This window comes from Mucilaginibacter aquatilis (assembly GCF_009755275.1).
In the GTDB taxonomy this organism is placed as follows: Bacteria; Bacteroidota; Bacteroidia; order Sphingobacteriales; family Sphingobacteriaceae; genus Mucilaginibacter; species Mucilaginibacter aquatilis.
Map to the genome: position 1 here is coordinate 1 of NZ_WQLA01000003.1, position 461,373 is coordinate 461,373.

A 461,373-nucleotide genomic window follows, 5' to 3' on the forward strand; every position below is an offset into this window, starting at 1 on the left:
CCTCATTATTAGAGAGCTTTTACAAAGAGACAGCTTTCCACAGCTTTTACATGCAGCATGAGGGAATGTACAACGAAATGGTAGCCAAGGCAAACAATGCATTCACGTTAGCAGCAGCACAAAAGTCAGTAAGCGCACAAGGTTACCAGGTAGTGGTATCAGCATTAGCAAAAGGCATCAATACCATGAGCATCAAAGGCCATGCCTACACCGAGGGTGTGATTTTTGCAGGCATGCAAGCTGAGCAGGCTCAAAGCACACCAGCACAGGTACTGGCCAGCAGAGAATAAACTGCAAGTAACAAAGCCCCTAAGTAGATTATTAAATAGATTGTGAAGTAGGATAGGCCGCGTCATTTGATGCGGCCTGTGTTGTTTTAAAGCGCTTATTGTAGTGTTTAAGTTATCTATCTAACTCTCCTAATACAAAATCAATTGAACCAACTATAGCAATCAGGTCCGCAATCATAACGCCTTTAGATATTTCGGATATTACCGATAGGTTATTAAAACTTGGTCCGCGCGCTTTAACTCTGAACGGAATTTCTGATTTGCCTGTAGGATCGGCAATGAAGTAAAATCCTAATTCGCCCTTTGAGCACTCACCACGCATATAGTAGTCCTGAGCTTTAGGCGCAAGGCGGCGCGGAAGTTTGGCACGAGGATCAAACTCAGGCGTGCGTTTCAATTCTTTTTGCAGGCGGTCAAGGCACTGTTCAATAATTTTAAGTGACTCTCCAATTTCATCAACCCTAACCTTGTTACGGTCCCAGCAATCACCTGTAGTACCCATTGCACCGGTGCCAATTGGCACCTCAAAATCAAGCTCCCCGTATACCGAGTAATTATCAATACGTCTTAAATCCCATTTTAGGCCCGAACCTCGCAGCATTGGTCCCGAGCAGCCGTAATTAATGGCAACATCCATTGGTAGCACTCCAACGTTAGCTGTACGACTAATAAATATTTGGTTGTTGGTTAAAAGCTCATTGAGCTCGGTCATTTTTGGCTTAAAGTATTCAACAAATTCGCGGCAGCGTTCTTCAAAGCCAACCGGCAGGTCAAAGAACAGGCCACCAATCCAAATGTAATTATACAACATGCGCGAGCCAGAAGCCCATTCAAGCATCCCCATAATGTGTTCACGGTCGCGAAAACACCATAAAAACGGCGTAAAGGCACCGATATCAATTCCGTATGTTCCTATAGAAATCAAATGCGAAGCAATACGGTTCAATTCACACATCAGTACACGTATATACTCCACACGTTTTGGTATATCCTTATCAATGCCCAGCATCCTCTCAACGCCCATTACCCAAATGTGGCTGTTGTTCATTGATGAAAGGTAATCAAGCCTGTCGGTAAAAGGGATGGTTTGCTGGTAGGTTAGGTTTTCGGCATGTTTGTCAAAACACCTGTGCAGATAACCTGCATGTGGAATTACCTCTTTAACTATTTCACCATCGGTAATTAATTCCAAACGCAAAACCCCGTGAGTTGAAGGGTGTTGCGGCCCCATATTCAGGATCATATCCTGAGTAGCTGCTTCAGCAATTTTTCTATGATATCGTTCTAATGCAGTCATTTTGAGGTTTGAGTGTTGGATATAAGGGTTGATCTTTCTGGCTAAGCTCTATTAAATGGAAGTAAATCAATCAACCTTTATTCCTTTATAGTATTCTGCTGCCTTGTAATCTTTCCTTAAAGGATAACCTATCCAGTCGTCAGGTAACAGAATGCGCCTTAAATCGGGATGCCCTTCAAAATAGATTCCTACCAGGTCATAGGCCTCACGTTCGTGCCAATCGGCTGTACGGTAAACGTTTGAAAGGGTGGGAAAGGAGGGTAAGTCGTTAATGTCTCGCGTATGCTCTTTACTTATTTTTAGTGTAAGCTGAGTTTGATAGGGTATAGATGCTAAATGGTAAACTACCCCAAAGCGGTTTGTAGTAACGCCATAATCAATACCCGATAAGCAAGACAAAAAATCAAAATAAGTAGCGGGGTTGTCTCTAAGTTCAAGACAAACGTCAGCAATTTGCTCAGGATTAATCAACAGAGCAGGCTGCAAGCCCGATGTTTCCTCACCTATAATTACCCCATCGTCAAAACGGGCACTCAGTATGTCTTTAACGCTATCTAAAATCATGGCGCTAACCTTACTTTTTTCCAGTTGTTTTTATCAGCTTTTTTGTAAAGAATACGATCATGCAAACGGCTGCTACGGCCTTGCCAAAATTCAACAAGTTGCGGTTTCAGCACGTAGCCACCCCAATAAGCAGGTTTTGGAATTTCTTTTCCCTCATATTCGGTTTCCAGTTGCTGCCATTTTTTTTCAAGTACATCGCGGTCGGCAATTTCCTGGCTTTGCGGCGATGCAACAGCACCAATTTGGCTGCCTACCGGCCTCGAATGAAAATACGCCTCCGACTGCTCTTTGCTTAACTTTTCAATGGTGCCTTCAATACGTACCTGTCTCTCTAAATCGCCCCAAAAAAATACTAACGCCGCATGCGGATTCTTAGCTATTTCCTTGCCTTTTCTGCTCAGGTAATTGGTGTAGAATATAAAGCCTTTTTCATCAAACCCTTTTAATAAAACAACTCTTGCCGATGGCCGGCCATCATGAGTAGAGGTTGCCAGTGTCATGGCATTAGGCTCGTGTATCTCGGCTTTTACAGCTTCGTTAAACCAGGTCTCAAATTGTTTTACAGGGTTGGCATGAGTATCGGCTTCGTGAAGCGAACTGGCTTTGTAGTCCTGTCTTAAGTTTTGTATGTCTGTTGCATCCATTGTTGCAAACTTACTAATTGCTATTATTAATTAACGTGGGTTTTACTCAAAATGAACATAATCGGACAGTTCATGTTATAATTATAAAAATATAACTATGCTAAGTACTATTGCACCTGCCGCCGGACGACTTTTAATTTCAGAACCATTTATGATGGATCCGAATTTTAAGCGCTCGGTAATACTACTGGCCGAACATTCTGAAGATGGTACTTTAGGCTATGTATTAAATCATATAAGCGAATATAATATAAGCGATGTTTTGCCCGATGTGGCCTACTCAGAAATGCCCGTTTACATTGGAGGCCCTGTTGCCAATAATACACTGCATTTTATACACCGTTGTCCTGATAAAATTGAGGGTGGTGTTGAAATATGGGATGGTATATACTGGGGCGGAAATTTTGACCAGGTTAAAGAACTTATAAATACCTACCAGTTAACCCAGGATGAGATACGCTTTTTCATGGGCTACTCAGGCTGGAACCCAGCTCAGCTGGATATGGAAATAACTGAAGATACCTGGATTGTAGCCAATAAATTCAATCCGGAACTACTCTTTATGCACGATGAGCAAAATCTTTGGCGTGAAGTAGTAATTAGCCTCGGTCAACGATATGCACACATTGCTAATTTTCCGGAAAATCCAACGCTTAATTAAACAACAAAGCGCTTCTTGAAAAAGGAAGGGCTTTATTGTTTAATTATTTAAATTTTGACGCGGCAAGCTTAAGCATTGTAACCTATAGGTAGGCCTTCCGCCTGCATATCATTGGCCGAGTCTAATACTTTTTGGGCTAATTCCTGCTTATAATTAATTAGTGCCTGGCATAAGTTTTCATCGGCTGTTGATAGTATTTGTGCAGCTAATAAACCTGCATTTTTTGAGGCATTTAACGCTACAGTAGCAACAGGAATACCGTTTGGCATTTGTAGTATTGATAAAACAGAATCCCATCCATCAATAGAGTTGCTTGATTTTACCGGAACTCCTATAACAGGTAAATGAGTTAACGAAGCAACCATGCCGGGTAGGTGAGCTGCACCACCTGCACCTGCAATAATCACTTTTAACCCACGGATGGCTGCCGTTTTAGCGTAATCAAAAAGCCTGTCGGGCGTACGGTGGGCCGATACTACAGTTATTTCAAAGGCAACGCCTAATTCTGTAAGTATATCGGCAGCATCCTGCATTACGGGCAGATCTGATTTGCTGCCCATTATAATTCCTACTTTATATTCTTGGTTCATAGTTTATGGGTTATGGTTCATGGTCAAAAATTCATGGTTGCGTTTATGTAGCTAAAGAGCTGTTATGAACCATGAACTATCAGTTATGAACTGCTTAGCTAACTACCTTAAGTGTGTTTTGAACGTAACGCGCTTTTTCAATCGCTTTCTCTCTATCAACATCAACAATGGTAACGTGACCCATTTTACGGAAAGGTTTGGTTAATGCCTTACCATAAAGGTGAACATAAACACCCGGGCAATTCAAAACTTTTTCAATGCCCTGATAAACAGCCGGACCTTCGTGACCCTGCTCGCCCAATACGTTAATCATTATGGCATTGCTCAGGCTTTCGGTATTACCTAAAGGTTGGTTAAATATAGCACGCAAGTGCTGCTCAAATTGTGATACCACATTGCCCTCAATAGTTTGATGGCCGCTGTTATGCGGGCGTGGAGCAAGTTCATTAACCAGTATTTTGCCGCTTTTATCTAAAAACATCTCAACTGCGAGTAAGCCAACTATGCGCAGGCTTTCGGCAATTTTTTTAGCTATGGTTGCGGCCTCTTGCTGTACTTCAAATGAAAGGGTAGATGGAGAAATTAAAAACTCCACCAAATTAGCTTCAGGGTTAAACTCCATTTCAACCATCGGGAAAGTTTCAATATCACCTTTCTCGTTGCGGGCAACTATTACAGCTATTTCTTTTTCAAAATCAACCCAGCGTTCAATAAGGCTTGGTTCTGTAAATGCGTTCTCTAAATAGCTTTGGTCAACTACCTTATAAACGCCTTTGCCATCATAACCATCCCGGCGCAGTTTTTGAATGTACGGAAAAGGTATTTGTGCCTGCTCTAAATCTTTTGCGTTGCTGATGATTTGAAATTCGGCTGTGGGTATTTCGTTTTCTTTAAAAAATTGTTTTTGTAAACCTTTATCCTGTATAAGTCTTATAACACGCGGCTGCGGATATACAACTACGCCCTCACGCTCTAATTGCTCAAGCGCATCAACGTTTACCTTTTCAATTTCAATGGTAAGCAGATCAACCTTTTTGCCAAAATTATATACGGTTTCATAATCGCTCAGTGAGCCGGTTACAAACTCATCGCATAGTTTGCGACAGGGAGCATCGCGGTCGGGGTCTAAAACTTTAACGGTTACGTTATAATTAATGGCTTGCTGTATAAGCATGCGGCCCAACTGCCCGCCGCCTAAAATTCCAAGCCTTAAATCGCCATAAAATGCCTTCATAATTTCAGTATGCAAATTAAGCCCAAATCTTTCAAAAAGCCTAAATCAAAATTTAACCAAATCATTTATGCATGTTTAGCTGTATATTTGCCGAAGGTTATTAACTAAATACATTACCCTTAATGAAGACAAGAATAGCAGTAGCCAAAGGCGATGGTATAGGTCCCGAAATTATGGAGGCCGTACTAAATATTTTTGAGGCGAACGAAGTACCTCTTGAGTATGAATTTGTAGAAATGGGAAAATCTTATTTCGATGCAGGGCACTCAACCGGTATGACCGAAGCAGCAAAAGCCACCATCGAAAATTTGGGCATCTTGTTTAAAGGCCCTATGGAAACCCCTAAAGGCAAGGGCGTAAAAAGTATAAACGTTACCGCACGTAAAGTTTGGAATACTTATGCTAACCAGCGCGATTTTCGTACCCTTAACGGTGTACAAACCGTGTTTTCAAAAGCCGGTATCCAAATCAATATGACCATCATTCGTGAAAATATTGAGGATACTTACGGTGGTATTGAGCACATGATTACTAATGACGTGGCCGTTGGTCGTCGTATAATTACACGTCCGGGTTCGGCACAGGTTATACGTTATGCATTTGAAATGGCCCGCCGTAAAGGTTTAAGAAAGCTTGCCTGTGGCCACAAAGCCAACATTATGAAGCTTACTGATGGCTTGTTCCTTGAAACGTTTTATGAAATAGCAAAAGATTATCCTGAAATACAAGCCTCAGATATTATTGTTGACGACCTTTGTATGAAGCTGGTTAGTCATCCTGAAATGTTCCAGGCAATTGTATTAACCAACCTGCAGGGCGACATCGTGTCTGACCTTTGTGCCGGTTTGGTAGGAGGCCTGGGCTTTGCACCATCAGCAAACATTGGTGATAACATTTCAATTTTTGAAGCTGTACATGGTACTGCTCCTGACATTCAGGGCAAGAATATAGCTAACCCAACGGCGTTGTTATTATCAGGTATATCAATGCTACGTTTCCTTGGCTTGACAGGGCATGCCGCTACCATTGAGAATGCGTTACTTTATACACTGGAAAAAGGTGTGCATACAGGTGATTTTGGCGACCGTGCAACCAAATCATCAAATACTACTGAGTTTGCCGAATGTATTATTGCTAACTTAGGTAAACACCCATCAGTAGGTGGTGCTCATGGTCAGCCTAATTTTGAATGCAAAACCAACTCCGACTTTACTCCTGAGAAAAACAAGATAACCGTTACCGATCCTAACATCAAAGAGGAAATATTAGGTGCCGATATTTTTGTTGAGTTCACCGGTCAGCCATCGGAGTTAGCTGAAATTGCAAAAAGCAAGTTGAACGATAAGTTTGAACTTATTATGATCTCAAACCGTGGCACACAGGTTTGGCCAACGGGTTCGGTTTATACCGAGTTGGTAAACCAGTTCCGTATACGTTACGAAAAGGTTGATAACAGCGAACTAACGCAGCGCGATATTTTTGATTTAGCTGCGCAGGTATCTGATGCCGTAAAAGTTGGTTCGGTAGAGTTTTTGATGAAGTTTGGCGATAAGATAGGTTACTCTCTTGCGCAGGGCCAATAAGATAAACTTGAGTAAAAACAAAAAAGGCTGTTCAAACTAAGTTTTGAACAGCCTTTTTTATTGAAGCGATTATCTTACTTAGCTTGCTTGTAAACAAGGGATGATGAGGTTAGGTAAGGAAACACAACGCATTCGTTAAAATTCATTCCTTTGATATCCATTGTACCAGCAAAGCCTTTCATCAACGGCGATACGACGATATGAAAGCTGTTTGCATCTTTATTTAAAGTGCTTTTCAGGTTGTCAAAACTTACTAAACCTTCTGTTTTTTGTCTAATTTGGCCGTAAGTGCTTTGATGTGCACTGTAAAAACCTTCGAAATTGCTGTCGCGATAAAAATCTTCAAATAGAATGGCGTAGCGTTTAAACTGTATTTTGCTATTATCAATACGATAATTCTCATTAAGTGCAAAACGCCCGTCAATAAGTTTAAAAGCAAATAATCCGTTGCGGAATTGCTCAACCATTTTAGCTGAGGTTAAACCGGCATTGAGTTGAACAACTGCTTTGTGGCTTTTGTATTTATCGAAATAGGCTTTAAACTCCCTGTAATAATCGGTATTAGAGTTAATTAATGATGTGTCGCGCCCGGCAAATTCAGTTAAGGCTAAAATTGATAGGCCCAGTTCGTAAGCTTCCGGCGTTACAACGGCAAGCTTACCGGTATTTGAGGTAATGTATCGCGATGTGTATCGTGATGTAACGTCATAACTTTTGCAGCCGCCAATTGTGGTAAGTATGGCCAGGCTAATTAAGGAGTGGTAAAGTTTAATGTGCATAGTGTTTTTAGATGAGTGAAAGTTGCCTATTAAACGTATTAAGGCAACGCGTGTTTGTTGTAATATTGGTAATAATTAGCTATTAAAATTATGAATTTTATTAGCTAATGCTTTATTTTAAATGTTAAGCCACAAAAAAAGCCCGGTTAAATAAACCGGGCTAAATATATTGTTATAAACGCTATTATCTGTTTGAAGCAGTTTCGTTATTAGCAATTCTGTTAGCTGAGGCTAACACCTTATCGGCCGATTCGGCAAAGATAAGGCACTCGCTAAAACCACGACCGCTAACGCTTAATGTACTGGTTTCACCCTTCATTAAAGGAGATACAATTACCTGGTAGCTATGAAATGGTTTGGTGTATTTTTTATTGTGACCAACTGAATTCCATGCCGAAGTCATAGTGAGGTTTTGATTTTGAGCAGCTTCAATTTTGCTGTAAAAATCTTTATGCGCCGTATAAAACTCACGGAATTTTGAGTCTTCCATGAAATCGTTCAGTGCGCTGGTGTAGCGTCTGAAGTCAACACGGTTAAGATCTATACGGTAATCGGTTTTCAAAACCACCTTATCATGCTTATTAACCGTAAAGGCGTACAACCCATTGCGGAAGTGGCTGAAAAATTCAGGATTTTCCTTTAAGTCTTCATTAAGCATTTCAACAACCTTATGATTTTTAAAGTTGCTGAAGTGTTTAACCACCTCATCATAATAAGGACTGTTAGTGTTTACGTAGTTGCTTCCGGCTTCGGTTAATGCCAGTACAATATAACCCAACTCGCCCGTTTCCGGAATTTGAGTTTTTACTAAATTTTTATTGGCTTTTATGTGCTTTGAGCTGTAATGCGAGGCTATGTCGTCATAGCTTTTGCAGCCGGTGTTAAATGTTACGGCACCCAGCAGCACACTTCCAATTAGAGGGGCTTTGTAAATTATTTTCATGTATATAATGTATTTAACTTTTAGACGAGATTGATCTACAAATAGTTACGATAAATATTAAATAATCTCAATAAAAATAAATAAGCGATTTGAACTCTGAAAAAAAATAAAAAGTTCAATCTATGGTTAAGAAAATCGTGATTTTTTTAAGCGTTGAGCAAGCTTTCCTGCTCAATTTTCTTTTGAAGCTCAATTATTGCCCCAATAAGAGCTTCCGGGCGGGGAGGGCAGCCTTGCACATACACATCTACAGGTATAACACGGTCAACGCCTTTAACCACATGGTAGCCATGTTGCCAGTAAGGACCGCCGCAATTTGAGCACGATCCCATAGAGATAACATAACGAGGTTCAGGCATTTGTTCGTATAAGCGTTTTATACGCTCTGCCATTTTAAAAGTTACGGTACCTGCAATAATAATAACATCAGCCTGCCTTGCCGATGGCCGCGGAAATACACCCAGGCGGTCAACATCGTAAGTAGAGGCATACATGCCCATCATTTCAATTGCACAACAGGCAATGCCAAAGCTTAACGGCCATAATGATGACAAGCGCGACCAGTTCAACAAATCGTTCAACTTGGTTACAATTACCCCCCCTTCTTCATTCATTCCCTGCATCGTCAGCTTGCTTTTTAAAAGATGGCTTAAACATGGGCTTACGCACTGGTTGTGCTGCAACAGCTGTTTGCTGGGTGGCCGTTACCGGCTCATTATCATGTTTAATTGAAAATTCTTTAGGCTTAAACGCAGCCTGGCGGCTGTTTAGTATATCGTATGCCGAAAAAGGTATATTTACGTTGGTTTGAGGTATTGCCTGCTTGGGTTTTATCCATTCAAGGTCGCCTTTACGCCACACATATACAAGGCCTAATATTAAAATGCCTGCAAATACAAACATTTCTGTAAGCGAGAAAATCCCCCAGCGGTTATCTGTAGCTATCAAACCGGCATTGGCATAAACTGTTGCCCATGGAAAAATGAAAACCATTTCAACATCAAATAGCAAAAATATAAGCGCAATTACGTAAAAGCGGGTGTTGAAGGGTATCCAGGCGCTGCCTACCGGTTCTTCGCCACACTCGTATGAAGTAAGTTTTTCGGGGTTGGGTTTATTGGGTGATATGAGCTTATTTAAAAAAACAGTTACACCCACCATAACAAAGCCCACAATTAGGAAGATGAATATCTTTCCAAATTCCGATATTTGCGAAACTTCGTTCATGGATGCAAATCTAACAAAACAATCAAATTTTGATGCTATAATTATTGGCGGCGGTGCGTGTGGGTTAATGTGCGCCGTACAGGCAGGCTTCCTGGGTAAAAAAACACTTATTATAGAGCGTAATAACCGCCTGGGCGCTAAAATATTAATCAGTGGCGGCGGACGGTGTAATTATACTAACCTTCATACGTCGGCACAGCAATTCTTGTCGGGTAACACACATTTTAGCAAGTCGGCATTATCACAATGGACGGTTGATGATACGATAGGCTTCTTTGAAACATATGGTATTTACGGACAGGAAAAAACGCTCGGTCAGCTGTTTCCTACCACTAATAAGGCCAAAGATATTGTAGACGTATTTAGCAGCTTGTGCGATGATTTGCAGCAAACAGTTTGGCTTGATACCGAAGTAACATCAATTCAAAAGGAAGGCGATCAATTTATAGTTGCTTACCAGGGTAATAGGGGTAAAGGTGCACTACGTGTACCAAAGGTAGTTATAGCTTCGGGCGGGTTACCTGTACAAAAGCTGGGAGCCAGCGATTTTGGTTTGCGTACCGGCAGAGCTTTCGGTTTGAACGTTGTGAAGCCTATGCCAGCCTTAGTGCCGTTAACAATTACGGGTAAAGATCAATCATGGTATGAGCAATTATCAGGAAACAGCATTTTTTGCCGGGTTTGGAACGACAGAATCAGCTTTGAAGAAAATATTTTGTTCACCCACTGGGGTTTAAGCGGTCCGGCCGTATTGCAAATATCCTCATATTGGCAGGCTGGTGAGGTATTTTATATTGATATGCTTCCGCACCAAAGAATGAGTAATGTGATAGCTGCCGAAAAGGTAAGCAATCCTAAAAAAATGCTATTGAATTTACTGGCAACATTATTTACGCGCAAATTTGCCGAGGCATTATCAGGCAGCTTACCTGTTCAAAAAAATATTTCATCGCTTAGTAAAGTTGATGTTGAATTGGTTGAGCAGCTTATTCATCAATTCAAAGTTAAGCCGGCAGGAGATAAAGGTTACGACAAGGCCGAAGTAATGCGCGGCGGTATTGATACGGCCGAATTATCGTCAAAAACGTTAGAAGCTAAAAAAGTGTCCGGACTATATTTTGGAGGCGAATGTGTTGATGTTACAGGCTGGCTTGGTGGTTACAACTTTCAATGGGCCTGGGCGTGTGGTTTTGTAATTGCACAACAAATCTAACGCATATCTAATCTCCAATATTTTATAAGCATTTAGAAAATATTATATTTGTAACCCCTTTGTTACAAATGAAACGCAGATTAAACCAATTATCGGCCTGCAATTTAGTTAGCGGCCTTTACTTTTTAGTATCAATTTTTAGCTGGTTTTTTAAGTACTTTAATAACCGCTACAATAACTATTCAATTTTTAAGTACGTGTACTACCATACCGTACAGCAAAAAAATCTTTACAATTACTACCCTGCCGAATATGGCGACAGTAATCACTACGGCGTAGTGTTTAGTTTGCTAATAGCTCCATTTGCTTTGTTGCCCGATGGAGCGGGCTTTCTTCTGTTTTGCATTTTGAACGCTGCACTTATTGTGTTAGCTATACGCTTATTACCGTTACCCAACAAGCATAAAATGTTCATTATGCTGTTTAGTGTAATGGAGTTTGCCAATGCATCTCATTATATTCAATTTAACGCCGTAATTACAGCCATCATAATATTTAGCTTTTTACTGGTTGAAGACGAAAAGGATGAATGGGCAACGTTATTTATTGTACTTGGAACGTTAATCAAACTATATCCCATTGTTGGAATAACCTTTTTCTTATTCTCGAAGCATAAGGTGAAGTTTGTTATGTGGGGTTTAATTTGGACGGGCGTTTTCCTGGCATTGCCAATGTTAATTTCGAGCAGGCAATTTGTTTTGCAATGTTATGTTGACTGGTACGAATCGCTGCATGCTAAAAACCTCGAAAACCTTGGGCTTGAAAGTTCGCAGGATATATCGGTTATGGGAACGGCAAGGCATTTAACACGTAATATAAACATACCCAACTGGCCTTTTTTACTGTTGGGCGTAATGGGCTTTGGCTTGCCGTTACTTAGGATTAAGCAGTATCCCTTCAAACGTTTCAGGTACCAGGTGCTGGCTTCAGCTTTGATGCTTATTGTATTGTTCAGTACCGGGTCAGAACATCCTACCTACATTATTGCAGTAGTAGGTGCTACGCTATGGATTTTCATGAACGAGAAGCCATTTACGCGTACAAATATTGTGTTACTGGTTTTGCTTGTATTGATAACCGGTTTAGGGCCTACCGATGCATTCCCTAAATATATAAGGCATGAATTTATCAATAAATATGTAATGAAAGCATGGCCTTGCATTGCCGTTTGGTGTATAATTACCTACGAATTAATGTTTAAAAACTTTGCCAACGCAGGTGCTTTAACGCAAAAGAAGCAACAATCAAATACCGAGTCTGAACTTGTTTTAGTATAACTATTGTTTGGCCCTGGCGCCTTTTAAGGCATTGTAGTATTTAATGAGGCCTTCCATTTTTGTGATGTTAAATTTGCCTTGTTGAATAGCTTCAACGGCTTGTGGCTCATCTGCCATTATATCGGTCATCACGTCTACAAAATTCATGGGTGTAACCTGCGACATGCCTGATACGCTTTCGCCAAAATAGTAGGTTGCACCCTTTGAACCGCCACGGCCGCCACCACTACCTAAACTTATACCTACACCGCCGCCGCCATATCCTCCAAAGCCGCCAGTACCTATACCGCCCGAAAAACTTGGTGAAACCTTAAAGCCGCCACCGCCGCTGCCATTGCTTCCGCCATAATAAGTATATAGCTTAAGCGGCTCATCTAATTCAACCTTAACAAAATCAATTTCTGCTTTAGGCCAGGTTTCATATGATGGCGGATGAGCAACAATAAAGCTGTCTCTGCCCATCACAAAATATTTGATATCGCTGGCGCTTAGCTTAATCTCATTGGCTTTTGGGTTTTCTTTATATAAAATAAAGCCTTCATTTTTTATTGGCCCTTTGCCGCTTTGGCCGGGTTGTATAAAGCCAATAACTTTATTGCCTTTAGTGTCATAAAAATAGCCGGGTTGCCCCTTTTGTGAAAAAGCCGATACATAACCAAGCATCAGGAATAAAATGATTAAAATTGAGCGCATAACTTTTATATAACAAATAACGCTATTTTATTGAATATATGATGACCGTTGATTTACGCAGCGATACTGTAACCAAACCAACTCCCGGCATGCTCGAAGCTATGTGGAGTGCAAAAATAGGCGATGATGTTTTTGGTGAAGATGAAAGCATAAACGAGTTAGAGGCTAAATGTGCAGCCATATTTGGTATGGAAGCGGCGTTGTTTTGTCCATCGGGTACCATGACAAATCAAATTGCCATCAAATGTTTTACACAGCCTTTGGATGAACTTATTGCCGATCAAACTGCGCACGTTTACCGTTACGAGGGTGGGGGTATAGCCTTTAACTCAGCCGTATCAACCCGCTTGCTTAACGGCGAACGTGGAATTTTAACGGCCGACATGATAGCGCCCGAAATAAATGAAGAAAATATACATTACCCAAACACCAGCTTGGTTGTATTGGAAAATACCGTTAATAAAGGCGGCGGTAAGTGTTACACACTTGAGCAAATTGCGCCCATAGCCGAGCTTTGTAAGCAACGCGGGCTTAAATTGCATTTAGACGGCGCCCGCATATTTAACGCTCTTACACATACAAAGGATAAAGCTATTGATTACGGTAAGTATTTTGATGGTATATCAGTTTGTTTATCAAAAGGTTTAGGAGCACCGGTTGGCTCAGTATTATTAGCCAATAAAGCAACTATTAAGTATGCACGTCGGCTGCGCAAGGTGTTAGGTGGCGGTATGCGCCAGGCGGGTTTTTTAGCGGCCGCCGGTATTTATGCGTTGGATAACCATGTTGAACGTTTGAGTATTGATCATAATCACGCCCGCACTTTAGCCGATGCCTTAAACGGTTGTTCGTGGGTAAGTAACGTGGTTGATGTAGAAACCAATATTGTATTGTTTGATACCTTGCAGCCGGCGGAGGCAATTGTGCAAAAACTTGCCAGCAGGGGAGTAAAATGTAACAGTACCGACGCCAACCGTGTACGTTTTGTAACGCATTTAGATGTAAGTGCACCGCAGGTTGATTACACTGTTGAAGTATTGAAAGGACTGTGAAAATATCGGCTGCATTTATGCTATAAAGAGATTACATAGTGCGCAAAAACTTAAACATTATTAAAATGTTGTAAGAAAAACGCTTATGAACCGCCTGTTAAAAAAACTCGAAAAAATTGGTCGCGATCCAAAAATAACCGCTAAGGCTGCCGGATTACGGTACGTTGCTGACACCTCGCCGGGTTACACGCGCAAGCCATCGGGTAAGGGGTATAGTTACTATGATGCAGACGGTAATTTAGTTAAAGACAAGGAGCTTATACAGCGGTTTAACAAAATGGTTATTCCGCCTGCATATACCAAAGTATGGATATCGCCGATTGAGAACAGTCATCTTCAATTTACCGGAACCGATGCTGCGGGGCGTAAGCAGTACCGTTATCATGCCAACTGGAACAAGTTGCGCAACCAGTCAAAGTATCATCGTTTGCAAGCATTTGCGGCACATTTGCCCGCAATACGTAAGAGGGTAGATGATGATTTGCAGCGCCGTAATCTTGATCATGATAAGGTATTGGCGCTTGTGGTTCGTTTAATGGAACTTACCAGCATCCGTATTGGTAATGAGTCATACAAAAAGCTATATGGCTCATACGGGTTAACCACTATGCTTGATAAGCATGTTAAAATTGACGGCTCGAAGATTAATTTTGAATTTAAGGGTAAAAAGGGCGTTTACCATAAAATTGCCTTACAAAGTAAAAAACTGGCCCGCCTGGTAAAGCAGTGCCGTGATATACCAGGCAAAGAACTTTTTCAATTTTTTGATGATGATGGTAAGCGTTGTACCGTTGACTCGGGCGATGTGAATGACTACCTGAAACAAATTACCGGCGAAGACTTTACCGCTAAGGATTTTCGTACCTGGGCTGGAAGTGTAAGTTCCTTATATGCTTTTAAAGAGGCGGGTGAATATGAAAACCAATCGCAATGTAAAAAGAATATCATTAGCGTGCTTGATAACGTTGCCCTAACTTTAGGTAATACACGTACGGTTTGTAAAAAGTACTATGTGCATCCCACTATCATTAAAAGCTATGAAGAGGGTACATTATCTAAATACATTGAGGACCTGGATGAGGATAAGGACATTACTGCCTCAGAACTTAACACCGCTGAGAAAGCATTACTGAATATTCTTGAACACGAAAAGCTGGCAGAGGCCAGCTAATCGTGCTTTTTGAAAACTTGTAAACTCAATTGATTTTCTTTGGAGCGGCGGGCTTACCGGCTTTTTTCGTTTTAATAAATATAACGCCTGCGGCACCTTTATCTCCATAAGCCGTTGTGGTAGCCTTGTCTTTATGTACATCAATGCTTTCAATCAAATCGGGGTTCAATACTTCGTAGCCGCTTTGAGTTGATATTTTTCCATCTATAATCCACAATGGTTCGGGACCTTTTTCTTTTACCTTAATGGTGATCGGAACCTTGGTTTTTTCTTTTATCTCAATTTTGGGCGACGCTGCAACTTCATTTTTTATCTCATCAGTTATAGCTTTATCAATACTATCGCGCTTTTTCACTAATTCACTCACCCGTGGCGATGTGCTTTGTAAAGTGCCCAATAATGCTGATATATTGCCGTCATTACCATTCCCCTGATTGTTTTTATTGGTACCAATAGGAACGATGCTGATTTGAGCATGATTTGATGCTGATTTTTTCTCTGCACTCAGTTCTTTAAGTGTTTGCTGTAATAGTTGAATTGTTCCGCTTTCTTTCAACTTTTTGGAATGTATCACCACTGCCTGTTTATAAGCTCCAGCACCTAAAGTTTTTAATGCATCAATGTTCTTTAATACATCAATGCTTTCAATTTCAGACATATTAATGTTTTTGAAATCGGCATCAGTTCTTAACGCAACGCCATCGAATAGGTACAATACCGTATCAGATTTTACAAAGCTGATTTTAGGAGCAATTTTTATTTTAGGTGTATCAACACCCTTTACATTTTCCTTACTCACAAGGGTTGGTTTCAATATTAGCTGCTTAAGGGGTTTACTTGAGGGGGCTTTTTCTTTACTAACCGTGTCAATTACGAAATCTTTAGAAGCAGATAAATCATTGATTATTTTGTTCGTATTACTTTGAGCTTTTTCTAGCGTCTTGCGTATAAAAGCTGCTTTGGTTGTACCAAAGGTTAGTACGAGGCAAAGTGCAATAAGGCCAACGAAAGCATAGCGTGCAAGGCTAAACCTCGAAGATTTTTTTGAGTTCATCATCATAATTCGTTTTTTAATGGTTGAAATATTAAAGTGGTTAACTACGGCGTTGGGAGAGGAATTTAAACTTGCATACAGAAGACTGTACTGATAACTTTTTGCATCGGTACCTTGTTGTAGTATGTTACGGTCGGTTATAAATTCAAGATTATCGGCAACGGCTTTCTTCATCAGCCAAACGCCTGGATTAAACCAATGAAAAATCAGGCTCAGTTCGGCCAATAAAATATCAAGCGTATGCCATTGCTTTACGTGTACATGTTCATGAGCTACAATGGAATGAAGCTCTTGATGAGCATAATGGCGGGGATTGATATATATGCTTTGCCAGAATGAAAAAGGGTTAACCTTTTTGTCAATTGTACGTACCGGTATGCCAAAGATGTTTGCAGGCTTTGATTTGAAGTGTATGTTGAACAGCGACCAGAACTGAATGAACAGTCTAACACACATTACCGCAACACCCACCCAAAATATAGCTACAAGCCAATTCCAGTAATTATGTTCAACGGGGTAAGCAACATATATAACCGTGTCGCTCATACCTGTAACAACAGCCTTTATAGGTTGCAATGGCACCGCAAGTTTTTCGTTACGTTGTATAAACCAATCAATATTAACGAACGGACAGGCGGTAGAGAATAAAATAGCCGCTACAAGGTACACCCGGTTGAGTGTATAAAAAGTGAGTTTGCGTAACACACTGTAGTAGCCAATGCAAAATAATACTAGGGCCACATTTACTTTCAATAAATATATTATTAAAGCCGGCATACAGGTTATGATTTTTGGTTTTCAATCAGGTTAATTATTTCCTTCAGTTCTTCGGCACTTATCTTTTTATCTTTTGCAAAAAAGGTTACTAACTCTTTGTAAGAGTTTTGAAAATAGTTACTTACAAAACCCTTCATGAAGCGCTTTTTATAGTCTTCCTCCTTAATAACCGGAAGGTATTTAAAGCTATTACCCTGTTTAATGCTTTTAACAAATGCTTTGCGTTCTAAATTTTTCACCGTTGAGGCCAAAGTGGTGTAGGGCGGTTTAGGTTCGAGTATCAAATCCAGAAAATCTTTTATAAAACCTTCACCGGCTTGCCATACTGCCTGCATGGCATCTTCCTCTTGTTGTGACAATTTTTCCATCATTCTACGATAACTTCGTAAATCTACGAAAGTTTCGTAGATTTTAAAATATATTTTATTTTTTTTAACGCCGGGTTTTGACCTGACCTTAACAATACTCCGCGTTTAACTAAGTAAGTTTGTGGTTATACATTAAACTGCTTATGCCCTTCAGAACAACCGTTATTACCGGAGCAACATCAGGAATTGGAAAAGAAACAGCTTTAGCGCTTGCCAAAATAGATCATGCACTGTATTTGCTTGTGCGTGATGTGGAGAAAGGGGAGGCATTAAAGAGAGATTTAGTTGCTCAATCGGGTAACCGCAGCATATTTGTAATTTACTGCGATTTAAGTGATATGCAAACGGTAGTTGATGCCGCCAACGAACTTAAGGGCAGGCTGTTTGCAATTAACGTTCTCATCAATAATGCCGGCGGTGTCAATAATACCCGTAAAGAAACTAAAGACGGTATTGAACTTACATTTGGCATGAACCATTTAGGGCATTTTTTGCTTACCCAAAGCCTTATGCCGTTGCTACGCAAAGGGCAGGCGCGGGTGATTAATTTGAGTTCAGTTGCGCATAAAATGGCTAGGCCGCAGCTGTTAAATGATGTACAATTTAAAGCTGACTATTCGGGTTGGAAGGCTTATGCACTGGCAAAACTTTGCAATATATATTTCACCAAAGCACTTACTGAGCGTTTTGCACAGGACGGAATTACATCATACGCAGTACACCCAGGGGTAGTGAAAACTGATTTTTGGTCGGGCATGAGCGGCTTAAAGAAGTTTTTGCTCATGTTTATAAATCCTTTCATGATTTCAGCAGAGCAAGGTGCTAAAACATCTATATATCTGGCCGGCGCCGCTAAGTTGAGTCCTAAACTTAATGGTCAATACTTTAAAAAAGGCAAACCGGTAAAACCAACACTTGCAGCGCAAAATCAGTCGGCACGAAACAAATTGTGGCAAATAAGTGAAAGACTAACCGAAAAATTTACCCGTGAAACTTATTAGTAACTGATAAGAAAGTGTTGTAACATTTTACTGTCATAATAATGTAATGTTGGCTGTTTGGTTTATATTTACATCAAAACCAATTCGCTATTGTTATGACCATTAAAAAGAATTTTGTTGTTGCTTTAGGAATGCTTGCCAGCGTTGTTTTCATTTCAACCACTGCAATGCAAACAGAAAAAGTTCAGGACGAAAAGAAGTTCAAGAACTTAAAAGTTCTTCCTAAAAATATTTCTGAAAAGCAGCTTGATGGTGTGATGGATGAGTGGGCGGCTGCGTTAGGGGTAAGATGTAATTTTTGTCATACCCGTAACGAGGAAACCAAACGCATGGATTTTGCTTTAGATAGCAAGCCCGAGAAAGAAATGGCCCGCAAAATGTACCGTATGACGGCCACTATCAACAAAAAATATTTTGATGCAGGTAAAGATTCCATAGGCCGTGTAATGGAACTAGGTGTTAATTGTAATACCTGTCATAAAGGTTCATCACACCCCGAACTTAAAGCAGCTTACGTACCGCGTGCCCGTAGGCCACAAACTCCGCCACCAGCACAGCAACCAGCCCCTGCGCCGGTTCAAAATTAGTTATAACATTAATCGATATCAAAAGCTGCAGCAAGGCTTTATTATAGTTAATATCAGCCCTTACATTCAACTGTAAGGGCTTTTTTATTGGTGTATAAACTGATTTAAACCATGTTTAAATGCGCGTTTGATTTGAATAAAGTATTAAGTTACAATATGGGTAGCAATGCGCTGATTATCAAAATTTCGTTTATGCTTTAGTATGATGGTTATTGCCGCAAAACATTATTTTTGTAGGCTATGAGTATTTCAAAAACCTATCAGTTTAGTGAAGTTGAAGATAAATGGTATAGCTATTGGCTTGAGCACAAATTTTTTAAATCGGTGCCTGATGAACGCGAACCATACACTATAGTTATACCCCCGCCCAATGTTACAGGTGTGTTGCATATGGGCCACATGTTAAATAATACTATTCAGGATGTATTGATACGCCGTGCCCGTATGAAAGGCAAAAATGCCTGCTGGGTTCCCGGTACCGACCATGCCAGTATTGCCACCGAAGCTAAGGTGGTAAACATGCTTAAAGAGCGTGGTATTGCCAAGGCAGATCTATTACGCGAAGACTTTTTAAAGTATGCCTGGGAGTGGAAAGAAAAATACGGCGGTATAATCCTTGAACAATTAAAAAAATTGGGTGCATCATGTGACTGGGACCGTACCCGTTTTACCATGGAGGACGATATGTCTGAAGCGGTAATTGACACATTTATCCACCTTTACAAAAAAGGCTGGATTTATCGTGGTGTACGCATGATTAACTGGGATCCGAGAGGATTGACTGCAGTATCTGATGAAGAGGTTATCCGTAAAGAAGTAAACCAAAAGCTTTATTACATAAAATATGCTTTAACCGAGGCCGAAGGGGATGCTACGCACATAATGATAGCTACCACGCGCCCCGAAACTATAATGGCTGACAGTGCCGTTTGTATAAACCCAAATGATGAGAGGTATACGCATTTGCATGGCAAAACAGTTAAAGTTCCGCTTATTAACCGTGAAATACCTGTAATACTTGACGAGTACGTTACCATGGATTTTGGTACCGGTTGCTTAAAGGTTACACCTGCGCATGATTTGAATGACTACGAGCTGGGGCAAAAACATAATTTGCCAGTAATTGACATTTTAAATGATGACGGTACACTTAACGATAAAGCCGAGATATTGATTGGTGAAGACCGTTTTGCCGCCCGTAAAAAAATTGCTGTGCTGCTTGAGGAGGCCGGAGCTTTGGAAAAGGTAGAAGAGTACCGTTCACAAGTTGGTTTTTCAGAACGTACTGACGCCGTGATTGAACCTAAACTTTCAATGCAATGGTTTTGCAAAATGAAAGAAATGGCGCAGCCAGCGTTAGATTACGTTTTAAACGGCGAGGTAAAGCTTATACCCGATAAGTTTATTAATACTTATCGCCATTGGATGGAAAACGTGCGCGACTGGAACATTAGCCGCCAATTGTGGTGGGGACAGCAAATACCTGCCTGGTACCTGCCTAATGGCCAGTTTGTAGTAGCAAAAACCTTGGAGGAAGCCCTTGCAGAAGCACAAAGCATTGATGCCACGCTTACAGCTGCCGATTTACGTCAGGACGAAGATGTGGTTGATACCTGGTTTTCATCTTGGTTATGGCCTATCTCAGTATTTGATGGTTTTAAAAATCCTGATAACGCGGATATAAATTATTACTACCCCACCAATGATTTGGTTACCGCACCCGAGATATTATTCTTTTGGGTGGCGCGTATGATCATGGCCGGTCATGAGTTTAAGGGTAAAGCTCCTTTTAAAAACGTTTACCTTACCGGTATAGTTCGTGATAAATTGGGCCGCAAAATGTCTAAACAGTTGGGTAACTCGCCCGATCCGATTGATTTGATTGGTAAGTACAGTGCCGATGGTGTACGTGTAGGTATGCTGATGTGTTCGCCTGCCGGTAATGACCTTATGTTTGACGAAAGCTACTGTGAGCAGGGACGTAACTTTGCCAATAAGATATGGAATGCTTTCCGTTTGGTGAAAGGCTGGGAGGTTGATGCAACTTTGCCTGCAAGCAACGCAATAGCGGTAAACTGGTTTAACAGTCGATTTAACGAAGCGCTAGCTGAAATTGAAGATCTGTTTGCACAATATCGCCTTTCTGAAGCTATTATGGCAGTTTACAAGCTTGTTTGGGATGATTTCTGCGCGTGGTACCTTGAGATGGTGAAACCCGCCTACCAACACCCTATAGATGCCGAGAGCTTTAACGCTACTGTTAAGTTTTTTGAAAACATACTTAAGTTGTTGCATCCGTTTATGCCGTTTTTAAGCGAGGAGTTATGGCACGATGAGCTTTTTGGTGAGCGCAATGCACAAGACTGTTGCATAGTTGCACAATTACCCGAAATTGAGCAAACCAATACACAGTTGCTTGCTGATATTGAAAAACTGAAACAAGTAATTACAGAAATACGTAATACGCGGAACACAAAACAATTATCACCTAAAGAAGCTTTAGAACTGCATGTAAAACAAAGTTCAGCGGTGGATTACCAATCGTTTGTGCCCGTTATAAGCAAGTTAGGTAACGTTAGCTCGGTTAACTTTACCAATGATAAAATTGCCGGTGCAGCAAGCTTTATGGTATCAACCGATGAGTTTTTTATACCATTAGCCAATAATATTGATGCAGAAGCAGAAATTGCTCGTTTACAAAAAGATAAAGAATATTTAGTGGGCTTCTTAAAGTCGGTAAATGCTAAATTATCTAACGAGAAATTCGTGAACAATGCTAAACCTGAAATTATTGAAAATGAAAGGAAGAAGCAGGCAGATGCCGAAGCTAAACTTCAGATCATTGAAGAGAACCTTAAGTTTTTGGCAATCTAATTGCAATGTGTAAACCAGTTAATACCCGATACATTAATAATATTTTAACTTACCTATAAGTAATGAGCACAGCAGCAGGTTTTTCAAACCTCTCTATAAAGAATATCTTGTCTGACGAGCAAACAATGCTCGCTCAGGCACGTATTCGCTTATTGTATTACGGGTTAGGGTTGGTGTTTGTAGCGGTGTTTGCTGTATTTTTAAGTGTTTTGTTTATCGACCAAACACCGCTCATTGTAATAGCTGGCGGGGTACTGGTGCTAATTGCAGGTTTATTCAAGTACCTCACATGGAAAGCCGATTGGAAAACGGTTTCGCACGCACTGCTTGCTGTAGGAACCATTATTAACCTGGCTGATGCCTTTGTCATATTCCAAAAGGTTGATATATTGTCCATCCAATTAGTACTGCTCTTCATCATTTTTGGTTTCTATATGTTAGGGCAAAACTGGGGATTGTTTTATTCCTTGGTTAACTTGCTGCCTATTGTATTGCTCATGATTTACTCATACAGCAATTTGTATATCATAGGCATACGCCCCGAAAAGTTAGACCAATCGACATTGATTATAAGTGTGCTCACCAATTTTATTATGATGGTGTACATTCATAATCACTTTTACAATGCGTTTTTAAAGAACATTGTACAGCTTAAAAAAACAGGTGAGGAGCAGTCTCGCCTGAATATAAACCTTGAACAAGCAATTGATAAGGCCGAAAAATCGTCGCACGCTAAGTCGGAGTTTTTGTCTACCATGTCGCATGAAATACGCACGCCCCTGAATGCGGTTATTGGTATGAGTAATTTGCTGATGATGGGCAATCCGAGGCCTGACCAGCAGGAGAATCTTGAGATATTAAAGTTTTCGGCTAATAACCTATTGGCCATTGTTAACGATGTTCTCGATTTTAATAAAATTGAGTCGGGCAAAGTGGTTTTCGAAAACATACGGTTTAACCTGGCCGAATTGATGCACAACATCTGCGGCGGGCAAATTATCAAAGCGAACGAAAAAGGACTTATTTTTAAATTAAAGATTGACGACGTTTTTCGTAATAAGACCGTAATTGGCGATCCAACCCGTATAACCCAAATTATATTTAACCTGGTAAGTAACGCCATTAAATTTACCCGGCAGGGTTATGTTGAGGTTAAAGTAAACTGCATTGAAGACAGACACAATCAGGTGGTTGTGCGCTTTTCGGTAAAAGACTCGGGTATTGGTATTGAGGGTGACAACCTCACCGCAATTTTTGAACCTTTTACACAAGAATCAGTAACTACAACGCGCCAATATGGTGGTACTGGATTAGGTCTTGCTATTGTTAAACGCCTGTTGGAGCTTAAAGGCGTTCAAATGGAGGTTAAAAGCAAGCCAGGACAGGGATCAGAATTCTTGTTCAGCCTTGAGCTTCCTGTAGCAACAGATAAACCTGAAGAACATGCCGATAAGCCAAGAATTGCGCCGCAACATGATTCGGAACTAAGTAACCTGCACATACTTGTTGCAGAGGATAATGTGGTTAATACTATGCTGATGAAGAAATTCTTCAGTAAGTGGCAGGTACAATCTTCATTTGCCGAAAATGGAGAGCGAGCTGTGGAGATGATGCAGTATGGCAATTTTGATATTGTATTGATGGACTTGCAAATGCCTGTAATGAATGGCTTTGAGGCCGCAACGGAAATAAGAAAGCTGCCCGATGGCGTAAAATCGTCGGTACCAATCATTGCATTAACGGCATCGGCCCTAACCGATATCAGAGAAAAGGTATTTAGTGCCGGCATGAATGATTATGTATCCAAGCCATTTAAGCCCGACGAGTTGAAAGAAAAGATTGTGACGCTGGTTAAACGTAAAGCATCGGTAACATCAGCAACTTTCAATCAACCTGCATTATAATCGGGCAAGTCTCTAAGAAACGAGTAGGTGTTAGCTTCAAAATTAATACTGCAGTAATAGTGCTGCAATCCGTTGGTTACAGCCAATAGTTTTATACGATGAGTTATGTTGTAACGGGCTATCTGATCAAATACCTTCTGATCAATTTTTACGCCTGGGGCCTTGCACTCAACCATCAGTAATTTGTTTGCATCGGTGGCATACACTACAATGTCTGACCGGCGGGCCATTCCATTTAACTTTAGTCCGCCTTCAAGTTTAATTAATCCCTTAGGATACTTTTTATCGTTTATTAAGTACTGCACAAAATGCTGGCGCACCCATTCTTCAGGTGTAAGCATAATTTTACGTTTTCTTATCTCATCAAAAACATACAGCTGATTATTTTCATCGGTTATTTTAAAAGGGTACGGAGGAAGCGCTAAGGGCTGTAACAAATCCATCGGGGCTAAATTCATCATTATATCTGCCAAATCCTAACCGCTTATTCGTAAATTCACGGCCTGTAAAGAATGACCGCTAACGACATTATTAAAGACATAAAGAGCCGCAAGTTTAAGCCACTATATCTGCTTCATGGCGATGAACCTTATTTCATTGACCTTGTGGGCAATTATATGGAAAGCCATATCCTGTCTGACGCTGAAAAGGGATTTAATCAAACAGTACTTTACGGTAAAGATACCGATATAATGACGGTGCTAAACGCTGCCAAGCGTTACCCTATGATGGCCGATTACCAGGTTATCATTATTAAAGAAGCACAGGATATGAAATGGGGTAAGGAAGATGCTGATAAAAAAGGTATTAACCCTGTTTTGAGCTACTTCGAAAATCCGCTGAATACTACGATACTTGTTTTTTGTTACAAGTATGGCAAATTTGATAAGCGTAAAAAGGCATACAAGTTTATTGAAAAAAACGGGTTGGTGTTTGAGTCGGCATCAATGTATGATAACAAAATACCAAGTTGGATAGAAAGCTACGTTACTGAAAAGAACTATCAGATTAGTGCGCAGGCTGCGGCTATGCTGTGCGAATATTTAGGTAACGACTTGTCTAAGATTGCCAACGAGATAGATAAGTTGATGCTCAACATTTCCGCAGGGCAGGAAATCAACCTAAAGCACATCCAGGATAACATTGGAATAAGTAAAGAATACAATGTTTTCGAGCTACAATCGGCTTTAATTAAAAAAGACGTACTAAAGGCCAATCAAATTGTGAATTACTTTGAAGCAAATCCCAAGGCCAATCCAATAGTGCTTACACTGGGAAACTTAAATAACTTTTTTTCAAAGGTGCTGATGTATCATTATGTGAAAGATAAAACGCCCAAAAGTGTTGCCAGCGAACTGGGCGTTAATCCATACTTCATTAAAGATTATGAAGCCGCTTCAAGAGGGTTTGACTATTACAAAACAACGCTTATTATAGGTTGGCTGAGGGAGTATGATTTGAAAAGCAAAGGAATGAACTCCAACGCTTCACATGGAGAGTTATTGAAAGAGCTGGTGTTTAAAATATTGCATTAATCACCAGCTTTTAATTCATGTTTACAAGTTATCGTCAGCCGGTGGTTGCGGTGCATAATCTTCATCAAATGCAAGTTCATCTTCGCTAAACATTCGCACTTCGCCCGATTGTAACTCAACTTCAACCATGCTGCCTTCTTCAGTTTGGTTAATGTTTACTGTACCTTTTTCGTCAGTTTCATTAATAACAACCTGGTCGCCGTATTCAAAAAGTCCGTTTCTCATAAATCAAGTTTATTAATTAACTTTTAGTTTCGGCCTTTGTTTGTGTGTCAAACAAATGTTGGCTTGAAAAATATGGCATTGGCAAACATTATAACAAAATAGTATTTATTTCATATCGGATGCCATTTATAATTGTAACTTTCATGCTTTATTGTTACGCGTATTACATTAATGAACTTTCATCTACTGCTTGATGCTGAAGGACGATTTGTACAGGTAAGCAAAGGTTTTGAAAATTGGTTAACAGTACCAGCTTCAAACCTTGAGGGAAGGTTTATTACGGAATTTATTCGCTCGGCTCATCTGCGCAGTCTTAATAATTTTATAGGTCAAAAAATTCCTGGTGACAGCCTTGAGTTAAACAAGGCGGTTTTTAAAGGCACTGGAGAAATACACAAATGGGCTAATTTAACTTTCTCAATACTTACACCTAGTAGTACGGCCACTAACATAATGGTAAGCGTGCAAGCCATTGATGATAGTGGTGCAGCCGCTATTAGCAAGCTTAAGCAAGCTAATTTCAACTTTTTTAATGCCCATCCTCACGGCGTTATCAATATTGATGTTGATGGCAGTGTTCTGCATAGCAATGCACAGGTCACACATGACACCGGATTTTCATTAGAAGTATTACAGCAACACGGTTTGTTAAACCTGGTGACCGCTAAAAATCGTATGGATGCTATACGTGGTTTTATAGCGGCAACTAAGCAAGCAAAGTCATCATCGTTAGACGTACAAATTTATACTGAAGGTCAGGAATTGCTTTTTGTTAATTTAACAATTGTTCCGGTGGTGTTTGATGGGCAAACGGTTGAGCTATATGCTATTGTAAAAAACATAGGCGAACATATTGCATTACAGCAAACACTTAAAAAGCTTTCAATAGTTGCAAACAAAGCTACCAATGGTGTAGCCGTGTTAGATAGTGACTTCAGTATTGAACTCATTAATGACGTTTTCCTCAAAATGTGCGGACACCCGCGCGATTACATTATAGGTAAGCGCCTGAGCGATTTAATAACCCGTGAGGACGTTGATGATATTGTACTGGAAGAGGGGAGAGCAAATTTGCTAAACGGTGTGGCTATTGAACGTGAACTTGAATGCTTCCGGAGCGATGGATCAAGCTTTTGGAACTTCATTAAGCTTACGCCAATTATGAGCAGCGAGGGCAAAATGGAGATGTGCATAACCGTGCATACGGACATTACCGATAAAAAGAAGGCTGAACTAGAACTCCGCATGCTGGCAGATGATCTATATCGTCAAAATAAGGAATTACACCAGTTTGCTTACATTGTGTCGCACAACATGCGTTCACCGGTGGCTAATATTGTTGGGTTGGCAAATTTACTTGAATTGTTCAAAGATGATCCTGAAACCCAGTCGCAAACACTTAAAGAGCTAACCAAATCGGTAAATAACCTCGACACTGTAATAAAGGACTTAAGTTATATACTTACCATCAACAACGCCAATAAGGAACTCCTTAAAGAACCTGTAATACTACAGGATTTACTACAGCAGGTAATGGTTGATTTGCAGCCCCAGATATTGGTAACCGATGCTGATATTTCAATTCAAACCAAACCATTGGTTTTACGCACAAATCGCGCTTACATTTACAGCATATTTTATAACCTTATCAGTAATGCTATAAAGTATAAATCGCACTTACGGCCGTTCATCAAAATTGATTTTTATCAAACAGAGTCACACACGGTGCTTTACGTAGCTGATAACGGTAAGGGTATTGATATAGAAAAGCACGCGCACGATTTATTTAAGCCTTACAAACGTTTTGATTTTAAGGTTGAAGGTAAGGGTTTAGGGCTATTTTTGGTAAAAAGCCATGTGGAGGCTTTAGGCGGCAGCCTAACCGTTAAAAGTGAGTTGAACAAAGGCTCCACGTTTTACATTAAAATACCGTTTGCTTAATTAGAGTGTAAATAATTGATTATTTAGCAGTTGCTTTTGAAGGAATTTAGTTTATTTTTAAGCAAAATTTCCATCACCCAAATAAAAATGAAATTCAATTTACGTGTTATAAGCGTTGTACTAATTGCATTATTTGTTGCCACAGGATGCAAAAAAGATAAAAAAGAAGAGCAAAGCCAGGAAGATGCTGGCAAGGAGCTTTTCGTATCGGCTAATCCGTTGCAAACATTAACTAAAGTGCAATTGCAAACGGCAGCTTCACTAATGGGATTTGGTGCTTTTTCATCATCCTTGAAATATGATGTTGACTTTTACAGGTTTATTTATAACACTACTTTTAAAGGCAGGAAAATACAAGCATCAGGTTTGCTTTGTGTACCGGGAGGAATGAGTGGTACACCTGCAATGTTAAGCGCCCAGCATGGTACTATATTCGCCGATTTTCAGGCACCATCAGCTTTTAACTTTCCGGGAAGCATGACCGGGTTTGAATTATTTGCATCAACCGGTTTTGTGACCGTAATCCCCGATTTTATAGGTTATGGGGTTTCTAAGGATATTATACATCCGTATTATGATATGCAATCATCAGGTCAGGCTGTGGTTGATATGATTAAGGCAGCTAAGTACTATTTAAAATCGCAAAATAAAAGTATAAGTGAAAAGCTTTTTTTAATTGGATACTCGGAGGGAGGTTATGTAACTATGGCTGCCCAACGCGAAATTGAAACCAACGCCAGCCATAAACTTACCGTAACTGCAGCTGCCGAAGGCGCCGGAGGTTATGATATTAGCGGCATGCTTGCTACTGTGGCTACAAAAACAAGTTACCCCGATCCGTCTTTCTTTGCGCTGTTCATCCAAAACTATAATACACTTTATGGTTTCAATCGCCCGTTGACTGATTATTTTAAAGAGCCCTTTGCAAGCAGAATAAATACGCTACTTGACGGAACCTTAAAGGGTGACCAGATCAATGCGCAGCTAACCCTGAGTTTAAGAGATTTATTTAATACTAACTTTTTTAACAGCCTTAACAGCGCCGGGGCCGAAGCTGCTTTTAAAGCTAAGGTTGCGGAAAATAGTTTTCCCAACTGGGCTCCAAAAAGCGCTACACGCTTGTATCATGGTACTGCAGATGAGAATGTTTATTACCAAACATCTGAGAGTACTTATAACCGCTTTTTACCGGTAACTGGTTCTGCCAAATTATCATTAATACCTATTCCAGGAGGAAATCATGGGTCAAGCGTAGTACCAATGATGGGAGATGCTTTGCAATGGTTCAGCACATTTTAAACATAAAAAAGCCCGGTATTTAATACCGGGCTTTTTTATGTTTGCTTATTTTATAAATGTATACCGCCCGATACTTCAATGCGTTGTGCGTTTACCCATTTGGCATCATCGGTACATAAAAAAGCTACAACGCTGCCAATATCATCAGCTTTGCCAACACGGCCCAGTGCAGTTTGCGAAGCAATCATTTTATTCAACTGCTCATTATCACGTACAGCGCCACCGCCAAAATCAGTTTCTATTGCACCCGGGGCAACAACATTTACCCTTATCTGGCGCGCACCTAATTCCAGCGCCTGGTAGCTTGTAAGTGTTTCAATAGCGCCTTTCATAGCCGCATAAGCACCATAACCTGCAAGACTAAAACGTGCTAAGCCGGTGGATATATTTACTATCCCGCCACCATCATTCATTAATTTTATTGCTTTTTGAGTTAAGAAGAATGTGCCTTTGAATTGGATGTTTAATAAATCATCAAACTGTTGTTCGGTTGTTTCGGCAAACGGGGCGTACAGGCCAACACCGGCATTATTCACCAAGTAATCCAGCTTATCGGTACCAAATGTGTTTCTAAGGGCTGTTGTTACCTCTTCAAAAAAACTGTCAAAACTACTGGTTTGGCCTACATTAAGTTGCAGTGCAACGGCTTGTTGTCCTAAGGTTTCAATCTCTTTAACCGTTTGGTCTGCTTCCTCTTTTTTGCTGTTATAGGTTAATATAACGTTCAATCCCTTTTTCGCAAGATTGATGGCCATGTCTTTACCTAGGCCGCGGCTGCCGCCGGTTACAAGTGCAATTTTTGATTGTGTCATAGATAATAGTTGTTTACTATAACCCAAAATTATGCGAGGTGCAGCTCAAAAAAAGGTGTACCCTTCAGAATTTATAAAGCCGATGACAGTATTTGTTTTCGATACTGCCTTGGTGTAAAACCTGTCATTCCCTTAAAGAATTTTGTGAAGTTAGTTGGATCATCATAAGCAAATTTGTAACCTATTTGCGCAACCGATAAGTCAGACTCAGCAAGCAGCTTTTTTGCTTCATCAACAATGCGCTGCTCCATGTAATCACAAGGCGACCTGCCCGTTGTAAGTTTAAGCGTATTGGTCAGGTGTCTCGAATCAATAAACAACAAACCGGCAAAGGTTTTAGCCGCGTAACGCTTACGATGCTCGCCACTCATCAACTTACTTACATGGTCTTCATACAAAGCCAAAAAATCGCGGGTAATTTCGTCTTTACGGGTGAGGATGGTTTGAGGTAAATCCATCACCAAAGCTAATCAACAGGTTGTGTTTTTACAACTTGTCTATATCTACCTGGTCGGGGCCGTTAAGCTTGGCTACGTGGCAGGCACATCTTCCGCCAGATATTTTGTAGTCTACCTTAACTACCTTACCGTCGTTACGAGTAATCTGCAGTTGTATGTCGGTGCCTTTTTCCGAAAAGTTTCGTCGTTGGCTGTCGTCGGCTACAATCAGCGTTTTAGCGTTATCAGGAGTGTTGGGCAAATCATTGCTTAGCTTAATTTCTTTGCCACCCGCAACGTCAATAATTTTGTACGATTTAAATTCAGCCTCGGTACCTGCGGTTGATATAATCTTAACAGGTATCATCTTAAATTCCTCGGTACACATTACAATAGGGCAGCCTGAAGCTGAACCTGTTTGTTGCGACTTACACGCGGCTGTTAGCAGTAAAACAGCAAGTATGGGCTTTAAATTCATAATGTTGTTAACTGTTATTAAACGAGTATGTTTTAGGCTACTGATATGGTATTAAGCCAAAAGTCAGAGATAGAATTAAGGCACTTAACCACATTGTTGTAACCCATAGGCTTAGTAACGAACGCATTTGCGCCCGATTCTAATGATGTGCGTATATCAACCGGATTGTCAGAAGTCGAAAAAATTAGCGCAGGCACATAGCGCAACGCCGGCGTTTCCTTTATTTTTCTTAACAAATCTAACCCAGACAGGCCCGGTAAGTTTAAGTCAATAAGTATTAAACGCGGTTTAACTTTGTTTTCAACCAGTGTATCTAAAGTATTTAATGCCAATGTGCCATCTTCAACTACGTGAAGTTTGGTTTTGCCACCATTTATTTGGCCAATGGCACGCTCAACAACGTCAATAAAGTCTTCGTTGTCTTCAATATATAAAATATCAGGCGCTCCCATTTCCACTTTTCTTAAATGCTACATAAAATATCGTGCCAACTCCCAATTCGCTCTCCACCCATATGCGGGCATTATGCTTTTCAATAATTCTTTTTACAATAGCTAAACCAACTCCAGTACCCTCATAGCTACGTACGTTGTCCATGCGTTTGAATAAATCAAAAATTCGGTTATAGTAGTTCAAATCAATACCAACGCCGTTATCCGAAATTTCGTATACAACTTCGCTATTTATTTCTTTGCCACTTACCTTTACCTTTGGTGGGTTGGATTTGGCAGAATATTTAACAGCATTGTTTAACAGGTTTGCAAAAACCTGGGTAATCATAGTACGGTCGCCCAAAAGGGGAGGAGTATCTCCTAAACTGAATTCTAAATTTGGTACATTAAGTGCTACAACCAGGTCACTCTTGATATCCTTGAGCAACCTTTCCATATCAATTTGATTGTACTCAATTTCAGCTCTGCCAACGCGCGAATAATTCAAAACCTCTTTAATAAGGAAGTTCAGTTTATCGGCTCCGCCAATTACCTTTTTTAATATCCGACGGGCATCATCGTCAAGGCTGGTATTTGACTCCAGCAGTAGCTCCGAATAGTTTTTTATAGTTGAAAGAGGTGTACGCAAATCATGAGAAATTGTAAAGCTAAATGTGTCAAGCTCTTCATAGGCCTGTTTAAGTTTCTCGTTCAGCGTGCGTATTTCATTTGCCTGACGGTTTATAGCATAAACAACATCCTCACGCAATTTCAATACCGTTGCAATTTCTTCGCGAGTCCACCGGTCTGATGTATTTTTAACCGTCTGCGACCACACATCAAATGACTTACGCGGCGATAGCGTTAATTGCCCTTGCTCATCAATTTCGGCTGGCTTTTCGGGATTGCCTGCCCAATTTATAGTAGTAACTTGCTCGGGCTTAAACCACATCATCAGTTCGCCCATTTCTTTTGATAGCGTACAGGCAAGCAGGCCGCTGGCTACGTCACTGTATTCTTTAGCCTGGTTATGCAACTCGGGTAATTGATGTGTATGGAATACCCTATCCTGCATATTGCGTTTCAGCCATGCATTCAGTTCCTTTATCTGTTCGTCATTTGGCGTTTGGCCAAGCTTAATCACCTGGTCTTCAAAAATCAAAACAGCGCCGGTAGCATCGCAAACATCAAGTATAGTTGAATTTTGCTCAGTAATTATAGATGATACGCTACCACCTTTGCGCAGTTGCCTTGAAAGCGCATCATAAGCTGCTTTATAATCCTCGCTGCGCGCAAGTAATTCTTCATCCTGCTTAAACTCAAGTGCAGAAGATATGATTTGTCCTATGAGTTTTGAAGCTTCGCGTGCCTTATAATTTATAAAACGTGGAGTGTAATTATGACATGCAATCAATCCCCAAAGTTCATCACGGTACATGAGCGAAATACTGAAGCTTGATGCGACGCCCATATTTTTTAAATATTGGATGTGAATAGGCGATACCGCTCTTAACGTGGAATGGGTAAGATCAATAGGTTGCGCCTCTCCATTAACGGGCAGCGTTAGTATTGGAGATGCCTCAGTATCAACATCTGCAATTATGCGTGTAAGGTTAATTTTGTAAAGCTCGCGCGCTTGTTTAGGTATATCACTTGCCGGGTAATGTAAGCCTAAAAAAGGGTCGAGATGATTTTCCTTTACTTCGGCTACAACTTCTCCGTGCCCGTCGTCAGAAAACTTGTAAATCATTACCCGATCGTATCCAATCAGTGTCTTTATTTGTTCGGCAGCGTTATTAAGCAGGTGCTTTAATTGCTTGCCCGAAAGCATTTCTGTAACTGACCTTCCGATGGTTTTTTGTATATCTATCTCGGTAGCACTGCTTGTAGGCTCAAACTCCAATAAATAAAAGTTAGCAACCTGAGACATGATTAGGTTATAGCTTACATCGCCTGAATCGATTCTAAAAGGATTAATTGTTTCAAAGCTTTTAGCATGCTTGCCTAACTGCAGCATTTGATTAAGGCCTATTGTTTCGCCAGGCAGCAAAATCTGCTCAAGATTTTTCAAATCATTACCTAGTAATTCCTCCGCTTTCACCGGTAAAAAATCACTGATGTTTTCGCTCAGATAGGTGATAATGCACTTACTATCAACAGCAACTAAAAATCCATGCGCTTGAACCTTGCCGGGTATATGGATAGGTTCCTTATCGCAATTGGTTAAATCTACTTTATAATCACTCATTTATATGTTTTCACAGGTTGTTGATTAAGTAAACGGTTCAATTTACTTAAAATGGCAGAATGCAAGCACTTAAACGCAAAATTGTAGTTTTAGTTATAGGCTTACTTGTCAGTCAATCGTCAACGTTAAGGTAAAAATATTAAATACATCAATACGTTGGTTTAAATAGGTGCAAAAAATGTACCTGTAAAACCAGCCTGTTTGTTTTTTTAAGTGTTGTAACTGCCGCGCGAAGGGTAAATGAAATAATTTTTGCTATTTGATTATTTAATAGTGAGATTAGTTATTAACATCTGTTTTATGCTACCATCAACTCATGAAAACGATTTTTCCGGGAGTTTTTATCAAACCGACGGGCAGTTGAAGAGTTTGTTTATGCAAACTCCCGGCTTAATAGCAATGTTGCGCTGGCGCGATGGCATATGCGAGTTAGTGAACCCGGTTTTCCGACAGCTGTGGCACAACCGCGATGTATTGAATAAACCTATGAGGCAAGCCTGGCCTGAGTTGGGTGAGGAGTTTTACCAAAAGGTAGAGCAGGTATACGATAGCTGCAAGGCTGCCAATAGTTATGATTACAACGTAACAATAGCAGGCGATGATGGCCTTATAAGTGACTATTACTTTGATTTTGTATACTCGCCGTACTGTAACCACCAGGCAGAAATGGACGGCGTAATGATAATGGGCTTTGACGTTACGGCAAGGAACATAGCCCGGCAAGAGCTGGCAGAACAACAACTATTATTTAAGGATATTACTGATGCAGCGGCTACCGCCTTATGGACTGTTGACCAGCGTGGCAACATCACTTTTGTTAACCGAACCTGGATAGACTGGACCGGCCAGCCTTATGAGGCTCACTTAGGCCGCGGCTGGATTGATTTTGTTGTTAACGATGATAGGGAACGTGTAATAAGTGATTATTTACGTAGTATAGATAACAAAAGTCCATTACATTCAGATTTCAGAATACAGCGTAAGGACGGAAAGATGCAATGGGTAGCCGTATCGGGTAAGCCACGTTATCATAGCAGCGGCGAATTTGCCGGTTATGTGGGTTCATGCATGGATATAACCGAGCGTAAGAAAACTGAGCAAATGCTGCAGGATAGTGAAGAGCGGTTTAGAAGTATAGCAGATTCGGCACCGGTGCTTATTTGGATGACTGGTGCTGACAAACGTACCACATTCTTAAATCAAAGCTGGATGCAGTTTGCCAATGTTGTTGAACTGCTATCAGATACCGGTTACTTGCAAAGCAACCTACTCCATCCTCAGGATGCTGAGGCAGTGCTTGATATTTATAACAGAGCTTTTGACAAACAAGAGGCCTTTTACGTTGAGTACCGCATGAAACGAACATACGATGGCGTGTACAGGTGGATTGGTATGAAGGGAGTGCCCAGGTTTGAAGGTGAGGATGACGTTTTTGCCGGTTATATAGGTTCGGGGATGGATATTACCGAAATGAAAGAGCATGAGCAAATAAAGAATGACTTTATTGGCATGGCAAGTCATGAGCTTAAAACACCAATAACTTCTATAAAAGCCTATATACAACTGCTACTTACCATATACAGCAAACGCGAGCATGACGAATTCCTTATTAAGTCTTTAACAACAGTAAATAAGCAAATAAACAAGCTAACACGTTTAATAACCGATTTGCTCGACGTATCAAAAATGGAAAGCGGGCGTTTAAGTTTGAATAGCGAAGAATTTTTACTGCATGACCTTATCAAAGAAACGGTAGATGAAGTGCAGCATACTGCATCACATCATGATATTGTTTATACAGGCAAATCTAACGTGTCCATATACGCAGATCGTGACCGCATAGCGCAGGTTATAACTAACTTTTTAACCAACGCCATTAAATACTCACCCGAATCAGACCGTGTTGATATCAATGTTTCGTTAGGTGATACGGAAGTTGTGATAGCTGTGCAGGATTTTGGCATTGGTATTAAACAAGAAGAACAAGCTAAAATATTCAATCGCTTTTACCGTGTGGAAGGACGTAACGAGCAAACGTTCTCGGGCTTTGGAATTGGCCTTTACGTAGCCGCCGAAATAATTAAAAGACATAACGGTCGTGTTTGGGTAGTAAGTGAAAAGGATAAAGGTGCCGCATTCCATTTCTCACTGCCTCTGCTTAATTAAAAAAATATAGTGTTGTTTAAGTGTATTAGTCTTTTTTGAAATTTATTTAAACAGTATGTGCATGTGAGTGTTAATCAATCATAAAACATCTGCTAAAAAGAAGTAAAAATGAAAGATCAAACTAAAATTATTGCAGCACTTTTAGTGGGTGCTGCTGCCGGTGCGGCTATTGGCTTATTACTTGCTCCAGAGAGTGGTTCGGAATTAAGAGAAGATATTGCCGACTACGTAAACGACCTGGTAGACAAAACTAAAAGTAAAGCTCAAACTGCTGCTAACGACTTGAAAGATTATGGCAATGATGTGGCCGATAAAGCTAAATCAAAATGGAATAGCGTTGTAGGTGCAGCATCAGACTATAAAGACCAAGCTGAAGAGTATGCCTCAGGCGCATTTGATGAAGCAAAATCAAGAGTAAAAGGTGAGGCAGATGATTTGAATACCTCAGTTCAAAACGCCTAATTAGCATAGTATAAAAAAAGCGGTCATTATTAAATGACCGCTTTTTTTGTGCTTATAATTTAATCAACCGATAGCAGGAGTGTTAATGTCATATCAATTTGTTTTCAAATACTCATCAGCAATCATTTGAAATAGCCTGTCGTCATCACGCGATTCATCAAAGCTTTCAATAAGTAATTGCTCGGCATTCTTATATTGAAGTGAAGACGCCAGTATTTTCAACATACGGTATGATGTTATATTTATATGTTCCAGTAGTTGAAGGTAAAGGATAATATCAATGTCGTTAAGTAAACAAGTTCCGTCGCCGTAGTCAGGCGATTCAAATGCATCTTTAAAAATAGCGATGATAGGAACGCAGTTTTCATGATCAGGCTGCGCATCAATGTCATTATATATTTGCTCAATACGGTTTACCTGATTGTTAACACTCTCTAATACTTCGTCAATTGCGAAACGTAATTTTTTAAATGATGCTAATGATGTGAGGCCGGGCAAGTGTTGCTGCAAGTATTTTTTACCAAAGTAAACACGGTTTAAATGGTGTACAAAATGCTTTTTCATTACATTGGCGCTGGCCGAATATACCAGGGGAGATTCCATAGAGTGAAATTGTGTAGTGAGGATAATGTATGTTGGTAACAGGATGTTATAAAATTTGTTTAAGTTTTATTAATGCAAACTAAATTCGCAGCGCGGTTGTAATAAATTTATGCAGCAAGACGAATTTGATTTCGAGGAGTTTGATAACTCGGCCGATGAAGGCGCGTTTCATATTGAACTGGATTTTTACGACAGCGATAACCTCATAAGCATGTTGGTAATTCCATGCAATGATGCTTACATAGTAGTATCAAATAATGAGCATTTGTGCACGCTGGTACATACTTGTAAAGAAATTGAGTGCTGGGAACAGCAGGAAGGTACATTAGATGAGGAGCTGGTTGAAAAATTGGGTGCGGCCATCCAGGGCGCCAGGCCTGAGGATTTTCGATAAATACAAAAAGCTGCCTTAGTGAGGCAGCTTTTTGTATTTATCGCTTAAGCTATGAGCGATTTAAGCTTGCTTGGTAAATTGTGCGTTTATAATAAGCTTAACGTCTTCACCAACTACAATTGAGCCGGCTTCAGTAACACCATTCCAGGTTAAACCAAAATCTTTACGGTTTATTTTACCGGTAATTTCAAATCCGGCTTTAGTTTGACCGTAAAAGTCATCTGCCGAACCGCCAAACTCCACATCAAGGCTTACCAGTTTGGTTACGTCTTTTATAGTAAGATTGCCCTCAAGCTTGTATTCATCGCCGCTAACTTTTTTCAATGACGTTGATTTAAAACTGATCTTTGGGTAAGTTTCAGCGTCAAAAAACTCTGCCGATTTCAGGTGCTGATCACGGGCTTCCTGCGTTGTGTCAATGCTGTCAACATCGAGTGCAAAATCAATTTCTGAATCTGCAAAATCGTCGCTTTCGGTTACAACTTCACCTTCAAATTTGCGGAACGATCCTGTAACGGTCGAAATTACAAGGTGTTTTATTTTAAATTGTACTTCTGAGTGCATTGGGTCCATTACCCATTTTGTTGTTGCCATAATCTTATAATTGTTAATGTTGCTTTTACAAGTATAATCATTTAAGTGTTTAAACACATAAATGTTTATTTCAAAAATTTATATTACAAATGTAGTATGGCCGAAACAGATTAGTATTGACATTTATCAAGAAATGTTGGTATCATTTATCAACCATATAGGCATAAAAGCAAAAAAGCTGCATCGTTAAAATGCAGCTTTTTATAATAAATCACCCTTAAAGTTAGAGTGAATATCTTCTAGAATTATGCTAATACTTCTTTAACGCGCTCAGCAGCTTCTTTAAGTAAGATTGCAGAGAACACTTTTAAGCCTGAATTATCAATTAGTTCTTTAGCTTCTTTAGCATTAGTACCTTGTAAACGTACTATGATAGGAACCGGAATGTCACCAATTTCCTGGTAAGCATCAATAACACCCTGAGCAACACGGTCACAACGAACAATACCACCAAAGATGTTAATCAGGATAGCTTTTACGTTCGGATCTTTCAAGATAATGTTAAAGGCAGCTTTAACAGTTTGAGCGTTAGCAGTACCACCTACGTCTAAGAAGTTGGCAGGCTCGCCACCGGCAATCTTAATAATATCCATAGTTGCCATAGCTAAACCTGCACCGTTAACCATACAACCTACGTTACCGTCAAGTTTTACATAGTTAAGGTTTGATAAGCTTGCTTCAACCTCCATTGGGTCTTCCTCGTTGGTATCGCGCATATCGGCATAATCTTTATGACGGTAAAGTGCGTTATCATCAAGGTTTACTTTAGCATCAACTGCTAAAATTTTGTTATCAGAAGTTTTTAATACCGGGTTTATTTCAAACTGAGACGAATCGGTAGCATCATAAGCTTTGTATAAAGCGCTGATGAATTTAACCATGTCTTTGAATGCATCACCAGATACGCCCAGGTTAAAGGCAATTTTACGTGCCTGGAAACCTTGTAAGCCAACTTTAGGATCAATTTCTTCTTTATGAATAAGGTGAGGAGTAGAGTGAGCTACTTCTTCAATATCCATACCACCCTCGGTAGAGTACATGATAATGTTACGGCCGGTTGCACGGTCTAACAATACGCTCATGTAAAATTCTTTAGTTTCGCTTTCGCCAGGATAGTAAACATCTTGTGCAATTAACACCTTATGTACTTTTTTACCTTCCGGACCGGTTTGCGGAGTTACCAGTTGCATACCTAAAATAGCGCCTGCTCTTTCCTTAACCTCATCAAGGTTTTTAGCAAGTTTAACACCACCGCCTTTACCACGGCCGCCGGCATGAATCTGGGCTTTAACAACCACCCAGTCCGAACCGAAATCTTCTTTCATTTTTTGGGCGGCTTCAACAGCCTGTTCTACAGTGTCAGCTACAATGCCTTCCTGTACCCTTACGCCAAAGCTTTTTAGTATTGCTTTGCCCTGATATTCGTGAATATTCATGTCTTGTGAAGAATTTGCGGTAAATCTACAATTTCAGTTGGAGTATTAAAACTTGAATGGCTTTTTTATGAAATAATTGCGGTTTTTAAGCATAACATGCAATGCTAAACAAGTAAAAACTTTAGCATTAATTTACCGCAAACTGCTATGTGATACAATTGTTATTTAACCTTATCTGTGGCAACAGGTTTCAAGGGTAACTACTCCGTAGCTAAATCAACTAAATCAATTACATTTGTACATGCTTAAAGCGCTCGATATCAAAAAGACTTACGGTAATCTTCAAATATTGAAGGGCGTAAACCTTAGTGTTAATAAAGGAGAAATTGTTACCATCGTAGGCGCATCAGGAGCGGGGAAGAGTTCATTGCTTAATATAATAGGCACTTTAGACAAGCCCGACTCGGGCCGCTTGTATTTAAATGATACGGAAATTAGCAAATTAAACAGCAAGCAGCTGAGCCATTTCCGTAATACGCAAATTGGCTTCATTTTTCAGTTCCATCACTTGCTGGCCGAATTTAATGCACTCGAAAATGTTTGCATTCCGGCATTTATAGCAGGTAAGCCTAAAGCACAGGCCGAAAAACGTGCCGCAAGCTTATTAGAAATGCTTGGTTTAAGCAGCCGCATTCATCATAAGCCAAGCCAGCTATCGGGTGGTGAGCAGCAACGCGTGGCAGTAGCCCGCGCGCTCATAAATGAACCTGCCCTTATCTTAGCTGATGAACCTTCGGGCAATCTTGATTCGGCCAACGCGCGCGATTTGCATGAGCTGTTTATCAATCTGCGCAACAACTTTAATCAAACCTTTATCATTGTAACTCACAATGAAGACCTTGCCGATCTTAGCGACCGTAAGGTGACCATGAAAGACGGCTTAATAGTTTAATAAAAACACGTGTATACATTAATTACTGCTGCAAGCTCGGCAAAGGCTTACCAGCTAAAAAATCAAAAAGCGGGGGAGCATGTGCTTTTGGGTGATTACCTTGAGTTACCCGAAATTATGTTAAAGAACGGTTCAATGGTCAAGTTGCCTCGTCCCGAAAGCGAAACTTATCCTCATCAAATGCTGGCCTTATGCCTTGATCACAACATAAGCACGTTATATCTGCTTAACATGCAGGAAAGCAATGCACTCAGCCCGGCTTTGCAATTATTTGAGGAATATGGTATAACCTTGATAAACGCGCATGATTAAATACGTTGATATTGATAAGCACATAAACGCATTTGTTTTTGAGCTCGATAATGTGCTTTACCCCGAAAAGGATTACTTGTACCAGGTGTATTACCTGTTTGCAGGCTTTTTAGAATACACAGAGCTGCTTGATGCTCAAGTATTGGTAAAGCTTATGGTGCAAACTCATGAGGAGCAGGGTGCCGGTGCTGTATTTAACGTGGTGCAAGAACGTTTTAAGCTTGATGATAAGTATAAGTTCAATTTTGAGCATTTACTTATAAATGCACAGGTGCCATTAAAGCTATTACTTTACCCGGAAATGCTTTTGCTGCTGCAGGATATTGTGGTAGACAGGAAGCAAATTTTCATTGTTACCAACGGAAAGCCGCAACAGCAGCTTAATAAAATAAAGCATACCGACTGGCAGGGGCTTGAAAAATACTTAACCTGTTACTTTGCAGAGGAGATTGTGGCCAAACCCGAGCCTGATATGGTAGATATGCTCATCAAAAAACATAACCTTCAACGGCGCGAAATAGTGATGATTGGCGCATCAGAAACCGACCAGCTTTGTGCTCAGGCATGTGGCATTGATTATATTGATGCACACAAAAACTATTAATCAATTTATTACGTAATAAAATAAAATATTTGTACGTTAATTGCCTGATTTAGAACCGCGAAGGAATGAGAAAAAACTTACTTTATTTGCTATTGCTGGCAGTAGCATTTACATCCTGCAAAAAAGACAAAAACAAAGATGGCAGCAATTTAGATTTGTTGCGCGATTCGGTTTACATGTATGCCAAGGAGGTTTACTTATGGAACGACGGATTGCCGTCTACAGAGGCATTTAATCCCCGAAGATTTACGGGTAATTCAGACCGGGCTGCACTGCAGGCGGAGGTAGATGCGCTGTCACAAATTAAAATAAACACATCAACAGGAAAGCCTTATGAGTATGATGCTAACGATCCGGGGACGGCCAAGTATTCCTATGTTGATGAGGGCCAGGCGGCAACCTCAATTGGCGGAACCGGCGGCGACTTTGGCTTTGCCTTAACTTATACCGCCGCTGATGATTTGCGTATAAGGTACGTATACCCTGGCTCATCGGCATCTCAGCAAGGCCTTACCCGGGGCGACCGTGTTACTGCCATTAATGATCAATCAGTAACGTTAACTACCGGCACCAATTCCGATCCGGCATTCCAACGCGTTTCATCTGCCTTAGGTAGCAGTTCGGTTAAGCTAAACCTTACCCGCCGTAATGGTACAACCTATACCGCAACTGTAGCAAAAACTTCATACACTATCAATCCTGTTGCCAAGTTTACTACTGTTACAACCAATACAGGTAAAAAAGTGGGCTATTTTGCATTCAGCCGTTTTACGGTGATGAGTAATGCTAAAGCAAAAATTGATGAGGCGTTTAATAAGTTTACTGCTGATGGTATAACTGAACTTGTAATTGATTTGCGTTACAACGGCGGTGGCGCTGTTGAAACTTCGCAGTACCTGGCAAACTATCTTGTGCCATCAAGCCGCAATGGTGGATTGATGTTTAATGAATATTTTAATACTAAGCTACAAAGCAACATTTATCCATTGTTGGCCCGTAAATTTAAAATAGATCCAGGTGATTTCACCACAGCTAATAACACGTTCAACTTCAGCAAAGTTGGTAGTTTAAACTTAAACCGAGTATTCTTCCTGGTTACAGGTAGCACAGCATCGGCAAGCGAATTGCTGATTAATAACCTGCAACCCGTGTTACCGCAGGGGGTACAATTAGTTGGAAAAACATCATACGGTAAACCGGTTGGCTTTTTTGCTATTCCTTTAGGTAATGCATCTCAGTTTGATTTATACCTAGCTGAGTTTGAAAGCCGCAACTCGGCAGGTACAGCCGATTTTTATCAGGGTATGATACCTGGAGGTAACTTTCCGGGTGTTATGGTAGAAGATGATGTAACCAAAGATTTTGGAGACCCTACCGAAGCCATGTTTTCGCGTGCTATAAACTTTATAGACAAAGGCACCTACACCGTAGCCGGACTTAACAGTACTTTTTCTGAAAAAACTCAGGAGAATCAAATGCTACGTAAGGCCAATCAGTTGATTGATGTTAAACAACAATTTAATGGTGCTATACACGAAGGACGTTTAAAGCGCCTTAACCACTAAAAATTTAGTCGGCCAGTTGGCGAAGGTCAACCGGGACAACACGGGATATTCCCTGCTCAACCATAGTCACACCGTAAACTACATCGGTGCTGGCTATGGTTCTTTTATTATGCGACACGATGATAAACTGCGAGTCGGACGAAAATTTACGAATGATATTGTTGAATTTATCAATGTTTGTATCATCCAGCGGCGCATCAACCTCATCAAAAATACAGAACGGCGCAGGCTTCAACAGGTAAAGCGAAAACAGTATGGCCGTAGCTGTCAATGTTTTTTCGCCTCCCGAAAGCTGGTTAATTGATAACGGGCGCTTGCCCTTAGGTTTGGCAATAATGTCAATATCCGACTCCAGCGGACGGTCGGGGTCGGTCAATACAAGGTCGCATGAATCTTCCTCGTTAAATAATGAACGAAAAACTTTGATAAAGTTTTCACGCACCATCATAAACGAATGCATAAACTTGTCTTTAGCCGTGTCATCAATCTCCTGAATGGTTGAAAGCAATGATGCCTTAGCTTCCATAAGATCTTTTTTCTGGCTTTGAATAAACTCGTAACGCTCATTCATTTCCTTAAATGCTTCTAAAGCCATTGGGTTAATGGCTCCAAATTCATCTAACTGGCGTTTAAGCTTCTCTGTCTTATCGCGCAAATCGTCTTCGTTTTCTTCTGCAGGCACTTCGGTTTCCAGCAAGTCGTTTATGTCGAGGTTAAACTCTACAGAGAGGCGCTCTTTCAAGGCGTTAAGCTCAAGCTTTAAGTTAGTACGTTTGTCCTTTAGTTCGTTCTCAATAAGGTCGGCATGGTCTTTTTGCCGGCGTAATTGTGTAACTGCGGCTTCCGTTTCGGTTATATGCCCACGCATTTCGTAGTACTCCTGTTCGGCTGCCTTGGTTGCTTTTTCCAGTTCCTCGCGCTGGCTATACATTTCCAATAGCTCGTCGTCTGAAAAATCAGTATGCTTAAGCGTTTCCAGCAAGGCCACCTGTACCTTTTCCATTTCTGCATTATTGTTTTGAATGCGGGTTTCAAGGCTTTCCTGCTGTGTCTCGCGGTACTCCAAATCTTTCACTAACCCCGATACTTTGTTTTGCTGCTGATGAAAACGAATATTCTCCTGGTTATAAGCGTTGCTTTGTACGGTGGTATACTCATTCAACTCATTAAAGGCTTGTTGCTTATCAAGCAGCAAATCGCTTTGTATTTCTTTCTGGGTTTTAAGCTCGGCTATCTGAGGAATAAGCTTGTGTTCATCCTCTTGTATAGTAGCAATTTTGCGCGCTATATCCTCCTTACGGTTACGACTGTTAGTAATAAAGGTTTGATATTGCTCGCGGCGTGTGGTAACGGTAACCAGCTCGGTATTGAGGCGGTTAAGCTCCAGCTGTTTTTGCTGTATTTCGGCTGCTTTACCTGATGCTTTTAAGGCAACATGCTTGCTTTGCATGGTTTCCTGGTGGGCTTTCAGTGCAGCAATTTCCTGTTCGCTTTGCTTTATTTCTTTTGCCAGGTTTTCGAGGTTTTTAGCCCGGCCAATACGCTTGCCTTCAAACAACCCAACCGAGCCACCGGCCATGCTTAATACTGATTTGCTGAACTTACCACTTTTACCTAACAGAATAACACCTTCCGGAACCACTGAGTTGTTAAGTGATGCCTCTGAAGTATCATCAACTAAATAAACATTACGTAACAGGTGATTACACAAAGTGCGGTAGCGTATATCAACCTCAATTACATCAAGCGCAGGTACCCATCCTGTATTAAAATCACCAGTTTGAGTGGATGTTAACGAAGTATAGTGATTTAAAATGAAAAACTGAGCTCGCCCGCGTGACGCATTACGTAATAGGTTTATTGCCTTGATAGCATTATCATAATCTTCAACCACAAAATAGTTCATTAGTGGTTCGAGGTAATTTTCAATGGCAATACGGAACTCCTCACGACAAAAAAGAATGTCGCTGAATAAGGTGATGCTTTTTGCCCAATCAGTATGTTTTTTTAGAAAACGTATAGATTCTGGGAAGCCCTCAAGGTTATCAACCATGCTTTTGGTAAGGTTGTACTCGTTTTGCTTGGCATCGAGTTGCCTGCCCAGGCGAGATATGCGGTCTTTACTGTCATTAATTGCCGCCTCAGTATCTTTAATCTGTTCCTGCAATTGTGTTTCAAACTCCACCGCCGCACATTGTTCTGCCTCGGCGGTTTCTGTTCGGTTTTGTAGCTCTGCTACTAATTGGTTAAAGTGCGACAGTTCCACCTCGCGGCTTGCTGTGTCTTCCATATTACGCTGGCTTTCCTGTTCCAACGCTTGTTGCTGTATGCGTAATATATCAAGATCTTTCTCGGTTTGATAAATTTGATTTTGCAGCCGGTTATTGATACTGGTAAGCTCATTCAATTCGGCCCGAGCAGCTGTTTGGTCTTGGCGAAGCTCGTCAACAGCCTGTTTCAACTCGGCTACTTTGTTGCGTACGCTTTCAAGATTTTCATCTTCCTGTAGCTTTTCCTCACTCAGGCGTTTAATATTATACAGTACGTGGTTAAGTTGATTTTTATCTCGTTCCAACTCTTCCTTCAAGCGGGCTTCCTTATCACGCTGAAACTTTAGCTGCTCGTTCTTGATTTTCTTTTCGCTTTCATAAGCGCGTATCTTACTTACGTACTCGTTGGTAGCTTTTTGCTGAACAGACAGGTTCTTTTCCTTGGTGATGTTATCAAGTTTCTGCTGCTGTAAGGCGGCTTCAAGGGTATCAATCTTTGTGGTAATGCCCGAGCGTTCTTCCCTGTGCTTTTGTTCTTGTTCCTCAATACGCTGCAATGAATCACTGAATGACACAATACGGAATGACGCCAGCATAACACTCAGCGTTTTGTACTGTTCTTTTAAACGATAGTAACGCTCGGTCTTTTTTGCCTGATTTTCGAGTGTTTTCAGATTCTTTTCAATTTCAAAAAGCAAATCCTGTACACGTTCTAAATCAGCTTCGGTATCTTTCAGCTTATTGAAGGTTTGCTTTTTGCGCAGCTTGTATTTGGAAATGCCTGACGCTTCCTCAAACAAGTTACGCCGCGAACCTTCTTTGTTAGTGATGATCTCATCTATCATCTTTAATTCTATGATAGAGTAGGAGTCAGAACCAATGCCTGTGTCTAAGAAAAGGTCGGTAATATCTTTCAGGCGGCACTGTACATCATTCAGGCGATATTCGCTTTCACCTGTACGGTATAGCTTACGGGTAAGCGTTACCTGCGAAAACTCAGTAGGAAGTACATTTTTGGTATTATCAAACGTTAATGAAACTTCGGCCAGGTTGGCTGGCTTACGGCTGCGGGTGCCATTGAAAATGATGTTTTCCATCTTCTCTGACCGTAGTGCCCTGGTACTTTGCTCTCCTAAAACCCAACGTATGGAATCGACAACGTTTGATTTGCCGCAACCATTAGGGCCAACAATAGCGGTAACCCCTTCGTTAAAATTAATGCTTATTTTATCGCCAAAGCTTTTAAACCCTTTGACCTCTAATTTAGTTAACTGCATTTGCCAGCCAGCGTACCTTCAATAGTTTTATTACTTCAAAGTAACGAAAAATATAGAAGATTTTCTTGCCTGGCATGTGCAGATCAAATAGTTCTCTTAATGTCAGATTGTTTCTGTATAAAGCTAATAACTAATAATTTATCTGATTTTAGGAAGCAGCTCTTAAAGTGATTGTAAGTTAGATGGCTTATAAATTATTATAGTAGCATACGAGTTAAATATAAATGTCACCCTTTAAATAAGTCACGGCATTGCCGCTCATCAGTACCCTGTCACCTTTAAGCTCGCACCAAAGCTCGCCTTTACGGGCTGATAGCTGGTAGGCATGAAGTTCGGTTTTATCCAAACGTTCGGCCCAGTAGGGTATTAGGTTACAATGAGCCGAACCGGTAACCGGGTCTTCGGGCACACCGGCGCCCGGTGCAAAAAACCGTGAAACAAAATCTGCATCCTTGCCCGGCGCAGTTACAATAACGCCAATGGTGTCAACCTTGGCAAGTGCTATATGATTAGGTTTCATGTCAACAATATCCTGCTCGTTTTCATACACCAAAAAGTAATCGCGCGAGCGTAAAACTGCTTTTGGGATTTTTCCATTTACACCTTCCAATAATCCATCGGGCATTTCGGCAGGGTGGGGCGGGCGCGAGGGGAAATCAAGCGTATAACGTTCACCATTTTTTGAAACTGTAAGTATGCCTGCTTTTTCTGTTTCAAAATGTATCAAGCTACCAGTGTAATTTAATTCGGTGAAAATAACATGAGCTGCAGCAAGCGTTGCATGTCCGCACAAATCAATTTCCAACTCAGGTGTAAACCAGCGTAAGTGATAGCCATTTTGAGTTTTAACAAAAAAAGCTGTTTCGGCTAGGTTGTTCTCTGCTGCAATATTTTGCATAGTTGCCTCGGGTAACCAGTCTTGCAGCGGACAAACAGCTGCGGGGTTACCGCCAAACAAATCACTGGTGAAGGCATCAACCTGGTAAATAGGTATCTTCATAATGTAGGTATTTAAAGGCTGCTAAGATATCCGTAGGTAACTAATTCATCGTTACTGGTAATTACCTTGGTAGTGCCATTGCTCAATAATACAATTTTATCGCTTACTTTTAATATATTTCGGTACTGATGATCGGTAATTATTATACCTTTAAAAGCTGAACGTTTCTTAATGATGGCTTTAATTTCCTCAGCTTGTATGGGTGATATATGCGTGAAAGGCTCGTCGAGCAAGATGTAATCTGCCTTGCTGTACAATATTATCAAGGTTTCTAATTTACGGAGTTGCCCGCCAGAAAGCTCACCTGGTTTTTTATTACTGATTTCTTGAAAAGTGTCATAAGCAGTAAACTCGTCCCAGTCCTCATTACTAATCAGTGACTTTGCAAGTTCCGATATTTTGATGTGTTTAGGTAAATAATTGTGCTGTGGCAAGTAAGCAATTTTGCCGCTTGAGTAGCCGTTGTTTATATAATTACCATCAATATTGATGTACTTATAGGCGGGCTTCAACACACCGAATATAATGCGCAGCAAGCTCGACTTGCCACAGCCATTACGTCCTAATAAGCCGGTTACCTCGCCGGGCCGGCAATCAATATATATGTCCTGAAGAATTTTTCGGTTATCAAACTCAAGCAATACGCTGTCAACTTTAAGCATGACTACTTTTTAAGCTTAAGTAAATAGTAACAGCGGTGATGAACAATAGCATATCAATTGCAAAAGTGAGCATAAACAAACTTCGAATAGTAACACCTGCATTGCGATAGTAGAAGAACTCTTGTGAGGCAAAAAACGTTTGGTAAGCAAACATACCCAGGTAACCGGCAAGCTTAAGTGGTAATGCAAGTATTAACGCAACCAAACCGCCACCGGCTATAATATAAAAACCAAGAACAGTAAAAATGAAGTGGTAAAGCCAAAAAGGCTTTGTAAAATGTATAAAAAGCCTGAGAAGGTTTTGCATTGAAGTGAGTAGTAATAAAGGTTAATTACTTAACTCATGGGCGTGGCTTTTAGTATAGGCGGAATATATTTTGATAATGTTTGTACAGGAAGACTAACTGCTGCTAAAACATGCTTAATTGGGCGTTTGATTTATCGCCGTGTGCCAGTCGTACCTGGTTCACAAAGTTGTGGGCGTGCCGGGTTGGCTCGGGTATACGGTAACCACGTATGCAGTTCTTAATAATATCTATACTTTGCTGCATATCAACCTTGTGTCCCGGCGATACAAAGATGGGCTTGCAGTTTTTTTTGCTGCGTAATGCAACACCAATCACTTCATTTTGATCATATAAATAGCTTTGAGCAAAGTGTTCATTTGCAGGTTCATTGTATTTGCCATTAAGCCGGTTTTTAGCGCTGCCTATTGATGGTACATCAGTTAGTAAGCCAAAATGTGTTGCCAGACCCATGCGCTGCTCGTGAGCTATTCCCTGGCCGTCAAGTATCATCAAGTCTGGTTTAATTTCAAGCTTATTCCAAGCTTCAAGCAAGGCTGGCACTTCACGGAAGGCTAGCAGCCCAGGAATGTACGGAAAAGACGTACGCCATACAGCTGATGTTTGGCCGATGATTTTTAGCTCAGGATAAGTAAACAATACAATGCCCGCGTATTGTGTTTCTTCATGCTTATTTATTGATATATCTGCACCGCCAATAATGCTTATTGGCTTATCGAGATGACTGATGTTGATATGCCTGCGCATATCCTGATGACAAGCAATGGCCTGGGCAGGTGTGAGGCTTTCATAATTGGCAGGCAGCAGCATATAAGCATAAAACAAAAAAGCCTCCAATTGTTCATTGGAGGCTCTGTATGCATCAGGTATTTATTAACCTAAGTATGATTTCAATATTTTGCTACGTGAAGTGTGACGTAAGCGCTGCAATGCTTTGTCTTTAATTTGACGTACACGCTCGCGGGTTAAGTTAAACTTCTCGCCAATTTCTTCTAAAGATAGAGGATGATTGGTACCTAAGCCAAAGAATAATACAATGATTTCGCGCTCGCGTTCGGTTAAAGTAGAAAGTGAACGCTTGATTTCTTCAGATAACGACTCGTTAATCAGGATGGAGTCGGTATTTGGTTCCTGATTTTCAAGTACGTCTAACAATGTGTTTTCTTCACCCTGTACAAATGGCGCATCCATTGATACATGACGGCCTGAATTGCTCAGCGTATCAGATATTTTGTCAACGGTGGTTTCCAAAATGTCGGCCAACTCCTCAGGTGATGGCTCGCGCTCATACTCTTGCTCTAATTTAGAGAAAGCCTTGCTTATTTTACTTAACGAACCTACCTGATTTAATGGTAAACGCACAATACGAGATTGCTCGGCAATGGCCTGCAAAATAGATTGACGGATCCACCAAACGGCGTATGAAATGAATTTGAAACCTTTAGTTTCGTCAAAACGTTTGGCCGCTTTAATTAAACCCAGGTTACCTTCGTTAATTAAATCGCCCAGCGTTAAACCTTGATTTTGATATTGTTTGGCTACCGATACCACAAAACGCAGGTTGGTTTTGGTTAGGCGCTCTAGAGCAGCCTGGTCGCCTTCGCGTATTTTTTGTGCTAGTATTACTTCTTCTTCGGCAGTTATCAGGTCAACCTTACCAATTTCGTGTAAGTATTTGTCTAACGACTGCGACTCACGGTTGGTAATGGATTGGGTTATTTTGAGTTGTCTCATTAATTATTACCTCGATTCTTGTTTTAGAATTGAACGTGCAAAGGTACACAATGTTGCTGAAATTTACTACTCTTATTTGATAATTACAAAATTATTACTATCGCAACATTTACAGCACATGTTCAATATTTATAATAACTTATCATAAGTTGTACCAAACTGTCGATATTCACTTAAATATCTGTCAGCTTAAATACATCTTTTACACGTATTCCTTTTTCGGTTTCTTTTACGGTGCAGCACTCATTGATTGGGTCGTGTTCAAGAAACAATACGTAATTGTTTAATAAAGCCTGTTGTAAAAATGTCTTTTTCTCTGCCATAGCCTGCAACGGAAACATGTCATAAGATGCCACATAGGCTATAGGCAAGTGACCGGCGGTGGGTACCAAATCGGCAATAAAAAATACTTCCTTGTTTTTGTAATGTATAAGAGGCAACATCATTGCTTTGGTGTGGCCCGATACAAAAAACAATTTGATGTTGCGGCTAAATTGTACACCATCACGTACCTCAATAAATTTTAGTTTGCCGCTATCTTTTAATGGTTCCAGGTTCTCCTTAAGAAAAGATGCTTTTTCACGCTCATTAGGATTAACAGTTGCCCAATTCCAATGCTCCTCATTTGTCCAGTAGGTAGCATTTCTAAATGCCGGGGCTAAGGTGCCGTTGTCATTGTCAACAGCACCGCCTACATGGTCTAAATGCAAATGGGTGAGGAGTACATCTGTAACGTCATCAGTAGTGAAGCCATGTTTGGCTAAGGAATGATGTAGCGTATCAGTGCCGTGCAGATGGTAAAAAGGTTTAGCCTTATCGCTTAACTTGTTGCCAATGCCGGTATCAATTAAAATTACACGGTCTTCATCTACAACAAGCAGGCAACGCATAGCCAGCGTACACAAATTGTTTTCATCTGCCGGATTGGTTTTGCTCCATATGGCTTTTGGTACAACGCCGAACATTGCACCGCCATCAAGCTTGAAAAGACCGGTATTAATAGTGAAAAGCTTTGCCCCGATACTTTCTGAAGATTGCATAGGGTTTACAAGGTTGGTAGACATCAGAGCAAATATAAAAGCCCTTCCGGCTTTTTTGTAGCAGAAGGGCTTTTTATTTTAAGCGTTGTTATGTGTATTATAAGTGAATTACTTCGCCATAAGCCTCAGCAGCGGCTTCCATAATTGCTTCGCTCATGGTAGGGTGAGGGTGTACCGATTTAATGATCTCATGACCGGTAGTTTCCAGTTTACGGGCAACTACTACCTCGGCAATCATTTCAGTAACGTTGTTACCTATCATGTGCGCACCCAGGAACTCGCCATACTTTGCATCAAAGATAACTTTAACAAAGCCGTCTTTAGCACCTGCTGCACTGGCTTTGCCTGACGCAGAGAATGGGAAACGACCAATTTTTAATTCGTAACCAGCCTCACGTGCGGCTTTTTCAGTATAACCTACAGACGCAACCTCAGGAGAGCAGTAAGTACAACCAGGGATGTTGTTATAGTTTAAAGGCTCAACATGCTGACCTGCAATTTTCTCAACACAAATAATACCTTCTGCTGATGCTACGTGTGCTAAGGCTTGACCTTTAACAATATCACCTATGGCGTAAACACCCTCAACATTGGTTTTGTAAAAGTCATCAACCAATACTTTTCCTTTGTCGGTTTTAACACCTGCTTCTTCAAGGCCTATACCCTCAAGGTTAGTAGTTACACCAACTGCCGAAAGTACAATCTCAGCTTCAAGGGTTTCAGTACCCTTGGCAGTTTTAACGCTTACTTTGCAAAGATCGCCGCTTGTATCAACAGACTCAACGGTTGAGCTGGTCATGATGTTGATGCCTTGTTTCTTTAAGGTACGGTTAAGTGCTTTTGACACTTCTTCATCCTCCAAAGGAACAATGTTATCTAAAAACTCAACTACGGTTACTTTGGTACCCATAGCGTTATAGAAGTAAGCAAACTCAATACCTATAGCGCCCGAACCTACAACCACCATTGATTTTGGTTGTTGAGGTAAAGCCATGGCCTGACGGTAACCAATAATTTTTTTACCGTCTTGTTTAAGGTTTGGTAACTCGCGCGAACGGCCACCGGTAGCTACTATAATATGTTTAGCTGTGTGCTCGGCTTTTTTACCATCGGCAGCGGTAACCTCAACGGTGCCTTTGCCTTTAAGCTTGCCAAAGCCCATAATAACGTCAATTTTGTTTTTCTTCATTAAAAACTGAACGCCTTTGCTCATGCCTTCGGCTACGCCACGGCTGCGTTTAACCACAGCGCCAAAATCAGGCTCGCCTTTAACGTCAACGTTAATACCGTAATCGGCAGCATGTTTAATATATTCAAAAACCTGGGCACTTTTTAATAAAGCTTTAGTAGGTATACAGCCCCAGTTAAGGCAAATACCGCCTAATGATTCTTTTTCGATGATAGCTGTTTTCATTCCAAGCTGTGAAGCGCGGATTGCAGCTACATAACCACCCGGACCAGATCCGATAACAATTAAGTCGTAGTTCATTATGTTATGATTTACTTTTTCAGATTTTGTTGCCAAAGCTAACTAAAAAGCGTGATAGTAAAAACAGATGGAGGGTGTGGTGCAGACCATTTTAAAAACTGGTTTACACTAACTTAACATTAATTTGGAAAATTTATTAATAACAGAATTAAATATTGCAACAAATTGGCTTCTTTATCAGCTTATTTTAAAAAATAGAAGCGTTTATTCACCTATTTCTTAATGAAATTTAAAAAATGAGAGAAAATGTTAAAAAAATCTAATATTTATTAACACTGACTTAACATTGATATGGAAGGCAGTATTTATCTTTGTGCCGATTATTTAAAAACTATTTTAAACGTTCATTAAACAAAACAAAAAGTATGAGGAAATTTCTACTTCTCAGCATGACATTTTTGTTAGCTACGGTGGCTGCCTTTGCACAGGTAACTACCAGTAGTATGACAGGATTGGTCAAAGACTCTAAGGAACCTTTAGTGGGTGCCACTATCAAAGCCACATTTGTTCCGGCGGGTACTGTTTATTCTACTTCAACCCGTGCTGATGGCCGATTCAGTATCCCAAACATGCGTGCTGGCGGTCCTTACACCATTGAAGTTACTTACATTGGCTTTGAGCCTCAAAAATTCACCGACGTTACGTTGAAATTAGGTGAGCCTTTTGTTCTTAACGCAGTACTTGCGCAAACAGGTACTCAGCTTGCAGCAGTTAATATTGTTGCTTCAAACCCACGTTCGGTATTAAACTCTGACCGCTCAGGTTCAACAACCAACATCAGCAAAAGAGACATCTTGAACCTTCCAAGCGTACGTCGTAATATTAACGATCTTGTACGTGTAACCCCTCAGGCAAGTGCCGATGGTCAGTCAATTGGTGGTGGTAACTATCGTCAAAACAACATTACAATTGATGGTGGTAACTTTAACAACCAATTTGGTATTGGTACTAACTTACCTGGTAATGGTAACCCAATTCCATTGGATGCGTTAGATGAGATTACTGTAAACGTAAACCCAACAGACGTTAGACAATCAGGTTTCATTGGTAGTGCTATTAATGCTACTACCCGTTCTGGTACTAATGAATTCAGCGGTTCTGCTTACACTTACTTCCGTAGCGAAAAACAACAAGGTACTAAAGTTAGAAACTACCCTGAACTTGTTCCGGCTGATTTAAACATCAAGATTTACGGTGCACGCGTTGGTGGTCCAATTATTAAAAACAAATTATTCTTCTTCGCAAACTTTGAGAAAGCTGAAGAACCAGGTATAAACTCACGTTTCAGAGCTTCTTCTGCATCTGAGCCTTTCCCGGCTACTCCAAACGTTAACCGTCCAACGGTTACCGAAATGGATGCTATCAAAGATTATTTGGTACAAAAATACGGTTACAACCCAGGCGATTACCAAAACTATGGTTACAAAAGCACCCGTACCAATATTGTTGGTAGGATTGACTGGAACATAAGCGACAAACATCGCTTCAATGTTCGTTACAGCCGTTTAGAAAGCCAGGTGCCTTCTTTTGTAAGTACCTCTACCAATCCTCTTACCAGCTCTGTAATTTACCCTAATGGTGGAAACCGTAGTGATAACAACTCACTTACTTTCAGTAATTCAAACTACTACACCAATTACAACTTCTATTCATTATCAGCTGAGTTAAACTCAACCTTCTTCTCAAGGTTAGCAAACACTTTCCGTTTTACTTATAACAACCAAAACGAGCCAAGAAGCTCAACAGGAGGTTCTGCTTTCCCGTTTGTTGATATATTAAAAGATGGTCGTCCGTTTGCATCATTTGGCTCAGAGCCGTTTACAACCGGAAACTTACGTGACGTTAACTCATTATCTTTTGTAGACTATGTTCAATATAGCTTTGGCAAACACAATCTTTTAGGTGGTGTGCAAGCTGATATTAGCACTACTAAAAATGGTTTCCAACGTTTTGCAACAGGTTACTATGTATTCAATAGCTTTGATGATTTCAAAAACAATGTTAACCCTCGTGCCTTTGCCCGTACGTTTTCATTAAATAATGATTACTCGCAAGCATTCCCAACATTTAAAAATCAAACTTACTCTATTTACGCTCAGGATGATTACAACGTAAGTGAAAAACTGCGTTTATCATTCGGTGTAAGAGCTTCTTTATACAGATATAGCCAGGATGCTATTACTCATCCATTGGTAGCTGGTTTAACATTTGCAAACGGCGAAAGACTTAATACCGGATCTTTACCAAAGTCTGCGTTTTTAGTATCTCCGCGTGCCAGCTTCAATTATGATATTAAAGGCGATCGTAGCGTTCAGTTAAGAGGTAGTGCAGGTATTTTCTCAGGCGGTATTCCAAATGTTTGGATAGTTAGCCAGGTTGGAGATGCAGGTATGATTCAATTTACCCAAACTGCAGTTACTCCATCTGAAGTTTCTGCAATTGCTGGTCCGTTTGATCCAAACCCAAGAGCATATTTACCAGCAACTCCTCCTACAGCAGGTACTACAATCCCTACTGCTCTGTCTTTCATCGATCCAAAGATCAAAGCTCCTCAAACTTTCAAATCTAACTTAGCTTTAGACGCAAGATTGCCTTTTGGCTTTACTGCAACAGTTGAGGCTATTTACAACCGCGATTTCAGAACTGTATTATTCAGAAATCCAAACTTGGTAGAAGGACAGCCGTTAAACGTTGCAGGTTATCCTGACAACCGTTTGATCTATCCGTCAACCAATGGTGCTAAATACTACAACGTTTTAAGCGCAGCCGGTTTACCTGTTGCCAACAACACCACAGGAGCTACCGGTTTAAATACATATGTATTAGACAACGGAACAAAAGGTCACTACTTCTCAATTGCAGGAACTATCCAAAAGCAATTTAGCAAAGGCCTTTCTGCATCGTTATCTTACATCCATAGCCAGGCAAGAACACAGTTTGATGGTAACGGAGATCAACCTTCAGGATCATGGCAAAACACTTTCTCTGTGAATGGTTCAAACACTCCGGAGATGGGTTATGCTGGTTACGTGTTACCAAACCGTATAGTTGCTAGCTTTACTTACCGTAAAGAGTATCTTAAACATTTAGCAAGTCAACTTACTTTATTCTACAACGGTTCTAACCAAGGTCGTATTTCTTACACTTACAGCACAGACCTTAACCGTGATGGTGGTAACTCAGACTTGATTTATGTACCTAAAGACCCAAGTGAAATTACATTTACACCGTTTACTATAGGTACTGGTGCTAACGCTGTAACTTACACTGCACAGCAACAAAGCGATATATTCTTCCGCTTTATTGAGCAAGATCAGTATTTGCAAAGCCGTAAAGGTAAATATGCTGAACGTAATGGTGGTTTGTCTCCGTGGTTTAATCAGGTTGACTTACAATTCCAACAAGATTTGTTCCAGAACATAGGTGGTAAACGCAACACTTTGCAGTTTAACCTTACCATATCAAACTTTGCAAACTTTGTAAACAAAAATTGGGGTGTTCGTCAGGTAATTACACAGTCAAACGTGTTAGTGCCAACCAACGCAAACAACCTTACACCAGGTGGAACAACACGTCCTACTTTCAGATTGCAATTTGACGGCAACTTGCCAACAAATGCAGTTAGAACCCGTGATGATGTGAGCTTCAACTCAACTTACACTATGCAATTCGGTTTACGTTACATCTTCAACTAAGATATTCGTAACTTAATAAAAAAGCCGGTTCCAAATAATGGAACCGGCTTTTTTGTTGATGTAAAGTTGTTCCTTCAATCTACCCAAAGCAATACTACGTAAAAACAACAAAGGCTGCCTCATAGTTAACGAGGCAGCCTTTGAAATAATAATTTAAAGCTTGCTTATTCGAAGTATTCTTTCATACGCTCAAAGAAGCTTTTCTCGTTTTTACCCGGACTTGGTTTAAAGTTGGGTGAGTTTTGCAGTTTTTCTAAAAGATCGCGCTCTTCGCGGCTTAATGCCTTAGGAGTCCATATATTAATATGTACCAGTTGGTCGCCGCGGTGATATGAGTTAACCTCAGGCACGCCTTTGCCTTTAAGGCGTAGTATTTTACCGCCCTGGGTGCCTGGTTCAATTTTAATCTTTGCTTTACCGTCAATAGTTGGCACTTCAACGCTGGTACCTAATGCTGCATCAACAAAGTTAATGTGCATATCGTATATAACGTTGTTGCCATCGCGTTTTAAGGTCTCGTGAGGTACTTCTTCAATAAGAATAATCAAATCGCCCGGAACGCCACCACGCGGGGCAGCGTTGCCCTTACCGCTCATGCTTAACTGCATGCCTTCGCTTACACCGGCCGGAATGTTAATGCTTATGGTTTCTTCACCGCGCACAACACCATCGCCGTGGCATACGTTACATTTTGAAGTAACGGTACTGCCTTCGCCATTACAGGTAGGGCAGGTACTGGTAGTTTGCATTTGGCCCAATATGGTATTGGTTACCCTGCGTACTGCTCCAGAGCCTCCACAGGTTTTACAAGTTTGTACCGATGTTTTATCTTTAGCACCGCTACCATCACAAGTGCCGCATGGTACCTGTTTATTTACTTTTATTTTCTTTTCAACACCGTTGGCAATTTCCTCTAAGGTAAGGCGTACCTTAATACGAAGGTTGCTGCCGCGAGCTACCCTGCGACCACCGCCTTGCTGCCTGCCGCCACCGCCTCCACCAAAAAATCCTTCAAACGGACTACCACCGCCAAAGATATCGCCAAACTGACTGAATATGTCATCCATATTCATGCCTTGTCCGCCGTAGCCGCCACCGTTGGCCGATTGTGCATTAGCGGCATGACCAAATTGGTCATAACGTTGGCGCTTATCAGGTTTGCTTAACACCTCGTAAGCTTCAGCAGCTTCCTTGAAAGCTTCCTCTGCCGCCTTATCGCCAGGATTTTTATCCGGGTGATATTTAATGGCCATTTTACGGTATGCCTTTTTTACCTCGTCTTCACTTGCCCCGCGCTGTACGCCTAATACGTCGTAATAATCTCTTTTTGACATGTTTGTATGTTAAGGAGTAAATGACTGAATGAGCGAATAAGTGATTAATACATTCACTCGTTCGCTCATTCAAACTTCACTCATTCTTTTTCAAATTACGCTCCAACAATAACTTTAGCATAGCGAACTACCTTGTCGCCCAGGTAGTAACCTTTTTCAAGCTCATCAACTACTTTGCCTTTAAGATCATCAGTAGGGGCTGGGATATTAGTGATAGCCTCGTGAATGTCAGCATCGAAGGTTGTTCCTCTGGCTTCCATTTCTTTAAGGCCTTTTTGTGTTAAAATATTTTTAAGCTTTGACTGTACCAGTGCAATTCCTTCTTTAACTGCACTTACATCAGTAGCGGTTTCGGTAGCTTTAATGGCACGCTCAAAGTCATCAAGTACAGGTAGTAATGATACTATTACCTCTTTACCGGCAGTTTGTAACAGCTCAACCCGTTCTTTGGTAGTGCGACGTTTGAAATTATCAAACTCGGCATACAGACGTAAGTATTTATCATTAGCCTGAGCCAAATCATCTTTTAGTTTAGCTTCTGCGCTTATCTCAGTTTTTACTTCTTCGCTGCTTACGTTAAGTTCGTCTGCTAATGGATTTTCAGCTTGTTCAGCAGCAGCTGCGTTTTCTTCTGGAGTAGTATTTTCAGTGTTCACGTCGTTTAATTCTTCGGGTGTATCCTGTTTATTTTTTTTATTAAACATGTCTTTGAAGTTCATGATGATTGTGCAAAACAAGTACCTTGCCATAGCCGCAAAGCGGTCAGGCTGTCAGTTAGTTGTTAATTCGATGAGTAAAATTGTCAATAGTGTATTGTCAGCTGTCAGGCATACTATGTCAGAATTTTTTATCCCTGACTGATGGCTTCTGGTTTTGACAGTTACACTAAATAGCTACGTCCTGTAAAACCTTACCCGATTCGCATTTTACTATGCGCGATGGGAACTGGCGGATGATGTGATAATCATGCGTTGCGCATACTACTGCGGTTCCCGATAGGCTGATCTGTTTCAATAGCATAACAATCTCTTCTGAGGTATCAGGGTCAAGATTACCGGTAGGTTCATCAGCCAGTATAATTTCAGGATCATTAAGCAGGGCACGTGCTATTACCACGCGTTGCTGTTCACCACCCGAAAGTTCATGCGGCATCTTCTTGATTTTTGAGCGCAAACCAACTTTTTCCAGTACATCACGAATGCGTTCGGCAATCAGGTTTTTGTCTTTCCAGCCCGTGGCCTTCATTACAAACTGCAGGTTTTGCTCAATGGTACGATCGGTAAGTAGCTGAAAATCCTGGAACACAATACCCAGCTTACGTCGTAAATACGGCACATCTTTGCTCGCCAGTTTGCGTAAATCATAACCACCTGCATGGCCTTCGCCGTTTGTGATGTTCAGGTCTCCGTAAATAACTTTCAGCAAACTGCTTTTGCCTGATCCTGTGAGGCCAATAAGCCATACAAAGTCGCCTTTGTCAATATGCAGGTTTACGTCAGATAGTACGAGGTGCTTTTGCTGGAAAATATCAACACCTTGCAGTTTTATAATGGAGTTTCCTATCATTTTTAATTACAGTTCGAGTTTTAAAATCTGGCCAAAAGGCAGGTCTTTAATCAGACCCATAATGTAATCGGCCTTATCGGCAAGTCCTACCTTGTCAAGTGATTTGTCGGGCCTGTCAACCCTGAAATAAGCAAGCAAGGTAAACTGCTCATCGCGCAGCTGCACATAGTCGGGTATTTTGGCAACGCCTTTTACTTTAATAATATACATGCCCTTCAAAAGTACGTAAAATTAAAGATTTGCCAAGAAACGCAATGTGTCAATTCCATCGGCGTAATCCCACAGTGCCGGGCACTGGCTTTGTCCGAAATTAACTATCTGGTTGTTGGCTTCAATACTGGCTGATGTTACAATACATTGTATGTTTTCGCTTTGTTTGCTTAAGTAATCCTGTGCCGACGGTAAATCATCGTATTCCTCATAAAAAATTACAGCAAGGGGAGAAGCCAGGCGTTCGTCTTGCTTTAACAGCAAAAATCCGTTGTCTAAATGCTTGTCGCGGTTAACAAGGTATATGGCTTTATTATAGTCGTAATTATTATGATACTTGCTATGCTGAATAACGGGGTAGTAATCTTCAATGGCTTCAAAAAAAGGTACAAAATTATACCCGGTAGGTACTAATAATTTTGATACGCTCCGACATCCCAGGCCGAAGTATTCAAATATATCTTTGCCAAGGTCATGCAGTTGTTCTTTGCTTTCATTACCGGTAAGCAGGGCTACGCTATTGCGGTTTTTGCGTATGATGTTTGGTACCTTACCAAAGTAATATTCAAAATAGCGAGATGTATTGTTGCTTCCTGTTGCTATGATGGCATCAAACCCCTCGAGCTTATCAGTAAAAGTAAAGTATTGAGCCAGGCCGGGCTCAATATCAGTAAGTATTTTAAGCACATATTTTATAAGGCGGGCATCTTGCGATGAGGCTTTAATGAGTGCAATGTTGCCGCTCAGCAATACACATAGTACATCATGGAAGCCAACCAAAGGAATATTACCGGCCAGTATCAGGCCTATTTTCTTAGGCTCGTGATTGGCAAATTGATAGGCCGAAAGCAATTGCTCTAAATTCTCTTTGGTAAGTGACTGTACTATTGCACCAATAGCTTGTTGTACACTTTGCGGAGTAAACCATGCATTATAATGATGTTCGGTTTGTATAATTTGCTGCAGGCCATCATCTGGGGTAGCAAATTGTCTACCTAATTGAGTGATTATCTGGATTAAATATGAATTGCTGAATTTTGACATACGTATAGTATCAACTGAAACCCAAAAGCGATTTTTTTGTTATATTTGTGGGCTTTTTAAAACGAGGCAAAGTTAAACAAGAATATAAGATTTTAGCGATACAGATATATGGCAATTATAATCACCGATGAATGTATTAATTGCGGAGCTTGCGAACCCGAATGCCCGAATAATGCTATTTATGATGCGGGAGCATCTTGGCGCTTTTCGGACGGTACCGAGTTGCGCGGCGTTATCGACTTTGGCGATGGCAACACCCTGAATGCTGAAGAAGCGCAGGCTGCAATTTCAGATGATATTTACTACATTGTTCCCGATAAGTGTACCGAGTGTGTTGGTTTTCATGATGAACCGCAATGCGCTGCTGTTTGTCCGGTGGATTGCTGCGTTGATGATGAAAACGTACGCGAAACTGAAGAGGAATTGATAGCCAAAAAGGAATGGCTTCACATGGAAGGATAGTATCCGCGTAAAATATTTAAAAAAGGGGCACCCAAAAGGTGTCCCTTTTTGTTTATATTGTAACGTGGCTCTTTTTAAACAACTTCGTGATATTCTTTCAGATCTATTTAATGGGTTGACGTTAGTTCAACCATTATTTTTCAATGAAATTCCGGCTATTAGGTTTGAACTACAACCCAAGATATTTGATACTGGAAACGATGAATATATGCTGGAGGTTGCAAAACGTATCAACAGAATAAGCTCCTTGGTTATAAGTAGTGATGATCAAATATTTCTTTATTATAACTTTAATACCTGGAGAAAGAGAAAGATAAGAAAGTGGGGATATTTATTTAAGCAATTTAGAAACAATACAAAGCTTGAATATCAATTCCGTAAACGTAAGCATCCTACATACAACAACGGTTTTCATAAAGCGGAAGGGGCTTGCCAGTTAATTGTTAAGGATAAGGCCTGTAATATAAACTTCGAAAACATTTTCACCAGTATTGCCAATAATGACTTCTTTATCAAACCAAGAATAGAAGGGGAGCTTTACATCGTTAATGAAACAAAGAAATGCATTCTATTTATGTACGACGACAGGGGATGCGATTTAGTTTCTTATGATATACTTTTTCTGCAAAATATTTATACTGAATTTTCACAATTTGTGTTAGAAGCAAACAGAGAAGAAATTAAAAGGCGCTTGTTAATAAATAAATGATTAAGACTACATTAGCAGCATGGAATACGGTATTTCACAGTTAGCCATAATACCCGTTAGGGGAGAAGCCAGCGAGCGGGCCGAAATGGTAACGCAACTTTTATTCGGCGAAACATATCAGGTTTTGGAAACGCAGGAGAAATGGATAAAAATTAAAACCGCATATGATGATTACGAAGGCTGGATTAGCAAGGTGCAGTTAACCACGTGTGCTATGCTGGATTATGAGGTATTTGATGAACAGATAGCTTTACCGTTAACCAGCAAGCCGCTAACCGAAGCTGTGAAAGTTTCTGACCAAAGCAAATTATACCTGCCGGCTTGCAGTGCCTTGCCTTACTGGAACACCAACACCTGCAAAATAAATACCGAGCTATACGAGGTAGCCGATCATGATTTTGCTGTGGCCGATTTGATAACGACAGCTAAAAGCTATCTAAACACCCCATACCTGTGGGGTGGCCGTACACATTTTGGTATTGACTGTTCGGGTTTTACCCAAGCTGTTTTTAAACTGCACGGTATAAAAATTAAACGCGATGCCAGTCAGCAAGCAGAACAGGGCGAAGTTGTCGATTTCCTACCCGCCGCCCAACCCGGCGACCTGGCTTTTTTCGATAATGATGAAGGCCGTATAGTACACGTTGGTATTATGCTCAGTGCCGATCAGATTATCCATGCCTCGGGCCGAGTTAAAATTGATAAGATTGACGGACAAGGGATATATTCGGAAGAATTGAAGAAACATACCCATAAATTGAGGATAGTAAAGCGGTATGCGTAAATGTTAAACTGAAATTTTAACAATTTAATGGTTTACAGAGTTACGTTACTAACATGAGTAATAACTTAACTAAAACTCTATATCCCAAGCAATAATGCGCTTATCATCTCCTGTAGAGAGTAGTTGGTCGCCATTCCATGCCAATTTATTTACTGATAATTGGTGTGAAGCATAACCTTTGTCGCGACTGATGATTTTATAAAGTTTAAAATCATCGGCACCCCAAATTTTAATGCTTTTATCCATACTGGCCGATGCAAAGTAAGGCTGAGTTGGGTGGAATAAAATATGGTTTACGGCAAACATGTGCGCCGCTACACTTTGCTTTAGTGATTGGGTAGCAATATCCCAAACTTTAATTTGAGCATCGCGTGCTCCGGAAATTAAGTGTTGCCCATCAGGCGCGTGTTGAACCGTGAAAACGGCCATGTTATGGTCTTTAAGAGCGCCCAAATAACTGTAGTCAGATAGGTTATAAAGCTGCACTGAATTGTCGCGACAGCCGAAAGCTACTTGTTTTTCATCGGGCGAAATGCTGATACTGCGAACCGTATCGTGTGATACCTGTATGGAATGAAGCAGCTGCAATGTGTTTAAATTCCAAACGCTTACTTTACCATCTTCCGATGCTATTAGCAACTCCTTTTTGCCAGGCACCGATTTTATATCAAATATGGGCTTACCATGTTGTTTAAGCGTATGGGTTACCCTTTGCTCAATAAAGTTGAATACCAGTACGTCGCCATTACGCATACCCGTAAACATTAAAGGATAACCTACCGGGCAATGAACAGCATAAACCGAAGCAGTAACCGGAAACATAACTTTGATAAATGCCTGTTTTTCCAGGCTCCACTCCACCACACCTTTATCATTACCGGCACTAAATAATATACCTGGCTTTTGAGAAAGTTCCAACGCAAAAATAGGGTTGCCGTGCCCGGTAAGTTCAAATGATTTTCTTACTTCCATAAGTCCCATTTTCCTGAGTGGAGTTTGTATTTAATAGTTACAGGGATTTAGTGCAATCATTCTCCTAAGATACTGTATGATCTGAGGACTTTGGGGCATGCCTGCCTTCCAGGTTTTTCGCAATAGTTTGAATGTTCAAACCTTTTTCCCTAAGCAATACTAACAAGTGAAATACAAGGTCTGATGCTTCGTTTATAAGATCTGTTTCCGTTTCGGCAAGGGCAGCAATAACGGTTTCAACGCCTTCTTCTCCAACCTTTTGGGCTATTTTATTTAAACCCTTTTTGCGAAGCTTATTAATATAAGATCCTTCTTGCGGATTGGTATAGCGATCTTCAATTATACTCTCCAACTCCAAAATGAAATTTTGGTTGTATGTTGTTTTAAAGCAACTACGTTCACCGGTATGGCAGGTTGGGCCATTGGGTTTGGATTTTATTAAAATGGTATCGTTGTCACAATCAATATGAATGCTTTTTACGTGCAAAAAGTTATTGCTGGTTTCGCCTTTGGTCCACAAGCGGTTTTTGGAACGCGAGTAAAACGTAACCACTTTGTCTTGTACCGTTTTATCATAAGCCTCCTGATTCATGTAGCCCAGCATGAGCACCTCTAAAGTTTGCTCATCCTGTATAACTACAGGTACCAATCCATCCGGCGATTTGGTAAAATCTATTTGCATTTAAGTATGTATTTTAATCATGTTAAAGCCTCACGACTACAACATTAATCTATTCAAATTATTATTTGGGCGTTGACTATGCCCCGGGCTATTTGCTGCAAGTCCTCACTTCCCCAGGCTTCGTTCGGGGCTTTTCGCTTCTATCCCTAACGCAAACTGCTAATGGCAATATTACCTAACCTCTATTTTATTCGCCCGCAACACATCCTTTAAATCAGGTATCAATATTTCCCCATAATGAAATACCGAGGCAGCCAATGCAGCGTCAACATTAGTTTGCTCAAATACATCAACAAAGTGCTGCATGCTACCCGCACCTCCGGATGCTATTACCGGAATATGCACGGCATTATTAACCGTTTTAAGTAATGTGTTATCAAACCCGGCCTTAGTACCGTCATGGTCCATTGAGGTAAGCAGAATTTCGCCCGCGCCACGGCTTTCGGCTTCTTTTATCCAACTCAGGGTTTCAAGTTCGGTAGCTATACGGCCGCCGTTAAGGTGCACGATGTTTCTGTCGTCAATATGGCGGGTGTCAACCGCTACTATAACAAACTGTACTCCGAATGCTTTTGCTAATTCGTCAATTAATTTTGGGTTACGCACCGCGGCCGAGTTAATGCTGATTTTATCGGCACCTGCGTTTAATAGCGCATCGGCATCGGCAATTTCGTTAATGCCGCCGCCAATAGTAAACGGTATGTTTATTTGCCTTGCAACCGATTTTACCAGCTCAACCATGGTTTTACGGCGTTCGTGCGTGGCGGTAATATCTAAAAACACCAGCTCGTCGGCGCCTTGCTGCGAGTAATTCCAGGCCAGTTCAACCGGGTCGCCGGCATCGCGCAGGTCAACGAAGTTCACACCCTTGACCGTGCGACCGTCTTTGACGTCGAGGCAGGGAACTATGCGTTTGGCAAGGCCGGAGGTGGGAAATGTAGTATTGTGTAATTGTTCCAAAGCTTTTTGTGCTTTATAAAAAATACAATTGTCATTTCGAACGATAGTGAGAAATCCTGTTCATATTGCAAAGCTGTTCGCTTCAACAAGATTTCTCGTTCCTCTAAATGACAGGTTGGATAGTGTGGTCCCTGTGGGACGCGTTTAAATAGATATCAATGACTTCAAATTCCAGTTTTTCACATCCTCAATAGTAATGCGATCCTCATAGATGGCTTTGCCTACTACGCAGCTTTCAACCTTAATTTTGCGTAACTCCTCAATATCGTTCATTGAACTTACACCTCCTGAGGCAATAAGTTTGATGAAAGGAGAGTGGTCGAGCAGCTTTTGGTAAAGTTCTACTCCTGCGCCGCCAAGTTTACCATCTTTATTAATGTCGGTACATAGGAAACGGTAAAAACCTAAGTGCAGGCAACGGTCAACGTAGTCGATAAGTTTTATAGGGGAGCTTTCCATCCAGCCAGAGTATTTTATTACTTCGTCCAGTACGTCAATGGCTACCACAATTTTGTCGGCACATTTAGTGCTTCCGCACATTGCTTTGCTCAGTTCATCTAAAAAAGTAGGATTGCTGATGGCCTGTGTACCAACAATAACGCGGGCTATGCCGGCATCGGTCAATTCCTGAACCTTTTCAATACTACGGATACCACCGCCGTACTGAATTTTCATGTCGGTTTTTTTGATTACATCAAATAGGTATTGCTGGTTGCTGAAATCGCCTTTGGCGCCGTTCAGGTCAATAATGTGAATCAGTTCGGTACCTATCGACTGGTACTTATCGATCATTTCTTCCAGGCTTACCTCGTAGTTGGTAACCTGGTTATAGTCGCCCTCGCGAAGACGAACAACCTTTTTGTTAAGAATATCGATAGCAGGAATAATGTACATGCTTTAAATTTTTGAAAAATTAGCTAAAAGTGTTTCGCCATACACGCCCGATTTTTCGGGGTGAAACTGAACACCGTAAAAGTTATTATGCCAAATTGATGCCGAATAGGGCAAACTGTAATTTGTTGAGGCTAAAGTATATAATTCGTTGTACTCTATGTAATAAGAATGCACAAAATAAAAGTGTGCATCATCAGGTATGTCTTTAAACAATGGGTTTTGTTTGTCTTGATGAACGCGGTTCCAGCCGGTGTGTGGTACCTTATAGTGCTCACTGTCTTTAAACCGCAGGGTTTTGTTTGGAAAGATGTGCAATAAGTTGGCATCACCTTCTTCAGAATATGCCGTCATCAATTGCATACCCACGCAAATACCTAAGGTAGGCTTTTGCAACGCCTTAATGGCAGGCACCAATCCGGTTTGCTCCAGCTTACTCATGGCTGCCCCCGCATGCCCCACACCCGGAATGATATAACGGTCGTACTGAGCTAAATCTTCCTCAGTGTGCACCATGCCATAGGCAAAACCCAACCTATCTAAAGCCGAGGTTAGCGAAAATATATTGCCGGCACCGTAGCGGATAATTCCTATCATAATGTTTTGAGAGACAAGACCCAAGAAACAAGAGCTAAGATGAAAACTGTTTAGTTGTTTCGGCTCCTGGTTCTAATTTCTTGTCTCTGAGTTTAAAGTACTCCCTTAGTACTTGGTAAAACCATATTATTTACATCGCGCCTTACGGCCATTTTTATGGCTTTGGCAAAGGCTTTAAATATAGCTTCTATTTTGTGATGTTCGTTATAGCCTTCGGCTTTTATGTTAAGGTTGCTTTTGGAAGCATCGGTAAACGACTTGAAAAAATGGTAGAACATCTCTGTTGGCATGTCGCCTACCTTTTCGCGTTTAAAATCGGCTTCCCAAACAATCCAGTTGCGGCCACCAAAGTCAATGGCTGCCTGGGCCAGGCAATCATCCATGGGAAGGCAAAAGCCGTAGCGCTCAATTCCGCGTTTGTTGCCTAGGGCCGTAGCCATAGCCTCGCCTAAGGCTATGCCGGTATCTTCAATGGTGTGATGCTCGTCTATGTGTAAATCGCCTTTGGCTACAACCTCAAGGTCAATGCTGCCGTGACGGGCAATCTGATCGAGCATATGATCAAAGAAATGCAGGCCGGTGTTTACCTTAGCCTCGCCGGTACCATCAAGATCTATTTTAATATAGATATCTGTTTCTTTGGTAGTGCGGCGGTGTTCAATAACACGCTTTCCCACTTTTAAAAACTCGTATATTTTTTGCCACTCAACCGTTTTTATGGCAACGGTAGCGTTTATGGCTTCTAGTTGTTCAACGGTAAATTCACCAGCACCCATGCCTAAGCCGCTGTTAAGCCAAATGGATTTAGCGCCTAAGTTTTTAGCCAGTAATACATCGTTTAGGCGATCGCCAATTACAAATGAGTTTTCAAGGTCATACTTTTCGGTATCGAAGTACTGCGTCAACATAGCCGTACCCGGTTTGCGGGTAGGAGCACCGTCTATAGCAAAAGTGCGGTCGATGAAGGATGCGGCGAAGCTTACACCCTCGCCTGCAAAGGTTTTCATCACCAGCTCGTGTACCGAGAAGAAGTTTTCTTCGGGATGGGAAATGGTACCTAAGCCATCCTGGTTAGTTACCAGTACAAGTTCATAATCCAGTTCTTTTGCTATGCGTGGCAGGTAGGTGAGTGCGCCTGGATAAAACTCAAGCTTGTTGAACGAGTCTATTTGCTCATCGGCACACTCTTTAATCATGGTGCCGTCGCGGTCTATAAATAAAACTTTTTTTGCGCTCATTTAAAGTTAGTTAACGTATTAATGAGGGTGATATTTTCTTGAGGTGTACCAATAGTTATGCGTAAAGCTCCTTCACACAGCTCAACCTTGCTACGGTCGCGCACTATAATGCCGTGCTCAACCAGGTAATTGTAAATGCCCCTGGCATCGGTGGTTTTAACCAATATAAAATTAGCGTCAGATGGGTAAATGTCCACTACAAATTCAAACTCCTTTAGCTTGAGCACTAAATTATCGCGCTCGGTTAACGTTTCTTTTATCCAGCCATTAACCTGTTCTACGTTTTGCAAAGCTTCTAAAGCTAATTGTTGCGATGCCTCGTTAATGTTGTAAGGGGGTTTAACCTTATTCATTACCGCTATGATTTCTTCACTGGCAAAGGCCATGCCTACGCGTAAAGCAGCAAGCCCCCATGCTTTTGAAAGGGTTTGCAGAACTACTAAGTTTGCATACTCTGTTAGTTCCTGAATAAAGCTTTTTTGACGGCTGTAATTAATATAAGCCTCATCAACAACTACTAAACCATTAAAGTTAGCCAGCAAGGTTTCGATATCTTCGCGGTTAATAGAATTGCCTGTAGGGTTATTAGGCGAACAGATAAAAATGAGCTTCGTGTTTTTATCGATAGCCTCGGCAATGCCTTCCAAATTAAGTTGATATTCCTCGGTGAGGTTAACCCGCTTAACGGCTATATCATTGATATTGGCGGATACCTCGTACATGCCGTAAGTTGGGGGCACTAGTATCACGTTATCCGCTCCAGGATTACAAAAAGAGCGGAACAGAATGTCAATAGCCTCATCGCTGCCATTGCCCAAAAATATATTACGAGCTGGAACGCCTTTAATTTCACTTAAACGCATTTTAACGGCGTATTGAAGCGGATCTGGGTAGCGGTTGTAATCTTTATTTAAAGGTGAGCCAAATGCATTCTCATTAGCATCCAGGTAAACGCTGGCTTCGCCCTTAAACTCATCACGAGCCGATGAGTATGGCTTTAGGTTTTTTATGTTTTCCCGAAGGATATTGTTGATGTTAAACATTGTCTTTACTTCTTTTTCTCACTGCAAAAACTAAGTGAACTTTTATTACTAAAAGTAAAGTTTGAATAGCAATTGCTTATTCTTCGCAATGATGTCTTTTAAACTATTGTTGCGTTCTTACACTCACCGCATTCCTGTGCGCATGCAAACCCTCTAAATCGGCCAATATCTCCACATGCGGACCAATATTCTGAATGCCTTCTTTAGTTAAATGCTGAAACGTAATCTTCTTCACAAAGGAATCTACCGATACACCCGAATAAGCCTTCGCATAAGCGCTGGTAGGCAGTGTATGGTTTGTTCCCGATGCATAATCGCCCACACTCTCCGGGGTTTGGTTTCCAAGAAATACAGAGCCTGCATTGATAATGCTGCCTGTAATTTGTTGCCAATTTTCGGTAGCCAGTATTAAATGCTCGGGAGCGTATTGGTTGCTGAACTGCATAGCCTCATCCAAACTGTTCACCACTACAGCGTAGGAATGTTCAATGGCTTTAGCGGCAATTTCGGCACGTGGAAGTACGGGTAATTGCTTTTGGAGCTGAAAAATGGTTTGTTCAACCAATGTAGCCGATGTGGCTACCAGTACCGCCTGACTATCAATACCATGTTCAGCCTGTGCCAGCAAATCGGCAGCTATGTAGGCAGGGTTAGCTGTTTCGTCGGCAATAACCAATACTTCTGAGGGGCCTGCCGGCATATCAATGGCCGTAATGGTTGTGCTTTGAATAATGGTTTTGGCCTTGGTTACAAACTGATTGCCCGGGCCAAATATTTTGTCAACCTTAGTAATGCTTTCGGTACCGTAAGCCATAGCGGCTATGGCTTGGGCGCCGCCAACAAGACAAATGCGGTCAACATCAAGTAACTGAGCAACGTAAGCTATAAAGGCGTTTACCTTACCATTTTTACCCGGAGGCGAGCAAACTACAATTTCTTTACAGCCTGCAATACGAGCCGGAATACCCAACATTAAAAATGTACTTGGTAAAACTGCCGTTCCGCCCGGAATGTATAAGCCAACTTTTTCAATAGGCCGTAATTCGCGCCAGCAAGTAACGCCGGGCATGGTTTCAACCTTATCTTCGGTTTTGAGCTGGCTCTCGTGAAACTTCCAGATGTTTTTGTACGCTACCTCAAGGGCCGTCTTCTGTTCGGGTAAAAGGGCGGTGGCAATTTGTGCCAGTTCGGCTTTATTTAAATAAAGCTTATCAATTTGCACCTGATCAAACCGCTGGGCAAAATCAAACAGGGCACGGTCGCCTTGCTGTTGCACAGTGTCAATAATAGTTTCAACAACTGTACGTATTTCATTTGCCGCATCAACGTTGCGCTGCACAAGAGTATTAAGCTCGGCGGTAGTTAAATCGGCGTATTTATATGTTTTAAGCATATTATATAATAACTATTACCTGATGATGAACAGCCCTGCATCGATTTTGTCATTTGAATATCGAGGGTATCTTTTGAATTAATAAGCTAAATGCTTTGAAAGGATTTCTCGTCCCTCGAAATGACAAAGGGTTCTGGACTGTTTATCAGGTCGATCTACAATATAATCTTCTCAATAGGCATTACTACAATGCCTTGTGCGCCGGCTTGTTTAAGCTGGCTTATGCGGCTCCAAAAGTCGCGTTCGGGTATCACGGTATGTACTGCAACCCAGTTTTCCTCAGCTAATGGAACCACTGATGGGCTTTTAACGCCAGGCAACAGCTCCAGTATTTTAGGCAAATTAGCACGCTCGGCGTTTAATACTACATACTTAGTCTCTTTAGCACGTAATACCGATTGTATACGCTGAATTAACTCCTGAATCAAATCATCATTTTCCGATCCGGGTCTGCCTATCATCACCGCCTCGCTCGACATTACATCGGCAAAAGGTCTTAGTCCGTTACTTTTTAACGTTCCACCAGTTGATACCAAATCGCAAATAGCATCACTCAATCCCAAACCCGGCGAAATTTCAACCGAACCTGATATGGTTCGAATTTCGGCGTTGATATTAAGGTTTTTTAAGTATTTGCTTAGGATGGCAGGGTAGGTGGTGGCTATAGAGCGGCCGTTGAGGTCGGTAACACTTTCGATGCTGGTATTGTTGGGTACTGCTATTTTAAGGGAGCATTTACCAAAACCCAGTCTTTGCAGGTAACTTACTTCAACTTCTGTTTCCTGTATTACGTTTTCGCCTACTATGCCAAGGTCGGCAATGCCATCCTGTACGTATTCGGGTATATCATCGTCGCGCAAAAACAGTATTTCTAACGGAAAGTTAGATACCGGTGATATTAACGAGCTTTTGTAATTTTCGAAGTTAAGGCCGCAATTCTTCAGCAGCTCTACAGATTTTTCATTGAGCCTTCCAGACTTCTGGATAGCAATTTTAAGTGTCTTCACAAAGTTGGGGGTATTAAACTATAAAATAAACGGAGGTTTGTTATTTCACGTAGAAACATACATCAATATTATCGCCACAGGGGGCGATGGATATGCAGATGATGTTTGTTGAAACCGTTCATTTTTAATAGCTAACGTTTTGATGAGCTGCCGCAAATATAAATAGTTATTTAAAATTTCAAAATGAAAGTTTAAATGTTGATGCATTTTAAGGCACTCACAGCCTTATACTTTTTATATTAAGGATAAAGTACGCGAAAATAAGGAGACTAACTGGTGTTGTGAGAGCCGTTTGATTGTGGCAACGGCGGGTAAAAGTATATTTACGATTAGGCATATTTGATTATAATTAACATGATTAACCAATGTGCCGGTGAACTTGATAGCATTTTACGCGTCATTTCTGCGCGGGTAAATGAGCATGCGAACTTACCCCCAGCCGGCGCTTCCTCTGGTAGTAGCGAAACTGGCTAGCTTAATTAGTTTCTTATCTAATAAGATTTAATACCTCGCTTATGGGCTGGTCGCTGTTAATCAATATACCGGTAACGCCGGCCGCCGTTCCTGCTTCAACATCGCGCTCGCGGTCGCCAATAAAGTAGGATAGGGAAGGATCAATATTATATTGCTCAATGCCACGCAGCAACATACCTGGCTGTGGTTTGCGGCAATTGCAGGCACCCGTAAAGTTTGGATGATGCGGGCAGTAATAAATATCAGTAAACTTAACGCCATGCGGGGCGTAAGTGTCTTTAAGCCGTTGGTGCATTTGCGATAATGTATCTTCACTATACCAACCCTTGGCAAGTCCGCCTTGGTTAGTTGCAACAATAAGTAAATAACCGCGGTCTTGCAGTTCTTTAAGCGCTGCAAAGTTATCAAGCACTTCAAAATCCTCCAGGCGGCAAACATAATCGCCCAACTCTCTATTCAAAACACCGTCGCGGTCTAAAAATACTGCCTTGTTTTTAGCGTTCATTATAATATTGTGTATTTATCAGCAAATATAAGCCTTTAGCACCGATTTGCCTTTTTGTTTATGATTTAGGCAATGGAATATGCCCATATGCCATAAAAATGTTATGAATATGGTAATTGAAGGCAGTCAGGAGCTATAAAATTTTGAAAATTCTAAAAAAAGCAATTTTTATTTCGTAAAAAAATCAAAAACAGTATATTCGTAATCCAAGCCCTACTTTATACTATATTAAACAAACATGAATCAAACAGAAAGTGAACAGCAAGGCCTTTACAGGTCTGAATTTGAGCACGACTCTTGTGGTACCGGCTTTATCGTTAATATTAATGGTATTAAGTCAAACCAAAACATTCATGATGCCCTTACGATGCTCGAAAACATGGAGCATAGAGGTGCCTGCGGATGTGATCCCGACTCTGGCGATGGCGCAGGTATATTGATACAATTGCCTCATGAATTTTTAATGGAAGAGTGCTCAGATATTGAGGTGAGTCTGCCCCAGTTAGGTGAGTATGGAGTGGGTATGATCTTTTTCCCTAAAGATTCTACCCTGAAGAAAGCATGCCGCAACGTGATTGTTGCCGCCACTGAAAAGCTGGGTATTACCCTGCTCGGTTTCCGTAAAGTGCCGGTGAATCCATCGGTAATAGGCGAAACTGCCCGCAGTGCCGAACCTGATGTTGAACAGGTTTTTGTACTGCGCCCTTCAAACGTTACCAATGCCGATGATTTTGAACGTAAGCTGTATGTACTACGTCGTTACATTAACAAAACGGTAAACGAAACGTTAGCGGCCGTTGGCGATAATTTTTATTTTACTTCGTTTTCTTGTAAAACCATTATTTATAAAGGACAGGTTACAACCTTTCAGTTACGTCAGTACTACAGTGATCTGGCCGATCCTCGTTTGGTATCATCCTTTGCACTTATACACTCGCGTTTCTCTACCAATACATTTCCTTCATGGAAGCTGGCTCAGCCCTTCCGCTTAATAGCTCACAACGGTGAAATTAACACCCTTACCGGAAACCTTAACTGGTTTTTCGCAGGTGTAAAATCACTGGCTTCAAGCTATTTTAGCAGCGAGGAAATGGAAATGTTGCTGCCTGTTATTGACAATAATCAGTCAGACTCGGCGTGTTTAGATAACATCATTGAAATCTTACTGCACTCTGGTCGTTCATTGCCGCATGTAATGATGATGCTGGTACCTGAGGCCTGGGATGGTAATGAACAAATGGATCCTATTAAAAAGGCATTCTACGAGTATCATGCTACCATTATGCAGCCATGGGATGGTCCGGCAGCAATCAGCTTTACCGATGGTAAATTAGTTGGCGCTGTATTAGACCGTAATGGTTTACGTCCTTTGCGTTATACCGTAACTAAAGACGGCCGTGTAATTGCCGCTTCAGAAACCGGTGTTTTAGCCATTGATGAAAAGTTAGTGGAAAGCAAAGGCCGCCTGCAGCCGGGCAAAATGTTGCTGATTGATACCGAAAAGCATCAGATTATCACCGACGAAGAAATCAAAAAACAAATAACAACCCAGCAGCCTTATGACCGCTGGTTGGAGAACTATAAAATTAAGCTTGAAGACTTAGCCGAGCCTCGTGTGGCTTTCACCAGCCTTGCGCCCGAGTCGGTTTTCCGTTACCAGCAGGTGTTTGGTTACACACGCGAGGATGTTGACGGAATTATTAAACCAATGGCTACCGATGCCATGGAGCCAATAGGTTCAATGGGTACCGATGTGCCGTTGGCCGTATTGTCTGATAAGCCTCAGCACCTTTCAAGCTACTTTAAGCAATTCTTTGCCCAGGTTACCAACCCGCCAATTGACCCAATACGTGAACGTTTGGTAATGAGCTTGGCTACCTTTATAGGCAGCAACGGTAACCTGTTGGATGAAGATAAAATGCATTGCCATTGTGTGGCATTAAAGCACCCGATTTTGCGTAACCATCAGTTGGAGAAATTACGCAGTATTGATACTGGCTTATTCCACGCAAAAACGTTGCAAACCTACTTTAAGGCTGATGGTCAGCCTGGGTCGTTGCAAAAAGGTATCGAACGCCTTTGCCGCTATGCCGAGGATGCAGTAGATGATGGCTTTGAGGTTGTTATTTTGAGCGATCGTGCCTTAGATTCGGAGCATGCTGCAATTCCATCGTTATTGGCAGTATCAGCCGTTCACCACCATTTGGTTAAAAAAGGCCGTCGTGGTTCGGTAGGGCTGGTTGTAGAAGCTGGCGACGTTTGGGAAGTTCACCATTTTGCCTGTTTGCTGGCGTTTGGTGCAACAGCTATCAATCCTTACCTGGCACTTTCAACTATCGAGACGTTGAAAAACAGTGGCAGTATTGATAGCGCAGCCGATATTAAATCACTTCAAAAAAATTATGTTAAAGCCGTTAACTACGGTTTGTTAAAAATATTCTCAAAAATGGGTATTTCAACACTGCAATCGTACCACGGTTCGCAGCAGTTTGAAATATTAGGTTTAAACAGCGATGTTGTTGATACTTACTTTGCTGGTGCGGTTAGCCGTATAGGTGGTTTAGGTTTAGATGAAATTGCCCGTGAAGCCTTAACTAAACATAACTTTGGTTTTGCCACCTCAAAAGGTGAGGTAAAATTGTTGCCTGAAGGTGGTATTTACCAATGGAAACGCCGCGGCGAGGCTCACTTGTTTAACCCGCAAACCGTTCACTTGCTGCAGCACGCAACCAAGACTAACAATTACGACGTTTACAAAACCTACGCCAGGCTAGTTAACGAGCAAACCGAAAAGCATTTCACTATACGTGGCCTGTTAGATTTTACCCATCACCGCGAGGCTATCTCTATTGATGAAGTAGAATCAATTGAAAGCATCATGAAGCGTTTTGCTACGGGTGCAATGTCGTTCGGTTCAATATCGCACGAGGCGCACAGCACACTGGCTATTGCTATGAACCGTATTGGGGCTAAGAGTAACACCGGCGAAGGTGGTGAAGACGAAATGCGTTATGAGCGCCTGCCAAACGGCGATTCTATGCGTTCGGCTATCAAGCAAATTGCCTCGGCACGCTTTGGAGTAACGTCAAACTACCTTACCAATGCCGATGAATTGCAAATTAAAATGGCGCAGGGCGCAAAACCAGGTGAAGGTGGTCAGCTGCCGGGCCATAAGGTTGATGCCTGGATTGCCAAAACCCGTCACTCTACACCGGGTGTGGGCTTAATTTCGCCTCCTCCTCACCATGATATTTACTCTATTGAGGACTTGGCCCAGTTGATTTTTGATTTAAAAAATGCTAACCGCGCTGCACGTATCAACGTTAAGCTGGTATCAAAAGCAGGTGTAGGTACTATAGCCGCAGGTGTGGCTAAAGCACATGCCGATGTAGTTTTGATTGCCGGATACGATGGTGGCACGGGTGCATCGCCAATAAGTTCTATAAAACACGCCGGTTTACCTTGGGAATTAGGTTTGGCCGAAGCTCATCAAACATTGGTACGCAGTAAACTGCGCAGCCGCGTGGTTGTACAGGCCGATGGCCAGATGAAAACCGGACGTGACTTGGTTATTGCGGCCCTTTTAGGTGCCGAGGAATGGGGGGTAGCTACTGCTGCACTTGTTGCCAGCGGTTGTATCATGATGCGTAAATGCCATTTAAACACTTGCCCGGTGGGTGTGGCAACGCAGGATCCTGATCTGCGCAAGCTATTTAGCGGCGATCCGCAGCATGTAGTTAACCTGTTCCGTTTCCTTGCCGAGGATATGCGCGAAATTATGGCCGAGTTAGGCTTCCGTACCATTAATGAAATGGTTGGCCGCGTACAATTTCTGCGTGTAAAAGATGGAATTGAGAACTGGAAAGCCAAAAAAGTTGATCTTTCAGGCATTCTTCACCCGGTCACCAATGCCAAAGGCAACACGCTTTACAACAGCGAGAAGCAGGATCACGGTATGGATAGCATTATCGACTGGCAATTACTTGAAGCCGCTCAGCCAGCACTTGCCGATAAAACGCCGGTATTTGCATCATTCGATTTGAAAAATACCGACCGTACTGTTGGTACCATGCTATCGAACGAAATATCTAAGAAATACGGCTCAGCAGGTTTACCCGAGAATACCATCAACTTCAAGTTTACCGGTTCGGCCGGTCAAAGCTTTGGCGCATTCTCAACTAAAGGTGTAGCCTTTGAATTAGAAGGCGAAGCTAATGACTACGTTGGTAAAGGCTTATCAGGTGCGCAACTGGCCATTTATCCAAAGCCTGACGCAAGCTTTGTTCCTGAAGATAACATCATTATTGGTAACGTAGCAATGTACGGCGCTACTTCGGGCGAATTATTTGTACGCGGTATGGCCGGTGAACGTTTTGCCGTGCGTAACTCGGGTGCAACGGTGGTGGTTGAAGGTATTGGCGATCACGGTTGCGAGTACATGACCGGTGGCCGTGCGCTTATATTAGGTAAAACAGGCCGCAACTTTGCAGCCGGTATGAGCGGTGGTATTGCCTGGGTATATGATGCCGAAAGTGAATTTGCCCGTAATTGCAACGTTGAAATGGTAGACCTTGATCCGTTAAGCAAGGAAGACGAAGAACAAATTACCGCCCTGCTTAAAAAGCATGTGCATTTAACCAACAGTAAGGTTGCACAGCAACTGCTCGCTAATTGGGCCCAGGCATCTGCCAGGTTCATTAAAGTATTCCCTAAAGAATACAAGAGAGTATTGTCAAAATCAGCGTTACAAACTGTTAGCTAAAAAAGAAAATGGGAAAACCTACCGGATTTCAGGAGTTTAACAGAGAGCTCCCATCAAAAATAGCACCCGAAGAAAGGGTAAAGAACTATAACGAATTTGTTGGTTTGTATAACGAAGACAAGCTTAACCAGCAATCGGCACGTTGCATGAACTGTGGTATTCCTTTTTGCCATTCGGGCTGCCCGCTTGGTAACGTAATACCTGAGTTTAACGATGCCGTTTACCGCAAAAGCTGGGAAGAAGCCTACGAAATACTATCAACTACCAATAACTTTCCTGAATTTACCGGTCGCATTTGCCCGGCTCCTTGTGAGTCGGCCTGTGTGTTGGGCATCAATAAGCCGCCGGTAGCTATTGAGGAAATTGAAAAGCATATAATTGAAATTGCTTACGCTAAAAACTTGGTTAAGCCAACAGCTCCATTAATTAAAAGCGGTAAAAAGGTTGCTGTGGTTGGTTCAGGTCCTGCTGGTATGGCGGCAGCAGCTCAGCTTAGCAAGGCTGGTCATTCGGTAACGGTTTACGAGCGTGATGACCGTCCGGGTGGACTTTTGCGCTACGGTATTCCTGATTTTAAACTGGAGAAATGGGTGATTGACCGCCGGGTTAAAGTTATGGAAGAAGACGGTGTTGTATTTCAATGCAATACCGAAATTGGTAGAGATATAAGTATGGAAGAATTAAGCCGTAACAACGATGCTATTGTATTAGCCGGTGGCTCAACCATTCCGCGTAACCTGCCAATACCGGGCCGTGAGTTTAATGGTGTTTACTACGCCATGGAATTTTTAAAACAACAAAATAAGCGTGTTGGCGAAAGCCCGATTACTACAGCAGAGATTTTTGTTGAAGGCAAAGATGTAGTGGTAATAGGTGGTGGCGATACAGGTTCAGACTGTGTTGGAACATCAAACCGTCAGGGTGCACGTTCGGTAAGACAATTCGAGGTGATGGTGCAGCCGCCACAGCAGCGCACACAAAATATGCCTTGGCCAAGCTACCCGATGCTGTTAAAAACAACAAGTTCACACGAGGAAGGTTGCGAACGCTTTTGGGGTGTAAACACAAAGGAGTTTTTAGGCGACGAAAATGGAAACCTGCGTGCGCTTAAGGTAACTGATGTTACCTGGGAAACCGATGTTTTAGGCAGACCAATGAAATTTGCCGAGGTTGAAGGTTCAGAGCGTGAACTTCCTTGCCAGGCGGTGTTTTTAGCCATGGGCTTTGTTCATCCGCAACATACAGGGATGATTGAGCAGGCCGGAGTTGAGCTGGACGAACGTAAAAACGTTAAAGCTCAAGAAGGCGTTTACCGTACCAATGTAAGCAAAGTATTTGCTTGTGGTGATATGCGCCGCGGACAATCACTAGTAGTTTGGGCCATATCAGAAGGCCGCGAAACTGCACGTAAGGTTGATGAGTTTTTAATGGGCCATTCTTTACTTGAAAGTAAGGATGCTGTTAGTGCATTTGCGTACTAAGTAGGGCTTAACAGGGTTAGTTAGGCCGGGTAAGTGCCAAAATGCGAGCCGGGCTTGCAATTAATTAAGTATTTGAGTTTAGTTGGATAAACTTCATAAAACTCAAAGTATCCCGGCAAAGTAGGTGCAATTGGCCTGACAAACCCTTGCTATTAATTTGAAAGTTTCTCTTTATGGGGCTTTTTGCTAACCAGTTTAATTATAGTAGTAGTTTTTAACCAGCAACGCAGGTTTTTGCAACGGCAAAACCTGCGTTTGCTTTTAAGCTATAGCTGGTAAATGCACTTCGGCCAGCATACACCTGGCACTTCCACCGCCAATGGTTTCTATAGTTGTTATATCGGCCGAAACTATTTCAGCATATTTTTCAAGCGTGTTTACTTGCTCTTCGGTCAATGATTTGTGGGCACTTGCCGACATCACAAGCAAACTTTTACCACTCTTTGTATTTACCTCAAGCATATTGCCCGCAAACTGATGCATTTGTTCATAGCTAATAGCAACTATTTCTTTTTCAGTAGCTTGTAATGACGTAATTACCGCCTGTTTCTCAACGTCATCAGTTATCGAATCAAGGCAAATTACTGCAAACTGGCTACCAATACACATCATAACGTTAGTATGGTAAATGGCTGTGCCATTAGCATCGGCTGCGTTAAAAGCAACAGGCTTAAAGCCCAGGTGATGGCAAAAAGTAAGCAACACTTCAGCATTGGTGCGCGGAGACAGGCAAGCATAAGCCAGCTTATGCGCCCTGTCAAGCACCATGCTTCCGGTACCTTCTAAAAACTTATCATCAAGCTCAAAACGGCTTAAATCAATTACATGCTTGACTGTGAAGTTACTTTCGAGTTTGCGTATTATATCTTCGTTGCGTTCGTAGCGCCGATTTTCGGCCTGCATGGGGTACATTAACACATCTCCATTGTCATGAAATGATACCCAATTATTAGGGAAAATTGCATCGGGTTTATGCGGTTCAGGTGTATCGTCAACTACAATTACGTTAACTTCTTTACTTCTCAGCAGGTCAACAAACGCATCAAACTCTTTTAGTGCACTTTGTTCAATTCCGGCTAAACTGTGAGCTTTTTGCTGAAAAGCGTTGCTGCCGGCGGTTTGCTCGTTATAGCCAAAGCTGGCCGGGCGTATCATTAGTAAAGTTGATGTAGTTTGAGGTGATGTATTCATGGTCCAATATAGCTTAGTAGGCTATTATAGAATTAAACGTAAAAACCCCCGCTTTATAGCGAGGGTTTCGATAATTATTTTATAAATAATAATTCTCTGAATTTTGGTAAAGGCCAAAGCTGGTCGTCAACCAGTTGCTCAAGCTTATCAACATGATAGCGAATAGGCTCAAAAAATGCCTTAACCTTCTCATCGTAAGAAATAGCTCTTTCGCGGGCATCATCAATTGCATTAGCTTTTTTACGCTGCTCTACCATTTGCTCAACATTGTTCTTAATAAAGTTAATGTGTTCTGACAGTTTCTTAATGATGTCAATTTGCGCACTGTAGGTAGCTTCGTCCAAGCCAATTTCTTTTAAGCCGCGCACATTTTCAACTAACTTGCTTTGGTAGCTTATAGCAGCCGGCAAAATGGTGGTATTAACCAAATCACCAATTACACGGGCTTCAATCTGAAGTTTTTTATAAAAATCTTCAAGTAAAATTTCATGACGGGCATGAGCCTCGCGGCGGGTAAATACACCGGTGTTTTCAAATATGTATTCCGCTTTTTCGGTAACAAGTGCATCAAGCGCCTTAGGGGTTGTTTTGATGTTGGCCAAGCCGCGTTTCTCAGCTTCAAGTTCCCACTCATCGCTGTAACCGTTACCCTCAAAACGAATTGACTTGGTTTCCTTGATATATTTTTTGATTACGGTAAGAAGAGCCACATCTTTCTTTTCGCCTTTTTTCAGAATTTTGTCTACGTCAGTTTTGAATTTTTTAAGCTGATCGGCAACAATCAGGTTTAAAATAGTCATCGGGTTGGCTGAGTTTGCCGATGAACCTACTGCACGCAATTCAAACTTATTACCGGTAAAGGCAAAAGGCGAAGTGCGGTTACGGTCGGTATTGTCTTGCAAAATTTGCGGAATTTTTGGAATACCTTGCCAAAGCAACGCATCTTCCTTAGCTTTTTTGCTGATGCGTGATGTTTCAATTTCATCTAATACCTCACTTAACTGGCTTCCAAGGAAAATAGAGATAATAGCGGGTGGAGCTTCATTAGCGCCAAGGCGATGATCATTGTTAACCGAAGCAATTGAGGCACGGAGCATATCAGCATGATCGTAAACCGCTTTAATGGTGTTCACAAAAAACGTTAAGAACATCAGATTGCTCTTAGGAGTTTTGCCCGGCGATAACAGGTTTTTGCCGGTATTGGTTATCATCGACCAGTTATTATGCTTACCCGAGCCATTCATGCCGGCAAAAGGCTTTTCATGCAATAATACTTTCAGGTTATGACGTTTACCCACCCGGTCCATAATATCCATAAGCAATTGGTTATGGTCAATTGCCAGGTTAATCTCTTCATATATAGGTGCGCATTCAAATTGTGATGGCGCAACCTCGTTATGACGGGTTTTTAATGGTATGCCTAATAGTAAAGCTTCGGCTTCAAAATCTTGCATAAAGGCATAAACACGTGATGGGATAGAGCCGAAGTAATGATCTTCAAGCTGCTGGTTTTTTGCAGATTCATGCCCAAATAAGGTGCGGCCTGTTAAATACAAATCGGGGCGTGCATTATATAAGGCTAAATCAACTAAAAAGTATTCCTGCTCAATGCCTAATGAGGCATTTACTTTTTCTACGCTTTTATCAAAATACTGGCAAACATCAACAGCGGCTTTATCAAGCGCATGTAATGCCTTTAACAAAGGTACTTTATAATCTAAAGCTTCGCCGGTATATGATACAAACACGGTAGGTATACACAAGGTACGGCCCATGATAAAGGCAGGCGATGACGGATCCCAGGCTGTATAGCCACGCGCTTCAAAAGTATTACGAATGCCGCCGTTTGGAAAGCTTGAGGCATCAGGCTCTTGCTGAGCAAGGGCATCACCGCTGAATTTTTCCATAGCGCCATCAGCAGTTGGTTCAAAAAACGCGTCATGCTTCTCGGCAGTGGTGCCGGTTAAAGGCTGAAACCAGTGCGTATAATGTGTTGCGTCTTTGCCAATTGCCCAGGCCTTCATTGCGGAAGCTACCTGATCAGCCATATCACGTTCTACCGGTTCACCTTTGTCTATTGAATTTATAATGCTTTGATAGGCTTCTTTTGAAAGGTACTCTCTCATTTTCTTTTTATCGAAAACATTAGTACCATAATAATCAGAAATTTTATTTGCGGGGGCTTTTATCTCCGGGATTGTGCGTGTTAGCACGGTTTGGAGAGCCTGAAAACGAATATTTGACATTATTTTTTTGGTGTTTTAAGCTTTTTGGTTCAAATATAGAGGTATACCTTATATATATAATGGCATTTAATGGAAAAAAGTATCAAAAAATTCAAAAACACCTTTATTTATTACATAGACCATGTTTGCGCAAATATTTTGTTGAATAAAATATATAACTTCTTGTAAATTAAATACATATGTATTTGAGGGCTTTAAGAATATTATTACACCTAGTAAGAATACAAAATATAAAATTGTGTAAAATGCATGTTTTGCAAAATTTTATTAAAAAATGTTTATGATTATGTGATATTTATTGATAATTTTAGAAAAACTTAATTAAATATTCACTTAATGATCAAAATCTAACCCAAAAAAGTAAAAAAGCATGGAAAATTCATTCAAAAGGTATTTACCTTTCATTGTTTTGTTAGTAATTGCGGTATTTTCAATATTTATTCCCGCTGTTCCCGACTTTGCTGATACATCTAAGTACAATTCTGCTGATATTGCATGGGTACTTGTGTCTGCAGCGCTTGTATTTTTAATGACTCCGGGTTTAGCCTTCTTCTATGGAGGTATGGTAACCCGCAAAAACGTTTTGTCAACCATGATTAAAAGCGTTGTTGCTGCCGGTGTTGTAACAGTATTATGGATTGTTGTAGGTTTTAGTCTTTGCTTTGGAGATGATATTGGTGGTTTTATTGGTAGCCCGTCAACTTATCTTTTCTTTAAGGGTGTAAACTCAGGTGCACCATGGGCAGCCGCTCCAACAATTCCTAAATCATTATTTGCTGTATTTCAGCTTATGTTTGCCATTATTACTCCAGGTTTGGTTGTAGGTGCAATTGCCGAGCGTATCCGTTTCACCTCGTACATATTATTTACTTGTCTTTTCAGCTTGCTGGTATATGCGCCACTTGCTCACTGGAGCTGGCACCCTGAAGGTTTCCTTGCTAAATTAGGTGTATGGGACTTTGCCGGTGGTACAGTTGTACACATCTCTGCAGGTTGTGCTGCACTTGCTGGTGCTATTGTGTTAAAACGTCGTAAAGCACATATTGAAGGTTTGGCAATTCCTCCTGCTAATATTCCTTATGTATTAATAGGAACCGGTTTACTATGGTTCGGTTGGTTTGGTTTCAACGCCGGTTCGGCAGTTGGTGCAAGCTCAGTTGCGGTGTCTGCATTTTTAACTACTAACACTGCTGCAGGAGCTGCAGGGTTATCATGGATGTTCTTTGATGTTATCCGCGGAAAAAAACCTTCAGTTTTGGGTTTTTGTATAGGTGCCGTAGTTGGCTTAGTAGCTATCACCCCGGGTGCCGGTTACGTAGCTATACCACAAAGTATATTTATTGGCTTTATTGCTGCTATCATATCTAACCTTGTTGCACATTGGAAAACCAAAACCAGCCTTGATGATATGCTTGACGTATTTCCTTGCCATGGTGTTGGTGGTATAGTTGGTATGATTTTAACCGGTATTTTTGCTACCGATACCGTATATGCAAACGGTCCGGTTGGTTTACTATATGGCAAAACTGAGTTTTTCTTTGCTCAGTTAAAAGGTTTAGCTATAGTAATTCCTTTTAGCTTTATCGTATCATTCCTTATTTTCAAACTGGTTAACCTTATTGAGCCGCTTCGCGTGACTTCAGAAGAAGAAGAAGTTGGTTTGGATTACAGCCAGCATGATGAGCGCTACACATCTCAGCGTTTAACTGTATAATTTTAGTAAAGCGCTGCGGCCGGTTCTGTGCCGTAGCGCTTATACTACTGCTCTTTTATTTTACATCACCTTTAATGACATTTTTAGCTGCTGCAGCATCAAATATGCTACGGACGGCCATACTCATGTCCCTACATTAACTATTTAAATCAAACATAACTTACTCAACATCAAACTAAATCGCTCATGACTAAGAAACTTTTACTTGCCGGTGCATTGTTTGCAGCCGCCACAACATTTGTAAAGGCGCAAGACACATCAAAAGTTACACCCGTACCTGCCGATCCGGGACTTACCATTTTTGGTTCGGTAGATACTTATTACAAAATGGATTTTGCGGGAAAGAAAAACTCACGCATTGCCACCAGTTTTGCCAATGAAGCTAACTCAGTTTCAATTGGTATGATTGATTTGGGCGTAAAGAAGAAATATAACAAAGCACTTTTTGTAGGTGAGTTGTCTTTTGGTCCGCGTGGTCAGGGTCAGTCAATCCCTAACGCTGATTTTACAGGAGGCGTTGTGCTGGATGATAATGGAAATGAAATTGCTCCCGTATTAGGTACGCAAAGCTTCCATGTACAAAACCTTTACGTTGGTTACGATCTTACCGACAAATTGAATGTAACTGCTGGTTATATGAGCACTTTTGTTGGTTACGAGGTAATATCTCCGGTAGGTAACTTCAATTATTCAACTTCATATTTATTCACCAACGGTCCGTTCCAAAACGCCGGTTTAAAATTCACTTACGCTTTTACTGATAAGGTTAGCTTAATGGCTGGTATATTTAATGATTCATGGAACAATTATACCTCAAGCCGTGAAGTATCAACCTTTGGCGGGCAATTAATGGTGAGCCCGGTAAAGGGTTGGACTGCTTACCTGAATGTATTAAGCGGAAAGCTTTCAGGTACTGAATTTGATGTGACTACTTCATATCAAGTTAGTGATGCTTTCAAATTGGGTTTAAACGCTGCTACATTCTCTGCTCCTAACGATGGAGGAGGCTTCTCTGGCGCTGCCCTATATCCGCAGTACGCAGTGTCAAACGCGGTAACACTTGGTTTACGTGCCGAGTATTTTAAAAACAAAGGTAAAACAGGCTTCAACTATTCAAGCATAATGCCTGGTGATGATGTAAAGGCTTTCACCCTTACCGCTAATGTTAAAGCAGGTGGTTTAACATTTATACCTGAGGTACGCCTGGACAATGGAAAAACCGGAACCTTCCAAAAACTTAACGGACAGGTAACTAAAAATGCCGGACAGTTTGTATTAGCAGCTGTATATGCATTTTAATTAAAGTAACTTAAATTTGAAGGCCGTCGAATTAAAGCGACGGCCTTTTTTATACTATGAAAAATTTACTCCTTATATTTTTTGTATTGTGTATGCCCGTTGCTGCCTGTTATGCGCAAAAGGACTCTATAGTTTTAAATGAAAACAATAAGTATGCTTATTTTAAAGTAGGCAGTTCCTTGCCCGGCATAAACCTATCTGCCCTTGCAACCTACTTAAAAAAGAATTTGGCAGGCTTACAAGACATAAAGGCTGCAACACAGGAAGCAGAGGTGAGCGGCCGCGGTGGGATCTTAGTGTACAAGAAAGGTTTATTAACAGGGCAGGAAGAAGGCCGTTTAGATTATACTATTAAAATAGACTTTAAAGAAAACAAATACCGCTTAATTATAACCAATTTTGAATTTATCCCTTACCAACGAAACCGTTTCGGAACGTTTACTGCGGTAGATGGCGTTATAACACCCCTTGAAAAGAAAGATAGCCGTATTGGCGAAAAGCAGCTGTCACTTTACCTTGACAGGGCTGGAAACCTTGGCATTAAAGCTAACGAACTGGTGAAAAATTTTGCAAATAATAAGGCCTCAGTAAAGCCGGGAAATGCTGAAATTAAAAAGGTTGATACCCAAAAGTGGTAATTTACGCTGAATTTACGTCCTAAGCATTGAAAATGAGGTTTGTAACAAGTGATAGGCAATTGTTAAATAGTTGTTAAACGCTATGTGGCTTTGCAATAAAACCAAATTAATCGTGCTTTTTATCGCATGTTAATAACATGTAAGTGCGATATTAGTAATTATTCTAAATAGTGTAAATATTGTTTGTGTATGGTGTTATATTAGAAAATATAATTTCAAACACTATGCTGAACTCAAAATTTGATTTGTACAAGAGCGAGTGGCTCGACCTTGTATTTACCGACCGTAACAAAAACTACGGTGCTTATGAATTGCGCGTAAACTATAGCGATACCATGATGAAGGCACTTGCCATTACGGTAGTTGCCTTTGGTTTAGCGGCAACTACGTTAACCATTGTGATGAAGCACAACAAGGCAAATACTATTGAAGCGCCAATGGTTGATAAAGGGCCAATTATTGTAGACTTAACTATAATAAAGCCACCGGTTGACAAGCCTTTGGAGCCGTTGAAAAAAGATGCCACAAAGCAGTCTGCCGTTAAGCCTGATGCTGCTCCAAAATCAAACACTAAAACCCAACGCTTTGTAGAGCCAAGACCAACTAATAACCCTATAGAGGCGGTTGATCCAAAACCAGTCGACATGAATGTGGCGATAGGCAGCCAAGAGATAAAAGGTAATGATGATACACCTGTTGGTAACGCATTAAAACCTGCAGGGACGGGTGGAAATGGTACATCAACAGTAGGAGTAGACGGAGGAAGTAATGAGCCTGTTGGAATTGGCGGGCTTGATGTGATGCCTGAACCAATTGGTGGAGCATCGGCATGGTCACGTTTTCTACAAAAAACGTTGCGTTATCCTGAGACTGAATTGCAGGGCAGGGTAGTGCTAAGCTTTGTGATAGAAAAGGATGGCAAGCTTACCGATATACAGGTTATTAAAGGTGTATCGCCCGAGTTAGACCGCGAAGCATTGCGCGTACTGAAGCTTGCACCCGCATGGAAACCAGGCCAGCAAAACGGACACCCGGTAAGAGTGAAATTTACCGTGCCGATTGTATTCCAAATGTCGGAAAACTAAATTATGCTTTTTAGAAAAGCGCACTATTACCAGGTGCGCTTTTTTTGTGAATTGCCAACGGCTTGTTTTTATCAGGCTTATGTTAATGTTTGTTAAACAAACTTAGCGGTGGGCAAAATTCACGTACTTTTGCGTTATTGTTTAAGGTGTTATATGAGGTTTTTATTATTTGTTTTACTCACACTTATCACTGCGTTTGCAGCTGTTGCACAACGTGTAAATGGTGTGGTAATTGACCGGCTTACCAAGCTACCGGTATATAGCGCAAAGGTAACAACGCCTCATTCTGTTGCATTTACTGAAGCGCAAGGCTCGTTTACTTTAAGCAAGACCAATAACGGAGATAGCTGCATTGTTAATGCACCCGGATACAAATTGCATAAAGTTGTTTTGAAAGGCATTGTGACTACCGATACATTGAAAATTTTATTAGACAAGCCATCCATTATACTACGAGATGTAAACGTAACAGCCTGGCGCGATTTAAAAGCCGACTCTGTACGCAACAGGCAATTATTTAGTGAAGTTTATAACTATAAACGCTCGGGTGTAAAGGAGCTTATGGCTAACAAAGTTTCACTCGTTGATAAGCCACGAAACTATATCGACAATCCGGCCAACACAACTTCAATAGGTGGTTTTAACGTGCTATCGGCTATTGGGTTATTCAGTAAAAACAAACAGCAAACCAGCAAGCTACAGAAAACGCTTTTGGAGGATGAACAGGAAGGTTTTATTGATCGAAGCTTCACAAAACGTAAGGTAATTGCGCTTACAGCACTTAAAGGTGATTCGTTAACCAACTTTATGATTAGGTACCGGCCTACGGCTTATCAAATTAAAACCATGACTGACTACGAACTGGCCATGTATATTAAGGCAAGCTATAATGAATTTAAAAAACTACTCCACTAAATTAAAAAAGCTCCACTGAGGGAGCTTTTTTAATTTAGAATTATGATTCAGCTTATGACGGGAATACCATTAATGGTACATTCAAGTCATGTGCTTCATTGAGTAATGGATCTTTACTGGTAAGCATGCTAAAATGATATTTATTGTAAGTCATTACAAGCAAATCATTTTTCATCACATGAATTAGCACGTCGGCAGCCTTACGTACATTCCGTTCTTTAATTTGATTAAAGGATAGGCTTATGTTATTGGGATTTGGCCCAATAGCCTTTTTGTAAAGGTCCATTGCATAATTTACCTCCGGCTCCGGAATGCTTGCTACAGATATATGAGCTATTGAAAGATTTGCGTTCACCTCATGTGCAACTTCTTTTAAGTAGCTGTTGATATTATTACGGCAATAACGTAAATCGGCCAGGTAGGCTATTTGCTTAAACAAATTTAACGGCGCTTGTTTAGGCACCAATAGTAACGGACAGCAGCTTTTGGTTACAACCTTTAAAGCATGTTGTTCAATTTTGTCTTCAATACTTTTAACGCCTTTAATAACTAACTGAATGTTGTTATTACAGGCAATTTCATGCACGGTACGGTTAATAGTGTCTTTATCATCCAAAACACTAATTAGTGGATGATCGGCCAAATTGTTTAAGGCCTCCTGTTCGGTGGGTCTAACAACTTGCTGTTGTCCATTCTTCAACACGTAAATCAATTCTCTTTTAACAGCAGTTTTTGCAGCCTGATGACTTACATTCCAAACAAGAACACGAGCGTTAAGTGCTGTTGCAAGCATAGTAGCGTAGCTTATGGCGTGTTCAGCTTCGGGTGTAAAATCATTAAGCAATAAAATGTTTTTCATACGGCCAGGATTTATTCTATACAGTTTTTATATGCGAAATTTCATCAGGAAATAATGATGTGGTGGTAACTGGAATGACATCAAGAGCATCTGATTGTATTAATAACATACATGATGAGGCAAAAGTTTTACTTAGTGTAATAAAAAATCAAATAAATTGCGTGCGGCTTATTTACATATTAGGAACTAATTAAAATTTGCTTACACATCTTAAGTCAGCCATCAACCTATAAACGTAATGTCATTTTCAAAGAAATAGCTATAATGTTGCAAGCAATGATTATCGTAGTGTGCAGATATTGTAAACAATATATATTTAGCATTCATTTCAAATTTCTTATTAGTTAACACCGTTTCGTCTTGAAGTTGGAGCTTAGTGTAATTAATACGCTATTGACTGTGAATGCTGAGAAGCCTGGATTTTAATTTTTGTTGGTTGATAATTACCTTGCAAGGCTATGTCTTTAAAAGTTGCTGATCTATCGCTTGCTAAAACCCGAATTGCGCCAACACCTAGTGGTTATTTGCACTTGGGCAATGCATTGTCATTTGTACTTACGGCAACTTTGGCGAAAGAGAGTGGCGCCGAAATTTTGCTGCGTATTGATGACATGGATAAGGAGCGTGTGCGTGATGAATATGTTCAGGACGTGTTTGATACGCTGGACTTTTTAGAGATAACATATGCCGAAGGTCCATCAAATCTGCACGATTTTAAAAGCAACTGGTCGCAGCAACAACGCATGCCTTTATATAACACTATATTGAAGCAGTTGGAAGAGGAGGGAAAGGTATTTGCTTGTAGATGTTCGAGGTTGCAACTGCAAAATCATCAAACTTATCCGGGTACGTGTGAACCGCTTGATACTGCTTTGAATTCACCCAATGCTGCGTGGAGACTTAAAACTGAACACAACGAACCGGTATCAATGCTAAGGTGGCCAAGCAGCCAGGTTGTTTGTAACCTATCACCTGAAATGCAAAGCTTTGTTGTGCGTAAGAAAGATGGGAGACCATCATACCAGCTAAGCAGCTTATGCGATGATATTCATTTCGGCGTTGACCTGATCGTACGCGGCCAGGATTTATTCGCATCTACCGTTGCGCAGCAATACCTTGCTCAACAGTTAGATTTTAATTCATTCGAAAGATGTGTTTTTTATCATCATCCGCTTATTGAACAGGCAAATGGCATCAAGCTGTCAAAGTCAGCAGGAGCAACGTCTATTAAGTATTTACGAGAAAACGGCTACAAAAAAAATGACGTATTGAATCAAATGGCTGAACACCTTGAACTCAATGGTAGTTATAGTTCATGGCAACAACTGGGTGAAGGCTGGTTGGCAAATCTTAAAAACAACAAAGACAATACTTAGAGTTTAGCACTCACAAATTAAAGTACTTAACGCAAAAAGGCCGTCATTAAGCCGGCCTTTTGTATTTCATTTACACTTAGCTACGTCAATTTATTTTACGCTTGCTAACACCTGCTCATTAATCGGAATTACTGGAGTATGTTGCAGCTCGGCAACTGTTTTGCTTATCCAGTAGCTGCCAGCAATATTGTAGCCGGTAGTGTGGTATTGTATTACTCCATTCTGATCAATGATTACATCAGTTGGGTGATTAAGTATACCTAACTTATCACTTAATTTTTTGCCATTTTCAAGGTGAACATAATTAAGCGGATTGGTATTCAAATATTCTTCCGCAATCTTTTTATCGTCCATAGGCACTGAAATGAATATCACGTTAGGATCGTTTTTGAAAGATGCAACCATTTCATTCATGTCAGTAATTTGCTGACGGCATTGTACGTTGTTTACATACCAAAAGCTCATCACTACAATTTTTCCCTTCAAGCTTTTTTTATCCCAGCTTGCACCTTTAAAATCTTTCTCTTTAAAGTTTTTGTCAAAGTTTTGGCCTGTAGTGAAAAACGGGCTATCCATAGGTTTTGGCATCTGTGCTATCCTTGCATCGCGCTCTGTTTTGGTAAGCTTGGAAAGGCGTAAGGCACCTTTACCATTAGCAAGCATTACCACCTTAACATTGTAGCGGCCGGTATTCACCAGGGTCGTCCAGGCGGTATAATCAATCCTTTTTCCAGTTGAGTCGGTAATAACAGAATGTTCATCAAGGCGCGGAAGTTTATAAACTTTTTGAGGACCAGTTGTGCTAACTTGGGCTTTAACTGAGAAGCTTAAAATTGAGAATAATAAAATTGCTAAGGTGTAAATAGTTGATTTCATTTTGGGTTACTGTTTTATACATGAGTATAGGCAAACCCTATTCCTGCAAACCAATATTTACGGCAACGAAACTAAGATTTGCCTTTTTGTTAATGAAGTGTATTGTGAATGCGCTAAAACGGTCAATTAACTATTGCTTTATTGAAAAGTTTGTAATTGTTAATTTAGATGTAAATATTGTCGCCGTGGGTAAATTTCCCCAATTACGGTATCACCTCTTGAATATTGGCAATACTCTTCCCCATCTCAAAAAGCAAAAGCCCGGCGTATCGCACTCCGGGCCCTGCAAACCAAACTGTATGAGGAAGAATTCTTATAAACTTATAAGCAGATTATTCTGATGAAGGAACTGGTAAGGCAACACCTGTACTTACCGGAATACCAAAATCAGGTATGCCATCTTTAGTCCAGGTAAATTGCTGCATTCGCGGAGAACGCTGTCCGCCGCATCCACAACCGGGTAAAGGATTTGCGTGGTAAAGAATCCAGTCTTGCTTACCATCAGGTGATTTAAAGAATGAATTATGCCCGGGAGCGTAAACACTATTTTGCTTGCTGCCTTCAAACACGGGTTTCGGTGATTTTTTCCAGGATGCCGGATCCATTACATTGGCCGATGCCGATGCGGTAAGCATTCCAAGTGCGTAGTGATCTGTCCAGCAGCCGCTGGCAGAATAAATCAAAAACAGCTTGTTATTGTGAACAAGCACTTCTGGTCCCTCGTTTACATTTACATGAGGAGGGTTGCTTGGGTCATTTAGGTCGCCATGCTTTTCCCAGTCATAGTCTGATGATGATAGCTTTACCCTTTTTCCTTCAAGTGTATAAGGGTTCTGCATTTTACAGATATAGATGTTTTGTTGCACATTAACATCGCCTTCCCAGCCAGACCAAATTAAATATAATCGACCTTTGAAGTTAAATACAGATCCATCAATAGCCCATTTATCGTTACCCTCAACAGCCAGTTTTCCTTTAAAGGCCCATTCACCTTTTAACGGATCGGAGTTAGCATTTTCAAGCACATATAAGCGGTGGTTTTCGTTCTTGCCATCATCTGCGGCAAAATACATGTACCACTTATTTTGTAAAAAGTGTAATTCAGGTGCCCATATGTTCTTTGAATACAACGTACCTGCAGGAGGTGTCCAAACCGTTTTTTTTTCGGCGCTAGCTAAATCGGCAATGTTTTTAGTCTTCCAAATGCTTAACCTGTTGCCTTGGGTATTAGTATAGTAATAATAGCCATCTTTGTGAATTATCCAAGGATCAGCGCCACCCGGTAAAATGGGATTTGTAAACGTTTTTTGAGGAACGCTTTGAGCGTGAAGGACTGTCGTTGCATTTAGCAACAACACGGTAAAAACGGCAAGTGGCTTAAAAAATTTAAACACGGTTCTGATATTAATTTGATATGCGTATTAACCCTTGTTGCCTATTTTGATGGCTCGGTTAAGCAAGTACAATTGGTTGTTTGTAAAACAAAGCAAGAGTAGTAATTAATATCAAGGCATTTGTATCAACCTTTATTCAATCCGTCTCAATTTATCAAATCAAATTGTGGTATGTACAATGTAGCAGGAACAGCATTTAGTATGCTAATTTAAAATAACAAATTATGCAGCATGTAAGTAATTTACAGTTACTATTATCGGATGGTTATTTCATCAGTAAAAATGTACGACGGACTTCCTTTGCTTTCGTGCCACTCGGGCAAGGGGCCATATTGTTTGGCTAATACTTTAATATAGCGCGTTTTGCGGTTAATGTTTGCCGTAAATGCCTGCGTTTTAGTAGCTGTATTATCAACAGGTATTTTGCTTTTTACGGTTACAGGTGGTCCAAATTTTTTACCATCATCAGATAGTGAATATTGCACCCATTGCGGGAATACAATCCACGACTGCGTGTCTTGCAGGGTATTCAAGCTAATTTCAGTTATCGGTTTCAAAGATCCTAAATCAATTATGGCTTCAAAATCCGCCTTTTGAAAACCCTGCCAGGCGTTTCCGGTGCGCCAGTTATCAATACCTATTATTCCATCAATAAGTGCTTCATCGCCGGTAGAGGCGTAGTTTGGCTCATATTTATTAATGAGCTTAATTTTGGTGTTGCTTGTAATTTGGCTAAACGTACCGGTATTTACTATGCTCCACTTGCCGTTTTTAAAGGCTATTGCTTTTATAGTAGTGGTAGCGCTAATGGTTAATGGTTTAATATACGTGTTTGACGAAGCGTTTGGTGTGCTGCCATCAAGCGTGTAATAAATTTTTGCATTGATGTCGGCGCAGTTTATGGCAACTGTTATAGGCGTTTTAAAAGTTCGCATGGTACTTATAAAACCCGGTACTGGCACAATTACAGAGTCAGTAATGCGCGATGTTGGCCTCTCTAATTCCTGAACAAATATTTGGTTAGGCAGCTTACCGGTAAAAATTTCAAACTCACCGCCTTTGCTTATATCATCATAGTCGATATAAAGTTTGCTGTATGGCTTCTTATTAAAGTTCATACCCTGCAGGTAAGTGTTGTTAAGGCTTACTGATGTTCCGGAGTTCAATACAGTGAACTTCTTGCCATTCTCGAGGTTCACAACTGCTTTTTCAAACTGCGGTAAACCAATTAAAAACTGTTGCTGCCCGGGAGCTATATTATATATTCCCAGCGCGCTCATTACATACCATGCCGACATCTGTCCGCAGTCTTCATTACCTGCAAGGCCGTCAGGCTGGGCGGTGTATTGAGTTCTAAATATATCTTTCAAACGCATTTGCGTTTTCTCGGGCTTAGCGGTAAAGTTATACAGGTAAGCCATATGATGACTTGGCTCATTACCATGTGCATACTGACCAATAAGGCCGGTAACATCAGACTGTTCGCGCCCGCTTAGCTTTGCGGTTGTGGTAAATAACTCATCAAGCTTGGCTTCAAGTTTTTCTTTTCCACCCATGGCAGTAGCCAACCCATCAACATCCTGTGGAGCAAAAAAACTATAATGCCAGGCATTGCCTTCTGTATAATTGTTATTGATGTCTGTTGGATTGAAAGGCGTAAACCAGGTGCCGTTTACACGCGCCTGCATAAAGCCTGTTTGATTATTATAAACGTTTTTCCAGTATTGTGCACGTTTTATATAGGTGTTGTAATCCTCAGGCTTGTTCATCATTTTAGCCATCTGAGCTATACACCAGTCATCGTAAGCGTACTCTAAAGTTTTTGATACCGATTCATTTTCTTTATCGCCCAATACGTAGCCATACTGTGCATACAAATTGAGGCCAACACGGTTAGCGTTTGTAGATGCTTTCATGGCTTCTAATGCTTTGCCGGCATCAAAGTCGCGTATGCCTTTACTATAGGCATCGGCAATTACCGGTATGGCGTGGTTGCCAATCATGCAAAAGGTTTCGTTTGATGCAAGCGGCCATACGGGCAATAAGCCGCCCTGCTCATACATGGCCAAAAAAGTTTTAATAAAGTCGAGCGTGCGTTTTTTATCAATCAAAGTAAGCAGCGGGTGCTCAGCCCTGAAGGTATCCCATAAAGAAAATACCGTGTAATAATTAAAGCCATCGGCTTTATGCACTTTGCCATCCAAACCGCGGTATTGTCCGTCAACATCGTTATAAATGTTTGGAGCAATCATACAGTGGTACAACGCCGTATAAAATATGGTTTGTTTTATTTTGGAATAATCAGGGAATGACTGTTTTTTTTGTTGTTGCGGAAAGCCCCCATAGCCGTAACCATATGACGATGACATGTTTTGCTGCTGGGGGACAGGCGGGCCACCACCTTCAATTTCAATTTTTGCCAATTCAGTGCTCCATGCAGCGCGGGCCTGCTTAACTGTTTTTTTAAAGTCAAAATCTTTTAGCTCTGCATCAAGGTTCTTAAGGGCACCTTCTGAGCTTACCGGAGAGATGCCAACTTTTACCAATACATCCTTTGGGTCATCAAACTGCACGTACATTTTGATGTTGTTCCCTTCCAGCTTTTGCTTGCCTTGCTGCAATATATCATTTTGTGATATGCCATAGGTTTTGAATGGTTTAGAAAACTTAGCATGAAAATACACATTCTGATCATTTGCCCACGATTTAGACTGCCTGAAACCCCTTATTTCATGATCATTTACAACCTCAATCCAGGAGTTTAAAACCTTATCGCGGTGGCTTAAATCAATGATGATATTTGCCTGGTTGGTTGAGGGATATTCGTAGTGGTGCAAGCCAACACGCTGCGTTGCTGTAAGCTCAACTTCAACGTTATATTTATCTAATAGTGTTTTGTAGTAACCCGGCGATGCCTGCTCATTTGCTTTCTTAAATCCCGAGCGGTACTCGGTATTTTTAAATTTAGGCAAACCCGTAGTAGGCATAAAAAGCACATCGCAATAATCGGGAATGCCGGTGCCGCTAAGGTGAGTGTGTGAAAAACCGTAGACAGTAGTATCAGTATAATGATAGCCCGAGCAGCCATCCCAACCCTCAAGCCGGGTATCTGGACTTAGTTGAACCATGCCAAACGGAACAGTAGCTCCCGGAAAAGTATGTCCGTGTCCACCCGTGCCGATAAACGGGTTTACCAGCGGTGTATAATCTTTCTTTTTTTGTGCCGATGCAGTGAAAAAAAATAACAGGCAGCAAGAAAGTACAGGGAGTACTTGTTTTACCATTCTCATCAAAATGCGTTTATAATGTACTTGATTTAACGCAAAATAGGGAGATTAGTGTTAACGCGCAAAAATACTTTGGCTGGCTAAAGCCTACTCAATGTTGAAACTATCGGCATCCTTTAAAAATGGAAGGGCCCTGCGGGTTTTTAAAAGCTCTTCGGCGTTGATGCTGAAGGTATAAATATCTTCCTCATTAGGCTTATAGTAAATTACCTTGCCGTTGGGGTCAATACACATCGAATCACCTGAGTGGTATACCTCATTGCCATCATACCCAAAACGGTTTACGCCAATAACGTAAGCCTGGTTTTCAACTGCGCGTGCAGGTATAAGAGTACGCCAGTGCAGTGAGCGGCGCTCTGGCCAGTTGGCAACAATAATCATTAGGTCGTATTCGGCATTTACATTACGCAGCCAAACCGGAAAGCGCAAATCGTAGCAGATAACCGGGCAAATTTTCCAACCTAATAACTCAACAATAAGCTTTTTATCGCCGGCGGTGTATTTTTCATCTTCCTTGCCAAGTGCAAATAAATGGCGTTTGTCGTAATGCTCGTAAGTGCCATCAGGCCTCATCCAAATAAGCCGGTTGTAATATTTTTCACCCTCGCTTATAATTAGACTGCCCGTTACAACACAATTCATTTTTTGAGCAGTGTCTTTCATCCATTGCATGGATTTACCATCCATAGGTTCGGCAAGCTTTTCGGCATTCATGGTGAAGCCGGTATTGAACATCTCGGGCAAAATTACCAAATCAGTTGAAGTGCGTACGCCAGACAATCGCAATGATATGTTTTGCAGGTTCTTATCAATGTTTTCCCAGAAAAGATAACCTTGATAGGTGGTGATTTTTAAGTTATTCATTGGCAACGGCAAAATAACTGGTGAATAATTGGATTAATGCAAGTAACAAAAAATCTACAGCTTTATTAAACGCTCAATAGCGCGCTCAAGTGTCTCCTGCTTTTTGGCAAAACAAAAGCGAAGCACCTTGTGGTCGGTACCTTTACTATAAAAGGCCGAAACTGGTATTGAAGCTACGCCATACTCATGTGTAATTTGTATAGCATAATCGGTATCTTTTACATCACTAATATGCTCATAACTTACCGATTGAAAGTAAGAGCCCGAACAAGGCAGTAACCTGAAGCGGGTTTGTGATAACCCATCTCTAAAATAGTCACGTTTCTGCTGGAAAAAACCGGCCAGTTCATTATAAACATTTTCGTTTTTGAGGTACTCTGCCACCCCAACCTGCATGGGTGTATTCACACTGAATACCGTATATTGATGTAGCTTTCTGAATTCGGCAGTTAAGGCAGCAGGGGCAAGGCAGTAGCCCAACTTCCACCCGGTTGTATGAAACATTTTACCAAACGATCCGACTATAAAGCTACGCTCGCGTAACTCAGGGTATCGTGCCATGCTGTGATGTGTTTGCCCGTCAAACACCAAATGCTCATAAACTTCATCGCTCAAAATCAAGATATCACGATTCTTAACAATGGCAGCTAACTCCTCAATATCACTTTCACTAAGTATGGTTGCAGTAGGGTTATGGGGCGAATTGAGTATGATCATTCGCGTGCGGTTGCTTATTAAGCGTTTCACCATATCCCAGGCAATGCGGTAATCAGGTGGTTCAAGCTCTAACGACTTAACAGTTCCACCCATTAGTTTAATTGCAGGTGCATATGAATCATAAGCCGGTTCAAAAACAATTACCTCATCATTTGGATGTATGGCCGCACAAATTGCAGTAAATATTGCCTGCGTGCCGCCCGATGTGATGGTAATTTCTGTATCAGGGTGGTAAACCGCACCGTATAACTTTTCAGTTTTGCGGGCAATTTCTTCACGTAACGGTAGCCAGCCGGCCATAGGCGCATATTGGTTATAACCGTTTTTCATGGCATCATTCACCAGCGACACAAGTTGCGGGTCACAATCATAATCGGGAAAGCCCTGAGATAAATTGATGGCGCCAAGGTCATTAGCCAACGCCGACATTACGGTAAATATAGTTGTTCCTGTATGCGGAAGTTTTGATCCGGTTATCATTAAGGGCTAAATTAGTTAATTAAGCGTAAAAATTGCCTGCTGTTCATAAAACTTCTGTAGCGGTATACCCGCAAATGTTTACTTTAGTACAATGATGCGCAATCTACACCTGTTGTTATTAATTGGAACGTTTTTTTTGCTCGCTGCTTGTACATCATCTAAAAAAAGTAGTGTACCGGTTGTGGGCTTTGTTGATGCCTTTGAAGATGCTACCATAGCACAGGCTAAAAATGGCTTTACCGATGCCCTAGCTAAAAATGGCTTTAGCGAGGCAAAAGGTACAGTTAAAATCGAGTATCAAAATGCGCAGGGTAGTATTCCAACACTTACTCAAATTGTAAACCAGTTCGTAACCAAACCGGTTGATTTACTAGCTACAAGCACAACGCTTTCATCCGTGACTGCCGCTCAAAAAACCAGCACTATACCCATATTTATGATGGTGTCACCAACGCCTGAGCGCGCTCACCTTACCGATGCGCAGGGCAAAGCACCATCAAATCTTTTTGGTACGGTTGAAGATTTAAATTATATTGATACTTCTTTCAGTATTATTCCGCGTTTATTGAAGCCACGGGGTAATAAGCTTGTTGTTGGGATGATTTATAACCAGTCTGAGCCGCAATCGGCCGATGCTATGCAACGTATAAATGATCTTGCCGGTAAATTAAATATTACGTTGGTAGCGCTTCCGCTAAATTCATCTACTGAGGCACAGCTGGTTACGCAGTCGCTGCTCAACAAAAATATTGATGCCTTCTTTGCTAATCCTGATAACACCGTATTTGCAGCGTTTGAAACCATTCTAAAAAGCTGCAACCAAAAGAAAGTTCCTGTTTTTACCAGTGAAGCGGGTTTAGTACAACGCGGAGCTGTTGCCGCTTTTGGAGCAGATATTTATCAATGGGGATACCAATCAGGCTTGCAAGCGGCGCAGTATTTAAAAACACACGGCACTAAGGGCCTCAAACCCGAAATGGTGAAAGTGAGAAAACGTGTGTACAATGCTGATGCTGCCAAAAAGTATAATATTAGTGTACCTTCAAATTACGAAGCTATAAAGTAATGGAGTTTTACCTAACTGCTTTGTTACAAGGGCTATGTTTTGCCGGTATTGCTGTTGGAATATATATATCTATGAAGATATTCAATATTCCCGACATTACTACTGATGGTAGTTATACCCTTGGCGGTATGCTTACCGGTACTCTCCTTACTCACGCTTTCCCGCTATACATAAGTGCCGCAGCTGCGCTGCTGGCCGGGGCTATTGCGGGCGCTATAACCGGCGTAATACATACTAAGCTTAAAATACATGCCTTGCTTGCAGGTATTTTGGTTTCAACTGCGCTTTACTCAATAAACATCATTGTTGCCGGCCGGTCAAATTTGCCTTTAATAAATCTATCGTCGGTATTCAGCATCATAACATTTACAACTGATTTTAACTTGAATTCGTTATTAATTCTACTACTTGTAGTAGGTGCTGTTGTTGCAATAACCGGCTATTTACTAAAAACCGATTTTGGTATAGCTATGCGAGCCACAGGTAACAGTGAAAGCATGATTAGGGCGCTTGGAGTAAACACCGACCGCATGAAAATTATAGGGTTGGCAATGGCTAACGCCCTTACCGCATTAAGCGGATTTTTAATGACACAGCAGCAAGGCTACGCGGATATAAGCATGGGCATAGGCATTGTAATTATAGGTTTAGGCTCGGTAATAATCGGCGATACGCTCATCAGCCGTTTCAATGTAAAATCGGTATGGAAAATTTTGTTGCTGGTAGTTGCAGGGGCTGTTGTTTTCCAGCTGTTGCTGGCGGTAACTTTATCGTTAGGTGTAAATGCTAACTTACTTAAGTTAGTTACTGCAGTATTAGTATTGCTTTTTGTGAGCTTACCACGTTTAACCTTATCGAGGCAAAATGATTAAGCTGAGTAACATTTCCAAAACATTCAATACTGGTAAGCCCAATGAGGTAAAAGCGGTACAAAACCTTAACCTCGAGATTGCCCCGCAAGATTACGTGGTAATCGTCGGTGCAAACGGATCGGGCAAGAGCACACTTCTTAATCTGATTGCAGGAAGTTTGCTGCCATCAGCCGGAACAATTGAGATAGACGGGCAATTGGTTACGCGCTTGAAAGACTTTGAGCGTAGTAAATGGATTGCGCGTGTTTTTCAAAACCCCTTGAGCGGCACCGCCCCTGATCTTACTATACTTGACAACTTCAGGCTGGCTGCATTACGTACTCAAAGCAAAGACTTACTTATTGGCACAACTGCCCAGTTTAAAGCCGACGTGAAAGATAAAGTGGCGTTGCTGGGTATGGGATTGGAAAACAAGCTCGATCAGGATATGGGTACACTATCCGGTGGGCAGCGCCAGGCTCTCACGCTAATGATGAGTGTTATGGATGAGTGCAAAATTTTGCTTTTAGATGAGCCCACTGCCGCGCTTGATCCGCGTTCGGCCGATTTGGTGATGAAAACTGCCGACAGACTGATTAAAGATTTTAAACTGACCGCTATTTTAATCACTCATAACCTTAAAGATGCCCATTATTATGGAAACAGGCTCATTTTGATGCGAGAAGGGCAAATTTTCAAAGATTATAGTTGTGAAAGTAAATTAAGTCTAACTCAAAATGATTTATTTTCATGGTTTAGTTAATTTAACTGCAAATGCTGGCAAAGTAATTGTATAGGTTCGTGCATCTATGAAAAACACACAATTTGCACCAATTAAAGATGCTTACCAGTTAGTGCAAGGCGCTAAAGTCAAAGGCATAAAATACGAAGAGGTTTTTGAGTTAGGAACTTATGATCCCAACAAAAGAGGTTACACTATCTATCCGTTTGAAGACGGTGTAAAATTCAACGACTTTAGCATAATTGTTAGTGAAAAAGAACTTAAAACACATTACGTTATTGAAGATGTAAACGTAAACATTCCGATTATTGAAAGCGCACGTCAAGCAAATCCTTTGAGTGATCTGGGCATGGCAAGCTAAAAAATAATTAAAATCCAACATATAAAAAGCAGCAGTAATTGAAGGTTGAATTCAACCGGCAGTTGTTGCTGTTTTTGTTTTCAGCATATTTGTCCCATTAGTATTTATAGGTGAGCTGATGGATTTTTAGTTAACAAACACTTAATACAAATGGTAAAGGCGCTTAATAGTACGGTAATAGTTTTGAGGTTTCACAACACTCACACTCAACATGAAAAAACTATTACTAATGTTCTTATTGGCATCAGGCCTTGTAAGTTGTAAAAAGGACAACGAAACCCAAACGCCTGAAGACGAATTTTTTGTAAACGAAGATGCATCGACATTTTCTGAAATTGCATCCTTTAAGGTAGGCGGTGCGGGTGCCGCCGAAATCTCCGCGTTTGATCCATCTACCAACCGGTTGTTTGTAGTGAACAACAATTCAACCGAAAACCGTATAGATGTAATTGATTTTAAAGACCCGGCAAACATGTCGGTTATTAAATCAATACCTATGTTGCCTTATGGTGGTGCGGTTAATAGCTTATCTGTATCAGGCGGAAACGTTGCAGCTGCCATCGAATCAGTTAATAAACAGGCGAATGGTAAGGTTGTGGTATTCAAAACCAGTGATTATACCAAAGTTGCAGAAGCCACGGTAGGCGCACTACCTGATATGGTAACTTATACGCCGGATGGCAAATTCATCCTTACGGCAAATGAAGGAGAGCCCAGTGCCGACTACACTAATGACCCCGAGGGTTCTATATCAATTATTTCGGTAGAGAATAATTACGCTGTAAAAACTATGAACTTTGCTGCGTTTGCCGGTCAAAAAGATGCTCTGGCAGCAAAGGGCTTCCGGGTATTTGGACCGAGTAATGATTTTGTAAAAGATATTGAGCCGGAATATATTACGGTGTCTGAAGATTCAAAAGCGGCCTGGGTAACTTTGCAGGAAAATAATGGCATAGCTAAAGTTGATTTGGCTACGCAAACAATCACTCAAATATTCCCGCTAGGCTTTAAAGATTACAGTGTTGATGGAAACGAAATTGACCCAAGCGACCGTGACAGTAAAGTAGGTGTGCCAGCCAAGTGGCCGGTAAAAGGCATTTATATGCCCGATGCAATAGCGGTATTTACCAATAACAATACGCCTTACCTATTCACTGCTAACGAAGGCGATGCCCGCGAGTACAGCAACGTTTTTGTAGAAGCAAAACGTGTTAAAGATATTGTACTTAACCCGGCTGTATTCCCTAATGCTGCCGATTTAAGGAAAGATGAACAATTAGGACGCCTTAACATTACATCAACTTTAGGTATGAATGCAGAAGGTAAATATGATGCATTGTATTCATTTGGTGCACGATCATTTAGCGTTTGGAACGGTAATACCGGGGCGCAGGTATTTGACAGTAAAAACGAGCTTGATGCAAAAGCAGTTGTGGCCGGTATTTATGATGATAGCCGCAGCGATGACAAATCAATAGAGCCGGAAGGTCTTTCTATTGGTAAAGTTGGCCGTAAAATCGTAGCATTTGTAGGTATGGAACGTATTGATGCGGTTGCCATTTATGATATAACTGACCCTGCAAAGCCAACATTCTTGCAAATGATTAAGTGTGGAGATGCTCCTGAAGGTGTGCTGATTATCCCGGCTTCTAAAAGCCCAACCAAGAAAAGTTTGCTGGTTGTAAGCAGTGAAGATGACGGCATAGTAAAGGTATTTACGCCAAAAACTCTCTAATTCCTGGTTTGTCATATAAACAAAATAGCCGCCCTTATAAAGGGCGGCTATTTTGTTTAAAAGTTATTGCGCTAAAAAGCGTCTGATTCCTAACTCCAGCCCCCTTAGTTCGGCCAGGCCTCTTAATCGGCCTATAGCTGAATAACCAGGGTTTGTTTTTTTATGTAGGTCATCAAGCATTTTATGTCCGTGATCTGGTCTGAAAGGCATACGCAGATGCTTCTCATCGGCTGCTTTTCGTTTTTTCTGCTCCAGTACAAGCGCTTTCATTACGGCAAACATATCTACATCACCATCCAAATGGTCGGCCTCGTAAAAATTGCCGGCTTCATCGCGTTTGGTTGCCCGTAAATGTATAAAGTGAATACGATGGCCAAGGCGCTCTACCATTCCGGCTAAATCATTATCTGCCCTTACACCGAAAGAACCTGTGCAAAAGGTCAAACCATTATGATAGCTGTCCACCGCATCATAAATTTGCTTAATATCAGCTTCGGTACTCACTACACGTGGCAAGCCCAAAATAGGGTAGGGAGGGTCATCAGGATGTATGCACATCAGTACGCCGGCTTGTTCGGCCGCAGGTATAACTTGTTGTAAAAAGTAATATAAGTTTGCTTTAAGGCTTTCATCATCAATATGATTGTATGAAGATAGCACATCTAAAAACTGCTCAACCGTATAGCCTTCTTCCGAGCCGGGCAGGCCGGCAATAATATTTTTTATTAGTAAAGACTTTTCCTCGTCACTTATACTATCCAGGTATTGTTTAGCTTCTTCCTGCTGCTGTTGCGTATAAACTGATTCGGCACCGGGGCGTTTAAGCAGGTAAAGTTCAAAGGCAGCAAAGGCGGTAACATCAAACCTTAAGGCCGTCGATCCGTCGGCTAATTGGTAGTCAAGGTCAGTACGCGTCCAGTCTAAAACCGGCATAAAGTTGTAGCATACAATATCAATTCCGCACCGGCCAAGGTTGAGCAGCGTTTGTTTATAGTTTTCTATATACAACTCAAAACTTCCGGTACGTTTCTTTATATCTTCCTGCACCGGAACACTTTCCACTACCGACCAGGTTAAGCCAGCTGCCTCAATCAAAGCTTTGCGCTGCAATATTTCTTCAACAGGCCAAACCTCTCCATTGGGTATATGATGTAATGCGGAAACTATACCGGTAGCACCTGCTTGCCTTACATCAGCCAGCGAAACCGGATCATGAGGACCATACCAGCGCCATGTTTGTTCTAAACTCATTTTTTTAATAATAAATGGTTATTTGATGCCGCCTAAATTAATAAATGCCGCTGGTAATAGGTTGAGGTTTTAAACTAAAAAAAGCTTCATACTATCAAATTTGATGCAAATCAGATAGCGGCCGTTGTAAGCCTGTATTTGTGTGAGCCGGTACCATTGCCCATTTTGTATATCACAATATTCTAAGCAATCAATTCTAATCATGACAAATGCCTACGAAAAATTGGCGAAAGTTGTATGTTTTGTTATTTTGATAGCTCAATAGCAACATATGGAAAATCACCTGACTTTAAAACGCACGCTTAAACCGGTTCACCTTTGGGCGCTGGGTGTTGGCTTGGTTATATCAGGTGAATACTTTGGTTGGAACTATGGTTGGGGCGTGGCTGGCACTGTTGGCTTTTTAATAGCCACTTTAATAGTTACCTTAATGTTTGTAACCTTCGTATTCAGTTATACGGAGCTTACAACCTCCATACCCAATGCCGGCGGCGCTTTCGCATATGCGCAAAGGGCTTTGGGACCTTACGGTGCAGTGGTTGCCGGGTACGCTACATTAATTGATTTTTTACTTGCCATGCCTGCCATTGCTTTTGCACTTGGCAGCTATCTGCATTTTTTGCATCCCGCCTTGCCGGTTTTGCATTGTGCCATTTTCTTCAATTTAGTGTTTATGTTGATTAACGCTGCTGGTGTAAAAGAGTCGGCTAATTTTTCAATCTTAGTTACGGTGCTTGCCGTTGCCGAATTGCTTTTGTTTATGGGTGTAACTGCACCTCATTTTAAATCCAAAAACTTTTTGACTAACGCCATGCCAGCCGGCTGGAGCGGAGTATTTGCTGCGTTGCCGTATGCTATTTGGTTTTATTTGGCAATTGAGGGCATAACCGCAGTAGCCGAAGAAGTCAAGGAGCCTAGTAAAAACATTCCAAAAGGTTACATGAGTGCATTATTTACCCTAGCTATATTGGCGTTGGGCGTTATGGTGTTAACCGGCGGAATAACCAACTGGCAAAGGCTTGCCAACATTGACTATCCATTGCCCGATGCTATAGCTGTAGTACTGGGTAAGCAGCACAGCTTAACCAAGCTTTTTGCTGGTATTGGGCTTTTTGGTTTAGTAGCATCGTTTCATGGAACTATGCTGGCGTCGTCAAGGCAAATATATGCTTTGGCACGTGCAGGTTATTTGCCAAACGCATTATCAAAGCTCAGTCAACGATTCAGGACGCCGCAACGGTCGGTTGCTGCGGGGGGTGTAATAAGTTTTGCAGCACTTATAACCGGAACCACAAGCCAGGTAATTATTTGCTCGGTACTCGGCGCCGTTGTAATGTACATTATCAGCATGGTCAGCCTGTTTGTTCTGCGAAATAAAGAACCCGGTTTAATGCGTCCATTTAAAGCGCCATTTTATCCCATTTTTCCTTTTGTTGCTTTACTGTTATCGTTGGTATGTCTCGCGGCTATAGTTTGGTATAATGTTTTTATAAGCCTGCTGTTTGCAGCGGGGCTTTTGTTGTGCCTGCTACTATTTTATATTAACCGCAACAATATTCAACTGCGAATTGACGAGACTGATGAATCAAATTAAGATTATAAATGCTCACTGTTAAAACCTTTTGTGCTTATTGGTAATATAATATCTTTGCACACCTATATATAATTGCACTCATGACGGCTCAACAAATACGCCAGGCTTTTCTGGATTTCTTTGCTTCAAAACAACATACCATTGTACCATCGGCACCTATTGTGGTTAAAAACGACCCCACGCTAATGTTTACCAATGCAGGTATGAACCAGTTTAAAGATATTTTTTTGGGTGAAGCCGAGCCAAAAGCGCCGCGTGTTGCCGATACCCAGCGTTGCTTACGCGTATCGGGTAAGCATAACGATTTGGAAGAGGTAGGTGTTGATACTTATCACCATACCATGTTTGAGATGCTGGGCAACTGGAGCTTTGGCGATTACTTTAAGAAAGAAGCCATTGACTGGAGCTGGGAACTGTTGACCAGTGTTTATAAACTGGACAAAGACCGCCTTTACGTTACCTATTTTGAAGGCGACGAAAAAGAAGGCCTGGGCAAAGACCAGGAAGCTTATGACTTCTGGAAGCAATATGTAGCCGAAGATCATATTTTACCAGGCAATAAAAAAGATAACTTTTGGGAGATGGGAGAGACCGGTCCCTGCGGACCGTGTTCTGAAATACATTTTGATGGCCGTACCGATGAAGAGCGTGCTAGAGTTAGCGGTGCCACGCTGGTAAATGCTGACGACCCGAACGTTATTGAAATATGGAATAACGTTTTCATGCAGTTTAACCGCCTTAAAGATGGTTCTTTGCAGCCATTGCCCAATAAACACGTAGATACCGGGATGGGCTATGAGCGTTTGGTGCGTGTGCTGCAAGGTAAAACATCAAATTATGATACTGATGTATTTATGCCACTTATTCAGTTTATAGCTGAAAAAAGTGGTAAAATCTACAAGGCCGAAGCTACGCCCAGGGCAGATGGCTGGAACGAGGCCGTAGCTATGCGCGTAATGGCCGATCATATTCGTGCTATTAGCTTTGCCATTGCTGATGGTCAGCTTCCATCTAACAACAAGGCGGGTTATGTAATCCGTCGTATACTGCGTAGAGCAGTGCGTTACTCTTACCAGTATTTAGGTTTTAAAGAACCGTTTTTGAATCAACTGGTGCCTTTATTAGCCGAGCAGTTTAAGGGGGTGTTTGATGAATTATACAGCCAAAAGGACTTTGTGCAAAAGGTGGTTTTAGAGGAGGAAGTTGCTTTCTTAAGAACCCTACAAAACGGAATCACTCAATTTGAACAAGTTGTTAATGCGGCTAACAATAATGTAATTGCAGGGCAATTTGCATTTGAACTGTCTGACACGTTTGGCTTTCCGTTAGATTTAACCGAGTTGATGGCTCGTGAAAGAGGGTTTACAGTTGATACCGAAGGTTTTAACCAAGCCCTTCAACAACAAAAAAACCGCTCACGCGCGGCTACCGCCATTGATACCGGCGACTGGGTTCTTTTGAAAGACAATGACAGCGTTGAGTTTACCGGGTATGATGAAATTGAAACCATTGCCCATGTAATCAAGTATCGCAAGGTAAAGGCTAAAGGAAAGGAGCAATACCAATTGGTGTTGGACAAAACTCCATTTTATGCCGAAAGCGGCGGCCAGGTAGGCGATACCGGCGACTTGATTTTCCCTGATGGGGAGATTGTAAAAGTAACTGATACTAAAAAAGAAAACGGCCTTATTGTGCATTTTACCGATGTATTGCCACAATCTGTTGACGATGCCTTAACCGCTTATGTAGACCGCGACCGTCGTTTAAATATTGAAAGTAATCACTCAGCTACCCACTTGCTGCATGCAGCCATGAAGCAGGTGTTGGGTACCCACGTAAACCAAAAAGGTTCGTTAGTTAACGCCGATTATCTGCGCTTCGACTTTTCGCACTTCAGCAAGGTAACTGATGATGAAATAGCTCAGATTGAATTAATTGTTAACGAAAAAATACGCGAAAACATCGGCCTTAAAGAGGAGCGTAGCGTAGCTTATGCTGAAGCTATAACAAGTGGTGTAACCGCCCTGTTTGGCGAGAAGTACGGCGAGTATGTGCGCGTAATTACCTTCGATGATGATTTTTCAAAAGAGCTTTGTGGCGGTACCCACGTAAAGGCTACGGGTCAAATTGCTTTCTTTAAAATAACTGCTGAAAGTGCTGTAGCTGCTGGTGTACGCCGTATTGAGGCCATTACCGGTGTAGGCGTAGAAAAATATATCCATGAGCAAACTACACTGGTTCAGCAGTTAAAAGATCTGTTAAAAAACCCGAAAGATATCGCCAAAAGTATTGAAAGCCTACTGGAGGAAAATACCCGCCTGAAAAAGGAAATCGAAAAATCGGTATTGGAAAAAGCATCCGGCCTTAAAACTGAGCTTGCTGCAAAAGCCGAAAGCATAAACGGCATAAACTTCATCGTCCAAAAAGTGGCTCTACCTAATGCCGAAGCCATTAAAGCGCTGGCGTACCAGTTGAAGGATATTGTAGCTGATCTGTATCTTGTACTGGTAGCCGATATTGACGGCAAGCCAAACATTACCGTTATGATTGCCGAAAACCTGGTTAAGGACAAAGGCCTTAACGCCGGTAACATCGTACGCGAACTGGCCAAAGAGGTACAGGGCGGCGGCGGAGGTCAGCCGTTTTTTGCCACCGCGGGTGGTAAGGATGTAAACGGGTTAGACCGCGTGCTGGAAAAGGCGCGTGGATTTATTGGGTAACTGATTCATCAAGATAAACCAATCGTCATGCCGAACTTGTTTCGGCATCTCACAAGCAAAGCCGCGAGCTAAGTAAATGGGATGCTAAAACAAATTCAGCATGACGTTTTTATTTATTTACAGTTGATTACAAACCATAGAAAGAACGCTTGTTTATTTCGAAAAGCTTGTGCGCACTAACAAGATTTTTCCTTACGTCGAAATGACATGGTGGAGATTATAGCAAAAGATAGTCATCTCAATGCATTAGTAGTTTGCGTTAGGGATAGTAGAGGAAAGCCCGTAACGAAGCATAGCGTAGTGAGGGCTTAGAGCGTATAGCCCGGGCCGCATGCAACGCCCAAATTAGTTGGTTATTTAAAGGTTAAAGTAACTGAATTTAATAAAACATGGAATTGCGAATAAAATCAACCAATCAACCAATCAGCCCAACCCCTTAGGCCAATTGTTACAAACAAGTGATACGCCCCAACTGTCAAATTAGTACATTTGCCGGGTAAACTTTTATACATGGATGCTGAACAACAACTAAGGGTGTTACTCAATGATGCCCGTTTAGCTGAAGATCTGAAACATATCGCCCAAAAAGTATTGAACCATGAGCGTGTTACTTTTGACGAGGGCGTTACCTTATATAAAAAAGGCGAACTCAGCTACCTTGGCATATTAGCCAATTACATACGCGAAAAGCGTCACGGTAATAAAACGTATTTTAATCGCAATTTTCATATCGAGCCCACCAACCTTTGTGTGTACGATTGTAAGTTTTGTTCATACTCGCGTTTAATAAAACAACGTGGCGAAGGGTGGGAGTATACGATGGAAGAGATGCTCGATATTGTAAAAAGATATGATAACGAGCCGGTAACCGAAGTGCACATTGTAGGCGGTGTATTACCGCAGTACGACATGGCCTTTTATCAGCAGCTATTTAGCGCTATAAAAGCTCACAGGCCCAATTTGCATGTAAAAGCGTTGACTCCTGTTGAATACCATTATATATTTAAAAAAGCTAAGGTTGACTATGCTACCGGTATGCGCCTGATGAAAGAGTCGGGCTTGGAGTCAATGCCTGGTGGTGGAGCTGAATTGTTTCACCCAGAGGTGCGCGACCAGATAGCTAAAGACAAGTGTACCGGCGAACAGTGGCTCCAAATACACGAGGAGTGGCACAAGCTGGGCATGCGTTCAAATGCTACTATGCTTTACGGCCATATTGAAGAGTACTGGCACCGGGTTGATCATATGGAGCAACTGCGCCATTTGCAGGATCGTACTGGTGGTTTTCAAACATTTATACCCCTTAAATTCCGTAACAAGGACAATCAAATGTCAAACGTTAAGGAATCGTCAGTTGTTGAAGATTTACGTAATTACGCCATTGCCCGTATTTATTTAGATAATTTCGATCACATTAAAGCCTACTGGGCTATGATAAGCCGTACAACGGCGCAGCTATCATTAAGTTTTGGCGTTGATGATATTGACGGCACACTTGATGATACTACCAAAATTTACTCTATGGCCGGTGCCGAAGAACAAAATCCGGGTATGAGTACCAAGCAGTTGGTAGAGTTAATTAAAAACGTAGGCAGGCACCCCATTGAGCGTGATACATTATATAACGTAATTACCGATTACCAGGATTACGAATTTGCCGACGAGCCAAAGCCTCATTTTTACAAGCTGCCGGTTATTAATTAAGCTAAATGACTGAAAAAACATTATACATCGTTCGCCATGGGCAAACTGATTTAAATAAACAAGGCATTGTTCAGGGCCGTGGTATGAATACTGATTTAAACGCCGAAGGCCGCGCACAGGCAAATATGTTTTTTAATGCCTATAAGGATGTGGCCTTTGATAAAATTTACATTTCGGACTTAAAACGTACCCAGCAAAGCATACAGCAGTTTATTGATTTAGGCATACCTTATGAAAAGCTTTCGGGGCTTGATGAGCTGGCCTGGGGTAAACTGGAAGGTGCCCGCAGTACCCCCGAAACCAAAGCTGCATTTTTACAAATGATGCGTGATTGGAAAGCGGGGATGCTTGATGTTAAGTTTGAAGGTGGAGAAAGCCCCAATGAAGTTCAAGCCCGGCAAAAAGAAGCGCTTGCAACTATCATGAGTCATCCTGAAGAAAAAACGGTGCTTGTTTGCATGCACGGCCGCGCCATGCGTTTGCTGCTATGCCTGCTTACCGAAAAGTCGCTTATTCATATGGATGAGTTTCCGCATCAAAACCTGGTATTGTACAAGGTTACTTATGATGGCAGCCGGTTTGAAATTGCCGAGTTTAACAACGCCATCCATTTACAAATTCATTAATTGTTCTTTTGGAAAAAATAAGAATATCGGCCGTTAGTTATACCAACACTAAGCCGTTCCTTTACGGTATTCAGCATACCGACATTATCAATCAAATTGATTTAAGTTTAGATATCCCGGCCGAGTGTGCGCAAAAGCTGATAGACAACAAAGTTGATATCGGCCTTATACCTGTTGCTGCTACCTTAAATTTGCCCGAGTGGCATTTAATATCTGACTACTGCATTGGTGCGGTAGGTGCGGTAAATTCTGTTTTTATTTTTAGTAACTGCCCTATTGAGGAGGTAAAGCTGTTGCAGTTAGATCCGCATTCACGTTCGTCAAACAACCTTGCTAAGGTTCTTTTAAAAAATTACTGGAAGCTGCAGCCGCATATGGTTGAGGGCGCAAGTAATTATGGCGAGTCTGCTGATGCAAATACTGCCTTTGTACAAATTGGCGACCGTACTTTTGGCAAAACCGGCAACTATGCGTACGTATACGATTTGGCCGAAGAATGGAGTAAGTTTACCGGCTTACCATTTACTTTTGCTGCCTGGATTGCTAACAAACCCATACCCGAGAGCTTTATTCAGGAATTTAATAAGGCTTTACAATATGGCCTTGACCACCGCGAGGATCTGTTTAATGAAATGGAGATGCGCAAAGACTTTGATTTGCGCGATTACCTGATGCATAAAATTGATTATCCGCTTACTAGTAAAAAGCGCGAAGCACTACACCTGTTTCTTAAATATATAAAAGAACTTTAATTTAAAATTGGCAACGTATAGGCTTTTTGGTTGACAATTTAATTACAAATCGATTTATAAATTATCAATATTTAAAAATTAAATTAATGTAATCGGTTTAATTTGACAATCGTAAAATAAACCAACGTATTTTATGATTTTTTTATAAAAGTTTCATTTAATCTAATAAAATGATATTTGAGTTGTAAATTTGTTGCGGATTTAAAAATTAAGACAATAAAGATTTACAACATTATGAAAAAATTAACCTTACTGAGCGCATTATTCGCAATTTTAAGTTTAAGCGCTATAGCTGCTGATGGTGGCAAAAAAAATGATGATGTTAATAAAGTATCAAGCTTTGTAATTCGTCAATTTGAATCGGAATTTTACAATGCTAAAGATGTAAGCTGGACTGTATCTGAAGGTTACGAGAAAGCTGAGTTCTTTGTAGATAACGTTAAAATGGCCGCATTTTTTGATACAAACGGTAAATACTTAGGTCATACCGAAGCGGTAACTTACAATGTATTACCATCACACGCAAAAAAACAAATTGCCCGCGAGTATGAAGGTTTCCACGTTAAAGAGCTTATTCGTTTCCAATACGCCGAAACTCCTACATCTGCTTTAACCCGTTTAACTGCTACTAACGTTTTTGATGATGAGGTTTACCTGCTTACTTTATATAAAGCTGATAAACAAGCAACGCTACGTATTACACCATCTGCAGCAGTTGAATTGCTGAGCAAAAACTAAAATATACCTATTACATTTTTAAAAAGCCGTACCTATTTTAGGTGCGGCTTTTTTGCGTTTATTTAACTCTAATGTAGCCTTTTAAACTCTTGGGTAAGAAATGGCACAAACAATAACGCTCATTTCGTTTTAATATTAGTACAAATATTTGTTGAATATAATTTATAATTATGTCTAAAACTATAATTGTTGCTAACCGATTACCTGTGAAAATACAGGAAAACAACAACGAGTTTAACCTTATGCCCAGCGAAGGAGGCTTGGCAACCGGTTTGGGCTCGGTGTATAAAACGGATAACAACATTTGGATAGGATGGCCGGGCCAGGTAATTGCAGAGGAGAAACAACCTGAGGTTACAGAAAACCTTAAAGAGCTAAGTTTAGTACCTGTTTATCTTACACAGGATGAAGTGCTGGAGTTTTACGAAGGATTTTCAAACGACGTGCTTTGGCCGGTTTTTCATTACTATGCGTCAACCTATACTACTTACAAACCATCAAATTGGGATTATTACCAAAGCGTTAATGAAAAATTTGCCCGCGTAATACTACAGCATTGCGATTACGGCGATACCATTTGGATACATGACTATCAATTGTTGTTGCTGCCGACATTAATACGCAAAGAACGTCCCGACCTTTCAATCGGGTTTTTCCTGCATATTCCGTTTCCATCGCATGAAATGTTCAGGCTTATACCTTGGCGTGCCGAATTACTGCGCGGAATGCTTGGTGCCGATCTGATAGGCTTTCACACATTTGATGATGTAAGGCACTTCCTGAGTTCGGTATCTCGTATTTTACCCATGCCGGTTTCTTCCAACGTCATCACTTGTGATGAGCGCTCAGTGGTAGTTGAGTCTTTCCCTATGGGTATTGATGAGCAAAAATATGCTGGGCTAACAAGCATGCCAGAGGTAATAGAACAGGCAAATCAAATCAAAGACATATATAAAAATAACAGGCTCATTTTATCCATTGATCGTCTTGATTACAGCAAAGGCATATTGCAACGCCTGCAAGCTTTGGAGCTGTTATTTGAGGAACATCCCGAATACATAGGTCAAATAACCTTGTACATGGTGGTTGTTCCATCAAGAGATACGGTGCCGCAATACATGCACCTGCACGATCAGATTGACAAAAAGGTTGGCAATATAAATGCCAAATACCGCACCATTGACTGGACACCTGTTAGCTATTACTACCGTTCATTAAGTATTGAAACTTTATCGGCACTGTACAGTACTGCTGATGTTTGTTTGGTAAACCCCATGCGCGATGGTATGAACCTGGTAAGTAAAGAATATGTTGCCAGTCGTACCAATAATGATGGAGTTTTAGTTTTAAGCGAAATGGCCGGCGCATCGCGCGAGTTGATTGATGCTATAATCGTTAATCCAAACAATGTTATACAGGTAAAAGACGCCATAATTGAGGCGCTGAACATGCCGTTAGATGAGCAACGTCGCCGCATGAAGCAAATGCGTTCGCTTGTGGCAAAGTTTAACGTAAATCATTGGGTGCACATATTTATGGAGCGCCTTAATGAGGTGAAACTACTGCAACGATCAATGCAAACGCGGCATGTACAATCGGCAACTGCACAGTCTATCGTAAACCGTTATCATAATACCTCAAAGCGACTGATATTTTTAGACTATGACGGAACGCTGGTTGACTTTAAAACTAACGTAGATCAGGCCAGTCCCGACCGTGATTTATACGCATTGCTTGATCAGCTTGCCGCCGACCCTTTGAACCAGGTGGTTATTATAAGTGGCCGTAAGCACGAAAATCTTGATAACTGGTTTGGCGATCGTAACATTTATCTTGTTGCAGAGCATGGCGCTTGGTTTAAGCAACAAGGTATGGAGTGGCATAAAATCAATGGCCTTTCTACCTCATGGAAAAAGGACATTTGCGATACCCTCGAAAAATATGTCGACCGTACACCTGGGTCATTTATAGAAGAGAAAACTTATTCGTTAGTATGGCATTACCGTAAAGCACAACGTGGTTTGGGCGAACTTCGTGCCAATGAGCTAATGAATACACTTAAGTTTTTGGCTACAGACAAGGGCTTGCAATTGCTGCCCGGAGACAAGGTAGTTGAAGTTAAAAACATGGAAATTAATAAAGGTAAAGCAGCGTTGAGCCTGGTTGACCAGGGTGATTATGACTTTATTCTTGCCTTAGGCGATGATTTTACTGATGAGGATTTATTTCGCGCCTTACCTGAAAGTTCTGTAACAATCAAGGTTGGCTCGGGAGCATCAGTAGCTAAATTTTACGTACGTAACCCTAAAGAGGTGAGAGGTTTGTTACGCTCCTTAACCGTTGCAGAGACGGTACATTAAAACATAATACACATACTGTTAAAAAATCCCTTGTTAAATAAACAAGGGATTTTTTATTTGGGGATGACTGCTTTACTTGATAGCATCAAACCATTGTCAAAGACATCGAGTTTAAACAGCTGCCTTTCTAAGCTGGTTGGTATGATCAATGGTAAGCAATTCGGCAACATCTGCTTCCAGTATATCTGCTATACAAAGTAATCGGTTAAGAGTGATATTGCTGTAGCCCAGTTCAATTTTACTATAGGCGTTTTGAGATATACTGAGTTTTGCAGCCAGGTAATCCTGAGTGTAATTCCTTATCTCCCGTGTTCTTCTAATATTAGCGGCAACCGCTTTGGTTCTTGCATCGCACAAGGCTTTCATAAAAGCTATAAGACTTAAAGTATGTTCAAAAAAAATGAGGCAGCGGCTCGGTTAATTGGTCTCTTAAAATAATTGAAAAGATAACCATACATTATAAATATTGTGTTTAAGAAAACATTCCGGGTAGTTTTATAAAGCAAAAAGTCCTTACATTTTACTGCAAGGACTTAATATTTATTTCAGAAAATATTAAAAGCGCTCCCAAAACGGCGGCGGAGCAATACCTAATGAGCGTAAATAAACGGTTGCCTGCGCCCTGTGATGAATTTCATTGTCAATTATGTACATCAACGTTGAATATATTTTATCCTCATACATGCCAAATGCAGCTTCGGTATCCTGCAGGCGGGCATAGGTTACCTGTGGTGCAAATTGGTTTAAAATAGTTGTTGTAGCATCCCATTGCGATAGCAATCCTTCTTTAGTTTTAGGATAGTTGCCGGTTGTATGGGCTAGCTCTTCCATTCCTTTCCATTTGCCGGTTACAATTCCTTCAATGCCCGGGCCGGTAAGGTCAAGTATTTCTACAACTAACAACGCAAACGGGCGCATTCCACCAACCGAATAGTTAAACAAATCATCTTCGCTAAAAGCTTCAATTGTTTTGCGGGTTAAGTTACGGTGGCCTTGCCAGTGAGCAAACAATTGTTCAATTGTTAATGCGGTTGCTGTTTGTTGATCTAATTGTGCAGTTTCCATGATTGTTTTTGATTTAATACAAAGTAACCGCGCGTTAGTGACAACAGTATGTCAGCAGTGTTTATTGAACTTTTTTATTTTTCATTAATTGTCATACGCATGTTTTAAATGCAATTAAGCAATCGTTATAACATCTTAGGGCAATACTATTTCGTAATTAAAGCGTTAGCAAATCATACAAGCAGTTAATTAAGCAAATGAAAAAGACGTTAATACTTATGGCATTCATGCTGGCAACTATAGCTGTCACCTATGCACAACAAATTAAAGGAACTGGCAAACACGCAAATAATCCTTATTATTCAAACACCGACACTCGCAAGCTTAACGTAAGTAATGCGGAGTGGAAAAAGATTTTACCACCAGCACTATATGCGGTAGCCAGAGAGCAGGCAACGGAGCGTCCGTTTACGGGTAAGTATTGGAATGCAAATGCTAAAGGTGCTTACTATTGCGCCGTATGCGGCAATAAGTTGTTTTTGAGCGATGCTAAATTCTCCAGCGAATGCGGCTGGCCCAGCTTTTTTGAGGCTATACGCAAAGATGCAGTTATTTATAAGACTGATAAATCATTAGGAATGGAGCGTACCGAAGTAATTTGCGCCCGTTGTAATTCACATTTGGGACATATATTTGATGACGGGCCTGCACCAACTTACAAACGCTTTTGTATGAATTCTGTATCGTTGGAGTTTGAGCCGCTTGCATCGCTGAAATAAAATGTTGGAAGCAGTATGAAATCTGTTGCCTAAAATTTATTAGTTTTAATAAAAATTGATTGATTTGAAAGCAACTGATAGTCATAACCAGCGTATAGCCAGCCTTACATTTGCATCAGTTTACCCCGCTTACGTAATTAAAGTTCAAAAAAAGGGCCGTACCGAAGATGAGTTAATTGAAGTAATAACATGGCTCACCGGTTATAACAGGCAAGAATTGAATGAACTGATAGAAAGAAAAGTAACATTTGAAGAGTTTTTCGCTGAAGCCAAGCTTAACCAAAGTGCAAACCTGATAACCGGTACAATTTGCGGTTACCGTATTGAAGATATAGAAAATCCATTAACGCAAAAGGTTAGGTATCTTGATAAGCTGGTTGACGAACTGGCGAAAGGCAAGAAAATGGACAAAATACTACGTAGTTAAATAAACCCCTTGATCTATACCATCAAGGGGTTTTTATTTGAAAACAACTGATTATTCTACCTTGATGCTAATGCCCTTGATAGTTTGCCAGCCTGCTTTATCAACCAGGCGAATTAAAAAATGATAGTCGCCTGCATCGGCGTTTGCAGGTACATCAATACTCTGAACCACATTATAGGTTTTGAGGCCGGTAGGAATGGAAATGCTTTTAATGAGCAAAAGTGGATTTACCGGCGTTTTTACAGCACCCATTTGGCATGTTTGCACTTCAGTACTATGTGAGTGATGGTCAAAATTATGGTGTATGTCAACACTTACCGATCCCAGCTCGGCATTGTCTGTAACTCGGGCTCTGAAGGTAAATGTCTGCCCACGTTTAACTGTGCCGCATTGCTGCGGGAAAGCATCAGCTACCGAAAGGTCAATCACCGGATATTCGGTGTCTTTGGTTTCTTCGTTGTTTTTACTGCAGCCACCGGCTAAAATAATGATTGCCAAAAGGCACATACTTAATTTAAGAAACTGTTTCATAATAAAGCAATAATGGGGAAGCCGCTTTAAGCAGCCTCCCCGGTTAACTATTTAATAAAAATTCTGGAATGATTGGCCAACAATCAGGGTTTGTCAAAATGCTCTTCAAACTCGTTTTCTTTACCGGCCTGGTCAATAACTTTTAAGTGTACATGGTAATGACCTTTTGGTGAACCTGTAACATCAACATGCTTGTGAAGGTTGTAAGTAACTTTACCAACCATGGCAGCATCGGTATAAGTAACCTCTTTTTCCCAGCCAGCTCCATGAACTTCCAAAACAACTTTCGCAATTTTGTTAGGTGCGTTAATTGTGGCTTCGGCATGTAAATCATTACCTGCGGTGTTCAGGCCAACCTCAAAACCTGTTACTGATGGCAGGGTAGGATCGGCGATTACTTTCAGGTCAAAATCAGCTTCGGTAACCTTACCGTTTTCATCAGTAACCTTTATGTGGCCATGATAATTACCAACGGCGGTTGTAGCGGGCACATCGATATGTTCATGAAATTCAGCATTTTTTTGTCCGGCAAGATTTTCGGTATAGGTTGTGTTTACCTTCCAGCCATCACCACTTTCCGGATGAATTTCAAGTACTACATCTTTGATAGTGCCCGGCGCGGTTATCTGTGCCTCAATGTGTAGATCATTACCTGGGTGTGCGGTTTTGTTGTTACTGGTTCCAACCTCCAGGCCATCAATTGATGGGGCGGGCGAATCATTGTCATTGTCCTTTTTACAGGCTGTAAAAAGGCTTGCGCTTAATAGCATAAGGCAAATCAGTTGTTTTGTTGTTTTCATGTAATTGTATTTAAATGGTGAATAAATGCATGTAATAATCTATCATCTGCCAAATGGAATTTTAGCAGATAGAATAATGTTGCGCCCGGCTTCGGGCAATTGAATAAGACGGTAAAAGCTGGTATGATTTAAATAGCGGGTGTCAAATACATTTTGCACCTGCAGGCTCAGCATCAGCGGCCGATTGTAAAAATTTACCTTAGTGCCTGCTTGTATGTTCATTACCCGGTAACCCTGCGTTTCACGCTCGGGAGGTACAGTATTATTTTGTGCCGCCGTTAAACGGTAGTCCACCGATAGGTAGGCATCCTTAAGTGCCTTTATTTGAACAGGCTGATAGGTTACGTTAAGGAGCAGGGAAGGCGGTGGTGAAAATGGTAAAGTAAACCCTTTTTTTTCACCTGATAGTTGTTCAGCATATAAGTACTCGCCCAAGGCTTCAGCGCTTAGCCAATTATTTACCCTGTACTTAACCTGTAGCTCGCCGCCATAGCGCATTACCCGGCTTTGAGAATAATTGAATACCTGGTTGCCGGCTCCGTACAAAATATCATGTCGGCCGGTTGGATTTAGATATATGTAATTAGGGAAGTAATTATAGAACGGGCTAAGTTGTATTTGCCACTTGTTGGTGTTCCAGCCCAGTGTAACATCTGCCTGGTATGATTGCTCGGCGTTTAAACCTTGATTGCCTTGTTCATAACTAAAGTAATGATAGTTTACGCCGTTTGCAGCCAGTTCTTTGGCAATTGGCATTCTAAAACTTTTACCCAAATTGGCCTTTAAACTAAAGTTTCCTTCGGGTGTGTAATTTATACCAGCCGACCAAACAATGCTGTTAAAGCTGCGGGTAAATGCGTTGGCTCTGGTTACAAATTCGCCTTCAGATGGGAACCAGTCACTATAATGGAAGGTTTGCAACCGCCCATAGTCATAGCGCAAAGCACCATGCAGCAATACGGTTTCACTAAGGGCAAACTTATCATAGATGAAAATGCCTGAAGTAGTTTGCTTAAAGGCCGGTACCAGAAAACTCCAGCCGTTAATTTGATTGTCCTGATGCTCGGCATTGAAGCCAAACGTTAACTGATGCCGGTTAAGTTGCAGTACGTCACGTGCATTAATTGAATATACTTGCTTGTCAAATTCGCGTTCGAGGTTTTGCGGAATGTTCAAAGTAGTAGGATATATCGGCGGCATAAAGCCGTGATTTACGTATATACTAAATTCCTGCCTGAAGTTACGTTGATATCCTATATCTGCCTGCAAAAGGTGCTTACCGGTATGATACTGGCTGCGATTGATGAGTTTAAAATGATTAACCTCTTGATACGGCATTTGTATGTCACGGCGCGATTGGTCATGCAGTAACGTGTCAACCTGCCTGGGCTCTAACCCATGCGCATTCGCAAAAAAGCCGCTGCGTGAGTATACGTTTGACAGATAAATGGTAGATCGGAAGTGTTCGCCTATATAGCCTGTATTAAAGTGTAATCCGCTTTCGCGCCCCGCTGTGTTACGTAGGTACCGGTTTGGTAGCCTAGCTTTAAAATCATATACATACACCGTATCTGTAGGTACTTTATAATCACCGTAATTTTGATAAGTCAGGCGCGAATCAAAGAACCAGTTTTTCTTGCGACCATAAACATTCACCGACGTACCATAAAGGCTGTTATTTGTTTTGCCAATCAGGTCTACCGATCCGCCAAACGTTCCTGGCATTGGAGGTAAACTTGGTTTTACATCAATTACTCCTGCAATAGCATCTGAGCCGTATATAAAGGATGCCGCCCCCTTTAAAATTTCCACTTCGCTCGCGGCAAACTGGTCAAGCTCAAGACCATGGTCGGCACCCCATTGCTGTCCTTCGTGCTTTATCCCCTTATCTGTAACTACAACACGGTTAAAGCCAAGGCCGCGTATGAGTGGCTTTGACTGCCCCGAACCTATACCAATTGTTTTAACACCCGGTAAGCGCGATAAAGTAGTCATCAAGCTGCCCCCAAGGTTACGTTGTATAAAGTCTTTGCCAACAACCTCCACATTCATTGACTCTGACTGCTTACGGTTTAGCGCCCGATTATCTTGTATGTGTACCTCTTCAAGCTCATGATTAAGAGGGTGTAGAATGAACGTCACCGATTTGGAACCGCCTGTATAGCTCACCGTTTTGCTTTGGGTTTTATAGCCTACATGTGATGCTGTTACGGTATAGTTAACTTGTTGGCTAACAGGTAGTTTAAAGGATCCTGTCGAATCAGTCATGGCTTGTGTTCCGTAACCGGCAAGGCTAACAACAACGCCACTTAACGGATGCCCATGATGACTGCTAACCCTGCCTTTGATGACATTTTGTTGAGCCGAAACATTGGTTGTAGCTAATACAAGAAGAATAAAAAGTATGGCAGTTGCGCACAATAAGCAATAAACGCTTTGTACATACCGGCCACAACAAAAGGCGGTTTGCTTTTTCAAAAACAATAAGTTGAACTTGCCTTGCGGCAATCAGTTAAAAAAGTAAAAACAGGGATTGAATCAGCTTAATGATGTGCTGATTAATGGGATACAAAGCGGGAGAGATTACTTTAAGGCGTAATATACCTTTGCCCATAAGCGTACTTATGCAACAATAAATAAAAACAATATAAACGAATTAACTGCCGCTTTGATTAAGCAACAGCAGGAGGACCTTTATTAGTAAAGCCCTGTAACGTGAACTTGTAAATGCCTGCATAGCTTTTAGTAAGCAGGGTAACAGCTTTGGTTACCGGCACAGCCACAACAGGAGGATGGTGTAAGTGTGCAAAATTACTTTGCTTGTGAATTACATAATCACAAATGCTACATTTTTCGGCAGCGTAAACATATTCTGTTTCATCAGAGTCGTTTTTAGCCGATGTATAGTTGTGCTTGTGAAACGCTTGCACAGCAGTAATGAAAAGGAATGCCAATGCCAGCATCAGCGACAATGCGCCGCTAATTAATTTTGCTGTATTGTTGGTTATAATTTTCACTACGTGGCAAAAATGTGCCTTTTATATTAAAATATCAATATTAAATTAAATAAAATTTAAAGATGTACTGCTTTTGTTACCTAACTCATATCAGTATAAATAAAATGAATTTAAGAATTATTAAACAAAAAGTACTTTCAAAATAAAAGTAAATATTTATTTTTGTTTTTGATGATAGCAATGACTCACCATTAAGCAATGTTAATCTAAGTTATACTACTATAAATGAAACACTCATCTGAAGCCTTCTATAACAATTTCTCATTTTTCTATCCTTTGGTTGATTGGTTTTTAAAACCGCAAAAAAGGATGCTTTTTGAAGAGGTTAACCAGCAGCCTCCGGGTAACTTACTGGAAGTAGGAGTAGGTAATGGATCGCACCTGGCCTTTTACCAGGAGCATGACGTTACGGGTATTGATACCAGTGAGGGTATGCTCAAAACGGCACGTAAAATGAGCACAAGTAAACCTGTACAACTGTTGAACATGGATGGAGAAGCAATGGTGTTTGCCGATGCTTCTTTTGATTACATTGTTCTCTCACATGTAATTGCTGTTGTTACCAATCCTCATAATTTGCTTGGTGAAGTTACAAGAGTATTAAAGTCTGGGGGGAAGTTATTTGTTCTGAACCATTTTACGCCGGCTAATCATTTATCCATAATTGATAGGTTATTTTCTCCGGTAGCACGTCTTCTTTCCTTCCGTTCGGTTTTTTATTTGAATGATATTAAATCTGCCGGACGACTGCGTTTACTCAAGCAAATTGAGTTTAAGCCTGCATCATATTTCAAATTACTGATATTCGAAAAAGTATGAATAGGAGCGTGGTATTAGTCAGCCTGTCGTTAGCTGTCAGCCTGTTTATCTATTTGTTTTACCGCACCGAACGTACTCTGGTGAATGAAATGGCTATTCGCCTAATAACGCTCGACGAATACAGGAGTTTAAAAGCTGCCATCGTACACTTCTTGCCGCTCCATGATATCATTATCTACTCCTTACCCGAAGGCTTGTGGGTGTTTTGTATTACTATAGCATCATTGCCTTATTATGTAAACATAGGCACGCGGCGTTTTTGGTGTGTATTTGTGCCCTTAATTTTTTCTGTAAGCCTTGAGTTGTTACAACTAATGGGTATAACTAACGGACGTTTTGATTTAATTGATATAGCCGCGGTGATCATATTTTGGGTGGCAGGTATCTTAACGGCAGAACAGGTAAGGCCACAAATCAATCTTTTCCATAGGCCGGATTTTAAAACTGTTATGTGCGTTACAAGCTATTGCATTGTATATTTAGCCCATGTGTTTAAGTAAACAGTGTGCAGGGCAATGAATAAGGTTCAAAAGCATATAGCTAGCTACAGGTTTTCGGTAAAAGGCATATGGTTGGCGTTCAGGTATGAGAACAACATGCTTTTTCATTTGATTGCAGCTATTGCTGTAGTTGTGGTAAATGTATTGTTTACGGTAACTAAAACCGAGTGGCTTATTACGCTTATGCTTATTGGCCTGGCCTGGATGGCCGAAATTTTTAATACAGCAATTGAAAAATTAGCCGACCGTGTTACCAGGCAGCACGATCCATTAATTGGGAAGGTTAAAGATTTGGCCGCAGGCGCGGTGCTAATAATTTGTTTGTTTGCTGCTATTTGTGCTTTAATTATTTACGTGCCGTATATACTGAAATAAACGTGGGAGCGACAATAGGAGGGCTTGGTATAAAACAAAAAAGCTTTGCCATAAATGACAAAGCTTTTGTATTGTGAGCGAAAGACGAGATTCGAACTCGCGACCCCGACCTTGGCAAGGTCGTGCTCTACCAACTGAGCTACTTTCGCATTGAGATAATAAAAGCCCCTCTTTGCAGAGAAGCTTTTTGTACTCGGGGCGGGAATCGAACCCGCACTCGCTTTAAGGCGAACAGGATTTTAAGTCCTGCGTGTCTACCAGTTCCACCACCCGAGCAGGTAATTAACCTTTTAAACAAATTTCTGCTATGGTAGCAGCAGAAACCTGGAGCGAAAGACGAGATTCGAACTCGCGACCCCGACCTTGGCAAGGTCGTGCTCTACCAACTGAGCTACTTTCGCATTTAACTTAAGAAGCTTTTCTTTCGATAACCCCTTTCGTTTTTGGTGATGCAAATATAGGCACAAAAGCATATTCCGCAAATAATTATTTTAAAAGTTTTTTAACTTTTTGCTAACTCACTGTTTTTCAAAACATCATTTATCAAATCAGCTTCAAATCCGCGGCTCATTGCGTACTGCATAAGCTTGTATCGGCGTTTAAAAGTATCCTTTTCGTTAGTTTGCCGGGCCTTTTTTTCAATGAGATCACTTAAGGCAGCCATGTAATCATCAGGGTTAATGCTCAAAAGAGCTTTTGCAATGAGCTTATCAGGTACACGCTTTAACTTTAATCCCTGTTTTATCTTAATGCGCCCCCAGGCTTTTTGGTTAAACTTCCCTTGTACATAGGCTTGCGCAAAGCGTTGTTCGTTTAAAAAATTGTCTTCAATAAGGCGGCTTATTATGCGTTCAACAGCGTCAGGGTACAAACCCAGGTCATATAGCTTGTTGCGTACCTCTTGTTGTGATCGCTCCTGGTAAGCGCAATAGTGCTCAGCCTTGGCAAGGCCGGTTTTTTCGTCGGTTACCCGTTGCTTTTTGGGTTCGTCCATTTTGTAAAATTACTAAAAATTTTGGCTAATTATATTATGTGCAGGGCATGCTTAGGGTTTTCATATTGTCAAATTGCCTTTATCATTTTTCTGTTTACATAAATATCTTCACTTTCGTGCTATGTCCAGCAGTCAATACACTATTACCCATGTGCAGCAAATTATTAACGCAACCGGCACCCTTGTACGGGAAGGTTCTATTAGCAGTTTGGTTACTGATAGCAGGCAAATAAGCAATCCGGCAGAAAGTATATTTTTTGCTTTAAACGGTCGCAGAAATGGTCATGCATTTATCAAAGAGGCTTATGAGCACGGCGTGCGTAATTTTATAGTAACACATTTACCTGATGGTGATTTTTCGGCTGCCAATTTTTTAATTGTTGATGATGTTTTAAAAGCCTTGCAAAAGCTGGCGGCGTATCACAGAAGTGAGTTTAATTTACCGGTAATTGGAGTTACGGGAAGCAATGGTAAAACTATTGTTAAAGAGTGGCTGTACCAGCTTATGGCTGCCGATAACAATATTGTTCGTAACCCTAAAAGTTATAATTCGCAAATAGGTGTACCGCTTTCAGTATGGCAAATACGCGCCGAAAACACGTTGGGCATTTTTGAGGCAGGCATATCCACAATAAACGAAATGGATGCGCTGCAGGCCGTTATTCAGCCGACCATTGGTGTGCTTACCCACTTAGGTTCGGCACATGACGAAGGCTTTGAAAGCACCGCTCAGAAAATTACCGAAAAGCTTAAGCTGTTTATAAATTGCAATTTGGTTGTTTGCAACTACGATCAAATTACTGGCTATGCAGCACAATTTCCCGCAAATGCCAAACATTTCACCTGGAGTTTTTCATCCAACAGGGCCGATTTGTATGTCTTCAGCGAAACTGTAATATCAAAGCGCCATTATTTACGGGCAGTATATAACGGCCAGGAAATTGAATGCCTTATTCCTTTTCTAGATGAGGCTTCTATTGAGAATGCCGTTACCTGCTGGGCCGTTTTACTTGCTATGGGATACAGCCCGGCTGAGGCGGATAAACGGCTGGAGCATTTAACACCGGTAAGCATGCGTTTGGAAATGAAAACGGGCATAAACGATTGCTCGGTGATTGACGATTCTTACAACTCTGACGTGCAATCGCTTGCCATAGCACTTAATTTCTTACAACAGCAAAATCAACATAAAACTAAAACACTTATCCTGTCCGATATCTATCAATCCGGACTCAAGCAGCACGAGCTTTATGGCCAGGTTGCCGAAATGGTAAAGAACAGGAATATTGACAGGTTTGTTGCCGTAGGTGATGATTTGCTGAATAACCAACAGCAGTTTGCGGGTATTAACCAAAGTTACTTTTTTAAAGACACCGCAGATCTACTTTCGCATTTTCAGGAACTCAACTTCAATAATGAAGCAATACTTATCAAAGGTTCGCGCAGTTTTGAGTTTGAAAGGGTAAGTAAGGCGCTGTCGCAAAAGGCGCATGAAACCATGCTCGAAATTAACCTTAATGCCTTGCTGGGTAATCTTAACTTTTACAAATCTAAGCTGAAGCCAGGGGTAAGGTTAATGGCAATGGTAAAAGCATTCTCATACGGCAGTGGAACGTTTGAAGTTGCGAATATACTGCAGTACAATAAAGTTGATTACTTGGCTGTAGCGTACATTGACGAGGGCGTTGCGCTGCGTGAGGCCGGAATTACCTTACCTATAATGGTGCTGAACCCTGAACCATCAGCGTTTGACAAAGTGATTGAATTTAAGCTGGAGCCTGAAATTTACAGCTTTGGTTTGCTTGACAAGTTTATAAAGTACATTCAAAATAACGGCAACGATCACTATCCGGTTCATATAAAAATTGATACGGGCATGCATCGGCTTGGTTTTGAAGGTTATGAGTTGAGTAGCCTTTGTGATTTATTGAGCGGTAATCCATATATCCATGTAGTGTCAGTGTTTTCGCATCTGGTGGCCAGTGATGCCGAGGCACATGACGATTTTACCCGAAAACAAATTGAGAGATTTGAAGAGGCATCGGCCAGGATAGAAGCCGCGCTCGGCTATAAGGTTATCAGGCATCTTTCAAACACATCTGGCATTACACGCTGGCCCGAGGCTCATTTTGATATGGTGCGTCTGGGCATTGGCCTGTATGGCATTGATGGTGCCGTGCCGCCTCATTTAAACGGTCTACAGCCTATAGCAAAGCTAAAAACAAGTATATCACAAATACGGAGCATTAAAGCCGGCGAAACAGTTGGTTACAACCGTAATGGCAGTTTGCAAAGTGACGGCCGCATTGCTACGGTAAGAATTGGTTATGCCGATGGATATTTGCGCGCATTTGGTAACGGGGTAGGCAAAATGCTGTTAAAAGGCGTGCTGGTGCCAACGGTAGGTAATATTGCAATGGATATGTGCATGATTGATGTAAGTGATGTAGACGTAGCCGAAGGCGATGAAGTGTATGTATTTAATGAGCAGCAAACCATTGAAGACCTGGCCAAACAAATAGGAACTATTCCTTATGAAATTTTAACCAATATATCGCAGCGGGTTAAAAGAGTGTATTTTTATGAGTAAAATTGCACTTTCATATGAACAGGTTTGCACGCGCTTTATTTAATTACTTTATAAAAGGGATGCTGGTAGTGGTGCCCTTGGGCGTTGCTATTTTCCTGATTGTTTGGGCAGTTGCCAAGTTAGATAGCGCACTTAACCTGAGCGATGTTTTGTGGGTGAACCCCAAAACAGGTAAAGGCATTTACGTGCCCGGGTTAGGCATTTTAACGGTACTAACACTTATTATGGTAGCCGGAGTGCTGGTTACTAACGTTATTACCGACCCTATAAAGCACTGGTTTGCCCGCTGGCTAAATCATATACCCCTTTTTAAATTTCTTTACTCATCCATTAAAGATTTTACGGAGGCCTTTGTTGGTGAAGAGAAAAAATTTAACGAGCCAGTACTGGTTGAGGTAGGTTCATCGGGTGTAAAGAAGATTGGCTTTTTAACGCGCAAAGACATGAGCACAATTGGTTTGCCTGGTGAAGTTGCTGTTTACTTTCCGTATTCTTACTCATTTGCAGGTCAGGTAGTTATAGTGCCGGCAAATAAGGTAAAGCATATAAATAAAAGCGCCGCCGATGTAATGAAGTTTGTGATTTCGGGCGGTGTTACCGAGTTAGATTAGTTCCGTTATTTCATTCCAAATTGCCATCCCGAACATTTATGGATTATAGGTGAATCAAATCCAGCTGATAACCTTTTGTGGTCGGAATGACAATTGTATAAACTATTGTTTCTTAATTACAGCTCTCTAGCTCTTTATTTACCTTCTCTACGCTATGCAGACCTAAATGATTGCCGAAGTTATTTTGCACGTAGGTAAGCACCTGCGCAATTTCTACCGGCGCAAGGCCCGATGGAGGCATTTCGCCATTAAACGGCTTTCCGTTTACCATTATTGGTAACTTTAAGCCGTTTTTAACATAGCAAGCCAGTTTATTGCGGTTGGTCTTTAAATAAATCGAATCCGTTAGCGGTGGTATAAGCGCTGCCAAGCCTTCGCCCTGCGCTCCGTGGCAATTTTGGCACCGGGTTTTGTAAAGCTCCTGACCGGTGGTGTAATAGCGCATAAATTCAAGCTTTTCATCGCTTTGGCATGAATAAACAGCAGCTGTAACGGCAATAAAAAGTATAGCAATTATTTTGAACTTCATTGCGCTATCATGCTTTGTGGTTCCGTTTGCAGCAGCTTAATGTCTTTAATAAGATTAGCTACCTGCTCGGGGTTGGTACCGTCATAACTACCGCGTATACGCTTTTGCTTGTCTATTAAAACAAAGTAACCCTGGTGCACATAACCGCCGGGAGCTTTGTTATCTTCCATCACTGCTACAAGGTAACTTTCGGCCAGTTTGTAAATGGCTTGCTTGTCACCTTGTAAAAACCACCAGTTATTTCCGGTAATTCCCATTTTATCAGCATAGTTTTTCAAAACGGCTACGCTATCATGCCGCGGGTCAATGCTGTAAGAAACAATTTTAACATTGCCTGATTTTTTGAATTCATCATATACCTTAAGCATATTACGGTGCATAATAGGGCATATTGAAGGGCAGCTTGTAAAGAAGAAATCAGCCACGTAAATACTACCGTCTAAAGATTTCCGGGTGATTTTTTTACCATATTGATTAACGGTTTCAAAATCAGGAATGGTATGATAAACGGTATCAGTAACTGTTTTACCATTTACGGTTTTAGTAACCGCTTCACGATTTCCGTATATAGGCAGCAAGTTATCGCTTTTATCGGAGGTATTGCATGCCGCTAAGCCAAGCAGGCAACATGCGCTTAAAATCAAAGCTTTCATTTCTTTTGAGTTGATAAGTATTGGTTTGATTGATTAATTGCAGCATCTAATTGCTTGTTCACCTTTTCAATTTGTGTTTTCTGGTCGGCCATGTACTGCATAGTCTCATCATGCGATTTTCCTTCATGCTCCACCTCAAACTGGTGCATCCAATCTTCCATGGCTTTATCAGCTGCGCTAAGGTTCTGAGTTACGTTGGATGCTGTTGCACTATCAACAGCCTTTGTTTTAATAAGGCTGTCGAGCAATATATTGTTTTTAACCACCTGTTCACTTTTTTCCATGGCAACATCATGAACTTTTATTACCTCGTTCATAGCATCTTTTTCCTGCGCTTTATGATTACTGCATGAGGCTAATAATAACCCGGCAAGTGTTATAATTAAATATTGTTGTTTCATTGGTTATTATTTAATCAGTCTTCCTTTGCAACCAAGTCCATTCCGCATTTAGGACAAGTGCCAGGTTTTAGTTCAGCTACTTCAGGGTGCATGGGGCAGGTGTAAACCGTTTTATCTGCACTATTTTCAATTGGTGTCTTGTCTTGTTTTTGTGCAGGTTGTTTGCATGCGGCAAATGCAGCCATAATGCAAACGATCATTATCTTCTTCATGTTATTTGTTTTTAATAAAGGCCGCAAAACCGAACAAAGATACAACTAATACACCCGCTGCTGCCAGCATACTAACTATATCACGTACATTCTTACCGGCCCATGTCATGCCAAAGTATTTGTGCAAAAATATAAACGAAAAACCTTCCAGGCGATCAATGCCCGCAACCTTGGTTGCCAGTTTAGCCGATGAGGTTTCTATGTACCAATCTTGATTTTGAGGATAGCTGATTTTCATAACCGGCAGCCGCTTGTTAATAAAGCCATACTCGGGAGTGAATTGTTTAATTTGCTCTGTTTTAAATTGATAGGCTGTCTTGTCTTCCATATTACCTCCACGATAATAGTTGCTTAAATACAGCGCAAACTTCCTATCGCCATCTTGCACTTCGGTGCCCGATTGCGTGTTGAAGTATTTCACCAGTTTTTTTGCATCTGTTACCTGGTAAAATGTGATGCCTTTGTATTTAATTAAAGAAATGCGCTTAGTAAGACTATCTGCAATACGAGAGTTAAGATTGCTTATCTGGAGATCGGTGCGGTTGATTAACTGCTCAAACGGTTGTTTGGTAGCCGGCTCGCCGTTTAGTTTCACCCATAAATGGAAGCCGCCGCTTATTGTAAAAGTTAACATCACAAATGACACAATTAACCCCAGTTGCCGGTGATACCGGTGAGTAAAGCGTTTTTCTTTTTTGTCCTCAATTTTTTGTTGTTGCCGTATTTGCTTAAAACGTTTCCAAAACAAACCATAAACGGTAATGCCAGAAAATAGCGATAGTATCATTATTACAATCACAATTAGCAATGTAACTTGTCTGATTGTCTCGCTAAAAGCATCAGCTAAAAACTGCCAGCTATGAAACTGCCTGAAAATCCAGAGAAATGTTTTACGCGTATTGTTGTTGAAAGTGGCTAACCGGCTTTGGCTGGTTTCCACATAAACGTCCATTCTATCTGCGCGGTTAAAAGCTATTTTCCAAACAGGCAGCAAGCGGTTTATAGGTTGATAAGTATCATCAAAAGTTGTTTGTAAGGTGATGCTTTTGATTGATGAAACTGAATCCTGCGTGAAATAGCGGGCTAAGAAGACGGCATACTTCTTATCGCCGTTCGGTAGTAATACGCCGTTACTTGCCGAATAGTAACGATAGCTACTATCAGGCATTAAAGCCTGATAGTAAGTTTGTTTATTAAAATTAACTAAACTAAAATTGCGGATAGTTGAAATTTTGTTTTGGTCCATTACCTGTTGTAATGAAAGCACCGGAGCCATCTGTTGTTGAGTCATTGGTTTAAACACTTCCTGCGGTATAAACGGCCTGAACCAGTTAGACATAAATGGGTGAGATAGCCCGCTTACGCTCCAAAAAATAACCGGTACTAAGCTAATCAAACCTAATATGCGGTGCCATTTGTAAAACTGTTTTTTTGTTATTAATGATTGATTTTGCATGGCTTAAGGTTTTGATAGAGAGTAACTGATACCAAGTGTATAAGTGCGCGGCGGCGCGGCATAGTAGGTATCTCCATATTGGTTGCTGGTTACTGATGTTGCATAAAGCTTATTGGTTAGGTTAACTACATTGAACCATATGCCGGCACCTTTTAACAAAGTGTTTTTAAAATCATAACCTAACCTGACGTTAACAAGGCTATAGCCTCCATAGATCTTTGTATTTGCAGGATTAGTGTAGTATGAATTTATATGCTGCCACTCGGGTGCAATACGAAACCCTTGCGCAAACTGTGGCCTGTACGTCAGCTCAGCGTTAGCAATCCAGGTTGGTGCGTTTGCCATGCGGTTGCCATTATAAACAAGAGTAGTTGTTTGTCCACCCGAGGTGCGTACTTCACTATAGTCTTTGTATGTATGCCACGCATTGGTTCCGCTGAAACGAAAAGTTAGTTGTTGTATCGGTGCGTAAGTTACCGTATACTCAATGCCGCTATGCCGGGTTGCGCCCGCATTTTGGTTTTGCGTAGTATTATCGGGTAGCAACTGACTGATAATTTCGTTTTTTCCATTGAGCTGATAAAGGCTTAATTCGGTATAAAGCTTTTTATTGAAAACTGCGAACCAGCCGCCTACTTCATAGTTATTAAATGTGGCCTGCTTTAACGGAGTTTGCTGTCGCGAGTTGAATAAATCTCCGGTTTCGGGCGGTTGAAAGCCCATACTGTAGTTTGCATACAGTCCTTTATTATTGCCCAGGTTGTATGTTAAACCTAGTTTGGGTGCTAATACGTCAAAATTGTTGCTTTGCTGTTGTTTGTATTTAGTACTTGTTGTTGGTAAGCCGTTACGAAAGTTGTAGTGAACCCTGTCATAACGCAAACCAGCTACAATGCGCAATGGCTCAATCGGCTTTAGTTCATATTGTGCATATGCTGCCGTGTTGAAAAGTTTAATGCGGTAATCGTCAATGAAAACACCTGTGTTGATAAAGCCAGTGTAGTAATTTCGTGCAACATCTTTTTGAATGTTTAATGATTGTGCGTAAAACGAGCTAGGGCTGTTATCCAAATACATGCCAGCTATCAATCTCGAATGCAAAAAATCAAAGTCAACCCTGTGTTGTGCAAGTACGCCATAGCTGTTGAAAGACTGATCGTTCACCTGTCCGTTTGAGCTTACATACTGTCCTTGCGCGTTGCGCACGTCTGATATAAAGTAGCTGGGAAGCTGTGCTGTGGAGTTGTTGCGATAGTATAAGGTTACAAACGTATTGCTGGCCTGGCTCCAGGCATGTTCCAGTTTAACGCTCGACCTGAATGCCTTTACCTTGCGATAAGTGAAACGCTGATTACTGGTATAGCTGCGATCATAAAAACGTGCGCTATCTAATGAGCCTGGTGTTTGCGTATTTAGAAAATTGTATGTGGCTGATGCTATTAAACGGGTGGCTACATCCAAATCATACGTAGCCTTTAGTGTACTCGAGTATTTATCGAAGTCCGTATAGTCTTGCCATCCATTTTTTTGATGTGCAATGTACCCTCCGGTATATAAGCCGAATTTACCGGATGTAAAGCCACCATCGGCATCAACGCGGCGGTAATGATAGTTATCACCCTGCAATTGTACGCGAGCCGCATACCCGCCCGGTGGGTTAGGCGTAATAAAGTTAACAGCGCCACCAACCGAATTACTGCCATATAATGATGAAGCAGGCCCTTTAATAACCTCAATATCTTTTACGCTGTTCATATTGATTTCGTAAAGGGAATTATGGTTAAAAATTCCGGTAGGCCGAATAGGAAGGCCATCTTCCATATACAAGTAAAGTGCATTATAGGTGATGGGCTGCCGTATGGCCATGGTATGCTGCTCGTTGCCAAGGTTAACCATATATACACCTGCCACCTTGTTTAGCAATTGGTATAACGCCGTTGCTTTAGTCTCCTGCATTACAACGGAGTTGATTTTGCTAATGGCAACAGGCGCACTCGCACGCGACTGGCCTTCGCGACTGGCCGAAACTACAACAGGCTGCAAATCAACAGCCGATGGAGACAAGCTTACATTTAGCGTAGTATGACCGGTAGTCAATTCACTAACAATGGCAATGTATCCCATCATAAAAAAACGTAATTGGCCTGAAGCGTTAATGCTGTAATGGCCGTTGCGATCAGTTGTGGTGGCAATAGTTGGCTGACTTGAGGCTGTAATGCTAACGCCCGATAACGGCTCGTGCGTAACAGCATCTGTTACGGTACCTATAAGGGTGTTTTGGGCATGAGCGCCCAATGGCATTGTAAAAAGTAAAAACAATAAAATTTTACGCATAATAAATGCTTACGGCATTGCTGCCAGGTAATTGAAAGAATGATTTTGTTGCACGGTTATTTGGAAGGGATATGATCGATGTAATCTATCAATTGCTTTGAGGTTGTATTTCAAACAACCAGAAATTTTGACGTTGCACACGAATACAGGAATGGAATATTTCCTTCCTGAGAGCGGATGAAATTGATATTAACGAAGGCTTGTAAAAGCCACCGCTCGCCAATCACAAAAGTCTCTATTGAAAATGATAACGCTGATTGAAGCAATCAACCAATAACCGTAAAAAGAGAAGTTATTATGCTTGCCGTGGAGGGCGGAGGAGGAATTGGCTTACTTGCTGCGGAACCATGGCCTGGTAACGCATAGGGAACGATTGCAGCAATTGGGCATGAAACTCAAAATCAAAGCTAACCGTAACGCAGGCATCCTGAAACAAGCTTTTTTGAATCTGGCGTTCGGCACTGCGTTCTTTTTCTTCGGCCTGTTTAATTTTTTTCATTAAGAAACAGCGGCCGTTACAATGCATCCATGGCTTATCGCGGTTTTCGCAAAGCTTTTCGGCAATGTACTTTTGGTTAGCTTCGTAACCTGCGTAAATAAACAGCCGCGAAAAATTGGCTGTTACCGTTAGGCAGATGAGCAGTAAGGCTACAAAGCGTTTTAACATTGGCGCAAAACTAAGCCTTATGTGGTAGCCTTGCAAACCAAATTTGCTTTTATTGCCTGGTGTAAAATATGTAATCGGTTGATGGAAGCTCGTTTATACCGGCTTTTTTTAGTTCCTGCCCAACTTGCGCACGATGATGCGTACCATGATTAATTACATGCGTTAGGATGTCAATAAGTTTGTCTGTGTATTGCGCCCCTTTGGTTGTGATATACGCAACAGGTTTTTCAAAGTCATCGGTATTCAAAGTTTTAATATAGTCAATCCATTGTGTATGATTTTCTTGCATAATGTACTTCAGCTGTACCGCCTGCAAATCGGGCCAAACTGTTAAACCGGCAGCACTGTCGGTACGGCATCTTGATAGCCATATTTGTTGTGCGCCTAAAATATGCGCAGTAAGTTTTACAGCTCTTTCGGGTTCCTTGCTTTGAAATAAAAGGTCGAGCATTTGCAGGTTGCAATGCAAATCGTAATTAAACAGGTTGATGAAATGGGTTTTCATATCAAAATGCAGGTTGTACAGGCAATAGTATGAATTTATTTGCAGTCATTTGTCCGTTTTTATTATCATAAATATTACTTTTAGCGCTCTTAATCAAGGAAATTCAAACAGCATGTTCTCAGCACAGCATATAAACCAGTTTAATCAGCTGGAAACTCCTTTTTACTATTACGACCTTAACCTGTTGCAAAAAACTGTAACGGCTTGTACGCAGGCAGCGGCGCAATACCACTACCATGTGCATTATGCGCTTAAGGCCAACTTCAACCCTAAAGTATTACAAACCATGCAGGCGGCTGGTATTGGCGCCGATTGTGTAAGCGGTAATGAAGTAAAAGCTGCCATTGAACATGGTTTTAGTAATAACAAGGTAGTATTTGCTGGTGTAGGAAAATCTGACCGTGAAATAAATGCGGCATTGGATGCTGATATATTTTGCTTTAACGTAGAATCTGTTCAGGAGTTGGTGGTCATCAATGATCTAGCTGCCGCTAAAGGTAAAACTGCACGCGTGGCTATTCGTATTAACCCCAATGTTGATGCGCATACTCATCATTATATTACCACCGGTTTAGAAGAAAATAAATTCGGCATAAATACCTGGCAGCTGGACGATGTATTATTTACGCTTAAAAATTGTACTAACCTGGAGTTTATTGGCGTTCATTTTCATGTTGGGTCGCAAATTACCAATCTTGAGGTATTCAAAAACCTGTGTACCCGCGTTAACGAGTTGCACAATTGGTTCGACAACCAGGGATTGGCTATAAAAGTATTGAACGTTGGTGGCGGTTTAGGTGTTGATTATTATAATCCCGACACTAATTCAATTTGTGACTTTGAAAGCTACTTTAAAGTTTTTAGCGAACATCTTAGGGTAAAGGAAGGGCAGGAGGTTCATTTTGAATTGGGCCGTGCGTTGGTTGCCCAAAGCGCGTCATTAATATCAAAGGTGTTATACGTAAAAAACGGGCAAAAAAAGAACTTTTTGATACTGGATGCGGGTATGACCGAACTTATACGCCCTATGTTGTACCAAGCTTACCATCACATTGAAAACATTAGCAAGCAACATACAGCCTATAATACAATCAACTATGATGTTGTTGGACCTATATGTGAAAGTACTGATTGTTTCCGTACAGATGTTGCTTTGCCCGAATCGCATCGTGGGGACTTAATAGCAATGCGTACAGCAGGGGCTTACGGAGAAGTAATGGCCTCGGGCTATAACTTACGCGATAGGGTTCAAAGCGTATACTCACAACCTGAACAGGTTGAGGTAGTATAAAGTCATCAAAACTTAATCTGCGGTTAATATTTGCCTTCATATCTTGGTATCAACAAATCACCGGGACACATGAAAGCATTACAATTCATTAAAGACGTGCTAATTAGCCTGAAAGACCTTTTGGTATTACGTAGCTTAAAATCGTCTTTTATTCATTAATGGTTACTTGCAAATATTTGCGTTATCCATTTAATTCGAACAATTTTGCCCCCGCAATGGTTGGGGTTTGTTAGATGGATAATCATACTACTGCACAGTTGTTTACTAAACACTTGTTTGGCCCTGGCTTTAGCTGGGGCGTTTCTACGGCTGCCTTCCAAACAGAGGGGGCTTGCCTTGCCGATGGTAAGTCGGCTTCCATCTGGGATGAATTCACCGGCAGGAAAGGTAAGGTACATGGTAATCAAAATGCCCAAATAGCTTGTGACTTTTACCATCGTTACCAGCAGGACATTGACGTCATTAAACAGCTCAATATTCCTAATTTTCGATTCTCTATTGCCTGGACGCGCATTTTGCCTGATGGTACCGGCAAGGTAAACCAGGCTGGTATTGATTATTATAATAACGTTATTGATTATTGCATTGAACAGGGTATTGAGCCATGGCTAACCATATATCATTGGGATTTGCCGCTTTGCCTTGAGCAAAAAGGGGGGTGGACTAACCGCGAAAGCATAGAATGGTTTACAAATTTTGTAAGCGTTTGTGCTAAGGCTTTTGGCGACCGTGTTAAACACTGGATGATAATGAATGAGCCGGCCGTTTTTACAGGCGCGGGTTATTTTTTGGGTTTGCATGCGCCCGGGCGTACCGGGTTAAAAAACTTTTTACCTGCCGTACACCATGTTACCATGAGTATTGCTGCAGGTGCCAACATATTAAGGGCCTTACTGCCGCAAGCCGTTATTGGCAACACATTTTCCTGCTCACATATTGAACCGCTAACTACTAAGCCACGTGATGTAGCTGCCGCAAGCCGGGCCGATGTACTTATAAACCAGCTTTATATTGAGCCGTTGCTTGGCATGGGTTACCCTGTAGCTGATTTGCCTGTGCTACAGCGTATAGAAAAATATATGAAAGATGGTGATGAGCACAAGCTCGCATTTGATTTCGACTTTATAGGCATTCAAAATTACACGCGCGAGGTTGTTAAATACTCCATGTTTACGCCTTACATCCAAGCTAAGTTAGTTGAGGCCAAAACCCGTAATGTGCCTTTAACTGAAATGGGCTGGGAAATTTACCCTCAGGCTATTTACGAAATGGTAAAGAAGTTCAGTGCCTATCCAAAAGTGAAGAATATTATCATCACTGAAAATGGTTCGGCTTTCAAAGACACCGTTACAGGTGATACCGTTGATGATGTTTTACGCATACAATATTTACATGATAATTTGCAGCAGGTACTAAAGGCTAAGCAGGAAGGGTTACCGGTAAATGGTTATTTTGTGTGGACGCTTACTGATAACTTTGAGTGGGCCGAAGGTTACCGCCCAAGGTTTGGCCTTGTACACATTAACTTTGATACGCAGGAGCGTATTATTAAAAACTCGGGTTACTGGTACCGGGATTTTTTAAAATAGTAAAATTTTCGCTTACTTAGAGGGCTACCTCAAAAACATCTGCATTATGATAAAGGTTGGATTATACGGCGCTGAGTTTTTTGCCCGGCATGGCTACTACAAAGAAGAGCAAATTTTAGGTAACCGTTTTATAGTTACCATTGAAGCCACATTTAATCCGCAGCATCCTCATATAAATGACGATTTAGAGAAAACGCTTAATTACGAGCAATTGTGCCAGGTTGCCCATGAGCACATGAAGCAACCGCAAAAACTGCTCGAAACCGTGGCACAAGGTATGGCCGATGCCGTTATGCAGCAATTTCCTTATGTTACTAACTTACAGGTGGAGGTGAAGAAACTTAATCCACCTTTAAAAGGGCAGGTAGCAGCATCGGGCGTTACGGTGTATGTTACCAATAATTAATTAGTATTGGTTATCAATCCTGGCTCATCATAGTCAATCATACGCTGACGCTCACTTGCCGGAATTGGTATTGACTTCAAATTAGCATAGTCATAACTAATACACACTGACTTCCCTGTAGTGCAAATTTCCTCTTCACCATCAGCATTAATTTTTACTAAAACATACATCACATCAAAGCTGCTGTTTCCTATACGCGATGTGCGAAGGTAACACGCAATCTGGTCATCAACCTTAATGGGTTTTAAGTAATTCACTTCAGACCTTCCTAATATTACACCGCAACTATTAAAGTCCCATTGAGCTATTTCTTTCCAATAACTCAGGCGCGCAATTTCAAAAAAGGTTAAATATATCGTGTTACTCACGTTTCCGTAAGCATCAATATCTGAGAAGCGAATAGGTATAGGAGCTTTGAATTTATAATTTGCTAAATTTTCAGTCATTTTGTGTCAACTTGTCTTGTGAAAATGTTTTAAAGCGACAAAAAGTCACCAAATATCTTCGTTTTAAATGTTTTTAAGCGTTGGTATACCGCTTGTATAGGTATCTACGAAATTAATAAAAAGAAACTTTTGGAGGATATAAAAATGACTTTAGTAAAATTTAACAACGGACACAGAAAACCAGCAGTTGCACCTCGTTTTATCGATGTATTTGACTCAATTTTTAACGATCAGTTTTTGAGCCCTGCTAACGTAGCAAAAGTACCGGCAGTTAACATTACAGAATCAGAAGCAGCATTTGATATTGAATTTGCGGTGCCGGGTTTGCAAAAAGAAGATTTTAAAATAAACGTTGATAAAAACGTTTTAACCGTGGCTGCCGAAGTAAAACAGGAAGAAGCTACAGAAGTAAAAAAATACAGCAAAAAAGAATTTAGCTATAACTCATTCAAACGTTCATTTACCCTGCCCGAAACAGTTGATCAAAACAATATTGAGGCAGCTTATACCAACGGTATATTGAAATTAACAGTAGCTAAAAAAGAAGAAGCAAAATTACAAGCACGCGAAATTGCAGTGAAGTAATTAAGCAAAGAGTGTTTTCATAAGTTAAGTGTTGGTTTAGTTTAGATTAAAGCCGCCTCTGTTTACAGGGCGGCTTTTTTAATTCCTTAAACGCAAATTCTAGTTTTAGAGAATTTCGCAGCGTTAGTAAAAATTTTTTGATTTAATACTTCAAAACATGGGTCTAAAACTACGCTCTCATATTTATGTATTGTAAAGGCTGGCCAAAATCTTCTCCTCGGCATACGCTTATTACGGCCTGCAAGTCGTCGATTTTTTTACCTTGAACACGTACCTGGTCGTCCATTATAGAAGCCTGAACCTTAAGGCCGCTGTCTTTTATCTTCTTAACAATTTTTTTTGCAACCTCTTTATCTACTCCTTCTTTGATGCTTATTTCTTTCCTGATCATGTTGCCCGAGGCGTATTCTTCTTTTCCAAAGTCAAGAGCTTTAGGGTCTAAGCCTTGTTTTACCATACGACTTATAATAGCATCCTGGATAGCTTTCAGGCGCATATCATTCTCGGTAACAACTGTTAGCTGATTGGTTTTTTTATCGTGGTCAACAGTGCTTTTCGAATCGTTGAAATCATAACGGTTTAAAATTTCTTTTTTAGCGTTATTTATGGCGTTATCAAGTGTTTGAGCGTCTATTTTACTTACAATATCAAATGATGGCATAAGGCAGTGTGTTTAATATGTGAATCGCAAAGTTAATTTTAACAGTATTTATAAACAAAACAGCTTCAAAATATATTGAAGTTAATATTATGTTAACATTTAAATAGGCAGTTTTGCGTACGCACACGCAGAACCCCTGTGGTGTTTTTTTATGGCTGATAGAACAATTCCTTTAATTAACCGAGAAATAAGCTGGTTGTACTTTAACGACCGTGTATTACAGGAAGCGGCCGATATAACGGTTCCGCTCATTGACCGTATAAAATTCCTTGCTATTTTCTCATCAAACCTGGATGAGTTTTACCGCGTAAGGGTAGCCACGTTATCCAGGCTCACCAATCTCAACGAAAAATCAAAGGCATTGTTGGGGTATAATCCTAAAAAGGTGCTTAATCAAATCAAAAGCATTGTAGTTAAGCAAGAAAAAAAGTTTCATAATCTTTACGAGAATATCATTATAAAACAGCTTGCTGAAGAAAAGATATTCATTCTTAATGAGAAGCAGTTGAACGTATCGCGCGGAGCATTTGTAAAAAAATATTTCCGTGAAAAGCTTTTGTCTACCCTGGTGCCAATAATGCTTGAAGACGACAGGCAACTGCCTATGCTGCATGACAGGGCTATTTATTTTTTTGTAAGGCTTACCAAAGGTAAAAAAACAAGGCTCGCACTTATCGAGCTGCCAAGTAACTTATCCCGCTTCCTTATGCTGCCAGAAACCAATCAGTTAAAGTTTATCATACTGGTTGATGATATTATCAGATACAGCCTTGAAGACATATTCTTTGTTTTTGAATATGATAGCATGGAAGCATATTCGGTGCAATTAACCCGTGATGCCGAGCTTGACCTTGATAAAGAGTTAAGTGAAAAGTTTATTGATGCCCTTTCAAAAAGCTTGCAAAAGCGTAAAAAGGGGCGCCCTATGCGTTTGTTGTACGATGCCGAAATGCCCGATGACATGGTTGCCCAGCTTAAACGTAAGTTGGGGCTAAACATCGAAAATATGATACCGGGTAACCGCTATCAAAATTTTAAAGATTTTATTGCTTTCCCTAACGTAGGCGGACCTGAGTTGGAGTATAAGCGTAACCGACCGTTATCGGTTGATGGATTATCATTTGGAAAGAGCTTGATGAGTTTGGTAGCCGTTAAAGATTATCTAATCAGCACGCCTTATCAATCATATGATTATGTAATTCATTTTCTGCGTGAAGCGGCTATTGATCCTAAGGTAGTTGAAATAAATATTTCGGTGTACCGCCTTGCCGAGGATTCACGTATTATGCACGCGCTTATTAATGCTGCCCAAAACGGCAAAAAAGTAAACTGCTTAATCGAGTTACGGGCACGTTTTGATGAGCAAAACAACATTCAATGGACCCGCCGCCTGGAAGATGAAGGTATCAAGGTTATTCATGGCGTTCCGGGTTATAAAGTGCATGCAAAGGTATGCTTGGTTGTACGTATGGAAAAAGGCAAGCCCGCTTATTACGGTTGCCTTTCTACCGGAAACTTTAATGAGAAGACAGCTAATATTTATGCTGACCATACGCTGTTGACTGCCAATAAAAAGCTTACGCTGGATATGCTTAGCGTATTCAGGGCTATCAATAAAGGCCAGCTAGCGAAAGATATTAAGCACCTCGTGGTATCGCCTGTTGATTCGCGGCCCGCTCTTTACAGGTTTATTGATACCGAGATCAATAATGCTAATGCAGGTAAAGAGGCGTACATGATTTTAAAGATGAATAGTTTGGCTGATGAACAAATAATTGCCAAGCTATATGAAGCCAGTAACGCAGGCGTAAAAATAAGAATGCTAATACGCGGAATGTGCTGCCTGGTTCCGGGGGTAGAAGGGTACAGTAAAAATATCAAAGTTTACAGTATTGTAGATAAATACCTTGAACATGCCCGGGTACATGTTTTTGCTAATGGTGGTAAAGAGTTGATTTATCTGACCTCGGCCGATTTCATGACCCGCAACATTGACAATAGGGTAGAAGTAGGCTTTCCAATTTATGATGCAGATATAAAACAGGAAATTAAAGATATACTTGAAATTCAACTGCGCGACAATACAAAATCACGCGAAATTAACAAGAGCAATACCAACAGATATCATCGCACCCGTACCGACATTCATCACCGTGCACAGGTGGAGATTTATGAATATTTAAAACAACTTAATACTTTAACAACTTGAGATACGCCGCAATTGATACCGGCTCAAACGCAGTACGCCTGCTCATCGCCGACATTATACAGAACGACGGAAAAATTACATTCAAAAAAAACACGCTTGTACGCGTACCCCTGCGTTTAGGCGATGATGCCTTTTTGGATAAAAATATATCAGACCGTAAGGCCGATGATTTGGTTAAAACCATGTCGGCTTTTAAAAACCTTATGGACGTTTACAAGGTAAGTGATTATATGGCTTGTGCAACATCGGCCATGCGTGAGGCTAAAAACGGACCTGAGCTAATTAAACGTATTAAGCAGGAAGCTAACCTCGACCTCGAAATAATTCATGGTGATAAAGAGGCCGGCATAATATACGCAAGCCACAAAGGTGTTGATTTGGATGAAAGTAAAACATATTTATACATAGATGTTGGCGGAGGCAGTACTGAGCTTTCGCTGTTTGCCAACGGAGAATTGGTTGCTTCTCAATCATTCAACATTGGTACCATACGTATACTAGATAACCAGGATAAAGAAGAAACCTGGCGCGAGATGCAGGAGTTTGTAAGTAAACATACCAAAGCATATAAGTTAATATACGGCGTAGGTACCGGAGGTAATATTAACAAATTGTTTAAGCTGAGCGATGAGAAGGATGGAGAGGCATTAAGCTACACAAAACTCAAATCGCTGTACAGTTACTTGTCGTCATACTCGTTAAAAGATCGTATTAACGTGCTGAAGCTCAACCAGGACCGTGCCGACGTTATTATACCGGCTTGCGAAATATATACTACGGTAATGAAGTGGGCAAACATTAAATTCATATACGTTCCAACAGTTGGAATGGCCGATGGCATCATTCAAACTTTGATTGAAAATAATTTGTTGAAATAAATTTAATTAAATTTTAATATACAAATTATAGTTTCTATATTTGTAATGCCCTCTCATAGGGCATGTTTTTCATAGGTAGATGTAGGGTCGAGTAGTAATATTCGACCCTTTTTTATGCTTCCAACTTTTCTACCTTTGCCCTGTTTAGTTTTGTGATGAAAAGGAAAATTGTAGTTGCTATTACCGGCGCAAGCGGTGCTATATATGCCAAATTATTACTGCAAAAGCTTCATGAGCTGGCTACCCAGGTAGCAGACGTAGGCATCATTATGTCAACTAATGCCAAACAGGTTTGGGAAACCGAACTCGATAATGCCGATTACCAAGATTTGCCTTTCAAGTTTTACGATAAGCATGATTTTACGGCTCCCTTTGCATCAGGCTCGGCACGTTATGATACCATGGTTGTTATCCCCTGCTCTATGGGTACACTTGGTCGTATAGCATCCGGTGTTTCTGATGATTTGGTAACCCGTGCTGCCGATGTAATTTTAAAAGAGCGCAGAAAGCTTATTCTTGTCGCCCGCGATACGCCTTTAAATCTCATCCATATCCGCAATATGGCAACGGTAACCGAAGCAGGTGGAATCATTTGTCCGGCAGTGCCATCATTCTACAGTAAACCACAAACCATTGAAGAAGTAGCCTTAACAGTGGTGAACCGCGTAATTGATTTGATTGGTTTGGAGCATGATAGCTACCGCTGGAATGAATTGTAAGTGGCCTTAAAAGCCTTTAAATACGAATCATTGTTATAGTTTTTTTGGCTAGATAACTGCTATAATTACTACTATAGATGTTAGAAACGGGCTGTAAAATCAATCCTGAATAATCAATGCAATCCTAATAAATATTTTAACTTTGGCACCCAATTAACAATCACTCCCGTAGGTGATTGAACAGTAGTATTTTTAAAAGAACAATAAATCATAGTTGTAGATGATTAACATTACACTTCCTGATGGTTCCGTTCGTCAGTACGATAAAGGAATCACTTCTATGCAAATTGCCCAGTCAATTTCTGAAGGTTTAGCCCGTAACGTTTTAGCCGCCGAAGTTGATGGCGCCGTGTGGGATGCAAGTCGTCCAATTGAGCAAGATGCCAGTGTTAAACTATTAACCTGGACAAACGATGAAGGTAAAGCTACCTTTTGGCACTCCTCTGCCCACTTAATGGCTGAGGCTTTAGAAGCCTTGTATCCGGGTACCAAATTTGGTATTGGTCCGGCTATTGAAACCGGTTTTTATTACGACGTTGACTTTGGCGACCGCACCTTTGCACAGGAAGATTTCAAGAAAATTGAAGACAAAATGCTCGAGCTGGCCAAAACCAAAGCTGAGTATATACGCAAGCCGGTAAGTAAAGATGAAGCTGTTGCTTACTTTACTGACAAGGGTGATGAATACAAACTTGATCTTATTAAAGATCTTCCTGATGGTTCAATAACCTTTTACTCACAAGGAAATTTTACCGATTTATGTCGCGGTCCGCATATTCCGAACACTGGTTTTATTAAGGCTGTAAAGTTGATGAACGTTGCGGGTGCGTATTGGCGTGGTGATGAAAGTCGCAAACAGCTAACCCGTATTTACGCAGTTACTTTTCCGAAGGCCGGCGAACTTGCCGAGTACTTGAACATGCTGGAGGAGGCAAAAAAACGTGATCACCGTAAATTAGGTAAAGAGCTTGAGCTGTTTGCCTTTTCTGAAAAGGTAGGCATGGGTTTACCATTGTGGTTACCAAAAGGTACCGCTTTGCGCGAGCGTTTGGTTAACTTTTTACAGCGTGCACAGGTTGCAGCCGGTTATGAGCAGGTAATTACTCCGCATATTGGACATAAGAACCTGTATGTAACTTCTGGCCATTACGAAAAGTATGGTAAAGATAGCTTCCAACCTATACAAACGCCGCAGGAAGGCGAGGAGTTCTTCCTGAAGCCGATGAACTGCCCGCACCATTGCGAAATTTATAAAACCAAACCACGCTCTTACAAAGATTTGCCGGTACGTTTCGCCGAGTTTGGAACTGTGTACCGTTACGAGCAAAGTGGAGAGCTTCATGGCTTAACCCGCGTGCGTGGCTTTACTCAGGATGATGCCCACTTGTTTTGCCGCCCCGACCAGGTTAAAGAGGAGTTTAAGAAAGTAATTGACCTGGTTCTTTATGTATTCAACGCCCTTGGCTTTCAGGATTACGTTGCACAGGTTTCTCTTCGCGACCCGGAAAACAAAGCCAAATACATAGGTACAGACGAGAATTGGCAGCTTGCCGAAACTGCAATTATTGAAGCGGCAGAAGAAAAAGGCCTGCGTACAGTGATTGAATTGGGCGAGGCAGCGTTCTATGGTCCTAAGCTTGATTTTATGGTGAAGGATGCTTTGGGCCGTAAATGGCAGTTAGGAACCATTCAGGTAGATTATAACTTGCCTGAGCGTTTTGAGCTTGAGTATACCGGTAGCGACAATCAAAAGCACCGCCCGGTTATGATTCACCGTGCACCTTTCGGATCTTTGGAGCGTTTTGTGGCTGTTTTAATTGAACACTGCGCCGGTAATTTCCCGTTATGGTTATCGCCCGAGCAGTATGTTATTTTGCCTATTTCAGAAAAGTATGAAGATTATGCAAAAAAACTTTCACAAATGCTTAATAATTCCGATATTCGCGGGCTAATTGACTTTAGAGATGAAAAAATCGGTCGCAAAATACGCGACGCTGAAGTCAAGAAAATCCCATATATGCTGATTGTGGGCGAGAAGGAAGCTGCCGAAGGCACGCTATCGGTTCGTAAACATGGTACCGGCGATTTGGGAAGCATGAGTATTGAAGATTTTAAACAACAATTAATTAAAGAAATAACCATATAACTTGGCATTAAATAAACCGAATTTCAGAGGTCCGCGTCCTCCTTTCAAGAAAAAGGAAGCAGAGCACAACATTAATAACTTCATTAAAGCTCCCGAAGTTCGTTTGGTGGGCGATAACGTGGAGCAGGGAATTTTTTCTACCCGCGATGCGTTGGCCATAGCACAGGAACAAGAGTTGGATCTGGTTGAAATATCTCCTAACGCTGTTCCTCCTGTTTGCCGTGTGATTGACTATAACAAGTTCATCTACGAGCAAAAGAAGAAGATGAAGGAGATTAAAAGTAATGCTAAGCAAACCATCATTAAGGAGATCCGTTTCGGGCCTAATACTGATGATCATGACTTTAACTTTAAGCTGAAGCATGCCATTGGTTTTCTTGAAGCTGGTGAAAAGGTGAGAGCTTACGTACACTTTAAAGGCCGTGCAATTGTTTATAAAGAGCAGGGTGAAATTTTATTGCTTAAGTTTGCACAGGCACTTGAAGAAGTGGGCAAGGTTGAGCAGTTACCTAAGCTTGAAGGTAAACGTATGTTTTTAATTGTTGGCCCTAAAGCCGCTAAAAAGTAGTAGTTAACAATCAGTAATATACTGATTAAAGATAATACGCTGTGGAAGCGTAGGAATAAAATAAATAAGTGTTATGCCAAAAATGAAAACCAATTCCAGTGCCAAAAAGCGCTTCAAGCTTACTGGAACCGGTAAAATTGCAAGAAAAAACGCATACAAAAGCCACATCTTAACCAAGATGTCAACCAAACGTAAGCGTGCCTTAGGTCAGACCAGCATGGTATCTGATGCCGACATGGGTAACGTTAAACGTATGCTTTGTATCGGAAAGTAATTCATTAATTTTTAACCAGGTATTCGAGTTCGTAAAGTTTCCGTTAAAAGAACACTCACTACCAAAAAAGCAAAAAAATGCCACGTTCAGTTAACGCAGTAGCGTCGAGAAGACGCCGGAAAAAAATCATGAACCTTGCAAAAGGTTACTATGGTTCACGCAGCAAGGTTTACACCATTGCAAAAAACACAGTTGAAAAAGGTTTACAGTACGCTTACCGCGACCGTAAAACCAAAAAAAGAGAGTTCCGCGCATTATGGATCCAACGTATTAACGCTGGTGCCCGTCAGCATGGTATTTCTTACTCACAATTAATGGGTAAGTTAAACGCCAGCGAAATTGGCTTAAACCGTAAAGTACTTGCCGACTTAGCCATGAACCACCCAGAAGCCTTCAAAGCTGTGGTTGATGCTGTTGCAAAGTAAACTACTCTTACATACAAGCAAACAAAAAACGCCTGCTCATTTTTGAGCGGGCGTTTTTTGTTTATAATAAGTATGGAAGTGTTTTTATTACAGCTTAAATTAATATTCTATCTATGTTTAAAGGTGTTAATCAACGTATGAAGTATTTACTATTGGTTGCGGTAACGCTATTGATATATGGTTGCAAAAGAGACGGACTGATGAACGAATTGCCTGTTAAGGATACGAGGCAGGCCGTAACTTTTGAAGTGTCTGGTGTCTCTTTTTTTAACACAACACCAACGGCGGGCACTGCTCAAAAACAAATCCGCGGGTATGATGATAGCTTCTATGTAAAATACAAGATTGAAGATTTTATATACCTCATTTTTGATAGTAAGGGTAATCTGGTAAGTAGGTATCAACAAACCAGCGGACTTGATGCCGATACGTTATTCAAGATACTTAATAATGATAAGCAACAAATAAAAGCGCCATTTGAGTTTGGCAAACTAACCGATTCACTTATGGCGGGCGAGTACACCTTGCTAATGGTTGGTTGTCCTAAGTATTTGATGTATAACAAGGATGTTCCTTGCTTAGGTAATCAGGACCGGTTTCCACCTTTTCCGCTTGCTCAAACACTCATCAATTATCCATCTGCACAAATAGTAAGACCTATTTATGCCTACAAGAGTAAATTCACCGTTGGCAACGGCGCTTTGACCATTAGCGCACCGCTCAACCGTATAGGCGGAGATTTACAGATAGTACTTGAAGATGCTATGCCCAACAATGCAAAAATGATTACCGCTACGGTTAATTTTGAATATACCGGGTACAACTTTGGGACAGGGCTGCCAGCCGTTAACAGTGAGCCAGTAGTTTTTGGTTCAGACGTTAATCCAGAAAATTATGGAAAGAGAGCATTCACATTTTCACACTATTTATTAAATACAGCTACACCTTTTGATGTAACGTTGATTTGCTATGGTGATACTAACCAAATTATTTCTACTAAAAGAATTACGGGGGTAAGGGTTGGTTTAAATACTACTAAAGTGTTATACACTAAGCTTTTTGATTAAGGCATATAGCAAAAACTAACGTTACCGTTTTGGCAATTGATAGTATGAATTGTATATGATATGTTAATATCAATTACTTACTTTTAGCCTGTCACATGGAAACCAAAAACAATCCTAAAACCATACGCGCCTGGGCAATGTTCGATTGGGCAAACTCTGCTTACAATCTTGTTATTACCTCTACTATTTTCCCTGCCTATTATACGGCAATTACCACAACTAAAGAGCGGGACGATAAGGTCAGCTTTTTAGGATACGAGTTTGTGAATACTGCCTTGCAAGATTATGTGCTGGCTGCGGCGTACATGATTGTTGTTTTGCTGCTTCCAATTTTAACGTCAATAGCTGATTACCGCGGCAACAAAAAGAGTTACATGCAACTTTTCACCTGGATGGGCGGATTATCGTGCTGTGCTTTATTCTTTTTTAAACTGGAAACCCTTGAAATAAGTATGCTCTGGTTTGCGTTAGCAGCCATAGGCTATTGCAGCGGTGCAGTATTTTACAATTCATACTTACCGCAAATAGCATCTTTAGACCAGCAGGACAAGGTAAGTGCAAAAGGATTTACTTACGGCTACATTGGTAGCGTGGTTTTGCAAATAGTATGCTTTGTGTTTGTTTTAAAACCAGAACTTTTTGGAATTACAGATGCGAGCCTTCCTGCCCGACTTTCATTTCTCTTGGTTGGTTTATGGTGGCTGGGCTTTGCTCAAATACCCTTTTACAAGTTACCAAAAGGACAACCGAATAGTGCCAACAATCGCCATCAAAATATATTAAGCGGTGGTTTTAAGGAGCTTGGAAATGTGTTACGTAGAATAAGGTCAATGCCTGTTTTAAAGCAGTATTTGTCTGCTTTCTTTTTTTACTCCATGGGCGTACAAACCGTTATGCTGGTTGCTACTGGTTTTGCCGCAAAAGAACTAAAATTACCTCAGGAAAGCTTAATTGCAACAATTTTAATAATTCAATTAGTAGCTATCGCCGGTGCTGCATTAATGTCAAGGCTATCGGCAATTTACGGCAACGTAAAGGTATTGATAGGGGTGGTGATTATTTGGATTGGTATATGCTTTGCCGCCTATTTTACTCAAACCGAAGTGCAGTTTTATTTACTTGCTGTGGTAGTGGGTTTGGTAATGGGAGGTATTCAATCGCTTTCAAGGTCAACGTATTCCAAGTTTTTGCCGCAAGATATAACTGATACGGCATCATTCTTTAGCTTTTATGATGTAACCGAAAAACTGGCTATTGTAATCGGATTGTTTACATTTGGCTTTGTTGAGTCGCTTACAGGGAGTATGCGTAACTCAACCTTAGTGTTAAGCCTGTTTTTTATTGCAGGTATGTTGCTGTTAATTTTATTGTTGCGTACACAAAAGCGTTCGTTACCAAACATTACAGCCGGCACTGTGTAAATGTACGTAAGAAATGAAAGTTGAGTTATTTGTACCGTGTTTTGTTGACCAGTTGTTCCCCGACACGGCCTTTAATACTGTAAAAGTACTGCAAAAGGCAGGGTGTGAGGTAAACTTCAATGCCGAGCAAACCTGCTGTGGCCAGCCTGCATTTAATGCCGGTTTTTGGGATGATGCCAAAGAAGTGGGCAGCAAATTTTTAAATTCGTTTGGTGATGATGACGTAATTGTAACACCGTCGGCATCATGTACAGGCATGGTGCGCAATTACTATAACGATTTATTTACCAATACCACGGCGCACAACAAATGTCGCTCGGTGCAGGGCAACATTTACGAGCTAAGCGACTTTTTAATAAATATACTGCAGGTTGATGCTTTTGGTGCCGAACTTGACGGACGCGCAGTATTTCATGATAGCTGTGCCGGACTGCGCGAGTGTAAGATAAAGGATGAGCCGCGGCAACTATTATCTAAAGTATACGGTCTTGAACTGGTTGACTTACCCGCTGGTGAAACCTGTTGCGGATTTGGTGGTACCTTCGCAGTAAAGTTTGACGCAGTTTCGACTGCTATGGCACAACAAAAGGTTGAAAATGCCTTAGCTGTAGATGCCGATTACATCATATCAACCGATGCATCTTGCTTGCTGCATTTACAGGGTTATATTGATAAAAACAATCTGCCCATAAAAACCTATCACATTGCCGATGTACTGGCCAACGGATGGGGTAACGTTTAGCAATGAAGCATATGTACAAATCGCTTTTGGCTCTAACCGTCGACCATAGGCTGTATTTGAGGACGCTAAAGAGGTTGTTAAGCTGACTTACGAATGTTTTTCTTCAATAAAAATGAATTGCATTTTGGAAGAAAAGGATTAAAAAGGCAAGTCGTCAAAAGATGTATTTGCTTATACGCTTAAGCCATAAAATGGTCAAAAACACCACTGTAATGTAAACCAATCTGCTACGCATTTTTCACTACTCACTAAATTAGCTATCTTTGCGGCTTGATAATGAACAAGAAAGTCGCTTTTTATACGCTGGGTTGCAAGCTCAACTATTCTGAAACGTCAACGTTAGGCAGGTTGCTTAATAACGCTGGTTTTGAAACAGTTGAATTTACCCAGACTCCTGATGTTTTTGTAATCAATACATGTTCGGTAACTGAGAATGCCGACAAAAAATGCAAGAAGATTGTAAAGGAAGCGCTTAAAATTTCTCCTAATGCCCATGTAACTATAGTGGGTTGTTACGCACAGCTTAAACCGCAGGAAATAGCCGAAATACCGGGTGTTGACCTTGTTTTAGGTGCTGCCGAGAAGTTTCAATTGGTTGATCATTTAACAGATCTTACTAAAAAGGAAAAAACTGAAGTTTTCAATCAGCCGGTGTCAGAAGCCAATCAATTCATTTCATCTTACTCATTTGGCGACCGTACCCGTACTTTCCTGAAAGTGCAGGATGGCTGCGACTACTCTTGTACCTTTTGTACCATACCCATGGCCCGTGGTGCTAGTCGTAGCGATACCATTGAGAGCGCAGTTAAGCAAGCATATGAAATTGCCGCTTCGGGTGTTAAAGAAATTGTGCTTACTGGTGTAAACCTGGGCGATTTTGGTATACGCGATGGTATCCGTCACGACAAATTTGTTGATTTGGTAAAAGCTTTGGATGAAGTGGAAGGCATTGACCGCATCCGTATTTCATCAATAGAACCGAATTTGCTCACTGATGAGATTATTGAATTTGTAGCTGCTTCCAAACGTTTTGTACCTCATTTTCATATTCCGCTGCAGTCGGGCTCTAACAAAATTTTAGGCTTAATGCGTCGCCGCTACCGCAGAGAACTATACGTTGACCGCGTTGCCAAAATAAAGGAGCTAATGCCCGATTGCTGCATTGGTGTTGATGTTATTGTAGGCTTCCCTGGCGAAACCCGTGAAGACTTTGTCGATACTTATAATTTCTTGAACGATCTTGATGTTTCGTACCTTCATGTATTCACCTACTCTGAGCGTGAAAATACCATGGCAGCCGAAATGAGCGGCGTTGTACCCGGCTCAACCCGTGCCGACAGGAGCAAGATGCTGCACATATTATCTGAAAAGAAACGTCGTGCCTTTTACGAATCGCAACTTAATAAAAGCGACGAAGTATTATTTGAGGGTGACAACAAAGACGGCTTTATGCACGGCTTTACGCGCAATTATGTAAAAGTAAAGGCCAAGTTTGATCCGGTACTTGTTAACGAATTAAAGACAGTGAAACTCACTGGCATAAGCCCCGACGGCGACGTTGAAATAACCGAAAGCGAAGAAATATTGGTTCATTAACCTTATATTCGCTTCAAAATACTACCTCATGTTCCCATCCATTTCCGACCTTATTAACTATTTAACCGGTTGGCATTTACCAACTTTGCCTATTCAAACCTTTGGTTTTTTTGTGGCTTTAGCGTTTATGTCGGCTTACTGGGCGTTTGTTCAAGAGTTTAAACGCAAAGAAAAATTGGGCTACGTTCACCCGTTGCAAAAAATAGTTACCGTTGGCGAAGCTGCTTCAACAGGTGAGCTGGTAAGTAACGCTATATTTGGTTTTATAATAGGATACAAGCTGCTTGATATCATACTCAATTACAATTTAATGGTTGAGGATACGCAAGGTTTTCTACTATCGGGCAGAGGCAACATTTTTGGTGGTATAATTGGTGCAGCAGGCATTGCCTACTGGGCTTATTACGAAAAGAAAAAGGAACAGCTTGCCGAACCTGTTACCAAGCAGGTGCTGGTTCATCCGCACGAGTTGATGGGTAATATATTGGTTTGGGCAGCAATTTTTGGTTTTGCAGGTGCTAAACTCTTTAATGCGCTCGAAAACTGGGATGAGTTCATGGCCGATCCTATTGGAATGTTAATTGGCTTTAGCGGATTAACCTTTTACGGCGGATTGATTTGTGGTGGAGCTGCGGTACTATATATAGCAAACAAAAATGGTGTTAAGCCACTAACTATGTTAGATATTGGCGCCCCGGGAATGATGCTGGCTTACGGTGTTGGCCGTATAGGTTGCCAAATGGCTGGTGATGGTGATTGGGGTATTCCGAACCTTGCAGCAAAACCAAACTGGCTAAGCTGGGCACCTGATTGGATGTGGTCGTTTAAATACCCTCATAACGTGAACATGGCTGATCATGATAATCCTATTGCGGGCTGCGTGGGCAAATACTGTTATGAGCTTAAACTGCCTGTTTACCCTACACCTTTTTATGAGTGTGTAGTTTGTATTCTGCTTTTCCTTTTCCTTTGGAGCATTCGTAACAAAATAAAATCGCCGGGTGTAATGTTTGGTATCTACCTCATATTAGCAGGTGTCGAACGCTTTTTTGTTGAGTTAATAAGGGTAAACACTAAGTATCACCTGTTTGGAATATCATTTACTCAAGCCGAAATGATTTCCTTGTTTATGGTTATTGGTGGTATTGCACTGATACTTGTTGGCCGCTCAAAGCATAAAACCCAGGTTGCCAATGGCTGATATGCCATTTTTTAAACGCGCAAGCCAAAATAAATTTGTAAGGTTTTTATTATCGGCAGGCAGTGGTTTCCTGGTTGATGTGCTGGCCTTCCGTGTACTTGAACGGTACGTGTTTACTCAAGAAGTATATATACTACTAGGGCACCGAACCAGCAATATTGCCTTAACGCTTATTGTCTCATTTACGCTGGGTGTTATGGTTAATTTCTTAATTACCCGCTACCTGGTGTTCAATGAGTCGAGGTTGCCATTTATGCAACAATTAATGCGCTTTGGGTTGGTGGCCTTTGTAGGTTACTTTGCCAATTTGGAAGTACTTAAACTCTTTGTAAAGCATTTACAAATGGATCCAACTGTCGCACGTATCACGGCGGCTTTAAGTTTGTTCTTCGCCAGTTTTTTTATTCACAAGGCATTTTCATTTAACCTTTCATTACGTAAAAAACATGCTTCAACAAATAACTGATCAGGTTACAGAGGTAGCACGCGAGGCAGGCGATTTTATACGCCAGGAACGCAAAAATTTCAATGCTGACCGTATTGAGTTTAAAGGCTTAAACGACTTGGTATCGTACGTTGACAAAACGGCTGAACAAAAAATTGTAGCTGCATTACAAAAGATTTTGCCCGAAGCCGGCTTTAATACGGAAGAAAAAACATCAACCAAAATAGGCGAGCGTTATAATTGGATTATTGATCCATTAGATGGAACTACCAATTTTATACATGGCTTGCCGGTGTTTTCGGTTAGCATAGCATTGCAGGAATACGATAAGCTGGTTGCCGGTGTGGTATACGAAGTCAATCAGGATGAATGCTTTTACGCCAGTGCTGATAGTGCGGCTTATCTTAATGGCAAAGAAATTAAAGTAAGTGCTGCACCGGCTATTGCTGATAGCTTATTAGCTACCGGTTTCCCTTACTATGATTTCACGAAGCAGGCACAATACATTAATTTGTTTACTGAACTGATGAAAGGCTGCCACGGCATCCGTCGAATGGGGTCGGCAGCGGTAGATTTAGCATACACAGCGTGTGGCCGTTTTGAGGCATTTTACGAATATAATTTAAATGCGTGGGATGTTGCAGCAGGCATTGTAATAGTGAAGCAGGCAGGGGGAGAGGTAGTCAATTTTAGCGGTGGAGATGAAGTGGTTAACACCCGCGAACTATTAGCTACAAACGGTAAAATAACAAAGGAGATGCTGGAGATGATTCATAAGTACTTTGTGTAAATCATCCTCAACAGTAAGGGAATAAGCTTACGATATCGATTTAAAATAAGTGCGTAAAAGAAGGCCGGATTAGTATTACTAATCCGGCCTTTATATTTAAACCTGTATTTAAAGCCTTATAATGCTTCTGAAACTACTTCTTGTACTTCGGGTACCATGCGTTTCAACAAGTTCTCGATGCCAGACTTAAGTGTAATGGTTGATGATGGGCAACCACTACATGAGCCACGAAGCTCAACAGTTACCACACCTTCGTTAAACGATTTGTAGCTGATAGCACCACCATCCTGTTCAACCGCAGGGCGCACATAATCATGTAATATCTGCTGAATTTTCACTTCAGCTTCAGTGCCTTCAAAATTAGGGGCTTCGTCTGTTTGAGCTTCCTGTACAGTAAGCTCTGATTCTACAGCACCTTTAACAAACTCTTTCAGTATCGGCTCAATATCGGCCCAGTCGCTGTCTTCAGTTTTGGTAACAGTAACAAAATTACTGGCGAAAAATACGCCATTTACAAATGAAAACTTGAAAAGCTCCTTAGCGAAGGTTGATTTTTCGGCGCTCTCTTTTGTAGCATAATCTACACTGCCGTTAATAAGCAACTTGTTCACAATGAACTTCATGGTTGCCGGGTTAGGGGTAGATTCGGTATATACGTTGATATTCATGACGATGCAGTTTTACAATAAGAACAAATTTAACCAGCTTTTTGATTTAACAATACGTTGTACTTGTATTTGACCTCAACATGACTTATACACCTGTGTAATTTTGTGGTGTAATTTGTTTAAGTTCAGCTTTTACTTCAGCGCTTATATCTAATCCTTCAACAAATTCGGCAATGCTTTGAGCATTAATTTGTTGATTGGTACGGGTAAGATCTTTTAAAGCCTCGTAAGGGTTAGGGTAATTTTCGCGGCGCAAAATAGTTTGGATAGCCTCGGCCACAACTGCCCAGTTGTCTTCCAAATCCTGGTTAATGGCTGCCTCGTTAAGCAATAGTTTGTTTAAGCCGCGGATGGTTGACTTTATAGCAATTAGTGTATGTGCTACAGGTACGCCAATATTACGTAACACGGTAGAATCAGTTAAATCGCGCTGCAGGCGTGATACTGGTAATTTAGCTGCGAGGTGTTCGAATAATGCATTAGCTAAACCTATATTGCCTTCTGAATTTTCAAAATCAATAGGGTTAACTTTGTGTGGCATAGCCGATGAGCCTACTTCTCCAGCTTTTATTTTTTGTTTAAAATAGTTCATGGATATGTAAGTCCACATGTCGCGGTCTAAATCCATAATGATATTGTTAATGCGTTTCAGCGCATCGCAATGTGCAGCAAAATTATCATAATGTTCAATTTGGGTAGTGCGTTGCGAACGGCTTAAACCCAGTGTGTTGTTCACCAGGTTATTGCCAAAATTAACCCAGTCAATAGCAGGGTAGGCCACATTGTGTGCGTTGAAATTACCTGTGGCACCGCCAAACTTAGCCGAAAAAGGTATTGCTTTAGCAAGAGTTAACTGGCTTTCAATACGCTCAACAAACACCTCAATTTCTTTACCCAATCGGGTTGGCGATGCCGGTTGACCGTGTGTATGTGCTAATAATGGCACAGCCTTCCAATCCTCAGCATAACCTTCTAGTACGCTTAATAAATCCTCAATTGCCGGGTAGTAAACTTGCTGTAAAGCTAATTTAAAGGAGTATGGTATTGCGGTGTTATTAATATCTTGCGAGGTTAGGCCAAAGTGAATAAATTCTTTGTATTGCTGCAGGTTAAGCGTATCAAACTTTTGTTTGATGAAGTACTCAACTGCTTTAACATCATGATTTGTTGTTTTTTCGATGTCTTTAATGCTTTGTGCATCTGCCTCGGTAAATTGTTCATAAATGCTGCGTAAGTTACCGTAAACCGATTTATCAAAGCCGTTTAGTTGCGGTAGCGGATGCTCGCACAAAGCAATAAAATATTCAACCTCTACATAAACACGGTATTTGATTAAGGCGTACTCTGAAAAATAAGCCGATAACGAAGCAGTAGCATTATGATAGCGGCCATCTACCGGAGATATAGCCATAAGCGGGGTAAGCGACATAAAAACAGTTTTTTGCGCAAAGTTAACAAAGTAGCCGAAACTTGCTTACCCTGGTTTTATGCGGTACTGCTCAAATTTTGAGGGCTACGAAAACCGCTCCGGTCTGAGTCTTGTTTTGCGCAGTTTTAAAAGCTTCGTTTATGTTTTCCAGATCATACGTGTGGGTAATAAGCTTTTTTGCATTTAACTTACCTTTAGCTACCAGGTCAAGGCACATTTTCATTTCGGAATGAATGCCCCAAAAGGAGTAGCTGGCACTGGGAATTAGCTTTATTTCGGCCATTTGAATATGCTGCCACTCAAGCGGTATGGTTGTTACGCCAGCGTCAAACCCACCAACAATTACAACTTTACCGCCAACACGCGTGCAAGAAATTGCCTGGGGCAGCGTTACAGGCATTGATGGCCCTCCGGCGCACTCAAATGCAATATCAACGCCTTTATTGTTTGTAAAATCTAATACGCGTTGCTTCACATCTTCCTTTTCACTATTGATTACAAGATCGGCGCCTAACTCTCTGGCAACTTGCAAAGATGATTCAACAACATCACTTATAATCACATCAGCACCGCTGAGTTTAGCCAGCTGTAACTGGCCTAAGCCAATAGGACCGGCTCCGGTAATTAAAACCGTATCATTCAACTTTATACCACTAAGTTGTATGGCATGTAAGCAAACAGAAAATGTATCAAGTACGGTAGCCTCTTCAAAACTGACATGATCGGGCAGTAAATGAAATTTTTCTGCCGGGCCGGTGAGGTATTGCGCAAACGACCTTGATACGGTTTTCATACGTACATTGTACAGGTTAGGACAAAGGTTGTATTGCTGCACCCTGCACCAATCACATGTACCATCACCAAGTACGGTTTCAATAACTACACGGTCACCGGGTTTTACGTTTTTAACGTTACTTCCAACTTCAACAACTTCGCCAGCAACTTCATGGCCCATTATTTCATGCACCAGTTCGGGCTCCTCTTTCTTCCAATGCCTCAGGTCTGTTCCGCATATGCCCGACATACGTATACGCGCCAGCACCCAATCAGGATGAGGAATCTCAGGGCGGTCAACTTCTTCTACATTAAAATCACCTTGCTCGGTTTTGAGCGCAGCAGTCATTTTGCACATACTTATATAATTAAAGTTATGAGATAATTTATGGCCGTAAAAGATGGGCAATGTAAGCGGCAGCAGCATTTTTAAAAACGTTTAGTAGCACATTAAGTTTTTACAAATTACTTAATAGTTAAAATTGTATTTAAAAGCATTTTAGAGTTTTTTGTAAAACTTAAAGTTGTGTGCCATTGTTATCCTCCGTACTTGCTGATGTCAGCAACAGTTCTTGTTGCCATACGTTCCGAAAAACCCATTTCATACATGCTTTAAGTTAATGAAGCTGAATCAATGTCTAACAATTTAAATTGTCACACTTAAAATGTCTAACCAAAGTTCAATATGGGCTGTAGCTGCTGCTAATGAAATTGCCCATTCCAAGGAAGAAGTTCTGTATGAACGCACAATTGAAGATTTCGGATTTAAGTTACAAAATCATGGTAACTCCTTATGGATTGTTGTAACAAATAACAGCGGAATCAGAATTGGTTTCCGTACAGCATTTTCGGTAACTGATTTCACCGGAGTTGATATAGATACGGACAATGACAACACCCTGAAAATTAATTGTAGTGCTGTATCTGGTGACTATATTATCGAAGTTGAATGGCCAAGTGCAGACGAAACCATATTGCATTACAAAGTTGAATTTAAACCCGCTGAAGACATTGTTGTGCCTTTTTGGCCAAGGGATATTGTTATAACGGGCAAAAACGGAAGTATAAGTGACACAGAAGGTGATGTGTATATTTCGCAAACCGGAACCCGGTCTGGCCTCGTATATGCAGGGGTGACCAAGCCTGAGGGCCTTTCATTTTTATACCTTCAAAACTTAACATCACTTGGCGCCTATAACATCGATACGGAAACTTCGGCAGGCAATGTAGTAGGAGGGCAATGGCCAGAGTTGGGTTTAAGCCTGCCCCCCGCAACCGAGAAACCTATGAAGGCACAACAGGTTTATACCCTGTCTGATGCCTATGTTTGTTTTTCTGATAAAACACCCAATGATCAGTTTGAGGTTGCCAAAGGCTTTATGAACTCGCTGGCGCAACTATACCTGCTGCTGCCACGACCAGATACCGAGTATCACAATTATCTTGACATACTAAATAGCGCCCTGCATGATTTGCAAACTAACAAGGGTTGCTGGTCGCACCGTAGCGGGCATCCATATTTGAATGCTTATGTATCAGATTATAATACTCCACCCGAAATAATGGTACAACTGGCGGTATTGCTTCCGGTTACGGAGTACATCAAATGGAGTGAACGTGACTGTTCAATCGAGCAAGATATTAAGCAAGGCCTGCCATCATTTTATAATGACGAATTAAAAACGGTGATGCGTTGGTTGCCTACCGAAGAGCACATGCTTGATGAATCTGAAGAGCAAAAGGTACCTATGGTAATGGACTCCTGGTATCTCCATCATCCGCTGCTTAACCTTGCCCGCCTTGCTTCTGAAGGTGATGAGGAGGCTAAGGATTTGTTGCTTAAATCGGTAGACTTTGCTATAAAAGTGGCTCATCATTTTAAATACGAGTGGCCTGTGTTCTACCGTATGGACACGCTTGAAACGGTTAAGGAAGAAGCAAAGCCGGGTGAAGGCGGCGAAAAAGACGTAGCCGGGCTTTATGCACACGTAATGCTACAGGTATGGGAAATAACGGGTGACAAAAAATACTTTCAGGAAGCAGAGAACGCTGCCAAAACAATGACCCGCTATGGCTTTGACATTTTTTACCAGGCTAATAACACCATGTTTGCAGCTAAGGCCATGGTTTTATTATACAGAGAAACCAAAAAGGAACTCTATCTAAACCTGAGTTATTTATTTTTGGCTAACATATTCAAAAATGTAGCACTTTGGGAATGTACATACGGTTATGGTAAGCACTTCCCAAGCTTTTTTGAGTTGTTTCCGCTAAGCGATGCACCTTACACGGCTGTATACGAAGAGCAGGAGGCTTATGCAGGTGTGCATGAGTATTTGAGTTATGCCAATGGAGTGGATGTTCTTCCATCGGTGAAATTGTTGTTGGCTGAGTTTGTACGGTATATAGTGAACAGAGCCATATATTACTACCCACCAATGTTACCAAAAGAAATGTTAGCGGATGAGGTGAAGACAGGGGAGCTCGATCCAAATTTGTGGATAGCTTTAGAGGACATTCATGACGGATGGGAGAAGTCGGGAAGTGTTGGACAAGAGGTTTACGGAGCGGGTTTGGCTTTTGGTATAATACCACGGCAGTACACAAGGTTACCAAATCAGCACTTTATGGTGTTTATTGATTATCCTGTTGCAGAAAAGAAGATTTCAAAAAATAAAGTAGCGTTTAAGGTTTTAGGCAGCAGTGTACTTAGTTGCAGGCTGTGCATTGTTCATGATGGCGACGAACCTTTGCCTGTATTCAAAATTGAAAGTGTTAGCAACGGACAAAAAAGCGTAGTAGAGTGCTTAAAAAGCAGTAAAAAACGTTTGGAGTACGTTGTAAACGGGGAAAGCGATATTGTAATAAAGTGGAGCTAAACACAATTTCCATAAACAACGAAAAGCCGGATTAATCCGGCTTTTCGTTGTTATAAATGCGTCCAACTTCATCGGCGCTAAGTACCTTGTTATAGTAGCGTATATCGTCTAGCGAGCCCTTAAAAAACGAGCCTCCATAAAAGTAATTTGGGTTGCTACTATCTGTAAAGTTAAACTTGTCTTTAGGTAACTGCTGACCAATAGCCAAATTTATAGGAGATGTAAGCTTAGCCAATGTACCTAAAAGGCTTTCGGTTTTTGATTGAACGCCATCAACATAAAAGGTTATTGCACCGTTGCCAAAGGTTACCACAGCATGGTGCCATTGCCCTACGGTCATCTTACCCGGATTGCTGTCGCGGTCATAAGTAGCTGTAGTAGCTTTCATGGTCAGGAACAGAAAGTTATCGGTCTGTAACTGAAATTTGAAACCATTCCACCGGTTTAGCGATACCATATAGTTGTCACCAAAGGTTTCTTTAGGATTTACCCACAAGCTTATGCTCATTACCTCAGGGTTAAGGCTGGCAGTATAAGGTACCTCTATGTAAGCACCATTACTAAATTCGTATGCGTTGCCGGTTTGGCCAAACCTATCGGTTGTCAGTACGGGTAGCGTACCGCCATCAACAGGGCTTTTTTCGGTTCCAATGATCCCGCTTTTTAAAATTCCATCGTGCTTGTTAGGCGTTGCATCTAATGTGTTGCCGGCAAACAGCCATTTAGCTATCAGGTTTTCGGCGGCTACTTCGGCAATTGCCCGCTGGCTAAATGCGCTAACGGCACGCCTCAAGCTGGAGAAGGCGCTATTTACTTCCTGTTGAGTGTATTCGCCGGTATTTACTGTATGGGCCATGTCAATGGCCTTTTTTAATTCTGTGCGCGCCTGTTTAGGGTACTGACCAACATCACGGCCCTCCGGTGCGTTCGAATATACGGCATTAACCGAATCTGTGAGCCTTTTAAGCTCAGCTTTATTAGAGTTAACATCGCGTTCGTTATCATCCTTACTACACCCCGACAATACAACAACAGTTGTAGCAAGGCCAATAGCGAAGGAAGTAAGCGTATTTGATCTGTTTATTTGAAAAATCATAAGCCTGTTCAATTCTTAGTTTATTGCCGGATTAGTGTTGCGTTCATTTTGCGGAATAGGGAAGAACCTATTAGTAGTGTAATTAAAGTTAGGTGCGCTTGGTTTTAAAGCAGCTTCCGCATACCCTTGCCCGTAACGCATCACATCAAAAAAGCGCTGAAACTCTAAGGCCAATTCGCTGCGTCGTTCGCGTTGAATAAGTGTGCGCAATTGCGCTTGATTTGTAATTGTAATATTAGCAAGCAAACCTGCGGGTGCAGTACCACTATAGTTTTTGCGTGCTCGTTCGCGTACTTTGTTCAACGGTACCAGTGCTGCCGAACTTTGATTTTGTTCATTCAAGGCTTCAGCTTTCACCAATAAAATATCTGCCAAGCGGATAGCTTCGTAATTAAGCGCCCCATCGTTTTTAGTTGTTGTTGGAACTTCACTTAAAGGCTGAATATGCTTTTTTGACAAATATCCTGTTGTTGACCATGCCGGTTTAAACTCTGAATCATAGTAAGGTTTTCCGGTACGTGCAATGGTCATATCTAGCCGCGGGTCGTTTGCCTCAAAATTATCAACCAGGTTTTGGGTAGGGTAAAATACACCTGCACCATTCAAATCGCGCGGCGCAAACCAGTAGTTTAAGCTGTTACCTTGTAAAGGCTGGGCGTTACGTATATGCCACACCGAAAATATAACCTCATTATTATTTTTAGCCGATGCGTTAAAGTTGTCCATAAAGTTATCGGTAAGCGCATAGCCTAAAGCTTCAACCTGATTGGCATAATTTACCGCTTCGGTATATTTTTTTTGAAATAAAGATGCTTTTGCCAAAAGGGAAAGCGCTGCTCCTTTTGTAGCGCGGCCTGCATCATTAGTGGCGGTCCATTTTTCAGGTAGCGCTGCTGCGGCCTCGGTTAGGTCTTTCTCAATTTGAGTGTAAACCTGAGCCTGTGTACTGGCCGGCATGGCCGCATTTTGTTGCGTGGTAACGTTTAAGCGCAAAGGTATGTTGCCGTAAAAGTTGGTAAGGTTAAAGTAATAGTAAGCCCGTAGAAACTTCGCTTCGCCCAATAGTAGTTTACGTACCTCGGCCGAAGTGCCTGTATTTTCGGCAGCTAAACCGTCCGTTACAATGTTACAGCGGCCAATGCCATCATAATAGCGCGCCCATAGTGCCTGTACTGCGGCATTTGCAGGTAAAATGTTGTAAAGGTCAACACTGGTATAATCAGCTTGTTCGCCGGCGTTACCGCCTATAACAACGTCATCAGTTGCTACATCGCCCAACACCCAAAGCGGGTTGGCAGCAGCATCGCTAAAGGTTAAAGGTATATAAGCGGCATTAATGGCGGTGCGGGCGGTGGCATCGTTAGCAAAAAGGTCTTCGTTAGAATAATAACCTAAAGCTGGCTCATCCAAAAACTTTTTACAGCTCGTAGAAGCCATTAACCCAAGTATTACAGGTAAAATGTATCTTTTTTTCATGAGATTAAAAGTTAACGTTAACACCAACGGTATAAGTTCGGGCCGAAGGGTAGGTACCCCAGTCAATACCCACTGCACGCACGCCATCACCTGCCGAGTTGCTGTTGGTATAGAGCTCAGGGTCGAGGCCGGTGTATTTAGTAAACGTCAATAAGTTTTGCGCGCTTACGTAAACCCGTAACGACGACATTTTAAGCTTAGACATCATAGCGCTGCCAAAGTTGTAACCTAGCTGTACGTTTTTTAAACGCAGGTACGATCCATCTTCGAGGAAGCGTGTAGACGGGCGTTTGTTATTGGTTGATGATGCCGATTCCCAGGTTAAACGCGGAAACTCATTGGTGTTGCCGGCACCGGTCCAGCTGCCGGTTGCTACCCGTTCGGTAACGTTAAATGCACGGTAAAAGCCCTCAATATCAGTGCGGGCCTGATTGTAAAGTTTATTGCCATGTGCTCCCTGGAAAAATAAGCTTAAATCAAAATTCTTGAAACTTACATTGCCCGTAAAGCCATAAGTAAGATTTGGGATTGGACTACCTGCAAACACGCGGTCACGCTCATCAATAACGTTATCGCCGTTGGTATCTTTATACTTTACGTCCCCCGGTTTAATTCCTGCCCCTTGGTAAGCATGAGTGAAAATATCCAGTTCGTTTTGAAAAATGCCGTCCATTGGCAGTAAATAAAACGCACCAATGGCCTGGCCAACGTTGGTCAATGTTGCGTAGTATTCATTATCAACACGTCCTCCAACAATTGGTGACCCAGCCAGAGAAATGACTTTGTTGTTCAGCGTGGCCAAATTGCCTGATAAATCTATCTTCCAATCCTTTGATAGTTGTTTTCGGTAAGACACCTCCAGCTCAAAACCTTTGTTTTGAACTTTACCGGCATTTACAAACGGACTTGCACCAGAGCCTCCACTTGGCGGCAGCGGATTAGAGAACAGTATGTCGGTATTGTTGCGAATGAAGTATTCGGCGGTAACTTGAAGGTCGTTGTTCAGGAAAGCGGCATCAATACCAAAGTTGCTTTGTGTGCTTCTTTCCCAGGTAATGTTGCTGTTACCACGTGAGGTGAGTGAATTGCCTATTACTGATGTACCTCCAAAAGGGTAGAATCCCACCAGGGAGTTTAATGAAGTATAGGCATAATTGCTGATTTCCTGGTTACCGGTTTGGCCAATGCCCGCGCGTAATTTCAGTAACGAAAGCCATTTAATATCTTTCATAAAGCTTTCCTGATCTAAACGCCAGCCAACCGAACCGGAGTAGAAGTTGCCATAACGATTGTTAGGGTTAAGACGTGAAGAGCCATCCCTACGAACGGTGAAGCTGGCCAGGTATTTATCAGCAAAGCCATAATCAACACGGCCAAACAACGAGAATAACGCCCAGCGCGATTCATTTTCGCCGTTTTGCTGCACGCCTATACCGTTATCAAGATATTGGAAGTCGGGGTCTTGGTTAGGAAATATAGATCTTGAAGCCGATAAACCGTTAGTGCGGCTTTTAATGGCCTCGCTGCCTGCCAGTATGGTGACGTTGTGTTTGGCAACATCAAATTTATAGGTTAGGGTGTTGGTCCAGTTATAATCAAACTGGTTGGCATTTGAACGTGCTAAACTACCGGGCGAATTAATAGCCCTGTCAGATCCCCAAATTTTAAAGAACTGCTTAAAATCTGTAATTACAAGGTTGCCGCCAAATGACGTACGCGCCTTTAAGCCTTTAATTATATTGGCTTCGGCAAAAACATTACCAATTAAACCATAAGCATTAAAGTTGCGGTCAAAGTTATCGGCATAGCCTACAGGGTTTAATCCATCGCCAAAAAAAGCAGGATTTTCGGGCAGGTCAACATAGTCGCCGTTAGCTTTATAAACCGGTGTAGCAGGTGTACGGAATAAGGCGTAACGCAGCACACTGGCTCCTTGGTTACCTGCGCCAAAACCGTCACCCGATGTACCTACTTGTTTGGTTTTTGAATATGATAGGTTGATGTTGGTTCCTACCGTGAATATTTTTGACAGGTTACTGTTGATACCTGTGCGCAGGTTTAATCTGTCGTAAGCGCTATTTTTAATAAGGCCGTCCTGCTTAAAGTAGTTTGCCGATACAATGTAGCTGCTATTTTCGCTGCCACCATTTATAGACAGGTTGGTGTTGTTGATAATGGCAGGTTTTAAAATTTCTTTTTGCCAGTTAACATCTGGTAGGCCTGATGTTAATGATGCCGGAATTTGCGCACGACCATCAGCCTGAGCCGCTGCATTGTATGCTGATACGTATTGCTGCGTGTTAGCCATCTTTATTAAATTGCCGTGGGTTTGCACGCCGGTATACTGCTGTATGCTGAAACGTGGCGGTCCCTGGCGACCTTTTTTTGTGGTAACCACTACTACACCATTAGAGGCCCGGGCGCCGTAAATGGAAGCTGCCGATGCATCTTTGAGTACATTTATACTCTCAATATCGGCCGTGGCAATTTGATTTATTCCTGTGGTAGATGGAACACCATCAATTACATAAAGCGGATTGTTATTATTGATTGTACCCACACCGCGTATACGTACGGCAATGCCCTCGCCGGGTGCACCTGTAGCTTGGGTAACGGCTACGCCGGCCGCTTTACCTTGCAATATCTGGTCGACACCGCCAACAGGGAGGTTTTCAATATCGGCAGAGGTAACTACCGAAACGGCTCCGGTAAGGTCGCGTTTGTTTTGCGTTGAATAGCCATTAACAATTACCTGATTAAGCGTACGATTTTGAGGCTGAAGGGTAATATTAAGTTGATTTTTGCCTGTAGCGCGTGCCGACTGGGTGTTGTAGCCTACGAAGGCAAATTGTATGGTACTGTTTGGATTTGCATTAATGCTAAATTGGCCATCGGCCCCGGTTGTAGCACCGGCATTGCTGCCATTTACGCGCACGGCAACACCGGGCAGGGGCTGTCCTTTTTCATCTTTTACAATTCCGGAAATGGTTTGTTTTTTGGTAGTGTCTTGTCTGGTAGCAGCAGGACTGGATGGTGGTGTGGGCGTTTGATTAGCTGGTGATACGGTTACAGGCGGGGGTTTTACAGTGGTGTCATTAGGTGGGGGCTTGGGCTTTGTTACCGTATCAGGTATTTGCTGTGCATATGCACCTGCCACATTTAGTACAAGTGTTGTGCACAAAAAAAGTTTAGTACTAAAAAACTTCATAGGTGTTAAGTTGATAGATTGAGTGCCATCTGCTATAAAGTTTATTTTGCTTAAAAGTTTTTACTTTTTTCAGAAAGATTAATTTTTGCCTGAATGTCAGTGTATTAAATTGTACTTTTTTAATACCCGTCTTCACTCTATGTAGTAAAAACATAAATGCAGTCTAAGGTGCTGCAACGGGCTATTTTCGTTATAAACCCGTGATAGACTTTACAACAATGGCTTTTAAAGAAAAAAAATTAAAAAATATTTTATTTGGAAGGATTTGCCATTTCACTTAATGATGGCGCTCGTTGGCGACGATAATTGCTGTTTACGAAGTGAGTTAATCACCACGCGTAGGTTAATCATAACGAAAATGATAATAATTGTCCCGAAAAACTCGTTTTGATAACTGAACGGCGCATCATTTTTGAGGATTTCAAAAATGCTTTGTAACTCGGTTGATTTTTGAAATTCACTAAGAGATTAGTTGGTTCAAAATATTATTTTGTTATAAATCTATTTTATACGCTAAATGTTAGTTATATGGTGTTAAGTATTTGTTAAATTTTGTTTACAATGCAACTTTATGCGTATTATCGCATCATATTATAAACGCAATCCCCTAAATATATTACTAAAATACTGCTTCACGTTCTTTGTTTGAGTTAATAATAATAGTTTCAAAAAGAGCACCGCCCTTGAAGCAGCGGTGTTTTTTTCTAAGCAAGGTGTCTGCGTTTTGAAATATTGATTAAACATACTCGTTGTTATCCGGTTTGTGTTTAAGTTTGGCGGCGTGGAGCGTAATCTCCCAAAGTTTATATAAAACATGCACCCCAGCTGGATAACTCTAACCGAAATACTTTACATATTAGGCGTAACTGCAGTTTGCGTTCGCATCATTTACGACACGCGGTCGTCATCCAAAACTCTTGCTTATCTTCTGCTTACTATTGTACTGCCCATAGTGGGGGCAATCATCTACTTTTCTGTTGGTTTAAATTATCGTAAGCGCAAGCTTTACGACAAGAAAATAGTAAAGGACGCGCAACTTCAACTCGAGATACAGGATCGGATTACGCTGGCGTTTGAAAAACGGCTTCAAAACGCATCACCAGAGTTAAAGCAATTTGAGAGGCTTGCCCAACTATCACTCACTCACAGCTGGAGCCCCTTAACCGGTGGAAATAAGGTAAAATTGCTTATTAATGGCGAAGAAAAATTCAAAGATGTTTTACATGCCTTAAAGCAGGCCAAACATCATATTCATATTGAGTATTATATTTTTGAAGACGGCAACATTGGTGAGCAAATAAAAGAAGTACTCATTGAAAAAGCACGTCAGGGAGTAGAGGTCCGTTTTATTTATGATGATTTTGGCAGCAGGTCTATCCGTAGCAGCCTGGTTGATGAGCTTAAGCAGGCGGGCGTAGAGGCTTATCCCTTTTACAGGATATTATTTTTAGCGCTTGCAAACCGTCTAAATTACCGCAACCATCGCAAAATAATTGTTATTGATGGTCATACAGCTTTTACCGGTGGTATAAATGTAAGCGACAGGTACATAAACCCACCCGGAAACACAGATAAATTATATTGGCGCGATACTCATTTAAGAATAGATGGCCCTGGATCGTACTTTTTACAGTATTTGTTTATTGGCGACTGGAATTTTTGTTCGGATAAGTATCTGGAACCTAATCCCGGTTATTTTAATTTAAATGCCGAAGCGGGTAACGATGTTACTGTGCAGGTGGTTGGAAGTGGGCCCGATTCGGAATTTTCAACCATATTGCTTTCTTTATTGAGCGCCATAAGCCAGGCAAAGAGTAAGATATGCATTACTACGCCTTATTTCATACCCGGCGATAGCCTGATTGACGCATTAACCATGGCGGTACTGAGCGGCGTTGAAGTGACGCTGTTAGTGCCTCATCGCTCAGATAGTTTGTTTGTTGATTATGCTGCCAAGTCTTATTATGATGACCTGTTGGACGCCGGCGTTAAAATTTATCAATACACCAAAGGATTTATACATGCTAAAACCATGGTGGTTGATGGCAAGCTATGTATTGTAGGTACAGCAAATATGGATTACCGTAGCTTCGACCTAAACTTTGAAGTAAACACTATAATTTATGACGAAACCACTGCCAGGCAACTGGAAGACGTATTTAAAGCCGACCTTAAAAACTCAGTACAAATTGACGCAGCTGTATGGGAGCAACGCCCATGGTATAAGCATTTACCCGAGAGATTAGCGAGATTATTATCGCCGTTGTTATAGTATTTATTCAAACTGGCCTTCTAAACGTTCAAGGCGTTCAATTAAATAACTTACCCGTTTCTGCTCGCGCTTTATAAATTTATCTTTTAAGTAAAATGTGGTAAACAAAATTGTAGCACCACAAAAGGTGTAATATAATACCTTGAAAAATAAGGGTTTATTTGCAAATACCTCAACTGTGTATAACGATACGCCAACACATATCATTAAAGCAAAAGCGTAGTAAAAGCGTCCGTTTAAGTAGGCGCGCCGTTGTTGATATTCTTTTAAGCTGTTTAAATAAGCCGCTGGGTTGAGCGTTACATCATGCCGCGTTATGGTACGGTAATCGCCAATTTGCAGCACCAGGTATGAAATCATACCAAACAACATTACAAACAGGCCTATGTAACTTAACCTGTTTTCAAAAATAGCGAACAACGTCAATCCGCCCGTAAAAATGATAGCAACTGTTATGGCAATAATTCCATAAAGCACGCCAATGCCCAGTTTATTAACTCCACGTTTAACCTGTTTCAGCACATCATCCACCGAAAGCCTGGGTTGCTTTGGTTGTTCTTGCCAAACCGATAGCAGGTGTTCAAAGTCTTTCATATTGATTATATAAATCGGTTAGCTTCTGTTTAATACGATGAATTTTAACCCTTAAATTGCCTTCAGATATACCCGATATATCTGCAATTTCCGGGTAAGGCAATTCATCAAGCACCATTGTAATAATAATTCTTTCTGATTCTTCAAGCTTTGCTATACACTTATACAGCAAGGCAACCTGTTCATTTTTTTCTGATAATTCTTCCCTATGGGTTTCGGCAAATTGCGGAGTCAGTTCTTCCTTAGCTTGTCTTTTTTCTGAACGTAGGTAAGTTAAACAAGTGTTTACCGCAATCCGGTAAATCCACGTTGAAATCATGGCCGTGTTACGAAACTTATTAAGGTTTTGCCAAACCTTTACAAAAGTTTCCTGTAGCAGGTCATGAGCCGCATCCTCGTCGCCGGTATAACCGTAGCACAAGCGGAATATCTTTTTTGAATTTGACTCGAATATCTGCCTGAAAGCAGCATCTTTATCTGCCACTGATTAGTTGATTTTTAGTTTATATGTGTTAGAGAGCTAAACATAGCAATTGTTACAGATAATCCTGCTTATTAATCCAGGCATATTGCGCATCAGCTTGTGATGCCGTACTTTCAAGTTCATTTTTATAATCGTATTGCAAATCTTCGTGAAGGCCGCTTATTAGTTTTGCTGTCTTCTCAAGCTGGCGGTGTAGCAGTAATTTTAAGGGCTTGTATGAAATCTTTTTTTCTACCTTGCTTATATATAGTTTGCAAAAGTGTAGTAGTAGTTCAATTTCGGCGGGCTTTGATGCCATAAATTTTGCATGCTTGGTAACCAAGCGCAGAACTTTGCGCATACCCTTGGCCTGGTAAAAATAATGGCTGTTCATTTGAAGAAAGAGATCATCCATTTCCTCTTTTACGCCGTCGATATAACCCGACTCATTGTGCGCTTCGAAAAGTAAGAAGGATAATAACTCCTTATTTTCCTTCTTGTATTTAGTTAGCCTGAGGCATAAATCAGTCAGTTGGCTGCTGTTTAAATGCTGCAGTTCCTTTTTTATGAATTGTAAATTATAAGTGATGATACCCATGGTAACACTTTAAATTTTAGCAAAATATTAAATTATCGTAGTTTTATCCCTTCAAATTGTTTCATGAAGCAGAGCAAACTTACCCTTTTTATTTTTTTAGCGCTTGTTTTGGGCGTTGTTACCGGTTATTTATACAATGTTAATGTTATTAATGAGTATAATGACAAGATAATTGCCTCCGAAACCCGCATCAAGGCTATTGACACAAGAGTTGTGCAGCTTAAAGATACTACCGTTGCTGAATTTGGTACGCTGAAAGCCGAACGTGCAGCCATGGTTAAGGAGCGTAAGGATGCCGACACAACCCGCGAAGATAAATTAGTTGGCTTCAGCATATTAAGCGACATCTTTTTAAGGTTAATAAAAATGATTGTAGCGCCGCTGGTGTTTACAACCTTAGTAGTAGGCGTAGCAAAAGTAGGCGACATTGGCGCCGTAGGCCGTATAGGCGGTAAGACCATGTTATGGTTTTTAAGTGCCACGCTGGTATCGTTGCTTTTAGGTATGTTGCTGGTTAACTTTTTCCGCCCCGGCGAAACCATGCACCTGTCATTACCGGACAGTCATTTAAGCACAGGAATTCAAAAAACAGCTTTATCACTGCGTGATTTTATAAGCCACGTTGTACCAAAAAGCTTTGTTGAAGCTATGGCTAATAACGAAATATTACAGATTGTTGTTTTTGCCTTGTTTTTTGGCGTGGCTACCGGCGCAATAGGTGAAAAAGGCGAGGTAGTTATTAAAGCAATGGACGCCATTGCTCATGTAATTTTAAAAATTACCGGCTATGTAATGTACGTAGCTCCATTGGCAGTTTTTGGTGCAATAACAGCTGTAATAGCACGGCAGGGTTTAGGCATATTATCAACCTATGCCATCTTTATAGGTGAGTTTTATTTTTCGCTTATAGTGCTGTGGCTGGTAATTTTGCTGGCAGGTATTGTGGTGTTAGGTAAACGCGCGCTCACTTTACTTAACCGTATCAAAGATGCTATGCTGGTTGCGTTCAGCACATCAACAAGTGAAGCAGCTTACCCGCGCATTTTAATGGAATTGGAACGCTTTGGTTGCAACAATAAAATTGTAAGCTTTGTGCTTCCGCTGGGCTATTCCTTCAACCTTGATGGCTCAATGATGTACATGACCTTTGCATCATTGTTTTTAGCACAATCATACGGTATACATTTGGCCTTTGGCCAGCAGTTATCCATGCTATTGGTATTAATGTTAACCAGTAAGGGTATTGCCGGTGTTCCGCGTGCTTCACTGGTAGTAATTGCAGGTACTATAGCAATGTTTAACATACCCGAAGCCGGATTGGCTTTGCTTATAGGTATTGATCCGCTGCTGGATATGGGCCGTTCGGCTACTAACGTTTTAGGAAACGCTATGGCTACAGCTGTAGTAAGCAAATGGGAGGGAGAGCTTAAGAATTAATTTCGGATTCAGATGTCGCATCCGCTTTATACCTTTGCACCCCGAAAACTCACGTAATACATTCCATGACAGACAAAACACGAAAGATATTTTTTGGCATCACTATAGTTGTTCCAATTCTTTTATACTGTGGTTACTACTACGGTATGATGGTTAAAAATGCACCGTATAGATTTACCGATTTTCAGTACTTTAGGTTAGAGTACGGCTTAAATGATAGCCTTGTTAACAAATACAACTCTAAAACAGGTAATTACCAGTATGAAACTACAGGCGGGCATGTTAAACAACTAAACATGAAACTAAGCAAAGACAACTTGCTTTACCTGCACCGTAAAGCTGCCGATTTGGGCTTTTGGAATTTTCCTGAACAGGAGAAAGGTGACAGCAAAAAGCCGGCACCAAAGTATTTGATTGAATTTGTTTACAAAGAGAAAAGCAAGAAAGTATATTTTGATCAGAACTATGACGGCGACCCATCATTGAAAGATGCCAACATGCGCCTGATTAAAGAAATCCAGAAAGTACTTGACGAAAGGGAAGAGAATTTAGTCAAATAAATAAGCACTTTAAATTGCTGTTTATTGCACTAAAATATATTTAAACGGTGCATTGCTAATTTATGTAAGAATGCTTATATTTGCACCTCAAATTTTTAAACAATTAATTATTAACAACAATGTACGCAATAGTAGATATAGCCGGACAGCAATTTAAAGTTGCAAAAGACCAGCAGATCTTTGTACACCGCTTACAGGGAGATGAAGGCGCTAGTATTGAATTTGACAAAGTATTGTTAGCAGAAAACGAAGGTAAATTTTCGTTAGGCAGCGCTTTAAGCGGTGCTAAAGTTTCAGCTACGATCCTGTCTCATGTAAAAGGTGAAAAAGTTTTAGTTTTCAAAAAGAAACGCAGAAAAGGTTACAAAAAGAAAAACGGTCACCGTCAGCAATTCACTAAAATTGCCATCACTGGTATCACATTATAATTGAAGGTTTAACTTGGTGCGGTTTACTCCGTACTGAAAAAATATTATAAAATGGCTCATAAAAAAGGTGCGGGTAGTTCCAAAAACGGCCGCGAATCGCATAGTAAACGTCTAGGTATCAAAATTTTTGGTGGTCAGCCAGCTATCGCAGGTAACATCATCGTTCGTCAGCGTGGTACCCGTCATAACCCAGGTTTGAATGTAGGTATCGGTCGTGACCATACTTTATTTGCTTTGATTGACGGTCAGGTTGTTTTCAAAAAGAAAGCTGATAACCGCTCATACGTATCAGTTTTACCTTACGAAACTGCTGACGTTGCCGTTGCTGTTGCTCCTGTTGTTAACGTAGCTGCCGAAGCTGAAGTAGCTCCTGCTAACGGTAAAGCAAAAAAAGCTCCTAAAGCCCAAGTTGAAGAAGAGGCTCCTAAAGCTGAAACTGCAACTGAAGGTGAAGAAGTTGTTGCTGAGTAATCAGTATTACATAAATAAAACAAAAGGCTTACATCGGTTGATGTAAGCCTTTTGTTGTTATACGCCATTATGTACGCTATACTCAGGCAGCATATTGAAAAGGTAGTTGCACTCACTGATGATGAGTTTGACTTTGTTGCAGCACAGTTTGTCAATAAAAAATTTAGCAGGCGCCAATATCTCTTTCAGGAAGATGAGCCTGTGCACTTCACCTACTTCGTAATAAAAGGACTGCTCAAATTAACTTTAAATGATGAGGCAGGTGATGAGCATATACTCGCATTTGCCATGGAAGACTGGTGGGAAAGTGACTTTCAGGCGTTTTACCGGCAAAGCAAGGCAACAATGGCCTTGCAATGTTTGGAGGATACCGAGGTGCTTTGCCTGTCGCTCGATGGCTATAATAATTTATGCAGTAAGTTGCCAGCCATGGCATACTTCTTTTTAACCAAGGCAAACGGCGGTCATATATCAGCTCAGCAGCGCATTCTATCTCTATTAAAGGGAAATGCCGCCCAGCGCTACGAAGAATTTATTAAACGGTATCCATCCTTAGTTCAACGTGTGCCAAAGCGGTTGCTTGCTTCTTACCTTGGCGTATCGCGCGAAACTTTGAGTAGATTATACTAATTAGATTGTGATTCATTTATTAAAATTGTGATATAAGTCACCGTTTTAAGTTTTGCTTGCAGCTCACCTTTGTATAAAACTTAATACAAATGGAAAAGAGAGTGATAAATCCGTGGACCTGGCAAAACGAGCGTAATTATGTGCAGGCCGTTGAGGTAAGTAATGTGCAAAGCACTTTATATGTATCGGGTCAAACCGCAATAAGTGCTGATGGTATTTCGAGCGATGCCGATATGGAAACGCAGCTTACACTCGCTTTAAAAAGCCTGGAGCATGTAATAACAGAAGCAGGGTTTGAGTGTAGCAACATTGTGCGCCTTAACATATATACCACAGCTACAAATGAACTTTGGCCGCACTTTCCAATCTTTCAGCAATGGATTGTGAAGCATGGTACACAGCAAGCTTTGACGTTGTTAGAGGTGAAAAGTTTGTTTGAAACCTTAAAGGTTGAGTTGGAAGCAACGGTTGTAAAGTAACCGGCTTAAATATTTAAGGCTACCAAATCAATAAACAATTGGTAGCCTTAATGTTATTATTCTTGTATAGGCGACTGCGCTGAGCTGGCAAAGCCTATTTGCTCTGCTAGTTCATCTACCCAGCCACTAAAATAGGGGTCAGTGCCACCAATGCGTTCCCAGTTTCCATTCTCGTTACGTGCAATTATGAGGTGAAGGCTATCATCCAATGATTTAAATTCATAAGCCTGAACGCCGGCATCACCTGCTATTGAATCAACAACGCCTTCTATCTTACTGTCTGATCCGGTTAAAACAGCATCAAATTGATGTTCCATATAATATTTGTTAAAGTATCACTAGTTTTCATACATAATAGCTTTGTTGATTGAATTGTTTGGAGGCTTTGCTTACTACTTTTAGTTAGTTTAAAAAACTAATAGTTACAAATAGGCGTTATAATTGCTCAAGCACTATTATGATTTTTAAAAAGAGCGCAGATTATTTTCAGGTAGCCCAGGGAGTTTGGGGTACACGTATATTGTTTGTTAATGTTTATTTTATAGCTAATCGTCGCGGATTTCCTAAAGGATGGGTGTTGGTAGATGCGGGTATACAGGGTTCTGCATCACACATAATATCAGTAGCCGAGAGCATTTTTGGTACGGGTGCCAAGCCTTCGGCCATTATACTTACTCACGCACATTCAGACCATACCGGCGCGTTAGAGGAATTGCTTAAGCAGTGGGATGTTCCGGTGTATGCGCATGAATATGAGGTTCCGTATATTACAGGAAAATCATCTTATCCGCCTTCAGATCCTACAGTAGGTGAGGGCATTATGTCAATCATGTCATTACTGTTCAGGAAAAAGCCGCTTGATGTAAGCAAGAATGTAAGGATTATTGATATGGAAAACGGCATAGCCGAACTACCCGAATGGCGTATAATTCATACGCTTGGCCATACGCCGGGGCACATATCATTGTTTTTGCCGCTAAATACAACATTAATAGTTGGCGATGCCTTTGTAGCCACCAAGCAGGAATCGGCTATATACAGCATCAGTAATATTAAAAGAATATCGGGCCCGCCAAGGTACATGACAACTGACTGGGTTGCTGCAGAAGCATCGGTTAAAATTTTATCATCAATGGAACCGCGTATTGCGGGTACCGGGCATGGCCCTGTTTTACGTGGCCGCGAGCTGCAGGAAGGGTTGCGTAACCTGGCCGAAAACTTTGTTGAGTTAGCTGTTCCGGCTGGTGGGCGTTATGCCGAAACTCCTGCTGAAGCCGATGAAACGGGTACATATTATGTGCCTCCATTTAGGTCAACTACCAAGTTTAAGGCAGTTGCCGGCCTTGCGGGCGCATTAGCAGGCTTTGCTATTATAAAAGCATTTGTTAAATAGCTTAACTTTGCCGGGTGGAACCTATACAACCCGACTACAAAGTTTTAATAGATATTGTTAAAATGCCGATGCCTTTTGGCAAGTATAAAGGCACTTTGCTGTGCGATTTACCGGTAAGTTACCTGGAGTGGATGCACAGCAAAGGCATGCCTGCCGGCAAGTTGGGCATGATGCTGTCAACCGTTTACGAAATTAAAATAAACGGCCTTACGTCGTTGCTGCAAACAGTCAAATCAAAGGTTGGTTAAACCGGATAATCAAAGCCGGTTAAACCAGCCTTTTTTCCAAAAAAACAATACTTGAATAAGGCCTATGAATACCATAATGCCCACGCAGTATAAATAGCCGTGAGGCTCATACAACTCAGGCATATTTAGCGGAAGACGTTTATTGGTATCGGGATTGGCAGGTGCGAAGTTCATTCCATATACACCCGCTACAAATGTTAGGGGTATAAAAATAACCGAAATAATAGTAAGCACCTTCATAATTTCATTCATGCGGTTGCTTACCATTGATAGATATAAATCTATATTGCTGGCGCTTATCTCTTTATAGCTTTCAATCAAATCTATTATTTGTATGCAATGATCGTATGCATCACGCAAATAAGTTTTGGTTTCTTTAGTAATAAGCGGGCTTTCGGTTCTAATCATATCATTAATCTTATCACGCTCGGGCCAGCTTGCTCTTCGCAAAACAATAAGTGTACGCTTAAGGTGCTGCGTATCATACATAATGCTTTTATCGGCCTTTTCGTAAATACGATCTTCAATTGCCTCAAGCTCTTCGCCAATCTGATTCAATACAACAAAGTACCAGTCTATAACGGTATCAAATAAAGCATAACAAATAAAGCCCGGCCCCAGCTTGTGTATGGGGCTTTTTGGGGCGTTTAACCTGCTCTCTAAACCGTCAAAGTTGTCTTCGTAGGTTTCTTCAAAACTTATTATAAGGTTGTCTTTAACAATTACAGAAAGTTGCGTATTGCTTAACTCGCAATTTTCATTGCAGGTGATTAATCGGCCGGTGGCAAATACATATTCATCATACTCATCAAATTTAGGGCGTTGATGATTATTCATGATGTCTTCAAGCACCAGGTCGTTAACGTCCAGTCTGTCGCCAATCTCCTCAATAAGCTTGGCATCGCCCATGCCGTTTATCTTAATCCAGTGCGTATGCTTATCGCATTCGTTTAACTGATCAAGCACCGTATGTATGTTATCGCCTTCAGAAGTAACCAGTTCTTCTGTGTTATAGGAGTACATCTTTATGCGTGGCTTTAAAGCGCCGTCGGGCACTCTGATCATACCCGGCCTGTCGCCCACGTTACCCGCACGCTTGTGCATGCGCGATGATATACGCTTATACTGTTTACTGGTCATTTAAATTAAAGATAATTCATTGCCTGAGGCCCCTGGTTAAACAGGAGATCGACAATGCTGAGATTCTTCAAGAACCCTTTACGTTCTTCAAAAACCTGAAAGTATGGCTTTTGTTCAAATGCTGCGTCTTTTTTTGGATGTATGCTGTTCCTGTAATCGGCCAGGTTATCATAGGCGCGGTGGTATTCTTCGGTATAGGTAAGCTTTGCCGGTAATTTTAAGAATTTCAAAATCATACTCAGCAATTGCTCATTGTAGTCAAACAGGTACTCAAACTTGTCTTCATAAAATCTTGCAAAATCATCTTCATAAAATTCAAAATAAGCCGACCGGCGGTAGCAGGCCTGCAAACTCATCCAGTGCAATCTTTGCCAGTTAAAGTCATAGCTTATTTTTACATCTTTAACAGCAGTATGTACTTTTGAACCTTTAATTACAGGCACTACCAGGCTCAGTAACCCGTCGGGAGTGTATACATGAGCTCTGTTACGGTATGTTTGTTTGGGAAAGTGTTCGTGCTTTTCAATAAGCACATTACTTTTGTTATTGTTAAGTACGGTAAAGTACTCTACAGGTGGTAAATAAAACATGGGCAGCACGGCTCCGTTTTCCATCATTATCTCTTATGTTTGTAGCTTAATATTTTGCGAAAATAATGATAAAGAAAGGTTTTTCCAGATTGGGTGTAGGTTTGCTATACCTGATTTCGTTATTACCTTATCCTGCACTGTTTTTTATAGCCGATATACTTTTTATTTTGCTATACCATTTAACCGGTTACCGCCGCAAAGTAGTTCAACATAATCTTGCGAATGCCTTTCCCGAAAAATCATTAAATGAGCGTCAGGCTATAGAAAAGAAATATTACCGTTTTTTAGCCGACCTTATGATGGAGACCATTAAGTTATACTCCATATCTGCCGAAGAAACAATCAAAAGGGTTGATTTTCGCGACCATTTATTAAAAGATAATGAAGCCTTTAAAAGCGGAAAAAGTATAATAGCAGCGGTAGGCCATTATGGTAACTGGGAAAGCGGCTGCCTGCGCATGGGGCTGGTTAAAGAAAGAAAATGTATCATTGCCTACAAGCCATTATCAAATAGCATATTCGATAAGTTTTTCTTTGATCTGCGTTCACGTTTTGGAACGTTAATGGTTCCAATGAAAAAAACTTTTCGCACGGTTGTGGCTCACCGCAAGCAGCATACCTTAACCGTATTAGCAGGCGATCAAACGCCGTCGCGCGATGAGGTGACTTATTTTACCAATTTCCTTAACCAACCTACAGCCGTATTCTTAGGCGTGGAAAAGTTAGCTAAGGCTACAGATAGTTTGGTTGTATTTTGTGACGTAAGGCGTGTAGGGCGTGGGTATTACATGTGTACATTTGTACCTTTGTTTGATAATCCAAAAGATACTGCCGAATACGAGATAACCAATGCTCATGTGCAGTATCTGGAAAACGTAATACGAGAAGAACCTGAATTTTGGCTTTGGTCTCACCGCAGGTGGAAATTTAAGCCGGAAGATTTAAACAAACATGAATAAACCTAAAGTTGCTGTTGTTATTTTAAACTGGAACGGCCTCAAATTTTTACAGCAATTTTTACCGTCTGTTTTGCAATCAACCTATCCAAACATGGAAGTGGTGGTGGGTGATAATGGCTCGACAGATGGATCAGTTGAGTTTTTAAAATCACGTTATACTAACGAAGTTACCGTTTTGCAAAATGATGAAAATTATGGTTATACAGGAGGCTATAACCGCATCATTAGCCGCGTCACTGCCGATTATTTTGTATTGCTCAATTCAGATATTGAAGTTATACCTGGTTGGATAGAACCTATCATTGAAATGATGGAGGCTGACGACAGCATAGCTGCCGCAGCACCAAAAATACTTGCTTACCATAATAAAAATCACTTTGAGCACGCAGGTGCGGCTGGTGGTTTTATTGACAAGTTAGGTTATCCGTTTTGCCGCGGCCGTTTGTTTTATGAAATAGAGCAGGATAACGGACAGTACGATCAGTCGGGTGAAATATTTTGGGCTTCGGGTGCGGCGTTATTTATACGCAGCAAATGCTGGCAGCGAGCAGGCGGTTTTGATGAGCGCTTTTTTGCCCACATGGAAGAAATTGATTTGTGCTGGCGATTAAAAAACATGGGTTACAAAATTATGTATTGTGCCCAATCTGTAGTTTACCATGTTGGTGGCGGTACCCTAAATGTTGAAAACCCTTTTAAAACGTATCTCAACTTCAGAAACAACCTTTGGCTAATTCAGAAAAACATGCCGTTTTTCAAGGCGTCGTGGGTAATAAGTGTGCGTATGTGGCTTGACCTGGTTGCACTTATACGCTTTATGGGCGAAGGTAAGCGCAAAGATGCGTGGGCTGTAAGTAAGGCTCATCAAAGCTTTGTACTGAGCTTTTTAAGAAAAAGCAAAAGCAGGAAACCAGCATCAAACAATCTCAACACAGTTACAACAAGTCCGAACCTTGCCGGCATTTATAAACGCAGCATTGTGAGCGATTTTTTTGTGAAGAAGAAAAAAATGTTTACTGATTTAAACCCGAAGGATTTTCATTAGCAGGCGGCGTTGGGGGCATGGGTGCCGAATCATTTTGCGGTACCCTAAGCACAACTTCCTGCGCGGGCTTAGGCATTTCAACCCCTTCTTTGTCAAATTCTTTATAAATAGATGTAAGCACCTGGCTTTTCAGTTGCTCCCACAAATTTATATCAGCGGCCCAAAACAATACCTTAAAGTCAATTGAGCCGGCACCAAGCTTATCCAAAAACACCACGGGTGCGGGGTTCAACATAATATCATCACGGTTTGCGGTAATGTTGCGCAGTATATTTTTAACCTTATCAATGTCACTTCCAAAAGCAACGCTTATAAGCAGTTCAACCTGGCGATTGCTATCACTCAGCGTCCAATTAATTACGTGCTGAGATATAAGATCGCCGTTGGGGATGATGATCTCAGCACCGTTACCTGTAGCAATCTTACTCGACCGCATTCCAATGTCTTTAATGGTTCCGGTACGGTTCGCTACCTCAATTACGTCACCAACCTGTACAGGTTTTTCGAAAGCCAGTATTAACCCCGACACTAAATTGTTTACAATGTTTTGTAAACCAAAACCTACACCCACACCCAACGCACTTATAATAATGGTTACTTTATCTAACGGAAAGCCTGAAGCGCCTACAGCCAGCAAAAATCCTACGCTGAATACGGCTATCCTAACCAGTAATAATGAGGTCCGGGTTTTGCGTTCGAGGCTCGCGTTGCCGCGTTTTTGTTCGGCAAAGTCATAAAAGTAAACTATAATGCGGGCAACAATTGCCGACAGCCATATAACTCCAACAAAAATTACAATGCTGCCAAAGGTGAATAATGTGCCACCCAAATTGCGTGATTGGGTAAGGAAGTTTCCTAAAAGCTCAAATACACCGTCTTCAACACTTAAATTCTGTAACAGCGTTACGCTCCACATTACTACAGCTACAATATATAGTATGCTACGAAAACGGCTTTGAAGTAATTTAAAATCAAGGTATGAACTTATACTATCTTCATCATCTTTGTAGGTCTCCAATTGCAGAAACAAGCCTTGAACCAATATTTGCACAAAGTAGTATAGGCCAATGGCAAGCCAAAAGTTGTACAGTGCAGTTACGCCTATAATTTTGGCAAGACTAAATCTTCCCGCTACGTTTAATATAAACGAACCTGTTTCGGCAATAATCAATAACCAAAGTACAGTTTTAGCAAATGGTATGTGTGGTTGATAAACGGCTCCTATTTTACGTACGTAATTGGCACTCAAGTAAACTGTAACCGCAGTAGCAAATAAAAGCGCAACCCGGTCAACGTTCGAAACCTCTACAAACAAATTACTCACGCCAAATACAAGGCCTAATAAGAAAAGCTTAAATAAAAATTTAAATTGAGGTGAAGGGCAGGTACGGTAAACCAGGCGCAGCAGGCAAAGCGTGGTAATCATGAAAATCACCTGTAAAAAAACTACTGGAGGCTGTGAATACAAGTAAGGTATAACAAGCGATGTTACCAGCAGGGCCGATGTGTAAGGCATGCCAACCACATAAGTAGTTTGCTCAAACACCTCACGTGCATTCCTGCGCTTTTTTACAATTTTGCGCCGGTTTATAACAATCCATAATATAAAGCCCGCTAAAATAAGTATGGCTAAAACATGTATTACCAACTGATCATTAAGCAGCTTGAACAGTTTGAGGTTCATGGTTACCGTACGCTCAAGAGCCGAATTGAATGTAGCATCTTTTGGCGATTGCATATCCCATATGTAACCATACTCGCAGTTGAATGCCTTCATACTAAAATTCCTGATTTTATTATCAATCAGTTCTTTTTGGTCAATAATGGAAATATAGATAGAGGTAAGCTTATTTTGCAGTAACCCAATGCGGAGCATAGCTTTGCGGTTTACCTTATCAAGTTTTTGAGCCCGTGCTTCAATAGTGGAGCGTTGCTGTAAAAATGTAAGCCGTAAAGTACTATCGGCCGGAAAAATACGAAATACGGAATCTTTGGAAATTTTGTTGATGTCTTCGTCAATATCAGCCAGCTTATCGCTCATTTCCATCAGCTGGTCTTGCCACACGTCAAGCCGGTGTTGTTGTTTGCTTAACACATCGCGTATGGCGTACAAATAACGCAGCGTGCCCGAGCGGTCCTTTACAATAAGGCCACGCATGGTAGCAATTGTTTTTTCCAACCGTGGTAAAGCGGCGCTTATATCGGCAGTGTCAAGCCCCTTTCCCAGCCGGTTATTTATCTGGTTAAATGATAGCGTGTAAAATTCTATACGCTGTAGGAGATTATTAGTAGATGTATCAGACGTTTTGTAGTAACGCATCATGGAATCGCGCCTGAGCATTGCTGCACGCAATGAATCAGTAACGGTACGCTTGTGTCGTTTTCGGGATTGTGCAAGGGCATCAAAAGAAAACGCAATTAACGATACAAGTAAAAATGTTAGACCGAATTGTACGCTTTTACGCATGAGTAGCTGCTAAGAAACTATTATCGTGATAGTTACAGCTAATAACAAAAATCGTTTGCTGATTTATTAAATTTTTATGAGAAAGACAGAACGCTTACTTTTAATGAATTGAGAGCTGTGATTAAATAATTAGGCTAATAAATCAACTTAAGCGTTAGTAAGATTCTCTAACGCCAGGCGGTATGAGTCCATACCGAAGCCGGCTATAACACCTTTGCAATTTGCAGCAAGCATTGATTTATGCCTGAATGTTTCGCGTTTGTAAACGTTTGACAGGTGAACTTCAACAACAGGCGTGGTAATGGCAGCAATGGCATCGGCAATTGCAATTGAAGTATGCGTGTAAGCCCCGGCATTCAGGATGATACCATCAAACTCAAACCCAATTTCATGGAGTTTGTCAATTAATTCGCCCTCTTTATTACTTTGAAAATAATGTAAATCATGATTGGCATAACGCTCACGCAGCGTTGTAAAATAGTTTTCAAAACTACTGTCGCCGTAAATAGATTTTTCTCTAACGCCAAGCAGATTTAAATTTGGGCCGTTGATGATCTGTATTTTCATTACCTTTCAAACATAACTATAAATCATTTAAAACAAAACAGGTGGATTGGCGGTGGGCTATAAAAGGTTTTAAAAACTATCTTAAACTCGAAAAATCGCTTTCGGCAAACTCAATTGAAGCTTACGGCAGAGATATTGAAAAGCTGCGGCAATTTGCCGAGGCTCAGCCGGTGACTATAAAACCAAACATGGTAATACTTGCTAACCTACGCAGCTTTTTGCAATGGGTTAATGAACTTGGTATGATTCCATCGAGCCAGGCGCGTATCATGTCCGGCATTAAAGCATTCTATAAGTACATGCTTATTGAAGACTTAATATCGGCAGATCCATCAGAGTTGCTTGAATCGCCTAAAATACAGCGTAAGCTGCCTGATACATTGAGTTATGATGATATTAATAACCTGATTGGTGCCATTGATTTATCAAAGCCCGATGGTGCGCGTAACAAGGCCATGTTGGAGATGCTTTACAGCTGTGGTTTACGCGTGTCGGAAATGACTGAACTCAAAATTTCGAACCTGTACCTTGATATTGAATTTATAAAAGTTACAGGTAAAGGAAATAAGGAACGCCTTGTGCCCATTAGTAATGCCGCTATTAAAGCGCTTAACTTTTGGCTTACCGACAGAAAATTAAACTATGCTATCAAAAAAGGAGAAGAAGACATCGTTTTTTTAAGCAGGAGAGGAAGCAGGCTTACACGTGTATTTGTATTTATGCTTATTAAGAAGCTTGCTCAATCTATCGGCCTAAAAAAGAAAATAAGCCCGCATACATTCAGGCATTCATTTGCAACGCACTTAATTGAAGGAGGTGCTGATTTACGCGCCGTACAGGAAATGCTTGGTCACGAAAGTATAACAACTACAGAAATTTACACTCACCTGGATAGAGATTACCTAAAAAGTACCATCATTCAATATCATCCGCGGAGTTAGCAACGTTTGAAAATCAGGCTAACCGGCTTTCCATTTTTACGTTGCCGGCAAGTAACTTATGTACGGGGCATTTGTCGGCAATGTCCAAAAGCCTTTCTGTTTGTTCGGCAGTCAAATCGCCTTTAAAGCTAATGGCAATTTCAATACAGTGACCGTCTGGAACGGCAAATATTTCCAAATCAATATTTATCTCGTCAACTATCCACATTTTACGGTCAATGTACATGCGTAAGGTAATTGCCGTACAAGTCCCTAAGCTCGATAATAATAAACCAAACGGTGTCATGCCGGTGTCGGTGCCGCCAAGGTCGGCTGGCTCATCGGCAACTATTGCGTGGTTTCCGCTGGTTGCTACAGTTTGGTAATGTGCCCGGGCTATGCTTGCTCTTCCTTGTGCTATCGGCTTTTTATCTTCCTGGTTACTCATTCGGTATTACGTAGGCACTAATTTATGTTGCCTGTCAATGTTAAATAAATAAGCCCGAAAATGTTTTATTAACAGCTACAAATAATCCCTAAATAAAATAATCTACTTAATTAATAGATTTAATAATTTATTCCTATATTTGTGATGTTTAATGACCGTTCTTTGTAAACTTATCCAGAAAGACTGAGGGAAAGGCCCTGTGAAGTCTTAGCAACCTATACAGCTAATCATTGTAAAAGGTGCTAATTCCTGCTCTTGCTTTGCAAGAGGAAGATAAGGTGACAAGATTTACTCTTGTTAATGTATTGCTCCCGGCAGTGCTTTTTGGTATAAGTGAAATTTATTTTAACTAAAAACAAAAAACAACGCCATGCGAATTTACCTTGACAATGCAGCCACAACTCCTATAGATACGGAAGTATTTAACGCCATGACTCCTTATTTGCTTAATTACTTTGGCAATCCATCATCGCTTCATCAGCAGGGCAGGGAGGCGCGTAAGGCAATTGAGGATTGCAGGGCAAGTATCGCTGAATTGTTGAATGCATCACCCGAGGAAATTATTTTTATTTCAGGCGGTACCGAAGCCGACAACACTGCAATTTTTTCTGCTGTTTACGGTGAAGGCATCAAACATGTAATTACCACACGATTTGAACATCATGCAGTGTTGCATACGCTTGAATCCTTACAAGCTAAAGGGGTCATCACAGTAAGCTTTATAAAACATGATGACAAGGGTTTGTTGGACATTGCGCACCTTATTGAGTTGTTGCAAGAGAGCCCACGAAGCTTAGTATCAGTTATGCATGCCAATAACGAAATAGGTAACTTAAATGATATTGAGATAATAGGTGAACTGTGCGAGCGTTACAACGCGCTATTTCATACGGATACTGTTCAAACCATAGGCCATTACCGGCATGATCTGCAAAAGTTAAAAATTCATTTCTTAGCAGCGTCGGCTCATAAGTTTCACGGACCTAAAGGCGTTGGATTTTTGTTTTGCCGTAAAGGGGTGAAACTTTCGCAACTTATACATGGCGGCGGGCAGGAGGGCAGGCTACGTGCAGGTACCGAAAACATACATGGTATAGTAGGGTTAACCAAGGCTTTGCAAATTGCCTATAGGCATCTAAACAAGCATCAGCAGTATATTCAAAGTCTTAAATCTTATATGATCGAACGCTTGATAAGTGAGGTGCCGGGAGTTATTTTTAACGGCAACTCCGCTAACAACAATGGCAGTCTTTACACAGTGTTAAATGTGGGTTTACCGTCTGTTGGCTACTCACGTGGCCTGCTGGAATGTTTTGATGAACATGGCATATCAGTATCAGGGGGCAGTGCATGTTCTTCCGGTGCAGCGTCGCATGTGCTGCAGGCCATATTGACTGATGTTACTAAAGACAACATCAGATTTTCATTCAGTAAATTAAATACCCGTGCCGAAATTGACAAGGTGATTGATGCTTTGATCAACATCTATCAAACTATTGCGGCATAAACTATATTATACATAACACAATTAAAAATTAAAAACATGAGCTTAAGATTAGGCGATAAAGCACCAAACTTTAAAGCGCAGACTTCGGTAGGCGAAATTGACTTTTACGAGTTTTTGGGCGATAGCTGGGGTGTGCTATTTTCACACCCTGCAGATTATACACCGGTTTGTACTACTGAGTTAGGAAGAACAGCAGCACTTAAAGATGAGTTTGAAAAACGCAATGTTAAAGTGGCAGCACTGAGTGTGGACTCGGTAGAGTCACATTACGGTTGGATAAGTGACATTAACGAAACGCAAAATGTTGAGGTTAACTTCCCGATAATAGCTGATGAGAACCGCGAAATTGCTGAGGCTTATGATATGATTCACCCTAATGCATCATTAACAGCTACAGTACGCTCGTTATTTATCATAGCACCCGATAAATCAATTAAATTGATAATTACCTACCCTGCATCTACCGGACGCAATTTCCAGGAAATTTTAAGGGTTATTGATTCACTTCAACTTACAGCCAATTACAGTGTGGCCACACCGGCCGATTGGAAAGAGGGTGAAGACGTAGTGATAACACCAGCCGTTAAGGATGAAGAAATTGAAGCGCGTTTCCCGAAAGGACATACCCGCGTTAAGCCGTATTTGCGCTTAACGCCACAACCCAACAAGTAAGGTTAGCGTTTAATTTAATTAGTAACAAAGGTTCTTTTATTGATTTAAAAGAACCTTTGTTGCGTTTATGCAGTTAGTAATTCATGAGCAAGAATTTCAAACTCAAGGCAAACGACATTAAACAATTGATTGATCCTATGGGTGGATGCCTGGCAACAGATAAAATTACTGTAGACGGCGAACCTGTAGGGTACATGTACCGCGAGGAGCCGGATAATGAGCTTGACAGCGGCTGGCGTTTCTTTGCAGGAACAGAAACCGATGAATACGCCAATAACGTTGACAACGTAATGGTTTACGATGTAAACACTATTGTAAACTATGACCGGGCAATTGCACCCTATTTGCACTTGCCTGCAGGCACCCAATTAGAGCGAAACGCTGACAATACGTTTTACATAATTGATGAGGAGTTGTAGACAAACGAGGCAAAGAACATCTATTTAAACGGATGATTTATATTATCACAATTATGTTAATAAACACCTTTATTTAAATTAAGTTAACAATACGCCGATTATTATAACTATCTTGCACGCTTATTAAAAATATAATGCAAAAAGAAGGAACAGTAAAATTTTTCAACACCGAAAAAGGTTTTGGATTCATTTCACAGAATGGCGGAGACGACGTTTTCGTACATTCAACCGGCCTTATCGATCAGGTTCGTGAAAACGACCAGGTTACTTTCGAGGTTGAGCAAGGCCGTAAAGGTCCTAATGCGGTAAATGTAAGAGTAGTATAATACACTATAAAAATTTAATCGTTAAAGCACTTGTCGTTACGGCAGGTGCTTTTTTGTTAAGCTCATTAAACAACAAAAAGCCCTGCCAATGTAAATTGACAGGGCTTTTTAGTTAGCTTTAAAAGCAATAGTTATATATACTTCGTACCAAACTTTTGTTTAACATCAGCCACAACCTGTTTTACGTTTTGCTCATCTTCTTTAGGGCAAATAAGTAACGTGTTGTTTGATTCAACAACAATGTAGTCATGCAGGCCTTTTAAAATTACAAGCTTATCATCAGGTACGTTAACCATGCAGTTTGATGAATCATACATGATTACTTTCTCGGCTGGTATTACCGCGTTGCCAACATAGTCTTTCTCAACAAGCTGGTAAACTGATGCCCAGGTACCTAAATCGCTCCAGCCAAACTCTGAAGGCAACACATAAACGTTATCAGCCTTCTCCATAATTCCGTAATCGATAGAAATATTGGTGCAACGCTGGTAAGCATTATGTACGTGAAGTTTCTCGTTATCACTGTTGTATACACTGCGTGCTTCCGCAAAAATTTCGTGCATATCAGGCAGGTACTTGTCAAATGCGCTTACAATTGCCTTGGCCGACCATATGAATATGCCTGCATTCCACAAAAAGTCGCCGCTTTGAATGAAGGTTTTAGCAATTTCAAGCGTAGGTTTTTCGGTAAAGGTTTTAACCTTATGAAACTTGTCATCAATTACTTCCTCATTGTATTGGATATAGCCATAACCAGTATCAGGGCGCGAAGGCATAATACCAAGTGTTACCAGGCATTTATGCTCTTCTGCAGTTTTTAATGATGCCTCAATGCTTTCAATAAAACCTGCTTCATTAAGTATCAGGTGATCTGACGGCGCTACCACAATCACGGCATCAGGGTTAAGGCTTTCAATTTTGTAGCAACCATATGCTACACAAGGTGCAGTATTGCGCATAACCGGCTCAGTCAAAATCTGTGCGTCGGTCATATCTGGTAATTGGGTTTTAACCAGGTCTGTATAAATTTCGTTGGTTACAACGTAAATATTTTCCTTTGGGCAAATCTTTAAAAAACGCTCGTAAGTGTTTTGTATTAAGGTTTTTCCGGTTCCTAAAATGTCTATAAACTGTTTAGGGTGTGAGGTACGGCTAATAGGCCAAAAACGGCTACCTATACCACCTGCCATAATGATGGCATAATAGTTTTTATTCATGGTGATGCAGAATGTGATTAAGTGGTGACACTGCGGTCAAATTTGTAAAAAATATTCGGTTTTAATAATAAAAAACCGTTATATTTAGTTATTGATTATTGAAGGTACAAACACAAAAAAATCATAGAAGTTTAATATTTTATTAAAGTTCCGTAGCCCTTGTGCAATTTTTTGTTATTTTGTATTACTTAAGTTATATAATTAAGAAAAAACTTCATCTTTTCTCTAATATAAAATGATCGAAACAAAGAAGTCTCTTTTTGATAACCTGCAAAATTTTTTCGGATTCGATAATTTTAAAGGTGAGCAAGAAGCGATCATAACCAACATCATGGCCGGTAATGACACCTTCGTTATTATGCCAACCGGCGGCGGTAAATCTATGTGTTATCAACTTCCGGCCTTAATGACGGAAGGAACAGCAATTGTAATTTCTCCACTTATAGCCCTGATGAAAAATCAGGTTGACCAGTTAAGAGCTTTTTGTAACTCAGACAGTGTTGCCCATTTCCTTAATTCATCTTTAACAAAAACCGAAACAGCAAAAGTTAAAGAGGATGTATTAGCCGGCAAAACCAAACTTTTATACGTAGCGCCCGAATCATTAACCAAACAAGATAATATTGATTTTTTACGCCTCAACAAACTCTCATTTGTAGCAGTTGACGAAGCGCACTGTATTTCAGAATGGGGCCATGATTTTAGGCCCGAATACCGTAAGATAAGGCAGGTAATTGCCAACCTTGGCGAAAACATTCCTATCATCGCCCTTACAGCTACTGCCACGCCAAAGGTTCAGCATGATATTCAAAAGAACCTGCAAATGAACAATGCAACGGTGTATAAATCATCGTTTAACCGTTCAAACCTTTATTACGAGGTGCGGGCAAAGCGCAACGTTCTAAAAGAGATTATTAAATTCATTAAGCAGCATCAGGGTAAATCGGGTATTGTATACTGCCTTAGCCGTAAAAAAGTTGAGGAGGTTGCTGAAGCCTTAAAGCTTAACGGTATTAAAGCATTACCATATCATGCCGGCTTGGATGCCAAGGTGCGTGCCGAAACGCAGGATAGGTTTTTGATGGAAGATGCCGATGTTATTGTAGCTACAATTGCATTTGGTATGGGCATTGACAAACCTGATGTGCGTTATGTAATACACCACGATGTGCCTAAAAGCATGGAAGGTTATTACCAGGAAACCGGCCGTGCCGGGCGTGATGGAGGCGAAGGTATATGCGTAGCTTTTTACTCGGAAAAAGATGTAGATAAGCTGCAGAAGTTTATGAAAGATAAGCCGGTTTCAGAACGCGAAATTGGCACCCAAATACTTAAAGAAGTTATTGATTATGCCGAATCGGCGGTTTGCCGCCGTAAGCAGATATTGCATTATTTTGGTGAAGATTTTGATGCCGGTAAATGCAATTGTATGTGTGATAATTGCAGTTCTGACCGTCAGTTTTTTGATGGTGAGGCACAACTGCACCGTGCGCTAAGCATGATAAAGCAGTTAGGCGAGAAGTTTGATGACCATCACATCACCAGTGTGTTGATGGGTACTGATGGCCCGCATGTACATCATTATGAGCACCACTTGCTTGATATATTTGGTTCGGGCAAGGAAGATGGTGAAAATTTATGGCGGTCACTTATCCGCCAGGCCATGCTTGATAACTTTTTGTCAAAAGATATTGATAATTACGGTTTGCTGCGTCTTACCGAAAAAGGTCATGACTTTTTGGAGAACCCTTACAGCATTCGCTTTGTGCTTAACAAGCCGATGGAAGCTGCTGACGAGGATGACTCGGAAGATGGGCCTAAACAGGGTGGAGGAGCGCTTGATTCGCAATTATTGCAAATGCTTAAGGATCTTCGTAAAAAGATAGCCAAGCAAAAAAATCTGCCTCCGTTCGTCATTTTCCAGGATCCATCGTTAGAGGAAATGTGCACACATTATCCTGTTTCAACCGACGAGCTTAAGCAAATTTCAGGTGTTGGCGCAGGCAAAGCAGCTAAATTTGGTGGGCCTTTTATTGAGGTTATCAAGAAGTATGTTGAAGATAATGATATTGACCGTCCGGTTGATATGGTTATAAAAAGTGCAGCTAATAAATCAGCACTTAAAGTCTATATTATTCAGAACATTGACCGTCATCTTGATTTGGAAGATATTGCTGCATCAAAAGGACTTACGTATGAAGAGATTTTGCGTGAAATTGAATCAATAGTAAACTCGGGTACAAAGCTTAACCTTAATTACTACATTGATGAAGTGATTGATGAAGACAAGCAGGAAGAAGTTTATGATTATTTCCGCAGTGCAGAGATAGATTCAATTGATCATGCATTACTTGACCTCGGTATAAACGATTATACGCGCGAAGAAATTCAGTTGATGCGTATTAAGTTTATGTCTGAATTAGGTAACTAAACTTTCTTTTACAAAATAGGGGAGGAATTCATTTATGGATTCCTTTTTTTTGTGGCTGGTAGTATCGTAGGTAGGTATTTGGCCCTCTATAATATCTCATAAAAAAAGGCTGCAATAACTATTGCAGCCTTTTTCAATCTATTTATTAAGATTATAGTTTACCGATTTCCTGAACCAGGTCGATAATTTTGTTTGAATAACCCCACTCGTTATCGTACCATGATACTACTTTAACAAAGTTGTCATTCAAAGCAATACCTGCTTTGGCGTCAAAAATTGAAGTACGAGCGTCGCCTTTGAAATCTTCAGAAACAACTTCATCTTCGGTGTAACCCAAAATGCCTTTAAGTTCGCCTTCAGAAGCTTCTTTCATAGCAGCTTTAACTTCTTCGTAGGTAGCTTTGTTTTTTAAGCGAACAGTTAAGTCAACAACTGATACGTCGGCAACCGGTACGCGGAATGACATACCGGTTAATTTACCTTTCAATTCAGGTAATACCAAACCTACAGCTTTAGCAGCACCGGTTGATGAAGGGATGATGTTTTGGTAAGCACCACGGCCACCTCTCCAATCTTTAGCCGATGGGCCATCAACTGTTTTTTGAGTAGCAGTTACTGCGTGGATAGTACTCATCAAACCTTCTTCAATACCAAATTTATCGTTAAGGATTTTAGCAATTGGCGCTAAACAGTTGGTAGTACATGAAGCGTTTGATACAATGTGCTGATCAGCTTTCAGCTCTTTATGGTTAACACCCATAACAAAAGTAGGGGTATCATCTTTTGCCGGGGCAGACATAACTACTTTTTTAGCACCAGCATCAATGTGTTTTTGAGCGGTTTCCTGAGTTAAGAATAAGCCTGTTGACTCAATTACAACTTCAGCACCAACTTCATTCCATTTTAAGTTTGCAGGATCTTTTTCTGCAGTAACACGGATGGTTTGACCGTTTACAACAAGGTTACCGTCTTTAACTTCAATAGTGCCTTCAAACTTACCATGAGTTGAATCGTATTTTAACATGTAGGCCATGTAATCAGGCTCAACAAGGTCATTAATACCAACAACTTCTATATCTGGTCTTTGAATAGCAGCTCTGAAAGCTAAACGGCCAATACGGCCAAATCCGTTAATTCCTATTTTCATCTTGTTTTCTTTAATTTTTACTTGAATAGTAGGTTAATAAATTGTTTATAGGTTCTTTTAAAATAAGTGATATGGTAATACCCGTTTCATCAGCTGCTTGCTGTACATATGTTTTAAAGCTGGCAGCAACTGACCCTGCAAAGTAAATTTCCTCGTCAGGGTGTTGACGCTTTAAGGGAGCAACATAGGTATTGATAAGCAGTTTGAATCCTTCAACCAACACGTTTTGTATATATGGGTCGTTTTGATTGTCAGCGTAGAATTCTGTAAGTGAACTTAAATACAATGCCGGCTGACGTTGATGGTAGACTTTCTCTAATAAAGTACGCCTGTCGGCATCATAATGTTTAACAAAGCGCTTTCTTAAGTTTTCGGGTAGGGTTTCGTTAAGGTAAGCCTTTATTAGTTGCCTGCCTAACCAATTGCCCGATCCTTCGTCGGCAAGCACATAGCCCAGGCCGTAGTTATTGTCTTTAATTTTTTTGCCATCAAAATATGCTGCGTTTGAACCGCTGCCGCATATGCAAACAATGCCTGATTTATTTTTACAACAGGCTATTGCAGCACCAAGCATATCATGATCAACCGATACACGCGCATATTTAAAAAACGAGGCAAAGCTTTCGCTCACCGCATCTCTAAGCGGATTGTTCAAAACACCGGCACCAAAAAAATAAATACGTTTAATTTCCTCGGCGTGGTGTATGAGGTTTATGTTTTTATTAAGTAGTTGCGTAATATGCTTTCTGTCGTTAAAAAAAGGATTTATGCTGCTTGTCTTAAATGAAGCCACAGTGCGGCCCTTGTCGGCTAGCCGCCAGTCAGCATAATTAGAACCGCTATATATAACTGCAACCATGTATTGTATAGCTTTGGTAGGCGCGCAAATATAACAACTTTGACGGCTTATCAATCTATAAATTCATCTCAATTGTGTAATTTTTACACCATTATTTATTATCAAATAACAGCTACTTATATTAACTCTATTTTTCGTAAAAATTGTATAACAATATGTATAAAAATGTATACTTGCATATAACTATACTAAGAAAAGCATTTAGGCGTAAGCGGCCTTTCACTAAAAACCTTTAAGTAGTCTTGGAAGAAAAATTGGTTAAGTTTGAATCGGCATTCTCGATTGATTGTGTAATATTCGGGTTTGAGGCTGGTGAATTAAAGATTTTGCTTATTGAACGGAAAGATAATCCATTCAAAGACTGGCTGGCCCTGCCCGGCGACCTTGTAAAAAATCATGAAGGGATAGAGGAATCAGCCGAAAGAATATTATATGAGCTTACCGGTTTGCGGGATTTACATATGGAGCAGTTCCATACTTTTGGCGATGTAAACAGGCACCCACGTGGGCGCATCATTACGGTTGCCTATTACGCTTTAATACGCATTGACGGACAGCGTGAACTTAAGCCAGGTAATTTTGCAAAAAAGGCACTTTGGCACAGCGTGAATGATTTGCCTAAGCTAGCCTATGACCACACCGAAATTTTTAAAACCGGTTTTACTAAGTTAAGAAGGCGCCTAAGTTACCAGCCTATTGCTTACGAATTGCTGCCCGAAAAGTTTACGCTCACCCAGCTTCAGCAGTTATATGAAGCTATTTTGAACAAAAAACTTGACAAGCGGAACTTCCGCAAAAAAATGTTGAGCTACGGATTTTTGAAAGAGCTTGATGAAAAGCAAAAAAACGTATCATTCAGGGCAGCCAAGTTGTATAAATTCGATCGAAGGAAATACAGCAAAATTTTCCAGAACGAACTCGGAGTTGATATCGATAATCCATAAAAAAAGCGCTTAAAAAGCGCTTTTTTTATGGTGAGTTTCATTATTCATTCTCAAGGTGGAATTTCACCAAGTTATCTATAGGTGAGCGAATGATGTTGCCCATCTGCATGCCGTTTTCTAAGACTACTTCTTCTAACACATTGCGGAAATTGTAACCTACCGAACCAATACAGTTGAAAGTGTAATTTTTATAGTTTGGATAGTGGGTAACCAGATTGCGGAAAAAATCCTCAAATGATGATTTTACCAAATTGCGCATGTACTCTAAATGAACATTGCTGTTATCGTAAACAAATTTACTAAAGCCGGCACAAAAACGGTTAGCCAATGGCTGCGAGTAAACTCTGTCGTTCACGTCATCGGGTGTTAAATGGTAGGTTTCCCAAAAAACTTTACGTACACTTTCGGGCATATAGCCGCGTAAATAATCAACCAGCAATTTTTTGCCAATGTAGCAGCCGCTACCTTCATCTCCTAATATATATGCTCCCGAATCAATGTTATGTGCAACATCATACCCATCATAAATACATGAATTTGTTCCGGTACCTAAAATTGCAGCAAATCCTTCTTTACGACCTAACAATGCACGCGCTGCAGCCAGTAAATCATGACCTATGTTTATTTTAGCTTGGGTAAATACGCGGCTCATGCCATCTTTCACAATGTTGCGTTTTTCGTCAGTAGAACAGCCCGCACCGTAGTAATTAACTTCCGTAAGTTTGTCTTTATCTAAATCGGTAGGCAAATTATCAGTTAACGACTTAACTATATAGTCGCTACTTACAAAGTAAGGATTATAACCTTCGGTATTAAAGTATGATTTTTTCCCCTCGTCATTAACAAGGCACCAGTTTGTTTTTGTTGAGCCGCCGTCGGCAATTAATTTCATAAGGCTTTTATAATTAAGTCGGGATAAATGTAAAACATCCCAATGTTTAAAAAAAATTAAATGATGTAAAAAATACACTATGTGCTATAATTTTTTCGGAAATCGATTTAGAGTCAACTGCCAAAAAAATGTTTCTCTTCTAAAAACCTTTTTTTATCACCAATGTTTTTCGTGCATTAATTAAGGTAGTAAATAAATAGCTCTATATTTGCAACATCTACCTTACGTGCTCCTGTGTTAGAATGAACGAACAAAACGATTCTCTGCCTTTATATAAATCGGTCAATTTTGATAATGTATTAATAGCTGTTATTGGCTTAGGATACGTTGGTTTACCCTTAGCAGTTGAATTTGCAAGCAAGTTTCCTGTTACAGGTTTTGATCATTCCGCATTCAGAGTAAATGAGTTGTTAAGTGGTTTTGACAAAACCCAGGAGATACAAGGCCAGCAACTTAAAGCCGTTATCACCGATAACCTTAACACGAAAGGCTTATACGTAACTTCAAAGGCTGACAGTCTTGCCGAAAGCAATATTTACGTTGTAGCCGTACCAACGCCTACGGATAAGCACAACCGCCCTGATTTACGATTGATAAGGGAAGCAAGCGAGACCGTTGGTAAATATTTAAAGCCGGGAGACTTGGTTGTATACGAATCAACGGTGTATCCGGGAGTCACGGAGGAAGTTTGTGTGCCAATACTTGAGTCAACATCAGGTTTAAAATTCAATATTGATTTTTTTGCTGGTTATTCGCCTGAACGTATAAATCCGGGAGATAAGGTACATACGCTTACTAACATTGTTAAAGTAACCTCAGGATCAACCCCGCAGGTTGCCGAATTTGTAGATCAACTTTACAAAACGATAGTGCATGCCGGCACTCATAAGGCGCCCAGTATTAAAGTTGCTGAAGCTTGTAAAGTGATTGAAAATTCGCAACGGGATATCAACATTGCCTTTGTAAACGAAATTGCAAAAATATTCAATATCTTAAATATTGATACGCAGGCCGTATTGGAAGCCGCAGGTACCAAATGGAACTTCCTCAAATTTAAACCCGGATTAGTAGGAGGGCACTGTACCGGTGTTGACCCATATTACCTGGCACAAAAGGCGCAGGAGGTTGGATATCATCCCGAAATTATTTTAGCCGGCCGCCGTATTAATGACGGTATGGGAACTTATGTGGCCCAGGAAGTGGTGAAGTTGATGATCAAAAATAACGTTGCTGTAAAGAATGCTGATATACTGATATTGGGTTTTACATTTAAGGAGAACTGCCCCGACGTAAGAAATACAAGAGTTATTGATATTATACGTACTTTAGAAGAATATGATACGACTTGTGATGTATATGACCCCTGGGCAGATCCTGCAGAAGTTAAATTTGAGTATAATCAATTGATATATCGCAACATTGATGGATTAAGTAAAAGGTATGACGCTATAGTTTTGGCAGTTGCACATAGCCAATTTTTAACTTTAGATATCAATGCATTAAAGCGTCAGTCAAATTCAGTACTTTATGATATCAAAGGTGCTCTTCCATTAAGTACAACAACTAGTAGATTGTAACGAATAAAATAATTTCATTATAAGCACTTTAATCCACATTATAAATAACATCCTAAGTACATAAAGTAATCGTTTCTTATAATACTTAGTCTACACCATATAACAATTGAATGAACAAGCCATACGATTATCTGATAGTAGGATCTGGAATATATGGGGCCGTGTTTGCCCATGAAGCAAAAAAGAAAGGTAAGCGCTGTTTAGTGATTGACAAACGTGACCACTCTGGAGGAAACGTTTATTGTGAAAATATTGAAAACATCAATGTTCATAAATATGGAGCACATATTTTCCATACTAACGATAAATTCATTTGGGACTATGTAAACTCTTTTGTTGAATTTAATAGATATACCAACAGTCCGCTGGCAATATTCAAAAATGAACTGTATAATTTGCCGTTCAATATGAACACTTTTCATCAATTATGGAAAGTTACAACGCCTAATGAAGTTAGAGCAATTATTCAATCTCAAATAAAAGCGTCTGGTATTGTTAATCCGAAGAATCTTGAAGAGCAAGCTATATTCCTAGTAGGTACTGATATCTATTATAAGTTAATTAAAGGCTACACAGAAAAGCAATGGGGAAGAGATGCAAAAGATCTTCCCTCATTCATAATTAAAAGATTGCCCGTACGCTTCACTTATGATAATAACTATTTTAATGACAAATATCAGGGTATACCTGTTGGCGGATATAATAAATTAATCAATGGTTTATTAGACGGTATTGAAGTCAAACTGAATATCGATTATTTTGATGACCGCGAGAAGTGGAATAATATTGCCGAAAAAATTGTGTTCACAGGTAAAATTGATGAGTTTTACAATTATCAGTATGGCTTGCTGCAGTATCGTAGTTTAAAATTTGAACATGAAGTTCTAGATACTGATAACTATCAAGGTAACGCAGTAGTAAATTATACTGAACGCGATATACCTTATACCCGAATTATAGAACACAAGCACTTTGAATTTGGTAATCAGCCTAAAACAATAATTACAAAAGAGTTTCCGGAGGAATGGAATCAAAAGAAGGAACCTTATTATCCAATTAATGATGCTTATAACATGGAAATTTATAAAAAATATGAAGCACTAGCACAACATAACAATAACGTTATTTTCGGAGGACGTTTAGCTGAATACAAATATTATGATATGCATCAGGTAATTGGTTCAGCATTGAAGAAAAGCCAGTCAATTTAAATTAAAAAGTTCACTAAATATAGTACAGCCTTATTGGGTTAGTATTAAAAAAAACACATTATTTTTGAAAAATACATGACTAATACCTCTATTGTGCTTTTAAAAAATTTGTTCATCAAATTTAGGTGGCATTTTACATTAGTGCTTCTAATTTCCGTGTCATCCTGTTCTTCTATCAAAAACACTAAATACTTTAGTAATATTTCTGATACTCAAGGTGTAAGTAATTTAGAAAACATAGAATTTTTAGATCCCCAAATATTACCCGACGACATTCTTTCGATTAATATCCAAACAGCAGACCCCAATGCTACTCAGGTGCTTTCAATGGGTAATATCCAAAATTCGGCAATAGGAGCCACATCAACTGGTAGTACTGGAAGTCAAACAGTTACAGGCTATCTTGTTGATCATAGTGGGTATATTGAGTTACCAGTGCTGGGCAAAATTAAGGTGAATGGTTTAACTACGGAACAAGCTCGGGAAGTCATACGAAATCAAGCTACTAAGCTTTACAAGGATCCTACAGTAAATTTAAGATTTGCCAATTTTAAAATAACTATTTTAGGTGAAGTAGCTAAGCCTGGAACCTATGTTGTATCTAATGAAAAAGTTAACATTTTAGATGCTTTGGGTTTAGCTGGAGATTTAACAATTTATGGTAAACGTGAGAATATCGTTTTAATAAGGCAAGAGGAAAATGGAACCCGGAAGTTGATCAAATTGGATTTAACAAAAAGTGAAATTTTGAATTCGCCATATTACTACCTTCGTCAAAACGACTACTTATATATTGAACCAAGCAAATCAAAGATTGCATCGTCTGACGCTATTCAAAACCGTAATATATCTATAATTTCTGCTATTGGTGCTTCATTAATTTCGGTGCTGGCAATTTTATTAAGTACAAACAAACTATAATTAAGAATGTACCAAAGTTCAGATTCAAACCGAAATAACACTTCGCAAAACTTGAATACACCGGTAGAGGAAACATTTGACTTAAAAGTCATTATTGACAAGGTCGTAAGTAACTGGTTACTTTATTGTTTATGCATATTAGTATGTTTTACTATCGCTGTTTTATACGCTAGTTATTCGTCACCTGTTTGGCATATAAAAAGTAAGATTCTTATTAATAATGATAGCGATAATTCTCAAAGTGTTTTGGGAGGCGGTATGAACGGAAGTATCAGTTCGCTATTCTCGCCCAAGAGCAGTGCTGATAACGAACTTCAGGTGTTAAGATCAAGAACATTGATGGAAAAAACAGTTGCTGCAATGCAACTGAATGTTAAGACCTACTTAGTTGATGGTTTAAAAAGCAGGGAGATATATAACGAATCACCTTTTATAATCAATGTAATTTCGAAGGTGGATACTGTTTTAGAAAGAACTTACGTAATTGATGTTCAAAGCAATACTAGCGTTAGAATTACGAACGGTGACGAAGACATAGATATTACCAGCGAGTTTGGGCGTAATATCAATTTGCCTCAACATACTTTAGTAATTAAAAGGAGGAACGGATTCCCTTTGGCAAAACAGTATAAGTTGAAAATTCAAGCCACTGACGCAACTGTTGATGACTTTTCAAAAATTTTAAGCGCAGAACTTTCTGATAAACAAGCTACCACAATTGACTTAAGTATTGAATATTACCATCCGGCTAAAGGGGAGGCAATACTCAATAAATTGATGCAGTTATACCTTTTATCTAACTTACAAAACGAAAAACAAATCGCTGACAGTACTATTGCTTTCATCGAGTCAAGGATAAATCTTGTTTCAAAAGAGTTAAATAACATAGAAAAGCAATTTGAGATTTATAAATCACAAAATAAAATAGCCAATATTAGTGAACAGTCTAAAAGTCTTGTAACTAGTGCTAGTGGATATTATGACAAACTAGCTGAACAGGACATACAGTTGAATATAATTAATGACCTAGAGAGAAATTTAAGTAATCCGAAAAATAAAAATATTATTCCTAGCTCTTTAGTTAACTCATCAGACCAAGCGTTAGCTGCCGCTATAAATAGTTACAACGAGTTATTAATAAACAGAGATAGATCTACTTTGTCACTTACTGACGACAATCCGATATTGCTTAACATTGATAAGCAAATTAATAACGCTAGAATAAATATACTCAAAAGTATATCGTCTTATAAAGAGAGCTTACAAATAGGAAAGAAACAATTACAAAAACAAAATCAAAATCTTACAGGTCAAATTAAGGAATTGCCTAATAAAGAACGCAACTACCTTGATTTTGCACGCCAACAAAATTTAAAGCAGGAATTATATCTTTTCTTACTGCAAAAGAGAGAAGAAACTGCAATCTCGAAAAATTCTACATTATCAAATGCAAGAATTCTTGATACGGCCAAAAGTGAATTTAAACCATCTAAACCCCGCAAAAGTATTGTATGGTTAGTTGGTATTATTGTAGGGGTATTATTACCGTCACTCTACTTGATAATTAAATCTCTAACCAAGACACGCATCGAATCAAAGATTGACATTGAGCATGAGACTAGTGTTCCAATCTTAGCTGAAATAGGTCATAACAGCGATAAAAACAGTTTGGTAACCGGATCGAATTCCAGGTCTGTTATATCAGAACAATTTCGAAGTTTACGTACTAATTTGCAGTTCATACTCGAATCATCTAAGTCAAACGTTTTACTATTTACTTCAAGTATGAGCGGCGAGGGCAAGTCATTTTTGTCGCTTAACATAGGTAGTGCCTTAGCGTTAACAGGAAAGAAGGTAGTATTCATGGAGATGGATTTAAGAAAGCCGAAACTATCAGAAAGCTTAGGTTTGACAATAGATAATGGATACACACAATACGCAATTTCAGATGACGAAAAATACGATTACAAAAAGTTACTAAAATCTTTAAGTTTTAACTCAAATTGTTATCTGATATCTTCCGGTCCTATACCGCCTAATCCGGCCGAATTATTGGAAACTCGTAAACTCGATGAACTAATGAGTTATTTAAGGGCCAATTTTGATTATGTTATTATTGATTGTGCTCCAATTGGCTTGGTTACAGATGCGCAAATGCTGGAAAGACATGCTGATTTGACTCTATATGTAACACGAGAGCGATATACATATAAATCTCAATTGTCTATAGTTGATGATTTGTACGTTAATAAAAAGGTAAAGAAAGTTTACATAATTATAAATGATGTAAAAATGAATAAAACTGGGTATTCTTCTTACAAGCAGGCTTATGGTTATGGTATTGAAGAGGAAGGCGTTATGTCAAAATTAAAGTTTTGGAATCGTAACAAATAATGACTGTATTACTTGAAAAATTCCAACTTTTTTTGAATCACTAAATGTTTAAGAAAAACTTACTTTATAACATATTACTTTCTGTAAGCCAGTTTTTATTTCCTTTGGTGAGTTTTCCGTACGCTTCAAGAATTCTTGGACCAGAGGGTATTGGCAGCGTAACTTTTGTGGACAGCTTTACTCAATATTTTCTTATATTTTCTGCTTTAGGCATACCGCTGTACGGTATTAGAGAAATAGCTAAAAGTAATAACGACGAGTCATCGCGAAGCGCAATTTTTACGGAACTTTTAACTATTCATATATTATCCACTCTTTTATATGCTATTATATACTTTTTAATGGCGTTAGCCATACCTGCCTTAAGGTCCCAGTTACCGTTGGTAGGTATTGGTATAATAATAATGTTCTCAAATATTTTTTCTTTTGAATGGTATTTTCAGGGTTTAAATGAGTTTAAATTTATTGCAGTACGCACAATAAGTGTAAAAGTTATCTCTATTGTTTTAATGTTCATATTGCTTAGCAAGCATTTAGGCACTTACATTTATTATGGAGTTTTAGCGAGTGGTTATGTACTAAACGCCGTTGCCAATATTTTTACAATTGGTTTCTATAAATTTAAGTTTTCAGCACTTGGAGAATTAAAAAGGCACATAAGGCCGCTTATTGTGATTCTTAGTTCTACGTTGGCTATAAGTATCTATACCTTGATGGACAATATTTTTTTGGGTTTCATGAAAGGTAACACTGCTGTTGGGTATTATTCTACTGCACTGCGTATAATTAAAATACCTTTTACTCTCATAAGTGCAATAAGCACAATTACCATTACGCAAATGAGTCAAGCGTATAAGGAAGCTGACATGTCTAAGATGCAATTGCTAATTAATAAATCTTTTACATTTTTGTGTGTTGTTGGTTTCCCAATTGCAATCGGATTAATCATAATATCGCATTTTCTAATTAGTATTTTTGCTGGAAGCCAATTCCTCGCTGCCGCTCCTTTGATTTCCATACTAGCTGTTAACGTTGTACTGGTTGGCTTAAATAATTTGTTTGGTATTCAAATTCTTAATTCAATAAATAAAGAATCGTTATTGTTAAAGGCCGTTGTAATTGGAATGCTTGTAAGTGTTTCATTTAACCTCGTTCTTATCTATTTTTATTCCTATTTTGGAGCTGCAATTACAAATGTTATAACAGAGATTATTGTTACTGCAAGTACATATATTCTAGCAGTTAGAAATGTCAAATTTAAGCTCGATTTAAAAATACTTTATCACAGTTTGTTTGCTAGTCTTTGCTTTTTTATAATTCAATTCCTAGCTAATCGCATGGCGTTAGAATACTTGGTGAAGAATTTTTTGACAATAGCTTTATGCGCCACATTCTATATAATATACATGTTCGTTATCGCTAACAATTATTATATAAATAATATAAAAGAAATTTTATTATCTAAATTGAAATTTACACATTAATCAACATCGTATCCTTATGAAAGTAGTGATTTTAGCTGGAGGTCTTGGCACTCGATTATCCGAAGAAACAACTTTAAAGCCCAAACCAATGGTTGAAATTGGTGGCATGCCTATATTATGGCATATAATGAAAATTTATTCTGCTCATGGCTATAATGATTTTGTTGTTTGTTTAGGTTATAAAGGCTATGTTGTCAAAGAGTATTTCAGCAACTATTTTCTTCACAAATCAGATGTTACTGTCAATCTAAAAGATAATTCTTTAGAAGTACACGACTCGCAAGCGGAACCTTGGAAGATTACCTTGGTAGATACCGGGAATGAATCAATGACCGGAGGACGCATAAAAAGGATACAAAGACATATTGGTGATGAACCATTTTTGCTCACATATGGTGATGGCGTTAGTGATGTTGATATTACGGAGTTGGTCAAGTATCATAAATCACATGAGAAGTATTGCACGGTTACCGCTGTACAACCTTCGGGCCGCTTTGGTGCATTAAACATCGGCGATAATAATGAGGTCTTTTCATTTTTAGAAAAACCTAAAGGTGACGGATCGTGGGTAAATGGGGGCTTTTTTGTATGCCAACCTGAAGTGTTTAATTTTATTGATGGCGACGCAACTACTTGGGAGCGTGAACCAATGGAAAATATTGCGGCTCAAGGACAAATGCAAACTTATAAGCATGACGGTTTTTGGAAACCTATGGATACTTTGAGGGATAAGCAAGAACTGGAAGCCGAGTGGAATTCAAATACAGCTAAGTGGAAAATTTGGTAAAAAAATTATAAATATGTTTAACAATATATACCAAGGTAAAAAAGTACTTGTAACAGGACATACTGGATTCAAAGGTGGATGGCTAAGTCTATGGCTTAAACTTATGGGAGCTGATGTATATGGAATTTCTGACGAAATTTATGCTGCTCCATCCTTATTTGAAGTTTCACAAATTGAAAGTCAAATCACCTCTTATTTGGCTGACATTAGAAATCTTGAAGAGATAAAATCTATAATAGGAGATATTAAACCTGATTTTATTTTTCATTTAGCTGCTCAACCAATAGTAAAAAGAGCATATTTAAATCCAGTTGAAGCGCTTGAAGTTAACATTATGGGCACTGCCCACATCTTGGAGGCCATAAGGTTGCTAAATAATCCTTGTATTGCTGTTATGATTACAAGTGATAAATGTTATGATAACGTTGAATGGATATGGGGTTACAAGGAAACTGATTACTTAGGTGGTAAAGATCCGTATTCGGCATCTAAGGGTGGGGCAGAGCTTGTTATTAAAACCTATTATCATTCTTATTTTAAGAAAACCGATCATATTAAAATGGCCTCTGTAAGAGCCGGAAACGTTATAGGCGGTGGTGATTGGGCAGCAAATCGTATCGTTCCAGACTGTTTCCGCGCTTGGGCAAACAATGAAAAAGTAATTATAAGAAGTCCTTATGCTACAAGGCCGTGGCAACACGTGCTTGAACCTTTGAGTGGATACCTGCAAACAGGGCAATTACTTGCGCAGCCAACCAAAAACAGCATAAATGGTGAGGCTTATAATTTTGGACCGCCGGCTGAGCAGAACCATACTGTATTAGATCTTATAAACGAGCTTGCAGTAAATTGGAGCAGTAATGACATACAAAATATACTACAGGTAGAACCATCAGATTTTGTTGAAGCAGGTCTTTTAAAATTAAATATAGATAAGGCCCTTTTTGATATGAATTGGAAGCCAACGCTTAATTTCATAGAGACCGCTGAGTTTACCACTAACTGGTATAAAACGTATTATAATAATAAATCTGCCGATATGTTAACTCATACGAATAATCAGATAGAGGCTTATATACAAATTGCAAATAAGAGAGGCATATTATGGGCACAGAAATAATCTCTGGTGTATATTTCACTCCACTAGCACCCATAGTAACCACAGGTGGTAGCGTAATGCACGCAATTAAAGGTCTTGATCAGGATTTGCAGCAATTTGGTGAGTGTTACTTTTCTACGGCCGATAGCAAGAGCCCAAAAGCCTGGAAAAAACATTCACAAATGGTATGTAATTTATTTGTGCCATATGGCGCAGTAAAATTTGTATTTTTTGATGATAGGGAAAATAGTGAAACGTACGGAAAAGTTGTGGATTTTACCTTATCGCGCCAAAATTATGGACGTTTAGTAATTAATCCGGGAATATGGTTTGGCTTTTCTGCGATTAGTGAATCAGAGAGCGTTATTTTAAATATTGCAAATATAAAGCATGAGCCCTCAGAAAGCATCAGGCTTGACCCATATGATCTTACAATTCCTTATAAGTGGAACTTTGACTAATAGAAGCTATTAATGAAGATATTTTTAACCGGTTCGTCGGGCATTCTAGGTACAGAGTTGCTAAAAATTGCAGAGCAAAACAACCATACTATTTTACATTTTAATTCATCGAACATTGACCTGTCTGACTTTTCGCAAATTTTGGATAGGGTTAATAATTTCAAACCAGATGTAATAATACATTGCGCAGCTATGACCAATGTTGATTTATGTGAGGATGATCACGTAGCTGCATTAAAAATAAATGTACTTGGTACGCAAAATTTAGCCATTGCCTCCACGCGAAACAATGCCAAAATAGTTTACATAAGTAGTTGTGGTGTTTATGGAAATGGTAAGGTAACACCATACAACGAACTCGACAGTACTAATCCTATAAATTACCACCATTTTACGAAGCTTGAAGGTGAAAAACGAATCAAAGAACATAGTAAGGATTATTTAATTGTTAGGACCGGTTGGCTTTTTGGTGGTTCTAAAGAGCATCGTAAAAACTTTGTTGAAGCAAGGCGTAACGAAGCTTTAAAAACGGCTGTCTTAAACAGTGCTATTGATAAGAAGGGTTCACCTACTTATACATTGGAGTTAGCCAACCAAATATTCTTTTTGCTTAATAAACAATACGCGGGCACTTTTAACATAGTAAACGAGGGTAGTGCAACCAGGTTTGATTATGTATCAGAAATAATTAAGCTGCTTGGGCTTAACAATGAAATCAAAGGTGTTGATTCGAATCTTTTTCCACGTAAGGCAAATATGCCAGATAACGAATCTTTGGAGAATATGAATCTTAATTTGCACCAAATTAATCAAATGAGTGACTGGCGCACTGCTTTGAAAAGTTATATCACAAATACCTACTATTAATTATGGTTGTAATACTTGGAGCAGGTTTAAGTGGTTTAAGTACTGCTGATCATCTACGAAAAAAAAATATTGAATTTGAAATATTCGAAGGCAAGTCTCATGGAGGCGGTCATATTCATAGTGAAAATGTAGGTGGTTTCATATGGGATGAAGGACCGCACGTTTCATTCACCAAATATGAGTATGTTAAGGAGTATTTTGAAGCTAATTGTGACGGGAAATTTTTAGAGTATGCTACTGCTCCAACTAACTATTTTGAGGGTAATTGGATTCCACATCCAGCACAATCAAACATGTATGCCATCCCGGAACCCTTGCGAAGTCAATGTATAGATGATGTACAAAAAGTAAGAGCGAACAAAAGCGATATAAATGCTCAAAATTATCAAGAGTGGATTGATTACGCTTTTGGAGAAACGTTTGCAAAAGTATTTCCAAAAAGTTACACTAAGAAATATTGGACGACGGATCCTCTGAATTTGACTACCGACTGGATAGGCAAAAGAATATACTTTCCTGAAATTTCGGACATGGTTGGAAGCGCTCTAGCTCCAATTTCAAAACATACGCATTATATAACTAAGGTACGTTATCCGCAAAATGGCGGTTTTTACTCTTTTATAAAAAAAGTAGAAGAGGGTGTTAAAATTGAATACAATAAAAAGGTACAGTATATTTCATTTGCAGATAAAAGAATAGATTTTGCTGACGGAGAGCATAAAGAGTTTGACACCTTAGTCAGTACTTTACCTTTGCCAGAAATGATTTTAAATAGCGATGCTCCTGAGGACATAAAGTTGTCAGCAAGCATCTTAAAATGCTCGCAGGTTTTAATCGTCAACGTTATTGTTAATCATGAACCACCGGTGGATAACCATTGGATTTATGTATATGATGAAGCAATGTATTCAACAAGAATTAATTTTACTGATTTGTTGGCTCCTAATAATGGTTTACCTGGCAAGACCGGAATACAAGTTGAAGTGTATTTTTCCGATTATAACAAAAACACAGAATCAATAAAGGTTATAGAAGATGCAGTACTTGATGAATTGTTGACAATGAAACTTATAAAATCCCGTGATGCTATTGATTCATATCATAGCAAGTGGATAAATTGGGCTAACGTAATTTTCGACAACAAAAGGGAAGCTGCTCAACAGGAAGTTTTAAACTGGTTAAGCAGCGTTGGGCTTGTAAGGGAGGAAGATGATTTGTATCCCATGACCGATTGGGATTTAAAGCAACCACAGAAATTAGGTAGCATAATTTTAGCCGGACGTTTCGCTCAATGGAAATACTACTGGACAGATGATTGCGTTCTACGTGGTCAGTACATCAGTGAATGCATATAGTTATATAAAGTAACAATGAAAAAGATACCAATACTACTGGTTACAAGAGATAGACCTACTTTACTTGAGAAAGTATTGGATAGGCTTGTAAAGTTTACTGACTGGGAAAAGTTTGATTTATGGATACTCGATAATAAATCAACTGCTGCGAACAAGAAAATCATTAACATGTTCAAGTACCGGTTCCCTTTTATAAATATTTATGCCACAGAATATAATCAACTGGCTTTAATTCAAAATGAAGTTATAGCAAAGCTTAAAGCTGATTTTTATATTAAAATAGATGACGATATTCTTGTAGGAGAGGGTTGGACTAATGGTTTTGTTGGCGTTTGCGAAAGAAATTATGACAAAATGAGTTTTGGATCAGTTGTGCTACCCATAAACGGATTTGGTTGGGTTCCTTTCCTGGATATTATGCACCTGAGAGAAAAGTTTCAAAACGAATTTCCAGACACTAGGATCAATCAGGACTGCATGGATGTTGCGGTATTTAAAGACAAAGCTGTTAATGAATTTATATGGAATCATTGCCTGAATCTTGATGCAACTGTGGAAACGTTTATTTCAAATCAAAACGGATCATTCAAGGATTTGATTTGCCCACATCGTTATTCAATTGGAGCAATTGTATTTACCCATAAATTTTGGGAAACAATGGGTGGATGGAAAGTGCAGGCCAACTACGAAAGCAATATCAAAAAACAAATTAAATATCAAAAAATCGCGGAATTCCTGAAAAATAAGCGAGGTATAGTAGAAAAATACAGTAGGTTAAATATGCTTGCCGACTTACTATCTAATACTTATCAAGGCATATTAGGTTACGAAGAAGAGAGTGTATTTGATTATAGCCAGGAAAAAGGACTCATCATTCCTGTCACAACTCAAAGTATTGCTTTTCATTTTTCTTTTGGGCCTGTTGATCAGTATTTGATGAATACAGTATATCATAAAATCAAGTTTTAATGCTTAGTGCATTTTGTATCTGCATCATTATAATACTAAATTAATGGTATCTATAGTAATTCTTGCCTATAACAGAGTTTCCGAGGTGTTAATAACTTTGGAAAAAGTGAACGGTTTTTTAAAAAGTTTTCCATATAAATCGGAAATCATCGTTGTTGATAATGCGTCTAATGATAATACGAGTGAGGCTGTATCAGGCAAGTTTAAAAATGTTAAGCTAATTACAAAGCCTGCTAACAATGGCGTAGCAGGATGGAACTCCGGTTTTGAAGAAGCTATTTATGATTACATGTTGGTTCTGGACGATGACAGCCACATTGAATATGGTTTGAAAGAAGCTATTGATTATCTGCAAAGTAATCCACAAATAGGCGTTTTAGGCTTAGAGATTGAAGGAGGGCCGTATCAAACACTAAATGATCCTGATAAGCAACAGTTAGTTGGATTTATTGGTTGCGGTGCAATTATCAGAAAGGAACTTTATAAGAAAATTGGTGGTTTTGCTGAGTGGTTGGTAGTTTATGGACATGAGTGGGATTATGGAATAAGATGTATTGATGCCGGATACACACTCGAGCTTTTCAAAAAGTGCAAAGTTTTCCACCGGGTAAGCACGCTTAACAGGTCAAACCTTAACACATATAAATTTTCTACACGTAACGAGTTGATGATTTTGCATCTATTTTATACAAGGAAGAAAAAATATTATCAGTACTTGCTTTTATTAAATCATTTGAAGTGGCGTTTGATAGATGCAGGTTTTCCAGGGTTGCACAGCACATATTCTGGATGGAAAGAATTTAAGAAGATGGAACAACACTTTACACCGACTCCTGTTTCCGTCGCTACTCAAAATTATTATACCTCAAAAGCTCCATCATTAAGGCCGTTCTTCAGTTTTTTGAGTAAAGTATTACCATCAAAATGAGAAAATGATTTTCACTGTTTCGCATAAATTGTATCCATTTCCTGAAAGTGCTTACTTAAAGCCCATATTTGTCGGACCTAATAAACCTGCTTTAGAGAATGGGTTATATGACGATACGGGAGATAATATTGCAGAGTTGAATAAACATTTTTGTGAGCTAACAGCTATTTATTGGATTTGGAAAAACTACCAGCAAAAGGAAGACGATTGGATCGGAATTTGTCATTATAGACGATATTTTATAAAAGACACGCTGTTCTCTTTTTTTCAAGGATTTTTTTTTAAGTCTTATAAATTAAAACTCAACAAAGTTACTTTCGACAACTTGATAAATGATAGCTTTGTAAAATACATTCACAACCTACTTAACGGGAAGGACGTTATCGTACCATTTCCTCACTATTTTAATTTTCTTAAACGCCGCACTATTAAAAAACAATACCTTGAATTACATTCAAACGAGGACTGGGAATTGTTGAAAACGATAGTGTTAAATAAGCATCCGAATTACGCAGATGCCTTTAAACAAATGGAAGACAGCCCTAAATTGTTTGCCTACAATATGTTCATAACAAAAAGAAAAACTTTCAACGAATATTGTGAGTGGCTTTTTCCAATTTTATTTAAGCTTTATGAAGAGGTTAAAATTCAAAATGATGCTTATCAAAGCCGAGTAATTGGCTTCCTGGCAGAAAGGCTACTAAATTTATATTTAATACAAAACAAACATTTAGCAATTAAAACGTTACCAGTACTTTACATCGATTAATCAGCATTCAGTTAATGATAGGTAATTTTTCAAATAAATATCAAAAGATAATTTCTGTACTGGGTGCTGCATTGTTGTTTCTACCTAAAATAAATTTAATATCAGTTGCTGGCCAATCTGCGGGCATACGTATTGATGATATCGTATTACTTGTGTTAGCTATACCATTGTTTCTATCATTTAAGCTAAATGCTATCAACAAAATTGAAATGTATTTAGGTTTAATGTTGTTTGCTTTTTTTTTATCTAATGTATTTAATACCTACTTTTTCAATAGGTCAAACATATTGTACTCATTTAGATATGTTGAGTACATTATATTCTTTTACATAGGTTATCTATATTCCAAAAATTTTGATATTAATAAGTTGCTTATTGGTTTTTTGTGTATTAATGGGTCCATCATGATTCTTCAAACCATTGGTCTAATGGGTGGTTTTTCTTCGGAGGGCTTTGTTGATGACTCATCGGCCAGGGCTATTGGCTTAACCGGCGGACCATGGGAAATAGGGGCAATTATCAATTTTATATTTTGTTTACTAGTTTTTGGCAATACAGAACATCCTCCTGTTTCAAATAAACGTTTGTATGTAATATTCGTAGTGACGTTTGCGCTTATATTACTTACAGGAGCTAGAATGCCAACTCTAACTCATTTAGTATTATTGATGATTGCATTGTACAGACGTTCAAAAGTTAAATTGTTTTTTTTGTTTAAAATAGCGGCAGTGATAATACCATTTATTTTGGCAGTACTCTTAATTCCCAATAAAGTGGTGAGCCGATCAGAAAACCTACTTTCAATGGAAAACATTGATTTGTTTATTTACGATTACAATCATGTTAAGCTTGAGAAAGACTTCAAAGGTTTTCCTGATATATTATATTCAGACGATGCTGACATGAGTTGGCTGATGCGTATGGCAAAATGGACTTATGCATTGCGAGCATGGAACAATACATCTTTAACTTATGCGATAGGGGTTGGTCCTGGCGCATGGGGACCTGCGTTAGATGGTGGATGGATCAGGTTACTAACGGAGACTGGGATAATTGGATTGACAACTTTTTTTCTATCGTTAAAAAGAATAGCAACTATAAGTTTCTCAACAACAGCCATAGTTCTTTCATTGTTTATAAATATGCTGATGATTGATATTCACATTGCGTATAAGGCGATGTCAATACTTTTTTTTATTGCAGGATATAGTTATAGCAAACATTTTAAAACAGCATTAACTTTTCAAAGTATTTAATATGGTTTCTGTGTGTATGGCTACCTACAATGGCAATAAGTTTATATCTATCCAACTTGATAGCATATTGTCACAAATTAATCAGAGTGATGAAATAATCATTAGCGATGACGGTTCAACCGACGGAACATTAGACACCATTAATAATTTTAAAGATGAACGTATTAAGGTCATAAACAACGTGGGGAAAAAAGGGCCGGTGGGAAATTTTGAAAATGCTCTTAAGCACTGCTCGGGGGAAATAATTTTCCTTGCAGACCAAGATGATAGGTGGTTACCGGGAAAGTATCAGAAGCATATAAACGGGCATGAAGATTATGACTTAGTTATCTCAGATGCAACTGTTGTAGACGAAAATCATCAGATTATTTTTTCATCTTTTTTTAAACAAAGAAAATCAAAAAAAGGTCTGCTTAATAATCTTCTAACAAATTCATATATCGGGTGTTGTATGTCGTTTAAAAGAGATATACTTAATGCCTCATTGCCATTCCCACATTCAATTCATATGCATGATTGGTGGATAGGATTGATTGCTGAATTGAAAGGCAAAGTTTTCTTTTTAAATGAACCTTTAATGCTTTATGTAAGGCATAGTGTAAACGCCTCCGGAACATTGGTAAAACGTTTACCTTTGAAAGATCAATTAATAAACAGGTTTGACCTGATACGTAATTTAATAAAGTTTAAGATTAGCAATGGAACAAAACAGTAATTATAAAATAGCTCTGCTAATACCAACCTTGAACGCGGGTAAGTATTGGGAGGAGTTTCTTGAAACTGTAAATTCACAAAGCTTAGGAATAAACTTTAAGATTATACTTGATTCAGGTTCAACAGATGGTACCGACAAATTAGCTGAAGATAAAGGCTTTAATGTTTTAAGGATAGATAAAAGAAACTTTGATCACGGATACGCCCGCCAAGTACTTGCTGATGCTTGTTCCACTTGTGATATCTTGATTTATCTTACTCAAGATTGTATACTTGCATGCAAAGACAGTCTAAAAAATTTAGTTGAAGCTTTTAGTAACGCAGATGTAGGGCTAGCTTACGGCCGCCAACTGCCCAGAAGGAATGCCAAATTGTTAGAGTCTCACGGTAGAATCTTTAATTATCCATCTCAATCAAGATTAAAGTCTTTGTCTGATAAAGTTGAAATGGGAATAAAGACAGCATCATGCTCCAACTCATTTGCTGCTTATCGTCGTACGGCTTTAAACGACGTTGGAGGATTTCCCTTAGCAAGTATTTTAGGCGAAGATGTAATTGTAGGCGGAAAAATGCTTATTAAAGGGTGGAAGATTGCCTATGTTGCAACCGCCGAATCTTATCACTCTCATGATTATACAATAACCGAAGAGTTTAAAAGATACTTTGATATAGGCGTCTTCCATAAAATGAATGATTGGTTGCTTGAGGAATTTGGAAGTGCAAGCGGGGAAGGCATGAAGTATCTAAAATCAGAATTGTCGGTTGTTTTAAAGAAAAATCCACTGGTTTTGCCTAAGATGGTCGGGTCGATTTTTGCTAAATGGCTTGGCTATAAGCTTGGCTTAAATTACAGCAAATTGTCAGGTGGGTTGGTGAAAAAACTATCAATGCACAAACATTATTGGGACAAGCACACTAAGGTGAAAAGCAACGTTGCATCCATATGAACTATTTTATTTTTGGTGGTGCCGGCTTTATAGGCACACATTTGGCAAACTACATTGAGTTATTACATCAAGCCGACTCAAAAGTTTTTAAATACGATATACAAAAGAAAGTCAGTGATGATTACATAACACTTGATGTAAGAAATCCTATAGTTATTAATGCTGATGATAAATCCAATTCCATAATTTACAATCTTGCGGCAGTTCATACTACTCCGGGTCACCCTGATAATGAATACTTTGAAACCAATATTTTGGGTGCCGAAAACGTTTGTGACTTTGCCCGTAAAAACAATATAAATACAATAGTTTTCACAAGCTCAATTGCTCCTTATGGAGCTTCAGAAACTCTGAAGGAAGAATCAACTATTCCAATGCCTAACACGCCATATGGAATCTCAAAACTTACTGCAGAATACATACATAAAGTTTGGCAGGCTGAGGATGCTGGGAATCGAAAGCTGATAATTGTACGTCCGGGTGTTGTGTTTGGCAATGGTGAAGGCGGCAATTATACACGCTTATATCAATCACTAAAAAAGGGCTTCTTCTTTTATCCGGGTCGTAAAGACACGATAAAGGCATCCGTTTACGTCAAAGACGTTGTGCGCATACTTTTTGACGCTTCCATGCAACAGCAGCCAGGAGTTGTAACGTATAATTTAAGTATATACCCAGCGCCAACTATCCAGGAAATTTGTGAAACAATTGCTTCAGTAACAGATTTAAAAGCTCCGAAGCTTCTTGTACCTTCTGCCTTGTTAAAAACAGCTGCCAGTACAATATACTTTGCAGGAAGACTCGCTGGTAAGAAAATAAATGGTATTCACCCGGATAGAGTAAAAAAACTAACAGTTTCCACTAACATCTCTGGTAAAAGGCTTAGCCAATCCCCTTATGCATTAAAATTTAGTCTCAAAGATGCTATAGAGGATTGGTTTAATGATTGTAACAGGAAAGAATTATCGTAATTTAATAGTACCGTGTTATATCTTGATATAAATTTCTGAAAGAGCTTCTTAATCCAATCGTTATCATTTTCGTATGGTCCGCAAACACTGAATTAGTTTCTCGTCTGTATAAGCCACCAAGTTCAATACGCAAATTGTATTTAGGATTGAGTATGTATGCAACCTTTGCTTCTGCATAATATAAATTTGTTGTTAAGCCCTGTCCGGTGTAATTACCTTCCGTAGCAATGGAAGCACGAGTGCCAAACTCTTCTGGTGGTCCGTCAAATCTGGCTCCAGTTAGGTAATTTCTGAAAGGATCTTTACCCCAGTTTAAGTTGTTATAATCCAAGCCATAATGCCCATAGGTTAGCTGGCCTGAAAAATCAAAGCGTTTATAGCTATAGTTGGCCATACCTACAACTTCTTTAAAATTAGCAGTCCAAGGGTGCGCAATAGGTTCAGAATTATGAGCGTAATTATTGATAGATTTTTCCTGGGCATATGTATATGGTTTTGCACCATTATATTCAACCAAGTAGTTCAAACGGTTAACATTAAATACATTTGCTCCCCGCAAACCTATTTGCCAGCCATATTTATTACGTGAACTACCTTTGTTCGAAAAGAAATTACTGGCTTCAAATTCATCCAAGGCAAATTGTCCGTAAGCAATCAATTGATTTGAGAACTCATATTTACCGTTGAAGCCAATCAACGCATTATCCGGTGAACCGTTATCAGCCTCTAGTGGTCTCAAGAATATAATTGGGTTACCGTAGGTTAAGTCAAATCCACGTTTGTTGCCTGCATCATCTGTGTCTCCCCAAATAATGGAATCAAAAAAACCTAATGATAAACGGTCAGTTACATTCCAGTCTAAGTAATGGAACACACCCCATTTTTTCCGGTTGCCGGTTTCATAGCTTAATTTAGCGGAACGTGGATCTTGCATGTAGCTCCACATGGTCATGTAGCGTACATTACCCAAGGTGCCGGTTAATTTCAAAAATGTATAAGGCGAGCTGAAATCAGATAATAACATTGACCGGTAACCATCACCTATAAAGTTTTTATCATGACCGAAGGCAATGTTGATGTATTTCGATGGTGTAAAAGACATTAATGCCGTTACGTACGACCAATCTTTTGTGCGGTTCTGGCCATATTTCCTATCATACGCCTGCCCCGATACTACACCGGTTTGATTAACATAAGTATCATAGTAGTTGGCAAAAACTGCCTGGTTCTCGTAGCCACTAGAATAGAAATAAAACTTTTTACCGATGGTTCCGCCTACCTGATAGCCTCGTGTGTTAAGCCATGTGTTTCGTGAATTACTGAAATCGCGGCCAATAGTTAAATCGGGCAAGTAATCGGCAAAGAAGGTGTAGTCTTCGTGTTTGATGTCGATAAGGTGCTCATCAAAAAGTTTACGATGAACCCAACTATGTTTAACCGCGGTGTCAACACCATAATCCATTAACGATTTGTATTTAGGATATAGGGTTGGCTCAGATATGATGTAGGGCTTTATTGAACTGTGAAACTTACTGTTGGTTGAATATACAGAATCGCTTAATTTTTGATAAAACTGATAGCTGTATGGCTGATATTCTGCCTGCGCCCAAGCGTCTTTTGCGTTAAATGAGAATGCAGTGGCAACAAAAATCTTTGTTAGTAAGATAAGTCTGTGTTTTTTCATAGTAAAGGATGCGGGGCAAATATAGCCAACATTGTTCATACCTCAGATAACGCCAGTGAACATAAGTAATTAATGGAGGTATCAGTAAACCAAATTTACTTTGTAATGTTAAGCTCACACATAAACATGTAACTTGTGCGGCTGTTTTGATTAATAGTTAAACCTTGCTTGGCTTACTTATTTTAAATGTATAAAATTAATACCTCGGTAAAAATTCTTGTTATTGGCGATTTGATGATCGACCACTACATTTATGGAGATTGCAATCGCATTTCTCCCGAAGCACCAATTCCTGTTGTGGAGGTTACCCATGAAACCCATACTTTAGGAGGTGCTGGAAACGTAGTTAAAAATATAAATGCACTCGAATGTAATTCAGAGATACTATCGGTTGTAGGTAACGATGCAGATGCGCAACGCGTTAAACAACTGCTTAAAGAAGCGGGCAGCAAAAGCGAGGGACTTGTACATGATGATAGTCGATGTACAACCATTAAATCACGTGTACTAGCTGTAAAGCATCAGCTTATTAGGTTAGATAGAGAGCTAACCGATGGTATTAGTGAATTGGTGGAGCATGCCATTATAAATAAGCTGAAAGCCGTTGTAGATGATTATGACGTTATACTAGTATCCGATTACAACAAAGGCCTGCTAACACCAACATTGCTTTTGCAAATTATGCTGATTGGCAAACAAGCCGGTAAAAAAATCCTGGTAGACCCAAAGGGAACTGATTTTTCGAAATATAAGGGTGCTACGCTTATTAAGCCCAACCGTAAAGAGGCCGGGTTAGCCACCGGTATCAAAATTAAAGATCAGGAAAGCCTGGAGCAAGCTTGTCGTAAAATAAAGGAGATAACAGATTGTGAAAGCGTGATAGTAACCCTTTCTGAAGATGGTATTGCATTGTTTACAGATAACACATTAACGGTTATTGCAACCAAGGCTTTAGGTGTTATTGATGTTACCGGGGCAGGAGATACGGTACTGGCATCGCTAGGCGTTGCCCTGGCCTCGGGTTATTCATTGCCTGAGGCTTGCGAGTTTGCTAACTTTGGGGCGGCAGTGGTAGTAAGTAAAGTTGGAAGCGCAACGGCCACAATTAATGAAATTAATGCACAAATCAATTAAGCACATCTAATGCTTATGAAACAAGTTATACAAGATATATTTAATAACCATATAGATGTAGCGCAGCAAACACAAGCTGTACTTACTGATAAAATCACCGAAGCTTGTCAAATAGTTATTGATTGCTTAAACAGCGGTAAAAAAGTTTTACTGTTTGGTAATGGGGGCAGTGCTGCTGATGCACAACACATTGCTGCGGAGTTTACGGGACGGTTTGTTAAAAACAGGCGTTCGTATCCGGCAATTGCGTTAACTACTGATACCTCAGCATTAACGGCAATAGGTAACGACTATGGGTTTGAACGAGTATTTGAACGCCAGGTTGAAGGGTTGGCAGTTGCGGGCGACGTGTTGATAGGCATTTCAACAAGCGGAAGTAGTCCCAATGTTTTGAAAGCGTTAGAACTAGGAAGGCAAATGGGTTGCTCAACTATTGGATTATCCGGTAATGATGGAGGCAAGATGAATGAGTGTTGTGATTTAAACCTTGTAGTGCCCTCAAAAATAACAGCCCGTATACAGGAAATGCACATCACCATAGGCCACATTATTTGCGAAGGAATAGATCTCAACAGCTAATTGCTAGACTTAATTTATGGTTATATTATTAATAAGAATAATTTAATTCAATATTACCGTAAGTACCCACATAAAGCCTAACTCGTTTTCATAATTAGCTATATCAAGTGTATTTTCAGATTTTTAATTTAAGATATTTCTATTTAAAATAAATCTTAATAATACGCTATTTAATTATTAATTACACAAGAAAGTTTATTTCCCGAAGCTGATATTACAATTTAATGTACTAATTTAGCGAACTGCTTGTTCGGCAATCGGATGTTTTCACAATATTTTATATGAGTCACAGATACGCTACCTTTATCAAAGCCATTAATCTTTCTGTTGATTATGTGATTTTGAATGTAAGTATGATACTGGCTTATATCATCGTTGATAAATCATACATCATTTGGATTAATAACAAAAATTATTTACCTATTGTATTGGTTTTCAATTTAATATGGCTGCTATCTGCTAACATCACCCGGTTTTACGAGCAGGTATTGAATAAGGACTCCATCAAAACATTCAGAGGAGTTTTCAAAACATACCTGTTGTTTGTAAGCTTAATATGCTTTACTGTTTTAATCATCATCGGTACTAAAGCTTATTCAATTACAAGGCAGTACCTGTTTTATTCACTCGCACTATTCGGGTTCTTGCTTGGGGTTTGGAAACTTGTTTTCCTGGCAATACGTCGCAGCGATAGAGCAATGCTGACCGACTTCAGGCAAGTGGTTATTGTTGGCGGTGGACGCATTGGTAACGATTTGTATAACTTCATTACTCAAAATCCAGAACGAGGGTATAAAATCGTTGGCTTCTTTGAGGACAGGGTTAATGAAATAGATCCCGATTTGTATTTGGGTGGTGTTGATGAATGCATTCAATACGTAAAGGACAACCGGGTTGATGAAATTTTTTGTACGCTACCCAACAGTGAGGCTACCAAGATAGAACGCCTTATGATGGATGCCGATAAGAACCTCATCAGGTTTAAACTCATACCTGAATTTTATTATACCCACAAACCTACCTTTGTACAAAACTTCGGTCACATACCTGTTATATCCATCAGGCCCGAGCCTTTGGAAAACATGCTTAACCGCTTTTTCAAACGCCTGTTTGATATTGCCTTTTCGGTATTTATCATTGTGTTTGTATTTAGCTGGCTGATGCCAATACTGGCTATTATAATCAAAGTAACCTCACCGGGGCCGGTATTTTTCGTGCAGCGCCGGTCAGGTCGCGACAATGAGGCATTTAATTGCTACAAGTTTCGAAGCATGCAGGTCAACATTGATTCTGACTCTAAACAAGCAACACGGGGCGATGCACGTATTACCAAGATTGGTGCGTTTATGCGCAAAACGAATCTTGATGAGCTACCGCAGTTTTTTAACGTACTGTTGGGTAATATGACGGTTGTTGGGCCTCGTCCGCATATGTTAAGGCATACCGAAGAATATTCGAGCCTGATTGATCAATTTATGGTGAGACACTTTTTAAAGCCCGGAATAACAGGTTGGGCACAAGTAAACGGCTTGCGTGGCGAAACCAAAACTACCGAAGATATGCTGCAACGCGTACAGGCAGATGTTTGGTACCTGGAAAACTGGTCGTTTTTACTGGATTTGAAAATTATATTCCTCACTTTTTATGGGACTATAAAAGGGGATAAAAATGCTTTTTAAGCTTATTTGAAAAATAACCGGCTATAAATCAGCATCATCCATCAAAGTGCAAAAAATAGTTTTAAGTTTTATAAGATAACACTATATTTGCACCTCAATAACGCGGAAGTGGCGTAATTGGTAGCCGCACCAGACTTAGGATCTGGCGCCGCGAGGCGTGGGGGTTCGAGTCCCTTCTTCCGCACAAGCCGTTAACTTATAAGTTAACGGCTTTCTTTTTTCTCAGCCACCTAAATAATTCTTCTCTGTTTTCCTGTAATTTGCGTTTTTTCTAAGCGTTTAATGGCATTATCATTATGAAACCTAATATGAAGTTTTATATAGCCCTGCTGATACTTCTTTGGGGAGCAAATAACACAGTGTGCGAGGCTCAAAATGTTTTTAATATCAAAAGCTATGGTGCAGTTGAAAGTGAATCTATTGATAATGCTAAGGCAATTCAAAAAGCTATTGATGTCTGCGCATCAAAGGGCGGGGGTAATGTACTCGTTCCTGATGGTAAGTTTTTGAGTGGAACTATCTTTCTTAAATCAAACGTAACCCTTTTCCTTTCTCCACTTGCTGTTTTAAAAGGGAGTACAAAAATGCTTGATTACAATGCCAGCAATGCACTTGAGCGTCGCGGTTTTATTTGTGCGGTAAAACAGCATAATATAGGGATTACCGGTACGGGTAGTGTAAATGGGCAAGGCGAAGCTGACACCTTTTACAGTGCCGACATGAAAAATGGTTTACCAGGCCGACCAAATTGCATTGTGTTTAATGATTGCACAAACGTAACCCTTAAAGACTTTACCTTGCGTAATAGTGCACATTGGAGTATAGATATCAAAAATTGTGACTCCATTAAAGCAGAAAGCATAAAGGTGTTTAGCAAAGTTGTGGCTAATAATGATGGTATTGATTTAACCGATTGTCATACGGCTACTATTTTAAACAGCGAATTTATTTGTGGGGATGACGCAATTTGCTTTAAGAGTGACAGTAAAAGAGGCGTAAAAGATATTGTAGTCAAAAATTGCAGCGCGAGTAGCCAGTCTAATGCAATTAAGTTTGGCACCAAAAGCGTTGGAGGCTTCACCAACGTTTATATATCCGATTGTAAGCTTTATAATACGCGCTTATCGGGCTTGGCGTTAGAGGTAGTAGATGGCGGAACGCTGAACAATATAAGAATAAGCAACATCACGATGAATAAGGTGAATGGTGCAATTTTTATGAAACTTGGTAAGCGAAGCGGAAATGGAAACGGTTCGCTGTATAATGTAGAGCTCAACCATATTTCTGCAGATAGCATTGGCTATTGGAAGCCTGATAAACGCGCCCGCTATTTTAAAAATGCCGCTGATGAAAGGATTGGAGTAATACTATCAGGGATGCCAATGAATCCCATAACTGACATCAATTTAACTAACATCAAACTTCGCTTTGCGGGTGGCGGACTACCTGCCGATGCAACAGTGGTAATGCCTGAGGTGCCCGCTGTTTATCCGGAATATTCTAACTGGGGAGTAACACCTGCCTATGGCATCAATTTGCGCCATGCAAAAAATGTAAATATTAATGGACTTGAATTGAGCAGTGTAAAATCTGATGCCCGGCCGGCATTCTTGACAGACGATGTAGAGGCCATCCGCATTAAAAAGCTCGATGCAAAAGTGACTGCTGCAAAGTCAGTAGTTAAAATGAGCAACACCAAAAACGTGATTATAAGCCAATCAGTTGTTCAGCCGGGCGTTGCCGCGTACCTGGCATTAAGCGGCAACATTAAACAGGTTAATCTGTCTGATAATGATTTTAAGGGACTGAATAAAGTATATACCCTAAATGATAATGCCAGCGAAATAGAGATAGCAGGATTGAAGAGCAAATCAGTTTTACAAAGTAAGGAGAGCAAGCCATTGGCTGTTTACTTATTAATGGGCCAATCTAACATGGCGGGCCGCGGTGTTATAACCGGAACACTCGCGCAAGAACATAACGACAGTGTGCTGGTGTTGAACAAAGATGGCGAGTGGGTTGTCGCGCATCATCCCTTGCATTACGACAAGCCATCAATGGCAGGAGCCGGGCCCGGGCTTATGTTTGGTATGGAAATGAAGAAAGCTCATCCGGGTGTAACCATAGGGTTGGTGCCATGCGCTGTTGGCGGCACATCAATAGAAAAATGGGTGCCCGGCGCTTATGATGAAGTTACTAAAACACACCCTTACGATGATGCGGTTGCCAGGATTGAGGCTGCGATGAAGCAAGGCACCATTAAAGGTGTTATATGGCATCAGGGCGAGGCTAACTCCAGTCCGCAAAAGGTTGAAACTTACCTTGCCCAGCTGAGTGAACTAATTGGCCGTATAAGGAAATTAGTTAAAAATCCTGACTTGCCTTTTGTAGCTGGTAAATTAGGATTGTTCAACAATAAGTTTTACGATTTCAATATAGAGATTGTGAAGCTGCCACAGGTAGTATCTAACACAGCAGTAGTATCATCAGACGGCTTGGATCATAAAGGTGACGGGTTACATTTTAACGGTCATTCAGCAGATGAATTGGGGAGAAGATATGCTGAAAAAATGCTCGAACTCGAAGGTGAAACCGTTAAGAAATAAAAAGAGGGCTGCAGGATTTGTTTATCCGCAGCCCTCTTTTTAAATTGATGAAAATGCCAGGTTATACAACAGCGCTGTGCAGCTGACTGGTTATAGCTGATGGATTCTCATCTATATCAATGTACTGTTTAAAGTTGCGTACATCATCATCTACCATCTTTTTAAATAACGGGTTTAACACATGGCCTAGCGCTGTACCAACGCCACCTGCAGGCGGCAAATAGCTAATTACAACATCTATCAGTGTTCCTTTGCCATCTTCCGCATCGCGAAAGCGTACTTTACCGGCATTGTCAATAGTAGAGCCTGGTAATGAACTCCATCCAATAGCGTAGCCCGGTTCGTCATTTACTATTTCTGCATCCCAGCTTACGGTAGCTACATTGGCCGGTAGTTTCAACACCCAGTGCGAGCGTTTGCTATCAAGTACCTCAACGCTTTCAAGATGTTTCATAAATTTAGGCAGGTTATCTAACTGGCGCCAAAATTCGTACACTTCCTGGCGGGATTTGTTCACCGTAAATGATGAGCGTATGTTTACGTTAACCGGTTCGGTGCTGTTTTTACCAACGCGCGAGTAAACTTCGCAATGGCCGGTAATGCCTCTGTTAATTAAATATCCGCCTGCACCTATTTTTAGTATGCTGGTAAACGGACTATTGAAAATATTGGCAAGGCCCGATAGCGAAAACTTCAAGCCTGCTGCTATTGAAACATAGCGTTCAGGCCATTCTAAATTTATTGGGGCTTCGGTCCAGCCTTCTATCAACGGTTTTTTTTCTGTTGCTGTAGTTGCCATAACATTGTTTTTTATAGGTACTTATGTAAACATGGCTCAAATATTTAAGTTTTCGTTAACTGAAATTTAATTTCCTTTAACAGGTTTTGTAGCTGAATTGAACCAATTATCGCCGGTAATCATGTATTTGATTTTTTTGATAACTTTGCGTGCATATACAATAAGCACATGTCATCAATACAAAAAATTAAACTTAGCACACCCCAACTGTTATGGATTATTTTGGCCTCGGTTTTAACAACCGGAGCAATGCGCTTGCTGAGTTTTTATGTGCCTGTGCTAAGTAATTTTACACCAATGGGAGCCGTTGCCATATTTGGTGGCGCCTATTTTGCCGATAAGTGGAAGGCAGGTTTAGTATCAATTATTACACTTTTTGTTACAGACGTATTCATAAACTACCTATACATGAATAAGGTTATTTTATGGTACGGAAACAGCGCACTTTGGCTGTATGGTAGCTTACTTATTATGATAGGCATAGGGAGCTTAATTAAAAAAGCCAACGTTACAAATGTGCTGCTGGCATCATTAGCAAGTGTGGCAATACATTGGTTACTAACCGATATTGAACCATGGTTGTATAGCAGTTATTATGATAAAGGCCTTTTAGGTTATGGCGAATCATTACTAATGGCTATACCATTTGAACGCAACATGCTGTTAGCCGATGCGTTTTTTGGTGCTGTTCTGTTTGGTGGATATGCTTTAATTAAAAACAGGTTTACCTCTGCTCAGGTCAGTGGCGCACAAATATGATCAATAATCATTTTGGCGTGAATTCTTGAGTTTTCAATAAACCACAAGTGTGTGTCCATACCACCGCAAACTACGCCGGCAAGATAAACACCCGGCAAATTGGTTTCCATTGTTTGAGGATTGTACTGAGGGATATATTTGCCATCGTTAGATAAGTTAACTCCAATATTTCTTAAAAAATCGAAGTTAGGTTTGTAGCCGGTCATAGCCATTACAAAGTCATTTGGGATGGTTACCATACCAGTTGGCGTTTGAATATCTACCTCACGCTCACGTATTGCTTTTAAATTGGAGTTGAAATAAGCTTTGATGCTGCCTTCCTCAATTCGGTTCAAAATGTCAGGTCGTACCCAGTATTTTACGCGGTTGCTTATTTCGCTGTCACGTACAACCATAGTTACTTCTGCACCTTTACGGTATGTTTCTAAAGCTACATCAACAGACGAGTTGCTTGCGCCAACCACCAAAACTTTCTGTAAGGTATAGAAGTGAGGATCCTGATAGTAGTGTTTAACCTTAGGCAAATTTTCGCCAGGTATATCGAGGTTTACGGCAATGTCATAGAACCCTGTAGCAATAACAATATGCGTTGCTTTGTAACTGCTTTTAGAAGTATTGATGTTATAGGCCTGATTCTCATCGTTTGCTTTATTAACAGACAGAACCTCCTCAAATAAATTTAACGGCAAACTATTAGCTAAAGCTACCCGGCGGTAATATTCAAGTGCATCGGCCCGGTTAGGTTTAACATGTGTTGTTGAAAAGGGAAAGCCGCCAATCTCTAACTTTTCTGACGTGGAAAAGAAAGTCATGGTAGATGGATAATTGTAAAGCGAATTAACCAGCGTTCCTTTTTCAATAATAACAAAGCTCAGTCCGGCCTTTTGTGCCGCAAGCCCGCAAGCTAAGCCAATGGGGCCACCGCCTATAATAACAATATCAAGCATATTTTAATTTTACCAGCTACGCCAATACATCCTTAAACTGGTCGTTACCGGTAAGTACTGATTTGGCAAATGTACAAGAAGGAATGATTTTGAAATGTTTTTGGCGTGCATAATTTATTCCCGCCTCAATAAGCTGTTTACCCAGGCTTTTGCCCTCATAAGCTGCATCAACTTCTGTATGGTAAATGTCCATTTCGGTGTTATTCACCAACATATAACGCATATCGCCCAGGCGTTCACCCTGCTCATCAATATAAAAAATTCCGTCGTCGCCTGTGGTATGATGTTTTATTTCCATTGCGTGTAAGTTAAAACATAACAACGCTTAAATAAGCAAAACCGCTGTGGCTAAATTTTATAATGATATTGGAATGATAGTAGGGCTGTAAAACAAGTTGTGCAGGAAACACAAAAAAGAGAAAATAAAAATGGGTAAGCTACTTCTATCGCACCGCTCAACTCTCTACCCTTGCTGCGTTCCCACCCTGGGGGAGTTCAAGAGGAGCTGGTCGTAAAAGACTTACCCGTCACAAAAGTAGAAATTTTTACGTGTTTTAAGTAAATAATTGTAAAGTTGTTGTTAAGCAATTGATGCTCAATCCGTAAAAATAAATTCAATAGGTCAATTGGTTCTTAAAGTCAAGGCGTTCATATATTTCATACCTGGCATTAGGTTTAAAAGTTTCGCGCGCTAATATGGTAAGCTTATCCACCACAAAACTATCTTTATACTCTACCGAGCGAATATGTGGCCACAGTTTATAAAAATCATCAACAGGAATAGCTTTTGTTACAGTAATGTGCGGCGTTATGGTAGCCTTTACATTTAGTTGCTTGTTTAAAAGTGCAAACCAGTTATCAGTTTTTTGAGTAGGCTTAATTGCTGCATAAATAGTAGCGCTGTTGTTGCCGTGTAAGAAAAAGCTAAATCCATCAACCTGCAGTTTAACCGGAGGCATGCCATATACTTTGTTTCTGAAAGAGTTTATAGCGGTAGTTACAATATGCGGTTTTTGCCTTTCAATATAACATAAACTTACATGTGCAGTACCTTTTACTCCCGGATATGTACCGATATATTCACATGCTTTAAGCTTATAGTGTTTAATCTGATTTTTTACATCTTCTGAGGGTTCCAAGAGAAACAGATAATCTTTGTAATCGGTCATAACTATGAATTTTGATTCTCAAAAATGCTAACTTTTTTAGCAAAAAATCAAATTATTTTTTCAACTTTGTTTTGTGGAAAACCTGAGGCATATAGTACATATCGACCTTGATTCATTTTTTGTATCCGTTGAGCGCCGTTTAAATCCGGCACTTATTGGCAAACCTGTAATTATTGGCGGTTCAAAAGATAGAGGGGTAGTTACCTCGTGCAGTTATGAGGCGCGGCAATTTGGCATACATTCAGGAATGCCCAGCAGTAAAGCATACCGTTTATGTCCGCATGCTATATTTTTGAAAGGTAGCCACGGCAGATATTCAGAAGCATCGCGCGAGGTCACGAAAATTATTCATGATTCAGTTCCATTATATCAAAAAACATCTGTTGATGAGTTTTATATTGATTTAACCGGCATGGACCGTTTTTATGATCCTTATCAACTGGCAACAGATCTTCGCCAACGCGTTATTAATGATACGGGTTTACCTATTTCGTTCGGTATGGCATCTTGTAAAACGGTTGCTAAAATGGCCACAAATCAGGCCAAGCCAAACGGACAGCTAAGGGTGCCTCATGGTGGTGAGGTTGACTTCATGGCGCCTTTAAACATCAGCAAAATACCCATGCTGGGCAAAAAGACATGCGAAAAGCTTTACACTTATGGCATCGAAAAAATAGGCGATTTGCAGAAAACTAATGTTCGTTTTCTTGAAAGCTTATTTGGAAAGGCGGGCAAATACATTTGGGACAAAGCCCACGGCATTGATGACAGTGAAATTATTCCGTACAGCGACAGGAAATCTATTTCAACAGAGCATACCTTTCATGAAGATACAGCTAATCGTCATCAATTGGAAACTATATTAGTTTCCATGACTGAAGAGCTTGCATTTAAGCTGCGAAGCGAGAATAAGTTAGCCTCATGCCTGGCTATTAAAATACGTTATGCAAACTTTGAAACGCATACCCTGCAAGAGAAAATTGCGCTAACATCTGCCGAGCATGTTTTAATACCAGGAATAAAGAATTTACTTAAGCGCGCCTGGAACCAGCATAGACCTATACGATTGATTGGCGTGAAACTAAGTCAGCTATGTTCGGGCAGCTATCAGATAAACCTGTTTGAAGATAATGAGGAGCAGATAAAGCTATACAAGGCCATGGACAGCATTAACTTTAAATTTGGCAATAAAACCGTTTGCAGGGCTGCCGGTATGGAAATTACACAGCGCAACTTTAATCCATTTCATCCAACCGTGTAGCGTTGTATTATGAAATACTTGATGTAAATGATGCTATATTAGCTTTATAAATCTACACGAGATGAAGTTTAGCCATAAAACCCCGTTAGATGTGTTCCTGAATATGCTCTTTGAACGGTATCAGGACAAAGTGCCCGCGGTAAAGAAAATAACAAAGGCCCTTATTGACCAAGGTGTAGTATCATCACAAGAGGAGATAGTAAATGATCATATTGCATTCCGTACGCTGGGAGTGCCTCATTTAGGAATACAATCTTTTGAACAGATTTTTCTGCATCACGGTTATCAAAAGCGCGATTATTATTATTTTGAAGGAAAGAAGCTAAATGCATTTTGGTACGCGCCTCCAAGCGGACAATATCCACGCATATTTATCAGTGAATTAATTGTCGATCAGCTTTCTTCTGCTGCGCAAGATATTATAAGTAAGTATACCCAGCACATAACGGCCGACCCGGTTTTAAGCCTTAACCTCGATAATGGCGAGGAAATAGGAGAGTTCTTTCATACATTCTTATGGCCGTTACCCACAAAGCAAGATTATGAAACGCTATTAAATGAAAGCGAATACGCTGCCTGGGTAATTTTCAATCGGTATTACTTAAACCATTATACTATAAGCGTACATGCTCTAATGGCGGGGTATAACACTTTGGAAGAGTTTGATGCCTTTGTTGAAGGTTTAGGCATAAAGCTGAATAATGCTGGTGGAGTAGTTAAAATAAGCGGAGACGGTTTGCTGAAACAGAGCAGCACCGTAGCCGAAATGCAAAACGCCACTTTTGCCGACGGAGAGACCATGCTTATTGCCGGCAGCTACGTTGAGTTTGCCGAACGCTTAATTTTACCGCAATATAAAAATTTGCCTGTTGAGCACATAAAGGCTATGCACCGCCGTGACGGATTTGAAACAAATAACGCCGACAAGATTTTTGAAAGTACCTATACAGGGCAAACCAAATCGTAGTGTTAATGCAGCAAAAGCTTAATGAGTTACGTGCCGCGCTTGAAGGAGAGTTTTACGCTGATGACGCGATGCGCATATTATACTCTACCGATGCATCTGCTTATGCAGAAATGCCGTTAGCTGTAGCTGTACCGCGTACAGTTAAAGATATAGCCAGGCTTATAAGTTTTGCCCGTGAAAATCATACTTCGCTTATACCGCGTACTGCGGGTACGTCGCTTGCGGGGCAGGTGGTTGGTAGCGGCATTGTGGTAGATGTATCAAAGCATTTTAACAAAATACTTCAACTTAATGTTAATGAGCATTGGGTGAAGGTGCAGCCGGGTGTAGTGCGCGATGAACTGAATTTGTTCCTTAAACCGCATGGACTGTTTTTTGGTCCCGAAACTTCAACAGCTAACCGGGCTATGATAGGTGGAATGGTTGGTAATAACTCATGTGGTTCAAATTCAATTGTATATAAGAGCATGCGCGAACATTTGCTTGAGGTTAAAGCCTTGCTAAGCGATGGAAGTGGGGTTGAATTCAAAAGCTTAAGCTTTGATGATTTTATAGCTAAATGCAACGGCGAAACGCTCGAAGCAGCAATTTACCGTAACATCCGTGCACAACTAAGTGATTATAGCAATCAGGTTGAAATAAAGCGCGAGTTTCCAAAGCGAGGGATTGAGCGAAGGAATACCGGCTATGCAATTGATGCGTTGCTTGAAAGTGATCCGTTTACGGCAGGAGGTAAGGCCTTTAACTTCTGTAAGCTTATTGCCGGCTCAGAAGGTACACTTGCCTTTATAACCGAAATCAAGCTTAATTTATCACCTTTACCGCCGCCCGTAAGCGGTTTGCTGTGCATTCACTTTAATTCCGTTGATGAGGCCTTACGTGCCAATCTTATTGCCCTTAAATATAGTGCGGGTGCGAGTGAATTGATTGACCATTACATATTAGAATGTACCAAAGACAACATTGAACAACGCGAGAACCGGTTTTTTGTAAGTGGCAATCCCGGAGCCATACTTGTAGTAGAGTTTTCGGGCGATAATGAAAGTGAGATAAAAGCAATTGCTTTAAAAGTCGAAGCTGAAATGCGCGAAGCCAAGCTAGGCTATCATTTTCCCCTTTTGTTCGGCAATGATACCAGGCGTATATGGGCTTTGCGTAAAGCAGGCTTAGGATTGTTGAGCAATCTACCGGGCGATGCTAAACCCGTAGCGGTAATTGAAGATACTGCCGTTGCTGTTGAAGATTTACCAGCCTATATTGCCGAATTTAATACCATATTACAAAAGTACGGGCTCGATGCCGTTCATTACGCGCACGCCGGCTCGGGCGAGATTCACTTGCGACCAATACTAAACTTAAAGACTGAAGAAGGCAATCGCCTGTTTCGTGTAATTGCGCAGGAAATTGCATTACTGGTAAAAAAATACCAGGGCTCGCTAAGCGGCGAGCATGGTGATGGCAGGTTGCGCGGAGAGTTTATTGAGCAGATGATAGGGGCTAAAAACTTTGGCCTTATAAAAGAAATAAAAGCCACTTGGGATCCTCATAATATATTTAACCCCGGTAAGATTGTTGATACACCGCAAATGAATACAAATTTGCGTTATAACCCCGGGCAGCAAGTGCCAGCAATTAAAACTGCATTCAGGTATAATGGCCAAAATGTGCTGCAACATGCCGAGCAGTGTAACGGCTCGGGTGATTGCCGTAAATCTCACTTAATGGGCGGTACCATGTGCCCATCGTATATGGCAACCCGCAATGAAAAAGATACCACCCGTGCACGGGCAAACATCCTGCGTAGTTATCTTACTAACTCCACGCAGCTTAATCGCTTCAATCATCCTGAGATAAAAGAGGTGATGGATTTATGCCTGAGTTGTAAAGGTTGTAAATCGGAGTGCCCATCTAACGTTGATATGGCTAAACTGAAAGCTGAGTTTTTACAACATTATCATGATGCGAACGGTGTGCCCTTTAGAACCAAGTTGGTTGCGGCCTACGCTAAGTTGTCACAACTTGGTGCATTTTTGCCAGGCGTATACAATTTTTTGGTAACCAATAAATTTGTAAGTCAGCTTTTAAAAAACACCATAGGCTTTGCGAATAAAAGATCGCTTCCAAGGCTTTGCAATTTTACCTTACAGCATTGGTTTTCAAAACGTAAAGGTTATGCATCTGATAAAAAAGTTTATTTTTTTTGCGATGAGTATACAAATTATCAGGATGCGAATATTGGCTTAAAAGCAGTAGAACTGTTGGAGCGTTTGGGCTATCAGGTAATTGTGCCTAAGCATTATGAGAGCGGCCGTGCAGCAATATCAAAAGGATTGTTGCGCAAGGCAAAATCGTTAGCTAATAAGAACGTGGAATTGCTAAGTCAGTTCGTAGATATTAATACACCTTTGATAGGTATCGAGCCATCAGCAATTTTAACTTTTCGAGATGAATTTCCCGATTTAGTGGATGAGCATCTGCTGCAAGCGGCACATAAGCTTTCCTCAAATTCATTATTGATAGATGAGTTTATTGCCCGCGAGATGAAAAATGGAAACATCAAAAAGGATCAATTTACTCATGAGCCAAAGACTATAAAATTGCACGGACATTGCCAGCAAAAAGCATTGAACCTGCTCGGTTCATCGCAATATATCTTATCGTTTCCTAAAAACTTTCACCTAGAAACAATACCCTCAGGATGTTGTGGTATGGCCGGTTCATTTGGTTACGAAAAGGAGCACTATGAGCTTTCCATGCAAATTGGCGAATTAGTTTTACTTCCTGCAGTACGTAACGCGCCTGAAGAAGTCATAATTGCTGCTACCGGCATCAGCTGCCGCCATCAAATACTGGATGGTGCAAACAGAACGGCACTACACCCGGTTGAAATATTATATGACGCGCTGCTATAAGCCAGATTATGCTATCGCCGATAACCGAAATAAGAACAAAGCTGAGACCTTGGTTTAAGGCCCTAATCGATATAAGGTTATATATTGCACAAAAAACAGTGCTGATTAGTGATGTGACAGAAATAAATTATAAGACATTGAGTTACCGCAACTACCATGGAAAACGATGATAAGCTGGCCCGTATAATTGAATGGCGGATGAAGATTAAAGCGCGGTTTGAGGAGAAAATTAAGCTGACACCATCATTGGTTGATAGTGCACCTCGCGGTTCAGGCAAAATAAATCGTCATGGTATGCCATCTGTTCCTATAGGGCAAACTACTACAACCAAGTGGCCGGTGCTTGATTTAGGATATCATCCAAACATATCGTCAGACCGTTGGCGACTAACCATTGATGGTGCAGTACAAAACCCTGTACGTATCACATGGAAGGAATTTTTAGCTCTTCCACAAACTAAAGATGTTTCTGATTTCCATTGCGTAACCACATGGTCAAAATTAAACATGCACTGGAAGGGTGTAAGCATGCTCGACCTTGCTTCGTTAGTACAACCGCATGAAAATGCCACCCACATTATGTGCTATAGTTATGACACCTACTCAACCAACATTTCGTTAGAAGAAGCCTTAAAGCCCGATGTTTTACTGGTTCATACCTATGAAGGGCAGCCATTGCCTGTTGAGCATGGTGGCCCCGTTCGTATGATCACACCACAGTTATACGCCTGGAAAGGTGCTAAATGGATAAAACGTATTGAGTTTTTAACCGAGGATAAGCCCGGCTTTTGGGAGGATCGAGGCTATTCGAATACGGCGTACCCATGGCGCAATGATAGATATAGTGATGATGAATAACCACATACTAACGCCGCTGATAAGTTATATTTGCCGATGAATGACTAATGCCGGTTTTAACAATGAGGAGTTGCCTTCGTCGCATACTTATGTACTTAATAAAAGTATAGGAGACCTCACTGACACCGTTATTGCCCAACACAGCACTGGTGGTCAGTACGCTACCGTTCAACCATTGCAAGTTGATTTTTTGACTGTAAACAGAGGGATATTCAGTGCCATGTTCAATGCTGCATTGTTCCCCGTAGTCGAAGTTGTAAAGCTGGATGATGGCCTTCATATAACTTGCCATTGTAACCAAACAGGTAACCGGCTTTGCGAACACCAGGCAAGCGTTGTACAGTACATTACACACACCAATGACTTACGCTTATTTTTTGATGATGACCTGCGTAATCAGCATCTTAAGCAAAAAGCTATTGAATTTGGCCTGCAAAACGAACCTGATTTAAGCCTTTATTTTGAACTTATTTATAAAGATGGTGCCGCATTTGTAAAGCCCCTGCAACATGGGTTATACCCTGTAAACCTAAACAGCCTTAGCCATATGAAGCAATTGCTGCTTCCCAAACAAGAGGTACCGTTAGCTCATCAAAATGATAATTTCCAGCAGCGTTTTATTGTTTTTAAACAGCATAAGTATTATAAGCATTTAATGATTGATTTATGCGATGCGCCATTAACAAAAGATGCTAAGATCAAAAATCCGGTAGAAGCAGTTAATCCGCTTGAGCAGGTGTGGAGCACTGACGACCCGTTAGAGCTTAAGTTTTTTACTGCTTTAATGCGTTTCCAAAGTGCTGTAAACGCAAAGGTAGATAATGCAACTATTCAAAGTCTTAAAGCTGTTGTTCGAAACCCTTTAAGCTTACCTTGCTACCTCCATAATAGCGAAATATCGGAGAAGTTGACAGCCAATGCTTTAATGCCCGTGAAAGTTAGCAGGGTAAAGCATAACATCAACATCAAAGTATACATTGAGGGTGATTTTTATCGCGTATCGGCCACGTTACAACTGGGCAGCGTGGTTTATGCCCTTAATGAATTGCATATCACACACGATTATTTCATACAAGTGCCACAAAACCTATACTTGGTTAAAGATGTGCAGATGCTCAACATTATTGCATTTTTTGGCCGCATAGAGGCCGACCTGCTCATACATCACTCCAGGTATAATCAATTACGAAGTCACGTTTTAAGTAACTTGGAAGAGAGTGTAAATGTTAGTTATACATACTTGAAGCCCGCAACGCAAGATCAGATTGCTGAACAGGGCTTTGACAAGAATCCGGAGATGACTATTTATTTATCAGATTTCGGACAGCATGTGATGATTTTTCCGGTGATGCTTTACGGCGAAACGGAGGTGCCTATTCGTACAAAAAAGGAAATCCATGCGCAGGATAGTAAAGGAAAGTACTTTCAGGTAAAACGTAACCATGATGCGGAGGCTCACTTCATGTCCCTGATTCTTCGTCAGCACATAAACTTTGAAGAGCAACTGACAGATGAACTACAGTATTTTTATCTGCACAAAAAATACTTCTTAAACGCTGATTGGCTTTTGAATACCTTCGAAAAATGGACCCATTCGAATATCAATATTTTAGGCTTTAGTGAACTAAGCAATAACAAACTTAATGCAAATAAGGTAAAGGTAACAGTACAGGTAATAAGTGGCATAAATTGGTTTAATACTATAATTACGGCTCAATACGGAAAGCAGCGGGCATCATTAAAACACCTGCATAAAGCCATACGCAACAAAAGTAAATTTGTACAACTTGACGATGGCACACTTGGCATTTTGCCCGAGGAGTGGATGCAAAAATTTGCTGTTTGGTTTAACGTGGGAGAGGTGTTGGAGGATGTATTGCTTACACCCAAAACCGGTTTCGCTTCTATTGAGCAAATGTATGATGCCAGTATGTTGGAGGCCAACGTTATACAGGAAATACGCAACTACAAAAGTAAATTTCAAGAATTTAAAAGTATAAAACAGGCTTCAATACCGGTTGGCTTAAACGCAACATTGCGTGGCTACCAGCAGGAGGGCTTAAATTGGTTGAACTTTTTAGATGAATTTAACTTTGGCGGTTGCCTGGCAGATGATATGGGTTTAGGCAAAACGCTTCAAATTATAGCGTTTATTTTGTTGCAACGCCAAAAGGTAGCAAACAATGTAAACCTGGTTGTAGTGCCTACATCACTGGTGTTCAACTGGCAAACAGAAGTAAGCAGGTTTGCGCCGAATTTGAAATTGCACACATTGTACGGTGCCAATCGGCGCAGATCCACAGCCGGGTTTGATGAATTTGATATTATTCTCACTACTTACGGTACGTTATTATCTGACGTTAATTACCTGAAAGAATTTGAGTTCAACTACGTTATTCTGGATGAGTCACAAAATATTAAAAATCCCGAATCGCAAAGGTACAAAGCTGCTCGCCTGCTAAAGGCCCGTAATCGTATAGCGGTAACTGGTACGCCTATCGAAAATAATACGTTTGATTTATACGCTCAGCTTTCATTTGCATGCCCAGGACTGCTTGGCAGCAAACAATATTTTAAAGAGATTTACTCAACGCCAATTGATCAGTTTAAAGAAGGCCGCCGTTCTGTTGAGCTACAGGAAAAAATCAAGCCTTTTGTTTTGAGGCGAACCAAACAAGAAGTTGCCCACGAGTTGCCCGAAAAAACTGAAATGGTTGTGTACTGCGAAATGCAAACGCAGCAGCGCAAGTTTTACGAGGCATACGAGCGTGAATTTCGCGAGTATATATCGGCTGTAACGCAAGAAGAACTTCCCAAAAATTCAATGCATGTACTGCGCGGCTTAACAAGGTTAAGGCAAATATGTAATTCGCCGTTGCTAATCAGCGGAGATAAACTTCCTGGTAATGAATCAGCCAAAATTGAGGTATTGTTGGAGCAGATTCAAAGCAAAGCATCTAATCACAAAATTCTTGTTTTTTCGCAATTTGTTACCATGCTTAACCTTATAGGTAAAGAGCTAGACTGGTGCAATATAGGCTATACCAAGCTAACCGGTAGCACCAAAAACAGGCAGGCAGTGGTTGATGAGTTTCAAAATAATAATGATGTAAGAGTATTTTTGGTGAGCCTGAAAGCTGGTGGTACGGGTTTGAATTTAACTGCAGCTGATTATGTTTACCTTGTCGATCCGTGGTGGAACCCAGCAGTAGAAAACCAGGCTATTGATAGGGCTTACCGCATAGGTCAGCAAAAACATGTAGTTGCGGTGAGGTTAATCTGTACAGACACTATTGAAGAAAAGATAGCTGTTTTACAGGAAACCAAGCTTAACCTTTCAGAGCATCTTATCGGGCAAGATGATGGTTTCTTCAAATCCCTTAACCGGGATGACCTATTAGGTTTGCTTAATCATCCATGATATAAGGTCAATGCTTTTCTGATTAATGGGCTAAGTCAGTGGCCTACATGCACCGTTATATCACCCATTATATATAATAGGTTTGAGTTTTTATGAAAAAACGAATATTTTGGTTCGACTTTTATGCAAACTAAACTTATCGAAACAAATATACAGCAAACGATAGATTACATCACCGAAACTGCAGCCGCCTACCCGGGAGTAACCATTATTCATGATTTGCGTAACTGGAAAGTAATCTGGATGTCGGGCAATGGCTTAAAGCAGCTGGGAGTTGCATTAAGCGAAGTAACTGCACTTACAGCCGAAGAGTATCATGCCAGACATTTTAACCCCGAAGATGCCAAGGATTATGTACCCAAAATTTTAGGATTAATCCAGTCTGGTAATCTTGAAGATAGCGTTACTTACTTTCAGCAGGTACGTATCAATCAATATGCCGATTGGACCTGGCACATGAGCAGCACCAAAATTCTTCTTCGGGATGAGGAAGATCATCCTGTACTGTCAATAACGATGTCGTTTGCAATAGATGCCATGCACCATATGGCCTCCAAAGCATCAAGGCTATTAGAGGAGAACAACTTCTTACGGAAAAACTTCAGTTTATATAAAAAATTAAGCCATCGCGAGCGCGAAGTACTGCGAACGTTGGCTATGGGTAAAAGCGCTGCCAAAACTGCAGAGGAGCTATTCATATCAACCAATACGGTAGAAACACATCGCAAAAACATCAGGCAAAAACTTGGTACAACAAGCTTTTACGAGTTAAGCCAGTACGCCCGTGCCTTTGACCTTATCTAGCTCAAAAGGGTCAGTCAAAAGTTATTATAGTTAAATACAAATGGTGTTTTGCCGAATGTTTTATAAGTTTGGCGCCAAAAGCAATTGTTTATGAATATATCTAAAATTAGTTTTTTAATAACTGCATTTGCAGTAAGCCTTACGTTTCAGGCTTGTAAAACAAAAAAGGTTGTAACTAAACCAGCAGCACCGGCCCCGGTTGCGCAACCTGCACCACCAAAACAGGAAAAACCTGTGCCTCCGCCTGCCGCGCCACCTCAGGAAGCTCCGGCACCGCCAAAGCCTAACTATAACTTCAGTAATATTCAGTTTGAATTTAATTCTGCCGTACTTAAAACCGGTTCATATGAATTACTGGACAAGGTGGCTGCCGAAATTAAAAAGGATGCTTCAAAAACATTCATGATAAATGGTCACTCTTCAGCCGAAGGTAGTGCAGCGCATAACCAGTCGTTAAGTGAAGATCGTGCCAACTCGGTTAAGCAATACCTCGTTAACGCCGGCGTAAACGGAGCAGCTTTGAGTGTTAAAGGTTGGGGCGAAAGCAAACCGCTTAACAACAATGGTACAGAAGAAGCGCGCGCTACTAACCGTAGGGTAGAGGTTAAAGTAAATTAAGCAAAAAGTGACATCTTAAATTTGAAGCCGCTTTGCAGTATGCAAAGCGGCTTTGTTGTTTAATTAAAATCACGAAAAAATCAAGCATTGCAATTTCTTAACCTACGTTAAGTGTAGCTCTTTGTAATACTCCGACATTTGATTTAACAAAACACAACAAATACTTAAAACAAATATCATGGAAAATTCAATCAGAGGTATTCATCACATTACAGCCATTGCCGGTAATGCACAACGTAATTTTAACTTTTACAGTAAAGTATTAGGCTTACGCCTGGTTAAAAAAACGGTAAACTTTGACGATCCTCAAACCTACCATTTATATTATGGCGATGAGCAGGGTACACCCGGCAGTATACTTACCTTTTTCCCGTGGGAAGGAATTGCAACGGGCAGGCGCGGCACCCGCCAGGCAACAGAGATAGGTTACTCAGTTCCTGTAAACAGCTTTGATTTCTGGATTAATCGTTTTGAGAAACACAACGTAGTGTACAACAAACCAGCAGAGAAATTTGGTGAGCAGTACCTTACGTTTTTAGATCCTGATGGATTGAAGCTTGAACTGATTGCATCAAAAACCGCTGATAGCCGTTTGCCTTGGGAAACAGAAGAGGTTACAGCCGACCATGCAACCAAAGGGTTCCATAACATTACCATTACCACCAATAAAATGCAGCCAACAGCCGACATTTTGACTAACGTGTTTGGTTACAAACTTTTAGAACAGCATGTAAACCGTTTCCGTTTTGTGACTGATGCAGTTGAAAACGCTAACATAGTTGATTTGGTGGAGGTGCCGGGCGAACATGCCGGTCATGTTGCGGGCGGCTCAGTGCATCACGTTGCGTTTAGGGTGCAAAATGAAGAGGTATTGATGCAGTACCGTGAAAAAATTGAAGCGCTGGGTTTGCATATAACCGATAAAATTGATCGTAATTACTTCTACTCATTATACTTTCGTGAGCCGGGAGGTGTATTGTTTGAGATAGCTACTGATAACCCCGGCTTTAGTGTTGACGAACCGGTAAGCGAATTAGGAATGCGCCTTAAGTTACCAGCACAATACGAAGAATACCGTGCAAGTTTAGAAACTACTTTACCTAAATTAGTATAAGCATGTATAATCATCAGTTTGAATACAAAACAACTGGTGCCCCTGCTGCCGAAGCAAAAGGGGCACTGGTAATGTTGCACGGTCGTGGGAGTACCGCCACAAACATTATGAGCTTATCAAAAGAGCTTAGCGTTGCAAACCTTGCTATTTATGCCCCCCAGGCAGCTAACAATAGCTGGTACCCATACAGTTTTATGGCGCCTGATGAGCAAAACCAACCTGCGCTTAACTCTGCCCTTGAAGTAATTGATCAATTGGTTGATCAAATAAAAAAGGATGGGTTCACTGAAGATAGGATATACTTTGCAGGCTTTTCACAGGGTGCTTGCTTAACACTTGAATACATAACGCGTAATGCAAAAGTGTTTGGTGGTGCGGTGGCTTTTACCGGCGGCCTGATAGGCGAGCACATTAGGCAGGAAAATTACAACGGAGACTTTAACGGTACACCTGTACTTATTACAACCGGCAACCCTGACCCGCATGTGCCTTTAAGTCGTGTTAATGAAAGCGTAGAGATAATAAGTAGGCTTGGCGCTAGGGTTACGCTTAAAGTTTACGAAGGTAGGCCACATACCATAAGCATGGATGAGGTTGAACTGGCTAACCAGTTAATATTTGCCTGATCAATCGTACATCAAATTTTATATTTATTACAACATGAGTTACGAAGATATTCAGTTAGTTAACAACGAGGCCATTCATAATTTTGAACTGGTAATAGAAGGGCACCGTGCCTTTATAGATTATAAGCAAAAGGGCGACAAAGTGTACCTGATTCATACTGAAGTGCCTGTTGAACTAAAAGGTAAAGGTGCTGCCGAGGCTATTGTTGAGAAGACGTTTGCTTACCTTGAAGAACATAAACTTAAGCTAGTACCCTTATGCACTTACGTGGGTCTTTACTTGAAGCGCCACCCCGAGTGGAACAGACTTTTAGCTTAAAGGGGGGCACTTGCTCATATCATCAATATGGAAAATTTCAAAGGTACGCGCGTTTATACGAACATACAGGGTGACAGTTGTTTTGAAGACGTCTACTATCCCTTAACCGATGCCGGAGCGATTGGTTCCTTGTCTGAACGAATAGCCGTAAAGAACGTTATTTTGCGGAAGGTTCCCGCTGGCTATGATGACTTTCATAATGCTCCAGCTCGTCAGTTTGTTGTGCTGCTTGATGGTGGCGTTGAAATAGAAACATCCACCGGTGAGAAGCGAGCTTTTCATTCCGGAGAAATTTTACTAATGGAAGATGTTACCGGTAAAGGACACCGAAGCCGCAACCTGGAGGCAAAAGAACGTACCTCGTTATTTATTGAACTTTAGAGTATCAACCTTAGATGTCAACTGTATTACGGCGCATGGCTTAAGCTAAAAGGTGCTACCAGTCGGTTAACACTGTGATGCTAATTTTAAGCATAAAGTGTATTTACTAATCATAAAATAATTTTCAAATTCCTTTCACTCGTTAATTATAAATTAAATAATTCAAACCAGTATAGTAAATCAGTGTTAGAACTTTAAAGAATAAATTTTACAAACCTTTAAAAGTTTATTTACATGCTTGCAATGAATTACAGAGGCCCGTATAGGGTCCGTGCCGAACAACGGCCAATGCCAGAAATATTACATCCGGAAGATGCCATTGTACGGGTAACACGTACTTGTATATGCGGATCTGACCTGCACCTCTATCATGGTTTTGTACCTGATACGCGTGTTGGTATGACTTTCGGGCATGAGTTTACAGGGGTTGTAGAGGAGGTTGGACCGGCAGTTCAGAATCTTAAAGTTGGCGACAATGTTTTGGTGCCGTTCAATATTGCCTGCGGTAGATGTAATTTTTGCAAGCAGGGTCTTTACGGCAATTGCCACGAATCAAATCCGCAAGCAACAGCGGTTGGCGGCATATTTGGTTACTCGCACACGGCCGGTGGTTTTGATGGCGGACAGGCAGAATATGTAAGGGTGCCTTATGCAGATGTTGGCCCAACGGTTATACCGCCCGATATGGACCTGGATGATGCAGTAATGTTGACCGATGTGGTACCAACAGGATATCAGGCAGCCGAAATGGCTGGCATTAAACCAGGTGATACTGTGGTTGTATTTGGTGCCGGACCAATTGGTATAATGGCAGCCAGGTGCGCATGGTTCTTCGGGCCTTCGAGAGTGATTATCATCGATCATGTTGAGTATCGTTTAGAATTTGCCCGAAATTATTCCAAGTGCGAAGCTTACAACTTCAAGTCGATTGGTGATCCGGTTGTGTTTTTAAAGAAAACCACCGATTGGTACGGTGCTGATGTTTGTATTGATGCCGTAGGCTGTGAGGCAGAAGGTAATACCTTGCAAACACTTAGCGGGAGGGTGGCACTTATGCAAGCGGGTGCAGGTACTGCGTTGCAATGGGCAATCAATTCTGTTAAAAAAGGAGGCATTGTATCAGTAGTGGGTGTTTATGGTCCTCCGTTTAATTTAATACCAATAGGCAATGTTGTAAATAAGGGCATTACTCTTCGTGCTAACCAGGCATCAGTAAAGCGTTTACTGCCTAAGCTAATTGAACACGTACAGGCGGGCAGGCTAAAACCAAGCGAATTGATAACGCATCGTATTCCGCTGGAAGAAGTAGCTGATGCTTATCGCTTGTTCTCTTCCAAGCTTGATAATTGTATAAAAACTGTTTTAATACCATCTGCTAAAGCATAGATCTATGGCCAATAAAGATATTGATGTAAAAAGCATCCCGGGATATGGCATGGATGCCGATCCGGAAAACGAACCAACATACCCGATGAAGAACTACACAGGTGACGATCATAACCGTATCAATTATGAGCGGGCCGCACAGCAACCACAAAACATTGAGGTGCTGTGTTCAAATGAGCGCCCTGTAATAACGGCTGTATTTGGCACCTCTACGCCTCCGTCAGGTTTAAGTGGCATGATAAGGCGTTACGCCTTTAAACATAGCGAAGACAGATATCGTCACTGGCTGCCCCTTATTTTTGCTGATCGTATAAACGTATATGAAGGCATCATTGCTGATTTAGCCAAAGGCTATATGCCCAACACATTTGCTGAGGGTGGCATTAAAATGGAATTGAAGTACAATCCAAAAAAATATATAGCCAAAGGCTTGCTTTGTGCCGCCGTGGCGGTAGGGGTGGGTGCTTTGCTCCTAAAGAAAAGAAAGTAAATCTTTCATTCATTCCAACGCCCCGGTAAGTTTGCTTACCGGGGCTTTTTGTTTTGATATAGCTACTATGTTTAAGTATAAATTAAACATAATTAACATTTTACGAGCGGTAATAAGATGCTTTGTTTAAATTAGTAGGCGAAAAACCTACAGCATATCACAATAAATGAAACTCAGCACAAAAAAGATAGCAATCCTTATAGAAAGTGATTTTTTTGAAAACGAGATTTTTTACTACCAATACCGGTTTGCTGAAGAGGGTGCCGATTTGCATTTCTTAACCCGCTTATGGGGGCAACCAAAACTCACATTCTACGGTAAAGAATATAAAGCGCCTTTAGATTGTATTGAGAGTTTTGAAAGCATGACAGATGAGGAATTGAACTCGTTTGATGCCATCATAGTTCCATCGGGTTTTGTGGCCGACCGCCTTCGTTATACCGAAGACGTAGATCAACTACCACCAGCCACGCAGTTTTTAAAACGGGCGTTTGCCAATAAAAAAATTATCAAAGGCATAATTTGCCACGGTTTATGGCTTGTAGCACCCGCAACAGAACTTGTTATAGGACGTAAGCTGGTGTGCCATAATAACCTTATTGGAGATGCCAAAGCCTATGGTGCAGTTTACACCAATGAAGATGTAGTAATTGATAATGACCTTGTTACTGCACGTTCAGGTGGTCACGCACATTTATTTGCCAAAAAAATAATTCAACTTCTGTCAGGTGCTGAGGCATGATTGTAATTTCCAATTTTAACCTGAAATACAAGGCGTATGGATATTAACTTCACCTTTTCAGATACTATTGCCGGTTACGTAATTGATTTTAGTTTGCGCGAGCAATCGTTCAAACTAAAAACATCTGATGATCGTGAGTTTGTCATTCACCTTATGCCTAACACTTACGCACGTTTTGCACGTAATTTGGGCGAGCCCTATCAGGATGCAACCGAACAAATTAATCATCTGTTGGCCTTGCCGCGGCAAATGGTGTTTGCTTACGGTACTTTTTATCCAGGAAATGGCGGCATGCTATTCCAGGCACAATGGTTAATTTTTCCGGGTAAAGGACCGAGTAACTATCGCCATGAAGAACCCGATTGGTGGATTAGGCAAGTTGAGTCTATAGGCCATAGCTATCTGAAATGGCAGTTCAATTATCCGCAAGAGCCTATCAATTATCGCCAATACCGCACATTTTTGCATTTAGGTGGCAGTAAGCACGGCGATTATTTGCAGGAAACAGATACAATTTCTCGTTTGGTGTATGGCTTTGCATCAGCTTATTTATTAACCGGCAAAGACGAGTTTTTGGAAGGAGCAGAGGCCGGTACAAACTACCTGCGCAAGCATATGCGTTTTTTTGACCAGGACGAAGATATCGTGTACTGGTATCATGGTATAAAGGTCGATGGTGAAAAGGAAACTAAATTGCTTACATCTGAGTTTGGGGACGACTACGACTCCATACCCATGTATGAGCAAATTTATGCACTTGCCGGCCCTACGCAAACTATGCGTATAACGGGCGATCAGCGTATTATGACGGATATTGAAAAGACTATCTCACTTTTTGAACGCTTTTATAAAGATGAGGCGCAGGAAGGTTACTTTTCACATATCGATCCTATAATGTTGAGTGCTCGTGATGAATCATTAGGTGCAAACAGGGCGCGTAAAAACTGGAATTCAATTGGTGATCATGCACCGGCTTATCTCATTAACCTTTACCTGGCCACAGGGGATTCTAAATATGCTGAGTTCTTAGAATATACATTTGATACTATCACGAGGTTCTTTCCTGATTACTTGAATAGCCCGTTTATACAGGAGCGGTTTAACGAGGATTGGAGTAAAGACCAGGTGTGGGGCTGGCAGCAAAACCGCGCGGTTGTAGGGCATAACCTTAAAATTGCATGGAATTTGATGCGCATGCAATCGCTTAAGCCAAAAGTAGAATACCTTGATTTTGCCCGCAAAATAGCCGAAGAAATGCCGGATGTTGGCTGCGACCGGCAACGTGGCGGCTGGTATGACGTGGTTGATCGCATTAAAAAGCCCGATGGCAAACATCACGAGTTTTCCTTTCATGATCGTAAGGCCTGGTGGCAGCAAGAGCAGGCAATTTTAGCCTACCTCATTATGCATGGCACTTTAAAAGATGATGAATACCTACGCTATGCACGGGAAGTTGCTGCCTTTTACAGCGCATTTTTTTTGGATACAGATGACGGTGGGGTTTACTTCAATACTTTAGCCAACGGGTTGCCATATTTAGTTGGTAATGAAAGGTTTAAAGGCAGTCATTCTATGAGTGGTTATCATAGCATGGAGCTGTGCTATCTGTCGGCTACTTACATTAACCTTCTCATTAAAAAGCAGCCTATGTTTATGTATTTCAAGCCTTATCCAAATTCATTTAAGGACAACATACTCAGGGTTTCACCCGATATTTTACCTGAGGGCAGTATTTGTATTGAAGCCTGTTTTATAAACGATGAACCTTACCATGATTTTGATGCCAAAGGTCTTTTTGTAAACCTGCCTCAAACCGATAACCAGGTGCGCGTAAAGGTGAAGCTTGCGCCGGTAACATGGTTAGATTAAATATGATTTGATAAGCCACAGCCTTAGGAATTTAGAAATGATAAATTTATAATGAAAGTATCCGTAAAGGAAACCGAAACAGCAGTGATTGCCTCTATTGAAGGCAGTATTGACAGCAAAACTGCTCCCGATTTGCAGCAAAGTATATTACCGGTAGTGAACGACCGTAACCTCATGGTGCTTGATCTTACTGCTGTAAGCTTTGTATCCAGTGCGGGGTTACGGGTATTACTTATGGTTTACCGTCAGCTAAAAAGCAATAACGGTAAGGTTGTGCTGGTAGGTGTGTCTGAAGAAATAATGGATGTGATGTTTATGACCGGCTTTATAACCTTTTTTGAAATTGCACCAACTCTTAAGGAAGCATTTGCAAATAATTAATATGGCCGAGCTTGACCTGCGTATTGATTATTACCCAACACATGAGCATAAGGGCATAAAATATCGCCGTGGTCATGTGTTGCCTTTTGGTGCCACTATGGTACCTAACGGGGTTAACTTTTCGGTATACTCAAGCGCATCAACATCTTGTACGTTAGTAATGTTTGAAAGGGGTGAGGCATCGCCCTTCGCAGAGATTCCGTTTCCGGATGAGTTCAAAATTGGTAACGTTTACTGCATGATTGTATTTGATCTCGACTTTGAGAATTTGGAATATGGTTACCGCATGGACGGACCTTATGATCCAGCTAACGGCCATCGGTTCAATAAGGATACTATACTATCCGACCCATATGCCAAAGCTATTGGCGGCCGTGACACATGGTTGGCATTGCCGAATAAGGATGAAATGTATTCGTTTCGGTCGAGGCTTGTGTTTGAGGATTTTGACTGGGAGTATGACCGTCCGCTGCAAATTCCTATTGAAGACCTGGTAATATATGAAATGCATGTGCGCAGCTTTACTATGCACCCGACATCGGGCGCTAAGTATAAGGGTACGTTCGCCGGCATACGCGAAAAAATTCCATATCTAAAGGAGCTTGGCATAAATTGTATAGAGTTAATGCCCATTTACGAATTTGATGAATGGGAACATAGCAAACTTCACCCCGAAACAGGTGAACAATTAGTGAACTACTGGGGTTACAGCACGCTCAATTTCTTTTCGCCTAAAGCGGGCTATGCTGCCAGTGGCAGGCTGGGTATGCAGGTTGATGAATTGAAAACGCTGATTAAAGACTTGCACAGCAACGGTATTGAGGTTTTTTTGGATGTTGTGTTTAACCATACCGCCGAGGGTGATCACCGCGGACCTGCCATATCTTTTAAAGGAATTGATAACAAAACTTACTATATGCTTACGCCCGAAGGTTATTACTTCAATTTTTCGGGAACTGGTAACACGCTTAACTGCAACAACCCGGTGGTGCGCAACATGGTATTGGATTGTTTACGTTACTGGGCTTCGGAGTACCACATTGACGGCTTTAGATTTGATTTGGCAGCAATTTTAGGAAGGGCACCTGATGGAAGTCCGCTGAATAACCCGCCATTGTTAGAGTCACTGGCGTTTGACCCTGTGTTGGCTAATTGCAAGCTTATTGCAGAAGCCTGGGACGCGGGTGGATTGTACCAGGTAGGTAATTTTCCGGCGTACGGTCGTTGGGCCGAATGGAATGGTAAATACCGCGACAATGTGAGGAAATATCTTAAAGGCGATGCAGCAATGGTTGGCCACTTAGCCCAGGCAATACAAGGTTCGCCGTGGATGTACCCAACGCGAGGCACTACCGCCGGTATAAATTTTATAACCTGCCATGATGGGCTTACTTTGTATGACTTATTTGCATACAACACTAAACATAATTACGCAAACGGGGAAGACAATAACGATGGCTGCAGCAATAACGAAAGCTGGAACTGTGGCTACGAAGGCGAAACAGTTATAGAAGAGGTAATTGCCTTGCGGCACCGGCAAATGAAAAATGCGCTCACCATATTGTTAGTAAGCCAGGGCGTACCCATGATTTATATGGGCGACGAGATGGGCCGCACACAACATGGTAACAATAATGCTTACTGTCATGATAACGATATAAACTGGCTAAACTGGGAACTCAAAAACGAGAACGCCGATTTATTTGTTTTTGCAAAGCATGTAATTGCCTTTCGCAAAGCACACCCTGTGCTGCGCAATCGTAATCACTTTACGCATACCGATTACATGCACACCGGCTTTGCCGATATAACCTTTCACGGTGTGAAACCCTTCCAATGCGATTTTTCGGCTGATAGCAGGGTGTTTGCTTGCATGCTTAACGGGCAGTATGCTAAAAACGGCACCTGTTTGGATGATTATATTTATATAGCCACCAACTCATCGTGCGAAGCATTTAAATTGGAATTGCCTTTACTGTCCAACGGTATGTGCTGGCATACATCAGTCAATACTGGAATAGTTGATGCACCTTGCCATTTTGATATAGGCAACGAGCCTGTTATCCAAAACACGGTACAATATGTTTTGGGCCCGCGTTCAGTAATTGTATTACTAGGTAAACTTAAAAATACTAACCCATTGTAAAATAACACTATGGCTTTTATAATTACATCAGAAATAAGCGAAGGAATTGCTAAATTAACCCTGTCAGGTTCGCTTGACTCTTCATCGGCATCATTGATGCAGGTTGAGATACAAAAGGTAGCTACGCAGGCACCGTCTGCCTTGGTACTTTACATTAGCGAACTTGAGTTTATGTCATCAGCCGGTTTGCGCATGCTCATTTTTGCCAAGCAAAAGTTAGGTACATCGGTGCAAATTTATATAGTACAACCGCAGGGCCAGATAGTGGATACCCTGCAAATGACCGGCATAATACACAGCGTACATATTGTTGATAATTACCCAGCCCAATAAGCCATGGATAAAATGGTTAAAACGTTTGCGGCTACGCTTGATTCACTTGAGCCAATAAGGAATTTTATTGCGGAACATTGTGTTGAGGTAAATCTCAATAAAAAGCAAACTTACGGGCTTTGCCTGGCGGTGGACGAAATTGCAACTAATATCATAAACTACGGTTATCCGGCTACAGGTGCATCAAACGGGCAAATAGAGGTTCATGTGCAAACTAATTTTAGTGATCAGTTAAAGGTTACGTTGATTGATACTGCAACACCATTCAACCCGTTGCAACACTTAACACCTGAAGAGGCAGACCTCAATATACCACTTGAGGAGCGCCCTATTGGAGGCCTTGGTATAGTGTTGGCCCGGCAAAGCGTTGATGATTTTAATTACGAGTATAAAGATGGCAGTAATTACAATATTTTTGTAATTAACGCACAGGCTTAAAGCCTTTTCACAATTATATATAATGAGTAAAACCAGGTATACAGTTAATCCGTTCCCCGGCATCAGAAATTTTGAGCCGGATGAAGATTACCTGTTTTTTGGGCGCGATAAGCAAATTGATGATATAACGCAGCTGCTTACAGCTACCCGCTTTTTGGCACTCATTGGATACTCGGGTAGTGGTAAATCATCGCTCATTAAAGCAGGTATTATACCCGCTATCACCAAGCAAAAAAATAATATAATACCTGCCGGGGGGTGGACCACCCTTTACTTCCGACCTGATGGTAACCCTTTTCACTCATTTGCCGATACCCTTATTAATGTTGCCGGCGATAATAACTACAGTGATGAGGAAAATCACGTAAAGTTAACTGCCGACTATTTGAAAAACCAGGCAGGAAGTTTAACAAACGTTTACAAAACATACAAAAATGTCAACGAAAAAAACTGGCTCATTGTAATTGACCAGTTTGAAGAGGTATTCCGTTTTAGGAATAATCATGAGGTTGATGATCATGATGATTCACAGGCATTTATTAACCTGCTGTTATCGGGTTTGGCTGATTCAGAATTGCCTGTATATATCATGATATCCATGCGGTCAGACTTTTTAGATAACTGTACCGAGTTTGAAGGATTGCCCGAAGCCATTAATAAGGCGTCGTACCTGTTACCTAAAGTTAACCGAAAAGGAATTTTTGAGATTATTACACAGCCGGTAGCTGTTTGTAACGCTCAAATTACGGCCGATTTGGTAAGCATGTTGATGAGCGACTTAAGTGACAACCTTGATCAGCTCCCTGTTTTGCAGCACGCTATGATGCGTACGTGGGATTATTGGAAGCAGCATGAATCGGCCGATACTGAAATTGATGTAAGTCACTACGAAGCCATTGGTACAATGGAAGCGGCTTTATCTATACATGCTGAAGAAATTTACAATCACTTAAACGAGCGTAAACAAAAAATTGCCGAAAGAATATTTAAGGCTCTTACTGATGTGACAACCAACAGCAAGGGTACCCGCAGGCCTGCACAGCTTTGTGAGTTAATTGAACTCACCGGCGCTCCTGAGCGGGAAGTGGTGGACGTAATTGATGAGTTTCGCGCACCTGGGCGTGCATTTTTAATGCCTGTGTACACCGTGGGACTTGAAGAAGATACCGTTGTTGATATTGCACATGAGAGTATTATGCGGGTTTGGACCCGTTTAAACGAGTGGGTTTATGCCGAAGAAAAATCAGCAGAGCTATATACCCGTTTATCCAAATCAGCAGATTTGTATCAGCAGGGTAAAGCCGGCTTATGGGTTGATCCTGATTTGGCCCTGGCCGTTAAGTGGCAACAAACCACTAATCCTACCGTGGCATGGGCTAAACGCTATGACCCTGCCTTTGAGCGGGCCATGTCGTTTTTAGAATACAGCAAAAAGGAAAGCCACTTTAAAACAGAACAACGTGCCCGCAAACAGGCTAATGAACTAAAGCGGGCCCGCCGCACGGCTATCATACTGGGTACAGCATCCATCTTATCAATTCTTTTACTGGTTTTTGCTTTAAATTTAAAGTTTAAGGCCGAGTCAAGTGAAAAGCGGGCTTTGGAAAACGAGAAGCAAATGAAGGTTGAGGGTGCCGAGGCCGACATGCAACGTAAACAGGCAGTGCTGCAGCAAAAAATTGCAGAACAACAGCAAAGCATCGCCTCACAGCAGCAAAGCCTGGCCGAAGAGCAAAAGTTAACCGCTATAAGTGAACGTCACAATGCCGAGCTGCAAAAGCAGGTTGCACAATCGCAAACACGTGAGGCTAACTTGCAGCGGCAACAAGCAATTTACCAAAAGCGGCAGGCCGATACTGCACGCTTAGCGGCAGTTGACTCGGGTAAAGTTGCACAGCGCCAGCGTGATAATGCTATTATATCACGACGCGAGGTGGAAACCTTACGTATGCTTTCGGAAGCCCGCTCAATTGCATTTAAGTCAAATCAACTATCCGGAGATTCGCAAAAGGACACGCTGAGTATGCAAATGGCATTTTTGTCGTATGTAATTAACCGCGAGTACGGTGGTACAGGTCAAAACCGTGCGGTATATGATGCCTTAAAAGCCCAGCTAAACCGCTATTACAGCAAAGTGCTGCGTTATACTTACGGTGTTAAATCAAACCCTACAGGTTACGATTTTAGGAGCGTAGTCTTTATAAACAATTCTGACTTTTTCACAGCCGGCGACGATGGAACCATCAAGCAATGGACTATCACAAATGCTCCGGTTCAAATCAAGGCTGTAAAATCAAGTAAAAGTATCGGGCAAAGCATAAACGCAATAGTACTATCACCCGATAAAAAATTCCTGTTGAGCCGTTCGGTAGCTGGTACAGTCAATTTGTGGAATGCCGCTACTTTAGCCCCGCTGGCAGTTACGTTGCCAAATGCAACCAAGGCTCAATTTGTAACCTTTTTACCTGCCACAAACGGCTACCGCTTTATGGTTAAAAGTGATAAGTATGCCAGTATTTATACGCACGACAAAAACGGCTCAAAGCTTTTTAACCGCTATCTGCTTTGCAAGGCTTCAAACGACAATGCATCAACAGGTGGCGCGGTACAAATAAAAAAGGATGGCGCCAATGTTTATGTATCGCAAGGAATGGCAGCCTGCCAGCTTACTTTTAATAACGATGGTGACCTTATATCTCAAAACGTTGCGTTTACCATGCGCGACAAAATCAGCAGCATGAACATTAGTAATGACAACGATATACTTGCTGTTGGTACTGACGGCGGCAATATTGATATGTATGATATAAGTGGTGCCAAGCCTGCGTTAGACCTGCGTTTAAACAACCATGCTTCGCGCATTACTGGTATAACCTTCAACCGGGATCAAAGCACGCTTGCTTCCGGCTCTTTAGACAATACGGTGCGACTTGTTAAGTGGAAATCAAGAAAAGAGGATAAAGGCGAAGACCTGATATTTCAGGACCGTAAGGGATGGGTACGCAACATCGCTATGTCGCCCAATTACCGGTACGTATTATCAGTTGGACAATCAGGCCTTATGCAACTTTGGCCCCTTACCGAGCGTGTTGCATTGCGCGAGCTAACCGGTATTGAAGCTAACAAAAAAGTTATTACAGGTGACCTGGACGAGCGTGAACTTGAAAAGGAAATTGGTGCAGATGTTTATAGAAAATTATGGCTTGGGAAGTACAAAAACTTCAGAGCTTTTTGGATGGCTATGACCAGTAAATATTTAAACGGAACAGCATGATAAAATACTTACTTTGCTGTTTATTAGTTCCTTGTATGTGCTTATCTCAGGTAAAGGCTCAAAAAGCCGATACCTGTGCCAGTAGGCTCGCTATTGCCCGCGATATGTATGACGGCGGCAAACTCAACGATGCTTTAAAGCTGGTTGAGGAGTTTTATAAGTGCTCCGGTCAACGTACCAGCGAATACTATAAGCTTAAGGCAAAAATTTACCTTGCTTTGGATTCTAACAGCTATTCGTTACGTAATATTACTGAATACGTAAAATCAAAACCAGGGAATTATGTAACTGATGATGACCCGGCCGTTTTTAAAAGCATGGTGCAATACGTGCAAGATAGTTTAGCCGAACGCCAGATATCATCCGTATCCAAACGCCCTGAAGACATTGACCTTACACCGGCATCAGTAATTGTTGTTAAATATGCTGATATGGTTAAACGTGGATATGGAAACCTGGTTGATTTGCTTAGTGATTTGCCTGGCTTTAATATATCACGCACCAACTCTGTAACCTATGCCAATATCTATCAGCGCGGTTTCAGGCAGGAGAATACTGAGCGTACACTGTTCATGATTGATGGTGTTGAGGAGAACGACGTATGGTCAAACATTGCTTATATATCACGGCAGTACCCTCTTACAAACATCAGCGAAGTGGAGGTTATCTACGGTCCTGCTTCAACACTTTACGGCCCTCGTGCCTTCGTAGGGGCTATTAATATTATTACAAAGTCATATAAAGATCTTACCCAAACCAAGTCGCAACCTTTTACTGCCGGTACAGATAGTGCCGCTTTAGGCTTACATGCTACTGCAAATCTTTCGTACGGAAGCTACAATACGCGTAATCTTGATGTAACCATCGGTGGAAAAACCAGCAACTTTACTTACATGCTTTCGGGCGCTTACTATCAGTCCAACGAACGCAACCTCGATTTTCAAAGCTTTTACCAATACGGACCGCAACAGGTTGATAAGATTAGCAATGCAACCTATGCTGCCAATCTTAACCGTTTATCTTACACTGGTACACAGGCGGCTGTTGATGCTGCCATAGCACGTTACGGCGCTGGAAATTTCGTAAGTACCAGAAATGCTGATGGCAGTTATACGGCACGCGTTAACCCTGCTGCAATAAATACGCTTATTGATAGGGCGCGAGCCGCCGATAAGGCAACGCTCTCATCAAACGTAAATGGTAACCCTTGGAGTTATGCAAACTCAGCAGCCGATTGGTTTGTAAGCGGCAAGGTACGTTCTGATAACTTTGAAGCCGGTTTCCGTACCTGGAAGTTAAAGGAAAGTTTTAATTATTATCAAAGCCTCTATGCAGCCGGAACAAAAAATGGCAGTGCATGGGCGCCCATCAATACAACGCTGTATACTACCTATGATAAACGCTTTGAAAATATTACATTTTCCAACCTTACTTCCTATGAAATATCGGGTTTAGATAAAGCGTCTAATTTGGTTACCGCCAATACGTTTTATAGTGAGACAAGCAGATTGTCGTTATTTAACCTTATTGAGCCAACAACACTGATTGACGGCAATATGAATGCCTTTAGTAACCGCTTTTACTATTACAAAGGGCAGCAGTTCAGAACTGATAGTAAGGTAACTTACGCCAAAAATAAGTTTTCAATACTAGGTGGTTTTGAATACAGATACAGCCAGTTACAAGGCGATTATCTTACGTATACCAATTTTGCCACTGCCGAGCCAATTGATCAAAGTAACGTTGCTTATGCGCAGGAACAAGGCACTACAGCCACCTTGCCTCGTGGCGGAAACCAATACAACACCATGGACATTGGTGTGTATAGTCAGGCTACTTACCAGCTTAAAGATTCGCTATTATATGCCACTGCCGGCGGGCGTTTTGATTACAACCGCATTAATACCAATGCAGGTTTTGGGCAGGTGTTTTCACCAAAGCTAGCTTTGGTTGCCTCTCTTAAAAAGGCGGTTTTAAAATTGATATATTCCCAAGGTATTCAAAACCCATCACAATTTACTAAGTTCTCAACCAGCACAACCCGTAATGCCAACCCAACGCTGCGTGCCGAAAAAATTCGCAACTATGAATTTATAGTACTGAACAAACACGGTGTAAACGCTATTAATTGGGATTTATCTGTAGCATACTCGTCAATAATTGACGCTGTTTCGAGTGGGCCTGACCCTAATAACGCTGGGCGCACTATAAATCAAAATAATGGACAGTACACCATTTTTACCGGTCAAGGTAACCTACTATATCATCCCCAGCAATCACACTGGGATGCTTATTTCAATGTAACGTACACGCGTGCAAGGCAAACAGCAAACAGTTCGGTGATTGATTTTCAAAAGCAAATTATAGCCGACATCGCTCCGTGGAAATTCAATGCCGGGGTAAATTACGCCTTTAACCTAAGTCAAAGTGCATTCAACATTAACCTTCGCGGAAATTACGTTGACGCTAAACCGGTTGGCGAGGGGACCACTGTACCAGCTAACGCAGGTGTAGATGGCACTAACTACATTCCCCGCTTCGTACTATTCAATTCTGCATTAACCTATCAAAATAAACGCTATAACTGCTTTACGCTGCAATTTGTAGTTAACAACATCCTAAATACGCTGTACTACAACCCCGGGCCGCGTAATGCCAACGCTAACTTTACTACCGCCATATCGGGCTTTGTACCGTATGTGGCTCAACGTGACCGAAACTTCTTAATCACTCTAAAATTTAACCTATGAACACCGCGCCTGTAAATGCTTATGAAGTGCGTAACGCTGATTATTCTGTTGTTCATGCCGAATCGGAAGTTGACTTTGATCAATTCATTAAGGTCTTAAACATTAATGATGGCGATAAAGTAATTGATGTTGGTGGTGGTTACGGATCAATTTTTTTGCGTTTACTACCCCGGCAACCTCATGTCAACTTTGAGTACGATTTGTTAGACGGCGGTATGCTGCAACTAAAAAAAGGCGAGGAGCGGATAAGTGCATCACTTCAGCAACACAATAATCAGTCGGTGGTAAGATATCTGCATCAGGATGCTACAGAGCTAAACTTGCAAAGTAACTATTATGACTTGGTGATATGTAAAATGTTTTTGCATGAGATACCTGCAATTCATCAAAAAGCTTTGATAAATCGATTATTTGAAATTGTTAAACCGGGCGGCAGGCTTGTTGTGTGGAACCCTGATTTGCAGGAGAGCGATTATAAGTTTTATACCAGTGTAATCCGTAAAAAAGATGAGCTTGCCGGATATCAGTCGTTAGTCCAAAACCGGCATTTTCTGCTCAACGCCGATTTCTGTGGCTTAACACATGAGGCTGGATTTACGAGCATACAAAAGCAACTCACCTTCGACTATCATTTGCACACCCGAAACCGACTCAATGAGGAGTTTTTTGGTGATAAGCAAAAGCTTAAAGATTGGAACGACTACATTTTGCAAATTGCAAAGGATCTGGACATAGCTACACGCACCGAACTTAAAATTAAAAGCTTGGATGATAACGTGTATATCAATTTTAAACGCAGTGTTTATTCCTTAATAAAACCCTGATTTGTTCGGTAATCAATGGCCGCCCGTAAATTAAATAGTATAAGCGCTAAGGTATTCAACCTTAAAAAAGGCGAGGAGAAAGTAGTGGCATTACTAACGTGCTATTCTTTTTTTATGGGTATTGCATACGCTTACTTTTATACAGCCTCAACTTCTTTGTTTATTGGCAAGTTTGAAATAGGCATGCTGCCATATGCTTACATGGGGCAGGGCGTAGTAAATTATTTTGTATGGCTGTTATTTAAGCGTTTGCAAAAGTACATGTCATTTTCAAAGGTTTTTGTAGCCGGTGGCATATTCTTATTTGTGAGTGTAGTGGTGCTTTCATTAGAGTATATATATAATGAAAGCAAGTTTTCGGCTTATGCTTTATTTGTTTGGTATAATATATTCCTGTTACTAAATGGAATAGGTTTTTGGGGTATAGCTGCTAAAATATTCAATTTGAGTCAGGCTAAAAGATTATTTGGCCTGATTGGCTCCGGTGAAATACTGGCAAGAGTCATCAGCTTTTTATCTGTTCCACTACTGCTAAAATCTATAAAAACTGCCGATTTGTTCTACTTGTCAATTGGTGGATTAGTAATTTGCCTGGTGCTTATGCCAATTATTACGCGTTACCTCAAAGGGCAAATTAATGTGGCCAAGCCAAACCTTTCGGTTGATGCACAACATGGTAAAAACAGCGAAAGTATTTTTAAAAACCGTTACTTCCTGTTCATATTTATACTGGCCCTTTTTCCGTTGTTTGCTACCTTTTATGTAGATTTTATATTTTTAGGACAAGTTAAGATACAGTTTGTTAACGCGAAGGTAATCAGTGGTCTTATAAGTGTATTTATGGGTAGTATGTCGGTTGCCGAATTCATACTTAAAACCTTTGTATCGGGCCGGGTAATGACCAAATATGGCTTGTTGTTGAGTTTGTTATTGCTGCCAGTTTTACTGGCATTTTCTACAACATTAGCCGCTGTATTAGGTACATTTTACGGTACGGTTGGCTTATTCTTCTCGTTTATAATTTTAAGCCGCTTGTTTGTGCGGGTTGTGCGCACGTTGTTTTTCGATCCGTCATTTCAAATACTCTATCAACCTGTTCCTATTGAGTACCGCCTAGGGTTGCAAAGTAAAGTAGAAGGTGTATCAAAATCCATCGGATTTATTTTTGCCGGCGGAATGCTTTTGTTACTTGCGCGGGCCAAATTTTTGAATGTAGTAATGTACAATTACATTTTCCTGGTAATAATTGCTGCATGGATATGGGTATCATATCAGTTGTTTCATGAGTACAAGCACCTGTTAAAATCAGCAGTAGCTAAGCTAACAGCCTATGTTGTTAATGATGATAAAACAGGCAGCCTGGCTATAAGTCAGTATTTGGGGATGATAGATACCCATAACGTTAAAAAAACAGCTGCCGCATTAAATTTACTCCAAAAAATAGCGCCCTCAGCATTCAATCTCATATTGCTTCGATTACTTCCTAAAAGCCAAGGCTCGCTTCATAACATTATACTGGACAAATTGGAGCAGGATAATATAACAATTGCTGTACCCGTGTTGGAGTTTTGCCTGAAAAATGATAATCCAACCGGTATGACCAGTCGTTATGCCGAACTCAAAACTTATCTCGTACAGCAACAGCGGGCCGATTATAAAATTGTACTACAACAAGCCCGGTCACCTATGGCTGCCGAACGTCTAAGTGTAGCCCATCTGATGGCTTTTTACCAAAACTATAACGGTTACAAAATACTCAACGAGCTATTACATGATGATGTGATTACGGTACGCAACGCTGCATTAATGGCCTCGGGCAACATTAAAAAGCGTGAATTGTGGCCACTTATGATAAAGGGTTTGCTCAATGACGAAACAGCTTATGCTGCAATACACGCCATAAAGCATGTAGGCGAGCCTTTGCTGCCATATCTTGATGCGCTGCTAAACCGTGTTGATTTAAGCAAGAATAGCTATATACGGGTAGTGAAAACTATTGCAGCAATTAATAGCAGCAAAGTTGAGCCGTTGTTGATAGCTCATTTAAACCTGGTTGAGGCTGATATACGCAATAATATATTTACGGCCCTTCATAACCGCCATTATCATTTCCCGGCAAATGAGCATCAAATGCTCAAAGAATACATCGAAAATGAGATTGAAACTATTGCCTGGATATCTGCGGCAATTTTAGATATTGAGATTGAGGCCGGTGCTGCGGAATTAAGGAAAAGTCTCGAGTTGGAGCTGCGTTTCAAAATTGGCCTTACATTCAAATTGCTTTCCATGATGTATGATGCCAACGTTATTCGCTTCTTCATCAATAGCTTCGAAAGTTCATCGCCCGAGGAAAGAGCCTACGCAATGGAGGTGCTGGACATGACGGTGCCTGCTGATATCAAAAAGTTATTCATGCCTTTATTGAACGATTTGAGCAATGCCGAATTGGTGCAAGCCTATGACGATAGCTATAATCAGCAACGTTTGGCAGTAAAAGACAGGCTGATTGATATTGTAAACAAAGATTACACTAAAATAAACTATTGGACTAAAGCTATGGCAGTAAACCTGCTTACCACTTTTGCAGGTAGCGATGAGGTGTTACAGGCGCAAATGCTAAGTCATAATAAACTATATTGTGAAACTGTACTTTGGCAACTATATAACAGCAACCCTTATTTAATAGATGTAGTAACCCAACGACTAAACACTGCAGACCGTGACCGTGTGTTGGAGCGTACCAAACGATTCAAAAATATTAATGTAAAGCGATATTTACTTACAGACTTGGTCAGTCTATTCAAACAAAATGTATTCTTTAAAAGCTTACCCATGTTTGAATTAATGAACCTGTGTGAGATTGCCAGGCAACAGTATCTGGCTCAAGGGGAAGGCGCTAACTTGACGCATGAGCATGATACCGAGGCGCTATATTTTGTAATGAAAGGACAGCTAAGAATTACCGATGACTACGGTGAACACCACCTTGAAAGTTCTGACTTTTACTGGTTTGTAGCACAGGGTGCAACCTGGTCTTTAAACATTCAAGCTGTATTTGATACTGCTTACGTCAAAATAAGTGCAAGCGCAATGTATGAGTTGCTGGCAGGGTATGATAACCGGATAAAAAAAATGATAAAAGTGCTCACTGTAATAGCTGATAAGGAAGCCGTCTTATGACAAAAAAGTTGTTAAATTATATAACGCGGCTGAGTTACCTTGCTATTGCAACGTTGTTTTGCGCCTTAAGCGATAATAAGGCATTAGCACAGCAAAATATCGCGGAAACAGGCATTCCCATACAAAAAGACTTTCTACCGGCAGACTATAAAGCCGGAGGCCAAAATTTTGCTATAACGGCCGATAAACGCGGAATAATTTATGTTGCCAACTTTAGCGGCATACTTGAATTTGACGGTACAACGTGGCGAACCATTCTTACCAAGGAACGAACCAAGGTAAACACATTGGTGGCCGATGCAACAGGACGGGTTTATGTAGGCACCCGTGGTGAAATTGGCTACCTACAGCCTGATAGCTTGGGCAGCATGCAATTTGTTAGTCTTACCGAAAAATTGAAGCCATATCATGTTGAATTTCCAGATGTAAGATATAGCTACAGTTCACCCGAGGGAATATATTTTATAACGGCCAATCAAATTATGTTATGGAATGGTAAGAAGTTACAGGTGCAAAGCTTTAGCACACCGCTACTTAGTGCTTTTTATGTAAACAATAAGTTGTATGTGCAGCTTAAAATTGGCGGCTTGCAGGCTTACAATAACGGACGTTTTACTAACCTGAATGGAGGCATGCAGTTTACTGAGCAAGTAACAGTGAACGCTATGATGACTGCAGGTAATAACAACGTAATCATAGCATCCGGTAACCAGGGGTTATTTTTATTAAGTAATGGTGCCATAAAGCCTTTTAAAAGTGAAGCTAACGAGTACCTGAAACGCCATTTGGTATCGTATGGAAGTAAGCTTAAAGACGGTTCATTCGCCATTGGCACCGTAGGGGGCGGAGTGGTTATTGTTACCGACAATGGAATACTTAAACAGGTATTAAACAAAGCTACAACCGGTTTGTACGACAACAACATACACTGTACGTATGAAGATGATAACCACGGTTTTTGGATTGCCACGGAAAAAAACATTACCCGTATTGAAATGCCTTCATACCTTTCTTTCTATAACAGTAAAAAAGGTGTAACAGGTAACGTAAACCGTATATCCCGCTTTAATGGTAAGCTGTATGCAGCTACTGATCAGGGCTTGCTTTGTTATAATACCTCGCAAATGCAATTTAAGCAGGTAGCCGGCCTTCAAGTGCCTTGCCTTTTTATACTTAACTTGGGCAACCGCTTGTTGGTAGCAACATCTAACGGTGTTTACAGTTACAACAGTAATAATGTGCAAAGCGTAACGCAGGGATACGCTCTAACATTATATCAATCAAAAGCAAACCCTGATCTTGTGTACGCCGGGTTAATCAACGGCGTAATAAAAATTCAAAACACTAAAGGCGTGTTTAACTACAAAGGGCGCTTAAGTGGCGTTACTCAAGAGGTGCGCAAAATAACTGAAGATGAGAATGGGCGACTATGGCTTCAGGTACCATCGCAGGGCTTAATTAGCTATAACACATTAAACAATAAAGCTACCTTATACGGACAAGCAGGGGGATTGCCTTATAATTCCGGCAATCACATGAATATTGTTGACGGCAAATTATTAATTGGAACTATTAAGGGTGCTTACCAATTCAATGCTGCCCGAAATAAGTTTGAGCATACCAGTATTTTCAAAGGCGATTCGGTAACTAATTACGCATGGCTAAACCGTATGGTTAATGATGCGAGGGGAAACTTATGGGTAACATCAGGGAATGGTACAGATGTAACTATGTTCAAAAAAGCCGCTGCCCAATACGAACCAACAAACGCTGTGCTGGCACCGGTTAAAGATGATCAAATATACTTTATCTATCCTGATAGTAACGGCTCGGGGGTATGGCTGGGCAGCGCTGAAAAGCTTATATTTTTCAATTCAAAATATGATGTCAAATTTTCGGCTGTCAAGCCTGCATTAATTCGCTCTGTAACAGTCAACACAGATTCGGTTTTATTTAACGGAACCTATTTTAACAAACAAAACCTGCCTGGCTACAATCAAAATGCTCAACTTATACCTGCGCTTAATCACCGCCATAATAGCATCAGCTTTACGTTCACATCACCATCGGCAACGGGCCAAAGTGATATGCAATACAACTACTACCTGGAAGGTTTTGATAGTGACAGCACATCATGGTCAAATCAAACATCAAAAGAATACTCAAACTTGCCTGCCGGCAAATATAGGTTTCATGTAAGGGCTAAAAACATATTTGGTCTTATAAGCAAGCAGGCAACTTATACCTTTAGCATTACGCGGCCCTTTTATCAAACCTTGTGGGCATACGGCGTGTATGCACTAATATTTGGCGGGTTGGTTTTTTGGATAGCACGGTTACGTTCACAAAAATTGCAAAAGGAAAAAGAAAAGCTGGAGGGACTTGTTAAAGAGCGCACCGCCGAGGTCATTACGCAAAAAGAAGCGATAGAAAGCCAGTCGCAGGAATTAGCCAGCAAAAATGACGAACTCGAAAAAATTAACTTGATTGTAAAGTCTATTAATGCCGAAATCAATTTTGACAACCTCATGCAGGCTATATTAGAGCGTGCTAAAATAATACGCGGTGCCGAAAAAGCCGCTATGTTGGTGTTTGATAAAGCAAGCGGTCATTTTAAATTTAAGGCAAGTTATGGCTATAATACGGCAATACTTGATGAAATTAATATTACGCCTGAAGATGCCCAAATACGTTATTTATCAACCGCCGAGGAGATATTTGAGGACATCTATTTTGTGAAATCAGTTAAAAGCATCAAAAATGACGCGCAGTTAGCAAGTGTAAATAAAGCCAAATCCAGTCTCATGATGGTTATAAGAATTAATCATGAAATACACGCTTACATGATTATGGAAAATTGGCAAAAGCGCAATGCATTTGATGAGCGCGATTTTAGTTTACTTAAAAACCTAAAGGAGCACTTTGTAGCCGCAGTAATCAAGACAACGCTTTTGGAAGACATTCAGGAAAGTTTACTAAATTTAAGAAATACCCAGGAGCAACTTATCAGGCAGGAAAAACTTGCTTCCATTGGTCAGTTAACCAAAGGAATTGTTGATAGGATACTTAACCCCCTTAATTACATCAATAACTTCTCAAGCCTATCGGCCAACCTTGTAGATGAATCATTGGAGGTGGTTGAAAAACCGGATATAACCGTGGAAGATAGGGAGGAGATACTTGATATTTTGACTACCGTAAAAAGCAATATGCATAAAGTGCACGAGCATGGATCAAGCGCCTCGCGTATAGTAAAAGGGATGGAAAAGATATTGCGCGAAAAATCAACTGTATTTATAAGCACTGATATTAATAAGCTGGTTGAAACAAGCATGAAGCAGGTATTGCTCGAAGGCTCAAAGGAATTTCCGGGTGTAAGTGTTGATATAAGTTTAAATCTACAAGCCGATGCGGAGAATGTAGATATGCTTCCATCTGAAATGAATACCGTATTAAATAACCTGATATCAAATGCTTACTACGTGGTAGCCGAACGTAAAAAGCTGCAGGCAAATTATCAGCCTCAAATAAGGGTGAGCACGGCATTCGATCATGAGGCATTAAAGATCAAAATTTGGGACAACGGTAAGGGCATTTTACCGCAGGAACGTAAGCAGTTGTTCTCGCCGTTCTTTACAACTAAACCTACTGCTAAAGGCACAGGTTTAGGGTTATACCTGAGTTTGGATATTGTAAAAGAACACAAAGGTTCAATAATGGTAGAAACCGAAGAGGGCGTTTATACAGAATTTACCATCCGAATACCCAAATCACGCCACACAACGCTAAGCAACTAATATGGATGTAAATTCACAACCATTAAATGGTGACACACACCCGAACAAGCAATTTTTGAACGAGGTTGAGCGACTGCAATGCGTTTTAAAAGAGCAGGATAAACTGGCATCTATAGGGCTAATTACCGCCGGAATTTTGCATGAAATTCGGAACCCACTAAATTTTATCTTCAATTTTTCGAAAGTAAATGCCGGACTACTTGATGAGTTCCGGGAGGTTTTAGCTAAAGGCGTAAACAATCTTACTCACGATGACTTTGATGAGCTGAAAGACATTGAGGTAAATTTAAACCGCAACCTAAATAAGATTACCGAAAATGGACAGCGCGCTATGCGCATTATTGTCAATATGCTGGCACAGTCGCGAAGGGAGAACGCTGAGGATTTTGAATCAACGGATATTAATCAATTGGTAGACGAGTTTGTCAAATTAGCTTATCATGGTATCAGAGGTAACAACAGCGTATTCAACTTATCAATAATAACAGATTTCGATGCAAGTATTGGTAAGGTAAACATTAATGCACACCACCTTGGCCGCGGCTTGCTCAATATAGTAAGTAATGCGTGTTATGCCATGGAGCAGAAGAGCAAACAAGTTCAAGACGGCACCTATACGCCACAACTTACAGTTGCTACAAAGAAAACTACAGAGGGTTTTCGCATCAGCATAATGGACAATGGCACCGGCATTCCTGATGAGATTAAAGAGAATATTTTTAAGCCATTTTTTACCACAAAGACTAGTAGTGATGGTACAGGCTTGGGCCTGTCAATGACACATGATATCATTCAAAAACTACATAAAGGTAAATTGGAGGTAAATTCGAAAGCAGGCGAATACACTGAATTTGTGATAGATATACCTGTAAAATATTAACAGATTAATAAGACAAAAACTATGATAACCATATTATGTGTAGATGATGAGCCGGATATGGAAATGCTGGTAACACAGCAATTTCGTAAGCAAATCAGAAACAAGGAATATGAATTTATTTTCGCCTGCCACGGACAGGATGCGCTGGAAAAGCTGGCTGCACACAGCGAAATTAAGATAGTACTATCAGACATTAACATGCCTGAAATGGATGGCCTTACCTTTTTGTCAAAACTCAAGGAGCTTAATATAACCGATCTCAAAACCATTATGGTATCGGCATATGGCGATATGGATAACATACGTACAGCCATGAACCGTGGTGCGTTTGATTTTATAACCAAGCCCATAAACTTTGATGATATGGAAATTACCATCAAAAAAACATTGAGCGAAATTGAGGTTTACGCTAACTTCCAGCATGACCGCGATAAGCTTATTGCTATAGAGAAGGATCTGGCCATCGCGTATGAAATTCAGCAGTCAATGCTGCCCAAAAAGGAAAACCCATTTCCCGATAGGCATGAATTTTCATTACATGGTTTGTTGCAGCCGGCTAAGTCTGTAGGCGGCGACCTTTACGATTACATGCTATTATCTGATGACCGTTTGCTTTTTTTTATTGGCGATGTATCAGACAAAGGTGTTCCGGCAGCTTTATTCATGGCTATAACACGCACGTTGTTTAAAACCCATTTTGCCAGCTACCCTAATGCCGATTTAACCGAACAAATTGTACACATTAATAATATAATGGCGCGTGATAACCCGTCGTACATGTTTGTTACTGTTTTTGCGTGCATATTAAATATTCAAACCGGCGTAATAGAATACGTTGATTGCGGCCATGAGCAGCCCCTAATTTTACGCAAGGCAACCGGCGAGGTTGAAGTGCTTAAGAAAAAAGATGGTGGATTGCCAATATGCCTGGTTGAAGATTTTCCGTATTTCTCATCAACATTCAAATTAAATCCCGGTGATAGCGTTATACTTTACACCGATGGTTTGGAAGATGCACGCAACATTACTGATGTTAGATACACCATTGATTCAAGCAAAAATGTATTGAAATGTCTTATCAACGATGAGCCATCCAAGATAAATACTGATTTGCTTATGCACGTAAATAGCTATATAGGCACGGCTAACCAATTTGATGATATAGCACTGCTTACTTTAAAATATCACGGTACAAGCGCTTCATAATCAGCCTTTCTATAATATTTCGATAAAAGAGCGACCTGTTAGTATTTAAGCTAACATGTCGCTCTTTTTGTTTTCATCTATCACCCATTCCGATAATCCGCTATCAATTTACGCTACCAAATTGAGACGAATAGACAAAACCTTGAACAAATATTACGCAGGGCATTAAGTTACTTTGGTTTTAGTAAACCGCAACAAGCAAACAATACATTTTTAGTTGGATGTTGAACCAGGTATTTGAAATACTTGGTTTTACAATAGGCATTGGTATGTTGATGCCATTCATAAATCAAAACTAATAGCACCCTGATAAAGCAATACAGGTGCTTAAAACTCTTGCTGCATTTACATCGCTCTGTAAACCAATTATAAATTAAACATAAAGTATGCACAAAGTATTTACACATTCTGAGCGTAAACGTAGTGCCGGCTACCTGCAAAAGGGGGCATTGGTTACTAAGTTAATTTCGGGCACAATGTTATTGGTTTGTTGTTATGGTGAGGCTTGGTCAAAAGAAAAAGACTGGGCTTTAAACGCAACCAAAGCTACATCTGCAAGAGCAGATTATTTAATTAATGAGCCGAAGCTACCACAAGGTGTTGAGATTAAAGGTAAAGTTATTGACAGCAACGGCGATCCTTTGCCGGGCGTTACCGTGCAGGTAAAAGGCAGCAAAATAGCCACTCAAACTGATGTTGCCGGTGCCTTCACCATTTCACCCGCAAATGCAAACCAGGTGCTGGTATTTTCCATGATTGGTTACGAAACGCAGGAAGTAGCACTAGGTGGCCAGGCAAACATTAACGTTACCATGAAGCCCTCATTAAACTCCTTAAATGATGTAGTGGTTGTTGGTTACGGAACGCAAAAAAAGGCAGATGTTACGGGCTCTGTTGTAAGAGCAAACCTGGATGACTTTCGTAATTCTCCCACTACCAACGTGGCTAACCTTTTACAGGGAACTACGCCGGGCTTAAATGTTGGCCAGGTTAACCGTGCAGGCTCTACACCCAATATAAGTATCAGGGGTACCAACACTTTAGGAGGTAACTCAAACGTATTAATTATACTAGATGGAGTACAGTACACAGGCTCATTAACTTCCATCAATCCTGATGATATAGCCTCAATTGACGTATTAAAGGATGCCAGTGCAACTGCCGTTTACGGTGCCCAGGCAGCTAATGGTGTGTTGTTAATTACCAGCCGCAAAGGCGTTGCCGGAAAAACCAAAATCTCCTTCTCCACGCAATATGCCACGCAATCGCCCAGCAACGGTTTAAAACCTATGCGGAGGGAAGAGTATTTGGAAAAAATCAGGGATTTATTTTACGATCAGGCCTATTTAGCTCCTGATTATACCCAGCCCAACCCAGCTTTCAATATTGCCAATGTGGTTGACCCTTCAATGAGAGATGCTCAAGGTAACATATCACCTTATGATTTCAATTGGTACAAAGAAGGTACACGCACAGGCTACATCTTTGATAATCAGCTTAGTTTGTCGGGCGGATCAGAAAAAGTTACGTTTTTGCTTTCTGGTAGTTACACAAAAAACATAGGTTTTATCAGAAATGATGATTTCAGGCGCAAAAGCTTACGTTCAAACATCGAAACAAAAGCTACCGATTGGCTTACCGTTGGCTTACAGGCGTTCGGCAGTTTTGTGAACGAAGATGGTGTTGAACCGGGTTTAGGCAACCTTCGTACCTTTTCGCCGCTTGTGCGTTCACAAGACGATAATGGTAACTTCATCATCAATCCTTACAACTCAAATTTAACTAACCCGTTTTTGAGTTATCAGGCCGATGATTTTGACAGGCATAATTACTTTTTCGCAAACATATATGCCAACGTACAACTACCGGTTAAAGGCTTAAGCTACAAGCTTACCTATGGTAACAATTACCGCCTCGATCAAAAGTTTATATCAAACCGGTATGATGCTAACCTTACCGGGCAGGCATCTAAAGAGCACACTGTTTACTATGATTATACTTTAGATAACATTTTAACCTACAACCGAACTTTTGGCAAACACAATATTGTGGGAACCTTATTGTATGGCTCGGTTGAACGCAAAAATGATTACACCAGAGCTTATGCTACTGTTTTTGACAGGATAACTTTGGGTTACAATAACCTGGAACAAGGTTTAAACAGGTTTGCCATATCAAATGCTTATAAAGAATCTCTAAGCTACCAAATGGCACGTTTAAATTACAGTTACGATAGTAAGTATTTGCTTACCGCAACGGTGAGAAGAGATGGCTTTTCCGGTTTTGCAGAAAATTATAAGTCGGCAATATTTCCATCCGTATCAGCTGGTTGGGATGTTGCAAGGGAGTCATTCTTTAAAGTTGATTGGGTTGATAATTTAAAGTTAACCGTTGGATACGGTGTTGTTGGTAATCAAACCAGCAGATATTCATCATTACCGAGGGTTGAGGTGCTTCCTGGCTACCAGTATATTTTTGGTGATGGAGGAACAACTCAGTTTGGCCAGCAGGTCAATTCGTTACCTAACCCGAATTTAAGATGGGAGCGTACCCAGGGGATAAACGTAGGATTAGACTTCGCCCTACTGAAAAGCCGCCTGTCTGGTAGAGTAGAATATTACAAAACCCGTACAACTGATTTGTTATACAATGTTAATATCCCGCTCATCACCGGTTTCAACCAAATCCTTACCAACATTGGTCAGTTGAATAATTCTGGCGTTGAATTATTGCTTAATTCAAGAAACGTTAGTAGCAACAAATTCCAATGGAATTCTACTTTGAGCTTCGCAAGAAACGTAAACAAAATAGTAAAGTTACTTGGTGATTTTAATGGTGATGGAAGGGAAGATGACCTTCCGCAAAGCGGCTTATTTATTGGTAAACCGTCATCAGTAATATATGATTATCAAACTAACGGTATTTGGCAGCTTACTGATCAAATTCCGGCGGGGTACTCGCCCGGCACATACCGTATAGTTGATCAAAATGGCGATGGTATAATTAACAATGCTAATGACCGTACCATATTAGGTGCCGGTGCTCCGTCATTCAGGGCCAGTTTACTCAACACGTTTAAATATGGCAATTTCACCTTGTCTGTGTTCTTAAACAGTGTTTACGGCGGCGATAAAAATTACTTAGCAACTAATACGCCACGCATGGTAAGAAATGATAATACCATACGTGATAACTACTTCAGCGGAACAGATTTTTGGTCGCCGAGAAACCCAGATGGCAAATACCCACGATCAATAGTAACATCTACAATTAGTCCGTCATATTATCAAAACAGAAGCTTTTTAAGGTTGCAGGACGTTTCATTAAGTTACCGTTTTACAGGCAAATTAATTGAGCGCATGAACGTTCAAAACATCAGCTTATTTGTAAGCGGCAGAAACCTGGCTACCTGGACAAACTGGGAGGGATGGGACCCGGAAAGCGACGATAGTAACCGCGGCTTATCATCAGAAGGCCGCCCGGTACTAAGGGGTTATTCAGTAGGACTTAATGTTACATTTTAATTAAAAGCAACGATGAAAAAGATTATAATAACACTTTTGTCATTAAGTACAATAGTTAATTATTCATGTAAAAAGGGTTTCTTGGATGAACAACCATTATCATTTTTAAGCACCGATAATGCATACATAACAGCTAAAGATTTTGACGCTTCAATTAACAACCTTTATGCCCGGGTTAGAAGTGAATTTTTTACAAACGGCGACCGTAGGCCATTTGATTATGTTTTTGGAACCGACCTGGTTTATGATGGCGAACCAACGGTAGATCATCATACGAATATGATTGCAGCCTATGCACCACAGGGAGGCAATAACATACCCGGTGATCACTGGAACTCACTTTATAAATTGGTGAGCGAATCGAACACCATTATTGCCCGTGTTCCAAACTCAGCAATGACAGCGGCTCAAAAAACTTTCGCCGAAGCAAGGGCAAAGTTTTTCAGGGGTTTGGCTTACCGTACATTGGCATACATGTACGGTGGTGTTCCTTTGAATCTTGAGGAGGTTCAATCGCCAAAGACAGACTTCGTAAGGGCTACTAAAGCGGCCGTTTTAGAGCAGGTTATAAGCGATCTGAAATTTGCAGCCGAAAACCTGCCGGCAATAAACGCTGTGACTGATGGCCAGATAAATAACCTTGCAGCATACCATCTATTATCAGAGGTGTACCTTGCAGCCGGACAATTTCAAAGTGCAGTTGATGCTGCGACGGCTGTAATAAGTAACACAAACGTTGGCTTAATGCGTAACAGGTTTGGCGTAAAAGCTTCAGACGCTACTAAAAACGTGTATTGGGATTTGTTTCAACAAGGTAACCAAAACCGCAAAAATGGCACAAACCGCGAAGGCCTGTGGGTTATTCAATTCGAAACCGATATTCCCGGAGGCGGAGCATTATCGACAGGTATAGGTGGCACCTACCAGGCAGAGAGGGTATTTGCACCGCAAATCTTATCGTTCAGATTACCGGGAAGCAACGCACAGCCTTTCCTTTACCCGCGTAGTGATTATTCGGGTGGTAGGGGCATAGGCTGGGGTGTATCAACCAAGTACTTCTCTGATGTTATTTGGCAAAGTGATTTTAACAATGACTTACGCAATGCACCATTTAATTTTGTAAGAGAATTCAAAGTCAACAATCCTACTCACCCTCAATTTGGGCAAACAGTTTCTACAATCAATCCGCCTGCAGGTATAACCGTTCCACGCAGAAACCTGTATGCGTTTCAATCAAAAGTGACCACTCCCGGCGATCACCCCGACGGCATGTTTCAGGACAAATCACAGTTGTTGCTTAAAGCTAGTGCCGGTGGTACCTATGCCGATCAGTACATGTTCCGTTTGGCAGAAACTTATTTGCTAAGGGCTGAAGCTTACCTTGGCTTAAATCAGCAAGCTAATGCAGCTGCAGATATAAATGTGGTACGCAGCCGTTCAAATGCCTCAAATGTTCTTCCTGCAAACGTTGATATTGAGTACATACTTGATGAAAGAATGAGGGAACTAGGCTCAGAAGAAAAGAGAAGGATAACACTTATGCGTTTGGGGAAAATTTACGATCGCGTTAAAAAGTGTAACCCTTATTATTCTGATGTTTTGCCTACCTATAATTTGTGGCCAATACCTGCATCAGAAATTGAGCGCAACAACGGCGCTAAACTCGAACAAAACCCGGGTTATAATTAATAGCCTTACATCACAGCAATTGCTCGCCAATTGCTGTGATGTAATTTTTTTTTGTAATTGTAATTCAGAAATTATTAAACCTCACTGCTTCTTACAGCAAACGGCTTTTGTAAGGAACAAAAAATTATATGATAAAACTTAATCGATTACTGCTTACAGCAATGCTGTCTGCTGCTACATGTTTAACTTATGCACAAACGGCAAAAGTAATATCACCACGTTGGAGTGTTGATAAGGCCGCCGCCTGGCAAAAGCAAACCGGATGGGTGTCTGGAGCCAATTTCATTCCGAGTACTGCCATAAACCAGCTGGAAATGTGGCAGGCGTCAACGTTTGATGTTAAAACCATTGACCGCGAACTTGGCTGGGCCGAAGGAATTGGCTTCAACGCTATTCGGGTTTTTTTACATAGCCTTGCTTATGAACAAGATGCAGCCGGCTTTAAAAACAGGGTTAAACAGTATCTGGATATTGCCGATAAGCATCACATCAAAACCATCTTTGTGTTTTTTGACGACTGCTGGAATCCAAATCCAAAAATGGGTAAACAGCCCGAACCAAAAACCGGTATTCATAATTCAGGTTGGGCTCAAGACCCGGGCCGACATATTACTGATGCAAAAGATTTCGCAAAGCTGTCTGTTTACGTAAAAGACGTAATGACAACGTTTGGGCACGATAAGCGCATTATGTTTTGGGATTTATATAACGAACCCGGAAACTCTAAAAAAGGAAATCAATCATTAGAACTTTTACAAAAAGTGTTTGACTGGGCACGTCAAACGGAGCATGACCAGCCAATATCGGTAGGCTTGTGGAAATGGGATTTGAACGAATTAAACACCATGCAGGCACTTAATTCGGATATTATTAGCTATCATGAATATGAAGCGCCCGAAAAGCACCTGCGCATATTGCAAATGTTGCGTACACATGGCAGGCCAATGGTTTGTACAGAATATATGGCCCGCCGTAACAACAGTTTGTTCAGTAATACATTGCCAATGCTTAAAAAAGAAAATGTTGGTGCAATTAACTGGGGATTGGTATCGGGAAAAACAAATACTATATATGCATGGGATACTCCGATAGCTGACGGCAGTGAGCCGCAACTTTGGTTTCATGATGTATTCAGAAAAGACGGTACTCCATACAAACTTGAGGAGATAGAAGAGATCAAAAAGGTAACAGGCAAAAACTAATCTCGTATTACTTCAAATTTAATGAATCAGCACTTTGAAAAGGGTGCTGATTTTTTTGTTTTTGGCGTAACTGTCCAAGTAAATCTACAAACTTGACGTAGTTAAAATGAGACGAATCGTCAAGAGAATGATTAAAAAGTGATTAAGGCATGCAATAGATTTGACTTGATAATAAACCAATTATAAAAATTTCCTGTAAAGAAGTGTTTGCTTAATTGATTGTAGCATTGCAGTTATACGCATAAGTATTTGTTGTAAATGCTGTCATTAAACTAGGTTAAGTACATCCCAGGTTAGTACGCCGGGTAAACTAATCATGCGTATTCAACTTGTGGTAGCTGGATATTAATTGGATTTATTTTTCTGTAATCAAACCAATTAACCTACAAAAGTGGTGCTTCACTCATAAAAGCACTCCAAACCTTGTTGCCTATGATTTGAAATGTACCCATTCATTAAAACGGATTGAACAGTTCAGTCCGCCTTTCGAAAGTAATTTATTGAACGCTTTACATATCAATCCATAACTCATCTAAAGCGTCCTATCTGTCACAATTTAAACTGTAAAACTATGATGAAACCTCTATTTAAGTATAGAGTAAGTGTTTTTAATGCGGTAGTGAAAATTACCACCGTATTTATAGCAGCACTTTTTTTCCTTCCGTTTAAAGTTACGGCAAAATCATCTTCATTTACTAATATCAGTGCTACCAGTATAAGCAATCCTGCTTTACCCGCCAAGCCTGTAACTTTTAAAGACATAGAGGTGCGAGGCACCGTTACCGATACCTCAGGAGTTGGTTTACCGGGCGTACAAATAACCGTAAAAGGAAGAAACGGATATGGTACAGTAACCGATGTTAATGGTGGTTACTTAATAAGAGTACCTGAAGATGCCACACTGGTGTATAATTTAATGGGCTTTTTACGGCAGGAAGTACCTGTACGCTCACGTGATTTTATAGCAGTAAGGCTTCGCCAAAACACCGCCTTACTTGAAGATGTGGTGGTTGTTGGCTACGGCACCCAGCAAAAAAACAATGTTACCGGCGCGCTTACTTCGGTAACATCTAAAGAGTTGTTACGCACACCAACAGCCAGTCTTACCAATAGTTTGGCAGGGCGGTTGCCGGGCTTACTCACTATACAAAGCAGCGGCGAGCCCGGTGCCGATGGCTCTGCGCTGTATATACGCGGCTTTGGCACATACCAGGGCAAAAGTCCGCTGATACTCGTTGACGGTATTGAAAACAACATTGACGGCATTGATGCTAATGATGTTGAAAGCGTGAGCGTGCTAAAAGACGCTGCCGCCACGGCAGTTTATGGTATGAAAGGCGCAAACGGTGTTGTATTGGTTACTACAAAACGTGGTAAAACTGGTAAGCCGGTTATATCATTAACAGCACAGGTTGCCGCTCAGCAACCCATCAACATGCCCAAATATCTTGATTCGTATAACGCCCTGACTTTATTCAGAGAAGCGTTGAACAATGATGGACTAAACGCCAATTTATACACCGATGAGTACTTAAATAAGTTTCGTGATCGCAGCAACCCAACGTATGAGTATCTATATCCCAACGTGAACTGGAGCGACGAATTGATCAAGCCTTATTCGTTAATGAACCAAACCAACCTTAACGTAAGCGGTGGTTCATCAACAGCGCGTTACTTTGTCTCAATGGCATATTTAAGGCAGGCGGGTTTATATAAATATGATAACCTGAATGCTTACAATATCAACGCTGTACTTAACAAATATAACTTCCGCAGTAATATTGATATTGATCTTACTTCGCTGCTTAAGCTGGAGCTAAATCTATCAAACATAGTACGCGACCGTAATTATCCTACCGAAACAGCCAGTGCGTTCTGGGGCGAAATAAGAAATACGCCATCTTACCTGTATCCGCTTAAAAACCCTAACGGGTCGGTTGCGGCCCAAAAGGATGCACCTCCAAACCCTTATGGAAGGTTAACCCAATATGGCTACACCCGTATGTTCGAAAATACGCTCAACTCTATTGTGGGCTTTACTTTAAAGCTTCCTTTTATAACCGAGGGTTTAAGTTTCAGAACAAGGTTTGCTTATGATGCTTTAAACTACCGGAACATCAATCGTAAGCGTAATTATTCTACTTACAAATTTACCATTAACGAAAGCGAGACTGACTTAAGTAAAGGAAATTACGAAGAACTAAGCACCGGCGATGGGCTGCTTGGCTTTGCCATTGTAGCAAACGGAAGCCGCAAATCAACCTATGAAGCTTACCTTAATTACGACCGTACATTTGCCAAAAAGCACGCCGTAAGCGGTATGATCCGTTACAACCAGGCACAAAGCTTTTTAGCAACCTCAAATGATGATGGTGCCATTGCAGCTCTACCTTACAAACAGTTAGGTTTAGTTGGCAGGTTAAACTACGCCTATGACAGGCGTTACGTATTGGAGTTTGATGCCGGCTACAACGGTTCAGAAAACTTCAGAAAAGGCAAAAGAATGGGCTTTTTCCCGGCCGGCTCTGCAGGTTGGATTGTATCAAACGAAGAGTTTTTAAAGAACTCTAAAGTTGTATCGCTGATGAAGCTTAGAGGCTCTTATGGTATTGTGGGGGTTGATAATAGCGCCGGGCGTTTTGCTTACTTGAGTACCTGGCAAACAGGTAACGGCAGTGGTTACAGGTTTGGCTTAGCTGCAGATGGTAACAGTTTTTCTGGTGCGCAGGAAAGCGCGACCGGTAACGAATTTTTAACCTGGGAACAATCAGCTAAAGCCAACGTAGGCATTGACCTCGAACTTTTAAATGGCGAAATTGCATTTACTGGTGACGTTTTCAGGGAAAAACGTACGCAAATATTAACGGTAGCCCGTGTAATTCCTGATGTAACCGGTGTACAAAATTTACCAGCTATTAACGCAGGCATTGTAAACAATAAAGGATTTGAAGGTGAGCTGACCTGGCGTAAACGGTTTAAAGACCATTACCTCATGCTAAGAGGATCATACTCTTACGCCACCAACCGCATTGTTTACGCCGCAGAACCTGTATATGCGTTGGCCTACAGAGGCCTTAAGGGTACTCAAATAAATGAAGCCTACGGATTAATAGCCAACGGTTTATTTAAAGATCAGGCTGATATTGCGGCAAGCCCGGTACAGCAGTTTGGACCGGTACGCCCCGGTGATATAAAATATGTTGACCGGAATGGGGATGGGGTAGTGAACACGCAAGATCAAGGATACTTAGAGCAGGTAACAACGCCAAAATCCATTATGGGCTTAACAGTGTCTTACACTTATAACCGCTTTGATGTTAACGTACTATTTCAAGGTACAACCGGCGGAAAAACATGGCTTACCGGCACATCTGCTTGGGCATTTGCCAGCAATAGCTCGGTGTTAGCTGATTATGTAGACGGAAGGTGGACAAGCGAAAACCCTAACCCGAATGCAGAATTCCCAAGGCTCTCTTCGTCCAACAACGTAAACAATAACCAAAATTCAACTTTTTGGCTTAAGTCATCAGATTATTTGCGTATTAAAAACATAGAGATAGGTTATACACTGTCTAAAACCTGGGTTAAAAAAATCGGGCTTAGTAACGTTAGAACGTTCATTAGCGGCTCAAACATCTATACCTGGTCTAAAATGAAAATATTCGATCCGGAAATACCTAACGGTTTTGGCAATTACCCACAATTGCGTGTAGTAAACTTAGGCTTAAACGTATCAATGTAATGTTATGAAAAAAACTACGATCTTATTATTTGCAGCCATGCTTGCAGGTAGCGTTTCCTGCCAAAAATATCTTGACGTTGTACCCGCCGAATATTCAAGCGCGGACGACGTATACAATAACATCAACCTTACTGAGCAGGCACTGGCCCGCATGTATAATGCGCTGCCCGATGAAATGACCGCCTATTACACAGCCTGTACCGACGAAACGTATCACCATTGGTTTGATAATGGTGAGGCTATAAACGCTTATAAGTATAACTTAGGTAGCTGGAGTACTAATGACAACCCACTGGGCAATTGGTCTGGCCGGTATCAGGATATTAGGCGCGCTAATATATTTATTGATAGAATAGACAATGTGCCAATACCACTTAACCGGGCCAGCTACTACGAAATTTGGAAACCGCGTTATAAAGCCGAAGCAAGGTTTTTACGCGCTATGTTTTATTTTGAATTGTTTAAGCGCTATGGTGCTGTACCTATACTTACAAGTGCCAAAGACGTAAACCCCGATAACCTGGAAGATACCCAGGTATCCAGAAATTCTGTTGATGAAGTAGTAGGTTTTATAACATCAGAATGTGATGCAATTGCCGATGCATTGCCGCCAACGCAGGAAGCCGCTCAAACAGGGCGTATTACTAAAGGAGCGGCATTAAGCTTAAAGGCAAGAACACTGCTTTATAATGCAAGTCCGCTGTTTAACGGCAACCCTTTGTACAGCAACATAAGAAATAAAGATGGCAAGGCATTATTCAGCGCAGTGTACGACAGGGAGAAATGGAAAAAGGCTGCCGACGCAGCAAAGGCTGTGATTGATTTAGGCACTTACAGTTTGTACAGCCCCTATCCTAATAACCCGGTGCAAAATTACGCTGCCCAATTTTACACCCGCGATTATACCGAAACTATACTTCCGCGTATTATGGGTAATAGCGTAACCGTTGATGCCAACCAGTTGCCTAACGGTGCGCCTTTTAAAGGTAGCGGCAAGTACACCCCACTGCAACAATTTATTGATACTTATGAAATGAAGAATGGCTATCCTATTACGGCCCAGGGTTCGGGGTACAACAATACCGGTACCTGGAGTGGACAGTTATGGGACGGACTTAAGTTTCAAAACGTAACTAACATATCAAATATGTACAAAGACCGCGACCCGCGTTTTTATGCATCCATATTTTTCCAATATACCGTATGGCGTTTTGATGCTATGAAAAGGCCGGTAAGACTGGCGTGGTTCGGTTCAGGTAACGGCCAAACAGATGGGTGGGCAACCGGCAAATCGGGTACAAACCCTTTAGGGTATAATGTGCGCAAGTTTTTATCGCCCGATTATGACAGAAACGCAAACACCGGTACCGGAACACGAAACTTTCCATTATTCAGGTTGGCAGAGGTATATTTAAATTACGCTGAGGCCATGAACGAATATTTAGAAGCACCTGATCAAAGCGTTTATCAATACATTAATATGGTGCGGGCCCGTGTTTCCATGCCGGCACTGCCAATTTTGGCCGATGATCAAACTAAAAACGGTATGCGTAAACGTATACAAAACGAGCGCCGCGTTGAACTTGCATTTGAAAGTCACCGTTTTTGGGATGTAAGGCGCTGGCTTATTGCTAAAACCGTAGATAAGGGGGAGGTGCACACTCTTAATGCCCGTCCGTCTGCTGCTGAGCTGGCCGCAACCGGATTAAACGTTACCAGTGAAGCTGCGGGCGTTGCGGTGTTTTACAAACCGGTGGTTATTCAAACCCGTAATTTTGAAGATAAGCATTACCTGATGCCTATACCACAAACAGAAATTGATAAGGATCCTAACCTGGTACAAAACTACGGTTGGTAGAAGCTTCGCGTTTGTCTGTTATATTATTTTTAAAACGAGCCTTCATTCGAAGGCTCGTTTATTTATTTTAACGTCAAGTAGGAATCTAGAAATTGCTTATGGACAAGCTTAAAATTTATTGATTTTTAAGATAACGTAGACTGGATGGTACAGTCTCAAAATTACCATCAACAGTTAGCTTAAGCTTAATTAAAGCTGTTTTACGTGGGCCCACCTTGCTATTGGTATTGTGCGCGTGAAACACGTAGTACCACTTATCATCATTACCTTTAAAGATATCGCCATGGCCGCTTCCATTTTGGTTAGTAATTCTACGGCTTATTAAAGGGTTGCCTTTATATTTTTTCCAAGGACCTAATGGCGAAGGGGCGGTAGCATAGCCAACTGCGTAGTCAATATTTCTGAAATCGTTAGCAGAGTAAAACATGTAGTATCGGTTCTTGATCTTTACAACGGTTGGTCCTTCAGTAACCGGCCAATTCGAATTTGCAGTGTTTTCCCATATCTCGGTAGCTGCAATGCAAGGTTTTAGTGTAGTGCTATCAATATCTGTAAGGTTATTATTTAAACGGGCCATATAAATTCGGTTGCCGTTTGTGAGCCTTACAAAATACAAGTAGAAGTCGCCATTGGTGTCTTTAAACACAAAAGGGTCAATGTGTTTGCCCGATAAAGTAATGTGTTTTAATTGCTGTTGCTTAAAAGGCCCCATAGCGCTGCTGGCTTCTGCAATGGCTATTTGCTCGTTTGCCGTATAGGCCATGTAATATTTATTTTGATGTTTAAATACCTGCGGAGCCCAAAAGCCCGATGTACCAAAGCTTTCACCTTTGGTCAACGCATTTAACTCATTAAGTTTCCAGGATTTTAAGTCGGTAGATGTGTAAACTCCAAAGCCGTTTGCTTTGCCTGTACCATATAAATAATAAGTGTCTGCATCCTTAAATATGGTTGGGTCAGCCAAGGTAATGCTGTCGCCTTGTGCTAAAGCACAAAGTGATGTATAAATTAGTATTATGCTGAATATTAGTCGCTTCATTAGATTTCGTTTAAGGAAAGATTCTAAAGTAATGTGAATACGTCCTAAAGCTACAAGAATATCTTACCGGTCGTTTGTTCATTTTTTAGTCGTTTTGTCTCAAATTAAAATGTTAAAGCGGTATCAGATCAGTTTTAAGTACTTGATAGTCAATTCAGTCGAATTGTAATTTTTATGATGCAAGCGTTTTTACATGCTTTGCTGTGCAGTATAATTCAGTAATATCAACGATATTTGATTTCGATGCCGGGTAAACCGGTTAACCAATTATACTGTCCAATACATTTTAACTACCAAATTAACAGATGGAAAAGTCTCGTCGTAATTTTATCAGGCAGGCGTCATTAGCCGGCGCAGGTGTAATGCTTAGCAAAACGGGTTGGAGCGCCAAAAGCTACAAACGTATTATCGGCGCTAACGATAGGGTTAGAGTAGGTGTAGTAGGCTTTTCAGATCGTCATCGTAGTTCACATATGCCTTGTTTTATGAATCATTGCAAGGAACTGAATTTCGAGGTGGTTGCAGTATCTGATATATGGAATAAGCGACGCGAAGAAGGTGCAGCCATGTGGAAGCAAAAAATGCAAAACGACGTCAAAGCCTTCCGTAACAATGATGAGTTATATAACAGCAAAATGGTTGATGCTGTATTTATAGGCACTGCCGATTTTCAACACGCCTTGCATACTATTGAAGCAGTTAGAGCCGGTTGTGATGCTTACGTTGAAAAGCCTTTTGCCGAAACCATGGAAGACAATAAGGCAGCATTAAAGGCTGTTAAGGAAACCGGGAAAATAGTGCAGATAGGCTCGCAAAGGCGAAGCGGTTCTAATTACCATGCAGCTAATGACTTCATTAAATCAGGGAAGTTTGGCCCGATAACTATGGTAGAGCTTACCTGGAACGTAAACCAGCCCGGACGCTGGCGCCGCCCTGAATTACTTACACAATTAAAGGAGCAGGATACCGACTGGAAACGCTTTATCATGAACCGTCCGTTTGAAAAGTTTGATCCGCGTATATACCTTGAGTATCGTTTATTCTGGCCTTATTCTTCAGGCTTGCCGGGGCAGTGGATGAGCCACCAAATTGACACCGTGCATTGGTTTACCGGTTTAAAACATCCGCGAAGCGTAGTTGCCAATGGTGGTATTTACCAATGGAAAGATGGACGCCGTAACTGGGATACCATTATGGCTGCATTTGATTACGGGCCTGAGGATGATATGACCAAAGGATTTCAGGTTACGTTTGGCTCACGCATGCATAACGGAGATGAGCATCCGGCCGAAATATATTATTCAAATGGTGGCGAGTTGAATTTGATCACCAACAAAATATCCCCTAAAGGCGGATTAACTCAAAGATCAGCTGCAGCTATGAACATGTCGGCAAATTTGTTGCCCGAGTTAAGCCTTGACAATAGCGAACAGGTTGTGGCGTCGGCTAATACTGGCGGCGATAGGCTGACATCGAATCACGTGCGTAACTGGATGGAATGTGTGCGCAGCCGCAAGCAGCCTAATGCACCGGTTGAAGCTGGCTACTATCACAGTATTGCCAACATCATGACCACCGCTGCAGCTCATACCGGCTCAAAAGCCACTTTCGATGAAAAAGCACAGGAAGTTGAGGTTAACGGTAAAGTATTTAAATACTAAGCAATATGGCAAAGTTTAAGGTGTTAAGTGGCTTAGCAGCAGCATTGATTGTTTCTACAAGTGCTTTAGCACAAGTTGAAACTGTTGCCATTAAGCGTAACGACAAGCAAAAGAAGGTTGAAGTATTGGTTGGCGGAAAACCCTTCACTACTTTCATGTATCCAGATACCTTGGAAAAACCCTTTTTGTACCCGATAAGAACCGCATCGGGCGCTGAAATTACACGCGGTTTTCCGCTTAATCCAAAACCGGGAGATCCTACAGATCATCCGCATCATATTGGTTTATGGTTTAACTATGAAAACGTTAACGGGTTAGATTTCTGGAATAACTCTTACGCCATTCCTGCTGCCAGGAAAAGTCAGTATGGTTGGATCAAAACTCAGCAAATTACCGAGGCAAAAAGTGGCACAAAAGGTATTTTAGCCTATACCGCTGACTGGACCAACCAAGCTGGTGATGTTATACTAAAGGAGAATACACGCTTTGAATTCAGCGGTGATAAAAACCAGCGTGTAATTGATAGAATAACCACTTTGACAGCTGTACAGCAGGCTTTATTTAGCGATGTGAAAGATGGCATGTTGGGCTTACGCCTTGCGCACGAGTTGCAAATGCCAACCACTAAAGACGAGAAGTTTACCGACAACAAAGGCATTGTAACTGTAATAAAAGGCGGAACAGACAAAGTGCCAACCGGCAATTACCTTACAAGTGAAGGTAAAGTTGGCGATGCAGCGTGGAGCAGCCGTGGTGTTTGGTGCAAAGTATACGGTAAAATGGGTGCCGATTCGGTAAGCGTTGCTATCATTGATCATCCGCAAAATCCAAATTATCCAACATTTTGGCATGCCCGGGGATATGGCTTGTTCGCAGCTAATCCGCTAGGGGAGAAGGTTTTTACCAACGGAAAATCTGAAAAGAAATTAACGCTTAAACCTAATGAGTCGGCAACGTTCAAATACCGTGTAGTTATCAATAACGATAGTAAAACACTTAAGCCGGAACAAATTAATAAAATGGCTAACACCTTTGGCAAATAATAGACGAAATATGTTAAACGTAAGATATACTCTCCTCATGATCGGTTTCATACTTGTATCTTTTGGAACGGTCAATACTGCTGTAGGGCAATCAAAAAAGCTGTTATTTCCTGAAGCACCTGGCATTGTATCATTTACCTACCGAAACCTGTTTGCAAAGGATGTTCCGTCAACACTTGATATGATTAAGGGAAACGGTATAACCGATATTGAGTTCTCGAACTTGTTTGGGCAAAAGCCTGAGGATTTAAAACGGATGCTGGATGAGCGCGGCTTGAAATGTTCATCGTATGGTGTAAACTGGGAAACCATTACAACCAAAACCAATGAGGTTGCTCAAACAGCCAAAGTGCTTGGCGCAAAATTCATAAGGATAGCCAATATACCACATGCTAAAGGTAGCTTTACTTTAGATAACGCAAAAAACGCAGTTAGCGAATTTAATAGGGTTGGTAAAATATTGGCGGATAATTATGAGCTTACTTTTATATACCATAATCACGGTTTTGAATTTGAACCGTATGAAGACAAAACGCTTTACGATTACATTGTAAACAACACCAACCCCAAATATGTAAGCTTTGAACTTGATATATTATGGGCATTTTTTCCTGGTCAGGATCCTGCCAAGCTGCTTGAAACATACCCGTCGCGTTACGTTGCATTGCATTTAAAAGATTTAAAGAGAGGTGTAGCTGGTAACAACTCAGGTGGTACCGATCAAAATAATGACGTGGTACTGGGCACGGGGCAAATTAATATACCTGCCGTTATTAAAGCGGCGCGCAAGGCTGGGGTTAAGCATTATTATATTGAAGACGAAAGCAGTGCTTCAGTTGAGCAGGTGCCGCAAAGCATAAAATATCTGAATACTTTAAAAAAATAACAAACACTAAAAATTGCTATGAATTTTAAATGGCTTTATAAATTATCAATTTGCGCGGGTTTGTTGGTTGCCCTTGGCGGCACTACAAACGCGCAGACTAACACCCTGTCGTCGAAAGAGAAAAAACAAGGTTGGAAGTTACTATTTGACGGAAAATCAAGTAAAGGCTGGCGAAGTGCCAAGGCGGAAACCTTTCCAACTGGTACAAATGGCTGGATTATAAAAGATGGTACACTTACTATCCAAGCCTCCAATGGTGCCGAATCAAAAAATGCGGGAGATATTGTTACGACCGGAGAATACGGTGCATTTGAATTAAGCTTTGACTTTAAACTTACACGTGGTGCTAATAGTGGTGTAAAGTACTTTGTAACACTGCAAGAAAACTCAAACGCATCGGCAATTGGTTTGGAGTACCAGGTTTTAGATGATGAAGTTCATCCGGATGCCAAGTTAGGAAGAGACGGAAACCGCACATTGGCATCACTTTATGACTTGAAAACCTCTGATAAAAAAGGTGCAACCAAACCTATTGGTGAATGGAACACAGGTAAAGTAATAGTTTACCCTAACAATCATGTTGAGCATTGGTTAAACGGCGTTAAGGTACTTGAATATGAACGTGGTTCGGAAGATTTCAGGAAACTGGTTCAAATGAGCAAGCACAAAATTTGGAAAAACTTTGGTGAAGCACCTAAAGGGCACATCTTGTTACAGGATCATGGCAACGAGGTGAGCTATCGTAACATCAAAATTAAAGAGTTGAAATAAATTAATGTTCAAAACAAAGCCCTTTAAAAGGCTTTGGCTTTAAGAGTTGCCGGGCAAGCTGGCAACTCTTTTTGTTTAAAATTATTCAACTTTTAATGTACAGAACATTCTTAATCAACTAAACTAGTAAATCTAATTTTTGCTCTGTTTACAGGTGGATAGTGAGGTTGATACCTTATACCGGTGATGACTGAGTAGAGGGGTTTACAAGCACATTGCTTAAACCATAAGCACTAATCAGAAATCCAAATCAAGGCAGCTATATATCTATATTGCTTTTTTTTTATTTATCCATAAATGATTTTACCTGATCGCTCAATCCCTCGGTTGGCAAATTGGCTTTTAAAGAGTTAATGTATTCAAGCGGGGTTACCTTAAAATATTTTTGGAAATTACGTGTAAACAAGCTTTGTGAACTGTACCCAACAGACTTAGCTATCTCAAATAACGTAAATTCATTCTGAGCAATCAATTTGGCAGCCTTCTTAAGTCGTGTTAGGTCAATTAGTTCTTTGGGCGATAATGACGATATAGATTTCACCTTACGGTAAAAAGTAGGGCGGCTCATGTTCATATGGTCTGATAGTTTATCAATATCCATATTCGTATCCTTTAGGTTTTTCCTGATGTATTCGTCAAGCTTCTTCAAAAATGCCTCATCCGTTTTTGAATGTGCCATAACCCTTACGTCTTCAAACGGCGAACTTGCAAAGTGGTCCTTGATCTTCAATCTGTTTTTTAACAGATTAGCAATCTGGTGCTGTAACAATTCTGGTGAAAATGGTTTTTGAATATAAGCGTCGGCACCAACTTCAAGGCCTTCAATATGAGCACTGTAAGTGTTTTTAGATGTTAATAGGATAATAGGGATATGACAGTAATCAACATTAGATTTTACAAGCCTGCAAAGTTCAAATCCATCAATGCCCGGCATCATAATGTCAGATATAATGAGGCTAATCATCTCTGTTGCCAGTATACTTTGTGCAACTTCACCGTTAGGGGCCAGATGTAGGGTGTACGTATCGCTCAAAACTTCAGACAAAAATTCCAGAATATCCACGTTATCGTCAATTATTAAAATAGTGTCGCTCATATCATTTAATCTTTTTCCAGCTACTTAAATTGAATTCAAACTTTTGGTGCACAGGTAGTGTCAACTCAAAAACAGTAATATTGCTTTTGCCTTTTATCAGTTTTAAAGAGCCGTTATGCAATTCGGCAAGTGATCGTGCCAAAGACAGACCTATACCTGTACCAGGCTTTTCATGTCCGCGCACTCTAAAAAACGGCTCAAATACCTTTTCGGTCAAGTCTGCCGGTATACCCTTGCCATCATTACTAAACCAAATAGTAAAATGTTCATCATTCGCATCAATAGTATTTAAAGTTACCGTAGCTTTTGCTGCAGCATATTTTATAGCGTTTGAAATTAAGTTAGTTAAAATCTTTACCAATGCCTCTCTGTCTACAAATGCAATGGCGGGTTGTTTAGGTATATTAATTTCTAAGGAAATGTTGCCTTTCAGGGCTTCAGGCTTAAAAATAATCAGCTGCTCTTTAAGGAGCTTGCTTATATCGGTATTCACAAAGTTGAGTCCAAACTGGTTCATTTCTGTTTTACGGAAATCAAGCAATTGTGCAGTAAGTTCTGTTAGCCGCTTTGCATTCTTTTCTATCAACAGCAGGCTTTTTTTAATAGCAGGCTGTTCCTCAGCCTTTTTTACCAGCCATTCAACAGGGCCAACAATAAGGGTTAGGGGCGTTTGAATTTCGTGGGCTATATTGGTAAAAAATTCAATTTTAGCTTGGTAAATTTCTTTTTCCTTTTCATGTTCAAACAGCTGAATTTTGCGGTGGTTTTTGCGTTCGAGGTATTGGTGATAGTACCTGATGGCAAGATAGAAACTTATAAAAGTAGCTAATATGTATAATGCATAAGCCGTATTACTCTTCCAAAAAGGTGGTAATACTTTTATAAATATGCGGCGTTCTTTACCAACCCAGCTGCCTACGTTGCTTTCGGCCTGAACATGGAAGGTATAATCACCTGCCGATAAATCGGTAAAGTAAGCCTTACGGTTACTGTTAAGATAAGTCCACTGCCTATCGAGGCCAGCCATAAAGTATTTGTAGCGTGTAACCTGCGGTGAATTATAATTTAACGCTGCGAACTCGATACTAAAGTTGCTTTGGTTATGATTTAACGTGATAGTATCGGTGTAAAGAATTGACCGCGTAAGGGTTTTGCTTTTATCGTTAGGTACAATTTCCTTATTATTTATTTGAAAACCGGTAATATAAGTAGGTGGACTGGCATCCTTGTGTGCAAATTCAGCCGGGTTAAAAGCAATCATTCCCTTAACCGAACCGAAATACATTTTTCCAGATGGATCTTTATAAGCTGAATTATAGTTAAACTGGTCAGTAATCAATCCGTTAGATTGCGTGTACGTTTTGAAATTTTCCGTTTTAAGGTTCAGGCAAGTGAGTCCTCTAAGTGTGCTTACCCAAAGGTTTTTATTGCCGTCTTCAAGCATGCAAAATATTACGTTTGTAGGCATTCCCTGCGTGGTGGTAAACCTTTTAAAGGTTTTTAAATCAGGACTTGCTTTGATTAATCCGGCACCTTCTGTGGCAAACCACATGTTGCCGTTGCTGTCTTGCATTATATAATGCACAGCCACCTCGTTTATATACTTGTTGTTTACTTTGGTGCCAAAGCGTATGTTATCAGTTTTGCCTGTTTTAGGGTTGTAATAAAAGGCACCTTGTGAAACGCTGCCCGTCCATATATTGCCTTTGTTATCTTCAGCTATATGAAACACATACGAGTCATATGGTATCTGCTTTATGCGTGAAAATGTTTTTTGCTTGCGGTTATAGGTAAACAGCCCCGAGCCGTTGTAAGCCGTTCCAATTAAAATAGTACTATCCCTGGTTAGGTGCATACAAAGTATAAAGTCACTTGCATTGTCATCTTTATCACCAACGTATTTAAAGCGGCTGGTTATTTTCCCGGTTTTGGTGTCCATTATTTCCATTCCATGAAAAAATGGACCTATCAGCAACTCGTTTCCAATTGAGAGTAAGCCGTGAATGTTGGGGTAAGACAGGTCTGCTGTATTACCAGTTGACGTAAAGTTTGAAAATTTGCCGGTTTTTAAATCTAGTTTATTTAGTCCTGCATCTTCGGTCGCAATCCATAAACTTCCATTATTATCGGGCCTTATTTCACGTATAGCATCACCTGAAATGGAATTTGTTTTTACCTGCGGATAGTATTTTTGAAATCGTGCATTTTCTTTGGAATAATAGTTTAGCCCACCAAAGTAGGTACCTGCCCACATACCACCCTGATTATCTTTACAAACGGCGTAAACGGCGTTATCAGCAATAGCATATGGGTCTTCGGAGCTTTTACGAACGTTAAAGCTTTTATTAGTGAGCATATTGTAAATGAAAATTCCTGATTCCGTTGCTATCCAATAATCACTATCTGAGGCTGATGTAATGTCGCGCACGTAAATTTCAGCATCATTCTTTTCCCTTAAAGCAATTGAGTGTGTAAACCTCGTAGCAGGGTCAAATATTTTAAGTCCTTGTTTAAAGCATCCTATGAGGATTCGTCCGTCTTCAAGCGGATAAATTTTATTTATTGAACGCAATTTAGCTTGTATGCTCTGGTCAACAGCGCGTATATGATCAACCTTTTTGCTAGTGGGTGAGTAGGTAATGATTTCACCGTCGTTAGTGCCAAGTAATATATTATTGTGCTTATCAACCGCTGTGCAAGTTCCCGTTATAGATACGTCTTCAACCTTGTTTTTTTGCTGATTGTATTTAAAAAGAGAATAGTCGGCCAGGAACCAAAGGTTGCCATTAAGATCAATCAATAAACTTCTGATGTATGATTGAGGCGCGGCATCAAGCGATGTCAGCACTTCCTTATAAGGGTCATATTTAAAAATGCCTTTGCCGGTGCCAATCCACAGCATTCCTTTGCGGTCTTCCTTAATAGCAGTAATTACGTTATTGCCGAGGTTGCCAAGCTTGTTTTTTTTATTTTTTATAAGCTTAAAGGTGTAACCGTCAAATCGGTTTAAGCCGCCGCGTGTTCCAATCCACATTAGGCCCTTACTATCTTGTAAAATTGATGTCACCGCGTTGTGCGATAAGCCATCATCCACCTGGTAATGTTTGAAATAATAAGATTGCCCGAAGCAGGCGAAAGCCGCTCCAATTAATAAAACCACAACACAAGCCGCACGAAGGAACAGGCGCATAATCAGTAGCCCAAATATATTAAAAACGTTGATGTAACAATAGCTTTACACCATTGCTGATTGCCTGCTTTTTCAACAGCCGGCCAATAGTTGCCCTATAATAGGTTAAAGCAACTTTTTAGCAAACTACACCCGGCATATTGAGACAAATCGACAAAAAAATGAATAGCTCGCCGCACCACTAAAAGTAGATTTTAGTTTCGATTAAATTTATATTTACAACCTGTAAACCATTACATAAACCAAGTTTAGCGGGCAACAACATTTGTTGTTTCATCATATATATAAATGAGCCGATTACTGATAGGTAAGTTTTTTTGTAATCATCAAGTTGCAATAATAATATTATTTGCTGCCGGGCTTTGTTTTGGGTTTACTTACAAACCTGAGCTTAACGAGTATGAAATACACGGCTACGCGCAGGGGACTACCTACAACATAATTTACTATGCTGCAGACACTAAGGTAAACAAACAGCAAACCGACAGCTTGCTTGAGGAGCTTGATAAATCTGTATCGTTATACCGGCCTGCATCTCTCATTAACAAGTTCAATACATCACCTAAAGGTGTTTATATTGATACTTTATTTAAAGTGTTAATTAGTAGAGCTATAAAAATCAACAGGCAAACTGACGGAATGGTTGACATAACCGTTAAGCCACTTGTTGATGCGTGGGGATTTGGTGCTGTTAAGAATACCGTAAAGCCAGACTCAGCCGTTATTGCTAAACTCAAAAAGTATGTAGGAATGAGCAACCTCAAACTTGTTGGCAATTATCTGTCAAAAAAACGTCCGGAGGTACAAATAGATCTTAACGGCATTGCCCAGGGATATTCTGCTGATTTATTAGCGGAATTACTGGAGCAAAAGGGCATCTACAACTACATGATTGAAATAGGAGGAGAGCTGCGTGTTAAAGGCACCAAAGCCGACGGCGATTTATTTCAAATCGGAATTGAGTCTGTTAATGTAAATGATTTTGACCCTCAACCAATGCCGAAGATTGTCTCTTTAAAACAAGGTGCAATTACCACATCAGGTACCTACCGTAAGCATGTTGAAGCAAACGGAAAGGAAATTTCTCATTTGATAAATCCTAAAACGGGCTATCCGGTAAGTAATAAAATGATAAGCGTAACAGTTTGCGCAGGCGATGCTATTACAGCCGATGGCTTTGACAATGGATTCATGCTCATGGGACTTACACAAACATTGAAATATTTAAAAGATAGAACAGATATTGGCGCTTACATCATTTATAAGCAAGCAAACGGCTCAATTGCCGATACTACAACAAAAGGTTTTAACATAATGACGATTACAGAATAGATGATAAGGAGAACGTTTTTAAAAAATTCGGGGCTTGTTGCCGGTGGCTTATTACTTAGCAACGGGCAATTGTTAGCCAAGCCGGCAAACGGCGTTATAAAAATTGGCATCATTGGTTGTGGAGACAGGGGAAAGGGAATCATGCGCGTAATTGATCAGTTTCCTGATAAGTTTAAAACCGTTGCCATTTGTGATGTGCTTGATATGCGGCTTAAAGAGGCTCAAAAGTTTGCCAAGCAAACCGTTTACAAGCAATACACAAATCATAAGCAGCTGCTGGAAAACAAGGATGTTGACGCCGTTGTAATTGCAGTGCCGCTTAACATGCACTACCCGGTTGCCGTTGATTCGCTTAAGGCAAACAAGCATCTGTATCTTGAAAAAACCATGACGTATAACGTGCGTCAGGCGTTGGATTTACTCAAGCTGGTAAAAAATCATCCAAAGCAGGTGGTGCAGGTTGGTCACCAGTATCGTTATTCACCTCTTTACTACAAGGTGAAGGAAATGATTGAAAAGGGCTACTTAGGACAAATCAGTCAGGTTGATTGCCGTTGGGACCGCAATGCTAATTGGCGCCGGCCGGTGCCCGATCCTTCTTTAGAAAGGCAAATTAACTGGCGGATGTACAAAGAGTATTCTGGTGGTTTAGTGGCCGAATTGCTTTCGCATCAAATTGACTTTATAAACTGGGCATTTGATACCCATCCTTCTGAATTTATGGCAACCGGGGGCATTGATGTTTTCAAAGACGGACGCGAAACATTTGACAACGTGCAGGTAACGCTACGCTATCCCGACAAAAACCTGATTGGAAATTTCGGAGCTACTTGTGGAAATAGCAGAGATGGTTACCTGTTTAAAATAAAAGGTACCAAAGGAACGGTATCATTGCTAACAGACCAGGGAATGTTTTACCCTGAACAAAGTTTACTCAAAGAAAAAGGTGTTGTTGATGGCGTAACCGGTGCCACCCGCATTACCTGGGCTAAAGAGGGTGGAACGCCGATTTTACCTGAGCCTACCCGCGATGGTACTTGGTATGCCCTGAATGATTTTTACGAAAAAATTGGTACCGGAGAGTTACCGGATTCAAATATATATACCGGAGCTAAAACTGCCATATGTGTTCATTTAGCAAACCAGGCATTGTACAACAATGAAATTGTACACTGGAAAGATGATTATAACGTAAAGGCATAAAACGGAGCATACGTTTTCTTATAAGCCGGAGCTAGGTTGTAAAACCGGCCCCGGCTTTTCTTTTGCGATCTGTTTTTACTTGATTCAACTTAAAACGTTTTGATACAAATCGACAAAAGGTTGAGAAAAACTTACTGTTACTTATCGTTTACTTTGGATTATTAACAGCAATAAACCTATAAGCATCTCTTTGCCCTAACAAGAGATAGAATTTCCAAAGCGTTACAAATTACTTTTCTCATTGCAGCTGTTCGAATAAAAGGCGTATGGCGCAGGGGATTGATATGTAAGTTTTTAACCAATTATATGTAAACCTAAATTCAGTAAAATGATGAGAAACAAAATGTTTACTTTAACGCTTGCTGGCGCTACCTTGCTATCTGTTGCTTGCCTAAAAGAAAGGCTGAGCACTGATGCTGAAGCTATGTCTGCCGAACAAACCGCTTACAAAATTAATGCGGCCCCGCCGTTTGGTACATTGGTTGACAGCGCGGTTTACCGCATACGGGGGCTTGCCTCCATAGCAGGTGGACCGGCTATGGAAGTTACAGGAAATTCAACTGCCGAAAACCAGCAAATTCAACAATGGTCGTGGTTTCCAAACAACGGACAAAAATGGCGCTTAATTAAAACAGATGCCACTTATTATAAACTGGTTAACCTCACCAGCGGAAAGTGTCTTAAGTCGCCGTCATCAACATCCGGCGATATTTTGCAACAGGGCACCGATAACGGAACCGATTCTCAGCGATGGGCAATTGCTTACACCGGTACGGGTAACAACTTTACCTTAACCAACAAGGCCACCGGAATGAAAATGGTTATTGATCCCGATAGCAGTACACCAGGTTCAAAAATAAGGCAAAAAAGTACGGTGAGTGGAACGCAGGACAGGTTTGAATTCCATAATCTTGAGTTTAATAATCCTGTAAATAACAACGGCCGCCCCGATCCGTTCGTTGCCCAAAAGGATGGCTTTTATTATTTCTTATCTACCAAAGGGAACCGCATATCAATTACAAAAACAGCTGATATGTCGCTACTGGCAATAGCGCCGGAGACTACAGTTTGGACTCCGCCATCAGGCACCGATCACTCAGGAAGTATATGGGCCCCTGAATTGTTTTTCCTGTCGGGCAAGTGGTACATTTATTTTGCCGCAGCCGACCCTAATGTTGCTGATAGCCACCATATGTTTGTGTTGGAAAATTCCAGTTCGGATCCAACTACAGGTACCTGGACTTTTAAAGGAAGAATATTTGATACCACAGACCAATGGGCTATTGACGGAACGGTTTTAACCATTGGCTCAACCAATTACTTTGTTTGGTCGGGCTGGGAAAACTCTTCAACCAAATACAAGCAGTATTTATACATTGCGCAAATGTCAAACCCATGGACTATCACTGGCAGCAGGGTGCTTATATCATCGCCAACTAATAATTGGGAACGTTATGAGCCAAGCGGCAACCTTGGCGCCGGTGTAAACGAGGGGCCAATTGCTTTGCAAAAAGATGCCAGCAGCCCTGTGTTTATTATTTATTCAGGCAGCCGCTACAGCAGCGATAACTACTGTCTGGCTCAAATTCAATTAAAATCTGGCGGCAATCCGTTGATTGGTTCTGATTGGATTAATAAAAAACAGGTTTTTGTACGCAATGATGCCAATGGGGTTTATGGCCCGGGCCATAATGGCTTTTTCACTAGCAGCTATACTGATCCTGATGGCGTTGCTAAAACCGAAAACTGGTTTATTTATCATGCACGTAATGTTGCTAATACATCTAATGGCGAAAGGCGCCCACGTATGCAAAAATTAACCTGGAACGCAGATGGTTCTGCAAACTTTGGAACCGCGGTAGCCAACAGTACCAAACTTGCCGTACCAATAGGTGAGTAAAAAGTACTAATAAAATACCAAACCAACAACCTCATTACATCAAAAATTCAATAAGCCGGTAGCAATATCGGCTTATTGTTCTTAAGTACTACCTTGCACAAGTAGTTTAGAGCTACGCTAATACATCCCTATTCATTACGCATGATTTATACCCGTTTCAAAATAGTAAAACTCGCGAGCCTAATTATATTAATCACTATAAATTGCCTTTTTGCAGGGCGATTATCAGCCCAACCATCTGATAGAATTTACAAAACCTGGGAGAAAGGCTTTACCCAAAGCCTGCAAAATACTCATGATATGGCCTTACCCGCTTGGGGGCCTTACTCAACCAATTATAATGGTATAAGCCACGTTCCCGCACGTAACAATGGGATAAGATTTGATGTAATTGTTCAGCCCTCATTTTATCTGCGAAATAATATTGCGCTTGCCAGCACACAACGCGAGTCGGGCTACCATCCGTGGCAAGCTTCGCCTACGCTTTCTTATTTTTCTTACAGGTATGAACTTGAATGGAAAGACAGGGTGTATTGCGATGTTTCATTCAGTGAAATTGATAAGCAAAGCCGTTTAATTAAAGCCGAATTTGTAAATAATACCCAAAGCAACCGCAGTTTGGCACTCAATCTTTTTAGCACTATTAGCTATCCGTATAACAAAAAGGTAAAAGCTATACTGCCTGAAGGTACTAGTTGGCAAGAGGCGGCGAGTTACATAAGCTTTACCGATTCTGTGAAACCGGCTAACTATAATTTGATATATAACGGGCAACTACGTGGCCAGGTTACCGACGAGAACGCTGTAAGCGGCACGGCTATACAAACAAGCAAAATTGCCGGGCAAATCATCAATTACAACTTAAGTAACTTAAGGCATTCAAAAAATGGAGTTATCATTATCAGGTATAAAAATAACGGTAGCAAAGATGCCAGACTACAGGCGGTAGTAAATGGCCGAAGGGCAAAAGTACTGGCTTTTAAACCAACTACTAATTATACTCAATTAGCTTTGAATGTTGATGATTTGAAAGGCAAATTTTTGTCTTTTTTGTTGAATACCATTGGCGACGGTTCAATTTTTTTAGATGGCTTTGCTTTAGTGGATAACGATGACGTACCGTCCGTAAAATTTCAAAATGAAGAGTTGAATTTAAAGCCTGAAATTACGAAAGTACTTCATAACGGTGCAATACTTAAGTATAATGACATTGAGGAGTACTATGGCATACTTTGGCAAGACACCACCGCCGATAGGCGAACCATACTTGATCAAAGTCCGGATGAAGCACTTGCTAAGTTTGACAACCTCGTAAAAGCCGGCCATGCAAGACTTAACGGAGGCCGTATAAACGGTAATGGTAAAGGCTATTTCGACAACGTGTTCATAACACCTATTGTAGTGAAGCCGGGGCAAACGCTGTCTAAAAACTTCATTGTAGTATCTGGTAGTACGAAAGATCAGGTGGTTGAAAAACTTAAGTCCTTCAATAGCCAATGGGCATCTTTTGAAACAGCTTATACAAAACGTAAAAACGAGGCCGCCTTGCCACAGGTAAATCAAGGTGGTAAGCCTTTCTCGTTTAGTCAGCAATTAATGGCTGCCACGGTGTTAACGAACCTTAACTATCCTGTTTTTGCCGGTAACAAATATTTTAAACATACTACTCCCGGTAAGCGCTGGAGTTCATTTTACACTTGGGATTCGGGATTTATTGGCTTAGGTTACACCAACATTAATTTAGGGAGGGCGTTGGAAAGCCTTAACGCTTACACCATGGGTGAGGAAGAGCAATCGGCATTTTTAGAACATGGTACGCCGTTGCCTGTGCAGGCTTACCTGTTTAATGAGCTTTGGGATAAAACTCAGAACCTGGAGTACCTCAAGTATTTTTATCCGCGTTTAAAACGCTACTACAGCTTTTTAGCAGGTGCCGAAAACTCACCAACACACCGCTTAAAAAGCGGCATGATACAAACGTGGGATATATTTTACAACTCGGGTGGTTGGGACGATTATAGTCCGCAGGTATACACGCATCACAAAAAGCTGGAAAAGTTCATTGCTCCGGTTATTAACACCGCACACCAAATACGCTTTGCCAAATTACTCAAAGCAGCTGCATGGCAGCTTGGCTATAAGCAGGATATAGCTATTTATGATGAAGATATCAAAGTGTACACTAATGCCTTGCAACAAAATTCATGGGATGAAACGTCGGGTTACTTTGGTTATGTAAACCACGATGCCAACGGAAAAGCAATCGGCATTTTAAAGCACGATACAGGAGTAAATTATAATATGGGCCTGGATGGATGTTCACCTCTTATTGCTGGTATCTGTACACCGCAGCAACAAGCCAAGCTGTTGGCCAACTTATTCACAAATGGTAAATTATGGACAGACCAGGGGATAACAGCAATTGATCAGTCTTCACCATATTACAATAAAGACGGTTATTGGAACGGCAGGGTATGGATGCCTCACCAATGGTTTTTATGGAAAACCATGTTTGATTTAAATGAGCCGGAGCGTGCACTGCAAATAGCTAACACCGCTTTAAATGTTTGGAAGAGAGAAACAGATGATACCTACAACTGCTGGGAAAACTTTGGTGTAGAAACGGGTAATGGCGGTGGGTGGCACCAGTTTGGCGCTTTGTCATCGCCGGTTATTAATTGGTATAATGCATTGTACAAACCCGGCACAATCACCCACGGCTTTAACTTGTGGTGCATTAAGCAACGTTTAGGTGCTAATAATGACGGCTACAATGGAGAGTTTCAATTATTTGATAACGCCTCAAATAACGGTGCCGCAATGCTCCTATGCCTTAATGAAAATTTTGAATACAAAGCCACCTGTAATAACCAGCCAATTAATTTGACCAAAGTTGCCAATGGCTTGTACATTTTAAAAATTACAACTCAGTCGAAAGGTAAGTTTAGCATTCAAGTAATAAAGAAGGTTTAGAATGTGAGCTGCAATTGGGATAAAAGTGGTGACTGAATTTTAAGAAAATTTTTGATAGCTAGCCCACGTTAGAAAACTGGCAATGTCGTTTTTCGAGGTTAGATGTGGAGTATATCGAAAGATAACCAACGATGTGGTAAAATATTACCTTTGCGGTATAAGGCAATGATGGGATAGGATATCGCTCAATTGTCTGGTCACGCATAATTTTATTACATGAATTCTTCTGATAAGCACAGTCCTGCTACTGCCAACGTACTTGTAATTGATGATGAAAAAAAGTTGGCAGGGCTTATTGCGCGCATTTTAGAGTTAGAAGGGTTCAAAGTTTACCAAGCTCACACAGGTAAAGATGGATTGAAGGTTTTAAAGGCCGAAGACATTCATGTAGTGATAAGCGATGTTAAACTCCCTGATGTAAACGGGGTAGACCTTGTTGCAAATATTAAGGAGTTAAAACCTTATGTAGAGGTGATAAGTCTTACGGCTTACGGCACCATTGGTGATGGAGTTAAGGCAATTAAAAACGGTGGTTTTGATTACCTTACCAAAGGCGATGATAACGACAAAATTATTCCACTCGTATTTAAAGCAGCCGATAAGGCGCAACTTCAAATGCGTGTATTGAATCTGCAAAAGCGGTTAAATGAACGCTTTGGTTTCTCAGGTATTTTAGGCAACTCAAAAGCAATACAGGATGTAGTTAATATGGCCAAAAAGGTGGCCGTGACCGATACAACCGTTTTGCTGCTTGGCGAAACAGGTACCGGTAAAGAGGTATTCGCTGGAGCCATTCATGAAGAAAGCACGCGGCGTAACAAGCCTTTTGTAGCTGTTAACTGTAGCAGCTTTCCGCATGATTTGCTAGAGAGTGAGCTATTTGGGTATAAAGCCGGCGCTTTTACAGGTGCTGTTAAAGATAAGCGCGGACTATTTGAAGAAGCGAACGGCGGTACCATTTTTTTAGACGAACTCGGTGAAATGAGTCTTGACTTACAGGCAAAACTGTTGCGCGTGCTTGAAAGTCAAACCTTCATAAAAGTGGGAGATACACAAACCACTAAAGTCAATGTACGCATTGTAGCTGCCACTAACCGCAACCTTCAAAATGAGGCTGATGAAGGTCGTTTCCGTATGGATTTGTTTTACAGGTTATCGGTATTTACCTTACATCTGCCATCACTAAATGAACGTAAGGGCGATATAGAAATTTTGGCAACGCATTATTTAAACGAATTTTCGCAGAAAATGGGAAAACACGTGAAAGGCATGAGCAGTGAATTCATGAGCGCTCTGGTTGGCCATCGCTGGAAAGGAAATATTCGTGAACTTAAAAATACTATCGAACGGGTGCTTATTCTGGCAGATGACAATGAGCTTATTGATGTCAGCTTATTACCTGTAGAATTCAGACATGGTAATGTTTCAGATACTTCTTTTGATTTGGAAACTATAGAAAGATTACATATACTGAAAGTGCTTAATTACACCCAGGGAAACAAAACAGAAGCTGCCAGGCTATTGAATATAGGGCTTACAACGCTTTACCGTAAGCTTGAGCATTTTAAACTGGGCTAAGTTTCGGTTGTTTTTTTAAGCTAATTAAGCGTTTTAGTTCCTATCTTGCAGCACAACTATACTCGCATCTACAATGTTAAAAAAGCTGCTTACTATTCCTCCATCTTTCAAAAATTTTGGCGACAGTTATTTTGCTGATAAGAATTATTTTTTTTGTACCGATCCTGCTTCCGGCAAGGTTGGCTCAGGGGGAGGAACAGTAAACTTATTAAATGAGGCCTTTAAACAGGAGGCTGGCACAACAGATTTAAATACCTGGCTTGAAAAAGATAGCCGTCTTATTATACATGCCGGCGGACAAAGCCGCAGGGCACCTGCTTATGCAGCGGTAGGTAAGGTTTTTACGCCCATGCCCATTTTTAAATGGAAACGTGGCCAGCAAATAGATCAATCGCTTATTGACCTTCAAATACCGCTTTTTGAAGATATTTTGAATAACGCTCCAGCAGGACTTAATCACCTGGTTGCAAGCGGAGATGTGCTTATACGTACTGAAGGTGCATTACCCGAAATACCTGATGCAGATGTTGTATGTTTTGGGTTGTGGGAACAGGCCGAAAAGGCGTCCAACTTTGGTGTGTTCTTTTCAGAAAAAACATCACCTCATGAACTTGCTTTTACTTTGCAAAAGCCATCGCCCGAAAGATTGCAGGAGTTGCAGCCCGATCATCTTTTTTACATCGATATAGGTATATGGCTATTTAAACCTAAAGCCCTTAAACTCATTTTTGAGCGTTGTGGGTGGGACGAGGCATCACAAAGTTTTGCCAATGATGCCCCATCGTTTTACGATATGTACACCACTTTTGGGCAGGCGCTTGGTAAAAACCCAACGTTGGTTGATGAAGCTATTAATGAATTGACCGTAGCTGTTGTGCCCTTGCCAAAAGGTGAATTTTATCACTTTGGAAATAGTGCCGAACTGATTGAATCTACAAGTAAACTTCAAGGCCTGGTAAAAAATCAGGAGGAAATATGGCAGAACAAAATTAAGCCTACGCCTGATTTATTTACATTAAATGCAATTACCAAAATTGAATTGCAGAGCAAAAACAGCCACATATGGATTGAAAATAGCTGGGTTGGGTCTAGATGGGTTGTGGATAACAAGCACATTATAACCGGCGTTCCGCAAAATGACTGGCGAATAAATTTACCGGCTCAAACATGTATTGATTTTATACCTGTTGGTGATAGCGATGATTGGTGTGTACGCATTTATGACTTCTTCAACCCGCAGTTGCCTAAGCGCGGTGTTAATGCAAATCATCAATTTAGCACTGATGACTGGTTTAATGAGCCGGTATATGAAATATTTAAATCTGACGAGTTGACGGAAGCGGTTGTTCAAAATTTAATTGATAATCCGTTTAGCTATATTGGTAGCGAGAGAAGGCTTATTAGCGCTGCTAATCTTGCTAACGAAGTAAACTTATTCAGGCAATATGCACAGCGTAATGAATATTTAAAATCAAATATGGCGGCTATTGCCGGTAATTGGAAACGTTCGGTTTTTTACCAGCTCGATTTAAAGCACGCTGCCACCATATACAATAAGGCCGAATTAAGCCTGCCACCCGAACTAGGACAGGATGCACCGTTGCTGACACGCTTGCACGATCAAATGTTCAGAAGTGAAGTTTTGGCTAAGTCGGGCGTTGACGAAAAGCTAACTCAGGCAAAAGCACATGAGGGAAGGGCCTTCAGTTTACTGGCCGAAACAATAGTTGAAACAGCAAAGACCAATTTGGCTGAACCACGGTTGAACGTAATGTCTGACCAAATTGTATGGGGCCGCAGCCCGGTAAGGCTTGATTTGGCAGGAGGATGGACCGATACGCCTCCCAATTGTTTGATAAACGGTGGTAAAGTACTTAACCTTGCAGTTGAACTAAACGGACAGCCACCTTTGCAAGTATTTATTAAACCTTCGGAAAATTTCGGCATTACCTTAAGGTCGATTGACTTGGGTGTAAAGGAAGACGTTACTTCTTTTGATGAATTAAAAAATTATACGGCAATTGGTTCTGCCTTTAGTATACCCAAAGCGGCTTTATGTTTGGCCGGCTTTTACCCTGATTTTTCGGCCGTCAATTATACATCACTTCAAGAGCAATTGGAGGCATTTGGTTGCGGCATTGAATTAACCCTATTGGCCGCCATACCAAAAGGATCAGGCTTGGGTACAAGTTCTATACTGGCAAGTACAGTTTTCGGCACTTTGAGCGATTTTTGTAACCTGAAATGGGATAAATATACCATATGCTCGCGCACGCTGATGCTTGAGCAAATGCTTACCACAGGTGGCGGGTGGCAAGACCAGTATGGCGGTGTATTTGGCGGCATAAAACTATTGGAAAGCAAGCCCGGGATAATACAGCAACCAACGGTAAGGTGGGCGCCTGATCATATCTTTTCTGATCCGGCTAGTGCATCAACCGTATTATTGTACTATACCGGAATTACGCGCATGGCAAAAAATATACTTGCAGAAATTGTGAAAGGTATGTTTTTAAATGGCAACCAGTACCTGCGTATTTTGGAGGAGATGAATCATCATGCGCTAAAGACTTACGAAGCGTTTCAGTATGGGAACATGGATGATGTAGCCTTAGCAATTGGTAAAAGCTGGAAGCTTAACCAGCGCCTGGATAGCGGAACCAACACCCCTGAAACGCAAGCAATTATTGACCGTGTTGCCGATTACCTGGTAAGCTGCAAGCTACTAGGTGCAGGCGGCGGAGGTTACATGCTAATGTTTGCAAAGGATGCTGAAGCAGCTATGCGTATAAAAGCTACGTTAAATGCTAACCCAACTAACAAGCGGGCAAGATTTGTTGACTGGTCGGTTTCTGCCGATGGGTTTAAAGTTTCCAGGAGTTAATGAATTTAAGAACGCCTTCAGTATCACTGAAGGCGTTTTTTGTTTAAAGCTATCAAACTAGTCCTATCAACGCCGATTATTAGTTTGGCACATTTCTACTTAATTGGAGTTATTGTTGGTGCTTTAAATTATTAAACAAGAGGCCTTTTTACACGTTAAACTGAATAATTATCAATGTAGCTAATGAGATTTTTGATGTTTTTTGCCGTTTTGTTTATGTTTAAGCTGACGGCGGTTTCCCAAACTTTGCCGGTAAGAGCTGGTAAACATGCATTCACAATTCAATTTATAACGTTCGAAAAATATAATGAACCAGGTTCAGTCATCATTAAGCCTATTGGTAAAGATGAGTACAGTATTGAAGGAGAACAGCGGGATAGTAAGACTAAAGATTATGTCACAATTAAAGGCACATTTTTAGCGAAGGGGCGGGAACTAAAGTTTAACGGTAAAATTGTTTCTAAAATATCTTACGTTAATAACGGTGAGCCGTGTGAAAGGAATGGACTGGCTGTATTCAAGGCATCTGGTAAGCGTAAGTACTGGCGCATGCAGCAAATGCTAAACTGTGATGGTGAAACAACAGATTATATAGACATTTTCTTTTAAACTAGCTAGTCGGGAATTTCTAAATACTCATCTACAATATATGAAGCTCATAAATTACAAAAGTCTGTTACTATCACTGTGCGTTTTGATTGTGTTAAATTCATGCGTTCAGAACAAGCCTGAAGCAAAGGAGGCTGACAAAATATCTGATATTAAGCCAAAGGTTGCGGCTCAACAAAGCTACGCAACAGTCAACAACTGGCTTGATGATTTCAAGAATTTCAGGACATCGGTTTATCAAAAGGATGTTGCAAAAATGAAAACCTATTTCAATTTCCCGGTTGTGGCAGATACAACGCAAATTTGGGTTGCTGTTAATGACAATTTAGATGAAACGAAACGCCCGCAAAACTATCCTGCTACATTTACAGCTAAAGATTTGGATAAATATCACGACAAACTTTTTAACGAAGCCTTTGTCAAAAGCATTTTAAAAGTAAAAACCCAGCAACTATACCAAAATGGTGAGTATACTACGCCTTCAATTAAGTATGGCGATCAAAAAATTTGTATGATAGCTAACTATGACAAACCCACAGCTACATTGCAACTATCGGTTACGTACAGTGGTTCAGCAGCTGAAAATGGTGATGATGTTAGCGAAAGCGAGTCGGCAATCATTTACTTTTTTAAGGTGACAGATGAGAAGTATTTAAAATTTGATAAGATACTATTCGCCGGGTAATTTTCAAGTCACACAATATAAAACTAGGCTGATAGATTGATCAATATTCCGTATTCAACCCATATGCTTATGGCAAGTGCAAATGTTAAGCAATACCATAAAATATCAACCTTGCGTTTTAGCTTAATCCAGAATATTATAATGAAGAACAATGGGCAGGTTACAACATAAATCACAAAAATCATAAAAGGAATCATCAGCAAATCATACTGATAGTTGCTTAGCAAGTGTGTTATCAAGGCTTGAAACATCCAAACAATTACAGGTTAAAGAAAGCTTGCTAACCATTTCCAGGATGATGATACCTCAATACAGTCGTTAGATTTTTTACGATAGCTTTTCACAATTTGGCTAATGGTCACTATCATCAATAAAGCCAATATTGCTATTTGTATAATCTTGTTTCGTTTAACATCTGCACGTGTATTTATGCTGTTTGATGACGTAAGCGTTTTACCGTGAAACTTCCGAACTAAGGTTCGTTCGCCGTTTATAAAAGTTATTTTGGTTACTGTCTTGTTCTCAGGAGATGTAAACGTCCAGATTGAATCTTCTAAACCCGACTTGTAAGTTCCTTCAATAATGGTTTTTCCATTTGCTTCCCTTAAAAAACGTCCGTGTAAGCGGCTGCCTTTAAATTGCACATGGTCGTTACCTTGCGGTGTATTGATAGTCAATCTCGTTTGCTGGTTGTGGTGTACCAAACTTTTCGTGCCGGGTAACATGTCTATCACCTGCAATTCAAGATCTCTTATCACCATATTTTTATTGTAATCATCATCCGTAGCCGGGCGGTTGTGGGAGTATAAACTATTTACCTGCACCACAACCAAAGAGTCGAACTTGTAAAACCCAAAATCTTCTCCAAAAACGCCTGAATCGGGCAAAGCAGTTGCTTTAAATAGTACGTACTCCGGCTGATCAAACTTTTGTATATAGGTTGGTCGACTAGTGGCACAAAATGCAAATATGGTAAGGGCGGCCAGAGGATAAGGACTTACATTTTTAAAAACGCTGTAAGCATCAACCTTTTTTGGTGCATCACTAATACGAAGCCAAGCCAATAATAAAACTGGTAGTGCAATGAGGTCTGTATAATCAACCACTCGTTGAATGGTGAAAAAGTAAGTGCTAAAAAAATGGATAAAGCCAGATGAGTATTCGCTCTTCCAATAGATAAATAGTAATCCGGTTAAAAGGAAGACAACCAAGCGATGCCGCGTAAATACAGCCGACCAAAATATAGGAAAGATAAACAAGCCGCAAATGTCAGATAGCTTGCCTGTAAAAGTGTTGTGATATGTTTCTTTCAAATAAAAATCGTTTACCATCAATACCGTAAGGCAAATAATGAAAGGAATGGATAACAACGGTTTGAAACGATTTGCCATACGTTATTGTGTTTCTTATTTAATACCGGATATTGCGGTTTGGTAACCCACTATTCCAAACAAATCGATTTTATGTCAGAAATTTTAATATTCAACACCATTAAATTGAGCTAAGCCTGAATTGGGGTCAATGTGATTGTTATAATAATTAAATTGGCAAAAATTATAGCAACATATTATATTATGCGCTTAGTGTTATTAGCGGCAGTTTTTTTTAAGTGGTGTGTGCTTGACGTTTCGGCACAAGAAATTAGGGCTAATACCCCTAGAGAAAAAAAGATTTTAACGTTGATTGCCAACCTTCCGGAAGTGCAGCAGCGTGCAAAACAGATACGAGAAAAAAGTGGAGGCAAAACAGAAATTACTTTGATGATTAGTGCACAGCCCGAACTGTATATACCTTATTATCAAGTAAACGTAAATGATAATGCGCCTACTTATTTAAATTATTATCAGTTTGCTGTAGACCCAAAAACTTTCGAGATTTTTTATTACGATGCTAAAATAAACCGCCAGTATAATTTAGCGGAATGGCGCAAGCAGCGCAAAGGTCATTAAGTGCTTTAAAATGCATTAGCTTGTGCTACAAATTAGCCAACTGACGTTTAATACTGGCGGCCACTAAAAAATAAAAGCAGTCCATTTGGTTGGGCTGCTTTTATATCTGCTACTTATCAACACCGCGCCCGGTTTGATGCTGTAGTTCGTCTATGCGTTTTGAAGCTTCGGCCTTATTCAGGGTTTCGTCCATCTCTTCTCCAGCTTCGGCAGAAAGTGTTTCCAGGTAAGAGTGTTGGGCACCCGTCATAGGCTCGTCGCCGGTTGTCCAATTGTCAGGATCTTTAACCATGTTTGATCCTTTGATATCTGCAGTTGTTTCTTCGTTAAACAAACTTTCCTCTTGCTTTTTGTTTTCCATGTTTATGCTAATTATATTAGTAATAACGCTGCGTTTCTAACAAATGTTTTATGATGTTCAAAAAACCGTCGAACAACTTTAAGCTATAATCACCACATTAAGAAGTCAGACCGGAATTTATGAGAATACCTGTCTTTAAAAAAAAGGACCACATATATAGATGTAGTCCTTATTAATAGTTTAATATCTTTTAAAAAAGAGACTAAAACCTTGCTTAAATTATTTGTACTCAATGACGAACTCATCAGTAGGGTTCCGCACTTTTTTCATTGATGCAAGCCAATCTGTTTCATCACGATAGCCTAAGTATAATAAGGTCACACTTTTCAATCCTATTGCTTTGAGATCAAGCAGCTCGTCTACCAAGGCATTATTGAAACCCTCGGCGGGTGTGCTGTCTATCTTAAGCTCGGCAGCTTGAGCAATTGCCATTGCAAAGGCTATGTATGATTGCCTTGCTGTGTGCACAAAATTTTCCTCAGGCGTTTCATTAAGATAAATGTTCTTAATCTTGTCAGTGTAACTGCTAAACCGTCCGCGCGGCAAACCCCGCTCGTCGGTAATACGGTCGTAAATGGTATCTATCCTTTCAGCGGTGTAGCTGTCCCATGCCGCAAAAACTAATACGTGCGAGCAATCTACCATTACCTCCGGATTAAGCGAGCTTGGAGCAAGTTTTTCCTTGATCTCCTGGTTTGATACCACTAATACTCTGAATTGCTGCAAACCCGATGAAGTGGGTGCCAAACGCGCGGCTTCAACAATTTTATCTATATCTTCCTGACTTACCTTTTTTGAAGGATCATATTTTTTTGTGGCATATCGCCACTTTAAACTTTCTATCAATGACATTTGTTATAAATTTTTTAGCGGCAGTGATCATGCCGCCATTAGTTGTTAATTATTGGTGACTACCAAACGCACTTCAACATTCCCACGTGTTGCATTTGAATATGGGCATATTTCATGAGCTTTTGCTACCACCTCATTGGCCTTATCAAGCTCGACTGCTGTAATGTTAACCTCAAGATCCACAGCCAGGCCAAAGCCTCCTGCATCATTCTGACCAATGCTAACCTTTGCTGTAACCTGGGTATCTCCAACTTCAATCTTCTCCTGCCTTATAACTAAGTTTAAAGCGCTATCAAAACAAGCAGCATAACCTGCAGCAAATAACTGCTCGGGGTTGGTGTAATTATCATTGGCACCTCCAAGTGCTTTAGGCATCCTAACTTCAAGGTTTAAAACGCCATTACTGCTCTTAACCTGGCCATTGCGGCCACCTGTTGCGGTTGCATCCGCGGTATAAATAGTTTTCATTTCAATTAATCTGTTAAGGCGTATTATTTATTTAAGCGGGCAATCATTTTTTCGGCCACACCTTCTGAAGATGCTGGATTTTGACCGGTAATTAATAATCCGTCTTCTACAACGTGCACGCCCCAATCTTCAACTTTGCTGTAATTCGCACCTAAGTTTTGCAATTCAGTCTCTACTAAAAAGGGAACTACATCTGTTAACTTAACGGCTGCTTCTTCAGTGTTTGAAAACCCGGTTACGTTCTTTCCTTTTACAAACGGTTGGCCGTTTTCAAATTTTACGTTTTTGAATGCGCCAGGGGCATGGCAAACGGCACCTACTAATTTGCCGCTGTTGTAAAAGTCTAATATCAACCGTGCCGATGTTTCATCGTTAGCTAAATCCCAAAGCGGGCCATGACCGCCCGGGTAAAAAATGGCATCAAAATCTGAAGCCTTAACATCAGCAAGCTTATGCGTATTAGCTATTACTTCCTGTACCTTAGCATCCTTATAATAGCGTTCGGTTGCATCTGTCTGTGCCGATGGTGCTTCACTGCTAGGGTCAATAGGTGCCTGCCCGCCTTTTGGAGTAGCTACTACAACTTCGTAGCCAGCATCGGTAAACTTGTAATATGGCGCGGCAAACTCTTCAACCCAAAAACCTGTTTGATGACCTGTGTTGCCTAATTGATCGTGAGATGTAACTACAAATAAAATTTTCATAGGTTATTGTTTAAATGTTATAATTATTGCTTGTTCTTCTTTAAGGCACTGGTACTCCATAAAGCCCAAAGAATTCATACAGGCTGAAAGAACAACCTCATTAACCTGGCTGTATCAGTGTTGAGACCAAATGCATCAATTTTATTTACATACTGAGATATATTACTCGGAAAAATTGCTACAAAAAATGCGGCAGTAGCCAGCCCAACCCATTTTTTTGTATTTAACCGCAAAGACAAGGGCTAAGCCTAAACTGATTTCTACTATTCCCGACAGCACAACTGTTAAGTCTGGATTTATAGGTAACCAGGCAGGTACCTGCGCCAAAAACTCAGAGCGGTTGAATGTGAGGTGGCTTACACCAGCAAAGGCAAGAAAGCCACCGAGTACCACACGGGCAATATTTTTTATGGTTGAGCGATGCATTTACTTACCTAAGACTTTATTTAAAAGAGCTTTTAGCTGCATAAGCTCATCAATAGAAACGTTTGAGCACTTTACCAATTCCATAGGTATATGTTGCGCCTTTTCCTTTAGTTTAATGCCCAATGTTGTAAGAGAGATTAATACAATACGCTCGTCCTGCTTACTTCTTGTTCTGTTAACTAATTTTTTAAGTTCTAATCTTTTTAAAAGAGGAGTAAGGGTGCCTGTATCTAAATGTAGCTTTTCACCTAATTGATTAACAGTTTGCTCTTTATGCTCCCACAAAACCATTAGCACTAAATATTGAGGATAGGTAATATCCAATTCAGCGAGCAGTGGTCTGTATAAATTAGTAAGGTTTCTGGAGAACGCATATGCCGGGAAACATATCTGGTTTTCAAGCTTCAGTAAATCTTCCATGAGTATATAACGGCACAAATTTAAAAATGTTTTGCACAATATAATTTTGTAAAATATGTATTTCTGTCTTTTTTAGAGCAGAGTAAGTAAAACATGCGGAGATATTTGAACCGTTATTTAAAAACCTTGATTTATTGGTCAAGTAAAACGCTATTGTTGGGTTTAATTTTGGTTATTAGTGTGGTAGAAGATATTACGAGTTGTAATATAATTTGATAAAATTGTGTTAAGGTTGCAGCAGGTAATAAATACAAAGCAATTGTGAGCCAATTCAAAGTGCTTATTTTGTTGAACTTAGCTTTAGTCCAATTATATTTAAAATGAAAAGGATGGTGAATATACTAATCGTATTACTGGCAATTATTGCAGTGCCTTTTATACTTATACTCGTTAATAAAATGAAGGCCAGGAATCTGCAAAAGGACTACCCAGCCTTGGGACAACCAATTGAAAGTGAAAACTTCGTTTTGGTAGAGCTGAAACTGAAAGGTAAAACTATTGAGTATTTTCATGGGGAATACGGTTCAGATCGTTCACAGGAGCTGGATACAGCTTTACAGCATCTTGAACCTGCCCGTTATTGGCCCAAAAATGGTGGCTTTGTACATTATGATACAGTAAAAAACCAGTTTATGATAGCCACAAATGAATATGTAAAGAACGTGAAACGCCCCGAAGGACTACTCGACGAGCAGAAGAACATTTGTTACTTTGATGAAAGTGGTAAACCAGTTGGACAAATCAGCAACTTTTACAGCATAAAACAGCCTTGGCAGGCCAATAGCGTTTTAATGCTTGATTATGTTCCGAATTTTCCGCAGTGGAAAAATAAGAGCGCAGAGCTTTACCTTAAGCATTTTGAAATTGAACATTTTGAAACATATTGGTTAACGCCATTACGTGGAATGGGTAGTCCCAATGGTGCAGGTCCGGCTCCGGCGTGGTCTGGCATGGCTTATTACGATTTGCACATAGCAGGTGAAACTTTAAGATTCCGATCACCCGCAACAAAAGACGGTTTTATGTTTTTGGAGTCAAACGATTTTGAAACAGAATTGGCCTACTGTAAATTTCCGCGGTTATTAAAAAAAGCAGCACCTGCGTTCCTTATTTATGGGCCGCGCTTTGGACAGGGTAGGGCCTTTATAATCAAGCATAAGTAACAGTATTAAACTAATGTGTTTATAAGCTTTTACCGAAGCAACGGGCGTTGATAAATTATTGATGATTTAGCAATTGCTACCGATAGGTTTTGTTGTATGCGGCGTTATTATTGGTTATCTATAGGCAACTCAAACCAAAATTCACTACCTACGCCCAATTCGCTGCTAACGCCAATTTTACCGTCGTGTCGCTCAATAATCTCTTTGCAAATATACAACCCTATACCGAACCCTTTTGTGAACTTCATGTTGTCGCTTTCTACCCTGTAGAATCGGTCAAAAACATGGGGCTGATCTTTAGCTGAAATCCCCATACCCTGATCGCTCACCGAAACTTTGACCTTGCCGCCGGTTGAATAACAAGACACATTAATGGCGCTACCTTCGGGCGAATACTTTACTGCGTTATTTATAAAATTAACTAATACCTGCTCAATCTTGTCCTGGTCAGCCTCAATGGGCGTATATTCCACCGGGTGAAAGACAATTTGGTGCGATGTATGAGTAGCCATAGACTCCTCTTCGGCCAATTTAACCAAATGAGCCATATCAAAACAGCTGCGTTTAAGCTGTATCTTGCCTTCGCTCATACGTGCTACATCCAAAAATCCGCTTATAAGTGCCATCATGCGGTCAATCTGGCGTTTGGCCTTACTCGCTATGCCGTTAATAACTGCATCATTACTTTTTTGAGATTTTAACATCAGCATCTGTACATAGCCACTCATTGAAGTAAGTGGAGAGCGTAACTCGTGACTTACAATGCCTATAAAGTCGTTCTTGCGTTGTTCATCAAGCTTGCGTTCAGTAATATCAGCAACAGTGCCTGAAAAGTGCCCGGGTTGTCCTTCTTTTGCAGATGGATACAATCTTCCGGTTGCCTTTATCCAACGTAATTGCTTATCGCGGAAGCCAATGATGGGATATTCCAAATCATAAGATTCTCCTTTTGTTAAGGCAGCTTCAACGGCGTTAGTTACTTTATCTCTGAACTCTTCCGCTACCTGCGTAATAGCAGCATCATAAGGCATCGTCTCATCCGGATAATAGCCAAACATTTCTTTCAAGCGGTTTGATGGAATAAATTCCTTTGTTTCGGCATTGATGTACCACGTACCTAATTCAGCCGACTGGATTGCAAGTCTTAGTTGTTCATCGTGCTCACTTAATAAGCGATGAGCTTGCTCAAGTTCCAGATGTAACTGGTGACTTTCGGTGGCATCTGTAAAGCTACCTATGGCTCCGGTTATATTACCGCTTTTATCACGTATTGGCGACGCATTCATATTGATGTACATCGGATCTTCGTCCTTAGCCTGAATCAAAAATAAATGATTGTAAACCGGCTTATTGCTTGATATTGCCACACTTACAGGGTGTTCTTCATGCAACATCGGGCTTCCGTCCAAATGACAATTAGACCATTCAGGCGAACTGTTTTTACGTTTTAATATACTTTCACGGTCAACTTTCAAAATCTCCTGAGCACGTTCGTTCGAGTAAATTACATTGCCTTTAGTATCTGTAATACCTATGCCTTCGGCCACAGTATCAAGTATGGTTTGTAACCTGTCCTTGCTTTCCGTAAGTTCGAGGTTTGTTTGCTGCAATAATGATTCGGTTTGAACCAACTGTTCAACTGTAGAAGTAAGCTCTTCATTTATTGATTCCTGCTCTTCATTAATTGCACTTAATTCCTCATTGGCATCCTGTAGCTTCCTTTCGCTTTCCTCAAGTCTTTGGCGTATACGAACCGTTTCTGTTATATCAATAACGGTTGCCAGAATAGCTTCGGGTACTCCGTTTAAATCAAATAGTGGTTGATATGAAATGTCGATGTATACTGTATTGATCGTTCCATCTGTTTCTGCTATCTCAGCTACCGTTTCAGATATATTTACAGGTTCGCCAGTTTGAAGTACGCTTTTAAGCAATCTTGGAAATGATTGCTCTTTTAATTCAGGGAAAACATCCAGCAAACCCTTGCCCATCATCTCTTCGGCTGAACGGGTCCAAATCCGGAGCATTGGCTTATTAGCTAATTCAACAACCAAATCTTCGCCTTTAATAATGCACATACCCATTGGTGCAGTCATAATAAGCTGGCGTAATTGATGTTCGTTCTTTTTTAATGCTCTTTGAGAATCAATCTGTTTGGTTACATCTGTTGCTGTATGAAGTAAGCACACGGTTTTACCAAAAGCATCTTTAACGGCTTTGTACTCAAAATTAAAGTAGGAAGTGGTCATCACACCATTAATCTTAACGGTGGCAGGTGTATCTGTTGCGGTATAAGTTACACCCGTATGCCAGGCCTCCTGCAACAGCGCTGTAAAGGGTTGACCAATTATTTCAGGAATAGCTTGCTCAAATGTTTTCCCAATAATATCACGATCCTTGCCCCATATTCTTAACATGGCATCGCTTGCGAAGCTGATATGCAATTCTTCACTTGAATAAATAGCAATAGCTTCGTTGGAGTGCATTATGGTTTCGAGCAAAACATGCTCTGGTAACATTTCAGCAGGCATTATAATGAATCAATAGTTTTCCTCAAAGATATAAAGTGTTTCCTTAATGGTAAATTAGATTCGCAAAAACATATGTTCACGCAACTTTACGAATTATAAGGTGCATATTTATTTAGTATCTGATTTAAGAATGCAAATTTTGCAAGGTGTTCATCAAGTTGTCTAAATTTAATGGTTTTGTTAAGTAGCCATTCATTCCTGCCTCAAAACATAACTGTTTATCTTCAGTAAGTGCATTTGCTGTAAGAGCTACAATTATAGGCTTGTTGCCTAAACGGTTTCTTATCAAACGCGTAGCTTCCAATCCATCAAGATTTGGCATTTGTATGTCCATCAGGATAATATCATAGTTGGTAACCATTACCTTTTCCAGCGCTTCTTGTCCGTCATTTGCCAAATCAGGCTGATAGCCCAGTCGGTTCAGTATGCGAACAATCAGTTTTTGGTTCATGGCATTGTCTTCTGCAACCAGCATTTTGTAAGGATAATGTGTAGCAAAATCTTGCGACAGAACCGATTTTATATCCTTGGCAGGTGCGGCATTATAGTCCTTAGCCATGCGATTAACCAAGGCATGCAGTTCATTTAACCTTACAGGTTTAGTTAGTGTGTAAAAGTTGGCTCCAAAATCGCTGTTTGATATGTCCATGCCCAAGCCTGTTATTAAAATTACCGGGCATTGGGATGCTATGTTCCTTAGTTGCAGGCAAAAAGTTTTGCCGGTCATATCATCAGTGTTCTGACCTGCAATGATTAACTTAAAATCATTCGTTTCTACTGCTGCGATTGCTTCTCTACCAGTTTTATAGGTACAAACCTCGATCTTTTTATCTTCAAGGTGTTCTTTTAAAATAGCTGTGCAGGTTTCGTTATTGTTGACAATTGCAGTTTTACCTGGCCAATAAGTTCCTACAGCGGTAGAGTCTGAGTTTACACTACTAGCTGTTTTACACTCTATAGTAAATGAAAATACACTACCTGATGACTGCTTGCTGCTTACCCTTATTTGGCCACCCATCAGGCGCACCAATCTTTGGCAAATTGCCAAACCAAGGCCTGATCCTCCGTATTTACGTGTCACCGATGAATCAAGCTGATTAAAGGCTTCAAACAGGTTGCTAATTCTATCTGCCGGAATACCAATTCCGGTGTCCTTTACCTCAAATAGTAATGTTAACCTTTCATCGTCACTAAAGAGTTTACTCACTTTAATCACAATTTCACCCTTATCAGTAAATTTACAGGCGTTACCCACCAAGTTAATTAAAACCTGACGCAAACGAATGCTGTCGGTGCAAAGGAGCGGTGGAACATCACCTTTAATATGGCAAAACAACTCTACCCCTGTGTCGGCTGTTTTAGCAGCAAACATCATCATTACCTCTTCAATTAAGGCCCTTAGTTCAAAGTCCTGCGGATCCAACTCCAAATTACCCGATTCGATTTTTGAAAAATCAAGAACGTCATTGATTACGTTCAAGAGAGATTGGCCGCTTTGCAAAATGGCATCGGTATATTCGTGCTGCTCTTTATTCAGCTCAGTAGCAGATAGGAGTGAGGCCATACCCAAAACGCCGTTTAAAGGCGTGCGTATTTCATGACTCATAGTAGCTAAAAAGGTACTTTTAGCTTTATTGGCCCGGTCGGCATCTTCACGGGCACGCTGCTCAACCTCCTTTTGTTCGGCCAGTTGAGTGTTCATCGCTTCAAGGTTTTGAGTGGCTGACATTAGCTCTTCCGACTGCACCTGCAATTCTTCTGCCTGTGCCTGCAACTCTTCAGACTGAGCTTGTGAAATTTCGAACTGGCGCTGAAGATCATCGTTGAGTTTGACTAAGGAGTCTCGTTGCGATACTACTTCCGCAGTACGTTCGCGTACTTGTCTACGGAGCTCCAATCGTTGTTGCCTTAAGTAAAGCGTCCTGAATCGATAAGACAGATACAACACTGCCGATAAAAATAACAATACAGATAACCTGAACCACCAGGTTTTCCAAAATGGGGGCCGCACAGTTATTGTTAACGAACGCACTATTCCATTCCAATAGCCATCGTAGTTAGCTGCCTTAACTTCGAATACATAGGTTCCGGCATCAAGATTGGTATAAGTTACTCTGCGCTGATCAGTGTAAATCCAGTTTTGATCAAAGCCATTTAACCGGTAAGCGTACTTATTTCTTTCGGGTATGGTATGATTTAACGCGGCAAAATCGATGCTGATAACTGATTGACCTGCGTTAAGCTCAATACACGATGTGTTAAGAATGCTTTTTTGAAGTACCGATTTTCGCTGACCTGCGTTAACTTTTTTGTTTAATATCCATAAACCGGTAATGGCAACATCTGCCGGGGTAGTGTTAACTGTTACGTTTTTAGGGTTTATAATGGTGTACCCGTTTATACTGCCAATGATGATGTTGCCATTTTTTAATGTAAGTCCCGACCCAATATTAAACTCAATGCTTTTTAATCCGTTAAACCTGTCCAGTTTTTTCAAACGTTTAGTTTGAGGGTTGTACCTCATAATACCTTGATTGGTACTAAGCCAAAGCTTACCGTACTTATCTCCTAATACTGAATGTATGGTGTTATCAATAAGGCCTTGCTGCTCGGTTAGTGCCGTTATATTTTTGCTTTTTGCATGGTAGCAGTTTAAACCACCCTCCATGGTCCCAATCCACATATTGCCAAGCCTGTCTTCGTAAAAATCACTGATTACGTTGCTTGTTAACTTGCTGTTACCAGTATTTAAGCGTGTAAAAGTTTTTGTTTGAGGGTTATAAATGCTTATTCCATTTGTATAGCCTCCAATCCATACGTTTCCAGTACGGTCTTCATAAATAGTTTGAACGGCGTCATCCGCAATGCTGTTTTTATTAGCAGGAGAATTGGTCAGCTTTTGGAACTTATTTGTTGCAGGGTTTAATATGTTTATTCCACCCCAACCTGTGGCAATCCAAAGCTTTCCATTACGGTCCTCCATCAACATGGCTACTGACTTGCAGTTCATAGAGTCAGCGCCGGTACCTGAGCTGTAGTTTTGAAACTTTCCTGTTCTGATATCAAGTTTATCGAGGCCGTTATTTGACGTACCTATCCAAACTGTGTTGCCGTCTTTAGTTACCAAAACATCGGTTGTGTAGTTACTTGATAAGCTGTTGCCGTTTGATAGGTGATGATAGTGTTTAATAAGTTTACCAGATTGCTCCACATAATCTAATCCATCATCAGTTGCTAGATAAAGATTTCCACGGCCATCTTCGGCCATGGACCTTATAATATTTTGAGCTGAAGGAAGCGAGTAATTAGCCGCCTTGAACCATTCAACAATCGTGATGTTTTTATTATACTTTAATATGCCCTGGCTCGATGTGCCTATCCATAAAGTTCCGGTTGCATCACTCAACAAAGAGTATACTGCATCATTAGGCATGTTGCTGCCGTCTGATGTTTTTATTGGAAGTTTAATTAGTTCCCTTTTTTGGATATCAAAAGTTTGTAGCGTTGTATTGGTGCCGAGCCAAAGTATGTTTCCACTTTGTGCTATACAATAAACAGGATTAGTTTTGTTTTCAGAGTTTTTGTCCGGTTCAACAGCATAGGAGATAATTTTACCGTCTTTTACGTTTAACAAGCTAAGCCCGGTGCTGGTTCCCAGCCATAAATTATTGTCCTTATCTTCATTTATGGCATAAACAGCACTTTTACTTGCTTTAATATTGCTGATGTGAGGATTAAGCCACTTTTTGTTAAGAATATTAAATAATCGTAATCCGTTGTCAGTTCCTACCCATAAATTATAATTGCCGGCCTGGTAAACCGTATATATAGCTGCTACGCCGGGCGAAATAGGCAAGGAAAGCGATTGGTAGTCTTTAAAGAGCTTGGTTTGCAGGTCATATTGGATAAGTGATTTATCGGTCCCTATCCAAACCATTGTACCGTTGCCTGCATATACAGTATTAATGTTTTTTTCACTGAATGCGGCTGAGCCCTTATTTTTTACGTTTAAATAGTTGAAAAACGATTCTGTTCGGCGATCATACCTGCTAAGTCCGCCGGTTCTGGTTCCTATCCAAATATCGCCGTGAGCATCTTCACAAATAGATGAAATATAATTTGCCGGAAGGCTGTTAGCGTCATTGCTTCGGTGCTTGTATACGATGTTTTTGTATCCATCATAGCAGTTAAGCCCATCTTGTGTGCCTATCCAAATAAAGCCATAATGATCTCTGATAACAGCATTGATAGTGTTTTGCGAAAGTCCCTGAAAGCTGTTGAAGGGAGAAAGATTGATAACCTCACGCTGGCCATACGCTGTAAAGCCACAATAAATAAATAAAAATAAAAACAGGTATATTTTACCAATAAGTCCCATAAGAACAAATTCCTTCAATGTGTAATTTTCGATCAGGCCGGTTTATATAAAAGCCTGAACAGTAGTGCCGGAATTAGTTCACCAATTTAAGCTTTCTAACCATACAATAAAGATTTTGGTTGGTAATTACAATAAGTCTAAATAAAGTTAATATAGTTATCATTATAAATTATTTAGTGAACAGTTGATTTTAATTCTTTGCCCTTTTATACAAGTTAATAGTGTTTTTTCAAAGGATTTTTCCGAAGCCTTACTTAATAATATAAACCTTTTTATCATCGTTGGTAAACAAGGCATAGCCAAGTTGAGGATTGGTGTAAAAGCCGTATCCCTCAATTATAATGGGTGGTTGAGCTTTATTTTTCGTCAAGGTACCTAATTTAATTCCGTTAACTGTAATTTCCGATTGCTGCCAGCTTTTATCCTGGTACATAAATTCTTTGAGCCGTAAGGTGTCTTTCTTGAACGCTATGTCAGTAAATAGGTTTCCATGGTATAGTTCAACATCAAAACCCGGAGCATTGCCACCTCCGCCCGAAAAGCGAACCTTTTCGTACTTAGTGCGCTGAAACAATTTGTAATTCACATTTACACTCTTTATGAATTTCTTCTGTCTGCGAGCAGCAGTGTCGATATGCTTGAACAAGCTATTGACCAAAAGTTCCTCAGTGTACGAGTATGGGAAATACTTGCTAACGTCTTGCCTAGTGCTGAATTGAATGCATTTATCGTTATTAAAATAAGTAAGTACAGTATACATCTTCATGGCTTGTATGGCTTGTAATTTTCCACTAACTTGTGGCTGTGGTTTAAGTTCCTCTTCTTTGAAATCAACGTATACTGCTGAAGATTCTTTAGCAATCTTCTTTATCTCCTCTTTCTCGTTTTCAACATCCCAACTAAAGCTGGCATTTTGCACTTCTATTTTTATTGGTGTTTTTTTGCCGGTTAAGCTCCAATTATAATATTCATTATTCTTTTTGTCTATTATAAAACCATTTACAAACGCCAGATTGTAAGGTCTGCAGCTTATAACCAATGAGTCTATAACATCACCGTCACCATTTAATTTTATGAATGTGTTGGTGTCTTTATCCGATATAGAGTACAGAATAACATTGTTGTCCTTAGTAATTATAGATTGAATTTCTTCTTGGCCGGTAATCAGCAGCTTTAGTTGTATACCGCCTGATTTAATAGTTTTTAAGCTATCGATAGATTGGTAATGGTTAAATTTTCCCGGTAATTTATCATTGATTTTTTCTATGCTTTTTAAAAATTTAACACCCAAAAAAACCAGCAGGGCTATAATGATAATGGTTATAACAATGGGGAGTATTTTCATTTCAAAAGTTGAGTTTGCTTGATTAAACAGTCACGTGATTATAATGTTGTATTAGCCGCTACAAGTGTAGTACAAACTATTATCAGTTATTTATAAGCTGAGGCAGGATGAATGGAAAATGGTTTTAGTAAGTTTTATACACCAAAAAGCCGCTAATCCTTAAGGCTTAGCGGCTTTTTGGTGTAATTTAGTAACAAATGCTATAACGAAACATCAGTTATAGAGGTGTATATATGGCGGCCTTTATATTTCACCCAAATGTAAGACCACCCTGGAGTATCGTAACCTAAAAATGTAACGTACGGATCTTCTTCATTAAAGCCTGCAAAGCGTTTGCCAATATATTTAAGTTCAAGTCCTTCAACCAATTTATCAATAAAATTCATAATAGTAAGTTTATGCCAACCATAAATGCTGTGTTAGGCAGCAGGTAAGCGGTTTATTTAATACAGTGAATTGCTGTTAGTATAGTCAGCCTTAGCCAAATAAAACAGTAATCATAAACGGAAATGGAAGAGAGGCTGCTTGATCAATTGAATAAAGCGTAATAAGTGGTTGCCAAAGTTTAAAGGCAATGCATGTGTAAGAAAACGAATTTTAAATGCTGAAAGAGGTTTGCCAGTTAATGCCTTTAAATATTTTTTGAACGACTGCCTGTGAAGTGTTGATTTGCTTACTTTCTTTACCGTGATGACACGTTTGCCCTTAACCTCATAGCTATTGGAAAGATGCTTTGCTTTAAATACAGCTGCCTTGGGTGCAACAATATAACCAGGCATGATAAGCGCTACATGGCTGAGCACAACAAATAAATATCCCGCACTAAGCAGAATTATTTTTAATTGCTTTGCTCTACTGTTAACCATATATGTTAATACGGGTAAATGCCTTTACAGGAATTAACCTATTAAACGCGGTTTGCTGAAATTTAGTGTTTGAGCAGTCTCTTGAAAGTTTATTTACTTTGAATATCTGCTGCATTATAAACTGCTGGTGTTAGCGAAGTCATATTCCGGCTTATAAAATGTATTTGATTCAATTGTTACGTTTAATTAAAAGTGATTGGTATAAAGTTCAGCACTGTCACTTAAAAGCGGTGATTAGATTGACTGATAAAATTTAATTATCGTAAAATATTTAACCCTTAGTTTAATAACGTAGCGTGTAAGTCAACTAAAATCTAAAAAATATAAACTACGGCATACGTCTTGTTTAGAAAGATGTATGAGTTTAACGGAAATTCTAGAGGACATTAACAGAAGTGCAAAATTGGTATCAGATGACGACAAACGATTTAAGCTTTGGATGCCTAAGCGTGTTGTGTTTACTGCTGATGCAATGAATGAATCCTACGGTCAAAAGATTTATGACAAAGTTTCTGCTTTGAACTTACCAATAGAAATAGCCAAGAACAACCGCATAACCGGCCTGCGTGGTAAAGACGAAAAGGAGACTTATCGTATTGCAAAAAACACGCTGGCTGTTGTAAAGGCACCTCCAAGTGCATTCAATCTACGTCCCATACCGCCCTCAGCCGATTGGCAGTTTCATCTTGCGGAGGGTTGTCCTGCTCATTGTCAGTATTGCTATCTTGCAGGCAGCCTTTCGGGGCCACCGGCAATACGCGTGTTTGCAAACTTGCCACAAATTCTGGAAAGTACAATCCGCTACCAGCGTTTAAATGAACTGGTGTCGTACGAGGCCAGTTGTTATACTGATCCTTTAAGTTTAGAACACTTAACCGGCGGTTTGGCAGAGTCAATCAACTTTTTTGCTACACAACCCAACACTCATCTCCGTTTTGTGACCAAATTTGATAATGTTGAGCCATTGTTAAATTTACAACACAACGGGCATACCAGATTCAGGTGCAGCTTAAATGCCGATTCCGTAGCCAAACGCCTTGAAGGCGGAACGCCCACTGTAACAGCAAGAATTAAAGCACTGCGTAAAATGGCGTTGCCTAAGCAGCAGGGTGGAGGTGGTTATCCAATAGGGATTGTACTGGCGCCAATAATGCCAATACCCGATTGGAAATTACATTATACCACTCTATTGGATGAAGTGTCATCAAACCTTAACTTTGAAACCGACCTGACTTTTGAACTTATTACGCACCGATTTACGCCCGGTTCGAGAGATATATTGCTTGGCTGGTATCCTAACACAACCTTAGATTTTAGCGAAACAAACCGCAGTATTAAAAGAAACAAGTTTGGAGGGCAGAAATATGTGTTTGTAAAAGACCTGATGAAAGAATTACGTAGTTTTTTTGAAACAGAAATTGCTAACCGCTTTCCAAAAGCCAAAATATTGTATTGGACTTAATTAGAAGCTGCATCTGATAAAACGGAAAGTTAGCTTCCGGTTCCCTACTTTGGTAGATAGCGTAATCAAACTTCCCGAATGTATATAAGAGTGTATATATTTGCCATAAGGCGATTATTTGCTGTATACGCTATAATCGTTGGTTCCACTTATAAACTTAATAATGATTGCGGGCTGCGGCAAATACTGGAAATCAGTAATATATACATACTTTTTAATTTCGTTGTTTTCGTGCAGCGTAGTAAGTGCTCAGGGGTTGTTGTTTAACTCTAATAATGCGTTTATTTCAAAACGCACGTCTTACCAGGTATTTGGGAAAAACGAAATAAGTGTCAAGTCCCATCTGCACGTTGATTTTGAATTAATGCTGTGGGATCAAAACCACCTAGGCTATATATTCCAGTTTGGGAATAGCGAAAACTCCATAAGCCTTAGTCACCTGAACACGCACGATACCTCATCACTCAATTTAAATATTGATCGTGTTAGCAATAAGATTAAAGCGCCGTTTGATTTGAATAAGTTAGGTAGAAAGTGGGTTAAAATAGCTATTGACCTTGATGTTGCACACAACGCTGTCGAGCTGAACATTGGCGGACAAGAGTTCAAAGCATCAGGTTTTCCTTTTGGTAGCACCGCAACTGGCAATATCACTTTTGGTAAAAACGCATCATATACCGAAGTGCCTGATATGGCCATTCGGAATGTTAACGTAGTTTATGATGACGACACAGAGAATTTTCCGCTGAATGAGTGGACGGGTAACAGCGTATCAAATGCCAACGGAAAGACTATAGGAAACGTTGACAACCCGATTTGGTTAATTAACGACTCCTATTTTTGGAAGCCTTTATTTAGTAAGAAGTTTGCCGATGTTGCAGGCATAAATTACTGTACACAACCGCAACAGCTTTTAATATACGGTCGGGACTCAATCTATACATATTCTCCATCATCAAATAGATTGGATGGGCAGCGCTATGTAAATAAGCATCCAGTTGCTATGATACTGGGTAAAAGTATCTATAGTGAGAAGCAACAGCTTTTGTATGTTTATGAGCCATACGATATACGAGACGATGGATTTAGTATTGCCGCATTAAAACTTCAAAATTTAACCTGGAAAGGTTTAGGCAAAGGCCAGTTACCTACGCAACGGCACCACCACAATGTATTTTTTAATGCCGCGCAAGACACGCTTTTTATGTTTGGCGGCTATGGCTCATTCAAATATCATAACTCGTTTTATAAGTTTGATCAGTCGGCCAATGAATGGGTGACAGTCAAATTCAACGGCGATGATATTCATCCGCGCTTTTTTTCAGCATCCGGACCGGCAGAGAACCAGGATGAGGTTTATATATTCGGAGGATTCGGTAACCAATCGGGTAGCCAGGTGGTTGGAGGTAAAGAATATTACGACCTTTACCGCATCAATACAAAAACTCATCAGGTTAAAAAGTGCTGGAGTATTAAACTTGATGGCAAAAAGTTTGTACCTGCTAACAATTTGTTATTATCTCCCGATAAAAAATCATTTTACGTTTTGTGCTATCCTCATGAGGTAGCTAAAACACATCTGAAATTATATAAGTTTGCCATTGAAGATGGCAGTTTTGAGGAAGTGGGGAGCTCAATACCTGTCACCTCCGAAAAAATTGAGACTGATATTAATCTGTTTTATAACAGTGACAGTGAGCAGTTTTACTGTAGCATACAGGAGTTTACCGATCCCCAGCATTCCAGCATACGTGTTTTAGCCTTAGATGCACCTCCAATAAGCGAGGAAGCATATTTGAAACGTTCTCAAAAGCGAAATTCTGCAGCAATGTTATGGATAACTGCAGGTATTGGTTGCCTTATAATGGCTATGGGCGGTGCGTTGCTATATTTTAAGCGTGAAAAATTTTCTCAAAAGGCTCCAGTTGATAATGAATTAGATCCAGAAACTGTATTAGCGGATGAACAGCAAGATGAATCAGTGATTTTAGTAAAGCAAACTCAGGAAGAAAACGTTAAAAACGCTGTATACCTGTTAGGAGAATTTGCGGTAACAGATAGTTCAGGTCGGGATATTAAACATTTGTTCAGTCCTAAAATCAAACAGCTTTTTTTACTTATCTTATTGAACAGCAAAGATTCAAGAGGTATAACCTCAAGGAAACTTACAGGTTTTCTATGGCCGGATAAAGATGCTACGAAAGCGAAAAACCTGCGCGGGGTTACTTTTAATCATCTTCGTAATATATTAAGCGGAATAGAGGGAATTGATCTCCAGTTTGTAAATGATTCCTATTTGTTTACCACAAATCAGTCCTTTTTCTGCGACTATTACCTTGCATCTGACTTACTCGACAACTCATCTGCTACAGACGCAGGTAAACAGCGTCAACTCAATCAACTATTACTTCGTGGACCTATTTTCGACGACATGTCAGAACATTGGCTTGATGATTACAAACAGTCGTTTGATGAAAAAGCGGTAAATGCATTGCAATTACAACTTAATGAGTTGGCAGAACTCAAAAAATGGAAGGAAGCTAATGAAATTGCTAAGCTTGTTTTAAGCATTGATCCGTTTAACGATAGTGCATTCAACTTGCGATTAAAAGCTCTTAAAGCTACCAAAGGCACTGAGTATGCAAGGCAATTCTACAGATCATATTGCGCCAACTATTACGATGCATTTGGCGAAGAGTACCAACACGACTTCGAAGCAGCATCAAAATAGATTTTCATTAACCGCTTCAAAACATGCTTTTTAAGCGGTTAATAACATTTTTTTAAGCGTTAACCCCAATTTTAACCCCTCTATTAAGCTTGTTGCACTACAATTGTTATCACAATCGCAAAGCAATGCGATAACCAATTAGTACAGCCAAAAGTTCAATTTCAAGTCGTTCAAGCTTTGATTCGCTAAATGCGTTTAGCAATCAAAACGGCATTAATGCTATCGAGTGTAAAATCTTGCAGAGTGTTTTATGCTTATCAACGCACTGCAATTTGAACCCAATTTATTACAATGCTTACACCCTTAATATGAGGATATACTTTACTACTATTTCGTTATTGTTTTTTTTACAGGCGGGTGCCCAGGTTAAATCATCATCATTAACGGATGATGTAAACCCTTTAATGGGTACAATGTCAAAACCGGGCTTATCAAACGGCAACACTTACCCGGCAATTGCCTTGCCATGGGGTATGAATATCTGGACGCCTCAAACAGGCGACATGGGTAACGGATGGCAATACACTTATGATGCAGATAAAATAAACGGCTTCAAGCAAACTCACCAGCCATCGCCCTGGATGAGAGATTACGGGCAATTTGCAATTATGCCGGTAACAGGAAAGCTAAAGGTTGATCAAAAAGACCGGGCAAGCTGGTTTTCACACAAAACCGAAATTGCCAAGCCTTATTATTACAGTGTTTACCTAGCCGATCATGATGTAACTGCCGAGCTTACACCTACAGAGCGTTCGGCGCAGTTCCAATTTACATTTCCTAAAAGCGATAGTTCATTCGTAATTATTGATGCATTGGATGAAGGCTCGTCTATTCAGGTTATTCCGGGTGAAAACAAAATTACCGGCTATTCAACTAAACATGCAAACGGGCCACTTAAAAACTTTAAAAATTACTTTGTTATATATTGTGATAAGCCGTTTTCTTTCACTCGTGCCTATAAAAATGGAGTAGCCGGCCAATCGTTAAACGTACAGGCAGAACATGCATTAGCAGCTATCGGGTTCAAGACAAAAGCTGGCGAGAAAGTGCATTTACGCGTGGCCTCATCTTTTATTAATCTTGAGCAGGCCGAACTTAATTTAAAACGTGAACAAGGCAACTCCGGCTTTGATGAGGTAAAGCAAAAAGCTAAAAATGTTTGGGAAAGCACACTTGGCAGCATCAAGGTTGATGGTGGAACTCCGGCCCAGCGTCAAACGTTTTATTCATGCCTTTACCGTATGCTGTTCTTCCCTAATAAGCTGTACGAAGTAAATGCTAAAAATGAAATAGTTCACTGGAGCCCTTACACAGGTAATACGCATAAAGGCTACCTTTTTGGAGGAACCGGATTTTGGGACACCTTCAGGGCATTATATCCATTTTTAAACCTGGTTTACCCGTCAATTAACAAGGAAATGCAGGAAGGGCTACTGAACGCCTACAAAGAAGGCGGCTGGTTGCCTGAATGGTCAAGCCCGGGCTATGCTGATATTATGATCGGCAATAATTCGGCATCGGTTGTAGCCGAAGCGTACCTCAAAGGCTTACGCGGTTATGATGTGGAAACGCTCTATCAGGCGCTTACTCACGGCGCTAATAACGAAGGACCAAGGGCTACCGGCAGGCGTGGAGTGTCATATTATAATTCGTTAGGCTATGTACCGTACAATGTAGGCATCAAAGAAAATGCAGCACGCACCCTGGAGTACGCTTATGACGATTTTGCCATATATCAGTTGGGCAAAGCATTGAATAAACCACAAGCTGAAATTGAGGTGTATAAAAAGCGCTCCTTAAATTATAAAAATCTGTATGATCCGGCATGGGGCTTAATGCGTGGTAAAAACAAGGATGGAAGTTTCCAATCGCCGTTTAATCCGCTTAAATGGGGGGATGCCTTTACTGAGGGAAATAGCTGGCACTACAGCTGGAGCGTATTTCATGATGTGCAGGGCCTTATAAACCTTATGGGCGGTAAGCAAAATTTTGTCAACAAGCTTGACTCTGTTTTTACTCAACCCCCAGTGTTTGACGATAGCTACTATGGCGGTGTAATACACGAAATACGCGAAATGCAGGTTGCCGGCATGGGGCAGTATGCTCACGGTAATCAGCCTATACAACACATGTTGTATTTATACAATTACGCAGGCCAACCCTGGAAAACGCAGTACTGGGTGCGTGAAGCAATGAATAAACTTTACAAACCTACGCCCGATGGCTATTGCGGTGATGAAGATAACGGCCAAACCTCTGCATGGTATGTGTTTTCGGCTATGGGCTTTTATCCGGTTTGTCCGGCAGCATCTGAGTATGTAATAGGAACACCTTTGTTTAGCAAGGTCACCGTTAAGCTTCAAAATGGTAAGCAGCTTGTTATCAATGCTGCCAATAACAGCGATAGAAACCCATATGTAGGTAAAGCACTTTTAAACGGAAAGCCTTATGATTTTAACTGGCTTAAGCACGATGAGCTAATGAAGGGGGCAACAATTGATTTCAGCATGTCGGGCAGGCCTGAATACAAACGCGGTACAGCAAAAAGTGCTGCACCATACTCACTAACCAATCAGCAGTAGGCGAAAACTGATCACGTCAGTTACTCAAGTACAAATACAATTATAACGAACCAATTATTTTACAAAACCAAATTTATGAACAAAAAATTTACGAAGCTTATAGTTAAGCGGCAAAGGCTTAAAGTAGGTGTGCTATCTGTATTCCTCACAACAGGGTTTTGCCTTGCACATACGGCAGAGGTTATGGCCACGCCTTATAAGGCACTTAAAGTTAGTAATGAATTGCCTGCAGACATTGTTGTGCGTGGTATTATTAAAGACGAAAAAGGCGTGCCTATTCCGGGTGTAGGCGTTAAAGTAAAAGGCGCTCTTAGCGTTACCTCAACTGATGTAAATGGTAGTTTCAGCATCACCGTACCTAACGAAGCGGCGGTATTAGTAATTACCTACATCGGTTACACAACTAAAGAGGTAGCGGTAGGAACCCAAACCAATTTATCTATACAGCTCGAACCTAACAACAACAAGTTGGAAGAAGTAGCTGTGGTTGGCTTTGGTACTCAACGTAAAGTTTCACTTATTGGTGCGCAATCAACTGTAACACCAAAGGATTTGAAACTACCAGTATCAAGCGTTACACAATCTTTGGCCGGGCGTATTGCGGGTGTGGTAGGCGTACAACGCAGTGGCGAACCAGGCCGTAGTGCGGCTGATATTTGGATAAGAGGTATTGCCACTTTTGGCGGCAACTCAAGTTCGCCGTTAGTATTAGTAGATGGCGTTGAGCGATCAATTAATAACATTGATCCGGAGGACATTGAATCGTTCACAGTACTAAAGGATGCATCAGGAACTGCGGTGTATGGCGTCCGCGGAGCAAATGGTGTAGTGATTGTTAAAACCAAAACTGGTAAGGTAGGAAAGCCAAACATTTTCTTGGATTACAATGAAGGTGTTAGCTCCTTCACAAAACGGCCAAGAGTTTTAGACGGCTTACAATATATGAATTTAGCCAATGAAGCACTTACCAATCGTGGAGGCACTCCAAAGTACAGCCAGGAATACATTGACAATACCGCATCAGGTGTCGATCCGTTGCTTTATCCAAATGTGAACTGGATGGATGAGCTTTTTAATAAATACAGCCGTAACCGCAGGGTAAACCTTAATGCAAGTGGTGGTGTTGATAATGCGCAATATTATATTTCATTAGCATATTACAATGAAACCGGATTTCTTAAAACGGATGACTTAGCGGCTTACAATTCATCTCTTGATTATAAAAGGTACAACTTCACCAGTAACCTCAATGTAAAGCTTACTAATACCACAAAACTGGCTTTGGGTATTCAAGGCTATGCAGCAACCGGTAACTATCCTGGGGAAAGTACCCAAAACATATTTCGTTCAGCACTTGATGTATCGGGCGTGGAGTATCCGAAACTTTATCCGGGCGGCTTCATACCAGGTCGTTCATCAAACGGTGGATTTAGAAACCCATATGCCGATTTAACAAGACGTGGCTATCGTACTGAATTTACTAACCAGTTATATACAAATTTGAGGCTTACTCAAGATTTGAATATGATTACGCAAGGGCTAAGTGCTACTGCTATGGTTGCTTTCGATAATTATAACGAAAACTTCATAACCAGGTCAAAAAGGGAAAGTACCTACTTTATTCAAAACGTTACGGGTACCAATTCTCCTTACAAGCCCGATGGAAGCTTAAATCTGATACAGACTTTTACAAGCGGTGGCAACTATCTTAGCTTTGATCCCGCACGTGGCGGAAATAGAAGATTATACAGCGAAGCTGCTGTAAATTATGATCGCGCATTTGGTAAACATCGTATAGGTGGGCTCGTGCTGGGCTACACCCAAGATTATAACAATCCGTTTGCGGGTGATTTTACATCTTCAATACCTGAAAGACAAGTTGGTTTAGCTACCCGCGCTACCTACTCTTATGATGATAGGTATTTTGCGGAACTAAACTTTGGTTATAACGGTTCTGAACTATTTGCACCCTCTAAGCGCTACGGTTCTTTCCCGGCATTTGGTTTAGGCTGGATACCATCAAATGAAAAGTTTTGGGAACCTATCAAAGGAGCAATCTCTTTCTTAAAGTTCAGGTATTCTGACGGTAAAACGGGTATAGGCCGTATCAACGGCCGCCGCTTTGCTTATTTGACTCTGGTAAATGAAGGTGATGGTAACTCAGGCTACCAGTTAGGAAAAAACTTTGCCCGTTACAGGTCAATCGACGTGTCGGATTACGGAGTTGATATTCGCTGGTCGGAATCGCGTAAGCAGGATTTGGGTATGGAGATCAGAACCCTGAATGACAATCTGTACCTTATTGTTGATTTATTCAGAGAGCGCCGTACAGGAGTGTTTTTACAACGGCAATCAATACCGGGCTATGTTGGCTTAGTAAACCAACCATACGGAAATCTGGGTGTGGTAGATAACAGGGGTATCGACGCAACCTTAGAATACAATTTTAACATTGGCAAGGTTGACGTTGGCTTACGCGGAACATTTACTTATAATAAAGATAAGCTGCTGAATGATGATCGCCCACCGCAACCATATCCATGGATGAACAGGGTAGGTACTAACGTGTTATCACGTTTTGGTTACGTTGCCGAAAAGCTGTTTGATACACAGGCCGAAATTGATGCCAGTGCTACCCCGGGCTCAAAAGCTAACATTAAACCGGGCGATATTAAATATGCCGATTTAAACAATGACGGTTTAATAAACGATTATGACAAAACGCGGATTGGCAGGGGTGATATTCCTAATACGGTTTACGGCTTTGGTTTCAACGTTTCCTACAAAGGATTTGGTTTAAGCACATTATTCCAGGGTACAAGTAACGCCGATGTAATGTTGGGTGGCTCAGGTATATTTCCGTTTAATGGTGGCGGTGGTTTAAGTAACGCTTATGAAAACGCCACTGACCGCTGGACGCCGCAAAACCCAAGTCAAAATGTGTTTTACCCTCGTTTAGCTTACGGCGAAGATCAAAACTTCAACAACACGCTCGAAAGCTCATGGTGGGTAAAGGATATGAGTTTCTTGAGGCTTAAAACCGCTCAGCTGAGCTATAATTTGCCTCAAAGCTTAACGTCAAAAATTCATGTTCGCAATGCATCCATATACCTTATTGGAGTCAACTTACTAACGTTCAGCAAATGGAAGCTTTGGGACCCTGAACTCAATACTAATATTGATGGCAGAGCAAACGGAGCTAAATACCCTATCACCGGAACACTGTCTTTAGGTTTAAACGTGAGATTTTAATTGAATTTACAGAGATGAAAAAATATTTGATTTTAGTATTGGTTGCAGGCCTAACGCTAAATACTTCCTGTTCTAAATATTTAGATCAGGTACCCGATGACCGGCTTACGCTTGATGAAACTTTTACTAACCGCGCAACTGCAGAGAGATTTTTAGCAGGAATTTACCGCAATATTCCTGATGAGTTTGGCCAGCGTAACCCTGACTTAAGTAAGAATGCCGGTTTATGGACAGGCGGATCTGACGAGGCCGAATACATTTGGGGATTTGCTCAAACCAATAACTTGAATATTGGTAACTGGGATGCAAACAGCGGATTCGTAAATGATTATTGGAATAACTTTTACAGGGGCATTAGATCGGCAAGCTTTTTTATTGCCAATGTAGACAGGGTAACGCAAGACATTACGCCTCAGCTTATTGTTCAGTACAAAAATGAGGCTCGTGCATTAAGGGCCATGTTTTATTTTTACCTTATCAGGCTTTATGGTCCGGTAATACTATTAGGAGAAAATGTGATTGAGCCCGATGCGCCATCGGAAAGTGTTAGGTTGCCACGCAATACATTTGATGAATGCGTTAATTACATTGCTGCCGAACTTGATGCGGCTGCAGCTAATTTGCCTGTTAACCCTGTAAATGATAACAATTACGGGCGCATAACCAAAGGCATGGCGCTATGCTACAAGTTGCAAACGTATTTGCTGGCTGCAAGCCCCTTGTATAACGGTAACACCGATTTGGCTGGCTTGCGCAACAAAGACGGAAAGCAACTGATAAGCCAAACCTTTGATGCCAGTAAATGGAAAAGAGCATCAGATGCGTATAAAGCTTACATTACTGAATTTGTTCCCGGAACGTATAGCTTATACCGTAAAAACAATTCCGCAGGGGCGTTTGATCCTTACCTTTCATGTCGAGATATATTTATTGATCGTTTCAATAACGAAATTATCATGTCGCGTATTGAGGCTTCAATAGAAGGCCGTCAATATGAGCTAACGCCTTACCATAATGGCAAAAACTCTGAAACAAGAGGTTCGGGCGGTTTAGCGGCTACTCAGAATCAGGTGGATGCCTTTTTTACGGCAAATGGTCGTAGTATTAACGATCCTGCATCCGGTTATCGCACATCAGGGTTTACTGATTACAAGGCTCCGGGCAGTCCTATCGCTACTAACACTTACAACCAATGGGTTAACCGCGAACCTCGCTTTTATGTTAATATTACTTACCATAACAGCGTATGGTTAAATACCACTTACGGAAATATCATTACCGAGCTTAACAACAACGGTAACTCAGGTAAAGCAACCGGTGGAAACGATTACAGTGTAACCGGCTACATAGTGCGCAAAGCAATGGGGCTTGGTAACTGGAGAGAAAGTAATCGCCCGGTGATACTTTACCGGGTAGGAAACTTGTTCCTTGATTATGCTGAAGCGTTGAATGAGTCAACTCCAGGCAACCCTGAAATTCTGACTTACCTTAACCGCATTCGCGAGCGTGCAGGCATACCGCAATACGGTACAGGCACGGATGCCTTACCGGTACCAACTTCACAGGAAGCTATGCGCGATGCTATACGCAAAGAGCGCCGCTCAGAGTTGGCTTTTGAAAATGTAAGGTTTTTTGATACCCGCCGCTGGAAGATAGCCGAAACAACCGATAACGGCCCAACTTACGGACTTAGCATAACCAAAAATTTGCCTGAATTTTTAACCGTAATTCCTTTTGAAAACCGGGTGTTTACAAAACGCCACTATTTGTTCCCAATTCCTGCTAAAGATGTTAACGCAGATAATTTGATGGTACAAAACCCGGGCTGGTAATCTTATAACTGAATCTCCGGATGAAGCTAATTACTTCGTCCGGAAATTTATAACGCTACACATATGTTGAAATTTGATTTATCACAAATATTACTTTCAAACAAGTTAAGGCTCTTGCAACTGTTTATCGTGTTTGCGTCAATACACGCCGCATCATGCAGTAAAGGAAGTGACAGTGTTGAAACTCCAAAGCCCGTTCCGGAAACAAAAGGCGAATACTACAGCACTTCTGATGCGACTGCCGCATTCAATGCTTTCAACACCGCTTACTACAGTGCAAACGATAAACTTTATTACAGTACAACCGAGCGCAAAGACATTGGTGCCATTTGGACGCAGGCAATTTACTGGGATATGGCTATGCATATTTACGAGCGTACTAAAGACCAAGCCTACTACAAACTGGTAGCAGATATGTACGACGGCGGCTTTAAAAGGTATGACGGTTACAACTGGGACAATACAACCACATGGTTTATATATGATGATATGATGTGGTGGGTTATATCACTCGCCCGGGCGTACAACATCACCAAAAACGAAACTTACTTAACCAAGGCCAAAGCCGGTTTTGAACGGGTATGGAACGGCTCATATGACCCAATTAAAGGAGGTATGTTTTGGGATTTTAAACACAGCGGCAAAAATGCGTGTATTAACTATCCAACCGCTATTGCTGCAATGAGGCTTTACCAAATTACCAAAGACGAACAGTACTTAAATAAGGCAAAATCCATCTACAACTGGTCGAGAGAAAACTTGTTCGACATCAGCAACGGTAGAGTAGCCGATCATAAAATAGGTAATAACAACCCGGGTTATGAAGATTATACTTACAACCAGGGCACTTGCATAGGCGCAGCAGTTATGCTTTACGAGGTAACCAAAGAGCAGAAATACCTTGACGATGCCAACTTAGCTGCCCGTTATACCCAGCAGCGCATGAGCGATAGCCAGGGTATACTACCTGCAGAGGGTGATTACAATGAGCAGGGAGTACTTAAAGCCATATTTGCACAATACTTGGCGCAACTTGCAAAGATTTATCCGCAAGGCAATTATGATAAGTGGGCAATTATGAACGCCAATTATGCATGGAATAACCGCGACCTAGCCCGCAACATTATGCACCGTAACTATAAAGCACCTTGTCCAAAAGGTGTAGTACAGTCATATGAATCAAGTAGTGCTGTAGCATTTATGCAATTATTCACTCCAGTTAATTCAAAATAGCCCGTGAATAAAAAATCAATACTCCGGTGGCTGGTGTTTGCTGGCTTGCCGGCTGCAATTTATCCTGTCGAACGTGCTTCAGGGCAGTCGTTGCAAAAAACCTCATTTCAGGCTTCTGCACCATTTAGTCCCGATTTTGACATCAGGGCTGATGTTGCCATGGTATACGGCATTAATGATGACGGCGGAGAGTTTGAAAAGCGGGTGAAAGGTTACCGGGACAAAGGCTACGAAGTGCAGTTTATGACCGGCATTGCCTGGGGGCAGTACAAGGATTATTTTTTGGGGGAGTGGGACGGTAAGAAACATCTTGACGAAGGCCAGATGATGCAGAACGGCCAAACCATATGGCACGGCGAAAACGTGCCATATATAGTGCCTACCGCAAACTTTTTAAGCTACATGAAAACGCACGTTAAACGTGCTATTGATGCCGGCGTTACGGCCATTTACCTCGAGGAACCGGAATTTTGGGCACGCGCCGGTTACAGCGAAACATTTAAAAAGGCCTGGCAAAAACACTATGGCTTTCCGTGGATGGCGCAGCATGAGTCGCCTGAAGCTACATACCTATCTTCAAAGCTTAAATACCAATTGTATTTTGATGCACTTAAAGAAATTTTTACTTACGTAAAATCATATAGCATGAGTATTGGGCGTAACGTTAAATGCTATGTTCCAACACATTCCTTACTAAATTACTCGTCGTGGCAAATTGTTAGTCCTGAGGCCAGTTTGGCAAACCTTGATGGTATGGACGGTTACATAGCGCAGGTATGGACCGGTACATCGCGCGAACCGCTATTTTATAATGGCATTAAGAAAGAGCGCGTGTTTGAAAACGCTTTTTTAGAATACGGATCAATGGTTTCAATGACTGCGCCAACCGGCAGGCGCATATATTTCCTTACCGACCCTATTGAAGACTGGCAACGCTCATGGGATGATTACAAGCTAAATTATCAGGCAACATTTACAGCCCAGCTTTTATATCCTATGGTAAACCGTTACGAGGTAATGCCATGGCCTAACCGCATTTATAAAGGTAAGTTTAAGGTGGAAGGCATGGCCGATAAACAAACCATTGCCCCAGCTTATGCTACGCAAATGCAAGTGATGATTAACTCACTTAACAGCATGCCACAGTCTGATAATAAACTGAACGGCAGCCACGGCATAAGTGTATTGCTAAGCAATTCAATGATGTTTCAGCGATACCCAACCCACAAAGGATATGAAGACCCTCAACTGTCAAACTTTTACGGTATGGCGGTTCCCTTGTTAAAACATGGAATACCGGTATCAACTGTGCATATGGAAAACTTGGCTGGCAACGCGCTTAAAGACACCAAGGTGTTAATTATGAGCTATGCCAACATGAAGCCATCATCTGCCAGCGAGCATAAACATCTTGCAGACTGGGTTAGGGCAGGAGGTGTGCTGCTATACTACGGTCAGGACAATGATCCTTTTCAGCAGGTAAAAGAATGGTGGAACACAGGCGAGAATAAATACAATGCGCCGTCTGAACATTTATTTAAACTTTTGAGCATTAACAGTAAGGCAAATACAGGCGGTACTTTTAAGTTTGGGAAAGGCACTGTTTACATTACAAAGCAAGATCCTAAGGATATTATAATGACAGCTAACGGGCATCAAAAGTTTATTGCAACGGTTAAACAAGCATATGAAACAGGTGCAAAGGCGGGTAAGTTCCTTGTAAAAAACAATTTTGTATTGGAACGCGGCCCGTATACCATAGCTGCCGTGCTTGATGAATCTGCTGATAGCAAAACCCTGGAATTGAACGGACACTTTATAGATCTGTTTGACCCACAACTGCCGGTTGTTTATAAAAAGATCGTAACGCCTAACACTCAGGCCTATTTATATGATTTAAAACGTGCACCAGGCAAACAGCAAACTCAGGTTCTCGCATCAGCTGCACGAGTAACCGATGAACAGAGAGGAAAAAAATTTTATAAAATTATTGCTAAAAGCCCTGATAAAACCATTAATTCAATGCGAATTTTGCTGCCAAATAAGCCATCAACTATAAAAGTTGCTAATGCAGATGGTGCCTTGAAAGTAAACCGCAGTGATTGGGATGCTGCCTCGCATACATTATTGCTTAGCTTTGATAACTTTAGCCAGGGAGTTAATGTGCAAATTAACTGGTAGTTTAAGTTTCCGGTTCGCAATTATATACTTTTAAACGTTTTCATTAGTACTTATGATAAAATACAGAGCAATAGTTTTAGTTTCACTTTTATTAGGCAAGGCTAGCGTAATGGCGCAAATTAATAAGGCGCCTGCTTATCCCTTAATTACACACAATACCTATTTCAGTGTATGGTCAAACACCGATAAGCTGAACGAATCGGTTACCCATCACTGGACCGGATCAAACCAATCATTAATTGGTATTGTGAACGTTGATGGTACCAATTACCGGTTTTTGGGTCAGGAACCGGTACGCTACAAAACTGTATTAGCCACCAGTGATGAAACTGAATACTCCGTTAAATACACCGAGAAAAAGCCGGCGGATGATTGGTTTAAAACTGACTTTGCTGCCGCCGATTGGAAAGAGGGAAAATCACCCATTGGTGACGGAAAAGAAAATAAAATTCAATGGCAATCCCGTGATATATGGATCAGGCGTGTTTTTAACATAAGCCGTACAGACGATATTAACGAGTTGTTTTTAAAGGCGTCTTTTGATGATGATATTGAAGTAAACTTGAACGGCGAGCGTATTTACACCAAAGTGGGTGTAAGCAAGGGTTATGAAATGATCCCCCTGGCTAAGAGCAAACTAAAGGTGGGTGAAAACATCATAGCCTACCACGTAGTAAATACAGGTGGCGGCGCACGTGCTGATGTTGGCTTTGCCGATAAACTGAAACCAATAATAAGCGATGAATTAAAGACTGCAGAACAAACCAATGTAACGGTTAAAGCAACTCAAACCACGTATAATTTTAAGGCGGGTAAAGTAAATTTTGATGTAATATTCACGTCGCCATTGTTACTAACCGATTTAAGCCTGTTGTCGAGGCCGGTATCGTACATCACTTACCAGGCTAAATCAAACGATGGCAAAACCCATTCGGTAAAAGTGTTTTTTAGCGCGTCGACTGATTTAGCAGTGAACTTGCCTAAACAGCCAGTAAAAGCCAGTAAGTATAACACGTCAACCTTAAATGTTTTGAAAGTTGGCACTACAGAGCAGCCGGTATTGAAAAAAGCAGGCGACGATGTACGCATTGATTGGGGTTATGCATATGTGGCTGTACCCAAATCAACAGGAGCCACGCAATATATTACAGCTGGTGAAGATGCGGTGAACAGCTTCAGACAAGGTAAATTAAATACTACAGTAAGTAACGGAAGTTCTTTGGCCTTAAATACCATAGTACCATTGGGAAAAGTAGGCTCAACACCTGTTTCGAAATTTATTGAAGTGGCCTATGATGAAATTTGGTCGATGGAATATTTTGGTACCAGGCTTAGGCCGTGGTGGAACAAGCAGGGCAACGAAACCATTGACAACCAAATGAATAAGGCTGCCAGTGATTATGCCGCTGTCTTACAGAAATGTACTGCCTTTAACCAGCGCTTATACGGTGATGCCTTAAAAACCGGAGGTAAAGAGTACGCCGGGTTATGCGTTTTAGCTTACAGGCAAAGTATAGCTGCCCATCAGCTTTTACAAAGCCCTAAAGGCGAAATTTTATGGTTTTCAAAAGAAAATTTCAGTGGTGGATTTGTAAACACTGTTGACGTAACTTACCCGTCGGCACCGCTTTACCTTTTGTACAATCCTAAATTGATGGAGGGTATGCTGAATGGTATATTTTACTTTAGCGAGAGCGGCAAGTACGGACATGATTATGCTGCCCATGATTTGGGTACTTACCCACTGGCCAACGGACAAACTTATGGTGAGGGTATGCCTGTTGAAGAATCGGGCAATATGATTATACTTACCGCTGCCATAGCGGCTGCTGAAGGCAATCCTGCTTATGCTAAAAAGCACTGGAAAACCTTGAGTACCTGGGTTAATTACTTAGTTAAAGAAGGTTTTGACCCCGCCAACCAGTTGTGTACTGATGATTTTGCCGGTCACCTGGCCCGCAATGCCAACTTATCTGTTAAGGCAATTGTAGGAATAGGTTGCTATGCTAAATTGGCAAATGCTTTAGGTTACAAAGTTGTTGCTGCTAAATACAATCAAATAGCCAAAGAGATGGTTCCGCGGTGGATGAAATTGGCTGACGACGGTGATCACTATACCCTTACGTTTGACAACAAAGGCACCTGGAGCCAAAAGTATAATCTGGTTTGGGATAAGGTTTTAAATCTTGGGTTATTTCCACAAAAGGTTTACGATACGGAGATTAAATACTACTTGACCAAGCAAAATAAATTTGGCTTACCGTTAGACAGTCGCAAAACCTACACCAAGTCAGACTGGATAATATGGACCGCTACGATGACCAATACAAACAAGGACTTTCAAGCGCTGATCAGTCCTATTTACAAATTTGCTACTAACACACCTTCAAGAGTGCCACTTAATGATTGGCATGAAACCACTGATGGTAAAATGGTTGGTTTTCAAGCTCGTAGCGTTGTAGGCGGGTACTTTATGCCTATACTCAAAAACAAGTTAGCCAGCGCTAAATAGCAGCAACAAGCTCTAATAATCAATTCTTATAGCCCCGCAATGTTTGCCCAAAATAGTTTTAGGCAAGCATTGCGGTTGCTTAAAATAACCAAGTGAAATGCTATGACCTGTTTAAAAACATTTGTAACACCGTGTTTAAAAGTTTTTATGTGCCTTGCTGTATTTGGCATTCAATCTACATCAGCACAATCCACAGCCGGAATCAAGAACTTGAGCACATCTAAACAGGTCAAGGTAAACACATCGGCCAAAAAGGTTGATATAACATGGCCAACTGGCAAAGGCACAAATGGGAGAGTGGTATTGAGCTTGGAAAAGAACGCCGCTTTATTCAGTAGCATTCAGGCATCGAATAATGGCCCTTTTAAACAAATAATTTCCAATCTTAACCCTAAATTTATACTAACCGTTGGTAAGCGCGACCTTATTTCACAAAACGGCTGGAACATATTTTTTGATCGTGTACCGCTTAAGCCCTTTAAGGCATATAAAGTTACGTTGGACAAATCGGGCGCTGTTATAACGTCAGAAGGATCGCGTACCATAGTACGCATAGGCGGCGCCAAAGCTGGTCCGTTTAGCGGGAATGTTGAGATTACATTTTATAACGGTAGTCCGCTTTTTAATGTGGCAGCTGTAATGAGTACGCCTATCGACTCAACAGCCGTTGTTTATGACGCCGGCATGGTTGGTAGTAACCCACAATGGTCAAAAATTATCTGGGCAAAAATCAATGATGAATTTGACGGTATGGCGTATCATAATGCCGATACCAGCCAGAATGTTGCCGTGAAGTATCGTACCATCATAGGAGAGACAACGGCAGGTTCACTTGCCGTGTTTCCGGCACCGCATCAATACTTTTACCCGCTTGATGAAGCTTTTAATTTGAAATTTACCTGGTATGGAAGCAATTACCGTAAAATGATACCTGGTTATGGTATAGGCATACGACAAGATTTATACGGCGACCGCCGTTTTGTGCCGTGGTTTAACGCGCCGCCCGGCACACATCAGCGTTTTAATTTCTTTTGCATGGCTACCTTGTCTGGAGGGCAGGCTGCATTAAACGCAGTAAAACAATTTACGCACAATGATAAGTTTGTGCCGCTGCCAGGCTACAAAACCATGGCTAGTCATTTCCATAACGAGTATACTACTAATGTAACGCTAAAAAATAAACCGGTCGTGAAGGAGCCTGAATATGTACAGGTCTTCAAAAAGCTGGGTGTTGATATTGTTCATTTAGGTGAGTTTCATGGGACAGGTCATCCAAAAGGGCCCGATGAAGATCGTTTGAAAGAATTGGATGCCTTATTTAAAGAATGTGAAAAGGAATCAAGTAATAAGTTCCTGCTCCTGCCGGGCGAAGAGCCAAATGAGTTTTTTGGCGGCCACTGGATGGGAATTTTTCCTAAGCCGGTGTACTGGATCATGTCGCGCAAGGGAGAAATGCCTTTCATTACTAATGACAGCCGCTATGGGAAGGTTTATCATATAGGCAGCAAAGACGATATGCTGAAACTACTTGAGTTAGAAGGCGGATTAGCCTGGACGGCTCATGCCCGCACCAAAGGATCAACCGGATACCCGGATTTGTACAAAGAAGAAAAGTTTTTCAAATCTGACCGCTTTAACGGTGCTGCATGGAAAAACATTCCAGCCGACTTATCAACCGAGCGTATGGGCAAGCGCATTTTTGACTTGATGGATGATATGAGCAACTGGGGTCTTAAGAAAAAAGCTATTGCCGAATCGGATATATTTACCATAACGCACGATAATGAGATGTATGCTCACGTGAACATAAATTATCTTAAAATAGATGCCTTACCCAAGTTCAGCAATGGCTGGCAACCTGTAGTAGACGTTATACAAAAAGGTGAATTTTTCTCAACCACTGGCGAGGTGCTTATTCCTGCATTTAAGGTGAACGGTTCTTCATCGGCAAAAAGTGGTCGTAAAGCTAATACGTCAGTTGATTTTTCGGTTAGCTGGACGTTCCCGTTAAAGTTTGCAGAAATTATATCAGGAGATGGGCAAAAAGTTTATCGCAAGCGCATTGATCTAAAAAACACAACAGCTTTTGGATCAAAGCAATTCAGCATTCCGGTTGATTTGAAAGGAAGAAAATGGGTAAGGCTTGAAGTTTGGGATGCAGCGGTTAATGGTGCATTTACACAAAATATTTGGCTTAATTAGCCCAGCTAATTAATTAAGAAGCATAATGTTTGTGCCCTGTATTGAATAATATAGGGCATTTTCATTTCCAACGGCTGATTTAAAATTGAGTTGTTTAACTTTACTACAATGACGGAACGAAAACAATATATTATAAATTTAACAATGATCGCAGTGTTTGCTTTATTGACAAACTGCAATCAAAACTTCATCAAACAAAATAAGAGCAAAGTGGCTTTTCAGAAACTTAAAGTAAAAGCTTGTTGTACCGGCAAAACTCCGGCAAGGTTTGGTTTTGCAAACCGACTAGCTGATACAATTGTAATTACCAAGCACGTAAATGCTACGCAGCAACGCAAGTAATTTATAAACAGCAGATTTTATTGCGGTTGTTTATATCAAATTGGAAGCGTAAACCAAAAGGTGCTTCCATTGCCCACCTTACTTTCAACGCCAATACTGCCACCATGGCTGCGTATTATATTCGCACAAACGTACAGCCCTAAACCCATACCGCTGTATTTCATGTTAGCAGTATCAGCACGGTAATACCTGTCAAACAAATACTTTATTTTATCCTCCTGAATTCCCTTACCCTGATCGGTAATTGCAACTTTAGCGTACTCATCCTCCAAAGCGGCTTTCACTATAATCACTTCTGATTCTCCGGCATACTTACAAGCATTATTCACCAGGTTAACTATAACCTGTTCAATTTTGCCCGCATCGGCATTTACCATCAAATTGCTTTCGCCAATAATCTCAATAGTTGATGTGCCTATGTTGATATTGCTGGTTACATCTTGTAATAGTTTAATAATGTCAAAACGCTCTTTTCTTATAAGCAGCTCGCCAAGTCCAATACTGTTTGCATCAACCAGGTCGGCAATTATTTTATTGAGCTTTTTAACGTTCTTAAAGCATGAACTTATCATACTGATCAACACATGATCATCAGGCCTGTTTCTCAGTAATGAGCGTTCAATGAACTGCATATTGGCAGACAGGCTTGTTAATGGCGTTTTTAGCTCATGGCTGGCAATATTTATAAAGTCATCTTTCTGATGCTGCAATAATTTTTGCTCGTGAATATCAGTACAGGTGCCAAACCATTTAACAATTTTGCCATTCTCGTTAAAATACGGTGCCGCCCTACCTAAAACCCAAATGTATTCGCCGGTGAACTTTCGCAACCTGTATTCAATTTCGTAAGGTGTTCCGGTTTCTAATGAATGTCGCCAAACGTTCCATGCCCTTTGCTGATCTTCAGGATGAAAAACCGCATTCCATCCCTCACCATCTGATTCACCATAAGCTGTACCTGTAAAATCATACCAGCGTTTGTTATAGTATTCGTGCATGCCTTCCGCATCTGTCACCCAAACCATTTGTATAATGGAGTCGGCAAGCTGGCGCAATAGCATTTCACTTTGGCGTATACGTTGGTCGGCAATCTCTTGCTCGGTAATGTCAATTAAGCTTGCTACAAACTCAGTTATTAATCCATCGGTATGTAAAGGCAATACTTTAACAGTTAGCCACCTTGTTTCATTTAGCTTGTTAACTATTCTGAACTTGCTTTCAAATGATCCGTTGGTTTTGACGGCATAGTTAAATAAAATCCTTTCATGTTCAACATCATCAGGGTGCAGGGCATTCAAATAGCCTAAACCAACACTTTCCTCAAATGTCAGGCCGGTGGTTTGCACCCAGGCTGTATTTGCGTATAAGCACGATGCCCCTGCAAACCGTAAAATCATAAAAGGAGATTCGTCGGCAAGGGCTTTAAAATATTGTTCGCGCGATTTTAATAGTTTACTTTCGGTTACATCGGTAATAGAATGTATGATGTAATGTAACTGACCATCAATTATTACAGGCTTGTTTATTGTTGACCAAAACCGCTCAACAAAAACATCGCTGCCCGGGATGCGTACCGGATAGCGCTGTACCAACATTTCATGATTTTGATGGGTTGCTATAACATTGTTGAACGATGCTGTAAGATTTAGTTCGCCGTCGGCCATCTCATCTCCCGGAACGTCGGGGAACACTTCAAAAATTCCCTTGCCTAAAATATCTTCACGGCGGGTAAAGGTGGCCTCATTGTACGCTTCACTAATTTCAACAATAGTGAATATAGGTGCATTGGGCAAAACAATTAAATAATTACCAGGCAAATTCCTGATAATGGCCAGCATGGCGTTGTGGTCTTTTACACCGGTAAAGTTCAACGGCTAATAATTTATGTGGTAAATGTAACCGTTAAACAATTAGAAAAAAATAAAGGCCGCCTTTTTATCCTGATATAATTGAGTGATAATTGTGATAACGTTTAGGTTGGCATCAAATATCCTATTGCATAAAAATTTCAATTGCCTTGCATACCTCTTCAGGGTTTTCTTCAAACATGTAATGACCTGTGTTGGGCAAGTGAATCAACTCAAAATTTGAAGCGCATGATGGCAAAGCATATTTATAATAGCCATATGATACGTTGCTGGCAATGCCCAACACCGGCATAGAAAGTTTGGTATATGATTTTGCATCTGCAATGTCAGTTCCGAAGGTTTGATACCAGGCATTTGATGCTCGAATACGCTCAGGCTGGTTATAAACGTTGGCATAAATGTCGCGTTCAAATGCAGGGATTTTACTTTCATCAAGCATTACATAACTGAACAACCAGTCAAGTAAAAATCGAAATCTTCCTTCAAGAAGCTTTTCAGGTAAATCTTTCACCTGGTTAAAGCTCATCCACCAAGTGTAAGGTTGCTGGTTGTCAATTTTTTCAGTGAATGTTCCTGGCGCAGGTATGAGCGGCATTTGAAAAATTCCTTCGTTTGGATGCAAACCATCAGCCACAATAAGCTTCTGAACCACCTGAGGATAGTTGTAAGCCAAACTCATAGCTACCATACCACCAATATCATGTCCCATTACCGTGACATTTTGCAGCTTCAGCGTAATTATTAAATGATATATATCGGTAGCCATTGTTTTTTTATCGTAGCCGTTAGTTGGCATTGCCGAACCACCCATCCCTCTTATGTCAACAACTATAACGCGGTAGCTGCCTGAAAGTGGAAGTGCTAAGTTTTTATACGAATACCAGGTTTGAGGCCATCCTGGCATGCAAACTATAACAGGTTTATCAATACCGTTATCAACGTAGTGCAAATCAACTCCATTTACATGTATTATGTGACTTTCAAACCCCGGCCACTGTTGCACAAGTTCTGTGCTGTTAAATTTAGTGTTCATGTTGTGAAAAGTTTAGTATTATTTACCTAGCGTATCATAAGCCGATGTCCAAATTATTTCAGGATAGCGGTCGTTGTCAAGACTTGTGTTTTGGGCCGAAAACATGCTGTACAAGTATTGCATTTGTTGCCATTGCGGGTATAATTGTGTTTCACCGTCGGTATCTGCCGCTCGTAATCGATCGATATTTTCGGAAAACTGCTCCATTGTACCTTGATGCTGCAACATAAATGGTGAGCCGCATAACTGCTCGCCAAGCAACGTAAAATCGAGCGGACTTAATTGGAAGCTTGCAATACGTAAGTCTCGTGGAGTTAAATCATCGAGCGCTGCTGCGGCAGTAAATTTGGCGGTATCAGCAACCGTTGTAAAATCAATCTTCCAGTTTTCTTTACTGTTGGGGCAGGTAACGGTTTTACTCTTAGTATCAAAAACCGGGATGCCATATTTTAGCACATAAGAAAATGCACCATTGAATATAGATGTAGCGTTGATATAGGTATCATCTAAAATGCTTCTGAACTCTTTACGTAAATCAAAATTTCGGTTTGCACCTTTCGGCAATTGTGTGTAGTCAGTACAAAAGTCAGAAGGAATGAACCGCGGCACGCCGGCTTGCACCGCTGCGTTAAGTAGGTGTGTTTGTGCTGTAACAATAACATCTCTTAACCCAGCCAGTGCCGAAATAACACAATCGGCACCCTCACATGCCGCTGAAAGTTGCGAGCTGTCATCATAATTCACTATAATAACATCTACTCCAGACGCGTTTAGCTTCTCAATTTTTTCCGATTGACTTTCAACGCGTACCAAGGCTTTTACAAAAGCGCCTTTGTTGATAAGTTCGTGGCAAATAAGCTCACCAAGGTTTCCGGTTGCACCGACAACAACTATTGTTTTTTTCATAGCAGATAAATTTTAACACAAAAGTACCTGCCACTGCAATAGCTAAAACTACCATTTGGTAGTATGTTATTAACGAAGATTTTTACGGATGCGACTAAGCGCATTGGGTGTAATGCCCAGGTAAGAAGCCAGTTGCTTAACCGAAATCAGCTGCATAAAGCCCGGCCTTTTCAAAAATTGAAGGTAACGTTCTTCCACGGTCATAACCTGAAAACTTATTATTTCGTCAATCATCCGCATAGCCATAGTTTCCCAAAGTTTACGGCCAAACTGTTGCCAGCTAGCATACTTTTCAAACAACCTCTCCATGCTTGCCTTATTAATACAATACACTGTTGTTTGAGTTACCGCTTCAATATTAAAACGAGTTGGCTTTTGAGGATTATAGCTTGTTATCTCGGTAAAAAACTCTCCCGGCTCAACAATCCATGCCGTAAGTGGCGCATCATCCCCAAGCTCAAATCGTAGTGCGCCTTCACTCACGAAATAGTAATAATTAGCAATTTGACCTCGTTTTAAAACCAGTTGTCCCTTTTCATAGGTCTTTTCACGAAACTCACTTATAATATCGTCTAACTCAATTGTATTGACGTTTAAATTGCTTTGTAAGAAATTTTTAAGGTTCTGCATTTAGTGGAATCAAACTGATTTGTGATAAGAGACGCTATGTGATTTAATATCGATAATCTATGCAAATACACATCATAGGCCGATTTTTCAAATTCAAGATGTCGAAAAAATACCCTTTTTTGATGAATTTGTAGGTGTGTTAACTCCTTGTTTCCATTTAGGTTTGCTTTGCAAGTAGCCTATAATCAGGTTTACTTCAATTTATACACAAGCCTATGATATTGTAAAGCGCAAGGCATTTCAATATCAAGCCAATTATGCCAATTATATACTGTTACATAAATTTTCCTGATCCGTTTAAATTAAGCATTTGCATTTGGCACTTGTGCAGTCATGTTGTCCATTGTTTACGGGTACACATTACTGTTAAGCTTGCTGTGCACAAAAGTTCTATCGACATTAATTCAATGTAACTGGTAGTCCTGCTGAAATTATTAACCAATAATCTAAATATCAGTACTATGAGAAAACCAAACTTTAAAAAAGTGGCCAAGATTGCCGCTTTAGCACTCGCGTGTATTTACACGGTAGGGTGTAGAAAATCGCTTGATGAAGGCGATACGGGCGTCAGCAGGGCCGAAGCTGAAAAAAAAGCTGCCGAACTTGGAAACGTAATTGTAAGGCCCACTTACAACAGTACATCGTTTTTGCGTAATCCGCTGAATGGCTGGGTAATGTACGGCAAACGCGATGCTACGGACGCCTATTGGGATACGCAGTTTTTTGTGCCCGAGCTTGGAGCAAACGTAAAGGCTATTGACTATGCATCGGCATGTTATATACGTACAAGCTGGCGCTCACTTAACCCAAGTCCGGGTGTTTACACCTGGAGAGATCTTACCTCGCAAATGGGAAAGCTTATAAACGGTGTTAAAACCAGAGGCCTGCCCATTGCTTTCCGTATTGTTGTTGATGGACGCGATCAGGGTGAAAATACACCGGCATTCGTTTTTAATGCAGGTGCCGGGTATTGGCTTTCTAATTCGGCCAATACGTCTCAAAAAACTCCGTTTCCGCAAGACCCTGTTTTCAGGCAGCATTATACCACATTGATTGAGGAGCTTGCAAAAGACTTTAACGATCCGGTGGTTACCTCATTTATAGATGCCTATGGCTTAGGCAAATGGGGAGAGGCACATAATGTGGTTTATGCAGCTCCCGGAACATTGACAGATGCACAAACCGAAGCAGCCAAGGCCGAAACATTGGATTGGATTACAGGTTTATACGCCCGAACGTTCACCAAAATTCCGTTGGTTATAAACTATCATCGTTTAATTGGTCACCCTACAAGCTGGGGTGCAGTAAACGCAAATAGCAATATGCTGCTCACAAATGCCATTAACAATAAAGGTTACAGTTTGCGGCACGATGCATTTGCGATGACGGATTACTACCAAAGCTGGGAGAAAGCTTTTGCTGCCACCTGGAAGCACAAACGCCCCATTATAATGGAAGGTGGTTGGATTGTAACCGGCACTCATAGATATTGGATTGATTCGGGCGGCCAGTACCGCGAAGGTCACCCGGAAGATGTAAGGCAAGCAGAGTTCGACCGCTCGGCCGAAGCTGCTGTTAACATGATGGATTTTAGGGTTGGGGAAACTACATCATGGTTTCAAACCAGCTTTCCATTGGTTCAACGTTTTAACACCGAAGGCGGTTACCGCTTATATCCTGATGAAGTGGCCTTACCAAACACTATTGCGGCAGGTGCTACTGCTTCGCTTAGCCACCGATGGGTGAACACAGGTTGGGGCTACTGCCCAAACAACATACCACAATGGAACTATAAATACAAGGTTGCTTTTGCGCTTTTAGATGCATCAGGAGCAGTTAAAAAACTATTTATAGATAACGCCAGCGATCCATCTAAATGGATTAAAAACAATCCCATCACTTATAATTTCACTACAACATCGGTTGATGTTACCCCCGGAACTTATAGCTGGGCAATTGCTATTGTTGACAAAACAAACGCAAACAAGCCAGGCATTGCACTTGCCGTTACGGGTAACGTTATCAATGGGTGGCTTAAGTTAGGTGATGTGGAAGTTCAATCCGCGGTAACTACCCCTCCAATAGGTCAGAGCATAAAATTAAGGGGCTCTAACAATCAGTTTGCATCTGGCGAAAACGGCCAAACAGCTATGATGTGTAACCGGCCAACTGCATCTACCTGGGAAACATTTACCGTTGTTGATGCAGGCGGCGGCAAGGTTGCCTTAAAAAGCATGAACAAATATATATCATCAGAAAACGGAGCTACAACCGGCATTACCTGCAGCCGCACCACCATAAGCGATTGGGAAAAGTTTGACTGGATTGTAAATGCAAACGGACGTATATCATTACGAGGAAATAATGGCAAATACATCAGTTCAGAAGATGGACAATCGGTGATGAAATGTAACCGAGCAACAGTTAGCGGCTGGGAGACTTTTGCCCTTAATTAATTAACATGAAATAGGCAAACAAAATTGTTGCAAATTCATTAGTTAGTTAAATTAAAATTTATGAGAGAGCTACCGGTAACCGTTAGACGCGCTATCGAATTATTAGGACTGGTGTTAATTGGTGCCCTGTTTGTTATTGGGCAAAATCTTATAATGCCGTTGCTAATGGCATTCTTTATCAGTTTGATGTTGTTGCCGGTACTCCGCTTTTTTGTGCGACTAAAACTGCCGGAAGTTGTAGCCATATTCATTCCTATTCTATTGCTGTTTATGTTTCTGGGGCTTATTGTATGGTTCTTTTCGGCTCAGATAGGTTCACTTATTGCCGATTTTCCACAGATAAAAAACAATGTTTCGCACCACCTGGCTGCGCTAAGCTCATGGATTGCGTCGACTTTTAAATACTCTGCCGATGCGCAACTTAAACTTGTTGATGAACAAAGCAGTAAACTTTTAAATTCTGCAGGCGGTATTTTAAGCAGCATGGTAGGCTCGGTAGGTAACATACTGTTGTTTTTTGGTCTACTTCCTATTTACATCTACCTCATATTGTTATACAAAAATTTGTTACTCCGCTTCATATTTATGTGGTTTGATCAGGCCCACCATGAAAAGGTAGAAGAGGGCGTACGCGCCAGCGAAAGCATCATCAAAAGTTACCTGATTGGTTTGTTAATACAAATTACTTATATCACCATACTTTTAGGTTTAGCATTATTTCTATTCGGCATTAAACACGCTTTACTGATAGGCGTAATATTCGCCTTTTTGAATCTTATCCCGTACCTGGGGGCGTTAATAGGAAACATACTAGGCGTATTAATCACCCTAGCTTCCTCACAAGAAATATCCTCCATATTTATTGTGCTTGGTGCTATTGCCGTAGTACAATTTTTAGATAACAATATCTTGATGCCACGCATTGTAGGGTCGAAGGTTAAGATTAATGCCTTGGCAGCAATAGTGGGGGTTTTGTTGGCGGGCACCATGGCAGGTATATCGGGTATGTTTTTGGCTTTACCAATGATTGCAGTATTAAAAATTGTATTCGACCGCTCAGAACATATGAAGCAATGGGGAGTGTTATTAGGTGATGAACGCCCTCAACATAGCCCTATGAGTTTCCCGATTTTTAGAAGAAAGAAGAAAATCCCCGAGGAAGCTACCACGGTAAAGTCTAGCATATGATGCTTCTTTAAAGAGCGGCAAACAAGAATAAGGAGAGCAAGGCATAACGCCTTGCTTTTTTTGTATAATTTAAGTTTGCTGAGTGATCATATTAATAAAAGTATTTAAACAAAATAAATACATACTATTACAACCCTTATAATGTCAAACTCTTTGCTCGCTGTTGGTTAAACATAAGTCATATGCTATTCACTATGATTAAAGCGTGCAAACTTTCCAATCTGGATTAGTTGAATTTCTTGTTAGCTTAATTTTAGCTACTTTAGCATCCTGTAACCAATTTATTACACGCTTAATGTAGCCATTAAGCAAACCAAACTGATTTTTTCAAGCAACTGCCTGCACTGTGTTATGAGGATAGCTAAAGTATTTAGTTTATTACTGTTATTTACATTTTTACATGATGTAAAAGCACAGGTATGGGTAAATCAACAGCATGGCGCCTTTGATCCACATAATTTTTCATTACGCACTTACACAACGCATGATGGCTTGCCTTCGAAAAGTACTACCGCTGCGCTTCGAGATAGAAATGGCTTAATGTGGATTGGTACCGAAAACGGACTTTGTAAGTTTGATGGTTATGCGTTTAAAGCTTATGTAAATATACCCGGAGATAGTACATCAATTACCAGTAACTATATTAATGCACTGGTAGAAGATAAAGCCGGACGTATTTGGGTAGGAACCATGGATGGGTTAAATATTTTTGACCCAACAACGGAAAAATTTACGCGGTTTTTTCACAAAAGCAATCATACTAATTCATTAAGCAATAACAAAATATGGTCATTACTATGCGACAGGGTTGGCCAAGTTTGGGTAGGAACCGATAACGGCTTCAACCGTTTTATTAATGCAGATAAAGGTTTTGACGTTTATTTACCCAACCAGAGGGACAAGTTTGCGCTTAAGGGTAAATCAATAAATTCTATCATCGAAGACAAATTTGGTGATTTATGGCTTGGGAGCTGGAGCAGTGGCCTGGCTAAGTTTGATAAGAAATTGCACAAGTTCATTAATTATGAGCAACCACATTTGAGCGGCCAAAAAAATCCAAATGACGTATGGAATCTGTGCTATGGCGTAGACGGACAAATATGTGTGGCAACCTATTGGAAAGGTCTTTTTGCCTTTAATCCTTCAACCGAAAAGTTTACATCAATAAAATGCCCAGACGGGGCCAATACCTCTGTATTTACTGTTGTACAAAAAAATTCAAATACATTACTGGTTGGTGGTAATGCAGGCTTTTATTGGGTTGATACGCGTACAAACAGTTGGCAAAAAGTACCAGACTTAATTAATAATGCCAGCGGAGAAGTTTATGACGATAAACATGGCATAATATGGCTGTGTTCAATAAATGGACTTACACAAATTGACTACAAAGAATACAAATTTGGCTGGTTACCGCTAAATCTCAAACCACGTGAAGTAAAAAGCATGTTGATAGACGGAAGAAAAATCTGGCTGTCGACTAATAACGGACTATTCAAATTCGACTTTATTAATGGTACTAAACAAGCGTTTTATCATGATAAAGCATCAAGCAGTTTAAGCAGCAATGAGTTAAGCAAACTCTATAAAGATGCAAGCGGCAACCTATGGATAGCAACTGAAAATGGTTTTGATAGGTACGATGAAAGGAGCAACTCTTTCCAGCATCACTTTCACCACTCGGCCTTATCAAGCCTCTATAATGAAGACGTTTTCAGGGATATTCTGGAGATTAAACCCGGTGTGTTTATGCTGGCAACTGATGCAGGATTAAAGATTTTTGATAGTAATAATAACACATTTGAACACTATTACAGTGAAGATAAAAAGCCGGGCTCAATAAATAATAATCATTTATACAGCTTACTGAAAGATGCCGACGGCATAATTTGGATAGGCACCTACGGTAGTGGCTTAAATCGCTTCAATACAGTAACCAAACGCTTTACCGCCTATACATTTAACGATAAGGTTACAGGCAGTTTGAGTAATAATATTGTCCGTAGCATTTTTCTCGATTCGCGAAAAAATCTGTGGGTTTGCACGTCTGATGGTTTAAACAAATTTAACCGCCAAACCAACAGCTTTAAAAGCTACTCAAAAAAAGATGGTTTTTCAAGCAATGTATTCATCAATATTGTTGAAGATAATCAGAATAATTTATGGGTTAACACCGAAACGGGCGTATCTAAATTTAACCCTGATAATTTGCAGGTTAAAAACTTTGATGAATCAGACGGTGTGTATGCAAACAGCGTAATCGCCAAATCACAAACCGGAGACATTTACCTTGCAGGTACAAACGGCATTGTGCATATAGATCCTATGAGGATAAAGCATAATTCAGAAGAAGCACCCGTTTACTTCACTGACTTTCAAATATTCAATAAATCAATAGTTCCCGGAGGAAATTCACCACTCAAGGTGGGTATTGGTGCAGCATCAAACATTGCACTAAAACATAGGCAAAATATGTTTTCCATAACGTTTGTAGCTTTAAATTATACTCACTCTGAGAGGAATAGTTATGCTTACAAACTGGAAGGATTTGATAGAAAATGGAATTACGTAGGCAACCAGCGCAAGGCTACCTACACAAACTTGAATCCGGGTAAGTATATATTTAAGGTTATTGCTGCTAATAATGATGGTGTTTGGAATAAGGAAGGGCGTACGATAAGCATTACTATTTTGCCTCCGTGGTATCAAACTTGGTGGGCTTATTTGTTATACTGCTTAGGTATAGGCGTCATAATTTACGGTTATATTGTGTATCGTGATAAACAGGCGAAATTAAAATATGAAGTTAAGGTTGCTCACTTACAAAGTGAAAGTGAGAAGGAACTGAATGAAAAAAAGCTCTCTTTTTTTACTAACATATCGCATGAGTTCAGGACTCCTTTAACATTGATAATCAATCCAGTAAAGGAATTACTCTACAAGGATGATAAAAATGTTGATACAACCAATCTCAACACCGTTTACAGAAATGCACGCAGACTGTTAAGTTTAGTTGATCAACTATTACTTTTCAGGAAGGCTGATGCCGAAATTGATAATTTAAAGATTGTAAAGCTAAATCTTGTCTTACTGAGTAAAGAAGTATACTTATGTTTCACGCACCAGGCACGGGTAAAAAGCATCTCTTACAATTTTAACTCCGCAAGTGAGCATTTAACTATTTACGCTGATAGGGAAAAAATAGAGATTGCACTATTTAACTTACTATCAAATGCCTTTAAGTTTACGCCCGATGGTGGTATCATAACCTTTGAGGTAAGTGATAACGATGAAAACGCTTTAATACGTGTTCAAGATAGCGGGTGCGGAATATCACCAAGCATTGGCGATAAGCTATTTAATAAATTTTATCAGGACACCGGCAGCGGTGCTTCGCTTAAGGGCGGATTTGGTATCGGTCTTTTTTTAGTTAAAAGCTTTATAAACGCAATGAGGGGTAAGATCAACTATGAAAGTGTAGAAGGAGAAGGCACAACTTTCAATATTGAACTCCCAAAAGGGCTTGAATATGCGCTATCAACAAACATACAGGACGATGGCGATACAGAATCTGTTCTCTTAAAAGAATTGATTGAGGATGAAATTACAGCAAATGCAGTAGTTGATTTAGCAAACGATGAAGTTTTATTTGATGATCCGCTTACATCCGAAACAAAAACTTTGTTAATTATTGATGATAATCATGATGTCAGAGAATATTTGAAGCAGGTATTCAAGCTTGAATTTACCATTTATGAAGCATCAAACGGCGAGCACGGATTTGAGATGATTAACGAGTACCTGCCCGACATAGTCATCAGCGATGTAATGATGCAAGGGATGAGTGGCATAGAGCTTTGTAATCTTGTCAAAGAAAACGAAGCGACATCGCATATACCCGTCATTTTATTAACCGCTAGTTCATCGCCCGAAATTAAATTGAAGGGACTGGAGGGTGGAGCGGATGATTACATAAGTAAACCCTTTGATAAAGAAATACTTAAAGCCAGGGTAGCGGGTATTCTTAAAAGCAAAAATAACCTTCAAAAGTATTTTTATAATGAGGTAACGCTTAATGCAAACGATCTTAAGATTTCTTCTGAATATAAAGACTTCCTAAATTCCTGTATCCGGATAGTTGAAAGGCACATCACCGACCCTGACTTTAACATTCAGGTATTGGCTGCCGAAATTGGCATGTCGCGCTCTAAGCTATACAATAAAATCAAGTCAATATCAGGGCAGTCATCTAATAGCTTTATTCGTTTTATACGGTTACGTAAGGCCGCTGAGATTTTTATCAATTCAGATCATACCATACTACAAACATCCTACATGGTAGGTATTAGAGACCCAAGGTATTTCAGGGAGCAATTTTGCAAACAGTTCAACATGAACCCATCCCAATACATCAAAAAGTTCCGTAAGCCCTTCAGCAACAATTTACATCTTAGTCCGGCTATGATGAAGGCGTATAAAGGTAAATAAGTTAGTTCTTGGTGGCTGAATTTTCACAGCTCGACCCGTCTTTAAAAATTATCCTATTTCATTTACTGTCGTTCAATTCGCAGATGCGATACTTCGTCGGTAAGCCCTCTGATGGACTCTTATTACCATAACCCCACCAAACAGCTTCATACCGCATTGCTCAATTGATTTATTGCTTTGAACAGGTAAATTTTAACATTCAAGCGGTATTTTAACTGTTTACCCCTCTAAATTTAACCGTTTACCACTCATTCTTAAGGTAGGTTTTTTATCAATTTAGCCTCCGAAACCAATTGTATTTCCGGCTTACTGCATTCACTATTTCTCCAATAGTAGTGTGCGTTTCCTGAAGAATTTCAAACCAATTAAACATTATTAAATTATGAACAAACTTCTACGGATTAATTGTTCTCCGTTATGGTATGGTTCGGGCGTTACCTCGGTTTTTAACAAAGCCATGATTGCCGGGCTATTGATCACAACACCATTTGCAGCCGATGCGCGTATTACAAATGTACCGCACAAATCATCAGCGGTAAGATTGGTTAAGCAAGACACACCTATATCAGGTAGGGTGCTTGATGAAAAAGGTGAGCCGCTTGCAGGGCTTAGCGTAACCATTAAAGGTACAACCAGCGGCACTATTACCGATGTTAACGGTAAGTACTCCATCAATGTGAAAGATAAAAACGCCACGTTGATATTTACATTTACCGGGTATGACCCGCAAGAGGTTATAGTTGGCGATAGGTCTGTTATTGACATACGCATGTCCGTATCGGCAAAATCATTGAATGATGTGGTTGTTGTTGGTTATAACAGCCAAAAAAGAGCAACCTTAACAGGATCTGTATCTGACGTAAAAGGTGCTGAAATTGTAAAAAGCCCGCAGCCAAACGTGTCAAACTCTTTAGCAGGTCGTTTTTCGGGTGTTATTGCTAATAACCGCTCAGGTGAGCCGGGTTATGATGGCTCAAGCATTACCATCCGCGGTTTAGCTACCACTAACGACAATTCTGTGCTGGTAGTTGTAGATGGTATTCCGGGGCAAATTGGAGGTCTTGAACGTCTTGATCCAAATGATATTGAAAGTATTTCGGTATTAAAAGATGCCTCGGCTGCAATTTACGGTAACCGTGCCGCTAACGGTGTAATTTTGGTTACTACCAAACGCGGTAAAACAGGCAAGCCAAGTATCAGCTATACATTCAATCAAGGTTTTAGTCAGCCAACACGCTTGCCACAAATGGCAGATGCAGCAACCTATGCGCAACTGGTTAACGAAATGCTTTATAACAGCAATGCTCAAGGGGGCTTAAACCAACGTTACAGTGCAGCTCAAATTGAAACCTTCCGTAACGGGTCTGACCCGCTGAACTACCCAAATACTGATTGGATAGATGCAACTTTGAAAAAAGTAGCACTTCAAAACCAGCAAAGCCTATCGGTTAACGGAGGTAATGAAGATGTTAAATACTATGTATCGTTAGGTACAATTTACCAGGATAATCTTTATAAAAACGGCGTTACCAAGTATAAGCAATATAACTTCCGTTCAAACATTGATGCCAACATAACTAAACGCTTTAAGGTAAGTGTATTGTTATCGGGCAGGCAGGAAAACAGGCAATACCCAACAACCGGCGGCGGCGGTATTTTCAGGTCTATATATCGTGCCAACCCAACTGTTGCCCCTTACTATCCTAACGGTTTGCCAACTATAGGTATTGAAGGCGAGAATCCGGCTTTACAGGTAACCGATATTGGTGGCGTAAACCGTAACCCAATACATGTATTCAACGGAATATTGAAAGCCAACTATTTAATTCCAGGTGTTGAAGGACTATCTGTTGACGGTTTCTTTTCAGTAGATCGTGCTTTTAACTTCTCTAAAAACTTCTCAAAACCATATAACGTTTATAATTATATTGCAAGTACAAACGTTTACGAGCCAAGGCTTTATGGTGGATTTAATGGCCGTCCGCAGCTTTTTGAATCGCAAATGAATGATGTACAGCTAACATCAAATGCTAAGCTGAATTATGCACGCAAATTTGGCAAGCATGACATTTATGCGTTTGTGGGTTATGAGCAAAGTTCAAACCGCAGAGAATACTTTGATGCAACCCGTAGGAACTTCCTATCATCTGATTTACCCGAGCTTGGACAAGGTGGTGCATTACCAACAGATGCTTTAAATTCAGGTTACAGTACAAATTTTACCCGCCGAAGTGTAATCAGTAAAATTGCTTACAACTACAATGAGAAGTATATGCTTGAAGCTCAGTTTAGGGCTGACGGAACTTCTAATTTTCCATCTGATAAAAGGTGGGGATATTTTCCATCTGTGTCGGGTGCATGGCGTGTTTCAAAAGAAGATTGGTTTGCAAACAATGTTAAATTCTTTGATGATTTAAAAATCCGTGCTTCTTATGGTTCTTTAGGTAATGATAAAATCAGACAGTTTCAATATTTTGACAACTTCACCATTGTACGCAACGGTTTTGTAAGCGGAACATCAATTCAGCCTAACCTTAACCTTATAAAATTAGGTAATGCTAACATTACGTGGGAAGTTGCCAAAAAATTGGATATAGGTCTGAACGCTGTTTTTCTTAAAAACTTCAGCATAGAGGCAATCTACTTCAACCAGGACAGAGAGAAAATTCTGATGCCTCGTAGCGGTTCAGTTCCCGCTGTAACAGGTATTGTTGATCCTTATAGTGGTGATAAATTACGACCGGATGAGAATATTGGAAAAGTAAACAGCAAGGGGTTTGAAGCGACTTTAGGATATAACCATACCGGTAAGGAATTTACCTGGGGACTTTCAGGTAACGTAACTTACGCTAAAAGCACAGGAGTATTTTTAGATGATGCGCCCGGCTTGTTACCATATCAAACTGTAACCGGTAATTCATTAAATACTCCATTATTGTACCGCAGTTTAGGCCTTTTCAGGAGTGCTGAAGAGCTTGCTGCTTACCCTCACGTTGTTGGCACCAAAGTAGGCGATTTAAAACTGGAAGACTTTAACCAGGACGGAGTTATTGATGACAGGGACAGAGTAAGAAACATATATGGCAACGTACCACGCATTACTTACGGCTTTACATTAAACGCAGCTTACAAAAACTTCGATTTGTCGGCATTAATTGCAGGTCAGGCTCAGGTTGCCCAGTACGTACTGCCTGAATCAGGAACCATAGGAAACTTCTACAAATCATGGGCTGATAACCGTTTTGGACCAAATACACCAAATGGTACCTTCCCATTAGTTACCGAAAGATCATCAAGTTCAATAAGCGGCCAGTATGCAAGCACTTTTTGGTTAAACGATGCATCATTTTTACGTTTAAAAAACATACAAATTGGCTATAACGTTGACGCTGCATTTTTATCAAAAATTAAGGTGTCAAACCTAAGGGTTTACTTTAGTGCATTTAACTTATTCACCATAACAAAGGTTAAAGATTACGATCCGGAAGGTGATAGCGGAAGCGGACAGTTTTATCCTCAGCAAAAAATATTTAACCTGGGTGTTAACCTTAAATTTTAAGCGTAATGAAAATCAACAATAAAAAATACTGGGGTGCATTGGTTAGTGCGGTCCTGCTTTTTTCTGCCTGTAAAAAAGATTACTTAGATATTCAGCCAACCGACCGCATAGCTACATCGGCATTACAGTCAGATAGCTCAGTTTTTGAAGCATACGTAACCAACCGTTACATTGGTACACAGCTTACCAATAAAGAGGGTGATGGTACACCCCCGGGCTTTGGCCGTGGCTTTGAATACGCCATGTGGAGTTCACTTACTGATGAATCCATTTACAATAACGATGATGATACGTGGTTTATTCAGCGCGGACAGCTATCATCTGATAATTTGGGCATAGCCAATGTTTTTTGGGGACGGAGTTATAGAGGTATACGCGAATGCAATTTTGCACTAAGCTTATTACCTAACGTGCCAATGAGCGCGTTACACCGTACCCGGTTAGAGGGCGAGTTGAAATTTGTGAGGGCTTTCCGTTATTTTGACCTTATTCGTAACTATGGCGGGGTAGTGCTTATGGGCGACCGTGTTACACAATTAGGCGAAGATTTTCAGGATCCTGCCTTATTCAAACGTTCAACTATTAAAGAGTCGATTGATTATGTTGTAGCGCAATTAGATGATGCCGTTGCAAAGCTTCCTTTGAACAATGACGGAAGCTGGATTCCGGGTCGTGCAACTAAAGGTGCGGTTTTGGCCTTAAAGTCTCGTTTGTTGCTTTATGCAGCAAGTCCGTTGTATGCTTCAGGAACATGGGAAGCAGCTGCAACTGCTGCACAGGCCGTAATTGGCTTAAATAAGTATAGCTTGTATTCAGGTGGCTACGCCAACATGTTTACCGTTAGTGAAACCTCAGAAACCATTTTTGCAAGGTATTACACTCGCGAGGCTGGTCACGTGCATTTAGAAATTGCAAACGGACCCAACGGTTACGGCGGATGGGCTGGTAACTCTCCGTTGCAAAACCTGGTTGATGATTATGAGATGAGCAACGGTAAGGCTATTACCGATCCAACATCTGGCTATAATGTAAATACCCCATACGCAAACCGCGATCCAAGGTTTGCTGCAACCATTTTATATAACGGAGCACCATACCGCGGCCGTGCAGTGGAAACATTTATTCCGGGTGGGAGAGATAGCAGAGATGGAAGCGAGAACTGGAACACCTCAAAAACGGGTTATTACCTGCGCAAGTTCATTAACGAAGAGTACCCTATCCAAAACCCTTGGGGTAATGCCGGTTTCCAAACCTGGACTTACTTCCGCTTGTCTGAAATACTGTTAAATTTTGCAGAGGCTGCTAATGAAGCTTACGGACCGGATGTTGTTCCTGCCGGCGCTACCTGTTCTGCACGCACGGCCGTTAACGCTATCAGGTCTCGCCAGGGTGTAAACATGCCAGCACTTGCCAACGTAACATCTAAAGATCAAATGCGCGAGGCAATACGCCACGAGCGCCGCATTGAGCTTGCGTTTGAAGAGCATCGTTTTTACGATGTACGCCGTTGGAAAATTGCAGATGTAACAGAGAACAAACCGGCCCTGGGTATTACAGTTACTAAAACCGCAACCGGATTCACTTTTACGCCAAAGGTTGCACTTGATGGTAGAAGCTTTCAGGCTAAACATTATTGGTTGCCTATACCTCGTGCCGAAATCCAGGCATCAAACAATCAGCTTCGCCAAAACGAAGGTTATTAATAATTAAGCAACTAAAGCAGGTACTTTAAGTCCTGCTTTAGTTTTTAAATGGATAACGGGTCATTCGAAAATGCACCGGTACAAATTCCTGCCAAATGAAAAAGCATCAAAAGTTATTATTATTGATGGCTCTTGCGTTGCCAGTTACGTTTAATGTCAACGCTCAAAATCAGAACGGAACATTATTTAATGACGGCTGGAAGTTTCATAAAGGTGAAATTGGCCAAACAGCAATAGCACAAACCAATGGAGCTGATTGGAAAACAGTAAGCATTCCGCATGATTGGAGCATTGAGGAACCATTTAGTGATGAATGGCCCAGTGCAACAGGTTACTTGCCGGGTGGCATAGGTTGGTATCAAAAATCATTTACGGTTCCGTTAACATGGAAGTCAAAGGTGGTGTCAATTTACTTTGATGGCGTTTACAAAAACAGTGAAGTTTACCTCAACGGCAAACTGCTTGGTAAAAGGCCAAATGGCTTTATCCCGTTTGAGTACGAACTGAATAAACATCTTAAATACGGTACCAAGAACACTATTACGGTAAAAGCAGATCACAGCCAGTTCGCAGATTCGCGCTGGTATACAGGTTCGGGCATTTACCGCAACGTTTACTTAAAGCTCAATAACCCTTTGTACATAGCCAAATGGGGCGTTAAGTTTTTTACCCCAAAGGTTAGTCGTTCAGTTGCAGAGGCCAATGTTGAAGTTACGTTGGTTAACAAGATTAAGGAAAACACCACGATTAACATTATTTCAGATTTGAGAGATGCCAATGGGATGGTTGTGGCGTCATCAAATCAAAAGCTTTTTACAGGCAACCGCGATAGTATAAAAAGCAACTTGTCTTTAAAGGTGAAATCTCCGCAACTGTGGTCGGTAAATGATCCAAACCTTTATCAACTTAGCGTTCAGGTTAAAATGGCTGGCAAGGTCATAAGCTCATGGAAAGACAAAGTGGGTATTAGAAACATAAGATTTGATGCAGGCAGCGGCTTTTACCTGAACGATAAAAACCTGAAACTGAAAGGCGTTTGTATACATGATGATGCCGGAGCCCTTGGCGTTGCCGTGCCCGAAGGTGTTTGGGTGCGCCGATTGAAACTTTTAAAAGAAGCCGGGTGCAATTCCATACGAATGAGCCACAACCCTCATGCTGATTACCTTTACCGTTTATGCGATCAAATGGGGTTCTTGGTGATGGATGAGGCCTTTGACGAATGGGAGTTTGGTAAAAATAAGTGGGTAAAGGGCTGGAACGTTGGTACTCCAAGTAATGATGGCTATCATAGTGCATTTAAGGAATGGGCATCTATTGATGTAAGGGATATGGTGCTGCGTAACTTTAACCGGCCTTCCATAATTATGTGGAGCATTGGTAATGAAATTGATTATCCAAATGACCCATATACGCATGAGGTGTTAAACTCCGGTCGTAACCCTCAAATTTATGGTAAAGGTTTCCTGTCCGATCATCCCTCAGTAAGTCGTTTAAGTGCATTGTCGAAACAACTTGCCGGTGCCGTTAAAAAGTTTGATACCAGCAGACCGGTTACCGCTGCTTTAGCAGGTGTGGTAATGTCTAACACAACTGATTATCCTGCCAACCTTGACATTGTTGGCTATAATTATCAGGAGTATCGGTACGCCGACGACCATAAAGCTTATCCTAAGAGGATAATTTATGGTAGTGAAAACGGTATGCAGCTTTCTGCCTGGAATGCTGTTGACTCGAACCAGTATATATCTGCACAATATTTATGGACCGGTATTGATTATTTAGGCGAAGCAGGGCGATGGCCCGAGCGCAGCAACCGTGCCGGGTTGCTTGACCTTGCTGGTTTCCGAAAACCCGAGTATTACTTTCGCCAAAGCATTTGGGCAACCAAACCCATGATTTACATTGGCACAACAGCTGTACCCAAAGGCGAAGATAAAGGTATATGGAGCCATAAACGCGCCGAACCAAACTGGAATTGGAAAGAAGGAGATATGGTAAGACTGAACTGCTTTACCAATTGTGAGAACGCGGAGCTGTTTGTAAACGGCAAATCAATGGGTAAAAAAGCCAAACAGGGTAATAATTTTATTTGGTGGGATATTCCATTTGAGGAGGGAGAAGTAAAAGCCATTGGCAACAGTAATGGTAATAAGCAGGTCGAATACGTATTAAAATCCTCAGGTAGTGCTTACGGCCTGCAAGTTTCCGTTGAGTCAGATAAAGCAGGGAGTGAAAACCGATTATCTCATTTAATAATTAGAGTAGTTGATAAAAACGGAATTCCCGTGTATGACGCTGACAACGAAATCACTGTTACGGTAAGCGAAAACGGCAAACTGCTCGGTCTCGAAAGTGGAAGCTCAAGTAGCCATGAGAACTACAAGGGTACAAAGCGTAAAGCATTGCACGGCAATTTGCTTGCTTACATCCAGTCTTTAAAAAATACCGGAAATATCACTGTTGACATCACGTCTCCAGCACTCAAATCTATAACTATCAGTATAAAGTGATAACAAACTAATCCCAAGCTATTTATTGGAAAAATAACAACACATGCGTATATCTAAATTACTATTCTTAATTCTGCTCGTTTTACCCTGCGCTTTAAAGGCACAAAAAAATGCCCACACGTTTGCTTTGGGCGAATCTGCATTTTTGCTTGACGGTAAACCCTTTCAAATGATATCGGGTGAAATGCACTATCCGCGTGTTCCGCGCGAAGCCTGGAGAGCCCGTATGAAAATGGCCAAAGCTATGGGGTTAAACACAATAGGCACGTACGTTTTTTGGAATGTGCATGAACCTGAAAAAGACAAATTTGATTTTACCGGCGATAATAACATAGCTGAGTTTGTGCGTATTGCTAAAGAAGAAGGTCTTTGGGTGATACTACGCCCTAGCCCTTATGTTTGTGCAGAGTGGGAATTTGGCGGCTATCCGTACTGGTTGCAAAATGAAAGAGGGCTTGAAGTAAGGAGCAAGGAAAAACAATACTTGAATGAGTACCGAAAATATATTATGCAGGTTGGTAAGCAATTGTCGCCTCTTTTAGTAAACCATGGCGGTAACATTTTAATGGTACAAATTGAGAATGAATATGGCTCATACGGTAACGACAAAGAGTATCTTAAAATAAACGAAGATATGTTTAAAGCGGCCGGATTTGATTGCCTGCTTTACACCTGCGACCCCGAAGCTGCCATAAAAGACGGTCACCTGCCTGGCTTGCTTCCGGCAATAAATGGTGTTGACGATGTTGCCAAAGTGAAGCGTTTAATAAACGAAAACCACGGCGGTAAGGGGCCATATTACATTGCCGAATGGTACCCGGCCTGGTTTGATTGGTGGGGAACCAAACACCACACTGTGCCTGCACAAAAGTATGTTCCTAAATTAGATTCTGTTTTAGGAGCGGGCATATCAATAAACATGTATATGTTTCATGGCGGTACAACAAGGGCTTTCATGAATGGTGCCAACTACAATGATAAAAGCCCATACGAGCCACAAATAAGCAGCTATGATTATGATGCCCCGCTTGATGAAGCCGGTAACGCTACGCACAAGTTTATGCAGTTTAGAAATGTGATTGCAAAACACCTTCCTAAAGGACAGCAGTTGCCTCCGGTACCAGCAAAAAAGGCAACAATATCGGTACCTGCTGTGAAACTAACCCGCTCTGTCGGTATGTTTGACCTTGTGGGTATTCCAAAGACCTCAAAAATGCCAATGAGCTTTGAAGACTTAAACCAAGCTTATGGTTTTGTACTATACCGCACCGTTGTTAAAGGTGGAAAAGAGGCAATGTTGAAGATTAAAGATTTACGTGATTATGGGCTTGTTTACATTAACGGTAAGCGTGTTGGAACACTCGACAGGCGCTTAAACCAGGATAGCATGCATATTCAGCTACCCAAAGGAAATGTGCAGTTAGATATTTTAGTTGAAAACATGGGGCGTATAAACTTTGGACCGTATTTATTAAAAAACAAAAAGGGCATAACCGAACAAGTTACCCTTGATAGTAAAATAGTACAGAACTGGAAGATGTACAGTATGCCCTTCAATAAGGATGCTGCATTAAAAACCTCAAAGCGTAAGCCAGGCACCACCGAGCCTGTTATACTTAAGGGTAGCTTTATACTGAATAAAGTTGGAGATACCTATTTAGATATGACAGCGTGGGGTAAGGGTATGGTTTGGATAAACGGACATAACCTGGGTAAGTATTGGTCTATAGGTCCGCAACAAACCGTATATGTTCCGCAAGAGTGGCTAAAAAAAGGCTCAAACAACGTTACGGTGCTTGAATTAACCAAGCCGGGCAACCAAACGCTCAAAATGGTTGAGGAACCTGTACTTGATCAACTGAAATAGTTAATTTAAATTTTAAACACAAAACGCCATGTATTCACATGGCGTTTTGTGTTAAAGGCAAAATTATTCTAATTTCCAAAGAGAACCGGCATACCACTGGCTTTATACCAGCTCAGCTGTTGGTAATAACTAAAATTAACGTCACCCGGAAAAGGGATATAACAGCTTAATCCCGAAAACTTTTGAATATTTGTACCGAGAAACTTAGGCGTTGCAGCTTTATAGAGTACAGCTTTGTTAAGTTGTTCCTTTATCTCATCAAGTTGATTAGTGCTGAAATTATGATCTAAAAAATCGGTAAAATCATAATTTGGAACCGGAAATCCCGCCGTGTAATCCAGTCGTTGAACACCTGAAGATATCAGCCTATCGCCACTTTTTTTGTAGTTTTTAAATAATTTATTTGTCTGCACGGCCAAGGCTTCGAGTTCACTGCTTTTTACCAACACTACACTTGCCGATCGTCGTTCATCTGTATAAGAGTTGTAATAGTCATAATAAGCTTTTGCCAACGTTGAAAGCTGATCTGCAGAATTAAATAATAATGGGGTAATTGTTTGGTAGGGATAGCTCTCTGCCAGTGTTTCGGTGGGCGAGGCCATGAGGTAATTAGCTTTATCTTTAAATTCATACAAAACCTCAACAGAACCCATCGAACATGCGTCAAAAATTATATACTCAAAATTATTTGGCAAGGCGTCCTTAAGTGCCTTTATATCCATTTCAATGCCGTTGTCACTTCCAAACGACCTAACACTTACTTTGTTGTTTGCGGGTGCCCATGATGTTGCGTGCGACCATAATACTAAGCCATAACTTTGAGCAGGGTATTGGCTTTGGGTATATTCGATAACAGTTTTAAGCCTGCCTGGGTCAGATGGTTTATCACCCGTAAAAACCTTAACCGTATCGCTTACAATTCTGTTACCGTCATTATCAAACTTTATTTTTAGCAGGTATGATGTTGCGCTTTCAGTTTTTATGTATACCAGCAGATTGCCATCTAGGTTCGCCGCACCACGCTCCATCATGTTGATGCTATTTAAAGCATCATACTTTAAGTTGTTGTTGGCTTCCATGTAAACAAGCACTGTCTTGTTGCTTATGGTTGGTTGAACAGGTCCATTATCTTTATTGCAGCTACAAAATACAGCAGCAAGTAAACAGGTCCAAAAAGCTTGTGTAGTAACTGCTATTGATTTAAAAAAGTTAGGCACCTTAAGATTTTAATCTGCAAAATTAAGTTTTGTTTGAAGTGACAATGTTAAAAATTTATTAAATTTAATAAGGGCATTAGTACTTATTGATTTTCAGATTCATAAAGTCAGCACCCTCATTTGTTGAGTTGCTTTTATTCGAAAATAGTGGTTATTTATATGTTTTGTCACACTTCGCACTTAACAAATATTTATTGAACCGTTAATAGATAGCCTACATTTGTACTGTTACTTTGCAGTCCAAATCAAAATGTTATTTGCTGTCAGTACAAAAAGTAAGTCTGTCAGGTGCTTAAAATTAGCTTCGGGCTACTCAATCGAATTATTCTAATTAATAAATATGCGTTTAAAATTTCTACGAATCTCTGCCCTTGCGGTGCTCATTCTTTTTGTAATTGCTTGTCGTAAAGACAGGCCTAACATGGATGTTCCTACCACAAGCACCGAAGTCAAATTTTCTTCAATCATCAGCGGTCAGATAAGAACAAAAGCTGTTAATGATACTTGGGAGGCCAACGATGCCATTGGTGTTTACATGAAAACCGGTAATGGTTTAAGCAATCTCCTGTCTGCTAACAAGTCATATACCACCTCTGGTAACGGCAATTTTAATGCATCTTCTGCAGATCAGACCATGTACTATCCTGAGAATGGAAGCAATGTTGATTTCATTGCTTATTACCCCTACAAGCAAAACTTAAACGGTAACATGTACCCGGTCGATGTTGCTAATCAAACGAGCCAGGGAGCAATTGACCTTATGTACGCCAACAATGCTACCGGGTTGAATAAGGTGAGCACCAACGCTCAACTAACATTTACGCATCAGCTTTCTAAAATTGAAATTGTTGTTAAAAATGGCGTAGGCGTACCCAGTTTAGAGAACATTAAGGTAAATATAAACGGTTTAAAAACCGCTGCCAATTTTGATTTGGCAACCGGTGCAATAAGTGGACAAGCCAACGTTGCTGACATACAAGCGAAAACCAGCGTACGCAACAATTTAACCGTAGCCGAAGCGGTATTGCTACCAACTACTGATGAAAACCCTGCTAAGGTGGTATTCATCATTGGCTCAAAAAGCTACAGCTGGACAATGCCAGCCGGAACAAAGTTTGAGCAGGGTAAGAAATACAACTATGAAATTGAATTAGTGGGTGAGGGTGGTAATAGCGGTATAGCAGCTACGCTTAATGCAACTATTACCAATTGGATAGATGTTCCGTCTGGAACGTATTCATTGAACAAGGAGGTGATTACAACCAATCCACCATCAATTTCAGGTTACATGGAAACGCCGGTTATTACAACTGATGATAACATGATGTATGTATTCCATAAATCACCGAATAACGATAAGGTAAGAAACTACGCCATGCTGTATGATAAACGTTACAAAATGGCTTATTGGGTGGCATATCCATTGCACTCATCTTACGTTGGCGGCTCAGGCCGTACCGATGCCTGGCAATTTGACCCTTCAATTCCACAAAATTCACAGGTTGATTTAAGCAGCTCTTTTGGCAACGGTTATGACAGGGGACACCAAATACCAAGCGGCGACCGCACATCAACCAGGGAACTAAACCAAACAACCTTTTACTACAGCAACATGACTGCGCAGGTCTCATCGATGAACCAAGGAATATGGAACAATCTTGAGCAGCAGGTAAGAAGCTGGATGGCAAAAGGTGACACTATGTACGTTGTTACCGGTGCAGCAATAAAAACTGCCAGTGACGCCACAATAACTTATATAAAAGGCTCGGCCATTCCAAAATATTACTACAAAGCGCTGGCACTAAAAAAAGGTGATGCTTACTACACTATTGGCTTCAAAATCAACAACCAGGTAATGCCAACCGGTGTAACGTATAATAACTACCGCATAAATGTAAGCGATTTAGAAAAGGAAACCGGCTTTACATTTTTTCCTAAGCTAACTGCAGCTAATAAAACTACTATTGATAATACCATTTGGAATTAAAACTCTACAACAAACAAATAATGAAAATTCAAAACATCCTTGTAGCTACATCAATGTCGCTGCTTGTATTAGGTAGCTCTTGTAAAAAAGACAAGAACAACAAGCCTGAGGTTACCGACCCTAGAGCCTTAAGCGCCGTTAAATTCACATCATCAATAAACGGCCAAATTAAAACTAAAGCTGTGGGTAATAAGTGGGAGGCTAACGATGCCATAGGCGTTTACATGAAAACAGGCACAGGTTTAAGCAATATTTTGGCTGCAAATAAATCATATGCTACTAATGGCGATGGTGCTTTTGCTGCTTCAGCTACCGATCAAACCATTTACTATCCTGAAAATGGCGCAGTAGACTTTATTGCGTATTACCCTTACAAAACCTCGTTAACTGGCACCAACTATCCGGTTGACGTAGCTGTACAAAATAACCAAAGTGCTATCGATCTTTTATATTCAGCCAACGCAACCGGACTAAGCAAAACCAGCACAACTGCAAATCTTGTGTTTACACATCAATTGTCAAAAATTGAATTTACGGTTAAAAATGGTGCAGGCGTAGCTGATTTAAATGGTTTAACAGTAAGTTTAGGCGGACAAAACACCAAAGCTGATTTCGATTTAGCTACCGGTACTTTAGCGAACCAATCTGCAACTGCCGATATAAGCGCTAAAACCACAGCACAAAATGCAACAGTATTGGCTGAGGCTATTGTGCTTCCATTGGCTGATGCAAGCGGTAAAGTTGTAACCTTCAGTCTTCCTGCTGGTCAATTTAAATTAACGTTACCTGCAGCAACCAAATTTGAAGCAGGTAAGAAATATACTTACGAAATTGAGTTAAAAAATGAAACTTCTACAAACCCTAATCCTGTAGCAGTAGCATTATCTGCTTCTATAACTAACTGGACTACCGTACCAGGCGGTTCATACACTGTTGGTCAAGACCCGGTTACTAACCCGCAACCAGGTACCGAAACCGTTTTATACACTGAGAACTTTGGTACTGGCGACATTGCATCAACAGCACGCCCTAAAATTGCTGCTTACACCGAATGGAAAAACACGAGCTGGACCTTCAGCGATCCATTTGCTGCTGCCGACCTGCGCACAATCAGTACACTGCCTGGCGACAGACACATTTGGCTGCCTGCTGCAAAAGACGCTGTACTGAAAATAGATGGTGTTAAAATAACTGGGTTTACAAAAATTAAATTGAAGTATGATTTAGCGCCTAACGCTTCCTCATCAAGCTCTGTAAGCGATGTAAACGTTATTGCAGTTAAGGTAAATGGTAATGCTGTTAATGTTCCAAGCCGTCAGTTAACAAATGCTGATAACAACAAATTTGTGACTGTTGAATTAGCCAACATAACCGTTAAAGACAATAACACAATTGAATTTATTGGTGGCGCAAGCAACAACCTTGGTATGCGTTTAGACAATGTAACCGTTATAGGTATCAACTAAATAATTACCTCTTTATAAATAAAACGTCCTGCTTAATTTAAGCAGGACGTTTTATTTATATGGCAACTTTTATGTTGTCTATTGTTCGTTATTACAATTCTTGCAAATACCATTTACTGAAAGATTTAAGCTTTGTATATCGAACCCTTCCGGAGCATTTACATCGGGTAATATGTAATCATGCATGCAGTATACCTTGCGGCAGTTGGTGCAGTTAAAATGTATATGCTCATCATGATGTTGGTGCTCAGTACATGCGGTTGAGCACATAGCGTAGTTAGCCGTGCCATCTAAATCAATTACCTTGTGTAATATTCCTTTCTCATCAAGGGTATTCAGTATACGGTAAAGCGTTACTCTATCAACGCCGGTGCCTATCAATTTTTCCAAAAAAGGCTGCGACACGGCAGCACCGTGACCGGCAATTACTTTCAAAACTTCCAGCCGGGCATTTGTAACTTTCAAATGGTGATTACGAAGTAAATCTGCAAAGTCTTTTTCCATTGAGACCATGTCCAAAGTTACGGATTTTGAATTCTTAAAAGCATTGACTACGTTAGTGATGTAATCATATTACACCTATGTGTTAGGTTAAGATTTAACACATTATCCTTTTTAGGCAAAGCAAATTGAACAGATGTATCCCGCGTACAAAGCCCTTTGTTAAAGAATACTTGCAGGTGCACGCTCTGGTTTTGCATAAGCAAGCTTGTCTAACTGCACCGTTTTAAAGTAGGCGTCAAGGCCCGAACCTGCTGCGCTGCCGGCAATTATATGGTCAACGTCACCATTGGTTTGTATAACTTCATCATTGGCAATTAGAAGTTCAACTTTTCCTATAACTATAGTAGTACCATTTAGCTTAACATCAATCATTTCCTGTAATCTCAAACCAATTTTAAGTGATGATTGCCTTACAAAGGGCGATTTAAAGCCTTCATGATAGTACTCGTCAAAGCCGCACTCATCAAACTCTGATACACCGGACTCATAGCTTGCGCTGGTTTGATGCGCCTCCTTGTAAAAATCGCACATAACGTTGTTAAGCGTATACTCACCAGTTATTTTGATGTTCTTTAAAGTATCATTGTGCGGCCGTTCCGGACGGATGACCATACCTAGAAGCGAAGGATTTGAACCCATATGAAAAACGGAACTTACAATGCAAAGATTAGTACGATTGTCATTGTTTACTGTACCCAATAAATTCAGTGGTTTGTAGCCCGTAATACTATTCATCAATGCTGTGCGGTATGCTTTCTCCATACCGTCAATTTGCTGCGCGTTTATAACCGTCATATTAAAATGTTTTAAGCGCACCCATACCACCGTCAACTGCCAAAACCTGCCCGGTCACCCAACCAGAGTTATCTGACAGCAAAAATTCAATAGCACTGCTAATGTCATTAGGTGTGCCATATCTGCCAAGTGGGTGTCTTTTAGCCGATGCTTCTTTTTTCTCGTTAGTGCTTAGTAAGCTGGCCGCCAAAGGCGTATCGGTAAGTGAAGGAGCAACAACGTTAACACGTATTTGCTGTGCAGCTACTTCGGCAGCCAGCGCTACTGCAAACCCTTCAAGTCCGGCTTTGGCTGTTGATATACTGGTATGAAAAGGCATACCGGTACTTGCCGCAACTGAGCTTACAAACACAACTGATGCACCCGCTGCGGCTTTCAAAGCTGGCAGTGCATCGCGTGTCAAATTAATCGCACCCAAGGTATTTACACGGAAGTCGTTCAAGAAATCATCTCCACTTAAGCGGCTAAATGGTTTAAGATTGATGCTTCCGGCGCAGTATACAAATCCGTGTAATTGCTGCGGTAAAAATTCGGCAACGCCATTTACACTTTGAGTAACATCTGCTTCCAAAAAGTTCACGCCTTTAGACCAGCCGTCAGAGGTTTTTCTGGCAATTGCGTAAATATTAGCGCCGTGCTCACTAAGCGTGTTAATTAGTGTAGTAGCTATAGTTGATGTAGCTCCCGCAATAAGATAATTTTTACCGTTTAAGTTCATGCTTGTTAAGTATGTTTAAGTCAAAAAGCTTGCTTAAAACTACCGCATTGTTATAAACGGAACGCCAAACAAACCGGTATGCTTAACAAATCATCAGCAGGTATGTTTATTTGGGCGGGTATTCGCTTAAATCATGGCGTTGTATAGGTAGTACATAAACATAAAAACCCTTGAACCATTTGGCAGTATACGATGGGTTTGGAGCATATAGTTTATTCGTGGTATATTGTTGAACGAAATGACTGCCATATAAAACAGGCATTTATACTTTAAAACATAACGCGTTTATGCTTCAAATAACTCCCGAGTGGCTTAAAGGTACTGAGGTGCTCAATCAGGTACCCGACGATCAATTGCAATGGCTTATTGATAACAGCCGTCATTATATTTTAAACGATGGTGAATACCTTTTCGAGCGCGACAAACCCATCACCGGTACGCATTTTATTATATACGGTAAAGTAAGGTTATACTTTACACAAGGTGGCGTTAGGCGCGAAATGGCAACCGTACGTGACAGGGCCATAACCGGCTACCTGCCATATTCACGCGGTAAAATATCTATGGATTTTGGCGATTCGGTTGGCGAAACCCAGGTAATGACCCTACCGGTTGAGCGTGTAATGGATTTGATAAAGCAACATTATGAACTTACCCAAGCCCTGGTTGGCGTAATGAGCAATCGCGTGCGCGAATCAACTGCCTTAATTCAACAAAATGAAAAAATGATGGCTTTAGGCAAGCTATCAGCAGGCTTAGCACACGAATTGAATAACCCGGCGGCTTCCATTGTTCGTAACGCATCATCACTAATGAAGCATTTGGAAAACCAGCCCGAAACTTTTGCCAAGCTAATTGCTGTAGATTTGGATGAAAACAAGGTTGCCACCATTAAAAAGAAAGTTGCTTACATACTCGAAAATAAGAGTGACATCAAGCTAACGCTTCGCGAAAGAAACAATCTGGAAGACGAAATTGCCGATTGGTTTGACGATCATGATATTGAAAACGGTTATGATATGGCTCAAACCTTTGTTGAAAAGGGTTTCAAAACTGAGCATTTAGACCCAATATATCAGTGTATGACACCCACGGCTGCATCGCCCGTGTTTGCATGGATTTATGATATTATGCTGTCAGCTAAAATGGTTGATGACATACATCACGCCTCGCAGCGAATTGCCGATCTCATTACCTCAATTAAAACCTTTACCCACATGGATAGGGGGGCCGACAGACAGTACGCCAGGGTTGACGTTGGTATACGGAACACTTTGAAGATGTTGGGCCACAAAATTAAAGCAGGCAGCGTAACAGTCACTGAAGATTATGATGATGAACTGCCCGAAATTAAAATGCTGGTAGGGGAGCTTAACCAGGTGTGGACAAACCTCATTGATAATGCGCTTGATGCAATGGAGGTTAACGGTAAAGGTAATCTCAAAATCAAAACCCGCCGCGACCGTGAATTTGCTGAAATAGTTATCACTGATGACGGTCCGGGCATTCCAGATGATGTAAAGAACCGCATTTTTGATCCTTTTTTTACAACGAAACAAATGGGTAAAGGTACTGGGATGGGTTTAGAGGTTGTGCAACGCATCGTTAAAACGCAGCATCAGGGTTCGGTAAAAGTGAATAGCAAACCGGGTCAAACAGAGTTTATTGTTTGCATTCCAATTAACCCTGCGTAATAGCCAAAGCGCACTTTAATAATCAGACTAAACCTGCTTCTATCGTACATTGAGAGTTCTTTTAGATGTTTCACATTTAACGGAATTTGTATTTTTACCAAAAAAAAAAGTAATGAGCCGCCCTATCATATTTGCTATTGATGATGATTCGCAGGTGCTACGTGCACTCAACCGCGATCTGCGTTCACAGTATGGCAAAGAATATAAAGTAATGACAACCGAATCGGCCAATGAGGCATTAGAAACCCTTGTTGAGATGAAAAATGCCGGTGATGTTATTGCGCTTTTTATAAGCGACCAGCGTATGCCCGAAATGCCCGGTGTTGATTTTTTGCAAAAGGCTGTTAAAATTTATCCTGATGCAAAAAGAGTTTTGCTAACAGCATACTCAGATACCGATGCGGCTATAAAGGCTATAAATGATGTACAGCTTGATTATTACTTGATGAAGCCATGGGATCCGCCTGAGGAAAAACTATACCCTGTAATTAATGACTTGCTTAATGACTGGCATACGCATTATATACCGGCGTTTAAGGGAATTAAATTGATTGGATTCCAGTTTTCGCCCCAGTCACACGTTATAAAAGATTACCTGGGCAGCAATCTTATTCCTTACCAATGGCTTGATATAGAGCGCAACGAAGAAGCAAAGACCTTATTTAACGCAAATAACCTGTGCAATGACCAGTTGCCAACTGTTATTTATGAAGATGGTAGTTTTCAGTCAAAACCATCAATAACAGATATAGCACAAAAGCTAGGCATTAGTGCACAGGTGAGTAATGAAATTTACGATGTTGTAATTATAGGTGCTGGTCCTGCCGGACTGGCGGCATCTGTTTACGGAGCATCTGAAGGTTTACGTACCCTATTAATTGAACGCAAAGCACCAGGCGGACAAGCCGGTTCCAGCTCACGTATCGAAAACTACCTTGGTTTCCCATCGGGTTTAAGCGGATCTGACTTAACGCACCGTGCCATAACACAAGCCAGGCGTTTAGGTGCGGAATTTTTATCACCTCACTCAGTACAGGATATTCAGGAGCGTGACGGTTATAAATACATTATTTTAGATAACGGTTCAGAGATCATCAGCAGATCAATTGTTATAACCACCGGTGTTGATTACCGTAAGCTGGAAGTTAAAGGCATTGATCAGTTTACGGGTGCAGGTGTTTACTATGGTGCTGCCATAACAGAAGCATCGGCCTGTAAAGATAAGCAGGTATACATCATTGGCGGGGGCAATTCCGCAGGGCAAGCCGCAATGTACTTATCTAAATTTGCGAAAAACGTTTTTATCGTAATAAGAAGGGAGGATTTAACGGCAACCATGTCGGCCTATCTTATCGAACAAATTGCAGATACATCGAATATCAAAGTTGTGCCTTTTACAGAGGTTATTGAAGCACGTGGAGAAAATAGCTTACACGAGTTGACCCTAAGTAATGTAAATACCAAAGAAACAACTGATGTTGAGGCCAGCGCACTATACATATTTATAGGTGCCAAGCCTTACACCGAATGGGTTCAAATGGGCATTATAAAAAGCAAAGGATTTATTGAAACCGGGCGCGACTTAACCGGGTACGATGATTTTGGGAAGCAATGGAAACTCAAGCGCGATCCGTTCTTACTGGAAACTAGTTGTCCGGGCATATTTGCAGCCGGTGATGTACGTGCAGGCGCCATGAACAGGGTAGCGTCAGCCGTTGGTGAAGGATCGATGGCGATAAGCTTTGTTCACAAATATTTGGCCGAGGTATAGAACCAGAAACTGATAAAAACAAAGAGGGTGATGTTTAATTAAACATCACCCTCTTTGTTAAAAGCCTTAATCAATTAGTCAATATCAAGCTTGCCCTCAATAGAGTCGTCCAAAGTTTTTCCTAAAACGGCTCCGGCTGCCTGCTTAATGAAAGCTATAGCATTACCGTGTTTGTTATCCCAATAATAACCTTCGGTTGGTTCAACTTTAATAACGGTTATACGTGGGTCGTCTTCACCTTCGGTAAACCAGGTTTTTAATATCGGCTCCCATAATTCCTTGATTTTCTCTTTGTCTTTGCTTATTTCAGCAATGCCGTAAATATTCAAAAAGTCTGAGTGAGCCGAACCCTGGAACAATAAATGCACAAACGGATCATGGCTTAACTCTTCATTTTTATGGCTGTCATCAGCACTTAAAAACCAAAAATTACCTTCATCATCTATTTTTTGCACCGCCATTGGGCGTGTAGAAAACGGAACTCCTGTTTTGATGTTAGAACAGAAAAAACAGCTGGCCGCCTTTTCGGCAAGTTCTTTAATTTTCTGCTTAGCCTCGTCGCCCTGTAGGTTTTTGAAATTATCTTCGGGCTGATTTTGATTTATACTATCCATGTTTTATAGGTATTTAGTGAATGCCCATAAATAACGGTTGCGCTTGTGTTTTGTTTAAAAAGTTAATAAACCAAAGTTTGAGTTAACTACGGTCACTTTAAGCTTAAAGAAGAAAGGTGTTTTAAGAAGCGAGTTCAACTTTTTTCCATGGATATTGCTCGGCGTGGCTAATTACCATGTTACGCATATGATCATTTGATGGGTATGGCGTAAGGTGATTTTTAAGCTGCGCCAGGTTATTTGCTTCCATGTAATGAGAAATATAGCCCATACCATATAAGCGACCTTCCTCAATTAAAATACAGCTATGCTCATCATCTTTGCGGCCTTCGTCACGTATAGCAAATGTTGGCAACGCTTCTTTCAGCCCCTCAATAGATTTCTGTATTTTTTGATTGTACAACTCAGTACTTTCATGGCCGGTACAGGCGCATTGAAGCGAGTTGACACTGGTACAGGCATCAGTATTAGTTTGTATCATACAAAGCTTAGGGCAAAGCTCATAGGCCTCTATTAATTTGGCAAGTAATGCCCTGCCGGTAATCAATGAGCTGCATGTATGCACCGGCGATGAGTATTTACGTCGCTTATCAACTACCAGCCGCAGGTAACCGCGCTGGTCTTCATAAGTATATAAACCAAAATTAAAATCAAGCTGCTTTTGCGAACGGTTGAACTTAGGCCACAGCCTTTTTATTTCAACAGCCTCGGTAAGCAATGCCATAAGTTCGGTGCCGCATTCCTGAAAACTAATTTGATGTATATGCCGCATAAACTCCTGCCTTTGTGCTCCGGAGTTGTTGCCTGCAAAGTGACTGGCTACACGTTTTTTAATGTTCACGGCTTTGCCCACATACACAACCTTACCCTTGTTATCATGAAAGTAGTAAACGCCGGGCGTAGGAGGGAGCTGATCAATAAACCTGCGGTTTAAATTGGGGGGCAAAACCTGTTCCTTTGAGCGCTGCTTCAACGCATCGGTTATGTGATTGTGCACATCGCTGTTCAGTAGCAAAGTAAACAATTCGGCCGTTGCTTCGGCATCGCCGGCTGCACGGTGCCTTGCCGAGTTGCTTATACCAATTTGATGACACAGTTTGCCAAGGCTGTAAGAGTTCATGCCCGGTAAAATTTTGCGACTAAGCCGCACGGTGCAAAGCTTATTACACTGCAAATCAAAACCGGCAAGGTTTAAGTGGTACTTTACAAAAGAATGGTCAAAGTTAACGTTGTGTGCTACAAAAATATTTCCTTGCAGCAAGCTAAAAACCTCATGTGCAACCTGTTTAAACGGAGGTGCAGTACTTACCATTTCATTGGTAATACCGGTAAGCGCCTGTATATAAACAGGAATATCAACACCCGGATTAACCAGCGTTTCGTAACGCTTGACCACCTCATGACCATCATGAATGCATATGGCAATTTCGGTTATGCCATTTGCGTTGGCATGCCCTCCGGTGGTTTCAATATCTACAATGGCGTACATCAGAGAAACAAAAATAAGCATTTAATTGCAATGCTAAAATTGTTAGTTTAAATTAGATGTAAAAAAAATTTCCTCTAGATAATCCTTGAATTTTTTTGAGGGTCTTTCAAAACACATAAGATTATTGAATTTGAAACACTGATTTAAGTGAATGCATTAGCAATCAAGGGTGTTTACATTGCAGCAACAAATTGCATGAAATATTCATTTTTAAAAACGCTAACTTTTGTTTTTGCATTAAAGAAGTCGTTTAAATTATACTTGTGCTTGGATTTGCTTTTACCGTTTATTTTTAACGTCGGGTTTTTCAATTGTTCGTCGACTAAACTTTTTAAATCGCTATCATTAACCTCGTTTTGAACAATTTCAAGGGCCAGCCTAATTATATCATCTCCTTCATCAAGGCGTATTAGCTCTTTGATTTGATCCCAGGTAACTAAATGGCAAAAACCTACAATCAATTTTGTATTGCTAAACTTAGCTGCAAACAGTTGCATGTGCTGCAATTCTTGCTGATTAAATAAATTGGTAAACAATGATTGATATTTAGTCACCCTTTGTTGCTGTTCTTCATCAAATACTTGTTGAGTTACGGTTGTACTTAAATCATATGTTTTGCCGGTGTCGTCAATTACACTTACTCCCTTTACAACCGTCGACGTTTCATTAGTATTTTCAAACGATGCCGCCCGATTGAATTCATTTATGCTTTCAGGCATAAGCTTTTTCCCTGTATGCCAAAATAAAACGTTAAGGTTTTCATTCAGGCTCCTATTAAGGCGAACCCTTAAATTATCTATATCATGCGTAATGCGAATAAGTAAATCTTCATTGTTATAGTTGTCAAAATTTATCACCGGATGTTCATCGATACGAAGTAATGGTTCAAACGATAATACTAAAGGATATTTAAACGGTGAAAACAGCGGCTTCCAGTCGCGTTGATATTTCATCATCCATAACGGTAAAAATTTTTCGTCGGGTGAGCCGTGACTCAAGCTTTTCTGCAAAGCAAGTTTTAAGTTTTTCTTACCTAAAAAAGTTACATCGTCTTCATATTGCTTTAAACTGATAGCATTGCTTAACTCCTCAACCGTTAAGCGGTGCTTCTCGGTAAGCCTTACATAAAACAACCATAACGCGTCGTCATCAAAGGGCAATAACTGTACAATATGTTCCCAGGTAACATAATAATGAAGATCAAAAAGTTTTGGGTTTGCGGACATCCTTTTCGCAAATGCTGTCATCCGTAGCAAGTTCTCCTTATTGAAATAAGGGCCATACTTTGGCTCTAACTGCTCCGCAAGATTATTTAAAACCGGATTTTCCTGTAAATTATACCCTTGCTTTGTGCAATACTCGTTGTACCAGGTACCTATGGTTCTGAAACTGAATAGTAGTGAGCTGTTCAACATTTGAGTAATCGAATCATAATCGTTCTCGATACTCATGCTTAAGCTAATTTTAAGTTGGTTATTTACTGTGATGGGTTGCATACATGCGGTTGAAACTAAAGTAGTAATACAATTTGAAAATCGACAAATCTTTATTGTTATCTCGCTTCAATCCAACCCGTGTTAGCGTCATCACTAACCAGGTAATAGTTGCCAAAAGAACCTTTTACATCAACTTGCTTGCCGGCTTCAATTACACTTTTACGGGCGGCATTTACAGTGTCAGGCGCATCTAGCAAAGCTACAGGCTGTTTAATGGTAAGTTTACGAAGTGATGATGCCGGTGTAACATTTTTACTGGTTATATAGCCGACGGTACCATCAGGCAGGGTAGCTTTGTACCAGCCGCCGGTGGCAGCTTCAACACTTAATGCAGTGCTTACAGGTAATGTTAACCTTGATACGGATTGATCATTGGGTTCAATAAATAGCCGTGTGCTTTTAGCTGTGGTGCGGGCTGTAGCGTTTAGTAGATTAAGGGAGGCTGACACAGGCTTTGCGTTTTGCACGTTGCGATTCACAAACGGAAACGGATCAATTGCGCCACCACTGGTGTAAATTCCAAAATGTAAGTGCGAGGGAGTGTTACGGGCATTGCCTGTATTGCCAACCAGGCCAAGCGTGTCCCCTGTACGCACGGTCTGTCCGCTTTGTACCAATTGCTTGTCAAGGTGTGCGTAATACAAAGTGTAATCACGATTAGCCGGACGCATAAATACTACTAACCCACCCAAATTATTTTCGGTAACGTTAGTAACCGTGCCATCAGCTGCAGCAATTGCCGGAGTCAGTTTTTTGGCAAAAATGTCTACACCCTCATGCTTGCGTCCGCCATTGTCGCGGCCGTCGCCCCAAAAGCTTCCTATGTTTGGTTTACCTGAATTCGACACCGGGAATTCTAGCGACGGGCCATTGGTAACAGTCAACGTGTATTCGCCGCTACGCAATAATTCTGGCTGCAAGCGAAGCAGGTATTTCCCGTCCGCCTTAACTTCGTAATCAAGCACCATTCCTACGGTATCAGCTGACGTCAGCCATTTTGTTTTGCCGTCAGCTTGTTGCTGTAGTATGTCGATATAAATGTCAAAGTTATCGGCAGGCTTTTTCTCTAACACCACATGTAGCTTTTGTCCCCTGCGCGCATCAAACCTAAAAGCAGTTGATGGAACCTTTTCAGCCGAGAAGTAACCCGTTTCTTTGTACGGAATTTTGATGTTTAAGGCGTTACTTAAACTGTTATCAGCGGCCTTAAACCACTTGCTGCCCATTGCCGTGCCATCTAATTTGGCATCCTTCAGCCGTTGTGCGTAGGCTTCATGCGGTGTTAGTTTAGTGAAAATTGCTAGCGGCCCTTTGTTGCTACAAGATGTAAAGAAAGCTAAAGCAATTACAAATAGGGCATAGTTATTACAGTTCATAATGATGGCTTACCATTATAAAACTTAGGCTGCAGGTAAAAGTTTTTAAGCTGATATCAGCCAGGCCAAACAGCCCTTATCATGCGATCTTTGCCGGCAAGATCTTTACGTAATTCAATATCAGCAAAGCCCTTTGCGGCAAGCATGTCAACCGTTTCAGGGCCGTAGCTTTCATTTATTTCAAAAAACAGATAGCCATTTTGAACCAAATGGGTAACAGCAAAATTGGCAATAGCGACATAAAATAAAAGCGGGTTTGACTGTGGCACAAACAAAGCACTGTGTGGTTCAAAATCCAAAACGTTCTGATGCATTTGTTGCTTGTCTGTTTCTGTAACGTAAGGAGGATTACTGACTATTACATTAAATTCCGGAAGGCTTCTCGCTGTTAAATCATGGTTCAAAATATCGGCTTCAAAAAATGATATATCTAAATTATTTAGCTTTGCGTTAGCAACGGCTACTTCTAAAGCTTTGGGTGATATATCCAATGCAAAAATTTCATTATCAATTGTATTTAACTTTAAAGAAATAGGAATACAGCCGCTTCCTGTACCTATATCCAGAATTTTTTGATAGGGTTGGTGACCTATTGTTTTTAATATCCAATCAACTAATTCTTCAGTCTCAGGACGTGGAATTAATACGGATGGGTTGACTTTGAAATCACTGCCGTAAAAATGTGCAGATTCTAAAATATATTGTACCGGCATTCCGGTTTTAAGACAACTCAGCTGAGTTAATAGGCGCTCACTTTGAACTACGTTTAGCCCCCTTTCAGGGAACGCTTTAAGTTGAGTTCTGCTTAACCCAGTTAATTCCTCAATCAATAATGATGCTATAGACTCTATCTCAGTTACCTCATATAAAGGCGCCAGCTTATTTTTAAACACATCAAAAGCATCTTTAACCGTTTTCATGCAACAAATAAACATAAAAGCTACTTTTGTGCGATGGATTTCCATGAAATTTATATGCAGCGCTGCCTTGAACTGGCGGCCTTAGGAGCCGGAAAAGTTAGCCCTAATCCAATGGTTGGGGCGGTAGTTGTCCATAACAACCGCGTTGTAGGCGAGGGTTATCATCGCCAATACGGTAAAGCGCACGCTGAGGTCAATGCTATTAATCAGGTGATTGAAAACTTTAGTAATTCAAGTAAATTACTTAGTGAGTCGACAATATATGTTTCGCTTGAACCTTGTGCCCATTATGGCAAAACACCACCATGTGCCGATTTAATTATTAAACATCGCATACCCAACGTAGTAATTGGTTGCCGCGATCCGTTCGCCCAGGTTGACGGAAAGGGAATCGAAAAATTACAGCAGGCAGGCATTAATGTTATAACAGGTGTACTTGAACAACAATGTCTTGATTTAAACAGACGATTCTTCACACGGGTACAAAAACAACGACCATATATCATACTCAAATGGGCCCAAACATCTAATGGTTATTTTGCACCAGCCTATGGTACGCAGCATTGGATAACCGGTGCCGAGTCAAAAAAACTGGTGCACAAATGGCGTTCTGAGGAAGATGCCATACTTGTAGGAAAAAACACAGCACGCATAGATAATCCCCAACTTAATACACGCTTATGGCCGGGTAAATCGCCTAAGAGGGTGGTGATAGACCGTAATCTTGAGTTGGATAAGGAGTTATTTTTATTCGACAATACTGTAGAAACGATTGTTTTCAATGCCATCAAGACAGAGTTTGATAATAAGGTAAAGTATATCGCGCTTGAAGATTTTGACAGATTTGTTCCGCAGTACATTATGTTTCAGCTATACCTGCAAGATGTTCAATCGGTAATTATTGAGGGCGGAGCGCATACGCTAAACAGTTTTATCAACGAAAACTTATGGGACGAAGCACGTATATTTACCGGCAAATCTATACTCGCCAACGGCATTAAAGCTCCGGAATGTTTTGGAAAAAACATTAGTAATGACACGGTAGGTGATGATAGCCTGCAAATTATATTCAACCAATAGATCACTAATGCTTTATATATTACTCAGCGTTTGCTGCAGCGTAACGGTATCTATATTACTTAAGTTAGCTCGTCGTTATCAAATTAATGTTGCTCAGGCTATTACCTGGAATTATTCTATTGCCGCATTGCTTACATGGATTTTTTTAAAGCCACAGCCTGATAGTATAACCCATCCGCCGCTCAATCTTTATTTATTATTAGGCGTCTTGCTACCGTTAATATTTTATGTGATGGCAGCCGCTATTAAGGGAGCAGGCATTGTACGCACGGATGTGGCTCAGCGCTTGTCTTTATTAATATCGTTAAGTGCTGCATTTTTGATATTTGGAGATAGTTTTTCCGTAATCAAAGGCATAGGCATTTTAACCGGATTTGCAGCCATTTTTTGCCTTATACCATGGCAAACAAAACACGTAGTATCACAAAATAATAAGAACACATGGCTGTATCTGATTGGCGTTTTTTTAGGTTTCGGAATAATTGATATATTGTTTAAGCAAATGGCACAAACCAAAACGGCACCGTACAGTGCTTCGCTGTTTGTGGTCTACGTGGCTGCATTTTTAGTGTCAGTGCTGGGAACTATATATCAGGTTACTATTAAAAAGAAACGTTTTTTGTTCAGGCATATATTTTTTGGGTGGATACTTGGCGTATTTAATTTTGGCAATATATTGTTCTACCTTAAAGCTCATCAAGCTCTGGCAAAAGATCCGTCAACAGTTTTTACTGCAATGAACATTGGCGTTATAACCGGCGGAACATTAATAGGCTTGTTAATTTTTAAAGAAAAACTAAGCACCCTTCACAAAGTTGGTGTAGGTCTTGCCGTAGCAGCCATATTGCTAATTGCTTACTCTTAATAATTGCGCCTATGCTGTTTAATGATACTTATTTAACGGTTAAACAACCGGCCGAGGCCATTTTTGCCGATCGCGGTAGCAAATTCATCGCCTTTGTTTATCCCATAAAATCGGAGGCAGATGTAAAACCTTTGGTAAGTGCGCTTAAGGCTGTGCATACAAAGGCTAATCACCATTGTTGGGCTATGCGTTTAAGCCCCGACCGCTCTGTATTCAAAGTAAATGATGATGGAGAACCATCAGGAACAGCAGGCAGACCGATTTTGAACGTTTTGCTTTCAAAAGATGTAACCAATGTACTGGTGGTGGTAGTGCGTTATTTTGGCGGTAAGCTATTGGGTGTGCCGGGATTAATTAATGCTTACAAAACTGCTGCCGAGATGGGCCTAAGTGCTGCAGGTATTGTAGAGAATGTGATTAACGACGTTTACCAAATTGAATTTGATTACCTGCAGATGAATGATATAATGAAAATCATTAAGGAGGAAGGTACAACTATAATAGAGCAAGAATCAGATAATCGTTGTATTTACAAGATAGCTGTAAGGAAAATGAAGGTCAATCAAACAATTGCGCGTTTCAATAGTATTAATAAGGTTAAAGTTGATTACCTGCACAGCAATTAAAAGAATATTTAGTTAAACGAAAATTTAATTGCAAATATGCGCACCAATACTTAACTTGGTTTACACATTTACATCCATCTAACCTAATAGAAAATCATGAACGCGCAACCAATCGGAATCTATCTCGAGGACGAGAGTAGGTTCGAATTCGATTTTGTGAAACATTTGCTAAAAATTAAATTTTTTAAAGAAACCCAGCCCGCAGGCACTATTGTATCTCCGTTTCGCATGATTAAAAATGACGAAACCTTTTACCTGCTTATTCATAATTATGACCGCATGGGTGAGCGCAAAATTATGATTGAATCAATTAACCAAAATGAGTTGGTTATCAATCATGATAATACTTCTTACAAATTACGTAAGGTAGCTTAGTGCTTAATTAGAGTATTCTTATCAGTGATTATTAGTAAAGGGCATGCATTCAAATTGCCCTTTTTTGTGCCTTATTGACTTGTTTTTTGTAACTTGGGCGTAAATGCAATCGTTCGAAATAGATAAGTCGGACCTATTACGGGTTAAAGCAGCACTCGAGAGTGATGACAGTACACTACAAGAGGTTCTGCAACAATATCATAGCTCAGAGATTGCCATCATTTTTGAAAAGCTCGAACCCGAAGAGCGTGAACGAATCATAAACATTCTTCCAACCGTAGAAGCCTCGGGTGTAATTTCAGAAATGGATGAAGAGCATCATCCGGCTGAATTATTGGTGAGCCTTACACCCGAAAAACGCTCAGAAATTGTTGAAGAACTTGATTATGATGATGCTACCGACCTTATTTCGCAACTGGACGAAGAAGAACAAAAGGAGATCCTTGATGAAATAGATCAGGAGGATGCCAGTAATATACGCGCGCTGTTAAGTTATGATGATGACACCGCCGGTGGTTTAATGAACACGGAGCTGATCAAAGTTAACATCAGCTACAGCAAAAACGAGGCTCTTGAAGAAATTATACAGCAATCAGAAGAAATGGAAGAGTTTTATACTCTCTATGCTGTTAATGATCATAATGAACTTGTAGGCATTCTATCTATCAAAGATATTATCAAAGCAAAAAAACAGGTTAAGGTTGACGAGCTGGTAAACAAGGAATTTGTGTATGTTAAGGCTGATCTTGACCAGGAAGAAGTTGCCAAGCTTATTTCTCAATACAATTTAACCAGCATTCCCGTGGTGAATGACACTATGCAATTGCTTGGCCGCATTACAGTTGATGATATTATAGACGTACTTCAGGAAGAAAACACAGAAGATATTTTAAAAATATCAGGTGTATCTGAAGATGAGGAGTTAGCCGGTGGTTGGCGCGATGCCGTAAAAAGCCGTTTGCCCTGGCTGGTTATAAATCTCGCTACAGCATTCTTGGCTGCGTCTGTTATAAGGGCTTATGACAATACGCTAGATAAACTACCCATTATAAAGGCGTATATCACCATTATAGCCGGTATGGGTGGTAATGCTGCAACGCAAGCACTCGCCGTAACGGTTAGGCGTATTTCGTTAAGTAATCTTAACGACAGGCAAGCTTACGTTACTGTTAGCAAAGAGTTTTTGGTAGGGTTAACCAATGGAGCTGTTAATGGCATTATTGTAAGTATGGTTGCCGTATGGTACGATGCAAACCCTTTGCTTGGGCTGGTATTATTCTTCGCCATGACCGGAAATGTTATTGTAGCAGCACTTACAGGAGCCACTGTGCCTATGCTTTTGAAACGTTTAGGTATTGATCCCGCTGTCGCATCATCAATCATTATAACCACATTTACCGATTGTATAGGATTTTTATTGCCTTTATGGTTGGCAACAAAGCTTTTATTATAAATTTGTCACTTTAATTTTCAACGCTTATGACTGAAGTGAGACACGACTGGACCAAAGAAGAAATATCTGACATATACCATACGCCGCTGCTCGATTTAATTTACCGTGCAGCAACTGTTCACCGCGAAAATAAAGATTACGCCGAGGTGCAAATTAGTTCACTAATTTCGGTTAAAACCGGCGGATGCCCTGAAGACTGCGCTTATTGTCCGCAGGCTGCACGCTATCAAACCGGCGTAAATGTACACGCTATATTGCCTAAAGAAGAGGTAGTGGCAGCCGCACAAAAAGCTAAGGCTGGCGGTGCATCGCGCTTGTGTATGGGCGCAGCATGGCGCGAAGTGCGCGATAACCGCGACTTTGACAAAGTAATTGAAATGGTGCAGGCGGTTAATGAATTGGACATGGAAGTGTGTTGTACTCTTGGCATGCTTACCGAAAGCCAGGCTCAACGTTTGGCCGATGCCGGGTTGTATGCATATAATCACAATCTTGATACCTCTGAAGATGATTATAAACGTATTATAACTACTCGTACTTACGATGATCGCTTAAAAACGATTGAAAACGTGCGCAAAGCTAAAATATCTGTTTGCAGTGGTGGTATTATAGGTTTAGGCGAAACCGTAGAAGACCGTATATCAATGCTGAAAACATTATCAAACATGCCTCAGCACCCGGAGTCGGTTCCGGTAAATGCGCTTGTACCAGTTGAAGGTACTCCACTTGCCGAGCAACCTCGTGTTTCTGTTTGGGATATGGTGCGCATGATAGCAACGGCGCGTATTGTAATGCCGCGTACGGTTGTACGCCTGTCAGCCGGACGTACCGAAATGAGTACTGTTGAGCAGGCTTTATGCTTTATGGCGGGTGCAAGTTCAATTTTTGCAGGCGAAAAACTACTGACCACACCGAATCCTGCATTTGATGAAGATATGGCAATGTTTGAGCTTTTAGGATTAACACCACGTAAAGCCTTTAAAAATGGCAGGCCGCATCAGGCAAAGAATATTGAAGAGAGCGTGATAGCTTAACATCAGCAAACAATACAAACAAATGCCACCTGATTAAGGTGGCATTTGTTGTTTTATTGCAGTAGTTAAAGCCCTCTCCTGTGAAATGAGCTATGCTGCTTATTCCAACAAGCTTTGAAATACCGGCTTTTTCATATACAATGCTGAATAAACTGGCAAATCGTCGGGACTTTATTTTCCATGTCGAAACTCACCAATTTAAACTTTAAACGGTTTTTGCCTTTATAACTGACGAATAAATATATATTTGCCGTGTTAGGCAGTGCAACTGTCTTATGCATTGTAATGATAAATTATAACACCGAAGCAAGCCATAAATATGAGCTGGTAGTAGGTTTGGAAGTACACGCCCAGCTCTCTACCCAAAGCAAAATTTTCTCGGCCGATAGCGCTGCATTTGGCGCAGGTCCTAATGAGCATGTAAGTATGGTATCATTAGGGCACCCTGGCACACTACCTTTTTTAAATAAAAAGGCCGTTGAGTATGCCGTTAAACTTGGTTTTGCCTGCCATGGCCGAATAAACCAGTATAACAACTTCGCCCGTAAAAATTACTTTTATGCCGATTTACCCAAAGGCTATCAAATAAGTCAGGATCAGCACCCTATTATAACAGGCGGTTATGTAAGTGTTAAGCGTGAAGATGGCACCGTAAAAAAGATTGCCATACACCATATACACATGGAAGAGGATGCCGGTAAAAGCATGCATGATCACCATGATACACATACTCTTATTGACCTGAACAGGGCAGGAGTGCCACTACTCGAGATTGTATCAGAGCCTGATATCCATAGTGCAGAAGAGGCTGGTTTGTATCTTACAGAGATGCGTAAGCTGGTGCGCTACCTTGGCGTCTGCGATGGCAACATGGAGGAAGGTAGCATGCGCTGCGACGCTAACATATCAGTGAGGTTAAAAGGTGCAACTAAACTTGGCAACCGTTGCGAGGTAAAAAATCTTAACTCCATACGTAACGTTCAACGGGCAATTGAGCATGAGTTTTTAAGGCAGGTAACTGTTATTGAAGCGGGTGGCCATATAGATCAGAACACACTGAACTTTGATGCAAACACCGGCGAAACATCTGTTTTACGCAGCAAGGAAATGGCTAACGATTACCGTTATTTTCCTGAACCAGATTTGCAACCACTGCTCTTAAGTGATGACTATCTGGAAGCTATTAGGCAAACAATGCCAGCTTTGCCTGAGGAGCTCTATGGTAAATACATTAATCAATTAGGGTTAAGTAATTATGATGCCTCTGTAATAACTGCAGATCATGATCTGGTTATTTACTTTGAGGAGCTGGTAAAGCATACAAAAAATTACAAGTCGGCCGCCCACTGGATGATGGGTGCTGTAAAGTCATATCTTAACGAGCATCACCTCACCATTGATACCTTAACACTTTTGCCTTCAAAGCTGGCGGAAATTATACAACTGGTTGATGATGGTAAAGTAAATAACACCGTTGCATCACACAAACTGTTTCCGGCAATGCTGGCAGATGCAGGCAAAACTGCCGAGCAGATGGCAACAGAACTTAATTTGATTATAAGCGAAGATAGTAACGAGCTTGAAGGTTTCATTCAGGATGCACTGGCAAAGTTCCCTGATAAAGTTGTTGAATACCAAAAGGGTAAAAAAGGCGTATTAGGTTTGTTCATGGGCGAAATCATGAAACGCTCAAAAGGCAAAATTGATCCGCAAAAAACAAATCAGTTACTTATTAAAGCATTACAAGCTAAATAAAATGAAAAACCACATCGTATCAACCTCCATATTAGCCGTTCTGTTAGGCTTGTACTCATGTAAGGATGAAAAAAGCTTCAAAATAGAAGGTAACATCAGCAATACGGCTGATGTAAAAAAAGTATACTTGTTAAGAGCTGATACCAATCAGGTAAGCGTAATTGACTCGTCTGAATTGAAAGACGGTAAGTTCGAATTCAAAAACCAATCTACTGTTGCAAACTTATTCAAATTGCGTTTAGGGCAGTCTTTATTTGATTTGATTGCTAAGAACGGAGATGATATTAAATTTGAGACCAACCTGGCTGATGAAAAGCATGAGTACAAAGTAAGCGGATCGCAGGAGTCAGATAAGATTAAGGAGTTCAACACATTCAGTAATGTATACAGCGCAAAAAACTCGCAGCTTGTAAATGAATTTCAAAGCAAAGTAAAAGATAACAACCAAGACTCTTTATTAAAAATTTATCAGCCCGTATTTGAAAAAAATATGGATGCTTACAGCAAGGAAGTATTGAAGTTTGTAAACGACAATAAAAAATCGCTCGCAGCTTTCTATGCAGCAATGTCTTTAGACCCAAACAAGTACGAACAGCAATTGGTGGCCTATGCCGATGACTTGAAAGAGGAGTTTAAAGATAATGCTCCGGTACAGCAGTTTGTAAAACAGATGGAAGCCGTTAAGCCGGTATCGGTAGGACATAAAGCTCCGGAATTTACAGTCAAGGATGTAAACGGGAAAGACGTTAAGCTGGCCGATTACAAAGGCAAATATGTGATGATAGATTTCTGGGCATCGTGGTGTGGTCCTTGCCGTCAGGAAAACCCTAACGTGGTAAAATTATACAACCAGTATAAAGGCAAAGGCTTTAATATATTAGGCGTATCACTCGATGAAAACAAACAGGCATGGCAGCGCGCCATCCAAGAAGATAAACTTGCCTGGCAACAAGTGTCTGACCTGAAAAAATGGGACGGGCCAGTTGCACGTGCTTACCAAATACAGGCAATACCATCAAACTTTATACTTGATACAGAAGGTAATATAATTGCTAAAAACATAACTGGCCAGAACCTCGAACAATTTTTAAATAAAACCTTTGCTAAACTTTAAGCAAATATTAAGCTTTAATAATTTATTAACATTAGTTTAACTATTTGCTTTTGTTTTGGTATTACCTTTATGCCAAAATTCAACCCTCTGATGAGTACTACTGCAAAGCAAAAAATTTTAATTGTAGACGACGAACCGGACATTTTAGAGTTAATAGAATACAACTTAAAAAAAGAAGGATACCAGGTTCATTTAGCCCATAACGGCCAAGAAGCTGTTGCAGAAGCAAAAAAGGTATTGCCAGATTTGATTGTTCTGGATATAATGATGCCTAAAATGGATGGCATTGAAGCTTGCCGCATTATGCGCACCATGCCTGAGTTTAAAAATACTTTTATGGTGTTTTTAACAGCTCGTAGTGAAGAGTACTCTGAGATAGCTGGTTTTAACGTAGGTGCCGATGACTACATTGCCAAACCTATAAAACCGCGTGCTTTAGTAAGCCGTATAAATGCTATACTACGCCGTAACGCGGGTACCGAAGAAGTATCAGATAACAAGTTAGAAGTAGGCGATTTGGTAATTGACCGTGAGAGTTACCTGGTTTATCAAAATGGCAGCAAAGTGGTTTTGGCTAAAAAGGAGTTTGAGTTACTGTATCTGTTAGCTTCAAAACCTGGTAAGGTTTATACACGCGAAGTAATCCTTAAGAATATATGGGAAGATTCAGTTGTGGTAACTAACCGCACCATTGATGTCCACATCCGTAAATTGCGTGAAAAGCTTGGAGAAAATTATGTATCAACCGTTAAGGGCGTAGGCTACAAATTTGAATACGTTTAAACAGTAATTAATGATAAATTGAAACACCCGTAAATAAATTTACGGGTGTTTTTTGTTATTAAATATGGAGCTTATGAATTAGACGAACAATCGGACAAAAACGTCCGATAACAAAAAAGCCCTGCTTAGCAGGGCTTTTTTGTTAAGTTTTGTGCTGTATTTAGTTTGCCATCATTTTAAGGAACGATGCTAATTTTTCTTTCATCTCCCTACGATCAACTATAAAGTCAAGGAAGCCTTTTTCCTGCAAAAACTCTGCAGTTTGGAATCCTTTAGGCAAGTCTTTTTTAATTGTTTCTTTAATAACCCTTGGGCCAGCAAAACCAATTAACGCGCCAGGTTCGGCAATGTTGATATCGCCCAGCATGGCATATGATGCAGTTACGCCACCTGTGGTTGGGTCGGTAAGTAGAGATATATAAGGCACGCCTGCCTGGCCTAATAATGCCAGCTTAGCGGACGTTTTGGCCATTTGCATTAATGAAAATGCGGCCTCCATCATTCGTGCACCACCCGATTTTGATATCATCAAAAAAGGAACCTTGTTTTGAATACTATAATCAATTGATCGTGCAATTTTCTCACCCACAACTGATCCCATTGAGCCACCAATAAAATTGAAGTCCATACAGGCAACCATTAACGGTTGTCCGTCAACCTTACCATGAGCTGCACGGATAGCATCTTTTAAACCGGTTTTTGCTTGCGTTTCTTTAAGGCGGTCGCTGTATTTTTTAGTGTCAACAAACTCAAGCGGGTCACCTGAGCGCAGGTTACTGAACAACTCAGTAAATTCGTTATTATCAAAAAGTACAGAAAAATACTCTTTTGAGCCTATGCGTAAATGATAACCGCAGTAATGGCAAACGTATTGATTTTCAACCTGTTCTGTATAGTGTAACGGGCGTTTACAGTTTGGACACTTGTTCCAAACACCGTCCGGAGCTTCTTTTTTATCTTCGGTAGAGGTAGTAATACCCTTTGATTCTCTCTTAAACCACGCCATTGGTAATTCCATCAATGATAATTAAAGGTACAAAGAAACGAAAATTATCTTATTTAAACTGTTAGTAACAAATTACGATTGTTATTCAAATATTAACAATTAAACAAATTATATCAAATTAACGCAACATTTGGCTGAAAAATGCATAAAATTTATACATTCGTGCTGTAAACCAACCAACAACTATGGATTTAAAAAATTATAAAGGCGTTTTGCACGGTGATCAGGTGCAGGAGTTATTTGAAGCAGCAAAGAAACATCAGTTTGCTTTACCTGCAGTTAACGTGATAGGAACCAATTCTATCAACGCTGTTATGGAAACTGCCAAGTCTGTTAACTCACCGGTAATTATCCAACTGTCAAACGGTGGAGCGCAATTTTACGCCGGTAAATCATTAGATAACTCTAAACTGCAAGCCTGTATATTAGGTGCCGTATCAGCAGCTAAGCACGTACATTTACTGGCCGAACATTATGGTGTTGCCGTTATATTACATACCGACCATGCTGCAAAAAAATTACTGCCTTGGATTGACGGATTACTAGAGCATGGCGAAAAACATTTTGCTGAAACCGGCAAGCCATTGTTCTCATCACACATGCTTGACCTTTCAGAAGAGCCTATCGAGGAAAACATTGAAGTTTCAGCTCAATACCTTGAGCGCATGGCTAAAATGAACATGACCATTGAAATTGAGTTAGGTGTAACCGGTGGTGAAGAAGATGGTGTAGATAATACAGATGTTGACAGCGCACGTTTATATACTCAACCTGAAGAAGTTGCTTATGCCTATGAGCATCTTTCAGCAGTAAGTCATCGTTTTACTGTTGCTGCTGCATTTGGTAACGTACACGGTGTGTACAAACCAGGTAACGTAAAATTACAGCCGGTAATCTTACATAACTCACAAGAGTTCCTTAAACAAAAACACAACATTGCTGCTGAAAAACCAATCAACTTTGTATTCCATGGCGGTTCTGGTTCAAGCCAGGAAGAAATTCGTGAGGCAATCTCTTACGGTGCCATCAAAATGAATATTGATACTGATATGCAGTGGGCTTTCTGGGAAGGCATTAAAGATTACTACAAAGCAAAAGAAGGTTACCTGCAAGCACAAATTGGCAGCCCTGATGGTGAAGATTCTCCAAACAAAAAATATTACGATCCACGCGTATGGTTGCGTAAAGGTGAGGAAACCTTTGTACAACGTTTAACTCAGGCATTTGCCGATTTAAACTGCCTTGACGTAAACAGCAAATTGTAATTTAATTTTTTTACAAAAGGTAAACGCCGTTACCATCCTGGTATCGGCGTTTTTTGTTATAATTACTTTTTAACTATTTAAGTTATGGCAAAGAAAAAAAGCGGAATATTTGAGCGTTTTGCTAATTGGGCCACCGCGGCAACCGGCAGTTCGGCAGCGTTTGTGTTGGCTGCTTTAGTTGTTGTAGTATGGGGCGCCAGCGGTCCGCTTTTTCATTATTCTGAAACGTGGCAGCTTGTAATTAATACGGGCACCACGATTATAACATTTTTAATGGTGTTTTTGATACAAAAGGCCCAGAATAAAGACTCACGTGCATTGCATCTAAAGCTTAACGAACTTATTGCTGCAATGGAGGGCGCAAGTAACCGTATGGTGAACATTGAAGACTTAAGTGAGAAAGAGCTGGAACAAATACATAACTATTATGTGCGCCTGGCGCAGCTTGCAAAAACCGAAGACAATTTAGGTTGTACGCATACTATTGATGCAGCAGAGTTCAACCACGAAAACAAAAGCGAAAAGATTAAAAATACTACCCAGAAAATAAATGAGTACAATAGTAAACGTAAAAAAGGTTAGCGAGCAGGAAGATTTAGACAAGGTGTTTGCAGTAAGACGCGTGGTGTTTGTTGACGAGCAAAATTGCCCGCCCGAATTAGAGTGGGAATTTGAGGACGAGTCCACACACTTTTTAGCCGAAATTAACGGACAACCAGCAGGCGCATCACGCTGGCGTAAAACAGATAAAGGCTACAAGCTTGAACGTTTTGCCGTATTAAAAGAAAACCGCGGGCAGGGCGTAGGGCAAGCTCTTGTAAAGGCAGTATTGAATGATTTACCTGAAGATGCGCAGTACATTTATCTGCACGCCCAGGTACAGGCAACGCCTCTTTACAAAAAGTTTGGCTTCAAAGAAATAGGACCCATGTTTGAGGAGGCCGGAATACAACATCACAAAATGGTATTTGAACCGGTAAAGTAATTGACTAAGCTATAATTACTGAATGTAAAGCTGCATGAAATAAAAAAAGGGCAAAGGTAAAGGATGTATCCTTCGCCTTTGCCCTTTCGGTTATTTATATAACAGATCAGTCTGTTTTAGGAAGCTGTACAGCTTCATCAACCTCGGGTAGTGCTTCACGTACATAACGACGGATAATTAAGCGCGTACCGCCATTATAGGTCATGTAGCTACCCAACCAATTAATGAAGGTTACCACCTTATTACGGAAGCCTAATAGCGATATAAGGTGAATAAACATCCATATCAACCACGCTATAAATCCGCTTAATTTAATTTTACCCAAATCGGCAACGGCTTTATTACGACCAATAGTTGCCATCGAACCAAGGTCTTTATACTTGAATGGTTCAGTAGGTTCGCCTTTAACTAAGTGAGCAATGTTTTCAGCCAGTTTTTTACCTTGCTGTATAGCAACTTGAGCAACGCCCGGATAACCATTTGGTGTAGCTTCGGTAATTATAGCACCAACGTCGCCAATTGCAAATACGTTATTAGTACCAACAACGCGATTGATTTCATCAGTTTTGATACGGTTGCCTCTAACAATATTTTCTTTAGCAAAGCCATTTGGAACAATACCCATAACACCTGCTGACCACACAACGTTCTTAGTGCGAATAACGCGGCCGTCTTCAAACTTTAGTTCGTTGCCGTCGTAGCTCTGTACTTTGACATTCAGTAACACTTCAACGCCCATGCCTAGCAATGCTTCTTTAGCTTTGTTTGAAGCCTGCTCAGACATTGGTCCAAGCACACGAGGTAAGAAGTCTACCAGGTAAACTTTCATATCCTCTTTTTTAAGCTCAGGATAATCTTTAGAAAGCACGTGGTTGCGCAGCTCGGCAAATGAGCCTGCAAGCTCTACACCGGTAGGGCCGGCGCCAACCATCACAAAGGTTAAATAAGGATCGCGCTCTTCTTTAGTTTTAGCAATTACAGCCTGTTCAAGGTTTTGCAAAAACATGTAACGCAGGTTTAGTGCTTCCGGTATGGTTTTCATTGGCATTGCATAATGCTCAATGTCTTTATTGCCAAAAAAGTTGGTAGTTGATCCGGTAGCCATAACAAGGTAGTCATAGGCTATTTCACCAATGGTTGTTTCAATATAGTTTTGTTCGGTATTAACTCCTGTAACTTCAGCTACCCTGAAACGAAGGTTTTTTTGACCTTCAAAATTTTTACGAAGTGAGAAAGCGATTGACTCACACTCCAAACTTCCGGTTGCTACCTGGTAAAGCAGCGGTGGGAAAGAGTGATAGTTGTGCTTGTCAAGAAGAAGAATTTCAACCGGTTCTTTTGCTAGCCGGCTTGCCAGTTCAACACCGCCAAATCCGCCGCCAACAATTACAACGAGCGGAAATTTTGTGTTTTGTTTTGAATCCATGTTTGTTTATAGTAACAGTTTTTATATAGGGCCGATGTAATGTAGTATTAACAAAAAAGGCTTCAAATGTTCTTTGAAGCCTTTTTAAAAATTCGTATTTCGAAAGTTTTATGCGTTAAGCTTCTTACCAAAATCGAGCATCACCGGGGTTGCAACGCAGATAGATGAGTAGGTACCGAAGCACACACCCACTAATAAGGCAAACGAGAATCCGCGGATTACATCGCCCCCAAAGATAAACAATACTATTAAAACAAACACTACTGTTAATGCAGTAATTATTGTACGGCTTAAAGTACTGTTAATTGCTTGGTTTACTACAAGTGCAGTATCATCGGTTTTAGCGTGTGTATGATTCAAGAACTCACGTATACGGTCAAACACAACCACGGTATCGTTAATTGAATAACCTATAACGGTAAGTATAGCCGCAATGAAAGCCTGGTCAATATCAAGTGAGAATGGTAAGATGCCATTGAACAACGAGAAGAAAGATAGCACCAGCAAAGCATCGTGTGCTGTAGCAACCATTGCACCAAGGCTATATTGCCATTTGCGGAAACGGATTAAGATATAACCCGATATAGCTACGATGGCAAAAATAACCGTCCATATAGCTGATGTTTTGATGTCATTAGCTATGGTTGGACCTACTTTTTGCGAACTTAAAATAGTGTACTTAGGTGTGATTTGTGACAATCCTTCACGTAAGGTTGTTTCTACCTTGTTATCAGCAACGGTACTGTTATCATCAATCATGTAGTTGGTTGTGATACGTACCTGCTTATCGCCACCAAAAGATTTAACTTCTGATTTACCAACACCCAAAGTTTTTTCAATTCCCTCACGTACGGTTTCGGTAGTAGCGGCTTGTTCAAAACGTACTACATAACTGCGGCCACCCTGGAAATCCACACCGTAGCTAAAGCCACGGGTAAACATTGAAATGATACCAGCTAAAATGAATATAGCTGAGAAAGCGTAAAATTTGAAGCGATTTTTAACGAATGCAAAGTTTGCGTTTTTGAACAACTTAGAGCTCCATGGATTTGAAAATTTGATATCCATGTTTTTGTCTAGCATCCATTCAAAAATTACACGGGTAATTAATAATGAACAGAACAATGATGTTACGATACCTATCATCAATGTAGTAGCGAAACCCTGGATAGGGCCGGTACCAAAGATGAATAAGATAACACCTGTTAAAAAGCTACTGATTTGTGAATCGAGAATTGACGATAATGCGTGTTTGTAACCATCGGCAATGGCAAGGCGCTTCGATTTACCCAGTGCAAGCTCTTCACGTACACGTTCGTAAATTAATACGTTGGCATCAACCGATATACCTAAGATGAGCACTATACCGGCAATACCAGGTAGAGTTAGTACTGCACCAATACTGGTTAGTACACCCATCAGGAAGAATACGTTAACAAATACTGCAGCATCAGCAACTGCACCTGCACTGTTATAGTAAAGAACCATAAACACAAGTACAATTACCAAACCAACAGCACATGACATTAAACCATCATTGATAGCTTCCTGGCCTAATGAAGGACCAACGATGTCTTCAGAAACAATACGAGCAGGAGCAGGTAAACGACCAGCTTTTAAAACGTTAGATAAATCTTTGGTTTCATCCTGGGTAAAGCTACCGCTGATAGATGAACGGCCACCTGATATTTCATTGCTTACACGCGGAGCAGATACAACGTTATCATCAAGAACAATTGCAATGCTGCGGTTATCATTTTCATCACCCGGATTGCCGGCTGCTTCAGCAGTAACTCTTCTCCACGTTTTAGCACCGTCAGAGTTCATTTCCATGCTTACTTCATAGCCACCGCTATTTGGGTCAACATCGCTACGAGCATCAGTAATAGCTTCGCCACTCAATACAGGGCCGTTATCAGCACCTGATAACTTGATTGCGTAAAGTGCTAATCTTTTGTCAGCAACATCGCCTGATTTTGAAGCCCACAATAAGCGAAGATTTTTAGGCAATACTGCCTGTACTTCTGCGCTTTTTAAGTAGCCATTAACTCTGGCAGTATCTTTAATTGCGGCAGTACCTACAACTGGACCAGGATAAGCCTGAGGACCATTTGGACCCTGACCAAATGCAGGAGACAAAACAGCAAACAAAGGCATAGTTTCTGCAAGCTGGTTTTTGTTTTTCAATGCAGATGCAGAGGTATCTTTCGCATTGTTTTGTTTAACCTTGCTAAGTAACGAGCCGCCTTTTTTTGCAGTGTCATTAGCGGCTACTGCAGGGGCTATAGAAACGGTATCTTTTTTAGCTGTTTTGTTTTTAGCAGCAAGTATACCATTGATGTTATTTAATAATTGGAAAACTTCAGTATTATCAAAAGTCGCGTAAAACTCAAGCTTAGCCGAGCCTTGTAACAGTTTACGTACACGCTCTTTACTTGCTTCTGATACACCCGGAAGTTCAATTTGTATACGGTTGCCTGCCTGTAATTGAATGTTAGGAGATGTTACACCAAATTTATCAATACGGTTACGTAAGATGTTGAATGATTGCGTAACGGCAGTATTTGACTGATCACGCAGGTATTTTTCAACGTCATTGTTGCTGGCATCAAACTTAAGGTTGCTTTGGTTTGACTGGGTTGAAAAAATTGGAGCCAGCTTACCATTAGGACTTAGCTTTTTATACTCACGCATAAAAATGTCAATGTAATTATCAGGGCTGGTTTTAGCAACAACATCAGCGTTATGTAATGCCTGGTTAAAGGTTACATCTTTGTTGTCGTTTGATAATGACCTGATTAGCTCGCTTAACGAAACCTGCATGGTAACGTTCATACCACCTTTAAGGTCAAGGCCTAATGCAAGTTCACGGTCTTTGCAATACTGATAATTGTGACCAAATAACGGATATACCGGCTGCGACGCTATTGAGTCGAGATAAGCTTTTTCTTTGTCCGGGTTGCCCTTAGCATAGGCTTTTGCATCATCTTCGACGCTGTTGGTAACCCACGTGAACGAAAGCTGGTATAAGCAAACAACTGCCACAATAATGGCAAAAAATTTAATAACCCCTTTACCTTGCATGGTGTAATCTATGTGTAAAATTAATTTATAAGCTTTTTAAAATAAGGAGGCAAATCTAATAAAATTTCGTAAGCGTAACGTGTTAATTAAAACAAAATAAAGTTGATAGCTGTTAGCGGCGCTCAAGGGTAATGAAAGAGTAAGGGTAAGCGTGCTTTTCATCAGCCTCAAAGTTTTCCCTCGCTGTTTCCCTCCATTCGTTTTTATTAAGTTGCGTGAAGTAAGCATCAGCGTTAAAATCCTGATGAACAATGGTTAAGTAAATGCGGTTTACTAATGGTAATGCCAGGGCGTATATTTCAGCTCCGCCAATAATGTCAATTTCAGGCTCGCCTTTACATAAGTTAAGTGCCTCATCAATTGAATGTACAACTTCGCAGCCTTCAATATTAATTTGCTGCCTGGTAACTACAATATTACGTCGGTTAGGCAATGGCTTACCTACAGATTCATACGTTTTACGGCCCATAATTATGCTATGGCCCGTGGTTAATTGCCTGAAATGCTTAAGGTCATTTGGAAGATGCCAAAGCAGTTCATTATCTTTTCCTATTGCGTTGTTGGTAGCTATGGCTACTACTATATTAATATTCATTGAAGGTTTTTAACCATATTGCTTTGAAAAGTGAGGTCTGTTAATACTGTTTAGCTACCTAAACCGCTACAGCACCTTTTATATGTGGCCAAGACTCATAGTTCTCTAACGTAAAATCTTCAAATTTAAAAGCAAATATATCTTTCACTTCCGGGTTTATCTTCATTACCGGTAGTGGGTGAGGTGTGCGTGATAGTTGCAGGTTGGCCTGCTCAATATGGTTGTTATAAAGGTGAGCGTCGCCAAAAGTGTGTATAAAGTCACCATAGTCAAGGTCGCACACCTGTGCCATCATCATGGTAAGCAATGCGTATGATGCAATGTTGAATGGAACGCCTAAAAATATATCAGCGCTGCGCTGGTAAAGTTGGCAAGATAGCTTGCCTTTGGTTTCCCCTTTATCAGCGTTTGGCGGCTCAACATAAAATTGAAATAAACTATGGCAGGGTGGAAGCGCCATTTGATCAACATCGGCAACGTTCCAGGCAGATACCATAATACGGCGTGAGTCGGGGTTGGTTTTGAGCTGCTTTACAACCTGACTGATTTGATCTATATGCCTGCCGTCGGGCGTTGGCCAAGAGCGCCACTGGTACCCGTAAACCGGACCTAAATTCCCCTCTGCATCAGCCCATTCATCCCATATGCGTACGCCATTTTCTTTCAAATATTTGATATTTGTATCGCCGCTTAAAAACCATATAAGCTCATGTATAATAGATTTGAGGTGAAGCTTTTTGGTAGTCACTAACGGAAAGCCTTCTTTTAAATTAAAGCGCATTTGATAACCAAAAACGCTAATAGTGCCGGTTCCGGTGCGATCGTGCTTTTGAGCGCCATTTTCCAGCACGTGGCGCATCAGGTCAAGATATTGTTTCATATAAACAGGTTGCAAGCACCTAAACACCTCATTAAATTGCTTGCGGATACAAATAAAATTAATCTATTTTGGCTTTCCTATTAATTTGAAGAAATAGGTAATGTTTTAACGCAATTATGATCATTTTTCCAAACGCAAAAATTAATATCGGCCTCAATATTACTGAACGACGTGCTGATGGCTACCACAATATTGAAAGCGTTTTTTATCCGTTAATGATTAAAGATGTCTTGGAAATTATTGAAAGCGATACGCTTCAGTTCCAATCGTCAGGCATTGCAATTCCAGGTAGCGTTGAAAGCAACCTTTGCTTAAAAGCTTACAACCTGCTCAAAAATGACTTTCCGCAGCTGCCTTACGTAAGTATTCATTTACATAAAAATATACCCATTGGTGCAGGGTTAGGGGGCGGCTCGGCTGATGCTGCTTTCTTTATTAAGCTGATGAATGAAACGTTCAAATTGGGGCTTGAGGATGAGCATATGATGAATTATGCACGTAAACTGGGAGCTGATTGTGCCTTTTTTATAAGTAACAAACCATTATATGCTTTCAATAAAGGAGACGAATTTGAAAGTGTAGCACTGGACCTCGCGCCGTACAGCCTGGCGTTGGTAATGCCTCCGGTACATGTTTCAACAGCGCAAGCTTACAATGGTGTTATACCAAGGTTGCCCTCCGCGGCACTGAAAGAGCTTATAAAACTACCTGTTACAGACTGGATAGAACGTATTAAAAACGATTTCGAACCACATATATTCGAAGCATTTCCAATTATTGAAAAAGTGAAAAGTGCGCTATATGATGCAGGTGCCCTTTACGCATCAATGAGTGGAAGTGGTGCTTCAGTTTTCGGCATATTTGAAAGCACGCCAGATCTTTCTAACCTTGAAGGCGAAAATCAGGTGTTTTATAATTTATAGAAAAGTTATTTAGCCACTATTCTAAATTCAGTGCGGCGGTTTTTTGCTTTGCCATCTTCAGTAGTATTTGGAGCTACAGGATTCAATTTGCCATAACCTTTAAACTGAAGCTTATTACCATTTACGCCATGATTAACCAAATATTGGTAAACTGCTTTTGCGCGGTTGGCCGATAAGGATTGATTAATTGCATCGTTTCCAGAATTGTCGGTATAACCAGCTATTTCTATACTTACGGTTGGGTTCATGGCCATAAAATCAATCAAATACCGTAAAGCGGACTGCGACTCGGGACGCAGATCGTACCGGTTTATATCAAAAAAAATGTTTTTCAGGATAGCCGATTTGCCAATTTCGATTGTGTTTAAAGGGACTTCTATATTAAAAGGTTTATGCGTTTCGCCTTTATTAAGCGAAAAGTTTTCTGATGAAAACAGATAACCGTTTTTGATGATGGTTAAGCCATAATTGCGGCCGGTAACTAACGGAACTAAAAAATCGCCGCCTGTGGCCGAACTAGTATTTTGGTAAACCGGGATGTTCGTGGCTAAATCAACTATTTCCACATTGGCTTCCATCGGTTGTTTAGTTGCTGCATCTATAACTGATCCTTTGACATAGGTAACTGCATGTGGCTTCGATTTTTCAGGAAGCTCAAACATATAAATATCAAAGCCGCCGTAACCGCTTAATGTATTTGAAGCAAAGTAAGCAAAGCCGCCGGTTGTGCTTATGCTCATACCGTTTTCATCACCGCAGGAATTTATAGGATAGCCCAGGTTTTCGGGTTTTTGCCATTTGCCGGCGTTGTTAATGCGGCTTACAAATAAATCTTTATTACCTAATCCGGGCCAACCATTTGAGCAAAAATAGAGTGTGCTATCATCGGGGTGTATGTATGGCGACTGCTCGTCATAAGGGGTGTTAATGTTTGGTCCAAGGTTTTCAGGTTCGGCCCAGCCTTTGTCGGTTAAGCGGCATTTCCAAATATCGTAACCACCATAGCCACCTTTACGGTTACTAACAAAATAAAGGGTGTGTCCATCTGCAGATATAGATGGTTGTGATTCCCAGCCCGAACTGTTTACGGGCGCGCCCAAATTAAATGGCTTTCCCCAATCATCGCCCTTACGTTGCGTTACGTATATATCGCAACGGCCCATACCATCGGGCCGGTTGCAGCCCGTAAAAAATAAATACTTGCCATCCTGAGAAAGCGATTGGGCACCCTCGTTGTATTCGGCTGTATTAATAAATTTGCTTAAATACGTGGCAGCACCCCATTGATTATTAAGTCTTATGCTTTTATAAAAGTCTTCATTATTTTGAACTTTACGTGTAAATATCAGCGTATTATCATCTGCCGCCGATACAGGCATGTACTCATCATTTGGCGAGTTTATTTCAGGGCCTAAATTTATTGGCTTAAACTGTACAGGGTTTTTAATAGCTATGATACTAAAATCAGCATCGGCTATTAGTTTTTTTGCAAAGAAGCGGTTCTCGGCAGTTAAGTTTGCGTAAGTAATATATTTTTCAAGATGAACCTTAGCCTGTTCATACTCGCCCGAATTGATTTCAAGCTCACCTAATTTTAAATATATGCTACGGCTCAACTCTGCGTTCAGGTCCAGCGCCTTGCGGTAATGCACAATAGCATCTTTGTATTGCTGTAAACTTTTATGAAGATCGGCAAGTTGCACATGTGCCTCGGCAAAATTGTCATCGGCCGCTATAGCACTTTGTAATTGCTGAATAGCATTTGCCCTGTCCTGACGGTCTAAAAATGCACCAGCTTTTTTGTAATAAGTTATGGCAGCAGCGTTAGTTGTGCTGTATTTTGACTGTGCGGTTACCTTAAACCCTAAAAAAAACAGCAGTAAAATAAGCCAATACCTAACATTAATCATATCTGTTTCAGCACTAAAAATATGCCTTTTACGTATCAAATATAAATATTGTTTCAAGGTTAATATTATAAGTTTTTACTGTTGATAAAGATTAATGATAGCGAAAAGAACCATTAACAGTTTAGTTTTGTTAAACCAATGGTTAATATTTATTTAAAATCAATTGGAAAAAACATGATATTTTTGATTATAATTACTTGAAAATAAGTTATATGAAAAAACTCTACATGCTGTGTGCTGTACTTACATGCTTAACGCTTACATCTTGCGTAGACATCATTGAGCGATATAACTTTAAAGCGAATGGCACTTGTGAGGTTATTTACGACTTTGACATGAGCAAGGCCGTCTCTATACTACATAACTTACTATCAGACTCGGTTATGGCTACACCGCAATTTGCTATCGCCAAAGATACGGTGATGAATTTATATAATGCTTTGCCCGATAGCACGCAAAACAAAATGACAGCCAATGAGGTGAAGTTAGCGCAAAGCAGTAACCTGGCCATTAACATGAACTTGAGACAAGATTTGATGAAGGTAAGCATAAAGCATCAGGCAGCAACACCTGCCGATTTAGAATACTACCTGCAACAGATGTCAAAACTGGCTAACTATGGCAGTCAGGAAAAACGAAAAGGCATGAGCATGGATTTTACAGCACAGCAGTTGATAGCAGGGCAGGAGTGCTACTCGTACCAGGTAACATCAAGCAAGTTTTGCCGCATAATTGACAAAGAGAAATTCAATAATTTTTTGAAGAAAACCGGGTCGGCTTTCGCCGCAGCAAAAGCGCTGCTTATTGAAACACCTTACAAGGTTGTATTGAATTTTGCCAAGCCGGTAAAGAAAATTGATAATAAAAGGGCAACACTCTCAGCAGACAGAAAACAAGTGATCATACAAACCAATATGGATGAGTTGATTAAAAATCCAACTTTAATGAATTTGCAGATTGATTTTGAATAATGGCCTGGTATAAAGTTGCTGATGCTTTTGATTTAAGTAAGCCATTTATAAGAAAAGTATCGGCTGGTGGCAAATCAATTTGCTTGGTTAATGCAGATAAAGTATACGCTGTGTCTTCAAAATGCCCTCACGCCGGCGCAGACCTAAGTGGCGGCTGGTGCAAAAATGGAAAGCTTATTTGCCCGTTTCATCGCTATGCCTATGATCTTGAAACAGGTAAGGGAGCGCCGGGACAAAACGATTTTATTAACGTTTATTCTGTTGAGATAAAAGATGACGGAGTATATGTGCAGGTGACATCGTGGCTTGAAAGACTTACCGGCAAGAAATAAATAAGGAATGTAAGCCATTCTATTGCAAAGCTTACATTCCTTATGTCTATAATGGAAGATGCTACGCCAAGTCTGGGTAAACCACTCTGTTTGCTGATGCCAATGTATTTTGTAACAGGCCAATAATGGTCATTAAACCAACACCACCGGGTACAGGAGTTATCCATGACGCTTTAGGAGCCACATTCTCGAAATCAACATCACCGTATAATTTGTAGCCAGACTTGGTTAGGGTTGATGTTTCGCGGTTCATGCCTACGTCAATAACTACAGCACCTTCTTTTACCATATCGGCGGTAATGAAGTTCTTTTTACCAATAGCTACAATCAATATATCGGCATCAAGTGTGAACTTTTTAATATCAGGCGTACGGCTGTGACAAATGGTTACGGTACAGTTTCCTGGCTGGGTATTACGCGCCATTAAAATGCTCATAGGGGAGCCAACAATATTGCTGCGGCCAACTACAACGCAATGCTTACCAGCGGTTTCAATACCATATTCTTTAAGCATCAAGGTAATTCCATATGGGGTAGCAGGGATAAATGACGGCAGGTTGCGCTGCATACGGCCCAAATTTACCGGGTGAAAACCGTCAACATCTTTACGGTGATCTATACGTTCGGTTACCTTCTCTGGGTCAATGTGTTTAGGCAACGGAAGTTGAACAATGATGCCGTCAATGTCGGCATCGGCATTTAACTCTGCTACTTTTTGTAATAGCTCTTCTTCGGTTACATTGTCTTCATATCGAACCAGACTTGATTTGAAACCCACCTTTTCGCAATTTTTCATTTTGCTTGCAACGTATGTTTCGCTGCCGCCATCATGGCCAACTAATACTGCCACCAGGTGTGGTTTACGGCCGCTACGTTGTAAATATTCGGCTGCCTTTTCGGCAATCTCAACTTTCAGTTTCTCAGATACGTATTTTCCGTCGAGTAGTTGCATAAATTGAATTTGTATTAAAAACAAAAGGACAAAGAAGTTCGTCCTTTGTCCCTATTATAATAATGTAGAATTAATCGAGTTTTAAAACTGCCATGAACGCGCTTTGCGGTATCTCAACGTTACCTACCTGGCGCATGCGTTTTTTACCTTTTTTCTGTTTCTCTAATAATTTGCGTTTACGTGAAATGTCACCACCGTAACACTTGGCCGTAACGTCTTTACGTAATGCACGTACGTTTTCGCGGGCAATAACCTTGGCACCTATAGATGCCTGTATAGCTATCTCAAATTGCTGACGTGGCAATAGCTCTTTCAACTTTTCGCATATTTTTTTACCAAAGTCGTAAGAGTTGCTGCGGTGAATTAATGATGATAGCGCATCCACCGGCTCACCGTTCAGTTTAATATCCAAACGAACTAAATCTGATTGGCGATAGCCAATTTGCATATAATCAAACGAAGCGTAACCTTTTGAAATGGTTTTTAGCTTATCGTAAAAATCAAATACAATTTCGCCCATTGGCATCTCAAACACCAGTTCAACACGGTCGGCCGTTAAGTATGATTGATTAACAATTATACCACGTTTTTGTATACATAATGACATTACCGGACCAACAAACTCAGCCTTGGTAATTATATTGGCCTTAATGTAAGGCTCTTCAACAAATTCAAGCTTACTTGGGTCAGGCAAGTCTGACGGGTTGTTGACAATAAGTTGCTCTTCTTTTGTAGTGTAGGCGATGTAAGATACGTTGGGTACGGTTGTTATAACCGTCATATCAAATTCACGCTCCAAACGCTCCTGGATAATTTCCATGTGCAGCATACCCAAAAAGCCGCATCGGAAACCGAAGCCTAACGCTGCCGACGATTCCGGTTCAAAAACCAATGATGCATCATTTAGCTGCAGCTTTGCCATTGATTCACGAAGCTCTTCGTAATCTTCGGTATCCACAGGATAAATGCCGGCAAATACCATCGGTTTTACCTCTTCAAATCCCTGAATGCCTTCGGCTGCCGGGCGTTCAACAAGTGTTATGGTATCACCAACCTTAACCTCACGTGCTTCTTTAATACCTGATATAATGTAACCTACGTCTCCGGTTTTGATAACGTCTTTAGGCAATTGTGTCAGCTTTAAAGTACCCACCTCGTCGGCAAAGTACTCGCGGCCGGTAGCCATAAATTTCACCTTAGTGTTTTTACGTATCTCTCCGTTTACAACTTTGAAATAAGCAATAATTCCACGGAATGAATTGAAAACCGAATCAAAAATCAAAGCCTGTAACGGCGCTTCGGGGTCACCAACCGGTGCAGGAACACGTTCAATGATAGCACGAAGTATATCTTCAATACCCATGCCTGTTTTGCCCGATGCTGCTAGAATATCTTCACGTTTGCAACCAATCAAATCAACAATTTGATCTTTCACTTCCTCAGGCATTGCGCCCGGTAGATCCATTTTGTTAAGTACCGGTATAATCTCCAAATCATTCTCTAAAGCTAAGTACAGGTTAGAAATAGTTTGTGCCTGTATACCCTGTGATGCATCCACAATTAACAATGCACCCTCGCAGGCGGCAATTGAGCGTGATACTTCATAAGAAAAATCTACGTGACCGGGGGTGTCAATAAGGTTGAGAACGTATTGCTGACCATCAAGCGTATAATCCATTTGAATGGCATGACTCTTTATGGTGATACCGCGTTCGCGTTCAAGGTCCATATCGTCAAGCAATTGGGCCTGCGCTTCACGCTGGGTAATGGTTTTGGTATATTCGAGCAAACGATCAGCCAGGGTACTTTTACCGTGGTCAATGTGTGCGATGATACAAAAGTTACGTATGTGCTTCATTTCAAAACGCAAAAATAGCTTTTTACAGCGATAAATTTGTATGCCAGTCTATCAATTAGTTAATTTGAATTAATGGCCATATCCATTGAATTAAAGGAGTATCTAGCAAACTGCTTAACAGCCTGTTACAACAACCAAATAATAATTGAGTCAATTAATGCTGTTAGCGGCGGAGATATAAATCTGACATACTGTATTAAATCCAATGTCGGAAAGTGCATGCTTAAGCTCAACAGCAAAAGTGCTTATCCTGGTATGTTTAAACGTGAAGCAGAAGGTTTGCAAGCCATCCGTAGCACTCAAACCATTGCTGTACCTCAAGTTATCTTACAATTCGATTTTCAAGACTATAGTTGCCTGTTAATGGAATGGGTAGAAGCAATAAATGCAACTCCAGTTGCATCGGCAAGGTTAGGTTGCGAGCTGGCCGGCATGCATACGTATACCGCATCACAATTTGGTCTTGATTCTGATAATTATATGGGTTCGTTACCGCAAAGTAATAGAAAGCACGATACCTGGGCAACTTTCTTCACAGTCGAACGCTTGGAACCTATGGTTAAATTGGCGGTCGATAAAGAATTACTGACGCATACGGATGTTGTTGCGTTCGAGGAACTTTACAATCGCCTGCCTCAACTGTTTGATGAAGAAAAGCCCGCGCTGATGCATGGCGATTTGTGGGGCGGTAACTATCTTATCAGAAACGATGGAAAGGCTTATTTGATTGACCCGGCAGTAAGCTATGGGCACCGGGAATTCGATATAGCTATGACTACATTATTTGGCGGCTTTTCCGAAAAGTTTTACGCGGAATACAACGAAAGTTTTCCGTTAGCTAAAGGTTGGGAACAGCGGGTTGACCTTTGGAATTTGTATCCGTTGTTATTACACCTCAATTTGTTTGGCACAAGTTATTTATCACAGGTAAAAAATGGTTTACAGAAATATTTATAAGCGTGCTTAAGATTCGGTTACTTACTAAAACAAGCTTAAAGGCTTTTCATCCGGCCCGTTAAACCAATCGCCCGATTTGTTTTCGGCCTTATTAATGCTTTTGCCTATTTCCACTCTCAGCAATGCACTGTTTTCTATTGGTTGTAATACTTTTGCCCGCTCATGATAAGGTAATTGCATATCTAGCCATATATCAGCATCGGCACGGGTTAGTATAACAGGCATGCGGTTATGTACTTCGCCAACAACTTGATTTGGCTCGCGTGTTATTACCGTACAGCTCAGTACAGGTGCATCCAGTTTAGTATTGTAATCCCATAGCCCGGCAAGTAACATCAAACTCTCATCAGCCATACTAAAATACCATGGTGTTTTCTCGCGGCTGCGTTCCCATTCATAAAATCCATTAATGGCAATAATGCAGTGGCGCTTACCTAACAAGTGTTTATATGCAGACCGTTCAGCCATGTCTTCGCTGCGGGCGTTGTGAGTTTGGTAGGAAGGGTAAGTGTTGCTCCAGCCTGGTATAAGCGGCCAGTGAAAATGCCGCAACGTGTCCGGAGCGCGGTCGGCAAGGCCAAACACATAGCTGTCTTTAAAAGCAAAGCCGTTAATATCACCATCTTTAGGCGTATCGTTATCATTAACACCAAGCCGCTTCGCTGTTTCGGCACTACCCGGAAAGTTTACTCTGCCACACATAATCAGCGTAAAATTACAATTTAACCTATGTTTAAAGCAAACTATTTACCTTTACAACATGCAAATAACTTTGAAGCGCACCAACAGCGGCGATAAAGATTTTAAGGTGCTGGTTACGCAATTAGATAAGGATTTACGCGATCGTAATGGTGATGTAATGGATCTGTATGACGAACACAATGTAATTGAAGAGATTGAAACGGTAGTAATTGGATATTTGGATAGCATCCCTGTTGCATGCGGCTGCTTTAAAAAGTATGATGCAAACACAGCTGAGGTGAAAAGGATGTACGTAGCAGCGCAAGCCAGGGGCAAGGGCTTAAGTTTTGAAATACTCACAGAGCTTGAACAATGGGCATCAGCGCTTAATTATAAGTATTTAATACTTGAAACCGGTAACAAACAAATTGAAGCACATGGATTGTATAAGAAAGCAAATTATAAGCAAATACCTGCATACGGTGTCTACAGAGGTTTGCCTGATAGTGTTTGCTTTAAAAAAGAATTAAAGCCATCAGCTCTGTAATAACTGATGGCTTTAATGAATAAGTTTTTAAGCTTTACAAGAATATAGGTCTATCAAGTTTCATAGCTATACGGTAGGCCGCATTCATTAAGCCAACATGACTGTATGCCTGAGGGAAATTTCCCCATTGGCTACCATCTTCCTCGGCCACGTCTTCACTAAATAATAATAAGTGGTTTGAATATTTAATGATGTTCTCAAACTCTCGTATGGCATCATCCAAACGCCCTACACAAGCCAGTGCCTCAACATACCAAAAAGCACAGATGAGGAATGTGGTTTTCGGCTTACCAAAATCATCGGCATGCAGGTATCGGTAAAACAAGCCTTTTTCTGTTTTTAATTCGGCCTCAAGGGCTTTAAGATGATCCTTTGCACGGTCCGACGCCGGGTCAAGATAATTCATCATAATCAGTTGCAGCGTACTTGCATCCAAATGTTTACTTCCGGCAGCGTTGGTGTACACCTTGCGCTCCTCGTCATAGCAGCTTTCAATATGCTCAGCCGCACGATTTTTCATAGCAACAGCACGGTCAATTAGGTCTTGATTACCAATTGTACGTGCCATTTTCTCCGCAGCGCATGCACCGGCCCACTGAAACAAATTGCTGTAGCAGTGAATATTAGCCATGTTGCGGAATTCCCATATGCCTGCATCTTCCTCATCAATGGTACGCTCAATTTTACTTAACAGGTAATCAACCCACTTGGCCGAATCTTTACGTTCGTCAATAATAAATCGATGGTCGGTATATAGAGGTAAGACGGATACGAGTACCTGACCGTATATGTCATTTTGAATGTGCTCAGACGCCTGGTTACCAATGCGCACCGGTTTGTTGCCCTCGTAACCTTCTAGGTCGGCGGTATATTCTTCCAGATCCTTTTTACCGGTTATGCTGTAAAGTGGTTGGTATCTGAAATCCTCGGAGAAGGAAATATCCGTAACATATCCGAAATACTTTTCCATTTCTTCAAAATGGCCTATGTGGTTAAGCGAGCTTATTACATAGTATGTATCGCGCAACCAGCAGTAGCGGTAATCCCAGTTACGGCCGCTGCCCGGAGATTCAGGCAAACTGGTTGTGCTTGCTGCTATTATAGCCCCGGTATCTTCATACTGGTGTATTTTTAGAGCTAACGCCGATCTGATAACGTAAGGTTGGTAAAATCCGGCTATTGATGAATGCTTGATCCATGTACGCCAGTATTGAGCAGTTTCGCGCAAAAAGCGCTCAACTGTACTGGTAAGCGGGGCCTCAAGTGGCTCGCCGTATGTTAAAACTAAATATTTGCAGTCGTTAAGTACAAAATATTGCTCATCAAATACGTAGCTGATTGGAATATTGGTAGTTAGCCTTATTTTCTCTTCACCACCTAAATATTGTATATGATTGCTGCCTCTGTTAACATCAAGCTTTTTGGCTCCGTACTCCGATACGGGCTCACACTTAACTTTAATACGTGGAGAACCTTCTAACGCCTCTATTTTCCGCACCAGCATCAAGGGTTTGTAGTAGCGCTGATATTCCTGAAAGCGTGGCGCAAAGTCAGTTATGCGATATCTGCCGCCCGATTCAAGCGTAATTTCGGTAATCAATACGTTAGTGTTTTCAAGGTAGTATTGATGAGAAGTGTATTCACCCTGAGGAAGGATGGAAAATTCGCCTCCTTTTTTCTTATCAAGCAGTCCGCCAAAAACAAACGTGCTGTCAAATTTTGGCCAGCAAAGCCAATCAACGTTTGTATTTTTATTTATATGAGCTAAAAAGCCGCAGTTGCCAATTATGCCGGTATTATAGGTATGTTTCATTGTAGATGGGTATAGTACTTGCAAAATATTCCAACAACAATTTGCGCGTAATGTTGCAAGAAAGTTGAAACGTTTAACCTATGTGTGAAATATTCCGTGCTTTAAATAGTATTTTAAATTATTAATGTTAACTTAAAGATAACTTCATCAGATGCAGTACGTACGCACGGTATCAAAAAAAATTAAAATATGATTAGGTTATTGCAAAATTTATATATTTGGTTAAAAATAAATAGTTTTTTACCGATACCTTTCTGAATTTAAACGTTTTGCATTTCAGTTTGGCTTTACAATTAAACCTCTTATAAACTTATACATTAAAAATTATGAAAACTGGGAAAGTAAAATGGTTCAACACCCAAAAAGGCTACGGATTTATTGTTACCGAAGAGGGCAAAGATCTTTTTGTGCATTTTAAAGATGTGCAAGGTGGTGTTAATGCCATTAAAGACAACGATAGTGTAGAATATGAAGTAGAAGACGGACGTAAAGGGCCTCAGGCTATTAACGTTAAAAAGGTATAATCACTTATATTACCATATTTGAAACCTCTGATTTTTCAGGGGTTTTTTTATGGCTTAAACTGTATATTGGTGCCCGGGTTTACAACTCCGGAAATATAATTCTAACACATGTCTGATAACGCGATTCAAAAAAACGCAAAAAATGTAACGTTTTTGGTAATAGTAGCCGCGCTTGGCTACTTTGTTGATATTTATGATTTGCTTATTTTTTCCATAGTGCGGGTTCAAAGCTTGCATGATATTGGTGTAAGTGACGTTGAGATGCGCACCAAGGGCGAGTTCATTATTAACATGCAAATGTTTGGCTTGTTGCTCGGCGGAATTTTGTGGGGTATTATAGGTGACAAGTTTGGGCGTATACGAGTATTGTTTGGCTCTATATTATTATATTCATTAGCCAATTTTGCCAATGGCTTAGCAACCGACTATTATACATATGCAGCCGTGCGTTTTATTGCAGGTATAGGTTTAGCAGGCGAATTAGGAGCCGGTATTACTTTAGTAAGCGAAACCATGAGCAAAGAAAAAAGGGGCTACGGAACCATGATTGTTGCCGTAGTTGGTTTATTCGGTGCAGCTGCTGCCAACATGGTATCAAAGCTAGGATGGCAAAATGCTTACTTTATTGGCGGCGGACTGGGAATGTTGCTTTTGCTTTTACGCGTAGGCACATTTGAATCGGGCATGTTTAAACAGGCCGAAAAAGCCGAAGTTTCAAAAGGAAATTTTTGGATGCTGTTTAATAACCGGAAGCGCTTTTTTAAATACCTAAATTGTATTTTAATAGGAATGCCTTTATGGTTTGTGGTTGGGATACTTATTACACAATCGCCTGAAATTGGAAAGGAACTTGGCGCAGCTGAACCCCTAAGTGCCGGAACCGGCGTAATGTATACCTACATTGGCTTATCATTCGGCGATATGTTTGCCGGGTTGTTTGCACAGCTTACCAAATCGCGGCGTTTAACTATGCTGGTGTTTCAGCTTATTTCTGTTATTAGTGTTATAGTGTATTTGAACTTACATGGAATAACTCATACTCAGTTCGTTGGTATATGCTTGTTTATTGGATTTTTTATAGGTTATTGGGCAACGTTTGTAACTATTGCCTCTGAGCAGTTTGGTACTAATATACGTGCAACGGTTACTACGACAGTGCCAAATTTTGTACGCGGTTCCCTAATTCCGATTACATGGGCATTTGAGTTTTTAGTTAAGCATTTTAAAGCGCAGGGCTATCAAAACAGCCTCATAATTGCCAGCTATGTTATGATGGGATTAGTTACCGTAATTGCTTTGCTTGCCTTGAGCCAATTAAAAGAGAGTTTTAGCAAAGATTTAAATTACATTGAGAAAAATGACCCGGTAAGTGACATTAATATAGCATAACGTAATACTGAATTTTGCATTTTTGTGCGGATGATTAGCAAAGAAACCATAGCCGAAGATTACAAAACCATACAGGACGAAATTTGCAAAAGCCTTGAAATGCTTGATGGCGCCGCAAAGTTTGAAGAAGAACTTTGGGAGCGTGATGGCGGTGGCGGAGGCCGTACCCGCGTTATCCAAAATGGCAACATTCTGGAAAAAGGCGGAGTTAATTTTTCAGCTGTTTATGGCAAACTTCCTGATGGTGTTAAAAAGGCATTCAAAGTTGAACAAGATGACTTTTTTGCTACCGGAGTTTCTATAGTAATTCATCCTAATCACCCCATGGTACCTATTATTCATATGAATATCAGGTACTTCGAAATGCCTTCATCAATAGATGACGGGCAGCCATTACGTTGGTTTGGCGGTGGAATTGATCTTACTCCTCACTACGTTATTGAAGAAGATGCACGCTACTTTCATCAACAACTTAAGGATGTTTGCGATCGCTTTAATATTGGTTTTTACCCACGATTTAAAACCTGGGCCGACGATTACTTCTTTATCAAACACCGCAATGAAACACGTGGCATAGGCGGCGTATTTTACGACCGTTTAACAGCTACCGATGAAATTAGCTGGGAGACTATATTTGAATTTTCAAAAGCTTTAGGACGTACTTTTGCGCCAGCCTATAGCGAAATTGTGAATCGTAACCGTTTTAAAGAGTTCACACCACAGCAACAAGATTGGCAATATCAACGCCGTAGTCGGTACGCCGAATTTAACTTGGTTTATGACGCAGGCACCAAATTTGGCCTGGAAACCAACGGGCGCATTGAATCTATTTTGATGAGTCTTCCTCCAACAGCCAAATGGTTTTATAATTATGAAGCGGCTATAGGCAGCGAAGAAGCCAAAACTTTGGATTTATTGAAAAAGGGCATAGACTGGGTATAGGTAAGGCTAATACTTTAAAACCCGTGGTTGTATGTGAGTGATTGGGTATTTTAATTGATTTACGGATTGATATATTGCGGCAAATCTTTAACCATCATATCTTCACTATTCTATGAAAAGTTTAATTGCAGCCTCTATTTTATTTGTAGCCATAATATCGGCATGCAACAGTTCACAGTCCTTTAAAGGTAAATGGAACTATGCAGGCGGTATCTACAACGGAAAAAAGGAGGGAAGTACGCAAGGATATCTGTTGAAGCGTACTTACACGGATAAAGATTTTGAGGCATTTATGATTGAAGACGGCGGTGAACCCCAAAAATACCAGGCCGGCAATTATAAGCTTGAAGGAGACAGCTGCACCGAGACAGAAACATTTAGCACTCAACCATCAACACTTACTGGTGTAAATGTAAACTACAGTTATCAATTAAAAAATGATAGCTTAATACTCCGCGGTAAATTGCCAACAGGTATGCAGGTTGAGGAGTATTGGATAAAGGAAAAATAGTCCATTCTTAAAAGCTGCGTTGGCCAGGTACACAGTCGCTTTTGTGATGCCAAATTACTATTACATTTCCGAAGGCGAAATATGATGTAATCACCTGCCGGCTTAAGTAACTGGCTAAGCTTATATCAACACCCGGTATGTTGGTAACTATAGCTTCATAATAGCTTAAAATTCGTATCTTCGCAGGTCAAATATATCGCATCAACCTTAAAACATTGAGCAAATTTTTCTTACACTAATTTTCAAATGGCTGAAGAGAATTCACAGAACGAAGACAGAATCATTCCAATAAATATTGATGAAGAAATGCGATCGGCTTACATTGATTATTCAATGTCGGTTATCGTATCGAGGGCATTACCCGATGTGCGCGATGGCTTAAAGCCCGTTCACAGGCGTGTGTTATTCGGCATGCTCGATTTAGGTTTGTCTGCCGGTAAGCCTTTTAAAAAGTCGGCCCGTATAGTAGGTGAGGTGTTGGGTAAGTATCACCCGCACGGCGACTCATCAGTATATGATACCATGGTACGTATGGCCCAGGATTGGAGCTTACGTTATCCATTGGTTGACGGTCAAGGTAACTATGGTTCAATTGACGGTGACAGCCCTGCGGCTATGCGTTACACCGAGGCACGCCTGCAAAGGATTGCCGAGGAAATGATGGCCGATATTAACAAGGATACTATCGACTATCAGTTAAACTTCGATGATTCGTTGGAGGAGCCAAGTGTACTACCGGCAAAAATTCCTAACCTTTTGGTAAACGGTGCTTCGGGTATTGCTGTTGGTATGGCCACTAATATGGCGCCACACAACCTTACTGAGGTAATCAATGCCACCGTAGCTTTAATTGATAACCGCGAGATTGAGGTGGCTGAATTGATGAACTACATCAAAGGCCCTGATTTTCCGACCGGCGGTATCATATATGGTTATGAAGGTGCACGCGAGGCTTTTGAAACAGGTCGTGGTCGTGTAGTGCTGCGTGCCCGTGCTGAGATTGAGACCTTTAATAATGACCGTGAACGTATTGTTGTAACCGAAATACCTTACCAGGTAAACAAGGCCAACATGATTGAGCGTACGGCCGAACTGGTAAACGAGAAAAAACTTGAAGGTATTTCAACTATTCGTGATGAATCGAGCCGCGAAGGTATACGCGTAGTTTACGAAGTTAAACGCGATGCCAATGCCAACATTGTTTTAAATAACCTTTATAAGTATACGTCATTGCAAACCTCTTTCAGTGTAAATAATATTGCACTGGTTAAGGGCCGCCCAATGATGCTAAACCTCCGCGACCTGATTCACCATTTTGTGGAACACCGTCAGGAAGTAGTTGTACGCCGTACCCGTTACGAATTGGCCGAAGCTGAGAAGCGCGCTCATATATTAGAGGGTTTGCTTATAGCTTTAGATCACTTAGACGAGGTTATACGTTTGATTCGTGCATCATCAACTCCGGAGGAAGCTCGTGAAGGTTTGATGAGCCAATTTAACCTAAGTGAGATTCAGGCTCGTGCTATTTTGGATATGACCCTTCGCCGTTTAACCGGTCTGGAGCGTGACAAAATTAAAGAAGAATATGCCGAGTTGATGAAGCAGATAGAGTATTACAAATCTATTCTTGCCGATCCGGCTCTTCAAATGCAAATCATTAAAGATGAGTTGCTGGAGATAAAAGAAAAATACGGTGATGAGCGTAAGACCGAAATGGTACACTCAAGCGCCGAAATGATGACCGAAGACTTTATTGAGGACGAGGAAGTTGTTATCACTATATCACACGAAGGCTACATTAAACGTACGCCTTTAACAGAGTACCGCCGTCAGGGACGTGGTGGCAAGGGTGCACTGGGCAGCAACAGCCGCGATGAAGATTTTATAGAACACTTATTGGTGGCATCAAACCACAATTACATGTTGTTCTTTACCGAGGCCGGCCGTTGTTTCTGGTTACGTGTATTTGAAATTCCTGAAGGTATGCGTACCTCAAAAGGCCGCGCTATCCAAAATATTATAAATATTCCTAAGGAAGAGAAAATTAAGGCGTACATCAAAGTGAAGAACCTGAAAGACCAGGAATACCTGGAGAACAACTTCATTATTATGTGTACCCGTAAAGGCACTATCAAGAAGACTTCCTTAGAAGCCTATTCCCGTCCTCGCGCTAACGGTATCAACGCAATCAACATCAATGATGGAGATACCTTGCTGGAAGCAACCTTGACCACAGGTACCAGTGAGATAGTTATGGCCCTTAAATCAGGACGTGCAATCCGCTTCAACGAAGCCACAGTAAGGCCAATGGGACGTACCGCAACCGGTGTACGTGGTGTAACGCTTGACGGTGAAAAAGACGAGGTTGTAGGTATGATTGCCATTAACGATCCGGAAACGACCGTTTTAGTGGTATCAGAAAAAGGTTACGGCAAACGTACTGATATTGATGATTACCGCGTTACTAATCGTGGTGGTAAAGGTGTGAAAACACTTAATGTAACTGAAAAAACCGGCAAACTTGTTGCCATAAAAGATGTTACTGATACTGACGACCTGATGATCATTAACCGTTCTGGCATTATTATACGTATTGCCATGGATCAGTTAAGGGTTATGGGAAGGGCCACACAAGGAGTAAGATTAATATCGCTTAAAGAAGGTGATGAGATTGCTTCGGTAGCTAAGATTGAGCATAGTGAGGAGGAGGAACTGGAACAAGCTATTGAAAGCAGCCTTGAAACAACCGGCTCGGACGTAGGTGCTCAAGACACAGACAGCCCGGCTGCCGATTCGCCAGACGAAGCAGAAAACGAATAAAAATATGACTTTAAGCCGTAAAATCATTCTCTTGGTTTTATCAGCATTGTTTACCGCACCTCAAGCCTTTGCCCAAGGCGAGGCGCTTAAGGTAGTGGTAAACAATCTGGCTTATTACCGCCAAAAAGGAGAAATTAAGTATCTGACCAATGCCAAAAAATCGGTAGATAGTTTGATAAAAACACGCTCCGATTCTTCAAACCTTGATAAGAACATTTATAAAGCTATCGTTTACTCCAGTATAGCCTATATTGATTCTAACAATAAACTAGGCAACCCGCCTGATTTTTTTGATAAAACAGTTTTGCTTGTAAACAGACTGGGAGAGCATCGTAAAATATACAAGTACCAAACAGAGCTTGATTTTGCAAAGCGATGTTTAGCCAACGTATATATTAGAAACGGATTTAGCAACATCAAATCTTTAAATTTTGAAGATGCTGTCAATTCGTTTAAAAATGCTCAGATTTACTCACCGCGTTTTGGTCAAATTAACGCTTACATTGCTTATGCTAATACCAAAGCCGGTCATTTACCTGAAGCTGCAAAGTACTACTCAACCTTATTAACGCCTGACAGCGTAAAAACAGAATATGTTATTGCAGCCTCCGGTATCTACAAAACAATGGGCGATACCGCTAAAGCCTTGGACGTATTGGAGAGGGGAAGGCGCTTGCTACCTAATGAGAAAAGCCTGTTGCTTGAACAAGCCGGCATCTATAATAGCCAAAAAAATTATAGAGCCCTTGAACCATTATTGCAAGAATTACTTGGTGCTTACGGTAATAACGCCGACGTTGCCTTTATTGCAGGCAGTTGTTATGATTATCTGGAACAGTATGACAGGGCTGAATCTCAATATCTAAGAGCTATTGAAATTAATAACGCGGCATACGATCCTGTATTTAATTTAGGCTTACTTTACCTTAAGCATGCGGCGGGTAAAAAAGGGGAGGAGGCTACCAAAGATTTACAGCGTTCTGCACAATGGTTGCAGAAGGCATATGAAATGTCGCCAAAAAACGTTAATACCCTAAAGCTTTTGCAATTAATTTACCAAAAGAACGGAAACGATATTCAATTAAGTAACATAAATAATAAATTACAACAGTTAACTAATTAGATAGATCTATGAAAATTAAGTTTTTGATGGCAGGTACTTTGAGCCTGTTTACGGCAACAACGGTTCTTGCCCAAAAAGGAGAACTGAGCACGGCTCAAAGCGAGTACGACAAATACGAAACCATGCGCCAAAATAAAGCCATGGCAACAATGGCCCGTACAAGCATCAACACTGCTAAAACCTCAATTGATAAAGCATCTGCAAATGAGAAAACGGCTACCATGCCGCAAACCTATGCTTTAAAAGGTGCAATTTATGGTGCTTTAGCTTATAATGATACCGTTGCTACTTCATCTATGCCTTTGTACACTACTGCTGTTGAAGCTTTGAAAAAAGCTAAAGAAGCTGACACCAAAGGTGAGTTTAAAAGATTGACCGATGCTGGTAACCAGTATGTAGCTTATTACTCATTAAACAAAGGTGTAAAAGATTTTCAGGCTAAAAACTTTGAAGAAGCGTATAAAGCATTTGATTTATACCGCTCAAATTATCCGGAAGACACCACTGCAATTTATTACACAGGTTTAGCTGCTATAAATTCTAAAAACATTCCGGTAGCAATTAACCAATATAAAAAACTGGTAACAACTAACTACAGCCGTCGTGCTGATATTTATTCTGACCTTTCAAACTTGTATTTAATGCAAAAAGACACCACCGCTGCATTAAATGCCGTAAGCGAGGGTGTGAGCAAATTTCCAAACAATGCATCATTACGTGGTCGCGAGGTAGAAATTGCTTTACAGCAAGGTAAGGCAACAGAATTTATTGATAAAATTCAGGCTGCTATTAACAATAACCCAAGTGATAAATCATTACATTTTTACTCAGGCATAGCTTATGGTAAAATTGGTGATACGAAAGATAAAGAAGCAAAGGCAGCTAAAGATCCGGCAGCAAAAGCAGCGGCGGTAAAAGCTCGTAATGAGGCTTATGACAAAGCTACAGCTGCTTACGGAAAAGCAGTTGAATTAGATCCAAATTATTTTGAGGCTAACTTAAATATGGGTTACATTTTAATGAGTCCGGCTGTTGAAGATTACAACGTAGCCAACAAGTTACCAATGAGCAAGCAAAAGGAATTTAATGCTATGATGGCCAAAGTTAACGCTGCTGCTGATAAAGCTAAGCCTTACCTGGAGAAAGCGGTTCAACTACAACCAAATGATCCAAGTGCTTTAGGGAATTTACGTAACTACTATATCATCAAAAAAGATACAGCAAAGATGACTGAGCTGAAAAAGAAAATTGATGCAATAAGATAACAAAGAAGAGGCTCGTTTATCGGGCCTTTTTTTCAAATATATTATTTAACATAATGTTAATTATGTGAATTATTTTCATTCTGATTATTTGATAGAATGTGGTATTTTAAGCTCAGTAAATTCACTAATATGAACATAATATTTATCGATGAAAAATCAGCACTATTAGCTAAGTTGAAACTCCGCTTTTTGCAAAACATGCATCGCCATAATAATTTGGACTGGGATTTTGTTGAATCCGAGTTAAATGGTAATTCGGCTATACTAAGTTCAGTTAGCCAATTGGAACAAACCGGTGGCGAGCCGGATGTAATCATATTTAATGATGACGACTATGTTTATTGCGATTGTAGTAAAGAAAGTCCATGTGGCCGGCGTAGTTTATGTTACGATGAACAAGCGCTGAGTTCAAGGAAAGAAGCCAAACCGCAATCAAGTGCTCTAGCAGTTGCGAGCAGTATGGGTGTTCAGTTATTGGATGAGTATCAATATTGTAAATTGCAGGAATTCGAAAGCTTTGATACTAAAACCTCAAGCTGGTTATTAACTCCACCGGCGATTCGTGATTTAGGTGGTGCTATTTTCGGTGATTGCCGTTATAACCATGTATTTATTTACCACAATGGAGCCTCATCATACTACGCTGCAAGAGGTTTTAGAGCTTACGTGCCGTTAAAATAAAAAAAGGCCGCTTTTAGCGGCCTTTCTACAAATCGTTACGTTCTTTTATTTTAAGGAAGCGCTGATAACTTTGGCCGAGTCGAGATGTGTTGTTAGCACCGGTAAAGTTTTCTCTGCATACTTTCTAACCTTAACAACCTTATTACCTGTTGCCTCTTTGTAAAGCTCAATGTCTTTGCCATGATCTGTCACCATCATTTGCATATAAGCCTTGTCAAAGGCCGCTCCGCTTAGCTGCGCTACGCCGTCTATCATTTTTTGCTGATCGGGAAGCAACGTAGTATCTTGTTTAGGAACGTCTTTATCGGCAGCCAACTCGTTCAACTCATTAAGAGCTGTAGTATGGTCGGCTATTAGCATTTTAGCAAAATTCAAAACACGTGGATTCTGCGCTTTACTCTGAGCCACTGTTGCAAACTTTATTTCCAGGAGTTCGCCCATGTGAGCCTCTTTAATAAAGTTTATACCCTGATCATCAACCGTAGTTTTCTGATTATAGTTTCTTGCCTTTTTGTTGTCATTGCAAGAAGTTGCAGAGATAGCAAAAAAAGCAAAAGCGCTTAAATAAAGTATGTTTTTCATTTTAAACAGATAATAGTTGCAGTTAATTGATTATTGAACAATTAAAGGCTGTACTGGTTTAAAATGATAACAAATATTAAGCGCCTTTGGATTTTAAAATTTTTAAATATTAAGCAAGGTTCCGTCCTGCATTAACAATACCATAAACGGTTCTTATCACCAACTTACTGTAGGCGCTTTTTAAATCTTCGTCTTCTGTATCTCTAAGTTTTTGCAAAGCGTAATGCTGTACTACTACTAAAGGCAAAATAATTCTTTCTCTCATTGCTATTGAGCGCTTATCTACTGCCGATTCCTGCATAAGCTCTTGCGTTCCTGTAAGTTCCAGTACGTTTGCTTTAGTAAGGTCGTATTCATCTTTCAGCATTTTCCAAAACTCGCCATACTGAGCATCATGTTCAAGGTGAGCTGTAATGCGAAAATCGGACTTAGACATTGACATCATACTGTTGTCGATCATGGTTTTAAAGAAACCTGATGACTTATATAACTCAACCGCTTCATCCCATTTTCCGGCATCTTTTGCCTTTTGCAACGCTGAGCCCACGCCATAAAAGCCGGGAACGTTTTGTTTAAGCTGGCTCCATGAAGTTACAAAACTTATTGCACGAAGATCTTCCAGTTTAAGCGGTGCATCTGCATTACGTTTTGTAGGCCTGCTGCTAATGTTTATGCCTGATAATAATTTTAATGGACTTAAATTTTCGAGGTATTGAGTAAATAATGGATGCTTACGTAAAGCCATGAATTTTTCGAAGCTGGCATCGGCCATTGTTGAAATCAGCTGTTTATGTTCAGCATCCAATAAATCATGATGGTTTGGATGCAAAGCTGAAGTAACACCAGCGTTAACCAGTTGCTCAATGTTATACTTCGCTGTCTCTATTGAGCCGTATTGCGAGCTAACGGTTTGGCCTTGTATTGTAAGTTGAATATGATCGTTTGCAATTTCTTTACCCATTGCAGCATAAAAACGGTGAGTTTTGCCTCCGCCACGTGCCGGTGGACCTCCCCTCCCATCAAAAAATGCTAATTCAATATCATACTTTTTAGTTATGGCCGTAAGTTCAACCTTTGCCTGGTATATAGACCAATTGGCCATTAAATACCCACCATCTTTAGTACTGTCAGAAAAGCCGAGCATGATCATCTGGCGGTTTCCTCTCCGTTTCAAATGCTCTTTGTAAAAAGGATGATTGTATAACTTCTCCATCACTTCTGCTGCATGCTTAAGGTCATTTACAGTTTCAAACAGCGGCATAAAGTCAATGGTCAAATCATCTTTAGTCCAGCCGCACCATAAAAACAGGTTCATCAGCTGTAATATATCTGATGCTTGCTGACAGTTACTTATAATATACCTATGACATGCCTTTTCGCCGTTATGCTTTTGTATTTCGTGCATAAGGCGAATGGTACAAAGCGTGTCGTTAATCATAGGGTCATCACCCTGTGCGGCTTTTTCGGCACATTGATAATCAAATACGTTAAACGAAATAAGTTTAAGTTTTTCTTCCTCGCTCAAATCTGCCCACTTATCTGCTGGCAATCTATTATTAAGTTCTTTGGTGTTTAAACCGTATTCAAATACACTCCTTAAAACCCTGCTATCCTGTCTTACATCAAGCGATGCAAAGTAGCATCCGTAAAGCTTGATTTTAAGTGCGAAGTCTTCAATAAGGTTTATAAAGATGCTATTGTGATCCTCAACAAGTGTATTTTTAATGTCCTCTAATAATCCAAGCATCACCTGCTGTAAATCTTCCGCGTTAGGCTGCGGATTAAATGCATTTACATACAAAATATCACCCAATTTACCCATTGCATCTTCAACACCGCGGAAAGTGATGCGGCGTTTTAAGTTCCTGTAATCGCGATAGTAACACCTGAATATAATTTGGCGCAAGGTATATGCTACTGTGCGTGTTGAATCGGTTTTAACGTTAGGGTTGCCATCTCTGTCACCGCCTGGCCAAAAACCTAATTCAAAAATTTGATGCAGAAGCTCGCCGGTTCCAAATTCTTCGTTAAGCTTGGTTTGAATATTAGCCAGGGCATAATAGAAAATATGCTCCAGGAACCATATTAAACTGATTGCCTCGTCTACCGGTGTGGGCGATGTTTTATTGAAAAATGGAGTTTTACCTAATTGCTGTAACAACTGGTTAACCTCATTTATATCATTGGTCTTCAATGCCTCAATCAAATCGGTCATGATGGTAAGCACGGTGCCCGGGTAAAACTGAGTTGGGTGAGCAGTAAGTACAAGTCTTAGGGAGAAATTTTTTAGCTTTTCGGTGATTTTTTCACGCATCTCCTCGTCACCTGCTACTTGCTGTAGCAAACCCTGTAATGTGCCGCTATCATCGGCGCGGCTCAGCTTGCTGAAAGATGAATCTTCCACAGCATCAAACAATACTACTTGCCGCTCAATGTATTGTATGAATCTAAATAAACGGTTAATTTGTTCGCGCTCATCAACACCGGGTACACGTTCTTCAAAGAAAGACTCAATAATTTCGCTGGGCGATTTAAGCTGCGCCACTCCTTTTTCGCAGTGTGAGCTAAAAAACGGCAATAGTATACCGGTATCTTTCACCTGGTAAAATGGCAGCGTTAAAAATAAACTGTTGTACAGTTCAAACCGCGTAACTACCTCTTGGTTAAATAACGTCAGGCGCTGATGTGATTGTTGTGATGCAGACATAATTGCTTAGTAGATATTGTACAAGATACACCTATCCTGTAACGACGGGGTTAAAATACACATCTTAGCCGTAAAACATGAAACCAACCTGATAATTTATAGTTATTTAGTAGACTTAATTAATAATTGTACAACATGCACCATACTTTTCTACTTTTGCAAGTAGTTTCAGCCCTACTCTTTTAAGCCTGATGTCTATCCAAAGCCGCGAAATAAAAACCTTTTTTTTCAGCCAGTACTTTTCTGACGGTTTGCGCATAAGTGCAGGATTGCTTTTACCTGCGGTGATATTTGCTCAGTTTGATATGTTGCAAACCGGGCTTACAATATCACTAGGTGCGGCGTGCATGAGCGTTATTGACAACCCCGGACCGGTAGTGCTGAAACGAAACGCTATGCTTATTGGCAACGTGCTGGTGTTTTTAGTTGCGGTATTAACGGGCTTTGCGCGTTACAATTTATGGTGCCTGGGAATTGAGGTTACGCTGCTTACGTTTGTCTGCTCTTTTTTGGTGGTTTATGGTAACCGCGCAGCGGCCATTGGTACAGCAGGCTTACTGGCCATGATATTTATTATGGATAAGGCGCTAAAGCCGCAAGATGTGCTGACTTACAGTTTAACTGTATCTTCTGGCGGTATATGGTATATGTTGTGGAGCCTTGTGTTTTTTGGAATACGGCCTTATCGTGCTGCACAACAAGCCCTTGGCGAAAACATTGCCGATATTGTTAGCTATTTACGCATAAAGGCTGATTTTTATTTGCCAGAGACTGACATTGATGAAAACTACAAGAAGCTTGTTTTAAAGCAAATACAGGTAAGCCAGCATCAGGACGCAGTAAGAGAAATGCTTTTTAAAAGCCGCTTGGTAGTACGCGAGTCTACTAATTATAGCCGGATGCTGGTACTTACTTTTGTTGACCTGGTTGATTTGTTTGAACAGGTGATGGCAACCCACTATGATTACAATCACATGCGCGAGCAGTTTGCCAACACCGGTATTTTGCAAGATGTAGGTAAATTATTGCACCGTATGGGCGATGAACTGGATAACATTGGGTATGCCGTTTTATCCAACACCTCCTATCACAGCAATGTGCGCTTCCTTGCAGATTTGGAAGAGCTGAAAACCCGGATAGATGCTATTGGTGCCGAGGGACATTCGGGCAGTATTATGGCCCTGAAAAAGGTGCTCATTAACCTGCGCGATTTAAACAAAAAGATAATCAACATTTATCGTTATCATAAAACGCGGGCAGCAAAAAAGCTCATTAAAAATCCGCATCAGGTAGAATATCAAAAATTTGTTGAGCATCAAGACTACTCACCACGTGTATTGCTGGATAACTTAACGTTCGAGTCATCAACGTTCAGGTTTGCCTTACGCGTTTCCATTGTTTGTCTTGTGGGCTTCTTAATTACAAAAAGCCCTGCCCTGCTGCACCTCATCGATGATTTGAGCGGTAGGCGTATAAGCTTCGGTCAACATAGTTACTGGGTAATTTTGACAATTATAGTAATTGTAAAACCTGCTTTTAGTTTATCAAAGCAACGCAACTATCAACGCCTCATTGGCACCATTGTAGGCGGACTTATGGGCGTAGCTATTTTGACTTTTGTGCATAATGATACTGCACAGTTCTTGATTTTGGCCGTTTTAATGGTGGGTGCTTATAGCTTTATACGTACTAATTATGTTGTAGCCATTGCCTTAATGACTCCGTATGTGCTTATACTTTTCAAGTTTTTGGGTGTAGGTCATTTAAATATAGCCGAGGAGCGTATAATTGACACCATAATTGGGTCTATAATTGCCTTGGGAGCTAATTACTTTTTATTTCCTTCATGGGAATCAGACCAAATCAGAGAAATATCAGGCGAGGTTTTAGCTGCCAACAGTGGTTACTTGACTAAAATAGCTGATACAATAAACGGCGTTCCGGTTACCACTACAGAATATAAACTGTCGCGTAAGGAGGTTTATATTAAATCGGCCAACCTTGCGGCGGCTTTTGAGCGCATGACATCGGAGCCTAAAACAAGGCAGCAAAAGATAAAGGATTTGCACAAATTTGTAGTGCTTAACCATATCCTTTCGTCATACGTTGCTACAATGGCTTCAACAGTTGCCGATAAGGATGTACACCGCACAAAGGCCGACAATCTTAAGCTTATAAAGCGCAGTGTTGCATTGCTTAATGAAAGCTCAAAAAAGCTTGGCGGCAAGGTAGCAGATTTTACTGCAGAAAAGTTGCAAAGCGAAACGCCAGAGCTAACTGATTTAACAGCCGATGAAAACCTGGTTAAAGAACAATTAGGCTTTATTCAAAAAATTAGTGCAGATATCTTAAAAACTACAGATAACCTCATTAACTAACGAGGTGAATTTTCTGATGACTACCGCCTGATAATGGCCAAAGCCCATGAAAAAACAACTGCGGAAACTATAAGCGTGCTTACCGCAAACTCCAATGATTGATTAGCTACGTACCCCAGGTAAATGCTCCATATACCGCAACCAATAAACAATAAGCCAAAAGCCGCTAAAATTATTTGTTTAAATCGCTTCGTTATGCCACCAACTAAATAAACGGGAATGGTGGCAAGGAGCAAAGAAAACGCAAGTACATAAAAGCTGTAGTGTAAAGTGATGCCTGCTATTACGGCTAATAATCCCACACCAATTGCTGCAATATTTATTTTAGTGAGCAACATTGTTTGAGGTTTCATCAAATAACGGCCATACTTATCAAAGTAAATGATTACATCACTTATTGGTCCGGTGAACCACGTCCAGAAAACAAAGATGAGATACGGTATTGCCAGTATGGGTATAACTTTTACAATCAATATTAGGCCAATAACAAATCCCCATCTGTACTTACCGTTCATTTCTTCGAGCCAATAGGAAAATTGGAGCAATTTGCGATAAAAAACATTGCTCGATTTTATAGCTTGAAGCATGCCGGTACGTGCAAATTCATATCCCGGATCGGCATTTAATGCAGCGGCAAAATGTTCTTTAGCTTTCCGCGCATCTCCTTGCCGTAAGTAATAGTAGCCGGTGTTAGCCTGCGTAAGTTCGTTCTCAGGATCATCAGCCAGCATGTTCTCTAATCGGTTAAACGCTTCACCGCTTAAACCGGCACGGGTTTGTGCCATAGAAAGCATGTTGTTACACATGGCGTCATCCGGATCAAGATCCAAGCCGTTTAACGCTGTCTCAATGGCTTCTGTGTACTTTTTTTGGTTAATAAAAATTAACGCTTTTAGACCAAAGTAGGTTGCCGAATATGGATTGATGCTTATGGCCTGATCGATAAATTCTTCACCAAGCTTGTAATCATCATGCTCAAGCGCTATGTGGGCGTTTAGGTAAAATAGAAAGTCATTTTCGGGGTTGAGCCCTATACCAGTATTGGCGGCTTGTTGCGCATTTTTTAAATCCTTTATTCTTAAAAAAGCTGATGCCTGCAGGCTATATAACTCATCAGAATCGGGGTATTGAGTAAGGGCTCCTGATATTTTTTGCAAAGCAAGATCTATCTTATCGCGGCTGATAAGATTTTGTATTTGCTGAAATAATTGATGCTCCATGCTACAAGTTCAGGTAAGCTTTAATATCATCATACATACCCGATGTGTTAGAGTACAAAGCATAATTGCGGGCCGTGTTAAACCATTCTTTAGTTGATGGCCGAACTTTTTTAATGGCGTTCATTACGTCGGTTTGAGTGATTTTTTCAATTTTACCTGAACGCATTGATTGCCTCAACTTGTCTTCTGTGGCAAGCTCAACTAAAAGTTTTAAGTCGGCACCGCTGAAACTATCCGTTTTGCCAGCAATTTTGTCGTAGTCCATTGTTTCGGCAGGCTTGTCTCGCAGCATCATTTCAATGATGGAAGCACGGGCAGATACATCTGGTGGTGGGACGAAAATTATCCGGTCAAACCTACCCGGACGTAAAAAAGCCGAATCAATATGCCATGGAGAATTAGTGGCACCCAATATCAATACACCGTCGTTCTTGCTATTTATACCATCCATTTCCTGTAAAAATTGATTAATCAAATTTCTACCGGCAGATTGTCTTAAATCGCTTCTTTTACTACCCAGTGCATCTATCTCATCAAAAAACATTACGCAGGGGTTATTACTCCTGGCAATTTCAAATTTTTCATGCAGGTTTTTTTCGCTATTGCCCACCCACATATCTAAAACCTCCTCAATACCTATATTCATAAACTTTGAGGCGATTTCACCTGCGGTAGCTTTTGATAAATAGGTTTTACCACATCCCGGAGGGCCATACATCAATATACCTCCTCCTGCCTTTTTGCCAAAAGCTTTAAAAAGATCAGGGTTAGCCAGAGGCTCAATTATTTTTATACGTATATCGTCTTTAATTTCATCCATTCCGCCAACATTACTAAAGTTAATGTCAGGCTTTTCTATGAAGGCATTATAATCATCTTCGTCTTCAATTTCGAATGTTGGAATTTTTAATTGGCGTTCAATATCAGCGTCGTGCCAATCAGGATATTTGACCATAAATGCCTGATAATGTGCAATTGCATCATCGGTATGTCCTGAATCAATTAATAATTGGAGATAAACGGTCAACAGCTCAGCATTGTCGTTGGTGTTCAACAACTCTTCGCATATAATAATACCGGGTGTGTAATTTTTAAGCTTAAGGTAACATTTGGCTAAAAGCAGTTTACTTTCATCAGCAGGTTCATAGCCGAGCACTATATTCAAATGATCTTTAGCTTTATCAAAATCATTCAAAGCAAAGTAGCCTTTTGCTACCTGTTTGCGTAATATGATATTATCAGGAGTTATTTCGAGGGCTTTTTCAAGTTCGGTTAAAAGTTCTCTGTTCATCTATCGGTAGTTTGGTATAGCATTTATAAAAATGCTTACGCGCTAAAGATATAATAAAGTAGGCATAGGTTAAACAGTTCAAATTTTCTCTGTTAAAAACTTCCAGTAGCGTTTAGGCACATGGCGCATATGAAGTTTGGTATTTTTACGGGCTGGAATGTTAACGCTTTTAAAATAGTTTTTCCATAAATTCTGATATAAACCTTCATCTTCAGTATAAGATGATATTACGTTATCAGGTCGTGACGTTGCAAAATCAAGTGTTATATACTCTATATGGTGCAAATCATAATAAAGACCATAATTGCGGCGCATATCATATATAATCCATTTTTGATCGGCATAGCGGTTTTTAAAATGCTTACCCACAAGTGGTAGAACGTTAAAATCAGGTTCAATGGCCGCATAAAAAATTCCGTCTTGCAATTTTTGGAACCTTATAAATGCTTCCATTCTGTGCTTTTCGCGTCTAACCATTCTTATAATTTCAGCAAGCCGCAACACATATTTATTGCCATAGTCTTCTTCTACATTTTTTTTTGAGTCAAAAACATAGCGTATATAGCCAATAAGCATAATGTCTTCATCGTCCATGCCGGCTAAATGGGCAGCATACAAACGCTGCATTCCACCGGCCGAAAGCTTTTCTTGCAGTCCCTGTAAAACCCGGCCGGCACGTTTTTCATCAGTAATTACCTGAATCACTTCTTCAAACAAAGCTTTACTCAGCCACTCTCCTTTTTGAATTTTAACATGTAGTAATTTACGTTCGTAAATTTCAAATACACAGGTTAATAATCCTTCAAAGGTTCCGTCGTAAACCAGCGTAGTCATAAATTAAAACAGATTTAATTGCGTTGTTGCGTTCTTTAAAAACTTGCTATGTGATTGTGATAAAATAAACTGCTTGATGTTGGTTGCAGTTAAATCGCGCCGTTCAAACCGCGAGCTGTTACAGGTTATAAAGTACTTTGCCCGGTTTAAAGCAACCCCTATTTTCTTTAACTGATCCCAATTAAGTTTACCAAACTGGCGGGCACTTACAATTTTATGAGCAGATTGCAAGCCTATACCCGGTACACGTAAAATAAGTTGTAAATCAGCTTTATTAATATCAATAGGAAAAACTTCGAGGTTACGTAAGCCCCAGCTCAATTTTGGATCAATATCTAGGTCGAGATGAGGATTAGTATCGTTAACAATTTCGTTTACCTTAAAGCCGTAAAAACGCATAAGCCAATCGGCCTGGTAAAGGCGGTTTTCACGCACCATAGGCACACTGGTATGTAAAGCCGGTAAGCGCTTATCACTCAATACTGGTACATAACCCGAATAATAAACCCTTTTTAAATTGAAATTTTTATAAAAGTGATTGGCTGTTTGCAATACTTGTACATCAGTTTCGGGTGTGGCGCCAACAATCATTTGAGTGCTTTGTCCTGCAGGAGCAAAAATTGGTGCTTTTTTAAACAGAGCTTTTTCTTCTTTACGGAGTATAATTTCGTTTTTCAAAAACCCCATTGGTTGAATCATGTCTTTGCGGTTTTTTTCAGGAGCTAACAACTTAAGACCTGCTTCGGTAGGTATTTCTAAATTTACGCTAAGCCTGTCTGCATACAATCCCGCTTCGCGCATTAATTCATCACTTGCACCGGGTATTGATTTTAAATGAATGTATCCATTAAATTTATGCTCAGTACGTAGTTTTTTAGCTACCCTTACCAATCGTTCCATGGTGAAATCGGCGTCTTTGAAAATGCCGGAGCTTAAAAACAACCCTTCAATATAATTACGGCGATAAAAGTTAATTGTAATATCAACAACTTCTTGCACGGTAAAAGCTGCACGCTTAATGTCATTACTACTGCGCGAAACACAATAAGCACAGTCAAAAATGCAATGGTTTGTTAGTAGTATTTTAAGTAATGATACACACCGGCCGTCTTCTGTATACGTATGGCAAATTCCATTACTGGCATTACCCAAACCTTTATTTTCATTTTTACGCTTACTACCGCTTGATGAACATGACACATCATACTTAGCAGCATCAGCCAAAATATTTAGCTTTTCTATTATCCGTTCCTCAATCATACCAATCAAAAATACTAAATATTTTAGTATTTGTTTGTATGGTGTAAAAACTTTACAACTATCAATTGGTTAGAAAGAAAATTTATTTATCAAAATGGAAAAAGTATATACAGCCGTGGTAACGGCCAAAGGCGGCCGCGACGGTCATATTAAATCATCAGATGGCGTTTTAGATGTTGAATTGCATAAGCCGCAGGAAATGGGCGGACAAGGCGGAGCTTTCACAAATCCAGAACAATTATTTGCCGGTGCATATGGCGCATGCTATTTAGGCGCGTTAGGTAGCGTAGCACGCAAAGATGATATTGATGTAAGTGAGGCTACAGCCGAAGTACATGTAAGCTTTAATAAGGATGATAACGCCTATGCTCTATCAGCAGAATTGCATGTTCATATACCTGGCATGAGCCTTGATGAAACCCAGCAATTGGCTGATAAAGCCCACCGTGCCTGCCCATACAGTAAGGCCGTTAGGGGTAACATTGAAGTGAAAGTATTAGCAGTATAATTTTGCAAAGCAATACAAAAAGCGCCGTTTGGAATTTTAAACGGCGCTTTTTGTATTAATGTGTTCCCGGTTTAAATAGTCATTTTAAATGTTATTTAAACATTTACATTTGCTGTAATACTAATTTTAATACCGTTTATGAAAATTGAAACGCTGGCCATTCATGCAGCCAACCACACTGATGCATCAACCGCTGCAGTTATACAACCTATTGTACTGGCAACAACGTTTGAGCGCGATGAAGATGGAGGTTACAGCAAAGGTTTTAGCTATAGCCGTGCCGGGAATCCAAACCGTTTAAGTTTAGAGAATGTGCTTGCCAAATTAGAAGGTGGTGTTGACGCTGCTGCATTTTCATCGGGCAACGCGGCAGGTATGGCGGTGTTTCAATCGTTAAAACCAGGCACGCATATTATTGCGCCTGATGATATGTACCACGGGCTGCGCAATCAATTAAAAATCTTATTTAACGGCATTTTAGAGTTTGATTTTATTGATTTAAACAATGAAAACCTGCTTAAAAATACTATTAAACAAAACACCGGTTTAATTTGGGTTGAAACGCCATCGAATCCTCTCCTTAAAATTACAGATATTAAGGAGATGGTAACCGTAGCACATGAAAACAACATTAAAGTAGCATGCGATAATACGTTTGCCAGTCCGCTAGGGCAACAGCCGTTAAAGCTTGGCGCCGATTTGGTTATGCATTCAACAACAAAATATCTTGGCGGCCATAGTGATCTTACCGGCGGCGCACTTATAACTCCTGTTAAAGATGAATGGTGGGAACGCATACAACAAATACAACAAATGGGCGGCGCAATTTCCTCTCCTGCTGATTGTTATTGGTTAACCCGAAGTATTAAAACATTACCTTATCGTATGCGTGCACATGCCGAAAATGCGGGTTTACTTGCATCGTTTTTAGATAATCACGCTAATGTTGAACAGGTTTTATATCCTGGCCTAACATCGCATCCGCAGCATGAATTGGCCAAAGAACAGATGTTAAACTTTGGTGGAATGCTTTCATTTTTAGTTAAAGGTGGCGTTGTGCAAACCGAACGCGTTATTAATGCTACCAAATTATTTACCAGCGCTACCAGTTTGGGTGGAGTTGAAAGTTTAATTGAACGCAGGGCTGCTATTGAAGGCCCCGATACAAAAACACCGCAAAACCTGCTTCGTGTATCAGTTGGATTAGAACATATAGACGATTTGATAGCTGATATGGACGCCGCTTTAAATCAAATTTAACTACGTTGTTAAAACTTTTTTGTATTTCGGCAATTGTTTAAGTATATCAAAAACATAAACTTATGGCACTTGGCAAAGACGAGATAACAAACAATAACTTCAACCCGGAGGGGCAAAAAGCACACGCCTATAAAGTTGAAGACGATAATAACTTAGATGAAAAAGCCCTTAAGGCGCGTAACGTAATTTGGGGCGGCGAAATGGCAGATGCAGAAACTCCAGGTCATGAAAGCCATGGTATGGGTGGCCATGCCTTTGGTGAAATCAATGAAACGCCTGCAGGTGATTCGCCGGGTAATCCATCGCGTAATGCAGGTTATAAAAACGAGTACTTCAGAAGAACTGAGCCTGCTGAAGAGCATCCGGAAAATCAAAATTTTCAGCCCGATCATCAGGAAGGTGCGCCTGACGAAGATATGGGTAAAGAGGAGTCACCGTCATTTGACGCTGCAAATGATAACAAGCATGAAGGAGGCGCAGAAGGTAACCCTGATAAAATTCAGGAAGGCACTACTTATCATGATGGTGACGAGAAATAAAGAAATAAGGGCCGTCTCCCGTGGGAACGGCCCTTCATGTATATGATGGAGTTTAAAAGGCTACACGATTAACCGAAGCTAAATCAGGGCGGCTGTCTCGTCTGTCGTTTTCTACAAAACGCTGACCCCGCCTGTTATTTTCATTGCCGTTTCTTCTGTTATAGTTTTCATTCCGGCTTTCATTACGTAAATATCCTCCCTGGTTTCTGTCGGGGCCGTAAGCTTTGTTATCATTTCCCCGGTTACGGTTATCATCCCTTCTATCATTCCAACGGTTTGAACCATTTTGGTAGCCATTGTTTCTTTGGTCATTTCTGCCTCTGTTATTGGAGTCAAAGGGTGAATCAAGATAGCGGTTACCATATTCGGCCCTGTTGCCACGGTTATAATCACGTCCGTTGTTCCAGCTGCGGTTCCAGTCGCGGCGTGAATTGCCGCCGAATTTGTTTCTATAATAACCATGATTATCAAAAGGCCTGCGGGCGTGTACCTCAATACGGCGTGCCGATCTCCAGTCATAATCACGATTATAACCGGGTAAATACGCTGCATTCACCCAACGGTTGCCATCCATATAATAATAGCAATGTTCGGGTACCGAGTAATACGCTTCTACATCTGGCAAATAATAAAAGTCATCGTAAACCACGTTTGTAGCAACCGGCCTGTGCATGTTTATACCAACCGGACCGATGTTAACGCTGATGCCAATTTGCGCGTTTGCAGTTTGCGAAGCAAATGCTCCGGCTGCAATTATGATGGTTAATAAATACTTTTTCATATGCTGTTATTTTGTAGGTATGACGATGATGCAGCCCTCAAGGTTTAACGCCTTCACTGTGTAATGAAATCATTACTTGCAGTAATTAAAGCGCGCGCTTACAATCATATTAAAAGCATATTTTTGAGCCATCAACAACCATTTATGAAAAGAAATAAAGTTTTAACATCATTTGTACCTATGCTTGCGTTGGCAGGCCTATTAGGTTATGGCGCTTTTGATAAGCCTGCTGGTACACCCGTGCCCATAACACCCGATGCCGATAATGCAGGTTTGAAGTTACCCGAAGGCTTTGGTGCGCTAAAAGCTGCAGACAGTACGGGCAAAGCGCGGCATATAGCGGTAACCGCTAACGGAGGCATATATATTAAGCTTAACAGATTAAAAGGCGGCAAAGGAATTGTTTACATGCAAGACACCGACGCTGATGGCAAATTTGAGGCAGTAAAGTCTTTTGGCAATTACGGTGGTACAGGCTTATGCATTAAAGGCGATTATCTATATGCCTCATCAGATAGCGAAGTATACCGTTACAAGCTAAACAATAAGCAGGAAGTTGTAAATACAGAAGCGCCTGAAAAAATTGTAACCGGTTTAATTAACCGTAACCAGCACGAGTCAAAATCGATTGCTCTTGATAACGTTGGTAATTTATACGTAAATATTGGCGCATATTCAAACTCGTGCCAAGAGCGCGACAGGCAAAAGGGATCTATGGGGCAAAAGGGCTGCCCTGTTTTAGATTCGGCAGGTGGTATTTGGCAGTTTAAAGCCGATAAACTTAATCAAAGCTATAAGGATGGTGTGCGTTATGCAACCGGCTTACGTAACGTTGTGGGCTTAGATTGGAACCAGCAAAACAATCAATTATTTGTAATGCAACATGGCCGTGATCAGTTGCATGATTTGTTTCCTGACTTATATACGGTAAAGCAATCGGCTATTTATCCTGCCGAATGTATGTATGCGCTAAAGAAAGGTGACAACGCAGGTTGGCCATACATTTATTATGATCAGGATCAGCATAAAAAGATAGTTGCACCTGAGTATGGCGGAGATGGTAAGAAAGAGGGTGCTAAAGAAATTATAGATCCGGCAGCGGCTTACCCGGGCCATATGGCTCCAAATGCGTTGCTATTTTATACAGGCAACATGTTTCCTGCAAAGTATAAAAACGGAGCGTTTATTGCCTTTCATGGCTCATGGAACCGTTCTCCTGAACCTCAAGCAGGCTTTTTTGTAGTATTTCAGCCATTTAAAGACGGAAAGCCTTACGGCAACTACGAAGTGTTTGCTGATAACTTTTCCGGATCAGCAGCTAAAACTGCCAGCGGCCGGGTTGATCACAAACCCTGCGGACTTGCACAGGGAGCCGACGGCTCGCTTTACGTGAGCGACGACCTTAAAGGAACAATTTATAGAATTGTTTATAACAAATAGCATTTAATTAGTCCAATAAAAAAGGCTGCATTTTTAAAATGCAGCCTTTTTTATGTTTTAAGATTTTTATTCTCCGTAAGCTTTAACAACTTGTTTTTGAGTGCCTAACCCATCAACACCTAAATCAATAACGTCACCCGGTTTTAAGTAAACGGGTGGGTTAAACCCAAGACCAACACCTGCTGGTGTGCCGGTTGATATTACATCACCCGGTAGTAAGGTCATAAACTGGCTTACGTATGAAATAAGGAATGGAATTTTAAAAATGAAAGTTTTAGTGTTACCTGTCTGCATACGTTTGCCATTAACATCTAACCATAAATTCAGGTTGTTATCATCGGCAATTTCGTCGGCTGTAGCTAAAAACGGACCTAAGGGTGCAAATGTGTCACATCCTTTACCCTTGTCCCATGTACCGTTGCGTTCAAGTTGAAACTCGCGCTCTGAAACATCATTATGTAATACGTAACCAGCAATGTAATCGGCAGCATCGGCTTCATCAACGTAGCTTGCTTTTTTACCTATTACAAAGGCAAGTTCAACTTCCCAGTCGGTTTTTACTGAATTTTTAGGAATTACCACGCTATCATCCGGACCAACCATTGCTGTAGTACTCTTCATGAATATAACGGGCTCTGGTGGTATTGGTGCATTTGTTTCTTTAGCATGATCGGCGTAGTTAAGGCCGATGCACAATATTTTTGAAGGGCGTGCAACAGGGCTGCCCAGGCGCTCATCATCAGCTACCGTTGGCAAGTTAGTTCCATGCTCGTCAACTATTGCTTTAAGTTTTTCTAAACCGCCTGTTTCAAAAAATGCTTCATTGTAATCAGGAATAAAGCCCGATACGTCGTATCTTTTATCGTCAATCAAAACGCCCGGTTTTTCCTGGCCTTCATTACCAAATCTAATTAGTTTCATTTATGGTATATGTTAATCGTTGTTCTTAATTTACTAAGTTGAAGCCTTCCTGCGTTATCAGCTTCTCTTCGCGCAATAATGTCCAAAATTCAGTGGGTACATTGGTGTTGAATAACTGCAGGTTGTGCTCAACACGTTTTGGATTGCTGGTGCTCAAAGCAACACTTTTTACACCCGGTGCCGCAAGACCGAATTGTACGCATACTGCTGCCGGTTCAAGCTGATGCTGTTTGCAAAGTTCATAAAAGCGTTTCCTCCAGTTATATAACGCATTGCCTTCGGTGGTTTCTTTATCTATTAAATGATAGTTATAATAATCACCGCCGGTTAAGAAGCCACCGTTAAATACAGCCGAATTAATTATTGCAGTGCCCTGGTCATTAAGCTTACGCATAAATTCAAGCAAATTTGCCGGATGACTGTGCACCGTCATGCTGTTTGCAATCATTACCCAATCCAGCTTTACATCATTAGTTATACGTTGTATACTGTGCCAGTCTTTCGCACCAACGCCAACCGATTTTACTTTACCTGCGCTTTTTAGTTCTAAGAGAGCGTCATAGGCACCTAAAATATCTTCATATCTCTTAGCCTTATCGGCGGAGGCAGCTAAATATTCATCAGGATCGTGCACTGATACAAACTGTGCCTCATAATTTCCTAACAGTTCATTACCCTGATGATAGCACTCTAAAATGCCATCGTAGCTTATTTTTTGAACCGCATCAAATTGTAAATCTATCCATACCCCCGGTTCAAAGGTTGGCTCCGGTGTCACAAGCGGTGTACGTAGCCAGCCAAGCTTATTACTGATGATTACATCATTAGGAGATACCTTTAAATCGGCTAAACATTTGCCTAACGACTCAAGAGCCAAACCAGCACCATACTTACCAGCCGAATCTAAAACAGCCGGCTTTTGACTATGCTGTACAAACTGCCGAACAATTTCAAGCTTTACCTCATAAGGCAAAGCCACATATAAATTACCTAAACCGCTGGTACCCAATATTACAGGCGGTATTTGTATTTGATTGTGTTGAGACATTAGATTTATTTAAGACGTAGCAACTGCTGCCGTGGCAAAGCTATTACTATATAACAAATATGGAAATGTAAAATTGAAGAATAATAGATGCTATGCCATGTACTTAATAAGCATTTGTTTATAGGATGTTCTCTTGCACCAATTTTGAAACCAACAATATTTTACTACCTTTAAGCGTCATCCTGACACTAAATAAACCACTTTATAGCCTATGCTTAAATCTGTTATCAATGCGGTAATGCTCGCAGCTGCTGTTTTTATGTATAATAATGGAGCAGCGCAAACACCGGCTCGTGTACAAGTTAGTCTTAACAAAGTTAAGGCGCCTATGAAGCCGGTTTGGGCCTGTTTTGGTTACGACGAGCCGAACTATACGTATATGAAAGACGGCAAGAAGCTGCTGACTGAAATTTCACAGCTAAGCCCTGTGCCTGTATACGTACGAACACACAGCCTATTGGTTAGCGGCGATGGCGAGGCCGCTCTTAAATGGGGATCAACCAATGCTTACACCGAAGATGCACAGGGAAACCCAGTTTACAACTGGCGTTTGGTTGACAGTATTTTTGATACCTATGTTAAACGCGGAATGAAGCCTTTTGCCCAAATTGGATTCATGCCCCAGGCCCTGTCAACTCACCCAGATCCCTATCGTCATCACTGGAAACCGGGCGCCCCTTACACCGACATTATTACCGGTTGGGCCTATCCGCCTAAGGATTATAAAAAATGGGGTGATTTAGCTTATAACTGGGTTAAGCATTGTATTGAAAGATACGGCAAAAAGGAAGTTGAAAGTTGGTATTGGGAGGTTTGGAATGAGCCCAACGGCCATTACTGGAAAGGTACACAGCAGGAGTTTTTTAAATTGTATGATTATGCCGCCGATGGTGTAAAGCGCGCACTTCCAACAGCAAAAATAGGCGGAATAAATATTGCGGGTACATCCGGCCGCGGCGCTCAACAGTGGACCAATGCTTTCATTAAGCATTGCCTTACCGATACGAATTACGCTACCGGTAAAATAGGCTCACCGCTTGATTTGCTTGCCTTCCATGCAAAGGGAAATCCTAAACTAGTTAACGGGATAGTTCAGATGAATATGTCGCCGCAGTTACGTGACATAGCTACGGGATTTAAAATTGCGGCAACCTACCCTCAAACTAAAAGCATACCGCTTATTGTTGGCGAGTCTGACCCGGAGGGTTGCGCGGCTTGTGGTATGGCAACAAATCCATCAAACGCATATCGTAATGGCACCATGTACTCCAGCTATGCCGCTGCTACATTTGCACGTAAATATGAGCTTGAGGATCAATATAATATAAATTTTAAAGGTGCTGTGTCATGGTCGTTCGAGTTTGAAAACCAGCCTTGGTTTTATGGCTTCCGTGATTTAGCCACTAACGGGGTTGATAAGCCAGTGTTAAACGTATTCAGGATGTTTGGCAAAATGGGTGGTAATCGTGTTGAAGCAGTAAGTGATCGTATGTATGCACTTAAAATTGTTATGGACTCAAGCGTACGAGGCAAACAATCAGATATAGGCGTGCTGGCTTCAAAGAATGCTAAATCGGCTGCTGTTATGGTTTGGAACTACCATGATGACGATAAGCAAGGCCCTGCCGAACCGGTACAGGTAACTGTAAATGATGTTCCCTCCAAACTTGTCACACTTACCCATTACAGGATTGATGATAAGCACAGCAACTCTTACGAGGTTTGGAAAAAGATGGGCTCTCCGCAACAACCTACAGCAGCACAAATTACTCAACTGCAAAGGGCAGGACAATTGGCAACTTTCGTATCACCAAAGAAAGTTAAAGTTGGCAGCGATAACAAATTGAGTGTTGACTTTGAACTGCCTCGGCAGGGAGTTTCATTATTAAAGATAGACTGGTAGCTAAGTTATGAAGTATAACTCACTGTTGATTTTGTTCCTGACTGTTACCACATTTTGCTATGCACAACAAAATACATTGCGTACTAACATTGGAGTTCATGATCCGGTGATGATTAGGCAAGACTCTACATTTTATTTATTCTGCACCGGTAACGGCATATCAATGTGGACGTCGCAGGATATGGTACACTGGCATCAGGAAAAACCCGTATTTGTACAGGCACCAGCATGGGCGGTTGAGGCAGTTCCGGGTTTTAAGGGGCACATTTGGGCACCTGATATCTCGTATTACAACGGACTATATTACTTGTATTATTCCGTATCAGCCTTCGGTAAAAACACATCCTGTATTGGTGTAGCCACTACTCCAACCTTAGATGTTAATAGTCCTGCTTACAAATGGACAGACCATGGTAAAGTCATTCAATCAATTCCGGGCATAACAAATTGGAACGCTATTGACCCAAATTTGATTACTTATAAAAATGATGCCTACCTTACCTTCGGCTCATTTTGGGGCGATTTAAAGATCACAAAATTGAATAAAAACAGGTTATCTGTTGCCGAACCTATTGAACAAATTAAAACAATAGCTACTCGTGTAAACGCCGAAGGCATGGCATTTGACAAAATGGGTAATTTAAAAACCAAAACTGCCAATGCCATTGAAGCTCCTTTTATATTTAAGAAGGACAAATACTATTATCTGTTTGCATCAATTGATTACTGTTGCAAAGGGCCCAAAAGCACCTACAAGATGATTGTAGGGCGCGCAAAGAAGGTTACCGGTCCCTACCGTGATCAAGCCGGCATACGTATGGATTGTGGTGGCAGCAGCATACTGTTAACCGGCAACGAAAGCTGGTACGGTGTTGGCCATAATGGTATTTGTAGCTTTGATGGAGATGACTACCTGGTATATCACGGCTACGATGCAGCCGATAACGGTAAGTCGAAACTGATAATCAATAAGATTGAATGGAAAAAGGCCTGGCCTGTTATATCAAATCTATCAGAGAATTTAGCTGCAACGAAGGCTAACTGAACTTTGATCAAACAACAAAAGCGGTCTGTTAAGGCCGCTTTTGTTGTTTAATAGGAGTTGATTAAAGTATAAAGACGAGTGCCATTAAAATGTGTATGGTAACGCTGGCTGCAAAAAATAACAATGCGGTTCTGATACCAGCGCCACCCATGGTAGCTATTAGGTTAGCAAAAAAACTAACCATGGTTACGGCCAAAACTATAACGGGCGCATCAAAATAATACATCAAGGTTGCCGGTAACGGCAAGAAGAAAACGCCATGCACCACCAAAATTATGAAAAACCACTGTACTTGTTTGCCCTTTTGCGCATCAGCAAAAGCGGTAAACCTAGTCCATAATGTGGTATTTTGATTAGTGTTATTTTCAGTTGCAACGTTCCAGGTTGCATGTACTGTAGTTTTTAGAGTTGCCATGGTGTTGTATATTTTTAATACACAAATATGGCACTACTCAGAATTCTACCCCATGACTGTCATCAACTTAAAATGTGATTTAAAGCACATTTAAGGTTGCATTTACTTGCTTAGGATATTAGCGTACTTCTTAATAAGCATCCACGTTGTCTGGTCGCTGTCAAACACAGTGTTTAAACCCTGTTCTTCCATCGGCGGGTCGCCCATAAAATCGTCACCTTCTTTCCAAAACAGCTGATTTTTAACCGGACGGGCAACACCACCAAACGCCCAAAAGTTACAACCTGCTAATACGCCGCCCTTAAGTTTGCTTTTGGCTATTAATTCAAATATTGTTTGAAAATACTTGTCGCGGTATTTGGTTGTGGCCGTGGGTTCGTAAGAATGGTTATCCCGGGGTAAGCCAAACTCTTCGATAACAAGTGGCTTTTTAAGGTGTATAGCTGCAGGCGAATTGCGGTTTATAAATTTATTAGTATTAGCAATTATATATGGCATCCCTTCCGCTATCCTATTATCCGCAAACCACTTCCAGTTTTTCGGCCAGATATGAATGGTCAAATAATCAACGTTCTTGCTAGCATGAATTTGTTCATAAAGTTGATCTGAGTTTTCAGTTCCTATTGACCCTTCTGTACCAATGGTAACCAAATGATTTTTATCTTTCGCTTTTATCATTTCGGTAACACCTTTAATCCAGGCAGTATAATAGTCTATAGACTCAGGGCGCATAGGCCTTGGCTCGTTAGCCAGTTCCCACGCCATAATTGTTTTATCGTTAACATAAGGCTTGCCGGTATAGGTGTTAACCCGGGTTATGACATAATTTACCTGCTTTTTGTAATCTTCAATACACTGCTCACATTTGTAAAATTTGCTGGTGTAATCGCGCTGCTCATCCCAGGTTGGTTTTTTGCGTAAGGTTGAGATATCTAACTGTCCGTTCCAGTTCAAATATTGCAGGAAGCCACCACTCCACTCCCAATTATTACTTAAATATATAACAGCATAAATACCTCTTTTACCCATTTCATAAAGTAAAAAGTCAAGTCCCTTCATTACGTTCTCATCAAAAACTCCCTTTTCGGGTTGCAGGGCTGGGTTAACCCGCTCAATACCGTTGATGATGCCTTGTCCTTCGGCACCAGCTAATATGCGTAGGTTAGTTATCCCATTTTTTTTCATAAAGTCAAGCTCTTGCCTTATGCGTTGCTTGCCTTTAGTAGTATCACCTTTACCACCAAGTAAACCGCCATACCAATAGTTAGCGCCAATATAGTTGTATGGCTTACTGTTTAACACAAATCGACCCTCTTTAACCTGAATGAATTGGGCTTTAGCCGATGTGACTGCAAACGAAAAGATGAATATGGCTAATAAGTGTTTAATAAATTTAGTCATTGAGTAAGCGTTATTATGGCTATCAAAGTAAAACATTTTTGTGAATTTAGCTTATTCGGGCTAACAGCCTATATATATATAATTGTAAGCTATTATAGTTACACAGACACTTGTCTTTAATTAATGGCATTTATTTATTAAAATGGGTTGCAAGTGAATCTTAGATATCACTCAGTAACCAATGGCTTACGTTTTGATGCCAATATATTAATGAACTTGTTCAGTGTAAGGCCTTGGCAAATAATAGAAAATACCACGATTACAAACCCGGCCGTTAGAATAAGTGACTTATAAGGTGATTCGGGTAGCGACAGCGCCAAGGCAACCGATATGCCTCCACGCAAACCTCCCCAGGTAAGTATTGCCACGCTATTGTAATGCATGTTTAAGCTGCGCCTTAAAAAGGCTATGGGCAAAATTATACTTAGCGCGCGGGCAGCTAACAGTATAACAACTGCAGCTGCACCAATCAACAGATAATCAGGCTTAATGATCATTGAAACCAATTGCAGACCAATCAATACAAAAAGAACAGTGTTCAATAGTTCGTCAGCCAGCGACCATACTTTTTCCAATTCATCACTATGTTCAATGGATTCGTGCCGGTTAAAGCAGTGGCTTCCTATTAGCAAGCCTGCGGCTACAACTGCCAGCGGAGCAGAAACATGTAACAAACCCGATATTGCAGCAATGCTTAACACCAACGTTACCGAAATCATAACTATGGTTTGGAAATCGCTTATTACGCGCATCATTCGGTAAGCAACGAATCCTAATAGGCCCCCTAACAGCAAACCGCCAAAAACCTCTTGCCCAAAAAGCTTGGCAGCTTCCATCAACGAAAAGTTTTTTTCGGGAATGCTGGCCACTTCAGAAAAACTGACGAACAGAACAATCCCAATACCATCGTTAAATAACGACTCGCCGGAGATGATTGTCTTTAAACGATCGGGCATTTTTGATTTGGTTAATAACGCCGCTACGGCTACGGCATCAGTTGGAGAAATTAACGCTCCGAAAACCAGGCAGTATATAAACGGCATATTTATACCGCATACAAGTAGCAATTCGTAAAGTAAACCGGCAAATATTACCGTGGAAAGTATAACACCAATTGTACTAATAATTAATACACCCCTTAGGTTATCTCTCAACTTATTTACATCAAAATGCAGTGCGCTTGCAAACAGGAGAAAGCCCAACATAACATCAAGCAAAGTTTTAGAGAAGTCGATTGAGTTTGCTAAGCCCAATATAAGGCGTGTAAATCCAGGCATTGCAGAACCGGCAGCAACCGTTACTATTGCTGAAATAATTGCAAGTACCATAACACCAATCACGCCGGGTAAACGTATCCAACGTGCGTTTACAAAACTAAAAAGAGTACTTATGGCCAAAAGAGCCGTTAAAATCAATATAAAATTCATAAGCGGTAAAAGGCGAAATGCCTTGATTAACGGATAAATGAGATTGCAAGCTGTTTGTAGCTACCGTGACCTCAAAACACAAAAAATTAACGCATGAGGTTTAGTAAGGTTTATTAGAATCTCCTTTTATGCCGAAATTGCTGTAGATAAGCAATTTAAGATCTTTAATTCATGGATGTTAAACATTTATCCTTTGGCTCGGTGTATTTGGACTGATTGTGAAAACGTGACGGAAAAACAATCGACACACAATTTAATGTAACTGAATTAAGTCATTCATTAGTAAGTTGTTTGTGACTTTCTCCCCACTTTTCCAGCTCTTTAATTACCGGTTGTAAGGCATAACCAATGGAAGTTAGCTCATATTCAACGCGCGGCGGAACCTCTGCGTAAACCACCCTACTCACAATTTTATTTTGTTCGAGCTTACGTAGCTGCAAGGTTAACATCCGTTCTGTAATATTAGGCAAGCGCTTTTTTAATTCGCCAAATCTCAGCTTACCACTCAACAACCACGAACATATAACTAAGGTCCATTGCCCGCCTATAATGCTTGAAGCATAAGCCTCCGGACATTCATCGCTTAAGGCTGTCTTATTTGAAAAATTAGTAGATGTGGGCTTTATCTGGCTCATTACTTACATTTTTGATAGTACCTAACAATGGGCAGGCAATATACAAAAGGCTGAGTGACATCGTAAGTTTGTATCATATCAAATAATACAACAATGAAGACGCTAATTATTGTAACGCATCCAAATATCAGTGAGTCTGTAATAAACAAGAGATGGATAGAAGAGCTTAAAAAGCTTTCTGAAAATTATACCGTTCATCAATTATATGAATTATATCCCGACGAAAAAATTGATGTTGAAGCCGAGCAGCGTTTAATCGAACAGCACGATAAGATCATCTTTCAGTTTCCTTATTACTGGTTTAATGCTCCCTCACTATTTAAGAAATGGCTAGATGTAGTAATGACTCATGGGTGGGCCTATGGAAGTAAAAGTGGCTATAAAATGGAGGGTAAGAAAATAGCCTTGGCTATTTCATTAGGTGTTGATGAAAGTGAGTTGGGTGAATCGGCAAAGTACAAATACACGCTAAACGAACTTACAAGACCTTTTGAGCTAAGCTTTGAGTATGTTAAAGCTAACTACCAGGCACCGTTTGCATTTTACGGAATGGAATACAATGTTACTGATGAGCACATTAATCTCGGTGTACAATCTTATATAAATTTCCTTTCTGATTTTTGATTATCACAACGGCTAATTGATCAATACACGTTTATATCTTAATCATAATTAATTGAGTTTTTTATCGGTACTTTAAAATGACGCAAATCTGAAACAAGTGTTTCAGATTTGCGTACCTTTGTGACGTATGGCAAGGAATGTAGAATTTGACGAAGCTTTAGCAATTCAAAAAGCAATGGAAGTTTTTTGGAAGAAAGGCTATAATGCCACATCACTGCGTGACCTTACCGATGCCATGCAGATCAATAGCAGTAGTCTTTATAATACTATTGGGGATAAGCAGGAGCTATTTGTGCGATGCGTGCAACACTATACCAACATTCGCAAAAAAGACTGGGACCTGCGTTTAGCAAGTGAAAGGTCGCCATTGGCGGTATTGACTGATTATATTCATGAAGCAGTGAATATAATTATAAATGGTGAAGACAGCTGTATGGCGGTTAAAAGTGCATTTGAAGTTGCTACTAATGACGAGCGGGTTAAGCAGATTCTGGCGGCTGATGATCAACGCTCTAACCGGTTTTTGTATGATCTCATACAAAAAGCAATGGATAAAGGCGAAATTAAGAATGATGAAGATCCTGCATTACTGGCCGACTATTTCAACAGCACATGGACGGGATGGTATGAGTCTTACATATTGCATAAAGACCCCGTCAAGATCAAACGTATGGCAGCATATTTTATTAAACAATTAACTAAATAAATTTTTTTTAACTCATTCTGAAACATTTGTTTCAGAATTAAAATTTCGCAAAAATGGAATTATACGATCTTAAAGGAAAAAAGGCCTTGGTTACCGGTGGTACAAAAGGCATAGGTAACGCTATTGCCAATGAATTGGCAGCAGCAGGTGCAACAGTCATCATTAGCGCCAGAACAGCGCCTGAAAATACGCCTCATCATTTCATTGCGGCCGATTTAACCAATGCTGCCCAGGTTGCTGCTCTTGCTCAGCAAATAACGGAATCCTTTGGTGGTATTGACATACTTATAAATAACGTAGGCGGGCTCACCACTCCGGGCGGAGGACATGGCTCACTGACTGATGCGCATTGGGAACAGGAATTAGATCTCAATCTTATTTCTGCCATTAGGCTCGACAGAGCATTGTTACCTCAAATGATTGAGCAAAATAGCGGAGTAGTTATACATATATCTTCGGTAGCAGGTAAACAAGCCTTGTGGAATTTAAACATGGCTTACGCCGTGTCTAAAGCAGCTTTAAACAGTTACAGCAAAGCATTATCTACCGAGTTGGCCGAAAAAGGTATACGTGTGCTTACAGTTGCACCAGGTGCAACTAAAACGGAACCCATGGTTAAGTTTTTGAATGATTTCTCAGCATCAGCAGGTATTACGCCCGAAGAAGGAATGAAACAGCTTATGGCACAAACCGGTGGTATACCAATGGGGCGTATGGCCGAACCGGAAGAAGTTGCCCAGCTGGTTCACTTTCTAGTATCACCATCGGCTGCTTACCTAACCGGTACAATCTATGCAATTGATGGCGGTTCGTTACCTGTAGTGAGTTAATATATATATATTCATTAACGCAATAAGCATAGTGCAAGTTTATCAAAAAAAGACCCGGCTATGTGCCGGGTCTTTTGTAATAATTCCTATTTTTTTGTAACTCTTTAATAATTTATAACAATACGAAAACAAAATAGAATCAACGTTGTCTAAAAGTGACTAACGGTCATTTTATGGTTAAAAGAACTAAGCATCTTCCAAAATCACAAAGAGAACAGCAAATTATTGATGCTGCCGATAAGGTATTAGAAGAGTTTGGAGCTCACGATTTTACTATCGATAAAATGGTTTCTCATTTAAGCGTTGCTAAGGGTACCATTTATAAATATTATAAAAGCAAAGATGATGTTCTTGCGGAGGTAAGTGTTAAAGCTTTAAATGTATTGCTTGATCATTTTAAAGCAGCGGAAAAAAAAAGGCATGATCCATTAACTGCATTACGGGAAATGATAATGTCCTTTTACAGGTATTATTTGATGTATCCTAAATATTTTGAGTTGTTTATTTATATGGAACGACCCGATTTCAGCAGTAACGTGCAAAGCTATCTGGATATAAGCCTGGAGATGAAGAACTACTTTACCGATCACTTGAAAAAATGCCAGGCAGCAGGGGTGATTAAAAGCGATCTTGATACCTCCTATTGTACTTACATTATTTGGGGAAGTTGTATGGGTTTAATGAATTTTATTGAAGCCAAAAAAGTTTTTATTGAAGAGATTATTAAGCTCAATAGGAAAGATTTACTTGAGTTATATGCTGATATAATTGTTGGCGGAATGAAAGCTTAATTTTTTTTCCAAAAAATGACTATTGGTCAATTTTTGAGTTACGACTGTGTGATGAATTTTATTTTCAGATACTACATATAAATTAAAACGATTGGATTATGATTTTAGTAACCGGAGCTACAAGTGTTATTGGACAAAAACTATGTGATCTTTTGGTTGAAAACAACAAACAGTTTCGTGCCATGTGCCGAAAAGAAGATCAATTGGAAAAGTTGCGTAAGCAAGGGATTGATGCCGTGTTAGGTGATTTCGAAAAACCAGAAAGCCTGAGGTTGGCAATGAAAGACTGTACTTCACTGTTTCTGGTTAGTCCTCCAAATGAAAAACAACTGGAGTGTGAAACCAAGGCCATTGACATAGCCAAACAAGAAAATATAGAATACATTGTAAGGGTGTCTGCCTCAGATGCAAATTTGCGGTCGTTAGTACCTTGGGCAAAAAATCATGCACATATTGATCACCATCTTCGAACATCAGGCTTAGCCTGGACAATACTTAAACCCACCGCCTATATGCAAAACTTTTTGGCAATGACCAAGCCTATTTCAAAAGGATATTTACCGCAGGTTGGCGGCAAGGGGCTTGTAGGTTACATTGATGCGCAAGACATTGGCAGCGTTGCATACAGTGTACTGACTGAAGGTGATCATAAGCTAGCTACCTATTACCTTAATGGGCCTGAAACGCTGGAGATGAAAGATACAGCCAAGCTGATTTCAAAGGCCATAGAAAAGAAAGTCCGATATTTAAACTTACCATCTTTTGCTTTTCGCGTTTTGTTAAGAGCCACAGGTGCATCAAAATGGTTGGCAAACGGTCTCATTAACCAATATGCAGAAGTTGTTGCCAAGCATCATGATCATGATTTGGGTGAAGAGGTATTGAGACTAACCGGACGCCAGCCCCGCTCCTTCTTCGAATTTGCGAAAGAAAACAAGGACAAATTCCTCAACAAATAAGTTTCGATGATTTAAGGATTGGTAAATTGGCTAATGCAGGTGAAAGCCTGCATTAGCTAAGCCCCTCCTATTTTCTACATCCAGACGTGGCTCATTTAAGTTAGACTACAACAAGTAAAAAGTATAAAATCAATATATTAGTGTGCACGTCAACTTCTCTTACTGATTTTATTCAAAGTAATGTGTCTTTGAAGATTTGATTTGAACCGTGTGATTGTTTCTGATTGCAATTTTGAATGTTTGGTGCTTCGGCCTTGAACCCTTTCGCGCCACATTTTAAAACTTGATTGTTTCATTTCTTTGCGCATAAGATCGATCACATTTTTCTCGCTTAATCCAAACTGCATTTGTATAGCATCAAACGGCGTACGATCTTCCCAAGCCATCTCAACAATCCTGTCTACATCTTTAACGCTTAGCTGAATGCCTGATTTATTATTATCCATTTGTTCACAACGCACACCATGTCCTATTGTTGGTATAGGCTAGTAAAACAACTACCAAACAAGCAGATCAACATTGATACACCTGCTTTCCTGCGTTTATTTGTAGCGCTCAGTTGACGACTAACAATTAATGCTTACTAAAAAAGCTAAGCATATCCTGCAAAGCCGTGTCAGAGTGCATGCGTTCGCCGTTAAGTAAAGATTCTCGGGCGGCTTCCGCCGATCTTTCGCGCATACGCGTTTCATAATCAGTTATAGCTTCCCGTTGAGTTGAGTGATTAGTGTTTGTTAAGCAATAGCTTAGTTCCAATGCATCCAGCATGGCCATGTTGGCCCCTTCACCGGCAAATGGTGGCATCACGTGTGCGGCATCACCCAGCAAAGTCAGATTAGGTTGTGCTTCCCACATTTGCTCCAAAGGCATGCAATAAATTGGCCGTGGAATGAATGGCGTTTCTGCATTGGTAAAAAGTTCATCCCAAATACTGCTCCATCCGGCATATTCTTGGTTAAACCAATTCAATACTTGTAGGTTGTCGTTGTAATTTAATCCATTTGTTGCTGCCCAATTTTCGGGAACTTTAAGGCTGGCGTAAAAGCCAATATCGCCGTTACCTTTTTGACCAAGCAGTAAATTCTTACCCTTGCCAAAGGCCATTATCTTACCGCCGTTTATTAAACTGTTAACCTGTGGGGCGTTGATTGTAGCATCAGTTATATTGCCTTCCAGCATCGTAATGCCCGAGTAAAATGGCTTAACATCGGTTAGGTAAGGCCTTATTTTAGAGTTGGCCCCATCTGCTGCAACAACCAAATCGGCATAAGCTGTTTTACCATCTTTGAAACGTAATAACCAGCCTTCGCCTTGCTTTTCCATTAGAGTAAAATGGCTGCCCCAAACTACTGTATCGGCTTGCAAAGATTCTAATAAGATATTCCTGAGCATTCCCCGGTCTATTTCCGGGCGGAAGTGTTGGTAACCAAAATTTTCTTCTGGCTTGTCATGGTCGCTAAAAAATACCTTGGCTTGCTCGTTTACTATCAATTGTTTATCGGCACCCGGCATATAGTTTTGTTTGAATACCTCCTCCAAGCCTGCTGCACGCAATGCCGCCATTCCGGAGTGTTCATGCATATCTAAAGGAGAACCCTGCACGCGAGAATCCTTATTAGTATCTCGTTCATATAGTTTGACGCCGATGCCTTTGAGTTGTAGTAATTTTGCTAATGTTAAGCCACCGGGACCACCGCCTACAATGGCTACTTGTTTGTTGTGTAATAACATACCGTATAATTTAAATACGGCACAAAACTACTTTTGCTTTAAAAGGGATAATAGTAGAAATCGGTCGTTTTTATTACGTGATAGTTCTTTGGGCACCACACCTGCAAATTTTTTTACGGCCTTTATGAAATAGGCCTGGTCGGTAAAATTTAATTCAGGAAATAATTTGCCATGTGCAATGTGTTGCAGTGAGGCCCTGAACCGCAAAATATTACAGTAGGCTTTTAAGGATAAGCCAAACTGCTGATTGAAATACCGGTTAATCTGCCTGCTGCTCCACGCCGCCTGTTCGGCAAGTTGAGCTACAGACAAGTCCCCCTTCGACGTATAAATGAGATCGAAAAGTTTAAGTTTCCGGCCGTCAATTTCATTTGGAATGAGCGAGGTGATTTTCGCCACAGTTTTCTCGAAAAACGCATCAAAATCTTCTAAAATTTCCTCATTAAAATCCCAAAAATCATTGGGTAGTGTTTTAGCGGTATCTAAAATGCCGGCAATTGAATTTTTTAAAATATATTCTACAGCAAGCGGCTTAAAGCTAATGACAAATACTTTGGTTTGCGGCAGCACATAGCGTTGCTCGGGCGCGGTTTCCAGGCCCATCAACATAACCTGGAAAGGTTCGTTGCCATTTCGCCAAAAAAACAGGTCTATACGGCCATCGGGCAACACAACAACTTCTTTGGTTTCAGCCGTTTCGTTCTGAAACATACCAATATTTTCTACAAAGGCTGCTACAGATGAAGGCGGAGCAAGAAACTTAAGTTTGAAGCCATTGTCCATTATTACGATTTTTAGTTGAGCAATTTTATGGAACCTGTAAAGTTAATTATCATCAAATCAGACAACCAATTTATCAATCTTCAATAACCATTTTAAAAAGCAATTCGTCTCGTATCTCATAAATGTGCTTTACATTATCATCAAAAATTACATTTCCTTCCAGGTCCTTCACAAGTTGATACACTAACACCTCTACCCTCCCATCCTCAAGTTCTTTGATTGCTAATGTTTTAACTATCGGGTTAATTTCACTCCATTGCCTTGTCCAGTAAGTTTCAACTTCCTTTCTGCCATTCACATATCCACCTTCAAATGCTTTTGGCCAGTGTATGTCAGGGTGCACCAAAGATAGCACGCTGTTAATATTGCGTGTATTAAATCCACTATAAGCTGCTTGAATTAAGCGCTCGATGATTGTTGATTGATCTCGCATCACAATTTAAGTTTGAGTTATAGTGGAATATTTGTATCAATTATCACCATAACACTTTCATAAAATTGAGGACCAATATAAAAAAGCGTGTAAAGTGAAATTGCTTGAAACCGCTAATTATTAAGGAATGGTTTATGCACATCAGTCTTGAGATTTGCACATTAACAGCTCGCTTCAAAACAGTATTTTACAAAGACTCATTTACTGCATTTGGCTTTGATTGTATTAGAATCATACTCTTTGTATAAAATCTTTCCGAAATCACTATCTGAACATCGTATTTCGTCTTTTCTTCCGTCACTCCAATTGATGTTTTCGCCGTATTTTGATAGAACGACCTCTTTTGTAGTTTCGTTAAATGTGAACGTTATAAACTTTTCTGACAAATACTGATCGGGGATCTCATTTAATAATTCAATGGTGAAGAAATTATTCTTAACAGCTAACTTTTTGAAAGCATCGCCGAAGTTATTTGGATATATGTTTCCATTAACTAATACCTTATATCTCTTATTTTGCTCATTTATCAAAAGAGCAACAGGTGCTATTTTAGTTGCAGGGTCTTGTGTGTTTATATCACCATTGTATCCAAAGACGATGATCTTGTCGTCATATCCGTCCGTATTTATATCACACTCTTGTTCTTCCACCACATAGTATTTTTTCTTGGCTATGGAATCTATGATATGTTTAACGTTAAGATTGTCATGATCTACCGGGCTTTTATCGTTAAAAAACTTAGGATAGTCTTCTTGAACGTTGATCATATCCAGCGTTTCATACTTTCCGTTTTTATAGAAGATAACGTACCAAGGGCTGGTGTGCCTGGGAATTTGGATAACTTTGTTGTTCTGGTTAAAGACTATAACCTTGTTGTCATCAAAGTTCTTGTAACTAACTTTTAAAGAGTCGAGGTAATTTGCAGCTTCAGCAAAATAGTTATTGGCATCATCAGCAATCGTATAAAAATCATCCCCATGTTTCTTCTTAAGGCTTTCAATACTATTATCACTTGGCGAAATAAATACAACTTCGTCTTTGCTCAAAACAACGGTATCGGATTTGAGATAAACCGATGCTTGGTTCTTTTTTGACCGATTACATCCAGTTGAAAATATAATTATAAGTATTGCTAAAAGCGAATTTTTCAAGATTTGTTGCATTGTTTAAACTTTAAATGAACTTTTAGACATGCGTGAATAGTGACTTTTAAATCAAACATTTCAAAATTGTATCACAGCGTTATCTATGCCTGATAAAATATTCGAACAACTCTTAAAGCAGGTAGCTTGTTTTACAAATATTCATAGCTGTTCTTTTGCTTATTAAATGCACTAACGTAATGCCTCTAGATTAAAGCTCAAGTTATTTATATTCCCAGACAAAGTGGTAACGTACGCCCACTTGGTGCATAGTATTGTTTTATTCCTTACCGTTAATCACTTACGAGATAAACAAAAGTGTAATGACAGGGTCTGACTGTGCGCACAACAATTCCATTTGACGCGGGCACACTCGATGAAGTTTATATTGAACCAAAAATATGAATAATTGAGATTATGCTATTTTTAATTAGTCTAAATAATTATATTTGGCAAACATTAAAGTTTGTCGGGCACCTTGATAAATACAGTGTCATAACAGCAATAACAGATGAATTAAAGGAAAATTAACAGAACCGTTCAGCGCCAGATGCAACAGTGGTTCAGCTCATAAGAATTAAATTACTAATAGTAAAAATGGTTACGTAGCGGGAACTACGTAACCGTGACTGCAAATGCAGATTTACTGACCCGTTCGGAGGAACAAGACAGCCATGCAATTTAAGAAGATTTTCTTAACGGCCATTCTATTGGCCCTATTTTCCTGTAGTTACGCACAGACAGCATCAAAATTTTCGCTGACGGGGTGTGTAACCGATACCACAGGTGCCGCAATTGCAGGTGCTACTGTAAAGCTAAATGGCTCAGGGAAACAAACAATCACTGATGTCAATGGCAATTTTACTTTATCGCAACTGACACCCGGTACTTACAAAATCAAAGTATCCATAATAGGGTTTATTTTGGGCGAACAGGAAGTAATTCTTCAAAATGGCTTGCCGAAACAGCTGGTTGTTCAGCTTAAGGAGCGGCGACATGATCTGCAAACTGTAAATGTACACGGTTTGACCGTGGTCCAGGCTACCCGTCAGCAACCATTCGCGGTTACAGTTATTGATGCAAAAAAGATTGCAGAAAGGGATATTGATATCAACAGGCTTTTGGACGGCCAGTCAGGCATACGCGTTCAGGAAAGTGGCGGATTGGGATCTGAGTTTAACTACTCTATACACGGACTCTCCGGCAAGGCGGTCAAATTTTTTGTTGATGGCATCCCCATGGAAAGCTTCGGAAGGTCTTTTAGTATTAACAACTTTTCGGCTAACGTTATCGACCGGATCGAGGTCTATAAAGGGGTTACCCCTGTCCAACTTGGTGGAGATGCCCTGGGCGGCGCCATTAACCTGGTTACCCGCCGCGAAGTACAAAACTACCTTGACCTTTCGCATAGCTACGGCTCTTTTAAAACGAATCGTTCTGCTATATCCGGCAAGTGGCGTCACCATTCCGGCTTCACCTTGCAGACCAACTCTTTTTATAACTACTCAGACAATAACTACCAGGTATGGGGGCCAACGGTTGAAGTGGCTGGTGAGGACGGCAGGCCGATACCGGGTTTCCCCCGGTTCAGGCGCTTCAATGATGATTACCGGTCATATACCGTAAAAGCTGATATTGGTTATACAAATGTTGGCTGGGCAGACCAGTTGCTGATTGGAATCACTAAGGCGGATCAGCACCGGGGCATTCAAACCGGGCGTACCATGGCATATGTTTATGGGGATGTGCGCTACCGTGAAGATTTTTTTATGCCTTCGGTGCGCTATGCAAAACGTGGGTTCATTGATTCTAAGTTGAATATTGATACCTATGCCTCATACAATAAGCTGAACGGTACAACTATTGACACCGGCTCGTATAAGTACAAATGGAACGGCGAGACCTTCGACAGTCGGGTTAACGGTGAGTTGGGAGGTATTCGTAGTCCGGCAAAGACGATCTACACCTTCAGTGACCGTACAACATTAGGCAGGCTAAACCTGTCTTATGCGCTTGCTCAACAGCAAAGCCTTAATTTTAATTATACGCTGAACAATACCTCACGTTCGGGGTCTGACGCAATATCAACTGCAGAATGGGCTATTCCTTTCCGTTTGCCACAGGATATGAACAAGCAGGTAGCCGGAATATCTTATGAAGCCATAGTGCTGAATGACCGCTTTACCAATACCATCTTCGTTAAATACTTCAGCTACCAGGCCAAAGCCTCGGTGTACGATTACAACAATGGCAGCCAGAATAAAGAACTATTTTACCGTGATACCCGTGATGGTGCTTGGGGGCTGGGTTATGCAGGCAAGTTTGCTTTTGATGGTCAATACCTGCTTAAACTCTCGGCAGAAAATACCACCCGATTACCTGAAGCGCTGGAGCTACTGGGCGACGGTAGCACTGTACTGAACTCTTCATCGCTTAAACCCGAAAAAAGCACGAATATCAATTTATCACTGCATAAAACATTTGGTTGGGGCGCTCGCCGTTTGCAGGCATCAATCGGGACCTTCTTCCGCAATACCCGTAACCTGATCTGGCTTGGCGAATCGGACTTGATGGGTACTGCCCGTTATGAGAACCTTGACCAGGTACGTGCTATGGGTGCAGAATTTGAACTGAATTATGCACATAATAAATGGTTAGAGGCATCAGCTAACGCTACTTACCAGGATATCCGCAACCGGCAACAATTTGAGCCTAACGGCGCAATGAGCATTGTATATAATGATCGGCTGCGCAATATCCCATACTTATTGGCTAATGGAGAGATCCGCGTTTACTTGGACCAAGCACTTCATCTGAAGAATAAATTTACTTTTTATACCAACACGCATTTCGTACAACGCTACTACCTGGGCTGGCCCAGCCTGGGGGCTGCAGATACCAAACTTGTAATACCCACACAATTTGTGCAGGATGCAGGCTTGAGCTATGCTCTACAGCAAAGTCGGTATAGCATCAGCTTAGCTTGTCGTAACCTGTTCGACAGGCAGGTCTTTGATAATTACCTCCTGCAAAAGCCCGGGCGCTTTGTCAGCCTCAAGCTGCGTTATCTCATTCAGTAATCAATTCATTATTCATAATCAAATCATAAATTCAATGCTTAAATTTCTAAAAAGATTATCACTGACCGTTATAGCTGGACTGGCCTTTTTTATAGCAGCCATTACATCATGCAGCAAAGACAATAGTGTAACTGAATGTAAAAATTGCAATACCGGTAACAATGGTTCAGACCCTCAGGCAGCCGGAGGTGCATTCACTGTTGCGAGCTGGACCGCCGACCTCCAGTATGTGGCATCAGTACCCAGTTTGACCAGCGGCTCGCTGACCTTCAAAGGCAAGGGTTTGGAAGCCAACGGTTCACGCTATATCTGGCATAAGCAATATGTTTACCTGATGAACCTGCCCATGAAACGTTTCATACAATACGAAATGGGTGCTGATGGTAGTCTGAAAGAAAAAGCCTATATCCTCACCGATGGCGTGGTGCCAAATTATTTTCAATCCTTAAATATCGTGAACGATAACACCATGCTGGTATTAGGTGCGCTTGATGCCAATGGCGGCACCGTTGGCTGGGCCCGCATCAATCTCAATGAATTTAAAGTTGAGGCAAAAGGTACCATGGCGGTTCCTTATGATGCTGCCAAACCAAGTGTAAACTACGCGGTAGGCCGTGGCTTTGTTGATAATGGTAAATTTATTGTGGGCGGCTACTTCTATAATAGTGCAACGGCTGCATATGATGTGGACGGTGTAAGAGCGCTGGTGTACGACTATCCGGCCATGACCAATATGCACGTCATCAAAACCAACGCAACTGCCGGTGGTATAGGGTACGATTACTTATCGTCATTGACCACCGACGAAGAAGGTAATCATTATTTCGTAGCCAGCGCCGGTAAATTCTGGACAGGTGCTGGTGGCAAATCGGGCGTGGTGCGCATTAAGAAAGGCGCGGCTGAGTTTGATCCGGACTACTTTTTAGATGTAACAACACCTTTGGGCAAACAAGCTTGCTTAATGGGCATGAATTATGTAAGCAACGGCATTGCTATCGGTAGCGTGCAATACGAAGAAATGATGACATCGGTGCGTGATCGCCTGAAAGACGTTGGTCAGTTGGTGAAATTGGACTTGCGCAATAAAACAGCTACGCTGATCAATACCCCGCTTAGCCCTGTAGCGATGGTGCGCTCCCCTCTGGTATATGATGGTAAATATTATACCAGCATTTCGCCTGTGGGCGCAGAAGCGGGTATATACGAAGTTGATGCTGTCAATGGTTCATTCAAAAAAGGACTCACCTTGGATGGCGGTGGTTCGGTGAGCGTTCAGCTGATCGCTCCGCACCCTGCTAAATAATAAGAGTCGATATAGAATTTGACACAACGGCTGCTGTAGAGCAGCCGTTGTCTTCTTGTTGAAGCTAATGACCGTAACTCAGGCACAAACAGGTTCTTTTCCATCTTGCGCTTTGTCCAAAAGGGCGATAAAATGAATACCGAACGACTGTGATGTTTGCATAAAATTTAATTTTTGAGTTTAAATGTTTCATACTTCATCCCATTTTTTGAGGTAACACACAGGTAACACAAGCACAATATAAAAAGCGGCTTTTGACCAACTTTTATCGCTGTAACTAAATGAAGTTCAATCTCTTGAATCGATTTGTGTTACCTAAGGTAAAAACAAAAAACAGGTAGTCGGATAGTAACGAGAACTCTGGCTTTACAAAGGGTTAGTAAGGGGATAATTAATGAAAAAACCCCTTAAATCGCTGATTTAAGGGGTTTCGATACCTCGACAGAGGCAAGTTTGTGCGCCCACCTGGGCTCGAACCTTTTTCTAAAATGTGCTTATTATCAGCTTATTACAAAGAAAGTCAATCTTCAGGTGCTTAGTTAGGTGCCCACTTTATTGACTATTCAAATATACGAAAATGATAAAATTTGGAAAATTTGTTGTTATATCGTAATATTGCGATATTAATTATGGGCATCACCAAAACGGACATATTCAACAAGCAGCAAAACGAGCTGGCAGTGCAGTTAAAAGCTATTGCGCATCCTGCACGTATTGCTATTTTGCAGCATATTATCGCAGCGAATGCTTGTATATGTGGTGATTTGGTTGAAGAACTCGGGCTTGCGCAGGCAACTATTTCACAACATTTGAAAGAGCTAAAAAACGCCGGGCTTATACAAGGCACTATAGAGGGTGTTAGCGTTTGTTACTGCATTGAGCCGAAAGCCTGGAAAGCACTACAACTGGAACTAAATGTACTGTTTGGTTCTTACAAAGAAAAGCAAGACAATTGCTGTTAAAATTTTTTGAGTTAATCTATCGTAATATTGCAATAAATAAAGCATGCAGCCATGAATAATATAGAAGCAATCAACTGGAAAACCTTTAAGGATACCTTATTACAGCATTCGGACCTTGACCTGCAATTCCAATATGCAGAAGGCAAACTGGTAGATCCAGCTTACCATATCACCGAGATCAAACAAGCGCCGATCACTTCCGTGGATTGCGGCGGCGTAATGAATGCCTGGACAGAAATTATCGTACAGCTTTGGGTGCCGGAGGGCGAACAGCAAGAGCAATCGATGAAAGTAGGCAAAGCTTTATCTATCGTGGATATCGTCGAGAAAATGCTGCCACTGAACCCCAACGGTACAGTAAAGATCGAGTTCGGTAACTCTGAATTTGATACCCGCCAAATGTTCCCCAATGAAATGATCGTGAGTGAAAATGCTTTAACCGTTGACCTGCGCCCGGATGCGGTGCAATGCAAGGCTATTGGTCGCGGCGGCAATTGCGGCACGAATGATAAGGGTGAGGAATGTTGTGCGCCTGCGGTCGTTGAAAAACCAAAAGTACAATTAGTGAACCTGGCTGCACCCGCTGAAGCCTGCTGCACACCGGGCGGGGGCTGCTGTTAAACAACTTCATCATGGAGATCAAAGCTGCGCAACCTTACAAAGCAGAAGTAGTTGAACTTTTAAGTTTGGCCAAACTACCTTATGCAGATCTGCCGGAAACACTGAACAATTTCTTTGTCGCCATTAACGATGGCGAAGTCATCGGGGCCGCCGGAGTGGAGATCTACGGCAGTAATGGCCTATTGCGTTCGGTGGTCATTCACCCCAATTTCCGAAAACAAGGCATCGCCGCTCAACTCTTGCAAAAAATTGAAGCTACAGCCTTAGATCAAAACATGACCAAGCTTTTTCTGCTGACAGAAACAGCTCCTGGTCATTTTGAAAACCATGGCTTTAAACGCATCAGCCGGGAAGAAGTGCCCGAACCGTTAAAAGCTTCATCCGAATTTTCCCATGTCTGCCCGGTTTCGGCAGTCGTTATGTCAAAACCACTAATTAAATTATAAATGAAAAACATATTAGTGCTCTGTACAGGAAACAGTTGCCGCAGCCAAATAGCCGAAGGTTACCTGCGTTATTTTGCAGGCGACAAAGCAACTATTTACAGCGCAGGTATCGAAACGCATGGCGTAAACCCCAAAGCTATCGAGATCATGAAACGTGATGGTATAGATATATCCGGTCATACTTCCAACAACGTAGATGAGTATGCCGACATCGCCTTCGACTACGTGATCACCGTTTGCGATAACGCGAAGGAGAATTGTCCTTACTTTCCAACCAAGGCCATTAAACTACATCAAAATTTTCCGGACCCGGCCAAAGCTACCGGTACCGATGAACAAATTATGGAGCAGTTTCGCGAAGTGCGGGAAATGATCAGGCAATACGCAAGGAATTTCGTGAACGAAAACCTAAAGGACTAATGAGTATTGACCACTGCGCGCCGACCGTTGAAAGACAACGATTAGGCTTTATTGACCGTTACCTCACCTTGTGGATCTTCCTGGCGATGGCCATTGGTGTTGGCCTTGGTTATTTTTTCCCTTCATCGGCCACTTTTATTAATTCCTTTTCGAGCGGTACGACCAATATCCCGCTGGCCATTGGCCTCATCATGATGATGTACCCGCCATTGGCCAAAGTGAAATACGAGAAAATGGGCGAAGTATTCCGTAATACTAAGGTATTGAGTGCTTCGCTCATCCTCAACTGGATTGTCGGCCCGGTGCTGATGTTCGTGTTAGCTATTACTTTACTACGGGATCATCCTGATTATATGGTCGGCCTGATACTCATTGGCCTCGCACGTTGTATTGCTATGGTTGTGGTTTGGAACGAACTCGCTGAGGGCAACCGCGAATATGCCGCTGGCCTGATCGCTTTAAACAGTATTTTCCAAGTGCTATTATACAGTGTTTATGCTTATGTATTCATTACGCTCCTGCCGCCCTTGTTCGGCTTAAAAGGTCTGGCCGTTAACATCACGATCGCAGAAATTGCCAAGTCGGTCGGCATCTATTTAGGTGTTCCATTTGCAGCGGGCGTGATCAGCCGTTATACGCTCATTAAACTGAAAGGCGAAACATGGTTCAATACCAAATATGTACCCTTCATATCGCCGATAACTTTGATCGCCCTGCTATTCACTATTATCGTCATGTTCAGCTTAAAAGGTGATCTGATCGTAAAAATACCATTCGACGTAGTGCGCATCGCTATCCCATTAGTGATCTATTTTACCATTATGTTTATTGCCAGTTTTTTTATCGGCAAGTCATTCGGTGCCGATTATTCAAGATCGACTTCTATTGCCTTTACGGCAACCGGTAACAATTTTGAGCTGGCTATCGCTGTTGCCATCGGCGTGTTCGGCATTAATTCAGGTGAAGCATTTGCCGGTGTGATCGGCCCGCTTGTGGAAGTTCCGGCGCTGATAGCATTAGTGAATTTGGCTTTTTGGTTTAGAACCAAATACTACCCAGCCTGATCCTAAAAAATAAAATGACCGACCGAAAACAGGGTATTTGATACTTCTTGACCCCATGTTCATCTATACCAAATGCAGGATAGCGTACAAAGCGCTTACTGAGATCAATATCCACAATACCACACCCTGCACCAAAGGTTTGAATCCTACTGAAGCCAACACCTGGCGAGATAAACCGGCACCGATCAGGAACAAGGTCAAGGTGAGTCCCGCCTTAGCGATCATTACCATATAGGGGCTGATTAGTTTGACGACAGGCATGTAAGTGTTGGCGATCATTGCCAGAATGAATAACCCGATGAAATAAGGAATAGCTACTTTTTTAGATTGGTTTTTGAACAGAAAGGTCGACAAAAATGCGATCGGCACGATCCACAGCGCCCTGGCTAATTTCACTGTAGTAGCTACCTCTAAAGCGTGTGCGCCGTACTTACTGGCAGCCCCGACAACTGAACTGGTATCATGAATGGCAATGGCACACCATAAACCGAACTGGGTTTGTGATAAGTTGAAGTAATGCCCGACTACCGGGAACACAAACAGCGCAATAGAATTCAGTATAAACACACAACCTAAAGCGACAGAGATCTGTTTTTCTTCAGCCTTGATTACCGGAGAGATGGCTGCAATGGCGCTGCCACCGCAGATAGCGGTACCGTTTGAGATCAGGTAAGAAGTTTTCTTTTCGATCTTCAGCCATTTGCCGATCAGGAAACCGAAGAGTAAAGTGCTGCTAATCGAAGCGATGGTAAACAGCACGCCTTCTTTACCAGCCTGCATGGCACTATGCACATTCATACCGAAACCCAACCCTACAACCGATACCTGTAACAACAGGTGTGTAGCCTTATGATTTAAATGCAGGTATGGGTGACCTGACAATTGCGCGACCGCCAAGCCTAATAACAGCGCGATAGCCGGGCTGACGATTGGTGTAAGGCATAAAGCCACGCAAATGATAAAGATAAATTTACGGGTATTTTCGTTTAGGTGAAGAAATGTATGGGTTTGAGTTAACTGATGTTGGGTATCCATGATCTTTGCTTTTGATACCCAAAATTCCGTCTTATTTAGTGATAAATTTTATCATAAAAGGCGATGGTCGATAACTAAAGGTTATGGTAATTTTTGAAACCAACTGTGGTTAAATAGCTGCCCGGTATTAAATGGCGTATGATGGATATGCTCCATACTCCCCGTTAAATGAAAGTGCTCCCGGAAAATGTTTGATAACGAAGCAGGTGAATGACGTTCAACCGCTAATCCGCCACACTTTTCAGGGCCGTCGATACTAAAAGTCCCGATGATAAGTTTTCCATTAGCGCTTAAATATTTAGCTGCCACTTCAGCGTATTTGCTTTGATCTGCTGTATTGGTCAAAAAATGAAATGCTGCCCGGTCATGCCAAAGGTCGTATTGATCGTCAATTTCCATATCCAGCACATCACTTACGATCCATTTAATTTCATTAGCCTGATCACCCAACCGAAACTTCGCCCTGTCAATAGCCTTGGCAGAAATATCCAATACGGTAATATTCGTGTAACCCGATGCCAGCAGATGATCCGCCATTAAGCTGTCACCACCCCCAATGTCAATGATCGCTGCATCTTTTGGAAGATTTAAGCTGTTAATGATCGTTAACGAGGTTTCTGGTATTGGCTCGTACCAGCTTACTTCGGCCAGCTTTTTTTGTGCATAAACGTTTTCCCAGTGTTCTTTTTTATCAGCCATTGTTAAGATATAAACTTTTTGATCGCTTCTCTAAGATCGAACACGTTGGTTTTCGAATCAAATGCGTTGGCAACAATACTGCTGCCGGCAGCACTGCGGTAGCCTCCGGCGCAATGCACCACAATAGGTTTACTGAAAGGAATTTCCGCTAAACGCTCACGCAGTTCATATAGTGGAATAGGAAGAGCATTCCGGAAAACCGGCTGCGCTTTTACTTCAGCTTCGTTTCGGATATCGACTATCGTGTATTGCTCCGGGTGCGCAGCAAAATGAGCAAAGTTCAGTTCTGCCATTTGTTCGTGGCCTCCGTCAATCACAAATGCGGCTTCTAAAAAAGCTTCGTAGCCGATTTTAGCGGCTTTACCGATTACTTGCTTTAGTTTCTCCTCGTTTTCAGCTACTAAATAAAAAGCTTCTTTGGGTGCGATGATGCTGCCCAGCCAAGTCTCAAATTTGCCGCCATTCTGAATATTGATCGATCCCGGCAAATGCCCTTTTTTAAATTCCTGTTCAGGGCGGGCGTCGATAATAAACATTTCGCTGTTCAGCTCGACTGGTTTTTTGGCCGGAACGCCAGCTAATGCTGGTTGTAATGGTGGTGCGCCATGCTTATTCAAGGCAACATCATATGCAAAGTATTTTGGTATGAATGGCTGCTCTTCCAGCAAGGTCTGCACAAATTCAGTTTCGCTCATTTCCTGTAACGACCAGTTGCCCGCTCTTTCTGCGCCGATAGTGCTGCGATTATCATCGCTTAGCGCTTTACCGCATAAGGTACCTGCGCCATGTGCCGGGTAAACCCAAACCGCATCGTCCAACACCAACAATTTGTCGCGCAGTGAATGATACATTTGTTGGGCTAATTCCTCACGCCTCGCAGTGAGGTTTCCGGCCTGCTCACGCAGATCAGGCCTACCGCAATCACCAATGAACAGCGTATCGCCGGTAAATACGGCTTTGTCCTGACCATTATGCTCCAAAACAATGCTGATGCTATCCGGCGAATGACCTGGGGTATTCAGGCCTTTCAATTTTATTTTACCAAATGCGATCACGTCACCATCATCAAATGTTTGATGTGCATATTCAGCCTCTAATAGCTTGGAGCAATAAATGACCGCTCCGGTAACCTGCTGTAATTCCAGGTGCCCGCTTACAAAATCAGCGTGCGGATGGGTTTCGATCACACCGATGATGTTGGCATCATGTGCTTTTGCAAAAGACAGGTACGGCGTAACATCCCTTGCCGGATCGATCAGCACGATCTTGTTTTCGCATTCGCTTAATATCGCGTAAGAATAATGTGATAGTCCTTTATCTTCAAATTGTTCAATTTTCATATCAATGCGGAAGTTTTTCACGTAATAAACCATAAACCCAGGTACCTGCAACGGCGCTCAGCAGCGTTAATGTTGTAACCAAAATGCCGCTGCCGATCTGCGCGAATATGGGGCCTGGGCACGCACCGGTAAGCGCCCAGCCCAATCCGAAGATCAAACCACCATAAACATAGCCCCAGTTAAACTGCTTATCCGGGATGATGATCGCTTCTTGATGGATCGTTTTGATATTGAATCGTTTGATCAACAAGATGGAGATCATGGCGACTACAATAGCACTGCCGATGATGCCATACATGTGGAAGGCTTGCAGGCGGAACATTTCCTGTATGCGGAACCACGATATCACTTCGGATTTGATCAGGATGATACCGAAGCACATCCCGACCAGTAAAAATTTGAGGTTCTTCATAGCTGTAATAAATAAGGTAAGATCAACCAGGTCATTACAAAGCCGCCGATCATAAAGCAGCAGGTAGCTACCAGGGAAGGCCATTGTAAAGAGGAAACACCCATAATGGCATGACCTGAAGTACAGCCACCGGCATAGCGCGTACCAAAGCCAACCAGGAAACCGCCGATTACAATAAACACAAACCCTTTTAAAGTGGTTAGCGCCTTGAAACTAAAAATATCCTGTGGCAGTAAACCGCTGAAATCTTTAATGCCCTGCTGCTGCAAGGCAACAATGGTTTTAGGATTGATGCCCACCGGTCCGGGATCGGACAATAAATGCGCGGCGATGAATCCGCCTATAACGATGCCTGCAATAAAAAACAAATTCCATGTGTCCTTCTTCCAGTCGTATTTAAAAAAGGAAATATTTGCCGGGATACAAGCCGCGCATATCTGCCGCAAAGTAGATGAGATACCGAATGTTTTGTTACCTAATATTAATAGTGCCGGCACGATTAGCCCTATCAACGGCCCGGCTACATACCAGGGCCACGGTTGTTTAATGATGTCCATGTGAGTTAGTTAAAGTGCTTATTAAAACAAAGATACCCATAGCCAATACAAACCAGCCAAAGGCAGGCTTCAGGCGAGTATCGCTGATGAACCGCGTGAGGTAACTGCCGAGGATGATACCGGCAATGGCAAAACCCGAAAAGACGGCTAAAAACGCATAATTTATTACTACATGCCCGGTGATATCACCCAATACACCCAGCAGCGAGCTTATGGTCATTACTATAAGTGAAGTGCCCACCGCCTTTTTCATTGGCAAACCTGCGAACAAAACCAGTGAGGGAATAATAAGAAAACCACCGCCAACGCCTACAAAACCAGTGATGAGGCCAACAGCTATGGCCTGGAAAATTAATCTTGTATAACTGAGCTCTAGGGAACTACCACGATCTTCCTTTTTATTCCGGATCATCGAAAGGGATGCTGCCAGCATCAGAGCGGCAAAAACCAGCATCAGTAACATGCTTTTGGTAACAGCCCAGTGTCCAAGCGTAAGTAAGTGAATTGGTATCACCGGCATTATCCATCTCCGCATGGTAAATACGGCGGCCAAGGATGGTAAACCGAAGATCAACGCGGTCTTAACATCCACATTGCCTTTTAGGTAATGGCTGGCCGCGCCTGCGGTACTGGTTAGTCCAACTACAAATAAAGAATAAGTGGTCGCTAACACCGGATCGATAGCAAAAAAATAAACGAGAATAGGTACGGTAAGAATAGAGCCACCGCCGCCAACTAAGCCAAGGGACAAACCAATTAAAACCGAAGCTGCGTAACCTGCTATTTCCAAAACCTGATGATTAATGGAACAAAGCTATCTGCTTTCAGCCAGGCAATTGGTGACTTATGTTACACAGGGAAATTTAAAGTGATCTTATTGCGAGAAAGGGCGATCATCTCCTTCTTTTCCATTTGCTTCAAAAGGCGTGATATGACTTCGCGGGTAGTACCCAGCTCTTCTGCCAGTTGCTGGTGAGTGATCTGAAATTCATGGGAATTAAATACCGCAGCCTTCTTCTTCAGCAGTTCAACAATGCGGTCGTCCAGTTTTTGAAAGGCCACTTCGTTAATTACCGTGAGTAATTCCTCAAAACGCTGGTGGTAAAGCTTAAAGATAAAATCGGCCCATTCGGGATAGCTCTTTATCCATTCGCTGGCTTTGGTAATGGGCAACATCAGTACATCGGCATCCTCTTCCACCTCCAGGTGTACTTTCGAGGTATCTTCATGTATCCCGGCCAGGAATGACATGATGCAGCTTTCGCCGGGCTTAATGTAATAAAGTAATATTTCGCGGCCATCCTCATCCTGCCGCATCACCCGCATACTGCCGGATAAAAGCACCGGCAACGAACGCACATAACTGTTTGACGACATCAGCACCGTACCGGCAGGCAACTGCTTACGCTGGCTATTTGCCTCTAATTCTAATTGCAACGCAGGGCCAAACTGTATCATTGAGTAAATTTAGCAGTCTTAAGATCTATTACCTAATACTGCTTCTTCAAATGCTAATACTAAAACCCGGTTGCATGGCCTGATGAAATACGATCCCTCGTTTTTCAAAGTGCTTACTATAGGTCTCGTAGCGTTGTTTTAAAAAGAATTCCTTGGCGTAGCCATCGTGCACCGGTAGTACGGCCTTGGGTTTAATATGATCAGCAAACTCCGCTACCGCTATCTCTGTCGTAAACGGAGCCATAACAGGCAGTATTAATAATTCAGGCTGTTGAAATTCATCATCATAAGTGCCAAAAGAATCCGCAGGATTTAAGACCCTGCCATCGATCAAGTAGGCCTGCATATCAGGCAATGGACTATCAAGAATATTTTCATGTTTTACATTGATCGCCTGCAAAGCAAAAGGACCGATATCGAACAACCCGGCCTCAACCAAGTTATAAGATAGCCCGGACTCTTTTAATTCTTTAGCGACTTCTTTGTTGGTATAAATCTTAGCGCCGCTTAATTTAACGATGGCTTTCAGTTGTTCCACGTGCAGGTGGTCGGGATGACTATGGGTAATGATGACAGCATTGACTTTAATAAATTGCTCCACTTTTACTAAGTCCTCGGCAAATGTAAACTTACCGGGATCGAATAATAACTGAAAACCGTCTTTTTCCAGTAGTAGGCAAGAGTGGATATATTTAGATATTTTCATAGCATTTGAATATGATAAATAAACCCTCAAATGATGGGAAAGTTTCCAGCCCAACCAAGCTATCAGATCCTATTGCCGTAAAGAGATCTATTATGGTAAACAGACATCACGATAACTAAATATTATCGAACATTTTTTTTGACCAATTTGATACATCTCTTATAAAAAGCTGCCTGTTCCTTTCACTTCCTGCTGGATATGCTGTAATTAGAATTTTAGACGAGGGAAAATCAGCATCGACGGCAGCTTTGCAGATAACGGGAGCAATACGCTTCATTAGAATAATAACATGATCAGGTTGAAGCGAACGCATGCGATCTGCCAACTGCCGGGCAGCATAACCCGTTGGTTTAGTCAATATTTCTTTACCCAAAGGATAAAGGTGATCCAAGACGCATCCGGACTTGTTAAAAAAGTCAAGAAAGTCGTCAGCAGAACTAAATTTACCAAAAGCCTGTTCAAAGGCCGTGCGCATTGCCCGGAATAAATTGGTGTTCTTTAAATAAAAATGTTTATCGATAGAACCAGGCGCTTCAGCAATAAACATGATGATGACTTTATTTCTCTTTTCAGTCATATCAGAGGCTTATAGGCTCTTATAGCTTTTAGCGAATCGCATAAATATTTCTGCTAACGATGAAGGTTGACCGTGTGGCAGGATAAAATAAAATGGACGCTCTATAGTCAGATCTTTGATATCAATGATCCTGCATTCGTTGTATTTTAGTTCTTTTAATATCGACTGCACAGATACAAATGCAAAACATTTGCTGTGTAGCAAATAAGACTTTATACTTTCCGTGCCGCCTAACTGCATCTCGATATTCAGATCTGATAACTTAATATTGAAAGGCTTTAAAGCGTGAGCAATGACGTCCAAAGTCCCTGAACCTGGTTCACGTAGTAATAAGGGTAAATCTTTTAATTCTTCCGGTTTAATGCTGTCCTTTTTAAAAGTATTTGAGGCGCTACAGATCAGCACCAGTTCATCACTCAAAAATTCCTGATAGCTGAGTTGCGGATTACGCAGGATGCCCTCTACTATACCCAGATCGATCTCTTTGTTTAACAATGCCAGTTCCACCTGCTCAGTATTACCGGGCACCAGGTTCACTTGTACGTCTCTAAACTTTTCGTGGAACCGGGCTAATACCGGGGGGATCACGTATTGCGCAACCGTATTACTGCCACCGATACGCAACGTACCCGAATGTTTTTTGATCAGCAGGTTCATATCAAAGTCCAGCTCGTTGTAAACAGCGGCCAGTCTATCCGCATAAGCCAGCAACATTTCGCCAGCAGGTGTGAGCGATATTTTTTTATTCCCGCTACGTTCTATCAGCGTCGTTTTGAACTGTTCCTCCAGTTCTTTGATATGCTTGGTTACCGCAGGCTGGCTGATATACAACTCAGCAGAAGCTTTAGTAAAGTTCAGCCTCTTGGCCACTGTATGAAAAACCTGTAATCGAAAATCGAACATACTGATAAATGTTATTAGCTAAGTCGGAAAAATAACAACAAAAATGGGAAAGTAGCTGCTGCCAAGGCGATGACTGATACAGCTATATTTATAACCTTGTTGCCAATTATTATTGCTTGGTCATCAAATTGATAATGTACATAACGTTGAATAGTTTTCATGATCTCTTTGCTTATAACTCAAAGATCAATCATAACACCAAGTCATTTTCATCGTCAAAACAGATGGTTGATAGCCTAAGGTTATGAAAAACAGCTCAAGCATATAAGGCAAAAACAGGCTGATTCTGTCGTTCAGTTCATGTTAGGGTTTTAAATATGAGCTTTATTCCCAGCCCCATTTCTTAAATATCACATGGCCATCGACACTTTGCAAGAACTGAATGAACTGTTTGGCTTGCGTAGCCTGTTTGGTATTGGATGTAAGTGCTACCGGCGTACCACGATATAAGCGTGATGCCAAAGACAATTCCACAACTTGCGTAACATCCTTCAAATTATTGTGCCACGATGCGTAGGTGATCCAGGCATCATAGCTTTTGTCTTTCTTCCAGGCCTCGATGCCCAGCGCGGTATTGGCGTAGGAACCGCCGATGTTTTTTTGTATCGCGCCGATCAGGTTTTCTTTACCGGCGATATCTTCCCACAAGCCCAACTGCCCGGCTCCGTTCACGTCCAGCACTTTTATACCGGGTTTGGCAAGATCTTTTAAACTTGTGATCTGTTTTGGATTCCCCGACCTTACCAATATGGCCGCGCGTCTTTTATAAAGTTCCACACGTGTGGCTGCATCAACCATTCCCGGATGGGTTTGCATGAACTGCGTAAGCATATATTCCGCACCGCCGTAGATCACATCGCCGTCTGCCTGCGCTTGTGAAAGCCACTTCGGTTCCGGGCCACCGGTTACTTTTACAGGAATACCTGTTTTAGCGGTGAATGCTTTAGCGCAATCCTGCATGGCTGAAAGCGGGCCGCCGGGTCCGTAAATGTGAAGGGTGTCTTTTTGGGCGAAGGCCACAGCTACATTGGCCATGAGAACTATGATAATGATCGATCTTTTCATATTGTTATTTTGTTATAAAACCATATTTCCGGTAAATTGATTTGGCTACCGGGCTTACTAAAAAGTCCATAAAATCCTGCGCAGCCTGCGCGTGCGGCGCGGCCTTTAATTGTCCGGCCACATAAGTGGCGCTGATGTTATCTTTCTCAGGGATCTCCACCATATCTGCCGGGTAACCGATCATTTTCTGATAATAGGCTTCGGTGTACCATACCGGTGCAGCATCACTCTGTTGATACATAATGCGCATTGGCGTTTGCCTGTGGTGTATCTGGGTTAGAAAAGTTTTGCCGTTTTTAACCTTGGTATCCATGATCGTATTTTTTAAGGTTTCACCGCCCACTTTTACATAAGCTTCCTCTATACGTTTACCAATTCCTTCCCACTCCGGATTGGGCATGCTTACACGCACATCGTTACGCCCAAGGTCTTTCAATCCCTTCACTTTTTTAGGATTACCCTTTTGCACCATAATAGCTAAACGGTTGTAGGCATAAGGTGCGGTCTTGCTGAAATATTCCGGCATCTGATCGATCCGGCTTTTTCCTGCAGTGTAAACATCGGGTTTCAAGGTGATACGCATGTTCCCAATAACAATGCTGCCACCTATGATCTGCTTAGCCAGTATGCCCGGTGGCAAGGTTTCGGCAAATACACGCTGGTATTGCGGGTATTGTTTTTTGAACGCGGCCAGCAGGTCGTCTATACACATGAACTGATTTCCGGCAAAGAATACCACCAGTTGCGGGTCGTTAATGTCGCCGAACAGATCGGGTACATTGTCGACTCCCGGGACGGTAAATTGCACCTTGCTTTCAGGCGGGGTATTCCAGGGTGGATCAAATCGGTGATCCTGTGCTTTTACCTGGCTACTCAAGGCTGTTATTGCTGTTATTGCAAATGTTATTTTTTGAAGATATTTCATGATGGTTTATATAAATTGAATGAGGATGCTTATTAGGGATGTACAGTAGCCCAGCCTTCGTATTGGCGGATGATGATCTCACCGTTGCCGCTCGGCACATAGGAGATGAATGGAAACAGGTCGGCTTTGTCAATTTTCCTTTCCTTGATCGTGTTATCGCACTGTGCCAGCACCACTCCCTTTGCCTGTAGGTCCTTTAAAGTTTGCTCATAGGCGCTACTTTTCATGTAAACAGCCACGCCGTCACCAAAAGCGATCAGTTCAACATGGAGTTTACCTTTTAGTCTTGGATCTTCCAGCGCGTTATTGATGTTCCTTAACGTCCCCTTGATCTTTTTATCATCGCCGGAATTGATGATGTAAAGCGCATCGTAATGCTTGAGCTTTGCGGTTGCGCCCGTAAAGGCGGCGGGATCGGTTTGTTGTGCTTTAACAGTTTTTGTGAAAGCGGTCAGCGCGAAGGCTGCTAAAATGATGATGTACTTTTTCATGGTTCTTATTTTATGATTTGATGATTGATGCTTGTTTTTGTGCGTCTTTGATGGGTTTGAACGGCCCGTATTTATGCTGCTTATCGCTGAACTGGTCGGCGTAAGGCCCGAACGGGAAATCGATCGGTTTCTTTTTCAGGTCTTTCCAGTCATGTTGCTGATCCTTATGAGGGCGCGGCTGGGAGTTAACAAAGGCGCCAACGTTCCAGGCCTCTTCATCTGTTAATTGCGGACTATGATATGAAGCGCCATATGGCATATTGTTTTTCACAAAACCTGCAAAATTGGTCAGCCTGTACATGCCTGCGCCATCGTTATAGCTGTGCTTTCCCCATAACGGCGGATTGGCGTAGGTTTTTTTATCGGCGTTAAGCAGGCCCTCGCCATTAGCACCATGGCAGCTTTGGCATTTCATCATAAACACTTCCTTGCCCTTGGCCGGGTCTGCTGCCTGGTCCATGAATGCCAGCTTTTCTGTTGCATTTCCAAATAGTTTCTGACCTTTCTTTACGTCCTTGCCGATCCACTTCATGTAAGCCAACATGGCCTGGATCTCTTTACTGGATGGGTTAGGTACTTTACCGGCCAAACTACGCTCGAAGCATTCAGCGATGCGTTCTTCAGGCTGCTCCACCCTGCCACTCCTGTTGCTCAGTTTTGGATAACTAGCAATAAAGCTGGCATAATTATTACCGAAAAGGCGTGACCCGGCATCAAGGTGGCAGTTCTGACAATTCATCCCGTTAGTGATCTTCGCGATGCTGCCTTGAGGGCCAAAATATCTGGCGGTATGTGCTACAAGCTCCCTGCCATATTTGATCATCTCGCCATCTTTACCGGCAGGTATCGTATTATCATTTGGAGCTTTCCATGCATCAGCCGGAATAGGGCGTGGTGTCGTACCGGCAGAGGCTTCGGTAGATGGAATGGTAACTGGTTGGTCGGATCTGCCATTTATCTTCTGGGAATCCTTACCAGGTAAATGACCAGTTGGTACTATCAATGTCACGATCACCACTATTATACAAACCGCAAACAAAACACTTACGGTAATTAAGGCCTTTGATACTTTTACCAAGGCTTTGGTCACTTCTCTATTTTCGTCTTGCTGTTTCATTTTGTTTGTTGGTTGATACATCAAAAGTACAAGCGAAAAAGGCTGAAGTTATATCACAAAATTTGATGATTGATAACCTGTGGTTATGGTATCTTAACAAATGAACATTTTAGAAACAGTTGGGTTTTACCATAAAAGATCGATCATGAATAAAAAAGTCTATACACGTTTCCTGATCATGCTTGCGCTGTCATTCATGATCATGTATGCCGTTATGTATCTTAATGTGTATGAGTGGGATCATATTTATCTTAACCTGACCAGATTTTACATGACCTTACTGATGATCTGCCCGATGGCAGTTCTAATGTTGATGATGATGCGCAATATGTATACCGATCGAAAGAAGAATTTTTTGATCATGGTATTCAGTATTGTCATTTTCGGCACTGCCTTATGGGGCGTAAGACTTCAAATCGCTGTGGGCGATATCCAGTGGATGAAGGGCATGATACCGCATCACTCTATAGCGGTCCTGACCAGTAAAAACGCCGAACTCAAAGACCCGGAGGTGCGCAAACTGGCGGATAGTATTGTTAAGGCACAGCAGGCAGAGATCATACAAATGAAGAAGATGATCGAAAGGCTTGAGCGATAGTTCAGAAAGAATTACTTCTGATAATGGTCTTCAATAGCCTGCCCAATAATATTGGCGGACTCTTGCGAGATATCACCGTTAACAATACTCCATGAATTATCACCATTATTTATAAGTGTGATCGTTCCGCTATCTGTCTCCACGGCAAATGTTTCGTCCTGGTGCGTCACTTTATATTGCTGATCGGAACCGCCAGGTATCGTAGCGGATACCATAAATTCAGAATGTATTCCCATGTTTATTTAACCATAAAGCATAGAAATTGTTCCACAAGGAGTTTATCAGGTATTGGGTAAAAGATACCAAAGCAGCAACCCGCTGACCAGTACTATCGCAACGGTCAGCAAAAGCGATAAGGCGAACGAAGGAAAGTAGGTATTTCTAAGCAATTGTTTTTCAATACGTCGATACCTGAAATAACTTAACAAGGCCATCAGGGCACCGATAGCGACGAGTATGATCCCGATGGTCGCGGAAAAGCCCTTCCCTGGCAGAACGATCTTGTCAGTAATAACGAGGGATAATTGCTTGACGAACAAGCTGAATTTTACGACTACAAACCCAAAACCCATTAAAGCGATACTTGTCCTGATCCAGGCCAAAAAGGTGCGTTCATTGGCCAGATGATCACCGGGATTGATCTTTTCTTTGTTCGTGTTTGCGCTTGGTATTTCCATAAGATCTAAGCAATTGAAAAGCTGATTTGTTGGCAACCGGTCGAGATTGCCTGTTCAAACAAAATGCACTGCCGATCCTTAATTATTTAACACTCCAATCAAAATCGGTCAATTATGGATAAGGCGCAAAATAACGGAACGAACAATAACGGACGACGTGCTTTCCTGAAAGGGACAGTTCCCGTCATGGCAACCGCAATCATTCCGGGAATCGCTTCAGCGAGTAACGCAGATAAAGGATCTGAACCATCCTTCCCGGGCCTAATCATCAGGGAAAAGGAACCGGTCAATTTTGAATTCCCTTTTCCGATGCTTTCCAGTTTGATCACGCCCAATAACCAGTTCTTTATACGAACCCATTTTCCCATTCCGAAGTTGCAGGCAAAAGAATGGAAAGTAGCCATCGGAGGCCATGTTAATAGAGAGATCACCTTAACCTATGATGAGTTACGTGCTTTACCCGCTAAAAAAGTGATGGCGATACTGGAGTGCGCCGGTAACGGGCGAGCCAACCTGGCTCCAAAGGTAAAGGGCTTATTGTGGGAACAGGGTGCCGTCGGAAACGCAGAATGGACAGGTGTGCCACTTTCTGTAGTATTGGAAAAGGCCGGTATAAAGCCGGGCACAGTGGAAATCATTTTAGAAGGGGCAGATAAGGGCGAAGTTTCGGAAGAACCCAAATCTCCCGGTGCTATCCACTTCGCCAGAAGTTTACCGCTTACCAAAGCGATGCAGGCGGAAGTGATACTTGCCTATCAAATGAACGGAAAGGATCTTAGCCCCGAGCATGGGTACCCGGTAAGAGCGATCATCCCAGGCTGGTATGGCATGGCTTCCGTAAAGTGGCTTACCAAAATAACCGCGGTGGACAAGCCATTTGATGGCTACTGGCAAACCCTGGAATATGCTTACTGGAAACGCACTGATGACCAGCCGACACTGACCGCAGTGACCGAGGTACAGGTCAAAGCAGAGATCGCCAGACCTGCGCTAAGCGAGGTGGTCCCTGCAGGTAAAACATACCGGGTGCATGGTGCGGCCTGGTGCGGAGAAAATGAAGTAGCAAAAGTCGAGGTCAGCCTTGATGAAGGCGTAACCTGGCAACCGGCAAAATTATTAGGCAAGCACGTTAAGTTCGCCTGGCGGCTTTGGGAATACAACTGGCAGGTTCCTGCGGGCGAGAACCAGTATAAGCTGATGTCAAGGGCGACCGACAGTCAGGGAAATACGCAACCTATGGAACACGATAAGGATCGCAGGACCTATATGGTCAACAAGATCGTGACCGTTAAAATAGAGGCGCGGTAAAACCGCGCCCCGTCTTTGCAGTTATTACTTTAGAAACCGTTCATACCAATGCGGCCGGCTTTTACCCAGGTCACCCAAAGCGGAGTCGGGCGTTATACCGGCATTCAGCAATTTGGGGACAGCGATCCTTTGCGCGCTGTAAATGCCCGAATGGCCACTGAATAAATAGGCCGTAAAACAAGCGATCGCAAAATAAAGCACGTGTTCCCCGCCAAACAGTTCTACTCCCATGACCGTACAAGCCAGCGGCGTATTGGTCGCGCCGGCAAACACGGCAATAAATCCCAGCGCTGCAAATAAGCCCACCGGTGCATGCAATACATTAGACAACGTGTTACCCAAGGTAGCCCCTATATAAAATAAGGGGGTTACTTCTCCGCCTTTAAATCCAGAGCCAAGCGTGACGGCCGTATAGATCATTTTCCAAAACCAACTGAGCAGGTCTGCACCTCCGGTATGGAAAGCCGACTGGATCGTAACGGCCCCGGGATACTCTGCAGCAACACCAAGGCTCAGGTAGTCAGGTTTTCCGTTGAGATAGGTCAGCGCGATAATGACCAGGCCACCCGCAACAGGGATCAGCCATTTCAACCGTATAAAATGACCTGAAACGACCTTGATCGCGTGAACTAGTGAAGAGAACAAAGCGCTGGACATCCCAAATGCCGCGGACGCTAACATCACTTTCAGCATTAACAGACCATCAAAAGGAAGATAAGCTGATAAAGGGTATGCCTCATGCCGAAAGGCGCTGATCTGGTAGGCCGTATGGTGAACTCCCCAGACTGCTACCGTGTAGTCCCCGGCGACAGCGCCGATCAGTGCAGGCAGTAATGCGTTATACTGCATACGCCCTATGGCCAAGACCTCCAGGGCGAACAGCGCACCTGTCAGCGGTGTACCGAATACGGCACCGAACCCGGCGGCAACTCCGGACGTGAGCAATAACTGCATATCCTGAACGGACAGTCGGTACCACTTTCCAAATAAATGGGCAATGCTTCCGCCAATCTGTACCGCGGTACCTTCACGACCGGCAGAACCACCGAACAAGTGTGTCAATACCGTGGTCAGTAGAATGATCGGTGACATTTGCGGCGGGACGCCCCCGCCTGGTTCGTGTATCTCCTCCATGATCAGGTTGTTGCCTTTTTCGGAAGACCTGCCGACCGAGCGATAGATCAGGTGGATCAGTACCCCGGCCAGCGGGAGCAAAAATAGAAGCCAGGGATGATGGAACCGGTAATTGATGGCCAGGTCCAGTATCCATAGAAACAAGGCGACCATACTTCCGATAGCGACAGCTACCGGAAGTATAAGCAAGCTCCACCTGATCAGTTCTTTGATGATCTGGTAGCGCTCCGAGGTGATGAGAGCTTTCATATACTGATCTGCTGCTACCGTTTAAAAGTTTCGATCCCTGCAAAACGGGCTTTGCTACCCAGTTCCTGTTCGATGCGTAAAAGCTGATTGAATTTGGAGACCCGCTCCGAGCGGCAGCCACTTCCCGTTTTGATATGCCCGGCATTGGTGGCCACCACCAGGTCAGCGATGGTCGTGTCCTCTGTCTCACCGCTTCGGTGAGAGATAAAACAGTGGTAGCCGTTCTGCTGCGCCAGTGCTACAGCTTGCAAGGTCTCTGATACCGTGCCTATCTGATTAAGCTTGATCAACACGCTGTTCCCGATACCCCGATCGATACCTTCCTGAATGATCGAAGGGTTCGTGCAAAATATATCATCGCCGACCAGTTCCACTTCGCTGCCCAGCTGATTGGTCATGATCTTCCAGCCATTCCAGTCGTTTTCGCCCAAACCGTCCTCTAAAAGCACGATAGGATAAGTTCGGATCCATTTTGCCCAGAGATCGACCATCTCTTCCGAGCTATAACGCTGCTGGTTACTCTTGTACATTTTGTAATGACCATTGTCCCACATCTCACTGGTGGCCGGGTCCAGGCAAACAGAGATA

Annotated in this window: 391 protein-coding genes, 4 tRNA genes, 1 other RNA gene, 1 pseudogene and 1 riboswitch (1 of these 398 only partly in view); of the genes and pseudogenes, 223 read left to right on the forward strand and 174 right to left on the reverse strand. The window is 40.8% G+C overall.

Annotation, left to right across the window (positions count from 1 at the left end; genetic code table 11):
- A partial coding sequence (locus GO816_RS18705) for a hypothetical protein (RefSeq protein WP_198171454.1) occupies window positions 1–290 on the forward strand: 290 nt, incomplete at its 5' end.
- Between the two features lie 112 nt (window positions 291–402).
- Here the strand turns inward: GO816_RS18705 and GO816_RS07745 are convergent.
- The 3 genes from GO816_RS07745 to pdxH form a co-directional block, all read right to left on the reverse strand.
- Entirely contained in the window at window positions 403–1,587 is a 1,185-nt protein-coding gene (locus GO816_RS07745; protein WP_157540852.1) for an NADH-quinone oxidoreductase subunit D, read from the reverse strand.
- 66 nt (window positions 1,588–1,653) lie between these two features.
- Entirely contained in the window at window positions 1,654–2,151 is a 498-nt protein-coding gene (locus tag GO816_RS07750) for an NADH-quinone oxidoreductase subunit C (protein WP_157540854.1), read from the reverse strand.
- Window positions 2,148–2,795 (reverse strand): pyridoxamine 5'-phosphate oxidase, encoded by a 648-nt coding sequence (pdxH, locus tag GO816_RS07755; protein ID WP_157540856.1) that lies wholly within the window; start codon window positions 2,793–2,795, stop codon window positions 2,148–2,150. Before pdxH ends, GO816_RS07750 begins: the two co-directional genes overlap by 4 nt.
- 97 nt (window positions 2,796–2,892) lie before the next feature.
- On the opposite strand from pdxH, the gene GO816_RS07760 reads away from it, so the two are divergent.
- On the forward strand, window positions 2,893–3,456 hold the full coding sequence (locus GO816_RS07760; protein WP_157540858.1) for a YqgE/AlgH family protein: 564 nt from the start codon (window positions 2,893–2,895) through the stop codon (window positions 3,454–3,456).
- 68 nt (window positions 3,457–3,524) lie between these two features.
- Here the strand turns inward: GO816_RS07760 and purE are convergent, their stop codons facing one another.
- Window positions 3,525–4,046, reverse strand: coding sequence for a 5-(carboxyamino)imidazole ribonucleotide mutase (gene purE, locus GO816_RS07765; protein WP_157540860.1), 522 nt, complete (start codon window positions 4,044–4,046; stop codon window positions 3,525–3,527).
- Between the two features lie 94 nt (window positions 4,047–4,140).
- The gene (locus tag GO816_RS07770; protein ID WP_157540862.1) at window positions 4,141–5,280 is read right to left on the reverse strand and encodes a 5-(carboxyamino)imidazole ribonucleotide synthase; all 1,140 of its coding nucleotides are present in this window, start codon (window positions 5,278–5,280) and stop codon (window positions 4,141–4,143) included.
- A 122-nt stretch (window positions 5,281–5,402) separates the two neighbouring features.
- Between GO816_RS07770 and GO816_RS07775 the strand changes: the two genes are divergently transcribed.
- Window positions 5,403–6,863, forward strand: coding sequence for an isocitrate/isopropylmalate family dehydrogenase (locus GO816_RS07775; protein ID WP_157540864.1), 1,461 nt, complete (start codon window positions 5,403–5,405; stop codon window positions 6,861–6,863).
- Window positions 6,864–6,937: 74 nt separating this feature from the next.
- Here GO816_RS07775 and GO816_RS07780 read toward each other — a convergent pair whose 3' ends face one another.
- The 4 genes from GO816_RS07780 to GO816_RS07795 form a co-directional block, all read right to left on the reverse strand.
- Entirely contained in the window at window positions 6,938–7,642 is a 705-nt protein-coding gene (locus GO816_RS07780; protein WP_157540866.1) for a DUF4932 domain-containing protein, read from the reverse strand.
- Window positions 7,643–7,826: 184 nt separating this feature from the next.
- Window positions 7,827–8,585 (reverse strand): DUF4932 domain-containing protein, encoded by a 759-nt coding sequence (locus tag GO816_RS07785; RefSeq protein ID WP_157540868.1) that lies wholly within the window; start codon window positions 8,583–8,585, stop codon window positions 7,827–7,829.
- Between the two features lie 146 nt (window positions 8,586–8,731).
- Entirely contained in the window at window positions 8,732–9,208 is a 477-nt protein-coding gene (locus GO816_RS07790; RefSeq protein ID WP_157540870.1) for an NADH-quinone oxidoreductase subunit B, read from the reverse strand.
- Complete coding sequence (locus tag GO816_RS07795; RefSeq protein ID WP_157540872.1) at window positions 9,192–9,812, reverse strand: NADH-quinone oxidoreductase subunit A; 621 nt, start codon at window positions 9,810–9,812, stop codon at window positions 9,192–9,194. Before GO816_RS07795 ends, GO816_RS07790 begins: the two co-directional genes overlap by 17 nt.
- Here GO816_RS07795 and GO816_RS07800 point away from each other — a divergent pair.
- Together GO816_RS07800 and GO816_RS07805 are read left to right on the forward strand one after the other, a co-directional pair.
- The gene (locus tag GO816_RS07800; protein ID WP_157540873.1) at window positions 9,811–11,025 is read left to right on the forward strand and encodes a BaiN/RdsA family NAD(P)/FAD-dependent oxidoreductase; all 1,215 of its coding nucleotides are present in this window, start codon (window positions 9,811–9,813) and stop codon (window positions 11,023–11,025) included. The two genes, GO816_RS07795 and GO816_RS07800, sit on opposite strands and share 2 nt — an antisense overlap.
- 68 nt (window positions 11,026–11,093) lie before the next feature.
- Complete coding sequence (locus GO816_RS07805; RefSeq protein ID WP_157540874.1) at window positions 11,094–12,302, forward strand: glycosyltransferase family 87 protein; 1,209 nt, start codon at window positions 11,094–11,096, stop codon at window positions 12,300–12,302.
- Here the strand turns inward: GO816_RS07805 and GO816_RS18710 are convergent, their stop codons facing one another.
- Window positions 12,303–12,995: a hypothetical protein gene (locus tag GO816_RS18710; protein ID WP_198171455.1), complete on the reverse strand. Its 693-nt coding sequence runs from the start codon at window positions 12,993–12,995 to the stop codon at window positions 12,303–12,305.
- A 38-nt stretch (window positions 12,996–13,033) separates the two neighbouring features.
- On the opposite strand from GO816_RS18710, the gene GO816_RS07815 reads away from it, so the two are divergent.
- Both GO816_RS07815 and GO816_RS07820 read left to right on the forward strand, forming a co-directional pair.
- Window positions 13,034–14,047 (forward strand): threonine aldolase family protein, encoded by a 1,014-nt coding sequence (locus tag GO816_RS07815; RefSeq protein ID WP_317163608.1) that lies wholly within the window; start codon window positions 13,034–13,036, stop codon window positions 14,045–14,047.
- Window positions 14,048–14,132: 85 nt separating this feature from the next.
- Window positions 14,133–15,218 carry a DNA topoisomerase IB gene (locus tag GO816_RS07820; RefSeq protein ID WP_157540875.1) on the forward strand — a complete coding sequence of 362 codons (1,086 nt, stop codon included), beginning with the start codon at window positions 14,133–14,135 and terminating at the stop codon, window positions 15,216–15,218.
- 25 nt (window positions 15,219–15,243) lie between these two features.
- Here GO816_RS07820 and GO816_RS07825 read toward each other — a convergent pair whose 3' ends face one another.
- Together GO816_RS07825 and GO816_RS07830 are read right to left on the reverse strand one after the other, a co-directional pair.
- A complete protein-coding gene (locus tag GO816_RS07825) occupies window positions 15,244–17,013 on the reverse strand; it encodes a M56 family metallopeptidase (RefSeq protein ID WP_198171456.1) in 1,770 nt (589 codons plus the stop codon).
- A gap of 41 nt (window positions 17,014–17,054) precedes the next feature.
- On the reverse strand, window positions 17,055–17,420 hold the full coding sequence (locus GO816_RS07830) for a BlaI/MecI/CopY family transcriptional regulator (RefSeq protein WP_232336523.1): 366 nt from the start codon (window positions 17,418–17,420) through the stop codon (window positions 17,055–17,057).
- Between the two features lie 140 nt (window positions 17,421–17,560).
- Between GO816_RS07830 and GO816_RS07835 the strand changes: the two genes are divergently transcribed.
- The 4 genes from GO816_RS07835 to GO816_RS07850 all read left to right on the forward strand — a co-directional run bounded on the left by GO816_RS07835 (window position 17,561) and on the right by GO816_RS07850 (window position 23,783).
- The gene (locus tag GO816_RS07835; RefSeq protein ID WP_157540877.1) at window positions 17,561–18,418 is read left to right on the forward strand and encodes an SDR family oxidoreductase; all 858 of its coding nucleotides are present in this window, start codon (window positions 17,561–17,563) and stop codon (window positions 18,416–18,418) included.
- Between the two features lie 95 nt (window positions 18,419–18,513).
- On the forward strand, window positions 18,514–19,005 hold the full coding sequence (locus GO816_RS07840; protein WP_157540878.1) for a c-type cytochrome: 492 nt from the start codon (window positions 18,514–18,516) through the stop codon (window positions 19,003–19,005).
- Between the two features lie 240 nt (window positions 19,006–19,245).
- Complete coding sequence (locus GO816_RS07845) at window positions 19,246–21,879, forward strand: valine--tRNA ligase (protein WP_157540879.1); 2,634 nt, start codon at window positions 19,246–19,248, stop codon at window positions 21,877–21,879.
- A 62-nt stretch (window positions 21,880–21,941) separates the two neighbouring features.
- The gene (locus tag GO816_RS07850; RefSeq protein WP_157540881.1) at window positions 21,942–23,783 is read left to right on the forward strand and encodes an ATP-binding protein; all 1,842 of its coding nucleotides are present in this window, start codon (window positions 21,942–21,944) and stop codon (window positions 23,781–23,783) included.
- Here the strand turns inward: GO816_RS07850 and GO816_RS07855 are convergent.
- Complete coding sequence (locus GO816_RS07855; protein ID WP_232336524.1) at window positions 23,768–24,244, reverse strand: type I restriction enzyme HsdR N-terminal domain-containing protein; 477 nt, start codon at window positions 24,242–24,244, stop codon at window positions 23,768–23,770. The two genes, GO816_RS07850 and GO816_RS07855, sit on opposite strands and share 16 nt — an antisense overlap.
- 51 nt (window positions 24,245–24,295) lie before the next feature.
- Here GO816_RS07855 and holA point away from each other — a divergent pair, with 51 nt between their 5' ends.
- A complete protein-coding gene (gene holA / locus GO816_RS07860; protein ID WP_157540883.1) occupies window positions 24,296–25,318 on the forward strand; it encodes a DNA polymerase III subunit delta in 1,023 nt (340 codons plus the stop codon).
- Window positions 25,319–25,339: 21 nt separating this feature from the next.
- Here the strand turns inward: holA and GO816_RS07865 are convergent, their stop codons facing one another.
- Entirely contained in the window at window positions 25,340–25,543 is a 204-nt protein-coding gene (locus GO816_RS07865; protein ID WP_157540885.1) for a hypothetical protein, read from the reverse strand.
- Between the two features lie 171 nt (window positions 25,544–25,714).
- On the opposite strand from GO816_RS07865, the gene GO816_RS07870 reads away from it, so the two are divergent.
- Window positions 25,715–27,484, forward strand: a complete 1,770-nt coding sequence (locus tag GO816_RS07870) for a sensor histidine kinase (protein ID WP_157540887.1) — start codon at window positions 25,715–25,717, stop codon at window positions 27,482–27,484.
- 87 nt (window positions 27,485–27,571) lie between these two features.
- On the forward strand, window positions 27,572–28,783 hold the full coding sequence (locus GO816_RS07875; protein WP_157540890.1) for an alpha/beta hydrolase: 1,212 nt from the start codon (window positions 27,572–27,574) through the stop codon (window positions 28,781–28,783).
- Window positions 28,784–28,833: 50 nt separating this feature from the next.
- Here the strand turns inward: GO816_RS07875 and GO816_RS07880 are convergent, their stop codons facing one another.
- The 5 genes from GO816_RS07880 to GO816_RS07900 form a co-directional block, all read right to left on the reverse strand.
- Window positions 28,834–29,595 carry an SDR family oxidoreductase gene (locus GO816_RS07880; RefSeq protein ID WP_157540893.1) on the reverse strand — a complete coding sequence of 254 codons (762 nt, stop codon included), beginning with the start codon at window positions 29,593–29,595 and terminating at the stop codon, window positions 28,834–28,836.
- A 71-nt stretch (window positions 29,596–29,666) separates the two neighbouring features.
- Entirely contained in the window at window positions 29,667–30,053 is a 387-nt protein-coding gene (locus GO816_RS07885) for a helix-turn-helix domain-containing protein (RefSeq protein ID WP_157540896.1), read from the reverse strand.
- A 28-nt stretch (window positions 30,054–30,081) separates the two neighbouring features.
- Entirely contained in the window at window positions 30,082–30,510 is a 429-nt protein-coding gene (locus tag GO816_RS07890) for a hypothetical protein (protein ID WP_157540898.1), read from the reverse strand.
- A 32-nt stretch (window positions 30,511–30,542) separates the two neighbouring features.
- Window positions 30,543–30,962, reverse strand: coding sequence for a response regulator (locus tag GO816_RS07895; RefSeq protein ID WP_157540901.1), 420 nt, complete (start codon window positions 30,960–30,962; stop codon window positions 30,543–30,545).
- Window positions 30,949–33,189 carry an ATP-binding protein gene (locus GO816_RS07900; protein ID WP_157540904.1) on the reverse strand — a complete coding sequence of 747 codons (2,241 nt, stop codon included), beginning with the start codon at window positions 33,187–33,189 and terminating at the stop codon, window positions 30,949–30,951. The genes GO816_RS07895 and GO816_RS07900 overlap by 14 nt, the downstream gene beginning before the upstream one ends.
- A 300-nt stretch (window positions 33,190–33,489) precedes the next feature.
- On the opposite strand from GO816_RS07900, the gene GO816_RS07905 reads away from it, so the two are divergent.
- Both GO816_RS07905 and GO816_RS07910 read left to right on the forward strand, forming a co-directional pair.
- Window positions 33,490–35,355, forward strand: a complete 1,866-nt coding sequence (locus tag GO816_RS07905) for a PAS domain S-box protein (protein WP_157540907.1) — start codon at window positions 33,490–33,492, stop codon at window positions 35,353–35,355.
- 108 nt (window positions 35,356–35,463) lie between these two features.
- Window positions 35,464–35,817 carry a YtxH domain-containing protein gene (locus GO816_RS07910; RefSeq protein WP_157540910.1) on the forward strand — a complete coding sequence of 118 codons (354 nt, stop codon included), beginning with the start codon at window positions 35,464–35,466 and terminating at the stop codon, window positions 35,815–35,817.
- 93 nt (window positions 35,818–35,910) lie between these two features.
- On the opposite strand, the gene GO816_RS07915 is transcribed toward GO816_RS07910, so the two are convergent.
- The gene (locus tag GO816_RS07915; protein ID WP_157540915.1) at window positions 35,911–36,420 is read right to left on the reverse strand and encodes a DUF892 family protein; all 510 of its coding nucleotides are present in this window, start codon (window positions 36,418–36,420) and stop codon (window positions 35,911–35,913) included.
- Between the two features lie 109 nt (window positions 36,421–36,529).
- Here GO816_RS07915 and GO816_RS07920 point away from each other — a divergent pair, with 109 nt between their 5' ends.
- Window positions 36,530–36,814, forward strand: coding sequence for a hypothetical protein (locus tag GO816_RS07920; RefSeq protein ID WP_157540918.1), 285 nt, complete (start codon window positions 36,530–36,532; stop codon window positions 36,812–36,814).
- 60 nt (window positions 36,815–36,874) lie between these two features.
- Here the strand turns inward: GO816_RS07920 and GO816_RS07925 are convergent, their stop codons facing one another.
- Both GO816_RS07925 and sucC read right to left on the reverse strand, forming a co-directional pair.
- Window positions 36,875–37,408 carry a YceI family protein gene (locus tag GO816_RS07925; protein ID WP_157540921.1) on the reverse strand — a complete coding sequence of 178 codons (534 nt, stop codon included), beginning with the start codon at window positions 37,406–37,408 and terminating at the stop codon, window positions 36,875–36,877.
- A 245-nt stretch (window positions 37,409–37,653) separates the two neighbouring features.
- Window positions 37,654–38,847 (reverse strand): annotated as a pseudogene (gene sucC, locus GO816_RS07930) (ADP-forming succinate--CoA ligase subunit beta); the annotation flags it as partial.
- A 238-nt stretch (window positions 38,848–39,085) separates the two neighbouring features.
- On the opposite strand from sucC, the gene GO816_RS07935 reads away from it, so the two are divergent.
- From GO816_RS07935 to GO816_RS07950, 4 genes are all read left to right on the forward strand, one after another.
- Window positions 39,086–39,736: an ABC transporter ATP-binding protein gene (locus tag GO816_RS07935; RefSeq protein WP_157540926.1), complete on the forward strand. Its 651-nt coding sequence runs from the start codon at window positions 39,086–39,088 to the stop codon at window positions 39,734–39,736.
- A gap of 9 nt (window positions 39,737–39,745) precedes the next feature.
- Entirely contained in the window at window positions 39,746–40,048 is a 303-nt protein-coding gene (locus tag GO816_RS07940; protein WP_157540929.1) for a hypothetical protein, read from the forward strand.
- Window positions 40,041–40,652, forward strand: coding sequence for an HAD hydrolase-like protein (locus GO816_RS07945; RefSeq protein WP_157540931.1), 612 nt, complete (start codon window positions 40,041–40,043; stop codon window positions 40,650–40,652). Before GO816_RS07940 ends, GO816_RS07945 begins: the two co-directional genes overlap by 8 nt.
- Before the next feature lie 65 nt (window positions 40,653–40,717).
- Complete coding sequence (locus GO816_RS07950) at window positions 40,718–42,217, forward strand: S41 family peptidase (RefSeq protein WP_157540934.1); 1,500 nt, start codon at window positions 40,718–40,720, stop codon at window positions 42,215–42,217.
- 4 nt (window positions 42,218–42,221) lie between these two features.
- Here GO816_RS07950 and smc read toward each other — a convergent pair whose 3' ends face one another.
- The 8 genes from smc to lpdA form a co-directional block, all read right to left on the reverse strand.
- Window positions 42,222–45,764, reverse strand: coding sequence for a chromosome segregation protein SMC (smc, locus tag GO816_RS07955; RefSeq protein WP_157540937.1), 3,543 nt, complete (start codon window positions 45,762–45,764; stop codon window positions 42,222–42,224).
- A 214-nt stretch (window positions 45,765–45,978) separates the two neighbouring features.
- Entirely contained in the window at window positions 45,979–46,764 is a 786-nt protein-coding gene (locus tag GO816_RS07960) for a PhzF family phenazine biosynthesis protein (protein ID WP_157540940.1), read from the reverse strand.
- A gap of 11 nt (window positions 46,765–46,775) precedes the next feature.
- Window positions 46,776–47,426: an ATP-binding cassette domain-containing protein gene (locus GO816_RS07965; RefSeq protein ID WP_157540943.1), complete on the reverse strand. Its 651-nt coding sequence runs from the start codon at window positions 47,424–47,426 to the stop codon at window positions 46,776–46,778.
- Window positions 47,419–47,733 (reverse strand): hypothetical protein, encoded by a 315-nt coding sequence (locus tag GO816_RS07970; protein ID WP_157540945.1) that lies wholly within the window; start codon window positions 47,731–47,733, stop codon window positions 47,419–47,421. Before GO816_RS07970 ends, GO816_RS07965 begins: the two co-directional genes overlap by 8 nt.
- A gap of 103 nt (window positions 47,734–47,836) precedes the next feature.
- Window positions 47,837–48,568 carry a deoxyribonuclease V gene (nfi, locus tag GO816_RS07975; protein ID WP_232336525.1) on the reverse strand — a complete coding sequence of 244 codons (732 nt, stop codon included), beginning with the start codon at window positions 48,566–48,568 and terminating at the stop codon, window positions 47,837–47,839.
- A gap of 36 nt (window positions 48,569–48,604) precedes the next feature.
- On the reverse strand, window positions 48,605–49,465 hold the full coding sequence (locus GO816_RS07980) for a sigma-70 family RNA polymerase sigma factor (RefSeq protein ID WP_090466905.1): 861 nt from the start codon (window positions 49,463–49,465) through the stop codon (window positions 48,605–48,607).
- Window positions 49,466–49,638: 173 nt separating this feature from the next.
- Window positions 49,639–50,505 carry an MBL fold metallo-hydrolase gene (locus GO816_RS07985; RefSeq protein WP_157541944.1) on the reverse strand — a complete coding sequence of 289 codons (867 nt, stop codon included), beginning with the start codon at window positions 50,503–50,505 and terminating at the stop codon, window positions 49,639–49,641.
- Between the two features lie 97 nt (window positions 50,506–50,602).
- Window positions 50,603–51,994 (reverse strand): dihydrolipoyl dehydrogenase, encoded by a 1,392-nt coding sequence (lpdA, locus tag GO816_RS07990; protein ID WP_157540951.1) that lies wholly within the window; start codon window positions 51,992–51,994, stop codon window positions 50,603–50,605.
- A 365-nt stretch (window positions 51,995–52,359) separates the two neighbouring features.
- Here lpdA and GO816_RS07995 point away from each other — a divergent pair, with 365 nt between their 5' ends.
- Window positions 52,360–55,689 carry a TonB-dependent receptor gene (locus tag GO816_RS07995; protein ID WP_157540954.1) on the forward strand — a complete coding sequence of 1,110 codons (3,330 nt, stop codon included), beginning with the start codon at window positions 52,360–52,362 and terminating at the stop codon, window positions 55,687–55,689.
- Window positions 55,690–55,853: 164 nt separating this feature from the next.
- Here the strand turns inward: GO816_RS07995 and dnaJ are convergent, their stop codons facing one another.
- From dnaJ to GO816_RS08020, 5 genes are all read right to left on the reverse strand, one after another.
- A complete protein-coding gene (dnaJ, locus tag GO816_RS08000) occupies window positions 55,854–57,023 on the reverse strand; it encodes a molecular chaperone DnaJ (protein ID WP_157540957.1) in 1,170 nt (389 codons plus the stop codon).
- A 95-nt stretch (window positions 57,024–57,118) separates the two neighbouring features.
- On the reverse strand, window positions 57,119–57,742 hold the full coding sequence (locus GO816_RS08005) for a nucleotide exchange factor GrpE (protein WP_232336526.1): 624 nt from the start codon (window positions 57,740–57,742) through the stop codon (window positions 57,119–57,121).
- Window positions 57,743–57,908: 166 nt separating this feature from the next.
- Complete coding sequence (locus tag GO816_RS08010) at window positions 57,909–58,589, reverse strand: cell division ATP-binding protein FtsE (protein ID WP_157540960.1); 681 nt, start codon at window positions 58,587–58,589, stop codon at window positions 57,909–57,911.
- Between the two features lie 6 nt (window positions 58,590–58,595).
- Window positions 58,596–58,799 carry a fructose-6-phosphate aldolase gene (locus GO816_RS08015; RefSeq protein WP_157540963.1) on the reverse strand — a complete coding sequence of 68 codons (204 nt, stop codon included), beginning with the start codon at window positions 58,797–58,799 and terminating at the stop codon, window positions 58,596–58,598.
- Window positions 58,800–58,820: 21 nt separating this feature from the next.
- The gene (locus GO816_RS08020; RefSeq protein WP_157540967.1) at window positions 58,821–59,843 is read right to left on the reverse strand and encodes an acyl-CoA reductase; all 1,023 of its coding nucleotides are present in this window, start codon (window positions 59,841–59,843) and stop codon (window positions 58,821–58,823) included.
- 108 nt (window positions 59,844–59,951) lie between these two features.
- Between GO816_RS08020 and GO816_RS08025 the strand changes: the two genes are divergently transcribed.
- The 3 genes from GO816_RS08025 to GO816_RS08035 all read left to right on the forward strand — a co-directional run bounded on the left by GO816_RS08025 (window position 59,952) and on the right by GO816_RS08035 (window position 61,798).
- Window positions 59,952–60,305, forward strand: coding sequence for a 4Fe-4S dicluster domain-containing protein (locus tag GO816_RS08025; RefSeq protein WP_157540970.1), 354 nt, complete (start codon window positions 59,952–59,954; stop codon window positions 60,303–60,305).
- A gap of 64 nt (window positions 60,306–60,369) precedes the next feature.
- Window positions 60,370–61,014: a DUF3885 domain-containing protein gene (locus GO816_RS18960; protein WP_157540973.1), complete on the forward strand. Its 645-nt coding sequence runs from the start codon at window positions 60,370–60,372 to the stop codon at window positions 61,012–61,014.
- Window positions 61,015–61,033: 19 nt separating this feature from the next.
- Window positions 61,034–61,798 (forward strand): C40 family peptidase, encoded by a 765-nt coding sequence (locus GO816_RS08035; protein ID WP_157540975.1) that lies wholly within the window; start codon window positions 61,034–61,036, stop codon window positions 61,796–61,798.
- 69 nt (window positions 61,799–61,867) lie between these two features.
- Here the strand turns inward: GO816_RS08035 and GO816_RS08040 are convergent, their stop codons facing one another.
- The 10 genes from GO816_RS08040 to GO816_RS08085 all read right to left on the reverse strand — a co-directional run bounded on the left by GO816_RS08040 (window position 61,868) and on the right by GO816_RS08085 (window position 71,560).
- Window positions 61,868–62,770 (reverse strand): WD40 repeat domain-containing protein, encoded by a 903-nt coding sequence (locus tag GO816_RS08040; RefSeq protein WP_232336527.1) that lies wholly within the window; start codon window positions 62,768–62,770, stop codon window positions 61,868–61,870.
- Between the two features lie 64 nt (window positions 62,771–62,834).
- Window positions 62,835–63,452 carry a bifunctional phosphoribosyl-AMP cyclohydrolase/phosphoribosyl-ATP diphosphatase HisIE gene (hisIE, locus tag GO816_RS08045; protein WP_157540981.1) on the reverse strand — a complete coding sequence of 206 codons (618 nt, stop codon included), beginning with the start codon at window positions 63,450–63,452 and terminating at the stop codon, window positions 62,835–62,837.
- A gap of 171 nt (window positions 63,453–63,623) precedes the next feature.
- Entirely contained in the window at window positions 63,624–64,412 is a 789-nt protein-coding gene (gene hisF, locus GO816_RS08050; RefSeq protein ID WP_157540983.1) for an imidazole glycerol phosphate synthase subunit HisF, read from the reverse strand.
- Between the two features lie 144 nt (window positions 64,413–64,556).
- Window positions 64,557–65,306: a 1-(5-phosphoribosyl)-5-[(5-phosphoribosylamino)methylideneamino]imidazole-4-carboxamide isomerase gene (locus tag GO816_RS08055; RefSeq protein ID WP_157540986.1), complete on the reverse strand. Its 750-nt coding sequence runs from the start codon at window positions 65,304–65,306 to the stop codon at window positions 64,557–64,559.
- A 3-nt stretch (window positions 65,307–65,309) separates the two neighbouring features.
- Window positions 65,310–65,900 (reverse strand): imidazole glycerol phosphate synthase subunit HisH, encoded by a 591-nt coding sequence (hisH, locus tag GO816_RS08060; protein WP_157540989.1) that lies wholly within the window; start codon window positions 65,898–65,900, stop codon window positions 65,310–65,312.
- A gap of 92 nt (window positions 65,901–65,992) precedes the next feature.
- A complete protein-coding gene (hisB, locus tag GO816_RS08065) occupies window positions 65,993–67,138 on the reverse strand; it encodes a bifunctional histidinol-phosphatase/imidazoleglycerol-phosphate dehydratase HisB (protein WP_157540991.1) in 1,146 nt (381 codons plus the stop codon).
- Window positions 67,135–68,181, reverse strand: a complete 1,047-nt coding sequence (gene hisC / locus GO816_RS08070; RefSeq protein WP_157540995.1) for a histidinol-phosphate transaminase — start codon at window positions 68,179–68,181, stop codon at window positions 67,135–67,137. The genes hisB and hisC overlap by 4 nt, the downstream gene beginning before the upstream one ends.
- Before the next feature lie 103 nt (window positions 68,182–68,284).
- Complete coding sequence (gene hisD / locus GO816_RS08075) at window positions 68,285–69,574, reverse strand: histidinol dehydrogenase (RefSeq protein WP_157540998.1); 1,290 nt, start codon at window positions 69,572–69,574, stop codon at window positions 68,285–68,287.
- Window positions 69,575–69,729: 155 nt separating this feature from the next.
- A complete protein-coding gene (gene hisG, locus GO816_RS08080; RefSeq protein ID WP_317163609.1) occupies window positions 69,730–70,581 on the reverse strand; it encodes an ATP phosphoribosyltransferase in 852 nt (283 codons plus the stop codon).
- Window positions 70,582–71,068: 487 nt separating this feature from the next.
- Entirely contained in the window at window positions 71,069–71,560 is a 492-nt protein-coding gene (locus tag GO816_RS08085) for a D-glycero-alpha-D-manno-heptose-1,7-bisphosphate 7-phosphatase (protein WP_157541001.1), read from the reverse strand.
- 238 nt (window positions 71,561–71,798) lie between these two features.
- Here GO816_RS08085 and gltB point away from each other — a divergent pair, with 238 nt between their 5' ends.
- Together gltB and GO816_RS08095 are read left to right on the forward strand one after the other, a co-directional pair.
- Window positions 71,799–76,322, forward strand: coding sequence for a glutamate synthase large subunit (gltB, locus tag GO816_RS08090; protein ID WP_157541004.1), 4,524 nt, complete (start codon window positions 71,799–71,801; stop codon window positions 76,320–76,322).
- An 8-nt stretch (window positions 76,323–76,330) separates the two neighbouring features.
- Entirely contained in the window at window positions 76,331–77,803 is a 1,473-nt protein-coding gene (locus tag GO816_RS08095) for a glutamate synthase subunit beta (RefSeq protein WP_157541007.1), read from the forward strand.
- 261 nt (window positions 77,804–78,064) lie between these two features.
- Here GO816_RS08095 and ctlX read toward each other — a convergent pair whose 3' ends face one another.
- Together ctlX and GO816_RS08105 are read right to left on the reverse strand one after the other, a co-directional pair.
- Window positions 78,065–78,994 (reverse strand): citrulline utilization hydrolase CtlX, encoded by a 930-nt coding sequence (gene ctlX, locus GO816_RS08100; RefSeq protein ID WP_232336528.1) that lies wholly within the window; start codon window positions 78,992–78,994, stop codon window positions 78,065–78,067.
- 74 nt (window positions 78,995–79,068) lie between these two features.
- Window positions 79,069–81,240 (reverse strand): glutamine synthetase III family protein, encoded by a 2,172-nt coding sequence (locus GO816_RS08105; RefSeq protein ID WP_157541010.1) that lies wholly within the window; start codon window positions 81,238–81,240, stop codon window positions 79,069–79,071.
- A 370-nt stretch (window positions 81,241–81,610) separates the two neighbouring features.
- On the opposite strand from GO816_RS08105, the gene GO816_RS08110 reads away from it, so the two are divergent.
- The 5 genes from GO816_RS08110 to GO816_RS08130 all read left to right on the forward strand — a co-directional run bounded on the left by GO816_RS08110 (window position 81,611) and on the right by GO816_RS08130 (window position 86,891).
- Window positions 81,611–82,954, forward strand: a complete 1,344-nt coding sequence (locus tag GO816_RS08110) for an ammonium transporter (protein WP_157541013.1) — start codon at window positions 81,611–81,613, stop codon at window positions 82,952–82,954.
- A gap of 186 nt (window positions 82,955–83,140) precedes the next feature.
- Entirely contained in the window at window positions 83,141–84,253 is a 1,113-nt protein-coding gene (locus tag GO816_RS08115; protein ID WP_157541016.1) for a porin, read from the forward strand.
- A gap of 56 nt (window positions 84,254–84,309) precedes the next feature.
- Window positions 84,310–84,891 carry a hypothetical protein gene (locus tag GO816_RS08120; RefSeq protein WP_157541019.1) on the forward strand — a complete coding sequence of 194 codons (582 nt, stop codon included), beginning with the start codon at window positions 84,310–84,312 and terminating at the stop codon, window positions 84,889–84,891.
- 224 nt (window positions 84,892–85,115) lie between these two features.
- On the forward strand, window positions 85,116–85,976 hold the full coding sequence (locus GO816_RS08125; protein WP_157541022.1) for an energy transducer TonB: 861 nt from the start codon (window positions 85,116–85,118) through the stop codon (window positions 85,974–85,976).
- 153 nt (window positions 85,977–86,129) lie between these two features.
- Entirely contained in the window at window positions 86,130–86,891 is a 762-nt protein-coding gene (locus GO816_RS08130) for a hypothetical protein (protein ID WP_157541025.1), read from the forward strand.
- Between the two features lie 52 nt (window positions 86,892–86,943).
- Here the strand turns inward: GO816_RS08130 and GO816_RS08135 are convergent, their stop codons facing one another.
- Window positions 86,944–87,750 carry a universal stress protein gene (locus GO816_RS08135; RefSeq protein WP_157541027.1) on the reverse strand — a complete coding sequence of 269 codons (807 nt, stop codon included), beginning with the start codon at window positions 87,748–87,750 and terminating at the stop codon, window positions 86,944–86,946.
- 458 nt (window positions 87,751–88,208) lie between these two features.
- On the opposite strand from GO816_RS08135, the gene GO816_RS08140 reads away from it, so the two are divergent.
- Window positions 88,209–89,126, forward strand: coding sequence for a glutamate--tRNA ligase family protein (locus GO816_RS08140; RefSeq protein ID WP_157541030.1), 918 nt, complete (start codon window positions 88,209–88,211; stop codon window positions 89,124–89,126).
- Between the two features lie 90 nt (window positions 89,127–89,216).
- On the opposite strand, the gene GO816_RS08145 is transcribed toward GO816_RS08140, so the two are convergent.
- The 5 genes from GO816_RS08145 to GO816_RS08165 all read right to left on the reverse strand — a co-directional run bounded on the left by GO816_RS08145 (window position 89,217) and on the right by GO816_RS08165 (window position 96,744).
- Window positions 89,217–90,002, reverse strand: coding sequence for a TlpA family protein disulfide reductase (locus GO816_RS08145; protein ID WP_157541033.1), 786 nt, complete (start codon window positions 90,000–90,002; stop codon window positions 89,217–89,219).
- Between the two features lie 332 nt (window positions 90,003–90,334).
- Window positions 90,335–91,396 carry a glycoside hydrolase family 43 protein gene (locus tag GO816_RS08150; RefSeq protein ID WP_317163610.1) on the reverse strand — a complete coding sequence of 354 codons (1,062 nt, stop codon included), beginning with the start codon at window positions 91,394–91,396 and terminating at the stop codon, window positions 90,335–90,337.
- 254 nt (window positions 91,397–91,650) lie between these two features.
- Complete coding sequence (locus GO816_RS08155) at window positions 91,651–94,686, reverse strand: GH92 family glycosyl hydrolase (protein ID WP_198171457.1); 3,036 nt, start codon at window positions 94,684–94,686, stop codon at window positions 91,651–91,653.
- Between the two features lie 84 nt (window positions 94,687–94,770).
- Window positions 94,771–95,547, reverse strand: coding sequence for an amidohydrolase (locus GO816_RS08160; RefSeq protein ID WP_157541035.1), 777 nt, complete (start codon window positions 95,545–95,547; stop codon window positions 94,771–94,773).
- 54 nt (window positions 95,548–95,601) lie between these two features.
- Entirely contained in the window at window positions 95,602–96,744 is a 1,143-nt protein-coding gene (locus tag GO816_RS08165) for a methionine aminotransferase (RefSeq protein ID WP_157541037.1), read from the reverse strand.
- Between the two features lie 91 nt (window positions 96,745–96,835).
- Here GO816_RS08165 and GO816_RS08170 point away from each other — a divergent pair, with 91 nt between their 5' ends.
- The 5 genes from GO816_RS08170 (at window position 96,836) to GO816_RS08190 (ending at window position 101,499) form a co-directional block, all read left to right on the forward strand.
- Entirely contained in the window at window positions 96,836–97,810 is a 975-nt protein-coding gene (locus GO816_RS08170) for an ABC transporter substrate-binding protein (RefSeq protein ID WP_232336529.1), read from the forward strand.
- Window positions 97,810–98,682, forward strand: a complete 873-nt coding sequence (locus GO816_RS08175; RefSeq protein WP_157541040.1) for an ABC transporter permease — start codon at window positions 97,810–97,812, stop codon at window positions 98,680–98,682. The genes GO816_RS08170 and GO816_RS08175 overlap by 1 nt, the downstream gene beginning before the upstream one ends.
- Window positions 98,675–99,424, forward strand: a complete 750-nt coding sequence (locus GO816_RS08180) for an ABC transporter ATP-binding protein (RefSeq protein ID WP_157541042.1) — start codon at window positions 98,675–98,677, stop codon at window positions 99,422–99,424. Before GO816_RS08175 ends, GO816_RS08180 begins: the two co-directional genes overlap by 8 nt.
- Before the next feature lie 46 nt (window positions 99,425–99,470).
- Window positions 99,471–99,764: a hypothetical protein gene (locus tag GO816_RS08185; protein WP_157541045.1), complete on the forward strand. Its 294-nt coding sequence runs from the start codon at window positions 99,471–99,473 to the stop codon at window positions 99,762–99,764.
- A gap of 211 nt (window positions 99,765–99,975) precedes the next feature.
- Complete coding sequence (locus GO816_RS08190; protein WP_157541048.1) at window positions 99,976–101,499, forward strand: choice-of-anchor I family protein; 1,524 nt, start codon at window positions 99,976–99,978, stop codon at window positions 101,497–101,499.
- A 63-nt stretch (window positions 101,500–101,562) separates the two neighbouring features.
- Here GO816_RS08190 and uxuA read toward each other — a convergent pair whose 3' ends face one another.
- Complete coding sequence (uxuA, locus tag GO816_RS08195; RefSeq protein WP_157541050.1) at window positions 101,563–102,750, reverse strand: mannonate dehydratase; 1,188 nt, start codon at window positions 102,748–102,750, stop codon at window positions 101,563–101,565.
- A gap of 271 nt (window positions 102,751–103,021) precedes the next feature.
- Here uxuA and eat point away from each other — a divergent pair, with 271 nt between their 5' ends.
- The 7 genes from eat (at window position 103,022) to GO816_RS08230 (ending at window position 113,244) form a co-directional block, all read left to right on the forward strand.
- Window positions 103,022–104,344: an ethanolamine permease gene (gene eat, locus GO816_RS08200; RefSeq protein WP_157541054.1), complete on the forward strand. Its 1,323-nt coding sequence runs from the start codon at window positions 103,022–103,024 to the stop codon at window positions 104,342–104,344.
- Window positions 104,345–104,424: 80 nt separating this feature from the next.
- Complete coding sequence (gene alaS, locus GO816_RS08205) at window positions 104,425–107,064, forward strand: alanine--tRNA ligase (protein WP_157541057.1); 2,640 nt, start codon at window positions 104,425–104,427, stop codon at window positions 107,062–107,064.
- 510 nt (window positions 107,065–107,574) lie between these two features.
- A complete protein-coding gene (gene mqnE / locus GO816_RS08210) occupies window positions 107,575–108,768 on the forward strand; it encodes an aminofutalosine synthase MqnE (protein WP_157541060.1) in 1,194 nt (397 codons plus the stop codon).
- Window positions 108,769–108,773: 5 nt separating this feature from the next.
- On the forward strand, window positions 108,774–109,394 hold the full coding sequence (locus tag GO816_RS08215) for a histidine phosphatase family protein (RefSeq protein WP_157541064.1): 621 nt from the start codon (window positions 108,774–108,776) through the stop codon (window positions 109,392–109,394).
- A gap of 8 nt (window positions 109,395–109,402) precedes the next feature.
- Entirely contained in the window at window positions 109,403–110,146 is a 744-nt protein-coding gene (locus GO816_RS08220; RefSeq protein WP_157541066.1) for a menaquinone biosynthetic enzyme MqnA/MqnD family protein, read from the forward strand.
- A 234-nt stretch (window positions 110,147–110,380) separates the two neighbouring features.
- Window positions 110,381–110,884 (forward strand): hypothetical protein, encoded by a 504-nt coding sequence (locus tag GO816_RS08225; RefSeq protein WP_157541069.1) that lies wholly within the window; start codon window positions 110,381–110,383, stop codon window positions 110,882–110,884.
- Window positions 110,885–111,054: 170 nt separating this feature from the next.
- The gene (locus GO816_RS08230; RefSeq protein ID WP_157541071.1) at window positions 111,055–113,244 is read left to right on the forward strand and encodes a bifunctional alpha,alpha-trehalose-phosphate synthase (UDP-forming)/trehalose-phosphatase; all 2,190 of its coding nucleotides are present in this window, start codon (window positions 111,055–111,057) and stop codon (window positions 113,242–113,244) included.
- Between the two features lie 111 nt (window positions 113,245–113,355).
- Here the strand turns inward: GO816_RS08230 and GO816_RS08235 are convergent, their stop codons facing one another.
- Window positions 113,356–113,610 (reverse strand): helix-turn-helix domain-containing protein, encoded by a 255-nt coding sequence (locus GO816_RS08235; RefSeq protein WP_157541074.1) that lies wholly within the window; start codon window positions 113,608–113,610, stop codon window positions 113,356–113,358.
- Between the two features lie 189 nt (window positions 113,611–113,799).
- Complete coding sequence (locus GO816_RS08240) at window positions 113,800–114,309, reverse strand: DinB family protein (protein ID WP_157541076.1); 510 nt, start codon at window positions 114,307–114,309, stop codon at window positions 113,800–113,802.
- A gap of 197 nt (window positions 114,310–114,506) precedes the next feature.
- Between GO816_RS08240 and msrB the strand changes: the two genes are divergently transcribed.
- Both msrB and GO816_RS08250 read left to right on the forward strand, forming a co-directional pair.
- Window positions 114,507–115,028, forward strand: coding sequence for a peptide-methionine (R)-S-oxide reductase MsrB (gene msrB, locus GO816_RS08245; RefSeq protein WP_157541079.1), 522 nt, complete (start codon window positions 114,507–114,509; stop codon window positions 115,026–115,028).
- 64 nt (window positions 115,029–115,092) lie between these two features.
- Complete coding sequence (locus GO816_RS08250; RefSeq protein WP_157541081.1) at window positions 115,093–115,455, forward strand: DUF2200 domain-containing protein; 363 nt, start codon at window positions 115,093–115,095, stop codon at window positions 115,453–115,455.
- A gap of 51 nt (window positions 115,456–115,506) precedes the next feature.
- Here the strand turns inward: GO816_RS08250 and GO816_RS08255 are convergent, their stop codons facing one another.
- From GO816_RS08255 to GO816_RS08270, 4 genes are all read right to left on the reverse strand, one after another.
- Entirely contained in the window at window positions 115,507–115,986 is a 480-nt protein-coding gene (locus GO816_RS08255) for a DUF4625 domain-containing protein (RefSeq protein ID WP_157541084.1), read from the reverse strand.
- Window positions 115,987–116,069: 83 nt separating this feature from the next.
- Entirely contained in the window at window positions 116,070–116,786 is a 717-nt protein-coding gene (locus GO816_RS08260; RefSeq protein ID WP_157541086.1) for a DUF4625 domain-containing protein, read from the reverse strand.
- A gap of 42 nt (window positions 116,787–116,828) precedes the next feature.
- Window positions 116,829–119,264, reverse strand: a complete 2,436-nt coding sequence (locus GO816_RS08265; protein WP_232336531.1) for a TonB-dependent receptor — start codon at window positions 119,262–119,264, stop codon at window positions 116,829–116,831.
- A 194-nt stretch (window positions 119,265–119,458) separates the two neighbouring features.
- Window positions 119,459–119,803 (reverse strand): hypothetical protein, encoded by a 345-nt coding sequence (locus GO816_RS08270; protein ID WP_157541089.1) that lies wholly within the window; start codon window positions 119,801–119,803, stop codon window positions 119,459–119,461.
- 225 nt (window positions 119,804–120,028) lie between these two features.
- Here GO816_RS08270 and GO816_RS08275 point away from each other — a divergent pair, with 225 nt between their 5' ends.
- From GO816_RS08275 to GO816_RS08285, 3 genes are read left to right on the forward strand one after another with little or no spacing between them, the layout of a single operon-like run.
- Window positions 120,029–120,622 carry a class I SAM-dependent methyltransferase gene (locus GO816_RS08275; protein ID WP_157541091.1) on the forward strand — a complete coding sequence of 198 codons (594 nt, stop codon included), beginning with the start codon at window positions 120,029–120,031 and terminating at the stop codon, window positions 120,620–120,622.
- The gene (locus GO816_RS08280) at window positions 120,619–121,122 is read left to right on the forward strand and encodes a hypothetical protein (protein WP_157541093.1); all 504 of its coding nucleotides are present in this window, start codon (window positions 120,619–120,621) and stop codon (window positions 121,120–121,122) included. The genes GO816_RS08275 and GO816_RS08280 overlap by 4 nt, the downstream gene beginning before the upstream one ends.
- A gap of 15 nt (window positions 121,123–121,137) precedes the next feature.
- The gene (locus tag GO816_RS08285; RefSeq protein ID WP_157541096.1) at window positions 121,138–121,497 is read left to right on the forward strand and encodes a diacylglycerol kinase family protein; all 360 of its coding nucleotides are present in this window, start codon (window positions 121,138–121,140) and stop codon (window positions 121,495–121,497) included.
- 76 nt (window positions 121,498–121,573) lie between these two features.
- Here GO816_RS08285 and GO816_RS08290 read toward each other — a convergent pair.
- From GO816_RS08290 to GO816_RS08305, 4 genes are all read right to left on the reverse strand, one after another.
- Window positions 121,574–121,646, reverse strand: a tRNA-Gly gene (locus GO816_RS08290).
- A 41-nt stretch (window positions 121,647–121,687) separates the two neighbouring features.
- Window positions 121,688–121,773 (reverse strand) — tRNA-Leu (locus GO816_RS08295).
- Window positions 121,774–121,822: 49 nt separating this feature from the next.
- A tRNA-Gly gene (locus tag GO816_RS08300) sits at window positions 121,823–121,898 on the reverse strand.
- Window positions 121,899–121,999: 101 nt separating this feature from the next.
- Window positions 122,000–122,491 carry a regulatory protein RecX gene (locus GO816_RS08305; RefSeq protein WP_157541099.1) on the reverse strand — a complete coding sequence of 164 codons (492 nt, stop codon included), beginning with the start codon at window positions 122,489–122,491 and terminating at the stop codon, window positions 122,000–122,002.
- Window positions 122,492–122,612: 121 nt separating this feature from the next.
- On the opposite strand from GO816_RS08305, the gene GO816_RS08310 reads away from it, so the two are divergent.
- The gene (locus GO816_RS08310; RefSeq protein WP_157541102.1) at window positions 122,613–125,081 is read left to right on the forward strand and encodes a bifunctional UDP-N-acetylmuramoyl-tripeptide:D-alanyl-D-alanine ligase/alanine racemase; all 2,469 of its coding nucleotides are present in this window, start codon (window positions 122,613–122,615) and stop codon (window positions 125,079–125,081) included.
- Window positions 125,082–125,095: 14 nt separating this feature from the next.
- A complete protein-coding gene (locus GO816_RS08315) occupies window positions 125,096–125,692 on the forward strand; it encodes a DUF502 domain-containing protein (RefSeq protein ID WP_157541105.1) in 597 nt (198 codons plus the stop codon).
- 112 nt (window positions 125,693–125,804) lie between these two features.
- Here GO816_RS08315 and GO816_RS08320 read toward each other — a convergent pair whose 3' ends face one another.
- From GO816_RS08320 to GO816_RS08355, 8 genes are all read right to left on the reverse strand, one after another.
- A complete protein-coding gene (locus tag GO816_RS08320) occupies window positions 125,805–126,221 on the reverse strand; it encodes a c-type cytochrome (protein WP_157541108.1) in 417 nt (138 codons plus the stop codon).
- Window positions 126,218–126,874, reverse strand: a complete 657-nt coding sequence (locus GO816_RS08325; protein ID WP_157541111.1) for an SCO family protein — start codon at window positions 126,872–126,874, stop codon at window positions 126,218–126,220. Before GO816_RS08325 ends, GO816_RS08320 begins: the two co-directional genes overlap by 4 nt.
- The gene (locus GO816_RS08330) at window positions 126,871–127,275 is read right to left on the reverse strand and encodes a hypothetical protein (protein ID WP_157541114.1); all 405 of its coding nucleotides are present in this window, start codon (window positions 127,273–127,275) and stop codon (window positions 126,871–126,873) included. Before GO816_RS08330 ends, GO816_RS08325 begins: the two co-directional genes overlap by 4 nt.
- Window positions 127,276–127,289: 14 nt before the next feature.
- Window positions 127,290–127,487, reverse strand: coding sequence for a heavy metal-binding domain-containing protein (locus GO816_RS08335; RefSeq protein WP_157541117.1), 198 nt, complete (start codon window positions 127,485–127,487; stop codon window positions 127,290–127,292).
- Window position 127,488: 1 nt separating this feature from the next.
- Window positions 127,489–128,943 (reverse strand): PepSY domain-containing protein, encoded by a 1,455-nt coding sequence (locus GO816_RS08340; RefSeq protein WP_157541120.1) that lies wholly within the window; start codon window positions 128,941–128,943, stop codon window positions 127,489–127,491.
- 3 nt (window positions 128,944–128,946) lie between these two features.
- The gene (locus GO816_RS08345; RefSeq protein ID WP_157541123.1) at window positions 128,947–131,277 is read right to left on the reverse strand and encodes a TonB-dependent receptor; all 2,331 of its coding nucleotides are present in this window, start codon (window positions 131,275–131,277) and stop codon (window positions 128,947–128,949) included.
- 295 nt (window positions 131,278–131,572) lie between these two features.
- The gene (locus tag GO816_RS08350) at window positions 131,573–131,944 is read right to left on the reverse strand and encodes a hypothetical protein (protein ID WP_157541126.1); all 372 of its coding nucleotides are present in this window, start codon (window positions 131,942–131,944) and stop codon (window positions 131,573–131,575) included.
- A gap of 49 nt (window positions 131,945–131,993) precedes the next feature.
- Window positions 131,994–132,449 (reverse strand): DinB family protein, encoded by a 456-nt coding sequence (locus tag GO816_RS08355; protein ID WP_157541129.1) that lies wholly within the window; start codon window positions 132,447–132,449, stop codon window positions 131,994–131,996.
- 112 nt (window positions 132,450–132,561) lie between these two features.
- On the opposite strand from GO816_RS08355, the gene lysA reads away from it, so the two are divergent.
- The 3 genes from lysA to folB all read left to right on the forward strand — a co-directional run bounded on the left by lysA (window position 132,562) and on the right by folB (window position 135,735).
- Window positions 132,562–133,740: a diaminopimelate decarboxylase gene (gene lysA, locus GO816_RS08360; protein ID WP_157541132.1), complete on the forward strand. Its 1,179-nt coding sequence runs from the start codon at window positions 132,562–132,564 to the stop codon at window positions 133,738–133,740.
- A gap of 233 nt (window positions 133,741–133,973) precedes the next feature.
- On the forward strand, window positions 133,974–135,329 hold the full coding sequence (locus GO816_RS08365) for a GH1 family beta-glucosidase (RefSeq protein ID WP_157541135.1): 1,356 nt from the start codon (window positions 133,974–133,976) through the stop codon (window positions 135,327–135,329).
- A gap of 46 nt (window positions 135,330–135,375) precedes the next feature.
- Entirely contained in the window at window positions 135,376–135,735 is a 360-nt protein-coding gene (gene folB / locus GO816_RS08370) for a dihydroneopterin aldolase (RefSeq protein WP_157541138.1), read from the forward strand.
- On the opposite strand, the gene GO816_RS08375 is transcribed toward folB, so the two are convergent.
- Window positions 135,732–136,181, reverse strand: coding sequence for an acyl-CoA thioesterase (locus tag GO816_RS08375; RefSeq protein WP_157541141.1), 450 nt, complete (start codon window positions 136,179–136,181; stop codon window positions 135,732–135,734). The genes folB and GO816_RS08375 overlap by 4 nt on opposite strands.
- A gap of 144 nt (window positions 136,182–136,325) precedes the next feature.
- Between GO816_RS08375 and GO816_RS08380 the strand changes: the two genes are divergently transcribed.
- A complete protein-coding gene (locus GO816_RS08380; RefSeq protein WP_157541144.1) occupies window positions 136,326–136,766 on the forward strand; it encodes an Hsp20/alpha crystallin family protein in 441 nt (146 codons plus the stop codon).
- A 169-nt stretch (window positions 136,767–136,935) separates the two neighbouring features.
- Here GO816_RS08380 and GO816_RS08385 read toward each other — a convergent pair whose 3' ends face one another.
- Window positions 136,936–137,427 (reverse strand): YajQ family cyclic di-GMP-binding protein, encoded by a 492-nt coding sequence (locus GO816_RS08385; protein WP_157541147.1) that lies wholly within the window; start codon window positions 137,425–137,427, stop codon window positions 136,936–136,938.
- A gap of 151 nt (window positions 137,428–137,578) precedes the next feature.
- On the opposite strand from GO816_RS08385, the gene ppk1 reads away from it, so the two are divergent.
- The 14 genes from ppk1 (at window position 137,579) to GO816_RS08455 (ending at window position 151,908) form a co-directional block, all read left to right on the forward strand.
- Entirely contained in the window at window positions 137,579–139,636 is a 2,058-nt protein-coding gene (gene ppk1, locus GO816_RS08390) for a polyphosphate kinase 1 (RefSeq protein WP_157541150.1), read from the forward strand.
- On the forward strand, window positions 139,633–140,514 hold the full coding sequence (locus GO816_RS08395; protein ID WP_157541153.1) for a Ppx/GppA phosphatase family protein: 882 nt from the start codon (window positions 139,633–139,635) through the stop codon (window positions 140,512–140,514). The genes ppk1 and GO816_RS08395 overlap by 4 nt, the downstream gene beginning before the upstream one ends.
- Window positions 140,515–140,669: 155 nt before the next feature.
- Window positions 140,670–141,233, forward strand: coding sequence for a UbiX family flavin prenyltransferase (locus GO816_RS08400; RefSeq protein WP_157541156.1), 564 nt, complete (start codon window positions 140,670–140,672; stop codon window positions 141,231–141,233).
- A 220-nt stretch (window positions 141,234–141,453) separates the two neighbouring features.
- A complete protein-coding gene (gene thrS, locus GO816_RS08405) occupies window positions 141,454–143,379 on the forward strand; it encodes a threonine--tRNA ligase (RefSeq protein ID WP_157541159.1) in 1,926 nt (641 codons plus the stop codon).
- Between the two features lies 1 nt (window position 143,380).
- The gene (infC, locus tag GO816_RS08410; protein WP_157541162.1) at window positions 143,381–143,947 is read left to right on the forward strand and encodes a translation initiation factor IF-3; all 567 of its coding nucleotides are present in this window, start codon (window positions 143,381–143,383) and stop codon (window positions 143,945–143,947) included.
- Window positions 143,948–144,020: 73 nt separating this feature from the next.
- The gene (rpmI, locus tag GO816_RS08415; protein ID WP_157541165.1) at window positions 144,021–144,221 is read left to right on the forward strand and encodes a 50S ribosomal protein L35; all 201 of its coding nucleotides are present in this window, start codon (window positions 144,021–144,023) and stop codon (window positions 144,219–144,221) included.
- Between the two features lie 77 nt (window positions 144,222–144,298).
- Window positions 144,299–144,646, forward strand: coding sequence for a 50S ribosomal protein L20 (gene rplT, locus GO816_RS08420; protein ID WP_157541168.1), 348 nt, complete (start codon window positions 144,299–144,301; stop codon window positions 144,644–144,646).
- Between the two features lie 137 nt (window positions 144,647–144,783).
- Window positions 144,784–145,713 (forward strand): hypothetical protein, encoded by a 930-nt coding sequence (locus GO816_RS08425; RefSeq protein WP_157541171.1) that lies wholly within the window; start codon window positions 144,784–144,786, stop codon window positions 145,711–145,713.
- A 95-nt stretch (window positions 145,714–145,808) separates the two neighbouring features.
- Window positions 145,809–147,134 carry an MFS transporter gene (locus GO816_RS08430; protein WP_157541174.1) on the forward strand — a complete coding sequence of 442 codons (1,326 nt, stop codon included), beginning with the start codon at window positions 145,809–145,811 and terminating at the stop codon, window positions 147,132–147,134.
- A gap of 13 nt (window positions 147,135–147,147) precedes the next feature.
- Window positions 147,148–147,876, forward strand: coding sequence for a (Fe-S)-binding protein (locus GO816_RS08435; protein WP_157541177.1), 729 nt, complete (start codon window positions 147,148–147,150; stop codon window positions 147,874–147,876).
- A 276-nt stretch (window positions 147,877–148,152) separates the two neighbouring features.
- Window positions 148,153–149,472, forward strand: coding sequence for a tRNA (N(6)-L-threonylcarbamoyladenosine(37)-C(2))-methylthiotransferase MtaB (gene mtaB, locus GO816_RS08440; RefSeq protein ID WP_157541179.1), 1,320 nt, complete (start codon window positions 148,153–148,155; stop codon window positions 149,470–149,472).
- A 28-nt stretch (window positions 149,473–149,500) separates the two neighbouring features.
- Entirely contained in the window at window positions 149,501–150,673 is a 1,173-nt protein-coding gene (locus tag GO816_RS08445) for a prolipoprotein diacylglyceryl transferase (RefSeq protein WP_157541182.1), read from the forward strand.
- The gene (locus GO816_RS08450) at window positions 150,666–151,139 is read left to right on the forward strand and encodes a GtrA family protein (protein ID WP_157541184.1); all 474 of its coding nucleotides are present in this window, start codon (window positions 150,666–150,668) and stop codon (window positions 151,137–151,139) included. The genes GO816_RS08445 and GO816_RS08450 overlap by 8 nt, the downstream gene beginning before the upstream one ends.
- Complete coding sequence (locus GO816_RS08455) at window positions 151,120–151,908, forward strand: inositol monophosphatase family protein (RefSeq protein WP_157541187.1); 789 nt, start codon at window positions 151,120–151,122, stop codon at window positions 151,906–151,908. Before GO816_RS08450 ends, GO816_RS08455 begins: the two co-directional genes overlap by 20 nt.
- Before the next feature lie 116 nt (window positions 151,909–152,024).
- On the opposite strand, the gene GO816_RS08460 is transcribed toward GO816_RS08455, so the two are convergent.
- From GO816_RS08460 to GO816_RS08470, 3 genes are all read right to left on the reverse strand, one after another.
- Window positions 152,025–152,576 carry a NifU family protein gene (locus GO816_RS08460; RefSeq protein ID WP_157541189.1) on the reverse strand — a complete coding sequence of 184 codons (552 nt, stop codon included), beginning with the start codon at window positions 152,574–152,576 and terminating at the stop codon, window positions 152,025–152,027.
- An 85-nt stretch (window positions 152,577–152,661) separates the two neighbouring features.
- The gene (gene purB, locus GO816_RS08465) at window positions 152,662–154,005 is read right to left on the reverse strand and encodes an adenylosuccinate lyase (protein WP_157541192.1); all 1,344 of its coding nucleotides are present in this window, start codon (window positions 154,003–154,005) and stop codon (window positions 152,662–152,664) included.
- Window positions 154,006–154,075: 70 nt separating this feature from the next.
- Complete coding sequence (locus GO816_RS08470) at window positions 154,076–155,128, reverse strand: zinc-dependent alcohol dehydrogenase (RefSeq protein WP_157541195.1); 1,053 nt, start codon at window positions 155,126–155,128, stop codon at window positions 154,076–154,078.
- Window positions 155,129–155,444: 316 nt separating this feature from the next.
- On the opposite strand from GO816_RS08470, the gene GO816_RS08475 reads away from it, so the two are divergent.
- Window positions 155,445–157,658: a hypothetical protein gene (locus tag GO816_RS08475; RefSeq protein WP_157541198.1), complete on the forward strand. Its 2,214-nt coding sequence runs from the start codon at window positions 155,445–155,447 to the stop codon at window positions 157,656–157,658.
- Between the two features lie 31 nt (window positions 157,659–157,689).
- Here the strand turns inward: GO816_RS08475 and GO816_RS08480 are convergent, their stop codons facing one another.
- The 3 genes from GO816_RS08480 to GO816_RS08490 are packed head-to-tail and all read right to left on the reverse strand — an operon-like array spanning window position 157,690 to window position 163,438.
- The gene (locus GO816_RS08480; RefSeq protein WP_157541201.1) at window positions 157,690–158,754 is read right to left on the reverse strand and encodes a LamG domain-containing protein; all 1,065 of its coding nucleotides are present in this window, start codon (window positions 158,752–158,754) and stop codon (window positions 157,690–157,692) included.
- 15 nt (window positions 158,755–158,769) lie between these two features.
- Window positions 158,770–160,230 (reverse strand): RagB/SusD family nutrient uptake outer membrane protein, encoded by a 1,461-nt coding sequence (locus GO816_RS08485; RefSeq protein WP_198171458.1) that lies wholly within the window; start codon window positions 160,228–160,230, stop codon window positions 158,770–158,772.
- Between the two features lie 4 nt (window positions 160,231–160,234).
- The gene (locus GO816_RS08490; protein WP_157541206.1) at window positions 160,235–163,438 is read right to left on the reverse strand and encodes a SusC/RagA family TonB-linked outer membrane protein; all 3,204 of its coding nucleotides are present in this window, start codon (window positions 163,436–163,438) and stop codon (window positions 160,235–160,237) included.
- Between the two features lie 814 nt (window positions 163,439–164,252).
- Between GO816_RS08490 and cls the strand changes: the two genes are divergently transcribed.
- Window positions 164,253–165,710: a cardiolipin synthase gene (gene cls, locus GO816_RS08495; RefSeq protein WP_157541209.1), complete on the forward strand. Its 1,458-nt coding sequence runs from the start codon at window positions 164,253–164,255 to the stop codon at window positions 165,708–165,710.
- Window positions 165,711–165,713: 3 nt separating this feature from the next.
- Here cls and GO816_RS08500 read toward each other — a convergent pair whose 3' ends face one another.
- Genes GO816_RS08500 through GO816_RS08510 form a run of 3 tightly spaced genes read right to left on the reverse strand, consistent with a single transcriptional unit; the run spans window position 165,714 to window position 167,365 of the window.
- Entirely contained in the window at window positions 165,714–166,304 is a 591-nt protein-coding gene (locus tag GO816_RS08500) for a hypothetical protein (RefSeq protein ID WP_157541211.1), read from the reverse strand.
- Window positions 166,291–166,788: an RNA polymerase sigma factor gene (locus tag GO816_RS08505; protein ID WP_317163611.1), complete on the reverse strand. Its 498-nt coding sequence runs from the start codon at window positions 166,786–166,788 to the stop codon at window positions 166,291–166,293. Before GO816_RS08505 ends, GO816_RS08500 begins: the two co-directional genes overlap by 14 nt.
- A 52-nt stretch (window positions 166,789–166,840) precedes the next feature.
- Window positions 166,841–167,365, reverse strand: coding sequence for a hypothetical protein (locus GO816_RS08510; RefSeq protein WP_157541214.1), 525 nt, complete (start codon window positions 167,363–167,365; stop codon window positions 166,841–166,843).
- 63 nt (window positions 167,366–167,428) lie between these two features.
- On the opposite strand from GO816_RS08510, the gene GO816_RS08515 reads away from it, so the two are divergent.
- From GO816_RS08515 to GO816_RS08540, 6 genes are all read left to right on the forward strand, one after another.
- Complete coding sequence (locus tag GO816_RS08515; RefSeq protein ID WP_157541217.1) at window positions 167,429–168,802, forward strand: dicarboxylate/amino acid:cation symporter; 1,374 nt, start codon at window positions 167,429–167,431, stop codon at window positions 168,800–168,802.
- A gap of 65 nt (window positions 168,803–168,867) precedes the next feature.
- Window positions 168,868–169,362 carry a hypothetical protein gene (locus GO816_RS08520; RefSeq protein WP_157541219.1) on the forward strand — a complete coding sequence of 165 codons (495 nt, stop codon included), beginning with the start codon at window positions 168,868–168,870 and terminating at the stop codon, window positions 169,360–169,362.
- A 119-nt stretch (window positions 169,363–169,481) separates the two neighbouring features.
- Window positions 169,482–169,790 (forward strand): 50S ribosomal protein L21, encoded by a 309-nt coding sequence (gene rplU, locus GO816_RS08525; RefSeq protein WP_157541222.1) that lies wholly within the window; start codon window positions 169,482–169,484, stop codon window positions 169,788–169,790.
- A 51-nt stretch (window positions 169,791–169,841) separates the two neighbouring features.
- Entirely contained in the window at window positions 169,842–170,261 is a 420-nt protein-coding gene (gene rpmA, locus GO816_RS08530; RefSeq protein ID WP_157541225.1) for a 50S ribosomal protein L27, read from the forward strand.
- A 69-nt stretch (window positions 170,262–170,330) separates the two neighbouring features.
- Complete coding sequence (locus GO816_RS08535) at window positions 170,331–170,891, forward strand: Crp/Fnr family transcriptional regulator (RefSeq protein ID WP_157541228.1); 561 nt, start codon at window positions 170,331–170,333, stop codon at window positions 170,889–170,891.
- Window positions 170,892–170,980: 89 nt separating this feature from the next.
- Complete coding sequence (locus GO816_RS08540; RefSeq protein ID WP_157541231.1) at window positions 170,981–171,370, forward strand: RidA family protein; 390 nt, start codon at window positions 170,981–170,983, stop codon at window positions 171,368–171,370.
- A 56-nt stretch (window positions 171,371–171,426) separates the two neighbouring features.
- Here GO816_RS08540 and GO816_RS08545 read toward each other — a convergent pair whose 3' ends face one another.
- Window positions 171,427–171,687, reverse strand: a complete 261-nt coding sequence (locus tag GO816_RS08545) for a hypothetical protein (RefSeq protein WP_157541234.1) — start codon at window positions 171,685–171,687, stop codon at window positions 171,427–171,429.
- A gap of 140 nt (window positions 171,688–171,827) precedes the next feature.
- On the opposite strand from GO816_RS08545, the gene GO816_RS08550 reads away from it, so the two are divergent.
- Window positions 171,828–172,763, forward strand: a complete 936-nt coding sequence (locus GO816_RS08550) for an MBL fold metallo-hydrolase (protein ID WP_157541236.1) — start codon at window positions 171,828–171,830, stop codon at window positions 172,761–172,763.
- A gap of 14 nt (window positions 172,764–172,777) precedes the next feature.
- Window positions 172,778–173,011, forward strand: a complete 234-nt coding sequence (locus tag GO816_RS08555; RefSeq protein WP_317163612.1) for a DUF3820 family protein — start codon at window positions 172,778–172,780, stop codon at window positions 173,009–173,011.
- 9 nt (window positions 173,012–173,020) lie between these two features.
- Here the strand turns inward: GO816_RS08555 and corA are convergent, their stop codons facing one another.
- Together corA and GO816_RS08565 are read right to left on the reverse strand one after the other, a co-directional pair.
- Window positions 173,021–174,151, reverse strand: a complete 1,131-nt coding sequence (gene corA, locus GO816_RS08560; protein WP_157541239.1) for a magnesium/cobalt transporter CorA — start codon at window positions 174,149–174,151, stop codon at window positions 173,021–173,023.
- A 5-nt stretch (window positions 174,152–174,156) separates the two neighbouring features.
- Window positions 174,157–174,768: a WbqC family protein gene (locus GO816_RS08565; protein WP_317163613.1), complete on the reverse strand. Its 612-nt coding sequence runs from the start codon at window positions 174,766–174,768 to the stop codon at window positions 174,157–174,159.
- A 38-nt stretch (window positions 174,769–174,806) separates the two neighbouring features.
- Here GO816_RS08565 and GO816_RS08570 point away from each other — a divergent pair, with 38 nt between their 5' ends.
- Together GO816_RS08570 and GO816_RS08575 are read left to right on the forward strand one after the other, a co-directional pair.
- A complete protein-coding gene (locus GO816_RS08570; RefSeq protein WP_157541241.1) occupies window positions 174,807–175,700 on the forward strand; it encodes a lysophospholipid acyltransferase family protein in 894 nt (297 codons plus the stop codon).
- The gene (locus GO816_RS08575) at window positions 175,693–176,745 is read left to right on the forward strand and encodes a glycosyltransferase family 2 protein (protein ID WP_157541244.1); all 1,053 of its coding nucleotides are present in this window, start codon (window positions 175,693–175,695) and stop codon (window positions 176,743–176,745) included. The genes GO816_RS08570 and GO816_RS08575 overlap by 8 nt, the downstream gene beginning before the upstream one ends.
- Here GO816_RS08575 and GO816_RS08580 read toward each other — a convergent pair.
- The gene (locus tag GO816_RS08580) at window positions 176,714–179,212 is read right to left on the reverse strand and encodes a mechanosensitive ion channel family protein (RefSeq protein ID WP_157541246.1); all 2,499 of its coding nucleotides are present in this window, start codon (window positions 179,210–179,212) and stop codon (window positions 176,714–176,716) included. The genes GO816_RS08575 and GO816_RS08580 overlap by 32 nt on opposite strands.
- A gap of 147 nt (window positions 179,213–179,359) precedes the next feature.
- On the reverse strand, window positions 179,360–179,779 hold the full coding sequence (gene aroQ / locus GO816_RS08585; RefSeq protein ID WP_157541249.1) for a type II 3-dehydroquinate dehydratase: 420 nt from the start codon (window positions 179,777–179,779) through the stop codon (window positions 179,360–179,362).
- A 41-nt stretch (window positions 179,780–179,820) separates the two neighbouring features.
- Here aroQ and xerD point away from each other — a divergent pair, with 41 nt between their 5' ends.
- Window positions 179,821–180,720, forward strand: a complete 900-nt coding sequence (xerD, locus tag GO816_RS08590) for a site-specific tyrosine recombinase XerD (RefSeq protein WP_317163614.1) — start codon at window positions 179,821–179,823, stop codon at window positions 180,718–180,720.
- Window positions 180,721–180,733: 13 nt separating this feature from the next.
- Here xerD and GO816_RS08595 read toward each other — a convergent pair whose 3' ends face one another.
- Window positions 180,734–181,147: an OsmC family protein gene (locus tag GO816_RS08595; protein WP_157541252.1), complete on the reverse strand. Its 414-nt coding sequence runs from the start codon at window positions 181,145–181,147 to the stop codon at window positions 180,734–180,736.
- Between the two features lie 167 nt (window positions 181,148–181,314).
- A riboswitch (SAM riboswitch) is annotated at window positions 181,315–181,427 on the forward strand.
- Window positions 181,428–181,517: 90 nt separating this feature from the next.
- On the opposite strand from GO816_RS08595, the gene GO816_RS08600 reads away from it, so the two are divergent.
- The 4 genes from GO816_RS08600 to GO816_RS08615 all read left to right on the forward strand — a co-directional run bounded on the left by GO816_RS08600 (window position 181,518) and on the right by GO816_RS08615 (window position 184,071).
- Window positions 181,518–182,654, forward strand: coding sequence for a cysteine desulfurase family protein (locus GO816_RS08600; RefSeq protein WP_157541255.1), 1,137 nt, complete (start codon window positions 181,518–181,520; stop codon window positions 182,652–182,654).
- Between the two features lie 36 nt (window positions 182,655–182,690).
- Window positions 182,691–183,326, forward strand: coding sequence for a peroxiredoxin (locus tag GO816_RS08605; RefSeq protein WP_157541258.1), 636 nt, complete (start codon window positions 182,691–182,693; stop codon window positions 183,324–183,326).
- A gap of 83 nt (window positions 183,327–183,409) precedes the next feature.
- Window positions 183,410–183,745, forward strand: a complete 336-nt coding sequence (locus GO816_RS08610; RefSeq protein ID WP_157541261.1) for a DUF2185 domain-containing protein — start codon at window positions 183,410–183,412, stop codon at window positions 183,743–183,745.
- 134 nt (window positions 183,746–183,879) lie between these two features.
- Window positions 183,880–184,071: a cold-shock protein gene (locus GO816_RS08615; protein WP_157541264.1), complete on the forward strand. Its 192-nt coding sequence runs from the start codon at window positions 183,880–183,882 to the stop codon at window positions 184,069–184,071.
- A gap of 131 nt (window positions 184,072–184,202) precedes the next feature.
- Here GO816_RS08615 and GO816_RS08620 read toward each other — a convergent pair whose 3' ends face one another.
- Window positions 184,203–185,288: a mannose-1-phosphate guanylyltransferase gene (locus GO816_RS08620; RefSeq protein WP_157541267.1), complete on the reverse strand. Its 1,086-nt coding sequence runs from the start codon at window positions 185,286–185,288 to the stop codon at window positions 184,203–184,205.
- A 238-nt stretch (window positions 185,289–185,526) separates the two neighbouring features.
- On the opposite strand from GO816_RS08620, the gene recQ reads away from it, so the two are divergent.
- Window positions 185,527–187,719 carry a DNA helicase RecQ gene (recQ, locus tag GO816_RS08625; protein ID WP_317163622.1) on the forward strand — a complete coding sequence of 731 codons (2,193 nt, stop codon included), beginning with the start codon at window positions 185,527–185,529 and terminating at the stop codon, window positions 187,717–187,719.
- Between the two features lie 151 nt (window positions 187,720–187,870).
- Here the strand turns inward: recQ and gap are convergent, their stop codons facing one another.
- Window positions 187,871–188,866, reverse strand: coding sequence for a type I glyceraldehyde-3-phosphate dehydrogenase (gene gap, locus GO816_RS08630; protein ID WP_157541273.1), 996 nt, complete (start codon window positions 188,864–188,866; stop codon window positions 187,871–187,873).
- A 10-nt stretch (window positions 188,867–188,876) separates the two neighbouring features.
- Window positions 188,877–189,725 carry a hypothetical protein gene (locus tag GO816_RS08635; RefSeq protein WP_157541275.1) on the reverse strand — a complete coding sequence of 283 codons (849 nt, stop codon included), beginning with the start codon at window positions 189,723–189,725 and terminating at the stop codon, window positions 188,877–188,879.
- Window positions 189,726–189,967: 242 nt separating this feature from the next.
- Here GO816_RS08635 and GO816_RS08640 point away from each other — a divergent pair, with 242 nt between their 5' ends.
- Entirely contained in the window at window positions 189,968–190,669 is a 702-nt protein-coding gene (locus tag GO816_RS08640; protein ID WP_157541278.1) for an NUDIX hydrolase, read from the forward strand.
- 40 nt (window positions 190,670–190,709) lie between these two features.
- Here GO816_RS08640 and GO816_RS08645 read toward each other — a convergent pair whose 3' ends face one another.
- Window positions 190,710–191,561, reverse strand: a complete 852-nt coding sequence (locus GO816_RS08645; RefSeq protein WP_157541280.1) for an N-acetylglucosamine kinase — start codon at window positions 191,559–191,561, stop codon at window positions 190,710–190,712.
- Window positions 191,562–191,803: 242 nt separating this feature from the next.
- Here GO816_RS08645 and GO816_RS08650 point away from each other — a divergent pair, with 242 nt between their 5' ends.
- From GO816_RS08650 to GO816_RS08730, 17 genes are all read left to right on the forward strand, one after another.
- Entirely contained in the window at window positions 191,804–193,138 is a 1,335-nt protein-coding gene (locus GO816_RS08650; RefSeq protein WP_157541283.1) for a nucleotide sugar dehydrogenase, read from the forward strand.
- 110 nt (window positions 193,139–193,248) lie between these two features.
- Window positions 193,249–194,349 (forward strand): UDP-galactopyranose mutase, encoded by a 1,101-nt coding sequence (gene glf, locus GO816_RS08655; RefSeq protein WP_157541286.1) that lies wholly within the window; start codon window positions 193,249–193,251, stop codon window positions 194,347–194,349.
- Window positions 194,350–194,424: 75 nt separating this feature from the next.
- Complete coding sequence (locus tag GO816_RS08660; RefSeq protein WP_157541289.1) at window positions 194,425–195,270, forward strand: polysaccharide biosynthesis/export family protein; 846 nt, start codon at window positions 194,425–194,427, stop codon at window positions 195,268–195,270.
- Window positions 195,271–195,276: 6 nt separating this feature from the next.
- Window positions 195,277–197,664, forward strand: a complete 2,388-nt coding sequence (locus GO816_RS08665; RefSeq protein WP_157541292.1) for a GumC family protein — start codon at window positions 195,277–195,279, stop codon at window positions 197,662–197,664.
- 44 nt (window positions 197,665–197,708) lie between these two features.
- Window positions 197,709–199,148, forward strand: coding sequence for a flippase (locus GO816_RS08670; RefSeq protein WP_157541295.1), 1,440 nt, complete (start codon window positions 197,709–197,711; stop codon window positions 199,146–199,148).
- A 16-nt stretch (window positions 199,149–199,164) separates the two neighbouring features.
- On the forward strand, window positions 199,165–199,935 hold the full coding sequence (rfbF, locus tag GO816_RS08675) for a glucose-1-phosphate cytidylyltransferase (protein WP_157541298.1): 771 nt from the start codon (window positions 199,165–199,167) through the stop codon (window positions 199,933–199,935).
- A gap of 13 nt (window positions 199,936–199,948) precedes the next feature.
- Window positions 199,949–201,055 (forward strand): CDP-glucose 4,6-dehydratase, encoded by a 1,107-nt coding sequence (gene rfbG, locus GO816_RS08680; RefSeq protein ID WP_157541300.1) that lies wholly within the window; start codon window positions 199,949–199,951, stop codon window positions 201,053–201,055.
- Window positions 201,040–201,495 carry a dTDP-4-dehydrorhamnose 3,5-epimerase family protein gene (locus GO816_RS08685; RefSeq protein WP_157541303.1) on the forward strand — a complete coding sequence of 152 codons (456 nt, stop codon included), beginning with the start codon at window positions 201,040–201,042 and terminating at the stop codon, window positions 201,493–201,495. Before rfbG ends, GO816_RS08685 begins: the two co-directional genes overlap by 16 nt.
- A gap of 12 nt (window positions 201,496–201,507) precedes the next feature.
- Window positions 201,508–202,362, forward strand: a complete 855-nt coding sequence (locus tag GO816_RS08690) for an SDR family oxidoreductase (protein WP_157541306.1) — start codon at window positions 201,508–201,510, stop codon at window positions 202,360–202,362.
- A 2-nt stretch (window positions 202,363–202,364) separates the two neighbouring features.
- Window positions 202,365–203,717: a protoporphyrinogen/coproporphyrinogen oxidase gene (locus GO816_RS08695; RefSeq protein WP_157541309.1), complete on the forward strand. Its 1,353-nt coding sequence runs from the start codon at window positions 202,365–202,367 to the stop codon at window positions 203,715–203,717.
- A 15-nt stretch (window positions 203,718–203,732) separates the two neighbouring features.
- Window positions 203,733–204,686 (forward strand): glycosyltransferase, encoded by a 954-nt coding sequence (locus tag GO816_RS08700; RefSeq protein ID WP_157541312.1) that lies wholly within the window; start codon window positions 203,733–203,735, stop codon window positions 204,684–204,686.
- 43 nt (window positions 204,687–204,729) lie between these two features.
- Complete coding sequence (locus GO816_RS08705; RefSeq protein WP_157541315.1) at window positions 204,730–205,614, forward strand: glycosyltransferase family 2 protein; 885 nt, start codon at window positions 204,730–204,732, stop codon at window positions 205,612–205,614.
- 4 nt (window positions 205,615–205,618) lie between these two features.
- Window positions 205,619–206,383 (forward strand): DUF4422 domain-containing protein, encoded by a 765-nt coding sequence (locus GO816_RS08710; protein WP_157541317.1) that lies wholly within the window; start codon window positions 205,619–205,621, stop codon window positions 206,381–206,383.
- Window positions 206,384–206,397: 14 nt separating this feature from the next.
- Window positions 206,398–207,639, forward strand: coding sequence for an O-antigen ligase family protein (locus GO816_RS08715; RefSeq protein WP_157541319.1), 1,242 nt, complete (start codon window positions 206,398–206,400; stop codon window positions 207,637–207,639).
- A gap of 16 nt (window positions 207,640–207,655) precedes the next feature.
- A complete protein-coding gene (locus tag GO816_RS08720; RefSeq protein ID WP_198171459.1) occupies window positions 207,656–208,354 on the forward strand; it encodes a glycosyltransferase family 2 protein in 699 nt (232 codons plus the stop codon).
- Entirely contained in the window at window positions 208,338–209,300 is a 963-nt protein-coding gene (locus tag GO816_RS08725) for a glycosyltransferase (RefSeq protein WP_157541323.1), read from the forward strand. The genes GO816_RS08720 and GO816_RS08725 overlap by 17 nt, the downstream gene beginning before the upstream one ends.
- On the forward strand, window positions 209,297–210,271 hold the full coding sequence (locus GO816_RS08730) for an NAD-dependent epimerase/dehydratase family protein (RefSeq protein WP_157541325.1): 975 nt from the start codon (window positions 209,297–209,299) through the stop codon (window positions 210,269–210,271). Before GO816_RS08725 ends, GO816_RS08730 begins: the two co-directional genes overlap by 4 nt.
- Window position 210,272: 1 nt before the next feature.
- On the opposite strand, the gene GO816_RS08735 is transcribed toward GO816_RS08730, so the two are convergent.
- Window positions 210,273–211,955, reverse strand: coding sequence for a gliding motility protein RemB (locus tag GO816_RS08735; protein ID WP_157541327.1), 1,683 nt, complete (start codon window positions 211,953–211,955; stop codon window positions 210,273–210,275).
- A 186-nt stretch (window positions 211,956–212,141) separates the two neighbouring features.
- On the opposite strand from GO816_RS08735, the gene rfaE1 reads away from it, so the two are divergent.
- From rfaE1 to GO816_RS08760, 5 genes are all read left to right on the forward strand, one after another.
- Complete coding sequence (rfaE1, locus tag GO816_RS08740; RefSeq protein ID WP_157541329.1) at window positions 212,142–213,089, forward strand: D-glycero-beta-D-manno-heptose-7-phosphate kinase; 948 nt, start codon at window positions 212,142–212,144, stop codon at window positions 213,087–213,089.
- 15 nt (window positions 213,090–213,104) lie between these two features.
- Complete coding sequence (locus GO816_RS08745; RefSeq protein ID WP_157541331.1) at window positions 213,105–213,668, forward strand: D-sedoheptulose 7-phosphate isomerase; 564 nt, start codon at window positions 213,105–213,107, stop codon at window positions 213,666–213,668.
- 281 nt (window positions 213,669–213,949) lie between these two features.
- Window positions 213,950–215,347 carry an undecaprenyl-phosphate glucose phosphotransferase gene (locus GO816_RS08750; RefSeq protein WP_157541333.1) on the forward strand — a complete coding sequence of 466 codons (1,398 nt, stop codon included), beginning with the start codon at window positions 213,950–213,952 and terminating at the stop codon, window positions 215,345–215,347.
- A 102-nt stretch (window positions 215,348–215,449) separates the two neighbouring features.
- Window positions 215,450–215,531, forward strand: a tRNA-Leu gene (locus tag GO816_RS08755).
- 124 nt (window positions 215,532–215,655) lie between these two features.
- On the forward strand, window positions 215,656–217,953 hold the full coding sequence (locus tag GO816_RS08760; protein WP_198171461.1) for a sialate O-acetylesterase: 2,298 nt from the start codon (window positions 215,656–215,658) through the stop codon (window positions 217,951–217,953).
- A gap of 61 nt (window positions 217,954–218,014) precedes the next feature.
- Here GO816_RS08760 and GO816_RS08765 read toward each other — a convergent pair whose 3' ends face one another.
- Window positions 218,015–218,752, reverse strand: coding sequence for an SRPBCC family protein (locus tag GO816_RS08765; protein WP_157541338.1), 738 nt, complete (start codon window positions 218,750–218,752; stop codon window positions 218,015–218,017).
- Between the two features lie 168 nt (window positions 218,753–218,920).
- On the opposite strand from GO816_RS08765, the gene GO816_RS08770 reads away from it, so the two are divergent.
- Window positions 218,921–219,511: a DUF6580 family putative transport protein gene (locus GO816_RS08770; RefSeq protein ID WP_157541339.1), complete on the forward strand. Its 591-nt coding sequence runs from the start codon at window positions 218,921–218,923 to the stop codon at window positions 219,509–219,511.
- On the opposite strand, the gene GO816_RS08775 is transcribed toward GO816_RS08770, so the two are convergent.
- From GO816_RS08775 to GO816_RS08790, 4 genes are all read right to left on the reverse strand, one after another.
- Window positions 219,487–220,458: a YpdA family putative bacillithiol disulfide reductase gene (locus GO816_RS08775; protein ID WP_157541341.1), complete on the reverse strand. Its 972-nt coding sequence runs from the start codon at window positions 220,456–220,458 to the stop codon at window positions 219,487–219,489. The genes GO816_RS08770 and GO816_RS08775 overlap by 25 nt on opposite strands.
- Before the next feature lie 16 nt (window positions 220,459–220,474).
- Window positions 220,475–220,756, reverse strand: a complete 282-nt coding sequence (locus tag GO816_RS08780) for a GNAT family N-acetyltransferase (RefSeq protein ID WP_157541343.1) — start codon at window positions 220,754–220,756, stop codon at window positions 220,475–220,477.
- A gap of 129 nt (window positions 220,757–220,885) precedes the next feature.
- Window positions 220,886–220,984: signal recognition particle sRNA small type (gene ffs / locus GO816_RS08785), an RNA gene on the reverse strand.
- An 88-nt stretch (window positions 220,985–221,072) separates the two neighbouring features.
- Window positions 221,073–221,627, reverse strand: coding sequence for a 2'-5' RNA ligase family protein (locus GO816_RS08790; protein ID WP_157541345.1), 555 nt, complete (start codon window positions 221,625–221,627; stop codon window positions 221,073–221,075).
- 73 nt (window positions 221,628–221,700) lie between these two features.
- Here GO816_RS08790 and dinB point away from each other — a divergent pair, with 73 nt between their 5' ends.
- The 31 genes from dinB to GO816_RS08945 all read left to right on the forward strand — a co-directional run bounded on the left by dinB (window position 221,701) and on the right by GO816_RS08945 (window position 270,619).
- Window positions 221,701–222,888 (forward strand): DNA polymerase IV, encoded by a 1,188-nt coding sequence (gene dinB, locus GO816_RS08795; RefSeq protein WP_317163615.1) that lies wholly within the window; start codon window positions 221,701–221,703, stop codon window positions 222,886–222,888.
- Window positions 222,889–222,949: 61 nt separating this feature from the next.
- Complete coding sequence (locus GO816_RS08800; protein WP_157541346.1) at window positions 222,950–223,855, forward strand: DUF1338 domain-containing protein; 906 nt, start codon at window positions 222,950–222,952, stop codon at window positions 223,853–223,855.
- A 5-nt stretch (window positions 223,856–223,860) separates the two neighbouring features.
- Window positions 223,861–226,767 (forward strand): FAD-binding and (Fe-S)-binding domain-containing protein, encoded by a 2,907-nt coding sequence (locus GO816_RS08805; RefSeq protein WP_157541347.1) that lies wholly within the window; start codon window positions 223,861–223,863, stop codon window positions 226,765–226,767.
- A 156-nt stretch (window positions 226,768–226,923) separates the two neighbouring features.
- Window positions 226,924–227,625 (forward strand): sulfite oxidase-like oxidoreductase, encoded by a 702-nt coding sequence (locus GO816_RS08810; protein ID WP_157541349.1) that lies wholly within the window; start codon window positions 226,924–226,926, stop codon window positions 227,623–227,625.
- A gap of 40 nt (window positions 227,626–227,665) precedes the next feature.
- A complete protein-coding gene (locus GO816_RS08815; protein ID WP_157541351.1) occupies window positions 227,666–231,046 on the forward strand; it encodes a DEAD/DEAH box helicase in 3,381 nt (1,126 codons plus the stop codon).
- Window positions 231,047–231,169: 123 nt separating this feature from the next.
- Window positions 231,170–231,850 carry a response regulator transcription factor gene (locus GO816_RS18965; protein ID WP_317163616.1) on the forward strand — a complete coding sequence of 227 codons (681 nt, stop codon included), beginning with the start codon at window positions 231,170–231,172 and terminating at the stop codon, window positions 231,848–231,850.
- A gap of 90 nt (window positions 231,851–231,940) precedes the next feature.
- Window positions 231,941–232,468 (forward strand): OmpA family protein, encoded by a 528-nt coding sequence (locus tag GO816_RS08825; RefSeq protein ID WP_157541353.1) that lies wholly within the window; start codon window positions 231,941–231,943, stop codon window positions 232,466–232,468.
- 178 nt (window positions 232,469–232,646) lie between these two features.
- A complete protein-coding gene (locus GO816_RS08830; protein ID WP_157541355.1) occupies window positions 232,647–233,582 on the forward strand; it encodes a ring-cleaving dioxygenase in 936 nt (311 codons plus the stop codon).
- Window positions 233,583–233,584: 2 nt separating this feature from the next.
- Entirely contained in the window at window positions 233,585–234,208 is a 624-nt protein-coding gene (locus GO816_RS08835; RefSeq protein ID WP_157541356.1) for an alpha/beta hydrolase, read from the forward strand.
- A 34-nt stretch (window positions 234,209–234,242) separates the two neighbouring features.
- A complete protein-coding gene (locus tag GO816_RS08840; RefSeq protein ID WP_157541358.1) occupies window positions 234,243–234,527 on the forward strand; it encodes a GNAT family N-acetyltransferase in 285 nt (94 codons plus the stop codon).
- Between the two features lie 27 nt (window positions 234,528–234,554).
- Window positions 234,555–234,908 (forward strand): cupin domain-containing protein, encoded by a 354-nt coding sequence (locus GO816_RS08845; protein ID WP_157541360.1) that lies wholly within the window; start codon window positions 234,555–234,557, stop codon window positions 234,906–234,908.
- Window positions 234,909–235,196: 288 nt separating this feature from the next.
- The gene (locus tag GO816_RS08850; protein ID WP_198171462.1) at window positions 235,197–236,294 is read left to right on the forward strand and encodes a zinc-dependent alcohol dehydrogenase; all 1,098 of its coding nucleotides are present in this window, start codon (window positions 235,197–235,199) and stop codon (window positions 236,292–236,294) included.
- A gap of 4 nt (window positions 236,295–236,298) precedes the next feature.
- A complete protein-coding gene (locus GO816_RS08855) occupies window positions 236,299–236,784 on the forward strand; it encodes a hypothetical protein (protein ID WP_157541364.1) in 486 nt (161 codons plus the stop codon).
- 166 nt (window positions 236,785–236,950) lie between these two features.
- Window positions 236,951–237,526, forward strand: coding sequence for a DJ-1/PfpI family protein (locus GO816_RS08860; RefSeq protein WP_157541366.1), 576 nt, complete (start codon window positions 236,951–236,953; stop codon window positions 237,524–237,526).
- Between the two features lie 36 nt (window positions 237,527–237,562).
- The gene (locus GO816_RS08865; protein ID WP_157541369.1) at window positions 237,563–239,395 is read left to right on the forward strand and encodes an AGE family epimerase/isomerase; all 1,833 of its coding nucleotides are present in this window, start codon (window positions 237,563–237,565) and stop codon (window positions 239,393–239,395) included.
- Between the two features lie 51 nt (window positions 239,396–239,446).
- Complete coding sequence (locus GO816_RS08870; RefSeq protein WP_157541371.1) at window positions 239,447–239,776, forward strand: STAS domain-containing protein; 330 nt, start codon at window positions 239,447–239,449, stop codon at window positions 239,774–239,776.
- A 1-nt stretch (window position 239,777) separates the two neighbouring features.
- Window positions 239,778–241,922, forward strand: coding sequence for a glycogen debranching protein GlgX (gene glgX / locus GO816_RS08875; RefSeq protein WP_157541372.1), 2,145 nt, complete (start codon window positions 239,778–239,780; stop codon window positions 241,920–241,922).
- Between the two features lie 9 nt (window positions 241,923–241,931).
- Window positions 241,932–242,255 carry an STAS domain-containing protein gene (locus GO816_RS08880; RefSeq protein ID WP_157541374.1) on the forward strand — a complete coding sequence of 108 codons (324 nt, stop codon included), beginning with the start codon at window positions 241,932–241,934 and terminating at the stop codon, window positions 242,253–242,255.
- Between the two features lie 3 nt (window positions 242,256–242,258).
- The gene (locus GO816_RS08885) at window positions 242,259–242,693 is read left to right on the forward strand and encodes an ATP-binding protein (RefSeq protein ID WP_157541376.1); all 435 of its coding nucleotides are present in this window, start codon (window positions 242,259–242,261) and stop codon (window positions 242,691–242,693) included.
- 22 nt (window positions 242,694–242,715) lie between these two features.
- Window positions 242,716–245,967, forward strand: coding sequence for an nSTAND1 domain-containing NTPase (locus tag GO816_RS08890; RefSeq protein WP_157541378.1), 3,252 nt, complete (start codon window positions 242,716–242,718; stop codon window positions 245,965–245,967).
- Window positions 245,964–248,717: a TonB-dependent receptor gene (locus GO816_RS08895; protein WP_157541380.1), complete on the forward strand. Its 2,754-nt coding sequence runs from the start codon at window positions 245,964–245,966 to the stop codon at window positions 248,715–248,717. Before GO816_RS08890 ends, GO816_RS08895 begins: the two co-directional genes overlap by 4 nt.
- On the forward strand, window positions 248,714–249,541 hold the full coding sequence (locus tag GO816_RS08900) for a class I SAM-dependent methyltransferase (RefSeq protein WP_157541382.1): 828 nt from the start codon (window positions 248,714–248,716) through the stop codon (window positions 249,539–249,541). Before GO816_RS08895 ends, GO816_RS08900 begins: the two co-directional genes overlap by 4 nt.
- A gap of 15 nt (window positions 249,542–249,556) precedes the next feature.
- Window positions 249,557–252,721, forward strand: a complete 3,165-nt coding sequence (locus tag GO816_RS08905) for a hypothetical protein (protein WP_157541384.1) — start codon at window positions 249,557–249,559, stop codon at window positions 252,719–252,721.
- The gene (locus tag GO816_RS08910) at window positions 252,718–256,518 is read left to right on the forward strand and encodes a sensor histidine kinase (protein WP_157541386.1); all 3,801 of its coding nucleotides are present in this window, start codon (window positions 252,718–252,720) and stop codon (window positions 256,516–256,518) included. Before GO816_RS08905 ends, GO816_RS08910 begins: the two co-directional genes overlap by 4 nt.
- Before the next feature lies 1 nt (window position 256,519).
- On the forward strand, window positions 256,520–257,398 hold the full coding sequence (locus GO816_RS08915) for a sensor histidine kinase (RefSeq protein WP_157541388.1): 879 nt from the start codon (window positions 256,520–256,522) through the stop codon (window positions 257,396–257,398).
- A 21-nt stretch (window positions 257,399–257,419) separates the two neighbouring features.
- Window positions 257,420–258,604 carry a PP2C family protein-serine/threonine phosphatase gene (locus GO816_RS08920; protein ID WP_157541390.1) on the forward strand — a complete coding sequence of 395 codons (1,185 nt, stop codon included), beginning with the start codon at window positions 257,420–257,422 and terminating at the stop codon, window positions 258,602–258,604.
- Between the two features lie 386 nt (window positions 258,605–258,990).
- Window positions 258,991–262,128 (forward strand): SusC/RagA family TonB-linked outer membrane protein, encoded by a 3,138-nt coding sequence (locus tag GO816_RS08925; RefSeq protein ID WP_157541392.1) that lies wholly within the window; start codon window positions 258,991–258,993, stop codon window positions 262,126–262,128.
- A 12-nt stretch (window positions 262,129–262,140) separates the two neighbouring features.
- On the forward strand, window positions 262,141–263,817 hold the full coding sequence (locus GO816_RS08930; RefSeq protein WP_157541393.1) for a RagB/SusD family nutrient uptake outer membrane protein: 1,677 nt from the start codon (window positions 262,141–262,143) through the stop codon (window positions 263,815–263,817).
- A gap of 128 nt (window positions 263,818–263,945) precedes the next feature.
- Entirely contained in the window at window positions 263,946–265,019 is a 1,074-nt protein-coding gene (locus GO816_RS08935; protein WP_157541395.1) for a glycoside hydrolase 5 family protein, read from the forward strand.
- Window positions 265,020–265,590: 571 nt separating this feature from the next.
- Window positions 265,591–268,761: a SusC/RagA family TonB-linked outer membrane protein gene (locus GO816_RS08940; RefSeq protein WP_157541397.1), complete on the forward strand. Its 3,171-nt coding sequence runs from the start codon at window positions 265,591–265,593 to the stop codon at window positions 268,759–268,761.
- Between the two features lie 4 nt (window positions 268,762–268,765).
- Complete coding sequence (locus tag GO816_RS08945; protein ID WP_157541399.1) at window positions 268,766–270,619, forward strand: RagB/SusD family nutrient uptake outer membrane protein; 1,854 nt, start codon at window positions 268,766–268,768, stop codon at window positions 270,617–270,619.
- Between the two features lie 115 nt (window positions 270,620–270,734).
- Here the strand turns inward: GO816_RS08945 and GO816_RS08950 are convergent, their stop codons facing one another.
- On the reverse strand, window positions 270,735–271,658 hold the full coding sequence (locus GO816_RS08950; RefSeq protein ID WP_157541401.1) for a glycoside hydrolase family 43 protein: 924 nt from the start codon (window positions 271,656–271,658) through the stop codon (window positions 270,735–270,737).
- A gap of 305 nt (window positions 271,659–271,963) precedes the next feature.
- Here GO816_RS08950 and GO816_RS08955 point away from each other — a divergent pair, with 305 nt between their 5' ends.
- The 4 genes from GO816_RS08955 to GO816_RS08970 are packed head-to-tail and all read left to right on the forward strand — an operon-like array spanning window position 271,964 to window position 276,019.
- Window positions 271,964–273,319 (forward strand): Gfo/Idh/MocA family protein, encoded by a 1,356-nt coding sequence (locus GO816_RS08955; RefSeq protein ID WP_157541403.1) that lies wholly within the window; start codon window positions 271,964–271,966, stop codon window positions 273,317–273,319.
- Between the two features lie 5 nt (window positions 273,320–273,324).
- A complete protein-coding gene (locus GO816_RS08960) occupies window positions 273,325–274,362 on the forward strand; it encodes a DUF6807 domain-containing protein (protein WP_157541405.1) in 1,038 nt (345 codons plus the stop codon).
- A 37-nt stretch (window positions 274,363–274,399) separates the two neighbouring features.
- Entirely contained in the window at window positions 274,400–275,248 is an 849-nt protein-coding gene (locus tag GO816_RS08965; RefSeq protein ID WP_198171463.1) for a sugar phosphate isomerase/epimerase family protein, read from the forward strand.
- An 18-nt stretch (window positions 275,249–275,266) separates the two neighbouring features.
- Complete coding sequence (locus GO816_RS08970; protein WP_157541409.1) at window positions 275,267–276,019, forward strand: 3-keto-disaccharide hydrolase; 753 nt, start codon at window positions 275,267–275,269, stop codon at window positions 276,017–276,019.
- Between the two features lie 283 nt (window positions 276,020–276,302).
- Here the strand turns inward: GO816_RS08970 and GO816_RS08975 are convergent, their stop codons facing one another.
- Complete coding sequence (locus tag GO816_RS08975; RefSeq protein ID WP_157541411.1) at window positions 276,303–277,115, reverse strand: response regulator transcription factor; 813 nt, start codon at window positions 277,113–277,115, stop codon at window positions 276,303–276,305.
- A 1-nt stretch (window position 277,116) separates the two neighbouring features.
- The gene (locus GO816_RS08980; protein WP_157541413.1) at window positions 277,117–280,305 is read right to left on the reverse strand and encodes a ligand-binding sensor domain-containing protein; all 3,189 of its coding nucleotides are present in this window, start codon (window positions 280,303–280,305) and stop codon (window positions 277,117–277,119) included.
- Between the two features lie 288 nt (window positions 280,306–280,593).
- On the opposite strand from GO816_RS08980, the gene GO816_RS08985 reads away from it, so the two are divergent.
- The 4 genes from GO816_RS08985 to GO816_RS09000 all read left to right on the forward strand — a co-directional run bounded on the left by GO816_RS08985 (window position 280,594) and on the right by GO816_RS09000 (window position 287,713).
- Window positions 280,594–281,637 carry an FAD:protein FMN transferase gene (locus GO816_RS08985; RefSeq protein ID WP_157541415.1) on the forward strand — a complete coding sequence of 348 codons (1,044 nt, stop codon included), beginning with the start codon at window positions 280,594–280,596 and terminating at the stop codon, window positions 281,635–281,637.
- Window positions 281,638–282,840, forward strand: coding sequence for a Gfo/Idh/MocA family protein (locus tag GO816_RS08990; protein ID WP_157541416.1), 1,203 nt, complete (start codon window positions 281,638–281,640; stop codon window positions 282,838–282,840). It begins immediately after the preceding gene.
- A gap of 328 nt (window positions 282,841–283,168) precedes the next feature.
- Window positions 283,169–284,740, forward strand: a complete 1,572-nt coding sequence (locus GO816_RS08995) for a family 43 glycosylhydrolase (protein WP_157541418.1) — start codon at window positions 283,169–283,171, stop codon at window positions 284,738–284,740.
- Between the two features lie 300 nt (window positions 284,741–285,040).
- A complete protein-coding gene (locus GO816_RS09000) occupies window positions 285,041–287,713 on the forward strand; it encodes an MGH1-like glycoside hydrolase domain-containing protein (protein WP_157541420.1) in 2,673 nt (890 codons plus the stop codon).
- Between the two features lie 58 nt (window positions 287,714–287,771).
- Here the strand turns inward: GO816_RS09000 and GO816_RS09005 are convergent, their stop codons facing one another.
- Window positions 287,772–287,918, reverse strand: coding sequence for a hypothetical protein (locus GO816_RS09005; protein WP_157541422.1), 147 nt, complete (start codon window positions 287,916–287,918; stop codon window positions 287,772–287,774).
- Window positions 287,919–287,929: 11 nt separating this feature from the next.
- Here GO816_RS09005 and GO816_RS09010 point away from each other — a divergent pair, with 11 nt between their 5' ends.
- From GO816_RS09010 to GO816_RS09025, 4 genes are all read left to right on the forward strand, one after another.
- Window positions 287,930–289,291 (forward strand): sigma-54-dependent transcriptional regulator, encoded by a 1,362-nt coding sequence (locus GO816_RS09010; protein WP_157541424.1) that lies wholly within the window; start codon window positions 287,930–287,932, stop codon window positions 289,289–289,291.
- Window positions 289,292–289,364: 73 nt separating this feature from the next.
- Window positions 289,365–292,175, forward strand: a complete 2,811-nt coding sequence (locus GO816_RS09015; RefSeq protein ID WP_157541426.1) for a bifunctional fucokinase/fucose-1-phosphate guanylyltransferase — start codon at window positions 289,365–289,367, stop codon at window positions 292,173–292,175.
- A 183-nt stretch (window positions 292,176–292,358) separates the two neighbouring features.
- Window positions 292,359–292,784: a hypothetical protein gene (locus tag GO816_RS09020; RefSeq protein WP_157541428.1), complete on the forward strand. Its 426-nt coding sequence runs from the start codon at window positions 292,359–292,361 to the stop codon at window positions 292,782–292,784.
- Window positions 292,785–292,824: 40 nt separating this feature from the next.
- Entirely contained in the window at window positions 292,825–293,469 is a 645-nt protein-coding gene (locus GO816_RS09025) for a hypothetical protein (protein WP_157541430.1), read from the forward strand.
- A 266-nt stretch (window positions 293,470–293,735) separates the two neighbouring features.
- On the opposite strand, the gene GO816_RS09030 is transcribed toward GO816_RS09025, so the two are convergent.
- Complete coding sequence (locus GO816_RS09030; RefSeq protein WP_157541432.1) at window positions 293,736–294,860, reverse strand: toxin-antitoxin system YwqK family antitoxin; 1,125 nt, start codon at window positions 294,858–294,860, stop codon at window positions 293,736–293,738.
- A gap of 153 nt (window positions 294,861–295,013) precedes the next feature.
- Between GO816_RS09030 and GO816_RS09035 the strand changes: the two genes are divergently transcribed.
- A complete protein-coding gene (locus GO816_RS09035) occupies window positions 295,014–295,418 on the forward strand; it encodes a hypothetical protein (protein WP_157541434.1) in 405 nt (134 codons plus the stop codon).
- Window positions 295,419–295,527: 109 nt separating this feature from the next.
- Here the strand turns inward: GO816_RS09035 and GO816_RS09040 are convergent, their stop codons facing one another.
- From GO816_RS09040 to GO816_RS09065, 6 genes are all read right to left on the reverse strand, one after another.
- Complete coding sequence (locus GO816_RS09040; RefSeq protein ID WP_157541436.1) at window positions 295,528–295,779, reverse strand: DUF3072 domain-containing protein; 252 nt, start codon at window positions 295,777–295,779, stop codon at window positions 295,528–295,530.
- Window positions 295,780–295,998: 219 nt separating this feature from the next.
- On the reverse strand, window positions 295,999–296,631 hold the full coding sequence (locus GO816_RS09045; protein ID WP_157541438.1) for a nitroreductase family protein: 633 nt from the start codon (window positions 296,629–296,631) through the stop codon (window positions 295,999–296,001).
- Window positions 296,632–296,676: 45 nt separating this feature from the next.
- Entirely contained in the window at window positions 296,677–297,099 is a 423-nt protein-coding gene (locus GO816_RS09050) for an organic hydroperoxide resistance protein (protein ID WP_157541439.1), read from the reverse strand.
- A gap of 23 nt (window positions 297,100–297,122) precedes the next feature.
- Window positions 297,123–297,803, reverse strand: coding sequence for a type 1 glutamine amidotransferase domain-containing protein (locus tag GO816_RS09055; RefSeq protein WP_157541441.1), 681 nt, complete (start codon window positions 297,801–297,803; stop codon window positions 297,123–297,125).
- Between the two features lie 162 nt (window positions 297,804–297,965).
- Entirely contained in the window at window positions 297,966–298,229 is a 264-nt protein-coding gene (locus GO816_RS09060; RefSeq protein ID WP_232336532.1) for a DoxX family protein, read from the reverse strand.
- Entirely contained in the window at window positions 298,230–298,649 is a 420-nt protein-coding gene (locus GO816_RS09065; RefSeq protein WP_157541443.1) for a MarR family winged helix-turn-helix transcriptional regulator, read from the reverse strand. It abuts the gene before it with no gap.
- 398 nt (window positions 298,650–299,047) lie between these two features.
- Here GO816_RS09065 and GO816_RS09070 point away from each other — a divergent pair, with 398 nt between their 5' ends.
- Window positions 299,048–299,812 carry a hypothetical protein gene (locus GO816_RS09070; RefSeq protein ID WP_198171464.1) on the forward strand — a complete coding sequence of 255 codons (765 nt, stop codon included), beginning with the start codon at window positions 299,048–299,050 and terminating at the stop codon, window positions 299,810–299,812.
- A gap of 107 nt (window positions 299,813–299,919) precedes the next feature.
- Here the strand turns inward: GO816_RS09070 and GO816_RS09075 are convergent, their stop codons facing one another.
- The 4 genes from GO816_RS09075 to GO816_RS09090 all read right to left on the reverse strand — a co-directional run bounded on the left by GO816_RS09075 (window position 299,920) and on the right by GO816_RS09090 (window position 308,452).
- Window positions 299,920–302,331 (reverse strand): PAS domain S-box protein, encoded by a 2,412-nt coding sequence (locus tag GO816_RS09075; RefSeq protein WP_198171465.1) that lies wholly within the window; start codon window positions 302,329–302,331, stop codon window positions 299,920–299,922.
- 136 nt (window positions 302,332–302,467) lie between these two features.
- The gene (locus GO816_RS09080) at window positions 302,468–306,721 is read right to left on the reverse strand and encodes a hybrid sensor histidine kinase/response regulator (RefSeq protein ID WP_157541448.1); all 4,254 of its coding nucleotides are present in this window, start codon (window positions 306,719–306,721) and stop codon (window positions 302,468–302,470) included.
- A 250-nt stretch (window positions 306,722–306,971) separates the two neighbouring features.
- Window positions 306,972–308,066: a hypothetical protein gene (locus GO816_RS09085; protein ID WP_157541450.1), complete on the reverse strand. Its 1,095-nt coding sequence runs from the start codon at window positions 308,064–308,066 to the stop codon at window positions 306,972–306,974.
- Between the two features lie 200 nt (window positions 308,067–308,266).
- Window positions 308,267–308,452, reverse strand: coding sequence for a hypothetical protein (locus GO816_RS09090; RefSeq protein WP_157541452.1), 186 nt, complete (start codon window positions 308,450–308,452; stop codon window positions 308,267–308,269).
- An 838-nt stretch (window positions 308,453–309,290) separates the two neighbouring features.
- Here GO816_RS09090 and GO816_RS09095 point away from each other — a divergent pair.
- The 9 genes from GO816_RS09095 (at window position 309,291) to GO816_RS09135 (ending at window position 328,919) form a co-directional block, all read left to right on the forward strand.
- Entirely contained in the window at window positions 309,291–310,394 is a 1,104-nt protein-coding gene (locus GO816_RS09095) for an SPL family radical SAM protein (RefSeq protein ID WP_198171466.1), read from the forward strand.
- A 163-nt stretch (window positions 310,395–310,557) separates the two neighbouring features.
- Window positions 310,558–313,125 carry a Kelch repeat-containing protein gene (locus GO816_RS09100; RefSeq protein WP_157541454.1) on the forward strand — a complete coding sequence of 856 codons (2,568 nt, stop codon included), beginning with the start codon at window positions 310,558–310,560 and terminating at the stop codon, window positions 313,123–313,125.
- A gap of 308 nt (window positions 313,126–313,433) precedes the next feature.
- Window positions 313,434–315,707 (forward strand): GH92 family glycosyl hydrolase, encoded by a 2,274-nt coding sequence (locus GO816_RS09105; RefSeq protein WP_157541456.1) that lies wholly within the window; start codon window positions 313,434–313,436, stop codon window positions 315,705–315,707.
- A gap of 75 nt (window positions 315,708–315,782) precedes the next feature.
- The gene (locus GO816_RS09110) at window positions 315,783–318,959 is read left to right on the forward strand and encodes a SusC/RagA family TonB-linked outer membrane protein (RefSeq protein ID WP_157541458.1); all 3,177 of its coding nucleotides are present in this window, start codon (window positions 315,783–315,785) and stop codon (window positions 318,957–318,959) included.
- Between the two features lie 14 nt (window positions 318,960–318,973).
- Window positions 318,974–320,791 carry a RagB/SusD family nutrient uptake outer membrane protein gene (locus tag GO816_RS09115; RefSeq protein ID WP_157541460.1) on the forward strand — a complete coding sequence of 606 codons (1,818 nt, stop codon included), beginning with the start codon at window positions 318,974–318,976 and terminating at the stop codon, window positions 320,789–320,791.
- A gap of 63 nt (window positions 320,792–320,854) precedes the next feature.
- Window positions 320,855–322,024, forward strand: coding sequence for a glycoside hydrolase family 76 protein (locus GO816_RS09120; RefSeq protein WP_157541462.1), 1,170 nt, complete (start codon window positions 320,855–320,857; stop codon window positions 322,022–322,024).
- Window positions 322,025–322,027: 3 nt separating this feature from the next.
- The gene (locus GO816_RS09125; RefSeq protein ID WP_198171467.1) at window positions 322,028–324,205 is read left to right on the forward strand and encodes a hypothetical protein; all 2,178 of its coding nucleotides are present in this window, start codon (window positions 322,028–322,030) and stop codon (window positions 324,203–324,205) included.
- Between the two features lie 52 nt (window positions 324,206–324,257).
- Window positions 324,258–326,717, forward strand: a complete 2,460-nt coding sequence (locus GO816_RS09130) for a glutaminase family protein (RefSeq protein ID WP_157541464.1) — start codon at window positions 324,258–324,260, stop codon at window positions 326,715–326,717.
- Window positions 326,718–326,927: 210 nt separating this feature from the next.
- Complete coding sequence (locus GO816_RS09135) at window positions 326,928–328,919, forward strand: CehA/McbA family metallohydrolase domain-containing protein (RefSeq protein ID WP_157541465.1); 1,992 nt, start codon at window positions 326,928–326,930, stop codon at window positions 328,917–328,919.
- Between the two features lie 377 nt (window positions 328,920–329,296).
- Here the strand turns inward: GO816_RS09135 and GO816_RS09140 are convergent, their stop codons facing one another.
- The 4 genes from GO816_RS09140 to GO816_RS09155 form a co-directional block, all read right to left on the reverse strand.
- A complete protein-coding gene (locus tag GO816_RS09140) occupies window positions 329,297–331,132 on the reverse strand; it encodes a PAS domain-containing sensor histidine kinase (protein ID WP_157541467.1) in 1,836 nt (611 codons plus the stop codon).
- 121 nt (window positions 331,133–331,253) lie between these two features.
- Window positions 331,254–332,162 (reverse strand): alpha/beta fold hydrolase, encoded by a 909-nt coding sequence (locus GO816_RS09145; protein WP_157541469.1) that lies wholly within the window; start codon window positions 332,160–332,162, stop codon window positions 331,254–331,256.
- A gap of 18 nt (window positions 332,163–332,180) precedes the next feature.
- On the reverse strand, window positions 332,181–333,068 hold the full coding sequence (locus tag GO816_RS09150) for an NmrA family NAD(P)-binding protein (protein WP_157541471.1): 888 nt from the start codon (window positions 333,066–333,068) through the stop codon (window positions 332,181–332,183).
- A 69-nt stretch (window positions 333,069–333,137) separates the two neighbouring features.
- A complete protein-coding gene (locus tag GO816_RS09155) occupies window positions 333,138–333,698 on the reverse strand; it encodes a Crp/Fnr family transcriptional regulator (protein WP_157541473.1) in 561 nt (186 codons plus the stop codon).
- A gap of 461 nt (window positions 333,699–334,159) precedes the next feature.
- Here GO816_RS09155 and GO816_RS09160 point away from each other — a divergent pair, with 461 nt between their 5' ends.
- From GO816_RS09160 to GO816_RS09190, 7 genes are all read left to right on the forward strand, one after another.
- Complete coding sequence (locus GO816_RS09160; RefSeq protein WP_198171468.1) at window positions 334,160–336,154, forward strand: DUF4832 domain-containing protein; 1,995 nt, start codon at window positions 334,160–334,162, stop codon at window positions 336,152–336,154.
- Between the two features lie 60 nt (window positions 336,155–336,214).
- Window positions 336,215–337,342, forward strand: a complete 1,128-nt coding sequence (locus GO816_RS09165) for an AI-2E family transporter (protein WP_157541475.1) — start codon at window positions 336,215–336,217, stop codon at window positions 337,340–337,342.
- Window positions 337,343–337,693: 351 nt separating this feature from the next.
- The gene (locus GO816_RS09170; RefSeq protein ID WP_157541477.1) at window positions 337,694–341,830 is read left to right on the forward strand and encodes a hybrid sensor histidine kinase/response regulator transcription factor; all 4,137 of its coding nucleotides are present in this window, start codon (window positions 337,694–337,696) and stop codon (window positions 341,828–341,830) included.
- Between the two features lie 382 nt (window positions 341,831–342,212).
- A complete protein-coding gene (locus tag GO816_RS09175) occupies window positions 342,213–345,389 on the forward strand; it encodes a SusC/RagA family TonB-linked outer membrane protein (RefSeq protein WP_232336533.1) in 3,177 nt (1,058 codons plus the stop codon).
- 5 nt (window positions 345,390–345,394) lie between these two features.
- Complete coding sequence (locus tag GO816_RS09180) at window positions 345,395–347,092, forward strand: RagB/SusD family nutrient uptake outer membrane protein (protein ID WP_157541479.1); 1,698 nt, start codon at window positions 345,395–345,397, stop codon at window positions 347,090–347,092.
- A 95-nt stretch (window positions 347,093–347,187) separates the two neighbouring features.
- Complete coding sequence (locus GO816_RS09185; protein WP_157541480.1) at window positions 347,188–349,605, forward strand: sugar-binding domain-containing protein; 2,418 nt, start codon at window positions 347,188–347,190, stop codon at window positions 349,603–349,605.
- 43 nt (window positions 349,606–349,648) lie between these two features.
- Window positions 349,649–351,472: a glycoside hydrolase family 35 protein gene (locus GO816_RS09190; protein ID WP_157541482.1), complete on the forward strand. Its 1,824-nt coding sequence runs from the start codon at window positions 349,649–349,651 to the stop codon at window positions 351,470–351,472.
- Between the two features lie 68 nt (window positions 351,473–351,540).
- Here GO816_RS09190 and GO816_RS09195 read toward each other — a convergent pair whose 3' ends face one another.
- Entirely contained in the window at window positions 351,541–352,551 is a 1,011-nt protein-coding gene (locus tag GO816_RS09195) for a clostripain-related cysteine peptidase (protein WP_157541484.1), read from the reverse strand.
- Between the two features lie 478 nt (window positions 352,552–353,029).
- Here GO816_RS09195 and GO816_RS09200 point away from each other — a divergent pair, with 478 nt between their 5' ends.
- Together GO816_RS09200 and GO816_RS09205 are read left to right on the forward strand one after the other, a co-directional pair.
- Window positions 353,030–354,676: a fimbrillin family protein gene (locus tag GO816_RS09200; RefSeq protein WP_157541486.1), complete on the forward strand. Its 1,647-nt coding sequence runs from the start codon at window positions 353,030–353,032 to the stop codon at window positions 354,674–354,676.
- Between the two features lie 20 nt (window positions 354,677–354,696).
- Window positions 354,697–356,142: a fimbrillin family protein gene (locus GO816_RS09205; RefSeq protein ID WP_232336534.1), complete on the forward strand. Its 1,446-nt coding sequence runs from the start codon at window positions 354,697–354,699 to the stop codon at window positions 356,140–356,142.
- Between the two features lie 78 nt (window positions 356,143–356,220).
- Here the strand turns inward: GO816_RS09205 and GO816_RS09210 are convergent, their stop codons facing one another.
- The 3 genes from GO816_RS09210 to GO816_RS09220 all read right to left on the reverse strand — a co-directional run bounded on the left by GO816_RS09210 (window position 356,221) and on the right by GO816_RS09220 (window position 358,159).
- Window positions 356,221–356,655, reverse strand: a complete 435-nt coding sequence (locus GO816_RS09210; RefSeq protein ID WP_232336548.1) for a Fur family transcriptional regulator — start codon at window positions 356,653–356,655, stop codon at window positions 356,221–356,223.
- Between the two features lie 150 nt (window positions 356,656–356,805).
- A complete protein-coding gene (locus GO816_RS09215; protein ID WP_157541489.1) occupies window positions 356,806–357,441 on the reverse strand; it encodes a flavin reductase family protein in 636 nt (211 codons plus the stop codon).
- A gap of 1 nt (window position 357,442) precedes the next feature.
- Window positions 357,443–358,159 carry an SDR family NAD(P)-dependent oxidoreductase gene (locus GO816_RS09220; protein WP_157541491.1) on the reverse strand — a complete coding sequence of 239 codons (717 nt, stop codon included), beginning with the start codon at window positions 358,157–358,159 and terminating at the stop codon, window positions 357,443–357,445.
- A 287-nt stretch (window positions 358,160–358,446) separates the two neighbouring features.
- On the opposite strand from GO816_RS09220, the gene GO816_RS09225 reads away from it, so the two are divergent.
- Complete coding sequence (locus tag GO816_RS09225) at window positions 358,447–359,853, forward strand: sensor histidine kinase (protein WP_157541493.1); 1,407 nt, start codon at window positions 358,447–358,449, stop codon at window positions 359,851–359,853.
- Between the two features lie 112 nt (window positions 359,854–359,965).
- Window positions 359,966–361,624, forward strand: coding sequence for a response regulator (locus tag GO816_RS09230; protein WP_157541495.1), 1,659 nt, complete (start codon window positions 359,966–359,968; stop codon window positions 361,622–361,624).
- Window positions 361,625–361,698: 74 nt separating this feature from the next.
- On the opposite strand, the gene GO816_RS09235 is transcribed toward GO816_RS09230, so the two are convergent.
- The 5 genes from GO816_RS09235 to prmC all read right to left on the reverse strand — a co-directional run bounded on the left by GO816_RS09235 (window position 361,699) and on the right by prmC (window position 367,564).
- Window positions 361,699–362,238: a pyridoxamine 5'-phosphate oxidase family protein gene (locus GO816_RS09235; RefSeq protein ID WP_157541497.1), complete on the reverse strand. Its 540-nt coding sequence runs from the start codon at window positions 362,236–362,238 to the stop codon at window positions 361,699–361,701.
- Between the two features lie 121 nt (window positions 362,239–362,359).
- Window positions 362,360–363,748, reverse strand: a complete 1,389-nt coding sequence (locus GO816_RS09240; RefSeq protein WP_232336535.1) for an exonuclease domain-containing protein — start codon at window positions 363,746–363,748, stop codon at window positions 362,360–362,362.
- A gap of 152 nt (window positions 363,749–363,900) precedes the next feature.
- Window positions 363,901–365,178, reverse strand: a complete 1,278-nt coding sequence (locus GO816_RS09245; protein WP_198171469.1) for a DUF1016 N-terminal domain-containing protein — start codon at window positions 365,176–365,178, stop codon at window positions 363,901–363,903.
- Window positions 365,179–365,279: 101 nt separating this feature from the next.
- Entirely contained in the window at window positions 365,280–366,599 is a 1,320-nt protein-coding gene (locus GO816_RS09250; RefSeq protein WP_157541500.1) for a M23 family metallopeptidase, read from the reverse strand.
- 56 nt (window positions 366,600–366,655) lie between these two features.
- Entirely contained in the window at window positions 366,656–367,564 is a 909-nt protein-coding gene (prmC, locus tag GO816_RS09255) for a peptide chain release factor N(5)-glutamine methyltransferase (protein WP_232336536.1), read from the reverse strand.
- Here prmC and ribD point away from each other — a divergent pair.
- From ribD to GO816_RS09300, 9 genes are all read left to right on the forward strand, one after another.
- On the forward strand, window positions 367,553–368,599 hold the full coding sequence (gene ribD, locus GO816_RS09260; protein ID WP_157541503.1) for a bifunctional diaminohydroxyphosphoribosylaminopyrimidine deaminase/5-amino-6-(5-phosphoribosylamino)uracil reductase RibD: 1,047 nt from the start codon (window positions 367,553–367,555) through the stop codon (window positions 368,597–368,599). The two genes, prmC and ribD, sit on opposite strands and share 12 nt — an antisense overlap.
- A gap of 7 nt (window positions 368,600–368,606) precedes the next feature.
- Window positions 368,607–369,464 (forward strand): EamA family transporter, encoded by an 858-nt coding sequence (locus GO816_RS09265; protein ID WP_157541504.1) that lies wholly within the window; start codon window positions 368,607–368,609, stop codon window positions 369,462–369,464.
- A gap of 11 nt (window positions 369,465–369,475) precedes the next feature.
- A complete protein-coding gene (locus tag GO816_RS09270) occupies window positions 369,476–370,090 on the forward strand; it encodes an IMPACT family protein (protein WP_157541506.1) in 615 nt (204 codons plus the stop codon).
- 96 nt (window positions 370,091–370,186) lie between these two features.
- A complete protein-coding gene (locus GO816_RS09275) occupies window positions 370,187–370,465 on the forward strand; it encodes a hypothetical protein (protein WP_157541508.1) in 279 nt (92 codons plus the stop codon).
- A 103-nt stretch (window positions 370,466–370,568) separates the two neighbouring features.
- Window positions 370,569–371,918, forward strand: a complete 1,350-nt coding sequence (gene mgtE, locus GO816_RS09280) for a magnesium transporter (RefSeq protein WP_157541510.1) — start codon at window positions 370,569–370,571, stop codon at window positions 371,916–371,918.
- A 26-nt stretch (window positions 371,919–371,944) separates the two neighbouring features.
- Window positions 371,945–372,952: a biotin synthase BioB gene (gene bioB, locus GO816_RS09285; protein WP_157541512.1), complete on the forward strand. Its 1,008-nt coding sequence runs from the start codon at window positions 371,945–371,947 to the stop codon at window positions 372,950–372,952.
- 285 nt (window positions 372,953–373,237) lie between these two features.
- Entirely contained in the window at window positions 373,238–374,707 is a 1,470-nt protein-coding gene (gatB, locus tag GO816_RS09290) for an Asp-tRNA(Asn)/Glu-tRNA(Gln) amidotransferase subunit GatB (RefSeq protein ID WP_157541514.1), read from the forward strand.
- Window position 374,708: 1 nt separating this feature from the next.
- Entirely contained in the window at window positions 374,709–375,821 is a 1,113-nt protein-coding gene (locus GO816_RS09295; protein ID WP_157541516.1) for a TlpA disulfide reductase family protein, read from the forward strand.
- 90 nt (window positions 375,822–375,911) lie between these two features.
- Window positions 375,912–376,604, forward strand: coding sequence for a response regulator transcription factor (locus GO816_RS09300; protein ID WP_157541518.1), 693 nt, complete (start codon window positions 375,912–375,914; stop codon window positions 376,602–376,604).
- A 160-nt stretch (window positions 376,605–376,764) separates the two neighbouring features.
- Here GO816_RS09300 and accD read toward each other — a convergent pair whose 3' ends face one another.
- Window positions 376,765–377,610: an acetyl-CoA carboxylase, carboxyltransferase subunit beta gene (gene accD, locus GO816_RS09305; protein WP_157541962.1), complete on the reverse strand. Its 846-nt coding sequence runs from the start codon at window positions 377,608–377,610 to the stop codon at window positions 376,765–376,767.
- A 185-nt stretch (window positions 377,611–377,795) separates the two neighbouring features.
- Between accD and fbaA the strand changes: the two genes are divergently transcribed.
- From fbaA to GO816_RS09320, 3 genes are all read left to right on the forward strand, one after another.
- Window positions 377,796–378,875, forward strand: a complete 1,080-nt coding sequence (gene fbaA / locus GO816_RS09310) for a class II fructose-bisphosphate aldolase (RefSeq protein WP_157541520.1) — start codon at window positions 377,796–377,798, stop codon at window positions 378,873–378,875.
- Window positions 378,876–378,959: 84 nt separating this feature from the next.
- Complete coding sequence (locus GO816_RS09315; RefSeq protein ID WP_157541522.1) at window positions 378,960–379,457, forward strand: low affinity iron permease family protein; 498 nt, start codon at window positions 378,960–378,962, stop codon at window positions 379,455–379,457.
- Window positions 379,426–379,860, forward strand: coding sequence for a GNAT family N-acetyltransferase (locus tag GO816_RS09320; protein WP_157541524.1), 435 nt, complete (start codon window positions 379,426–379,428; stop codon window positions 379,858–379,860). The genes GO816_RS09315 and GO816_RS09320 overlap by 32 nt, the downstream gene beginning before the upstream one ends.
- Window positions 379,861–379,966: 106 nt before the next feature.
- Here the strand turns inward: GO816_RS09320 and GO816_RS09325 are convergent, their stop codons facing one another.
- From GO816_RS09325 to GO816_RS09340, 4 genes are all read right to left on the reverse strand, one after another.
- A complete protein-coding gene (locus GO816_RS09325; RefSeq protein WP_157541526.1) occupies window positions 379,967–381,286 on the reverse strand; it encodes an NAD(P)/FAD-dependent oxidoreductase in 1,320 nt (439 codons plus the stop codon).
- Window positions 381,287–381,394: 108 nt separating this feature from the next.
- Entirely contained in the window at window positions 381,395–384,370 is a 2,976-nt protein-coding gene (gene secDF / locus GO816_RS09330) for a protein translocase subunit SecDF (RefSeq protein WP_157541528.1), read from the reverse strand.
- A gap of 112 nt (window positions 384,371–384,482) precedes the next feature.
- Complete coding sequence (locus GO816_RS09335) at window positions 384,483–384,965, reverse strand: dihydrofolate reductase (protein ID WP_157541530.1); 483 nt, start codon at window positions 384,963–384,965, stop codon at window positions 384,483–384,485.
- Between the two features lie 58 nt (window positions 384,966–385,023).
- Complete coding sequence (locus GO816_RS09340; protein ID WP_157541532.1) at window positions 385,024–385,845, reverse strand: thymidylate synthase; 822 nt, start codon at window positions 385,843–385,845, stop codon at window positions 385,024–385,026.
- 116 nt (window positions 385,846–385,961) lie between these two features.
- Between GO816_RS09340 and ispE the strand changes: the two genes are divergently transcribed.
- On the forward strand, window positions 385,962–386,768 hold the full coding sequence (ispE, locus tag GO816_RS09345) for a 4-(cytidine 5'-diphospho)-2-C-methyl-D-erythritol kinase (RefSeq protein ID WP_157541534.1): 807 nt from the start codon (window positions 385,962–385,964) through the stop codon (window positions 386,766–386,768).
- Between the two features lie 5 nt (window positions 386,769–386,773).
- Here the strand turns inward: ispE and GO816_RS09350 are convergent, their stop codons facing one another.
- Window positions 386,774–388,735, reverse strand: coding sequence for an OmpA family protein (locus GO816_RS09350; protein ID WP_232336537.1), 1,962 nt, complete (start codon window positions 388,733–388,735; stop codon window positions 386,774–386,776).
- A 155-nt stretch (window positions 388,736–388,890) separates the two neighbouring features.
- On the opposite strand from GO816_RS09350, the gene GO816_RS09355 reads away from it, so the two are divergent.
- On the forward strand, window positions 388,891–389,649 hold the full coding sequence (locus tag GO816_RS09355) for a hypothetical protein (protein ID WP_157541536.1): 759 nt from the start codon (window positions 388,891–388,893) through the stop codon (window positions 389,647–389,649).
- Complete coding sequence (locus GO816_RS09360) at window positions 389,649–389,981, forward strand: Rieske (2Fe-2S) protein (protein ID WP_157541538.1); 333 nt, start codon at window positions 389,649–389,651, stop codon at window positions 389,979–389,981. Before GO816_RS09355 ends, GO816_RS09360 begins: the two co-directional genes overlap by 1 nt.
- Before the next feature lie 61 nt (window positions 389,982–390,042).
- On the opposite strand, the gene GO816_RS09365 is transcribed toward GO816_RS09360, so the two are convergent.
- Both GO816_RS09365 and lepA read right to left on the reverse strand, forming a co-directional pair.
- A complete protein-coding gene (locus GO816_RS09365) occupies window positions 390,043–390,933 on the reverse strand; it encodes a bifunctional 5,10-methylenetetrahydrofolate dehydrogenase/5,10-methenyltetrahydrofolate cyclohydrolase (protein WP_157541540.1) in 891 nt (296 codons plus the stop codon).
- Between the two features lie 70 nt (window positions 390,934–391,003).
- Window positions 391,004–392,791: a translation elongation factor 4 gene (gene lepA, locus GO816_RS09370; RefSeq protein ID WP_157541542.1), complete on the reverse strand. Its 1,788-nt coding sequence runs from the start codon at window positions 392,789–392,791 to the stop codon at window positions 391,004–391,006.
- Window positions 392,792–392,863: 72 nt separating this feature from the next.
- Here lepA and GO816_RS09375 point away from each other — a divergent pair, with 72 nt between their 5' ends.
- Window positions 392,864–393,748: a fructosamine kinase family protein gene (locus GO816_RS09375; RefSeq protein ID WP_157541544.1), complete on the forward strand. Its 885-nt coding sequence runs from the start codon at window positions 392,864–392,866 to the stop codon at window positions 393,746–393,748.
- 24 nt (window positions 393,749–393,772) lie between these two features.
- Here GO816_RS09375 and GO816_RS09380 read toward each other — a convergent pair whose 3' ends face one another.
- The gene (locus tag GO816_RS09380) at window positions 393,773–394,450 is read right to left on the reverse strand and encodes an SOS response-associated peptidase (protein ID WP_157541546.1); all 678 of its coding nucleotides are present in this window, start codon (window positions 394,448–394,450) and stop codon (window positions 393,773–393,775) included.
- A gap of 58 nt (window positions 394,451–394,508) precedes the next feature.
- On the opposite strand from GO816_RS09380, the gene GO816_RS09385 reads away from it, so the two are divergent.
- Entirely contained in the window at window positions 394,509–394,976 is a 468-nt protein-coding gene (locus GO816_RS09385; protein ID WP_157541548.1) for a GNAT family N-acetyltransferase, read from the forward strand.
- Window positions 394,977–395,010: 34 nt separating this feature from the next.
- Here GO816_RS09385 and GO816_RS09390 read toward each other — a convergent pair whose 3' ends face one another.
- Window positions 395,011–396,789 carry a glycoside hydrolase family 15 protein gene (locus GO816_RS09390; RefSeq protein ID WP_157541550.1) on the reverse strand — a complete coding sequence of 593 codons (1,779 nt, stop codon included), beginning with the start codon at window positions 396,787–396,789 and terminating at the stop codon, window positions 395,011–395,013.
- Between the two features lie 326 nt (window positions 396,790–397,115).
- On the opposite strand from GO816_RS09390, the gene GO816_RS09395 reads away from it, so the two are divergent.
- The 8 genes from GO816_RS09395 (at window position 397,116) to GO816_RS09430 (ending at window position 406,044) form a co-directional block, all read left to right on the forward strand.
- Window positions 397,116–397,313 (forward strand): cold-shock protein, encoded by a 198-nt coding sequence (locus tag GO816_RS09395; protein ID WP_157541552.1) that lies wholly within the window; start codon window positions 397,116–397,118, stop codon window positions 397,311–397,313.
- A gap of 108 nt (window positions 397,314–397,421) precedes the next feature.
- The gene (locus GO816_RS09400; RefSeq protein WP_157541554.1) at window positions 397,422–398,702 is read left to right on the forward strand and encodes an MFS transporter; all 1,281 of its coding nucleotides are present in this window, start codon (window positions 397,422–397,424) and stop codon (window positions 398,700–398,702) included.
- A gap of 30 nt (window positions 398,703–398,732) precedes the next feature.
- Window positions 398,733–399,644 (forward strand): oxygen-dependent coproporphyrinogen oxidase, encoded by a 912-nt coding sequence (gene hemF, locus GO816_RS09405; protein ID WP_157541556.1) that lies wholly within the window; start codon window positions 398,733–398,735, stop codon window positions 399,642–399,644.
- 112 nt (window positions 399,645–399,756) lie between these two features.
- Window positions 399,757–400,155 carry a hypothetical protein gene (locus GO816_RS09410; protein ID WP_157541558.1) on the forward strand — a complete coding sequence of 133 codons (399 nt, stop codon included), beginning with the start codon at window positions 399,757–399,759 and terminating at the stop codon, window positions 400,153–400,155.
- Between the two features lie 246 nt (window positions 400,156–400,401).
- On the forward strand, window positions 400,402–402,975 hold the full coding sequence (gene gyrA / locus GO816_RS09415) for a DNA gyrase subunit A (RefSeq protein ID WP_157541560.1): 2,574 nt from the start codon (window positions 400,402–400,404) through the stop codon (window positions 402,973–402,975).
- 4 nt (window positions 402,976–402,979) lie between these two features.
- Window positions 402,980–404,098, forward strand: coding sequence for a tetratricopeptide repeat protein (locus GO816_RS09420; protein WP_157541562.1), 1,119 nt, complete (start codon window positions 402,980–402,982; stop codon window positions 404,096–404,098).
- An 8-nt stretch (window positions 404,099–404,106) separates the two neighbouring features.
- Window positions 404,107–405,363 (forward strand): tetratricopeptide repeat protein, encoded by a 1,257-nt coding sequence (locus GO816_RS09425; RefSeq protein ID WP_157541564.1) that lies wholly within the window; start codon window positions 404,107–404,109, stop codon window positions 405,361–405,363.
- Between the two features lie 129 nt (window positions 405,364–405,492).
- Window positions 405,493–406,044: a DUF4256 domain-containing protein gene (locus GO816_RS09430; protein WP_157541567.1), complete on the forward strand. Its 552-nt coding sequence runs from the start codon at window positions 405,493–405,495 to the stop codon at window positions 406,042–406,044.
- A 45-nt stretch (window positions 406,045–406,089) separates the two neighbouring features.
- Here GO816_RS09430 and GO816_RS09435 read toward each other — a convergent pair whose 3' ends face one another.
- Window positions 406,090–406,626, reverse strand: a complete 537-nt coding sequence (locus GO816_RS09435; protein ID WP_157541569.1) for a DUF4142 domain-containing protein — start codon at window positions 406,624–406,626, stop codon at window positions 406,090–406,092.
- Window positions 406,627–406,735: 109 nt separating this feature from the next.
- The gene (locus tag GO816_RS09440; RefSeq protein ID WP_157541571.1) at window positions 406,736–409,333 is read right to left on the reverse strand and encodes a phosphoenolpyruvate carboxylase; all 2,598 of its coding nucleotides are present in this window, start codon (window positions 409,331–409,333) and stop codon (window positions 406,736–406,738) included.
- 191 nt (window positions 409,334–409,524) lie between these two features.
- Here GO816_RS09440 and GO816_RS09445 point away from each other — a divergent pair, with 191 nt between their 5' ends.
- Window positions 409,525–411,711: an FUSC family membrane protein gene (locus tag GO816_RS09445; RefSeq protein ID WP_157541573.1), complete on the forward strand. Its 2,187-nt coding sequence runs from the start codon at window positions 409,525–409,527 to the stop codon at window positions 411,709–411,711.
- A gap of 20 nt (window positions 411,712–411,731) precedes the next feature.
- Here the strand turns inward: GO816_RS09445 and GO816_RS09450 are convergent, their stop codons facing one another.
- From GO816_RS09450 to GO816_RS09465, 4 genes are all read right to left on the reverse strand, one after another.
- Window positions 411,732–412,931 (reverse strand): tetratricopeptide repeat protein, encoded by a 1,200-nt coding sequence (locus tag GO816_RS09450; protein WP_157541574.1) that lies wholly within the window; start codon window positions 412,929–412,931, stop codon window positions 411,732–411,734.
- A 1-nt stretch (window position 412,932) separates the two neighbouring features.
- The gene (locus tag GO816_RS09455; RefSeq protein WP_157541575.1) at window positions 412,933–414,222 is read right to left on the reverse strand and encodes an ATP-binding protein; all 1,290 of its coding nucleotides are present in this window, start codon (window positions 414,220–414,222) and stop codon (window positions 412,933–412,935) included.
- A 78-nt stretch (window positions 414,223–414,300) separates the two neighbouring features.
- Window positions 414,301–415,056 (reverse strand): TIGR03915 family putative DNA repair protein, encoded by a 756-nt coding sequence (locus tag GO816_RS09460; RefSeq protein WP_157541576.1) that lies wholly within the window; start codon window positions 415,054–415,056, stop codon window positions 414,301–414,303.
- 3 nt (window positions 415,057–415,059) lie between these two features.
- Window positions 415,060–416,313 (reverse strand): putative DNA modification/repair radical SAM protein, encoded by a 1,254-nt coding sequence (locus GO816_RS09465; protein WP_317163623.1) that lies wholly within the window; start codon window positions 416,311–416,313, stop codon window positions 415,060–415,062.
- 97 nt (window positions 416,314–416,410) lie between these two features.
- Between GO816_RS09465 and GO816_RS09470 the strand changes: the two genes are divergently transcribed.
- The 3 genes from GO816_RS09470 to GO816_RS09480 all read left to right on the forward strand — a co-directional run bounded on the left by GO816_RS09470 (window position 416,411) and on the right by GO816_RS09480 (window position 418,623).
- Window positions 416,411–416,824, forward strand: coding sequence for an organic hydroperoxide resistance protein (locus tag GO816_RS09470; RefSeq protein WP_157541578.1), 414 nt, complete (start codon window positions 416,411–416,413; stop codon window positions 416,822–416,824).
- Between the two features lie 138 nt (window positions 416,825–416,962).
- Window positions 416,963–418,084, forward strand: coding sequence for a trans-sulfuration enzyme family protein (locus tag GO816_RS09475; protein WP_157541579.1), 1,122 nt, complete (start codon window positions 416,963–416,965; stop codon window positions 418,082–418,084).
- Between the two features lie 62 nt (window positions 418,085–418,146).
- The gene (locus GO816_RS09480; protein ID WP_157541580.1) at window positions 418,147–418,623 is read left to right on the forward strand and encodes a hypothetical protein; all 477 of its coding nucleotides are present in this window, start codon (window positions 418,147–418,149) and stop codon (window positions 418,621–418,623) included.
- A 52-nt stretch (window positions 418,624–418,675) separates the two neighbouring features.
- Here the strand turns inward: GO816_RS09480 and GO816_RS09485 are convergent, their stop codons facing one another.
- Window positions 418,676–419,404, reverse strand: coding sequence for a hypothetical protein (locus GO816_RS09485; RefSeq protein WP_157541581.1), 729 nt, complete (start codon window positions 419,402–419,404; stop codon window positions 418,676–418,678).
- A gap of 144 nt (window positions 419,405–419,548) precedes the next feature.
- Between GO816_RS09485 and GO816_RS09490 the strand changes: the two genes are divergently transcribed.
- Window positions 419,549–420,844 carry a PQQ-dependent sugar dehydrogenase gene (locus GO816_RS09490; protein WP_157541964.1) on the forward strand — a complete coding sequence of 432 codons (1,296 nt, stop codon included), beginning with the start codon at window positions 419,549–419,551 and terminating at the stop codon, window positions 420,842–420,844.
- Window positions 420,845–420,910: 66 nt separating this feature from the next.
- Here GO816_RS09490 and GO816_RS09495 read toward each other — a convergent pair whose 3' ends face one another.
- Window positions 420,911–421,765, reverse strand: a complete 855-nt coding sequence (locus GO816_RS09495; protein WP_157541582.1) for a fumarylacetoacetate hydrolase family protein — start codon at window positions 421,763–421,765, stop codon at window positions 420,911–420,913.
- 25 nt (window positions 421,766–421,790) lie between these two features.
- A complete protein-coding gene (locus tag GO816_RS09500) occupies window positions 421,791–422,813 on the reverse strand; it encodes an aldo/keto reductase (RefSeq protein WP_157541583.1) in 1,023 nt (340 codons plus the stop codon).
- A gap of 211 nt (window positions 422,814–423,024) precedes the next feature.
- Here GO816_RS09500 and GO816_RS09505 point away from each other — a divergent pair, with 211 nt between their 5' ends.
- Together GO816_RS09505 and GO816_RS09510 are read left to right on the forward strand one after the other, a co-directional pair.
- On the forward strand, window positions 423,025–424,716 hold the full coding sequence (locus GO816_RS09505; protein WP_157541584.1) for a GH39 family glycosyl hydrolase: 1,692 nt from the start codon (window positions 423,025–423,027) through the stop codon (window positions 424,714–424,716).
- Between the two features lie 7 nt (window positions 424,717–424,723).
- A complete protein-coding gene (locus GO816_RS09510; protein ID WP_157541585.1) occupies window positions 424,724–425,761 on the forward strand; it encodes a family 43 glycosylhydrolase in 1,038 nt (345 codons plus the stop codon).
- A gap of 61 nt (window positions 425,762–425,822) precedes the next feature.
- On the opposite strand, the gene GO816_RS09515 is transcribed toward GO816_RS09510, so the two are convergent.
- The 4 genes from GO816_RS09515 to GO816_RS09530 all read right to left on the reverse strand — a co-directional run bounded on the left by GO816_RS09515 (window position 425,823) and on the right by GO816_RS09530 (window position 429,639).
- Entirely contained in the window at window positions 425,823–426,176 is a 354-nt protein-coding gene (locus GO816_RS09515; RefSeq protein WP_157541586.1) for a hypothetical protein, read from the reverse strand.
- A 102-nt stretch (window positions 426,177–426,278) separates the two neighbouring features.
- Window positions 426,279–427,577 carry a glycoside hydrolase 5 family protein gene (locus GO816_RS09520; RefSeq protein ID WP_157541587.1) on the reverse strand — a complete coding sequence of 433 codons (1,299 nt, stop codon included), beginning with the start codon at window positions 427,575–427,577 and terminating at the stop codon, window positions 426,279–426,281.
- A 167-nt stretch (window positions 427,578–427,744) separates the two neighbouring features.
- A complete protein-coding gene (locus GO816_RS09525; protein WP_157541588.1) occupies window positions 427,745–429,004 on the reverse strand; it encodes a cation:proton antiporter in 1,260 nt (419 codons plus the stop codon).
- Window positions 429,005–429,276: 272 nt separating this feature from the next.
- A complete protein-coding gene (locus GO816_RS09530; protein ID WP_157541589.1) occupies window positions 429,277–429,639 on the reverse strand; it encodes a winged helix-turn-helix transcriptional regulator in 363 nt (120 codons plus the stop codon).
- Between the two features lie 93 nt (window positions 429,640–429,732).
- Here GO816_RS09530 and GO816_RS09535 point away from each other — a divergent pair, with 93 nt between their 5' ends.
- The 5 genes from GO816_RS09535 to GO816_RS09555 all read left to right on the forward strand — a co-directional run bounded on the left by GO816_RS09535 (window position 429,733) and on the right by GO816_RS09555 (window position 433,549).
- Window positions 429,733–430,263: an NAD(P)H-dependent oxidoreductase gene (locus tag GO816_RS09535; RefSeq protein ID WP_157541590.1), complete on the forward strand. Its 531-nt coding sequence runs from the start codon at window positions 429,733–429,735 to the stop codon at window positions 430,261–430,263.
- A 127-nt stretch (window positions 430,264–430,390) separates the two neighbouring features.
- Window positions 430,391–430,969, forward strand: coding sequence for a TetR/AcrR family transcriptional regulator (locus tag GO816_RS09540; RefSeq protein WP_157541591.1), 579 nt, complete (start codon window positions 430,391–430,393; stop codon window positions 430,967–430,969).
- A gap of 53 nt (window positions 430,970–431,022) precedes the next feature.
- Entirely contained in the window at window positions 431,023–431,799 is a 777-nt protein-coding gene (locus GO816_RS09545; RefSeq protein ID WP_157541592.1) for an SDR family oxidoreductase, read from the forward strand.
- Between the two features lie 173 nt (window positions 431,800–431,972).
- Window positions 431,973–432,590 carry a TetR/AcrR family transcriptional regulator gene (locus GO816_RS09550; protein WP_157541593.1) on the forward strand — a complete coding sequence of 206 codons (618 nt, stop codon included), beginning with the start codon at window positions 431,973–431,975 and terminating at the stop codon, window positions 432,588–432,590.
- Window positions 432,591–432,688: 98 nt separating this feature from the next.
- Window positions 432,689–433,549, forward strand: a complete 861-nt coding sequence (locus tag GO816_RS09555; protein ID WP_157541594.1) for an SDR family oxidoreductase — start codon at window positions 432,689–432,691, stop codon at window positions 433,547–433,549.
- Window positions 433,550–433,698: 149 nt separating this feature from the next.
- On the opposite strand, the gene GO816_RS09560 is transcribed toward GO816_RS09555, so the two are convergent.
- From GO816_RS09560 to GO816_RS09580, 5 genes are all read right to left on the reverse strand, one after another.
- Entirely contained in the window at window positions 433,699–433,995 is a 297-nt protein-coding gene (locus GO816_RS09560) for a TIGR03643 family protein (protein ID WP_157541595.1), read from the reverse strand.
- A 127-nt stretch (window positions 433,996–434,122) separates the two neighbouring features.
- Window positions 434,123–435,280 (reverse strand): FAD-dependent oxidoreductase, encoded by a 1,158-nt coding sequence (locus tag GO816_RS09565; RefSeq protein WP_157541596.1) that lies wholly within the window; start codon window positions 435,278–435,280, stop codon window positions 434,123–434,125.
- Between the two features lie 27 nt (window positions 435,281–435,307).
- Window positions 435,308–436,063 (reverse strand): helix-turn-helix domain-containing protein, encoded by a 756-nt coding sequence (locus GO816_RS09570; RefSeq protein WP_157541597.1) that lies wholly within the window; start codon window positions 436,061–436,063, stop codon window positions 435,308–435,310.
- Between the two features lie 73 nt (window positions 436,064–436,136).
- Window positions 436,137–436,496: a nuclear transport factor 2 family protein gene (locus tag GO816_RS09575; protein ID WP_157541599.1), complete on the reverse strand. Its 360-nt coding sequence runs from the start codon at window positions 436,494–436,496 to the stop codon at window positions 436,137–436,139.
- 197 nt (window positions 436,497–436,693) lie between these two features.
- Window positions 436,694–437,647 carry a hypothetical protein gene (locus GO816_RS09580; RefSeq protein ID WP_157541601.1) on the reverse strand — a complete coding sequence of 318 codons (954 nt, stop codon included), beginning with the start codon at window positions 437,645–437,647 and terminating at the stop codon, window positions 436,694–436,696.
- Between the two features lie 665 nt (window positions 437,648–438,312).
- On the opposite strand from GO816_RS09580, the gene GO816_RS09585 reads away from it, so the two are divergent.
- From GO816_RS09585 to arsB, 7 genes are all read left to right on the forward strand, one after another.
- Entirely contained in the window at window positions 438,313–440,718 is a 2,406-nt protein-coding gene (locus GO816_RS09585) for a TonB-dependent receptor (RefSeq protein ID WP_157541603.1), read from the forward strand.
- 34 nt (window positions 440,719–440,752) lie between these two features.
- On the forward strand, window positions 440,753–442,021 hold the full coding sequence (locus tag GO816_RS09590; protein WP_157541605.1) for a DUF4374 domain-containing protein: 1,269 nt from the start codon (window positions 440,753–440,755) through the stop codon (window positions 442,019–442,021).
- A gap of 629 nt (window positions 442,022–442,650) precedes the next feature.
- Window positions 442,651–442,983, forward strand: a complete 333-nt coding sequence (locus GO816_RS09595) for an ArsR/SmtB family transcription factor (protein WP_078346180.1) — start codon at window positions 442,651–442,653, stop codon at window positions 442,981–442,983.
- A gap of 51 nt (window positions 442,984–443,034) precedes the next feature.
- Entirely contained in the window at window positions 443,035–443,604 is a 570-nt protein-coding gene (locus GO816_RS09600) for a DUF6428 family protein (protein ID WP_127702886.1), read from the forward strand.
- An 11-nt stretch (window positions 443,605–443,615) separates the two neighbouring features.
- Window positions 443,616–444,050 (forward strand): arsenic resistance N-acetyltransferase ArsN2, encoded by a 435-nt coding sequence (arsN2, locus tag GO816_RS09605; RefSeq protein ID WP_127702887.1) that lies wholly within the window; start codon window positions 443,616–443,618, stop codon window positions 444,048–444,050.
- The gene (locus GO816_RS09610; protein ID WP_127702888.1) at window positions 444,051–444,470 is read left to right on the forward strand and encodes an arsenate reductase ArsC; all 420 of its coding nucleotides are present in this window, start codon (window positions 444,051–444,053) and stop codon (window positions 444,468–444,470) included.
- Window positions 444,470–445,534 carry an ACR3 family arsenite efflux transporter gene (arsB, locus tag GO816_RS09615; RefSeq protein WP_127702889.1) on the forward strand — a complete coding sequence of 355 codons (1,065 nt, stop codon included), beginning with the start codon at window positions 444,470–444,472 and terminating at the stop codon, window positions 445,532–445,534. Before GO816_RS09610 ends, arsB begins: the two co-directional genes overlap by 1 nt.
- 63 nt (window positions 445,535–445,597) lie before the next feature.
- Here the strand turns inward: arsB and GO816_RS09620 are convergent, their stop codons facing one another.
- The 15 genes from GO816_RS09620 to GO816_RS09690 all read right to left on the reverse strand — a co-directional run bounded on the left by GO816_RS09620 (window position 445,598) and on the right by GO816_RS09690 (window position 456,711).
- Window positions 445,598–446,569 (reverse strand): YeiH family protein, encoded by a 972-nt coding sequence (locus GO816_RS09620; protein WP_157541607.1) that lies wholly within the window; start codon window positions 446,567–446,569, stop codon window positions 445,598–445,600.
- Window positions 446,570–446,650: 81 nt separating this feature from the next.
- On the reverse strand, window positions 446,651–447,268 hold the full coding sequence (locus tag GO816_RS09625) for a class I SAM-dependent methyltransferase (protein WP_157541609.1): 618 nt from the start codon (window positions 447,266–447,268) through the stop codon (window positions 446,651–446,653).
- A 2-nt stretch (window positions 447,269–447,270) separates the two neighbouring features.
- Entirely contained in the window at window positions 447,271–448,608 is a 1,338-nt protein-coding gene (locus tag GO816_RS09630) for an MBL fold metallo-hydrolase (protein ID WP_157541611.1), read from the reverse strand.
- Between the two features lies 1 nt (window position 448,609).
- The gene (locus GO816_RS09635; RefSeq protein WP_198171470.1) at window positions 448,610–449,020 is read right to left on the reverse strand and encodes a DUF6691 family protein; all 411 of its coding nucleotides are present in this window, start codon (window positions 449,018–449,020) and stop codon (window positions 448,610–448,612) included.
- A complete protein-coding gene (locus tag GO816_RS09640) occupies window positions 449,017–449,577 on the reverse strand; it encodes a YeeE/YedE family protein (RefSeq protein ID WP_157541615.1) in 561 nt (186 codons plus the stop codon). The genes GO816_RS09635 and GO816_RS09640 overlap by 4 nt, the downstream gene beginning before the upstream one ends.
- Window positions 449,564–450,367 carry a sulfite exporter TauE/SafE family protein gene (locus tag GO816_RS09645; RefSeq protein WP_157541617.1) on the reverse strand — a complete coding sequence of 268 codons (804 nt, stop codon included), beginning with the start codon at window positions 450,365–450,367 and terminating at the stop codon, window positions 449,564–449,566. The genes GO816_RS09640 and GO816_RS09645 overlap by 14 nt, the downstream gene beginning before the upstream one ends.
- A 59-nt stretch (window positions 450,368–450,426) precedes the next feature.
- A complete protein-coding gene (locus GO816_RS09650; protein ID WP_157541619.1) occupies window positions 450,427–451,035 on the reverse strand; it encodes a Crp/Fnr family transcriptional regulator in 609 nt (202 codons plus the stop codon).
- A 46-nt stretch (window positions 451,036–451,081) separates the two neighbouring features.
- Entirely contained in the window at window positions 451,082–451,741 is a 660-nt protein-coding gene (locus GO816_RS09655) for an MBL fold metallo-hydrolase (RefSeq protein ID WP_157541621.1), read from the reverse strand.
- A 115-nt stretch (window positions 451,742–451,856) separates the two neighbouring features.
- Window positions 451,857–452,318 carry a hypothetical protein gene (locus tag GO816_RS09660; protein ID WP_117392403.1) on the reverse strand — a complete coding sequence of 154 codons (462 nt, stop codon included), beginning with the start codon at window positions 452,316–452,318 and terminating at the stop codon, window positions 451,857–451,859.
- Between the two features lie 9 nt (window positions 452,319–452,327).
- Window positions 452,328–453,221 (reverse strand): LysR family transcriptional regulator, encoded by an 894-nt coding sequence (locus tag GO816_RS09665; RefSeq protein WP_117392404.1) that lies wholly within the window; start codon window positions 453,219–453,221, stop codon window positions 452,328–452,330.
- 14 nt (window positions 453,222–453,235) lie between these two features.
- Complete coding sequence (locus tag GO816_RS09670) at window positions 453,236–453,382, reverse strand: hypothetical protein (protein ID WP_157541623.1); 147 nt, start codon at window positions 453,380–453,382, stop codon at window positions 453,236–453,238.
- A 163-nt stretch (window positions 453,383–453,545) separates the two neighbouring features.
- Complete coding sequence (locus GO816_RS09675; protein ID WP_117392405.1) at window positions 453,546–454,286, reverse strand: substrate-binding domain-containing protein; 741 nt, start codon at window positions 454,284–454,286, stop codon at window positions 453,546–453,548.
- Between the two features lie 4 nt (window positions 454,287–454,290).
- Window positions 454,291–455,211 carry a molybdate ABC transporter substrate-binding protein gene (locus GO816_RS09680; protein WP_157541625.1) on the reverse strand — a complete coding sequence of 307 codons (921 nt, stop codon included), beginning with the start codon at window positions 455,209–455,211 and terminating at the stop codon, window positions 454,291–454,293.
- A 32-nt stretch (window positions 455,212–455,243) separates the two neighbouring features.
- Window positions 455,244–455,702 carry a DsrE family protein gene (locus tag GO816_RS09685; protein WP_117392407.1) on the reverse strand — a complete coding sequence of 153 codons (459 nt, stop codon included), beginning with the start codon at window positions 455,700–455,702 and terminating at the stop codon, window positions 455,244–455,246.
- Between the two features lie 10 nt (window positions 455,703–455,712).
- The gene (locus GO816_RS09690; protein WP_317163617.1) at window positions 455,713–456,711 is read right to left on the reverse strand and encodes a c-type cytochrome; all 999 of its coding nucleotides are present in this window, start codon (window positions 456,709–456,711) and stop codon (window positions 455,713–455,715) included.
- Window positions 456,712–456,964: 253 nt separating this feature from the next.
- Between GO816_RS09690 and GO816_RS09695 the strand changes: the two genes are divergently transcribed.
- Window positions 456,965–457,417: a DUF305 domain-containing protein gene (locus tag GO816_RS09695; protein ID WP_157541629.1), complete on the forward strand. Its 453-nt coding sequence runs from the start codon at window positions 456,965–456,967 to the stop codon at window positions 457,415–457,417.
- Between the two features lie 11 nt (window positions 457,418–457,428).
- Here the strand turns inward: GO816_RS09695 and GO816_RS09700 are convergent, their stop codons facing one another.
- The gene (locus GO816_RS09700) at window positions 457,429–457,632 is read right to left on the reverse strand and encodes a hypothetical protein (protein WP_157541631.1); all 204 of its coding nucleotides are present in this window, start codon (window positions 457,630–457,632) and stop codon (window positions 457,429–457,431) included.
- 66 nt (window positions 457,633–457,698) lie between these two features.
- Entirely contained in the window at window positions 457,699–458,094 is a 396-nt protein-coding gene (locus GO816_RS09705; protein WP_117392409.1) for a YidH family protein, read from the reverse strand.
- A 114-nt stretch (window positions 458,095–458,208) separates the two neighbouring features.
- Here GO816_RS09705 and GO816_RS09710 point away from each other — a divergent pair, with 114 nt between their 5' ends.
- On the forward strand, window positions 458,209–459,402 hold the full coding sequence (locus GO816_RS09710; RefSeq protein WP_157541633.1) for a sulfite oxidase: 1,194 nt from the start codon (window positions 458,209–458,211) through the stop codon (window positions 459,400–459,402).
- Between the two features lie 24 nt (window positions 459,403–459,426).
- Here the strand turns inward: GO816_RS09710 and GO816_RS09715 are convergent, their stop codons facing one another.
- Complete coding sequence (locus GO816_RS09715; RefSeq protein WP_157541635.1) at window positions 459,427–460,785, reverse strand: voltage-gated chloride channel family protein; 1,359 nt, start codon at window positions 460,783–460,785, stop codon at window positions 459,427–459,429.
- 14 nt (window positions 460,786–460,799) lie between these two features.
- Window positions 460,800–461,373 carry the final stretch of a phosphopyruvate hydratase gene (gene eno / locus GO816_RS09720; RefSeq protein ID WP_127702903.1) on the reverse strand. Its footprint extends 704 nt past the window's final position, so 574 of the gene's 1,278 nt are visible here — the last part of the coding sequence; its start codon lies beyond the right edge, outside the window; its stop codon occupies window positions 460,800–460,802.

Bases quoted from the DNA above. Each gene is read 5' to 3' on its own strand.
- GO816_RS08855 (WP_157541364.1), top strand. From the start codon at position 236,299: ATGGCCAATAAAGATATTGATGTAAAAAGCATCCCGGGATATGGCATG.
- GO816_RS08055 (WP_157540986.1), bottom strand. From the start codon at position 65,306: ATGTACATTATTCCTGCTATCGATATTCTTAACAAAAAGGTTGTTCGT.
- lpdA (WP_157540951.1), bottom strand. From the start codon at position 51,994: ATGAACTACGACTTAATTGTTATCGGATCTGGTCCGGGTGGTTATGTA.
- GO816_RS08190 (WP_157541048.1), top strand. From the start codon at position 99,976: ATGAAAAAACTATTACTAATGTTCTTATTGGCATCAGGCCTTGTAAGT.
- GO816_RS07805 (WP_157540874.1), top strand. From the start codon at position 11,094: ATGAAACGCAGATTAAACCAATTATCGGCCTGCAATTTAGTTAGCGGC.
- arsN2 (WP_127702887.1), top strand. From the start codon at position 443,616: ATGGAGATCAAAGCTGCGCAACCTTACAAAGCAGAAGTAGTTGAACTT.
- GO816_RS08225 (WP_157541069.1), top strand. From the start codon at position 110,381: ATGAAAAAATTAACCTTACTGAGCGCATTATTCGCAATTTTAAGTTTA.
- GO816_RS08165 (WP_157541037.1), bottom strand. From the start codon at position 96,744: ATGATAACCGGATCAAAACTTCCGCATACAGGAACAACTATATTTACC.
- GO816_RS07900 (WP_157540904.1), bottom strand. From the start codon at position 33,189: ATGAGTGATTATAAAGTAGATTTAACCAATTGCGATAAGGAACCTATC.
- GO816_RS09620 (WP_157541607.1), bottom strand. From the start codon at position 446,569: ATGGATACCCAACATCAGTTAACTCAAACCCATACATTTCTTCACCTA.
- ppk1 (WP_157541150.1), top strand. From the start codon at position 137,579: ATGGCTGATAGAACAATTCCTTTAATTAACCGAGAAATAAGCTGGTTG.
- accD (WP_157541962.1), bottom strand. From the start codon at position 377,610: ATGGCGTGGTTTAAGAGAGAATCAAAGGGTATTACTACCTCTACCGAA.
- GO816_RS07875 (WP_157540890.1), top strand. From the start codon at position 27,572: ATGAAATTCAATTTACGTGTTATAAGCGTTGTACTAATTGCATTATTT.
- GO816_RS07880 (WP_157540893.1), bottom strand. From the start codon at position 29,595: ATGACACAATCAAAAATTGCACTTGTAACCGGCGGCAGCCGCGGCCTA.
- GO816_RS08535 (WP_157541228.1), top strand. From the start codon at position 170,331: ATGTACGCTATACTCAGGCAGCATATTGAAAAGGTAGTTGCACTCACT.
- GO816_RS09715 (WP_157541635.1), bottom strand. From the start codon at position 460,785: ATGAAAGCTCTCATCACCTCGGAGCGCTACCAGATCATCAAAGAACTG.
- GO816_RS09085 (WP_157541450.1), bottom strand. From the start codon at position 308,066: ATGAAAATACTCCCCATTGTTATAACCATTATCATTATAGCCCTGCTG.
- GO816_RS09445 (WP_157541573.1), top strand. From the start codon at position 409,525: ATGTCTATCCAAAGCCGCGAAATAAAAACCTTTTTTTTCAGCCAGTAC.
- GO816_RS09320 (WP_157541524.1), top strand. From the start codon at position 379,426: ATGAGTACAATAGTAAACGTAAAAAAGGTTAGCGAGCAGGAAGATTTA.
- GO816_RS09515 (WP_157541586.1), bottom strand. From the start codon at position 426,176: ATGGCAACTCTAAAAACTACAGTACATGCAACCTGGAACGTTGCAACT.
- gatB (WP_157541514.1), top strand. From the start codon at position 373,238: ATGATAAATTATAACACCGAAGCAAGCCATAAATATGAGCTGGTAGTA.
- GO816_RS09075 (WP_198171465.1), bottom strand. From the start codon at position 302,331: ATGTTACCAGAGCATGTTTTGCTCGAAACCATAATGCACTCCAACGAA.
- GO816_RS08720 (WP_198171459.1), top strand. From the start codon at position 207,656: ATGGCTACCTACAATGGCAATAAGTTTATATCTATCCAACTTGATAGC.
- GO816_RS07775 (WP_157540864.1), top strand. From the start codon at position 5,403: ATGAAGACAAGAATAGCAGTAGCCAAAGGCGATGGTATAGGTCCCGAA.
- GO816_RS09100 (WP_157541454.1), top strand. From the start codon at position 310,558: ATGATTGCGGGCTGCGGCAAATACTGGAAATCAGTAATATATACATAC.
- eat (WP_157541054.1), top strand. From the start codon at position 103,022: ATGGAAAATCACCTGACTTTAAAACGCACGCTTAAACCGGTTCACCTT.
- hisC (WP_157540995.1), bottom strand. From the start codon at position 68,181: ATGTTTAACATCAACAATATCCTTCGGGAAAACATAAAAAACCTAAAG.
- glgX (WP_157541372.1), top strand. From the start codon at position 239,778: ATGGCCGAGCTTGACCTGCGTATTGATTATTACCCAACACATGAGCAT.
- GO816_RS09335 (WP_157541530.1), bottom strand. From the start codon at position 384,965: ATGAATATTAATATAGTAGTAGCCATAGCTACCAACAACGCAATAGGA.
- GO816_RS08545 (WP_157541234.1), bottom strand. From the start codon at position 171,687: ATGGAACATCAATTTGATGCTGTTTTAACCGGATCAGACAGTAAGATA.
- GO816_RS07855 (WP_232336524.1), bottom strand. From the start codon at position 24,244: ATGATGAATTTAGCCCCGATGGATTTGTTACAGCCCTTAGCGCTTCCT.
- GO816_RS08770 (WP_157541339.1), top strand. From the start codon at position 218,921: ATGTCATCAATACAAAAAATTAAACTTAGCACACCCCAACTGTTATGG.
- GO816_RS08260 (WP_157541086.1), bottom strand. From the start codon at position 116,786: ATGAAAACAACAAAACAACTGATTTGCCTTATGCTATTAAGCGCAAGC.
- GO816_RS08780 (WP_157541343.1), bottom strand. From the start codon at position 220,756: ATGGAAATAAAACATCATACCACAGGCGACGACGGAATTTTTTATATT.
- GO816_RS09545 (WP_157541592.1), top strand. From the start codon at position 431,023: ATGGAATTATACGATCTTAAAGGAAAAAAGGCCTTGGTTACCGGTGGT.
- GO816_RS09600 (WP_127702886.1), top strand. From the start codon at position 443,035: ATGAATAATATAGAAGCAATCAACTGGAAAACCTTTAAGGATACCTTA.
- GO816_RS08810 (WP_157541349.1), top strand. From the start codon at position 226,924: ATGGAAAACGATGATAAGCTGGCCCGTATAATTGAATGGCGGATGAAG.
- GO816_RS08985 (WP_157541415.1), top strand. From the start codon at position 280,594: ATGAGCCGATTACTGATAGGTAAGTTTTTTTGTAATCATCAAGTTGCA.
- GO816_RS08600 (WP_157541255.1), top strand. From the start codon at position 181,518: ATGCGAATTTACCTTGACAATGCAGCCACAACTCCTATAGATACGGAA.
- GO816_RS08035 (WP_157540975.1), top strand. From the start codon at position 61,034: ATGGAATACGGTATTTCACAGTTAGCCATAATACCCGTTAGGGGAGAA.
- GO816_RS08115 (WP_157541016.1), top strand. From the start codon at position 83,141: ATGACTAAGAAACTTTTACTTGCCGGTGCATTGTTTGCAGCCGCCACA.
- GO816_RS08910 (WP_157541386.1), top strand. From the start codon at position 252,718: ATGACAAAAAAGTTGTTAAATTATATAACGCGGCTGAGTTACCTTGCT.
- GO816_RS09315 (WP_157541522.1), top strand. From the start codon at position 378,960: ATGGCAAAGAAAAAAAGCGGAATATTTGAGCGTTTTGCTAATTGGGCC.
- GO816_RS08400 (WP_157541156.1), top strand. From the start codon at position 140,670: ATGAAAAGGAAAATTGTAGTTGCTATTACCGGCGCAAGCGGTGCTATA.
- GO816_RS08760 (WP_198171461.1), top strand. From the start codon at position 215,656: ATGAAGTTTTATATAGCCCTGCTGATACTTCTTTGGGGAGCAAATAAC.
- GO816_RS09650 (WP_157541619.1), bottom strand. From the start codon at position 451,035: ATGATACAGTTTGGCCCTGCGTTGCAATTAGAATTAGAGGCAAATAGC.
- GO816_RS09665 (WP_117392404.1), bottom strand. From the start codon at position 453,221: ATGTTCGATTTTCGATTACAGGTTTTTCATACAGTGGCCAAGAGGCTG.
- GO816_RS07920 (WP_157540918.1), top strand. From the start codon at position 36,530: ATGCAGCAAGACGAATTTGATTTCGAGGAGTTTGATAACTCGGCCGAT.
- GO816_RS09635 (WP_198171470.1), bottom strand. From the start codon at position 449,020: ATGAAGAACCTCAAATTTTTACTGGTCGGGATGTGCTTCGGTATCATC.
- GO816_RS09090 (WP_157541452.1), bottom strand. From the start codon at position 308,452: ATGAATTTTATTGATAAATTGGTTGAAGGACTTGAACTTAAATATATT.
- GO816_RS09640 (WP_157541615.1), bottom strand. From the start codon at position 449,577: ATGGACATCATTAAACAACCGTGGCCCTGGTATGTAGCCGGGCCGTTG.
- GO816_RS07915 (WP_157540915.1), bottom strand. From the start codon at position 36,420: ATGGAATCTCCCCTGGTATATTCGGCCAGCGCCAATGTAATGAAAAAG.
- GO816_RS08905 (WP_157541384.1), top strand. From the start codon at position 249,557: ATGGCCGCCCGTAAATTAAATAGTATAAGCGCTAAGGTATTCAACCTT.
- GO816_RS09095 (WP_198171466.1), top strand. From the start codon at position 309,291: ATGAGTTTAACGGAAATTCTAGAGGACATTAACAGAAGTGCAAAATTG.
- GO816_RS08105 (WP_157541010.1), bottom strand. From the start codon at position 81,240: ATGTCAAATATTCGTTTTCAGGCTCTCCAAACCGTGCTAACACGCACA.
- GO816_RS09195 (WP_157541484.1), bottom strand. From the start codon at position 352,551: ATGGAAGCCAACAACAACTTAAAGTATGATGCTTTAAATAGCATCAAC.
- GO816_RS09390 (WP_157541550.1), bottom strand. From the start codon at position 396,789: ATGAAACATACCTATAATACCGGCATAATTGGCAACTGCGGCTTTTTA.
- GO816_RS09215 (WP_157541489.1), bottom strand. From the start codon at position 357,441: ATGACGGTTATAAACGCGCAGCAAATTGACGGTATGGAGAAAGCATAC.
- GO816_RS08890 (WP_157541378.1), top strand. From the start codon at position 242,716: ATGAGTAAAACCAGGTATACAGTTAATCCGTTCCCCGGCATCAGAAAT.
- GO816_RS07840 (WP_157540878.1), top strand. From the start codon at position 18,514: ATGACCATTAAAAAGAATTTTGTTGTTGCTTTAGGAATGCTTGCCAGC.
- GO816_RS07845 (WP_157540879.1), top strand. From the start codon at position 19,246: ATGAGTATTTCAAAAACCTATCAGTTTAGTGAAGTTGAAGATAAATGG.
- GO816_RS09190 (WP_157541482.1), top strand. From the start codon at position 349,649: ATGCGTATATCTAAATTACTATTCTTAATTCTGCTCGTTTTACCCTGC.
- GO816_RS08955 (WP_157541403.1), top strand. From the start codon at position 271,964: ATGGAAAAGTCTCGTCGTAATTTTATCAGGCAGGCGTCATTAGCCGGC.
- GO816_RS08335 (WP_157541117.1), bottom strand. From the start codon at position 127,487: ATGAAGAAGATAATGATCGTTTGCATTATGGCTGCATTTGCCGCATGC.
- GO816_RS08445 (WP_157541182.1), top strand. From the start codon at position 149,501: ATGTTCCCATCCATTTCCGACCTTATTAACTATTTAACCGGTTGGCAT.
- GO816_RS09505 (WP_157541584.1), top strand. From the start codon at position 423,025: ATGCTTAAATCTGTTATCAATGCGGTAATGCTCGCAGCTGCTGTTTTT.
- GO816_RS08170 (WP_232336529.1), top strand. From the start codon at position 96,836: ATGATGCGCAATCTACACCTGTTGTTATTAATTGGAACGTTTTTTTTG.
- GO816_RS08515 (WP_157541217.1), top strand. From the start codon at position 167,429: ATGAAGCAGAGCAAACTTACCCTTTTTATTTTTTTAGCGCTTGTTTTG.
- GO816_RS08305 (WP_157541099.1), bottom strand. From the start codon at position 122,491: ATGGACGAACCCAAAAAGCAACGGGTAACCGACGAAAAAACCGGCCTT.
- GO816_RS09355 (WP_157541536.1), top strand. From the start codon at position 388,891: ATGAAAAAACTCTACATGCTGTGTGCTGTACTTACATGCTTAACGCTT.
- mtaB (WP_157541179.1), top strand. From the start codon at position 148,153: ATGAACAAGAAAGTCGCTTTTTATACGCTGGGTTGCAAGCTCAACTAT.
- GO816_RS09670 (WP_157541623.1), bottom strand. From the start codon at position 453,382: ATGAAAACTATTCAACGTTATGTACATTATCAATTTGATGACCAAGCA.
- GO816_RS09270 (WP_157541506.1), top strand. From the start codon at position 369,476: ATGCTGTTTAATGATACTTATTTAACGGTTAAACAACCGGCCGAGGCC.
- GO816_RS08975 (WP_157541411.1), bottom strand. From the start codon at position 277,115: ATGAGCGACACTATTTTAATAATTGACGATAACGTGGATATTCTGGAA.
- gyrA (WP_157541560.1), top strand. From the start codon at position 400,402: ATGGCTGAAGAGAATTCACAGAACGAAGACAGAATCATTCCAATAAAT.
- GO816_RS09590 (WP_157541605.1), top strand. From the start codon at position 440,753: ATGCTTAAATTTCTAAAAAGATTATCACTGACCGTTATAGCTGGACTG.
- GO816_RS08735 (WP_157541327.1), bottom strand. From the start codon at position 211,955: ATGAAAAAACACAGACTTATCTTACTAACAAAGATTTTTGTTGCCACT.
- GO816_RS08310 (WP_157541102.1), top strand. From the start codon at position 122,613: ATGTCCAGCAGTCAATACACTATTACCCATGTGCAGCAAATTATTAAC.
- GO816_RS18710 (WP_198171455.1), bottom strand. From the start codon at position 12,995: ATGCGCTCAATTTTAATCATTTTATTCCTGATGCTTGGTTATGTATCG.
- ispE (WP_157541534.1), top strand. From the start codon at position 385,962: ATGATCATTTTTCCAAACGCAAAAATTAATATCGGCCTCAATATTACT.
- GO816_RS09110 (WP_157541458.1), top strand. From the start codon at position 315,783: ATGAACAAAAAATTTACGAAGCTTATAGTTAAGCGGCAAAGGCTTAAA.
- GO816_RS08870 (WP_157541371.1), top strand. From the start codon at position 239,447: ATGAAAGTATCCGTAAAGGAAACCGAAACAGCAGTGATTGCCTCTATT.
- GO816_RS07895 (WP_157540901.1), bottom strand. From the start codon at position 30,962: ATGGGAGCGCCTGATATTTTATATATTGAAGACAACGAAGACTTTATT.
- GO816_RS09300 (WP_157541518.1), top strand. From the start codon at position 375,912: ATGAGTACTACTGCAAAGCAAAAAATTTTAATTGTAGACGACGAACCG.
- GO816_RS08510 (WP_157541214.1), bottom strand. From the start codon at position 167,365: ATGGGTATCATCACTTATAATTTACAATTCATAAAAAAGGAACTGCAG.
- GO816_RS08380 (WP_157541144.1), top strand. From the start codon at position 136,326: ATGACTTTAGTAAAATTTAACAACGGACACAGAAAACCAGCAGTTGCA.
- GO816_RS08915 (WP_157541388.1), top strand. From the start codon at position 256,520: ATGGATGTAAATTCACAACCATTAAATGGTGACACACACCCGAACAAG.
- GO816_RS07945 (WP_157540931.1), top strand. From the start codon at position 40,041: ATGATTAAATACGTTGATATTGATAAGCACATAAACGCATTTGTTTTT.
- GO816_RS09365 (WP_157541540.1), bottom strand. From the start codon at position 390,933: ATGCAACTACTCGACGGAAAATACGTATCTGAGAAACTGAAAGTTGAG.
- GO816_RS08845 (WP_157541360.1), top strand. From the start codon at position 234,555: ATGGAAAATTTCAAAGGTACGCGCGTTTATACGAACATACAGGGTGAC.
- GO816_RS08490 (WP_157541206.1), bottom strand. From the start codon at position 163,438: ATGAAGTTTTTTAGTACTAAACTTTTTTTGTGCACAACACTTGTACTA.
- GO816_RS09420 (WP_157541562.1), top strand. From the start codon at position 402,980: ATGACTTTAAGCCGTAAAATCATTCTCTTGGTTTTATCAGCATTGTTT.
- GO816_RS09470 (WP_157541578.1), top strand. From the start codon at position 416,411: ATGGAAAAAGTATATACAGCCGTGGTAACGGCCAAAGGCGGCCGCGAC.
- GO816_RS09485 (WP_157541581.1), bottom strand. From the start codon at position 419,404: ATGAAAAAGTATTTATTAACCATCATAATTGCAGCCGGAGCATTTGCT.
- GO816_RS08140 (WP_157541030.1), top strand. From the start codon at position 88,209: ATGTCTTTAAAAGTTGCTGATCTATCGCTTGCTAAAACCCGAATTGCG.
- GO816_RS08995 (WP_157541418.1), top strand. From the start codon at position 283,169: ATGATGAGAAACAAAATGTTTACTTTAACGCTTGCTGGCGCTACCTTG.
- GO816_RS09700 (WP_157541631.1), bottom strand. From the start codon at position 457,632: ATGGTATCCGCTACGATACCTGGCGGTTCCGATCAGCAATATAAAGTG.
- GO816_RS09210 (WP_232336548.1), bottom strand. From the start codon at position 356,655: ATGGTCTCAATGGAAAAAGACTTTGCAGATTTACTTCGTAATCACCAT.
- dnaJ (WP_157540957.1), bottom strand. From the start codon at position 57,023: ATGTCAAAAAGAGATTATTACGACGTATTAGGCGTACAGCGCGGGGCA.
- GO816_RS08950 (WP_157541401.1), bottom strand. From the start codon at position 271,658: ATGAAGCGACTAATATTCAGCATAATACTAATTTATACATCACTTTGT.
- GO816_RS09400 (WP_157541554.1), top strand. From the start codon at position 397,422: ATGTCTGATAACGCGATTCAAAAAAACGCAAAAAATGTAACGTTTTTG.
- GO816_RS09585 (WP_157541603.1), top strand. From the start codon at position 438,313: ATGCAATTTAAGAAGATTTTCTTAACGGCCATTCTATTGGCCCTATTT.
- GO816_RS08660 (WP_157541289.1), top strand. From the start codon at position 194,425: ATGACTAATACCTCTATTGTGCTTTTAAAAAATTTGTTCATCAAATTT.
- GO816_RS09535 (WP_157541590.1), top strand. From the start codon at position 429,733: ATGAAGACGCTAATTATTGTAACGCATCCAAATATCAGTGAGTCTGTA.
- GO816_RS08690 (WP_157541306.1), top strand. From the start codon at position 201,508: ATGAAGATATTTTTAACCGGTTCGTCGGGCATTCTAGGTACAGAGTTG.
- GO816_RS09185 (WP_157541480.1), top strand. From the start codon at position 347,188: ATGAAAAAGCATCAAAAGTTATTATTATTGATGGCTCTTGCGTTGCCA.
- GO816_RS07910 (WP_157540910.1), top strand. From the start codon at position 35,464: ATGAAAGATCAAACTAAAATTATTGCAGCACTTTTAGTGGGTGCTGCT.
- GO816_RS09490 (WP_157541964.1), top strand. From the start codon at position 419,549: ATGAAAAGAAATAAAGTTTTAACATCATTTGTACCTATGCTTGCGTTG.
- GO816_RS09685 (WP_117392407.1), bottom strand. From the start codon at position 455,702: ATGAAAAAGTACATCATCATTTTAGCAGCCTTCGCGCTGACCGCTTTC.
- GO816_RS09475 (WP_157541579.1), top strand. From the start codon at position 416,963: ATGAAAATTGAAACGCTGGCCATTCATGCAGCCAACCACACTGATGCA.
- GO816_RS08620 (WP_157541267.1), bottom strand. From the start codon at position 185,288: ATGAATAAAAACTATTATGCCATCATTATGGCAGGTGGTATAGGTAGC.
- GO816_RS18965 (WP_317163616.1), top strand. From the start codon at position 231,170: ATGCAAACTAAACTTATCGAAACAAATATACAGCAAACGATAGATTAC.
- GO816_RS09575 (WP_157541599.1), bottom strand. From the start codon at position 436,496: ATGCGAGATCAATCAACAATCATCGAGCGCTTAATTCAAGCAGCTTAT.
- GO816_RS09395 (WP_157541552.1), top strand. From the start codon at position 397,116: ATGAAAACTGGGAAAGTAAAATGGTTCAACACCCAAAAAGGCTACGGA.
- GO816_RS07830 (WP_232336523.1), bottom strand. From the start codon at position 17,420: ATGATGGAAAAATTGTCACAACAAGAGGAAGATGCCATGCAGGCAGTA.
- hisIE (WP_157540981.1), bottom strand. From the start codon at position 63,452: ATGCAAATAGATTTTACCAAATCGCCGGATGGATTGGTACCTGTAGTT.
- rfbG (WP_157541300.1), top strand. From the start codon at position 199,949: ATGTTTAACAATATATACCAAGGTAAAAAAGTACTTGTAACAGGACAT.
- GO816_RS09380 (WP_157541546.1), bottom strand. From the start codon at position 394,450: ATGTGTGGCAGAGTAAACTTTCCGGGTAGTGCCGAAACAGCGAAGCGG.
- rplU (WP_157541222.1), top strand. From the start codon at position 169,482: ATGTACGCAATAGTAGATATAGCCGGACAGCAATTTAAAGTTGCAAAA.
- GO816_RS09160 (WP_198171468.1), top strand. From the start codon at position 334,160: ATGAGAAAACCAAACTTTAAAAAAGTGGCCAAGATTGCCGCTTTAGCA.
- GO816_RS08885 (WP_157541376.1), top strand. From the start codon at position 242,259: ATGGATAAAATGGTTAAAACGTTTGCGGCTACGCTTGATTCACTTGAG.
- GO816_RS08005 (WP_232336526.1), bottom strand. From the start codon at position 57,742: ATGAACTTCAAAGACATGTTTAATAAAAAAAATAAACAGGATACACCC.
- ctlX (WP_232336528.1), bottom strand. From the start codon at position 78,994: ATGAATACATCACCTCAAACTACATCAACTTTACTAATGATACGCCCG.
- secDF (WP_157541528.1), bottom strand. From the start codon at position 384,370: ATGCAAGGTAAAGGGGTTATTAAATTTTTTGCCATTATTGTGGCAGTT.
- GO816_RS08685 (WP_157541303.1), top strand. From the start codon at position 201,040: ATGGGCACAGAAATAATCTCTGGTGTATATTTCACTCCACTAGCACCC.
- GO816_RS07850 (WP_157540881.1), top strand. From the start codon at position 21,942: ATGAGCACAGCAGCAGGTTTTTCAAACCTCTCTATAAAGAATATCTTG.
- GO816_RS09070 (WP_198171464.1), top strand. From the start codon at position 299,048: ATGAAGGCCAGGAATCTGCAAAAGGACTACCCAGCCTTGGGACAACCA.
- GO816_RS09250 (WP_157541500.1), bottom strand. From the start codon at position 366,599: ATGAACTGTAATAACTATGCCCTATTTGTAATTGCTTTAGCTTTCTTT.
- GO816_RS09705 (WP_117392409.1), bottom strand. From the start codon at position 458,094: ATGGAAATACCAAGCGCAAACACGAACAAAGAAAAGATCAATCCCGGT.
- GO816_RS09450 (WP_157541574.1), bottom strand. From the start codon at position 412,931: ATGGAGCATCAATTATTTCAGCAAATACAAAATCTTATCAGCCGCGAT.
- GO816_RS08455 (WP_157541187.1), top strand. From the start codon at position 151,120: ATGCTTCAACAAATAACTGATCAGGTTACAGAGGTAGCACGCGAGGCA.
- GO816_RS07745 (WP_157540852.1), bottom strand. From the start codon at position 1,587: ATGACTGCATTAGAACGATATCATAGAAAAATTGCTGAAGCAGCTACT.
- GO816_RS08125 (WP_157541022.1), top strand. From the start codon at position 85,116: ATGCTGAACTCAAAATTTGATTTGTACAAGAGCGAGTGGCTCGACCTT.
- GO816_RS09430 (WP_157541567.1), top strand. From the start codon at position 405,493: ATGAACATAATATTTATCGATGAAAAATCAGCACTATTAGCTAAGTTG.
- GO816_RS09225 (WP_157541493.1), top strand. From the start codon at position 358,447: ATGCTTCAAATAACTCCCGAGTGGCTTAAAGGTACTGAGGTGCTCAAT.
- GO816_RS08345 (WP_157541123.1), bottom strand. From the start codon at position 131,277: ATGCGTAAAATTTTATTGTTTTTACTTTTTACAATGCCATTGGGCGCT.
- GO816_RS08595 (WP_157541252.1), bottom strand. From the start codon at position 181,147: ATGAGTAACCAGGAAGATAAAAAGCCGATAGCACAAGGAAGAGCAAGC.
- GO816_RS08330 (WP_157541114.1), bottom strand. From the start codon at position 127,275: ATGAAACAACAATATTTAATTATAACACTTGCCGGGTTATTATTAGCC.
- GO816_RS09115 (WP_157541460.1), top strand. From the start codon at position 318,974: ATGAAAAAATATTTGATTTTAGTATTGGTTGCAGGCCTAACGCTAAAT.
- GO816_RS08800 (WP_157541346.1), top strand. From the start codon at position 222,950: ATGAAGTTTAGCCATAAAACCCCGTTAGATGTGTTCCTGAATATGCTC.
- GO816_RS09455 (WP_157541575.1), bottom strand. From the start codon at position 414,222: ATGAACAGAGAACTTTTAACCGAACTTGAAAAAGCCCTCGAAATAACT.
- GO816_RS08850 (WP_198171462.1), top strand. From the start codon at position 235,197: ATGCCAGAAATATTACATCCGGAAGATGCCATTGTACGGGTAACACGT.
- glf (WP_157541286.1), top strand. From the start codon at position 193,249: ATGAACAAGCCATACGATTATCTGATAGTAGGATCTGGAATATATGGG.
- GO816_RS09180 (WP_157541479.1), top strand. From the start codon at position 345,395: ATGAAAATCAACAATAAAAAATACTGGGGTGCATTGGTTAGTGCGGTC.
- GO816_RS07790 (WP_157540870.1), bottom strand. From the start codon at position 9,208: ATGCAGGGAATGAATGAAGAAGGGGGGGTAATTGTAACCAAGTTGAAC.
- gap (WP_157541273.1), bottom strand. From the start codon at position 188,866: ATGAAAATAGGAATTAACGGATTTGGCCGTATTGGCCGTTTAGCTTTC.
- GO816_RS08135 (WP_157541027.1), bottom strand. From the start codon at position 87,750: ATGAAAAACATTTTATTGCTTAATGATTTTACACCCGAAGCTGAACAC.
- GO816_RS09200 (WP_157541486.1), top strand. From the start codon at position 353,030: ATGCGTTTAAAATTTCTACGAATCTCTGCCCTTGCGGTGCTCATTCTT.
- GO816_RS08285 (WP_157541096.1), top strand. From the start codon at position 121,138: ATGAATAAGGTTCAAAAGCATATAGCTAGCTACAGGTTTTCGGTAAAA.
- GO816_RS09005 (WP_157541422.1), bottom strand. From the start codon at position 287,918: ATGCGTGACCAGACAATTGAGCGATATCCTATCCCATCATTGCCTTAT.
- GO816_RS08645 (WP_157541280.1), bottom strand. From the start codon at position 191,561: ATGAAATTAATTGCCGACGGCGGCTCAACAAAAACAAACTGGTGCCTT.
- GO816_RS09525 (WP_157541588.1), bottom strand. From the start codon at position 429,004: ATGAATTTTATATTGATTTTAACGGCTCTTTTGGCCATAAGTACTCTT.
- GO816_RS07970 (WP_157540945.1), bottom strand. From the start codon at position 47,733: ATGCAAAACCTTCTCAGGCTTTTTATACATTTTACAAAGCCTTTTTGG.
- GO816_RS08185 (WP_157541045.1), top strand. From the start codon at position 99,471: ATGAAAAACACACAATTTGCACCAATTAAAGATGCTTACCAGTTAGTG.
- GO816_RS09570 (WP_157541597.1), bottom strand. From the start codon at position 436,063: ATGGACAATGGCTTCAAACTTAAGTTTCTTGCTCCGCCTTCATCTGTA.
- aroQ (WP_157541249.1), bottom strand. From the start codon at position 179,779: ATGAAAATACAGATCATCAACGGCCCAAATTTAAATCTGCTTGGCGTT.
- ribD (WP_157541503.1), top strand. From the start codon at position 367,553: ATGGATTTCCATGAAATTTATATGCAGCGCTGCCTTGAACTGGCGGCC.
- GO816_RS08175 (WP_157541040.1), top strand. From the start codon at position 97,810: ATGGAGTTTTACCTAACTGCTTTGTTACAAGGGCTATGTTTTGCCGGT.
- GO816_RS07870 (WP_157540887.1), top strand. From the start codon at position 25,715: ATGAACTTTCATCTACTGCTTGATGCTGAAGGACGATTTGTACAGGTA.
- GO816_RS08830 (WP_157541355.1), top strand. From the start codon at position 232,647: ATGGAAAATTCAATCAGAGGTATTCATCACATTACAGCCATTGCCGGT.
- GO816_RS09130 (WP_157541464.1), top strand. From the start codon at position 324,258: ATGATAAAATACAGAGCAATAGTTTTAGTTTCACTTTTATTAGGCAAG.
- GO816_RS09550 (WP_157541593.1), top strand. From the start codon at position 431,973: ATGGTTAAAAGAACTAAGCATCTTCCAAAATCACAAAGAGAACAGCAA.
- GO816_RS08355 (WP_157541129.1), bottom strand. From the start codon at position 132,449: ATGAAAACCCATTTCATCAACCTGTTTAATTACGATTTGCATTGCAAC.
- GO816_RS09170 (WP_157541477.1), top strand. From the start codon at position 337,694: ATGAGGATAGCTAAAGTATTTAGTTTATTACTGTTATTTACATTTTTA.
- GO816_RS08275 (WP_157541091.1), top strand. From the start codon at position 120,029: ATGAAACACTCATCTGAAGCCTTCTATAACAATTTCTCATTTTTCTAT.
- GO816_RS08385 (WP_157541147.1), bottom strand. From the start codon at position 137,427: ATGCCATCATTTGATATTGTAAGTAAAATAGACGCTCAAACACTTGAT.
- GO816_RS09230 (WP_157541495.1), top strand. From the start codon at position 359,966: ATGAGCCGCCCTATCATATTTGCTATTGATGATGATTCGCAGGTGCTA.
- hisH (WP_157540989.1), bottom strand. From the start codon at position 65,900: ATGATAGGAATTATCCGCTACGGTGCCGGCAATATATTTTCGCTAACC.
- GO816_RS09240 (WP_232336535.1), bottom strand. From the start codon at position 363,748: ATGCTTATTTTTGTTTCTCTGATGTACGCCATTGTAGATATTGAAACC.
- GO816_RS08435 (WP_157541177.1), top strand. From the start codon at position 147,148: ATGAAAGTTGAGTTATTTGTACCGTGTTTTGTTGACCAGTTGTTCCCC.
- GO816_RS09015 (WP_157541426.1), top strand. From the start codon at position 289,365: ATGTTAAAAAAGCTGCTTACTATTCCTCCATCTTTCAAAAATTTTGGC.
- hisD (WP_157540998.1), bottom strand. From the start codon at position 69,574: ATGCTTAAAACATATAAATACGCCGATTTAACTACCGCCGAGCTTAAT.
- GO816_RS09410 (WP_157541558.1), top strand. From the start codon at position 399,757: ATGAAAAGTTTAATTGCAGCCTCTATTTTATTTGTAGCCATAATATCG.
- rfaE1 (WP_157541329.1), top strand. From the start codon at position 212,142: ATGTATAAAATTAATACCTCGGTAAAAATTCTTGTTATTGGCGATTTG.
- GO816_RS08180 (WP_157541042.1), top strand. From the start codon at position 98,675: ATGATTAAGCTGAGTAACATTTCCAAAACATTCAATACTGGTAAGCCC.
- GO816_RS09155 (WP_157541473.1), bottom strand. From the start codon at position 333,698: ATGCAGAACCTTAAAAATTTCTTACAAAGCAATTTAAACGTCAATACA.
- GO816_RS08235 (WP_157541074.1), bottom strand. From the start codon at position 113,610: ATGAAAGCCTTGTGCGATGCAAGAACCAAAGCGGTTGCCGCTAATATT.
- GO816_RS08700 (WP_157541312.1), top strand. From the start codon at position 203,733: ATGAAAAAGATACCAATACTACTGGTTACAAGAGATAGACCTACTTTA.
- GO816_RS08130 (WP_157541025.1), top strand. From the start codon at position 86,130: ATGAGGTTTTTATTATTTGTTTTACTCACACTTATCACTGCGTTTGCA.
- GO816_RS09265 (WP_157541504.1), top strand. From the start codon at position 368,607: ATGCTTTATATATTACTCAGCGTTTGCTGCAGCGTAACGGTATCTATA.
- GO816_RS08665 (WP_157541292.1), top strand. From the start codon at position 195,277: ATGTACCAAAGTTCAGATTCAAACCGAAATAACACTTCGCAAAACTTG.
- GO816_RS09010 (WP_157541424.1), top strand. From the start codon at position 287,930: ATGAATTCTTCTGATAAGCACAGTCCTGCTACTGCCAACGTACTTGTA.
- GO816_RS07795 (WP_157540872.1), bottom strand. From the start codon at position 9,812: ATGAACGAAGTTTCGCAAATATCGGAATTTGGAAAGATATTCATCTTC.
- GO816_RS08815 (WP_157541351.1), top strand. From the start codon at position 227,666: ATGACTAATGCCGGTTTTAACAATGAGGAGTTGCCTTCGTCGCATACT.
- GO816_RS08900 (WP_157541382.1), top strand. From the start codon at position 248,714: ATGAACACCGCGCCTGTAAATGCTTATGAAGTGCGTAACGCTGATTAT.
- GO816_RS08480 (WP_157541201.1), bottom strand. From the start codon at position 158,754: ATGATTTTTCAAATAAACAGATCAAATACGCTTACTTCCTTCGCTATT.
- GO816_RS08860 (WP_157541366.1), top strand. From the start codon at position 236,951: ATGAAACTCAGCACAAAAAAGATAGCAATCCTTATAGAAAGTGATTTT.
- GO816_RS07885 (WP_157540896.1), bottom strand. From the start codon at position 30,053: ATGGATTTACCTCAAACCATCCTCACCCGTAAAGACGAAATTACCCGC.
- GO816_RS07800 (WP_157540873.1), top strand. From the start codon at position 9,811: ATGGATGCAAATCTAACAAAACAATCAAATTTTGATGCTATAATTATT.
- GO816_RS09520 (WP_157541587.1), bottom strand. From the start codon at position 427,577: ATGACTAAATTTATTAAACACTTATTAGCCATATTCATCTTTTCGTTT.
- GO816_RS09105 (WP_157541456.1), top strand. From the start codon at position 313,434: ATGAGGATATACTTTACTACTATTTCGTTATTGTTTTTTTTACAGGCG.
- purE (WP_157540860.1), bottom strand. From the start codon at position 4,046: ATGAACCAAGAATATAAAGTAGGAATTATAATGGGCAGCAAATCAGAT.
- GO816_RS08280 (WP_157541093.1), top strand. From the start codon at position 120,619: ATGAATAGGAGCGTGGTATTAGTCAGCCTGTCGTTAGCTGTCAGCCTG.
- GO816_RS09175 (WP_232336533.1), top strand. From the start codon at position 342,213: ATGAACAAACTTCTACGGATTAATTGTTCTCCGTTATGGTATGGTTCG.
- GO816_RS08010 (WP_157540960.1), bottom strand. From the start codon at position 58,589: ATGATAGGAAACTCCATTATAAAACTGCAAGGTGTTGATATTTTCCAG.
- GO816_RS09055 (WP_157541441.1), bottom strand. From the start codon at position 297,803: ATGAAAATTTTATTTGTAGTTACATCTCACGATCAATTAGGCAACACA.
- fbaA (WP_157541520.1), top strand. From the start codon at position 377,796: ATGGATTTAAAAAATTATAAAGGCGTTTTGCACGGTGATCAGGTGCAG.
- GO816_RS07890 (WP_157540898.1), bottom strand. From the start codon at position 30,510: ATGAATTTAAAGCCCATACTTGCTGTTTTACTGCTAACAGCCGCGTGT.
- GO816_RS09385 (WP_157541548.1), top strand. From the start codon at position 394,509: ATGCAAATAACTTTGAAGCGCACCAACAGCGGCGATAAAGATTTTAAG.
- GO816_RS08960 (WP_157541405.1), top strand. From the start codon at position 273,325: ATGGCAAAGTTTAAGGTGTTAAGTGGCTTAGCAGCAGCATTGATTGTT.
- holA (WP_157540883.1), top strand. From the start codon at position 24,296: ATGACCGCTAACGACATTATTAAAGACATAAAGAGCCGCAAGTTTAAG.
- GO816_RS08825 (WP_157541353.1), top strand. From the start codon at position 231,941: ATGAATATATCTAAAATTAGTTTTTTAATAACTGCATTTGCAGTAAGC.
- GO816_RS09080 (WP_157541448.1), bottom strand. From the start codon at position 306,721: ATGGGACTTATTGGTAAAATATACCTGTTTTTATTTTTATTTATTTAT.
- GO816_RS09205 (WP_232336534.1), top strand. From the start codon at position 354,697: ATGAAAATTCAAAACATCCTTGTAGCTACATCAATGTCGCTGCTTGTA.
- GO816_RS08450 (WP_157541184.1), top strand. From the start codon at position 150,666: ATGGCTGATATGCCATTTTTTAAACGCGCAAGCCAAAATAAATTTGTA.
- prmC (WP_232336536.1), bottom strand. From the start codon at position 367,564: ATGGAAATCCATCGCACAAAAGTAGCTTTTATGTTTATTTGTTGCATG.
- GO816_RS09435 (WP_157541569.1), bottom strand. From the start codon at position 406,626: ATGAAAAACATACTTTATTTAAGCGCTTTTGCTTTTTTTGCTATCTCT.
- GO816_RS08715 (WP_157541319.1), top strand. From the start codon at position 206,398: ATGATAGGTAATTTTTCAAATAAATATCAAAAGATAATTTCTGTACTG.
- GO816_RS07835 (WP_157540877.1), top strand. From the start codon at position 17,561: ATGCCCTTCAGAACAACCGTTATTACCGGAGCAACATCAGGAATTGGA.
- GO816_RS07820 (WP_157540875.1), top strand. From the start codon at position 14,133: ATGAACCGCCTGTTAAAAAAACTCGAAAAAATTGGTCGCGATCCAAAA.
- GO816_RS08565 (WP_317163613.1), bottom strand. From the start codon at position 174,768: ATGATGGAAAACGGAGCCGTGCTGCCCATGTTTTATTTACCACCTGTA.
- GO816_RS09275 (WP_157541508.1), top strand. From the start codon at position 370,187: ATGAACGCGCAACCAATCGGAATCTATCTCGAGGACGAGAGTAGGTTC.
- rpmI (WP_157541165.1), top strand. From the start codon at position 144,021: ATGCCAAAAATGAAAACCAATTCCAGTGCCAAAAAGCGCTTCAAGCTT.
- GO816_RS08160 (WP_157541035.1), bottom strand. From the start codon at position 95,547: ATGAATAACTTAAAAATCACCACCTATCAAGGTTATCTTTTCTGGGAA.
- GO816_RS08765 (WP_157541338.1), bottom strand. From the start codon at position 218,752: ATGGCAACTACAGCAACAGAAAAAAAACCGTTGATAGAAGGCTGGACC.
- GO816_RS07815 (WP_317163608.1), top strand. From the start codon at position 13,034: ATGATGACCGTTGATTTACGCAGCGATACTGTAACCAAACCAACTCCC.
- GO816_RS07980 (WP_090466905.1), bottom strand. From the start codon at position 49,465: ATGAGACAACTCAAAATAACCCAATCCATTACCAACCGTGAGTCGCAG.
- GO816_RS09625 (WP_157541609.1), bottom strand. From the start codon at position 447,268: ATGGCTGATAAAAAAGAACACTGGGAAAACGTTTATGCACAAAAAAAG.
- GO816_RS09660 (WP_117392403.1), bottom strand. From the start codon at position 452,318: ATGACTGAAAAGAGAAATAAAGTCATCATCATGTTTATTGCTGAAGCG.
- GO816_RS08025 (WP_157540970.1), top strand. From the start codon at position 59,952: ATGGCAATTATAATCACCGATGAATGTATTAATTGCGGAGCTTGCGAA.
- GO816_RS08095 (WP_157541007.1), top strand. From the start codon at position 76,331: ATGGGAAAACCTACCGGATTTCAGGAGTTTAACAGAGAGCTCCCATCA.
- GO816_RS09000 (WP_157541420.1), top strand. From the start codon at position 285,041: ATGGCCTTACCCGCTTGGGGGCCTTACTCAACCAATTATAATGGTATA.
- GO816_RS09540 (WP_157541591.1), top strand. From the start codon at position 430,391: ATGGCAAGGAATGTAGAATTTGACGAAGCTTTAGCAATTCAAAAAGCA.
- GO816_RS09025 (WP_157541430.1), top strand. From the start codon at position 292,825: ATGAAGCTCATAAATTACAAAAGTCTGTTACTATCACTGTGCGTTTTG.
- bioB (WP_157541512.1), top strand. From the start codon at position 371,945: ATGACTGAAGTGAGACACGACTGGACCAAAGAAGAAATATCTGACATA.
- GO816_RS08110 (WP_157541013.1), top strand. From the start codon at position 81,611: ATGGAAAATTCATTCAAAAGGTATTTACCTTTCATTGTTTTGTTAGTA.
- rfbF (WP_157541298.1), top strand. From the start codon at position 199,165: ATGAAAGTAGTGATTTTAGCTGGAGGTCTTGGCACTCGATTATCCGAA.
- GO816_RS09610 (WP_127702888.1), top strand. From the start codon at position 444,051: ATGAAAAACATATTAGTGCTCTGTACAGGAAACAGTTGCCGCAGCCAA.
- GO816_RS07780 (WP_157540866.1), bottom strand. From the start codon at position 7,642: ATGCACATTAAACTTTACCACTCCTTAATTAGCCTGGCCATACTTACC.
- GO816_RS07770 (WP_157540862.1), bottom strand. From the start codon at position 5,280: ATGAAGGCATTTTATGGCGATTTAAGGCTTGGAATTTTAGGCGGCGGG.
- GO816_RS09340 (WP_157541532.1), bottom strand. From the start codon at position 385,845: ATGAAACAATATCTTGACCTGATGCGCCACGTGCTGGAAAATGGCGCT.
- GO816_RS09695 (WP_157541629.1), top strand. From the start codon at position 456,965: ATGAATAAAAAAGTCTATACACGTTTCCTGATCATGCTTGCGCTGTCA.
- rpmA (WP_157541225.1), top strand. From the start codon at position 169,842: ATGGCTCATAAAAAAGGTGCGGGTAGTTCCAAAAACGGCCGCGAATCG.
- GO816_RS08325 (WP_157541111.1), bottom strand. From the start codon at position 126,874: ATGAAAGCTTTGATTTTAAGCGCATGTTGCCTGCTTGGCTTAGCGGCA.
- GO816_RS09050 (WP_157541439.1), bottom strand. From the start codon at position 297,099: ATGAAAACTATTTATACCGCGGATGCAACCGCAACAGGTGGCCGCAAT.
- GO816_RS09460 (WP_157541576.1), bottom strand. From the start codon at position 415,056: ATGACTACGCTGGTTTACGACGGAACCTTTGAAGGATTATTAACCTGT.
- GO816_RS07785 (WP_157540868.1), bottom strand. From the start codon at position 8,585: ATGAAAATAATTTACAAAGCCCCTCTAATTGGAAGTGTGCTGCTGGGT.
- GO816_RS09500 (WP_157541583.1), bottom strand. From the start codon at position 422,813: ATGTCTCAACACAATCAAATACAAATACCGCCTGTAATATTGGGTACC.
- GO816_RS07965 (WP_157540943.1), bottom strand. From the start codon at position 47,426: ATGCTTAAAGTTGACAGCGTATTGCTTGAGTTTGATAACCGAAAAATT.
- GO816_RS07865 (WP_157540885.1), bottom strand. From the start codon at position 25,543: ATGAGAAACGGACTTTTTGAATACGGCGACCAGGTTGTTATTAATGAA.
- lysA (WP_157541132.1), top strand. From the start codon at position 132,562: ATGTTCTCAGCACAGCATATAAACCAGTTTAATCAGCTGGAAACTCCT.
- GO816_RS08120 (WP_157541019.1), top strand. From the start codon at position 84,310: ATGAAAAATTTACTCCTTATATTTTTTGTATTGTGTATGCCCGTTGCT.
- GO816_RS09440 (WP_157541571.1), bottom strand. From the start codon at position 409,333: ATGTCTGCATCACAACAATCACATCAGCGCCTGACGTTATTTAACCAA.
- GO816_RS08315 (WP_157541105.1), top strand. From the start codon at position 125,096: ATGAACAGGTTTGCACGCGCTTTATTTAATTACTTTATAAAAGGGATG.
- GO816_RS08015 (WP_157540963.1), bottom strand. From the start codon at position 58,799: ATGTATATTATTAAAGTAAAAGGCGTTGCCAAAATACCCGACTATGTG.
- GO816_RS07760 (WP_157540858.1), top strand. From the start codon at position 2,893: ATGCTAAGTACTATTGCACCTGCCGCCGGACGACTTTTAATTTCAGAA.
- hemF (WP_157541556.1), top strand. From the start codon at position 398,733: ATGATTAGCAAAGAAACCATAGCCGAAGATTACAAAACCATACAGGAC.
- GO816_RS08745 (WP_157541331.1), top strand. From the start codon at position 213,105: ATGAAACAAGTTATACAAGATATATTTAATAACCATATAGATGTAGCG.
- GO816_RS08575 (WP_157541244.1), top strand. From the start codon at position 175,693: ATGAATAAACCTAAAGTTGCTGTTGTTATTTTAAACTGGAACGGCCTC.
- GO816_RS09375 (WP_157541544.1), top strand. From the start codon at position 392,864: ATGGCCATATCCATTGAATTAAAGGAGTATCTAGCAAACTGCTTAACA.
- GO816_RS08865 (WP_157541369.1), top strand. From the start codon at position 237,563: ATGGATATTAACTTCACCTTTTCAGATACTATTGCCGGTTACGTAATT.
- GO816_RS07935 (WP_157540926.1), top strand. From the start codon at position 39,086: ATGCTTAAAGCGCTCGATATCAAAAAGACTTACGGTAATCTTCAAATA.
- GO816_RS08320 (WP_157541108.1), bottom strand. From the start codon at position 126,221: ATGAAGTTCAAAATAATTGCTATACTTTTTATTGCCGTTACAGCTGCT.
- GO816_RS09565 (WP_157541596.1), bottom strand. From the start codon at position 435,280: ATGTTATTACACAACAAACAAGTAGCCATTGTAGGCGGTGGTCCCGGT.
- gltB (WP_157541004.1), top strand. From the start codon at position 71,799: ATGAATCAAACAGAAAGTGAACAGCAAGGCCTTTACAGGTCTGAATTT.
- GO816_RS09655 (WP_157541621.1), bottom strand. From the start codon at position 451,741: ATGAAAATATCTAAATATATCCACTCTTGCCTACTACTGGAAAAAGAC.
- GO816_RS08635 (WP_157541275.1), bottom strand. From the start codon at position 189,725: ATGGTTGCAGTTATATATAGCGGTTCTAATTATGCTGACTGGCGGCTA.
- GO816_RS08350 (WP_157541126.1), bottom strand. From the start codon at position 131,944: ATGTTAAAACGCTTTGTAGCCTTACTGCTCATCTGCCTAACGGTAACA.
- GO816_RS09060 (WP_232336532.1), bottom strand. From the start codon at position 298,229: ATGCATCGCTCAACCATAAAAAATATTGCCCGTGTGGTACTCGGTGGC.
- GO816_RS07960 (WP_157540940.1), bottom strand. From the start codon at position 46,764: ATGAAGATACCTATTTACCAGGTTGATGCCTTCACCAGTGATTTGTTT.
- GO816_RS09165 (WP_157541475.1), top strand. From the start codon at position 336,215: ATGAGAGAGCTACCGGTAACCGTTAGACGCGCTATCGAATTATTAGGA.
- GO816_RS08340 (WP_157541120.1), bottom strand. From the start codon at position 128,943: ATGCAAAATCAATCATTAATAACAAAAAAACAGTTTTACAAATGGCAC.
- folB (WP_157541138.1), top strand. From the start codon at position 135,376: ATGATAAAGGTTGGATTATACGGCGCTGAGTTTTTTGCCCGGCATGGC.
- GO816_RS08485 (WP_198171458.1), bottom strand. From the start codon at position 160,230: ATGAAAAAAAGATACATTTTACCTGTAATACTTGGGTTAATGGCTTCT.
- GO816_RS07925 (WP_157540921.1), bottom strand. From the start codon at position 37,408: ATGGCAACAACAAAATGGGTAATGGACCCAATGCACTCAGAAGTACAA.
- GO816_RS09145 (WP_157541469.1), bottom strand. From the start codon at position 332,162: ATGAACACTAAATTTAACAGCACAGAACTTGTGCAACAGTGGCCGGGG.
- GO816_RS09495 (WP_157541582.1), bottom strand. From the start codon at position 421,765: ATGAAACTAATTAGATTTGGTAATGAAGGCCAGGAAAAACCGGGCGTT.
- GO816_RS08730 (WP_157541325.1), top strand. From the start codon at position 209,297: ATGAACTATTTTATTTTTGGTGGTGCCGGCTTTATAGGCACACATTTG.
- GO816_RS08365 (WP_157541135.1), top strand. From the start codon at position 133,974: ATGGATAATCATACTACTGCACAGTTGTTTACTAAACACTTGTTTGGC.
- alaS (WP_157541057.1), top strand. From the start codon at position 104,425: ATGACGGCTCAACAAATACGCCAGGCTTTTCTGGATTTCTTTGCTTCA.
- GO816_RS08500 (WP_157541211.1), bottom strand. From the start codon at position 166,304: ATGAAAGACTTTGAACACCTGCTATCGGTTTGGCAAGAACAACCAAAG.
- GO816_RS08145 (WP_157541033.1), bottom strand. From the start codon at position 90,002: ATGAAATCAACTATTTACACCTTAGCAATTTTATTATTCTCAATTTTA.
- GO816_RS07950 (WP_157540934.1), top strand. From the start codon at position 40,718: ATGAGAAAAAACTTACTTTATTTGCTATTGCTGGCAGTAGCATTTACA.
- uxuA (WP_157541050.1), bottom strand. From the start codon at position 102,750: ATGAGTTTAGAACAAACATGGCGCTGGTATGGTCCTCATGATCCGGTT.
- GO816_RS07905 (WP_157540907.1), top strand. From the start codon at position 33,490: ATGCTACCATCAACTCATGAAAACGATTTTTCCGGGAGTTTTTATCAA.
- GO816_RS08520 (WP_157541219.1), top strand. From the start codon at position 168,868: ATGACAGACAAAACACGAAAGATATTTTTTGGCATCACTATAGTTGTT.
- GO816_RS08725 (WP_157541323.1), top strand. From the start codon at position 208,338: ATGGAACAAAACAGTAATTATAAAATAGCTCTGCTAATACCAACCTTG.
- GO816_RS09360 (WP_157541538.1), top strand. From the start codon at position 389,649: ATGGCCTGGTATAAAGTTGCTGATGCTTTTGATTTAAGTAAGCCATTT.
- GO816_RS08215 (WP_157541064.1), top strand. From the start codon at position 108,774: ATGACTGAAAAAACATTATACATCGTTCGCCATGGGCAAACTGATTTA.
- GO816_RS08570 (WP_157541241.1), top strand. From the start codon at position 174,807: ATGATAAAGAAAGGTTTTTCCAGATTGGGTGTAGGTTTGCTATACCTG.
- GO816_RS08470 (WP_157541195.1), bottom strand. From the start codon at position 155,128: ATGACTGCTGCGCTCAAAACCGAGCAAGGTGATTTTAATGTAGAAGAA.
- GO816_RS08540 (WP_157541231.1), top strand. From the start codon at position 170,981: ATGGAAAAGAGAGTGATAAATCCGTGGACCTGGCAAAACGAGCGTAAT.
- GO816_RS08605 (WP_157541258.1), top strand. From the start codon at position 182,691: ATGAGCTTAAGATTAGGCGATAAAGCACCAAACTTTAAAGCGCAGACT.
- GO816_RS08750 (WP_157541333.1), top strand. From the start codon at position 213,950: ATGAGTCACAGATACGCTACCTTTATCAAAGCCATTAATCTTTCTGTT.
- GO816_RS08925 (WP_157541392.1), top strand. From the start codon at position 258,991: ATGCACAAAGTATTTACACATTCTGAGCGTAAACGTAGTGCCGGCTAC.
- GO816_RS08085 (WP_157541001.1), bottom strand. From the start codon at position 71,560: ATGAACGCTAAAAACAAGGCAGTATTTTTAGACCGCGACGGTGTTTTG.
- GO816_RS08920 (WP_157541390.1), top strand. From the start codon at position 257,420: ATGATAACCATATTATGTGTAGATGATGAGCCGGATATGGAAATGCTG.
- GO816_RS08230 (WP_157541071.1), top strand. From the start codon at position 111,055: ATGTCTAAAACTATAATTGTTGCTAACCGATTACCTGTGAAAATACAG.
- GO816_RS08240 (WP_157541076.1), bottom strand. From the start codon at position 114,309: ATGGAAACTGCACAATTAGATCAACAAACAGCAACCGCATTAACAATT.
- GO816_RS08935 (WP_157541395.1), top strand. From the start codon at position 263,946: ATGATAAAACTTAATCGATTACTGCTTACAGCAATGCTGTCTGCTGCT.
- GO816_RS08965 (WP_198171463.1), top strand. From the start codon at position 274,400: ATGATCGGTTTCATACTTGTATCTTTTGGAACGGTCAATACTGCTGTA.
- GO816_RS08580 (WP_157541246.1), bottom strand. From the start codon at position 179,212: ATGCGTAAAAGCGTACAATTCGGTCTAACATTTTTACTTGTATCGTTA.
- GO816_RS08460 (WP_157541189.1), bottom strand. From the start codon at position 152,576: ATGAATATCAACGTATATACCGAATCTACCCCTAACCCGGCAACCATG.
- GO816_RS08705 (WP_157541315.1), top strand. From the start codon at position 204,730: ATGGTATCTATAGTAATTCTTGCCTATAACAGAGTTTCCGAGGTGTTA.
- mqnE (WP_157541060.1), top strand. From the start codon at position 107,575: ATGGATGCTGAACAACAACTAAGGGTGTTACTCAATGATGCCCGTTTA.
- GO816_RS09045 (WP_157541438.1), bottom strand. From the start codon at position 296,631: ATGTCATTGATAGAAAGTTTAAAGTGGCGATATGCCACAAAAAAATAT.
- GO816_RS09680 (WP_157541625.1), bottom strand. From the start codon at position 455,211: ATGAAATATCTTCAAAAAATAACATTTGCAATAACAGCAATAACAGCC.
- arsB (WP_127702889.1), top strand. From the start codon at position 444,470: ATGAGTATTGACCACTGCGCGCCGACCGTTGAAAGACAACGATTAGGC.
- GO816_RS08990 (WP_157541416.1), top strand. From the start codon at position 281,638: ATGATAAGGAGAACGTTTTTAAAAAATTCGGGGCTTGTTGCCGGTGGC.
- GO816_RS09295 (WP_157541516.1), top strand. From the start codon at position 374,709: ATGAAAAACCACATCGTATCAACCTCCATATTAGCCGTTCTGTTAGGC.
- GO816_RS09710 (WP_157541633.1), top strand. From the start codon at position 458,209: ATGGATAAGGCGCAAAATAACGGAACGAACAATAACGGACGACGTGCT.
- GO816_RS08425 (WP_157541171.1), top strand. From the start codon at position 144,784: ATGAAGTATTTACTATTGGTTGCGGTAACGCTATTGATATATGGTTGC.
- GO816_RS08610 (WP_157541261.1), top strand. From the start codon at position 183,410: ATGAGCAAGAATTTCAAACTCAAGGCAAACGACATTAAACAATTGATT.
- GO816_RS08615 (WP_157541264.1), top strand. From the start codon at position 183,880: ATGCAAAAAGAAGGAACAGTAAAATTTTTCAACACCGAAAAAGGTTTT.
- GO816_RS09030 (WP_157541432.1), bottom strand. From the start codon at position 294,860: ATGGCAAATCGTTTCAAACCGTTGTTATCCATTCCTTTCATTATTTGC.
- GO816_RS09595 (WP_078346180.1), top strand. From the start codon at position 442,651: ATGGGCATCACCAAAACGGACATATTCAACAAGCAGCAAAACGAGCTG.
- GO816_RS08430 (WP_157541174.1), top strand. From the start codon at position 145,809: ATGGAAACCAAAAACAATCCTAAAACCATACGCGCCTGGGCAATGTTC.
- GO816_RS07985 (WP_157541944.1), bottom strand. From the start codon at position 50,505: ATGCAATCTTCAGAAAGTATCGGGGCAAAGCTTTTCACTATTAATACC.
- corA (WP_157541239.1), bottom strand. From the start codon at position 174,151: ATGACCAGTAAACAGTATAAGCGTATATCATCGCGCATGCACAAGCGT.
- GO816_RS08980 (WP_157541413.1), bottom strand. From the start codon at position 280,305: ATGCGCCTGTTCCTTCGTGCGGCTTGTGTTGTGGTTTTATTAATTGGA.
- GO816_RS09560 (WP_157541595.1), bottom strand. From the start codon at position 433,995: ATGGATAATAATAAATCAGGCATTCAGCTAAGCGTTAAAGATGTAGAC.
- GO816_RS08710 (WP_157541317.1), top strand. From the start codon at position 205,619: ATGATTTTCACTGTTTCGCATAAATTGTATCCATTTCCTGAAAGTGCT.
- GO816_RS08835 (WP_157541356.1), top strand. From the start codon at position 233,585: ATGTATAATCATCAGTTTGAATACAAAACAACTGGTGCCCCTGCTGCC.
- GO816_RS08930 (WP_157541393.1), top strand. From the start codon at position 262,141: ATGAAAAAGATTATAATAACACTTTTGTCATTAAGTACAATAGTTAAT.
- GO816_RS08040 (WP_232336527.1), bottom strand. From the start codon at position 62,770: ATGGAAGTAAGAAAATCATTTGAACTTACCGGGCACGGCAACCCTATT.
- GO816_RS08970 (WP_157541409.1), top strand. From the start codon at position 275,267: ATGAATTTTAAATGGCTTTATAAATTATCAATTTGCGCGGGTTTGTTG.
- GO816_RS08650 (WP_157541283.1), top strand. From the start codon at position 191,804: ATGAACGAACAAAACGATTCTCTGCCTTTATATAAATCGGTCAATTTT.
- purB (WP_157541192.1), bottom strand. From the start codon at position 154,005: ATGTCGCTTACCCCGCTTATGGCTATATCTCCGGTAGATGGCCGCTAT.
- GO816_RS09065 (WP_157541443.1), bottom strand. From the start codon at position 298,649: ATGGAAGATTTACTGAAGCTTGAAAACCAGATATGTTTCCCGGCATAT.
- GO816_RS08880 (WP_157541374.1), top strand. From the start codon at position 241,932: ATGGCTTTTATAATTACATCAGAAATAAGCGAAGGAATTGCTAAATTA.
- pdxH (WP_157540856.1), bottom strand. From the start codon at position 2,795: ATGGATGCAACAGACATACAAAACTTAAGACAGGACTACAAAGCCAGT.
- GO816_RS09510 (WP_157541585.1), top strand. From the start codon at position 424,724: ATGAAGTATAACTCACTGTTGATTTTGTTCCTGACTGTTACCACATTT.
- GO816_RS08895 (WP_157541380.1), top strand. From the start codon at position 245,964: ATGATAAAATACTTACTTTGCTGTTTATTAGTTCCTTGTATGTGCTTA.
- GO816_RS08940 (WP_157541397.1), top strand. From the start codon at position 265,591: ATGATGAAACCTCTATTTAAGTATAGAGTAAGTGTTTTTAATGCGGTA.
- msrB (WP_157541079.1), top strand. From the start codon at position 114,507: ATGAAAAAGACGTTAATACTTATGGCATTCATGCTGGCAACTATAGCT.
- GO816_RS09530 (WP_157541589.1), bottom strand. From the start codon at position 429,639: ATGAGCCAGATAAAGCCCACATCTACTAATTTTTCAAATAAGACAGCC.
- GO816_RS08475 (WP_157541198.1), top strand. From the start codon at position 155,445: ATGTCTAACCAAAGTTCAATATGGGCTGTAGCTGCTGCTAATGAAATT.
- GO816_RS09675 (WP_117392405.1), bottom strand. From the start codon at position 454,286: ATGAAAAGATCGATCATTATCATAGTTCTCATGGCCAATGTAGCTGTG.
- GO816_RS08695 (WP_157541309.1), top strand. From the start codon at position 202,365: ATGGTTGTAATACTTGGAGCAGGTTTAAGTGGTTTAAGTACTGCTGAT.
- GO816_RS08840 (WP_157541358.1), top strand. From the start codon at position 234,243: ATGAGTTACGAAGATATTCAGTTAGTTAACAACGAGGCCATTCATAAT.
- GO816_RS08255 (WP_157541084.1), bottom strand. From the start codon at position 115,986: ATGAAACAGTTTCTTAAATTAAGTATGTGCCTTTTGGCAATCATTATT.
- GO816_RS08670 (WP_157541295.1), top strand. From the start codon at position 197,709: ATGTTTAAGAAAAACTTACTTTATAACATATTACTTTCTGTAAGCCAG.
- GO816_RS07750 (WP_157540854.1), bottom strand. From the start codon at position 2,151: ATGATTTTAGATAGCGTTAAAGACATACTGAGTGCCCGTTTTGACGAT.
- GO816_RS09480 (WP_157541580.1), top strand. From the start codon at position 418,147: ATGGCACTTGGCAAAGACGAGATAACAAACAATAACTTCAACCCGGAG.
- cls (WP_157541209.1), top strand. From the start codon at position 164,253: ATGCACCCCAGCTGGATAACTCTAACCGAAATACTTTACATATTAGGC.
- GO816_RS09020 (WP_157541428.1), top strand. From the start codon at position 292,359: ATGAGATTTTTGATGTTTTTTGCCGTTTTGTTTATGTTTAAGCTGACG.
- GO816_RS09555 (WP_157541594.1), top strand. From the start codon at position 432,689: ATGATTTTAGTAACCGGAGCTACAAGTGTTATTGGACAAAAACTATGT.
- GO816_RS09425 (WP_157541564.1), top strand. From the start codon at position 404,107: ATGAAAATTAAGTTTTTGATGGCAGGTACTTTGAGCCTGTTTACGGCA.
- GO816_RS08790 (WP_157541345.1), bottom strand. From the start codon at position 221,627: ATGACCGATTACAAAGATTATCTGTTTCTCTTGGAACCCTCAGAAGAT.
- GO816_RS08550 (WP_157541236.1), top strand. From the start codon at position 171,828: ATGATTTTTAAAAAGAGCGCAGATTATTTTCAGGTAGCCCAGGGAGTT.
- thrS (WP_157541159.1), top strand. From the start codon at position 141,454: ATGATTAACATTACACTTCCTGATGGTTCCGTTCGTCAGTACGATAAA.
- GO816_RS08775 (WP_157541341.1), bottom strand. From the start codon at position 220,458: ATGCTTGATATTGTTATTATAGGCGGTGGCCCCATTGGCTTAGCTTGC.
- GO816_RS08375 (WP_157541141.1), bottom strand. From the start codon at position 136,181: ATGACTGAAAATTTAGCAAATTATAAATTCAAAGCTCCTATACCTATT.
- hisB (WP_157540991.1), bottom strand. From the start codon at position 67,138: ATGAGCGCAAAAAAAGTTTTATTTATAGACCGCGACGGCACCATGATT.
- GO816_RS09220 (WP_157541491.1), bottom strand. From the start codon at position 358,159: ATGAACTTAAACGGTAAAAATTATCTTATTGCGGGAGCTACATCAACT.
- GO816_RS08805 (WP_157541347.1), top strand. From the start codon at position 223,861: ATGCAGCAAAAGCTTAATGAGTTACGTGCCGCGCTTGAAGGAGAGTTT.
- GO816_RS09630 (WP_157541611.1), bottom strand. From the start codon at position 448,608: ATGAAAATTGAACAATTTGAAGATAAAGGACTATCACATTATTCTTAC.
- GO816_RS09235 (WP_157541497.1), bottom strand. From the start codon at position 362,238: ATGGATAGTATAAATCAAAATCAGCCCGAAGATAATTTCAAAAACCTA.
- GO816_RS08020 (WP_157540967.1), bottom strand. From the start codon at position 59,843: ATGTCAAAATTCAGCAATTCATATTTAATCCAGATAATCACTCAATTA.
- GO816_RS07995 (WP_157540954.1), top strand. From the start codon at position 52,360: ATGAGGAAATTTCTACTTCTCAGCATGACATTTTTGTTAGCTACGGTG.
- lepA (WP_157541542.1), bottom strand. From the start codon at position 392,791: ATGAAGCACATACGTAACTTTTGTATCATCGCACACATTGACCACGGT.
- rplT (WP_157541168.1), top strand. From the start codon at position 144,299: ATGCCACGTTCAGTTAACGCAGTAGCGTCGAGAAGACGCCGGAAAAAA.
- GO816_RS08945 (WP_157541399.1), top strand. From the start codon at position 268,766: ATGAAAAAAACTACGATCTTATTATTTGCAGCCATGCTTGCAGGTAGC.
- GO816_RS09245 (WP_198171469.1), bottom strand. From the start codon at position 365,178: ATGAGTATCGAGAACGATTATGATTCGATTACTCAAATGTTGAACAGC.
- GO816_RS08155 (WP_198171457.1), bottom strand. From the start codon at position 94,686: ATGAGAATGGTAAAACAAGTACTCCCTGTACTTTCTTGCTGCCTGTTA.
- GO816_RS09150 (WP_157541471.1), bottom strand. From the start codon at position 333,068: ATGAAAAAAACAATAGTTGTTGTCGGTGCAACCGGAAACCTTGGTGAG.
- GO816_RS09040 (WP_157541436.1), bottom strand. From the start codon at position 295,779: ATGGAAAACAAAAAGCAAGAGGAAAGTTTGTTTAACGAAGAAACAACT.
- GO816_RS09120 (WP_157541462.1), top strand. From the start codon at position 320,855: ATGTTGAAATTTGATTTATCACAAATATTACTTTCAAACAAGTTAAGG.
- mgtE (WP_157541510.1), top strand. From the start codon at position 370,569: ATGCAATCGTTCGAAATAGATAAGTCGGACCTATTACGGGTTAAAGCA.
- smc (WP_157540937.1), bottom strand. From the start codon at position 45,764: ATGCAGTTAACTAAATTAGAGGTCAAAGGGTTTAAAAGCTTTGGCGAT.
- GO816_RS09325 (WP_157541526.1), bottom strand. From the start codon at position 381,286: ATGGATTCAAAACAAAACACAAAATTTCCGCTCGTTGTAATTGTTGGC.